This window comes from Pseudomonas fragi, from assembly GCF_025426255.1.
GTDB lineage: Bacteria > Pseudomonadota > Gammaproteobacteria > Pseudomonadales > Pseudomonadaceae > Aquipseudomonas > Aquipseudomonas kulmbachensis.
The window spans coordinates 1,891,373-2,352,745 of sequence record NZ_CP104861.1 but is presented as its reverse complement, the minus strand read 5'-3'; the positions used below and the strand labels follow the sequence as shown (position 1 = coordinate 2,352,745).

Genomic DNA, 461,373 nt, shown 5'->3' with positions numbered 1-461,373 from the left:
CCGGCCTGAATTCAAATTTCCGGGCGGTAGTCGTTTCCACTTCACCGACCCGGACGGCTATGAGCTGGCGGTCTGGTCACAGGCATAACGACACATTTCCAGCAAAACCCTCCTCCCCTGACCCCGGTAACGACCAGTCTTAATACCGGGGCCAACTGTCGCCCCGTCATTTGAACGTAAGTAAAAAAACCTGCACAACCTTGCGAATTGTCTCAATTGACCCTCGAAACACCACCCTCCTAACGTTCAGCGGTTGCCCTCTATCACATTGGATGTGGGTCTCATCAGACGAACAGCCGCATTTGGCGGTTAAAAACCATTGACCAAAGGTAGCTTTAAAGCTACACCTCTTATGATCGAGATAAGACATTACGTCAGCGAAACGGGTAACGACCATTACCAGCAGTGGCTGGACCACCTAAAGGATCGAAAGGCCAAGGCGCGCATCACCGTGCGGGTTAACCGGCTTTCAGCAGGCGCCTTTGGCGATTTCAAGCCAGTGTGCCAGGGGGTGTGGGAATTACGCATAGATCATGGGCCGGGTTACCGGCTTTATTACGCTCAGGACGGCAAAAAGTTGGTGCTGTTGCTGCTCGGTGGCGACAAGCGCCAGCAGCAGGCCGACATTGACAAAGCGGTACGCTGCTGGAACGCGTATTAGAAGAGGAAGCCATGAACAGAACCAACAGTCACGACGAATCCGTTATCGAAATGATCCGCCAGGATCCCGAATTTGCCATTGAATACCTGCGCATTGCCATTGAAGAGCTCGATGAAGAAGGCGGCCAGGCCAGTTTTCTGACCGCGCTGCGCCACGTTGTAGAAGCACGGGGCGGCATGGCACAAATAGCCGAAAAGGCTGGTCTCTCCCGCGAAAGCCTGTACCGCGCCCTGTCCCCCAAAGGCAATCCGACACTGCGCACCATGCGCCAGGTGGTGCATGCCACCGAAATGACCTTTGCCTCGCTGACCTGCCCCCATGAAAAAGCCCCGTCAGTGCAAACCGACGGGGCTTTAACGTGAAGCTTGCTGCTTGATACTTGTTGTTTATCTGCCCATGGCCCGCGCCGCATCTGCGGTGTACTGGTCAGGAGTGAATTTGCCTTCGTTGAGAATTGGGCCCTTCTTGGCCTCGTTGGTCATGCCGTAACCGGTGTACTGCCCAGAGTTCAAGTCCATGAAAAACTGCGATCCTGCCTGCCAGCCGCTCATGTCCGGGTGGTAGTAATAGTTGATCATGGCGTGTTTCCACAGTTGCCCACGGGCGTCGTAATTGTCCGCCATGACCGAGTTCCAGGTGTCTTCGTCGATAAACAGCACACGCTTGCCATACACGTGGCGGTAACCTTCTTTCAAGTCACCTTCTACCACCCACACGCGACGCAGTTCATAACGCATCAGCTCAGGGTTGGGATGGTTGGGGGTTAGCATATCCGCGTATTTGACCGTACCGGCGTTAGGCTTATAGGCGTTGGCCGGGATGTAGATTTCACGCTTGCCTAGCAGTTTCCAGGTAAACCGCTCCGGCGAGCCGTTGAATAAACGGTCTTCGTCCACCGTCATGGTGCCGTTGGTGCCGATCATCGGCTGGTCATAGCCGTAGCCCGGCAACAAACGCACGCGGCGGGTGGACGGGCTGTAGCTCCAGGCCTGACGCGGGTTGGTCTGGAAATCGTAGGGTTCGTGGGAAATGCTGATCACGCCATTGTCACGGGCCGGTTTAAGGGTCGTGTTGTTGCCCATGGCCTGAATCTTGTCTTCAGTTTTAGGTTCGACTGTCGGCGAGTTGGCCTGTGACAGCCCGCGTGCATAAGCACGTCCCCAACCGATGCTGCCATTGGGCAATACGGAGGCCAGGTCGCTGGTTTTTTCTTCGGTCCAGGCTCGAGCTGGGAGCTGGTGGTTCCACAGCACTTCCATGCCGCTTTTTGGAATCGGGAACGGTACCTGGCCCAATCCTTCAATACCCATGCCATCGTGCACCAGCTTGGCGTTCAGGGCATTGCTCATGGCACGTCGGCACACGTAGTCCGGGTAGCGGAAATCACGGTGACCAGGGTAGACATTCATCTTGTAAGTGGTCGGATAACGCTTGAACAGTGCCTTCTGGCCTTCGCTGAGTTTGTCTTCGTACTGGGCCATGTTTTGCGCGGTGATCACCAGAATCGGCTTCTCCGCAGCGTACGGATCAACCGGTTGGTCGCCCGAGAACTTCACATGGTTCCAGCCCGGCACTTCGCCCAGGTACTTGCCGGTATACGGCGGGATGGTCCCCGCGGCGTTACCTGCCTGCTCTGCCCCTACACAGGTCAGCTCTTTGCCCAGTTTGGCCGCTTCTGCGGGGGATACCTGGGCAGTTGCCGTGCCGATGGTGCACACATTGACGGCCATGGCGGCTGCGAGCATTACGCCTGTTCTTGTTATTTTCATGTATTGCCTCCTACGCGGATAAAGCTTGCTGGGGGTATGCGTCCATTCTTCGCCAATCACAGGCGAGCACATCGTCCAGTAAGACTAGAAAGGGCTTGATCAGCCCCTCCCTCAGGCCGTTACCAACAACTCTTTGAGCAAGTTCTTGAGCATCTTGCCCGAGGCATTCCGGGCAAACGGTGTGTGCTGAACATGGATCTGCGCCGGGACCTTGAAGCTCGCCAGACGCTGCGCGATAAAGCTGCGTACCGCCGCGCTGTCCGGGGTTGAAGCCGGGTCGCCGCGCACCACCAGAAACACAACTTCGCCAAGCACATCGTCAGGTACGGCAAAGGCTGCAGCTTCAATCACACCGGGCATTTCACAGGCACAGGACTCGACCTCGGCAGCGGAGATCTTCTCGCCGCCGCGGTTGATTAAATCCTTGGCCCGGTCCGTGATGTAGAGAAAACCCTCGTCGTCCAGCAGGCCAATATCGCCGGTGTCGAGCCAGCCATCGCACAAGGTTTGGGCGCTGGCCTCGGGAAGGTTCCAATACGAGCTCATCAGCGTTGGCGAGCGCACCCAGATCAACCCACTGACCCCACTGGGCAACGGTCGATCCGGGCTGTCGCCAATGCGCACGTCAACAATGGGCAACGGCCAGCCCGCCGAAGCTGGTTTGTAGACAAACTGATCACCGCCAATCGCGGCACAAATACCGTTGCTTTCGGTCAGGCCATAACCGCTGCCACCGACCGCTTCGGGTTTGCGCTGCGTCAGGTTGGCCAGCAAGCTGCTGGAAGGTGCCGCACCACCTAATCCCAGTCCAAACAGACTCGCGGTGTCGGGGCTGCCGAAACGTGGTGAGGTCAGCAACTGCTGCATCATCACCGGCGCTCCGTTGAACTGGGTGCACTGCTCATCGCGGATCAGGTCGAAAGCCTTTTCCACGTCCCACTTGTACATCAGCAGCAAGCGCCGGCCGCTGCGCAAAGCCAACAAGAACTGTGCATGCAAACCACTGACATGAAACAGCGGCACCGCCATCAAGGTGGTGGGGGCATAGCCGCTGTTGATCACCACGCTGATACGTTCAGGTGAACTCAGCGCGCAAAACGCGCCCTGAAACTCAAGCGCTGCCAGTGCCTGACACACTGCGCCGTGGGTCGACAGAACGCCCTTGGCCAGGCTGGTGGTGCCCGAGGTGTAGAGAATCATGGCCGGATCCTGGGCGCTGACTTGCTGCACAGGTACGTTTAGCGCCGAGGCGGCCAGCAGGTCTTCCAGACGCTGGCAGTGTTCGTCCAGCGGTGCGCCTGCACTGAGCCCCACCACAATCGTCGCCAGCCCTTGTTCACGCAAGTCGCCAACAAGCAGTTGCAAGCGCGGCTCGTCGCACAGCAACAAACACGCACCACTGTCCTGCAATCCATGGAACAACTCGTCTCGCAGGCCCCAGCTATTGAGCGGTACGCACACTGCACCGCAACGCTGAATAGCGGCAAAGGCCACCAGCCATGCGGGCTGATTACGCATGGCAATTGCCACGCGATCGCCCTTGCGTACACCAAAGCGCTGTACCAGTTGCCCGGCCAGACGATCCACCTGATCGAAAAACTGGCTGAATGTCAGGCGTTGTTGCTCCCACACCAGAAATTCGCGATCTGCATGTACGCGACCACTGTCAATCACGGCCCAAACGCTGGCTGCGCTATGACGAAAATACTTCGCCCCGCCGTCCGAAGGCGTCAGTACTTCAAAAGGCGAGCCGACACCAATCAACTGCTGCCAGGCGCTCTGCCATTGCTCAAGTTTCATCTTGTTATTCTCCTGACTCGAACAGTTCGCTATCAGCTCAAGCGTGTGCCAGCTCAAGGGCTGCATAGCGCTCACAGTGAAAATCGGCGTCGCCCAAGCTTGCCTGTGCAACGCGGATACGCTTGAGAAACAGCCCCACATCCAGCTCGTCGGTGACGCCAATACCGCCATGCATTTGCACCGCTTCATTGACCACCTTGAGTGCCATCTGCCCCGCCTTCCATTTCGCCAGGCTGGCCAGCCGCTGACGCTCACCCTCGCTCAAGGCGCTATCGTCCAGGGCGGCGAGGCCCGCCATCACCGCGCTGCGCGCCAGTGCCAGCTCGACATACAACTGCGCTGCCCGATGTTGTAGCGACTGGAAAGTACCAATCGCGACATCAAACTGAACGCGGGTCTTGAGGTAATCGAGGGTCAGTTCGAAAAGTTTTTCAGACATGCCCAGCATCTCGGCAGCCAGGCACACACGCCCGCGATCCAGCGCGATATTCAATGCAGGCATTGCACAGCCAATGTCCCCCAACAGCGCATCAGGACCGACCTGCACCTGTTGCAACTGCAATCGCGCATGGTTACGCGAGTCAATCAGCGGCAACGCCTTGACGGTCAGCCCCGGAGCATCTGCTGGCACCAAAAACAGGCTGATGCCCGCCGCCGCGCCAGTGCGTGCAGCCACCAGATAGCCGTCGGCACCGACCCCATCAATGACGAAATATTTATCCCCGGTCAGGCTATAGCCGTCGCCATTGGCCACAGCTTGCAGCGCCACTTTTGAGGGGTTGTGCCGCGGCTGTTCGTCCAGCGCCAGCGCCAGGCGTCGTTCGCCACTGATGGTCGCCGATAGCCAGCGATCCTGCTGCTGGGCATTGCCTTGCAGATGCAGCAGAGAACCGCTGAGTACCACGCTGGAAAGCAGCGGCGAAGCGCTGAGATTGCAGCCGATAGACTCAAAAATCGGGCCCAGGCCCATGCAGCCAAAATCCAGCCCACCGAGATTTTCGGGGAATGGAATGGCACTCCAGCCCAACGCCACCGCGTCTTGCCAGAGTTGCGGGTCAAAGCCGCCTGCTTGCGCTTCATCGCGCAAGGCGCGCTGGCGGGATACCGGGCTGCGCGCCGCCAGAAACTCGCGGGCGCTGTCGGCCAACAGCCGTTGATCGTCGTTATAAAGCAGGTGCATGGTGAGTTTCCTTACTTCACGTCAGGCAGGCCCAGGACCCGCTTGGCAATAACGTTGAGCTGGATTTCTGACGCGCCGCCAGAGATGGTCAGGGCAAAACTGTTCAGCCAGCCACGGGTGATGGCCTGTTCCTGAGGAGTGAAAGCACCCTTGTCCCAGCCCAGGGCGTGATAACCCATGACATCCATCAGCACTTCGAACTTGTCGCGTTCCTGTTCGGTGTGGACCAGTTTCATGATCGACATCAGACCGTTGACGTCCTGCCCTGCCCGGGCTTCTTCGCCCATGCGCTGCACAGTCAGGTTGTAGCTGTGCTCGTTCATGGCGCTGGCCACGGCTCGCGCCACCAATGCCGACTCGCTTTGCCCCACAGGCTCCGGCAAGTACTGCTTGACCAGTGGCAACAGGTGAAAATGGGTCGGCAAGCTGAACTCGCCAAACTTGGACATGGCTTTGCGTTCGTGCTGCAACAGGCGCTTGGCCAGGTTCCAGCCGCCGTGCAGCGGGCCTATCAGCTGACTTTTAGGGACTTTGACACCATCGAAAAACACCTGGCAGAACGCCGACTTACCGCTGATCAAATCAATCGGTGCGACGCTGACCCCGGGGCTTTTCATGTCGAGCACGATCAGGCTGATACCTGCGTGCTTGCTGGCTTTGGCATCGGTACGTACCAATGCATACATCCAGTCCGACTTGTCACCGTAGGAAGTCCAGATCTTGCTGCCATCGACCACAAAGTGATCGCCAGCATCCCGGGCTGAGGTTTTCAGGCTGGCCAGATCAGAGCCGGCGTTAGGCTCGGAGAAGCCCTGACACCAACGTACTTCGCCACGGGTCATGGGTGTCAGCAGGTTTTTTTTCTGCTCTTCGCTGCCGAATTCCAGCAGCACCGGGCCAAGCATCCAGATGCCCAGATTGATTTGCGGCGGGCGGCATTTGAGACGACGCAGTTCACTTTCGAGCACCGCGTTATATTCCGCCCTCAGCCCTGCACCACCGTATTCGACGGGCCAGTCCGGACAAAACCAGCCTTTATCGCGCATTCGCTCAAACCACAATTGAGCATCTGCATTGGGAAACTCGACATCGCTCGCACCCCATACCAACTCGCCTTCAGGAATGGCCTTGCGCTGCGATGGCGGGCAATTGGCCTCAAGCCAACTGCGGGTTTGCTCTCTGAACTGGTCAATCGGGTTCATATGTTTCACCTGTAATGAAAGCTTTCGTAGCAGCTGTCGAGCTCCGCGAGGCTGCGTCCGGCTGCGCAGCCGCCGTAAACCCTGCGACCAGATACTCCAGACATATCGAATTCACCGGGTTTACGATGACTTCGTCCTCGAACGCAGCCTCGCGGAGCTCGACAGCTGCTACGTAAATGGCCTCAACGCTGGGTACGCGGCATGCCCAGCCCGAATTGGGCGATCAGCTCACGCTGGATTTCATTGGTGCCACCGCCAAACGTCAGGGTCACCGAGGCACGCACTTCGTACTCCAGTTCACCGTGCAGCAAGGAGGCCGCCGAACCACCGCGCACCAGTCCATTGGCACCCACGATGTTGCTCAATACGCGCAATATCTCGATCGCCGATTCCGAGCCGTAGACCTTGGTAGTCGAAGCCAGCGCTACATCCATGCGCTCACGTTCGAGGTCAGCGGCAATGCGCAAGTTGATCAGGCGCATGGCTTCAAGCCGTGCATAACACTGCGCCAGACCAACGCGCACCCAAGCCTTGTCGGTGGCACGAGCGCCGTTTTCATCCGCCGCCTTGGCCCACGCCAGAACCCGGCCAAACAGCCCCACTACCTTGTCCGACCAGGCACCCAGACCCAGCCGCTCATGGTTCAGTTGCGCGGTGATCAACTTCCAGCCGCCGTTCAACTCGCCTACCAGCATGTCTTTTGGCACACGTACGTTGTCGTAGTAGGTAGCCGCCGTCGGGTTGCTGGTAGTTGGAATCACCGTGGTCGAAAAGCCCGGTGCCTGGGTGTCTAGAATCAGGATCGACACCCCTTTGTGCCGTGGCCGTTCAGGGTCGGTACGGGCTGCCAGCCAAATGTAATCCGCCGACTCCGCGCCCGAGGTCCAGAGCTTGGCGCCATTGACCAAAAACTCGTCGCCTTCAAGGCGGGCCGAGGTTTTCAGCACGGCCAGGTCGCTGCCTGCATCCTGCTCGGAGTAGCCGATGGCGAAGATGATTTCGCCCGCTGCGATCCCTGGCAGGAATTTGGCCTTTTGCAGCTCAGTGCCATGGGCCATCAGTGCAGGCCCGACCGTGCTGATGGTCACAAACGGCAGTGGTGCACCGGCAATATTGGCTTCTTCAAAGAAGATAAATTGCTCGGTAGGGCCATAGCCCTGCCCCCCATGCTCCTTGGGCCAGCCCACGGCCAGCCAGCCGTCGCGGCCCATCTGGCGGATAGTGTTGCGGTACAGTTCGCCGCCCTCTTTGCCGCGCAATTGCTCACGCAGCTGCGGGGTCATCAGGTTCTGGAAGTAGTCCCGCACCTTCAGGCGCAGGGCATGCTGTTCGGGCGTGAGGTCGACGAACATTCAGGCTGCTCCCAGAATCAGGCCGCTGGTAGGCACACCGGTCCCGGCAGTCACCAATACGTTTTCCACGTTATCGACCTGGTTGACTGCACTGCCGCGCACCTGACGCACCGCTTCCGCCACGCCGTTCATGCCGTGGATATAGGCCTCGCCCAATTGCCCACCGTGGGTATTGATCGGGAACTTGCCGCCACGGGCATGGTGCCCGGCGCGGATAAATTCCTTGGCTTCGCCGCGTTCGCACAGGCCGAACTCTTCGAGTTGCGGCAACACAAACGGGGTGAAGTGGTCGTAAATCACCGCCGTTTGCAGCGCCTCAGGGCCAAGGCCCGACTGGCGATACAGTTCTTTGGCGACCACACCCATTTCCGGCAGGCCGGTAATGTCGTCGCGGTAGAACGAGGTCATGATTTGTTGGCCCGAGGTGATCCCCTGCGAACCTGCCTTGATCACCACCGGCTTCTGGCGCAGGTCCTTGGCGCGCTCGGCCGAGGTGATCACCATCGCCACCGCGCCATCGGATTCCTGGCAGCAATCGAGCAAGTGCAGCGGCTCGCAGATCCAGCGTGAAGCCTGGTGTTCTTCCAGGGTGATCGGCTTACCGTAAAAGAATGCTGCCGGGTTGGTGGCGGCAAAATCCCGTACCGCCACTGCCACGCGACCGAAGTCTTCGGAGGTGGCGCCGTAAGTGTGCATATAACGCTGGGCAAACATGCCGACCCAGGATGCCGGGGTATGCAGGCCGTGGGGCATGTACCAGCCGTAGTTCACATTCTCGAAGATCGGCGTGGAGGCAAAGCCGTAACTACCGCTACCGAAGCGATACCACGAGCGCTCGTTCATGGCGCGATATACCACCACCACTTTGGCCACACCGGTGGCCACGGCCATCGCCGCGTGCATGATCGGCGCACAGGCCGCACCACCGCCGTGGGGCACCTGGGAGAAGAACTTGACGTCCTTGCAACCCAGCAAACGGGCGATTTCGTATTCCGGAACCTTGTCCACCGAGTACGAGCTGAAACCCTCGACTTCGGACGGGTCGATACCGGCATCTTTCAATGCCGCCAAGGTGGCTTCCAGCGCCAGGCGCAGTTCGGTGCGCCCGGAATTTTTCGAGAATTCGGTCGCGCCAAGGCCAACAATGGCCGCGCTGCCCGATAGTGACGATTGCGTCATGTGTGCTGTCTCCCGCGATCAGGGCAGAACCAGCGCGACCGTACCGGTCACGTGGTTGCCCATGGAATTTTTGCCGCTGAGGGTGATTTCCACCGTGCGGGTGGCGGAGTCATGGCCGGTAACCGCGCCATTGAAGGTCATGCTGTCGCCGGGATAATTCGGCGCGCCGAGCTTGATCTTCAGCGAGGCAAAACGCGCCTCCGGGCCGGCCCAGTCTTCGACATAACGCTGCACCAGCCCGTTGGTGGTGAGGATGTTCATAAAGATGTGCGGTGAACCCAGGGCCTTGGCTGCGTTCAGGTCATGGTGGCCGGGGAAGTAGTCGCGGGTGGCAATAGCGCCGCCGGTGACCAGGCCCACGGTGATCGGGATCGCCAGTTCCGGCAGGGTTTCGCCGGGGCGCACGTCGTCAAAGCGCTTGGTGTTCTGCAAGGTCATATTTCCATCCCAGCTTGTCGTTATGGCTCAGCCAGTCGCCGAGGCGTTCAAGGCTTGCTGCCGATCCACCCAGGGCACAGCCCAGAGCGCGGCTCCAGTAGAGAAAGCGATGCATCGGGTAGGTCAGGTCGACGCCGATACCGCCGTGTACGTGCTGGGCGTTATGCCCGATCAGATGCCCCGCTTCACAGGCTTGCCAGGCCGTGGCCAGGGCCTCGCTCGGCGCAGGCAAACCGGCGTCGAGGCGGTAGCACAACTGCCACAGGCTGCTGCGCAACGCTTCAAGGGCGATATGGGCATTGGCCATGCTCATTTGCACCGCCTGAAAACTGCCGATACTGCGTTCAAACTGGCGACGCTCGGTGACGTACTCCACGGTGCGGCGGATCTGTTCGCTACTGACCCCCAGTTGCAGCGAGGCCAATGCGGCGATGGCACGGGGCTCCAGCCAGCTCAAGGCGCTGGCCGGGAGCAATTGCCCGGCGCTGATCAGCAACCCGTCGATATGCAAATCGGCAATCGCCTCGCCGTGAGTCATGCGCCCCGGTACGTGCTTGATCGCCTGGTTGACCAGTTCGATCAGAGCCAGCCGGGGCTGCCCCTCAACGCTCACCAGCAACAGCGCAGCCTGTGATTGTTCAGCCAGCGCCAGCGCGCCAACCCGGCCGTCGATGCGCCAGCCACCGTCAGTTGGCCGGGCGTGCAACTGCATGCCCTGGGCGTTATCCAAACCGCTCAAATCAAGGGTCAGCAGTGCCCTGCCCGCAGCCGCTTCAACTGCCCACGACTGCAATGCGGGATCGGCAAACTGCGCCAGGGTCGCGGCCGTCAGTTGATGACGCCACAGCGGCACCTGCCCCAGCGCCCGTCCCTGAGCCAGCAGCACCTGCATCAACTCGGTCATGCCCAGCCCGCTGCCACCCAGGGCTTCGGGGATGGCCAGAGCCTGCAGCCCAGTTTCCACGCACAGTTGCCACAGCGGCTGCATATAGGGCTGTTCGCTGGTGTCGAACTGGCGCAGGCGGTCATCGGTGCAATAGTCGGCAAATACGCTACCGGCCATTTCAGCGATAGCGCTCTGGTCTTCGGTAAATTCGAAATCCATGCTGGCTCCCTTACCCGACCACAGGTCTGAATAGAGGCAAGGTCAGCTCGCCGTCGAAAGTCTGGAACTCCAGCTGCAAGGGCTGGCCAATGCTCAGCTCTTCGCGCTTGACGCCCACAAGCCCTGCCACCAGACGCACGCCCTCTTCCAGCTCGATCAGACCGATCGGGTTGGGGTGGTCGAACGGTGCAACCTCGGGGTAATGCATGATCACGAACGAATACAGGCTGGCGCGGCCGCTGGCCTGCACACTGTCCCAATCGAACGAGTGGCATTCGATACACACCGGGGCGGGTGGATGGCGCAGGGTCTGGCACTGGGTGCAGCGCTGGATCAGCAGCTTGCCCGCATCACAACCTTCCCAGAAAAACCGCGTGTCATCGCTCATGCCCGGCTTCGGACGCTTGACCACAGGTTTGTCTTCAACCTTGGCCGGGGCAGCTTCAACGGTATGGTTGTTGGCCGGGCGGAACTTGAATACCCGAAACAGCAACTGGCCCACGGCTTCATCGCCACTTTTGTGCTCAACGAAGTAGTTCATCACCAGGGTGACGAAAAAGCCCGTGCCCAGACCTGTGGTTTTCTCATCACCGACCGAGTCCAGCCGAGTGGTGTAGTAGACTTTTTCGCCCGGGCGCAGATTGCGCTCGAAGGTCAGTTCGGAGTTGACCGCGACCACAGACGGATAGCCGTAAGACTCGATCAGCTTGAGCACTTCATACGGGTTCTCGGTAGTCGAACCCGGTGCGTAGTTGTTCAGGTGAAAGCCTTCCATGCACCACACCTGCAACATCGCGGGCGGCGCCACCAGCCCGTCATGGGCGCTGTTGGCGGCAAAGGCCGGGTCGGTATAAAGCGGGTTGTCCACGCCCATGATCTCGCACCATTGGCGGATCATCGGGGCGTTGACTTCGTCCCAGGCGTAGATGCGACCATATTCACGCCCCACCAGGGCGCGCACGTCGGTTAGCAATTGAGAATCAGCCAAGTTCGTCTCCTGCGTGTCAAGTGCAGCAACCCCGTGGTCGCCGCTGAAGGTCGTCAGTGCGCAGCGCTCAAAAAAGCCGGGCGTTCGCCGCCGCCGTGCAACAACAGATTGCAACCGCTGGCATAGCCGGCCATGGGCGATGCGATAAACAGGCAGGCATTGCCGATGTCTTCGGGTAGCGCCATGCGCCCGGCCGGAATCCCCGCACTGACCGCTGCGATGCCCTGTTCGTCGCCGTAATGCAGATGCGCCTGCTCAGTGCGTACCAGTCCCGGACTGACCGCGACCACCCGCACCTTTGGCGCCCATTCCACGGCCAGCGATTGCACCAGGGCCAATACACCGGCCTTGGCCGCGCCGTAAGCGGCGGTGCCCGGAGACGCGCGCAAGGCGCTGATGCTGCCGATAAACACGATGCAGCCGCCCTCGGCCTGTTGCTGCATCAGGGCGTTGGCCTGTTGCGCAACATTCAAAGGGGCGATGAGATTGAGGCGGATGATGCCTTCGTGAAAACGCGGCGAAGCGCTGCCAGCATCGGCCGGTGGGCTGCCGCCAGCATTGTTGATCACCACATCGAGCCGACCGAAATCAGCGCGAATACCATCGAACAACGCCTTGAGCGAGTCCTGATCGCGCACATCGCAGGCCATGAAAACCGCCTGCGCCGCGCCCGCCTTGGGCAACACTTCTGGCGTCGCCCTGCCGCACACAATCACCTGTGCTCCTGCTTCCAGAAAGCTGCGGGCGATACCTGCGCCGATGCCTTTGGTGCCACCGGTGACCAGTACCACCTTACCGCTGTAGTCCAGCCCTGAGAGTTGGCCCATGACGTGCTCCTTTTCTACTGATGGAGCCACTCTAGGGACAATCCTGGGGCTGCTCGTCGTCTGAACGGACGATGAAGCCCACCCGGCTGAACGCAACAATCCAGCGCACGCTGTGGTGACAGCTCCCGTTAATGAGGAACCCCATGTCAGACCCATCTGCCGCGCCGGTATTGCTTGAATTCCCGACCCCGGGTGTGGCGCTGCTGCGCCTTAACCGCCCCCAGGCCACCAACGCCCTGAGCCTTGAGCTGCAGGCGCTGTTGTCGCGCTACTTCATTGAGCTGGCTGAAAACCCACAAGTGCGTTGCATCCTGCTGACGGGTGGCGACAAGGTGTTTGCTGCCGGTGGCGATATCAACAGCATGGCCGGTGTCGGCCCCATCGATATTTACCAGCGCCATACCGAGCGCGTCTGGGCGCCGATCCAGCATTGCCCAAAACCGGTGATTGCAGCGGTGTGCGGCTACGCCTACGGCGGTGGTTGCGAGCTGGCGATGCTGGCCGACATTATCGTGGCCGGGCACAGCGCGAAGTTTTGCCAGCCTGAAATCCGCATCGGCATCATGCCCGGCATTGGCGGCACCCAGCGCCTGGTGCGAGCGGTCGGCAAGGCCAAGGCCATGCGCATGGCCCTGACCGGGCAGCCGATCACGGCGCATGAAGCCTGGATTTCAGGCTTGGTGAGTAACGTTGTGGACGATGCCGAGGTACAGGCGTATGCCCTGGAGATGGCCCAACTGATCGCCGCCATGCCGCCGCTGGCTGCCGAACAAATCAAGGAAGTGATTCTGGCCGGGGTTGATGCGCCGCTGGAGACGGGCCTGGCACTGGAGCGCAAGGCCAATGCGCTGCTGTTTGCATCGAGGGATCAGAAAGAAGGAATGCAGGCATTTATCGAGAAGCGGGCGGCGCGGTTTGAGGGTAATTGAGAAGCCGCTGAGGAGCGCAGCCTCGCTGCGCTCCTCAGCGGCTACACCCCAGAATTGGGGCTAACCCTGCATCTGCGCCCGTAACTCGTTCTTCGCCACTTTGTTTGACGCATTCACCGGCAGCGCTTCATAGAACCGCACCATCCGCGGCACCTTGTAGTTGGCCATATGCTCACGCGCCCACAGGATCAAACCGGCTTCATCCATTTGCTGGCCTTGACGCAACACCACGCAGGCACACCCCACTTCCCCCATACGCTCGTCCGCCACACCGATCACCGCCACCTGGGCAATAGCCGGGTGCTCGATCAGGCCGGCTTCAATTTCCGCCGGGTAACAGTTGAAACCTCCAACGATAAACATGTCTTTAAGCCGGTCAGTGATACGCAAGTTGCCAGCTGCATCCTGCTCTCCAATATCGCCGGTGTGCAGCCAACCTTCACTGTCGATGGTTTCAGCCGTGGCCTTGGGATCTTCAAAATAGCCCTGCATCACATGAAAGCCGCGCAGGCAAATCTCCCCCGTGCCGCCCGCTGGCAAGGCGCGGTTTTGTGGGTCGCGGATGCTGACTTCGGTACCCGCAATTGCCCGGCCACTGGTGCCTGCAATGATGGAGGCCGGGTCGCTCGGGTCGCAAATGGTCGCCAAACCGCCACACTCAGTCAGGCCATAGGCGGTGGTGACGACCGAGAACCCCAACTCGCGGCGCATGCGTTCGATCAGGATCGGCGGGATGGTGGCCGCGCCCGTCACCGCAATCCGCAGGCTCGACAGGTCGGTTTCGGCCAGTTTGGGATGGGCCAGCATCGACAGGTACAAAGTTGGCGGCCCGGGCAACACGTTGATGCGTTCCGCGGCGATGCGCTGGAACACCGCTTCGGCATCGAACACCGGGTGCGGCAGGATCGTCGCACCCGCCAGCAGGCAGGTCAGCCAACCTGCCTTGTAGCCAAAGGCATGGAAAAATGGATTGATCACCAGATATCGATCACCGGCCCGCAAGCCAATCACCGTCACATACTCGCTAAAGGCGCGGATATTTTGCCCATGGGCGCTCATCACGCCCTTGGGCTTGCCCGTAGTGCCGGAAGTAAACAGCAAATCGCTGAGGTCATCAGCGCTCACATCGGTCGCACGCAACAGCGCAGCAGACTCGCTGATGGCCGCCCCCAAAGATAAAAAGCTATCCCAGTCCAGACCGCTGCCGCTGTTTGCCGTGGTCTCGCCCAGCAACACCAGACAGTTGAGACTGGCCGGTCGATAAGGCGCCAGCAGAGCCAGATAATCCGTACCCAGAAAGCTCGGTTGCACAAATAACAGGCGGCTGCCGCTGCGTTGCAAAATGTCGGCGGCTTCGCTGCCTTTCATTCGGGTGTTGATGGGCACCATCACGGCACCCGCGCAATGGATGCCCAGTGCGGCGATAATCCAGTCACGCCCATTGGGCGCCCAAATCGCCACTCGATCACCTTTACCGATGCCTTGGGCCATCAGGCTGCGGGTCACAGCCAGTGCCAGGCGCGGCAATTCGCTGTAGTCGGTGCACTCGCCATGCTCTTCAATGGCTGTACGCCCGGCATGTAGTTTCGACGCGTTGAACAGCATGTGCGGAATCGAACGCGGCAGGCTCTGTTGCAGGCTGGAAATCATCGGTCACTCGTCTGGCTGATTATTCGGGAAAGCACACGCGCAGTTGCTCGCTGTTAGGCACTGACTGACACGCCAGCACCCAGCCATCGTTCAGTTCTTGTTGGTCCAGGGCGTCATTGCGCAGCATCTCGACACTGCCGCGCTCAACTGTGCACATGCACGTTGCGCAGGAGCCCACCAGGCAGGAACTGGGCGGTTTCAAACCGGCGCGCTGCATGGCGTTAAGCAAGGTTTCGCCTTCGGCACAGGGCACTTCAAACTCTTCGCCGTCCAGACGCACCGAGAGCTGGCTGCCAATCACATCGGTGTTGACCGGGGCCGGGGCGGCTACGCTGCCCTCTTCGGGCAACGACACAAAGCGCTCGACGTGAATTCGCCCGTGGTCCATGCCGATGTCGTGCAAGGCACTGACGGCGGCATCCATAAACGGGCCGGGGCCGCAGATAAACGCCTGGGCATGCACAAAGGGCCGGGCCATTTGTGCCAGTTGCGCCACCGCCGGAATACCTTGTACCGAGTCCAGCCAGTGAATCACTTGCAGGCGTTGCGGGTAGGCACTGGCCAGGGCTTTGAGTTCGGCAGCGAAGATCACCGAAGCCTCATCGCGGTTGGCGTAGATCAACAGGATGCGACCTGTGCCTGCGATCAGCGCCGAGCGCAAAATCGACAGCACTGGCGTGACCCCGCTGCCGCCGCCAAACAGCACGAAGTCATCGTCAAAATGGCGCGGCACAAACACCCCGGCCGGGGCCAGCACCTCAAGCTGATCGCCTTCACGCAATTGCTGGCACAGCCAGTTGGATGCACGGCCATCGCGCACCTGTTTGATGGTGACGCGCAACGGCTCGTCTTGCAGCGGCGTGCTGGACAACGAATAACAACGCGGCAACCAGCTGCCCTCAAAGGGCACGCGCAAGGTCAAGAACTGCCCGGGCCTATAGGCAAACTGTTCACGCAAGGCCGGGGGCACGTCGAATACCAGGGATCTGGAGTCCGGTGTTTCAGCCACGATCTGCGCGACGCGCAGGGAGAAATAGGAAGGTTGGCTCATATCAGATACTCATCACAAACTGGCCGCTATCGATCCGCAGCTCGATACCGCTGATGGCCCGCGACTCGTCACTGGCCAAAAACAGCACACTGGCGGCGACATCTTCGGGTAAACACATACGCCCCATGGGGTCGGCGTCGATGGTCAGGCTCCAGGGGTCCAGCCCGGCCGGCAAACTGGCGGTGGTCATGGGGGTGAGGATGCCGTCCGGGTGCAGGGAGTTGCAGCGGATGCGGTACTTGCGCCGACGGCACAGCACCGCCACCGTGCGCGACAACGCAGCAACCGCCCCTTTGGACGCGCTGTACGCGACGTAGTCATCACGCCCGGCAATCCCGGCAATGGAGGACATGTTGATGATGGAGCCGCCCTTGCCCTCTTTCATGAGGCTGATGGCGGCCCGGCAGCCCAAAAATACGCCGTCCGAGTTGATTCGTTGCACCCGCTGCCAGTCAGCGTAATCGGTGTTTTCAATATCGCCCTTGAGCAGAATGCCGGCATTGTTGAACAGGATATCCAGGCGCCCATGACGCTGGCGGATAGTGTCAATCACCCGCGTCCAATCGGCTTCGCTGCTTGCATCGTGCTCAATGAACTGCGCCCCGGGGCCGATTTCTTCGGCCAGGGCCAACCCGGCAGCAACATCGATATCGCTGATCACCACGCTGGCACCTTCACGGGCCAGCAGCAGAACAGAGGCCTTGCCCACGCCACTGGCACCGCCAGTGATCAATGCAACCTTGCCTTCGACTCGTGCGCTCATAAGGTCACCCCTGTAGCTTCTGTGGGAGCGAGCCTGCTCGCGAAGGCATCAACCTGATCAGACTGATATACTGCATCGCGAGCAGGCTCGCTCCCACAAGAGGCTGACAAGCCAGCCCGGCGCCCCGAAAACACGCAGTCAGCCAGTGACAAGCCGCTGATGTACAGGTGTGATGCCACGCCAATAGCGGTGCGCCCGGCACTGAACAGGCCGGCAATCGGCAGGCCCTGTGTGTCGAGGACTGCGCCGTTGGATTCATCGACTTTAAGCCCGCCCAACGTCAGCGCCCCCAGGGGGAATATCGGGTTGCCGACGCTGATATCGCAGGCATAGAACGGCCCCTTGTCCAGTACCTGACGGCTGCCTTGGGACTTGCCAAAAGCGTCCGGCCCTTCGCCACGGGCAGCAGTGTTGTAGGCGCGTAACGCACAGCTCAACTCACCGGCCTGCATGCCACAGGCGTTTGCCAACTGGTCGGGGTTGTCGCCCTTGCGCACCTTGAACAACATCAGGGCCAGTGCAGGCAGGGTCTGGAACCACCAATAGCCGCCGAACAGCGCCTGGCGGATCGCCTGTTTGCGCAAACGCGCATCCAGCACCAGCCAGGCCTGACCGCCCTGCTCTTCGCACAGCGGTTGGCCGAGGGTGGCGCCGTACACTTCTTCATTGCAAAAACGCTGGCCGTTGGTATTGACCACAATCCCCTTGGGCCAGCAGTGCGGCGGGTTGATAAAGCGCCAGGCTGAAACCCGTCCCAAGCGCTCGCTTTTGCCCCCCACTGACCGCCCCAACAGCAAGCCACTGCCATCGCAACCGGTAGCACCAACCTTGAAGTTGCGGCGAAAATCGGGCGCGTAGTCGCGGATCAGCTCGCGATTGAAGATAAAACCGCCGGTGCTGAGAATGACTCCGCGTCGGGCCCGAATCAGTACCGGTTGACCGTGATCGCGCTCCAGCTGGCTGAGTTTTTGCCGCAGGCGGTCACAGTACCCGGGGGCGAAATTTTGCAGGCGCTCAGCCCGCGCCGCCAAGCGTGCGTGTAGCCGGGCCGCGCGGCTGCCCTCAGGCAGGCTCCAGAGCTCCGCGCCAATTACCCGGCCACTGCCATCCACCACTAACCGCCGCGCGGCGGATTGCAGCAAGGGTTGCACCCCTGCGCGCAGACACGCGTCTTTCAAGTGGCCGTAAAGCACAGCGCCACACTGGCCCTTGCCCACGGTGCGGTGCCCGCGTGGTGCCGGTGACTGAGTACCGGCATGGGATGGCACCAGCTCATTGCCGGAGTAATACAAAAAATAGCCATCGGACGGGTAAGAGGTTTTCCCCCCTGGCGGCACGCTGTGGGCGTAACTCGCACCATGACCTTCAAGCCAGTTCAGGTTACTGACACTGTCATCGCAAAATTTTTGCAGGGTTGTATCACTGACTACGCCCTGAGTTTCATGCTTGAGGTAATCAAACATTGCCTGGGAACTGTCGCTAAAACCGGCAGCCTGTTGGTGCCGGGTTCCGCCGCCTGCATACACCACGCCACCGCTTTTAGCGCTGGCGCCGCCGCCGGTAAAACGGTCGGCAACGATCACATGGGCACCAGTACTGCAGGCTTCCAGCGCGGCACAGGCACCCGCCGCACCCCAGCCGATCACCAATACATCGCAGGTGTCGTGCCAGTCGCGGCCGCTCAGTCGGTCGGCTTGCAATGGCGCCAGGATCTTGCTGTTGCTGCTGGTGTTTCTGCTCCGGCTCATAACAGCACCCGTGCCTTGTTGCTCGCTGTTGCCGATACGCCGCTGGCGATATGGTTAGCGGCGATATAGCCGAAGGTCATGGCCGGGCCCAGGGTGCCACCGGCGCCGGGATAGCTGATGCCCATCACCGAAGCCGAACAGTTGCCGATGGCATACAGACCGGGGATCGGCTCACCGTCTTCACGTACCACCTGAGCGTGTTGGTTGGTCAGCAATCCGCCTTTGGTGCCGATATCCCCGGCATCCAGACGCATAGCGTAATACGGGCCTTTGCGCAGCGGCGCCAGGCACGGGTTGGGTTTGATATTGCTGTCGCCGTAATAACGGTCAAATACGTTACCACCACGGTCGAAGTCCAGATCGACACCGGTTTGCGCGTAGCGGTTGACCTTTTCCACGGTGCTGCTTAATCCTTGGGTATCAACTCCGATTTGCCGGGCCAGCGCTTCCAGGCTGTCGGCCTTCCAGTACACGGTGTTGAGCCATTCCTTGCGCAGTCGACTGTCAGGCACCACCTGGGCGGGCATCAGCGGGCCCATGGCGTAGGTGAAACGGAAATGACCGTCAAAAATCACCCACGACGGCACCGAGCGGCCGCCCGTCTTGTGGTTGTCGGTGTACATGGCGTCGACGAACTCCAAATACGGCGCTGCCTCGTTGACAAATCGCTGCCCCAGCCCGTTGACCACAATCGCCCCAGGGAACGCCCGCTCGGCAAATACGCCACGGGGTTTTTCTTCGCCGGGTACGGCAATGGTCGGTGCCCACCAGGCCCAATCCATCAGTGCCGTGGCGGCGCCAATATTGAGCCCGGCTTCAAGCGCAGCCCCGGTGTTGTTGCCCGGCGGCGTGGCGCTCCAGCTGGCACGGGTGGGTTGCGGCAGGTACTTCTCGCGCAAGGTCTGGTTTTGCTCAAAACCGCCCGAACCAAAAATCACCCCACGACGGGCCTTGAGTTCGAGGATTTTGCCGCCGGTTGCAACTTTGATCCCGCACACCCGATCACCGTCGAGCAGCACATCCTCAAAGTTGGTGTTGAGCCAAAGCGGTACGTTGCGGTCCATCAGGGAGCGGCGCAACGAGGCCACCAGCGAACTGCCCAGGGCAGCGCGACGATCGTATTTGCTTTTGCGGCGCCATTTGAAATCAAGCTTGTAGCGTGCCATCAGCTTGAAAATCAGCCATTGCCAGCCAAAGCTGCGGGCCATGGCCTTGTGTGCGTCGCGCGCGGTCCAGGCGATGCGCCCCATCAACAGGGTCGAGGGCGAAGGCTTGCGCAGGTTGGGCAGTTCTTCGGCAAGCAGGCTGGTGTCGAACAACTCGGGGTCCAGGGTACGCCCGCCCGGCAATGCGCCGGGCAGTTGCGGATAGTAATCGGGGTATTTGTCGGCCACTGCATAGCGCACGCGACTGTTGTCGGTGAGCTTTTTGATCATCGGCGCAGCGTTATCCAGATACGCCTGCAGGCGCTGAGAGTCACCATGCTCAGCGGTGGCGGCCTTGAGGTACTGCATCGACAGTTCAGGGCTGTCCTGGCCGCCTATCGCGGCAAAGTAATGGTTGTTCGGGATCCAGATACCGCCGCCGGAAATCGCAGAAGTCCCCCCATATTTGTCGCTTTTTTCGACAATCAGAACCGACAGGCCCTGATCAGCCGCAAACAGGGCCGAGGTCATGGCGCCGGCACCGGAGCCGACAACAATTACGTCATAGCTGGACTGAGACTGATCGTGAGCCGTCATTATTGTTATGCCTTGCGCTGAGGTCTGAGGTTTAGTGCAGGATCAAGTCAAACAAACGGGTCTGCATTGGGCAGGCCCAGTTGCACAAGGCCATAACTACGACGGTAAGCCGCCTCGTTATTGGCGATATGCCCGCGTGCCTGGTGCAGATCGCGGAAGAAACGCGCCACCGGGTTGGTGTTGTACAAGCCCGAAGCCGCCATGCAACGCAGCAAGTCGCTGACTCGGTCGGCACACACATTGGTCACATGGGACGACTGGTAGCGATACAGCAGGCGGGTCTCAACATCCGGGTATTCTCCGGCGCCAGCCAGCGCCAGCAGGTGTCCGTAGTTGCGCATCAGCACCAGCTTGAGCGAGTCGACAGTAATGATGGCTTCGGCCACAACGGCCTGGGCAGCCGGGTCTTCAGCGGTTTTGGCACCGTGCTTGCCGATGTGTTTTGCCGCGTTGTCACGGAACTCGTTGATTGCCCCTTGCAGCGCGCCCAGGGCCGAAGTCGATACGGCGCGGGCAAAGACCTGGGCAAACGGGATGGAGTACATCGGGTTGGTATTGACCAGGCGCCCCGGTGTGGCTTCGATGCTGTAGTTGTTGGTGCGCTGTACCCGATGGGCCGGGACAAACGCATCTTCCACGACGATGTCGTGACTGCCGCTGCCGCGCAGGCCCACTACGTCCCAGTTCTGCTCAATGCGATAGTCGCTGGCCGGGATCAGGAAAGTGCCATGTTCGGTGGGGCCGGTTTCGTCTTGCGGCACGATGCCGCCGAGCAGGCACCACTGCGCATGCTGGCTGCCGCTGGAGAAACCCCAGCGCCCGCTGACCTGATAACCGCCCTTGACCGGCGTGACCTTGGCCACCGGCATATAGGTCGAAGCCACCAGTACTGAGCTGTCTTCGCCCCAGACATCGCGCTGGGCCTCGACCGGGTAACGCGCCAGTTGCCACGGATGCACGCCCACGACCCCAAAAACCCAGGCGGTGGACATGCAGCCTTCGGCCAGGGTCATCTGAATTTCAAAGAAGGTGCGCAGGTCGACTTCATGCCCGCCCCACATCTTCGGTTGCAGGGCACGAAATAAACCGGCTTCTTGCATATCGCGCACGGTTTCATCGGGCAGTTTGCAGTCCTTGTCCGCCTGGGCTGAACGGCTTTTGAGCGCAGGAATCAGATTGCGTGCGCGTTGCAGCAGCTCAAGCTCAATCGGACTTTTCTCTCGTAGCTGATCCATCCGTGTGTTCTCCGTCAGTCTCTCGCTGCGCGAATGCGCGGGCGGTGTATGACGGATAATCCCGCCAGGCGGGATGTGGATCATCGTCAAAGTGGACTAGTCGGGATATCGCGGGGAGGCTGGCCATCACCACAACCCTCTCCCAAAGAGAGAGGGCTCGGGGGAGGATGCGTTTAAAGTACTGGCAACTTCGCGAAAGGACGATCCTGCTCGATCTGTGCCCCCAGGCGCAGCAACACGTCTTCCCCACCCAGCGGCCCGGTGAACATCATGCCGATGGGCAGGCCGTTGTCGCTCATGCCGACCGGCAAGGACAGCGCCGGTTGCCCGCTGACGTTGGCCAGCACGGTAAAAGACGCGCTGCCCATGGCGTTGTGGGCATAGCTCTCCCAGGGCTGATTGAGGCTCAACAGGCCCAGATCCGGAGTCACGTTGGCTGTCACCGGCGACAGGATCACGTCGTACTTCTGAAACTGATCTTCCATGTAGCCGCCGATGCTTTCGAACGATTGACGCGCCCGGTACAAGCCCTCCCCGGTGACCTTTTGCGCATTGCCCAACACTACCTGAGTGATGCGCTCGTAGTCGTCGGCTGTGGCGCTGCGGCCCAGCACTTGTTCGCGGTCGTGAACCATGGTCAGTAACGCATCGCCAATTACCGAACCGTGGGCACCGAACAACTGTCGCGGGTCGATGTTGAGTCGCAGTTCTTCCACTTCATGCCCCTGCGCTGCCAAGCGTTTGGCCGTATCGTCGAGCACCCTGACTACGGCGGGGTCCAGCGGTGCGCCGGTCAACGAGTCGCGCACTACGCCGATACGCAAACGACCGGGCGCAGTGCGTAGCTCTTCGACATAGGGCCGGACCAGTGGTTTGGCCCAATACGGGCTGCCAGCCTCATGCCCCTGTCCGACATCCAGAAACAACGCCATATCGCGCACATTACGCGACACCACGTTAGCCACGCTGGCACCAAACCAGCCTTCATATTTACCCGGCCCGCTGGGGGTGCGGTAGCGCGTCGGCTTAAGCCCGACCAGGCCGCAATAGGACGCCGGTATACGGATCGAGCCGCCACCGTCAGTAGCATGGGCCACCGGCACAATACCTGCGGCAACGGCCGAAGCCGCACCACCGGACGAGCCTCCTGCACTCTTGGCCAGGTTCCACGGGTTGCGGGTTTGCCCCCACAGCAGTGACTCAGTGGTAGTGGTCAGGCCGAATTCCGGGCAAGTGGTTTTGCCAAACGGCACGGCACCGGCCGCCTGATAGCGCGCAATCAGGGTGCTGGTGTGAGGTGCTGGCGGCGCATCCTTGTACAGGCGACAACCATTGGTGGTACGGGTGCCTTCAAGGTAGGTATTGAGGTCCTTGATCAGGATCGGCACCCCGGCCAGCGCGCCAGTGCTCGATGCGCCACTGGCGCGCCGGGCCTTGAGCAGCGCGTTGGCGTATTCGTCATGACGCATATTGACGGCGTTGACCTTGGGGTTGACCGCATCGCAACGGGCCATCGCCGCTGCAAGCAGGTTCTCCGGGCTCAGCTCGCCCTTTTGCACGGCGCGGGCCATATCCGTGGCATCCATCGCCCCATACTCGGTGGGCGAGATCCCGGTGCCGCTGGTGGCATTGGCAAAGCGCCCCAACAGACCGGCCCCCACAGCCAGGGCGCCTGCCTTGAGTACGTGACGACGCTGCCAGCCAGTAGGTTCTTCAGGTGTTTCAACAGGGTTTTGCAAGGTCAATCTCCAGAACATATCTTGTTTTTATTGAGGACTTACACACCGTGGGAGCGAGCCTGCTCGCGAAGGTTACGACGCAATAGAAGTCTTCGCGAGCAGGCTCGCTCCCACAGGGCAGCCGTTTTTCAGTCGGCCGTTACCATCGATTGCATGGTCGGCAAAAAATGCTCGCCATAGGGCGGCAGTAGGCCCCATTCGCGGCGCGGATCATGGGGTGGGGCTTTGTAAACACTGCGCATGTGGCTGAACTCAAGAAACCCTTCGCGGCCATGGTAGTGCCCCATGCCAGAGGCGCCTATCCCGCCAAACGGTGCATCGTGCAAAGCTGCGTGCATCATCACATCGTTGATGCTCACACCACCGGAAATGGTGTTTTGCAGCACATGACGCTGCTCCTCTTCACTTTGGCCAAAATAGTACAGCGCCAGCGGACGCTCCCTGGAGTGGATGTCGTCCAGCGCTGACTGAAGTTGCTCATAGGGCAGCACCACCAGCGCCGGGCCGAAAATTTCTTCGCGCATGACCTGGCTGTCGCAGGGCGGGTTGATCACCACTTGTAATGGCCGCCGACGTGAACCGGCATCGGCCTCAAGCGCCTGCGGATAGCTTTCGACCCGGGCACCACGCGCGCGGGCGTCTTGCACATAACCTTCTATACGCTGCAAATGCCTGGCGTTGACCACCGCCACCACATCCGGGTTGTCTTGCGTGGTGGGCAATAGCTCACTGTAGGCCGCACCCAGCAGGTCGATAAAATCTTCCATCTGCTCTCGCGGCACGTACACCAGGTCCGGGTTGATACAGATTTGCCCGCCGTTATTGGCCTTGGCCACCGCAATGCTGAAGGCTGCCTTGCTCATGTCAGCGCTGCGGGAAATGATCACCGGGGACTTTCCCCCAAGCTCAAGGGTCAACGGCACCAGATTCTCTGCGGCATTGCGCATCACCGAGCGTGCTACCGCGGTACTGCCAGTGAACACCAGATGATCAAAAGGCTGCGCAGTAAACACCTGCGCCAGTTCGGCATCACCGGTCACCAGAGCAATTTCCAGCGGGTCGAACCACTCGGCAAAAGCCTGGGCCAACACCTGAGCGGTACGTGGCACCACTTCCGAGGGTTTGAGAATGGCCCGGTTGCCCGCCGCCAATACGCACGCCAGAGGGCTGAGCAAGGTAAACAGCGGTGCATTCCAGGTGCCAAGAATGCCGATGGTGCCTTTGGGTTGATGCATCACCCAGGCTTTGGCGCCCATTTGGTCATAGGGTGAAAACACTTGGCGTGGCTCGTCTTCAACCCAGTGCTCAAGATGATCGCGCGCATATTTGAGCGATGCCAGCGAGCCCAGTACATCATTCATCAACGAAAAACCCTGGGGTCGGCCGCCAAAATCTGCATCCATAGCCTCGATCAGCGGCTGCTGGTAGCTCACCAGCAGTTCTATCACGCGCTGGATCCGCGCCCGGCGCAGCTCTGCGCTGACGGGCCCGGCCGCGACAAAGGCCTGTTTCTGCGCCGCCAACAGGCTGGGCAGCTGTTCTGGAGCAGTGCTGCTGAACGTCATGGATGAGTCCTCTGATACACCGGTTCGATGAGCCGACGCTAGCGAACTGCGCCCCGGAATGCCTCGTCCAATCGGACGATAATCGGCTGGATTCGTTAGTCCATTAAGACGATGTAGCACCCTGCGCCGAGGGGAATACTGCCAGCACGAAAATCCAATCCATGAGGTTCGTCATGGCAATGCAAAGCAGTTTCGATCCGCAGGCATTCCGTACCGCGCTGGGCACCTTCACCACCGGGGTGACGATCATCACCACCCAGGCTGAAGACGGCTCTCCCATCGGCATTACCGCCAACAGTTTCAATTCGGTGTCGCTCAACCCGCCGCTGGTGCTGTGGAGTCTGGCCAAGTCCGCTCGCAGCCTGCCGGTATTCAGTTCCGGCAAGCACTGGAACGTGCATGTGCTGTCGACCGAGCAGGAGCCTCTGTCTGGGCGCTTTGCGATGCAGGGCGAGAACAAGTTCGCCGAGATTGAACTCGACAACGGGATCAGCGAAGCGCCGCTGCTACAAGACTGTACCGCCCGCTTCCAGTGCCGCACCGCCTTTCAATATGAAGGCGGCGATCATGTGATTTTTGTTGGCGAAGTGCTCGCCTTCGATCACAGCGACCGTGCCCCGCTGGCCTTTCAGAGCGGCCAATACGCACTGGCGACCCGCAAACCACGCAGCGAGTTGCGCTTGGCAACCACCCCGCCACCGCCGGAGTGCAGCTACACCGAGGACTTGCTCGGGTATTTGTTGGGTCGCGCTCATTACCAGTTGCTCGATGCCCTGCATCGCCTGCTGAGCAACCAGAAACTGGACGAGCATGCATTTTTTATCCTCTCGGTGCTGTGCATCCGCGACAACCTGACCCTCAACGAAATCAACACCTTCGTCAGCTACACCGGGCATGTAGTCAGCGTGGCGAGCATGCGTTTTCTCGAGAAGCAGAACCTGGTCGCCCTCGAAGGCAGCCAGCAAGATCCGTGCTATGTACTGACCGCCACCGGCCGCGAAGCTTCGCTGCAACAATTGGCGCTGGCCAAGGCGGTGGAAGAGAACGTGTCGGCCAAACTCGGCCCCGGGGATGCCCAGGCCCTCAAGGTGCTGCTCAAGCGCTTGATTGCCGCCAGTGATCCCGGTTTGCCTGATCTGTGGGCGCCCCGCTAAGTCTTTAGCCAAAAAGGAACAGGACCCTTTATGAACATTATTCAGCGCTTCAACCTGACCGGCAGCGTGGCCGTGATCACCGGCGGCGGACGCGGCATTGGCCGTGGAATCGCCTTGGCCTACGCCGAAGCAGGCGCCGATGTGGTACTGGCAGCCCGCACCCTGAGCGACGTTGAAGGCGTGGCCGAAGAAGTACGTGCCCTTGGCCGCCGGGCCCTGGCCCTGACCTGCGATGTGAATGACAGCGAGCAGCGCAGCGCGCTGGTTACCCAAGCCCGTGAGCAGATGGGGCGCATCACCCATCTGGTGAATAACGCTGGCGGCGCCGGCCCCAATGATCCGCTGACACTGAGTGTTGAACGCTTTGAAGAAATCATGCGCTTCAACGTGTCTTCGGCCTATCACCTGAGCCAGCTGTGTGTGCCGCATATGCGCGAGGCAGGTAACGGCAACATTATCAATATCACCTCGGGTGCGGCGCGTTATGCGCAAACCCAATTCAGCGCCTACGGCACCGCCAAGGCTGCGCTGAGCCATATGACCCGCTTGCTGGCCCAGGATTTCGCACCACTGGTACGGGTCAATGCGATTGCCCCTGGCCCGGTCCTGACCGACGCCCTGAACCGCGTCCTGCCGGTGGCCATGCGCGAAGGCATGATCAAGGCCACCCCGCTGCAAAGTCTGGGCGAAGTTGAAGATATCGCCGCCGCTGCGCTGTACCTGGCCACCCCGGCTTCGCGCTGGGTCACCGGCAAGATCCTGGAAGTGGACGGCGGCGCTGAATCGAGCGTTTGGCCGGGCTAATCCAGCACACATAACAACTGTGGGAGCGGGCTTGCTCGCGATCGCATCAATGCGGTTTATCAGATAGACCGCGTCGCCTGCATAGCGAGCAAGCCCGCTCCCACAAAGGGATTGGGTTTTAGAGAGAGCGTATTAATGGACACACAGTTGATTGAAGCCCTGGGCGATGAGTTGTTTCACGCCTTGCGCGAGCGCCGCAGCCTTGCGCCCCTGACCCAGCGCTACCCGGACTTGACCCTGGAAACCGCCTACCGGATTTCACTGCGCTTTTTGCAGCGCCGCCAAGCCCTGGGCGAACAGGTAATCGGCAAAAAGATCGGCGTCACCAGCCGTGCCGTGCAAGAGATGCTCGATGTGCATCAACCCGACTTCGGCTTTTTGACCGATCGCATGCAAGTGGCTGACAACAGCGATGTGAGCTTTGCCGCCAACCATCTGGTTCAACCACGAGCCGAAGGCGAAATCGCTTTTATTCTTGGCGAAGATTTGCACGGTCCCGGCATTACTGCCGAGGACGTGATGGCCGCCAGTCAATGGGTGGTGCCGTGTTTCGAGATTGTCGACTCGCGCATCGCCGACTGGAAAATCCGCATCCAGGACACTGTGGCCGACAACGCTTCGTGTGGCGTGTTTGCCCTCGGCGAGCAGCGCATCAACCCCCGTGAGCTGGACCTGGCCAAGGTCGAACTGCACCTGCTGAAAAACGGCCAGCCCGCCGGTAACGGTTTTGGCTCTGCAGTCCAGGGCCACCCCTGCGAGGCCGTAGCCTGGCTGGCCAACACCCTGGGCAAGTTCGACATCCCGTTTCGCAAGGGTGAAATCATCCTTTCCGGTGCTCTGGCGCCGCTGGTGCCGGTGCAACCCGGCGATGAGGTCAGCCTGACCCTCAGCGGCCTGGGCTCGGCCCGACTGCGCTTTGTGTCCTAAACCCCGTTCGAGACCTTTCCCATGACCAAAAAGATCAAATGCGCCCTGATCGGGCCGGGCAATATCGGCACCGACCTGCTCTACAAGTTGCTGCGCAGCGACGTGCTGGAGCCGGTCTGGATGGTAGGCATCGATGCCACATCCGAAGGCCTGAGCCGTGCCCGCGAAATGGGCTTGAAAACCACCAGTGACGGGGTCGACGGTCTGCTGCCGCACGTGCTGGCGGACAATATCCAGATCGCCTTCGATGCTACATCGGCTTATGTCCATGCCGAGAACAGCCGCAAACTCAACGAGCTGGGCGTGCTGATGATCGACCTCACCCCCGCTGCCATTGGCCCGTACTGCGTACCACCGGTCAATCTCAAGGCCAACCTCAAGCGCGGCGCGATGAACGTCAATATGGTCACCTGCGGCGGCCAGGCGACCATTCCGCTGGTAGCTGCAGTAAGCAGCGTACAACCCGTGGCTTACGCCGAGATCGTGGCCACAGCAGCGTCCAAGTCAGTCGGCCCGGGCACACGTAAAAATATCGACGAATTTACCCGCACCACCGCCAGCGCCATCGAGCAGGTAGGCGGCGCGAAAAAAGGCAAGGCGATCATTATCGTCAATCCGGCCGAACCACCGCTGATCATGCGCGACACCGTGCATTGCCTGACTGAAACCGAGCCGGATCAGGCCGCGATCAGCCTGGCCATTGCCAACATGATCGAGCAAGTACAGCAGTACGTTCCAGGCTACAAGCTGGTGAACGGGCCGGTGTTCGACGGCAATCGAGTGTCGATCTTTATGGAGGTCGAAGGCCTGGGCGACTACCTGCCCAAGTACGCCGGCAACCTCGACATCATGACCGCCGCCGCTGCGCGCACTGCCGAGATGTTCGCCGAGGAAATCCTCAAGGGCGAGCTGCAACTCAAGGCATCTAACCCTCAACCTGCCCTCGCTTAAGGAGCCGACCATGGATCTTCGCGGCAAAAAAATCACCGTGCATGACATGTGCCTGCGCGACGGCATGCACCCCAAGCGTCACCAGATCAGCCTGCAACAGATGAAAGACATCGCCTGTGGCCTGGACGCTGCTGGTGTGCCATTGATTGAAGTCACCCACGGCGATGGCCTGGGCGGCAGCTCGGTGAACTACGGCTTCCCGGCGCATACCGATGAGCAGTATCTGTCGGCGGTAATCCCGATGATGAAGCAGGCCAAGGTCTCGGCCCTGCTGTTGCCCGGGATCGGCACCGTGGATCACCTGCAAATGGCTTATGAGCTGGGGGTCAACACGGTCCGAGTCGCCACCCATTGCACCGAGGCCGATGTTTCGGAGCAGCACATTTCCTATGCACGCAAGCTGGGTATGGACACCGTGGGCTTTCTGATGATGGCCCATATGAACAGCCCTGAAGGGCTGGTCACGCAGGGCAAGCTGATGGAGAGCTTCGGCGCCAACTGCGTTTACCTCACCGACTCGGCCGGTTACATGCTGCCCCACGACATCAAGGCCCGCGTAGCAGCCTTGCGTGAAGCGCTGCACCCGGACACCGAAATCGGCTTTCACGGCCATCACAACCTGTCGATGGGCGTGTCCAACTCCATCGCCGCCATCGAAGCCGGGGCGACGCGGATTGACGCCGCTGCTGCCGGGCTGGGCGCCGGTGCGGGCAACACACCGATGGAAATTCTGGTGGCGGTGTGTGACCGCATGGGCATTGAAACCGGAGTCAGTGTGTTCGGCATTCAAGATGTCGCCGAAGACCTGGTGGTGCCGATCATGGACTTCCCGATCCGCAGCGATCGCGATGCCCTGACCATGGGTTACGCCGGGGTATATGGCTCGTTCCTGCTGTTCGCCAAACGCGCCGAGAAAAAATACGGTGTACCGGCCCGCGAAATCCTGGTGGAGATGGGTCGTCGCGGCATGGTTGGCGGTCAGGAAGACATGATCGAAGACACCGCCATGACCCTGGCCCGTCAGCGGGCCTGAGGCTTTGCTCCTTGCCAAAGGCGCTGACCGGGTCAGCGCCTTTGGTGTTTTTATCTGACAGGAAATCAACCATGCCCAATGCTCAGGTCGGCTGGCGCAGCCATGCTTTGCTGTTGTTGCTGGCGGCCATGTTTGCCGACAACTTTGTCGGTCGCCAGATTTTGGCGGTGATGATTGAGCCGATCAAAGCAGAATTCGGGGTCAGCGACACAGCGATGGGGCTGATTTCCGGTCTGGCCTTTGCTGGGGTCTACGCCCTGCTCGCCTTGCCTGCTGGGCGCCTGGCCGATCGTATGTCGCGCACCCGTTTGCTGGCGATGGCCTGCCTGTTATGGGCCGTCGCAACCATGGTTTGCGGTCTGGCGGTGAGCTTCTGGATGCTTGCCTTGGCACGTATGGCGGTTGCGGTCAGCGAGTCGCCGACCACCTCGGCGTCAATGTCGATCATTGCCGATTTATACCCGCCCCATCGGCGCTCGTTTGCCATCAGTTGTTTCACTGCGGCACCGACCTTCTCCGCGGTTATCGGCCTCAGCCTCGGCGCGTGGGTCGTCGAGCACTATGGCTGGCGCACGGCATTTATCGTGATCGGCATGCCCGCATTGTTGTTTTCCACGCTGCTGGCCTTTGTCGTAAAAGACCCGACCCGGGGCCGCTGGGATCTGGCCAGCGCCCATGCTGCCCACCCGCTGCAAAGCATGGGCAGCGAGGCGCGCAAACTCTGGGCCCTGCCCGCCTACCGCTGCCTGGTCATGGCGGGTGGCCTGACTACGCTGGGCTCCTATGCTATCGGCATGTGGAACACCAGCTTCCTGGTGCGCTCCCACGGTTTGTCGCTACAACATGCGGGGCTGCTGGCCGGTTTTATCTGTGGCGGGTTTGCCGGGATCGGCGCGTTGTTCAGCGGCTGGTTAAGCGACCACCTGACCCCGCGCAATCCGCACTGGCAAGTCGGGATCCCGGTGATTGGCCATGTAGCGGCACTCAGTGCGCTGTTCGCCTACCTGCTGTGGCCCAACACGGTGTGGACGCAATTGGGCAGCGTGCCCATCCCCAGCTCAATGCTGTGGTGTGCGTTCTACAGTTTTTTTGCGGTGTGGTGGGTGGCGCCGTCTTACAACCTGGTCACGCAACTGGTCCCGGCCAACCGCCGAGGTACGGCGATGGCCTTGCAGACCATTATCTCGACACTCCTGGGGGTCGGGGTCGGGCCATTGCTGGCCGGTCTGTTCAGTGATGCCCTGCAACCAGCCTTCGGCGTTGAGTCGCTGCGCTATGCGTTACTGCTGGTAAGCCTGCCGGTGGCGGGTGCGATCGTGCTGCTGATCCGCACCTCCAGCCATGCCGCGCAAATCCACTATTTGCCTGCAGAACGTGCCGCGTAGTCATCGACAAATTTGCGGGTCAACTCATAAGACGACAGCTCGGCCGTGCGACCGGGACTCAGGGCAAAACCCTGGCCTGCCCACAGATTGATAAAGTCCCCAGAGCCTGCGGGCTCTGACTTGGCCTTGAGTGGCAGCAACACACCCCCGGCCAGTGGAAAGGCTGGCGCCTGGGGATTGATCGGGCCCAGTTCGCGCATCACTCGATTGACGATGCCGCGAGCGGGTCGGCCGGTAAACAGGTTGGTCAGCGCCGTGTCGCTGGAACCCGCTTGGCGCAATGCGCGGTGATGAGGTATGGCCAGCTTGGCCTGCGGGCAAAACAGATACGCGGTGCCGATTTGCACAGCACTGGCACCCAGCGCAAACGCGGCGGCAATACCGCGCGCATCGGCAATACCGCCAGCGGCAATCACCGGCACGGATACCGCATCGACAATTTGCGGGACCAGGGCAAAGGTGCCGATTTGCCGGGTCAGCTCATTGCTCAAGAACATCGCCCTGTGCCCTCCAGCCTCGTAGCCTGTGGCAATGATCGCATCGCAACCGTGGCGTTCAAGCCACTGCGCCTCCTCCACCGTGGTGGCGGAACTGAGGATTTTCGCCCCACAGGCCTTGACCCGAGCCACCAGTTGCGGCGCCGGCAGGCCGAAGTGAAAGCTCACCACAGCCGGGCGCAGCTCCTCGACCAGCGCACACGTAGCCTCGTCAAAAGGCGCCCGGCTCGACACTGGTGTCGGTGCGTCGTAGTCGACGCCAAGCTCGGTGTAATAGGGCTTGAACAGCGACTTCCACTGCAACACTGCCGCTTCATCGTACTCAGGGGACTGATGGCAGAAAAAATTCAGATTGAATGGCTGCTCGCTGCCAGCCCGAAAAGCCGCCACCTCGGCGCGAATCGACTCCAGATTCAACGTGGCGCACGCCAGAGAACCCAAACCACCGGCCCTGGCAACGCCAATCATGATCTCGGCGCCAGCACCCAGCATTGGTGCCTGGATGATGGGATGGGCGATACCCAGCAAATCGATAACACGAGTATCGGGCCAGCGGCTCATGGGGGGCTCTCACGGTCAATGATCGAGAGCTGGATACTAGGGGCGGATTTACGGTTGAGGCAAGCTACATAGTGTTCTCCAGAGACTATGGCGCAAATCCTTGTAGCCGCGGCCAAAGGAACGAGGCTGCGTCCGGCGGCGCAACCGTCGTAGAACCTGGCGCCGAGCATTGCCTGACGCACCGCATAAACTGATTTCTCGACGGCTGCGCCGCCTCGCGCTGCTCGACAGCGGCTACAAGGGTTGCATGTGCCCAAGACTATTTTTTAACCGCCAGCGCCGCGATCAACACCGGATCGTGACCATAGATATCCGGTGCATAGGTCACCTTGCCCTCCTTGTCCGCCTGGGCCGTCCAGTAAGTCATCAGGATCGGCATGGGGTTGGACAGCCTGAATTCGTGGGTCAAGCCGGTGGCCAACAGCTCTTCGGTGCGCGCTTTCTCGGCCGGGGTCACCAGCAAGTCACGCAGCTGGAATACCGATTCGACCCGCACACAACCCGAACTGAAGGCCCGTGGGCCCTTGCTGAATAACGCCTGGCTGGGCGTGTCGTGCAGGTACACCGAGAACGGGTTGGGGAAGCGGATGGCGATTCGTCCCAGCGGGTTTCTCGGCCCGGCACCCTGGCGCAGCAGGATATTGCCCGGGCGGTCCCAGTCAACATCCTGAGCCGCCAGCGGCTGGCCGTTGCTGTCCACTATCTGCAAATCCTGGCGACTGAGGAAAGAAGGATCACGGCGGATCTGCGGCAGTTTGTCTTCGCGAAAAATGGTCGGCGGTATGGTCCAGGTGGGGTTGAGGGTCAGGCGGTTGACCCGGGATTTAAGCAGCGGGGTCTGGCGTTCGGCACGTCCAACCTGGGTACGGGTCTGCCACACGGGCACACCGCCCTGGTAAACGGTCAACTGCGCGGCGGGTACGTTGACCAGCAGGCTGGTGGGCTCGAAGTCTTGCGCCATCCAGCGAAAGCGCTCCAAATTGATACGCAACTGTTCACGCCGCGCTGCTGCCGTGACGTTCAGCTCCTTGAGCGTCCCCGCCCCGATCACCCCATCCGGCTGCAACGAGTGATCAAGCTGAAAGCTCTTCACCGCTGCCACCAGTTCATTGTTGTAGGTGTTATCGATAATCGGCGGCTGATGACTCAGGTAACCTTCGCTGACCAGCCGTTTGGCCAACTCGGACACCCGCGAATCCTGCATCCCTGGACGCAGTAACGGACCACTGGCCAGAGATTGCCATTGCTCCAGCGGCTGCTGACGCTGGCGGGCATAAACCCGGCGCAGGTTTTGATACATCTCGCTTTGTGGGCGGGCCCGTTCGAAGGCCCCGGGAATGTCTTGCAGGCCTGGACCGGCAAGGGCCAGGATCGCCGCCTGGCGATCTTGCGGCACTTCGCTGGCATGCCAAACCGGCTCAAATCGTGCTTGCGGCAGGCGACCATAGTGCAAATCCTGCAATGCTTGCAGGTACTGCTGGCTGATCTGGATGTCGGCACACAGATCCCGGGTTGCAGGCAATTTGTAGTGATTGGGGTCCAGACCGTCATCCGCCAGTTGTGCCAATGCCCCTTGCAAGGCGCTCAGGCGTCCGGCATCGGTCCATACCGGCTGGTCGTTTTGACCCTGATAAAAAGCCCGCAACAGACTCTGGGTAGACTCATTGACTGGCGGGGCCAGGCTCGGACAAGTCTGGGGCAGTTGGCTGAGCGCCTGTTGCACCGGGTTGGCGGCATCCGATTGTAGGGGATCGGCTACAGCGACCAGTGGCGCAGTCAGTAAGGCAATGCTCAAGTAAAATGCGCGTTTTTTGAACAACTGCTTTACTCCAATCAATGGCCGTCACCTGAAAGGTCAACTGGTTGAGCAGTCACGGCAAACCCACAGGCTAGCATCTAAAACAGGACCGCCAAGTTATCGGCGCAGGATTGCTGGTCTGACTACATCGAGAAAACGCTCCTTATGCTCATCTTTTTACGTCGCTTCTGTTTGGCAGCCATTGCATTGAGTGCAACCTGTAGCACTGCATACGCGGCCAACCCGGTATTACTCAACAAACTCAGCCATGCTGCTCCCGAACTCAACCCACAGGCGCTGAAAAGCGCTCTAAGCGCCATGCAATGCGCGGTCAACAATGGTGCCAAACAAGCACGGCATCTGGCTGTGATCGATTACTCGCAACCTTCAACCGCGCGCCGTCTCTGGATCTTTGACCTGAACCGCAAGACGTTGGTTCTACGCGACCTGGTGGCCCACGGGAAAAAATCCGGCGAGAACTTCGCCACCAGCTTCTCCAACGCAGAAGGCAGCAACCAGTCCAGCCTGGGGCTGTTCAGTACCCGGGAAAGCTATATAGGTAGCCACGGCTATTCGTTGCGCATGGATGGCCTGGAGCCGGGCATCAACGATCAGGCCCGTGAACGTGCGATCGTGATCCACCCCGCCGATTACGTGAACCCGCTGTGGAGCAAGAGCCAGGGCCGCATCGGTCGTAGCCTTGGCTGCCCGGCGGTACGCCCGCAAGTGGCACGTCAAGTGGTCGATAAACTCAAGGACGGCCAGTTCATGTTCGCCTGGTACCCCGACAAGCGCTGGCTGCAATCCTCGGCTTACCTCAACTGCCAGCCACGGCAGGTGGCGAGTATTGTCTCGGCCCGGCATGAAACCATGCCTGGGGGTTGAAAACGCAGGCGCAATACCGGTAGATAGTGCGCACATGTACAAGGAGATTCACCATGTCCGCTCTGCATCAGACTGCCTGTGTTTATCGCCCCATGACCCGGGCGGATTTGCCCGCGGCCCATGCGCTGTCTTCACAGTTGAACTGGCCCCACAACCTGGAAGACTGGGCCCTGTTGCATCGGACGTTTAAAGGGTTTGTGGCTTGCGCGGATGGGCGTTTGATCGGCACGGCATTCGCTTGCCCCCAAGGCGCGTATGCAACCATTGCCCTGGTGGTGGTCAATCCCGATTATCAGGGCCAGGGTATTGGCCGCCAATTGATGGAGCAGGTGCTCGACGCTTGCCTGCCAGGTGTTGCAATCCTCAACGCCTCGGTTGCCGGAGCGCCGCTCTATCTCAGCCAAGGCTTTGTCGAGTTCGGCACCATTGAGCAGCGCCAAGGCCTGGCGCAAGCGGTGGCACTCGAGCCCCTGGCCGAAGATGAGCAGTGCCGCGCCCTCTGCGCAACAGATCAGGCCCGGCAACTTGCCTTGGCCAATGCAGGCAGTGGACTGGATCGTCACGCCATCTTCGCGCAGTTGCAGGATACGCTCGAACATTCGATCGGCATCGAGCGCGACGGTCAGTTGCAGGCTTTTGCCCTGCTGCGGCGTGCCGGACGCGGTCACTGTATTGGCCCGGTGGTTGCTGAAAACCTCGAACAGGCCAAACACCTGATCGCCAACCTGCTCGCCCGGATTGCCAACCGCTTTGTACGCATCGACGTCCCGGCGGGCAGCGGTCTGAGTGAGTGGCTGACCCTGGCAGGCCTTGAGCCGGTAGACAGTGTGACGCAAATGGCCCTGGGCACACCCCCGCAACCCGCCGACGGCATGCGCCAGTTCGCCCTCGTATCCCAGGCCATTGGCTGATACACCGGGTTGCTCGCGATCACATCACCTGCGTTGCAAGCAACCACCCTTCAAGGTCCAGCAAGTCTACTGCCGCAACTTCTTATCGGTTTACGACCCTTTGCCACTGAAAGCGACACCTCGCCCGGCCAGTTATTGACTGATCGGGCTCAGCGCTATTTATTACTATTAATCCGCATTAATACGATAAATAGAAAATATGCTCAGTCGCCCGCTGCACCGTAAACGTCAGAAGCTCTCCGATGTGATCGTCGAGTCGGTCAAGCGCTCGATTGTCACCGACGCGCTCAAGCCCGGCGACCGTCTGCCCACCGAGCGGGAGCTGATGGAGAGCTTTCAGTGCTCCAAGGGCTCGGCCCGTGAGGCACTCAAGGCGCTGGAAGTTGAAGGGCTGGTCAATACCCGCACCGGCCCCAGCGGCGGTGCCTACCTGAACCAGGCCGGGACCGAACCGGCCAGCCGCGCCCTGCGTAATTACCTGCACTTCCAGCATCTGGACGGTGAGCAGGTCTATCAACTACGCAAGGTGATCGAGGTCGAACTGGCGGTGTCGGTGATTGGCCGCCTGAGTGCCGAGGATTATCAGGCCTTGCAAGCCAACGTGGACTTTTGCAGCGCGCCGGAAGACAGCGAGGCCGGTCAACGCGAGCAACGCCTGGCTGAGCTGGAGTTTCATAACCTGCTGGCACGGGCCTGCCCCAATCCGCTGCTGAGTTTTATGGCGCAGTTTCTCAACGATCTGCTGCGCGATCTGGTGGTGCTGAAAAAAGCCTACAAACCCAAACGCAAACAGTTCGACGCCGCCAACCTCGATTATCACAAACAACTGTTGATTGCCTTAAAGGCCGAGGATGAAGCCTCTGTGCGCAGCCTGATGCATGAACACATGTGTGACGCCGAACACCATATGACCGCCCTTGAAGGCCAGGTCAGCCCGCATTTCCTGCTGGAATTCGATCACAACCACTAGTTAAAAAGCTGTCCCAATAAAAGGCCTGCCCACAGGCCCTGATCCGCCGTTTGCCATTGCTACTCCTGCCAATAACTAATCAAACCAGGGAGTTTCCCCATGCAACGTCGTACTTTGTTGAAAGCGAGCCTGGCTGCGGCCGGCGCCCTGAGCCTGCCGCTGGGCATGCGCCATGCCTTCGCCGCAGAGCCCTTTACCTTTTATGGCCTCAAGTCCATGTCCGGTGCCTTTGCCAGTTATGGCAAGTTCGCCGACATGGGCTCACGCTTGGCTGTCGAGCAGTATCCACAGTTACTGGGCAGGCCCTTGAACTACAAGGTGATCGACACCGAGGGTAATGCAGGCAAGGCGGTGCGCAAGGTACAGGAGGCCATTGCCCAGGACGGTGCACGCTTCTTCCAGGGCTGCACCCTGTCGTCTTCGGCGCTGGCGGTGGCCAAGGAAGTCGACAAGGCTGGTGGCGTTTTCATGACCCCGGTGGGCGCCGATGAAGTGACCGGAAAGGACTGCAACAAAGCGACATTTCGCTGGTCGGTGCCCACCTACGGCGCAGTGCGCGAAACTCTGGTGCCGTTAATCAAACGTCTGCCCGAAGCCAAGCGCTGGTACACCATCACCCCACAGTATGTGTTCGGCGAAGCGCTGCTTGATGGCACCAAACAGGTGCTCAAGGAGCATGGCCTGGAACATGTCGGCAACAGTTATCACTCGCTGCAGGAACAGGAGTTCTCGGGTTATCTGACCAATGCCATTGCTGCCAAACCCGATGTGCTGGTGTTGCTCAACTTCGGCAGCCAGTCGTCCAACACCCTGCGCCAGGCGGTTAACTTCGGAATCAAGGAGCGGATGAAAGTCCTGCTGGTGTGGTCGGCCGGGCTGGATCAGTTTCAGGAACTGGGCAGCGACATACTGGAAGGCGTGTACCTCGGCGCCCAGTACTGGCATCAAGTTGATACCCCGCTCAATCGCGAGCTGGTCAAGATCACCAAGGCCAAGTACGGGATCAACCCCACCTACCCGCTGGCCGCTGATTACATCAGCACCAAAGTCATGCTCGACACCATCGCTGCCACCGGCAGTTTCGATGGCCCCACAGTGGCCAAAGCCATGCAGGGCTTGAGCTACGAAGGCCCGACCGGCCCCGAGTCGATCCGCGCCGGTGACCATCAGGTGATCAAGGATTACTACCTGTTGATCGGCAAGCCAGCTGACCAAATGAGTGACAAGGACGACCTGGCCCAGGTGGTCAGCTCCGGTCAGTCGTTTGCGCCGGTACAAGACACCGGCTGCGTTCTGGGCTGACCCCCGGTCATTTTTCAGCTTTTGCTACTGGCAGCCGGTCACCCGTGATCGCCTGCAGAGGGTATCTGCATGCTCGAACTTTACCTGTTTCAGATTCTCAATGGCCTGGGCCTGGGGATGATCTACTTTCTGATTGCGGTCGGATTGACGATCATTTTTGGCCTGCTGAACTTCGTCAATTTCGCCCACGGTGCATTCTTCCTGCTGGGCGCTTACATCTGCTACACCGCGGTCAGCCTCACTGGCAGCTTTTGGCTGTCGCTATTGCTTGCTCCATTGCTGGTGGCCGCTCTGGCCTGGGTGATCGAGCGATTGCTGATCCAGCGGATCTATCACTTGCCGCACATGTTCCAGATTCTGGTAACCCTGGGGATCGCGCTGATCATCCAGGAAGCCAGCGTGATGATCTGGGGCCCGGTGGGCAAAAGCGTCGCGGTCCCGCAATTGCTGCGCGGGGTGCTGGTGATCGGCGATTTTGTGTACCCCTACTATCGCCTGTTCCTGATTGTATTCTCTGCGCTGGTGGGCTTCGGTCTATGGCTGTTGCTGGAGCGCACGCGCTTTGGCGCACTGGTGCGTGCAGGCAGTGAAAGCACTGAAACCGTATCGCTGCTGGGCACCAATATTTTCCGCCTGTTTTCCATGACCTTCGCACTCGGTGCCGGGCTGGCAGGCGTTGCGGGTGTGCTGTTCGCACCTTTGCGCGGGGCCCAGCCCTTTGTTGGCCCGGAAATTCTCGGGGTGGCGTTTGTGGTGGTGGTGATCGGCGGCATGGGTTCATTCAGCGGCGCGCTGGTGGGTGGCCTGCTGGTGGGCGTGGTGCAAAGCCTGATGACAACTATCTGGCCCCAGGGTGCCAGCCTGATGATTTACGGCGCGATGGCCGTGGTCATTCTGCTGCGTCCTTACGGCCTGTTCGGGAGAGCCTGACATGAGCGAGAAAAACCCCCTGCCCTTCGCCAAAACCCAGTCGCGCTCCATGCTGCTGTTGGTGGTTGCGGTATTGATCGGCCTGCCATTGGTGTTGCCATCGGCGACCCTGGCTACCGAAATTCTGATCTTCGCCATGGCGGCCCTGGCCTGCAACCTGCTGCTGGGCTACACCGGACTGTTGTCGTTCGGCCAAGGGATCTTCTTTGGTGCCGGAGCCTACTGCGCGGCATTGCTGATGATCCATCTGCAACTGGGGCTGTTCAGTGCCTTGTTGGGCGCAGCACTGGCTGGCGGCTTCCTGGCGTTTCTGGTGGGCGCTCTGGCGATTCGCCGTACCGGTATCTACTTCGTGATGCTGACCCTGGCCTTCAGCCAGATGGCGTACTTTCTGACCTACACCCTGAGCGACTGGACCGGTGGCGACAACGGCCTGCTCAACGTGCCACGGCCAGAAATCCGCATTGGCGATACCGTGCTGATGTCCCTGAGTGACGCACGTTACTTTTATGCTTTTGTCGCGGTGCTGTTCCTGCTGATTTTCATCGGCGCCCGCCGCGTTATCGCTTCGCCCTTTGGCAGTACGCTGATGGCGATCCGCGAAAACGAAACCCGCGCCGCTGCCATCGGCTACGACACCCGGCACTTCAAAATTCTGGTGTTTATGCTCTCGGGCGCCGTCACCGGGATTGCCGGGGCGCTGTACGCCATGCTCCTGCATTTTGTACCACTGTCCAATATCGACCTGGCGATGTCGGAAAACATTCTGATCATGACCATTGTCGGCGGCACCGGCTCGTTGTTCGGTTCCTTGCTGGGTGCGGGCTCCATCGTGCTGCTGGGCGAGTTCCTGTCTGATCTATGGCCACGCTGGCTGATGCTGCTGGGGGTCATCCTGATTCTGGTGGTGGTGTTTATGCGCGGCGGCTTGTGGGGCGGTTTTTCAAGCTTGTACGAGCGTATCAAGGGCCAGCGCAAACCCAGCCTGCCCACTCAGGAGGAGCTGCCATGAACGCGCCTGAATATCTGCTGCAAACCGAAAACCTGGAGCTGGCCTATGGTGCGTTTCATGCGGTCAACGGCGTCAGCCTGAAGGTCGAGCAAGGCACTATCCATACCGTGATCGGCCCCAATGGCGCAGGCAAAACCAGCCTGTTCCACTGCCTGACCGGCGAGCGTCAGGCCACCGGCGGCGCGATCATGTTTGATGGCAAGAACATCATCAAAAAACCGTCCCACGGCCGCGTTGGCCTGGGCATGGCCCGCTCGTTCCAGCTGACCAGCCTGTTTCAAAACCTCAGCGTGCGGGAAAACCTGCGCCTGGCCGCACAGGGCCGCGATGGCCTGGCAGCGTTGAACTTCTGGCGCCGGGTCGACAGCCGTCGCGAGCATTTGGAAATGGCCGATCAGGTGCTTGAGCGCCTGCAACTAACCCGCCGCGCCGACACCCTGGCCGGTGAGTTGTCCCACGGGCAGCAACGGGTGCTGGAGGTGGGCATGTCGATCTGCTCCAAACCCCGGCTGCTGATGCTCGACGAGCCCACCTCCGGCATGGGCATTGACGATATTCCGATCATGACCCAGCTGATCAGCGATCTGGGGCGCGATCACACGGTGCTGTTAATCGAACACAACATGAGCATCGTCATGTCCATCAGCCAACGCATCACCGTCATGAGCCACGGCCAGATTCTGGTCGAGGGCACACCCGAGTTCGTGCGTGCCGATGAGCGCGTACGTGTCGCCTACCTGGGAGAAGCCGCCTGATGCTGACCGTCGAAAACATCCATTCCTACTACGACAAAAGCCACGTCCTCGAAGGCGTCTCGCTGCAGGTCAACCCTGGAGAGCTGGTGACGTTGCTAGGCCGCAACGGTGCGGGCAAGACCACTACATTGCGCAGCATTCTGGGGATTATCTGCCCGCGTCAGGGGCAAATCCGCTTCAACGGCCAGGACATGGTCGGGCGCAAGATTTTCGAAATCGCCCGCGAAGGGTTGGCGCTGGTGCCTGAGCATCGCGGCATCTTCCGCCTGCTCAGCGTCGAGGAAAACCTGCGCATTGCCCAACGCAAAAGCAGCCGCTGGCAGTTGGAGGATGTCTACAGCATGTTCCCGCGCCTCAAGGAGCGGCGCAAAAATGCCGGTCATGCGTTGTCCGGCGGTGAACAGCAAATGCTCGCCATCGCCCGGGCGCTGATCAATGACCCCAAGCTGCTGATCCTCGATGAGCCTACCGAAGGCCTGGCCCCGGTGATCGTCGACGAGCTGGTGAAAATCCTGCGCAAGATCAAGGACGACGGCCTGCCGGTGCTGCTGGTGGAGCAGAACCTGATGGTCTGCGACAAGCTGGCCGACCGTCATTACGTACTGGAGCAAGGCCGCGTGGTGTACGAAGGCAGCGCCGCTGATTTTCGCGCCAACCCGGCCATCAAGAACCGTTACCTGGCCCTGAGCGCCTGAAGGGAGATCCGTGTCCATGAGCAGTCCAATCCTGTTATCCGAGCTTTTCAACAGCAATGCGCCCCTGATCAATCGCGATCGCCTGTGGCAATCGCTGATGGATCTGGCGCAACTCGGCGCCACTGCCAAGGGCGGTGTCTGCCGCCTGGCCCTGACCGACCTCGACCGTCAGGCCCGCGATCTGTTTGTGCAATGGTGTGAGGAAGCCGGGTGCAACGTCACGGTGGATGCCATCGGTAATATTTTTGCCCGCCGCGCCGGGCGTCAACCGCACCTGGCACCGGTAATGACCGGCAGCCATATCGACACCCAGCCTACGGGCGGCAAGTTCGACGGTTGCTACGGAGTAATGGCCGGACTAGAAGTGATCCGCACCCTGAATGATCTCAACCTGACCACCGAGGCCCCCATCGAAGTAGTGGTGTGGACCAACGAAGAAGGCTCACGATTCCCGCCGTGCATGATGGGTTCCGGGGTCTTCGCCGGCAAGTTCGACCTCGACGAAACCCTGAATAAACAGGACGAGCAAGGACTGTCAGTGGGGGCCGAATTACAGCGCATAGGCTATGCCGGCACCCGGGCTGTGCTCGGGCATCCGGTGGGGGCCTATTTTGAGGCGCATATCGAGCAAGGCCCGGTGCTGGAGGATCGCAACATCACCCTGGGCATCGTAATGGGTTGCCTGGGCCAAAAATGGTTCGACCTGACACTGACCGGCGTCGAAGCTCACGCAGGCCCCACGCCGATGCATTTGCGCAAGGATGCGCTGGTGGGCGCTGCGCATGTGGTCAGCGCTGTCAACCGTATTGCCCATCAACATCAGCCCCACGCATGCGGTACGGTTGGTTGCCTGACCCTGCATCCGGGTTCACGTAACGTGATTCCGGGGCAAGTGCACATGACCATCGACCTGCGTCATCTGCATGCCGACCGGTTGCAGGCCATGATGGATGAAGTGCGCGAAGCCATCGAAGTCGCCAGCGCCGAGCACGGTCTGAGTTTCGAACTGACGCCAACTGCAGATTTTCCGCCGCTGGACTTCAACCCCGCCTGTATCGAAGCCGTACGCCAGGGTGCGCAACAACTGGGACTGAGCCATATGGAGATTGTCAGCGGCGCAGGCCACGACGCGATCTTTGTCGCCGAACTGGGCCCGGCGGGAATGATCTTCGTACCCTGCGAAGGCGGGATCAGCCATAACGAAATCGAAAACGCCGCGCCTCAGGATCTGGCCGACGGCTGCGCAGTCCTGCTGCGCGCCATGGTCAATGCGGCACAATCAGGAGTCGCACGATGAGCACGACGGATATCGGGCAAATGAACGCGGTTGAGCTGCTGAACCGCTTTCGCGACAAAAGCCTGTCGCCGGTGGAAGTTACCGAAGACGCCTTGTTGCGTATCGAACGCTACAACCCGGCGGTCAACGCTTACTGCCACGTGGCTCACGAAGGCGCACTCCAGGCTGCCAAGGCATCCGAACAGCGCTGGTTGAAAGGGCAGCCCTGCGGTGCGCTGGATGGCGTGCCAGCATCAATCAAGGACCTGACCCTGACCCGTGGCATGCCCACGCGCAAAGGTTCGCGCACCACCTCGGCGCTGGGCCCCTGGGAGGTGGACGCACCCTTTACAGGCTTTATGCGCCAGGCCGGAGCCGTGCTGCTGGGAAAGACCACCACCCCGGAATTTGGCTGGAAAGGTGTCACCGACAACCCGCTTTACGGCATCACCCGCAACCCGTGGGACACCCGCCTGACAGCGGGTGGTTCTTCGGGCGGTGCGGCGGCGGCGGCGTCACTCAACCTGGGGGTGTTGCACCAGGGCAGCGACGCGGGCGGTTCGATCCGTATCCCTTGCGCCTTTACCGGCACCTTCGGGATCAAACCGACCTTCGGCTATGTGCCACAGTGGCCTGCCAGCTCGATGACCATCCTCTCCCATCTGGGGCCGATGACCCGCACCGTGGAAGATGCGGTGCTGATGCTGCAAACCGTGGCCCAACCGGACCCTCGCGACGGTCTGATCGGCGCACCGCGCAGCACCCCGTGGCTGCCTGAGGGTGACAGCCTCAAAGGCATGCGTATCGCCTATAGCCCGGATTTCGGCCATGTGAAAGTCGATCCGCAAGTTGCCAGCGTGGTCGCGCGCGCCGTTGCAAGGCTGGTGGAACTGGGTGCCCAGGTGGAGCAGATTGATCCGGGGTTCAGCGACCCGCTCGACACCTTCAACACTTTGTGGTTTGCCGGTGCCGCACGCTTGGCCGGGCAACTCGACAGCACACAGCGCGACCTGCTCGACCCGGGCCTGCAACGTATTGCCGCGCTGGGTGAACGCATCACCTTAAGCGAATACAGCGCGGCCCTTGAAGCGCGAGCGGCTTTGGTCGCACAAATGGCGGCATTCCATCAACGCTACGATGTACTGGTCTCGCCGATGCTGCCCATCACCGCGTTTGCCGCCGGGCACAACGTGCCGCCTGATTCGGGACTCACCGAGTGGATGCACTGGACGCCCTTCAGCTACCCCTTCAACCTGACCCAGCAACCGGCGGCTTCAGTCCCTTGCGGCCTCGCCCAAAACGGTTTGCCGGTGGGTTTGCAAGTGGTCGGTGCGCGGTTTGCCGATGATCAAGTGCTGCGGGTATGTCGCGCTTACGAAAAACACTTTGCCGCCACCCATCCCAAAACCCCGATGACAGGGCAGGACTGATCCGGCCAAAATGCGGCCATGCTGCTGAAGCCGGCATGGCACGCAGAAAGACTGTTGGCGATATAGCAAAGGAGTGGGTTACTGGCGATGATGCGTCAGGCCGGACGGCGTTGACGCTGAACTTGAAGATTCTGGTCCGTGTTGGACAAGATCTGAAAAATGGCAGGGGCGGCTGGATTTGAACCAACGCATGGCAGGATCAAAACCTGCTGCCTTACCGCTTGGCGACGCCCCTGTATCTGTAGCGATGAGTGCCTGGCACTCTTTTACTGATGCTTGCAGCCTGCAAATGTTGCCATTCGCTGCGAGCCTGTAAGGGTTCGCTGCAAGAACGGGCGCAAATATACCAACACTCTTTGGATTGGGGAAGCACTTTTTAAATAAATTTATTCAAAAACAGCTACTTAGTGATGATCCCGGGCAGACAGGCGCTTCTGGCCGGGGTTTATCCGGCCTTGAATTCCATTTTTCAGCCAACAGCCTGAGTGTTGATGTGCAGATAAGCTGCCGAAAATCAGACTAGAAGAACTCATCCAATTGCTCGAAAAACTCGCGTTTGGCGCAATGCCGCTCACGTAAGGTCCGTGTGGGCTCTGTGGGAGCGAGCCTGCTCGCGAAGATCTCGAGGCGTCGCGATTAGCCAGTAAACACGCACTATTGTTTACGACCTTCGCGAGCAGGCTCGCTCCCACAGCAGTACCGCTCGCTTGAGTGAATAGCATTGCGCGTTTGGCGGTGTATCCGGCTCCCCCGGATTTTTCGAAACCCTGTTGGCAGGGTCCAGTGATACCGCCCAGCGCAAATGATATCTTTGGCGCCATTACTGGCGAACATCAAGGAGCGATGAAATGGCTTACGAATACAATATGGCACTGATGATCGGGGCCGGGCTCAGTCTGTTGGCTGCCCTGATGCATATCGGAGTAATCATTGGCGGGCCTTCCTGGTATCACTTGTTTGGGGCGGGCGATCGCTTTGTGCGTGCGGCCCAGAACGGTCGCTGGTTTCCTGCAGTGGTTACGATGGGGATTACCCTGGTGCTTGGCGCATGGGCAGTCTACGCACTGTCCGGTGCTGGAGTGATTGAACCCCTGCCCCTGCTGCGCCCGGCATTGTGCGCAATCACCCTGATTTACCTGCTGCGCGGCCTGTTAGGCCCTTTCACGCTGCCCGGCACCGGGCGCAGCATGCGCTTTATCGCGATCAGCTCGGCGGTCTGTCTGGTGTATGGGCTGGTACATCTGTTCGGCCTGGTGCAAATGTGGGGCTCCCTGGCCTAGCGGATTGCCTCCTGTCTTCATGAGCAGGTATCAAGAGTAGAGGGCCTGCTCCCTTGAGGAAGAAAAGTACCGGACACAAACAGGTGAGTAAAATTGAAGGGTAGTTACGATACAGAGCGCTCCCGATATTAAGGGTGATTGCAAATGCATTAAGAATGCACAAACACAATTATCCTTGTTACCAGGAACAGGAGGCATGCCCTCCTCCCGCCTGCCGAAAACAGCAGAGTCACCTTCTGGAATTATTAACCAGCGCCTCTACGAAGAACTCAACATGCCCCCTTGGACTACCCGGCATCGGCCAGGTGCTCATATTTTTAGCAATAGCCCTGAATTCTTTTGCACTTTTGGAAGCAGGAAATTTTTGGTAGAGCGCGCGGTGTTGATGCGCGGCCTTGCGTATATCCTGGTCATACGGAATTGTGCCCACATACTGCAAGGTTACATCCAAAAAACTATCAATAACTTTCCTCAACCTAGCGAACAATCGTTGGCCGTCAATAGCATTGTGTTGCAGGTTAATCAGTACCCGAAAACGGTTTATTCCGTGCTCCCGATTAAGCAGCTTGATGAGTGCATACGCATCAGTAATAGAGGCAGGGTCATCACATACAACCAGCAAAATCTCCTGGGCCGCCCGGACGAAAGTAACTACTGATTCACCGATACCGGAAGCGGTATCAATAACCAGCACATCGAGCGTGTCCGCTATATCACTGAAGACCTGAATCAATCCTGCGTACTGAGCAGGCGACAAATGTGCCGGACTCTGGGCTCCTGATGCTGCATGGGCAATAAGCACCCCGCCAGGTCCTTGCATCAGCACATCGGACAACTCGCAACGGCCCTCCATCAGATCGGCAAGCGTGTACTGCGGGGAGAGCCCCAGCAGAACACCTATATTCGGCAACCCCAAATCGGCTTCCAGTAACACAACCCGCTTGCCAAGTTCTGCCAACGCCAACGAAAGGTTGATAGCTACAACTGTCTTTCCGACGCCCCCCTTACCGCTTGTTACGGCGATAACCTGCACAAAATGCCCGTGTTCCATGCTCTCTATTCCCTTCCATGTGCTACGTGTGGAGACTCTCGTAAAGCGCGGGGTAACTTGGTCACGTTAGCCATAAACTTGAAGAATCCTGCGAGATTGCAGCGGCGATACCTGAAACCAAGTCAAAGTGCTACACGGCAAAATTAGTTCACCTCCCGCTACAGAAACCTGCCCAAGAACATAAAATACAGACGATTTATAACGATCATGATCCTGGAGGACCCAGGAGTCAGCCATGAGCGGCCTGTCAGATGATTTTTTGTTGTTATCAGGCGGATCCATGCCCCAGAAATTATTCAGCCTGCCGCGTAAGGAGCTAGAAACCCAAGCGATACAAGACCTGGCGTCATTATTGTCAATTTATAAAATTATAAAACAAAAGAAAAGCCATACAAAGCAAAAAGCAAGGGAGCACTATTAACCAGCCAGCCTAATGGCGCCAATAACCCGTCAACCCTGAGAACGCAAAGATGAAAGTTAATGAGAGCTTTACGCAAGCAACGACAACACCACGATCAACAGATACAATTTACCGCCAGCATGCAAAAGCCAGTACTTGAACTTCAAGTACAATTAAAAACTCGCCACCTTATATAACAGCGAACAATTATAAAAAGTGCCAACCTATGGCAACTATTAACTCACCCAAATATCCAAACCCTGCTAGTACCCGGCACTACAACAATTAAACTTAAAGCACGCTGAGCGCAGCGTTATTCAGGGCAGCAAATCTGAGTAAGCCTCCGTTTAAAGTCAGCCCGTCGCCTTAGCCAAACTAACTGCCAAGTAGGCGGAATCAGCCCGGTGACATCAACCGCCCCCCTGCGAGCTGGACTCCAGTATCCGTAGCCAAGGCCAGCGCTCCTGATAGCTTCTTGCCTTGTGCACGAATAAGTCCGGCTGGAGATTTTGGGGGTTGGGACGTAGCACGCCCCGCCCGACATCATCCAAACCGTAAGGTGCGTACACCTCCCCCGTCTCAGGATCCAAACCAATGCACGTCCCTGCAACAAGGTAACGATCAACTCCGTCCCTGGTGGACTCAAGCCGAGGGCAAGGCCTGCCAAACCGCTCGCTGTACCACAGATGGACACGGGCCTGATTCTTGATATCAACCTTGACGCCCAAGTCCTTGAACAGCTGCTGGGTTTCAAGAATGACCTCGTTCTCTGCCTCCCAGGACAGATCCGAGTCGAAGTAGAAAATATCGTAGTCCTTCACACCCGCTGCGGGTGGCAGATCCAACTGATGATTCCAGACAGCCTGAAACAGACAGCCAGCTGTCAGCATGCATTGGCTCAGCCCCAGAGAAGGCAAGCGCGACGCAATCTGAACATTAACTGGATTGGTCATGGCGATGCCAACCAGAATTTCGGGAGTCAATTGCACTGTCGATCCTCAGCTTTCGGTACGGCATACAGCACTCACATCCGCGACGTGGTGCCAAGCAATATGTAACCCAAGGGACAGTGTTGATCAATAGACCTTCCGGAAAGACTGCAGGCCTGCGCGCAGCACTCGGATGGCGGAAAGGACGTGAACTGCTGTCACTCCTGCCAGACGAGATCGTCGTCACAGCAGTCGACTCCATATTGAATACAGCCACAGGGCATGTAGAGAACCTCCCGATATTGAGCGTGGCGTTCTCACGGCAGACGCTGAAGCGTCTTAATACCGAGCACCTGGATCCATCGGACACGATGAAGAACTTCCTGAACAACATGTCCTTCAAAAAGACCACAGGATTTTCGCCCGTACAGCGTGTCGAACTACCCCAGTCGGTTGTTAGCACTTAAATTACTGCTCGCGGTGGATGGTTTTCATCCACTGCTATCTCATACGATTTGAACTTCACAACCTCCTCCCCCAGCCAGTCATTCAACTGCGTCATACACGATTGAGTTGGCTCCAGTTCGTTGACCACAAAGATCTGCGCCGCTTCCCGAATCGCCCCAAACCCACCCGCGCTCGTAAGCGTGTAGCCAACACACGTTCACATGACCGACGGTGTGTGGTTCAGCCCGTCGACTGCATCCAGTATTTGCCGTACGCGATCTGTAACGGACATATCCCCCTCAAGCTTTAAGACAGCACAAGTAAGCACAGACAGCCACTCCTGATGCCTGGCCAAGCTTCGTCCAGGGACGCCTCCCTCATCATACTGAGCTGCCCAAGCCAGAAATTCCGGCCTTGCTTGACCGAAGCGTTTTATCTCTCGACGTTTTAATCTCTCCAGCCTGAGTTCAACAGGAAGATAAAGGAACACCACAAGATCAAATTCACTCTCAAGCGGTTGACCCCAGCCCATTACTGATCCGGCAACCACGGCACGACCATGAGAGCGCATTTCTTGTAGTAAGCGCTCTCCTCGCTGCGTTTTGTCTGCCAGATGCTGATATGGCGGGTTACTCGGCAGCCATAAAAAATCATCTGCTTCCAGGTGAGTTGTGCTCAGTTCCTTTGCTAAAGCATCCGCTAAGGTCGAGGTGCCGGTACCTGCCGCGCCTGTGATCAAGATGTAACGTGCCGTCTCTTTTGTCATTTCGCTTTCAACCACTCTAAAACGAGTTTGCCATCTCCGATAAATTAGCAGTGCCCCACTGATGCGGCAGCAGCCGAGCGATCTCACTCGCCCACTGCATTGGCAGACGAGTAAAAACGTCCTTCAATTACGCATACGGATCATACCGATTCATGCGTGCATGACTGGATCAAGCCCATGATTGCTGCCGCCCGTTTACCGCTGCGTAGCGATCCGGCGAATAACCAGTTGGAGCGCCCAAGTGCCCACGGCCTGATCTGGCTTTCGACTTGGTTGTTGTCAACGGGCACAGCCCCCGTCGTCCAGGTAGCGCGGCAGATCGAAAAACTTGCGACGGGCGTGGGCCATGCAGCCAATTTCGGTGATGCCTTTCTCGAAACCGGCTTTGTAGCCAGCGACATCGTCGCATAGCAGCTTGCCGTTCCATCGCCCAAGGAAATTACGCGCAGCCCTATACGGTTTGCCCGCTCAATGGCACCGAGTTGATCAAGTTCCACTTCCCACTTACGAACCCATACTTGAGCGGCCTGTTTACGGGCGAAGGTCTGGCTCTCTTGGTAGACTTGCACCCCATCACGGAGCAGGCGTATTTGTGCCGTGTAACTGATGCTGCCGTCGGTGCGTTTTCGAGCTCTGATCGTGGCCATAGTCAACTGGTACAGTTGTTGTTTGGATTGGTAATTTGTACCAGTCGACTTCAAAAAACGCCCTTTTACCCCCAAAACCGCGTCAAAAACGTTGAGCAAAATGGTACAAAAAATTGCTTCAAAGCCAGTAAATACAGGGCCTTCGCTGTCTCGGCGCTTTTCTGTTGCACCCATGATGGATGATACGGACTGAGCCGCCAGCCCCTTTAAAACAAGGGTTACCGCCCTACTTATTTTTTCTCTGTACCATTTTCGTACCAGCCAACTTTCACTTCCCTCCCCTTAAAGCCCCAGTCTTGAGCCCTTTCGTCGCTCGCAGCACATTCACTGCAGCACAATATCGATCCAATGCATCTATCCAATCCATCTATCCCATCCCATGCACCCTCAAGCTGTATGGTCGAGGCTGTAGAGCCGAGCACGTCAGACAGAGCTTCCCCACCGGACAGAATGAATTCTCCGGTTGAGATTTAAAGTGACTATTAAAGGTATTTTATTTTCTTATCTACTCTCTACCTCACAGATACAAAGGCTTTCAGAGCGTTCATCAACCCTATTTTCCAGAACATCCCAGCTATTTATGGGGCTATCAGGACTACTATTTTACTAACCCCGCCAACTGCCTGATTTATATAGGCTTTAAATTTAAATCCCTTTCCAAATAGTCCTCCTGACCATTTCGTCGCCATGTATCAAAGCCACGTTCTACAAGGGCTGCAGAGCATTAACCATCACGATCTGCAGGGGGTGGCGAAAAATAGCCACTTTTAACGGCTAACCAGGATTTGTGTTTTCACAGGATTTTGCGTAACCGCTCTCAGAAGCTCCGTATCGCTCGTATGTCCTGACGAGATGTCAACCCTGAAATCCATATGGTTGTATGCGTAACTTTCGATTAGTGTGCTTACACTAGAGACCGATCAAAACAACACCCTTACACTTGCCCCCCAGTGAGATTTTCTTACGTGACTGACATAACATCCGTATATGCAGAACTTTCACCTCTCGTGTCACCCCTGTGGGAGAACGTCAAAGATTTTGCAAACTCCTCCTTCACAATCTCGCTAGCGGGGGCTTTCGCCGGTGCGACAGCTGCGCAGCGCATCGCTGAAAAAGGCAAATTTAGAGAAGAGTTGCTCAAAGAATTTCAACACACGAACGCGGTTATATCGCTTGCAACGGCGGTGGCATGCCAGGCGCTCGCATTAAAAAAGCAGCACGTCAAAGCGTTGAAAGATTCTTACGATGATGATCTTAAAAAGTTTGAGGCTCACAAAGAAAAAATCACTGGAAGAAAAATTGCAGCAAATACGCCTTTCGAAATAAGCCCCAACCTACTGTTTTTACAGGAGATTTCGCCTCCTATTGCTACCATCCAAGATATCGTCCTAAGCCGGCTGTCTACCGTGGGACGGACAATCGGAACTGTAACCGCACTTGCTGATTCCGTGGGAAACCTGAATGGAGCTTTATCCAAGCGAAACGAGCTTTTGAATACATTCAAGAACCAACAATTTCCAGAAGGAGCTACTTTCCACCATATGTACCTAGGTTTACCTTATAGGGAAACTCAGACAAACCAAGAGTACGGCGGATCGATAGAAGCCATTTCTCTCTACACGGATGACATTATTTTTTTCAGTATTAAGCTATGTGAAGACTTACGAGACCACGGCGTAATACTCAAAAAACGCTACAAATCGCGGTTGAGGGGAAGCCCACCAACAATCCCCACAGTCGACTTTGAAAAGCCGCGTCAGGATGGGTTGGTTCCGAAGGACGAAGAATACGAGAATTGGTTATCTGGCTTCGTCACTGTCCAAGCGACCACCCCAAAATGGTGGCAGTTCTTAAATCCAAAGGCTTGGTTCAACTGAGGCTACCATCCCTGTGATTCGGCATACCGCTCACGTTTAAAACGTCGATCACAGTGAGTGGAATATTGAAATGCTTCCAGTTGCGCGACAGGCCCATAGAGTCTGGCCTCCAGCGATTTTAAGGTGTTACAGAGATGCTCGAATTCGGTACTAGTGCAAACGGCTCAGAATCTTAAAACCTACCTTATTTGGCGTTTTTGAATTCTCCGCTCAATGAATCTGGGCAGTCCAGCGATACCTCCTCCGCGACTGCCCCTTGCACTGCTGTGCAGCGGCGCTGCATTCCGTTTCAAAACCTTGCACTTAGTGAAATAGTCGATCACCTGCAAACCCCCTCGGCCCTCCTGGGCTGCAGAGTCGTTTGCACTGCATCCGCATTTGCACAAAAAAAGGACGCAGGGCCCGTCGGCGGGAGGGGGATAAGTGCTTTTTTGTCAGTTTTTTCTTTGCTGAATTGGTTTTAACAAAAGTGCGCAGGTGCATGCGCGCCAAATTTATAACTCAGCTTTGGCGTGTCGTGACAGAGCCATCAATATGGCTAGCCAACAGGCGTTACGCGGGCGAAGGCCAAATTCACACGATGAGTGATATGGCAGTTAGGGCACCGAATCGGCGACCATATTTTTCCGAGTTCAACGGGTACCTTCGCCTTACACTCACATGTGAAAACCACTGTCTTAAGTGGTAAAAGCACTTGCTCACTAGCCTCATTCGTGTGTTTGAGAAAAAGCGAATTGCACATTGTGTTGCTGCAAACAACAATTTCATCATTCTCGAATTCACTATCCCCAACGAAGAGAGTATTTCCACAAGGGCACTGGGCTTGGATCACCAGCTTCACTGCTAGGATAGCTGTGGAATCTGCTACAGCTTCTATGCTGCTTACGATCTCGTTTAGGGAGTCAGCAGTCAGAACCTTTTTCTCTATCTGGTCAGAGGTATTTTTAGGGGGAATAGGGACGTGTAAAAACGAACCCAGTTTGTTGTGATATTTCCTGAATTTTCTCCAAGATATTGGCTTTGTTTTGCAAAAGTCGATCCACTCATCAGGGCGACTACCATCTTCTTTCGGTACACCAAAAGCTAAGGTGGCCTCCACGTCGGATTGCGGATCAAATGAAGCCAAGCGCCGGATAACCTGGTCAGCCTGCCATTTGCCGATTACGTCCCCAGGCAAGGTATCGCCATACTGCTGCAACTGTCTAAAAGCAATCGTCTCTAAGCAAAAGCGAAGCTCAAGGCAAGCGTACCGAAGCGAATGATCTTCTCCGCTGGCCATGAGAGCTTTCGCCCGTTCAATACTGGCTGTGATTCCGTAAAAATCCATAAGAGGATGCTTCCTTGAGTGTGGACGTCAGGTGAAACCATGCAGGGCATCATAGCGACAATTGCAAGATCTCTTGCCGTAAATATCAGACAAAGGTGGCTTCAGCGTAAAGGAGGACAAAGAAGGATTTTTCAGGAGACGAAACGAAAACAGGGGCCGAAGCCCCTGTTTTATTTGACGATTATCTTAGAAAAAAAGCTTATACAAGCGGATCAGCCAGTAGGCTACTTGCAAGAACCTAATCAACTCTTCCGGCAGGAAACGGGCAATGTTATTCCACATTGGTTTCTACTCCAAAGTTTAGAGAAAGCTGCACACTGACAAGAGTGTTGGCAGCACGTCTCACTTGGCCTAAAGGAACACCCTAAGTTGTTAGCCAATTTGGCTAACAACTTAATCTGGAAAACATTGCATATATGCGTAACAACCCTGCATTTGCAGTGTTTCACCCGCAAGTAGCTATTCGGGCTTGACGGGGTGATCAGTTAGCCATAGCCTTTGAAGTGTCTAGGTTCAAAAGCAGCATGGTTCAAGTAATTGAGCCAGATGCTAACACAGGTTTTCCGTAAGGCATCCTGTTTAAAGCATACACCCGAAGCCCGCCCCAGTGCGGGCTTCGGTGTTTTTGTCGCCTGAGAACGATCAGGCATTCGCGTTTTCGCTAGTAAAATTCGGGGTTTTCCTATTGCCGTTCGTATTTCTCCAATACGGGCTTCAGGAACGATTTTGAGTACAGCCCACAAAAAAATCCGATGAACGGTATGGCTCATTGAAAGAATATTACTCGTACGAGTAATGTTACTTGCGGGAAGACCAGAACAAAGCAAGTTTTATTGCGCGCGTACTCGTCGACGAATATAGAAAGGCTCAAAAGTTTATTGCTTTCGTCTTAACCGAAAGTTGCTTGCCAATTGCTGCTTTGGCAATAAATGCAGCTGTATCTGTAGGACTCGGCGTCGGCCCCGGTAAATGAGTATGCCCTGCCAACTGCGTGTTCATCTCCTGCACCAGGTCGAGCAAATCACACACGACCTGAAACAGGTTCACGCTTTCAGAGCCGATCCAGTTTTTTGGTGCGACCAATCGCTGGCCCTCCCCCGCCACACTTTTGCGCAGGCCCTCGATCCGCTCCTGCATATCGCCACCCACGGTGGCGTTGTACTTATCCCCAACCACCAAATTCAGGTCGCGCCCCGTGGCCTGGTGCAAGTCATCCACAGCCGCCACGCTCATCGAACCGCCTGACAGCAGTTTCATGGCACCCATCGCTTCGAGTGTTTTTACGCCGCCGACCGTCTCTTTTGAATGGTCGTCCACGGTTTGGCTGTGGCTTTGATAGTGCTCCTGGTTGTCCAGGGCTTGGACTTCGCGATCAGCTGAGAAGTCCTGTATGCGGCCATCGGTCTGCCGCGACCAGTTGCCGTCGGCGTCCACGCGCTGTTGGGCGGTTTCGCTGTGCTGCCAGACTTGATCCCCTTTGGGCACCTTGGGCAGGCTCAGGCCGTGGGGCAGTATGGTCTGGATAAAGGGCTTGCTGGGCATGCCATAGGCGAAGTTGACCACCACCGTGGTGCCTTCCCCCGGGAAGCCGAAAAAGCCCATCTCATCACCGCCCACGGACACTGGCAGCGGTACACCGGCCAGAATCGGCAGGTTGGGGTCGGGTTCGCCGTCTTCGGCCAGTACCTGCAGGTCAACCGCGTACCGGGGTCGGAAGTTGTCGCAGATGCCGGACTGGGCCGGGGCATCGGCCACGCCTTGCACTAGGGCGAATCTGGGCAGGTGGTAGCCGCCGCTCAGCTCGGGGAATTGGCGTTCTACGGCGCGTTTTATTGCTTCTTCCACTTCAAACCCATTTGATTCGCGGCCAGCGACACCGAAACGATGCGTTGCGCCTGGTTAAAGGTTGCACCAGGGCGAATGCCTGGCATTGCGGCGACCATGGCGCTTTCGTTGCCCTGATAGCCGTCGAACAGTTCGATTGGCAGCTGCAGCGGCTCCCGGGCACCAAAAAAGCTGTCGGCCCAACTGCCCACAAAGACTTCGCCGTCGCCCTGCTGCTGCCAGATCGGGTCGGGGATGCTGAAAACCCGGGCCAGGCTATCCATGGCTTGAATGCCGGTGGCCAAGTTGTAAAAGAACGGGGCTTTTACCTTTGCATAGGCCTGGTCTGGCACACGGAACGTGAGCCCGGTTTTGTTGCTGATAGCGGTCAGCACTGCACGTAAATCCACGTGACGCAGGTTCAGCGGCAGCGGCTGGCTCAGGATTGCAGCCAGCTCGCGGCAGAACAGCACCTGCTCGACGGCGTTCACGCTGGTACTGCGCTCGACGTAGCCAATGAAAAACCGCTGCAGCGGCTTGTCGTTGTAACCAATGTCCAGCGTCACCAATCCTTTTAACGGGGCTTTGGCTTGCACCGTGAACGAGGCTCGCCCCGGGGTGCGCAGCTCCAGCCGGACATCGTCTTTGACCAGCGGGTATACGGTGCCGCCAATGGTCAGCACTTTGTGCAGTTTCATGGCGGTCAGCCCATCCAGTTATCAATGTTTTTCAGCACGGCTTCAAAGCCGGTCAGCTCTTGCCCGGGCTTTTCCGGATCACTGCCGTTCTCACCGGCAACGCCTTGCCCGGGTGCCGACTGACTGGCCACGGTGTTGCCCGTGCGACGGCCTTCTACCCGCTCGGGGTTGCTCAGTTTCTCGGTCAGCGTGAACTGGATCAGCCAGGCCTGCAGCGTGTCGTGTTCCCGGGAACTGACCCCGTCGCTGAATTGCACCTGGCGCATGCCGAAGGCGGCGGCCGTGTCGTGAACGATGCGGTAGGTTTTGAGTTGGCCACCGCTCTCTGTTGCCTCGGCCAGGCGCATCAGCGTGCGCAACCAGTCTGCATCGGCATGCCGGATAAGCCCGGAAAAGGTCAGGGTCTTGGGCTTGAAGCCGGTGTGGGCCTTGTCGCTGTTGCTGGTCTGGCCCGACATATCCCCGCTTTCAATGCGCAGATTTGCTGTGGCTTTCATGTTTTTGCAGCGCACTTGTTCGCCATCGAGTAGCAGCGTCATAGGCCGATCATCTCCTGTACAAAGCTCAGCCCTTTGCGCGATCCCACCAGCACCATGCCAGCGCAGATCCCCCATTCATGGCCCGGGGCTTGGCCTTCCAGCAGTTGGGCACTCAGCTCGGCGCCGTTCCCCGGGCCGATCAGGCGGCATTGCATGGTGGTTTCCGTGGTGCTGTCGGTCAGCAGCTGCTGCAGCTCGGCCAGCTTTCGGTCGTGGGCTTGGGCCTGAGTGGCTTTGCGTGCAGCCAGGGCCGCCAAGTCGGCCATGGGCGAGCTGTCAGCGGCGTAGCCCTCCAGCGCCGCCAGTTGGCTGGACAGTGCCTGGCTTGCGGCTTTGGTCACGGTGCAACGCTCCAGGGGCATCTGCCCCCAGCGCGGCAGCGCACCGGCAGAAGGTAGCTCCCACTTTTCCGCCTCCAGCTTGAATAACTGTTGGGCACGGCGCTGGGCGCGCTCCAGATCCGGAAACGGTAGCAAGGCGTTGAACCGCGCCAGGGTGGCGGCGAACTGGTCGTATCGAGTGCCCAGGAACAGGATCACCAGCGCGTATTGCTGCCCGGTGGGTAGCCCGGTGTCGTGGCTGTCCTTAAGTTTGGCGCTCAGCAGCTGCAGCAGGTTCGGCGCAGCCAACGCACGCAATAAGCCGGTGCCCTGACCAACCCCGCTCTGGAACGGTGTCACTACCAGGCACGCCGGGACTTCGCCCAGGGCGTCAGCCATTGCCGAGCGCCCGGCCTCGATCCCCTGCTTTGCCAGTTCCGCGACCGGCCCCGGGCTGGTGGTGGCCATACCCTTGAGCGTTTCGAGGCGTGACGCGGTGCTGGCCAGCTCAGATCCGGCCATCTTTTTGGCGGTGGCCAGCTGGCTCAGCCATTGGGTTGACTGGCTTGGCCAGCGCATGGTGACGGGCGCCCAGTTCATGCTTGGCCTGCTACCCAGCTCACCGCCTCGATCGCGGCCAGGTCGTTGGCGGTCAGGGCCACATCCATCTGGTCTTTGAGCAACAGGGCTTTTTGCTGACAGGTCAGCCGGTGATGGTTGAACGCGGCGCTGACCAGGTGCAACTGCTCGGCGGTGTGCTCGCGGTAGGCTTTGACGCCCAGGGCATCACGGCAGGCCAAGTGCCCGTCGTTGCCCAGTACCACCTGGCTGGTCAGGTTGACCTGGTCAATCAGGGTACTGTCGTAGCAGTGTGTTTCCCCCAGGACATCGCAGGAAAAGCCCCTTGTGATTGCTTGTTCACAGGCCGCATTTACCGCGTCCAACTGTTCGGCGTGACGAATTTTTACCAGTGCCGGCACATCGTCAACCCACTGGCCTTTGCTCCATATCTGGTGCTCACCGGGTGCTTTCAAGGTGTAGCCTTTTGGCAGTGGCGCAGGGGTTTCGATCAGCAACGGCTGCCCGGTGATCTTGTGATAGACGATCTCGCCCTGGTACGACTCGATCAGCTTCCACGCCTTGCCGTTCCAATGGGCCGCTTGGTGTGCAGGGATCGCTGGGGGCGCTACTTCCACGCAGCCGCCCGGGATCAACCAGACATCTGGCTCTAAAGGGCAGCGGTCAGCACAGGTTTCACCTGTGTAGACCCCATGATGATCAGTCTGATAAACGATTTTGGTGTCCATGGCGGGTCTCAATACTTAATGCAGGCAAGGAAGGCGATATTTTGCGGGCGTGTTTCAGCACCACCGGAATAAGCCACGGTGATGGCGTGCAGGTGATCTTCAACCGCACCAATACCTACGTTGTGGGTATGGCTACCCGCTTCGTTCGTAATGTTCTGGGGCTGATCGGCAGCCCCGCCAGTGTCGGAGTAGTACCAGTTGCCGTAATTCCAGCCGAACGAACTTGAGTTGTTCACGGTGTGGGCGTGCTTGCCCTGGGCATCAGTCCACGCCGTGTGCGTATGGGCACCGCCACCGCTCGCACTGGCACCGTGGTTGTGACTGCGTGTTTCGTCTGCCTGATTACTGCCCTGTTGCCGCCCTGGGTCGATCCCGCGCCCGTCATCCAATACGCGAATAAACTTTCCGCGTGGGTCTGGCAGATTGAAGGTGTTGACCCCATCCCCCGCGCCGTAAAGGGTGCCAATTCTGGAGAACAGTGCGGCATAGGTAGTACGTGACACTGCGGCACCGTTGGCCTTGAGCCATCCCAACGGCGGCGTTGCCATCGCAAAACTGCAGACAAGCCCGGTCAGCGGATCATCCATAGCTTTGCGCAGGACGTTCAGGGCCTTGGTGGTGGCCAGAATCTCGCTGTTGTTGGTTTGTGGGTCATCGCTTTTAGCGTTGGGCAACTCGCTGAGCCCGACGTCCTCTTTTGTCGTGCCCCGGGCTCGCAGCTTTTCATAGTCGCCATTGCGTAAGGCCAGATGCTCGATCAAGGCAACGTCGACCGGTTGAGGCAGACGCAAATCGGTCACAGTGTTGGAGTTGGGCAGATCCGCGATCGGCACGAAGTAATGACGGGCACCGGCGCTGTCGGTTTTGTCGACCAGGTTTGCGCCAAAGACCACCTGGCAGGTGGTGACCATATCGCTGCCCTTGCGCTGTAAAGCGACCTCCAGCCAGGCTTTGGATGGCACGTTGGCCACGTTGATGATGGTCGGCTCGGTCTGCACAACGCGAATGCCTTCAACGTAGGCAATACCCGGCTTGAGCTGATAGCTGTTACCTGTTTTGACCAGCTGCAGGCCGCTGTCGAAAAAACACGCTCGACCAAAAAAGTCGCGATTGTGCAGACGCTCGCGCTCATCGATGCCGCCTAGGCGGACGGTAAAATCGTGTTGCCAGGTACTGGCGTCGATCGTGATGCCGGTCATGGCCTGGGCGCCGCTGAAGGCGACCATAAAGTTTCGGGTCAGGTTGTTGCCAACCTGGTACGGGTGCCGGTTCTTGCGCTTTTGCTGCACGGGCACGTACGCCACGGCCAACAGAACGTTTTCAGCAGTCTGCAGCCCTACCCAGTTGAAGTCCCAGTCGCCTACGTCAGAACCCAGCATCACGCTGTAGACCACCTGATTGGGGGTCACGTAGCCCGATCGCTGAATGGAGGCCGTGTGGACGATTTGCGCTGCAGGCGGCAGGGTTGAGGCGCGATCCACTTCGCTTTCGGGGTTCAAGCCCGGGATGAGTGCGAACACAAAACGGCTGATTTCCAGCGCTTTCTGTTCACCATGCTTTTTCGCGATAAGGTTTTCACCCGCGATCGTGATGTTTGAAGACATGCGTCTACCTGTTCAGTAATTTTTAAGCGTGTGGATGGCGGTCGAAAATGCTCGCCCCGGGGCCAAGTTGTTTAAGCAAGATGTACATGCCCAGGCCGCGCAGGATCTCCCCGGCCCAGAAACCGAAGAACATGCCGTTATCGGTTCCAAGGCGAACCGCCGGACTCCAGCAACCGTTCATGGGTTGACCAGGTACAGGCGTTACCACGTAGTTGTTTTGCAGCTCGGTGACGCATGCCTCGATCAACGTGTTCAGCTGCGGGTGTTCACAGCCCGCCATGGCAGCCATGCAGGCGCCGGACAACCACAGGCCGGTCATGTGCCCGGTGAAGTCGTCAGGCACTGGCTGGGGAACGCTGGTCATTGGAAAGTCGGTGGGCAGTACGCCGTTGTGCTGGCTGACAAACTCGCCCAACCAGTTAATCCAGTTGCCGACATACGCCTTCAACTTTTCCGGTACAGGTTTGCCGTCCTCGACCAGTTGCTGCCAGGCACGGCATGCGCCCTGAAATGCTCGAGGCTGGTAGCCTGACCAAGCAGTGCCGTCACCCCAGTGATTCATGGTGAAGGTGTCCGGCGTGCCGTACTTGAAGTTGTCCCAACGGTTCCACACGTAGGCGCTCGCGCCCGGGCCGAGCTGGCCGAACTTGGCGGCGTACCACTGTTGAGAGTCGTGCAGGAAGTCGACCATGTTGCCCAAGTGCCGGGCGTACTTCTCCGGTTCCAGGGTGTAGATAAACGGGTACTGGTAGCCCGGGTATGGCATCCCGTGCCATGCGCCGATTTGGGCTGAACCTTCCTCGTAGATGTTGGAAAACGGGATCAAACCCGGGGTGTAGGCCAGCGAGTCGTCGCGAAAGCCGGTCACCGTGCAGTCGCCTACCTTGGCGCTGAATGCCTCGGCACAGGTCAGGGTCAGCCGATAATTGAGGCTGTAGCCGTCGTCCAGGGTGTACAGCGGCGGCACGTCGTTGACGTAGGCATACGTCCAACTAATGTCCTTGTCCGAACCGTTTTCAAGAATCACCGTGAACTGGTCGACCTCGGTGTAAACCGGGCCTGCAGGATCTGGATCATCGGAATGGTTGGGCTGATAACCGGACAGCACCAGGTCACCGGGCAACAGGTCTTTGGTGATCCAGGTGTCCAGGGTGTTTTCAAGCAACCAATACCACCGCCACCCGTCCGCGTCCTCGATCCGTAGGTCTGTCTCGCCATTGGATTTGTAGGTGATCGAGTTGATCGGCGCGCGACCGGTGTCGCTAGTCCAGTTGCCGACGATAAAACCCGCGTCATCGTCCGGGAAAAACGCAGTGATGGTGTTCGCTCGGCGGTTGCCCAATACCGTGGTGTCGTAGTGCTGGGTAATGACCAGGCCGCCGTAATCGGTCACGGCGGACGCATCGGCAGTGATGTAGGCCGAGCCGTCATCCCGTACCATTTGATAAAGGCTGCCCAGGGGCACGTCGTAGGCGATCGGCTCCAGGCTGGTCGACAGCGGCAACGCAAACCCCCACTTTTTACCGTTCGCATCGATCTTGTCGCTGCTTAGCAGCACTTCCACCCGGGCTTCAACGGGCGCGCCATCCACGCCGACACCGCCAAAGGTGGTCAAGAATCCTGACTGTTGATCGAGACGAAACCAGATTGATTGCTGCTCAAGGGACAGGCTGGCTGCTCGATCAAATTGGGCGGTGATAAACCCCGCCGTATCGCGTCCGTACGTGGATTGCGCAGTCTTGGGATACACAAAGCCGTAGGAAATGCCGTCAGTGAACGGTGTTGTGGCCGCCATGGACTGACGGAAGAACTTATCCAGGGAGTCGATCTGCGTGTATTCGTGGGCCGTGAACAGGCACGAATCCAGCGCCTTTTTATAGGGCTCCTCGCCAGTGATTTTCCACAGCAGATAGCAGGCGTCAGCGAACCATTCCTCACCGTCGGCGGCATTACCCATCTGGTTGGCGCTGCCCAGCAACGGCACGTGCAACGGGCGGTTGTGCTGCACTGCGTTGCGCGGGATGTACTGCCCGCCAAACTCCACCGGTTGGCGCGTGGCGTAATTGAATGGGTACTCGCCCTGCAGCGTGGTGTCCCTGAGCTGGACGGAGCCAAACTCGGCCGCATCATGTCCGGTGGACAGCTCGCGACCGTTGGCATCGATCTTTTGCCCCGTCCAGACAATCACCCAATCCACGTCGAACTGTTTACCGTCGGCGCTCCAGTCGGTCGAACCATCCTCTTTGCGAGCTTTTACGGACGCATTGATTGCGTTCCAGGCCAGATCCCCTTCAAAGGCAAAGGTGGCCTTGTCCAGGTACTCGCCCCAGTGCGGCGCACCGTGTGGAATGCGGGTGAAACCGTCGACAAACTCAAAGGGCACGCCTTTAAAACCGCTCTGCGTTGGGTTCACCGGATCGATCGGCCAGTTGGCCAGCACCGGTTCCTTGGCGTTAACAATCCAGTTGGCAATCCAGCGCGATGGTGTATCCGGGATGGGCTGGCCAGCGTAGAAATACGTAAGGTACGCATCCCAGTGTTTGCGAGCTGCAGCCAGATACTCGGCTTCGCCCGTGGCCAAGTAGGCATAGGCGTAGCCAATGATGTGCAGGGATTGGCCCTCGGTCGTGCCGTCGCCGTTGGGCTGGTACTCCATTTGCGAATGGGCAATAAAGTGCCGGTTGTTCGCCAGAACGCCCTGAGTGTTTTGCACGAAATGCTGCAGCGTGGCATCGGCAGTGTCGCCGGTATTGCTCAGCAGAAACCGGTGGTGGCCCTCGATCATCGACAGTGCGTTGGCCACGCCCGGGTTGCGGCTGCCGACCAATGGGCGGCTGTCGAGTGCGGTGCTAAACATTGAACCAGCCCCCGTCGACCATCCCGCGCCAATTGTGTGCAATCGGGTCATGCACCAACGTGACCTGGTCATACGCCCCGGGTACATACGACAGCACCGGTTGGCGGTTGTAGGCCCACACCACGTTCGATGGCCACTGCACTTTGTTGGCGCCGCTGCCCTGTCTCAGGGTCAGGCTAATGGCCCGCGAATAACCGGCCGGCACCTGCTCGTTGAGCAATGACAGCGCGCACTCAGGGGCTGTCAGCGTGATGTCGAACGCCGACACCCGGCGCAAAGGATCGATGTCCAGGGCGACAGCCGGGCCTGCAGCGTTGATGGTTTCCAGCACCGGCAGCAACACGCCGCCCATGGCGTCAAATATCACCTTGGCCAGCCCTGACAAGGTCGGAATATTGCCCGCGTCGGTCGGCACCAACTCATCGCTGGCCCCGTGGTGGAATTGATTCCAGGCCTTTCCCAAGGCTTGCAGCTTGGCGATTTCGGCGGCTTGTAGTTCGGACAGTTCGCTCATGGTTATCCCAGATATTCAGGCAATTCAACGTGGGTGAAGTAGTACGCCCGGGCCACGCTGCGGTTCAGTTCATCCAGCTGGGTCTGCTCCTCGGCAAGGATCGAGGCACCGAAGGTTTGCTGGTCGTCGTTGAATTCCACGGTCTGCAGCTGCAGGGTCAGCGGTGAGAAATTGACGAACTCATAACGGCGACAAGTGCGCCCGTACTGCTGGGCGATCACGCGCAACAGCTCGGGGTTTTTACTCAGTTGGGATTCAGAAAGGCGCAGCTCGATCACGTCCCAATCGCGGTCAGGCTGTCGCTCGACAATCTCCACATAGCCCACGCCCAGGCGCTCAAAGATCCTTTTCAGGCCCGCCGTGGATCCGCCGTCTACCGCGTTGATAAAGGCGTACTTGACCCGGGATCGATACAGCGCCTCCTTTTCAGTTCGAAAGCGCGTGATGTCCCGTTGCCAAGCGAGCATGTCCAGCACGCTCAGGTGGCAGGTTTCGGCGTCCAGCTGCAGCAGCGGCCAGCGCATCCAGCCCTCGACCATTTCCCACCAGGACTGGGCGGCAGCCTTGAGCTTGGCCAGCTCAGGGCCGTCCAGCCAGAAGGGCAAACGCAGCTTAAGCATTGAGTGACACCTCAACCCCGGCCAGCCGTGGGATGGTCAGCTCTGACACGATGTCGGTGTTGTCGAAGTCCAGCGAGTCTATGCCTGGGAATTGCTGGTGCAGCTCCTCGCCCAGGCGGCTGAAGGAAAAACGCGACTGGGGATGGGTCAGCGTCGGCGCCGGTTTAAAGTCGCTATCCGTGCTTTCGCGGAACGCCGCACGGATGTACAGCTCGATGTCGGCCTTCAACGCCGGATGGCGTTCAGCACCCAGCTCGGCTTTGGGCCAGATCCTGACCTTTACCGTGTGATGGGTGGCGGGCATTTCAAACACCAGCAGGTCATCACCGTGGCCATGGTTGCCCGAGTCGCGGATATAGTCGTTGATTTGCGCCAGGTAACTGGCTGCCGGGGTGTCAGCTTCAAACAACAGGTAGGCATTGGCACTGCCCGGGCCACGCGGGGCATTGTGTTCAAAGTAAACGCCATCCGCCTGCACACCGGGGAACACGGCGATCATGGCGCGATACACCGCGTCGGTGTGCCATTGGTTCACCGCCGAGAACTGGTTACGCACGCGCAGGCGCAAGTCGTCGTCGAGTTCAATATCCGCCCCTGGCTGGCTCAGCCAGTTGTCAGCATTGACCGCCAGAATCACCCCGGGCACCGGCTCGGGGAGGATTGAGTAATAACCTGGTGCTAGGTTAAAACCGCTTCCAGCCTCTTTGGCCCGGGCTGGCACCTTGACCTGAAACTCACCATCGGCGAATGACCCCATGGCCGTGGTCAACAGCTCGTAGACGTTGCCGTTGATCGACACGGATTGCACCCGGGTGCCTGCAGGTACTTCCAGCACCCCGGCGCTGCTGACGCGGGTGAACAGCAACACGCCTTCGGCTTTGGTCGAGGCTTTGCGGGTGACGTTCACGGCCCAGGCGAGCATGTCCAGCCAGGCACCCTTTGCGGTTTTCACAAAGAAGTTCGGCAGCACGGTGTCTGCAATGAACTCGATCAGCCACAGCACGGGCGTAGTCACCAGCGCCGTAATCACCCGCCAGAATGGCGACCAGCCACTGCTGTTGCTCAGCTTGCTGCCCTGGGCTGCCACTTCGGCCTCCCATGCCTGACGCAACTTGGCCTTGGTGGTCGGGATGCCAGCATCTGCTAGCGCCTGTTTAAAATCTATTTCGCTCACACAGCCACCTCGATAAGGCCAAATTCAACGGTTTGGGCAGTGACCAGGTACTGCCCGTCTTTCTGGTCGATGATCCGAGCTGTCCCAGGCACCAGACGCTGGTCGTCTTCCACGATCAGCTCCATTTGCTGGATGCAGTCGGCACGCTGGAAACGGTCGCGCTCGGCTACCAGCCTCACCAGCAGCCCGCTTTCGCGGATCATGTGGGCGATGTCCTGGGCGATGCTGCCCCGGTCATCGATCAGCGCGGGCTGGTTGGACGGGTCTAGGGTCAGGTCGTTGTCAGTGATCAGCAGATCGATATAAAGCCCCATCAGCCCACCGCCATGCCGAGCATGCTTTCTAGTTCCAGCGCACCCATCGGCTTGCTGTTGTGGATTTCGACTTTCTCCACGTGCGTGCCTTTGTTCTGGGTCTGGTTGTTCTGGATGCTTTTCAGGAATCCGCCCTGGGGCACAGCGCTGGCCCGTGTTGGCGACAGGCTGGGCATGGATGAATTGAGGGTCTGTTGGAGCTTTTCGCCACGTCCCGCCTGGTCGGCTGCAGACATGGCCATCTCCGTACCGGGCATTTCTGGCAAGGCGCCAAAGGCCGCATCGATCTTCACGCCGGGGATCTTGTTCAGCATCTCGATCAAGCCATTGATGGCGTTTTTAAAGATGTTGATGATCCCGTCCCACGCGGCCTTGGCCATGCCTGACCAGCCGCCCATCGAGCTGAACCAATCACTGAGGCCCTGCAGCTGGTCACTGACCCACTTGAACGCGGCGCTGTTGAGTAGCGCGGATGTCCACTCGTCCCAGTAATAGGTAGCGGCCACCACTGCAGCGATCAGCGCGACTATCCCGACCACAACCCAGATCACGGGGTTGGCCAGCAGAGCCGTGTTGACCAACCAGATAGCGCCTTGCCACAGCAGCATGGCGCCGCGAACGATGGCCGCCCACGTGGCCATGGCCACCAGGCTGACCACAAACGCGGTGACCATGGCCGTGTGAAACAGAAACATGGCAATGCTGCGGTAGCCCGTCCAGGTGAGTACCTTCCAGACCGTAATCATCCCCAGCCAGACCATTTTCCCTATGCCCACGGCCAGCGTGAGCGCGGACATAGCTGCGGTGATCGTGAGGATGGTCAACGAGGTGATGCTGATTACGCGGGTGATGTTCGGGAACAATTGCGACCAACGTGTCAGGGTTTGGGCCACCCCGGTCAGTTTGGCCATTAGTGGCCCCAGAATCGGGATCAGGGCCTGGCCAAACGCAATACGCAGCGCCTGCACAGCGGCGCCGAACTGCTGCCACGGGTCGACCATGGCCTGGGCCATCTTCTCGGCGCTCTCCAGGCCGCGCACCTTGCCCAGTTGATCCAGGCCATTGCGTAGGCGCCCAGTGTCCTTGGCCAGCGCACCGATCACCCGGGCACCTTCGCCGCCGAACGCATCGACCAACGCTGTGCCACTGGCGGCGCTGGTCAGGTCGCCAAACTTGCCCTGCAGCTTGTCCAGGATGTCGAGCATCGGCATTAATTTGCCGTTCTGGTCGGTGAACTTGATCCCCAGTTTGGTCGAGGCGGCGCCGATGTTTTCAAACAGGGCTTTGTACATGCCCCCGGCATCGCCGCCTTCCATGGTGCTGCTCAACGAACCAATAACCGCGAATTGCTCAGCCAGGTCGACACCTGCCGTGGTCGCGATCGCGCCGAACTCTTTAAAGGCGTCCTTGAGCTGGGCGCCGTCGGTACGGAACAACTGCACCGCCAGGGCGGTTTGCCCGCCCATTTTCTCCACCCATTGGCTTTTGCCCATGGCATCGGCCTGGTCTTTGAACAGGTTGTACATGGTGCCCACGTAGGCGCCCATGGTTTCAGCGTCGGTTTTGGTGGCCTTGGCCAGCAGGTTGCTGGTGTTGGTAAAGGTGGCCAGTTGGCTGCCGGTCATGCCCTTGATTGCGCCCTCAATGCTGTACGCCGAGGCCACAAAGTCACGGGCGTTTGCCCCGTAGGCCACGGAGAATTCAAGCGACTTGCGGTTGAGGGCATCTAGCGCGTCTTCGGCCACGCCCAGCGATCGGACTTCGCCCAAGGCGCGGTTCATCTCCAGCGCCGGTTCCAGGGACTGTTTAATCGCCGCGCCCGCGCCCACCAATCCCCCAAGCCCAAGGCCCATGGTCTTGATGTTGTTTTGGCCCTGTTCTGCCAAGTCCGAAAAGCTGGTTTTCACCTTGCCCAAAGGCGCGGTGACCTTGTCGGTCAGGCTCAAAATAAAGGCCAGCTTTGCGCTGCGATCTGCCATGTTTTATCCGTTCAGTGCGTGGGCGATGCCGTTGGCCACTGCGATTTCCATCCGTCGCCAGTGCTCGTCCTCTAACCACTTGGCCGTGCCCATCACCTCGTAGGTGGGGTCGGCGCCGGGCAGCCAGCGATTGGCCAGGGCCACTAGCTGGCCCAAGCCGTTTTCGCTCAGGCGCTCAGCGTGTTCGAGGGCTTTTTTACGGTGATTTCAACGTCCGGGCCGTACTCTTCCAACAGCGTGCCCGCCAGGTTCATCACCATCAGCGGGTTTCCCAGCAGCGCTTTCAAAGAGGCGCGTTCTTCTTGCTTAACGGTCGTCACCAGCAGGTTGTTGGCGGGCGACACCTTGTTGGTCTGGGTCAAGGTGTTGAAGTACTTGGTCACGTCCTGCGGAGTCAGCTCAAAGGTGAATTCTTTTTCCCCAACTTCCAGGGTGATTTCGCGACGTTCAGTCATGGGTGTTTTCCATTCAGGTTTAAAAGTGGGTGATTCAGCGCTGGCAAATCCGGCGCACATGGTCTTGCAGGCCCAGGATCATTTCTCGACTGAGGGCGAGCTGATTTCTGAGGGTGAAATAATCCGATCGAGCGTCTGCTGCGAGTTCGGCGGTGCCTGCATCAGCCACGCTGCCGGGGCTGGCTTTGGCGACTGGGCAGGTGGCGTTGATGCGCAACCGCTGACGGCCATCAGCAACATCACGCTGCAGGTCAGCGTTCTTAGAAAGTGCATGGTTCAGTTCCTCGGTTCGGGTTCGGTCGTTTTCGTCGCGGTCGGCCAGCATTTCGCCGCTGATACGGGCCGCTTCGCGCAGTCCGACCACCTCAAGCTTGGCGCTGTTGCGCTCATCGATGAGGTGGTTAAACAAAAACCAAGCGGCCAAGAACGCCACCAACGAAAGCAGATTTGTGGGGAGCGCACTCATAGCCCGACCTCGCACAGTTCACGCTCGGCGGCGCGGCGGTTCACCAATCCGGCCAACTGCTTGCCACCGGCATAAACCCAGCGCGACAGCTGGGCGCAGGCGCCCCATGCATCACCAGCATTAAGCAGGCGCAGCAGTGTCGAGCTGGAAAACTGGCCCTCCCCCACGTTGTAAACAAAGGATCCCAGGGCAGCGCGGCGTGTGTCCGGCATCGGCACCCGTACCTGGCGATCAACCGCGGTCAATGCGATACGCAATTCACGCTGCAGCAGCTGGTCGCACTGGGCCGGTGTGGCCTGATCGCCCAGCTTCACGCCCAAGGTGACGCCTTCGCAGATGGTCGGAATGCCCACCGGGTCGAGGTAGGCCATCAGTGAACGGCCTTCAAACCAGCTGACAAGAGCACCGGTCATACCCAGCACACCCGTTAACGCGCCTATGGCGATCTTGTTACGCAGGCTCATCACTTGCGTCTCCAGTCACGCAGCATCTGGCGGTACTTGGGGACCAGCAGCAGAATCTGCAGCACCATGTACAGCGCGGTCAGCATGTAGGCGACTGACGACCAGTCGACAGCACCTGTCGCACCGGTAGCGGCCACGCCGATTGCCGGTGATGCTTTTATGACTGCCATGGCGGTGTCCTGAGCGGCCTGATTCGTGCTCATCGGCGCCCCCCTTTCTCAAAAATGGACTGGCACGGTGTACAACGCAGGATCCCGCCCAGCGCCTGGCGCGCTTTGGGGATCTCGCCGTCACAGTCCAGGCATTCACTACGACTTGGCCCGCTCGGGCGCCGCTTGGCCAACTGGGCGGCAATCGCCTGGTCACGCTCGCGTTGCTCCTGCACCTGGGCGCGGTCGAACGGGCAAGACATCAGCTCAGCCCCTCGATCTCTGCAGCAGCCAGGTACGGCACGCCATTGATGCGGATAAAATCCGGGCTGGTAACGTCGAACGGCACCTTGTGCTTACTCTTTTCACCGCCTTTCTGGTCGATGCTCAGCAGGCTGGACACCTTCAACTTGCAGCCGAACGCCTCCACGCGCAGCTCTTCGTCGCCCGCCTTGGCAAAGAAAACATTGTCGAACGGGGCCAGTTGGCGAAAGCTTCCTGCACTGCGGGCCGCGTCGATCAACAGGTTGAAATTGAGGGAGTCGAGTTCCAATTCCCCGCTGGCCGAAACGTCGCCGTCCACATGGCCATCGGGAACACCACGGGTCTGCGCCGTGGCGCTGTTGTCCGTGATATCGAGGGTGCAGCTTTCAACGTGAACCAGCAGATCGCCCAGGTTCACGTCGAAGTTTTTGCCGCCAATGCGTGACATAGGGGGTTACTCCGAAGCGTCGTTGGAAAGATCCAGGGCGATATTCGCCGTGATGTCTTTCGGGCAGTTGTAGGGCTTGATCTTGATGTACACCTCGATGGCGGTTTTGCTCTTCCAGGCCAGCACGATGGCGCCATCTTTGGGGGCCTCGATTTCGCCCGGGAAGACTTGACCGGCAAACGCAACAGACTTGGCCATCGCGCGCAGCGGGGCCATCAGGGCTGAGGCTGCGACGGCCATGCTGTTGGCGGTGTTGTTAAGGCGCCGATCTGCCACGCGGCGGATCAGCAGCGGGCGCACCTGGCGCGATGCCTTGTCAGCCAGGCGCAGGTACTCGATCACCAAAAAGTCACTGGTCGGGGTGTCCAGCAGGTTGCCGTCGCCCCAGTACACGCCGGAAAAATCCGAGTAGGTTTGCGAAACCGAGAAGCGCGCTTTGTCCAGCTCGGTCCGGGTTGCGGAAGGCAGCGGTACACCTTCGGAGTCTTGCGGCGTAGGCCCAAGGCCGAGCACGGCACCGGTGGCCACACGCATGGGGCTGTCAGCAATACTCGCGGCGGTGCTGGCCAAACGACCGGCCAATACGCCCAGGTCATTGCCGTGCAACTGCGGCACCACCAGAACGCGGGGTGCGGCCAGGTCAGCTGTGATGGCGCGTTGCTCGGTGAGGTACTGCGCCCACGACTGCGCAGCGGCGATACCAGCAGACGCCGCCATGACAAACGAACGGCGCCCGTAAACGTCGTTCAGGCGTACGGCGGCTTCGTGCATTTTCGACAGCTCGGCACCAGAGGTCACGGGTTGAGTAATCACGATGGCTTCGACCGAATAACCCTGTTGCTGGGCTTTTTCCAGCGCTGCCAGCCAGTCTTCGTCCTGGCCGATCGGGGCGGCGACGCACGCCCAGCGATCGCCGCCATTGAGACGGGCCGCCGTGATCTGGGTTTTCAGGTCGCTGGCCGCAATGCCCAGGGCGCCGTCCAGATCACTGTCGGTATTGAGGGCCAGCAACGCCCCCACGTTTTTGGCTGCGGGGCCAATAAAAAGGAAATAGCGCTCAATCTCGGTCACGGCCCCTTGGCCCAGATTGAGATTGTTAACGCTGACTTTGCCGAGTGCCATGCAGTGCCTCGCTTAGCGGGGTGAATTGAGTATTTGTTGAAAGACCTGGTTAACCAGCTGGCTGGTTTCCTGGCCGATGCCCACGCCGAGGAACTGACGTTTAGGCAGGGTGATGTCCCAGCTTTGCGCGCCCGATGTCTCGGATCTTTCATCATTCAAAATGCGGATCAGCAGACCCGCTTTGGCGTAGTTCACGTGTTCTTGAATCCACGCTACCGAGGGCCGGGTCATTGTTTTTCTGCCCTTCTGCCGGGTGCGAAACCCCAGACGGCGCAAGCGTTTGGCTTGCTTTTCCGTGCAGGCAATACCGGGCGGGACTTTGTTCCAACGGCGCATTTGCGCAGCGGTACGCCGTTCGCTGACACCGTTGTGCTGCTGCGATGCGACCCAACGAGTCAGTGCGTTTTTCCAACCCAGCTCCGCTTCGTCAGAACTGACGCGAGTGACCTGCAGCAGCTTGGCCAACCCGGCTTCCATCTTCTTTTTGCCCTTGGCCGACCCCTTCCGCTCGGCAAAGGGGGTGCCGTCCAGGTTCTGCTGTGTACGCACGCGCTTGCGGCCCATCGAGCGCACACGTTTGGTGACGTTGTTCAGCAGTCGGCGGCGCAACTGTGGCGACAGCTCAAGCAAGGCCAACAGTGCGTCGGCATCGAGCAAGCCCCTGATATCGAGGTCGAGCGGATTAGCGGCCACTGGTGCCTACCTCGCCCTTTTCAGCAACCCATAGATCAAACGGGATGAATGACCAGGTCTTGTCGAAAGCCTCGATTTCACCGGCTGGGTCTTCCGCCAGGTACAACGATTCGACAAATTCCAACGTGATTTCCACGTCGGCCAGGTCGTTGTCCAGGATGTCTATGGCAAGGGTTGGATTGGGCAGGCCATCGCGGTCAGGGTCATAGGTCTGCAGCCAACCTGCCAGCAGCGCCATAAGCCGCCCGGGTTCATCTGCGAAGCGCTCAAACACCACGACAGCGCTGTAACGCATGTCCGCAAAGTGCATGCCTTTGAGGTCAGGTTTCCAGATCAGCTCCGGATTGACCTGGCTGGCCCAGCTGTCGAGCTGCTCGGGCATGACTAGGTTGCGAGCCAACAGATAGCTGGTCAGGGCTTTGAGCTTGTTCATAACAACGCCGCCGTGATGCGGCCACGGCCCTGCAGCGAACGGACGGCCTGCTGGCTGAATGCGAGAAAGGTTTCCGATCGCTCAGGCAATTCCTTGCCGAGGTTTTCGGCGCTTTCGCGGCGCACCACGGTGGCGAACTGGGTCAGCAGGCTGGCTTTGGCACGGCAATACACGGCGCGCTTGTACGTCGCTGCTTTAAAAGCAGGATCCAGCAGCACCGTAGGGTCTGCAGATTCGACACAGGAGACGCCTACTTGCTGCCATTTGGCTTTACGCTTGGCCAGGTCACTATTGACCTCGACCATGGCGGTCTTTAAATCAGCAGCCAGCATTTCGCCCAGGTACTCACCTGGCAGGCGATAGCCTTTCTGGAACTCGCTCACCGACAGGTCAGGCCAAAAGCCGTCATTGTCGATCTGCTGTTCCACCAACGTGGTGGGTTTGCCTGAAAAGCTCATTGCTGGCCGCTCGAATAGGGCGGGAAAGCTGTTGGCGGTGAGTCGGACGGCCATAAATGGCTGACTCACTTCCACAGTTTCCCGCTGGGGGGGGTAGTCGGTTATTCAGTGGCCGGGTTGGCCGTTTCTTTCTGCTCTTTGGCCAGGGCTTTGCGAGCCCCTTCCAGACGAGTGCCTACGCCAATGCTTTCGAAAAGCTCTTCCGCACGCTCGAAGTGCTGAATGGCTTTTGCGAAGTCGCGTTGCTCCAGTGCCAGAATCCCGATTTGCTTGTGGTAGCGCGCCGGAATGCGCTCAAACAGCTGCCATTCGCCGTCGACAAAAGGCAGCAGGTCGGACAGGTACGGTTCGGGACTGCGCTTGGCCTTGTGCTCTGCCTCGCCCCAGTCGATCACCTCGTCAGCCACAAAGGTCTGAATGTCACGCTTGAAGCGCTCGGGCATTTCCTGGCCCTGGCTCATGGCAAAGCGAGCCAGGCCCAAGCCTTCTTCAAACTGCACGGTGTCGAACAGCCAGACCATCACCTGCATCAGCACCGGGTTGGGGTGGTTCAGGCCGCTGTCGATATAGCGTTTGACGTAGCCCTGGTACTTGGGCAGCAGCTCGTCACGCTTGAGCTGTTGGCGGGCTTCGCGGCTGTTGATTGCGCTGACGCGCTCCAGATCATCAGCCAGCGCGACTTCCATCAACTTGAGGTGCTTTTGCGCATTGGCCGGGCTGGCCAGCGCCGTCGATGAGCTGTAAGGCACAGCAGGCGCCTCGACCGCCGGGCCTTGTGCGAGTACACGCCGCTTGTGGGCCAAGGCAATGCTCATCAGATCAGCTCCAGGTTACCGGCTTCGATTGCCGCGAATTTTTCCAGCTGCTCGATCACATAGCCTTCGTTGCGGCCGTTGTAATCTTCGACGCGGGAGCGCTTCGGGTTTTCGAGCACATGACGTCGCCAGCTGCTGTCCTGGAAGTACAGCGACAGGTTGTCCCAACTGGTGACCACAATGCCGGTGGCCGGAAAGTGTGGCACCACGAAGGACGGCAAACCGCCGTAGGTCGCGATGATCTGGGCGCCTTCAATGCGCTCTTTCTCGGTCGGGGTGTCGCCTTGCTTGGCGTACAGCTTGCCCTTGTCGCTGGCCAGCAGATCGCTGCCAATGATTGCGATCAGGTCGCCCGCATCACGGAACACCGGGTCGATCATCTGCTTAACGTCGTGCACCAGGGCGTCAAGGTTCACGTAATCGCCACCGACGCCGAGGGTGATCTTGCCTGCGACCTTCCCTTCCTTGAGAACCTGAGCCGGGATCTGTTCACGAGCAATTTGCAACCAGCCCTTGTTCACGTCCTGCAGCATTGGGAACGCGACGATGTCGGTCTGCAGTGCGGCGTGGGTGCCGTGGAAACCGATCATGATCCGGTCGAGCGCAATCTGACGTTGCACAGCGGCGGTGTAGCGATCGGCAAAGTCCGGGAACTTGGCCCAGCTGTCGATCTTGGCAAAGGACAGCGCCACGTCGGATTCGGTGTGGAACAGCTCGTAACCGATAGCCGACAGGTCGCTAAAGTCTTTGGCTTCGCGATCGGTGGTATTGGTGTTGGTGCGGCTCGATACCGGGCCGCTGACACCCATCATCACTTTTTGACCTTTGATTTCAGTCACTGGCACGACGTTGATTCGCTCAAGAAAATCGGCTTTCTCGGTGATTCGATCGTTCAGTTCCTGGGCAACACTGGGCTCAACAGCGAACTGACGGGAAACGTCGTTCACGTTGTACGCTTCGCCCAGGTCGTCTTGCAGCAACGCAAATTGATCCTGGCCGTGAGCACTAAGAGACTGGGCCATTTACACAGCTCTCCGCTTGTTGACGCGGGTGTTCACGCCAGTAGTGCGCGCAACCGGGCGGGTTTGGGCCGCATCCATCAGCTTCGAAAACTTCTTTTCGATGCCTTCCAGACGCTGCTCCAGTTGGTTTTGGGCAGTGCCTGTAGCCTTACGTTTACGGGACATTTCGCGGTCGTTGTCCGCCTCGTCCAGAATCGTTTCGACAGATACCTGCACGTCTTCAATCAGGGTCTGGTCGACTTCTTCGCTGACGGCTGGAACCAGCGTTTGCAGACCGGCAGCCACAATCAATAGCTGCTCGATGAGGGCTTGTGCAGCCTTGGCTGTTGCTTCATCCATTGGGATTTTGCTCTCGGTGGGGGGTGGGGTTTCGTCGGTTTTCTCTTCAATCCCGAAGCGTTTAAAGAAGGCCGCACACATCGAAGCCAGCTTGCTGAATTCGCTATAGGGCTGACGGCCCTCGCCAAGATCACCCAACGCAGTGAAGGCGGCGTGGTAGGTGTCTTTCTTAGGTTGTTTGGAAAAATAGAGTTCTTGCGTGCCGAGGCTGGCGGGCTCATCCGTGACAGCCAAACCGCTCAAGTAAGCCCTGCCGCTGCCAGCAAAGTTGGGGGTAATCTCAATACTGGTGAAGAGCTTTTGGCCTTGGTCGTTGAGCCACAACAGCCGGTCGTTGGGTTTTAGCTGGGCTTCCAATGCGACTTGGCCAACCTCCAGATCATCGGCGTCGTCGACCAGGCGCACGGAAAAAACGGTGCCGTGCGAACCAGGCTCGCGATCGTGGTCACACCAGATAGAGGCGGTGTATCGCGACAACTTGTAGGTCTCAGCGATATCGCGCAGTTCCTGGGGAAGGATTTCGCGGCCGTCAGCGGTGGCGCCGCTGGTGGCGACACGTTTCCAAGCTGAAATAAGGGAACGGGGCATGGTGCTAACTGCGCTCAATCGGTGAGTTGAGACGCCACGATAAGGAGCGAAAGCCCCTCAAACAAACTGTTCACTTGCGCGTTTCTCCTATATTCGCGATCTAGGAGAATGGCGGAACTTAACCACGCGTTTGCTGCGTTTTCGCCGCATAGACTGCGGCCCATGCTCTATTCAACCGAAGTTAAAGAAACCGCCAAACGCTTGTTTCTGCGCCGCTGCAAGGCCAAGGAAATTCAGGCACAGCTCAACCTGCCCAACATCCGGATCGTCTATTACTGGATTCGCCAGGGCGGTTGGGAGGACATGCTTTCGGATGAGGAACCGTTGACCGCGGTTGGCCGCCGAATCACCTTGATCCTGGACAAGCAGACCACGCTGACAAAAGGCGACCTGGACGAACTCGATCGCCTGACCAGCGTGCGCGAGCGTCTGTTAAAGCAGAGTGCAAAGCCGGTAACGGCCCCGATCGGGGAACAACCAGCAGACGCTGGCCAGCCCCGCCGCGAACGTGGCGAACGCGCAGACAAAGGCGGCAAGCGCGAAAAAAAGATTAAGAACGATGTCAGCGGCCTGACCGAAGTGGACTTTCTGGATAAGTTCATCGGCAGCATGTACGGCTACCAGAAAGAGTTGTTCGCGGCTAAACAGAACCCGCTGGCCTGTCGTATCCGCAACATCCTAAAAAGCCGCCAGGTGGGCCTGACCTACTACTTCGCTGGCGAAGCGTTTATGGATGCCGTGCTGACCGGCGATAACCAGATATTCCTGTCGGCCAGCCGCGCACAGTCGGAGATTTTTCGCAGCTACATCATCCAGTTTGCCCAGCAGTGGTTTGGTCTGGAGCTGACCGGGAACCCGATCCAGCTGAGCAACGGCGCCGAACTGCGTTTTCTGAGTACCAACAGCAGCACCGCCCAAGGTCACCACGGCCATGTGTACGTGGATGAATACTTTTGGATTCGTGATTTCGAGAAATTGAACACGGTGGCCAGCGCCATGGCTACCCACAAAAAGTGGCGCAAGACCTACTTTTCAACGCCAAGCGCAGTCACGCACCAGGCGTATCCGTTTTGGAGTGGTGAGGGCTTTCGCAACAGCAAGCGCGGAAAAAAGCTCGCTGCAGACTGGCCGAAAGACAAGGCGATCGCCCAGGGCACGCTGTGCCCGGATGGCCAGTGGCGCAAGATCATCACCATCGACGATGCCATTGCCGGTGGCTGCAACTTGTTCGACCTGGCACAGCTGCAACTGGAGTACGACGAGGACAAGTTTGAACAGCTGTTCCGCTGCAAATTCATCGACAGCACCATGAGCGCCTTCACCCTGTCGGATCTGGAGCGCTGCTATTCCGATCTGGCCCTTTGGGCTGACTACGATCCAGACGACGCCAGACCCTACGGCAACAGTCCGGTGTGGCTGGGCTATGACCCAAGCCGTACCCGCGACGACGCAACCTGTGTGGTCATCGCCCCGCCGCTGGAGCCGGGCGCCAAGTTCCGCATTCTGGAAAAGCACAGTTGGCGCGGCCATTCGTTCACCTATCAGGCTGCCCAGATCAAAAAACTGACCGAGCGCTTCAACGTGCAGCACATCGGTATCGATACCACCGGCATCGGATATGGCGTGTTCGACCTGGTGCGCGACTTCTATCCGCGTGCGACCTCGATCCACTACAGCCTGGAAACCAAAAACGCCTTGGTACTCAAAGCCCAGGACACGATTCAGGGCAGCCGCATCGAATGGGATGCCGGGTGGACAGACATCGCCCAAGCGTTCTTGACGATCAAGCGCGGCACCACCAACAGCGGGCAAGTCACCTACAGCGCATCGCGTACCGACGCCACTGGCCACGCCGACGTGGCTTGGGCGGTCATGCACGCCCTGCAGAACGAACCCCTCAACACCAACAAGCAGCGACGTAGTCGCTACACACTCAGCGGATCGAACAGCAATGGCCCGGCCAAAAAAACAGCAGCAACGCAAACCAGCACGAGGGCGCACGCGTGCGTTTTCGTTCGGATCCCCGGAACAGGTACTCACCGAGAACATCGGGCAATACCTCGGCATCTTTGCCAGCGACGACGGGCGCCTGTACACGCCGCCAGTGTCTCGCCAGGGATTGGCCAAGCTGTTGCGCGCAAACGCGCACCACGGCGCCATTCCGGGCTTCAAGCGCAACTTGCTGCTGCGTGAGTTCATCCCTTCAGAGGGCGTCAGCGTTCACACCATGCGCTGTGCTGGCCTGGATTTTATGGTCTTTGGCGAAGCCTACCTGCTCAAGCAATTCAATATGTTTGGGGAAGTCCTGGAGCTGGAGCACCTGCCCGCTATCAACATGCGGGTAAAGGTCGATGGCGGGTTTGTGATGCTGCTGCCGGACGGCAAAGAGGACGAGTTTGAGCAAGACGAAGTCGTCCATATCAAAGACTACGATGTGGAACAGAACATCTACGGCGTGCCCGACTACCTGGGCGGGTTGCAGGCCCTATTACTCAACGAAGCCGCGACCCTGTTCCGCCGCCGCTACTACAGCAACGGCGCACACGCGGGTTACATCTTCTACACCAACGACCCGAACCTGACCGAAGAAGACGAAGACGAGCTGCGCGCACAAATCACCGCGAGCAAGGGCGTGGGTAACTTCCGCTCAATGTTCGTCAACATCCCGGGCGGCGACAAGGAGGCGATCCAGATCATCCCGGTGGGCGATTTCCAGGCCAAAGACGAACTGGAGAAGGTCAAGAACATCACCCGCAACGACGTAATCGCGGCCTGGCGAATGAACCCCGCACTGGCGGGCATCATCCCGGAGAATAACGGCGGTTTTGGGGATATCGAAAAGATCGATCGGGTCTACACCAGCAACGAGATACGCCCGATCTGCCAGCTGTTTGACCAGGTCAATGAGGTGTTGCGGGAGGATCGGCGGATAGCGTGGCGGGAAGAGGATAAGACGATAGAAAGCACTAACTAAAGCGCAACGAGCAAAATAAAAAAGCGCCTATTAGCGATATAATGGGAAATTATTGCACCCTGGGGAGGGACTCAATATGAGAGTTGTGTGTAAATGTGGGCACAAAGGGCGTATCGCTTCGCGGGAAACTTTCTCAACTGATTTCTCAAAGCTCTACTGCCAATGCCTAGATGCAATGTGCGGACATACATGGGTTGCGGAGCTTACGTTCTCCCATACTTTAAGCCCATCAGCTCAGTCATACGAAAGAATGCTGCTCGATCGTTTGAAAGAAATGCCTAAAGCCAAGCAGCAAGAACTGTTTGCGCAGCTCTCATCCCATGCAGTCTCGTGACCCATAAACCGCCGACTCAAGATGTCGGCGATCACGTCCCTTAAAGCGTCCTATCAGATGGCCGACTGTGCTTCAGGATTGGTGGTCAATACATCGAGCAAACGACGAAGTTGAAGCTGTTCCTGATCACTCAAAAGGCGGTATCGACTAATTAGGCTACGTTCAATTTTGGACAGGCCAAGCACTTCAGCCTCAGTGAATCCAACGCAGGCGAATTCAGTTTCCGTACGATCCAACATGCTTACTACTCCAATAAGTGCATTGCTGAATCGACGTTATCGGGACAGGAGTCGGCATTGTTACCCAGTAAAAAAATGCCGAACCAGTTAATTTTTCTGACGCGCTACGTCGTCGGCCATAGCTTTCAGAAATCGACGGATCGCATCCTGATCACTAGGGGCAATACTTCGAAACTGGTCGATCAACTCCTCCTCTCCAGGAGTGAACCGTTGACCAAGTGCCGTAGAACGCCTTCCTGTCAAAACGAATGCCGCGTCAACACCATGCTCTTCGAGTGCCGCAACATATCGAAGATCAAGCGAGTTAGCTCCCAACTCGTAGTTTTTTTGGGTCCCTCTGCTGACGCCAAGAAGCACTCCAAACTCCGTTTGAGTGAGCCCTAAGCGCTCGCGCTCTTCCCTCAAGCGCTCACCTACCCTATCCGCTATGATCATTTTTTTGCTCACCACCATTGACTTGATCATTTTTTTGACCAAGAATCACCACAGACAAACGAGAACCAACACAATTAAACAGAGTGAGCACTATGCCCGCCACCGTTACGCCCGAGCAAGCCCGTGCTGCTCTCGATCGCAGAGGAATCAGCATTGCTGAATTCAGTCGCAAGCACGACTTGAACAAAAATTTAGTCAGCGACCTATTGAACGGTAGGGTCAAAGGTCGCCGTGGGGAGGCACATCGCGCCGCAGTGTTACTCGGTATCAAAGACGGCGTAATTGAACAGTAATGGCAAAGGTTCAAAGGGAAAAACAGAAGATGAAAACCATCGTTCTAAAAACTCGCAGGGATGTGGTCAGCGAGCTGATTCGGTCTTTGCCCGGCGGCTGTAAATTCGCGTCTGATCTACTCGGCATGAAGCAAAAGAAGTTTGAAAACCACGCCTACGAAAACAACAAAAGCAGCCCACTAACCGCTGAGCAGGTTTTTCAGCTGGAGTTAGTAACGGGAACATCTCATTACCCTGAGTACGTCGCAGCCATGTACGGCGGGATGTTCGTCCTTCTGACTGATCCTGAAGCACTCGACAATGTTGAGCTGTACACCATGTGTGTCGATACGGCCGCCAAGCGCGGAACTGTAGACCAGATCATTGCTCAAGCCCTTGAAGACGGCGTGATAGATCAAGAAGAAGCAGACTCTATCCGGAGCGCCGAAAGCCAGCATATGGCTGCCAGGCATGCAGAAGTGCTGGCTGTTATCCAGTTGCATGCGCAGCGCACCACAACCGCCGCTTCTTGATAGCCCAGTAACACCACCACCCAATTAACCCCCTGCCCCACACCCAGTGGGTTTGGGTGAGCTGCGCCCGCATTCGAGGTTTCATGATGGGAAACGCCGTAATTGTCACCGCCCAACTGCCACCTGTAGAGGCTGAAGCATTGCTGATGGCCCTGCGTGAGCAGTACCGCTCAAACCTCAATGAATACTGGTATGCAGACCAATTCCGCTTGATCTCGGACGGTCTACGCCATGGAGCAATCCTCGCCCACGTCCCGGTAATGGCTGCACAAAAACGCCTGATGGCAGCCCTATCCCTCAGCCTTAAATCAGTGAAGTAACCATGAGAGAAGATCTGCGCTACGACATCCTGCAGCGACTTGAGGCTGACTACGGCCTGAAACATCGCCCTGGCACTCAGTACATGCGCGGGGGCGTTTGCCCTAGCTGCAACCACAAAGACAAGCTGCTGTACGCCCGCCACGATGAACCCTGGATGATCATTTGCGGGCGTCCTGAAAAGTGCAAATTCACAATGCACGTCAAGGAGATTTACAAAGACCTTTTCGAGAACTGGAGCAAACGGGTACCCGCAACAAGCGACAACCCAAACGCAACGGCGCGGGCTTACTTGGAGTTTGCCCGCGGCTTTCAAATCGAGCGAATCAATGGATGGTTCACCCAGGACTCGTTCTACTCCGACAAGCTCAATGCCGGCAGCGCCACGGTTCGTTTCCCTTTGGACAAAGGGGGCTATTGGGAACGTCTGATTGACCGGGCGGATCGCTTCGGAAATATGAAGGCCCGTTTCAAAAAAGGCGAAAGCCCAAGCGGCGGCTGGTGGTGCCCGCCATCGGTAGACCTGGTCAACATCAAAGAACTGTGGATCGTCGAAGGGATCTTTGACGCCATTGCCCTGGAACACAACGGCATAGCGGCAGTATCCGCCATGTCCAACAACAACTTCCCGGTGGATGCGTTAAAGGAACTGTCGCGGCAGCGCGGCGGCAAACTGCCAACCCTCATCTGGGCTTTGGATAACGAGCCTGAAACGCGCCGGTATGTGAGGAAGTGGGTTAAACAGGCCCGTGAAATGGGGTTCAACTGTAAAGCGTCCTTGATCCCGCAACCCGGCCGCAAAGTCGACTGGAACGACCTGCACCAACGCTGGCATTTTGAAACAGACGAGTCTAAGCGTGCTTACCGCCGCCAGCAGGATCTGGATGCGGCTCGCCATCAAGGCGATCTGTTGTTGGCTGACTCCGCCCGCGAAAAAGCGATGCTGATCTATAACCAAAAAAAGGAAGGATCCGAATTCCACTTTGATTATGCCAACCGCCTGTACTGGGCAAAGTTTGATCTGCACAAGCTCGATGAGGAACAACGTGAACTCCTCAACAGCGATGACCATGACGACCAGCTTCTGAACGCAAAGGCAGCCCGACAAAAAGCGTTGGATAGCGCTTGCTCGTTGAAGCAGTTGGCGAACTGCACTTTTGAAACGCTCTACAAGCAACTAAACGAAGCAACTGGTGAGGCGTGGTATTACGTCCGTATCAATCCGCACGGTGATGCTCCAAGCGAAAAGATCACTTTCACCCTGAAACAGTTTTCATCGAGCACCGAGTTTAAAGCCCGTCTTCTCTACTCCAGCTCCACATGGCTGGGTGCCCAAAAGCACCTTGACCAGATTTCAATGAAGCAAATCGAAGGTATCAAAACCGTAGAAACAATCGACTTTGTTGGGTATAGCAAAGAACATCAGGCTTACATTTTCAATGGTCTTGCCTGTCATAACGGTGTCGTTTACCAGGTCAATTCCGATGATTACTTTGAGTTCGGCAAGCGCCGGGTTAAATGCCTGGTCAAGAACGTAAAAATCAATCCCAAGGCAACCAACAAAGGCTATCGCGATGACTGGCTGGCCAAGCTGTGGCTGTGCTTCGGCGAAAAGGGACTGGCTGCACTGACGTTTTGGTTTGGTTCGCTGTTCTCAGAACAGATCCGGGAACAGTACGAAAGCTTCCCGTTCTTGGAGGCCACTGGCGAACCGGACGCGGGTAAGACCACGTTGATTATGTTCCTGTGGAAACTCTTCGGACGGCCCCATTACGAAGGCTTCGACCCAATGAAAGGTACTGCATCAGGCCGTAGTCGTGCGATGGGCCAGGTCGCAGGGATGCCGGTCGTGTTTATCGAAGGGGATCGCGACAACGACGCATCAAATAACAAATCGTTCGATATGAACGAGCTGAAAGACTTCTTCGGTGGCGGCCTGCTGGGTACCCGTGGTGTGAAAAACAACACCAATGAAACCTATGAGCCTGAGTTCCGCGCAGCAATCGCAATCTGCCAAAACGCTCCCGTCACTGGCAATGAAGCGATTATGAGTCGGATCGTCAAACTGCACTTCCTCAAGCCAAAGATCACAGCCGAAAGCAGCGCGGCCGCAGATGCACTGAGTCAGATGGCAACAGACGAGGTCAGCAACTTCCTTGTTCAGGCCATCAGTCTTGAACCACAGATTATGGCCAAGTTCGCCGAAACCTATCCTAAGCACCGCGAGCACCTGCGCTCGTTGCGCACGCTGAGCTCAGCTCGAATCGTCAAGAACCACAGCATGATGCTTGCACTTGTTGATTGCCTTGCCCTGGTGCTGCCATTGACCGACGCAATGATCATGAGCACCCGTGTAGAGATCATCGAAATGGCGCACGAACGCCAGTCTGCAATCGTCATGGATCCACCAGCGGTAGTCGAGTTCTGGCAGGTCTATGAGTACCTGGAGTCTCTCACCAGCGAACCGTTGGTTAACCACAGCAAGAAGCCAGACGTCATCGCGATCAACCTCAACGGCTTCGCCAAGATAGCGGCAGAACATCGTCAGAAGCTGGCAGACATCGGCACCTTGCGTCAGTTACTGCGCGAATGCCGATCGCACAAGTTGATTGATATCAATCGCACCACATCCAGCGCCATTAACAGCAGCCAGCGGAAAAACAACCTGGTGAATCCCCCACCTGAGTCGGTGAGCTGCTGGCAGTTCAAAGCCTGAATTCGAAATGCGGTGTCGAGGAGTTACAGCTCCCCGACACCAACCACCACTGAGGACTACACCATGAAAGTGACAAACCAAAGCAGCAGCGAATCGAAGGCTACCACACCGGCAAGACACCTGGTGGCCACCGCTATTATCGGAGCTGCAGTGATCGGTTACCTGGTACACAAAACACCAGAGGCACGTGTGCGTCTGGAAAGTTTGAGCAGCATGGCCCAGACCTTGGGCGAGCTATCGGAACGGGATGCTGCCGTAGTTGCGCAGTTACTCGCTAAATCCATGTCCCTGGGAGCTAACTAATGACTGACTCACGCGCTCAAGACAAGTTTGTAATCCGGTTACCCGATGGTCTTCGTCCTGAAATTGCCACCGTCGCTTATAGAAACCAACGAAGCATGAACGGTGAAATAATCCACCGCCTGGAACGCTCGCTCACCTTGGAACTGGTGCTCGATCAGAAGAACAAGGTTATTGCCCAACTGCTAAATCGCATTGCTGAACTGGAAGCCGGGAATTGAAAACTCTGTTTGTTCTGATGGCCCAATACGATGCCCAAGTGGTAATCCCTTTGCATAAGGTCTGCACGGATTACTTTACCCACCTGACCACCAATATGTTTGAGCGCAAGGTGATGGCCGGTCTGATTAAAATCCCCATCACGCGGATGGAGGCTAGCCAGAAAAGTGCCAAGGGGATTCATATCTCGGATCTTTCCGAGTACCTAGACAGCCAGCGCGCTGCAGCGATGAAGGAGAGTCAGCAGCTCAACAGCGCACCTCGTAGGCGTTAAATCACTTTAAGGTCAGGGCGCCCAGTTTCACGGGCGCCTTCACCACAATATCCAACCACTTCCAGTTTGTATAAGCGTCCCCCCGTCCACGCAGGTGGGTATAACGACGCATCGAGTTCCAGTCGCGGTGCCCCGAAACGCTGGCCACCCTCGGTATATCCCAATCCATTTCAAACAAGCGACTGACACCCTCATGACGCAGGTCGTGAAAGTGCAGATCGATAATCCCCAAAAACCTGCAGGCCCGTGTCCAGGATGCAGACGTTGACTCAGCACTGTAGGGGAAAATCACGTCTACTGTCTTTGGCATTGACTGCAGGATGGCCAAGGCTTCTGGCGGCAGGTGACACCACACATCATTGCCTATCTTTTGCCCGGGATTCTTCATATCCCGCACCAGGACTCTACTCCCCTCCGCGTCCAGATCCGCCCACTTTATCCGGGTGATTTCTTCCTGACGCCGCGTCGAGAACAAGGCAAACGCTGTCATCTTGAGCATATTGATTGAAGTCGGGCGCCTGTCCTGAATCGATTGGAAGTACTCCAGCAGCCTATCCAACTCATCCAGAGTCGGGCGGCGGTCACGTTCACGACTGCGCATGTTGTAGCCCAGCTTGCGTAACACCTTACGGGCATCGGCCATCAGGTGAGGGTCGACCTCATAGCCCCATGCCGGACGAGCAATTGAAAGCACAGCCCCAAGGTGCGCCAAATCATTGCCAGCAGTCTGAGGCAGCACTCCACCGCCTTCGGGCCCCATCCGCCAGACCGCATACTCAACCAATATCTGGCAGCTCAAGTCCTGGTCATTTACCTCGCCCAGGTAGGACTCGCTGATAGCCTTGAGCGTGGCCAACTTGGTTTTGCCGAGGCCGCGGGCTTTTTCCATTTCGACCATGTAGCGATCGATCATTTCTTTGACGGTCGCCCCTGTGCGGTTTGCCCGCTCAATTGCCCCGGGTTGATCCAACTCGGCTTCGCGCTTACGCGCCCAAGCCTGAGCGGCCTGTTTACGGGCGAAAGTCAGGCTCTCTTGGTAGACTTGCGCCCCGTCACGTTTTACACGGATCTGAGCGGTATAACGCACCGTGCCGTCGGCTAGCTTTCTAGATCGGATGGTTGCCATAGATGAAGTGGTACACGCCTGTTTTGAAGTGGTACATTTTACCACTCACTCCAGAAAAACGCCCTTTTACCCCCTAAAACACGCCTTAAACACGTAGAGCAAAATGGTAGAAAAATCAGCTACAACCCATGCAAACAAAGGCTCTGCGGTGTCCAGACGCTTTAGCGTGGCGCCTATGATGGATTGGACAGATCGCCACTGCCGCTACTTCCTGCGCCTGCTATCCAAAAACGCGCTGCTTTACACCGAAATGGTCACCACGGGCGCATTGCTCAATGGGGATGCCGAACGCTTTTTGCGTCATGACGAGACTGAGCATCCGCTGGCCCTGCAGTTGGGCGGCAGTGTGCCGGCCGATTTGGCGGCGTGCGCGCGTATGGCTCAGGATGTGGGTTATGACGAGGTGAATCTTAATGTCGGCTGCCCGAGCGATCGGGTGCAGAACAATATGATCGGCGCCTGCTTGATGGCGCACCCGGCGCTGGTTGCCGACTGTGTGAAGGCAATGCGTGATGCGGTGTCTGTTCCGGTTACGGTCAAGCACCGGATCGGCATTAACGGGCGCGATAGCTACGAGCAGTTGTGCGATTTTGTCGGCACCGTTCGTGATGCGGGCTGCACCAGTTTTACCGTGCATGCGCGTATCGCCATTCTGGAAGGGCTGTCGCCGAAAGAGAATCGCGATATCCCCCCCCTGCGTTATGATGTGGCTGCGCAGTTGAAAGCCGACTTTCCTGAGCTGGAGATTATTCTCAATGGCGGGATCAAGACGCTTGAGCAATGCCAGGAGCATTTGCAGGTGTTCGATGGTGTGATGCTGGGCCGTGAGGCCTACCACAACCCGTACATTTTGGCCGAGGTCGATCAACTGTTGTTTGGCAGCACTGCACCTGTGATTTCACGGGCCCAGGCGCTGGCGTTGTTGCGGCCCTATATCGCAGCGCATATTGCTGCGGGCGGCTCGATGCATCACATCACGCGGCACATTCTGGGGCTGGGCCAAGGGTTCCCTGGCGCCCGACGCTTCCGCCAGTTGCTGTCGGTGGATATCCATAAGACCAAGGATCCACTGGCCCTTCTGGATCAAGCTGGGGAGCTGCTGGAAGGCCGCTAAACCAGGCGCAATCAAAAAGGGGCCGTTCCTGCACAGGACGGCCCCTTTTTTGATGCTGCAGCTTTTGGATCAGTGACGCTCGAGCGCATTCACCAGGTCGTGGAACGCTTCACGGTTGGAGTCGTTGAGCCCCATCAGGATCTTGTGGGCTTCAAGCACCTTCACCCGAACCACTTCTTCGGACTGGTCCTGCGAAGGCAAGTCTGTCAGGCACTCAGGGCATGGGATTGGCTTGCCGATGATGTTGAACACCTGATCGAAGCCCATCGATTGCAGCAGACGGGTGATGTCTTCGTGGGTGGTGACCACCGTTGGCAACAGGCCTATTTTTTGACGCGACAAAATCGACAGTTTCGCCAGCAAACCCAGTGTGGTGCTGTCGATACTGCGGGTTTCGGTGAGGTCGATCACGATGGCGTTAAAATTCAGCGCCGTGAAAATCCTCTCGATTGTCGCATCCAGTGCCGAACACAACGTCAGACGCACTTCACCCACAAACTTCAGGACGAAGGTGCCATCCTGTTCGGCGAACTGAATTCTACCGGTACTCATTTAAGATTCCTGCTCAACACCAACAAGGCGATATCATCCGGCATCTCCCCTAGCGTAGCTAATCCAAAAACCTGGCGCAGACCATCCAGGCTGCCGCCTGCTGTTTTCACCAATTGCGGTAAAGCAGCTTCTTTCTCTTTGAGCGTAGGCTCGGTCAAAAGATCCAGTATCCCGTCTGACATCAGCGTAAGGCTGAAGGTTTCAGGCAGTTTCAGCACATGATCCTCGTACGTGGCTTCGTTGAACAAGCCAACGGGCAGCCCTCGCCCTTCGAGATAACTAACGCTGTCAGGAGTGTAGAGCACCGGCAGTGGCAGGTGTCCGCCAATGCTGTAGGTCAGCAAGCCGGTTTCTTCATCAATCACCCCACCCACCATGGTTACGTGCTTGCCCAGCTTGCAGTTGATCAGGCCACGGTTGATGTGCCCAAGCACTTCGGAAGGCTTGAACTCCGGCAGGCTGCCATTGCGCTTGGATTCAAACAGCAGGCGTGTGGTCATGAACTTGAGCAGCACCGTGACAAACGCTGAAGACGCGCCGTGACCGGAAACGTCAGCCAGATAGAACGCTACCCGACGCTCGTCGACTCGGAAGTAGTCAACAAAATCACCGGACAGGTACAGCGACGGAATGATCTGATGAGCGAAGTTGAATTCATCAATAGACCAAGGGCTGACCGGCAGCATGTTCATCTGCACCTGCCTGCCCGCGTTCTGGTCTTCCTGCAGTAAATGCAGGCTGGCCTCGAGCTCGCGGTTGGCAGACTCAAGCTTGTCGCGATAACGCTGATTCTCAAGTACTAAACGCGCACGATCCAGCGCCCGGTGTACGGAGTGCTCCAGAACGGCGAGATCTTCGAGCGGCTTGATCAGATAGTCGGCAGCGCCAAGACGCAACGCCTCGACCACATCACTCATCACACCTGCGCCCGAGATGACGATCACAGGCGTTTGCGACGAGCGCAGGGTGACCTGGCGAATCAGCTCCAGACCACTCATTTGCGGCATGCGCAGGTCACAGATGATTAAATCTGGCTGCTCTAGCTCGAACACCTGAAGGCCTTGCAAGCCATTACTGGCCTGAAGGACGCTGAAGCCGCTGTCTTCCAAGTAGGCCGCCAGGCTGGCGCGCACTACGTCGTCGTCATCAATGATCAGCAGCGTGGCACTGGTTTTTTGCATGTGGGCAAACGGCGCCAGAATTAGGTTGTCGTGGAGGCTCGATTACGTCGAGCTCAGCGACTGAATTGGCTTGTGAACATCCCTGATTCAAATCGACTGTGTTGCTCGATCCTACAAAGGTGCCCGTGTAAGGCGCAGACGGTACTCCCATCCGCGGGGGGTTTCAAGCTCAGGCCGATGGTGGCTTGAGGTGTTCGTCACGTTAAATTCCCGCGGGTTATAAGAACCACGAATACGGCAACTAAAACCAAGGTCAGAAGTGTTCTAAAGCAGACTATTTCTCATCTGCAACAATGCAAAAAACGGCCACCCGGGCCGTTTTTTGCGCACACGCCGAGCGACTTAAAAGTCGTCGACAACCTGCCCGTCCTTGACTTTGAATTCGCGGTTTTGCAGATACGCATTGCGGATAAAGATGTACTTGTCGCCGGTGATCAGTTTTTCGGCCGACAACAAGCTGGCGCGGGTATCGATCAAGTCCATGCCGATGGTCATGTTACGTGCCGGGATATCATTGATGTAGCGGTACGGTTCGGTGAAGGAGTCAGGGTAAATGCCGACCGCATCACGCACGGTGCTCGGGCCCAGTAACGGCAGCACGACGTAAGGACCGCTTTCAACGCCCCAACGGCCCAAGGTCTGACCGAAGTCTTCGCTGTTGCGATGCAGGCCCATTTTGGTGCCCAGGTCAAAGAAACCGGCTACACCCAGGGTGGTATTGAGCAACAAACGAGCGGTGTCTACACCGGCGGCGTGAGGCTTGGCTTGCAAGACATCGTTGGCCAGGTTTCGAATATCACCGATATTGCGGTACATGTTGTGGATGCCATCCTCCAAAAATTGCGGAGTGATGTACTGATAGCCTTGAGCAAGCGGCTTCAAGGCGTAGGTATCAATCGTGTCGTTGAATTTGAAAACCACACGGTTGACCCCTTCCCACGGGTCATCTTCGGAGGCTGCATTGGCAGCAAATGGCAGCATGGCCACACCGGCACAGACACATAATTGAGCAAGACGATCGGTCCAGCGCATAGCAAAACTCCCTGAAGTTACTTGATACTTGGGCGCTATGCCCTGAGTCAGGCCCGTAGTATAACGGTAAATCTGTTTTAGGCAGCCCCCAAGCAAGCCTCAAAACAGACTTGTATTAACGATAGACGTTCCGCCCTCCGCAATTCTTTTATCCCGCTGGGCAATGTACCCAAGTGATTTTGATAGAGATCATGCACTCTGGACACGAGTGGATTAATCTAGAAGTTCACTTGCAGACCTTTTGTTCACTGCCAAGGTCTACATCAGAGCCTATCAATAAAGGATGAATGCTATGCCTGCCCGCGAACTGCAAGAACAACTCGACACCCTGCGCGAGCAACTGGAACAGAATCCACCGCTCACCCAAGAAGAGCGTGATCATTTGAACCAGCTCTCAACCCAAATCCAGGCTCAGATCGACATCGAAAAGGCCACCAACGATTCCAGCCTCGCCGACAGCGTCAACCTCGCGGTAGAACGCTTCGAGGTCGAGCACCCTACCCTGGCCGTGACGCTGCGCAATATCGTGCAAACCCTGGGTAATATCGGGATCTGACCTGCCCGCTACAGCCCATACACTCGCTCCCACAGTTGATCAATTGCAAAAAAGCCCCGACTCACTTCACATGAGCCGGGGCTTCGTTTTGCTACTCAGGCTGTCAGAGCCCTGATTGACCGCTCAACGCCAGGTCAAGCAGCTCGCGGTTGGCCACCGCGTACATCGCGTAGTCGTTGCCGGTTGCAGCCCGCAGATCGACCAGCATCGCGCGCCAGCGCTCAACCATCGAGTTATTCTGCTCAAGCCACAGCGCCAGGCGCGCTTCGATACTTTCGCCAGCATCCGTCATCTGCAATACCGAGACGGTAATTGCACGCTGCTGCCAGTCGATATCGTCGCGGAACGCTTCGCGGGCCAGCGCCTGCCAGTTGTTTTCAACCGGCAAGTTGCTGATCTGCTGCAGGTACCAGGTCAGGTCCAGTGCGCTGCCAACGGCGAAGTACGCCTTGGCCACATCAGCGGCATTTTGACCGGTCACATCCGACGCTTCGATGATCGGCAGCAAGGTGTACAGGTGCGTAGTACCGGCCACCATCCGCGCCAGCAACTCCGGCACTCCAGCCTCGACGTACGCCTGGTAGCGGGTCTGCCAGCCTTCGCGGGTAGGACCTTCCAGCAATTCGTCGAGCTTGAGGCCCAACGCTGCCAGATGCGGACCGAAGTGCGCCACATCGCGCGCCGCGTCCAATTCGTTGCGACGGCTGCGCAGGAACCAGCGTGTAGCACGGCGACCCAGACGCATCAGCTCATCCATCAGCGCCAGCTGGATTTCAGCCGGCACCTGATAGTCCAGCGCTTCGATCTGACGGAACCAGTGCGGGAGGTGAAAAATATCGCGCACGATCACGTAAGCACCAGCCACGTTGGCTGCACTCATGCCGGTCGACTCTTTCAAGCGCTCGACAAAGGTAATGCCCATGTGGTTGACCAGATCGTTGGCAATCTGGGTGCTGACGATTTCGCGCTTCAGACGGTGACGACGCATGGCTTCGGCAAACTTGCTGACCAGCATCGGCGGAAACGCGGTTTCCATGTCGCGGGTCAGGTAGACGTCGTCCGGCACCTGGGAGTTGAGCAAGGCCTCCTTGAGGTCGATCTTGCTGTACGAGATCAGCACCGACAGCTCGGCACGTGTCAGGCCATGACCGGCCGCGACACGTTCGTTGAGCTGCTCTTCTGACGGCAGGAACTCAATGGCACGGTCCAGCTTGCCACGGGCTTCCAGATCGTTCATCAGGCGCTTGTATTCGGCAATCCGCTCATAGGCACGACGGGCCGCCAGCGAGATGGCCTGGGTCTGCTTGTAGTTGTTGCCCAGCACCAGACCGCCCACTTCGTCGGTCATGCTGCCCAGCAACTGGTTGCGCTGCTTCTCGGTCATATCGCCAGCCTGCACCACTTCATTGAGCAGGATTTTGATATTCACTTCGTGGTCAGAGCAGTCCACGCCGCCAGCGTTGTCGATAAAGTCGGTGTTGGAGCCACCGCCATTAAGGTTGAACTCGACACGACCCAACTGGGTCATGCCCAGGTTGCCGCCCTCGCCCACTACCTTGCAGCGCAATTCGTTGCCATTGACGCGCAACGCATCATTGGCCTTGTCGCCAACATCGGCGTGGCTTTCGCTGCTGGCTTTGACGTAAGTACCGATACCGCCGTTCCACAGCAGATCTACTGGCGCCTTGAGCAAGGCGTTGAGCAGTTCGGTCGGGGTCAACTTGTCGGCACTGATTGCGAAGCGCTCTTTCATCTCGGGCGAGATAGCGATGCTTTTCGCGCTACGGGAGAAGATACCGCCGCCCGCAGACATGATGCTGGTGTCGTAATCCGACCAAGCCGAACGCGGCAGGTCGAACAGGCGCTGACGCTCAACGAAGCTGTTCGCAGGCTCCGGGTTCGGATCGATAAAGATATGCAGATGGTTGAAAGCCGCGACCAGTTGCAGCTTGTCGGACATCAACAAGCCGTTACCGAACACGTCACCGGCCATATCACCGACACCGACCACGCTGATGCTGTCTTGCTGAACGTTGATCCCGCGCTCTTTGAAGTGGCGCTGCACGCCGACCCAGGCGCCCTTGGCGGTAATGCCCATTTTTTTATGGTCATAACCGGCCGAGCCGCCCGACGCGAACGCATCACCCAGCCAGAAGCCGTAATCGATGGCGATGCCGTTGGCGATGTCGGAGAACGTTGCAGTGCCCTTGTCGGCGGCAACCACCAGGTACGGGTCATCATCGTCGTGACGAACGACGTTCAATGGCGGCACCAGTGCGCCGTCCTTGAGGTTATCGGTGATGTCCAGCAGGCCGGAAATAAAGATCCGGTAGCAAGCAATCGCCTCAGCCTGGATCTCGTCACGGCCGCCACCCAATGGCAGGCGACGCGGCACGAAACCGCCCTTGGCGCCCACCGGCACGATGACCGAGTTCTTCACTTGCTGGGCTTTTACCAGGCCCAGCACTTCGGTACGGAAGTCTTCTTCACGGTCCGACCAGCGCAAGCCGCCACGCGCCACGTTACCGAAGCGCAAGTGCACGCCTTCGACCCGAGGCGAGTACACGAAGATTTCAAATTTCGGTACAGGTTTTGGCAGCTCTGGAATCAGGTGCGGATTGAACTTGAAGCTGAAGTACGAACGGTTATGACCGTTGGCATCCGGCTGGTAGAAGTTGGTGCGCAGAGTGGCTTTGATCAGGTCCAGGTAACGACGCAGGATGCGGTCTTCGTTGAGCACCTGAACATCGTCCAGTGCCGTCAGAATCGCCTGCTCCAGACGCAGTTGCTTGTCTTCCAGGTCTTCGGCCGTCAGTTTGCGCGCCAGATAGAAACGGGTCTTGAACAACCGGGTCAACTCGCGGGCGATGTCGGTGTGGTTGTTCAGGGTGCTGGCGATATAACCCAGGTCAAAGCCCAGGCGGATCTGCTTCAGGTAACGGGCGTAAGCACGCAGCAACGCCACATCACGCCACGGCAAACCGGCAGTCAGTACCAGGCGATTGAAGGCATCGTTCTCGGCGTCGCCGCTGACGATATGCACGAATGCATCCTGCAGCGTGTCGTTGAGTTGCTGGATATCCAGATTCAAGCCTTCGCCAGCAGTAAAGGCGAAGTCATGAATCCAGAACTCACGACCATTGGCATGACGCAGACGGTACGGGAACTCGCCCAGTACGCGCAGGCCAAGATTTTCCAGAATCGGCAGCACGTCCGACAGCGCCAGCGGTGTATCAGCGTGATACAGCTTGCAATGCAGCTCCTGACCGGCACTCTGGCCCAGCGGCTGATAGAAGCTCATCACCAGCGGGTTTTTCTCGCTGAGGCTCATCAGGTGCTGCATGTCGACCACGGCTGAGTGCGCGGCAAAACGCTCGCGGTAACCTGCCGGGAAGCCCTTGGGGAAGTCCGCCAGCACTTTGGTGCCATTGGCCTCGCCGAAGCTTTCAACCACCAAGCTGGCGTAGTCGTCCTGCCAGCTGCGACAGGCCTGGATCACTTCTTTTTCCAGCAACAGCGGGTCGATATCGATCCGGTTTTTCGGATCAACCCGCAGAATCAGCTGCACACGGGCCAGCACCGACTCAGAGAAGAAGGTCCAGAACTCGCAATCCGACGCTTGCAGACGCTCCATCAGCACCTGCTGGATTTTCTGCCGAACTTCGGTGGAGTACACATCACGCGGCACGTAAGCCAGGCAGTAGCAGAAACGGCCATACGGGTCTTTACGCAGGAACACGCGAATCTTGTTGCGCTCCTGGATTTGTACAATCGACATCACGGTGGTGAACAGCTCATCCACAGGTGTCTGGAACAGGTCATCGCGGGGCAGTACTTCAACTACCTGAGCCAGTTCCTTGCCCAGGTGAGCCTTGGGCTGGAAGCCGGAGCGGCGCTCGATCTCCGCAACCTTGCGACGGATATAAGGGATTTCCCGCACGCTTTCGCCGTACACCGAAGAGGTATACAGGCCCATAAAGCGGCATTCCTTGATCACCTTGCCGTCGGCATCGATCTGACGGATCGACACATAGTCAGGGTAAGCCGGGCGATGCACGCGGCTTGGGTGCGCAGCCTTGGCAAACGACAGCAGGGTCGGCATGCGCAGGTAGCTGACGGCGTAATCTTCAATCCGCAAGTCTTCGGCGGTCAGGCCGGAGCGCAGCAGCTTGGTCAGACCGAGGAAAGAGTCGGCGTCATATTCGATATGCCCGCCATCTGCCTCGTCACGTACCACAAATTCTTCGTAGCCCAGGAAGGTGAAGTGGTTACCCACCAGCCATTCCAGGAAGCTCTTGACCTCGGCCTTTTCACCGGCATCAACCACGTACTGGCAGTTGTCGACACTCGCCAGCAACTCCTGAACCTTGGCCTTCATTGGCTCAAAATCAGCCACGGCAATACGCACTTCGCCCAGAACCTGCTCCAGTTCCTTGCTCAGCACATTCAGTTCAGCGGCATTGGCGCAGCGATCGATTTCCAGATACATCAGCGACTCTTGCGAGATGCCTTCACCGGTAGTGCCCTTGGGCAGGATTTCCAGCAACTCGCCCTTGCTGCCACGGCGTACGCTCAATACCGTGGTTTGCAGGGTGTGGATGCTGTAACCGCGACGGTTCAGCTCGGTACGCACCGAGTCCACCAGGAACGGCAGGTCGTGATGCAGTACTTCGACCGCAGTGTGCGTCGACTGCCAGCCGTGACGTTCGTAATCAGGGTTAAAGACCCGCACTTGCGGCTGGGCCGGGTCGAAACGCTCCAGCAAACGCCAGGCCGACAGCGTGCAGCCTGCCAGGTCGGACATCCGACGTTGAGTGAGTTCATCCAGAGAAATGATGCCGAAGAATTGCTCAGCGAACAGCGCCACTTGTGGCAGTGCCTGTTCACTGATGTGCTGCGCCAGTGCTGCTTGCAGTTGATGCTGGAAGTCGGCTTTGCTGGCTGCGGTGAAGAACGCCATCTGTGGTACTCCGCTTGGGCTTGTTATTGAGAGAAGCGTCGCGTGTTATTCCCGCGTGGGGAGCTGCCAATACTGTGCAAGGCCGGACTTGGCAATTCACCTGCAAAACACAGCATGACAGGGAGGTGAAGCTGGCCGTGACCCGCGGGTCACATTCACGTTCCAGGATGGGTATCTACAAAAACGACTGCCGGATAAACAGGCTGTGCCTTTAGAGATAACTATCACCGCGCAGCTTAACGATTGAGCCGTACAGCCTGCTTACGGTGCGGCGACATATTCGGTCATCGGCACGCAACCTCAAGCGCGGTTACTGAACAACCCTAGCATTCACACGCGAAAAACCTTCATAAAAGCCCAGTAGTTTCTGTAGCGCATATTAGAAAAGACTGAGCTTTTAGCCCATTGCACCATTCAAACCAGCACAAATCGGTTCAGGCTGGCAAAATTGGCTTCTGTTCGACCTACCCGCGCCCAGAGCGCCAGGAATTTCCCATGCAAATGACCACCGACCACCTGCTCGCCAACCCGTGCGATGACGAAGAAGACAACATGGCCATGCTGTGCTGCCACACGGATCAGGGCGAAATGTTCCTGATGACCCGTTACCCGGACGAAGACGAGCTGGAAATCACCCTTGAAGACGAGCCCTCGACACTGGACGGGATCAAAGTCACCTTGAGCCCGACCCGCCTGCTGATTGAAATCAGCGCTGGCGATGCTGACGTGCTCAAGGGCGACGACCATCTGGAAATCCTTCACAACACCGCGGCCGCAGACCTGGCCGAAGTCGAAGAGACCTTGCAGAACATCCTCAAAGGCACCGGCACCTATATCAGCGAGCTGAATTAACTCTCGAGCCTTGCAGGGACCATTGTGGGAGCGAGCTTGCTCGCGATGCAGGCGAAGCGGTGTATCTGGCACACTGCACTAATACCATCGCGAGCAAGCTCGCTCCCACAGTTATGCACCTCCACTGAAGTTCACAGGTAGCACCGCCATGCCCCCGATCTTCGATGCCCACTGCCATATCATCGACAGCGCTTACCCGTTGATTCCCAACAATGGCTATCTACCCGACTTTTTCAGTGTCGATGATTACCTGTCGCGGGCAGAACCGCTGGGCATCGTCGGTGGCGCCGTGGTTTCCGGCTCATTTCAAGGCTTTGATCAGACTTACCTGATCGCTGCCTTGAAGCGGCTGGGGCCAGGCTTTGTGGGGGTCACGCAACTTCCTGCCAGTGTCACCGACGCCGAGTTGCAAACCCTGCACCAGCACGGCGTACGCGCCCTGCGTTTTAACCTCAAGCGCGGTGGCTCAGAGCAACTCGATCAACTCGAAACATTGGCCAGGCGCGTATATGAGCAGGTGGGCTGGCACTCGGAGCTGTATATCGATTCACGCGAGCTGGAGGCCATAGAAACCCGCCTGCGACGCTTGCCTGCGTTGAGCATCGACCATCTGGGGTTAAGCCATGAAGGCCTGCCCTGCCTGCTGCGTTTGGCCGAGCACGGCGTACGCGTCAAGGCCTGTGGCTTTGGTCGGGTCGACTTTGCCGTACCGCACGTGTTGCAACAGATCCATAGCGCCAACCCCAACGTCCTGATGTTTGGCACCGACCTGCCGTCAACCCGTGCTCCCCGCCCCTTTGCCGACAACGACATCCCACTGTTGATTGATGCCCTGGGTGAAGACGGCGCGCGCAGGGCCCTGTGGCAGAACGCAAGAGCGTTTTACTTTTAGCCCTTGAGCCGACTCATCACAATCACGCTACCCACCACGATTGCAGCTCCCACAACCACTCCGGCCGAGACGGGGCTGCCCAGAACAACCGCCGCCATCACCATGGCCACCGGCGGGATCAGATACATCACCCCTACCGAACGGCTGACCTCGGTATGCGCCAGCACATAGGCCCACAACAGATACGCCAGGGCACTGGGGAACAGACCTAGCAGCAATATCGCCCAATTGACTCGAGCCGGAGCATTGCGCACTTCATCTACAAGCCCAGGCCAATAGGCACACAACATCAGCGTCCCGGCCCAGACCATGTAACAGACGATGGTCAGCGGGCTATAGCGATTGCCATAGTGCTTTTGCAAGGCGAAGTAGATGCTCCACGACAGCGCGGCCACTAGCAGCAGTAACCCTTGAGGGCGAAACTCACCAACACCCTTGTCCGCCCAGATCACCAGCACCACACCAACCAGCCCCACCGCCACCCATAGCCAGCGCCAGCGGCTCACCGATTCCTTGAGAAAAATGGCGGCAATTAGTGTGCTGAACAACGGCGCCGTCTGCGCCAGTACACTCGAAGCACCCGGGCTGACCCAGCGCTGGCCCATATTCAACACCACGTGATGCAACACCACCGGAAAAAAACCCAGCAACATCAGCCATGGCACATCACGCAGCCGGGGCAGGCCAATCCCGGCAAACAGCGCAATTACAGCCATAAAGGCCGATGCAATCAGAAACCGGAGCAAAGCCAGATGCCCCGGTGTATAGCTCTCCAGGCCAATATGAATGCCGATCGGTGAATATGCCCAACACAGCACAACGGCGGCCATGGCCGCGACAAGCTTGAGAGAAAACGACACGTTGACGACCTGTACACCCGAATGAAGTAGCGAGCAGTGTTTATCGCGCTCGCAAGCGGCCACAAGTGAGATATAAAGAGCCCAGAATTCATCAGGAGTGAACAATGGAGCTCAGCCAGTTGCGCATGGTCAAGGCCGTGGCAGAGTGCGGCAGCATTGCACTAGCCGCCCGGCAGTTGCATTGCGTGCCGTCCAACATCACCACCCGTATCAAACAGCTCGAAAGCGAGTTGGGGACTGCGCTGTTTACCCGCGCAGGTCGGGGGCTGTGCATCAGTGCGGCGGGCCAGGTGTTTCTGGGTTACAGCGAACAGATCCTGGCCTTGGTCGATCAGGCCAAACGCGCCGTAACGCCCCACGCCGTGCCCACCGGCAAGCTGCGCATCGGTGCTATCGAGTCTTGCGCCACGGCCCGACTACCACCCTTACTGGCGATATTTCATCAGCGCTACCCGCAGGTATCGCTGGAACTGGTGACAGGCAAGTCGCAGCAATTGCTTGAAGACGTAAAACACCACCGCCTTGACGGCGTACTGGTCGCAGGCCAGATCAACCTGCCCAAACTGTCCAAAACAACGCTGTATCACGAACAACTGGTGTTGATTGCCAGCCCCGAACTTGAGCCGCTCGCACAACTGGGCGATGTGCATCAACACACCGTGTTCATGTGGCCTGTGGGTTGCCCGTACCGTGCGGCACTGGAGAACTGGGTGGCGGAGCACCGCCTGCAAATCAACAGCGTCGATTACGCCAACTGGGGCAGCATTATTGGTTGCGTCAGCGCAGGCGCAGGCCTGGCACTGGTGCCGGAGAGCATCCTGCAGCGCTTTGGCGGGACCGCGCACCTGACCACCTATCGCTTTGCCGAACTGGCGCCCATGCCCAACCTGTTTTTCTGGCACAGCGAAACCGGCCTGCACGGGCCGCGAGATGCCTTTGCGGCGCTGTTGACGGAGCATTTTCAGGCGGACCTGCCTGCGTAGCAGCTGCCGAGGAACGAAGGCTGCGTTCGGCGACGCAGTCGTCGCAAATCAGGCGCCTCGGTGTGTCAGCGATATTGAGTACTCAGGTTTTACGACGACTGCGTCGCCGAACGCAGCCTCGTTCCTTCGGCAGCTGCTACGGGATGCCCGTCAGCTTTCACACCTCCCAAACCCCATACAGATGAGCACCATTCTCAACAACCCTGCGCATTTCAGATTTTTCCATAAAAAGCCCCCCCGCCATTAGTCCGCAGCACCCTCAATGGATTAAAGTAACGCCCCCAGCCCCGGCGTAACTCTTGCGCCGCCGGTGTCCTTTTCAGGAACAGTCATCGATGGAACATCGTGAAGCGCTGCTTGCGCTGCGAACCTTTCTCTCAACGCAGATCCTCGGTCAGGAAAAACTCATCGACCGCTTGCTGATCGCGTTGCTCGCTGACGGCCATATGCTCGTCGAAGGCGCACCAGGTCTGGCCAAGACCAAGGCCATCAAAGAACTGGCTGAAGGCATTGAAGCGCAGTTCCATCGAATTCAGTTCACCCCCGATCTGCTGCCCGCCGACATCACCGGTACCGAGATCTATCGCCCCGAAACCGGCAGTTTCGTGTTTCAGCAAGGCCCAATCTTCCACAACCTGGTGCTGGCGGACGAAATCAACCGTGCCCCGGCCAAGGTGCAATCCGCCTTGCTTGAAGCCATGGCCGAGCGCCAGGTCAGTGTCGGGCGCAGCACGTACGAGCTATCACCGCTGTTTCTGGTGATGGCCACGCAAAACCCCATCGAGCAGGAAGGCACCTACCCGTTGCCCGAAGCCCAGCTCGACCGCTTTCTGATGCATGTCAAAATCGGCTTCCCGGACGCTGCCGTCGAACGGCGCATCCTGCAACAGGCCCGTGGCGAAGCCCTCAACGGCGAAACCAAGCCCGAGCGCAGGGTCAGCCAGCAGGCGATTTTTGCCGCACGCAAGGAAATCCTCGGGCTGTACATGGCCGATGCCGTGGAGGAATACCTGGTGCAACTGGTGATGGCGACCCGTACCCCAGGCAAGTTCGACCCCGAGATGGCCGACTGGATCGCCTACGGCGCCAGCCCTCGAGGCTCAATTGCGCTGGATCGTTGCGCGCGGGCCCACGCCTGGCTGGCCGGGCGCGACTTCGTCAGCCCCGAAGACATCCAGGCCGTGCTGTTTGACGTGTTGCGTCACCGCATCATCCTGTCGTTCGAAGCCGAAGCCGCCGGTATCGACCAGGACCGCGTGGTGCAGCGCATCCTCGACGTCGTTGCCGTTGCCTGACCGATGAACAACCCTCTGCCCGCCGAACCCGGAATCCGCGTCACCCTCGCCGAGCTGATCGAGATGCGCCATCGGGTGCGCGAAGTGCAACTGTTCTCCTCCCCCAGCCAGCGCAGCCCGCTGGTGGGGTTGCATCACTCGAAATTGCGCGGGCGCGGAGTCGACTTCGACCAGGTACGGGTCTATCAGGCCGGTGACGATGTACGCACCATCGACTGGCGCGTTACGGCACGCACCCAGGAGCCGCACACCAAGATGTTCCATGAGGAACGCGAGCGGCCGATTTTCATCCTCGCAGAACAAAGCCGACGGCTGTTTTTCGGCTCGGGGCTGATGTTCAAATCAGTGCTTGCCGCCCAGGCCGCCAGCCTGATTGGCTGGGCCGCACTGGGGCACAACGACCGCGTCGGCGGGCTGGTGTTTGGCGACCACGAACACTACGAAATCAAACCCAGACGCAGCAAGCAAAGCCTGCTGCAGTTGCTTAACCGGCTGGTGCGGGTCAATCAGTCATTGCACACCGAGGTGCAATCGGACCGCGATGCCCTGGGCATGGCGCTGATCCGCGCCCGTGAAGTACTGCGCCCCGGCAGCCTGGTGATCGTGATCTGCGATGAACGCGCACTCACCGACGCCGCCGAGCAGCAATTGAGCCTGCTGTCGCGCCACTGCGACCTGATTCTCCTGCCGCTGTCCGACCCGCTGGACCACGCCCTCCCCGCTGCCGGGCTGTTACGCTTTGCCGAGCGCGGCGCCCAGCTGGAACTCGATACGCTCAACTATGATTTGCGTCAGGCCTACCGCGCCCAGGCCGAAGCCCGGATCGCCCGCTGGGAACTGCTGGCGCAAAAACTACGGGTGTTGCTTATGCCGCTGAGCACCCAAAGTGAAATGATCGAACAACTGCGCGAATACCTGAACGCCAAGCGTCCCGGCAAAGCCTCATGAAAGAACTCGAACAGCTGCAACCCCTGATCACGCCCCCGGCGATTGGCCTGTGGCCGCCAGCACCAGGCTGGTGGGTGCTGCTGATTGTGCTGCCCGCGCTGGGTTGGGGGCTGTGGTGGCTGCGCCGCTACCTGCCCGCCAAACGCCAGCCAGGTCGCACCGAGCAACCACTGGACCCGGTTCGCCTGGCGGCCCTCGAAGAACTGGCACGCTTTCAAAAGCCCTACGACGGCGCGCCCGCCGGTGCCTGGCTGCAACAGCTTAACGGCCTGCTCAAACGCCTGTGCCGCAACCACTACCCGTACAGCCAGAGCCATACGCTCAATGGCCGCAAGTGGCTGGCCTTCCTCGATAACCGCTGCCCTGCAGCCGGGTTGACCCGCTGGATGGTGCTGGTTGAAGGTGCCTACAAGCCCGAATGCAAGCTCGATGACAAAGCCATCGCCGGGCTTAATCAGGCGGTGGAAACCTGGATTCGCAAACATGTTTGAATTTGCCTGGCCGTGGCTCTTCGCCCTGCTGCCTCTGCCCTGGCTGATGCGCCTGGTGCTGCCGCCTGCCGACAGCGGCGAAGCGGCGCTGCAGGTCAGCTTTCTCGGCGACCTCGAGCAACTGGTGCAACGCAAGGCACGAGCCAGCATGCCCTCCTGGCGCCAGCAAATTCCCTATGTGCTGCTATGGCTACTGCTGTTGACGGCAGCCGCCCGCCCACAGTGGCTGGGTGAGCCGCTGCCGATAGCCGCCAGTGGCCGTGATTTGCTGGTGGCGGTGGATGTATCGGGCTCGATGGACTACCCGGATATGCAATGGCAGGGCGAAGACGTCAGCCGCCTCGACCTGGTCAAAAGCCTGCTCGGGGACTTTCTGGAAAACCGTGAAGGCGACCGCGTCGGGCTGATCCTGTTCGGTAGCCAGGCTTACCTGCAAGCGCCACTGACTTTCGACCGCCACACCGTTCACACCTGGCTCAACGAAGCGCGGATCGGCATTGCCGGTAAAAACACTGCCATCGGCGACGCCATTGGCCTGGCGCTCAAGCGCTTGCGCCAACGCCCGGCACAGAGCCGGGTGCTGATTTTGATCACCGACGGCGCCAACAACGGCGGCCAGATCGACCCGTTGACGGCAGCACGTCTGGCTGGCGATGAAGGCATAAAAATCTATCCGATCGGGATTGGCGCCGACCCGCAGGAAAGCAGCAGCAAGGGCATGTTCAGCATCAACCCAGGGGTCGATCTTGATGAACCGGCCCTCGAAGAAATCGCCAAAATAACCGGTGGCCAATATTTCCGTGCCCGCGATGGCGGTGAACTCTCGGCCATCAAGGACACCCTTGACCAACTTGAGCCCGTGGCCCAGCAGCCGACCCAGGCGCGCCCGGCGCATGCACTTTACAGTTGGCCATTGGCCGTTGCCCTGCTGCTAAGCGTACTGCTGGTGATACGCGAACTGTGGCCCAACAACCCCGTGCAACGCTGGCTGAGCAAGGAGCATTTTTTGCAGCAACACCCTGACTGGCGCGCACGGCTCAAACGCCTGCGCCTGCGTAGACGCCGATGAGCGCACTCTGGCCACACTGGTTTCGTCCCGAATGGCTGCTGGTCCTGCCGCTGCTCGGCTGGCTGCTATGGAAGCGCTGGCACCGGGAAAAGCGCGCAGGTCGCTGGCAGATGATCCTGCCGGTCGCCTTCCATCGCGTACTGCTCAGCGGCGGCAATGGCCGCAACAGCAAGTTACCGTGGATTGCCCTCGGGCTCGGCTGGCTACTGGCAGTGCTGGCATTGCTCGGCCCCAGCTGGCAACGGGTTGAGCAGCCCACACAAAAACCCGCCGACCCGCTGGTGGTCATGCTTGAGCTGACCCCCGAGATGCTCGCCACCGACAGCTCGCCCAACCGGCTGGAGCAGGCGCGCCGCAAGCTCTACGACCTGCTGCAAAACCGCAGCGATGCGCAAACCGCGGTGATCGTCTACGCCGGTAGCGCCCATACGCTGGTGCCGCTGTCCGATGATCTGGCCACCAGCCGCAACCTGCTTGAGGCCCTCAAGCCATCAATCATGCCGCAACCGGGCCATCGCGCAGACCTGGCGATTACCAAGGCCCTGGCCCTGCTCGATCAGGGCGCCCTGGGCCAGGGTCGTTTGCTGCTGATCACATCTTCGCTCAGCGAACAGGAGCGTAACGGCATTCGCCAGGCGCTGAATGGCCACACCCCACAGTTGCTGATACTCGGGATTGGCAGCCGCGAGGGAGCGCCGGTGGTTGACGAAAACGGGCAGTTCCTCAAGGACGATCAGGGCGCCATCCTCCTGCCGCGCCTCGACAGCCCAAGCCTGCGCTCATTTGCCCTGGATGTGGACGGGCGCTATCGCCAGGCACGTCTGGATGACAATGACCTGCGCGGGCTGGGCCTGCTCGACGGCCCTCAACACCTGCGCGATGACGGCCAGACCCTGCATCTGGATACCTGGGCTGACCAGGGTTACTGGCTGTTGCTGCCACTGTTGCTGCTGGTTGCCTGCGCTGGGCGGCGCGGCTGGCTGTTCTGCCTGCCCTTGCTGTTGATACTGGCGCCCCAACCCGGCTATGCCATGAGCTTTACCGATCTGTGGCTGCGCCCTGACCAGCAAGGCATGCGCCTGCTGCAGCAAAAACAGCCGCTGCAAGCCATCGAGCACTTCAGCGACCCGCTCTGGCAAGGTCTGGCGCTCTATCAGGCGGGCGACTACGCCGGTGCCGCGCTGCGTTTTGCCGAGGTCAACAACGCCAGCGCGCACTATAATCGCGGCAATGCACTGGCCATGAATGGCGAGCTGGCCGCGGCCATCGATGCCTATGAACAGGCGCTTGAGCTGCAACCCGAGTTGCAGGCCGCCGCACAGAACAAGGCCTTGGTCGAGCAGTTGCTTGAACAACAGCAAGCCCAGGCCCAGGCTGAGCAAACACCCGAGCCCCCTCCTGCACCTGCCGAGTCTGAAACCCCGCTCAGCACCAGCGCGCAGGGCGCCTCCAGCACCACGGCGCAGAATGAAGACAACAGCTCGGCCAGCAGCTCCACCACCGAGACGCCTGCTAACGAGCAGCCCGCACCGGGAACAGCCCCGAATGCCGAGGCCGAGCCAGGTGAAGAACCGCCCACGCGCCCGCCGGCACCAGCGGCCAACCAGACCGACGAAGAACAGCGCCAGGCGCTGGAACAATGGCTCAGACAGATTCCCGACAACCCCAGCGAATTGTTGCGACGCAAATTCTGGTACGAACAGCAGCTACATCAGGACACGCCTAAATGAACCGCCTCTGCGTTTTGCTTCTTTTGCTGTGTTGCTGGACCCTCCCCGCACACGCCCTGGGATTGGCCGCCAGCGTTGACCGCGACCAGCTCAACTCCGGTGAAACCGTGGAGCTGACCCTGGAATCCGATGACGTCACGCTGTTCGGCAAGCCGGACCTGACACCGCTGGACGGGCTGTTTGAAGTCCGCGGCACGCGCCAGGTCAACCAACTCAACAGCATCAGCGATGACAACAAGGGCACCACCCGCTGGATCATCACCCTGCAACCCAAACAAACCGGGACGGTGGTTATTCCGGCGCTGCAAATCGGCAATTACCACAGCCAGCCGATCAACCTCAACGTGACCCAAAGCGTGGCCAGTGACAATGAGCTGGCCCCGGTGTTTATTGAAGCCAGCCTCGACCAGCCCAGCGTCTATGTGCAGGCCCAAGCGTTATTGACCCTGCGCATCTACCATTCCGTAGCGCTCTACGACGACAGCAACCTGACCCCCTTGCACCTGGACGACGCCATCGTCGAGCAACTAGGTGAATCGCGCACCTACGAAAAACTGATCAACGGCATACGCCACGGCGTGATTGAGCGCCGCTACGGGATTTACCCGCAACACAGCGGCGAGCTGATGATCCCGGCTCAAACCTTTAGCGCCACCCAGGTCGACAGCCAGCAGGCCACGGCCCCTGCCCCGCTAGGCCCCAAACCTGGAAAAATGGTCCATGTGACCTCGACCGAAATCGCGCTGAATGTCCTGCCCAAGCCTGAAGCCTACCCGCCCAATGCTCCATGGCTGCCTGCGCGCAGCTTGAGCATGAGCGAAACCTGGAACCCCGAACCGGACCATACGCTGGTCGGTGAGTCGCTGACCCGCACACTCACCCTCAAGGCCGAGGGCCTGTCCAGCGCCCAGTTGCCGCCACTGCCCGCCACTGACGTCAACGGCTTGCGGCGCTATCCCGATCTGCCGCAGTTGAGCAACCAAGTCACCGAAAGCGGCCTGATCGGCAGCCGCGAAGAGCGCGAAGCACTGGTGCCGACACGGGTCGGCCAAATCGAGCTGCCCGCTGTCGAAGTGGTGTGGTGGAACACCCATGAAGACCACCTGGAACGCACTTACCTGCCCGCCCGTACACTAATGGCTGCGGCCAATCCCAACCTGGCCGTGGACACTCCCGCCAGCGGTACGCCGACGGCATTGAGCGAAGAGTCATCGCTGTGGATCTGGCAGCTCAGCACCCTGTTCCTGGCTTGTACCACCCTGGCGAGCCTGGGCCTGTGGTGGCGTGCGCGCTGGCAACCGGCAATATTGCGCGCAGCGCAAACCGGACCCAGCCCGCGCACCCTGCTTGACGACCTGAAACGCGCCAGCCTGGCCAATGACCCGCACGCCACACGCCAGGCACTGGATGCCTGGGCACGGCAACAGCCGGAAACCCTGGCCGACATGGCCGCGCGCTTTGTGTTGCTGTCTGATGCCCTCGATGGCCTCAACGGCGCGCTGTACAGCGAAACCGGCCAATACTGGCAAGGCGAAGAACTGTGGAAGGCGATTCGCAGCATCCCTGCCGCCGAACGCGAGCAAGACACCGCCAGCGAACCGAGCAGCCTGCCACCGCTCTACCCTAAATAATTTCACGGCAACCCGTGCCCGCTTGAGCGAGCGGGTTGCCAGCCCCTTTGAAAACGGATTCTGTTATGCGCTTGTTTCACACTTCCGACTGGCACCTGGGGCAAAACCTCCATGGCCAGGAACGCGACTTCGAACACGCCTGCTTTTTGACCTGGTTATTGGCCCAGTTGGCCAGCGAGCAACCTGACGTGCTGCTGATTGCCGGTGATATCTTCGACACCGTCAACCCACCAGTCAAAGCCCAGGAACGGCTCTACGACTTTATCGTCAGCGCCCATGAGCAACAGCCAAAACTGACCATCGTGATGATTGCCGGCAACCACGACTCCGGCTCGCGTATCGAACTGCCCGCGCCCTTGATGCGCCGTTTGCGCACCCATGCATTGGGCCGGGTGCTGTGGCTCGACGACGGCCAGCTCGACGCCGAACGCCTGCTGATTCCCTTGCCCGATGCCAGTGGCGAAATCGCCGCCTGGTGCCTGGCGCTGCCCTTCCTGAGGCCCGCCGAAGTCACCGGAGCGCATCTTGGCGATGACTATTTGCGCGGTATCGGTCAGGTCCATGAATGGCTGATCGAAGCGGCCAACACCAAACGCAAGCCGGGCCAGGCCCTGATCGCCATCAGCCACGCCCATATGGCTGGCGGCTCGATCTCGGAAGATTCCGAACGCAGCCTGATCATCGGCAATGCCGAGGCCCTGCCCGCCAGCCTGTTTGGCCCCAGCATCAGCTATGTCGCCCTCGGCCATTTGCACAAGCCGCAACGGGTCAATAACGAAGAGCGGATCCGCTACTGCGGCTCGCCGATCCCGTTGTCCTTCTCGGAGATCGGCTATCAGCACCAGATCCTCGACGTCACACTCAAAGGCGAAACCCTGGTCAGCGTTGAAACACGCCTGATCCCGCGAGCAGTGAACCTGCAACGCATCGGCCCGTTACCCCTGGCTGAAATCCTCACGCAGCTTGCTGAGCTGCCGGATATCGATTTGCTGGCCGATATCCAGCGCCAACCCTGGCTCGAAGTGCGGGTAAAACTCGACGAACCACAGCCCGATCTGCGCCAGCAGATCGAAATTGCGCTGCAAGGCAAGTCCGTGCGCCTGGTCCGCATTGCTGCCGAATATGCCGGTAGCGGCGGCCGCAACGGCGATGACGACGCCACGCGCCTGATCGAACTCGACCAACTGACGCCCCAGGAACTGTTCAGCCGCGCCTGGCAAGAAAACTACGGCAGTGAAGCCGATGAACAGACTCTCAAGGACTTTGCCGTGTTGCTGCAAGAAGTTCAGTTGGAAGGTGAACAACCATGAAAATCCTCGCCATTCGCCTGAAAAACCTCGCCTCGCTGGCCGGGCCCTTTGAGCTGGACTTCACCGCCGAGCCGCTGGCCAGTGCCGGGTTGTTTGCCATCACAGGGCCCACCGGCGCCGGTAAAAGCACTCTGCTCGATGCTCTGTGCCTGGCGCTGTTTGGTGCTGTGCCACGGCTGAACAATACCGGGCGCGATGCCAAGGTGCCGGATGCCGACGGCGAAATCGCCACCGGCGACCCGCGCACTCTGCTGCGCCGTGGTACTGGCGACGGCTATGCCGAAGTCGATTTTGTCGGCATTGACGGGCGCCGTTACCGCGCCCGCTGGGAAGCCAACCGCGCCCGCGAAAAGGCCACCGGCAAGCTGCAAGCCAGTCGCCAGAGCCTGCGCGACCTGGACAGCGACCAACTGCTGGCCAGTCAGAAAGGCGATTACAAAGTCCAGCTGGAAGCACGACTGGGGCTCAACTTCGAGCAATTCACCCGCGCCGTGATGCTGGCCCAAAGCGAGTTCAGCGCCTTTCTCAAGGCCGATGACAACGAGCGCAGCGAGCTGCTGGAAAAACTCACCGATACCGCGCTTTACACCCGCCTGGGCAAGCGTGCATTCGACAAGGCCAAAGAAGCCAAGGACGCGCACAAGCAACTGCAGGACCAGGCCGTCGGCGTCACCCCCCTTGAGCCGCAAGCCCGCGTCGAACTGGATCAGCGCTTCAACGAGGCGCAGCAGCAGCTAAAAGACCAGCAAGGCCAGCTCAAGCAACTTGAACTGCAACACACCTGGCTCAAAACCCTGAGCGACCTGCAAGAGCAGCGCCACAGCGCTGCAGAGCAACTGCAACAGGCCCAAACCCTGTGGGACAGCCAGACCGAACAGCGCCAGACCCTGCATCTGCTGGAGCAACTGGCGCCACAACGTCATCAATTTGCCCGATTGGCCGAACTGAATGCTCAGCTAAGCCCGTTGACCGAGCAAATTCGTGCCCATCTGCAGCAGCAAACCGAGCTGGGCCAGGCTCAAACCCGACTTGAAGCAGAACTGCAAAGCGCGCAACTGGCGGCAACCCAGGCGCAAACCCACCAACGCGAATGCGCGCCACGGGTCCAACAGGCGCATCTGGAACAGGCTAACCTCAATCGCCTGACCCAGGCCCTGCACACCCAGCAATCTCTGCAACAGCAGGCCGAGCTGGCTTGCAGTCAAGGGCAGCAGGCACTCAACACCCTGCTCGAGCGTCAGCAACAAGGCACCGAACGCCTGGCGCAGATTGCCTCCCAACTCGAGCACAGCAACCAACTGGCGCCACTGGCCAGCGCTTGGGACGCCTATCGCCCAAGGCTGCAGCAGTTGGTGCGCCTGAGCAATAATCTCAGCACCGGGCGCAAGGAATTACCCGGCCTTGAGCAGCGAGCCCAGCAGGCCACGCAACGACTGAGCGAGCTGCGCAACAGCCTTGAAATCCTGTTCCAGGAAGCCGGGGCCGAGCCCCATGCGGTCAACGAACAAATCCACACCCTGGGCAGCCTGCTTAAGGACAACCGCCTGCAACAGCGCGCCTTCGAAGACTTGCAGCGCTTGTGCAGCAGCCAGCAGGTGCTCGATAGCCGCCTGCAAGAGCTGCAACTCAAGCAACACAGCGTGCAACAGGAACGCGACCGCCTGAGCCAGCAAGGCATACAGACCAAGGCCGACCTTGAAGTGGCCGAGCAAACCTTGCAGGTCACCCGCCAATTGCTGGAACGCCAGCGCCTGGCCCGCAGCGCCAGCGTCGAAGAACTGCGCGGGCAGTTGCAGGATGACCAGCCCTGCCCGGTGTGTGGCAGCGCCGAGCATCCGTATCATCAGCCCGAAGCCTTGCTGCAAAGCCTGACCCGCCACGATGAAGAGGAAGAAGCCAGCGCCCGGGCAGTGGTCGACGGGCTCAAGGAAACCCTCGCCCAACTGCGCGAAAAGGTCGGCGGTCTGATCGCCCAGCAGAAAGAATTTCTGCTTCAGCAAGAACGAATCCATCAAGAGCAGCAGGCCCTTGCCCCAAGCCTTCAAGCGCATCCGCTGCATGAGCAATGGCTGGCTCAGGACCCGGCCAAGCGTGAACCCTGGCTGACCCTGCGCCTGAATCAGTTGCAGCACAGCATCACCCAGGACGAACAGCGCCAAAACGTGTTACTCGCCCTGCAAAAAGAAGCTGCTCACCTGCAACAGCAAGTGCAGCGCTGTACCGAAGCCAGCCAGCTCGCGACCCAGCAACTGGCAGAGCAGCAATTGCACCTGAATGCCGACAGCCAGCGCCTCGAGGATGAACTTAACGAGTTTGCCAGCGTACTGGCCCCAGCAATTCTCGACGCATTGCGCGATAACGCCGCCACCTGTTTTATGGCCCTCGACCAGCAAGTGGCTGATCGTGTGGCACAACTCGATCAGCAGCGCGACGAACAAGCCGAACAGGCGGAACGGGCGAGCAGCATCGAGCGTGAGCAGTATCAGCAAGCCAGTCGCAGCAAGGAACTGCACAGCCTGCAGCACAGTGTCAGTGAACTGAGCGAGCAGCAACAGGCAAGCCAGCATAGCCTCAAGCAGTTGCTGGGCGACTACAGCAGCGCCGAACAGTGGCAGCAAACGCTGGAGCAGGCCGTCGAACAGACCCGCAGCGCCCAGACCCTGGCCGAGCAAACCGTGCAGGCCACCGCTAACCAGTTGCTGCAGCTCGCAGCCGAACTCAAGTCCGAACAGGAACGCCAGCAGGCCTTGCAACAGGAACACGGCAACCTCAGCGCCCTGCTCGCGCAGTGGCGTGCGCAACATGGCGAACTGGATGACCGTCGCTTGCAGCAGTTACTCGGGTATGACGACGCACAGGTGCGCGAACTGCGCCAGCAACTGCAAAACAGCGAAAAAGCCGTCGAGCAAACCCGCGTGCTCCTGCAAGAACGCGAGCAGCGTCTGGCCCAACATCAGGCGCAAGCCAATGGCAATCTGGATGCCGAGGCCCTCAGCCGCGCACTTGATGAACTGCACGCACAACTGGCGGCCAGCGAACAGCAATGCGCCGAATTGCGCGCGCAGCAAAGTGAAGACCAACGTCGTCAGCAGGCCAATCAGGCCTTGGCCCAGCGCATCGCCCAAGCCTATGAAGAATGGCAGCGCTGGGCGCGACTCAGTGAACTGATCGGTTCGGGGACGGGGGACAAGTTCCGCAAAATCGCCCAGGCCTACAATCTCGACCTGCTGGTGCATCACGCCAACGCGCAACTGCGCCAACTGGTGCGCCGTTATCGCCTCAAGCGCGGCGGTAGCATGCTCGGCCTGCTGGTGATGGACACCGAAATGGGCGACGAACTGCGCTCGGTGCATTCGTTATCCGGCGGTGAAACCTTCCTGGTATCGCTGGCCCTGGCCCTGGGTTTGGCCTCGATGGCCTCCAGCACTCTGAAAATCGAATCGTTGTTTATCGACGAAGGCTTTGGCAGCCTCGATCCCGAATCGCTGCAACTGGCGATGGACGCATTGGACGGTTTGCAAGCCCAGGGGCGCAAGGTGGGGGTGATCTCCCACGTTCAGGAAATGCACGAACGCATCCCCGTACAGATCCAGGTACGGCGCCAAGGCAACGGTTTGAGCACCGTGGAGGTGAAATGAGCGAACACCTGCTGTATTCCTTCCGCCGCTGCCCCTACGCCATGCGTGCGCGCATGGCCTTGCGCTACAGCGGCGTGCCGCTGTCGATTGTCGAGGTCAGCCTTAAAGCCAAACCGGCCGAAATGCTCGCGGCCTCGCCCAAGGGTACGGTGCCAGTACTGGTGTGTGCCGATGGCCGAGTGATAGAGCAAAGCCTGGACATCATGCACTGGGCGCTGGCCCAGCATGACCCGGACAACTGGTTGCAGGCGAGTGGCGTGCACCTGATCGAAGACAATGACCGCAGGTTCAAGGTGCTGCTGGACCGCTACAAATACGCCATCCGCTACCCGGAATATCCAATGGAATATTACCGGGCGCAGGGTGCCGAGTTTTTGCAGCGGCTCGAAGACGTGTTGACGCACACCCCATACCTGGCCGGGCCCGCATTGAGCTTGGCGGATGTGGCCCTGGCACCTTTTGTGCGCCAGTTCGCCCATGTGGATCGCGAATGGTTTGCGCAGTCACCCTTCCCGCACTTGAATGCCTGGCTGGAACGGTTTTTAGCTTCAGAGTTGTTTAACTCGGTGATGGCTAAAAACACCACCTGTAGATACTCAGTTCCAGGTCAAGCCCCCTGTGGGAGCGAGCCTGCTCGCGAATGATCACTTCGCGAGCAGGCTCGCTCCCACGCTTGAAGTATCTCTATAGCCGCTGACGAGGTACGAGGCTGCGAATACAGGACTTCACGCTTAATCCTTGCCTTTGAGCATGCTCTCCAGTACCCCATCCCGACGCACCCAACCGTGGAACAGCGCCGCCGCCAAGTGCACCAGTACGGTAAAAAACAGCAAATACGCCAAGAACGTATGTGCCTTGCGCAAGACGGCAAAGGTGCTCGGGTTGGTCGGCAATATGGCCGGCAACTGCAATGAACTGCTCAACATCACCGGATCGCCCGCAGCCGATATCATCGCCCACCCCACCAGCGGCAACACAAACATCAAGGCATACATCAACACATGAGACAGCTTGGCCGCCAGCGCCTGAACCGCGGGCAAGTCAGCTGGCAACGGCGGTTGCCGGGTGGCAAAGCGCACAAACAGACGCACCACCACCAACAGCAAAATGGCGATGCCCAACGGCTTGTGCAGATTGAGCAGCCATTCATGGCGCTCGGACACCGAAGCCGCCATACCCGCGCCAATAAACAGCATGGCAATAATCATCAGTGCCATCAGCCAGTGCAGCAGGCGCGCCAAAGGGGCGAAATGCGAGGTGGGTGCGCTCATGGACGGGACTCCTGGGGCAGTTGATCAACTTCACTGGTACGTCGCACATAGGAACTGGCATAGGCCGCCGAACGTGCCGCCAGCAAGGGGTCATCCGAGCCTTCGATGCCACTGGGCAAAATCAGCGGATCGTAGTTGATATCGCGGCACTCACCGGTGTTCTGCGCTTCGGCTTTTTCCAGCACCAGCGTGCCTGCATTCACCACTTTGCGCCCTGCAGGCCAGGTTTTGCTGGCATCCGCCGTGGGGTCGCCCGCTTCGGCCAGGGTCAGGTTGAGCTGCCATTTCAAGGGCCCGGCAGCCAGGCGCTTGGCCAGGTCCTGTTCGAGATAATCGGCATCGTTTGGCGCCGTAGCGCCTGCTGCGTCCTGCCCTAGCGGGATCACCCCCCAGCGCACGGCCTGACGCTGCCCGGCAGCGTTGACCAGATAGAACGCATTGATCCCGTTATAGCTTTCGGTGGCATAGCTGGCCGAAGGTTTCGCGGTTTTGACCCACTGCAAAAACGCCGCTGTTTCGGGATGCGCCGCAAAAAAAACCGGCATCGCACCGGGCACGGGCTTGCCCGTGGCCGGATCTGGCGCACCGGCTTGCAGCATCTGATAGAACGCCTCGGGCGTACCGACCGGGAACACCGGCATGCTGTTCATCCCCGTTCGCCATTGCTGACCATTGGCCTGGGTGAAGCGCAGCGCAAAACTGCGGATCGGCACACTACTGTCGGGGGCATACGGGTTGCCGCTGGGCAAGGCAAAACGCCCCACCACCGGAGTACGCCCGGCACCGAACACTTGGGCCGTAGACAACGCATGGGCATCGCCGCTGCCCTGAAAATAGCCCACGACGCACATGCCCTTGGCATGATTGCGCCTGTAACCGGAGTGTACGCCGTTGTTGTGCTCCAGTGCATTGATAAAGCTTTTGGGCCGCAGGCGCTGCGAGTCCAGAGTGCCGTTGACGTAATAAAACCCGCCGAGGATAACGGCCACTACGCCGCCAATGCCTGCCAGACGCAGCATCACACTGGCAGGACTCAACGGCGTTTTGGCGGGCCTTGCAGGCGGCAATTGATCAACCATAAATAACTCCGGGGCCACGGGCCGTCAGGTAGATAGCCTATGAGACGCAGGCCACCGAGGCTTATTCCCGCAGACGACGTTTTATTTTTTTGACTGTTTTTTTCAAGCCACGGGGAATAACGTCTGATCCCGGGCGTCTTTATGGCACCCACCCAGTCAATTGGCCCCTCCATGACCTCATTTGATGAGCAACTGCGCGAACTCATCCCGCGCCTGCGACGATTTGCATTGTCGTTGACCCGTCATGCCAGCAATGCCGACGACCTGGTGCAAACCTGTCTGGAACGGGCGCTGGGCAGTGTTGCCGGCAAGCGCCCCGAAGGCGATTTGCGGGCCTGGCTGTTCACCATCCTGTATCGCCAGTTTGTCGACAACCATCGGCGTTCCCGACGCTATGCGCGCATGCTCGAGTTTTTTACCGGCCGTGATGACACCCAGCCGTCAACCGAACGCACCGTGCTTGCCCAATCAACCCTCGAAGCTTTCGAACAACTGAACCCCGAGCAACGCGCCTTACTGCTGTGGGTATCGGTCGAAGGTTTGAGCTACAAGGAAGTCGCCGAAATACTCGACGTACCCATTGGCACCGTCATGTCGCGCCTGTCCAGGGCGCGCAACGCCTTGCGCCAACTCAGTGAGGGCGAAATCAACCGCCCAGCCCTGCGGAGACTCAAATGATCACCACACCACCCAGTGAGCGCGATCTGCACGCTTACGTCGACCACGCGCTCAGCGATGCAGAGCGCCAGCAGGTTGAGCACTACTTGCTGGCCAACCCGCACATCGCCGCGCAGGTACAGGCCTGGCAACGCGACGCTCAAGCCTTGCGCACCGCACTGCATCAAAGCTTGCTGCAACCTGCCAACCCGAACCTCGACCCGGTCGCCATTCGCCAGCGCCAGCACCGCCAAGCCCGGCGCCAATGGGCCAGTGCGGCGGTGCTGCTGATTGCAGTGGGCATTGGTGGCTTGGGTGGCTGGCAGGCCAGGCTTTTGACCCAGGCCAGCAATGTGCTGCCCATGAGTGACGCCCTCGCTGCCCATCGCATGTTTGCTGAACAGGGATTTCTGCCGGCCGACTATAAGGTCCAGCAAAGCAGTGATATGCAGGGCTGGATTGACCGCTATTTCAGTCACGCTGAACGCTTGCCGGATCTTACTGGCGCGGGTTTTACACCCGTCAGTTGTCGCCTGCTTACCACCGACCAGGGCGGCGCCGCGATGGTGTTGTACGAAGATCAGCAAGGGCGGCAGATCAGCTTCTATATCCGCCCGCCTGGCCCACAAAACAGTTTGCTGCCAAGGGGCAATCGACGGGATGGGGAATTACAGACCCAATACTGGTCTGGCCCCGGCTACAACTACGCGATGGTCGGCCCGGCTGACGCGCCGACAGCAAAGTTGCTGGATACGGTGGGGCTGTAAAGAAACACACAATACCCGTAGCAGCTGCCGAAGGAACGAGGCTGCGTCCGATTGCGAAGCGATTGTAAAACCTGAGCCCTCGGTTTAACTGGGATACCGTAAGCTCAGGTTTTACGACGGCTTCGCCGCCGAACGCAGCCTCGTTCCTTCGGCAGCTGCTACGAGGCTTTCGTATTTTTCAGGAGTGGGCTTTGTGATCCAGCGCAGCATAGAAGTTGGCGCTTTGCTGCAGATATTTTTGGGTATAGGCCGAAGATTTTTTGTCGCTGACCACGGTCGTAGCGCTGGCAGGCAGGGCTACGGTGGCGGAGATGGCGGAAGCCGCAATAACGGAAAAAAGATTAAAGTTCATGGCACTAACCCTCGACGATTCAGTTGGCTTGCTTGCCTTTTCAGGCCGTGAAACCAACTTAACGCCAAGGGTTGTCGCGTAGAAATTCATTGCAGCACTAGCGTCTATCAGTACGATTGATACAGGGCTGCACGCCCTTGAATTAAGGGCGGTTGATAAACTTCAGGTCAGACGGTGCATCCATTGCCAGGGTTTGCACGGTCTTGCCCAGTTTACCGGTTTTGACGTCGCGCTCCAGCACCACAATGGCATTGCTCATCTGGTTGGCAATCAACAGGAACTTGCCATTGGGGCTCAAGGCAAACTCTCGCGGGTGGTCGCCTTCCACCGAGCGGCGCTGGATCTCAGTCAACTGGCCATTGCCCGGGTTAATCGCAAACACCAGGATTTCATTGGCCTTGCCACGGTTGCTGACGTACAAAAACTTGCCGTCTGAAGAAGCATGCACGGCACCGGCCGCACGATTTTGCGCGGGCATGCCGTGGGCCAGGTCCAGCGCCTGACGCTGCTTGAGTTGACCATTGGCATAGTCGAACACAAACACCTGGGCACTCATTTCTGTGGTCAGGTAGGCGTGCTTGCCGTCTTTGGAAAACAGCAGATGACGCGGCCCGCTGCCTGCCGGCAATTCAATAAACGCCGGGTCTGCGGCTACCAGCGGATGCTCGGGATTGGCGGCCGGGTCATAGTGATAAACAAAAATCTTGTCTGCCCCCAGATCACTGGCGTAAACAAACTTGCCGTCGGGCGAGGACACCACCGAATGCACATGGGCAGACATCTGCCGCTCGGGGTTGACCCGGCTTGCCGGATGACTGCTCATCTGCGTCACGGGTTGCAGTTGGCCCTGTGCATTGATCGGCAACACCGCCAAGCTGCCGCCCGGGTCGGCGTGCACGCCGTAGTTGGCGACAAACAGGTAACGCTGGTCATGGCTCAAGCTGGAATGAGTCGGCTCTTCACCCAGGGTGCTGACCTGATTGACCAGGATCAGCTCGTTGGTCTGGGGGTCGATAGCCAGACTGCTGGCACGGCCGACAACATCGGCCTGGCCCTGACCGTTTTCATTGACTACAAACAGACGCCGTTGATCATCGGACAAGGTCAGCCAGGAAGGGTTGGCCGCTTTGAACACTTGCAGCGGCTCAGGCGTGATGCGCCCTTTTTCGCTGTCAAATTGCAGTCGGTAAATACCCTCGCTGGTGCCCTGAGTATAGGAGCCAACCAGCAACTCGACTTCCTGGCTCGACGCGGCCTGAGCCGACATCGCGCCCACGCTCAGCGCCATCAGCACTGGCAGACTCTTAAACTTCATCAGCAACCTCGGCTTCATCGTCATCATTATTTGCACTCAAGGCGCTGAGGCAAACCAGACGGTGTTCACCGGAATCGCCAACGAGTGTCCAGCTTTGCAGGGTGTCGTCAAAAACGCTGGCGTCGATCTGTTCAAGGGTGAACTTCCAGCGTTTTTCGGCACGACCGTCCATGCACTTGATGAGCAATTGCACATCATCCAGAGAAAAGTCCCAGGCATGCAGCCCGTCAATGACCAGCATATCGCTGGTTTCAAGGGCTGCGCGCAAGGTCTGGTTTGAATCGCTCATTCATCAATCACCTGTAGGAAAGGCGTAATGATAGGTCAAATAAGCGATGCAACCCATAACCGTGACAAGTGATTGCCCGGTGATGGGTGCGCTCTGCCCTGCGTTTAGTTTATTGACTGATCAATACCGGCCTTTTCAGCCAAGCGCACGGTCAGTAAACTGGCCATCCACCAAGCGCTGAATCCCTAGCGGGTTGGCGTTTTTCAAGGCCTCGGGCAGCAGGCTGTCGGGGTAGTTCTGCAAGCACACCGGGCGCAGAAAACGGTCAATCGCCAAGGTGCCCACCGAGGTGCCACGGGCATCGGAGGTGGCCGGATACGGGCCGCCATGCACCATCGAATCACAAACCTCGACGCCCGTCGGATAACCATTCAGCAAAATGCGCCCGACTTTCTGCTCCAGCAGCCCGGTCAACTCACTGAACTGTGTAAAGTCCGCCTCTTCACCGATCAGGGTGGCAGTAAGTTGACCACGCAAACCATTGAGCGCGGCATTGAGCTGGGCCTGGTCCGCCACCTCAATCACCACCGTCGTCGGCCCGAAGACCTCTTCCTGCAACACCTCATCCCCTTCCAGCAGCAGGCTGACATCCGCCTTGAACAGCTGCGGTTGGGCCTGATTGCCCAGCTGCGCCTGACCCGCCACATGCGCAATGCGCTCATGCTTGAGCAATGCGTTCAAACCTTTGCCATAGCTGCGCAGAGTCCCGGCGTTGAGCATGGTCTGTGCCGGTTGCTCGCTGATTTGCGCGGCCAGTTGTTGAATAAATGCGCTGAAAGCTGCCGAACGTATACCGACCACCAACCCCGGATTGGTACAGAACTGCCCGCAGCCTTGCACCACCGAAGCGGCCAGTTCACGGGCAATGTTGGCACTGCGCACGGCCAGCGCCTGAGGCAAGATAATCACCGGGTTGATGCTCGACATCTCGGCAAACACCGGAATCGGCAGTGGCCGCGCCGCGGCCATATCACACAGGGCACGCCCACCGTGCAGCGAACCGGTGAAGCCCACCGCCTGAATAGCCGGATGCTTGACCAGTGCTTCGCCCACCCCCGAGCCATAAATCATGTTGAATACACCAGCGGGCATGCCCGTGCGCTCGGCAGCGCGAAGCAATGCATCAGCTACCAGCTCAGCGGTTGCCATATGCCCGCTATGGGCCTTGAACACCACCGGGCAACCGGCCGCCAGTGCCGAGGCGGTATCGCCACCGGCCGTTGAAAATGCCAACGGAAAGTTACTCGCGCCAAATACCGCCACCGGCCCCAGACCAATGCGGTACTGGCGCAAGTCAGGGCGAGGCAATGGCGTGCGATCCGGCAACGCCCGATCAATCCGTGCCGCATAAAAATCGCCCCGGCGCAGCACTTTGGCGAACAGGCGCATCTGTGCGCTGGTACGTCCGCGCTCGCCCTGAATGCGACCTGCAGGCAATGCTGTTTCGCGGCACACAATGGCGACAAAGTCATCGCCCAACGCATCCAGTTCATCGGCGATGGCGTCGAGAAATTCGCCGCGGCGCTCGGCGCTCAAGGCGCGAAAGGTCGGGTACGCACTGGCGGCAGCTTTGGCTGCGCGGTCGACTTCGCTGGGAGTGGCCTGGTAAAAATCTGCAGCCAGGTTCTCACCGCTAGTCGCATCGACACTCTTGACGATGATGCTGCCTTCGGCGCTGCGCTGGCCGCCGATATAGTTGTGACCGAGTATCTGAGTCATGCCGAGGTTTCCTTTAAAGAGTGCCAATGGTGCCTGGTTCAAACACCGCACCAACCGGGGCGATACCGTTGATTAATGGCGCGCCGAATTCGGTCTGGCTGATTTCAAAATGGTCACCGGGCTGCGTGCGAACGCCGTCGGCAAACGACAAGGTAGCGGTGCCAAAAAAGTGGATATGCACATCGCCCGGGCGCAAGAACTGGCTGTATTTGAAGTGGTGATATTCAAGGTTTTCCAGGCTGTGGCACATGTTGGCTTCGCCGCTGAGAAACTCGCTCTCCCACAGCACCTTGCCATCGCGCACGATGCGGCTGCTGCCAGCCAGATGCTGCGGCAACTCGCCAACCCGCAGTTCCGGGCCGAATGAGCAACTGCGCAGTTTGGAATGGGCCAGGTACAGGTAATTTTTGCGCTCCATCACATGGTCGGAAAACTCATTACCCACGGCGAAGCCCAAACGGTAAGGCTTACCATCATGACCAATCACATACAGGCCACCGATTTCCGGTTCTTCACCGGCATCCTCGGCAAACGGTGGCAACGGGAATGCCGCACCGGGGCGCACGACAATGCTGCCATCGCCCTTGTAAAACCATTCCGGTTGCACGCCCGCTTGCCCGGTTGCAGGTTTGCCGCCCTCCACGCCCCATTTGAACATGCGCATGGTGTCGGTCAGGGTGGCTTCGTCACCCGCCTGTTGATGCATTTTGTCCCGCGCCGAAGCGCTACCCAGATGGGTCAGGCCGGTGCCGCTGATCAGCATATGCGCCGGGTCCGGGTGATCCAGTGGCGGCAGAATGCGCAACTCGGCCAACAGCGCCGGGTAGTCGTGCGTGGCGCCCAACCCCTGTAAATCGACTTGCTGGGCCAGGCTCTTGCCCGCTTCAATCGCCGCCAGTGCCAGATCCCGCACACTGGTTGCATCCTGTACTTCACGTACCAGCACGCCATCCACCAGACCCACGCGGCGCTCACCGTTATTCAATTCAAACTGTACCAAACGCATATTGAGTCTCCTTAAAGATGAGTGGCCGAGCGAGCACTGGCCGCGAATTCATTCGGTTTGAGCACATGCTTGCGCTCAAGCACGCGATACACCACAAAGGTCAGAAACAGTCCGAACACCATCACTGCCGACAGAAAGTACAAGCCCGAAGCCAGGTTGCCGGTGTACTCCTTGAGCGCGCCGATCACGAACGGACCGATATAACCGCCCAGGTTGCCCACCGAGTTGATCAAGGCAATCCCGGCCGCCGCGCTGGCACCAGCAAAAAAGCGCCCCGGCAAGGTCCAGAAAATTGCGGTACAGGAGAACAACGAGAATGCCACCAGGCACAAGGCTGCCAGTTGCAGCACTGGCACCGTCAGCCAGGCACTTAAAAACAGCCCGATCGCGCCCACCACATATAAGGCCGCCAAATGGCCGTAGCGGTCATTCAGACGGTCGGAACTGCGCGGGATAATCAACAGGCCGATGATGCCAAAGATGTACGGCACCGAAGACACAAACCCGGTGGTCAGATCGCTGCCGCCAAACTGCTTGATCAGCGTCGGCAACCACAGGCCCAGACCGTAAATGCTTAGGGTGACTGGCAGATAAAACAGCGCCAGCAGCAGCACGCGCTTGTCTTTCAAGGCATGCAGCGGGTTGCCGTGACGAGTCTGGCCGTAGGCTTGCAGGTCTTTTTCCAGCTCACCTACCAGCCAGTCTTTCTCGCCCTGGCTCATCCATTTGACCTGTTGCGGGCCGTCCGGCAGATAACGCAGCACCGGCCAGGTCAGCAAGATGGCAGGCAGGCCGATCACGATAAACAACCACTGCCAGCCGTGCAGGCCAAGCACCCCGTCCATGCCCAGCAGGCCGCCGGACACAGGCCCGGTGATCATCATGGCGATAGGTTGCGAGAGGATAAACAGCCCCAGGATCTTGCCGCGATGGCGCACCGGGAACCATTGGGTGATGTAGTACAGAACCCCTGGAAAGAACCCCGCTTCGGCCACACCGAGTAAAAAGCGCATCACATAGAAGCTGTGCGGTCCCTGTACGAACGCCATGCCGATGGTGATGGCGCCCCAGGTAATCATGATCCGGGCAAACCAGCGTCGAGCGCCGAAGCGCTCAAGCATCAGGTTGCTGGGGATCTCCATCAGAAAGTAACCGATAAAGAACAGCCCCGCGCCCAAGCCGTAAGCCGCGTCACCAATGCCCAGGTCTGCGCCCATATGCAGCTTGGCAAAGCCCACCGCAGAGCGGTCCACATAGGCAATCAGATAGAGCAGGATCAGAAACGGAATGAGTTTTAGCGTAATGCGACGAATAAGCCCGAGTTCCTGGCTCATGAGACGGTCTCCCATTGTTTTTGTTATGGCACCTCTGGAGTGGCCTCAGGCGTGAAACGCCAGGATCAGCTCTCAGTTGCAGCGACTATATAGTAATACTATTTACCCAACAACTCTTCACCAACGACTATATATGGGTTATGTTGCATCAATAAAAACCAATTAGTCATACAATAAGAGATGTCCGCCATGTCTGATAAAACCCCTCCACTGCGTTCGGCCCAATGGTTTGGCAGCGCGGATAAAAACGGCTTTATGTACCGCAGCTGGATGAAGAATCAGGGCATCCCCGACCATCAGTTTCAGGGCAAGCCAATCATCGGCATCTGCAATACCTGGTCGGAACTGACCCCGTGCAACGCACACTTTCGAACCATCGCAGAACACGTCAAACGCGGCGTGATCGAGGCTGGCGGCTGGCCAGTGGAGTTCCCGGTGTTCTCCAACGGCGAATCCAACCTGCGCCCTACCGCCATGCTGACCCGCAACCTGGCGAGCATGGATGTGGAAGAAGCGATCCGGGGCAACCCGATTGACGGCGTGGTGCTGTTGACCGGCTGCGACAAAACCACCCCGGCCCTGCTGATGGGCGCGGCCAGCTGTGACGTGCCCGCCATCGTGGTCACCGGCGGGCCGATGCTTAACGGCAAGCACAAGGGCAAGGATATCGGCGCCGGGACCATCGTCTGGCAAATGCACGAATCCTATAAAGCGGGGAATATCAGCCTCGACGAATTCCTCTCGGCTGAAGCCGGCATGTCGCGCTCCGCAGGCACCTGCAACACCATGGGCACGGCATCGACCATGGCCTGCATGGCCGAAGCGCTGGGTACTTCGCTACCGCATAACGCGGCGATTCCGGCGGTGGATTCGCGTCGCTATGTACTGGCCCACATGTCCGGCATGCGGGCCGTGGAGATGGTGCGCGAAGACCTGCGCCTATCCAAGGTGCTGACCAAGGAAGCTTTTGAAAACGCGATCCGGGTCAACGCCGCCATCGGTGGTTCGACCAACGCGGTGATTCACCTGAAAGCCATCGCCGGGCGCATCGGTGTAGATCTGGAGCTGGACGACTGGACCCGCATCGGCCGTGGCACCCCTACCCTGGTGGACTTGCAGCCATCGGGACGTTTTCTGATGGAAGAGTTCTACTACGCGGGCGGCCTGCCTGCGGTATTGCGCCGCCTGGGCGAAAACAACCTGATTCCGCATCCTGACGCCTTGACCGTCAACGGCAAAAGCCTATGGGAAAACGTCAAGAACTCGCCGATTTATGGCGACGACGAAGTGATCCGCGCCATTGAAAACCCTTTGGTGGCGGACGGCGGTATTTGCGTATTGCGCGGCAACCTGGCGCCGTTGGGCGCGGTGCTCAAGCCTTCGGCTGCGACCCCGGCGCTGATGAAACATCGCGGGCAAGCCGTGGTGTTTGAAAACTTCGACATGTACAAAGCGCGGATCAACGACCCGGAGCTGGAGGTCACGGCGGATTCAATTCTGGTGATGAAAAACTGTGGGCCCAAGGGTTATCCGGGTATGGCTGAGGTTGGCAACATGGGCCTGCCGGCCAAACTGCTGGCCCAGGGCGTGACCGATATGGTACGTATTTCGGACGCTCGGATGAGCGGCACCGCGTACGGCACCGTGGTGTTGCACGTAGCGCCGGAAGCGGCTGCGGGCGGACCGTTGGCTGCCGTGCAGGAAGGTGACTGGATTGAACTGGACTGCGCCAGCGGGCGCTTGCATCTGGATATCAGCGATGCAGAACTGGCAGCGCGCCTGGCCGATATAGAACCGCCGCAAAAATTGCTGATAGGCGGTTATCGCCAACTGTATATCGACCATGTGATGCAGGCCGACCAGGGCTGCGACTTTGACTTTCTGGTAGGTTGCCGGGGATCAGAAGTACCGCGTCATTCCCATTGATCGCAGCCGCGGTACCGGATTCAGCTGGCACACCATAGCGTCTGATTTCACGACGACTTCGTCGCCGAACGCAGCCTCGCCGAGGCTCGTCAGCGGCTACATCCTTGTAGCCGCTGTCGAGTCAAACGAGGCTGCGTTCGGCTGCGCAGCCGCAAACCCTCGCTGCAAATCCTCAATCAACGCTCCCACGTCCTCAAGCCCTATATGCAACCGCAGGACCGGGTTCAATGCCCGATCCTGCGCACTCTCGCGGTCCTTGAGGTCGCCCTTGATCACCAGGCTTTCATACCCCCCCCACGACGCACCCAGCCCAAATAACTGCAACGCATCGATAAAACGCTCGACGTAACGCTCATCAACATCACCCAGCTCAAACGAAAGCAGACCGTTGCTCCCGGTAAAATCCCGCCTCCACAAGGCATGGCCAGGATGCTCGGGCAACGCCGGATGGAAAACCTGTTTCACCTGTGGTTGCGCCTGTAGCCAGCGGGCGATTTGCAGTGCCTGGCGCTCATGCACCTCCAGCCGCGGCGCCAGGGTACGGGCGCCACGCAGTACCAGATAAGCGTCATCCGGGCTGACGGTGGTCCCGCAGGTGTCACTCATCGACATCAGCGGTCGCCAGGCCGATTGCAGGGTACACACGCTACCCATCATCACGTCGCTGTGCCCGCACAGGTATTTGGTCAGAGCCATGATCGAAATATCAGCCCCCAACGCCAGCGGCCGATACAAATAACCCGACCCCCAGGTGTTGTCCACGGCCAGCAGGATGCCCCTTGGCTTGCACAGCGCGGCGATGGCTGGCAGGTCGCTGAGTTCGTACAACAACGAACCGGGTACTTCGGTGTAGACCATTCTGGTATTGGCTTGCAGCTTGCCATGCAGGTCGTGACCGTCAGGCGCGAAGTAGCTGACCTCGATACCAAACGGCGCCAACAGCTCCAGCGCCAGATGCCGCACGGGGGCGTATACCGCGTCGGTAATCAACACATGATCGCCGGGACGCAGGTAGGCCAAAAAGGTCTGCGCGATGGCGGCCAGACCGGTGCCGAACAGCCGGGTGCGATAGCCTCCCTCAAGCTCGGTGACCAGATCTTCCAGGGCGAAGGCCGTGGGGTTGCCCCTGGCGCCGTAGCTCAGGACGCGCTCGCTGTCGCGCCGGTTACGGGCGTCGCGCATCTGCGCCATGCTGTCGAACAGCACCGTGCTCACCCGTGTAACCGGCACATTGACCGCTCGACCGCCCGGGCCTTTTTCGGTACGTGCCGCATGTACCAACCGGGTACGTACACCGCTCTGCTGCGCCGGGAGCAGTTTGAAACCGGCAATCTCGGCGGCACTCATCTGCGCCAGCAAACCGGTTTCCCAGGCCAGATACTGACGCGCGGCGTCCTTGTTGCCCGCATGGCGGTCATGGGTGAAAAACAGAAAGTCGATGCACTGCGCATCAGGCAATGTGCCGGTATCAGCATGCAGACTAAAACCGGCGGCGCGCCAGGCATCAACGCCACCGTCCAGCAGTCGCACCTGCTGACGCTGTGCATCCGGTAACTGCTGAACCGCCAATGCCGCCAGACGCGGATCATCCGCGATCATCACCAACGGACGCGGCTCAGCTACCAGCAGCGGGCGGGTCGACCAACGCGAACCGGCAATATGCGCTTTGCGCCAGGCCATGCTCGGACGCAGGTCAATCAGCGCTACTGCGTCATTCTTCAAGGCTTGGGCCAAAGCCTGCGGGCTGATCAATGGCAGGGCCTGCACGATGGGCGCATCCAGCACAGGCAGCACCAGGCCGCTGTTCACCCCACCTGTCAGCACATAAGCCTCATGCCCCAACTGCCGCAACCAACTGGCGACGACAGGTGCGCGGATGCCATCGCTATCGACCAGCACCACCCGCGCCTGACGCACGCCGATATACAAATCGGTGGACTGGATCAACTGCCCGCCCGGTGTGTGTTGCGCACCCGGCAAGCTGCCTGCCGCGAACTCCTCGGCGGTACGCACATCGCACACAAACAGGCTACGCCCGACGTCTGCGACCCACTGTTCAACCTTCGCTGCATTAACGCTGAGCACCCCGGCCCGTTGCGCCAGTTGCTCTGCTGCCAATCGCTGTTCAGGCAAGCGCTGCGCTGATACGGCATCGGTATAACGACGGCTACTGCCGTGCTCAAGTTCAAGGTCTTGCAGAAACCAGCCCTGAGTGCCGTTTTCCAGAGCGTAGATCGGGTTTTTAAGGCCCAGATTGATCAACGTCTGGGCGCCAATGATGCTGCGGGTACGACCGGCGCAATTGACCACGATCGGCGTGCTGTCGTCCGGCACCAGATCATGCACCCGATAGCCCAGCTCACCGTTCGGACAGCAGATCGAACCGGGGATGGTCATTTTGCGGTATTCATCGAACGGGCGACCATCGAGCACCACCAGCGGCGCACCGCCAGCTTGCCAGCGGGCCAGTTCCTGGGCGCTGATATGCGGCGTATGGCTGGTCTCTTCCACCCGTTCGCCAAAGGCCTTGGACGGCACATGCACCCCGGCGAACAGTTGCAGCCCGGCGGCCTGCCAGCCATCGGCGCCACCGTCGAGAATGTGCACCTGCGCATAACCCAGCGCCAGCAAACGCCCCGCGGCAGCGGCGGCCACGGCGCCGCCGTCCTGATCGTAGATCACCAGCCGTACCTGAAGATTGGGCGCCAGCCGCCGCGCCTCCAGCTCAAGGCGGCTATAGGGCAGATTAACCCCGTAAAACAGATGAGCTTCGCCATACTGGCCGTGTTCGCGTACGTCAAACAGGGCAATTTCATGCCCGTCGAACAACCACTGCTGCAACTGCCCGGGTGTGAGGGTCTGGCTCATAAATGTCCCGTCTGAAAAATTGAATTATTGACCGTGGTCGGTGTTCAGTAGGCCTTGATCGACGGGGCCATTTGCGAGGCGTTGTAATTGAGAATCCGCCCTTGGGCATCGACGCCATAACGTCCGTTCAGGGACTCCAGCGGCAGGCCGTAAAGATGGAAATGCAAGGTCGCCTGCTCGCCCTCGACCTTTATCCCGTGCAGGTCATCACCCAGAAACGAGATCGAAGTGCCGGGCTGCACGATCACTTCACGCTCCAGATGCAGAGAGGTGAAGCCCGGCTCGCGCCCCTCATCGCTGCGCCGGTAGACGTAGTTTATTTCCTGGCCTTCAACCGCACTGATAATGGCCCAGGTTTCATGGTTGTGCGCCAAGGTGCTTTTGCCTGGCAACAGCGAGTTCAGGTACAACGTCGGAGTATCGCCATCGTCATTGAGGCGGTAGCGAAACGCGGTACTGCCCTGCCCCGGCACAGGTGCCGGGAAATGCTCGAAATTGAACAGGTCACGGCGCTCGGCCAGGTCTTCGAGCAAGGTGACGATGTGTTCCAGTGCCTCGCGGTCTACACCGCGCTGGTTGATAAGGCGGATTTTCTGCAGGAAATCCTCGATGACGACAGCACGGTTATCGGTACTCATAAAGTAGCTCCTCGGTGTTACACGGACAGGCTGTAGCGGCTCAGATTAGTCAACAGATACGGGTCGCTGACGATAGGCCCACGCCGCGCCGGTGCACCCAGGGCGTGACGTAGAAACTCCCGGGTGCGCTCGTTGGCAGGGTGTTCAAAAATCTGTTCGGCGCTGCCGTGCTCGACAATCACGCCATTTTCAGTGAAGTACACGACATCGCTGATTTCCTCGGCAAAGCGCATTTCATGGGTCACCAGCACACAAGTCATGCCCTCCTGCGTCAGTTCGCGAATCACCGTCAGCACTTCGCCGACGGTCTCGGGGTCAAGGGCTGAGGTGACCTCATCGAACAAGATCAGTTGCGGGCGCATCGTTAACGCCCGGGCAATCGCCACCCGTTGTTGCTGGCCGCCGGACAATTGCCCCGGATACGCATCGGCCTTGTGCTCCATACGCACCTTGGCCAGAAGGGCCCGGGCGTCTTTCTCAGCATCGATACGGTTACGCCCCAGCACCTTACGCGGCGCAATCATCAGGTTTTGCAGCACCGACAAATGCGGGAACAGGTTGTACTGCTGGAACACAAAGCCCACGCGTTTGCGCAACTCAATACGCTGGGCCTCGCGGGTCAGGGCGTCAACCCGCGTGTCGGCAACCCGGATCTGCCCACGCTGGGGCTGCAACAAGCCGGTGATGCAGCGCAGGATCGTCGACTTGCCCGAGCCCGAAGGACCAATGATCGATACCGCTTGACCTGGATAGACATCAAGATTGATTCCTTTGAGCACCGGGTTACCGGCAAATGCCAGGTGTACATCGCGCAGGCTGACCAGAGGCTCGACGACGGATTCAATAGAAGGCATAACGTCGCTCCAGGCGTTGGGTCAGTCGGGAAATCGGATAGCAATACGCAAAGAACAACACCAGCAGACTCAGGTAAACCAGTACGGTAAACCCGGTCAGGTTGACGGTATTGCTGGCAATTTGTGCGGTGTCGATCACGTCATGTACGCCCACCAGCGACGCCAGCGCCGTACCCATGGTGACGACCGCGTAGAGGTTCATCCACGGCGCCAGCATGCGTTTCAGGCATTGCGGCATAATGATCGAGACAGCAATCTGCCAGCGACTGAAAGCCAGTGAGCGTGCGGCCTCCCACTGTGTACCGGGGATCGAGGCAACAGCCCCGCGCAGGATCTCAGCCACATTGGCGCTCGCCGGCAATGCCAGGCCGATAGTGACCTTGACCCAGTCCGGGAACGGGATGTAAGCGCTGCCAACATGGATTTCGAACGGAAACACATAGGTCGTGAAGTAAATCAGCACCAGCCAGGGCGCATTGCGAAAAACTTGCACCCAGAGCCGCGCAGGCAAGCGCAGCAGACGCCACGGCGATAACGCCAGCATCCCCACCAGTAAGCCCAGCACTGTCCCCAGGCCGATGGCCAGCAGGCTGATCAGAATATTTTGGCCAAAGCCTGCGATCAGCGCGGGCGACCATTGCAGCAAGGCCATGCATACCGACTCAATGGCCATAACCGGGCATCCTCAGGCGCGCTTCAAGGTAGCGCCCCACGCAGTTGACGATAAAGCTCAGCAACCCATAAAAGCCCAGCAACAGAATCATCAGCTCCAGCACGTTATCGCTCTGGGTCCAGATCATGATCGCCGAATAGGTGATGTCCCCCACCGCAATGGCAGAGGCCACAGCTGTCATCTTCACCAGATCGATCAGGTTGTTGATCAACGACGGCAAGGCAAAGCGCAGGGCCAGCGGCAGTTGCACGTTCCACAGCAACTGGCGGTTGCTGAAGGCCAGCGATCTGGCGGCCTCGAGGGTCACGGCCGGCACCGCCTCGATACCGGCGCGCAAGGCTTCTGCATGGAACGCTCCTTTGTGCAGCGAAATCACGATTACCACCCAGGCAAAGGGCGTCAGCGGGTTGGCCGTGCCTACGGCCTGATTGAGCAGCATGTTCAGCACCAGAAAGGCGCAGTACAACTGCACCAGCGTCGGGGTATTGCGCGTGACTTCAATAAACACCCGCGCCGGGACTGCCAGCGCGCGCTTGCCCGAGGTCAACAACGCCGCCAGCCCCAACCCCGTCAGCAAACTGCCGATGATAGTCAGCAGGCACAGCCACAACGTGGTCAGCGCCCCCTGCGCCAAGGTTGAGCGCGGGTAGGCATCCAGCAGAAAACCGTAGTTGAGGCCTAGGCTGGAAGCCCAGTGGACGAAAAACTCTAACCAGTGATTCACGATTTCAGGCGCCGCTGGCCTGGAACTTCTGTTGCAACTCCACCAGTGCCGGTGATGCGGGGGTGATGTGGTTACGGGTCTGGGCCTCGATCAGCCAGCCGCTGCGATGCAGCTCCTGGACAATGGGGTCGAGCCTGGCCTGGGTGTCGGTTTCTCCACGCCGGGTCCAGATCACTGAGGGCGCCGGGTTCAGCTCGGGGGTCAAGGCACGATAGCCCTGCCATTCGGCAGAGTCGGCAAGCAGCGGATTGATCAGCGTGGCGTCATGCACGGCAGCTACGCAGTTGTTGCCGCGCAGTGCCAACAACGACTCCGATGAGCTTTTGAATGCCTTGATCTGCGCCCCGAATTCGGTCAGCGGCTTGACGTAACTGCTGCCCTGGGAGGTGCACACCGGCTGGTCTTTCAAATCTTCCCAACGGGCGATGGGGCTGTCCTTGAGCACCGCTGCGCTCCCGCCAACGCGGTAAAACGGCGTGGGCACGGAGCCGAGGATCTCACCACGCTCAGGTGTCCACTCCATATTGGCGATCAGCAGGTCGACTTTACCCTGCTGCAAGAACTGCACGCGGTTGGCAGGCAACACAGGTACCAGTTGCACCTGCGCCCCCAGTTGGCGCCCCAACTCTTGCGCAAGATCAACATTCAAACCTCGCGGTTTTTGGGTTGCAGGATCGATCCCGCCAAAGGGGCCACCAGAAAGCAGCACACCGACCACCAGCACATGCCGTTGCTCGATTTTGTCCAGCGTCGCATCGGCGTGGGCCGCCGTGGTTCCCGCAAGGGAGATCAGGGCGCCCAGCATGACAGGCAACAAACGGGTAACGGGTGAGCGCTCAAACATGGATATCCCCTTATGGATGATCGGCGTTCCCCGATCTGATAAGCGAGCATCCTAGGTACAGCGCTGAAGCAACGGAAATGCAAATATCTAATATCGTTATAACTCTACGCACTCCAAGGACAGACTAAAAATGCATATCCCCGTATTTATTGGACATGACTCCATCCCTCCAAAAACACACTCAACAAATACATAAGAATATGTAATCTTTAAGTTCACTCCCTTGATACAAGGCAGCTCAAAAAACGCCATGTCGACCCTTGATCTCGAATTACTGCGCACCTTTATAGCCGTGGTCGATCACCACGGCTTTGCCCAGGCCGGCACCCAACTGGCCCGCACCCAATCCTCAGTCACCCAGCAGATGCAGCGCCTGGAGCAGCAGGTCGGGGTCGGCCTGTTCGAGAAACGCGGGCGACAAAAAACACTCACCGAAGCGGGCCAACAATTACTGCGCCATGCGCGGCAAATGCTAGCCCTCAACGATGATGTTTTGAGCTCCCTGCGCGAAAGCAGTCTCAGTGGCGTGCTGCGCATTGGATCGCCCCACGATATTGCCGACACCATCCTGCCGCCGATCCTCAGCCATATCGCCCGCTCGGCACCGCGCTTGCGCCTGGAGATTGATGTCGGCCGCAGTCCGTTCCTGATGGACGACCTGCACCGGGGTAAGGTCGACATGGTGATTTCCACACGCCAGGGACCGAACCTCGAAGGTTTCCCCCTGCGCACGTCCCCGGTGTGGTGGATCTGCTCGGCGCAATACGCGCACAACCCCGGCGAACCGTTGCCACTGATTCTGGTGGATGAACCGAGCATTTATCGGCGCTATGCTCTGGAGGCCCTGGAGCAGGCTAATATCGCCTGGCGCCAGGCGTACCTGGCATCGAACCTGATAGGTATCAAGGCGGCAATCCGCGCAGGGCTCGGGGTGACCCCAAGAAGCATGGAAATGCTCGGCCCGGACATGCGCGTTCTCGGTGAAAACGATGGCCTGCCCCGCCTGCCGGACGTGACCTACTACCTGTGGATTCGCGCCAATACCGTGAACCCGCTGGTGCGTCGGGCCTATGAGCTGATCAAGAGCAACCGCGGGCTTTAAGCGCAGCTCAAACCCGTGCGGCGGCAGGCTTCAGGCGGAAGGCAACACCAAAACGGTTGTAGGCATTCATCAACCCGATTGCATAGGTCAAATCCGCCAGCTCTTTGTCGTCGAACTCATCTGCAGCGGCCTGGTAATCCGCATCCGGAATCCCGGTTTCAGCAACTCGAGTAACTGTTTCGGCCCAGGCCAGCGCAACCTGCTCACGGGTGGTGAACAGTGCTCCGGCTTCGTGCCATACGGGCACCAGCACCAGCTTTTCGACCGCCAGACCAGCCTTGAGCAAATCCCGCGAATGCAGGTCGATGCAGTACGCGCAGCCATTGATTTGCGAAACCCGTAGGTAAACCAGATCAATCAGCGCCTTGGGAAAACCGCTGTTTTGCAGATATACATGCACGCCACCAAACGCTTTGGAGCCCTCGGGTGACGCCTTGGAATAATCGATACGTTGATTCATGACTGGCCCTTGCATTGGCTGTTTAAGTGACGCCATAGTGCGGTTTCTTGGACCTGTCCAAAAGAGCCATGATTTACCTTTATCTCCAGGCCATGATCACTCCAACCCAGGGATCAAGAACAAGGCTAGCCAATGACAACCCCCGCATCACGCTTCTCGCCCCTCGACCCGACCTCCAGCGAGCCCATCTACCGGCAACTCTACTGGCGCTTCCGGGATGCCATCGCCAATGGCTTGCTGGCTCCGGGAGAACGCGTACCTGCCGCCCGAGCGCTGGCCAAGGAGCTAGGGCTGGCCAGAGGCACCATCGACACCGCATATTCACTCCTGACCTCGGAGGGCTACCTGCAAGCTCGCGGCCAGGCCGGGACCATCGTGGCGCCGGACATCACGATCAAACCTGCACCAGACACTCGCAGCCCCCAAGCCAGCCCGGTCACCCGGCACCCACCTGCAACCCTGCCCTTTCAAATGGGCCTGCCCGCACTGGATGCCTTCCCGAAAAAAATCTGGGCCCAAATCGGCGCACGCTGCGTACGCAGCACCCGCGCCCAGGACATGGCCAACCCTTCAGGGCCTGGCTTGCAAGCATTGCGCGCAGCCATAGCCAGCTATCTGCAGGTTTCCCGCGGCATTGCCTGCTCGCCTGAACAGGTGTTTATCACCTCGGGCTACCGAGACAGCTTGTCACTTATCACCCACGCGCTACTCAAGCCTGCGGATCGAGTGCTGATTGAAGACCCCGGCTACCCACCTACCCGCCAATTGCTGGAACAACTGCAAATACACACCGTCGCCCTGCCCGTCGACCAGGACGGAATGCGCGGACCTTCTGCGGACATTGTTGCGCAGGCGGCCGTGGTCACCCCCGCTCATCAAAGCCCGCTGTGCGTGTCACTCTCACTGGCGCGCAGGCTGGAACTGCTGGCATGGGCCAATCGGCACAAAGCCTGGATCATCGAAGACGACTACGACGGTGAATACCGCTACATCAGCCGCCCGCTGCCAGCACTGAAAAGCCTGGACCGCGATGGACGAGTGCTCTACAGCGGCACATTCAGCAAAGTACTGTTTCCGGGATTGCGCCTGGCCTACCTGGTGATCCCGCAGGCTCAGATCGAATGCTTTCAACACGCCAGCCAGACCTTGCGCAGCAGCTGCCCGGAGCTCACCCAGGCCATTGTTGCGACCTTTATGAGCGAAGGCCATTTCGCGCGGCATATCCAGCGTATGCGCAAACTCTATAGCGAGCGCAGGGCCTTCACCGTAAACGGCTTACAAAAAGTGCTGGGCAACCATGTACACATCGACAGCAATCCGGGCGGCATGCACTTGATCCTGCGCCTTGATGGGCAACAGTCAGACACACAACTGGTCGAACGCATGCAGCAAGATGGCCTCTCTGCAGAAGCTCTGAGCGAGTGGAGCCAGCTGGGCGAAAAAACGTCGGGACTGCTGCTGGGGTTTGCCAATATTGAGTCACAAGCCAGCGCCGAGGCGCTGGGCAAACGGATTTTGGCGCTGCTGCAGGGATAACTGTGCGCACAGATATCGCGGCGCCTCTGTGGGAGCGAGCCTGCTCGCGAAGGCCAATAACGATACCGCGTGCTTGCTGGATAATCGCGATGCCCTTGATACCTTCGCGAGCAGGCTCGCTCCCACAGTAGGGTGGGCAACCAAATCATCGCCCACACAGGCTCAGATAAAGCTGCGCGGATCCCGCAACAAGGCTTCCAGCTCGCGCGCAGGCAGAGGCCGACAAAACAGATAGCCTTGCACCTGATCACAGCCGTTATCCGTCAGGAATGCCAACTGCTCACGAGTCTCTACGCCCTCCGCGATAACCTGCAAGTTGAGGCTATGAGCCAACTCAATAATCGTGCGGGCAATCGCAGCGTCTTGAGGATTGAAGGTAACCTCACGAATAAACGCGATATCGATTTTCAGTTTATCGATGGGAAAACGACTCAGGTACGCAAGGCTTGAGTACCCCGTACCGAAGTCATCAATGGAAATTTTCACCCCGATATCCCGCAGCGTCAGCAGGCTGGCAATCGTATGCGGGGTATTTTCCATCAGCGAGCCCTCTGTCAACTCAACCTCGAGCCATTGCGGCTCGAGCTGATGGGCTTTGAGCGAGCGCTGTATATCGTCAATCAAGTCGCCTTCGCTGATCTGCAGCGCCGAAACATTGACGGCAACTTCCACCGCCCCCAACCCCGTGCTCTGCCAGTGCGCTATCTGGCTACACACGCGATCAATCACCCACTGCCCCACGCGAGATATGAGCCCAAGGCTCTCGAGCACAGGCACAAATACCGCCGGGGACACAGCCTCCCCCGCAGGCCGCGGCCAACGCAACAGCGCCTCGACCCCGCAAATACGGCCGTCACTCAGACTGATTTTAGGCTGGTAAAACACTTCGAACGCCTGCTTGCGCACGGCATCACGCAACGCGGTTTCCAGCTCCTGACGCGCCAGAACCTCGACATTCATTTGCGCCGTGTAAAAACGGTAAGTATCCCTGCCCGCCTGCTTGGCCAGCCCCATGGCCGTATTCGCATGCTTGACCAGACGATGCGCGTCGGCGCCATCGTCCGGGTACAGCGCAATACCGATATTCGCCGTCATCGGGATGTCATTGCCCTGCAGCTTGAACGGTTCACGCAATACTTCGCGTATGCGATCCACCATTTGGCGCGGGCCGGCCTGACCCTTGCGGATCATCAGGATCAATGCCAGTTCGTCACCATCCATCCGACCCAGGGTGTCGCTGACATTCAGGCAGTTGGACAAGCGCTGACTGAACTCACCCAGCACCTGATCCCCCAGCAAATGCCCCCAGGTCAGGTTGATACTCTTGAAATCATTCAGACCAACCGTGACCACAGCCAATTGCCAACCCCTGAGCGCCGCCTGGGTCAGGCCCATCTGCAACGTGGTGTAAAACAGGTTGCGATTGGGCAACCCGGTCAACGGGTCGTAGTTGGCCATTTTCAGCAAACGCTCATCGGAGCCCATTGCGGAACGGAACCGCTCCAGATCCAGAGTGCGTTTTTGCAGTTGCTGCTCAAGCATCAGGGTATGGACTGCCTGATAGTCACCAAACGCCTTGAGCCGCAACAAGTTGCGCACCCGCAACCATAACTCGTCACTGGCAAACGGCTTGCAGAGGAAATCCTCGGCACCCGCCTCCAACCCCAAAAGTCGGGCACTTTGCTCACCCAGGCCCGAGAGCATGATTATCGGGATATTTGCAGTAGATGCGCTGGCCTTGAGCTGGCGGGCGACTTGATAGCCATTCGTGTCCGGCATCATGGCGTCGAGCAGGATCAAATCCGGTGGCTGCTGGGCAACCAGGGCCAAGGCCTGCTCACCCGTGCTGGCAGTCAACGTGCGATAGCCCTGCTCTTGCAACAGGATTTCCAGCAGATTACGAACTTCGGCATCGTCGTCAACAATCAAGAGTGTGGCAGAGGTATTGGACATGGATAGCGCTCAAATAAGCGGCTGTGAAGGCGGGTTTATGCCCGATCTGCTGCATCCTTGCTCGGCGTTTTTTGTCCATATTAAGGGTGCAGTAAAGCACTGTTACGAGCCCTTCACCACGCCAGACGCAAACACTCCCTCGCTCAAAAACCCCTTACCGCAACACCAGGCGGCCATGGGAGGAGCATCGTCGACACCCGCAATGACCACAACGCCCCTGCAAGTCATGCTTTGGTAACAAAACAGTGGTTCAGTCGTGGATACATGCAATAACTAAACGGTTTGAATAATGAGGCGACGGTTATATATGCCCTTATTGAAAAACAATAATCATGGCCTTACCAATAACGGCCATTTGTCGCGACAGATTTATAGAGTCAACTTATTGGCATATATCATATTGCCACCATTACAAAAGACAGCCGAGCACTGGTCGCAAATCCGCACCAGACAGACCCTGCCGAAAAACCACTTTTGCGCCGACAAGGTTCCGCCTCGCCACCAGGACCCCCATGACAATAGACCTGACAACCCCAGGCGGAACCCCACCCAGCAGCGCGCAAAGCCCGAGATATCGGCCTTTGGCGAGGGTTATTTTTGGTCAGGAAGGGCAAAATGTTATTTATTGTCGGGCAATATTTATTGAAAAGCATCTATATAGCTCGAATAAAATCATCTGCTGATTTAAAGGTTGATATTGCATTCGCTTCACAGTTAATATTTTAAGTGTTCAACTTCGTACCGACCCTTTATCCGTAATAAAGCGGGAGCACCTGTGCTCCAGCCCAGGCCATAGCCACTCAAACTGATGAGGGCAGCCTTTATTGATAGGCACCGCCATTCCCTGGATAGGGGATATTGGTCGTGACGATTCGTTAAGTGCTCTCGCAGGCTGAGCATGTTTGGCACAAAGGAAGCTGCCTTGTTTAAACGAATCATGATTGTCTGCATTGGCAATATTTGCCGCAGCCCTACCGCCGAACACCTCTTGCGGGTCGCACTTGCGCCCTCCGACATCGTCGTGAGCTCCGCAGGCCTCAGTGCACTCAAAAACAAGCCCATCGAAGCCACCGCCCGTGCTGTCCTCGAAGAACACGGCAACGTGCTGACCGAGCACAGCGGCAGCCAACTGACGGCTGCATCCATCAATGAGGCCGATCTTATATTGGTCATGGAACAACAGCACATTGGTGGTGTCCTAAGCCTCGCTCCAGAGGCAAGGGGCAAAGTTTTTTTGCTGGGCAAATGGCAAGACAACCGCGAAATCAAAGACCCGTACCGTCAAGGCAAGCCAGCCTTTGAACATGCGTACGCGTTGATTGACGTCGCCGTAAATGCATGGGCCCAGCGCATTAAGCGTTGAGTCACTCCACGAATTATATTTGAAGAAAAAGAACCGACCTATGCAGCAAGCACCCGTGACAAAGCCCCATGAACAAGATGACGATAACGACGAAATTGACCTGATGGGGTTGTTGGGCACATTGCTCGACCACAAATGGTTGATTGCTGGCGTGACTGGCGTCTTTATGGCCGCGGGGGTTGCTTATGCCCTGCTGGCGACACCGGTGTATCAGGCGAATGCGCTGATTCAGGTTGAATCCAAAAAAAGTGACATGCTGGGCTTTTCAGATATCGGCAGTATGCTCGGCAAAGAATCACCGTCAGCAACAGAAATCGAAATCATAAAATCACGCAAAAATATTGGCGCTGCGGTCGATAACTTGCAATTGGATCTTGAAGTAAATAACAACTACTTCCCACTGATCGGCGAGTTTGTCGCCCGACGCTTCAAGCCAGAAACCGATAACAGCGTGGCTAGCCCACTGTTCGGCATGAATAGTTATGCCTGGGGTGGAGAGCAACTGAAGCTCGGTGAGTTAGAGCTACCCCATGAACTGCTTGGCAAGGAGCTGACCTTGGTCAGCGGTGATGCAGGCAGTTTTACATTGCTGGATGAGAACGGTAACCTGTTAGCCAAAAGCCAAGTTGGGCAAATCTACAACCAGAATGGCATCAAGCTGCAAGTTGAAGCACTGCAAGCTAATCCCGGGACCACCTTCAGCGTAACTCGCTACCCACGCCTGACTAGTATCCTGAATTTCCAGAAGGTGCTAGATGTAGCTGAGCGTGGCAAGGAATCCGGCATGATTGGTCTGGCACTGGAAAGCACCACCCCTGCCAAAGCCATTCAAATACTTAATGAAATCGCACGCCTGTATGTGCAGCAAAATATTGAACGCACTTCAGCTGAGGCAGCTCAAAGCCTCAGCTTTCTGAAAGATCAGTTACCCCAAGTGCGCAAGGATCTGGAAAAAGCAGAAACTGCGTTGAACCAGTTCCAGATTCGCAGTAAATCGATTGATATCAGTCTTGAAGCCAAAGCGATTCTCGACCAGATCGTGTCACTGGACACCAATATCTCGACCCTGAAATTACAACAAGCCGAGATGGACCGAAAATTTACCCCGCAGCACCCAGCTTATCGTGCGTTGATGGGACAACTTGCCGAACTGACTAGCAAGCAGCACCGGCTAGCCAAGCAAGTTGAAGGGCTGCCTACTACCCAACAAGAATTGCTGAGCCTGACCCGCGACTTGAAAGTCAGCACCGAGATTTATACCCAGTTGCTGAATAAATCTCAGGAACTTGACGTTATGCGGGCAGGTACCGTGGGCAACGTGCGCCTGATCGACACCGCCGATGTAGACCTGCGAAACCCTGTCAAACCCAAGAAAGCCCTGATCGTACTGATTGCCACTCTACTCGGCGCCTTCTTGGCCATTGGTTATGTGCTGTTTCGCAAGGCGCTTAACCGCGGCGTGGAAAACCCGGATGACATCGAGAAGCTTGGCTTGCCGGTGTACGCCTCAATTCCGTTTAGCTCACTGCAGAAAGTTGAAGACGAAAAAAGCCCTAACGGTCGTGGCAGTCGCACTACTCCGTTACTGGCAAGTAGCCATCCAACGGACCTGGCGATTGAAGGGCTGCGCAGCCTGCGCACCAGCCTGCACTTCGCCATGCTGGAAGCCAACAACAACCGCCTGATGATTTCTGGCCCAAGCCCCAAGGTCGGCAAGTCTTTCGTCTCCGCTAACTTGGCCGCCGTAATTGCACAATCTGGCCAACGAGTACTTCTGGTCGACGTGGATATGCGTAAAGGCTATATCCATAAGATGTTCGGTATTCCCGTAGAGAACGGGCTGTCCGACTACCTGGCAAAACGCTGCGACCTTGACACCGCGATTCATAAAACTGAAATCGAAAACCTCGATGTTATAGGTCGTGGACAGATTCCGCCTAATCCGTCCGAATTGTTGATGCATAAAAACTTCAGCGAGTTCCTAGACTTGATCAGCTCCAAGTACGACCAGATAATTCTCGATACACCACCATTCTTGGCCGTTACCGATGCCGCAATTGTCGGTCGCCAATCGGGCACCAACCTCATTGTTACTCGTTTTGAGCTAAACCCGGCACGCGAAATTGAATTGACCATGCGTCGTTTTGCCCAAAATGGCATTGAACTAAAAGGCGCGATTTTCAATGGCGTAGAGAAGCGTGCATCCGCCAAGTATGGCTATGGCGCATATGGTTATTACAACTACGAATACAAATCAGATAGCGTTTAACAGCTAATTTTTTAAAAACCCAATAGACCCCTTAATGATTTAAGGGGTTCACTTATCACCCTGACCACATAATAAAATCTATCAACCCGCTCTCAAGGACTAGCATTTAATCTTGGGGCGGTAGCATGCCTGAAACAGATACAAGACACAGATACAAACTCAATTTTCTCGGCACTACTTTGTTCTTTCAAAAGCCCCCATCACTTGCTCGCCCATTAAAAGACACAATAATTCATGCCAAAGCACAGCCTCATGCGATTTATCAACATTGCTCTGCGTGGCACGACTCTCGCTAGTAAGTTTTTGTTGATTTTTTTTCTGGCAAAATTTCTTGAGCCACAGGAGCTGGGGGTCTATGGTCTTCTGACCGCAACTATAGGCTACGCACTTTACCTTCTGGGTTTTGACTTTTACACTTACACAACTCGTGAAATTCTCAAGCGAAAACGTCACGAGTGGGGTGGATTACTAGTGGACCAAGGAGCCCTCTCCGCGGTGCTATATGTCATATTTTTGCCACTATTGAGTCTGATTTTTATAAAAGAAATCTTACCCTGGAACTATGCGGCTTGGTTTTTCGTACTACTAGTGCTAGAACACCTGACCCAGGAATTAAGTCGTCTATTGATAGCCATTTCGGAGCAATTGCTCGCCAGCGCTATGTTATTTCTGCGCTCTGGGATTTGGGCTGTATTAGTAACAATGCTAATGTTTTTTCGCCCCGACACTCGCGACTTGAATATTGTGCTGGGCAGCTGGACAGCTGGCAGCTTCCTAGCCTTGCTATTAGGACTATACCGTTTAAGGCAATTAAAAATTTCAGGATGGAATAAGAAAATTGACTGGCAATGGATTGGCCAGGGTCTGAAAGTTGCGATCCCCTTGCTACTAGCTACTTTAGCTCTGCGTGGTTTATTCACGATAGATCGTTATTGGTTTGCAGATCTGGCCAATATGGAAACGCTTGGGGCTTATGTATTATTCATTGGCATCAGCAGCGCACTTATGTCATTTCTAGATGCTGGTGTATTTGCATTTATCTACCCTGAACTTATCAGCGCGCATCACAATAAAGACGCCCATGTTTTTCGTTTAAAAGTACGAGCATTACTATGGCAAACACTGACACTTTCAGCTGCATTCGCGATTGTCGCGCTATTGGTTATAGACCCACTACTATTCTGGCTTGATAAGCCGTTATATACAGAGCATAAAAATCTATTCCCTTGGACATTGCTAATCATGCTGATCTATTCGATGGGCATGATTCCGCACTATGCACTGTATGCCCAAGGACTCGACCGCCCCATTATTCATAGCCATATAGCCAGCCTGCTGATTTTCATACCCGCTACCTGGCTGATGTCCCAGTACTGGCCCCTGCAAGCAGTACCCGCGGGCCTATGTATAGCCTTCTTGTCAATTTTGCTGTGGAAATGCCTGGCTTTTATCCGTTTGACTCCGGCGCAGTATCGATAACGTCTCACCCAACTGTTTAAGAATTTCACAAAGGAACCTGTTGAATGCTTACTAACAAAACGATTCTTGTCACTGGCGGCACCGGCTCTTTCGGTAATACTTTCGTACCGATGACCCTGGCCAAGTACAACCCGAAAAAAATCATCATCTTCTCCCGTGACGAGATGAAACAATGGGACATGGCCAAGAAGTTCGAGGGCGACTCGCGAGTACGCTTCTTCATCGGCGACGTACGCGATAAAGAGCGTCTGTACCGCGCCCTGGACGGTGTTGACTATGTAGTGCATGCCGCTGCGACCAAAATCGTGCCGACTGCCGAGTACAACCCGTTTGAATGCGTAAAAACCAATATCAATGGCGCCATGAACCTGATCGACGCCTGTATTGACAAGCGCGTACATCGTACCGTTGCCCTGTCTACCGATAAGGCGAGCAGCCCGATCAACTTGTACGGTGCTACTAAACTGGCTTCCGACAAAATGTTCGTCGCCGGCAACTCCTATTCCGGCAGCCATGACTCAACCTTCTCTGTAGTTCGTTACGGCAACGTAATGGGTTCGCGTGGTTCGGTGATCCCGTTCTTCATGTCGATCAAGGACAAGGGCGTACTGCCAATTACAGATGAGCGCATGACCCGTTTCATGATCTCGCTGGAAGATGCAGTAAAACTGGTTTGGCACGCATTCGAAGATATGGAAGGCGGCGAGATCTACGTTAAAAAGATCCCGTCGATGAAAGTAACTGATCTGGCCCGCGTAGTTGCCCCGGAAGCCGAGCAGAAAGTTATCGGTATCCGCCCAGGCGAAAAGCTGCATGAGCAGATGATCAGCGCTGAAGACGCCTACTACACCTACGAATACCCGGAACACTTCAAAATTCTGCCTACCATCAATGGTTGGGCCGACTGCCCTAAACGCATCAAAGATGGTGTGCGCGTGCCTGAAGGTTTTGTTTACGCCAGCGACAACAACACCGAATGGATGAGCGATGCCGATCTGGAAAACTGGATCGAAATCAACCGCGCCAAGATCGGGAGCATCTAAAGCATGATTCCCTACGGCCGCCAAGACATCACCCAGACCGATATCGATGCGGTCGTGGGGGTGCTGCAATCTGATTTCCTGACCCAAGGCCCCATGGTGCCGCGTTTTGAGCAAAGTGTTGCTCAGCACGTCGGAGCCCGCCATGCCCTGGCCGTGAACAGTGCCACCTCGGCATTGCACATTGCCTGCCTGGCCCTTGGGCTTGGCCCGGGCGATCGGTTGTGGACTACACCGATCACTTTTGTCGCTTCGGCCAACTGTGCGCTGTACTGCGGTGCCGAGATTGATTTTGTCGATATCGACCCGCGCACGTACAACCTTTGCCCGCAAGCGCTTGCGTTCAAACTGGAACAGGCCGAACGCGATGGCACGCTACCCAAGGTAGTAGTTCCCGTGCATTTGTGTGGCCAGCCCTGCGATATGCAAGCCATTCATGCATTATCCCAGCGCTATGGCTTCAAGATTATTGAAGATGCTTCTCACGCCATTGGTGGTAAATACCAGGGCGAGTTCATCGGCAACTCCCGCTACAGCGATATCACTGTTTTCAGTTTCCATCCGGTCAAGATCATTACCACCGCAGAAGGCGGCATGGCACTGACCAACGATGACGAACTGGCAACCAAAATGGGCCTGCTGCGCAGCCACGGGATCACCCGTGACCCGGCGCAGATGACTCATGAAGCCGACGGTCCGTGGTACTACCAGCAGATCGATCTGGGCTTCAACTACCGCATGACCGAACTGCAGGCCGCATTGGGTGTTACCCAGATGGAGCGTCTGGATCAGTACGTAGCCCGCCGCCATCAACTGGCCCGTCGCTATGACGATCTGCTGGCTGGCCTGCCGGTTACCGCGCCTTGGCAGCACGCAGACAGCTACTCCGGTCTGCACCTGTACGTGATTCGCCTGCACCTGGATCAAATCCAGAAAACTCACCGCCAGGTCTTTGAAGCACTGCGCGAACTGGGAATCGGCGTCAACCTGCACTACATCCCGGTGCACACCCAGCCTTACTACGAGCGCATGGGCTTCAAACCGGACGACTTCCCACAGTCGCAAACCTACTATCAGGAAGCTATCAGCATCCCGATGTTCCAGACCATGACCGATGAGCAGCAAGACGAAGTCATTGCTGCCCTGCGCCAGGCGGTGCAGGCATGAAGCTGGCGATCATCCCTGCCCGCGGAGGCAGCAAGCGTATCCCACGCAAAAACATCAAGCTGTTCTGCGAAAAGCCGATGATCGCCTGGTCCATTGAAGCAGCCCTGCAAAGCGGCTGCTTTGATCAGGTCATTGTATCTACCGATGACGAAGAGATCGCCGATGTGGCGCGCCGCTACGGTGCCACGGTGCCATTTGTGCGCCCGGCCGAACTGTCTGACGACCATACCGGGACCATTCCGGTTATTCGCCACGCCATTGAGTGGGTCAATGCACAAGGGCAATCCGTGGAACAGGCTTGCTGCCTGTATGCCACGGCCCCATTTGTGAGCCCCGAAGATATTCGTCGTGGTTTTGACACCCTGCTCGACACTGGCAGCGATTACGCCTTCTCGGTCACCAGCTACGCCTTCCCGATTCAGCGGGCGATCCGCCTCAATGCTGAAGGGCGGGTTGAAATGTTCAACCCTGAGCACTTCAACACCCGCTCGCAAGACCTTGAAGAGGCCTTTCATGACGCAGGCCAGTTTTATTGGGGCAAGGCCGATGCCTGGCTGCAAGGTCGGATGATCTTCAGCCCTGCCTCGGTCCCGGTGGCTCTGCCGCGACATCGCGTACAAGACATCGACACCCCGGAAGACTGGGTCCGTGCCGAATGGTTGTTCAAGGCCATGCAGGCTGAAGCACAGTGAGCAAGCAAGCCATCAGGGTTGCCTTGCGCGTTGATGCCTCACTGCAAATGGGTACAGGGCATGTGATGCGTTGCCTGACCCTGGCCGACTCGCTCAAGCAGCAAGGCGGCGAATGCCAGTTTATTTGCCGGGAACATCCCGGCAACCTGGTTGAGCACATCCGCAATAAAGGCTTTCAAGTACATGTTTTACCCCTTCTGGCTCATGCAGTTGAACAGACGACGATCAACCCGTCACAACTGGCTCATGCTGCTTGGTTAGGAGCAACACAGGAACAGGACGCAGCTGAATGCGCTGCCATTCTTGAGCAACTGACACCTGACTGGCTGATCGTTGATCACTATGCCCTCGATGCACGCTGGGAAACGGCGTTAATGCCGCGCTACCGCAAGCTGATGGTGATCGACGATCTGGCAGACCGGCCTCACCGGTGTGACCTGCTGCTGGATCAGACCTTTGGCCGTGATGCCAAGGACTATGCTCCCTGGACCCCAGAGACCTGCACCCTACTCTGTGGTTCGCAATATTCCCTGCTGCGTCCGGAGTTCGCGAACTTGCGTGACTTCAGCCTGAAACGCAGGGAAACACCGCAACTCGAACACCTGCTGATCACCATGGGTGGCGTCGATAAAGACAATGCCACCGGGCAGATTCTGAAGGCATTGAGAAGCGCAGAGTTGCCAGCCAACTGCAATATCAGCGTGGTGATGGGCAGCACCGCGCCCTGGCTTGACGACGTTCGCCAACAGGCCAGTCAAATGCCCTGGCCCACAACGGTCAAAGTCGGTATCAGTGATATGGCCCAATTGATGGCCGAAAGTGACTTGGCCATCGGCGCCGCGGGTGCAACATCCTGGGAGCGCTGCTGTTTGGGTTTGCCAACCATAATGCTCGTACTGGCCGATAACCAACGGAAAATCGCCCAGAGTCTTGAGCATGCCAATGCGGTGTACGTGTTGCATGAACCGCAGGAAATACCCGATTGCCTGCCTGATTTATTAAACAGACTTGCTGCATCAGCGTCTAAACGAACAAGCATGAGCCAAGCTGCCTCGCAGATAGCAGATGGCATGGGAGTAGCAAGGGTCATCCAATATTTGGAGTTTTAAATTGACTGCAAGCGCACCAACGGATTCACGTGTACGGCCGATGACCCACGAAGATCTCGAGCAAGTACTCAGCTGGCGTAATGATGCAGATGTACGCCGTTATATGTACACGCAGCATGAAATCAGTCTTGAGGAGCACACTCGCTGGTTCGAGCGGGCCACGTTGGACAGCAGCCGCCATTTACTGGTTTTCGAAATCGATTCTGTGCCAGTCGGTTTTATCAACATCCATGAAATTGCGCCTGGCGGCATAGCCGACTGGGGTTTTTACGCCGCCCCCGATGCGCCACAGGGTACAGGCCGTAGATTAGGTGAAGCTGCACTGAAATATGCATTCAGCCATGCAGGACTGCACAAAATTTGTGGTCAAGCAATTGCGTATAACGAACGTTCAATCAAGTTCCATCTGAATCAGGGTTTCCAACAGGAGGGCATCCTGCGCCACCAGCACTTCGATGGTGAGCAATACCACGACGTTGTATGTTTCGGCCTTCTTGCCTCCGATAGACCCGCGAATACTTAAGAGATCAAATCATGTCAAATATTCCAAGCATTAACATTGCAGGTCGCCGCATTGCTGCAGATGCACCGCCATACATCATCGCCGAACTTTCCGCCAACCATAACGGCAAGCTTGAAACGGCACTAAAGATCATCGAGGAAGCAAAGAAAGCCGGCGCTGATGCGGTCAAACTGCAGACCTATACCGCCGATACAATCACCCTCGATTGTGACTCTGAAGACTTCCAGATTCACGGTGGTCTATGGGATGGCAAGAACCTCTATCAGCTGTACAAAGAAGCCCAAATGCCGTGGGAATGGCACGCAACGCTGTTCGAGTACGCGCGTAAGCTGGGAATCACCATTTTCAGCTCCCCGTTCGACAACACCGCTGTTGATCTGCTGGAAAGCCTCAACACTCCAGCCTACAAAATTGCTTCCTTTGAAGCCATTGACCTGCCGTTGATCAAGTACGTTGCCAGCACAGGCAAACCGATGATCATCTCAACCGGGATGGCCGATGCTGATGAAATCCAGGAAGCCATTGACGCCGCTCGCGAAGGTGGTTGCAAGGAACTGGCTATTCTTCACTGCGTCAGTGGCTACCCGGCTCCAGCAGCGGACTACAATCTGCGCACGATCCCAGACATGATGCAGCGCTTTGGCCTGGTTACTGGCCTGTCGGACCATACACTGGACAATACAACTGCTATTGCCAGCGTCGTGATGGGTGCATCGATTATTGAAAAACACTTCACCCTTGATCGCAGTGGCGGCGGTCCTGATGACAGCTTCTCGTTGGAACCAGCAGAGTTGGTAGCTCTGTGTCGCGATAGCAAAACTGCATGGGCATCAATGGGACAAGTAGATTACGGTAGAAAGTCTAGCGAACAAGGAAATGCTAAATTCCGTCGTTCTCTTTATTTTGTTAAAGACTTGAAGGCTGGGGATGTGATTACAGCTGATGCCGTACGTAGCGTACGTCCTGGGTTTGGTTTGCCACCCAAGATGCTTGATAAAATCATAGGCAAGAAAGTCCTCAATGCAACTTATTCCAACACCCCTGTTGCTCTTGAAAATATCGATATTTAGGCCCATAGCATAGACAACCCCCCTGTATAGCAAGAACGTTTTCATCAAATAAACAGCAGGAATGAGCGACCAAAGAAATGTCAACCACGACAAACGGCAACGACACATCGCTTATATATTCATACACAGAAGCCAGAATAAAATTTGATCCAGAATTCAAAAAAACACTTATATCGTCCTACGAAAAATATAACAAATGGTCTGCTCTTCCTGTTCGACTACTGACAATTCTTGCCGCCAATACATGTAAGCCAAAACAAGGCTCCATAAAGTATTTTTTTTGGGGCACAAACTATAAAGAAATAATTCTTGGGCTCCCACCAAAGGAGGTTTGCATTATTGGTGGGCCACAACAATTATTATTTTGCATACGCCACAATATCAGCTACATACCTTGCTTCAGCATAAAAGATAAAGTCTGGGACACTTTTATCAAAAACATGAAGAGCAGTCACAACGCAGAAAGCAATGACATTCTTAAAATACGGCAGATGTTTAAATTAAAAATATCTGTCGCAGCACATACAGATGCACAGCTATACGTCAACAATGACTCACTCCCAATGCAGAGACTTATAATATTAGCTTCTAGAGAAGCTGGAGTTTCACAATCCATCTGCATTCAACACGGACTTTTCCAGAGTAAATCGCCAGGCGAAATTTTCGATGGCTGGTTTTCGGATATTTTCTTTGCAATAAGTGAACAACAAAAAAACTTATTGATAGAAAAAGGCATGGACCAGCACAAAATTAAAGTTCTAGGTTTTCACTCATCACCACACAAACCGACGCGTGAAACTAACAAACCAGAGCAGAGGACAATTTGTTTTCTGGGCCAGCCCTGGATTAAATACGGCCTTGCTCGCGGGCAAGCCTACATGGCGATCGTCAGCAACTTAAGTTCAATTCTAAACAAGCACGGAAAAACATTACACTACAAGCCTCACCCTGGCGAATTGGGATATGAGCACCTTGAAAATATAAAGCACATAACAACCAAGAATCTGAATGAGTCATTTGACAGCTATGATATTTTTATATCACTAACATCGACTGCACTTTTCGAAGCAAACCAAGCAGGCCGAATAGCCATTCAAATATATGACCCTGCATTTGACGCAGATGATTTTTCAATGTTCAAAAACATACACTCTATCGAAAATTCGCAAGAAACATTAGAGGAAAACCTAATTAGAATTTTATCAAGTGAGCCGCCAAAAAATATCGAACAACAAAGTATAAGCGAAAAATTTATTTCCTTAACCGGCAATCACAGCGAGCCAACTTCAAAAATGGCACGATAGAGGCACATGCTTTGTATAACATACCTTACGGTCACTTGAATCATCGGAAAAAAAATGATAGCAAACTATTGCTGATCATTATTTCCTCTCTGTTATTTTATTTCGCGTCTGTTCTATCTACTTCAAACCTTGTAAATATTTTCGCCATAATTTTCCTTGTATACACATCCACTCAGTTGATTATGTATCGCCAAGGGGGATGGATTTTTCTTCTATACGCATTCGGCATTTCCAGCGCCTTAGCCGCGAATGCCATTATTGAACTAACTGGCTCATACCTGATAGAAATTGCAGAACATGCCTATGTCACTGGTTCCGCTGCAAGAAATGCTTTTTTGTCTGCCTTCTTTATGGCATGCACTCTTCTATTTTATAAAAAAATTCTAAAGATTATTCCACATCCACCTACTCTAGGTTCTCTTGAAAAATTCACCCATCGAGCTCTTCTAATCCTAGCAACAGCAACCCCATTGGTTTTAATCGCTTGCTTTGCCCTATATGGGACCCCTCTACTGATGGGGATGAGCCGATTCGACTACATATTAAGCTCCGCACCCGAAGCCTACAGAAGCATATACACACTCATCCCCTATCTTTCCCTGATGATTTCGCTCGCAGGGAAATGCAATATAATAAAACAAAAAACCTCAAACATATGGTTTCTTGTTTTTGTCGTAATCATGATTCTCTCAAGTGAAAAATTCTCACTTATGTTTCTTTCGTTTTTCTTCTTCGTACTCCCAAAATATGTTTTATCGGGCGAGGGAGTTTCCAAAAAACACTTACTTAAATTTAGCATCTTTGTGGTTGCCATTTTTGGCGCGATTTTGCTTAACTACTTTATCATCACCGGCTCCATTGAGATTTTTTTACCCAGGATTGCACTTCAAGGCCAAATGCCATATGCGCTAGACAAAATCTCTGGTGACTTCAAAGACTTGAACGTTATATTTCAAAGCTTTTTTGGCTTTACTTCAGATGAAGCCGACAGAGGCATTTATTATTTAATGGCCAAAATTGCACCGGCCACTCTTGTTAGCCGCATGCTAGATGCTGGGATTACTCTCACAGCCCCATTCCCTGCAAACTTTACTTACTTCTTTGGCTTTATACTTGCACCGTTCTTTGTGGCTATACATGCTGCGTTTACTGGCTTTTCATGTGCGGTACTCTACAAATCAATAGCTCAGAAAAACTTTTTCCTTACCGCTGTGTCAGTCATGATTTTTTTCATGACCTATCTTGCAACTACGATGGGCAAAATTGAAAAGATGTTTAGCCCTTTAATGTTAACTTGCCTAATAAGCTTGTTTCTTTATTACACATTAGTGCCAAAACTTAAAGCCCAAAAAAAGCACAAACATTTTGAGCCACTAACAACCCTCAATCAACCACCAAGTAAATAACCCATCCCCTCAATTTTTTGGTTCCCAACAAACACATGAATACAAATAAAACCTTGCAAACTTCTATTGTTTTTGGCGGGTCGGGATTTATAGGTGTTTTCTTTGCAAAGAGCTTGCTAAATAGCGGCTCATTTGAAAAAGTTTATATTTTCGACCTGGTTTCACCCTGCGACAAAGCCAGCGAATTCCGCAAGCGTTTAATCGCTGAAGACTCTAGAATTGTATTTATCGAAGGTGATGTACGCAAAGCTATCAATTGGGTACCAAGTGAGACTATTTCTCTCATTGCTAACTTTGCAGCTGTGCACCGAGAACCTGGCCATAAAGATTTCGAATATTATGAAACCAACCTATTAGGCGCCGAGAATATTTGCTCTTGGGCTGAAAAAGTTGACTGCCAACGAATTATATTTACAAGTTCTATTTCCCCATACGGCCCAAGTGAACAAGAAAAAACCGAGGCAAGCCTGCCTGTTCCGACAACAGCCTATGGCGGTTCAAAACTGGTAGCTGAAAAAATCCACCAGACTTGGCAGGCACGCAACTCGGAGATCCGCCAACTTATAATAACTCGCCCGGGTGTAGTTTTTGGACCTGGCGAAGGGGGAAATGTATCACGCCTGATCAAGGCAGTGCTGCACCGTTACTTTTTCTATACAGGAAATAAAAATACACGCAAAGCAGGGACATACGTAAAAGAACTATGCAATGCAATACTCTGGGTATTAGCACGCCAAGACCAAACAGGTGAGCGCGTCAATCTATTCAACATGTCAATGAATCCAGGGCCATCAATCCAGGAATATGTAGATACTGTTTGCAAAGTAGCTAACGTAACACGTACCGTCCCTAGCATACCTTACCCGCTACTACTGGCTGCAGCGTATACAATTGACCTCGTAGCTCGCCCACTTGGTGTAAGGCACCCATTTAGCCCTGTGCGTATTCGTAAGTTGGTCAGATCAAACAATATCCTACCAAGTTTCTTAGTGGACAATGGGTACACCTACCAATACAACTTGGAAAGTGCTCTCAGCGACTGGAAAAAAGACTGTCCCGAAGAGTGGACTTAAAGGACAAATAACCTCCATGCTCATGCCAAAAATTGCCTGCATCATCCCGACTTACAATGGCAAAAAAGATCTCAGTCGTTTACTAAAATCGCTTGAGAGCCAAACGCAGTCCTTCGACTTATTTATTGTAGATTCCAGTTCAAAAGATGGAACTTTAGAGCTTGCAAGTGAGCACTGTAACAATGTACTAAGTATTTCAAGTCAAGATTTCAATCACGGCGGCACACGCCAGCTAATGATTGATCGCAATCCAGATTACAGTATTTATGTATTTTTGACACAGGATGCCTATTTAGAGGATCCTCAAGCAATTCAAAAAATTGTTTCGCCTTTTAGCGACGAAAAAGTTGCAGCTGTTTGCGGCCGACAACTGCCTCACTTGGATGCAACGGCACTTGCTCAGCATGCTCGCGCCTTCAATTACCCTCCAAACACCAAAGTAAAATCGTTGGCTGACGCAGCGCAACTAGGCATAAAAACTGCCTTTATGTCTAATTCTTTTGCAGCCTATCGCCGCGAGGCGCTATTAGAAGTTAGTGGTTTTCCAAACCACGTAATTTTCGCTGAAGATATGTACGCTACAGCAAAAATGCTATTAGCCGGCTGGAAAGTGGTTTATCAAGGAGATGCATGTTGCCGGCACTCACATAACTACACGCTCGCAGAGGAGTTTCATCGTTACTTTGACATGGGCGTCTTTCACGCACGCGAACCATGGATCAGAGAAACTTTTGGAGGCGCGGGCGGAGAAGGATTAAGTTATGTAAAATCCGAGCTTAAATATCTCGGCGTTAGCAGACTGCATTTGTGGCCGTCAGCCATTACTCGTAATGCTTTCAAGCTACTTGCTTACAAACTAGGTCAAAAAGAGAGCCAACTCTCCATTCAGTTAAAGAAAAAACTGGGCATGTACAAGCGTTACTGGGATAGCCCTTACGCGGAGAAAAACTGATGCGCATTCTAGTAACCGGTGGTGCCGGCTTTATAGGTTCGGCCGTAATTCGCCACTTGATCGACAATACAGCAACTGAAGTTGCCAACCTCGACAAACTTACCTATGCCGGCAACCAAGAGTCAGTGGCCTCAGTTGAGGCATCAGCACGCTACCGTTTTTATCAGGTTGATATATGCGATGGTGCAGCACTAGATGTGGTGTTTAGCGAATACAAGCCCACAGCCGTGATGCATCTTGCGGCCGAGTCACATGTAGATCGTTCTATCGACGGTCCATCTGACTTTATCCAGACCAATATCGTTGGCACCTATAGTCTGCTGGAAGCAACACGGCGCTATTGGAATGACTTGCCCCCCGAGGCCAAGAAAGCCTTCCGTTTCCACCATATATCCACAGATGAGGTGTATGGCGACCTGGAAGGTACAACGGACCTGTTTACTGAAACAACGCCCTATTCACCCAGCTCGCCCTACTCTGCCTCCAAGGCCAGTTCAGACCACCTTGTGCGTGCCTGGCAGCGTACCTATGGCTTACCAGTGCTGGTGACCAACTGCTCCAATAACTACGGCCCGTACCACTTTCCGGAGAAGCTGATTCCCCACGTGATTCTCAATGCTTTGGAGGGCAAGCCTTTGCCGGTGTATGGCGATGGCTCGCAGATTCGCGACTGGCTATACGTTGAAGACCATGCCCGGGCGCTGGTTGAGGTCGTATGCAAAGGTGTCGTTGGTGAGACCTACAACATCGGTGGGCACAACGAAAAACGCAACCTGGAAGTAGTGGAAACCATTTGCGAACTGCTGGATGAGTTGGTACCGCTTGGTAGCAATAGCGAACACGCCCGCTCTTACAAAGAACTGATTACCTTTGTAAAGGACCGACCTGGACACGATCGACGTTATGCGATCGACGCATCGAAAATCGAACGAGAGCTGGGTTGGGTACCGCAAGAAACATTTGAAACAGGGTTACGCAAGACGGTGCAGTGGTATCTGGACAATGACCAATGGTGGCAACGCGTGTTGACTGGAGACTATCGGCTGGGCCGTCTGGGTGGCAATAATTAAATCCAACCTTAAGTGCCTACCCATGCTGCTCCCGTATAACAGCATGGGTAAAAAGCCAGCTCTCGAATCATTTTCAAAAGGATATTCAATATGAAAGGCATCATTCTCGCGGGTGGCTCCGGCACGCGCTTGCACCCTATTACCCGTGGCGTATCGAAACAGCTACTGCCTGTTTACGACAAACCGATGATCTACTATCCATTGTCGGTGCTTATGCTCGCCGGCATCCGCGAAGTGCTGATTATTTCTACCCCTGAAGACCTTCCTAACTTTCGCAAGTTACTGGGCGACGGGTCGGAGTTCGGGATTGAACTCAGCTACGCTGAACAGCCCTCTCCAGATGGCTTGGCCCAAGCATTCTTGATTGGTGAGGAATTCATTGGTGACAGTAATGTTTGTCTGATCCTTGGCGATAACATTTTTTATGGCTACGGATTCAGCGCGATGCTCCAACAGGCGGCTAGTCGGACCACCGGTGCCGTGGTGTTCGGCTATCACGTCAGTGACCCGGAGCGTTTCGGGGTTGTGGAATTTGATGCCACTGGCAAGGCAATTTCCATCGAAGAAAAACCCAAGCAGCCGAAATCCAACTATGCCGTCACCGGGCTGTATTTCTATGACAATTCGGTTGTGGAGATTGCAAAACAGGTGAAACGCTCTGCGCGCGGCGAGCTGGAGATCACCGATGTCAACAACGCCTACCTGCAACGTGGCGACTTGCATGTGAGTTTATTGGGCCGTGGGTTTGCCTGGCTAGATACTGGCACGCATGACTCGTTGATGGAAGCCAGTCACTTTGTGCATACCATTGAAGCGCGTCAGGGCTTGAAAGTCGCGTGTCTGGAAGAAATCGCCTATCACCAAGGCTGGTTGTCGGCGGAGCAATTGGCTTGCCAGGCCGAAGCACTGTGCAAGACTGGTTATGGTCAATATTTGCAGCGCTTGCTTGTCCAGGAGGCAGGGCAGTGAAAATTATTGAAACCGTGTTGCCGGGGGTCTTGATCATCGAACCCAAGGTGTTCGGAGATCAGCGAGGCTTTTTTCTCGAAACCTTTCAGGCCGAACGCTACCGCGAAGCAGGCATCACCCTGCCCTTCGTTCAGGATAATCACTCTCGCTCGCAGCGCGGAGTTCTGCGCGGCCTTCATTTTCAGCGCACGCGCCCACAAGGCAAGCTGGTGAGTGTCAGCCAGGGCTCAGTCTATGATGTGGCAGTGGATATAAACCCTGAATCGCCGACCTGCGGCCAGTATGTTGGCGTCGAACTTAGCGATGAAAATCACCGTCAGTTCTGGGTACCGCCAGGCTATGCTCACGGCTTCTGTGTGCTCAGTGATATTGCCGATTTTCAGTACAAGTGTACCGATTTGTATTATCCCGAAGATGAAGGTGGATTGATCTGGAATGACCCTGAGGTTAATATTCCTTGGCCAGTAGCAGACCCTAAACTGTCCGCAAAAGATCAATCCAACCCGACTCTTCGCCAGTTATTGGGAAACTAGAGCTGGCAGGCCTACATTGATGCAGAATCACTTTAGGTGGCTATCAAAATGACATTAGCCCGTGCAAACAGCGGGCTTACTCAGAGTTTACTTGCAGGGTTCAGCAGTCAACGCACATATCAGCCAGTAATTGCTGAGTTAACCGGCACGTTATAAAACGTCAGCAACCCAAGGGGCTCTACACGGGTATTCTTGAGCTGTTATTGTAAAATAAAATACCTGTAACGAAACCTCTTGAGGGCTATGCTTGCAGCTTCGCGCAATACGCAAACACCCAAGTTTGTAATCTTGGGTACGCACACTCAAGTACTACCGCCAATACAGACTATTTACCAAAAGGATTTCCCCATGAATAAATTCCTCGTTTCCGCACTCGCCCTAGCCTTGAGCGCCTCTGCAATCGCAGCAGAAGCTCCAGCTCCCGCAGCAGGCGGCTCTCTGAATACTGAGACCGGCGTCCTCGGTGGCGTCAATACTAAAACTGCCGTAGCTGCAGGCGTTGCCGTAGTAGCTGTTGTTGCTGCAGCGGCATCAGGCGGCGGTGGTGGTGGTGGTAGCAACGGCGGCACTACAGGCACCACAGGCACCACAGGTACCACAGGGACTAACTAAGTACCTGCCAGGTCGAAAGGACTAAACCACCTGGAGCTTTCCAGGCATTTGATTTTGATGTGTTTCCTTTACAAGTGTCCTCAATGATGATTCGTAGTTTGTCGCTCGCGGTACTTGCAGGGTTCGCCCTGCAAGGTTGTATGTTTGCGCCCGGTCAATACCTGGATACCAGTGCGATCGGTCAAGAGGGCTCGCCTGAGAGCAGTCGGGTCGAGCTGATCCCCATCACCCCCAAGCTGATTGCGCAAAACGCGGCGACATACGTCTCAAGCTCGGTGCCAGCAGAACTGCTGGCATTCAAGCCTGCGGCTTACCGGATCGGAGCCAACGATGTGCTGTATATCACCGTTTGGGACCATCCCGAATTGACGGCACCTTCGGGCGCACAACAACAGATTGATGCCAACGGACGCCTTGTGCGTCCGGACGGCACGATCTTTTACCCCTATATCGGTCAGGTCGATGCAGCGGGTAAAACCATCGAAGAGCTACGCTCGACAATCGCTGAACGCCTTAAGCAATATGTAGACAGCCCTCAGATTGATTTAAGCGTTTTGCGCTTTGCCAGCCAAAAGGCGGTTCTTGCTGGTGCCGTGCTAAAAGCAGGACCAATGCCGATTACCACGTCACCGTTAAGTGTGGTCGAGGCTATTGGAGCTGCTGGTATCGAACCAGGGAATGCCGATCTGTCCGGACTGACTCTGACCCGCGATGGTCGTGAATTTGTACTGGATATAGACTCCCTCAACACCTCCGGATCGCAGTTGCAGAACGTGTTTTTGAAAGACGGCGACCAACTGTACCTCCCTTACAATGATCGTAAAAAAATCTATGTGATGGGCGAAGTCCTGATGCCTCAGGCAATCCGCTTTAAGACCAAGAACATGAACCTGGCAGATGTAGTCGGCTCGGTTGGCGGTTTGAATCAAACCACCTCCAACGGCAATGCACTGTATGTCATTCGTGGCGCCGATAACTTTGAGACCGAGCCGGCCAAGGTTTATCAGCTGGATGCCGAGTCACCAGTGGCCTTTGCAGTTGCCAGCCACTTTCAACTGAAACCACAAGACATCGTTTATGTAGGCCCGGCCCAGGTCACCCGCTGGAACCGTCTGATCAGTCAGTTGCTGCCATCGGCAACTATTTTGGGTACTGGCGCCGCCGCGGGCAACAACCTCAGTGAAGCCAACAGCCGATAAGGTTTGAGCCGTTTTGAAAACTCTTCGTAACCGCTCATGCCTGGTGGCGTGCCTGCTGCTGTGTGGCTGCAGCCCTCTGATGCAAGGCTCCATCGACACCCTCAAGGCCGCCGTCGACATCACCGAACCGCTGCAATTAACAGCGGCTGATGTTGCTGCGGTGCCTTATGCACAAATTTTGGTCACCACCCCCTCCAGCGAGGGGGTGATGGCCAAGCTGCGTCAGCAAGGCGATCTGCAGTTCTGGGTTGCCTCTGGCAAGCAAGTACTGTTGATGCGTGACGGCCTGGTGGTGCGCTCGGTAGGGTTGGAGCCCAGCCTGGATGGCACACGTTTTGATGGCGATTCGCCTTTTAAACGCGGCCTGCAACGAATTACCGACGGTGAGACCAGCACCCGCTGGATCGACATCTATAAAGGTGAACAGGTGGGTCTGGCGTTGAATAGCCGCTTTCGCCGCAAGGGCCTCGAAACCGTGACCATTCTCGGCCAGCCCCATGTGCTACAGCGCATCGATGAAGCCATCGAGATCCCGGCACTGGGGTTTAGCGCCACCAACCGATTTTGGGTCCGCCCAGACAATGGCCTGGTGCTGCAGAGCGAACAACACCTGACACCGGAGCTTGCGTTGAAGATTGTGCATCTGCGCCCAGACTGGGAGACCGCACGGTGAGCCATTTGAAGAAGCTGAGCGCCTGCTTATTGTTGAGCTGCTCAATACTGTGCCTGAGCATAGAAAGCCAGGCAGCTGTGACGGTGAGTGGTGACGTGGGTAAGCCTGGCAATTTGGCATATACCCCTGGCATGCGCATGCAAGATGCCATCAACCAGGCCTTACCAAACCCTGAAGGTTATTGGCTGGCTGCCGCGTGGCTGCACACTCCGCTGCTGGAACAGCAGATACGGCTCAAGGCCGGAGTGCTGTTTGATCTGAAAATGCTGCAACGTGGTGCCTTGCTTAATAATAATGATGCCCTTGCCGCCTTGGCTGCGCGCCTGTTTGATCAGGTCAATCAGCTACCCGTTACCGGGCGTAAAGTCGCCGTGCTTGACCCGATTGCACTGGAAGTAGGCTTTGCTCGCAACTATCTGCTGAGCGATGGCGACCAGCTGATTTACCCTGCTCCGACTAACAGTATCAAGGTACTGGGCGCAGTGAAACAGCCCTGCACCCTGCCCTTTCGCGCCCTGCAAGAAGCTCGCGACTACCTCGATAGCTGCCCGCGACTGGCCGAAGCCGATGCCGACTTTTTATGGCTGATCCATCCCGACGGTCGCTACCAGCAAGTCGCAATTGCCGCTTGGAATCGACAGGACGGCGTATATGCGGTCGCCGGCAGCACGATTCTAGTGCCGGTGCGTAACGACAATGCTGATTTACCCACACCCGATTTAAATGAGCAGCTGGCCCAGTTTCTAGCCACTCAACCGCTGGCCGAGGTTGCCCCTTGAAGTTACGTTTTGCTGCTGTTGTATTACTGCCCTGCAGTCTGGCCCATGCCGAGCCGCGCTATACCCAGAATGATTTTGGTGGCGTCGGGTTGCTGCAAACCCCGACGGCACGTATGGCGCCTGCTGGCGAGCTGAGCTTCAACGCTAACCGTACTGATCCGTATTCGCGCTATAGCCTTTCGTTGCAACCCCTCGACTGGCTTGAAGGAACCTTTCGCTACACCTCTATCAGTAACCGCAAGTACGGTTCCGAAGCCTTGAGCGGCGACCAAAGTTACAAGGACAAAGCGGTCGACGCCAAAGCCCGACTTTGGCAGGAAAGCCACTGGCTGCCTGAGGTTGCGTTAGGCTTCAGGGATATCGGCGGTACTGGCCTGTTTTCCAGTGAGTATTTTGTCGCCAACAAGCGCTATAAAGACCTGGATTTCAGCCTAGGGATTGCTTGGGGTTATATCGGTAATCGTGGCGATATGGACAACCCACTGGGCTATCTGGATGACCGCTTTGACACGCGCCCGGCCAGCTCGACCGCAGGTGACGTCAACACAAATTCGTACTTCCGCGGTTCACCAGCCTTGTTTGGCGGGGTTGTATACCAAACGCCGTGGGCTCCCTTGAGCCTAAAGGTCGAATACGACGGCAATGACTACAAACACGAGCCCCAAAACAACAATCAGGTACAGGACTCACCAATTAATATCGGCGCGGTCTACAAGCTGAGCGACTCTGTGGATTTGACTGCAGGTTGGGAGCGTGGCAATACCGCACTATTTGGTATTACTCTGCATACCAACTTCGTCAGCCGCAAGGCTCCAGTGAAAAGTTACGATCCGCCTGCAACCCCTCTTCCCCCACAAGCACCGACCACACCACTGGATCAGGTTGACTGGGCGGAGGTCTCCAAAAAGCTGGAAAAAAATGCCGGCTATACCGTAGAGCGTATTGCCCAGCGTGATTCCGAGCTGATGATTTATGGCGAGCAGTCTAAATACTTCTACTCCGCCAAGGGCGTGGGCCGAGCCAGCCGAATTCTGGATAATAACGCCAATGACGAGATCCAGTGGTTTACCCTGGTCAACAAGCGTTATGACATGCCGATGGAAGAAACCAGCGTGCCCCGCGCAACCTTCCGCAATGTGGTCAATAACGAGCAAGACCTGGTGGACCTGCACCGCACCACCGAGGTCAACCGCGCGACCGCTCACGTTGATAAAACTTTGTATCAACAAAAGCCAAATCCTTTCACCTATGGTTTTGGCCTGGGCTACCAGCAAAACCTGGGTGGCCCCGACGGTTTCCTGTTGTATCAGGTAAGCGCCTATGCCGAAGGGCAATACCGCTTTACCCCTAATACCTGGGCGAGCGGTGGCGTCAGCGTCAACTTGTTCAACAATTATGACAAGTTCAAATACGACTCAGCGAGTAATCTGCCGCGGGTGCGTACTGACTTGCGCCAATATGTCACTACCTCAGATGTGACCATGCCAGCCTTGCAACTGAACCAGGCCCGCAAACTGGACCAGGACCTGTATGGCATGGTCTATGGCGGTTATCTGGAACCGATGTACGCCGGGGTCGGCGGTGAACTGCTGTACCGCCCTATGGGCGAGCGCTGGTCGCTGGGTGCCGATTTGAACTATGTTCGCCAAAGGGACTTTGACCAAGGTTTTGGCCTGCGCGACTACAGAACAGTGACCGGTCATATTACCTCCTATACAAAACTGCCCTTTGATTTGGACGCGGCAGTCAGTGTGGGCCGTTATCTCGCTCGGGACTGGGGTACTACCATCGATATTTCCCGCGAATTTACCAATGGCGTGAAGTTCGGTGGCTGGGTGACTCGTACCACAGCATCCAAGGAAGAATACGGTGAAGGCAGTTTTGACAAAGGAATTTATATATCGATTCCGTTCGACGAAATCATGAGTGTGTCAACCATGAGCCGAGCCAATATCGCTTGGGCTCCACTGACTCGAGACGGTGGCGCTATGCTTCATCGTCAGTACTCCCTGCACACCATGACCGATGGCCGTAACCGCGATGCGTTTTATGAGAACTTCGAGAAGATCACCGAGTGAATCTACTGATTCAGCGTCTTGTTGAGTTGCCATCCTGGCTGCGCACCCTGTTGTTTATGGCAGTGTGCGCGGGCCTGCTGATCACTGGGCTGCGCTCTCAGCCGATACCGCAGCTTTTTGTCCAGGAGGATAAGTTGCATCACTTTATTGGCTTTTTTGCCCTGTCATTCAGCTGCCGACTGGCATTTTTGCAGAGCAAGTTGTATTGGATCGCCAGCGGCTGCGTACTGGCAGGGGTGCTGATTGAATATGCTCAAGCGCTAATGCCTTTACGCAGCGCATCGTTTTACGATGCGCTGGCTAACACAGCTGGGGTGACCTTGGGCTTGGCAGTGGCATGGTATTTCACCCGCAACCAAGATAGTTATTAATACACGCAAAACCCACCCTCATAGAAATCGATCTTCGATATCAGCGAATTGATGATTACTAGATCTGATCATATCCCGCGTGGGAAAATGTTACAAAATGTCCGATTTCATATATCCTTGTATGGCAAAATCCAATAGCCTCTAAGTATTTGGGTTAGGTGATATGCTTTTCGCAGGATGCAAGACCGATATTTTGGCCCCAAAAGCGCTCAATTTTGTACACAGCAAAGCGCTGGCCGACGATATTGAACAGCTCATCACTTCTGGCGTGAGGCATCTTGATGCCTGCGACGCCAAGACGAACCTGACGTGCGATTTTAATCAGGTAGAAGCTGTTTTTATTGAAGTTAACTCTCCAGAAGCTATTAACGACAGCCTGGAACTGGTAAAGCACATCCGGTTGATCAATCAGATTGTGTGTATTTTTATATTGGCCACACATAATAAATCATTTACCAGCATCAATTATTATCTGGCAGGCGCCGATCACTGCATAAAGTTACCTGCCAGTCCACTAGAAAAATCGACATTATTATCGCGTACTCTCGAAGAGTCACACTGGAAAACAACGACCAAATTAACTCTTGACCGCACGCGTCTTTTATTATGCGGCGCCGCAAAAAAACTTGAAATTTCATATACGGAAATGACAATTATCGATGCCCTGATACATGCACCACAGCATGTATTAAGTCAGGACAGTATTGCTAAAACTCTGGACCCTAATATTGTTTTCTATGACCCGCGAGCACTGGAAAAAACCATTAGCCGCCTGAGAACAAAGATCAAAAAAGCCTACGAACTTGAATTGATTTTTAGTGTTCGCGCGTTTGGCTATCGCCTGCGCCGAGGGACGATTAGCGAATAGGCATTATCTGACTTCATGCACTGCTCTGCAGACCGCTGTAGTTCGCCAACTGGCACCAGCCTGACACCGACGAATGGAGACGTTGAAGCATGAAGGTAACACTCGGACATTCCAGTTATATGGCCCCTGCAAATGATCATTCATCTGCACCAAAAAATCGCCTGCTACAAGATAAAATCAAATATCACCCAGCAAACCAGCATGCTACCCAACGCACAGATCAGCAGTGGCGCGCGACACACGTTGCTTCCTGGGCACGATGGGCAAGTGACCAGCCAGGCTTTGCACCGGCAAACAAGTTCGCCAGTGAGCTATCCAACTTGATAACGGTAAAAAAAGTTCAATCATTGAGCATCCATTCCTGCTCCTCGGACCTTACTGCCAGTCAAGCGCTGGAAACAACTTCGACTTTTCCTGCACAAACAGCAAATTTTCTGTATTCGGAAAGCCCTGATATCTGGTTATTTTGCTCTGCGGCACAAAAACTGTGCAACAATAGCATCTGCATTCAGCTTACAACTATTGAATCGTTACTTATCAAAACACTAACACTCAGAGAAGAGCGCATCTGCAGCAAGCAAGAACTTGTTATTGGCATAAATAAAGATCCGCACAATTACAGTGGCCTGGAAATGTGCCTGAGCCGACTTCAGAGCAAATTCAGAGATGCTTTTGGTGAGCGCCTGTTTCGCTCAGTACGCAATCGCGGGTATTGCCTGGTTCAGGATGTTCGAATTGCGAGATAGATGGCACTTTACAATCATATGAGAGCAATAAACGGACGCGACGCTATCACTACGACATCACGGCACCCTTTAGATTATTATTCTATTGAAAATAGCACCTCCCGCCTCACTGTTATAAAACGTCGAACCATTATTGCTGATAACCCTTATTATCAGTGTTTCGTGCGGCAATTACCTATTCCAGCAATAGAGTCGCCCGACGCCTGCACATGGAAGAGTGCTGTGACCTACCCCCTCCAGCCGCTCTCATATAGTCAAGTACTTATCACAAGGCTGCTACTTTGATACATACACGTCTAGATCGAAAAACCGTGGCCAGAGGGCTTACTTTTTGGGGCCAGTGGTCCATCGCCATGACTTTTGTCATCGCTCTGTTATTGGCCATGGTCTATACAAAATTTGGCACTATTGATTTCCATTATCGTATACTCGCCATACTTACACTGTTAGTCTCAGTACCGACTTACTCAGCAACGCATGTTTATTACAAAAGACATAAAGCCTTTAACGGTTCAGTGCGTTTGTTCCTCGGATGGACGCTGACACTGACATGTTTAAGCACTATTGGATTTGTCACCAAGTCCGGTGAGTTATTTTCTCGCGAAACTCTTATATCCTGGGCGCTACTGGGTTATCTGATACAGGTTCCTCCATATTTAATACTGCATCGCCTTTCCAGGTTCTATCACCAAAGAAATAACCACCATTACAACAGCCTTATTATTGGCTCTGATGGTGTAGCCCTTAAGCTGGCCGATAGCTTTATTCAACAAAATCACTTTCCACTTATAGGTGTTGTGAGCGCTTCTCCTTTCGAAGACTCACAAAATTCACCACTTATCGTCGGTGAACTAGCGCAATTACGCTCACTTATCGCGGAACACAATATACGCAGGCTTTACATTTCCTTATCCCTGCAAGAAGCACAGCGCATCGAAGCACTTTATATTGATTTGCTCGATTTGAATGTCGATGTGGTTTGGGTTCCTGATCTGGACAGTATGATGTTGCTGAACCACTCTGTTAGCGAAATAGCCGGTCGTCCAGCTATCCACTTAAATGAAAGCCCGCTAACAAGCTATCCAACTGCAGCCCTAAGCAAGGCGCTAATGGAGCGCACACTATCGCTAGGAGCGATTATCTGCCTAAGCCCTCTACTTGCAGTTATTGCATTAGCAGTAAAGCTTTCTTCACCTGGCCCAATACTATTTAAACAACATCGTCATGGCTGGAACGGTAAAGTCATCAAAGTCTGGAAGTTCCGCTCGATGCAAGTTCACGACGACAAGCACGTGCAGCAAGCCAGTAGAAATGATTCCCGCGTAACTGCTGTAGGTCGCTTTATTCGACGCACTTCACTTGACGAACTACCGCAATTATTTAACGTCCTCCATGGTGATATGGCATTAGTAGGTCCACGCCCTCACGCAGTTGCGCACAATGACTATTACACAGGCAAGATACATGCCTATATGGCACGTCACCGAATCAAACCAGGAATTACTGGCCTGGCCCAAATAAGTGGCTGCCGCGGCGAAACCGACACCATTGAAAAAATGCAAAAAAGAGTTGAGATTGACCTCGACTACATCAATAACTGGTCACTATGGCTCGACATCAAAATCATGATCAAGACCCCACTCACCTTACTATCAAAAGACATCTACTAATATCAACCCCTTCTTACCCACAGTGAGAAGGGGGAGTTTGCGCCGTATTTATCCTTGAGACTCCACATCCCCCGCTGACGAACTTACTAGCAACTAGTTGCATTAGCCTAGCCAATACTCTCTATTGCATGTAATCACGCAGTTTACGATCCAAACTGCAGTGCCTGTTTAGATCTCTATTTTCACCACAGCCAGCCCTTCCACACATACAGAATCAAATAAAAAACTTTATCTCTAACCGTTTCCCTTCCCTTCCCTTCCCTTCCCTGCAGCATCAGCGCAAGAAATGAGCAACTGATCAATTTTATGTTATCTATTAAGATCGTTCGATTTCTTCTCGCAACGCCAAACGCCTTACTTCGAACCTAAAAAACCAGCACTGTCCCGGCCCGTAAATCCATTCAAGACATCCAAGCAGCCACTGCTCCTATACGGAAATCCATTTACCAGGGGTTCCGCTCGCAGTACAACGCCATCCATAATTAGAACCGGCGCTTGAGATATTCACATGCACATCACCCAGGGTATGCAAGCCCGTTGTAGGTGCTGTAGCCCCATATGATATGCGCTGCAATCCAGAGGAGTTTACCGGATCTGGCCCACGCGACGCCTTCGCGGGATCAATGTAATATACTTTTTCTGCGACAAGTCCATCAACACCCACACAGTCCAAAAACATTGTATTTACTCCACTGTTTTCAACTGCATACTTCGCCGTAGTCTTGGCCAAAGGCAGTTGACCGTGCCGGTAGTTACACCCCCCACCAAAAACCACGTTTGACGCTTCAGCCCCTACGTAAAACCCACTGTAAACGTTAGAGGCTCCCATGCTTGCATTGTGCACGGTAGTTGCACGAATATCTGCACCTCCACTGCGGATTTCTAATCCATGCCCACCAGCGCCACCGACAGTGAATCCGTCCACATACAACTGAATCGGACCTTTCGATTTAAGGGCACTGAACTGATGCTTAGTGGTGTCGATATTCATCAAACTACTTGCTGAAATATTAAATTGCCCATAGCCTGCCTGAGTAAAACCAGTGGCATCAAGGTCTGCGAACGCTCCTACAGATCGCGAACTGATCAACCCATTAATTTGGCTCATACCTGCAAAACCGCGCATTATCCGCACACTTTCATCCGCATGGCCGCCACTTACTACAAGGCCGAGCGCCTGAGCAAGTGGATTGATGTAAAATACCGAGTCCTCTGTAGATAACAGTCGACCCATTGAATGATACTTACAGTTGATAAACTCATAAACACGCTGATCATCTTCACCCACAGCAGGGTACTCTAGAGAAAACGCATGGCGACTATTAGAGAACGTACAGTTATTATAGTTAACATTTCGACCAGCTGACTTTGTGATGGATGCGCTGGAGCGGAAATAAAGAAATCCCACAGAGTCAATACGACAATCAATATGTCCATTATTAACTTTAACATCAAAGTCAAATGCGTCTTGAGTAGCATTCATGGCTCGACCCACTATAGCCCCGTGCAACATGAGGTTGCTCATGGAAAATCCACTATTTTTCACATTGAACGCTGGCACAGTTGCGTTCATAAACTTCATCAAGAACTGATCGTATGAGTTACCACTATTCCGACCTCGGAGGTTTACACCTGTCGCAGTTACGTTGTAGCCTCCTTCTAAGTATGAAAGCCCTCTGGAAGGGTGTTCAACCTCTGCTCCCGACGGCAGACCCGCCAACAACGCTTGATACGCCAAATCATTGTATTTCTTATCTGCAAGATCTCCCGTAATTCGGATATATCGTGCAGCATCTACAATCAGCGGCCCGACCTGCAAATTACCCATAAGTTCTGACCACGCGGGACGTGCGTACTCTTTGTCAATGGCCTGGATTTCTGCTCCTATGGTACTACGAGTGCCTCCCGGCGCCTCTGTACCAACCATTACAGCCCCAGCAGCAGATGCAACTTCCTGCCGAAGCGAATCATCACCAATTAACTTAAACTTCGACTCATCAACTTCCCAATTAGTCGTAGCTAACGGAAGCGCCTCGCTTTTTACCCGGTACTCTTTACCAAGATAGGTAACAGCCTGGGTAGCACGGCATAGAACAATACCTGACGTATACGGGACAGGGGCCTCGAAGCCACTGGAATCTAGGAACGCGGCAAACTGATTCTCTCGGGCAGCCTGATCTGCGTTGAACCCCTCCTCCATCCCCTTCCAGGACTTACGCGGCACACCTTGTCGATCAAGGTAAGAATGATTGGGGCCGACACACAAATAGTCCAAGTTCCGGGTGTTATCGGACAAGTCTTTTGGCGATGTTGAGCCAATTGGATTACCGGTGTTATGCGTCATGGTTATGTTGCTTGCCGAATACGCCAGCGGCGCTGCGAAGGATGCGGTGCCCAGAGCACTAAGCTTTAACAATTGCCGGCGACTTACCATGGCGACCAACCTCAAAATCACAGGGAAAGTGAGCAGTATACTGATGGAAATTTCGTACGGCCGTAATGGCAAGGCTGGCCATCATCAAGATGACTAAATTTTCATGATTGCGCACCCCAGCTCCTGTTCACACCCAGGGAGCCCTGCGCTTTTGCGCGCCTCATTTTTCCATAGGCATAGCGCCCACATATAAATACAGCTTTGGAACATACAGCCCAAAGCCACGCAGGCGCTCACTTTCCCACGCCCAGAAAAAAGCCCCGCAAACGTTAATCTGCGAGGCTTTCCAAGATGGATACCAACCCCCTCCTCACCTCACCCCTTAACCTTATGCCGCGCCGCATATAAGCAAACTATCTCCATAGCAATGGTCGCTCCGGCTAACGCAGTCAATTCTGCATGGTCGTAAGGGGGTGAGACCTCTACCACATCCATACCTATCAGGTTGATGCCGCACAAACCCCGCAGGATTTCCAGCGCCTGGTGGGTGGTCAACCCACCGCATACCGGGGTGCATGTGCCAGGGGCGAAGGCCGGGTCCAGGCAATCAATATCGAACGTCAGGTAGACCGGGTTATCTCCTACCCTGGCGCGGATCATTTCGGCAATGATTTCTGGCGTATTGCGATGCACCTCACGCGCTTCGATCACCTGGAATCCCATGACGTCGTCGTTGGTGGTGCGCAGGCCGATTTGCACTGAGCGCAACGGGTCGATCAGGCCTTCGCGGGCGGCGTGGTAGAACATGGTGCCGTGACTGATGCCCTGCTGGCTATCATCGGCATCAGGCCAGGTGTCACTGTGGGCATCAAAATGCACCAGGGAGATTGGCCCGTGCTTTTTGGCGTGGGCCTTGAGCAATGGGTAGGTGATGAAATGATCTCCGCCCAGGGTCAGCATGGCGCAACCCGCGTCGAGGATGCGCTCGGCATGGGCCTCAATGGCAGCCGGGGTCTTTTGTGGCTGACTGTGGTCGAAGTCGCAGTCACCGTAATCGATCACGGCCAAATGGTCGAAGGGGTCAAACATCCAGGGATAGTGGCGCTCCCGGGCGCTCTGCACTGATGCGGCGCGAATGGCCCGAGGGCCACATCGGATACCTGCCCCGCCACATTACCGCGCCCTGGCATGCACGTGGCCTTGTGCAACCGCTCGGTCCGGAAACGCTGGGTTTTAATGTGCAATTTTATTTAGCCAACCATCGCGGGCGCGAGCCTAGTGAGGCACAGTTCGCCTTGGTGGAGGATTTGAAGCTAGCGTTTGCCGATAACCCAGAGACACCACCAAGGTTTTGAAAACCGTAGGCCCTAGATCCAGACGTCGCTGTCGGCCGTACGCTCACCCCCCTCATGGCCGGTATTCAGTATCCCGCGAGGTTCGATCATCATGAGCTTGGTTTCGCTTTCGGCAGCTGTTCTGTGTTCTACCCCTCGTGGCACTACATAAAGCTCTCCCGGAGCGACATACACGCTGCCATGGGGTAGATCGATGCGCAGCTTGCCCTCTATTACAATAAAGGCTTCGTCGGTTTCCGGGTGTGAATGCCAAATGAACTCCCCCTCAATGCGTACCACCTTGAACTGGTACTCGTTCATTTCGGCGATTACTCGAGGGCTCCACTGCTGCTCAATGAGGGAGGCTTTTTGGGCAAGATTGATGGCGTGTTCGCTTGGTTGTTGTTGAGTGTGGCGCATGACGGATTCTCTATACATTAGGGAGCCATCACACTAACGAACGGGCGCGGGTCCCGGCTTGTACGATCCTGCAAGCTGACGCTGGGCTCGGATACGCTCAAGCCAGCGCATCGGTGGTACTCCATAACATATGGTGAAATGCCGAGTCATATGACTTTGGTCATGAAACCCCGCTGCCAGTGCCGCATCCACGAGGGTGAATTGATCAAGGATCAGTGCGCGAAAAAGATCGAGGCGACGCAACGTAACAAAGCGATAGGGGCTTGTACCAAATAGCGCCCTGAAGTCTCGCGACAGGCTCCATCGCTCTCTGCCACTGGCATGCTCAAGCATCCCCAGAGTGATAGTCATATGAAGATTGGCCATGATGAAATCCCGCGCTCGCTTGGTAGCCTGGTAGTCCAACATCTTGCGCCCGCGCGGTTTGCCTGCGACAGCGCGCAGCGCCATGGCGAGGTCAAACAAAGCGTCCTGTTCCTCAAGGGAGTCGAGCGGGTGGTCCATTGCCTGCACGAAAGGTTGGCTTGCGTTATACAGGCGTAAATCGTCCGACAGCCCACCCGGGACATAGGGCAGTGACTCACCTCCCAACACCTGCTGAATCAAGGCAGGGTCCACATAGGCCATCCTGTAGCGGAAGCCCGCTTCGGTCCCGGCCATGCCGTCATGCAACTCGTCCGGGTGTAACACCAACGTATTCCCCGGTATACCGTGGCGCATAGAACCTTTGTAGTGAAAGCTCTGTACCCCCGACATCGTCCGACCGATGGAGTAGGTATCATGGCGGTGCGGATCGTAGCCATGCCCCCCGAACCATGCCTCGATTCGTTCTATTCGCCCTGGTTCGGTATTACGCAGAACCCAATCTCTAGCGGGCAAAGATTTATCCCGATCCATGAATAGATTTCCGATAGACCTTGGTGGGGTGATGGTCCGTTCTGGACTTGAGTGGAAAACTGTACCTGCGAATGTAGAGAAGCGCAGGTGACTTTAACAGCGGCAAATCACGATTAATGCTTTGATGAGGCAATGACAAGAGCTGCACGATATACAAGCCCATCTGACGCACCAGGCTTGTAATGCAGATCCAGGGTATGAATAACAGGCAGGTATCCGCCACGAGGGTTTAACTCTATCGTTGCGAGCAGCCATCGCCTACTCAAGGTCGCGCACACGCTGGCGGACCTTGAGCAAACCGATGTGACTAGACGCAAGCATATGCTCGATACACTGCAATATCGGCCGACAATGCTCTAGCCGGTGTTACCCCTTGGTCAGATCAACCAACGGCGTCTGCCGCACCTCAGTCTCCCGCCCACCCTGAATCTCGCTCACCTGCTTCAAGGCCTTATCCACAGCCGCCTTGTCTGCTAACAAGCTGTAGCTGATGCGGAACTGCTTGTGCTCCTTCGGCCCAATGGTCGGCACCAGGTTCAGTGGTCGCTGATAACGGCGGTTGTAGGAAAAACTGGTCCCTGGCTCCAGACCCGTGACATAGCCCTGCCCTTGGGTATCGGTGTTTTTCCACAGGGAAAACACCGGCAGCGTCTGAGTGTTGAAACCGACCGAAACACCCAGACTGCCGGCCTTGTTATGCAATACGGTCAACGTATCGCCTTTGGCATCGGCATACGGCACCACGTTGTAAACCGTTTCGTCGTAGTCCTTGGTCGGTGCGCGGTAGGTTTGCCAGTCGGGCAGATCGCCCTTGGCCTTGTCGTTGAACGGCGACACCTGTTTCACCGGCGCGGCGAAACGAGCACCCTGCTCCAGGAACGGAGTGCTGAAGTTACTGTGATACAGCGCCTGGTATTCCTTCGGATAATCGCCGTTGTTGGTCAGGGTGTCGTTGAGGGCGAACACTACGCTGCCGGGTTCGGTGACCAGTTCGGTCGCGACGGAGAAGTCGACCTTCTTGAACGCCTGCTCTTTCAGTTCGCCGCGCAGGGTGATGGCATACGGTGGTTTCTCATCGATGTGCAGGGTGACTTTGTTCGCAGGAATGTTGGCGGCCCGACCGTGCAGGGTCAGCAGTTCGCCGTTGTCGAGGCCGGGGTGGCCAACCCATTCGTATCCGCAGCGGGCGACCAGCTCATTGAAACCTTCCAGCCAGCCCAGGCCACCGCGGCCATTGAGTTCGACGAAGGACGGATTGACCACTTCCTTGACCGGCGAATCCCAGCCCATACGCACATTGCCGACCGAAGCCTGCAAGACGTTCATTCCGCGAGTCGGTACTACCGACAGTTTCATCGTACCGTTGTCGATGTCGACGATGCTGACACCCTCCTGCCGCCCGCCGTGCAAGGTGCGCAGGGTGACGCTGAAGGGCTTGTCGGTTTTTACGCCGAGTTGCTGGCTGGTGATCTGCCAGTTCTGGGCGGCATGATCGGTGTCGAGCAGAACGTAGTCCCAGGCCATGGCGTGGGAAGCAGCGGACAGTGCGCTGAGGGCAACAAAGAGTTTGAGCGGGGTCATGGCAGCAGCCTTTCTTGGAGTTGTTCCGCTTTATAAACTTGAAGAAACGTTTCAGCAAGTTTAAACAGCGACATCGATACGGAAAGTGCCACGAAGGATTTAGCTTATCTGTTGCGTTGACCGGTTAAATCCACAGCCGATTGCTTCCTGTCACAAGGGGCTGCAATCGACATGATCCGGTGATACGCAGATTATGAGGCCGGTGCTCAGAGGTTTGGACGACTTCAATCGAACCTGGCATCAAACCCGGACCGTATCCTGGGGTAATCCAGAACCGCTCAAACACGTCGAAGGGTTCATCCTGCGCCAAGCGGACACAAAGCCCCGCACTAGGCGAGGCTCGGGGGTATCACATAGGGTTCTGAAACAGGCATTCAGCTGTCATGTTTTAGAAAAAACTCTCTGTCGAATGCTTCAACAACAGGCATAGCCGTACACAATCGATGGTGGCCCTCTTCGCTAAGTGACACCAAGTTTGCTCGCTGGTCTTGCGGGTTTGTTTGCTTCCCAATAAGCCCATCTTTCTCCAAGCGAGATATGATTTGCGAAATATGCATGCGATCCATACCGGTAAAGCTGGCGATGCCATGCTGAGTGATCTGCTCGCCCTCTCTCGTCAGCCAACCACTGACAGCCAGGATCGCGAATTGCGGCTGAGTAAGCCCCAAAGGTTTCAAGCGCGCATTGAGTTGACGCTGCCAGTCCAAAAAATCGCGCCATAGTCTGAATCCAGGACTCTCGCTCGGCCCCGCGAAGGCCGAACCACTCCAGTTCTTCTCGACGCTATCCTTGTTCGCACTCATGAGCGACTTGCCTGGGCTTCACTGAACTTTTTGAGCCCCTGCATCGTGTTGGGTAGCGATGCCTGAATGGATCTACCAACCAGGTATCGAAACAGAAAGCTCAGTGGCCCGGAGAACTCAACCCAGTGGGTTGCGACCGTCCCCCCCTCTTTTTCCGTTAGCAAGTGCCCGAATTCCATACGGCATAACGGCAAACGGCTTTGCGCCGAAAAAGACATGCCCTCGGTCATTTCGACAATCTGAATGTTGGCTTTGGGTCCGATCCTTGGTTTAAGCCAACCTTTCGCACCCAGCTCAAGACCACCAGGCAAGCTTGCACAACTGACCTCTGGGTCCCAATCGGTCCAGCGCGCCGCATCCCTATACAAACGGAACACCTGCGCAGGGGTCGATCTAATTTCAATAGACTCTTTGATTTCCATGGCCTTTGCCTTACGTCAGTAGCGTCGGAATAATTGTAAATGCATTTACAATATAAAACCACGCGTCAAGCACAGCTCATAAAAATCGCTACTTACTCGATGCCCAGTGGTCCAAATAGTTGTGCAAGTGATCGTCAAATCGCAGGCAATAAAAAAGCCCGTAGACCTTGATCTACGGGGCTTTTGAATGTGGAGGCCGGGGCCGGAATCGAACCGATGTGGGCGAATTTGCAACCCGGTAGGTAAATTCAAGAAAGCCTTGGGCTGTAGCGATATTCCTTTCCGAAACTCTGGCTGATTGGGTGCTGCGGCCGCTACTCACGCACCGTCGCTACCGAGTAGTAGCGACGGCTATCGAGCGGGAACTAGACGAGTTTGACCGCTAATGTTTTTTGCTTGCGATAGAGAACCGTTGTCGCCGTAAACCCGCACATCGCCGCGAACATAAGCCAGTAAGCTGGCGATGCTTTATCCCCTGTGGCCTGGACAAGCAGGGTCGATATTGCCGGGGTGAAACCGCCAAACACAGCAGTTGCCAGACTGAACGCCAGCGAGAAGCCAACCACACGTACGTTCTGAGGCATTACCTCAGTTAATGCTGCGACCATAGCGCCATTGTAAATACCGAAAAAGAACGAGAAGTACAGCAGGACGGCAAGTAATCGCTCGAAGCTAGCCGCCTCTGCCAGCCAGTGCATAGCGGGATAGGAGGTAAAGATGCACAACAAGGAGATCGCGAGAAGCAGCGGGCGACGGCCTATGCGATCGGAAAGCGCGCCACCTATTGGTAACCAGAAAAAGTTACTGACGCCAACCAGCAACGTGACCACCAGGCTATCGGTGGTGCTCAGGTTCAGTACAGTTCTACCAAACGTGGGGGTATAGACCGTAATCAAGTAGAACGTGGTGGTGGTCATGGAGGCTAGCAATCCGCCCGCGAGTACGGTGCGCCAGTTGTCACGCATCGAGCGAAAAACTTCACGAGTCGTTGGACGGTGCAGGCGTGCGGTGAATGCCGCAGTTTCTTCAAGTGAGCGCCGGATAATGAAAATGAACGGGATAATGACGCAGCCAATGAAAAAAGGAATGCGCCAGCCCCAGTCGGCGATTTCAGCGGCCTGCATCGTAGCGTTGATGGTGTATCCCAGCGCGGCCGCGACGACGATTGCAACCTGCTGACTTGCCGATTGCCAACTGGTGTAGAAACCGGTGTGGCCGGGTGTCGCAATTTCCGCAAGATAAACGGAAACACCGCCCATCTCTGCCCCGGCGGAGAAGCCTTGCAGCAGCCTGCCCAGCAATACCAGAATCGGTGCCGCTACACCGATGCTGGCGTAGCCAGGCACCAGGGCGATCAACACCGTACCAGCGGCCATAATTGACAGCGTCACGATCAGCCCCTTACGACGGCCAACCTTGTCGATGTACGCACCCAGTACGATTGCTCCCAACGGACGCATCAGGAATCCAGAGCCGAACACAGCAAAGGTCATCATTAGCGAAGCAAATTCGCTGGTGGCTGGAAAGAAGGTCTGGGAGATGTAAGTTGCGTAGAACCCGAAGAGAAAGAAATCGAACTGTTCCAGGAAGTTACCGCTGGTGACCCGAAAAATGGCCCCTAGCTTGGACCCCTTGGCGCGGGTTGTGGCCGTAGTAGTTTTCATCATGGCTGCCGTTATGCTCACTATTGTTTTTGGAATGAGTGTTTAAGCCGTTAGTCGTTGCCGGCAACGACCGGGTTGGGTTGGCGTTTCTCGATGGCGTGTTTGAGCAGCGCTGCGCTGCGGAAGATTCCATGGGCGAACTTGCTGTAGGGCATGGTCAGGAAAAACGCCATGACCAGACCGAGATGAATAGCCAGCATCAAGCCCAAGGCGCTGGTTTCTCGAAGCGCCAAAAGCGCCAGGCCGCTTGCGCTAACCAAAAACAGCAACGCGATGAAACCGCGATCCATAGGTTTCTGATTCTCGTCACCGTGCGCGGGGTTGCGGCGCAGGTTCAGCCAGAGCAGACCTGCCGGGCCGATCAGCAAACCGATACCACCGACAATGCCCAACATCACCGGCAAGCTGAAGATCGGATAAGGGGCCGACCAATTCAGCAAATAGTGAAAAAGCGTGGCCACACCCGTGGCGGCGAAGCACAGCATGAAACCGTAGAAGGTGAGATGGTGGAAGCGACGACGCCAGAGGGTGAATTGATCGTCGGCGTTGTTGCAGCCCTTACCGTGGCCACCGTCCAGATATTTGAGTTTCGCGACGTTGGCCGTAGCTTCCAGTGCCGCGGACGCTCTTACTGGCAGAGACGCTGCCACTGGTGAGACGTTGCGCCAGAAGCGTCGCACTCCAATGGTTAGCGCGAGTACCGAAAAGCCGAACACTGCGCCGAACATCAACGCCAGGGTGTTGTGCGGGAAAATTTTGTAGAAGTTACCTCCCGGAATCGTGACGAAGAGGTTTCCCATGATCAACAGGGTGAGACATAGAAACAATGCCAGCCCTGCTCCCGAAGCCAGCGCCAGAGTCATACCGTTTCGCTGATACAACTTGCCCATCACCCGTGGCCATGCGTATTCGGCGTAAGTATCAAGGCGCACCTTGGCCATTGCCTTCGGTACATTGACCTCGAATTCATGGGGGGCGGAGTACTGACAGGCGTGCAAGCACGCACCGCAGTTGTGGCAAAGGTTCGCCAGGTAATGGATGTCCGCCTGATTGAACTCCAGGCGCCGGGTCATTGCCGGAAATACCGCACAGAAACCTTCGCAATAACGACAGGCATTGCAGATGGTCATCTGCCTCTCGACTTCACTTTCGTCAAGATTGAGCACCGGGATCAAGTCGCCCGAAGCTTTGGGATCAAACAGTTGCATGTGAGGACTCCGTATTCACTGATGAAGCGTCAAAGCCCACAGCGGCGGCCGCTTGTGCACCGGCTATACGGCCGAACGCTGTACCGATGGCCATGCCGATACCTGCGGTGTAGCCCTTGCCCAGAACATTGCCGGCCATCATTTCTCCGGCTACGAACAGGTTGGGGCTCGCCTGTCCGTTGAAGTGCACGGCGGCGGTTTCGTCGGTGGCGAGGCCGAGGTAGGTGAACGTGACACCGGGTTTCAGCGGGTAGGCGTAGAAAGGCGGTTTCACCAATGGCCGCGCCCAATGAGTTTTGGCCGGGGTCAATCCGTGGGTGTGACAGTCGTCCAGTACCGTGTGATCGAACGTACCGACGCGGCAGGCGTTGTTGTAACCCTCTACGGTCCTTACGAATTGATCTTCGGGTAGCTTCAATAGACGGGCGAGTTCTTGCAGGGTATTCGCGGTAGTCCCTGGAAAGACGGGAGGCATGAAGCGCCCGATGGCTTGTTGATCGATGATCGAGTAGGCCTGCTGCCCTGGTTGTCCGGCGACCAGGCGCCCCCAGATTGCATAGCGTTTCGGCCAGAAATCCTCACCTTCGTCGTAGAAACGTTCGCCGTCACGATTGACCACTACGCCCAGTGATACGCAGTCGATTCGCGTACAGATACCGCCGTCGTAGAGTGGCGCGCGGGCATCGATTGCGACCATGTGTGCTTGCGTCGGATCGCCGATCACGTCAGCGCCAAGATCAAGCATGCGCCGCAGCAAAATACCGGTGTTGAATCGGGTGCCGCGAATCAGGAAGTTGTCAGCTGGCCATTCACCGCGCTCGTTCTGGCCCCAGGCTTCGCGTAACCACTCACGATTGGATTCGAAACCACCAGCGGCCAACACGCAGGCCCGGGCTTCAATACGCTCTGCGGCTACGCGCTGACCGTCGACTTGATGCTCGCCAATGTGGGCCGCGACGAACTTTCCATCGTCCAATTCAATGTCGGTGACCTGGGTGTTGTAGCGGATTTTCACACCCAACCGTTCGGCGCTGCGGAAGTACGCATTCACCAGCGCCTTGCCGCCACCCATGAAGAAAGCATTGGTACGGGCCACGTGCAGCGCACCTGACAGAGGTGGCTGAAAATGCACCCCATGTGAGCGCATCCAGTCGCGGCAAGAAGAGGATGCCCGAATGGCAATGCGTGCAAGCTTCTCATCAGTCAGACCGCCGGTAACCTTCAACAGGTCTTGCCAGTATTCCTCTTCAGGATAGGCGTCGATCAATACATCCTGCGGCTGGTCGTGCATGCACCGCAGGTTACGCGTGTGCTGGGAGTTTCCACCGCGCCAGATTTTCGGAGAGGCTTCCAGCAGCATCACGCTGGCGCCAGCTTCTCTCGCCATCAGAGCGGCGCATAAGGCTGCGTTGCCGCCCCCTATAATTAAGACATCGATCATCATCGCTCCTCGATCTGCAAGGAGGCTGGAACGAACTGCTCCTTGCGTGTGGGGGAACGATAGAGAGGGGGCCCGATAGTCGAAAGGCTGCTTTTGACACGGGGTGTTTAGTTTCCCTAAACACTTTGAGTCCTTCCGAAGCACATACGGCCGTGATTGAGCGCACGCTATTGCACGTCTAACTCTTCAATCCAGGTTGCGCCTGGCCACTGTTTGTCGATAACCAGTTGGCGTGCGACATCGACGATAACCAGCCGGGTTGCCAATGCCGCTGGAGACAGTTCGTCATCAGCCAACGTCGCCAGCAGATTGCGCCGGCCCACATGTGGATCGGTAATTTTAACCAGTGAAAGTCCTGACTCGTCCTTCAATGCAGCTGCTGCCCCCGGTTGTATCGTTGCAGCATGACCGGCGCGCACGGCGTTCATCAGTACCGCTAGACCATCCACTTCCATGATGACATTGGGGGTTAATCCGACCCGCTCGAATGCGCTCATCAATGCCGAACGTAAACCATGCTGGGCACTGGGCATCACTAGCGGCAAGCCGCCTAGGTCGGCTAGCTGCACACTGTCACCACGAGGCGCTTGCGGTAGTTTTGGCGAGGAGATAACAAACAGCTTTTCATCCAGCAAGGGAGTTACGCTCCAACGTTTACCTCCTTCGAGCTGGAACAGAATTGCCAGGTCAATCTGCCTGGCGTTTAGCTGGCCTGCCAAGTGTCCGGAGAGCATTTCCACCAAATGGAGTTGGATATCCGGATAACGGCTACGCATGGCGTTGATCAATGGCAGAGCGAGCACCGTCGCGGTAGTAGGTGGCAGGCCGACACTGACATAGCCACTCATGCGCCCGCGATGGGCTGCCATGATGGCGTTCTCTGCTTGGCGCAGGGTCAGCTGGGCATGGTGTAAAAATGCAAATCCAGCGCTGGTAGGCGTTACGCCCGTAGTGGTGCGATTCAAGAGGCGGGTGCACAACTCGCTTTCGAGCTTGGAAATCTGCTGACTGAGGGCCGACACGCCCACGTCCAACTCGAGTGCCGCCCGCCCTAGACTGCCATGCTCAATGATTTTTACGAAATAACGTAGTTGTCTTAATTCCAATGCTGTCGCTTCCCGCAAAAAGGCTAATCGAAATTTGAATGTTGTCACGCAAATACGCAACGACAAACCTGATAACAGCTGTTCCTTCCTGCTCAAGTTCAGGCGAAAGCCTTGGGCAGCGACGTGAATATCGGCGGGTGGCGTGATGCCGCACATTAGGCAGCTGGCCCAGTGCCTAATGGCCTCTTCCAGGTGCGTCCCTCTCCTCGACGTGACGGTGCCTCACTCAATTCCAGTCATTTCTCATAGGCGGGGGATATTACAATGCCCGACTCTGCCCTATCGCCACCGTCAACTATGGGCCGAAGTGGACAATCCTGAAAGGCTACTTCTGGCCGAACTCCAAACTCAGATGAGGCTCCCCTCTCAGTTGTGACCCGTCCCCAGCAGGCGGGTTTTATTGTGCCTGCCAGGCTTTCCTCATTATCAGATGAAACACGACGGCCGCCCTTCCCTACGACCCAACACCGGCCCTGATAGCTGGGTGTTGACACCGTTTGGGGGCGACTCATTTAGTGGGTACCTAGTGGGTACCTGAAGTCTCTCAGATGTAGACCTGAAGCGCGATCAGTCCTTGATCGCCGTCGCCGGTGATTCCGATAATTCAATGAGCATTCGCTGGGTCAAGTTGGTCTCTACGGGGCCCACAGGCACTGTAAGACAGCAATACCAAACAGATAAAAATCGAAATATTTTTTAAAAAATTCATCTATATTCCCTACAACAAAAGGCAATTAAAAAACAAAAAAAAACGCTACAAACACCTCTTATATCAAAATAACCAATACGGAAAATCCACAATCTCGATTCGATATCAAACCTGGCCCAGGATAACTTGCGAACTTACCATCCCAGGGCTAAGTTAAGCCCTGTTGGTAATCACCAACAAATACTCAGGATGAGGCTATTGTGATGAGCGACTGCACTTGCAAGGAACATAACAAATTAGCATCCAGCGAACATATCCCTGATTACACGACTGTCGGGTTCGGCGTTACGGCTGATTCCCCCCCGACATTTGAGGGTGTGCTAGCGCTGAGGATGTCAGTCTGTGTTGGGGCTAGCTATAATCAGGCAACCAACAAAATCTGCTTTACCCTCCCGGTTTTCGGTGACTATTGTGTAAATTCACCGATTTCAATCCCGATCAGTGGCCAGTTAAAAGTTTGCGCAGAAACATGCGGTACATTTATGCCTACCGGCCTGAAAGCAACGATATACCTAAACGGTAGTGTACTCCTCACTGTGATGCTCTTTGGTCTATGCTAAGCACTACGGCATAACCAGCGGATTCCGAAGAGACACTACAACCTGTATCTCTTCGGATTATTACCAGCCGCTTATTCATAGACACAAACAACATCTCCACTGTCAGCCCCTTAAAACAAATTTATTACATCGACATATCACTATCAAAATCTCTTTAAACAAACCAGTATCAAGAACAACTATCACGCGAACTCGAAAGCGCATGTCACTGCCCAGCGAAGTGATACTCAGGGTCAGATTTCTTTCAGAGGTCAACTCACACACATCGACGATGTTTGACGCGCCCATCAGCACTGGGAGCTGGTAGCCCCACTCCTCACCTGGCAAGTGCCACAGGCGCACTGCTTATTGGGCGACTGCTTTGTCGACTTAACGCAATTGCCGAGGTGTGGCATTAAGCATTTTCTTCATCAATCGCCGCAAAGATGTGGCATCCCGGTATCCGACGCGCTCGGCAATAGTATCGACCGAGTATTTACTGTTTGCCAGCAACTCACGGGCCTTATTGGCCTGGACACGCTGGATCAGCCGTAGCGGGCTATGGCCGGTAGCCTTGTGTATGTGTCGAGATAACGTTCGCTCTGACAAGCCAAAGTCGAATGCAAGTGTACTGACGCTAATGGTCGTGGGTAGCGAGGCTTCGATATGAGCCGTCAGCTTTGCGATCAGTTCATTTCCCTGAGCCATCATTGCCGGGACCATGAAGGGCGATTGCAACTGTCGGGCGTCTATCAGTAGCGTTCGTGCAACGGCATCTGCCAGCGCCGGGGAAAAATAACTGCGCAGAAGTTGCAGCATCAAATCGCTGTGACCTAACGCTGCGCCTGCGGTAAGCAACGGGGGATCAGAGATGACCATGCGATCAGCATCTACCTGGCACTCCGACGCCCACTGCTGAAGCAAGGGTGCCATCCACCAGCAAGTGGTAACGCAGCGCCCAGCGAGCACATTCGCAGCCTGCAACACGAATACTGCAGAACATGAGGCAGCTACGGTACCCCCAGCCCTTATATGAGCCTGTAATGCCGGTACCAGCGATGTAATGTCCGGCTGTTGCAACCGCTGCTCAATCAAGGCTACGTCCGCTATGCCGATGCCCGGAATGATCCAGCATGAGCGGTCATCAGCGTCGGTAACCAAAGGCTGAAGAAAAATGTGCATGCCTTGGCCGAGCGGAACGCGATCCGTACTCAGTCCACAGACTTGCCAACGTGGGGCGGCAATGCCCAATCGCTTGGCGAGGATCGCTGCCGTCGAAAGGATATCCAGGGTCAGTGCGACACTGGAGGCAAAGGCGCCTTCAACTACCACAATTTTAAAATCATTCATTGGCTGATTATGCACGAAAGATGTCAATTCGGTCGCTGGCTGCGGCGCTTCAGTGCTGGCTCAATAACGACTCCATTTCATTGAGCGTTAATCTGTATGCCCAATATTCTAATCAAAGTGCCTCAAGGTTCATTTACTTACGAACAACAGGCACTGCTTAGCGAAGCGATTACGAAAGAAGCAGTCGAGGTCGAGCAAATGGGCAGCGATCCACGTCAACGGAGCTTGTGCTGGACGCTAATTGAAGAAGTGCCTAGCGGTTCCTGGAAATGTGGTGGGGTGGATGTCAGCGCTCAAGCCATTCCTTGCATCATCCAGGTCAAAATCCCCAGTGGAGTACTTAGCAAGGCCATGCGAGACGACTACGTCCAGCGCCTGCATCAAGCGGTAAGCCGGTCTAAAGAAACTAACGACCACAGAGTCATCATGACGTCGATCATCCTTGAAGAGATCAACGATGGGTTTTGGGGAGCCAACGGGGCAATCTGGTCTTTGACCGATTTCGCTCAGGCGGCCGGGTACCGACATCTGCAGGGACTGAGGGGGGAGTAATACAGCAAAGATCCATTGATCTGGTACGACATGCAGAGCGCCAGCACGAGTTGCCGCATCGGGGTCGATAGCTGCCAGTCACAAAGGACAGCTCTCGACCCACAGGTTCTTGTTATTTCAGCCAGGAAGCAGGTCAAAATTGGCAGCAAATCCACTTTTAACCAGTCCAATGATCCTATGCAACTGTATCCAGTCTTGCTGAACCTGAAGGCAGCAGCGTCAGCCAAGTTTGCGCGAGCTTGTCGGCCTCGATTCGATGAAGCTGTATGCCCGTAGGCGTGTGAGTTAATCGCTCCGGCGTCCTACCGATAAATACTTCCTCTTTATTTCAGAAAAATGGTGCGCCTGGAGGCCCATCACCTCATGTGCGTAATTGCATGGACTTGACCAGCCATTTGCATTCGACTTGACCAGTTGTTTGCATGGGATCTGACCAGCCCACGGGGTGGGCCTTGGCCGGAAGAAATCGCCCCGTAGCCGCCGACCAGCACGCAGCTCTGACTGACGGCTTTCCGCGCGGGAACAGACATTTAGTGATATGAACTGGATCGCCTCGACATGGGCTATCGGCGATAGACAGCCAGTCGATTCTGTCGAGCGCAAGCGGTAACCCAGACATCCGCGTTCTAGCTGCTTATCGTGAAGGCGGAATTTTCCGTCACAATTTTCAGCAGAAAATCCATGACTGCCCGTACTTGCGGCGAACGGCGGAGGTCCCGATGAACAGCCATCCAGATCTCTCGCGAAAACTGTTCGCCATCGTATGCGACGCGTTGCAGCTTAGCATCGGTATCTGCCAGGAAGCACGGTAGGCCAGACACGCCGGCGCCTGCTTGAGTTGCTGCCAGATGACCATTGATATCGCTGATTTCGCAAGCAATGGGTCTACCCCTTGCAATGCTCATCAACCACTTCTGCTGTGGCATGTCCGCGAATCCGGCATCGTAGGCAATGAACTCCCAGGCAGATGGATTGTGCAGGTGCGGATAGTCTCTGCTCGCGTAAAGGTCGAACGACATACGCCCCAGCTTGCGTACCACGCTGGTGACTTCCTCGGGCCGAACAAGCCTTAAGGCGATATCTGCCTCCCTTCGACTAAGAGAAACCTGCCGCGCCTGGGCAGAAACAGACAGTTTTACGCCGGGGTGTGCAAGTCGGAAGTCCGCCAGATGCTTCACCAAAAAATTGGCCACTAGCACAGGCGGTGCGCTCAGCGTGACCTTGCCGCTCAGCGGTGAACGGCTGGCATCCAGGTATCGCTCAATCGCGTAAGCGTCTTCTTCCATTCCTTGCGCCAATTCAAACACCCGTTGACCAACGGGGGTGAGCTTGCACGCCCTGGGGAGACGTTCAACCAAGCGGGTCTTCATCTGGTCCTCCAGTGCACTCAAGCGTCGGCTCACCGTCGCGTGATCAACCTTCAGCATGCGAGCAGCCCCCGACAACGTACCGATGCGGGCGACAGCCAGGAAATGACGAATATTTTCCCAATCGAACATCTGTGCATTTTCTCAAGGATGGCTTGCAGTTATATGGAATATTCGCACAAAGCCAACATGCCTAATATCGGAACGTCTTCAACCGATAAGGTTTATTCCATATGAGCATGTCCATGAGCCGCAATCAGTGCGGCACCCTCGCTGCCGCAGGATTGGGCTTTGTTGTCGTTTTACTTGATGTCAGCGTCGTCAACGTCGCGCTTGATGCTTTGCGAAGCCGCTTCGATACTGGCGTGGCGGGCCTGCAATGGGTTGTCAATGCGTATACGCTCGCGTTCGCGTCGCTCCTCCTCACAACGGGAGCTTTAGGCGACCGCTTCGGCGCAAAACGAATCTTCACTGTAGGATTCGCAGTCTTCACGCTGGCATCAATCGGGTGTGGAATCGCCAACTCGCTGCCGTTTCTCGTGGCCGCACGCGTCGCACAGGGTATTGGCGCCGCATTGCTGGTGCCCAATTCGCTGGCGATGCTGCGCCAGGCGTTCCCGAATACTGAGCAGAGAAACCGTGCTGTGGGCTGGTGGGGCGCGGCGGGAGGAATTGCGCTTGCCGCAGGGCCAGTCTTGGGCGGCCTGCTGGTAACGCATGTAGGTTGGCGCAGCATTTTCCTGATTAACCTACCGATCGGCGTCGTGGGCGTAGCTCTCACTTTTCGTCATGCGGTTGCCGTCGTATCGACTCATGGTCGCAGTATTGATCTTCCAGGCCAACTGGTGGCTATTCTGGCGTTGATAGCTTTGACTGTGAGCCTCACCGAAGCAGCCCGGTTAGGATGGCATCACCCTCTGGTTTATGGTGCGATGCTGCTTTGCGTTGTTGCCACCCTGGCCTTTCTCTGGTTGGAGTCACGGAGCACAGAGCCAATGCTCCCACTGGCACTTTTTCGAACGGCTACGTTCTCTGCAGCGTCAGCCGCCGGCGTCGTCGTGAATTTTGCCTACTATGGTTTGATCTTTGTTTTTAGTCTCTTCTTTCAGATAGAGCAGCAGTTGTCGGCTCAATGGACCGGCCTCGCTTTTTTGCCCATGACAGTTGTTCTAATGGGAGTGAACATCCTGGCAGGCCGGCTGCTCAACCGTGTCGGCCCAAAGAAACTCATGATTGTTGGCATGTTAATCGCCGCGTCAGGCTATCTGCTTCTGCTGCCGGTCAGCATAGACGGTTCGTACTGGATGCTGGTCGTGCCAATGCTGATTGCCGCAAGTGGCATTGCCGTCATGGTACCAACCATGACAAACATCACACTGTCATCCGTGGATGCCTCACGCTCCGGTATCGCATCGGGAATACTGAACTCTGCGAGGCAGGTCGGCGGGATGTTAGGCGTGGCGGTATTCGGTTTTTTTGTGCGCGATACTCACCCTGAAGCATTCATGCAAGGAATGCATCTTTCCATCATGACCGCTGCGGCGCTCCTGCTGCTCGGTAGCGTTGTGTGCCTGTATGGAATACGAGTACCACGGCCCGGGCACATTGAGACCACTCCGAAGATTTTTGCCCCTGACAGATAAAGCTGGAGTCCTCAGGTGTGCGATTCCGTGTTAATAGCAATGACTTATGTTGGCCTGTAAGCGGACACGCTGAATTTTAGGTTGAACGGCTGCTGTTGGCCGAAAACGTCCGTCAGCGAATGACTCTTATCGGCCAAAAGCGGTCAGTTAGCGTTGATGGGGCGGCGTATTGACCTGTAGCTTAAGGAGATTCGTACGAGGAGGCTACACACGGCCTCTCAAGTCGCCCTCTCCGATTGCTGGAACCGGAGAAGCCGAACCTTTAGCTTAACCATTTGGCCCTATTCGATCGCAGGCAACCAAACATGACTGAACACTCGCTGCACTCTTCATACCGTGAAAAGCTAATCGAGCATTTGCTTATTGGTGAGTTATTGAAATTTTCATGGAAAGCCAAAGACTTCAGTCTTGAAATATCTAAACCCGAGGTCGACAGATCTGGCTACGATATCATTGCCGAAGCAAATGGCATAATTAGACACATTCAACTCAAAGCCACATTTATTGGGTCGAAGACGGCAACACATAAAATCCATATTTCGCTGGCAAAGAAACCGTCTGGCTGCGTAGTTTTAGTTTACTTCAATAATGAAACACTTGAACTTGGACCATATTATTATTTTGGCGCTTGCCCTGGCCAACCACTAGCCAGTCTAGAGAGTCTAAAAACCGCCAAACACACAAAAGGTAATGCCGCCGGTTTAAAATCAGAAAGGCCGAATATCCGCATATTGAACAAGGGCAGTTTCGTTGAATTGAAAACCATACATGAGTTATACAGCCAACTATTTGGAAACACCTAATAATGGTTAAAGCCGTTCGCTTCGCTCCTTAAGGAGGGAGAAGCAGCCCCCCTTAGCTTAACGCTCGTCATCGACTGCAATGGATCGATTTCTGCCCTTCGCGACAGGCAGAAATCGGCCAAAAGCAGCCTCTCAACGCGTCGCACATTGACCTCTGCGAAGAAAATCTTTAAGCGCCGCCTGATAGAGCGTCAATGGCTGATTGCCCGTATTGAAGAGTGTAAACGGAATCATCGTGAGATGTGAAAACGACGTGGAGTTTATCGAGTAGGTTTTCTGCCTGCAAAAGCGCTGGTCCTTATTCAATATAAAATCAAACTTGAAAAGGTTTGTCCGCGTACACCAACTGGGGATCAAACCCAGACTCAGACCCGTCAAGTAATCTTGTCCGCAAGCGCCGCCAGATGAGAACTCCGAGATCTTTATTTCTAATGCCGGCAGGCTCGGGGCGGCAAGGCTGGAGCTCTTATCCTGTGCATCGGGAATAACGTTGAGTGTCGCTGAGTATGCGTCCTTGCCGAAGCGACTGTCTTTCCATGGGGAGTTTATTGCGTAACTGAAGCTGGAGATGATTTCTTGTGTTTCGGGTTCAACGGGTTCGTTGATTGTCGGCTGGGACGAATAAGATGTGCAGCCGCAACAGAGTATCGCAATGCTGACAAACACAAACCCGTTGGCTTTTAAGCGACGCATACTCAGTTTTCCCTAACTATCAATTAGCCAACATACCTGTCACTTAACGCCGTATAGCATCTTATCTACACGCTGGACGGCTGAATCAGCATAACAGGGCAGACTGTACGCGCGACACTTCGGGAGAGAGAAAAGGCCGCCGCCATGCTTTCTTTACCCCAACCCAGTGCGAACCCGCGAACGTTGAAGGCAAACGCAGAACGACAACACCTGCCCAAGCTGTCCAGCAGCTCCTATTGGCCGATTTCTGCCTGTCGACGACCTCAGTAGTGGGTCGACTGCTGCCTGTTATGGCCACCCAGTCCGCTGGTCAAATCCAATGCAAAGGATTGGTCAAGTCGAATGCAATGGGTGGGTAAGTGCAATGCAAACGGGTGGTCAGGTTGAGCGTAATTCCCCATCATGCGCAATCGACTGAATACCTAACCTTTTGCAATGGAGCACGAAGCTCAGTTCGTGCGAAAATTCACCAACTTCCGAATCAATATGGGTGTTGAAATGGTGCGTTTGCTTGCGGTCTCGGGGAGTCTGCGCCAGGCCTCCTCCAACTCGATTTTGCTACGTGCGGCTGAGCGTCTATGCCCCGAAGGGGTATTGCTCATTCATTACGAAGGTATTGATAAATTGCCTCACTTCAATCCGGATCTGCTCGAGGATCCCCCCGAGGCAGTCGCAGAGTTATGCTCAATTGTCGGGCAGGCGGATGGGCTGTTAATTTCATGCCCCGAGTACGCCAGAGGCATTCCCGGCTCATTCAAGAACATGCTCGATTGGCTCGTGAGCAGTGAAGAGTTCCCAGGCAAGCCAGTAGCGCTTTTCAACGCATCGCCCAGAGCCAGTCACGCGCAAGCCGCATTGCGGCTGGTCCTGGAGACGATGTCAGCTCGTATCATCGAGGAGGCGTCTATTACTGTTAACCTCCTGTCTAGCCGCTTGAGCGCCGAAAGCATTACCGACGATCCGGTGCTGGGCCCAGTGATTGGTACTGCCCTCGGAGCCTTTAAACGCCGCCTCGAAAATCAACATCTTTGACGCTCCGGCACGGGTTCCAGCGGCAGGCTCGGCGGCGTAACACATCCGCCTGCTAGCGCGCCTCCAGTCACACCAGCTCTTGCATGCACCCACTCGGTTATCGTTTCAAGGGCGCCTGGGGCGTAGGCATGACGACTTTCCATCAGAAACCTCAGCGTAGTGAACCAGGGCCATTCGCTGGTGAGTTGTGTGTTGTAGGGAGCCGTCTTCAGGAGCCCATGAGTTGCATCCGGGATGACGTCAATCCGGTTGGCGGGATGGTTGCCTCCTACAGTCTTTCGGTAGATCTCTGCGTTGACCTCCGAATTTACATTCAGATCGTCCGCGCCCCACAACGCAAGCACTGGAACCTTGAGCTCTTGCAAATCATGGGTTGCATCCTGGTGAAGATTTCGCCGTACAAAAGCCCACCGCTCTGGACTCATACTGCCCAGCAGGGCAATTGGTGGCACCTGCGAAGAGGCAAACAAACGCTCGTCGGCTGCCGCCATCTGCGCCATCACACGTTCGACATCAGGCTCTGACATCCCTGTGCGTTGCAACCGCGTCCTGGTGTAATAGTCTCCTTGTCGCTGCCAGGACACGGCGCCTCCAACAAGCACAATAAAGTCCGCTTCAGTTGGTGCAAGGCGAGGTAATACCCAACCGGCTTGCGAAAATCCAAGCACACCTACCGGGATGCCTTGCAACTTGCTTCGCAGGGTAGAGACCGCACTGCGCGCGTTCACATAGCGGTCAGTCATAGACTGACTGAGCCAATTTCCTTGTGACCCCCCAATACCCGGCTTATCCCACGAAACAACCGCAATGCCAGCATCCAAAAGAGCGTTGATGAGTGGGTCGTAACCTTGTTGCGACGTGCGATCTTGTGGGCCATCCCCGTGCACCAGAACGACTGCCGCTATTGCAGCTTGATCGGGAAGCCAAAGCGTACCCGCCAGGAGTAATCCATTGGCTTCGAATGAAAAAGGCTCGCTTACTCTGCGATCCAGACCATAAGTATCAAGCCGCGAGAGAACAAAAAAAGCGATAGCCATGACGAGACAAACAATGGAAATCAACCATCCGCGATAGCGCTTCATCCAGATTACTTTATGCATAGTCACTACCTTTCAGGTTTCATGAGCTGCAGCCAATCGAGCCAAATTGTCAGTACCGGATCAAGCCGGGCTTATGGTTTGTTACGCCGCGCCAGGGCTGCGTATTGCCATGGGCAACCATGCGTTGGGCGGCCGCAATAGATGGAGCCTTTGCCAAATATGGGATGTCGCCTGTCGGCTCACAGAAAGATCCTTTTGCTGCATTGCTTGACTCTGCGTGGGAGCTGCCAAATAATAGACTAAGTAGTCTATCTAGTAAATAAAGATACAGCCCTGCACCTGCGGAGATGACATGAGAAAAGTTGATCCTGATAAATACCAGGCCAAGCTGCACCAGATCCTCGAGGCAGCTGTAGTGTGCTTCGCCGAGAAAGGCTTTCGCGGCACTTCGACCAACCAGATCTGTTCAGCTGCGGGTATGAGCCCTGGCAACCTGTTTCACTACTTCCCCAGTAAGCAGGCAATCATTGAGGCCATAGCGGAGGAAGATCGACGCGAAATGAGCGAGCGCTTCGCCCAACTTGCCGCAGAACCCGATGTAATTGTGGCGATAGAGCGCTTGGTCAACAGTCTCTTGCTGCAGTGCGCCGATCCGGTCTACGCCAAGATCGGCGTTGAGGTGGTCGCCGAATCCATGCGCAACCCTGAAATAGCAACGCTGTTCGCTGCCAGCGAAGCAGCAATCAAAAACGATCTGGTCGCGCTTCTGCAACGGGGCATCGTCCAGGGTCAGATCGATGCCACCCTAGAGCCGAAGTTTGCCGCCACTTGGCTAATAGCCCTCATTGATGGTGCAGTCACCCGCTCTGTGCTAGATCCGGACTTCGAGTTCAGTACCTATACGCCAACGCTGATGCGCATGATCAAACGATTTCTTGAATAGGCCATTTCTCTAGGTTCACTGCCTGCTTGACGCCCCTTCTCCAGTAAACGCTGGAGCGGCACGGGTGCGCACGTCAAGCCCTACTCTCCGTCATTGCGACGTGCTTTTTCGGACTACCTCAATGAAAACTCCGATGAACCCGAACCTCGCCCTTGCTAGTGCGTCACGCTCTCACCGCTTGTGGCTTTGGGCGGGTGCCAGCCTGCTGCTGGTCAGCTTGGGAGCATGGCTCCTCTGGCCTTCCTACGAACCAGCGGCATCGGTAATACCTCCACTGCGCGTCAGCACAGTCACGGCAGGCCCTGCGATGCTCGATAGCTCTTTGCTCCTGAATGGAACGCTCGCTGCACGCGAGGAAATTGCGATCAGTTCCTCCTTGCCGGAGCAGCGTGTGGCAGAGGTAAAAGTAGAGGAAGGAGACAGTGTCCAGGCTGGTCAGTTGCTGGCGAGGCTGGAAACTCAAAGCCTGGACGCGCAAGTTCGTCAAGCCAAAGCAGTGTGGGCGCGTGCCTGTGCAATAGTCGCCCAGCAGGAAGCTGTCAAAGCTGAGTCAGAAGCCAGCTTCAAACGCATCGAACTGCTGAGCGGAAGCGGAGCGGTCAGTGAGCAGCAGGTAGATCAGAGTCGTGCTCAAGCGTTCACTGCAGCGGCTAGCCTTCGTGCAGCACGCGCCGAAGTTGAACAAGCGTTCGCGCAACTGGTCGACGCTCGCCACCAGCGGAGCAAGGCCGACATCCAGGCGCCCTTTGCAGGCGTTATCGCAGAGCGCACGGCACGTGCAGGCTCGTTGAGCGGTGGCGATCCCCTGTTCCGGTTGATTAGAGAGGGGCTCATCGAATTCGAGGGTGAGGTGGCGGAAACCGATCTGATCGACATTGAACCAGGACAAACGCTTCACGTTCAAATTACCGGGATTACTTCCCCCGTGAAGGGAACCCTTCGATTGGTCGCCCCAAAGGTTGATGCCAGATCCCGGCTCGGCCGCGTGCGCATTGCGTTGAGCGACTCTCAACTGCTTCGCGTCGGCACCTATGCTCAAGCGACGCTAGGCCTGGAACGACGCAAGCTCGACGTGACATTGCCGGCTCGGGCGGTTTCTGTCATCGATACCAATCTTGCCTCCGTGATGCAGGTCGATGACAAGGGGATCATCGTGCGCAGGATGGTGACAACCGGTCGGCGCAGCGGTGCCTTGCTGGAAATCACCTCGGGCTTGCAAGCGGGCGAGCGGGTAGTAGCAAATGCGTCCGCTTTTGTGCGCGAAGGAGATGTTGTGACCACCTCCGACGCCGATGCACATCTGACCGAGGAAACACCGTGAATTTCCAGATGTCATCTTGGGCCATTCGCCAGCCCATTCCCACGCTGGTTCTGTTCTTGTTACTGGCTGTCGTCGGCATAAGCGCATTCATCGACTTACCCATCAACGCGAATCCGCGAGTGGACTTTCCCGTCGTCACCGTGGCTGTCAACCTGCCGGGAGCCGCGTCGAGCGAGTTGGAAAATGCTGTCACCCGCCGCGTAGAAAATGCCATTGCCGGGCTTGCCGGTATCCGGCATATGAGTTCAACGCTGAGCGACGGCACCTCTTTGACCACGGTTGAATTTCAACTCGGCGTCGATCCCGATCGCGCAACGAGTGACGTGCGTGAGGCCGTCACCGAGGTGCGCGCTGAATTGCCGCCAGCCGTACTGGAACCACGCATTTCACGAGTAGATGTAGAAGGCGGCGCGATCCTCTATTACGCAGTCGATTCCGCTGAGCGCAGTACCGTGGAGCTTTCGTGGTTCGTGGACGATACCGTCAGCCGAGCATTGCTCACGACACCCGGCGTACAGCGGGTACAGCGCATGGGAGGCGTGAACCGTGAAATCCTGATTGAACTCAAGCCGGATCGTCTTGCAGCACTAGGCATCAGCGCCGAACAGGTCAACACACAATTGGTGCAGAGCAATGTGGATGTACCTGGCGGACGCATCATTCTTTACGGCCGCGAACAAACCATTAGAACGCTGGGTAGCGCCGCAAGCGTAGAGGCACTCGCGACTCGTCCAATTTCTCTACCAGGGGCGCGGTGGGCCACCTTGGGCGACCTTGCGACCGTGCGCGACGCCAGTAGCGAGAGCCGGGAACTTGCCCGGTTAAGTGGCCGGGAAGTTGTCGGCTTTGCCGTTTATCGCACCAAAGGTTCCAGCGATACCGTGGTTGCTCAGGGCGTTGAAGACACCATTGCTGGCCTGCAACGGAGCTATGGCGATCTCAAGATCCAACAGTTCGCCTCCACGGTAGACCACACCCGCTCAAGCTACAAAATGTCCATGATGACCCTGTTGGAAGGCGCAGGGTTGACGATCATCGTGGTGTTCTTCTTCTTACGCAACTGGCGCGCCACCTTGGTCGCGGCCATTGCGCTACCGTTGTCGATTCTCCCTACATTCGCCGCCATGGCGTTGCTGGGCTACACCCTGAACAGCATCACCTTACTGGCCTTGACATTGGTTATCGGTATTCTGGTCGATGATGCCATTGTCGAAATTGAGAACATTGAGCGCCATCTGGATATGGGCAAACGTCCGTTCCGAGCCGCGATTGATGCTTCCAGTGCGATAGGCTTCGCGGTCGTTGCCATCACCGCTACCATTGTGGCCGTGTTTCTTCCGGTCAGTTTCATTGGCGGCTACATTGGACGCTACTTCACACAGTTCGGCATTACGGTTTCCGTGGCCGTGCTGGCCTCTATGCTGGTCGCAAGACTAGCAACACCGCTTCTCGCTGCCTATCTGATGCAGCCAAAGTCGGGAGTGGAGTCAGTTGTTCATGCCAGGCACGCCCAGCCAGGCAAGTTGATGGCACGCTATCTAAGATTGTTGGAATGGTCACTTCAGCATCGCCGTGCAGCACTAGGAGCCGGGGTAGCGTTCCTTCTGGGCTCGCTTCTTTTGATTCCTTTGCTCCCTACGGGCTTCCTGCCCGTTAGCGATCTGAGCCTTACACAAGTCAACGTCGAGATGACACCGGGTGTACCACTGACTCAGACCGACCAAAAACTGCGAGAAGTCGGCAGCAAGATCGCCCAACACAAGGAAGTGATTACCGTATTTACGTTAGCTGGAGGACAGGATGCTGCGGGTGTGAATGATGTCACGAAGGGCATGCTTCTGGTCCGCCTCAAGCCCCCGAGCGAACGGGAGCTGGATCAAAAAGGGTTCGAACACTCGTTACAGCAAGACCTGAATCAGTTCGATGACATACGATTCACATTCCAGGGGGGCAGCGATACACGTGATGTTTCCATAATCCTGCTCAGCGCGGATCCCAAAGAGCTGTCAGAGACAGCGAACGAACTTAAGCGACAAATGCGAGGCGTCGCAGGCATCGTCAATACTCAAGTCAACGAGCCGCTTGCCCGTCCGGAGTTGTTGATCTTGCCCCGCCTTCACGAGGCGGCACTTGTGGGCATATCTGCTGCCAGTATCGGAAATATGATTCGCATAGCCACGCTCGGCGAAGTTGATGCAAGCTCTGCTCGATTCAACCTGCCCGATCGCCAGATACCTATTCGCGTTGCACTGGATGAGCGCTCACGCAGTGATCTGAAAATTCTTCGAAATCTGCACATTCCAACCGACGATGGCAGTAGCGTTCCTCTTCACGCCGTCGCCACACTCGACTTCGCGGATGGACCCGCTCGTATCGAGCGCTTTGACCGTCTTCGACGGGTGTCGGTGGATGCGGACCTGAGCTCTGGCGTCACCCTTGGCGACGCCCTGGACGGCATCAATACCTTGCCTGTACTGCAGACACTGCCTGAGAGCGTGCACCGTGTTGAATATGGCGATGCCGAGTACATGAGTGAGATGTTCGACAAGTTTGGGGTTGCCATGGGTTTTGGCATCCTGATGGTGTATGCCGTCCTCGTGTTGCTATTCAAGGACTTTCTGCAGCCCATCACTATCCTGGTCGCGCTTCCTCTGTCCATCGGTGGCGCCATTCTAGGCCTGCTGCTCTATGGCGCAGCACTCGACCTTCCCGCGATCATCGGCATCTTGATGTTAATGGGCATCGTCACGAAAAACTCTATTCTTCTGGTCGAGTTCGCCAATGAAAAGCGCCGCGAAGGCGTTTCGCGCAAAGACTCACTTCTGCGTTCAGGAGCAGAGCGTGCCCGCCCTATCATCATGACGACAATCGCCATGGCCGCCGGCATGGTCCCCGCGGTTCTCAGCAGTGGTGCCGACAGCGGCTTTCGGGCGCCGATGGCGATTGCTGTAATTGGGGGGCTGATCACGTCGACTGTCCTGAGTCTGGTATTCGTTCCGGTGGTGTTCACTTATATGGACGACTTGCGAATGTATCTCGCACAAAAATTAACCCGATTGACCTCGGTCACCGAGATGGATCGCAAGGAAGATGATTCGTTAGTGTAATAATGGACCACTTGCGTATTTCATCGACCTGGAGTTGGCAGTCTTGGACGTTACTATGGCGCATCTGTGTGGCTAATCGCAGCAGGCGCTAGCCTGCCACGCCCGTGCAGCCCATTCGCTGCCCGCCATCAGGGCCAGGATGATCAGCAGCACCCCGCCCCACTCCACCGCATCGATCTTCACGCCAACACCTTAAGCGCTCTGGCATACAGCGCCTGCCGATCGGCCGCGCCGCTCTGGCCACCGTTGATACGCAGGGTGATCTTGTCGAACTGGCCAGCGTCAGCAAGCATGTTCAAAGCAATGGAACACTTCACTTTCCTGCGCTCAATAAAAAGCCCCGTAGAACAAGGTCTACGGGGCTTTCGAATGTGGAGGCCGAAGCCGGAATCGAACCGGCCTTTCGAAGGGCAATTTCGCTCAAACCGAAATTACCCGGACACAACAGACTCAATGAAACCGAGGGGTGTTTTCTCGACGCAATGACCTATCAATTTACAACGTGTACGAGATTCCGACCTGCACGGTTCTCGGCGCCCCCGGATAGGCGTAAACGTTGCCGAACGAACCCTCCTCATAGTCCTCGTCAGTCAGGTTTTTAACATCCAGATTAAGCCTGATCTGGTCGTTGACCTTGTAGTAGCTCAGCAGATCGACGACGGTATAGCTGCCCATCGAAAAAGCTGTGTTGGCCGTCTGCCCCGCACGCTCATCGACGTACTTCAGGCCGGTGCCAAGGCCAAGACCCTTCAGTGCGCCATCCTGGAACTCATAGACATTGAGCAGGCTGAAACTGTTTTTCGGAATGTTCGCCAGACGGGTACCGGACTTGATGACGTTGTCCTTGGTCACCTCGGCATTAACATACGCATAGCCACCGATTACTCGCCATTGCGGGGTCAGGTTGCCGGCAACGTTCAGGTCGAAACCACGGCTGCGCACCTCGCCCGCTGCCACGCTGAAGGTCGAGACCACAGGATCGGTGGTGAGCACGTTGCTCTTTTCGATCTGATAGATCGCAGCGTCGACACTCAACTGATCGTCCAGCGCTTCCCATTTGATACCAAGTTCATACGACTTGCCCTTTTCCGGATCAAAACCACCGCCCTGGCGACTGGCACCGGTATTGGGTTTGAACGAGCGAGCCGCGTCGGCATAGATGGCCACGGTGTCGGTGAGGTCATAAGTCACTCCCACGCGCGGGGTCACGGCATTACCGCTGGCTTCCCAGCTTTTGCCGTCCTGCACGAAGGTTTCATAGTCATGATCAAAGCGCTCGAAACGAGCACCGGCCAGGAGTTTCAAGCGCTCGGTCAAGACCACCTGATCCTGAAGGAAAGTGGCGTAGGTCTTGAGGTTTTCCTTGTCGTTCGTCGGGGTTCGGGTCAATGCAGGACGAGGTTGACCATACACCGGGTTGAAGATATCAATCGGGTAGGCACTCACTTCCCCGCTGGAGCGCTGGATGATCGACTTGTAGTCGTAATCTTCGTACTCGATTCCTATCAGCAACGTGTGATCAAAGCCGCCTGCGGTGAAGTGCCCGGTTAGGTTGAGCTGGGCGTCCTTGTCCGTCCACTCCAGCTTACGGTAGTTGAAGTTACGGCCCAGGGTACGTCCGTCTGGGGCCACACCGTTGGCTTCAATGGCATTCCCCTTCAGGGTGCCGTCGAGCCATTGGAACCCACCGCCCAACGTCCAGTTATCGCTCAACACATGCTCGAAACGCAGCTGCGCCATGTTGTTGTCGTTGTGCAATTTGCCAACGTCTTTTTCGCCGAAGAAGGTGTCGCGTGAAGCGGTGCCGATTTGATTGGGATAGCGCGTCACACCGCGATCCAGCGGGTGATTATTGCGCATGAAGTCGCCTTCAAAAATCACTTTGGTATCGTCAGTGGCCTGCCAGGAAATGACCGGCGTCACGCCGTATCGTTCGCCCTCGACATGATCACGAAAGGTGTCACCCCCCTCACCCACCACATTCAAGCGATAAGCCAGACGCCCTTCTTCGTCGAGCGGGCCGGACGCATCCAGCGTGCCACGTTTCATTCCCTGGTCATCGAGTTGGCTACCCAGGGTGACCGTTGGCACCGCCAGCGGCTGTTTGGAAATGACGTTGAACGTACCGCCCGGATCTCCACGGCCATAGAGCATGGTCGCCGGCCCCCGGAGCACTTCGAGTCGCTCGATAGTGTTCGCATCCGGCATGTTTGGGTAGCCACGGTTGATCGGGAAACCGTTGCGATAAAACTCACCGGTCGTAAACCCGCGCACCGTAAACGTGGTTAGGCCCTGGCCACCAAAGTTGTTGGCACGCCCCACTCCGCCTGCATAATCCAGCGCATCCTGCAATCGCGTGGCACTGATGTCCTCTACAACATCTTTGCTCACCACGCTGATGGACTGCGGCGTCTCATGGATCGAAGTGTCGGTACGCGTGGCGCTCGCCGAACGGCTTGCGCGATAGCCGTCCACTGGCCCCAGCGCGGTTTCAAAGTCTGGTGTGCCGACGACTTCAGTGGCCTGCAACTCCAGGCTGGGTTTATCGGCTGCAGGTTGCTCTGCCCAAGAGGAAGCGGAAAACGCCTGAAGCACACAGATGGAAACCAGAGTACGACGCATCGAGGGAACCTTGTGATATAGCCATATAGGACGGCATACGTGCCAATTTAACGCGGCGTATGTTATATCCAAACCATATGTACTGATACGCATTTGTATTTGATTTTTTCTGAATAGGTGCTGTTGCGGTCATTCTTGGGCAACAAAACACAACTCTTCATTCGTCAATCAATGCAACTGCCCGCTATGGGTCGGCTAGCGAGTGGATAGATGGTCTGAGGTATGCAGCCGGCTAGGGAAAAGGCAGTTCTCGCTGCGTAGCTGGGCCTGTTGCACCGCTCCCAACTCGTTCCAACCGCAGCTGTATAAATTCCAGCAATGCCCGAACCCGCGCCGTCACGGAATGCCGGTGGCTGTACGCGCCAAGCAATTGCAGCGGCGCTGGGCGCAAGTCCAGCGACACTTCCCGCAATCGGCCCGCGGCAAGATCTTCCTGGCATGGATGGGCTGCTACTATCGCGAAACCGATGCCTTGCCGCGCGCCTGCCAACGCAAGTTCTCCGCTGTTGACACGATAGCGACTACGCACAGATACCTTCACGATTTCACCTGTGGCGTCGAGAAACATCCAGGGCTGGCCCTTCAATGCGCTCAGAGTAGTAATGCACGGCAAGGACTGAAGCTCGCGCACTTGGCGCGGAGTTCCCGTTTTGGCTAACAGAGCGGGCGCCGCAACCACAATGCTGGGTAGCGTAGCGAGTTCGCGGGTGATGATGGTGCTGTCATCCTGGCGACCACGATGGAAGACAATGGAGAGGTCCACGTCTTCCCGTAGCGCTTCTATACCGGTCAGGCGCGTGTCGCACTCCAGTTCGACGCCGGGATGGAGGCTACAGAATTCGGCCAGGATAGGGGCTAGTAGCCTTGGCGCTTCGCCTGGCATGCACATCCTTAAGGGCCCCCGCAGTTCACGCTGCACCGCACCAAGCTCTTCCTCAGTGGAGAGCAAGGAGTCGAGCAAAGGTTTGGTACGTTCGTAGAGAAGTCTGCCGGCTTCAGTCATGCGCAGGTGACGAGTACTGCGCTCCAGCAAGCGGACGCCCAATCTGCGTTCAAGCGAGGCGACGTGGCGGCTGACGTTAGAGGATGGCAGGGACAGTAGGCGCGCCGCACCGGCAAAGCTTTGTGCATCGACGACCGCCACGTATACACGGACGGTGTTCAGGTCGAGGGCATTGCGCATGATTGTCCCGATCAAGGTATTAAAGTCGCCCATTTTTACATAATAGTTCTCCACATTGACGGAATCTAAGATGCCGTCTCGTCCGATGGGTTGTCGCCGATGACGCGTCGGGACGGATTGAATAGGAGATCCAGCGTGGAAATCGGAATACTTGGCGGCGGAATTGCGGGGTTGAGCGCGGCGCTTGCCTTGCGCAAACGGGGACACAGCCCCCGGGTATATGAGCGCCGGGCCGGGCCAGCAACTATGGGGGCTGGCGTGACGCTCTGGCCCAACGCTGGCTTTGTGCTGGAGGAGCTGGGCCTCCTCCAGGACATCGCGGCAGCGGGTGGCCGGCCAGTGGTAGTGCGCCGCCAGGACGCTGCGGGCAATTCGTTGGGGGGCATCGATATCGCGCTGCTGGACCAGACAATGGGATATCCGACTCATACCATTTTGCGAAGGGACTTGCAGGCAGTGCTGCTGAATCATGCGGCACAGGCCGGAATCCCGGTGGAGTTCGGGCATCGGGCGGTGGGGATCGATCTGGAGGCTAATGGCAAAGCGGTAGCGCGCTTCGAGAACGGGGTGAGTATCCGTCCAGATCTGCTTATCGGCGCCGATGGCCGTATGGGGTCAGTGGCACGCGAGTTCGTTGCGGGGGATAACACGCCGGTTTATCAGGGATTTGTGAACTGGATCGGGGTGGCACAAGGAGAGCGTGCGTTGGTGAGCGATATGGCGATTCAGGATTATTGGGGTTCGGGCAATCGCTTCGGTTGCGTGGCGGTCCGGCCGGAGTTGGTCTACTGGGCAGCGGCGCAGGCGCGGCCATTGTCAGGGGCGACGCCCGCAGCCGATATGCGCAAGGAGATCGAGGATCTGTTCGCGGGATGGCCAGAGCCTATCGCCCGTATCATCCAGGCGACGCCGGCGCACGCCATCCGAATGATTGCCGTACACGACTTGGAGCCGCTGCACACATGGAGCCGAGCCAATGTGCTGCTAGTGGGAGATGCGGCGCACGCGCCGTTACCGACATCGGGCCAGGGCGCTTGTCAGGCGCTGGAAGACGCTTGGCATCTTGCCAGGTGCCTGGAAGGAACGGACGGCCTTGATGAAGCCTTGCAGCGCTTCGCGGAGATCCGCGGGCTGAAGACCGCCAAGCTGGCCGAGCAGGGTCGAGTCTTCGCTCGCGGTCTGTTTGCCACTGATCCTGAAACCTGCCGCATTCGCAATGAACGCGCCAAGGCGTCCGATCCCTTGCGTGACGTGCAGGCCTTGGCGGCAGGATGGTCACAGGGTTTGCCGATGACGGGCTGCACGCCGATGGATGGCGCTGACTTAGGCAGTCTGTACCGCCTCTGAAAGACTCTGGCAATCTGGACACTGCATGGCGTCTCCGGCCCCGAGACGCCTCACTGTAAACCGAGCCCCATGACGTTGCCCACCGCGCTGGAACGCCACGTTTAGCCTGGCTTACCACCCCGCTACTCTGCTGAAGATCTGTATCTACGGTTATCTGAACCGCCTTCAGTCGAGCCGGCGCCTGGAACGAGAAGCCCAACGCAACGTCGAGCTGATGTGGCTGACCGGACGTTTGATGCCCGACTTCAAGACCATCGCCAACTTGCGAAAAGACAACAGCAAAGCCATCCGAGGCGTCTGTCGACAGCTTGTTGTGCTGTGTCAGCAGTTGGGATTGTTTGAAGAGAATCTTTGTCACGTTCATGGCAGCTATCAACTACGAGCGGACGTTAGCCCTTCCATTGCCGATAACCCTCTCAATCAGCACGCATCTGCCGTCACACAAGACCCTCTTCTCGCAGCGCTTTCTGAACCGAGGGACGAACTTTAACCCGTTCATACCATGCACGAAGGTAATGCAAATCGTCGAAGTGTATGTCGGCCTTGTAATAGCTGGTCAACCAGTCGGCCTGACCCCAGCCTATTAATGCGAACAGATAGGCGTCAGCCACAGTGAAGGAGTCACCCATGAGATATGGTCGGGTAGTCAATTGTTCGTCAATCCAGGCGAAACGCTTCTCCAACTTTGGCTTGGCAGTGTCTACGTACTTACCCGCGAGTGTTGAGTACAGCAAGGGAATGTACCCCTTGTGTATTTCAGACGTCAGGAAGCTCAACCATTCTTGAAGTCGATATCGATCAAGGGTGCCATGAGTGGGAACAAGTCCAAGCTCCGGCTTCAGGTCACCCAAATACTGCACGATTACTGGCCCTTCACGCAGGAGAGTGCCGTCGTCCAGCTCGATTGCAGGTACGTAGCCAAAGTTGTTGACCTCAAAGTAATTGGCGCCCAATTCGGTGAGGTGCTTCTTGTGATCGACTTTAATCAGTGTGGCATCTAGACCAAGCTCATTCAGGACGATATGTGGCGAGAGGGAGCAAGACGCGGGGATGTAGTACAGCTTCATTTGCAGACTCCAGAGCATGAGTAAGCGCTGTCAATTCCAATTGAGAGACGGCTTCAGCTCATTCTAGATATCCGGTATAAAATAGGAAGAAGGCACTATTTTGTAGTATAGGTACAAAAAGTATACCTAAACCAATGCAGGACTCTGACCATGAAAGACAACATCTCAGGCTGCTCGGTCGAAGAAGCGATGCGTTTGCTAGGTGGCCGTTGGCGCCTGCTTCTTGCATCCTACCTGCTCGATGGGCCAAAGCGTTTTAATGCGCTTAGGCGGGACATTCCCGCTATTTCGCAACGAATGCTGACCATTGATTTACGCGCCCTTGAGGAAGCTGGACTCGTAAAACGTACAGTATTTCCCACCGTGCCCGTCACGGTTGAATACGAACTCACCGTTGACGGACGGCGGTTAGAGCCTGTTGTTGAGGTAATGAAACAGTTTGGGCTATGGGTCAAGAGTCGCCCGCCCCTTGATAGCGTCTGTCCAGCTCACCTTGCGTCAGTTAGCGGGGTTTCCTCCGATGCCGCAGTAGCTGGCTGATATCACTCGCGCGCTGCGTAGGCAGTCGCGTGAGAACATCCTTTAGATAGCGTACGGGTCATGCCCGTTGAGCCGCGCCAACTGGATCAAGCTCATGATCACCGCCGCCCGTTTACCGCTGTGTAGCGATCCGGCGAAGAGCCAGTTCTTGCGTCCAAGGGCCCATGGTCGGATCTGGTTCTTGTTCGTTGCGTGCAACTCGAAGAACTTGGGGATGAATGCAGGTGTCAGCGCCGTGCTTTTCTGCGCGTGAAACCGAATCCATTTGTGGACGAGGTTTGCGTTGAGGCTGAGCGCGATGCTGGCAATCGAAGCGCCGGGCTGGGCGCACTCTTGAATGACCAGGGCCTTGAAGGACTGGGAACAGGAGCGGCGTGTTGGCTGCATGAAATACCCATTTGAAAGTAAGCGTACGCTCAGCACGCCTTGCTTTTTTTTGTGGTATGGATCAACGTTCAGCACCCTTCAAGCTCTACAAATAGCTTGGGCAATACTGGGGCAACAACATTTGACGTTAGCAAACACCTAGAGAAGAAAGCATGCACGCCGCCGCCTGGCCCCCATCGATGAACTGAAGTTCGCAGTAGACGCTGCCGCTATGTGCTGACACATACGGTTGTGACTCTGCTTCATGCTGCTCCCCAACGGAGTGGTGGCTTTGCTTCGTCCGTGGTTTTTCGACGCTTTGGCTCGAAGAAATGGAAGTTGGCTGTTTTTCGTCTCAGGTATTGATATGCAAATTTTTAACGCTTTGATGGCTCGTGCCATCCCTTTTATTCCTCGCGCAATTATCCAAAAAATCTCCCGCCGCTACATTGCTGGTGCCACGCTAGGCGAAGCCCTTGCGCGAGTTCAACAGCTAAATGAACAAGGTTTTTGTGTGACCCTCGACGTGTTGGGCGAGACTGTTTCGACTCCACAACAGGCTGAGAATACGGCGATCGATTACATTGATTTGCTTGAGGCGATTCAAGCCAACGGATTAAAAGCCAATATTTCGATCAAGCCATCCTCGCTTGGATTACTCCTCGACATGCAGCAATGCGCACGTCTCGCAGAGCGCATTCTTGAAGCCGCAGAGGGTCATCAAAACTCTGTTTGCATAGATATGGAAGATGTTAACTGCACCCAAAAGGAAATCGATCTGTTCCGCCAGTTGAGAATAGGCCATGACAATGTAGAGCTGGCATTGCAGGCTTATTTGAAGCGTACTTATCAGGATATTGAGGCGCTCACACGTGAAACAAACACGTTTCGCATCTGCAAGGGTATCTATGTGGAGGAACGATCGCACCTTGTAAACGGCTCATGGAGTGACCGTACCGCCATCAATACTCATTTTTTGAATCACGTTATGCGCTGCTTTAACACCGGCAGCTTTGTCGGTGTGGCCACGCATGACGCTGCATTGATCGAGCAAGTTGTTGCGCTGGCCCGAGACAACGGTATCGATAGCACCCAGTTTGAATTCCAGATGCTGCTAGGTGTTTGCGAACCCTTGCGTGACAAGGTGTTGAAAATGGGATTCAGCGTGCGCATTTACGTACCTTTTGGGATGGACTGGTACGGTTACAGCACGCGCAGACTGAATGAGAACCCTAGTATCGCGGGCCATGTCGCCAAAGCGCTTATCGGCCTCTGACGAGCGAGTAAAACAACAAGGTCGCTGCATTCAGTAAGTGCGATGCGATGCGATGCCTCCCTCCAGTGAAAACTGGAGGGAGGCATCGCTTTTCGTGGAGGCTTTTTGTGAGTATCTGCCCATCACCCCAGCGTCATTAAACGGGCATCCACTTATGTGGCAAAAGCTCCGTGAGCTCACTAGCCCGCTGTGTCGGCAGGCGCGTGAGAGCGCCCTTCAAATAAGTGTACGGGTCATGCCCGTTGAGCCACGCAGACGGGATTAAACTCATGATCGCCGCCGCCCGCTTGCCGCTACGCTCCGAGCCTGCAAAGAGCCAGTTCTTTCGCCCTGGCGCCCAAGGCCTGATCTGGTTCTGCGCCCAATTATTGCCAATGTGTACGGCCCCGTCATCGAGAGTGCGATAGCGCCGTCCAGCGTTTCAAGCTGTAATCCAGCGCTCTCCTGATAGAGGTCATCTTTCGCCCCATAACTGTCTATCGCGAAGGCGAGGCAAGCATTCCCCTGAGGAATGCATACCATAAAACTAATGAATTTTTATTATGAAACTCTCTGGCGTAACTTAATTCAAGGACACGGAGAAGCGCCTTGAAATCATCCCATCTAAACGCAGCTGAAAAATTTGATACCTCACGGGCCAATGAGTACGGACGACAGAGCCGTATCGCATTAGCTGGGTATGACGCCTGCCATGATCTTGCTGCATGCATGCTGTCGGCAAGCCTCGGCAATGCACGTTCTGCAAAAGTGCTAGTCGTTGGCGCTGGCGGTACGGCTCAGGAAATTATTGCGATGGCAATGTTGGAGCCAACATGGCGCTTCACTGCCGTTGATCCATCCGAGCCGATGCTGGAGGTTGCGGCGCAGCAGCTGGGGGCAAACAATTTGCTCGAAAGAACAAGCCTGCATCTTGGGCATGTTGAAGACCTGACAGCGGACGAGTCATACGACACAGCGACCTTGATCGGTGTGCTCCATCATCTCGATGGGGAGGTTGCGAAGCGAAAAATTTTACGATCGATTCGGGCTCATCTAAAACCGGGCGCGCCGCTGATTGTGGCTGGCAATCAATATGCTTATGCCAGCCAACCGTTATTGCTGGCCGCTTGGGGGCAAAGGTGGCGACAACATGGCGCCAGCCCGGATGAAGTGAAGACCAAACTAGGAAAAATTCTCCAGGGAGCTGACCCGCCACATTCCGAGGCAGCAGTTCAACAATTGATGCATGACTCTGGATTCGGAGACGCTACTCGTTTCTTCAGCAGTCTGTTCTGGGGAGCTTGGCTAACGCAGAAGCCCCTTTAAAACGGAACCGATAGACTGCTCCTGCCCGTTAGCCGGCGGAGCCTCGGACCAACCGCCAACGCAAAAGAGCCGTAAACGCCTCAAAGCTCCTTGAACCGGTGCCGGGGCACGCCAGGGATCGGCAGTCGGATGCTGTAGATATTCCCGGCTGCGGGGAAGTCGGCCTGCTCGGCGGGCGACATGCCGAATTTGGCACTGGTGATGAACAATGTGCGCATGTCGGCCCCGCCGAAGCAGCAACTGGTGGGGCGCGGGACCGGCATCTCAATCGTCCGGGTCAGCTCACCGTGGCGATCGTACCTGAGCAGGCAGCCGCCATTGAACTGGCACACCCAGATGCCCCCTTCCGTGTCCATTGCCAACCCATCCGGGCGGCCGAGGTCTGGCGGTGTATGGGCAAACACCGACACCTGCTCCAGGTAGTTGCCGGTAGCCGGATAGCGGGCGCGATAAATCGTGCGGGCCACCGAGTCGACAAAAAACAGTTCACTGCCGTCGATTGACCACACCAGGCCGTTTGGCAGGCCGATATTGTCCAGCACTACCGAGGCGTTCAGCCCTGCATCATATCGATACAGTTTGCCGGTGTTTTTGCTGTGAGCTTCGTCCATCAAACCGGTGATGAAGCGTCCTTGAGGGTCGCAAGCGCCGTCATTGAAACGATAGGACGAGGGCGTGATGGCCAATTTCGAGTTGTTGCTCACCTGAAGGCTGGAGCGATTCAGAATGGCGACGCTGGCATTCCGGGTAAAAATCAGGTTACCGGCATTGGTCAATGCCAACGCGCCGATCCTTGATGGGGACTCGTAAAGCCGCGTAAGGTTGGCCTGTTCGTCCAGGACGTTTATCTGCCCACCTGAGATGTCCACGAACAATAGGGAATTACAGGCTTCGTCCCAGACCGGGCTTTCACCCAGATCAGACTGACACGGTGAAAAAAGACGCAGCGCTTCCTGAGCAGGCATATCAACACTCCTTGATGTGGTCCCACAATTGAGCAATCTGCTCGGCGCTGGATGCCTTGACCCGAGCCAGGTCGACGGGATAGTCGACGCCCTTATTCTCGGCAAACCGTGTAGCGGTGAATTGGCCATTGCTGGCCCGCAGAATGTAGCCGGTGTCCTGACACAGTTCCGAGGCCAGAAAGATCACACCGGGAGCCACCCACTGAGGCTTCAGGTTGTCCGGTTCCTCGGTCACACCCCACATTCTGGTTTTGGCGACCGGCGATACCGCGTTGACCAGAATGCCATCTGTCGCGCCTTCCATGCTCAGCGCATTCATGATGCCCAGTTGCGCCATTTTGCCTGCTGCATAAGCCACAAGGCCCGGCTGAGCATATTGCTGATACATCGCCCGATCCGAAGAGGTCAGTACCACGCGCGCAACAGCAGATTGCCTGAGGTATTTCCAGGCATGCTTACACAACCAGATGGGCGTAAAGATATTGATATCGAGCGCGCGTTCAATGAATGACGACTCCGCCTCTTCAATCGATTGATAACCGACCCAACCGGCGTTGTGAATCACGATATCAAGTTGCCCATACGCCTCGATGGCCGTCTCGATCAATTGCCGGCAACCCTGCTCGCTGGCCAGATCGCCGTGATGACCGACGACGCTATACCCCTCGGACTGGAGCGTTCGTGCGGCATCGAGGGCAATGGATGTATCCGCACCATCGCCGATGTTGTCCGCCCCGATATCACTGATCACGACATTCGCGCCCAACCTTGCCAATTCCCGTGCATAGATGAAACCCAGGCCTCGGCCAGCGCCCGTTACAATTGCAGTCTTTCCTGTAAAGTTCATTGATTTTTCCTCTTGATTGCCACCTCACCTTAACAATGAATATGCGGGTTGTTTAATACTAATCAGGACCGAAGTTGATACCCTGCTCATATCAAACTATTGCTTAAATCCCGTGACCTGTTTAGGGAACATATCCCTTGATAAACCACGGAGTTCGATATTGACCAAGTACATGCCGCCCCTCCACGGGTAACACAGATCAGTTCAAATGAAGGAACGGAAGAAATGATCGAAACCCGACTGCTCAGGCAGTTCATCGCAGTGGCTGAAGAACTGCATTTTCACAAAGCCGCGATTCGCCTGCACATGGCCCAGCCCCCCCTGAGTCAGGCCATCAATCGCCTGGAAGGTAAACTGGGTTTCAGCCTGTTCACGCGTAACAAACGCGAGGTGAAACTGACACCCGCAGGCAGTGCCTTTCTGAGCGCCGCCTATAGCACACTCAAGGAACTGGAACTGGGGGTGGAGCACGCCCGCCAAGTGTCCGAAGGCATCGCCGGCAAACTCACTGTCACCACGGTGTCCATCGCTTACTACGAGTCGTTGCTCAACACCCTCAGGCAGTTTCGCGAAACCTTTCCCAAGGTCCAGTTAATCATCAAGGAAATGCCCTCCTCCAGCCAGGCCAAAGCGATTTTGTCCGCAGAGGCAGATATCGCCTTCATGCGCAGGCTGCCCATTTCGGCGGAAAACGTCGAATCGCGCTTGTTGCTCGATGAAGAAATAGTAATGGCGCTGCCCACTCATCATCCAAAAGCACAGACCGGGCAAATCGACCTGCGGGATTTCGCCGGCGAAGACTTCGTGTTCACACCCGAAGCCCTGGGCCCCGGCTATCACAGCCAGCTCATTGCCTTGTGCGAAGCCGCTGGCTTTTACCCAAAAGTGGTGCAGGAAAGCGCGCAGATCCATACCTTGATCGGCCTGGTGGCCTGCGGCTTCGGCGTAGCCCTGGTACCCGAATCCATCGCCAACTCGATCATGCTCGACAAGGTTCTGATTCGCAGAATTTCCCCTGTGACAGAGTCTCCCAACCCTGCCATCGGGCTATACATGAGCTGGCATACCCACAACGAATCACCGCTGATAGACAGTTTCATTTCCATGCTCGACTTCAGCAGAGGGCCTCAGGTCGAAGGTGCTCTGGCCGAACAGGTTCGCTAGAGCGCTAGGTTGTAGTGCCTCCGCCAAGCCCCCAGGGAGACCCACTGAATCGGTGGTCGCTATCGGCCAATTTCTGTTTGCTGCGACTGACCGGTTTGGGTCGCTCGTAGCCGGTCGCGAGAGACCGGAACCGGCCGAGGCTGTGTAAAAACGTTTTTGAGCGCGACATGCAGTCAAAACCGAACGGGGAATCGCGCGGCTACGCAAAATCTACATATGCTGACGTGCCGATAAATTTCAGATTTAACGTAGACGCGTACACCTCATTTTTGGCGAACCGTTTTTACACACTCGGGGCCAAAAGCAGCCTCTCAAAGGCGTCTACGAAACTAGGGGCGATTCAGTAATTAGCAGACGTTACCTAGCTTGTTCGTTCCTGAGTTGAATATCTGACGCGATACTCGCTCAGTATCAACGTCGCCATAGCAACCAGTACAGGTACAGAGGCAAGCGCACAGATAACGGTCCAACCGTATTGATTCAATATACCTCCCGATGCAAACGAGCCGAGCACCACGGCGCCAAAGACAATGAAATCATTGAGCGCCTGGACACTGTTTCTTTCGCTTGTTTTATGGCACTGAAGGACGAGCGCAGAGGCGCCGACAAAACCGAAATTCCAACCGATCCCTAGAAGCACCAAACATAGATAAAAGTGAGAGGACTGCATGCCGGCAAGCCCGACAGCAATAGCAGCGCCGGTTAGCATCAACCCCATAAACACAACGCGATTTGCCCCAAAACGGCGGATCAGATTTCCAGTGAAAAAACTGGGTGCGTACATTGCAATTATATGCCACTGCAATGCCAGATTCGATGATTCCTGTGAAAGACCCTCATTCTTCATTGCTAGTGGGGCCGACGTCATCAGGAAGTTCATCAAAGTGTAAATTACGACACCAAAGAGCATGGCCTTGATGAGTCGAGGCTGCCGAACAATCACCGCAAGCGGACGACCTGAAGTACGAACAGCCGCCTCATGGCGTGGCAAATCGACACCTAGCAGCACCGCCGCCGAAACCACCGCCATTAATGCGGCTGCAACATAAGTAACGACAAACAGGTGGGACTCCCATAAGTCCATCGTATAGGTGACCGTCTGTGGACCAAGTACACCTGCTACTAGCCCGGCAGCCATGACGATTGAAAGCGCCCAGGGTTGCCTGTTTTCTGGAACGCATTCTGCGGCGGCGAAACGAAACGTCAGCACCACTGCGGCATAAGCGCCACCAAACAGCATCGCAGCACAGAAAATGAAGAAGGAAGACAAATAAATGCCAATCGCAGCCAGCACTCCCATCAGGATGCCGCACAACGCTCCCAGCATAAATACGAGACTGCGCCCATGGCGCTGCGCAATGGCGCCGGCAGGTAGCGTGCAGCTCGCCATGCCCACGACAAAAATGGAGATAGGCAGCGTCGCCAATGCTTTATCCGGTGCAAGCATGTCCCCCACGATAGCGCCGGTTGCGTAGACGATGACTGAGTTACCGCCCGCCAATGCCTGGGCGGTTGCCAGTCGAAAAATGTTGCTGTTTCCAGATGTGGCTGACACGACTTCTCTCCCTTGAATTATTTGTCCCTGAATACAGGTGCAGCGTGCCGATCATCAATGAAAACTAACGGCCGCGCCGCCCCTGACGATATTCAAGCGCCGGCACCGGCTTGCGTCATTTCTGGTGATAGTTAATGCTGTATTTTAAAAACCTTGTAACAGTTTCGTCCAGAAGCTTTTGCCTCATACATTGCCTTGTCAGCCGCTTCAATTAACATCAACTCATTCCTTATCAACTCCCCCCCCTCCATACAGGCCACGCCGATACTTACAGTAACCCTGCCAAGCGGGCTCCGGACATGGGCAACACCCAATCTGTACACTGCATCAAGGGCATTTTTAGCTATTGAAATAGCGCCCAGAATATCTGTATCAGGCAAAATAATTGCTATCTCTTCACCTCCATATCGCGCAACAAAATCAAGCTCTCTAGTTGAACATCGCTTAAGCACCAGGCTAATTTTTTTCAAACATTCATCACCAAGCAGGTGACCATAAAAGTCATTAAAGCGTTTAAAATAATCAACATCTATAATTAGTAGAGAGAGTGAACATCCATCTCGACATGCACGCAGAGAAGCCTTTGAAAGAGCCTCATCAAAAGACCTACGATTAAACAACCCTGTCAAATGATCGATAGAAACAAGCTCTTCCAACTCATTATTGACCTTGAGTAACTCCTCACGCGCATCAATCAGGTCGCTTTCCACCTCATCCCTATTCTTTACATTTACAATCAACACAACATTTATTAGCCCAACAAACAGCATCAATATCAGTACAGCGCTTGCTATGCGCTCAGCGTCTAAACGCCAAGATGCAAGAGACTCTTCCACACCAACAGCAACCGTCACCACCAAAGGAAGGTTTCTATTTTTACGGAATGCATAAATACGCTCTACTCCATCAACACTTGAAACCAAACGTGTTGAGGCAACCATGCTATCAACAAGATACCCAAGGTGAATTATGGACTCCGAGAAGCTCCAGCCTACACTCTGCTCATAGAGCGGATAGCGAACTAACGTTCTGCCGTCACCATTAGTCAGCACAACAACACCATCACTGCCCAGATCAACAGCTCCAAAAACACCCAAAAAATCCTCGACTGCTAAAGTAATTACAACCACACCCGCAAAACGTCCATCCTTATCATTAAATCGTTTACTTACTGTAACCACCCATTGAAATGCAGTGAGCCGCTCAGCAGGAGGGCCAATAAATATATTCTCTGTACGATTATTTAGATGGTATGAAAAAAATTCCCGATCACTGCTATTTACCTCCTTGAGCATTGACCCAGCTGAGGACATAACCCAGCCCCCTTTCTCATCATAAATAGTCACACTACTACTGGGTGCCATTAGATGCTGTCGATTATCCACCAGATCCCGCAAGCGAATTATTTTTTGAAACTCAACTCCATCTTTTTCCAGGTGATCCACCAAATCATAAAGCAACAAAGAACTTTTGTTAATAACACTTTCTGCGTAGCTATCAAGCGCCTTAGCCAAATTCAGAGCGCGAAGCTCAGCGTCATTTAAAACCCGACCACGAGATAACCAAACACTCCAAATCGATAACATAGCCAAAGAAAGGCAAGCAACAAACAACAGAAAGACAACCAAGTTAGTTTCGCGCTTACGACTTGTCTTTTTAAAAAACACATGTGCCGCCATCCTTACAGCCCCCACACTACATGACGGTTTTTCTCAACCCATTTGTATAATGCTAGCTTTTGACTGTCCTAAACCGCAACACCAACAAAAAGCCGAGTTTAATTAATTGCATAGCGAACGATAGCAGGCCAAATGTAACTCCCAGTGTTAGTGAATAACAGGACGATATCTCCACCCTCATACACCGAAAAAATCAGCCTTTAGACCGCCCAACAAGTCTTACTAAAAAAACTCTAACTGCGTAGACGACAAATGCGACGAACTCTGCATACCTGATGCCGACTGAGCAATGATCCCCCCGCCAGGACCTCGTACTAGTACATCGGACAATTGACAGCGACTCTCAATTAAATCGACAAGCGTGTATTTTGAAGTAACCCCCAAAAGAACACCTATATTCGGTAAACCCGGATCAGCTTCTAGCAATATAAGTCGTCTCCAGAGCTCCGGCAGCGCCAGGGAGAGATTTATGGCTACAGCTGTCTTTCCCACCCTGCCTTTGCCGTTGGCTACTGCGACAACTTGTACTAAATGCCCATGTTCCATATTCATGCTCCCTACCGCTCGCGACTTGAGATCATCCCCGCAGACCTGGAGACAATCTACTACGTTAGCGGACACACCTAAGTTATTCCGTTAGCTCTTGAGGAACTAGAAATCCATTCAAGACAAATAGCCATTGATCCTAATTGACAAGTAAATCAGAGAAAAGTCCCAAAAAAAAATAAAAAAATACCAACCTTAAACTTGCCAACCTAATGGCGCCAACAACCAGTCAAACAAACGTTTCAAAGAAGTAATTACTGTATAAAAAAGGGACACATCGTGCGCACCAACAAGCCAAACATATGACGCCAATAATTGGTCACTCTAAAGACTCTTAAGAGCACACCTCTAAAATCGATCAAAAAATAACTACCCCCATCATTGTCAACTCCAACGCTCCGCCTCTGAATACGCAAATATGTCGACTTCTAGTTTTACCCTCCCGCCGGAACGTCGATACTAAAAACAAGACGCGCTCTGATAAATTCAATACCGCGGCCCGGCGCGCCGTTTTATGAAATATTTGCGGGCCAGCGCCATCGACTTAGCGCGATTGAAGAAACTTTCGACACTCATCAGGTTTACTTAGCCGCAGAAATAACCAAGGGCTTTGGCGACGCTCTAGAAGCGTTCAGTGTGTTGAGTCAGGCTGACAGGTTCAGGATTTATCAGATGATAGACAACAGTGACTCAAGCCCGAACCATGGTGCTAATGCTGTGATCTGTAATGTTCTTCTCAACGACGCGATGAATTACCCAGTTCAGTAGGGCATCGAGGAAAAACATCATGTACATCAAGATGTATGCTCCCGCATACAGAAACGTTCCACCTCTTCTCCTGCATCGTGCGACCAGACACAATCGCCCTATCGCAGTAGTAAAAAATTGACACGTGGCGGCTAATCTCTGTACCAGGTTCGCCAGGCATAAAGAAATGGAGGCAAAAATAGAAGCCCTAGAATCGCGAAACTCCGGGGTTTGGCTTTTCTGTCATGTCCTCAAGCTCTCAATCAGTGCTATTAGAAATCCAAGCCAAACAATTCCAAGCACACCCAATAGTAGGCAATTGCACCCTGCACACAAGATAGACAACCTCATCAACTACAAAGTTAGCCCCCCATGCTTCAGAGTCAATACGAGAGCCCTCAAATTATCGGGCGATACTTGTATAAGGCCTTTCCCTGGAACATCAATTTCCGCAATCATAAATAATGCCAGCGCAGTAAAAACCGGCATAATACAAACCAGCGTATTACCCCTCGAACTTCCTCTGGCATTGTAACCAATTAAAAAATTAGAACACGCAGCACATAAAACCAACAACACCCACGCCACCCCGGGTATTTGACGCCGCCAACTAGACATCGTCTTTTGTTGTGATACATACAGCTCACCACTTGCATTAAGAACGCTTAGAATTACCGAGCCCGACTTCTCCTTTGCGATCTTGCTGATTAAAGCCCACATATGTGATTGCGCTTTAATTGATTCCATTCGGATAGCCGCTCTTTTGCTGTCATCGTTCGTCTCAAAAAACGAAATACGCAGCGTCAAATAGTCCTGCAACATTATCTCAGCTTTTTGTTGCTGGGACTCACTAAGCAACGTCGTACGCTGGAATGCATTCCCGATTGCAATCGCTTCATTTTCTTCTGCAACCACGCGAGTATTTAGCCCGCTAATTGCAAACGAAAGAATAAACCCTATAAGTAAACCAAGCATAGACAACGTACCACCCAGCACTACTTTTAACTCATCATCAAAATCAACATTACGACCAGTTTTAGCCCCCCATGTGATTTTCCCTGCAAAAGCTGCCAAACACAGACCCAGCAGCAGAGAGATCAACAGGCACCAAGAGTAGACATCAATAGAATTTAAGATAGAAAGCATATGTCACTTTTGATTGTGTTTTTGATTTAAACCCTTATAGCACGACTACAACTGCACCAGCATGCTTTGTACATCATAGATGATACTGGAACAGCTATCACTACTGCCCCCCTCAAACCGAACGAACGGCTTTAAAACTATAGCTCAAGAGGAGGTTCTTGCTCATGGAGATGAAGTTGTATTAACGAGAAGAGAGTGGCATCTCATGCGAGACCAACGGCGGCGAGATTTATGGCAAGGCTCGTGAATCCCAGGCCCTCCTCCGCAAAGCATGGACGGTTACCTAAGTGACGTAGCCGTCCAACGCCCTCCGTTACTGGCCTTTTTGTGAGTTCACAACATCCTGCAGCGCTTTGTTGGTCAGACTGATGCATTTCTGCGTATCACCTTCAGCCTGTGCTTTTTGTGCCTCAACTCTCGCGTCGTGGATCTGTCCAAGCAGTGGCTGCCCCAGAGTGCTGGCCGTGGCCTTGTAGTCGGACAGCTTCTGCAGATTTATGGTGCACATATCATCAGCAGCAAAAATTGGAGTCACGACAAAACCTGCTAAGAAAAACAAAACTGAACGTTTCATAAGACACTCTCTTATTAGGGGGAAGATTCACTATAGCCGCGTATGAACGTATCTGTGATGCCAACCGTAAGGCCGAGTATCAACCACTACATTTTACGGCCCATACCTTCAGAGCCCGGGAATTTCCAGCCGCACACCTGCAGTCGAGCGGTTGAACACCGCTAAACGCGCCTTGGCAGCCTGTTCGGCGGTGGTCAATCTGAACACCAATTCTGGCCAGAGTGTGTAAAAACGCGTCGCCAAAATTGAAGTGGGCGCTTCTACGTTAAATCTGGAATTTATCGGCACATCTGCAGATGTGGATTTCCCGTAGAAGCGCGACTTCCAGCCTGGTTTTGAGTGCCTGGCGCACTGAAAAACGTTTTTACACCGCCTGAGCCATAAGCAGACGTTCGTGCAAGGTTGCAGCCGGTCAAGACAGCCAAACACCACCCGATGCGGGGGGTGCAAATACAATCTGTGGAGCCGAATAACTATGATTCGTCAGCTCGAGCCGCTACTTGGTTAACTCGTAACTATCTTGAATGAGTTCGTGTATGTGTTCGGTTGCGACAGTGCCGTCCAAAACCACGCTTATCCAGTGCTCTTTGTTCATGTGGTAACCCGGAAGAATACCCTCCATTTGACGAAGTGAACCCACTTTGCCCGGATGGCATTTCACATCCAAAATATCAAGCTCCCCCTCGCCTGCAAGACCTAGCTTTTCCTTGGGTACGTTCATCACTATTCCAAACCATTTCTCAGACCCCGCGTGCCTTAGGACGGCATATTTGGGGAATTTAGCCCAAGGGTAATCTGGCTGAATATCGAACTCTTTCGCAACATAGCTCAATACGGCTTTTCTAGATGACATGGGGCTCTCCTTGCTCATTGATTATTTGGTGGCTGAGGAGCCATCTGGCATTCGGCAGTGTGGCAAGCTCGGCTGGAAAGAATTCCTCTCAGAGGCTGATGCCTTAACCGTGAGATTACAATCGCGGCAGCAAAATACCGGAATTGTTCCTGACGCTGTACGACGCTCCCGACAACGTTCAATTTCTTGCCCTGCTCGGCTATACGTCGCACACCCTGCTCCAGCGCCTGCGCACTTATATGCCCAGAGTAATACCCAAGGTGTAGCTCATCCGAACCTAGCACAAATAGCGCGTCCTTTAGCTCCGAGGCCTGCACGGCGATAGGTGCCTCGCTGGAATCGAAACTCACCATTTCGCGTGACTGGATTACTCCACAGCTCGCCCTTGGCGAGTGCGAGCCATTCCTAACCGCCTGGCTATCCCACCTTGCGTTCACGAGATGTCGTAGTCCGCTTTGGCATGTCGAAGGGAGTAACATATGCTCTGGAATGGATCGTGTGGTCATGAGTCGTTAAGGAGTTGTTCCCGTTGAAATCCGTTTTAACTGAACTAGACACAAAATATTCAGGCGCGGCAGACCCTGCCCTCGGCCATATTCCGAGCGAATTGATAGCTGCTATCCAGGATGTGTACAAGCCGGCGGGAATGCAATTGACGGATCTGCCTCTACGCGAGGCTGAGAGTGCCGAGTATGGTGCCTCCCGCTTTGGCCTGGACGGACACACCATTGTCTTCCGCGTGGCTAAAACAACGCCGACGAAGATTGGACAGTTCGTCACAATATGGAAGCGCCCGAGCTCAGGCAGCACCATTGCGCCTCTCGATGTCGATGACGGTGTAGCTTTTGTTGTTGTGAGTGTGTCCGATGCAACTCATCGCGGACAGTTTGTTTTCGACCATACGATACTGGCAGCAAAGGGCATCATGGCGATTAACGGTAAAGGCGGTAAGCGCGCCATCCGCGTTTATCCACCTTGGGTCAAACCAGTCGCCAAAGAGGCCGTCAGGACACAACAATGGCAACTACGATACTTCCTTTCTCTTGAACAAAGCGCAAGCGCCGATTCCGTGCAGGTGCGTCGGCTATTTGAAGTTTAAGACCCTTATCCGTCACTCATGAGGTTCTGGGTAAGGTCGATGTTGTCCAGTATTTTTAAGTGGACAACATCGACCTTATCGCTGGGATCAGCGCCAACCATACCTCGATGACTCACTCGGCAAAGGCGTCCAGGGACATGACAGCCTTGATGACGGCGCACGAGTCGCGGCCCCATTGCTTGGCGTCGATCAGAGCTTGGCCGATGCACCCATCCAGCCCCCCTTAGAGATGATGTATTTACCGGACGCCAAAACTGTTGCTGATGCTTGTTCTTAGCGGTGTTGAACAGTTTGCCCTGTATGCAGTCAAACAGGCGCTGGGACTGTGAGCCCAATAAGACTTCAATGGGCCTAATCATGCGCACCTAGCACACAATTGGCCTAGCACTCAAAGCTGTTTCTGCTCCTCGAGAAAAACTTTCCAAAGGATAGATAAAAATGAGAAAAATCATTTCTGTGGTCGTTGTAGCGACTTCATTTGCTACTGGTGCGGCATTCGCTCAAGTACCCGCGAAACCTGATGTGAATCCAATCACAAACGGCGCGGTCAATATGGCATCTACACCTACTACCACCACAGCAAAAACTGCGGTGACCAGCGACGCTGGAGCATTGAAAGAATGCTACGACGCCATTGGCGATGATCAGCCACGGACAGCGTTGCAGCCTTGCCTTGAGCGTAAGACTCGCGAAGTCACGTCACAAATGAATATCGCCTACAAAAAACTGGAAGCCCAGACAAAGGAAATCGATTCAAGTGCGACGCCCAAAGCCCTTGCCTCGCTACTCGCCTCTCAGAGAACTTTCGAGAAGTTCAAGGATGCTCAGTGTCAATGGGAAGCCGACTCGGCGATGGGGGGCACGGGCGCTGGAGATTTTTTAAGGTCCTGCGAAGTCGATTTGATGCGCTTTAGAACTAAGCAACTTTCCGATTAAATTTATTCACATAGACAACCGGCTATCCCACTAACGAGAACCAGTTCGCCATTGAAGCAGCTATCGTAGAGCTATCGAGCAGGGTTGAGGCGCGCGGTTAGGCCGACGTCGCCAATAACGTGCACGGCGCCCCGGACACCATCGACAAGAACGAAGAGGTCATCAAAATGACGCTCGCTGCTCCGATGGCACCGGAGTGCTGGCTAGAGCTCATCCCCTTGTCCTCAATGGCAAAAATAAGGTTCTTCACGGATTACCGGGAAAGACGGCAATGGGTCGCCGCCATCGGCCATAAGCAGTCTCTCAAAGGTGTCAACGAAACCAGGGGCGATTCAGTAGCACCCCGATGATCTGAGAAACTCCGTGCTATTGATTTAAAAGGATCTGCGGGAGTCGATATGTTGCTGCGATGCTTTATGTTTCGAGGACTTCCCGCAATTGATGCTCAACTCGGTTGCGCCCCATTTTTTTTGCGCGATACAGAAGGCTGTCGGCCTTTTCCAGCAAATCAGTCGCCTCAATTATGCCATTCTGGTGGTTGGAAGCGACACCTGCGCTGATGGTCACAATACCTGCCGTACTGCCCCTGTGTTCAATTTTTGCGGTCTCTATTGCTGACCGCATTTCCTCAGCGATCTTTATTGCTCCTGCTAAGTCCGTCTCAGGAAGCAGGATTACAAACTCTTCCCCACCATACCGGGCAGCCAGGTCGGTTGGGCGATTTATATTTTTGCCTATTAACTGTGCAACTTGCCTTAGACATTCGTCACCGAGAACATGCCCATAATGGTCGTTGTACTGCTTAAACCAATCTATATCGATAAGTATGAGCGCTATGCTACTTTCAGTGCGGCATGTTCTCGACCACTCTTGTGCCAGTGTAGCGTCGAAATACCTACGGTTAGGCAACCCCGTAAGGCTGTCTGTTTTAGCAATATGCTCTAAATCGTGTTGCGCAAGACGCAATTCTTCTTCTGCAACCAACAAGCGTTGAATTTGTCGGTAAAAAAGAAAGCCCAGACTGGTCAGCACAATAATTACAAGCACCACCATAATCGATGCTTGATAGACGTACGTCCACCATGTTGCAAATACTGAATCTAACGATAATCCTGCTGCAGCGACTATCGGGAGGCCCTGTATGCGGCTGTAGGCATAGACTCGCTCTATCCCATCCACGATGGACGTCAGGCTTGCTATGCCGTCGTCGCTGCTTACTAAATATCGACTAAACAGCTCTCCCTTTGCGATATTAGTCGTCATTAGCCCGTCAATCATTGGTCGGCGGGCCAGCAAATCGCCGTTATTGAGTGCAAGCAGTATCACCCCTTGCTTGTCTAGGTCTAAACGCTCAAAGAAATGTTGAAAATACGCGACAGGCAACGTCGCCAAAACCACGCCGCTGAAACTGCCATCTGGGTATTGAGTGCGGCGGCTGACAGGGATGATCATTTCGCCGGTGGTGCGGCTCAAAATGACCTGGCCTATATGGATGGCAGAGTCAGGGTGGTTCTTGTGGTAGATAAAATAAGAGCGATCACTATTATTCTTTGCGACCGTCTCTTCGGAGAACGAATTGACTATCCAGTCGCCATTCTTGTTATAAATGAACAACCCTTGAATTCCGTCGGTTGCCTCAACATTGCTAGCCATTATTTTGAATAAACGAGTTCTCTGTTTGGCGTCAAGATTGTCATTTTCCACGCGCTCTGCAAGGTTGCTTAGAATGCTTCCAGCCTGACGTAAGGTATCTTGAGCCTGCTGCTCGGAAGCCCGAACAATGTTGCTGACAGCAATTTGGGCATTCATCAATCGTTCGTCCGCCGATTGCTTTAACTGCCAAGCAATTGCGGAGACTAGCGTGACACAGACCAAGAAGATGAAAGCTATCAGGCCCACAGAGAGGGCTTTAGGTGTTAATCGACCAGACACGAGCATTATCGTTTTCATTGAACTCATCATAGCGTGGGTGTGCGGAGCCTTCCTGTGAATTTTCTATAATTAATAATATCCAGATTGAGCGTAGTCACAGCGATCAGATTACCGGGTCAATATGGGCTTAATAATCTCAACGCTCACGCTATGAATCTACGCGAGATCAACGTTATGTAACCGCTTCACAAGGCACGCCGGTGTCCACGATACTCAATGGGCTTCAAGGGTGTCGGACGTAATGCTCAAAATTTCAGGCGTTAGGTTCAGGGCAATGCCTTCGACCAGCTCGGCGGTGGCGAGTAGATAGCGTGCGCAGGTCGCGCAAGCTGCGCCCAACGCAGCTAAATTGATCCTGCACAGAGGATCACATATGCCAAATTCAGATCTAGTTCCGCCCTCCTTTACAAATTCAACGAAAACCAGCTTGCCCTTGAAGCAGCCATCATGGAACTAACGATTTGGATTGAGCAGCGAGGGTCATCTGAGGCAGGGGAAAATGTTCGCGGTGCGCAGGCTTCAGACCAACTGTATCTACACCAGAAGTTAGTCTCCTCTACCCCGCTTTGCGCAATGCATTGGCAACCAGCGTAAATGCCGGCGAGGGTTGTCGACGGCTGGGGTAATACAAATAGTAACCAGAAAACGGTGGGCACCAATCCTCCAGCACGCGCTCCAGCCTGCCTTCGCGCAGATGCGGTTCAAACTCTTCTTGTGGCAGGTACGCAATGCCGAGCCCGGCCAAGGCCGCATCCACGATATGGCTCGACGTATTGAAAATAAGCTGGCCGTCTACGCGCACGTTCACCTGCTTGCCTCGCTGCTCAAAGTCCCATACATAGAGCCCGCCTGATGTCTGCATACGCTGGTTGATACAGCGATGGTTCATCAGGTCGCGCGGGGTTTTGGGCATGCCACGGCTGGCAAAGTAAGCGGGCACAGCGACGGCAGCCATCCGTAATGACGGGCCTATTGGGACTGCGATCATGTCCTTGTCGATGGTGTCACCCAGTCGCACGCCTGCATCAAAACGATCCGCCACAATGTCCCTGAACCCGTAATTGACGTCGAACTCAACGTTGATGTCCGGGTATTCGTGGAGCAGCGCAGTGAGTTTGGGTAGCAACGTGGTGCGCAGAACATGATCGCCGCAGGTGATACGTACGGTGCCCGCAGGCTTGTCGCGCATTTGCGTCAGGTTATCCAGCTCTGCCTCGATCTCATCGAAGCGATTACCGATCGCTTGCAGCAGTCGCTCACCCGCGACAGTCGGCGAGACGCTGCGGGTGGTGCGCGTCAGTAACCTGATTTGCAGGCGCGCTTCCAGACCACTGATGGCCTGGCTCAGTGCCGACTGGGTAACGCCCAGTACCCCGGCGGCACGGGTGAAGCTGCCTTCGCGCGCCACTGTCACGAATGAAAGCAGATCGTTGAGGTTTCCTCTGACCATGGTACGCAGCACCTTTTACAGTTATTAATTAGCTGAGCTTATAGCCTTGTTAAGCATTCATTAGCTAGTCGCGTGAGTATTCGTTCGTCACCATTACCGGTATGAATACGATTAACCGCGAGGCCCCGATGGCTACTGTTTCAACCAGCAACGAGGCTCCTGCCTACTGGAGCGGTGTCTTTGCAATGACGCTGTGTGTTTTCGCCCTGATCGCTTCTGAGTTCATGCCTGTCAGCCTGCTGACGCCGATGGCCGTTGATCTTCAGGTTAGCGAAGGGATGGCCGGGCAAGGCATTGCGATTTCCGGGGCATTTGCCGTGCTGACCAGCCTGTCGATCTCGTGGCTTGCCAGAACCCTCGATCGCAAGCTGCTCTTGTTGGCACTGGCCGGGTTGATGGCTGTCTCGGGCTTGATCGTCGGGCTGGCCCCCGACTATCAAACTTACATGGTCGGCCGTGCGCTCATCGGTGTAGTCATTGGCGGTTTCTGGGCGATGTCCGCGGCGACGGCCATGCGCTTGGTACCCGCCCCGCAGGTGCCGAAGGCGTTGGCCATCTTCAATGGCGGTAACGCGCTGGCTACCGTAGTTGCCGCACCGCTGGGCAGTTATCTGGGCTCCATTATTGGCTGGCGCGGGGCTTTTTTCTGTGTGGTGCCCGTCGCGGCGATTGCTCTCGTCTGGATGCTCATCAGCCTGCCACCCATGCCGGTGGAGCCGCGCAAACCAGGCTCCGGGAATGTGTTCAAACTGTTGAAGAATCGATCAGTGGCGCTGGGCATGGTCGGTTGCGGAGCCTTCTTCATGGGGCAGTTTGCGCTATTTACCTACCTGCGGCCTTTCCTTGAAACGGCAACGCGCGTCGATGTATCCACGTTGTCGTTGATCTTGCTGGTGATCGGTGCGGCAGGCTTTATCGGCACCCTGATCATCGGCCGTGTTCTGAGGCGCAGCCTGTTCCAGACGTTGATAGTCATTCCGGTCTTGATGGCCTTGATCGCTCTGGCACTGATCCCTTTTGGCCACTCGATCATCGTAGTTGCTGCACTGCTGGGCTTATGGGGGCTGTTGGCGACTGCGGCCCCAGTGGGCTGGTGGAGCTGGATCGCACAGGCCATGCCAAATAATGCCGAGGCTGGCGGCGGCCTCATGGTAGCCGTGATTCAACTGTCCATTGCTCTGGGCTCAACCGTGGGTGGAATGCTGTTCGATAGTCACGGCTATCAGAGCACGTTTGTCGCTAGTGCAATCGTTCTGCTGCTGGGTGCAGCGGTGACCGTACTGACGTCACACGCTACCCCCTCTCGAACCACTTGAACCACGCAACGATCCAGGAGACGGGTTATGACCGGGAGCATTCACCCCGCCGCAAATGCCGAGCAGCGCGAAGGCTGGGGCAAGCGGCCATCTCGTTGGCCTGGCGTGCTGTATTCAGCTCTCGTGCTTGGCAGTTACATCCTAATGAATGATGCCGCGTCGGCGTCCTCGATCACGGAGAAATCTCGCATGTGGATGACAGTCGGCGAACAACGCTTCGCCATCACCTTGGCCGACAACGCAGCCGCTCGTACGTTTGTCACGCTCCTGCCACTAACATTGGAGATGAGCGATCTCAACAGCAATGAAAAATACGCCAGCCTTCCTGGAGCCCTGCCTGCCAATGCGAGCAAACCGGGAACGATACACGCGGGTGATCTGATGCTGTATGGCACGGATACCCTGGTTGTTTTCTATTCAACCTTTGAATCGACATACGCATACACCCGCCTTGGGCGTGTGGACGACAACGCGAACCTGGCACAGGTTTTAGGTCGTCGTGCGGTGAACGTGATGTTTTCCCAAAACTGACTGCTCTGCATCGATAGGAATTCCAATGAAAAAGATCATTGTTTTATTAACGCTTCTTGTCAGTTCACTCTCAGCAACAGGAGCCGATATGTCCAACGGCGCGGATAATTTTTATACCAGCGACAAAGTGACCGTGCAGAAGGTCAATTTCAAAAACCAGTATCAAATGAACGTGTCGGGCAACCTGTTCATCCCCAAAAACCTCGATACCAAAACCATGAGCCCTGCAATTGTTGTTGGCCACCCGATGGGCGCGGTCAAGGAACAAAGCGCTAATCTGTATGCCACCAAAATGGCCGAAAAAGGCTTCGTGACACTGTCCCTGGACCTTTCATTTTGGGGCGAAAGCGAGGGGCTGCCACGCAATGCAGTCTCACCGGATATTTATGCTGAGGACTTCAGCGCAGCGGTGGATTTTCTCGGCACCCGGCCTTTTATAGATAAAGAGCGGATAGGTGCACTCGGCATCTGTGGGAGCGGCAGCTTTGTTATCAGCGCGGCCAAGATCGACCCACGCATGAAAGCCATCGCAACGGTCAGCATGTACGACATGGGCGCAGCCAATCGTAATGGCTTGAAGCATGGGCAGACGCTTGAGCAACGCAAAGAGACCATCGCGCAAGCCGCACAGCAGCGGTATGTAGAGTTCACGGGCGGTGAAACCCTCTACACCAGCGGCACAGTGCACCAACTGGACGAAAACACGCACCCGATCCAGCGAGAATTCTATGACTTCTATCGCACGCCACGGGGCGAATACACGCCAGCCAGTTCGTCCAAAGCGCTGACCACGCACCCGACACTGACGAGCAACATCAAATTTATGAACTTCTACCCGTTCAATGACATCGAGACCATTTCACCTCGTCCGATGCTGTTTATTGCCGGAGCCGATGCGCACTCGAGAGAGTTCAGCGAAGAAGCCTACAAACTCGCGGGGCAACCCAAGGAGCTGGTCATCATTCCTGGCGTTGGCCATGTTGACCTTTATGACCGCGTCGACCTCATTCCTTTTGACAAGCTGGCGAGCTTTTTCCAGAGTAATTTGAAGTGATGATTGTTAGATCGAATTAACCATTTCGGTTTAAACAGTGTGTGTTTAACGTCCGCGTCTGGCCCAGAGTGTGTAAAAACGCGTCGCCAGAATTGAAGTGTGCGCTTCTACGTTAAATCTGGAATTTATCGGCACATCTGCAAATGTGGATTTTCCGTAGAAGCGCGACTTCCAGTCTGGTTTTGAGTGCCTGGCGCACTGAAAAAAGTTTTTACACAGCCTGGGCCAAAAGCAGCGTAAGCGTCCGGCGAACACGGCTTGGCGAGTCAATAACACATGTCTCCAGCGTGGGCACGGAGAACTCCGGGTAGCCTTCCATTGGGGTGATGAAACCGAAGATGGGCCGAGCCTTGCCCGCTGGATACCCGCGCATAGCCGATGCAATGTGCGGTCGGGGGGCCGAGAGCCTGTCCCAATCGGATTCATGCCGCGGCTCCCACTTCTTCATGCGCACGCGATCGACCCAGCAAGGCGAACACTAGCAACGCAGTCAGTGCTGAAGATGCAGCCAAGATGTACAAAACCCAGCGGAATGCCTGATCGTAGGTCGCCAGCAGCAAAGCACGCTCGCCGCTGACCAAAGCACTGGCATGCGCCAGATCGCCGAGCGCGACGCGATTGGCTGCCTCGATCACAACGGTTGGATCGGTCGCGGATAAAGTGCCAAGCAAACCGCCCTGAATTAAGAACGCCAGCAGCGCGCCCGCCACCGCGATGGCAATCCCGTCAGCCGAAACACGCACGCAGTTGAAGATGCCGGTCGCCATGCCTGCACGCTCTGTTTCCACTACGCTCACGGCCATACCATCCATCAACCCCCAAGGCAGGCCAATACCTACGCCGATCAGCACCAAGGGGGGTATCAGCGCAAAACCTGCCCCACCGGACAACACCTGGGCCACCCAGACCAATCCAGCCGCCACCAGCAGCAGTCCGATGCCAGACAGCATGCCGGAGGTGAACCAGCGCGATAACAACGCGGCAAAAAACGGCACGATCAACAGCGGCGCAGCCAGGGCTACCATCATTTGCCCCGCTTCCAATGCGCTCAGACCGTCGATACCGATGAAGCGGCCCGGCAGCATCACGATCAGCGTGACGAAGAAGAAGGCTGGCGATGCAGCCAACACCTGCACGCCGACGAATCGGCCACTGCCGAACAACGACAGGTCGAGCATCGGACGCGCAACGCGGCGTTCGATGCGTACGAATGCGATGAATAGCACTACTGATGCCAACAACGTGCCGAGCACCGAAGCACTGCGCCAGCCCTCTTCCGGCGCCAGCAGAATGCCGTATGTGAACAAACTCAGCGCGGCGGTGAAACTGAGGGCGCCTGGCCAGTCCAAGCCGGTAGAGTCAGGGTCTCGGGACTCAGTGGCGCAGACCCACACCAACAGGAAACCGGCCATGCCAATCAGCGCTGTCGCCAGGAACACCCAGCGCCAGCCCGCCACCTCCACCAGCCAGCCTGCCGCCAGTGGCCCGAAGGCCAAGCCTATACCAAACGTGGTACCGAGCAGGCTGAACACGCGAGTACGTATCGGGCCGCGAAAGGCCTGTGCCAGCGAAGACATCGCGCCCGCGAAGGCCGCGGCGCCACCGAGCCCTTGTGCCAGGCGCAGCCCGTCGATCCAGCCCACGGTCGGCGCCAGCGGGATTAAGAACGTCATCAGGACGAATAGCGCCAGCCCGACCAGCCACACGCGCTTGCGACCATAGGTGTCGGTCAGGCTGCCCGCTGCCATCATGGCACTGCCGTAGGTCAGGATGTAGCCGTTGACGACCCAGTTAAGTTGTACCGCGGTCCCGCCCAGCTCCTGACTGATGGCAGGTAGCACGACGGCCGGCCCGGTGAAGCACAGCGGGATCAGGATGCCGGTAAGGCATGCGGCTAGCAGTTGCAGCCAGTCGCGTCCGGTGGAACCGCTTGTGGCGGTCAGGGCTTGTGTCATGGGAAGCATCCGCAAAGAGTGATTAGAAGGTCAGGCAGCCGTCCTAAATCTCGAAAACAAAGCAGACAGCCGGATCTAACCTGTGCAGCCGTCAGCGTAAGTGCGGGCCCGCTCAAGAAAAATAGGCTAAGGTTCCGAACATATCGGACAAATTTTCTTATATCGGTGAAGAATGGACTCCCTCAACGGCATCGCGTTCTTCGTGCAGGCGGCGGAAGCCCGTAGCTTTTCGCAAGCCGGGCGCGTGCTCGGCGTCTCGTCTTCCGCTGTGGGCAAGAGTGTGGCCCGGCTGGAAGAGCGCCTAGGCGTGCGCCTTCTCCACCGCAGCACTCGCAGCATCACGCTGACCGCCGAAGGCACGCTGTTCCTGGAGCGTTGTCGACGCATCCTCTGCGAGGTCGAGGCGGCGCAATTGGAACTGTCGGAAACCAGGCAGTCCCCTCAAGGCAAGCTGCGCGTGAGCATTCCGCTGGTCAGCAGCTTGGTTATGCCGGCGCTGACGGCCTTTATGCACCGCTACCCCGCCATCGAACTGGATGTGGATTTCTCGGATCGGCTGGTTGATGTAATTGAGGATGGATTCGATGCCGTCATTCGCACCGGAGAACTGGCCGACTCCCGGTTGATGTCCCGCACACTGGGCACCTTCAAGCTGCTATTGGTTGCCTCGCCCCTATACATCACCGCACGCGGCACTCCGCGCGTACCCGCCGACCTGAGTGGCCACGCTGGCCTGCAACATAAGTTCCCGAGTACCGGCAAGCTCGAGCCGTGGCCCTTGTGCAGGCCGGAGGGCGAGGCAGAACCCGTCCTCTTGGCTTCGATGGTATGCAACACCACCGAGGCCCTGCTTCACGTCGCCCGCGATGGCCTTGGAATCGCCTGCCTGCCGGACTTCATGGTGCGTGATGCCATTGCGGCCGGCGAACTGGTGACGGTGCTGGACGACTTCAACCAGCATCAGGGCACCTTCCGCATGCTTTGGCCATCGAGTAAGCACCGGGCGCCGAAGCTGCGCGCGTTCATCGACTTCATGGGCACGGAGCTTTTCAAAACCTGATCCGGACTGGGCCACGTAGGCGCCGATGCCCATCACCTGCGCCTATCCAGGCACTTCGTCGCGATGCGCTGACGCCTGCCGCGTCTGCTAAACCATCAGTGCGATCCCGAGGCCCACGGCAACCGTCAGCGTGCCGTCAACGCACTTTGCGAAAGTCAGAAGGCACCCACTGATGTGGCAACAACCGCAACCACCCGCGCCAGTGCGGTTTCAGTGCCGGCGCGCATATCCATGGGCTCGGTGGCGAGCCAGATTGAGTCGATACGGATCATCGCAACAGGTCTCGAAGAAAGGTCGCGCAAGCGGCTGCATGGTTTTCTGCGTTTGCACTCGAATCCATTTATGGACGAGGTTCGCGTTGAGGCTGTGGGTCAACGCGACATTGGCAATCGAGGCTCCGGGCTGAGCACACTCTTGAATAACCTGGGCCTTGAAGGGTTTGGAGTAGGAACGGCGTTGTGGCTGCATGAAAAGACCCGCTTAAAAGGCTAGAACTGGTGTCCACTTAAATTTAAGTGCACACCATGTCTTGGCTTTGCAGGCCGGGATAGATGACTTCGCCGGACGGATACAAAGCAGCCGCTCAAAGCTGTCTACGAAACTAGGGACGATTCAGTCCCGGAGCTATTTTTTCAAGCCATACAGGATAAAGAAGTGCAAACCGCTGACTTACCCAGTCGACAAAAGCATGAACCTGAGGGGCGAGGTGCGTTCTGCTCGGATACAACACGGACACCGGGCGCGGTCTTGGCCGATAGTTCTCAAGCACTTCAACCAGCGACCCTTCAGCCAGATACCGCTCCAGCGCGATTCCCGGAGCCTGAAGAATGCCAAAACCGGCTACGCCACATTGCACATAAGCGTTGGACTCATTGACGACGATGCCGCGGTGACTTACGTAACCCCTGTCGATGCCGCCCTGCGAGAATTGCCAGGGGAGCCGACGGTGGTTCTGACCGGAGAGAAAACTTATGCAACGGTGAGTGTCCAGCGCCTCCAGAGTATCCGGCGCCCCGAACTCTTGGATATATCCTGGCGCCGCGCACGTCACCATAGTTGCCATTCCAATACGACGGGCTACCAGACTGGAGTCCGGCAAATCTCCAATCCTGAGCACGCAGTCGACACCTTCAGCGACCAGATCCACCGTACGATCGGTAACCCCCAAAGCCATTTCGATTTGCGGATGACTATGGGTGAACTCTCTCAAACTTGTGATGAATGCAGGCTGGGAAAGTGCCGATGGAATATCAACTCGCAGTTTTCCACGAAGGGATGCCCCCGAAGTATCGAACATTGATGTCGTCTCAGCGAGGCGTCCTAGAATATCCATGACCCGTTCGTAAAACTGCTCCCCCTCAGTCGTCAGCCGAACTTGTCGAGTCGTACGCTGAAAAAGTCTCACCCCAAGAGACGCTTCCAGCTCCTGTATGGCCCTGGTGACCTGAGGTCGCCCCAATTGAGTGGCATCAGCGGCTTTCGTGAAGCTCCCAAGCTCGGCAACACGAACAAAAACCTGCATTGATTGAAGCAGTTCCATAGACCCTCACGTAGGTTTTGTTGCTGCTAAAAGCATCAAATCTAAGGCATTGTTGCCTCCAGAGGGAATAGTCTTGTTCTGCCTAGCGTATTTATCGTAGTCGACTCAAAGGGAACAATGGCTGCACCACACCAGGTATGACTGGTGCCCTTTAAGGAGAAACGAAATGAAAGCCTGGCTTCTGAATGATTTTGGTCTCGACAATTTAGTCCTTCGTGACACCCCTACTTCGGAACCGAAGGCAGGAGAGTTGCTGGTCAAAGTTGGTGCTGTTTCTCTCAACTTCCGCGACAAAGCCATCGTCGACGGTATTTACGAGCCACATAAGGTGCCCAAACCGCTGATACCCGTGAGTGATGCAGCTGGAACGGTAGTAGCTGTTGGTGAAGGGGTAAGCCGATTCAGGGTTGGGGACAGGGTAAACTCGCACTTGTATTCGCGCTGGATTGATGGCCCCCCTGGCCCGGACGAACCGGATTACTGCTTTGGCTCGCCCCTACCAGGCGGTCTTGCCGAGTACATGATCATTCACGAGGATAGCGCTGTGCGCGCCCCCGATAATATGTCCGACGAAGAAGCTTCGACACTGCCTATTGCTGCGCTTACAGCCTGGTACTCACTCGTGGACTACGGCCAGATCAAAGCGGGAGATAGCGTTCTTGTCCAGGGTACTGGCGGTGTGTCGATCTTTGCTATTCAACTGGCTACCGCGCTGGGCGCCAGAGTCATAGTTACATCGAGCAATGACGCGAATCTGGAGGCTGCCATGAAACTGGGCGCAGTCGCCGGAGTGAACTACCGGACCCACCCTGACTGGGAAGAGCAAGTGCTGAAGCTCACCGACGGCAAAGGGGTCGACTTGCTCCTGGACGTTGCCGGTGGCAATGGCCTGAACCAGTCGATCGCAGCGACCAAGGCGGCTGGCAAGATCGCACAGATCGGCTTCCTGACAGGGCAGACCACCGAGCTTGGCCTGATGCCGTTGATTTTCCGGCAGACGACCATCCGTGGCATTGCAGTCGCGCCACGCTCGGCTTTCGACCGCATGAACGCCTTTCTCAACGAGAACCAAATCAGACCAGTAATAGACAAGGTCTATTCGTTTGCAGAGGCACGCCAAGCTTATGAACATTTAGAGAGGGGAGCTTTCGGCAAGGTAGTTATTAAAATTGCCTAAGTTCTTGAGGGGTAATTTCGAATTACCCCTGCTTGCCGATACTGGTCTGCTGCCTCTGTTATTTTGATTGGCCTCGTTATGGGTTGTAATTGGATATATCTACGATCAAGGGGCGATTCATTCGGATCCAGATTGAGGACTCGACTCCACGCGATTACGCCCCCCTTGTTTGGCACGATACAAGCATTCGTCCGCCCTCTTGAGTACAACCTCTGAGGTAGTAGATATGTGTTCACAAGTCGCGACACCGATCGAAGCCGTAATATGTCCAACACCAGAAATGTCGCATGTAGCGATTGCCTGGCGAATTCGCTCGGCAATTATGCTCGCCGAATCGACACCGGTCTCCGGCAAAATCAGCAAGAACTCCTCTCCACCCGCTCGGCAAGCGAAGTCACCATTGCGTGAATGACTGAGGAGTGTTTCCGCAACCTGCTTTATCGCCACATCACCTTTGTCATGGCCGAAGGTGTCATTTACCCTTTTGAAATGGTCTATATCCAGTGACAATATGGAATAAGTTCGACCTGCCTGCTCCAGCCCCCGCAACTCATCATTCATCGCTCGACGATTCGCCAGACCTGTCAGAGGGTCAGAAAGCGCCTGCTGGCTTAGACGCCCCATCTTTGCTTGTAATAGGTACACACCGGCCAGCATCGCTTGACGGATAGAAAAGGCCTCCAGATACCATGCCTTCACGTTTCGAAGTTGCTCAGAGGCTTGCGTTGCAGCCAATTGCCCTGCGATCGTGGAAAGCTGGTGCAATGGCCGACAGATCATCAGAGCACCTATCCAAATCAGTACAAAGCCGATCAATGCAGCAGGTAGCATCCCAAAAATCATGTCGTGCATCAACGTGTTCAAGGGTGCAAGGCTAACCTCGCGAGGCTGCTGTACGACGACGGCCCAACCGGCTCCAGGCACCTGAGCATATCCAGCAAGCATCGGTATGCCCTTATAATTAGGCACGGCCACGGACCCACTTTCGCCACGTAAAGCAGCATCCACGGTCTTGCTCCATCCGAGGGTCTCACCAATACGCGACGCATCAGGATGATAAAGTAGTTGACGATCCTGATCGGCGATGAAGGCAAATGTACCTTCATGGTTAAAGTGCCGGCTGATTAACGTGTGAAGTACACTATCCTGCTGCAGGTAAATCGAACCGCCTATGATTCCAATGTAACGGTTTGAGGAATCATAAATAGGTTCTGAGACGAATACGACCAGATTACCAGCTGCTGATTCATAAGCTGAGCTAATGTAAGGACGTTTCACATCGATGGCTTTTCGAATCGCATCCGATCGCAAAGTTGAACCATTGATTTGCAGTGTGTCTGGGTACGCTTCCAGAACTTTGGCATTAGTATCGACAATCGCTATCGAGTTAAAATCTGCATCCTGCTTTTGTAGGCGTACAGCTTCGGCCCGCAGTACCTTGGCATTACCCCACTCCTTGCCCAACTCGTCGGCGCTATAACGCAGATGGCTTTGTGCAGAATGAATGAATTCAGAGAGGCTTGAAGCTACTTTTGACGCATAAGCACTGTTTGATTGCAGCGCATGGTCCATCAAAGCATCCCGCTGCACTCTATATGCCGTGATGAGACTATTGCCCAACGTAGCCAGGACAGATAACAGTACGAGGGTAAGAATGAGCCAACGTAAGTCCAGAATGACTGCTGGCTGCCTCGTGCTCACGTTCTCATCGGTGGACGAATTCTTGGGGTTGCCTGCTCTTTCCGTCATTGTCTACCGTGACACCTCTATTGTTGTATTCCTGCTGCGAATAGCAGCTCTGCCAGTATAATCTCTGAATCGCCCCTGGTTTCGTAGAAACATTTGAGCGACTGTTTATGGTCCAGAGTGTGTAAAAACGAGTCGCCAAATTCGAAGTGCGCGCTTCTACGTTAAATCTGAAATTCATCAGCACATCACAGATGTGGATTTTGCGTAGAAGCGCGGTTTCCAGTCTGGTTTTGAGTAACTTTCGCACTGAAAAACGTTTTTACACAGCCTAGGTCGAAAGCAGACTACCGGATCTATGAGATCAGTCGAAGCCCTCTCCTCGTAACAAGCACCAAATTTAAGGGCGTTATTTAGGCCGAAGCCGAACAACAACTGGCATTGAACAAAAAAGCCCGCCTGTTGGGGAGCAGGCGGGCCATTTCAGTTAACGTCAATCAAGGCGTTATTTCTGGATGATGCTGTCCGGCAATGCATAGGCAATGATGTAGTCACCGACATCAGGCGAGTGGCTCATGCCACCTGCGGAGATGACCACGTACTGCTTCCCGGTGGTGGGTGATTTGTAGATCAGCGGGGCTGCAACCGCGCCAACCGGCAGGCGGGCTTTCCAGACTTCTTTACCGGTGGCCGAATCCAGCGCTCGCAGGTAGTAGTCCTGGGTGCCGGCGAAGAACACCAGGCCAGATGCCGTTGAGGTCGGGCCACCCAGTGTTGGCATGCCCAGCGGGATTGGCATATGCGTTTTGATCCCCAGAGGGCCAGTGTCCTGGACGGTGCCCAACGGAACCTGCCAGACCAGTTTCTGGGTGTTGAGGTCAATGGCGCTCATGCTGCCGAAGGGTGGTGAGTTGCACGGTACGCCCAGTGGTGACTGCAGAATGTCGATTTTCACACCGCCATAGATACCGGCGACTTGTGGGCGAATGGTTCCCATGAAGCCCGGGACTTCATCGGTCGACACGTTGAACTTCTTGGTGTCTTCCTTTTTGACCAGTGACATCCGCAGCGGCATGCGCATGTCATTGACGAACATCATGCCGGTGTTTTCGTCGATGGAGATGCCACCCCAGTTCATGCCGCCCAGCAAGCCAGGCCATTCGATGTACGGTTTTTCACTTGGCGGTGTAAACGGACCCAGGTAGACGGAGTCTTTGAACATGATCCGGCAATACAGTTGGTCAAAAGTCGTCACGCCCCACATCGACTTCTCGGTCAGCGGGTCGACACCAATGGTCGGCATCCCGACCGAGAACGGCTGGGTAGGCGACAGGTGCTCGCCTTCTGCTGCTGGAGAGGTAGGAACCGCGCGTTCTTCAACTTCTGTAACCGGCTTGCCGGTACGGCGATCCAGCACAAAAATGTTGCCGGTCTTGCTGGTCTGGATCAAGACCGGAGTCTTCTCGCCCTGGGCGTTTTTGATGTCATAGAGCACAGGCTGCGAAGGCAGGTCATAGTCCCAGACGTCGTGGTGAACGATCTGATAAACCCATTTGGCTTTACCGGTTGATGCATCGACTGCAACGACGGCCGTGCCAAACTGCTCTTTAACCTGGTTGCGATCACCACCCCAGTAGTCGGGCGGGCCATTGCCCGTAGGCAGGTAGACCAGATTCAACTCTTTATCGTAGGTCGGAATTGTCCAGACGTTAGGCGTCTCCAGAGCGAACTGATGATCGTCTGCCGCTGTGTTCTTGCCCTCAGGTGCACCTACATCCCAGGCCCACACCAACGCACCTGTCAGAACGTCGAATGCGCGAACGGCGCCGGAAGGTTCGCCCGCCACAATGTCCCGTACCCAGCCACCGACCACGGTGAGGTGGCCCATGACAACCGGCAGCGAGGTGGGGTGATAGCGCTTGCTGTTTTCAGTCGGGCCCATGCCTTTCTTGAGATCGACATAACCGTTGTCGCCAAAGCTCGGACACAGGGTGCCGGTATGCGCATCAAGCGCAAACAAACGGGCATCCACAGACGACACCAGAATACGCTGGCGGCACTGCTGCTCATTGCCATATGACGCCTTGACCTCAGCGCTCAGACTGTCGTCTTTATCGATGTCGTAATAGCCCACGCCACGGCAGGTCACGTGCTCTTCACTTTTGGCTTTGGGATCGAATTTCCAGAGCGGGGTCCCGGTATCACCGTCCAGCGCGGTTATCAGGTTTTCCGGTGTGCACGAGTACAGAACATTGCCGATCTGCAACGGTGTGTTTTCATCTACACCCGCGCCGGCACCTGTGGTGCGACGACCTGTTCTGTAGGTCCAGGCAACCTGCAGGTCCTTGACGTTGTCCGGGGTGATTTGCGTGTAAGGAGCAAACCGTGTTCCCGAGGCATTACGCCCAAAGAACTCCCAGTTTTCAGGGGCGTTGGAGGGCTCTTCGGCCTTGGGTGCGTCAGTGGCGGCGACCGGGTTCGAGATCCCGCCGTGCGGGTAGAACGCAGCAATAAATGTCGCGACCAGTGCCAGGAATACGGCAAACCCGAACCGGTTAGCGGCGCGCCGGGTGCTCAGGGACGTGTCCGGCAACGCGGCGCCGACCCACAGACTGAGTGTCAGGATGATGGCCGGAATGACCAAGCGTGGCAGCAGTTCCCAATAGCTGAACTGACCCACTTCATAAAAGGCCCAGGCACAGGTTGCAAAGAATATGGCAACAGAGAGGGTAATACCCAAACACTTGCGCAACAGAAAGAGTGCCGCCAGTGCCAGATAAGCCAAGCCTGCGATCAAGTAATAACTTGACCCGCCCAGCGCCACTAGTTTGATCCCGCCATAAATCAAAGCCAGTGCCACGGCAAATACAAACAGGGAAAACAGCACCCTCGCGATAGTGCTCATTGAGCGTCTTGAAGTTTGAGATGGTTGGTCATTCGTCATTTCGTGAATGCTCTATGGGTGAATACAAAACTGCCCGCACGCTGTGCGAACAGCTGGGTCGAATGTTCAGTTCGACCCGTAAAGGGCTGGGCATAGCAGGTGTCGGAATCAGAATTACCGCCCTGCCGACAGCAAGCGAGCACAGGCAATCAGCGCAGCAGGTTGTTGCAGTCGCAATGAATACGCCGAAGGCTCTACGAAACGCGGGGAGGTGTTTGTCCGGGCACTGCTGGCTCGACGTTCCGAGAGTGAGCTGGAGACGCTGAGCTATTTTATACGGGCACTTCTTGGGATAAATCCAAAGGTTTGAGAAACATTGTTGGTGAAACAGTAATAATCCATGGCAACGAGGGGGGTGCAGTCCCTTTTGTTTTCTCTTCTTTTTGACGTGCGAGTAATTTCAAAAGCAATAAGCGTTGAACACTAAGGATCGCCGTTTCTGCAAGCGAAAGTCCGGATATCGCCACCGGATTATTACTGTCTCTCCAATAATGTTTCTTAGTTCCCTGGATTTATCTGAAAAAAACATCGGCATAAACTTAGCCTTACGGCTCACACAGGATGACATTCACCAGCCCTGCCACTTTCAGGCCCTATTAGTCGTGTGAAGCGAAGATCCGAACGGCTTCGAGTACCTGCAACCCCCGTCATAAACCCGCTCATGGACACCCAAGGAGGGACCAACTCGGCCCGGAATCAGGTACTAACACCGCAGTTCTCGAGACGGTATCAGGCCAGAAAAGCTAGAGCTGGCCAGTTTCCTGCCGTGCCAGCGTGTCGTTGAGCGATACACCAACATTTTTTATTTTTTGCAACGGAGCACACCCCAATGTTTTTTTCTTTCCGCGCGCTGCTGACCACCAGCCTGTGCAGCGGTTTGTCGCTGTGTATCTTGAGTCCGTCTTCAGCACTGGCTGACACTTCCGACCTGATGAGTCGTTCGACACTCACCGGCGATTGGGGTGGTGAGCGCCAAAAACTGGCGGACAAGGGCATCACACTGACCGGTGACTACAGCTCTGAAACGATTTCCAACCTGCATGGCGGGATCAAGCGCGGTACGCGCTATGCGCAACAAATACGCGTGGGCGCCAAGTTTGATCTGAGTAAACTGCTGGACACCCCGGACGCCGGATTTGTGCAAATTCTGGTTAACGACCGTCGCGGCCATAGCGCCACGGAAGACTTGCTCGGCAACCGCCTGTCTGCACAAGAAAACTACGGTGGCGAATACACGCGACTGACCGAGTTCAGTTACCAGCGCAATCTGTTTTCTCCGGACGTGTCTGCCAAAATCGGCTACATGGTGATGGGCACCGATTTTGGTGGCATGCCGATCCTGACCAACTTTGTGAGCGCCGGCTTTTGTGCGCACCCATTGACCATGTCCAGCGGCAGCGGGTGGGGCAACTACCCGACAGCTCACTGGGGTGGAGAGTTGCGTTACGGCGTCAACGCTTCACTGACGCTGCAAACCGCGGTATTCCAGGTCAACCCAGAGCACAACAGCCTTCCCTCCGAAGCGTTTTCCATGCCCAGCCACGACTCCACCGGGGCCATTCTGCCGCTGGAAGCCATCTTCAATAACAACGCCTTTCTCAATGGCCAATACAAAGTCGGCTGGTACTACGACAGCTCTGACTCGCAAAAAATTGGTAGCACAGAAAAAAGCAATAACCGCACCGGGGCTTACGTGTTGATGGACCAGGCAATCTGGAGGGATGAGCAAGACCCTGAAAGCGTGCTGCGCCTGTTCGGCCAGGCGGCCACCAGCAACGCAGCCACCTCGCCAATGCGTCGCTGGTACTCGGTCGGCCTGGTCAAGCAAAAGCCTTTTGCCAGCCGCCCGCATGACAGCATTGCGTTGGGTTATGGCCGGGCCGTACTCAACTCCCGTACGCGGGATGCACAAGAAGCAGCGGCGACCAGCTTCGGCGAATCCGAGATGATCGCCAACCTCGACAATGGTGAGCAAATGATTGAGCTTAACTATGGCGCGCAAGTCACCCCCTGGCTGCTGCTGCGTCCTGACCTGCAGTACTACATTGAGCCTGGTGCGTTCTCCGGCAAAAAAAGAGGCAACGCTTTGGCCGTGGGCTTACAGATCAAAGCTACGTTTTAAACAGATGGATTGTGTGTGGTTTCAGCAAAAGCCTACGGACATTCACGATATCTCTATCTAAACTTCAAAGCTCCATGACCAAAGTACCCCTCATCAGAGGCCGCACAAGAACTGAAGGATGCAATGGACTTGGCATATCTGACTGGGCAGCGCCCTGCAGATGTACATAAGATTGCAGCCACCGACTTGAACAACGGCTTTCTGCTGATTGGCCAAGGCAAAACTGAAAAGCGCCTGCGCCTTCGGTTGGAGGATGCAGGCATCCAATCGGGGTTAAGCACCTTTATCGATGAATTGCTGGAGCGCAGAGCTCTCAGCGGAGTTAAAACGTCGACGCTGATCACCAACTCGTCCGGGCTACGTATGAGCCAACAGATGCTACGCAACCGCTGGGACGATGCTCGGGAAAAAGCAGCAATCAAAGCCGCGACAAACGGTGATCCAGCACTTGCTGCCAACATTCGGCAGTTTCAGTTCAAGGATATTCGCCCCAAAGCGGCTAGTGAGATAGAGCTAACGCATGCAAGTCGCTTACTGGGGCACTCCACCGAAGAAATCACTAAAAAAGTATATAGACGAGTTGGTGAAATAGTTAAACCTACAAAATAAACTATAATTCAGAAATTATACTACTTTAACAGCAACAATATTTATTGCAGGATGTTTTCTCCAAGCAAGAAAAAACATCCTGGCGCCGTTATAACTGAAGGCTATCTATGAACCCTGATAAATATAGTTGTTGCTTGGAGCATAGTCCTTTCTCTCCATAATATTGACGCGCTTTACAGACTTACCATGTTTTAAAAACTTATAAGTAAAATACCTAGAAACCTTTTCCTCATGTGTGGATAATAAAATCCGCTTATCTCCAAATTCATTTCTGAGAAGCTCAACCAAAGACGACATATTGATATCATCCATTGTCTGGACGGGATCATCAATCAATATACTTGAAAAAGAAGTTGAATAGACTCGATTAAGAGCTAGCGTCAAGGATATTACTACGGCAGATATTTGCCCTGAACTCATGGTATTAAGAATATCATGATCACTTTTCCAGTTTGAAACGAGCCGTACATTTTTCAACTCCGCCCCACCGGTCGGATCTTTTATAAAGATTCCTTGGCCAAGTCCAGCTTGATGAGTTTGCAATATTTTCCCTGAGTAGATATACACTGGAATTTCAACGTCGGTTATGAGCTTTTTCCTATACTTACCAATTTGAGACTTCATGACACCCAGTATCTCACCGACATCATTTGCCGCCAAACTGAGAGCAGAATAGTACTTCTCTAATCGACCAAGCTCTTGTATTACTCCATCTAGCGAACTGAAGTATATATTCCGTATATATTGCTCCTTTTGAGCAATGCCGGAAAAAACTTGATCAGTTATGTAAGTTTTTTCATTCAGAAAATACTCTCGATAAATTCTATCAAAAACGTTTCCGACATTTACATCATCATAACCATCACTAGAAGGTCCTGCATGGGCTAGTATCCGTCTACGTAGCTCGCTAACCGCAACTGATAGCTCTGTGTCTGAAATTTTATCAGTTAATTTCAATACCAACAAATCATCATGAGGGATTCCCTCTTTAACAAGCCAGTTCGATAATTTTACAAGCCTTTCTTGAAGCTCATTAGCACGCGTTATTAAACGTGCTTCGTCTCCAGAAGTTGCAGTTGAATTACTTAAATAGAAAGCTAGCTTGTCTAACAACGGACGTAGATTCACAGCTTGGAAACTATCTCGCATATTCACAAAGCGTTTGTCTTGATCCGAGAGCATTAACCTCATCAGCTCACCGTGCTGAGATATCTCACGAACCAAATTGCCATGACTCTCATATGGCTGCCCGCAAAGCGGGCAATCAGTTTCGCCAGGCATATTATTCAAATCGCTACTCATAGCATCATGATGTTTAATCAGTTCTGCATAAAGCGATCCTACGCCTATTCTCTTCGCCTCTTCCACCAAAAGCTCGTCAAGCTTTAGGATAAAGTCATTAGCCCCCTCTAACTGCAAAACACCAAATAAAATTTCGACTTTAGATAACTCTTTTATTTCACTCAGTTTTCTTGAATTGAGAACATCGAACGACTCTTTTAGGAATCTTGTTAAACGTTCACTCTCTAGATATTCAGCAGTGTTCGGCAGCGATTTATAGGCTTTGATGAAAAGTGTAATCACCTCAGTTTCTTGCACAGCCTTGATCAACCCTCTCGACTTGAGAAAGTAATCTTTATGAACAAAGAATGACCTTATATAGTCCAACTCCTGCATGAAACTATTTAGCTTTTCTTGCGTGAGCGCCTTTAAATGCTCCAGATCCCATTCAGGCGGTGATGAGCTGCTGCTTAACCAAGGCAAAAGAAAGAAATGATTTGTTAATACAGTACCACTTAATTCTAGAGCGCTAGTCACATTGTACGCAGACTTAAGAGTATTGATACGAGTAGTAGTACTACGCTTTTGACTGTCAATTCGTTTGCCGATAGAAACTAAGTGTTCGCGCTTTTGCTCAGCAGCCTTAGTATCTCCGAAAAGCTGGGAAAGGGCCTCTGCCCTTTGCGTCTCGCTATTCGTCTTCAAGAAGCGAGCTGTATCTTCCTGTTGAATATAGTTGAAAAGGGAAAAATCACGTGAGAAATTGGGACTATTTAAATACTTATTTAATGCATCTGGCTGCGCTTGCTGCCAACTGCCGTCTTTCATCTCGTACAGCTGCCAGAGATCTGCGAATTTAGATATTTTTTTTGCATCTCGTGGAAGTGGGTTTTTAAGCCTCCTCTGTATTAAGTAACCCCCCTGGATATCATCTTCAAATTCGAGGGTGATTTCTACTTCATTTGCTCCGCCGTGCGCCACAACAATATCGGCTGGATGCTGTTTATTCTCTAGAGTAAATAAGCGTGATATAGTTCCAGTTAGAGCCAACTCTATGGCGTCAAACACAGACGTTTTACCATACCCGTTAGGTCCATCAAGGAGGACAAGATGACTGTTAGAAAAATCTATCCTATAAGGTTCCTCCCCGAAAACCTTGAAGTTCTTGAAGGTGATCGACTTTATATATTTCATAATAAAACACCCCAAGAGCGCATTACAACCGCTTCGAACTCATCATCACCCAATTCTGGAGGAATCGCCAACAAATCAAAGTAAATTGGGCGTTGAAACTCCGACAGATGACTTTCAATATCCGATTCTAGATCCATTAAATTTTTTTGTTTAGGCACATAGGTAATGAATGGCAGCTTCATCATTATCTTCAAAGCTAGAGAGAAATGATTATTGCGATTCCTTATCTGCTCTTTGAATGCGCTAAAATCATTTCCAGAATCAGAGTTTATAATATCGCTAATCACATCATTAGTAATCTCTGAAACCTGTGAAACTATTTCTGAAAATGCTGTTATTTCACCTTTAGTATACGTCACTATATTTTTTTTAAAATTGTAATGATCCTCTTCTATTTTTAATGTCAAATCCCGATCTATTGTGTTGTTCTCGCAACATATGATCAAGGTACTATTTTTTTCAAACGACCGCCCTACATTCTCTATATTTCGAATTTTTTCAAAAATAGCTTCTGCTCCTTCATTAAAAACAAAAGAATGAGCAGCTTCTTCTTGAACTGAGGCTTCGATAGTTACAAAGTACTCTTCCTTGCCAGGATCACGTGGCGTGTACAAGAAGATTTGATACCCTTCTAGCAAAATAGGTATTTCCACTTGTTCATATCCATTGCACGAAAGGATATTATTAATTATCTCAATTAGCATCTAATTCAGCCTTAGCTAGATCAATTGGAATTAGTCGGATAGTTTCAAGTATCGCATCTCGCCTTGCCCTCGGATCTGCATCAACATCAATTGGGGGCGTAGTGTGTTTTTGGGCTACTGCTGATAGTTGTGTTACATGATCACCATCATAAATTAGTGTCCCAACCTCATATAGAATCTCGATCATATTCGGATTTTCTAAAATCTTTTTTGCAATTTTTGCGGGAGTATACTGACTAAGTATAGTAGTAGGTAGATAGTGCTGTGGCGGACGAGTCTTAGCTTTGTACGTAAGGCGCCCTCTTGCAGGGTCATGTATTGCACGCTGATGGCTGATCACATTGAATATCTTGATTAGCACGAAGAGAATACCCTCTTTGCTAATATTTAATGCATTCGATATATTATTAGCACTTTCAATATATTCATGAGGACAAAAACTACGGAAGTACCCCCACAATTCCACAGCACTCAGCCTAGAGAGTATATTCCTAACGGAATGCAAGTTACATTCGTTACCATCTAAAGGCATTGAATAGCACTCATCATCCCCCATAAACTCATCAAAAATCTCTAGAAACTCATTTTTAAATTGATAAGCTAAATACTCGGAGCTAACATCCTCAAAATCACGACTTAGAATAGCAATTATAAAGTTAAACGAGATAGATATAGGCTTACCCCCTTCTTTCTTGTGCCTTTCAATAATATGCTTATCTATTTGCCCTAAAAAAAAATGAAATGCATTAGACAACTGCTTTTCTGTCGCAACAATCTTCCTGTTATTAAAAGCTACAGCCAACTCATTTTTTACTTTAATATTGATATCTTCAAGATCACAACACTTTTCTCCATCCGGGTATTCGAAAAGAGAAAAGCGAGACAGACTAGAATCTACTCCCAGACCAATATCATTGAGTATTGTCGCTATCTCTGATTCTGTTTTTTTAGGCAGTGCCAACCTAATTATTGAAGCCTTTTTAGGAATAGAGATTTCCGAACTAGCAGCTTTTTCAATTAACGAATTTCCGGGGACTCTCGGACCATTATTGTATTCATGAAAAATCTCTGAAAAATCACTACATATTGACTCAACTAGATCTTTCTTACCTTGCTTTGGATTGACTTCCTTCCAAGTATGAAGAAACCCTTTAGCATCCTTACATTTATATAGCTCAAGCATTATACCTATAAGCGCTTCGCTATATTTACTGTAACTCGGCAGTTGATACGCCTTAACCTGATGATACGATATCACTCTACCGCTTTCAGCGATTTCGAAATCCTCAGTTTTTTCTAACGTCACTGTATAGTTATTAAAGTCATAACTTAACGATTTGGAATTTATCATGGAGAGCACGTAGAAAAGAGCAACTTTCCCTTGATAATTAAATCCGCTCCACGACGGAGAAGCGTCATAAGCCATCTAACTGACCTCATTAATGACGTGAAAAATCATTATCGCGAGGAGCCCGCCTACCCTAAATTCGCGACCTCCCTGCACGTTAACCTATAGTAAGCGATTTTTGGTGGCCTAATGCCATAGGTTATTTATACGAAAGCCGTCGCGCACCGATTTTGGCAAATCAGCATCAGCCATGCCTGCCTTGGCTCAATCAAATGAAAAACACTCAAGCAAAATTTTTAAAATGGTCGTTGAATCAGAGGCTCTTGCGGAAGCGATTCCAAAAGTTGCGGAACTGATCGTCAAATCTCAGGCATAAAAAAACCCCGTAGACCAAGATCTACGGGGCTTTAGAATGTGGAGGCCGAAGCCGGAATCGAACCGGCGTGGGCGGATTTGCAATCCGCTGCATAACCATTTTGCTATTCGGCCAATTGTGCTTGAGGTTTCGTTAGAAGCGTCAAAAACAAGAGTTTGTTACTGCGATGTTATCGCTACAAGCATTTGATTCTTCAGCACTTCAGGTAGTTGCCCCCGGGCTGATGGCGCGCATTATGTACTAGAAGGTTGAAGCTGGCAACCCCCTGAATTCTAATAATTTTTAGTTATTCTCAGGTCACCGGTTTTCAGATCACGACATTGCGCATAAAGCGCAATATCCCGTCGCCTTCGTTGCGGTACACATGGGGTCTGTTGCTGGGGTACATGTAGAACTCTCCCGCGCTAAAGCGCAGCGCCTGTTCGTCGATCACCAGGGTCAGGCAGCCTTCGAATACGTACAACTGTTCGCTCCAGCCTTCACCATCTGCCTGCGAGTGGTATTCATCACCCGGCTCCAGTGTCCATTCCCATAGTTCCACTTCGCGTGTAGCCGTGGCTTTGGACAGCAGTACCGCTTTGCTCCCCGCCTGGGTGCCGCTCCAGGCCACTTCGTTGATGCGACTCGGGTCGGGCGAGCCAGGAGCCTGGATCAGGTCGCTGAACCCTACGTTCAAGGCTTCCGCAACGCGGTCAAGGGTGCTGAGGCTGACGTTTTTTTCCCCCGCTTCTATGGCTACCAGCATCCGGCGACTGACGCCAGACAGTTCTGATAAAGCGCTTTGGCTCAGGTGCGCGAGCAGCCGGAGACGGCGGACGTTCTGGCTGACGTGTTGCAGGACTGACGCACGCTGTGAATTTTCTTTGGGCACTATATTGCTCACCTTGTGGGGCTGCGCAGTATACTGCCCAGCTTTGGCGCATTGTGCGTCTCCCTTCACGTAGCACGCAAGGTTGCGACGCCATTGAAACTATCCAGACTGATGTCTCTGACTTCTCGCTTGAGTAAAGCGGAATGCGTGCTGATCCTTATCACTATGGTGTGGGGTGTCACCTTTCTATTGGTGCAGCACGCGTTGACGGCGAGCGGGCCAATGTTTTTTGTGGGCCTGCGCTTTGCTGCGGCCGCGGCAATTGTTTCGCTGTTTTCGATTCGCAGTCTGCGTGGCATTACCTTGTTCGAGCTTAAGGCAGGCATGTTTATCGGGGTTTCGATCATGCTCGGCTACGGCTTGCAAACCATTGGCCTGCAGACCATACCCAGTAGCCAGTCGGCGTTTATCACTGCGCTGTATGTACCCTTTGTACCATTACTGCAGTGGCTGGTACTGGGACGCAGGCCAGGGTTGATGCCCAGCCTGGGGATCATGCTGGCCTTTACCGGACTGATGCTGCTGTCCGGTCCGAGCGGCGCCTCCCTCGATTTCAGCCCTGGCGAGATCGCCACGCTGATCAGCGCGATTGCGATCGCCGCCGAAATTATTTTGATCAGCGCTTATGCAGGCAAAGTCGACGTGCGCCGGGTCACGGTGGTTCAGCTCAGTACTGCGTCGATTCTGGCCTTTTTGATGGTTATTCCTGCACAAGAAGCCATTCCTGACTTTTCATGGCTATTGTTAGTCAGTGCCGTAGGCCTTGGCGCCGCCAGTGCGGCGATTCAGGTAGCGATGAATTGGGCTCAGAAAAGCGTTTCACCGACCCGCGCAACCCTTATTTATGCCGGTGAGCCGGTCTGGGCCGGTATCGCAGGGCGCTTGGCTGGCGAGCGGTTGCCCGCCATTGCATTGCTGGGCGCGGCGCTGATTGTGGCCGCGGTGATTGTGAGTGAGTTAAAAACCAAGACCAAGAAGCTCGATGAACCTCAAGAAAAGCAAGGCGATGAGGCCTGCGATTGAAAACAGCAAGACGATTATTCTTAATTAAAAGTGCTCATACAGAGATCAGGCTGAAGGAAACATTTACCGGTGGTCGATGGACTTTGTAGGATTCAGCCACAGGTTCAGTGTTGGTGATCTGCAACTCGCCACGTATGATCGTTTACAAACTCCTGCAGATTAGAAGCCTATGTCCCTGATAGTTCTACTGCTTCTGCCCTTTGTCGGCAGCTGTCTGGCGGCTGTTTTGCCGCATAACGCACGTAACAGTGAATCACTGTTAGCCGGTCTGATTGCATTGATCGGTACTGTTCAAGTAGCCCTGCTCTATCCGCAAATTGCCCACGGTGGGGTCATTCGCGAAGAGTTCATGTGGCTGCCCAGTCTCGGCTTGAATTTTGTCCTGCGCCTGGACGGATTCGCCTGGCTGTTCTCGATTCTTGTGCTTGGCATCGGCACGTTGGTGTCGCTGTACGCCCGCTATTACATGTCACCCGAAGACCCGGTGCCGCGTTTCTTCGCATTTTTCCTGGCATTTATGGGCGCCATGCTCGGCCTGGTGCTGTCGGGCAATTTGATTCAGATCGTATTTTTCTGGGAGCTCACCAGCCTCTTTTCATTTTTGCTGATTGGTTATTGGCACCACCGCTCGGATGCCCGACGCGGCGCTTATATGGCGCTGATGGTCACGGGCGCCGGGGGGTTGTGTCTGCTGGCGGGGGTCATGCTGCTTGGCCATGTCGTCGGCAGCTATGATCTGGATGCTGTGCTCGCCGCGGGCGACAAGATCCGCGCCCACAGTCTGTATCCGATCCTGCTCCCTCTTATCCTGATCGGCGCTCTGAGCAAGAGTGCGCAATTCCCGTTTCACTTCTGGCTGCCCCACGCAATGGCGGCGCCAACTCCCGTATCGGCTTATTTGCACTCGGCAACGATGGTCAAGGCCGGGGTCTTTCTGCTGGCCCGCCTCTGGCCTTCCCTGTCAGGTAGCGAGGAGTGGTTCTGGATCGTCAGCGGCGCTGGTGCCTGCACCCTGGTGCTGGGCGCTTACTGCGCAATGTTTCAAAATGACCTTAAAGGACTGCTGGCCTACTCGACAATCAGCCATCTGGGCCTGATCACCCTGCTACTGGGCCTTAATAGCCCGCTGGCAGCGGTTGCCGCAGTGTTTCACATCCTTAACCATGCAACGTTCAAGGCCTCACTGTTCATGGCGGCCGGGATCATCGACCACGAAAGCGGCACGCGGGACATCCGCAAGCTCAGCGGTCTGTTCAAACTCATGCCCTACACCGCAACCCTGGCCATGGTGGCCAGTGCCTCAATGGCCGGGGTGCCGCTGCTCAACGGGTTCCTGTCCAAAGAAATGTTCTTTGCCGAAACCGTGTTCATCAACTCCACGGCCTGGGTCGAAATCGCCCTGCCGGTGATCGCGACCATCGCCGGTACGTTCAGCGTGGCTTATGCCCTGCGCTTTACCGTGGATGTGTTCTTCGGCCCTCCGGCGACAGACCTGCCGCATACCCCGCACGAGCCGCCACGCTGGATGCGCGCTCCGGTTGAGCTGCTGGTGCTGACTTGCCTGACGGTCGGTATCTTCCCGGCACAAACCGTCGGCCCGCTGCTCGCTGCAGCCGCGCAACCGGTGGTAGGAGGCGAGCTGCCCGAGTACAGCCTGGCCATCTGGCACGGGCTGAATGCACCGATGATCATGAGCCTGATTGCCTTGTCAGGCGGCATCCTGCTGTATGTGTTGCTGCGCAAACAGCTCAAGCTCGAACGTTTCCCGCTGCCGCCACTGGTCAAGTACTTCAACGGCAAGCGTTTCTTCGAGCGCAGCCTGGTAGTGATCATGCGCGGCGCACGGCGAATCGAGCGGCGCATCAGCACCCAGCGCCTGCAAACCCAGCTATTCCTGTTGATTCTGGTCGCCGTCATCGCGGGGCTGATCCCGATGCTCTACAGCGGCCTGAGTTGGGGTGATCGGCCGAAAATACCGGGGTCGATTGTCTTCATCACCCTCTGGCTGATTGCGATTGCCTGCGCCCTGGGCGCCGCCTGGCAAGCCAAGTACCACCGTCTTGCAGCCCTGACGATGGTCAGCGTGTGCGGCCTGATGACCTGCGTGACCTTTGTCTGGTTCTCGGCGCCGGATCTGGCCCTTACCCAACTGGTGGTTGAAGTCGTGACCACGGTGCTGATCCTGCTGGGCTTGCGCTGGTTGCCTCGACGTATCGAAGAGGTCTCGCCATTACCCGGCACCTTGCGCAAGGCTCAGATCCGCCGTTTGCGTGACTTGTTGCTGTCCACTGCGGTCGGTGGCGGCATGGCGTTGCTGTCGTACGCGATGCTGACCCGCCAAACCCCCAACGATATCTCTTCGTTCTACCTCAGCCGGGCCCTGCCTGAAGGCGGCGGCAGCAATGTGGTGAATGTGATGCTGGTGGATTTCCGGGGTTTCGACACCTTGGGCGAAATCACTGTTCTGGCCGCCGTGGCCTTGACGGTGTTTGCCCTGCTGCGACGCTTCAGACCCTCCAAGGAAAGCATGCAGCTGCCTGCCCAGCAACGCCTGCTGGCCAAGGACGTGATGACCGATCTGGTCAACCCGCGCAGCGCCAGCGACACCGCACTGGGCTTTATGATGGTACCCGCAGTACTGGTGCGCTTACTGCTGCCAGTGGCCTTTGTGGTGTCCATGTACCTGTTTATGCGCGGGCACAACCAGCCGGGCGGCGGCTTTGTCGCGGGCCTGGTGATGTCAGTGGCGTTTATCCTCCAATACATGGTTGCCGGCACGCAGTGGGTTGAAGCTCAAATGAGCCTGCGACCCTTGCGCTGGATGGGCACCGGCCTGCTGTGTGCAACCCTGACCGGCCTGGGCGCAATACCTTTGGGCTATCCGTTCCTGACCACCCATACCGTTCACTTCAGCTTGCCGCTGTTGGGCGATATCCATGTGGCCAGCGCCCTGTTCTTCGATATTGGCGTGTACGCGGTGGTCGTTGGTGCAACCCTGCTGATCCTTACGGCGCTGGCTCACCAATCGGTACGAGCCCATCGCCCGAGTAATCAGCTTGCCCCGCAACCTCCCCTTCAATCCGCTCTTGCAACCAAAGAAGGAGCCGCCTGATGGAAGAAGTCATTGCCATTGCAATCGGAGTATTGGCCGCCTCGGGTACCTGGCTGGTTCTGCGTCCGCGAACCTTTCAGGTGGTCATGGGCCTGTGCCTGCTGTCTTACGGGGTCAACCTGTTTATTTTCAGCATGGGCAGCCTGTTTATCGGCAAGGAGCCAGTGATCAAGGACGGCGTACCCCAGGACTTGCTCAACTACACAGACCCGTTGCCCCAGGCACTGGTGCTGACCGCTATTGTCATCAGTTTCGCCATGACCGCGCTGTTTCTGGTGGTCTTGCTGGCCTCTCGGGGCCTGACCGGTACCGACCACGTAGATGGCCGGGAGCCTAAAGAATGAATTTGATGCCGCACCTGATCGTCGCGCCTATCCTGTTACCGCTGCTGACCGCGGCCTGCATGCTGATGCTGGGCGAAAAACACCGCCCGCTGAAAGCCCGGATCAATCTGATCTCAACCCTGCTCGGCCTCGGCATCTCAGTGATGCTGCTGCTGTGGACCCAACAACAAGCCGTTCCGACTTCGATTGGTGTGTACCTGCCGAGCAACTGGCAAGTGCCTTTCGGGATTGCCCTGGTAGTTGATCACTTGAGCGCCCTGATGCTGGTCTTGACCGGGATCATCGCCAGCTGCGCCCTGCTGTTCGCCATGGCCCGCTGGGACCGCGCCGGGGCCAGTTTCCACGCACTGTTCCAGATCCAGCTGATGGGCCTGTACGGGGCCTTCCTGACCGCGGACCTGTTCAACCTGTTCGTGTTTTTCGAAGTCCTGCTGGCCGCCTCCTACGGCCTGATGCTCCACGGCTCGGGCAAGGCACGGGTGTCTTCGGGGCTGCATTACATTTCGATCAACCTGCTGGCGTCTTCCTTGTTCCTGATCGGTGCGGCCTTGATCTACGGCGTCACTGGCACGTTGAACATGGCTGATCTGGCACTGAAGATTCCCTTGGTGCCCGAAGCCGATCGCGGCTTGCTGCATGCAGGCGCGGCCATTCTGGCCGTGGCGTTTCTGGCCAAGGCCGGCATGTGGCCGTTGAACTTCTGGTTGGTGCCGGCCTACTCGTCGGCCAGCGCCCCGGTGGCAGCCCTGTTCGCGATCATGACCAAGGTCGGGATCTACACCGTGCTGCGACTGTGGACCCTGCTGTTTTCCGGTCAAGCCGGAGCCTCGGCGTACTTCGCCGGAGACTGGCTGATTTACGGCGGCATGGCGACTATTGTCTGTGCCGCCATTGCCATCCTCGCTGCCCAGCGACTGGAACGCATGGCCAGCCTGAGCATTCTGGTCTCCGCCGGTATCCTGTTGTCGGCCGTGGGCTTCGCCCAGCCCAACCTGACCTCTGCGGCGCTGTTCTATCTGATCAGCTCCACCCTGGCCCTGAGCGCACTGTTCCTGCTGGCCGAGTTGATCGAACGCTCGCGTTCTTCCAGCGACCTGGTGCTTGAGGACGATGCAGAACCACAGCCCAGCCTGGCCGAACCTTGCGCCCCGCCCCGCGGCAGCAACCTGGATGACGAGCAGAAAGTGGTTGTCGGGCAGATCATCCCCTGGACGATGGCCTTTCTGGGGTTGAGCTTTATCGCCTGCGCCCTGTTGATTATTGGCATGCCGCCGCTCTCCGGGTTTATCGGCAAACTGAGCCTGCTCAACGCCCTGCTCAACCCGATGGGCCTGGGCAATGCAACTGACGAGCCGATTTCAATGGCGGCCTGGAGCCTGCTGGCGTTGTTGATTCTCTCCGGGCTGGCATCCTTGATCGCCTTTTCACGCATGGGTATCCAGCGCTTCTGGACACCGCTTGAGCGTCCGTCACCGATCTTGCGCCGTATCGAATGCCTGCCCATCGTGCTGCTGCTCGGGTTGTGTGTGGTACTGACATTCAAGGCCGAGCCGGTGTTGCGTTATACCCAGGCAGCTGCCGATACCCTGAACAATCCCGAGCGTTATGTAATGGCCGTGATCGGCACACGCCCGGTGCCGAGCCCGCAAGCCAAGGCCGCAATGCCGGAGGTACTGCCATGAAGCGTCTTTTTCCAGCTCCCTGGTTGTCTCTCGCACTGTGGGCGCTGTGGTTGCTGCTCAACCTGTCGTTGAGTGCCGGCAACCTGTTGCTGGGTGCAGCGCTGGCCATTCTGGCACCACTGATGTTCGCGCCATTGCGGCCGCTGCCAGTGCGCATTCGTCGTCCGGGAGTGATCCTCAAACTGTTCTTTCTGGTGGGCCGCGATGTGGTGATGTCCAACATCGCCGTGGCTTTGGGTGTGCTGCGGGCAGGTTCCAAGCCCCCGCGCTCGCGGTTTGTCAAAATCCCCCTGGACCTGCGTGACGCCAACGGGCTGGCGGCCTTGTCGATGATTACCACCGTGGTGCCTGGCACCATCTGGTCGGAACTGGCACTGGACCGCAGCGTGTTGCTGTTGCACGTCTTCGATCTGGATGACGATGCGCAGTTTATCGAGCACTTCAAGACGGCCTACGAACGCCCCCTGATGGAGATCTTTGAATGAGTGCCCTGCTCACCAATGCCATCCTGCTCAGCCTGTTTATCTTCAGCCTGGCAATGGTTCTGACCGTGGTCCGGCTGTTCAAGGGCCCCTCGGCCCAGGATCGGGTTCTGGCACTGGATTACCTGTACATCCTGGCCATGTTGATGATGCTGGTGCTGGGTATCCGCTATGCCAGTGACACTTACTTTGAAGGTGCACTGCTGATTGCCCTGTTTGGCTTTGTCGGCTCTTTTGCGCTGGCCAAATTCCTGCTGCGTGGCGAGGTGATCGAATGAATAGCGTCGGCGAATTGTCGCTTTGGATTGAAATACCGGTGGCCGTGCTGCTGGTACTCAGCAGCCTGTTTGCCTTGTGCGGCGCCATCGGTTTGCTGCGCCTCAAGGAATTTTTTCAACGCATGCACCCACCGGCACTGGCCTCGACCCTTGGCGCGTGGGGCGTGGCACTGGCGTCGATCGTGTATTTTTCAGCGCTGAAATCGACACCGGTACTGCACGCCTGGCTGATTCCGATTTTGCTGTCGATCACTGTGCCCGTGACCACTTTGCTGCTGGCCCGGACCTCGCTGTTCCGTAAGCGCATGGCGGGTGAGGATGTACCGGCGGAAGTCAGCAGCGGTGGGCGCAGCGAGAACGGTAACTGAACCCTCGAATGATCTGTAGCCGCTGAGGAGCGGAGCGAGGCTGCGATAAGGGCCGAAGGACCTTCAAGATTTCAGGGTCGCTGCGTAACCCATCGCAGCCTCGTACCTCGTCAGCCGCTACGGATTTGGATTGGAATTACATCCAGCCCAACCAACTCCAGTACGTCGCGCCAAACAGCAGCATCAACAAATACCCGATTGCCGTAACGATCAGTCCGACCTTGGCGAACTGTTTGGCGGTAAAGGTTTGCGTACCCAGGCACACCATGTTTTGCGGGGCGTTGATCGGCAGGATAAATCCGTAGCTGACCACAAACCCCAACAACATGGTCATGCCCAGGCGGTTGAACTCACCCGGCAAGGTTTGCAGCACCGCGATCAAAATCGGCAGCAGTGCCGAGGTCAGCGCGGTGGCACTGGCAAAGCCCAGGTGAATCAAAATCAGGAACGCCCCCAGAATCGCGAATATCCCCAGCGGCCCGACCTGGTCCAGACCGGTGTTCTCCACCACCTGCGCGCCCAGCCACTGCCCGGCCTGGGTGGTCAGCAAGGCCGTGCCCAGACTGATACCGACCCCGAACACAATCACCGTGCCCCACGGAATCCGCGACTGCACGTCTTTCCAGGTCATCACGCCAAAGCGTGGTAACAGCAAAAATACCAAACCGGCATAGGTGGTCGACGTGGTGTCGAAGCTGTGTAACTTGCCCTCGGTGGCCCAAGCCAGCAGCAATGCGATGGACACACCCATCAGGCGTTTCTGCGGCCCGGTCATCGGACCCAGTTCAGCCAGTGATTTCTCAACCGCTTCCTTGCCGCCGGGAATGCTGTCGCTCTCGGGCGGGAGCATCTTCAGTACCACAAACAGCAGTACCGCCGACATGATAATGGCCCACGGCGCACCGGCGATCAGCCAGTCGAGCCAGTTCACCCGGGCCCCGAGCATCTTGTCCATAAAGCCCACGGTCAGCAGGTTTTGCGCGGCCGCGGTTTGAATCCCGACGTTCCAGATACTGGTGCCCTGAGCCACCACGATCATGATCCCGGCAGCGATGTTGGAGCGCTTGTCTACGCCAAACGCCATGATCACCCCCATCATGATCGGCACCACACAAGCGCTGCGAGCCGTGGCGCTGGGCACCACCAGACTGAGCAGGATGGTCACCGCAATCGCCCCCAGCAGTATGCGCCGGGTGCTGGTGCCGATACGGGACAGCGTGACCAACGCAATACGCCGGTCCAGGCCGGTATGGGTCATGGCTGCGGCAATAAACAACGCACCCGCTACCAATGCCAGGGCGGCATTGGAGAACCCGGTCAGGGCCATGGTGATACCGGCGGAAGTGCCGTAGAGCTTTGACGGATCGGCCAGGGTAGGCGCCATGCCGATCAAAAACGCCATAAGCGAGGTGATCATGATGGCGCTGGCTTCGTACGAGACGGCCTCGGTGATCCACACCACCACGGCAAACGCCAGGATCGCCAGCATGCGGTGACCGGCCACGGGCAAGTCGGCAGGCAATGGCAGCAGCAAGATGCCGATCATGACCAGCACCGCAATCACTAGGCCTATGGGGAGTTTCGCTTTGGCCGTTGCAGGCGTAGGGGTGGTTGCAGGCGCGTTCATGGCCATTTCCTTGAGCTTGAAATCGCATGCAGCATAGGTCAAGTGCAGCCTATGGGTCTTGATGCCTGTCAATCATGCGCGTAGCCGCTGAGGAGCGAAGCGAGGCTGCGATGGGTTGCGCAGCGACCCTGAAATCTTGAAGGTCCTGCGGCCCTTATCGCAGCCTCGCTTCGCTCCTCAGCGGCTACAGGTAATTCGGGTAATTCAGGTTTACTGGATCTTGTAGTGAAAGGTATTGCGCACTCCCGGGACTGTCACCGGTTGGCCATCGACCAGCCGTGGCTGATAACGGAACGTCGCCGCCGCCACCAGTGAAGGCCGGATAAACGCTGGGTGACAGTTACCCACCACCTTGGGGTTGTCGACTTTGCCCTGGGGTGTCACCGAGTACTCCACCGTACAATCACCTTCAATGCCCTTGTCCAGCGCACGCTGCGGGTAATCGGGAGCTTGTTTGCTGATGGGCAGGTACTGGCGCACATCTGCTGCCGCAGCGGCCTGTTGTGCTCGCCGGGCATTATCCGCCGCTGCAATCCGGGCCTGTTCCGCCATTGCCTGCTGGCGCTGAGCCTCAACCTGCGCGGCTTCCCGTTGCTCCGCTTGCGCCTGTTTCTGCGCCTCCACACGCTTGCGCGCCAGCACTGCCTGCTCCAGCTTGCGCGCCTGTATCTGCGGGTCGACCTTGGGCTTTACCACCTCAGGTTTCACCTCGACCACCGGCGCCGGTGCCACCACCTGCACCGGCTCGGGTGCCGCTGGCGCCACGACCGGTTCGGCCGGCAACATCACCAGCCGGGTTTTCAGGGTCGAGGGCGTAGGCTCCGGCAACGATTGCTCCATGCTCCAGCCCAGTACCAAAAAGGCCACGACGGTGCTGTGCAAGGCAACGCTGACCACCAGCGCCTGGCTGTTGTGCCACATCCGGGTCCAGGGCATCGGCGGCGCCTGCGCCAACTGGCCGTGCATCAGCGCGGCACTCATTGCGGGGCCTCGGTCACCAGCCCCAGGTTGCTCACTCCACCTTGTTGAAGGGCAGCCATGGCCTTGACCACGCTGCCGTAACCCGCCTCGTTGTCAGCACGGATATAGACCTGGGTGTTGCTGTCTTGCGCCACCACCTGGCTGACCTTGGCTTGCAACTCTTCAAGGCTGACGGCGCTGTCGGTCTGGTTCCTGGTGTCCAGTTCGCTGCCCAGATTCCAGTAATAACCGCCCTCGGCCTTGACCGACAACGTCAGGATTTTTTGCTGACTGTCATTGACCAGCGCTTCGCTGGCAACTTTCGGCAGTTCGATTTTTACCCCCTGGGTCAGCATCGGCGCGGTCACCATAAAGATCACCAGCAGCACCAGCATCACGTCGATGTAAGGCACTACGTTCATTTCGGCCTTGGGCCCGTGTTTGCGCTGTGGTCGAGCAAGCATGTTGATACTCCCTTTCAAGCGACGGCAGACATGTTCCGCGAACCGGTATGCAGGTTGCGGTACAAGCGCATCTGAACTTCATTGCCGAGGCTGTAATAACGGGTCAGCAGGGTCTGGCCACGGGCCGAGAAACGGTTATAGGCAATCACTGCTGGTATCGCCGCAAACAGGCCAATGGCGGTAGCGATCAGGGCTTCAGCAATACCCGGAGCGACGGTGGACAGCGTTGCCTGTTGCACCTGGGACAAACCGATAAAGGAATTCATGATCCCCCACACCGTGCCAAACAATCCGATATAGGGGCTCACCGAACCCACGGTGGCCAAAAACTGCAGGCCTTTCTCCAGGCGAATTTCCTGCTCGCTGATGGCCACATACAGTGCCCGCTCAACGCCCTGCATCACACCTTCGGCATCCACTCCGGGCTGCTGTCTGAGTTGGGCGTATTCACTGTAGGCGGCGCTAAACACCTGCCCGGCCCCCGCATCTGCATCGCTGGCGTCACGGCTTTCCCGGTACAGCGCATTCAGTTCGCCCTGAGCCCGCAACCGCTGCGCGAAGCTGTCCATATCGCGTTCGCTGCGGCGCAAAATGGCGCTGCGGCGCACGATCAAAAACCAGCTCAACAGCGATGCCACCAGCAAGGTCAGCATCACGCCCTTGACCAGCAGGCTCGCGTCGCTGATCAGTCCCCAGATTGTCATGTGTTCCATGGTTGTGTGCATGTTGTGACTCCAGTAAGGGGTATTTATAAGCGACTTAAATGACCGGCTTATGGCAAGTGCAGCGCCTTGGCCACTTCGCTCCAGGGGATGTACTTGAAGTTCTGCGCCTGCTCGGGCATTCGCTTGCGGCCGTCCTGCACCACCAGCAAGCCTTTGCTCCAGGGGCCGCCGAGGTTGGCCGAAGTCACATCCAGGCCATCGGTCTCCGACGCGCCATCAATCCCCGCGGCGGCATTCACCCCCACCCGAAACGCGCCACGCAGGGCGTAAGGCGGCTCGGCATCGACCACCACATAGCTGTCGTTGCCTTGGCTTGAGATCACCAGGTAGTTGTCTTTTTCGGTCTGATACAGGCCCATACCTTCAATATCGTCGTGCACCTGCTCACCGACCTTGATCACATGAGTGAGGGTCGCTGGCTGGTCGGGACGGGCATCCACTGCCCATACCGCAACATCCTCTTCGCCGAGAAACAGCCGCTGGTTGCGGTCATCTGCCACACAGCCTTCGGGCTGGGTTGCAACCTTGAACTGGCGCACCAGTTCGCCATCGACCTTGTCACCCTTGGCGAACAAGCGGTGCTGCACAAAAGTGCCGTCCTTGTCGTTGGCAAAACTGTAGATCTCGCCCGTTGGCGCCTTGAACAGACACAGCCCGTAGATGTCCTTGACCGGGGTGGCTATCTCGCCAGCCTCCTGCAGTTCACCGGTGGCGCGATCAATGCTGAACACGCTCAGGCTGTTGTGATCACGATTGGTCGCCACTGCCAGGTCTACGGTGCGCGAGCCCAAGGTGAAGCCCGGGCGTATATCGACGTTATTCAGGCGCCCTACCGGCAAATGCTGCACACGCTTGCCTTGCAGGTCGTAGACTTCAAGGCCCTGCTGTTTATTGGTGCCCAGCACCCGACTCAGGGCCGGAGTATGCGGATGGACCCAGATCGCCGGGTCATCCGCCGCATCGCCCTGACTCATCACCACCTCGGTTTGCACCCCAGGCCTTACGCTCGGCAATACCGGCGCCAGGCTCACCGGCGTGGCTTTCCAGTCCAGCGCGCCTTCATACAGCTTGCCGCTGGCGCCGTCCTGTACCAGCAGTTCAAGACCTTGCGCGGTCTGGCGCAGCGCCAGGTGCTCAGGCTCGACCACACCGGCCAGCGCCAGGCTGGCCGCCGGTGCCCAGCCTTTGCCCTGCTGCTGATAGAGCTGCAACTGCGCTGCTTCTGGATCAAGCCCAAGCATCCCGCCCGGCACCAGCGCCATGGCCCCGGCCGTTTTTTTCACATTGCCGAAGGGCTCGACCAAGGCCACAGGGGTGCGCTTTACATCGGCCTCGGCATGCGCCGGATAGGCCCACCAGCCGACATTCTCTTCGTTGACGAACAGGTTCTGCGCGCCGTCATCGACTTGGCAGAACTTGGCTTGCGGCGGCAATGGCAGGCTGCGTACCAGCAGCGGTTGTTGCAGACGCTGACTGTCGGCGGCGACCAGCCACTGTTCACCCTTGCCCTCTTCGCCCACGGTAAACAAGTAGATATTGCTCGCATCGTCCTGATACAGGCACACGCCATTCACCGCATAGTCACGGGCGGGCAGATAAGACGGCGCCTGCCATTCATGGCTCTTGGGGTCGAGGCTGAACAGCGCGACTTGCTGCTTGTCCTTGTCATTGCTGGCGACCAATACCTGAGCACCCAGCGCACGGCTGTCCAGCCCGGCAAACGCGCCCGGCACCCGGCTCAGGGTTTTACCCTGCTTATCGAGCAACAGCAGACCTTCGCGCTTGCTGACCGACAGGCGTTCGTCGCCTGCGCCATTCGGCAAGTAGCTCAGGGCCTGGGCCTGGCTGGTGGACCATTGCTGCAATGTCGGAGCGACCAGTTCGGTGGCCGCCTGGACGCTACCTGCGCTCAGGCAGATCAGCAGGGGCAGCAGTCGAGGTTGGCGTTTGAATAGATGAGTCATGGGTGATGCCAGTCCATATAGAGATGTGAGACCGCGTTGCCTGTATCGCGAGCAAGCCCGCTCCAACAGGAGGCCATCGAGCATTTAAAAGTGGGTGAAGGTCAGGCCCAGCGAGTAGGTCGGGCCGTATTCTTCGTACTGGTTGTTGTAGCGACGGTTGCCGCTGTAAACGAAGTACGGCTGGTCAGTCAGGTTCTGGGCGTCGAACTTGATCTGCAGATTTTTGGTCAGCGAGTAGCGGGCGCTGAAGTCGACAAAAGTCTGCGCATCGACATGGGTGTCGTGGGCCTTGTCGTTGACCCCGGCCAGCTCGTAGAGGTAGTCCGACTTGTAGTTGGCCGACAGGCGCAGGCTCAGCTTGTCGTCTTCCCAGCCGAGCATCAGGTTGCCGACGGTATTGGACTGGTTCGGCAAATCGATATCGCGCTTCATGTCGGTCCCGGTCGCCGCATCGAACCCTTTGATGCTGGCGCTGGAGCGACTGAAGGTGCTGTTGGCCCCCAGGATCACGCCGTTCCAGGGTGCTGGCAGCCAGTCAAATTTCTGCGAGTAGGCCAGCTCCAGGCCGTAGAGCTTGGCACTGTCGCCGTTGGCGTAGCTGTGAGCCTCGGTGAAGTCGACCCACTCGCCACTGCCGGCCAGGTCGTTGTTGTAGACGAAGTTCTTGATGTCCTTGTAGAAGAGGAACGCCGATACCGTGCCCGCCTGCCCCATAAAGTGCTCGATACCGAGGTCGAAGTTGCTCGACTCCAGCGGCTTGAGGTTGGGGTTACCGAACTCGGCCTTGTCATCTTCGATCACAAACCCCGGTGCCAACTGGCCAAAGGTCGGGCGCACTACGGAGTTGGTCCAGGCTGCTCGCACCTGGGTGTTTTTCGCCAACTGGTAACGGGCATGCAGCCCCGGCAACCAGTGATGGTAGTTACGCTTGGTGTCTTGAGCTTCGAAGGCGCCATCGCGCACGCCAGTGCCCTTGGCCTCGAACTCAGTGCCCTCGTAGCGCATGCCCGCGATAAAGCGCCAGTCGTCGATATCGACGGTGTTCATCAGGTAGGCCGAGTTGATGTCTTCACGCATGGCGAAGTCATTGGCCCGAGATGTTTGCTCATCGTAGAAATCGTTGGGGTTCAAGCCGCCAATCAGGTTCTTGATTGCCCCGCCACTGATACCTGGGCCGTACTGGCCGAGGTTGTAATGCAGGTTGCCCTTGTTGAACTGGCTGAGGTTCAGCTGTTCGTCGCTAAAGCCCAAATCCGAGAAATTCTTGTAGGACCAGGCTTCGAGGTCGTTGTCCTTGTTGCGACGGCTGACCTTGCCGCCGAATTTGACCTGGGAGGCATAGCCCTGCACGTCGTAGTCGCGGGCCAGGTCGAGGCGGATATTCTTCTCGGTGTCTTTGGTGTGTTGCTCCTGCCAGTCCACCTTGTCGAGGCTGAAGTTGGCGGGGTCATAAAAGCCTGCACCGATGATGGGCCGCGGCTTTTCGGTGTCATAGAAACCACCGTTACCGACGCTGGAATTTCCTTTGAAAGTGGCCCCGGAAATGCCCCCCGGATTGTCTTCGCTGGATTCGCTGTAACCGGCCTGCCCGCTCAGGGTCCACAGGCCCAGCATGCGTTCACCACCGAAGACGTAAGACTGGATTTCCTGGGTTTCTTCGCGCTGTTTGAGCTTGCGTTTGGTCTTGGTCTTACCCACCTCGCCCTCGGCCTGTGGGTCGGCAAATTCGAAGGCGGTAGAGTTGCGGGTTTCACTGTCCTTGAAGCGGCTGTATAGCGTGCGCAGGTACAGGCTGGTGTCGTCATCGGGCTTGTAGTCGAAGTTCAGGCCGCCGCCGGTGCGTTCGCGGCTGATGTCATACACCCGCTGCTCGAAACTGTTGAGTTTTGCACCATCGCTGAAATCCCAGTCGCCCCCGGTTTCGACGTTGTCCGAGCGAAAGTCGCGTTTATTCCAGCTCAGGGCTGCCGCTACACCGAAGTTGTCGATGCCGTCACCGAGGCTGAAACGGTCACTGATGGCGCCCGATACCTTGGGGCTGGTTTGATGGCTGTTCTTGTTGTACCCGGCTTCGGTGCTACCGGTGTAGAACAGACCTTTATGGTCAAACGCCGACAGGCTTTGCACATCCACCGTGCCGCCCAGGGAGTTGGCGTCCATGTCCGGGGTCAGGGTCTTGATCACCGACAGCGACTGCACCAGTTCGGATGGCAATACGTCCAGCGCCACGGCGCGGCGCGCACTTTCCGGCGACGGCACCAGCGTACCGTTGATGGTCACGCTGTTCAGATCCGGCCCCAGACCACGTACGCTGACGAAACGGCCTTCGCCCTGATCGCGTTCAATGCTGATGCCGGGCAAGCGTTGCACCGCTTCGGCGACGTTGGCGTCCGGCAACTGCGCTACGCCATCGGCATGCACTACGCTTTCGATATTGTCCGAATTGCGCTGTTGCTTGAGCGCCTTGTCTAGGCTTACCGCCTGCCCGACCACTTCAACGTGCTCGGTGGCGCCAATACTCGATGCCTCGGCGGCGCTCAGACGCTCGCTGGCAATTGCCAAGGCCAATGCACTGAATGTAAAGCCGACCCACTGCGCCCTGCTGCGACACTTGTACATGTTTGCCCTCCCCCAAATACGCACTACAGGCCGGGCAAATGGCCCGACAACTTGGGAGCGAAAGCTAGGGCCGGCGGATGACAGCGCTGTGACAGCGCTGTGACAGCGCTGTGACAGCGTTCAGCGTAACGCCCGGAACAGAGGGTTTTCAGCGGGGTTTGGCGGGAAAATGAGCTGATTTGACTCCTGTACAGATGGCCCCCAAACCTGTAGCCGCTGCCGCAACCTGCGACAAGGTCCGCAGGGCCTTGCCCTTCCTGTCAATAAACAGAGGGACGCTCCGCGCCCCATCGCAGCCTGCGGCAGCGGCTACAAAAACAGAGTCCGTGTTTGACTTTTTTACACAACACACCTGAGCTGATTCGACCCGCAACCCCGGTCATACAGCTGTCACACACCTCTGTTGTGCTGAGCGGCAATCGCTTTTGGCAGACACTTCATGACCTGGTTCAACGTGCTTAAACACCATCGCTGGAAACTGTTATTGCTGGTGCTGGCCGCCAATATCGGCGTGTTGCTGAACCTGGCATTCGGCACACCAAAAGCCTTCAGCGAGTGGCAATGGCTGGATATCGTCGGCGAAGGCGGGACAGCCCTGTTTATGCTGTTCTGGCTGGGGCTGGTGCTTAAAAGCCGACCCACCGGACGGGTCACCAACTACTTGGCGAGCGGCTTGTGCTTTATGTTCTTTTCCTGGTGGATGGACGCGCTGGACGAACTTATTCGTCTGCCCAAACACCTGCACTGGAACCACTGGCTGGAGTCAGGTCCCATGCCCATCGGCATGATTCTGCTGACCATCGGCCTGTTCCACTGGCACCGCGAACAACAGGCGATCAACCAACAAATGGAGAAACGCGAGCGGGTGTTTCGCGAGCATCGGCTGTTCGACAAACTGACCCCCCTGGGCGGTGCCGAATACCTCAAGCGCCAGGTCAGCGACTGCCTCGCGCAAAGCCTTGAGCAACAGCAACCGCTGTCACTGCTGGCGCTGGATATCGACGACTTTGCCTCGATCAATCAGCACTATGGCCATGCTGAAGGTGACGCCGTGCTGCAAGCTCTCAGCCAGTTGCTGCTGCTCAACCTGCGCCGTCACGACCTGCTCTGCCGACTGGCCGGTGACCGCTTTGTGGTGCTGCTGCCCAATACCGGAGAAAGCCAGGCCCGGCTGCTGGCCCTGGAGTTGCAACAGGCGGTGCAGAGCCTGGCCCACAAAACCCGGCAGCATGGCGAACGGGTGCATTTGTTGGCCAGTACCGCCGTGATCATGGCAGTGAATGAGGCCCCCGATGAGCTGCTCAAGCGCCTGAACCTGGCACTGGCGCGAGCCAAGCCGCCACGGAGCAAACGCGCATGACGCTGGAGAGCCGCTGGTACGAAACCGACAGCCGTTTTATTGCCGGGCATTACCAACCCGCGACACTGATCGATCTGGCGTTATCCCGGGACATCGACAGCCATCGCCTGCTGCGCGGCACGGGGCTGTTTTACGACGATATTGTCGCCGGGCACACCCGCCTCAGTCCGCAGCAATGCTTTGGCTTGATCGCCAACACACAGCGCCTGCTCGAAGCCGATGACAGCAGTTTTTTGTTTGGCCAACGCCTGTGGCCCGGGCATTACGGACCGGCCAGCCACGCCCTGCAACAGGCGCAAAACCTGCATCAGGCCCTGGAAACCCTGATCCATCACCGGGCCTTGCTCAGCCCCCTGCTGACCCCGCGCCTATTGCTGGACGACAAGTACGCCTACGTGTACTGGCTCGACAGTTGCGGGGCCGGGGAGCAATTGCGGTTTGTGCTGGAAGCCAGCATGACGGCGTTAAAGGCCATGAGTCAGTGGCTCAGCGGCGAGCGCCTGCCATGGGAATGCAGCTTCAGCCACCCGGAGCCGCGTTATATGGAGCAGTACTGGGTGCATCTGGGGGAGAACACCCAGTTCGGTAGCCAACTGGACATGATGCGCCTGCCCCGTGAATACCTGACCCGGCTCTGGCCCAACGCGTCGGCGATAGCCCGGCAAGTGGCGTATCAGCAGGCGCAAATTGAGTTACACAGCCTAGGGTTCCGCGCCAGCTTGCTCGACCGGTTGTATGTGTACTTGCGCAACAATGCGCAACAGACCCCCGGCCTTGAGCAGGCGGCTCAGCACTTTTCAATGAGCCAGGCCACCCTCAAACGCAAGTTGAACAAGCACGGCACACACTTTCAGGCGCAGCAGGATCAAGCGCGCAAGCATATGGCGCTGTACCTGTACCAGATCAAGGGCATGAGCAACGAAGCGGTGGCCGAGTACCTGAACTTCAACGACCCGGCCAACTTTCGCCGAGCGTTGAAACGCTGGACGGGGTGTACGCCCAACCTGATCAGGCAGTTTTTGGCGTTATAAGCCGAGTACGACTGCTGCTCAATTCATGTAGCCGCTGAGGAGCGAAGCGGCTACGAGGGGCCGGGGTTACCCCGCCAATTCGCGCAATTTGGCCAGTTCTTCAGCACCCAGCGGGATACCCTCGCTCAACGATTTGGCCCGTTCGATAAAACGCCGATCACCCGGCATGCGCTCAAGGCCGACCGCATGCATTTGGCGCACCAGTTCGGCGCTGCGCTGGGCGAAGCTGTTGCCGCCGGATTTGCTCGGGTCAATCACAATCAGCAACTGACCAGTCCACGGGGTCTGCGCGCCCGGATGTTTGGACCAGTCGAATTCAAACGAGAAGTTGCCACCGGTCAGGGCCGCTGCCAGCAACTCGACCATCATCGACAGCGCTGACCCCTTGTGCCCGCCAAATGGCAACAAGGCGCCGCCGTCGAGAATGGCTTTAGGGTCTTGCGTCGGCTCACCCTGCTTGTCCACTCCCATACCTGCAGGCAGCGAGTGGCCCTTGCGTGCGGCAATTTGCACATCGCCGTGGGCAATTGCACTGGTGGCCAGGTCAAATACGATCGGGTGGCCGTCTGCACGCGGTGCGGCGAAAGCAATCGGGTTAGTCCCGAACAGAGGCCTTTGCGCGCCGTGGGGCACCACGCAGGTCATGCTGTTAACCACGCTCAAAGCCACCAGGCCTTCCTCGGCAAACGGCTCAACATCAGGCCATAGCGCGGCAAAGTGATGTGAGTTACGAATCGCCAGTACCGCAATCCCGGCGCTGCGGGCTTTTTCCACCAGCAATTGACGGGCGGACTCCAGCGCGGGTTGGGCAAAGCCACCGGCTGCATCCACGCGGATAAAGCCCGAGGCCACGTCTTCAACCACCGGAACGGCCTGGCCGTCGACCCAATGACTGGCCAGCGATGACAGATACCCCGGAATGCGGAACACGCCATGACTGTAGGAACCATCGCGTTGCGCCCGTGCGCAGTTGTCGGCCAGTACCCGAGCAACCGATGCCGAGGTGCCATGACGCTCAAAAATCCGTTGCAGCAATGCGGTCAGTTCGACGAGGGAAAGCGACTGCGTGGAAGACATTCTGGCGCTCCAATCTGATTATTTTTATCTGAGACAAACTATCCTTCTATGACAGTTCTCTGTCAATTGTTGACTTAATGACAGAAAACATTCACTTTCTGCTTCGCGCTGAAATAAAAACAGGAATGCAGTCGTGAGCCAGCCGATTAAACAACGCCTTGAAAGCAGTCTGTCAACCGCCGCCCCTTCGGGTCGGGCGATTGCCAGCTACATGCTGGCCAATCTTTACGAGCTGCCTTTTCAGACTGCCGCCGACATCGCCAGCAAACTGGGGGTCAGCGAATCCAGTGTCGGACGCTTTTGCCGCTCGTTGGGTTATAGCCATTTCAAAGACCTGAAAAATGATCTCAAGGACGACCTGGGCGATGGCCCGTGGCTGGTCGGTGATCGCTTGCAAGAATTCCGCCAGCAGTCGAGCCACAGCCCGCAAGCTTTACCGCGCAGCTTTGAGCTGGAAGTCGGTGCGCTGGTCAAGGTCTACGAATACAGCCTCACGCCACAGTGGCATACCGTCAGCCAGCGCCTGGCCACCCGGCGCAAGGTGTTTGTTGCAGGTTTCCAGACCGAACGCGGGATCGCCGCCTCGATGGTGCACTTGCTGCAATACCTGCGCGATGGCGTGCAACTGGTGGACGGCGCCGCCGGGCATTACGCCGACGTGCTGCTGTGCCCGCCAGAGGATTGCGCACTGGTGGTGTTTGAAGCCCGACGCTACTCGCGCCACGCCCAGCTGTTGTGCCGCAAGGCGCGCGAAGCCGGAATCGACGTCACGCTGATCACCGATACCTTTTGTGACTGGGCAGACCAGGCCGCCAATGAGGTGTTCCGCGTGCCCACCGAGTTCAACCTGTTCTGGGAGTCCACCGCGGCGATGCTGTCGCTGGTGCATTTGTTGATAAATGAAGTGTGCAAACAACTGGGACCAGACGTTGAGAAGCGTCTTGAGGCAACCGCGGCCTTACACAATGAGTTCGTGGGCTACACATCCTCACCCGGATCAAAACAATAAAACGAGGTGCTAGATGAAATACGTCATTCGCTTTGCAAGTGCATGTGCACTGGTGGCCGCTGTTGCAGCCAACGCTCACGCCGATACGCTGACTATCGCCACCGAAGGCGCCTACCCTCCATTCAACACCACCAACTCGGACGGCACGGTCTCGGGTTTTGACGTCGATATCACCAATGCCCTGTGCGAACGCATGAACGCACAATGCAAGATCGTTGCCCAGGATTGGGACGGCATCATTCCGGGGCTGATGGCGAAAAAGTACGATGCCATCGTCGCATCGATGATCGTGACCGATGAACGCAAAAAGAAAATTGCGTTTACCAATCACTATTACCGCACCCCTCTGTCGATCGCCGTGCCCAAAGACTCTGACATCACCGATGCCCAGATCAACTTCAAGGGCCGCACCATCGGCGCCCAAGGCGCAGCAACCCAGGGCATTTATGCCGAAGATCACTACGAGAAAGCCGGCGCCAAGCTCAACCTCTACCCGACCCTGGACGAGGCCAATGCCGAGCTGAAAAACGGCCGCGTCGATGCAGTGATTGCCGACAAGTTCCCCCTGCTGGAGTGGATCAACAAGGCCAGCGACGACTGCTGCAAGATCATCGGTGACGTAGACGGCACCAATGCCGATGCAGCGATTGCAGTGCGCCAGAGCGACACGGTGCTGCGCGAGCGCTTTAACAAGGCACTGGACGAAATCGTGGCTGACGGCACCTATAAAAAGATCTCCAGCAAGTACTTCGACTTCGACATTTACTGAGTCGCCTGCCCTCGTTTGAGGGCTTCCCTGCCAATGACCCTGCCCTGCGCACATAAGGTGCGCAGCGGCTGAATTTCGGCCCAATTTTGCCCGGGGATTCGAGCATGCTCGATCAACTCTCACTTCTTTCTTTCGCCAGTGGCGGCTGGGGCTCGGCCTTGCTCGCCGGGGCTATGGTCACCATTGCACTGGCCTTGAGCTGCCTGCCCATCGGTTTGCCACTGGGCCTGGCCGTGGCCGTAGCGGCACGCTCCAAAAACCGCTGGGTGCGGGCCTGGGCGACAACCTTTTCCACCGTCTTCCGTGGCTTGCCGGAACTGCTGACGCTGCTGATCATTTACTACGGTTGCCAGATCGCCGCGCAAAAGATCCTCGCCATGATGGGCTACGACGCGCAGGTCACGATCAATACCTTCGTTGCCGCGATGGTTGCCTTTAGCCTGGTGTTTGCCGCCTTCTCCAGCGAGATTTGGCTGGGCGCGTTCAAAACCATTCCCAAGGGCCAGTTTGAAGCCGCCTCGGCCCTGGGCCTGAGCAAATTCACCACATTCCGCAAGGTGGTGCTGCCACAACTGGCGCGCATCGCCCTGCCCGGCCTGTCGAACAACTGGCTGTCGCTGCTCAAGGACACCTCGCTGGTGTCGACCATCTCCCTGGTGGACTTGATGCGCCAAACCAACCTGGCCGTCAGCGTGACCAAGGACCCGATGCTGTTCTACAGCGTCGCGTGCCTGGGCTATCTGTTTTTCTCGGCGATTTCCGGGCGGCTGTTCAGCTTCCTTGAACGCTACTTCAGCCGCCATCAACGGAGCGCGCAGCCATGAGTCTGGCGGATCTGCAAAACATGTTTCTCAACCCCGACCTGCTGGAACGCTACGGCCCGCGCTTTATCGACGGGCTGCTGGTCACCGGCAAGCTGGTGGCGATTTCGTTCACCCTCGGCGCTTTGCTCGGCTTGCTGATTGCCTTGGGGCGTTTGTCCAGCAATCGCTTCCTGCGCAGCTTTACCGGCGCCTACGTGTACTTCTTCCGCGGCTCGCCGCTGCTGGCACAACTGTTTTTGCTGTATTACGGCCTCGGCTCGTTCAAGGGCTTCTGGCAAGACGTGGGCTTGTGGTGGTTTTTCCGTGATGCCTGGTTCTGCACCCTGCTGGCCTTCACCCTCAATACCGCGGCCTATCAGGCCGAAATCCTGCGCGGCAGCATCCTTTCCGTGGCCCAGGGCCAGCGTGAAGCTTGCAAGGCGCTGAACCTGTCGCGCTGGACGGCCTTTCGCAAGATCATCCTGCCGCAATCGCTGCTGGTGGCTATCGGCCCGCTGGGCAATGAACTGATCCTGATGATCAAGGCCAGCGCCATCGCCTCGCTGGTGACCATTTACGACCTGATGGGCGTGACCAAGATGGCGTTCTCGCGCAGCTTCGATTTCCAGATCTACCTGTGGGCTGCCGTGCTGTACCTGCTGATCGTGGAAATCGTACGACGCAGCCTGAAGCTGATCGAAGGCCGCCTCGGCCGCCATTTGCAGTAAGCCCATTGTTCGGGCTGCGAACACGGCCCCCGATTTAAGGATTTGTTTATGCACTGCGACATCATCGTTCTGGGAGCCGGCATCGTCGGCGTCAGTACCGCGTTGCAACTCCAGGCCCACGGGCGCAACGTCGTGCTGCTCGACCGCGCCCAGCCGGGCAGCGGCACCAGTCACGGCAATGCCGGGCTGATCGAGCGCGCCAGCGTTATCCCCTATTCGTTCCCGCGTGAAATCTCGCGCCTGCTGCGCTATGGCCTCAATCAGCAATCAGATGTGCGCTACAGCCTCAAGCATCTGCCAAAGGCCGGGCCGTGGTTGTTGAAATACTGGCAGCAGTCCGGCCCCAAGGAACTGGCCAAAGCCACCCGGGCCATGCTGCCGTTGATTGAAAAGTGCGTCAGCGAGCACGACCTGCTGGCCGAGCCTGCGGGCGTCACTTCGCTGATTGACGACAGTGGCTGGATCGAGGTCTACCGCACCCAGGCCGACTTCGACAAAGCCCAGCGCGACGCCGCGTCCCTGAGCGAGTTCAAGCTCAACTATCGGGTGCTCGGTGAGCAGCAAGTCCACGCCCTGGAGCCGGGCCTGCACACCGATGTGATCGGCGGCATTCACTGGCTCGACCCCAAGACCGTCAGTGACCCGGGCGGCCTGACCCGCGGCTATGCCGAGCTGTTTATCAAGCGCGGCGGCACCTTTGTCACCGGCGACGCCGCCAGCCTGCGGGCAACCGCCGGGCAATGGCAGGTCGAAAGCCAGAAAGGGCTGATTGTCGGTAACGAAGTGGTGATCGCCCTTGGACCGCAAGCACGGGAGATTTTCGAACCGCTGGGCTATCGCATTCCGCTGGCGATCAAGCGCGGCTACCACATGCATTACGCCGCCAAGGATGGCCATACCATGCACCATCCGATTCTCGATTCGGTGGGTGGTTATGTCTTGGCGCCGATGGTTGGCGGTATTCGTCTGACCACCGGGATCGAATTTGCTGACAGCGATGACCCAATCAATGAGATCCAGCTGCGCCGTTGCGAAGCACGCGCCCAGCGCTTGTACCCGCTGGGTGAGCGTCTCGATGACGAGCCTTGGCTTGGACGCCGCCCGTGCCTGCCGGACATGTGCCCGGTGATTGGCCCAGGCAGTCGCCACAAGGGCCTGTGGTTCAACTTTGGGCATGCTCACCACGGTCTGACCCTGGGCCCCGTCAGCGGGCGCCTGCTGGCCGAAATGATGACCGGCGAAAAACCTTTCACCGACCCTGCGCCCTACAGCGCCGAGCGCTTTCACTGACACCTGGAGACACAACATGCACGCACAATCTGCTTACGTTCACTCTGTGTCACCCGTAACCGACACGCGCAAGGTGGTGGTGGATATTGCTGGGCTGAACAAGTACTACAGCGCCTTTCACGTACTCAAAGGCATCGACCTGAAAGTGCGTGAAGGTGAACGCATCGTGCTGTGCGGCCCTTCCGGCTCCGGCAAATCGACGCTGATCCGCTGTATCAACCGCCTGGAAATCGCCGAGCAGGGTCGCATCCTGATCAACGACACTGACCTGTCACTGCCAACTCGCGAAGCCGCTAAAGTGCGCAGCGAAATCGGAATGGTGTTTCAGCATTTCAACCTGTTCCCGCATATGAGCGTGATCGACAACTGCATCCTGGCGCCGATGTCGGTGCGCGGCCTGTCACGCAAAAAGGCGATTGAACTGGCGCAACATTTTCTGACCAAGGTCGGGATTGCCAGCCAAGCCGACAAGTACCCGAGCCAACTGTCCGGCGGGCAGCAGCAACGCGTGGCCATCGCCCGTGCGCTGTGCATGGAACCGAAAATCATGCTGTTTGATGAGCCGACCTCGGCGTTGGACCCGGAAATGGTCAGCGAAGTGCTGGACGTGATGGTCAACCTGGCGGGCAGTGGCATGACCATGCTCTGCGTCACCCACGAAATGGGCTTCGCCCGCCAGGTGGCCGAGCGGGTGCTGTTCCTTGATGGCGGGATGGTGATCGAGGACTCGCCACCGGAACAGTTCTTCAACGCCCCAAAAAGCCCGCGAGCCAAGGCGTTTTTAGCGCAGATCGTGCATTAAAAGCCCACTTTGTGTGGGCTGCAAAGGCAAATGCAGACCTGCGAAACGCCACGAATCAGCCCCCTCTCCCTCCGGGAGAGGGTTGGGGTGAGAGTTAAAGTTGCGCCGCCAATCTCGACCCTTGATTAATCGCACGCTTGGCATCCAGCTCCGCTGCCACATCCGCACCACCGATCAAATGCACGCTCTGCCCCGCCGCGACCAGGCTATCGTGCAGCTCGCGCAACGGGTCTTGCCCGGCGCAAATCACGATATTGTCCACCGGCAACAATTGCGGCTCGCCTTCACCAATGCGGATATGCAACCCGGCATCATCAATGCTCAGGTAGTCCACGCTATTGAGCATCTGCACTTGCTTGTTTTTCAGGCCCGCGCGATGAATCCAGCCAGTGGTTTTGCCCAGACCGTCACCAACCTTGGTTTTTTTGCGTTGCAGCAGGAACACCTGACGCGCCGGGGCATGCACCTCGGGCTTGATCCCGGCAACACCGCCGCGGGCTTCAAGCGCGGTGTCGATGCCCCACTCTTTCCAGAACGCGTCCCGGTCCTGGCTGGTGGAAACGCCCTGATGCACAAGGAGCTCGGATACATCAAAACCAATCCCGCCCGCACCAATCACTGCCACCTTGGCACCTACCGGCTTGCGCTCCAGGATCACGTCCAGGTAGCTCAGCACCTTGGGATTGTCGATGCCCGGAATCGCCGGGGTACGCGGTGCGATACCAGTAGCCAGGATGATTTCGTCAAACCCGCCATCCACCAGCTGCTGCACATCCACCCGGGTATTGAGGCACAGCTCGACACCGGTGGTTTGCAGCTTGCGCTTGAAGTAACGCAGGGTTTCAAAGAACTCTTCCTTGCCCGGTACGCGCTTGGCCACGTTGAACTGACCGCCAATCTCGCTGGCCGAGTCAAACAGCGTCACCGCATGCCCGCGCTCGGCCGCTACGGTAGCGGCTGACAACCCGGCAGGGCCAGCACCGACCACGGCGATTTTTTTCACCGCAATGGTCGGCAGGTAGTTGAGTTCCGTTTCGTGGCAGGCACGAGGGTTGACCAGACAGCTGGTCAGCTTGCCGCCGAAGGTGTGGTCCAGGCAGGCCTGGTTGCAGCCGATGCAGGTATTGATCTCATCACTGCGCCCGGCCGCTGCCTTGTTGACGAACTCCGGGTCGGCCAGAAACGGACGGGCCATGGATACCATGTCCGCATCGCCTTCGGCCAGGATCTGCTCGGCAATTTCCGGAGTATTAATACGGTTGGTGGTGATCAACGGCACATTGACCGAGCCACGCAGCTTGGCCGTCACCTTGCTGAACGCGCCGCGCGGCACCTTGGTGGCAATGGTCGGGATGCGTGCTTCGTGCCAGCCAATCCCGGTGTTGATCAGGGTCGCACCGGCCGACTCGACGGCCTTGGCCAGTTGCACCACTTCTTCCCAGATACTGCCGCCGGCTACCAGATCGAGCATCGACAGGCGATAAATGATGATGAAGTTCGGACCTGCGGCTTCACGCACGCGGCGCACGATTTCCACGGGCAGGCGCATGCGATTTTCGTAACTACCACCCCAGCGATCAGTGCGCTGGTTGGTGTGCGCAGCGAGAAACTGGTTAATCAGATAGCCTTCGGAACCCATGATCTCGACACCGTCATAACCGGCGCTCTGGGCCAGTTTGGCGCAGGTCACGAAGTCGCTGATTTGTTTCTCGATGCCCTCTTCATCCAGTTCCTTGGGCGTGAACGGGTTGATCGGTGCCTGAATCGCACTCGGTGCCACCTGGCGCGGGCTGTAGGCATAACGCCCGGCGTGGAGGATCTGCAGGCAAATCTTGCCCCCGGCATCGTGCACCGCCCGAGTCACGACCACATGCTTTTCTGCTTCTTCGACCGTGCTCAGCTTGGCCGCGCCGCTGTACACCCCCCCTTCATCGTTGGGCGCAATGCCGCCGGTCACGATCAGGCCGACACCGCCTCTGGCACGCTCGGCAAAGTAGGCGGCCATACGCTCAAAACCACCGGGCTTTTCTTCAAGACCGGTGTGCATCGAGCCCATCAGGCTGCGGTTGCGCAAGGTGGTAAAGCCCAGATCCAACGGGGCGAGTAAATGCGGGTAGTGAGTGGCGGTCATCAGAAAGCTCCACAACGGGCTAAATCACGGGACGCGGGATGCTCTGCGGCTCCCGTCGTTGATGTGAGGCACAGTAAAGACTCAGCAGACCCCACTCAATGACCCAAACTAACAAATTATTAACCCAAATGCGCAGCACCCCTTGGCAAGCCTGCAGGCGCCGCCTACCCTAGACGTCGAATTCCGCTGAAAGCTGTCTGTTCTATTTCTATGCGCAAACTAATTGGCTGCACCTTACTGATCGCTCTTGTCGCCGCAATCGGCGGCTATGCCTACTGGACCACGCAACGGGATGTTGGCCATTACCTTTCTGACCTGCGCATCGAGCTGGCCATTAACGAGGGCGTCAATAATGACCGTGGCAACCTGCTGGGTATCGAACCCGACCTGTCCCCCCGCGACTATCAGAGCCTGGAGCTGGTCCATCTAAAGCTGGCCGCTTACCTCAATACCGCTCGCGATGCAGGCTTGCTCAACGCTAAAACCGTGGTGGTATTACCGGAACACATCGGTTCCTGGCTGATGTTTCGCGGCGAGAAAAACCAGCTGTATCAAGCTGAAAACCTGAACCAAGCGATGCAATGGCTGGCCATGAGCAATCCCTTGGCCTTTGCCAATGCCTGGCTGCGTGCCGACGGTGAAAGCCGGGTCAACGATGCGCACTTGCGCATGAAAGCCGACAGCATGGCGGCTGACTACCAGACGCTGTTCGGCGGCCTGGCCAAAGAGTTCGGCGTGACTTTGGTGGCCGGTAGCATTGCGCTGCCTGCACCGCGTATCGAGAACGGCAAGCTGCTGCCCGGCACTGGCCCGCTGTACAACAGCAGTGTTGTGTTTGACAGAGACGGTGCAGCGCTGGGCACTCCCCAACGCCAGTTGTTGCCGACCTATGAAGAGCAAAGCTATATCCAGCCGAGCCCCGACCATGAGCTGAACGTGGTGGATACCCCGGCCGGGCGCCTGGGCATCCTGATCGGCAGCGACAGCTGGTACCCCGAGAACTACCGCACACTGAACGAGAAAGGTGTGCAACTGATTGCCGTACCCGCGTTTATCGTAGGCAAAACCACTTGGGATAAACCTTGGGGTGGCTACAAAAGCGTATCGACGCCCAGCGAAATCAGCCTCAAGCCCGGCGAAGTCACCGAGGGCGATGCCTGGCACCGCCTGACCCTGATCAGCAGCCTGCCCATCAGCACCGCCGAAGCGGGCGTGACCGTGTTTTTACGCGGCAAGTTCTGGGACAAGCACAGCACCGGCCTGGGCTTTATCAGCCGCAATGGCCAGACCAGCCCGGATCAGCCCGGCACTGGCGCCCGCCTGCTGAACCTCTGGCTATAGAGCGATGAAACCGCTGCCAATGCGCTTGGGGGATCTTTCGGTCGGGTTTGTTCAATCGCTGGCCGACGCCGTTCGCAGTTGTGGTCAAGACCCTGCGCCCTTGCTCGAACAGTTCGGGCTTGACCCGGCCCGACTGGCCCAGCCACTGGCGCGCTTGTCGATCCCGCGCTACATGCGCCTGGGGCACGCGGCGATTACCCTGACCGGCGACCCGGCGTTAGGTTTGCGCATGGGCCAGCTCAGCCGCTTGAGCCAGGTCGGGCTGGCCGGTGTCACCGCGGCCCAGGCACCCACGGTGCGGGAGGCGGCACGCACCCTGATTCGCTTTGAGCCCCTTTACGGCTCCAACTACCGCGGCCAGTCAAGCCTGCACGAAGACGCCCAAGGCGCTTGGCTGCGTTTTTACTCCATCAGTCCGTACAACGCCTATAACCGCTTTGTGGTGGACTCGATCATTTGCGGCTGGTTACAACACCTGTCATCGGTCGCGGCCAGGCCTTTGAGCTGCGAACAGATCGACATTGAATTCAGCGAGCCGGAGTACGCACAGCGTTACAGCGTGCTCTGCAGCCCGGCAATCCACTTTCGGGCCGAGACCAACCAGTTGCGGCTGAACCATGCCACCCTCGATCTGCGCAACCCGCAGCACTGCCCGAGCACCTGGGCCTACTTGCTGCAATTGTGCGAACGCGAACTGGAACAACTGACCCGCACCCGCAGCCTGCGTGAGCGCATCACACAACTGCTGGGACCGTTGCTCAATGGCGGCCGGGAGCCCGACCTGGAAGAAGTGGCGGCACGCCTCAAGCTGCCAACCTGGACCCTGCGCCGCAAGCTTGCCGAGGAAGGTACGCAGTTTCGCGCCATTCTCAATGACACACGGCGCGACCTCGCCATGACCTATATCCGTGACACGGAATTGGCCTTCGGTGAAATCGCTTATTTGTTGGGGTTTGCCTCAGCCGAGGCGTTTCAAAGGGCTTTCAAGCGCTGGAACGCGCAGACGCCGGGTGAATACCGGCGGCGTCAGCGCCAATCGGCATGAAGCGGTGCCCGGCTCAAAGCTCGGTCGCGTCGTCAGCCGGGTCCAGCGGGTCAAGTTCAAAAGCCTGATACTCAAGCAGCTCTTCCTGATAGTCGTCCATTGCAGCATCCCTTTTCAGTCTGTTTGTTTAATTACTGCCTGAGCATAAAGTGCCCACGTGAAGGAAAAATGACACCTTCGCGGGCCCTGTCACAACTCATTTATAAACGTAGCAGAGCTTTTGAGATTTACTGCACATTTATTGGCCGGTAGAAGGCTCTACGGCGGCAGGCGCAGGGGTAGACGCAGGCTCGGCCGCGGGCGTTACCGGCTTGGCCGGCTCAGGCAGCTCGGCTGCCGGCTTGACCTCCGGGGTAACCGTCACTGGAGCTGGCGCAGGCACAACCGGAGCCACAGGCGTCACAGGCGTCACAGCTGGAGCTGGCAGCACAGGCTCACTCACAGGCGCCACTACTGGCACTGACGGAGTGGCTTGCTCTGCAGCAGGAGCAGGCGCTGCTGTTTCGGCCTTGGCGGGCGCAGGCTCGGGCACTCCCAGTTCAGGCTTGGGCTTTTCAGGAACAGGCGGTGCTTTTTCCACTTCCTTGGGCTTGGGCAGGAACACTTCAACCAGGCCGAAAAAGCGGTCATAGAACTGAGGTGAAGACACGGTCTCGCTGGCGACTTTAACCATTGAGTCATCCGTGGAGCCAATTGGCATCGACACCGACCCCAGCACGCCGACTCCCAGACTGGCCGAGTTGTTGACCTTTTTCAGCGCATAACGATCCTGCAGCGCGTTGGCAAACATGGTGGCGTGATGCTGCGAACCACCATCGTCGGCGCACACCACGTTAAAGCTGATCTCCAGGTGGCTTTCGCCGGTTTGCTGGAAACTCTTGTGGCCGCTGATAATTTTCGGGTCGCTGCTGGTGATGATGTAGCCCTGACTCAGCAAGGCACGGCGTGCCGCCTCACAAGAAGCTTTGTCGGTCACCGGGTAGTTACGCGAAAACGTCCCTGAGTCATCAAAGCTTTCATGCTCATAGATTGCTGTTTTCTTCGTTGAACAACCTGCGAGTCCAGCCAGCACGAGGGCGACTACCACGGCACGCACGGGGAATGACATAAGCATTAAAGATCCTGAAGAGAACGGTACAGGCCGTATTGTGCATCAGTTCACGACAAGCGCGCAGTTTGATTGCGTGCGTTGTGGCTACAGGTTGTTACAAAAACCCGGACACAAAAAAAGCGACCCGAAGGTCGCTTTCTTTGCAGCTTCAGAGAGTTCAAGGGCTCTGAAGCAAATATGGCGCAGCGGACGGGACTCGAACCCGCGACCCCCGGCGTGACAGGCCGGTATTCTAACCGACTGAACTACCGCTGCGTATCGCTCGGACTTGCGTCCGTTTGAAACTTTTAAAACCTGTGACTGAAGAGCTTCGGTGCTTTTCAATCGCAAACCAGGCGAACCTGATTTGTACAAATATGGCGCAGCGGACGGGACTCGAACCCGCGACCCCCGGCGTGACAGGCCGGTATTCTAACCGACTGAACTACCGCTGCGCGTCGGTGGTAGATCCTTTCGGAACGACCTTTCTCTTGCGAGAATCTCAAGAAGTGGTGGGTGATGACGGGATCGAACCGCCGACCCTCTGCTTGTAAGGCAGATGCTCTCCCAGCTGAGCTAATCACCCTTTGCTTCGTTGAGGCCGCGAAATTTACGCATCTATCGAAGCTAAGTCAAGGACAAGATTGAGTTTTTTTCAAAAAACGCAAAAATAGTGGCCAGCCCGCAACAAGGCTTACGCGCCGTAGATCATCTTTTTGCTCATACCACCGTCAACCACAAACTCTTGACCCGTCACAAACCCGGCGTTACGTGACAGCAGCCAGGCAACCATCGCTGCAACGTCCTCCACGCCCCCTACCCGACCTGCCGGGTGCTGGTCGTGATCGGCGTCTGTCAGCGGCTCTGCACGCACCACAGAGGGGTCTCGGGCGTCAATCCAGCCCGGACTTACCGCGTTGACCCGAATCTGCGGCCCAAGGCTGATAGCCAGCGCATGGGTCAGCGCCAGCACTCCGCCCTTGCTCGCCACGTAAGCCTCGGTATCAGGCTCCGACTGGTGGGCACGGGTGGAGGCCAGATTGACGATCGAGCCCGCATGCGCACGCAAGTACGGCGCGCAATGCTTGGCCAGCAACATCGGCCCGGTGAGATTAACCGCCAGCACGCGATTCCAGTGCTCCAGATCGAGGCTTTCCAGGGTCATGTTGTGCGGATCCGCAATCGCGGCGTTGCACACCAGCCCGTCCAGCCGTCCAAACTGACCCAGGATTTGCGCGACACACTGAATCACATCGGCTTCAACCGACACATCCATGGTCAAAAACCAGGCGCTTTCGCCCAGCGCCTTGGCCACTTTGGAGCCCCGGGCACGGTCAATATCGGTCAGAACCACTTGCCAGCCTTCAGTGACCAGCCAGGCGGCAATCCCCAGGCCAATGCCCCGTGCAGCGCCTGTTACCAGCGCTACACGGCCATTGGTAGTGGCCGGTGTTTCGAGCATGCGGTCGATCACAGCGCAGCCAGGCCTCGCGACAGGTCAGCTTGCAGGTCGCCGACATCTTCCAGACCTACCGCGATGCGGATCAGGCTGTCACGAATACCCGCCGCCTCACGCTCTTGCGGTGCGAGTCGACCATGGGAAGTGGTCGCCGGGTGGGTAATCGTGGTTTTGCTGTCACCCAGGTTGGCGGTGATCGAAATCAGGCGGGTGGCGTCGATAAAGCGCCAGGCGCCCTCTTTGCCGCCCTTGACCTCAAAGCTGACCACTGCACCAAAGCCGCGCTGCTGGCGCTGGGCCAACTCATACTGCGGATGACTCTTGAGGCCTGCGTAGTGCACTTTTTCTACCCCATCCTGCTGCTCCAGCCACTCGGCCAGTGCCTGGGCACTCGCACAGTGGGCGCGCATGCGCAGATTCAGGGTCTCCAGACCCTTGAGGAAGATCCAGGCATTGAACGGGCTCAGGGTCGGCCCGGCAGTACGCAGGAAGCCGACGATTTCTTTCATCAACTCTCCACGACCGGCAACCACACCGCCCATGCAACGACCCTGGCCGTCGATAAATTTGGTGGCCGAATGCACCACGATGTCTGCGCCCAATTTCAGCGGCTGCTGCAAGGCAGGTGTACAGAAGCAGTTGTCGACGACCAGCAGCGCGCCCTTGGCGTGTGCTATCTCGGCCAGAGCGGCGATGTCCACCAACTCGGCCAGCGGGTTGGACGGCGACTCGACAAACAGCAGCTTGGTATTGGGCTTGATTGCAGCGTCCCAGCCAGCCAGTTCGGCCAACGGCACGTAGTCAACCTGTACGCCAAAGCGCTTGAAGTACTTCTCGAACAGACTGATGGTCGAACCGAATACGCTGCGCGACACCAGGATATGGTCTCCGGCGCTGCACAGGCTCATGACCACCGACAAAATCGCCGCCATGCCGGTAGCGGTTGCCACGGCCTGCTCGGCACCTTCAAGGGCGGCAATGCGCTCTTCGAAGGCGCGCACGGTGGGGTTGGTGTAACGCGAGTAAACGTTGCCCGGCACTTCACCCGAGAACCGCGCTGCCGCGTCAGCCGCCGTGCGGAACACGTAGCTGGAGGTCAGGAACATTGCATCACCGTGCTCGCCTTCTGGCGTACGGTGCTGGCCAGCACGCACAGCCAAGGTGTCGAACGCTACGCCCTCAAGGTCGCTGTCCAGCCGACCCGCATCCCAATCCTGACTCATGCTGCCCACTCCTTGCGTTGTATTGATTGCTTTGTATTGGTTACTTTTTACTGGAAAAATGCAAACCGGCCCATCAGGGCCGGTTTGGTAAACACTTAGTTGTTGTAGATACCGATGGTGGCACCCACACCTTGCGAAATCACCTTGGAGGCGTCGTTGCGCGCACGCTCGATACGTTCCAGGTATTTGTCGTCGATGTCGCCGGTGACGTACTTGCCATCAAATACTGCACAGTCGAATGCGTCAATCTTGATCTTGCCGCCACCGACCGCTTCGATCAGGTCAGGCAGGTCCTGATAGATCAACCAGTCGGCACCGATCAGCTCGGCCACTTCCTGGGTGCTGCGATTGTGTGCGATCAGCTCATGCGCGCTTGGCATGTCGATGCCATAGACGTTCGGATAGCGAACAGCCGGGGCCGCCGAGCAGAAGTACACATTCTTGGCACCAGCTTCGCGGGCCATCTGAATGATCTGCTTGCACGTAGTACCGCGCACGATCGAGTCGTCCACCAGCATCACGTTCTTGCCTCGGAACTCAAGCTCAATGGCGTTGAGCTTCTGGCGCACGGATTTTTTACGTGCAGCCTGGCCTGGCATGATGAAGGTACGACCGATGTAACGGTTCTTGACGAAGCCTTCGCGGAACTTGACGCCCAAGTGGTTAGCCAGTTCCAAGGCAGCGCAACGGCTGGTGTCCGGAATCGGGATAACCACGTCGATGTCGTGATCCGGACGCTCGCGCAGGATCTTCTCGGCGAGCTTCTCGCCCATGCGCAGACGTGCCTTGTACACCGAAACACCGTCGATGATCGAATCCGGGCGCGCCAGATACACGTGCTCGAAGATGCACGGGGTCAGTTGCGGGTTTACCGCGCACTGACGGGTGTGCAGCTTGCCGTCTTCAGTGATGTACACCGCTTCGCCCGGCGCGAGATCGCGAATCAGGGTAAAGCCCAACACATCCAGCGAAACGCTTTCGGAGGCGATCATGTACTCGACGCCTTCGTCGGTGTGACGCTGACCGAAGACAATCGGGCGAATGCCGTTCGGATCGCGGAAACCGACGATGCCGTAACCGGTGATCATCGCAACCACGGCGTAACCGCCACGGCAACGGTTGTGCACGTCAGTTACCGCTGCGAACACGTCCTCTTCGGTCGGCTGCAATTTGCCGCGCCGAGCCAGCTCATGGGCGAAAACGTTGAGCAAAACTTCAGAATCGGAATTGGTGTTGACGTGACGCAAGTCAGATTCGTAAATCTCCTTGGCCAGCTGTTCAACGTTGGTCAGGTTGCCGTTATGCGCCAAGGTGATGCCATAGGGCGAGTTGACATAAAACGGCTGAGCTTCAGCTGAAGTCGAGCTGCCAGCGGTTGGGTAGCGCACGTGACCAATGCCCACGTTGCCGACCAGACGCTGCATGTGACGCTGATGAAACACGTCACGAACCAGCCCGTTGTCCTTGCGCAAAAATAACCGGCCATTATGGCTGGTCACAATACCGGCAGCATCCTGGCCGCGGTGCTGGAGGACGGTTAGCGCGTCATACAGCGCCTGATTGACGTTCGACTTACCGACGATACCGACGATGCCACACATGCGACGCAACCCCTACTTAATGGATCTGAACTGAACACCACTCACTTGGGCTGGATAGCCGGCAAGAGATGCTCCTTGAACGGAATGTCAGCGGGTACGCTGATTCCGCTGGCCAGCCACTGACTGCTCCACCCCAGAATGAGGTTCTTGGACCAGTCGGCAACCAATAGAAATTGTGGCACGAGCCGTGACTCTTGCCACCATGAGTCTTGCTGTACCGGCCCCAGGCTTAAAAGCCCGACCGCCACAACCACCAGCAATGCACCACGCGCACCGCCGAAGACCATGCCGAGAAAACGATCGGTCCCGGATAACCCGGTGACGCGAATCAGTTCGCCGATAAGAAAATTGATCATTGCGCCTACCAGCAAGGTGGCGACAAACATGATGGTGCACCCGACGATGACGCGGGCGGAAGGCGTTTCGATGTATCCGGAGAGATATTGAGACAGTGAACCGCCGAACATCCAGGCTACGACCCCAGCAATGATCCAGGTGCACAGCGACAATGCTTCTTTGACGAAGCCGCGCTTCAAACTGATCAAAGCGGAGATGGCGATAATTGCAACGATCGCCCAGTCAACCCAGGTAAATGGCACAGTTCAGCCTACGGACAGATAAGGCGGCGCATTTTAGCAGAGCGCCGCCGCTCAGGTAAGGCGATTTATCCACGCCAGAGCAATCAGATTGAACCTTTTTGCGCGATCAATCACGTTCCGGCTGGAAGCGCACCACAAAACCCTTGAGATTCTGCTGCTTGCCGAGCAAATCACGCAGACGGTCGGCCTCTGCACGCTCGAGCAACGGCCCGACAAAAACCCGATTCATTCCGCCAGAGGATCGCACGTATGCGTTATATCCTTGATTGCGAAGCGTTTTTTGCAAGTTATCAGCGCTTGCCCGATTGGACAGGCTGACCAATTGAACCGACCAGCTGATAGGCAAACCGTTGGGATCAACACGCTTTTGCGTGGTATCCAGCTTGGCCGGTGCCTGCGCGACCGACTGCGCCGGAGTGACGACCGGCGGTTTTGGCGCAACCACTACAGGTTTGGCTACGACCGGTGCAACCGGCGCAGGCGCCTGCTGCTGGACAACCGGCTGCTCGACCACAGCCGGCTCTTGCGCAATAACCTGCGGCTCAGGCACTGCAACCGGCTCGACCTGAACTTGCGGCATCACTGGCATTTGAGGCGCACTTGGCGCATCAACCTGGATCTGACGCTGCTCATCCTGGCGCGAGAACAGCATCGGCAGAAAAATCACGGCCAACGCCACCAATACCAGGGCGCCCACCATCCGCTGCTTGAATACCTTATCCAGCAAAGCCATTTGCAGCCTCCTCCGTGGCACGTCGCTCCAACCACTCGAGCGCTTCAGCGACACAATAAAATGATCCGAACAGCAAAATTTCGTCTTCGGGGGTAGCTCGTTCGCACTGCGCTTCGAGCGCAGCTGCAACACTGGCATAGGCCGAAACCGAAGCACCAAGATTTTGCAGCGCAGCCTGAACATCAGCTACCGGCCGTGTACGCCCGGAATGCAAAGGCGCAACCGCCCAATGTTCAACCGACGAGGTGAGCTGTGACACTACGCCATCGAGGTCCTTGTCTGCCAGCAAACCGAACACCGCCAAGCGCTTGCCAACCACCGGACGCTGCGCCAAACGCCGCTCAAGGTATTGGGCAGCATGCGGGTTGTGCCCCACATCCAGCAGCAGATTCAGGGTTTTGCCTTGCCAGTTGAACTGGCGACGATCCAGACGACCGGTGATACGAGTACCTGACAGCACACTGATGATACGCGCAGGCTGCCAAGGCAAATCGGTCAACGCATAGGCCTGCACGGCCAATGCGGCGTTTTCCATGGGCAAATCCAGCAACGGGATGTCCCGCAGCTCTACAACCTGGCCCTTGGCATCAAGGCCACGCCAATGCCAGGCCGTGTCGGTGGTAGCCAGGTCAAAGTCACGACCGCGCAAAAACAGCGGGCAACCCAGCTCCTTGGCCTTGTCGAGCAACGTGTGCGGAGGGTTCAGATCGCCACAAAGGGCAGGCTTGCCCGCACGGAAGATCCCGGCCTTTTCATAGGCTACGGATTCGCGGGTATTACCCAGGTACTCGACATGATCGACACCGATGCTGGTCACCAGCGCCAGGTCGGCATCCACCAGATTGACCGCATCCAGACGTCCGCCAAGGCCAACTTCCAGTACAACGGCATCCAGCTGGGCACGCTCAAACAGCCAGAAGGCAGCCAGCGTACCCATTTCAAAATAAGTCAGGGAAGTCTCGCCCCGCCCTGCTTCCAAAGCCACAAAGGCTTCGCAGAGCTGTTCATCAGAGACTTCAGCACCATCAATTTGTACGCGCTCGTTATAGCGCAGCAGATGGGGCGAATTGTAAACGCCCACCTTGAGCCCTTGCGCCTGCAGCAACGCTGCCACAAACGCACAGGTCGAGCCCTTGCCATTGGTGCCCGTAACCGTCACCACCCGAGGCGCAGGCTTTTGCAGCCCCATGCGGTTCGTTACCTCGCGTGCGCGATCCAACCCCATATCAATGGCAGATGGATGCAGCTGTTCAAGATAGGCGAGCCACTCGCCAAGGGTGCGCTGGGTCATATGTTTGCAGGAGCCGGCGGCACAACGATCGCTTCAACAGGCGCAGCCACAAACACCGGCGTCGGCAGGCCCATCATTTGTGCCAACAAGTTGCCCAGACGCGGACGCAGCTCCTGACGCGCAACGATCAAGTCGATTGCACCGTGCTCCAACAGGAACTCGCTGCGCTGGAAGCCTTCTGGCAGTTTTTCGCGAACGGTCTGCTCGATAACACGCGGGCCAGCAAAGCCGATCAGCGCTTTGGGCTCAGCCACGATCACATCACCCAGCATTGCCAGGCTGGCCGAAACGCCGCCATAGACCGGATCGGTCAGTACCGAGATAAACGGAATGCCTTCTTCACGCAGACGCGCCAGTACCGCAGAGGTCTTGGCCATTTGCATCAGGGAAATCAGGGCTTCCTGCATCCGCGCACCGCCGGAGGCCGCGAAGCAAATCATCGGGCAGCGGTTTTCCAGTGCGTAGTTGGCAGCACGAACAAAACGCTCGCCAACGATGGCACCCATCGAGCCACCCATAAAGGAGAACTCAAATGCAGACACTACAACCGGCATGCCCAGCAACGTACCGCTCATGGAGATCAGCGCGTCTTTTTCGCCGGTCTGCTTTTGTGCGCCGACCAGACGATCCTTGTACTTTTTGCTGTCACGGAACTTGAGACGGTCTACCGGCTCCAGGTCTGCACCCAGCTCGGAACGGCCGTCAGTATCCAGGAAGATATTGATGCGGGCGCGGGCGCCGATGCGCATGTGGTGATTGCACTTGGGGCAAACATCCAGGGTTTTTTCCAGCTCCGGACGATAAAGTACAGCGTCGCAAGACGGGCATTTGTGCCACAGGCCTTCAGGTACCGAGCTCTTTTTGACCTCGGAACGCATGATCGAAGGAATCAGCTTGTCTACCAACCAGTTGCTCATGCTTTTTTTCTCCAGTACCGGTGGCCTGAACCGTTGAGTCCAGACCCCGTGTATGCCCTTGAGCTAAATTCAATAGGTGTGTGGCGATGATTGCGCAGGCGGCGGTCAGCACACGGCAAACCAGCCAAACCTCGCAACCCTCAGCCGTCCCGACAACACGCCCCAGAGCGGCTGCCACTTTAATTTCTGCCCGTCAAACCTGCGGGCCAACTTGCTTTTTACGACGCTTTTTATAGCGGTATTGATGGACGGCGGCAGACTGCCAGCCGTCACATCGGCATCAATTTGTTGTGCGCACTGCCCGCATAAAGGCACGAATCTTGTCGTGATCCTTGATGCCCTTGCCCTTTTCTACCCCGCCACTCACATCCACGGCATAGGGTCGAACCCGGGCAATGGCGTCTGCGACGTTCTCGACAGTCAAGCCACCGGCCAAAATAATCGGTTTGCTCAAATCCTGTGGAATCAAAGACCAGTCAAATGCCTGACCAGTTCCACCGGGTACGCCTTCAACATAGGCATCGAGCAAAATACCACTGGCCCCTGCATACGCTTTGCAGGCACCGGCGATGTCATCCCCGGCCTTCACGCGCAATGCCTTGATATAAGGACGGTGATAACCCTGACACTGCTCCGGGGTTTCATCGCCGTGAAACTGCAATAAATCCAGCGGTACGGCATCGAGTGTTTCGTTCAGCTCACAAGCGTTGGCATTGACGAACAGCCCGACCGTGGTCACAAAAGGTGGCAGCGCCGCAATGATCGCTCGCGCTTGCAATGCCGTGACGGCGCGTGGGCTTTTTGCGTAAAACACAAAGCCGATAGCGTCGGCACCGGCTTCGACCGCAGCCAGTGCATCTTCTATGCGGGTAATACCGCAGATCTTGCTGCGAACAACGGACATCTCGATAACACCCCGAACGCGAAAGTCCCGGATGGTAACAAATGCTTATCCGGGCGTCAGCCGTCCAGTTCGGTAAAACCAGTCAAGAAATGAGGCCCAATGTAACGTTCCGGCAACTGGAACTCATCGCGATATTCAACTTGCACCAGATACAAACCATAAGGATGCGCCGTCACACCACCAGAGCGGCGGGTACGGCTCTCCAATACTTCCTTGATCCACTCCACTGGCCGCTCACCCGTCCCGATGGTCATCAGCACCCCGGCGATGTTGCGCACCATGTGATGCAAAAATGCGCTGGCACGAATATCCAGCACGATCATCCGACCGTGACGGGTCACCCGAAGATGGTGCATTTCCTTGATTGGGGACTTGGCCTGGCATTGACCCGCACGAAAGGCGCTGAAGTCATGCACACCCAGCAAGTACTGGGCAGCCTCGGCCATGCGCTCGACATCCAGCGGACGGTGGTTCCAGGTGATTTCCTGATTCAGGTGCGCAGGCCGGATCTGATCGTTATAGATCACATAGCGGTAGCGACGGGCGATAGCCTTGAAGCGCGCATGAAAGTCTGCAGGCATGACTTTGGCCCAGCTGACGCTGATGTCGTGGGGCAAGTTGATGTTGGCGCCCATCACCCAGGCTTTTAAGGAGCGATCAGCCTGAGTGTCGAAGTGCACCACTTGTCCGCAGGCATGCACACCGGCATCCGTACGCCCGGCGCACATCAATGAAACCGGCGAGGCAGCGACTTTTGACAAGGCATTTTCCAGGGTTTCCTGGACGGTCAGCACACCATTGGCCTGACGCTGCCAGCCGCTATAGCGCGAGCCTTTGTATTCCACGCCGAGCGCGATTCGGAAAAAACCTTCCTCAGCCATTTCAGCGGCTGGGTTATCTATATTTGCCAAGGACTTACAGCCTGCTCATAAACGCAAAGGCAGCCATTATAAGGCCCACCCGGCAAGACGCCATGAAACATTTCACGGCGAGGCACGCAAAACCGCGTAGCAGCTGCCGAAGGAACGAGGCTGCGTTCGAGTGCGAAGCGCTCGTAAATCCTGAATGCACGATCTTCCTGTAAGGCCGGGCATTCAGATTTTACGGCGACTTCGTCGCCGGACGCAGCCTCGTTCCTACGGCAGCTGCTACAAGTGCTGCATCAGGTCAACCGCGACAGCATTTCCAGCGCTTCAGCCTGCTGCTGGGCATTACCCTCCTCCATGACTTCGGTCAGGATATCCCGCGCGCCTTCGTCATCGCCCATGTCGATATAGGCCTGTGCCAGATCCAGCTTGGTGGCTGTTTCATCGGCACCCGACAGGAAGTCGAATTCAGGCTCATCATCGGCAAAAGGCTCAGCCAGCGACGGCTGCTCAAGGCTTTGCGACAAGCGCTGCAGCTCGGCATTGACCTTGTCCAGCTCCAGCGAAAAGCTGTCCGGCGCCGCACTCACAGGGGCGCTCTCGTCAGCCAGGGACAAATCGAAGTCCGCAGGCAGGTCCAGATCGAAGTCCGTCACTTCTTCGCGAGCGGCCTGAACCTCGGCCTGTTGTTCAAGCACGGCCTCAAAGCTGTCGGCGGCCGGCTTGCCGAGATTCAAGTCCGCGGACAACACGGCAGGTGAAGCCTCTTCAAGCTCATCGAGACTCAGATCAAAATCGTGATCAAATTCTTCAACCGGTACCACCCGCTCAGGTTCTGCTTCGACCTCGCGATCGTCACGCATCATTTCCTGAACGAACTGTGCTTGCAGCTGTGTAGCAACTGCCGCCGTGGCAATGCCCGCTGCCGCAGCCACAACCATGCCCGGGTAGCGCTTTTTGAGCTGCTCGACCTGCGCGTGATTTTTGCCATTGGCAACCAGTTGACGCTCCTGCGCGACAAACGCATCACGCTCGCCCTGCTCGCCATAGACCTGCATCAGCTTGAGGCGCAAATCACTGCGCTGCGGCGCTTGCTCCAACGCCGCTTCAAGCAGCGCTGCGGCCTCAGGCAACTGGCGCTGTTCGATCAGCTTCTCGGCCTGCTCCAACACCTCGGCAGCAGGTTTGGTCAATGATACCGCCGCGACAACGGGCGCTACGGGTTCAACCACAGGCACTGGCACTGGAGCCGGAGCCGGAGCCGACTCAAGCTTGACGTTGCGCGCCGGCGTTTCCAACCCTTCAAAACTGCTTTGCGGCATGTCCAGATCAACCGCAAAGTCGGACTCATCTTCGAGTTCACGGGCCATTCGCGCATGCTTTAGCGCTGCCTGCTGAGCTTTGCGACGACGGGCCAACAACAGCAACAAGAGCAGCAGCAAGACTGCCCCGCCACCGACCAGTCCGAGCAATAGCGGGCTACCCAGCAGATCCTGAATTTTTCGTTCGGAGCTTGGCGTCACGTCATTTTCGACTGGGCTTGGCGCTACAGCGGTAGCAGGCGCGCCCTCGACTGCCGGGGCAATATCGGCTTCAGGCGAATCTGCAGGCTGTATGCCAGGCGCCGCTATCGCAGGCACTGCACTTTCGGCCTCAAGCTTGGCCAACCGATCGTTTTTCAATTCGATCAGGCGCTGCAATTTGTCCAATTGGCTTTGCAAATCTTTCATCCGGCTTTGCAGCTCGGCATTTTCACGGCGACTGGTATCCAGGCCCTCCTGGGCCATTGCCAGTTTGTCGCTGACACTTTTGGCGTCCCCGGCAGCACCTTTGCCAGCCTGGCCCGAAACCAGACTCAAGCCATCCTGAGTCGTGGTTTTGGCAGCAGGCGGCAACGCGGACTTGCGACCGGTTGCATCCAGCTGTTGAGCCAGCGGTACGGTACGACGCCCACTGCGCCAGTCGGCATTCTGTGATGCGACTTCGCTAACGGCCTTGGCCTGAGGCAATTGGGCGCTTTGCGAAGCATCCGGCAGGCGCAGCACCTGGCCGGTTTTAAGACGGTTGATATTGCCGTTGATAAAGGCGTCGGGGTTCAGGGCCTGGATCGCCAGCATGGTCTGCTGCACCGAGCCGCCATTGCGGGCCTTCGCTGCAATTTCCCATAGGGTGTCACGGGACGAAGTGGTGTATTGCGCAGGCTCGGCAGATGCCGATGTTGCCGCAGCGGCCGTCTGGGGCGAGAACTTTGCAGGATCGAACAACACGCTGTAGTCGCGCATCAAGCGGCCGTTTGGCCACATCACCTGCACCAGGAATTTCACGAAAGGTTCGGACAGCGGCTGACTGGAAGTAACGCGCAGCACGCTCTTGCCGTTGGCATTGATCACCGGAGTGAAATGCAGATCATCCAGAAATGCCGGACGCGGCACGCCTGCCTTGCTGAATTCCTGTGGCGCGGCCAGGCTCGGCACAACTTGCGCGGCAGTCAGATCCTTGACGTCGAGCAACTCGATTTCCGCCAGCAGCGGCTGGTTGCGAGTCGACTTAAGGGTCAGCTCCCCGAGCTCAAGCGCCTGCGCCATGCCGGATGACAGCGCCGAAGCGGCGGCGATTGCTAACACTAATTTGCGAACCTGAACCATAGCCTCTTCCTTTTTGGTACAGACCTCGTCCCACGAGACCTGCATAGCTGCTGCCTGAAGGCATGGTCCGGGGCTTTGCCGCCAGACACATCACCCCTTTAAACCTGCAAGCCCTGACAGCAGCTTAACTGCGATGACCGGCACTGGAACCCTGTGACAACCTGCTACAAATTGGCGCCAAGTATCTTTTACAGCTGGTCTTTTATCAACAACTCAGCCAACTGCACTGCGTTCAGCGCAGCACCTTTACGCACGTTATCCGAGGTCAGCCACAGGTTGAGCTGCGACGTGTCGTCCACACCATGGCGCACCCGCCCGACGTACACCACGTCTTGGCCGACCGCATCTCCAACCGCAGTAGGGTAATCTCCGTCTTCAACCAGCTCGATACCGTCGCCCGCTTCAAGTGCGGCATTGACCGCATCCAGGTCCACCGGCCCGGCCAACTGCACAGACACACTAAAGCTATCGCCAAAAAACACCGGTGCTTGAATACAAGTGGCCGATATTTTCAGCGCTGGCATGCCCAGCACTTCGCGCAGCTCAGTCACCAGGCGTTTTTCCAGCGGCACATGGCCTTGAGCGTCTGACTTGCCAACTTGTGCCAACAGGTTAAAAGCCATCTGGCGATCAAAAAAGTGGGTCTCCAGCGGATGCAAATTCAACAACGCAGTGGTTTGACGCGCCAGTTCGGAAACCGCTTCACGGCCTTGAGCAGATACCGCGAGGCACGCGGTCACACTGACATATTGCATATCCAGCAAGCCGCGCAAAGGGGCCAGCGCCACTGCCAGGGCTGTGGCTGAAGGGCTTGGGCTGCTGACTTGTAGCGGTTTTTTCAAACCTTCCAGTACTTGCGAATTAGCCTCGGGCACCACCTGCGGCGCCTGGGCCGAAGGCAATGCTCCGGACAAGTCGATAACGATGCAGCCAGCTACGCTGGCCTTGGCGGCAAAGCTCAAGGTCACGGCTGGGCCTGCGGCAAAGAACACCAGCTGCACTTTGCTGAAGTCGAATGCATCGACTTCACGCACTCTTACGTTTTTGCCGCGAAAAGGCACCGAATGTCCAGCTGACTCGCTGCTGGCCAACAAGTGCAAATCCGCTGTCGGAAAATTGCGCTCTTCCAGAATTTGTACGATGGTTTCGCCGACAGTGCCGGTGGCGCCAACGACGGCGATATCAAAGGACTGGCTCATGTGTCTACCTCAGGCGAAACGTGGGGAGCGGCACTGTACCGGGCACAACCTCGGTAGGCAACGCAACCGGCATATTTGATGACTGATGACGACTCGTAGCAGCTGCCGAGGAACGATGGCTGCGTCCGATTGCGAAGCAATCGTAAAACCTGTGTACGCGGTTTAACAGGTAGACCGTAGGCTCAGGCTTTACGACGACTGCGTCGCCGGACGCAGCCTTCGTTCCTCGGCAGCTGCTACGGTTAATTGCCACCTGATAATCCAATAAAAAGCCCGCCTCTCTTGCGAGAGGCGGGCCCTGGGCTGCCGGGGGCGGGTTAACGCTCCAGCAAGATCCGCAGCATGCGGCGCAACGGCTCTGCCGCGCCCCATAGCAACTGGTCGCCCACGGTGAAGGCACCGAGGAACTGCGAACCCATGTTCAGCTTGCGCAGACGGCCGACCGGCACATTCAGGGTGCCAGTCACTTTAGTCGGGCTCAGCTCCTGGATGCTGGCTTCACGCTGATTCGGCACCAGCTTGACCCAAGGATTGTGCTGGCTGATCAAGTCTTCGATATCAGCGATTGGCACATCCTTGTTCAGCTTGATGGTCAATGCCTGGCTGTGGCAACGCATCGCGCCGATACGTACGCAGATACCATCCACCGGAACCGGGTTTTTGAAACGACCCAGGATCTTGTTGGTTTCTGCTTGCGCCTTCCACTCTTCGCGGCTCTGACCGTTTGGCAGCTCTTTGTCGATCCACGGGATCAAGCTGCCAGCCAGTGGCACGCCGAAGTTCTCGGTCGGGTACGCATCGCTGCGCATGGCTTCAGCCACACGACGGTCGATGTCGAGGATGGCGCTGGCAGGGTCAGCCAGTTGATCTGCAACGGCTGCATGGGTAGCACCCATTTGCTTGATCAGTTCACGCATGTTCTGCGCGCCGGCACCCGAGGCCGCCTGATAGGTCATGGCACTCATCCATTCCACCAGACCGGCTTCAAACAGACCGCCCAGGCCCATCAGCATCAGGCTGACCGTGCAGTTGCCGCCGATGTAGTTCTTGGTGCCCGCATCCAGCTGTTGGTCAATCACCTTACGGTTGACCGGGTCCAGAACAATGACCGCGTCATCCTGCATCCGCAGGGTCGACGCCGCATCGATCCAGTAACCTTGCCAGCCTGCTTCACGCAGCTTCGGGAACACCTCAGAGGTGTAGTCGCCGCCCTGGCAGGTCAGGATCACATCAAGGGTTTTCAGCTCTTCAATGTTGTAAGCGTCCTTGAGCGGGGCAATATCCTTACCCACGGACGGACCTTGTCCACCGACATTGGAAGTAGTGAAAAACACCGGCTCAATAAGATCGAAATCCTGCTCTTCCAGCATCCGCTGCATGAGCACGGAACCAACCATACCGCGCCAACCGACCAGACCTACACGTTTCATCGCAACTACACCTTTAACAAAAAGTGGGGTCGTTACTTCCACCAACAGGAAGTAACGGGCCCGAGAGATTACAGATTCTGCAGCGCCGCGACTACTGCGTTGCCCATTTCCTGTGTTCCGACCTTGGTGCAACCCGTCGACCAGATGTCACCCGTACGCAAGCCTTGGTCCAGAACCAGGCTCACTGCCTGCTCAATGGCATCGGCAGCGGCGGTCTGGTTGAAGCTGTAACGCAGCATCATCGACACCGACAGAATGGTCGCCAGCGGGTTGGCAATGCCCTGCCCTGCGATATCCGGCGCCGAACCGTGGCACGGCTCGTACATACCCTTGTTGTTGGTGTCCAGCGACGCCGACGGCAGCATGCCGATGGAGCCGGTGAGCATCGAAGCCTGGTCGGACAGGATGTCACCGAACATGTTCTCGGTCACGATCACGTCGAATTGTTTCGGTGCACGCACCAGTTGCATGGCGGCGTTGTCGACGTACATGTGGCTCAGTTCGACGTCCGGGTAGTCCTTGGCCACTTGCTCGACCACTTCACGCCACAGTTGGCTGGACGCCAGTACGTTGGCCTTGTCTACCGAGCACAGCTTTTTGCCTCGTACACGGGCCATGTCGAAACCGACACGGGCGATGCGACGGATCTCGCTTTCGCTGTACGGCAGGGTGTCATAGGCCTGACGCTCACCGTTTTCCAATTCGCGGGTGCCGCGTGGAGCGCCGAAATAGATGCCGCCAGTCAATTCACGGACGATCAGGATATCCAGGCCCGCGACGATTTCAGGCTTGAGGCTCGACGCGTCGGCCAGTTGCGGATACAAAATCGCCGGACGCAAGTTGCCGAACAGGCCCAATTGCGCACGGATTTTCAGCAGGCCGCGCTCAGGACGGATATCACGATCGATCTTGTCCCATTTCGGACCACCCACAGCACCCAGCAAGACAGCGTCGGCAGCGCGGGCGCGCTCCAGGGTTTCGTCAGCCAGTGGTACACCATGCTTGTCGATGGCCGCGCCGCCGATCAGATCATGGGTCAGCTCGAAGTTCAGCTTGAACTTGTCGTTGGCCAACGCCAGCACCTTGACCGCTTCGGCCATGATTTCCGGACCAATACCGTCGCCTGGGAGAATCAGAATCTGCTTGCTCATGGGTTCCTCTTTCTTGTCTTTTGATGCCCCCGCAGGCGCATCCTGAAATTTTTAGGGTTACTTCTCAGCCCAAAGCACCAGCACATCGGTGCTGAAAGAGCCATCGGCTTCAACTTCAAAATAATCGCGAACTTCCGCGCCCATCGACTGTTGCAACTGGCGAATGGCGGCACTCATGACCTGCGGCGTACGCATACGCTCGATCCAGGAGCTGAACTCTAAACGCAAACGCTGACGCTGTGTGCTGCGCGTATGCAAACCGGCCTCACTCACCTGGCGCAGCCACTCGGCGGTCGAATAATCACGCACATGGCTGGTGTCGCGCAGCACCTCGACACTTTGCAGATAGGTGTCGAACAGCGGGCTGCCTGGAGAAATCACATCGATAAACGCCGCCACACCGCCCGGTTTAAGCACCCGGCGCACTTCACGCAGGGCCAGGCCCAGATCGCTCCAGTGGTGCGCCGAATAGCGGCTCAGCACGTAATCGAACTCACCATCGGCGAACGGCAGGCGCTCGGCGGCACCGCAGACGGTGCTGATATTGCCCAGCTCACGATCGATTGCCGCTGCGCTCACGACATCGAGCATCTGCTGCGACAGGTCGTAGGCCACCACGTCTTTAACCAGCGCGGCAACGTGAAAGCTCACATGACCCGCGCCACACCCCAGATCAAGAACACGCGCCTGGGACTTGCCGGTCAATTCGGCCTTTAGCAGCCCGAACTCAGTGCCTTGCGCATGCACGGCACTACTCAGATAGGCCGCAGCCTGCTCGCCGAACTGCTTTTGTACAACCTGACTGTGCTGGGCGGTGCTGGTCATGATGATGTCCTTTCCAAGAGTGGCGCCATACCTGTAGCAGTTGCCGCAGGCTACGTTCGGTTGCGAAGCAATCGTAAAGCCTGAAAAAACGCATTCTCTGACTTCACGACGACTGCGTCGCCGGACGCAGCCTGCGGCAGCTGCTACGAAGATCTAATGCAATCACGCGTCGCGAAACAACCACGGCTGGCTTGCACGGTGCTTGCTTTCAAAGGCGGCAATCGCCACATCGTCCTGCAAGGTCAGGCCAATATCGTCCAGACCATTGAGCAGGCAGTGCTTGCGAAACGCATCGATCTCGAAGCTCAGCACCTTGCCATCCGGGCGGGTCACTGTCTGCGCTTCAAGGTCGATACTGAGCTGGTAACCCGGCTCGGCTTCTACCTGGGCGAACAACTCATCCAGTTCCGAGTCACTCAAGATGATCGGCAACAGACCGTTTTTAAAACTGTTATTGAAGAAGATGTCGGCATAACTCGGCGCGATGATGCTGCGAAAGCCGTACTCTTCCAACGCCCAGGGCGCGTGCTCACGGCTGGAACCACAACCGAAGTTTTCACGGGCCAGCAACACGCTGGCACCCTGATAACGCTCGGCGTTGAGCACGAAATCCTTGTTCAACGGGCGCTTGGAGTTGTCCTGATACGGCTGCCCCACATCCAGATAGCGCCATTCATCAAACAGGTTAGGGCCAAAGCCGGTGCGCTTGATCGACTTCAAAAACTGCTTGGGAATGATTTGGTCAGTGTCGACGTTGGCGCGATCCAAAGGAGCGACCAAACCCGTGTGCTGAGTAAAAGCTTTCATGCTGCGCTCCTTAGATCAATTCGCGGACGTCGATAAAACGACCGTTCACAGCGGCGGCGGCGGCCATTGCCGGGCTCACCAGGTGAGTACGGCCACCTGCGCCCTGACGGCCTTCGAAGTTGCGGTTGGAGGTCGATGCACAATGCTCGCCGGACTCCAGACGGTCCGGGTTCATCGCCAAACACATCGAGCAACCTGGCTCGCGCCATTCAAAACCGGCCTCGAGGAAAATCTTGTCCAGCCCTTCCGCTTCGGCCTGGGCTTTAACCAGCCCCGAACCCGGCACCACAATCGCCTGCTTGATGGTGGAGGCTACTTTGCGGCCCTTGGCAATTACCGCTGCAGCGCGCAGATCTTCGATCCGCGAGTTGGTGCACGAGCCGATAAACACGCGATCCAGCTGGATATCGGTAATCGCCTGGTTGGCAGTCAACCCCATGTACTTCAACGCACGCTCAATCGAACCGCGCTTGACCAGATCAGCTTCCTGCGCCGGGTCCGGCACGTTCTGATCAACCGCCAGGACCATCTCGGGCGAAGTGCCCCAGCTGACTTGCGGTTTGATCTGTGCGGCGTCGAGTTCAACTACGCTGTCAAACTTGGCGTCACTATCGGACACCAGGTCTTTCCAGGCTTCGACTGCCAAGTCCCATTCGGCGCCTTTTGGCGAAAATGGGCGACCCTTTACGTAGTCGACAGTCTTCTGATCCGCCGCCACCAGCCCCACACGGGCGCCCGCCTCGATGGACATGTTGCAAATGGTCATGCGGCCTTCAACCGACAACTCGCGAATCGCGCTGCCTGCGAATTCAATGGCGTGACCATTGCCACCTGCAGTGCCGATCTTGCCGATCACTGCCAGTACGATGTCCTTGGCGGTCACGCCGAACGGCAATTGCCCTTCAACCGACACCAGCATGTTCTTCATTTTTTTCGCCACCAGGCACTGCGTAGCGAGCACATGCTCAACCTCGGAAGTGCCGATGCCGTGGGCCAATGCGCCGAAAGCACCGTGGGTCGAGGTGTGCGAGTCGCCACACACCACGGTCATGCCCGGCAAGGTCGCGCCCTGCTCCGGGCCGATCACGTGAACGATGCCCTGACGCACGTCATTCATCTTGAATTCTGTGATGCCGTACTCGTCACAGTTATCGTCCAGGGTTTGCACCTGCAGACGGGAAACCTCGTCAGCAATCGCTTCGATCCCGCCCTTGCGCTCTGGCGTGGTCGGTACGTTGTGGTCCGGGGTCGCGATGTTGGCATCGATGCGCCAAGGCTTGCGCCCGGCCAGACGCAGGCCTTCAAAGGCTTGCGGCGACGTCACTTCGTGAATGATATGACGGTCGATGTAGATCAGCGCCGAGCCATCGTCGCGCTGCTTGACCAAATGCGAATCCCAGAGCTTGTCGTAGAGCGTTTTGCCGGCCATCAGACGGTTTCCTCATCAGCTACTTTTCTGTGCCAATAACCACTTGGCTTGTGAGGTCGATCCTATGGCGTTACAGTGAATAACTCAAATTCATAATTTTCATGCTTTGGATAACCAACAGGAATTCGAATAGATGGATCTCGCGAATCTCAATGCTTTTATCGCCATTGCTGAAACCGGAAGCTTCTCCGGGGCCGCCGAACGGCTGTTTTTGACCCAGCCCGCCATCAGTAAACGCATCGCCAGCATCGAGCAGCAACTCAAGCTCCGGCTGTTCGACCGGCTGGGGCGTGAGGTCAGCCTGACCGAGGCGGGCCGAGCCTTGCTGCCGCGGGCCTATCAGATTCTCAACGTTCTGGATGACACCCGCCGGGCGCTGAACAACCTCAATGGCGAGGTCAGCGGGCGCCTGACTCTGGCCACCAGTCATCACATCGGCCTACACCGTTTGCCACCTTTACTGCGTGAATTCACCCGCACTTACCCCAAGGTCGCGCTGGATATCCAGTTTCTCGATTCAGAAGTAGCCTACGACGAAATTCTGCATGGCCGCGCCGAACTGGCTGTGATCACCCTGGCGCCTGAGCCTCACTCGCTGATCCGTGCCGTGCCGGTATGGGACGACCCGCTGGATTTCGTGGTCGCCCCGGAGCACAGCCTGACCCGGCAAAAGGCCGTCAGCATGGCCGATATTGCGCGCCATCCGGCAGTGTTCCCCGGCGGCAACACCTTTACCCACCATATTGTCCATCGCCTGTTTGAAGCCCAGGGCCTGACGCCCAATATCGCCATGAGCACCAACTACCTGGAGACCATCAAGATGATGGTCTCCATTGGCCTGGCCTGGAGCGTGCTGCCGCGCACCATGCTTGACGAACAAGTGGCCTCGATCACCTTGCCCGGTATCCAGTTGACCCGGCAGTTGGGTTACATCGTGCATACCGAACGCACCTTGTCCAATGCCGCCCATGCTTTCATGACACTGCTCGATAGCCAGGTCGATACGCTTGCACCTCAAACGGACGACTCACAACCCCGTATTCTGGTGAAATAATCCCGCTCATTTGGCCCAATAAAACAATAAGGACCCGCCATGCAAGCTTCTGAAATATTCATCCTCAGCGCCCAGCGCACGGCCATCGGCACCTTTGGTGGTGCACTCAGGGACGTACCCTTGGCCGATCTGGCTACCACCGCGCTAAAAGCTGCGCTGCTGACAAGCAAGGTCGACCCGAAGCGCATCGGCCACGTGGTAATGGGCAACGTGATCCCGACCGAGCCCCAGGACGCCTATCTGGCGCGAGTCGCCGCGATCAACGCCGCGATTCCCAAGGAAACCCCGGCCTACAATGTCAATCGCCTGTGCGGTTCGGGCTTGCAGGCGATTATTTCGGCCGCCCATACGCTAATGCTCGGCGACGCCGAGTTCGCCATTGGCGCCGGTGCCGAAGCCATGAGCCGCGGCCCGTACCTGCTGCCAGCAGCCCGCTGGGGTGCGCGCATGGGAGATGCGCAGATGCTCGATTACATGCTTGGCATTCTGCACGACCCGTTCCACGGCATTCATATGGGCATCACCGCCGAGAACATCGCCGAGCGCAACAGCATCAGCCGTCAGACCCAGGATGCCTTGGCGTTTGAAGATCAGCAGCGTGCAGCCCGGGCCATCGCCCAGGGCTACTTCAACAGCCAGATCGCCGCAGTCGAGGTACGCAGCCGTAAAGGCAGCGTGCTGTTCAGTCAGGACGAACACCCACGGGCCACCACCCTGGAACAGCTGGCGCAGATGAAACCGGCGTTCAAAAAGGACGGCAGCGTGACCGCAGGCAATGCCTCGGGGCTCAATGACGGTGCAGCGGCGCTGGTATTGGCCAGTGGCGCTGCGGTTCAAGCTGGCAACCTTGCGCCCATGGCGCGGCTCGTGGCCTATGCCCATGCCGGGGTAGAGCCTGAACTGATGGGTTTGGGGCCAATACCAGCGACGCGGCTGGCGCTGAAACGGGCGGGATTGAAGATCGAAGACATGGACGTTATCGAAGCCAATATCGCCTTCGCCGCCCAAGCGTGCGCTGTAATGCAGGAACTGGACATGGACCCGGCCAAGGTCAACCCCAACGGATCGGGGATTGCCCTTGGCCATCCGGTAGGCGCCACGGGTGCGATCATCGCCACCAAGGCCATCCACGAACTGCACCGCATACAGGGCCGCTACGCACTGGCGACCATGTGCATCGGCGGCGGTCAAGGCATAGCGGTGATTTTCGAGCGGGTGTGAGCATCGCTCAAAACCTGTAGCGACTCTGTTACAGGCCAAGCCACATATGGGAACGAGCCTGCTCGCGAATGATCTCGCGAGCAGGCTCGTTGCCACGGTTGAAGTATCTCTGTAGCCGCTTGCGGCCCTCGGCAACTGCTCCGAGTTCGCGTGCACCTATCGTTTATTTGCCAGCGGTCAAGGTGCTGTAGCTGGTGATCAGGTTGCGGTAATCCGGGATGTGGTTGGAGAACAACGCACCCAGGCCTTCAACGTCATTGCGCCAGTCGCGATGCAGCTCACAGGCCAGGCCGAACCAGGTCATCAATTGCGCCCCTGAAGACGACATCCGGTCCCAGGCCGAATTCCGGGTGATCTCGTTAAACGTACCGGAAGCATCCGTCACCACAAACACCTCAAAGCCTTCAGCCAATGCGGACAGTGCCGGGAACGCCACACACACTTCCGTCACGACTCCAGCAATGATCAGTTGTTTCTTGCCGGTGGCCTTGACCGCCTTGACGAAGTCTTCGTTATCCCAGGCATTGATCTGACCGGGACGAGCGATATACGGCGCCTCCGGGAACAAGGCCTTCAGCTCGGGCACCAGTGGGCCATTGGGGCCGGTTTCGAAACTGGTGGTCAAAATGGTTGGCAAGTTGAAGTATTTGGCCAGATCGGCCAGCGCCAGCACGTTATTTTTGAACTTGTCCGGATCTATATCCCTTACCAGCGACAGCAAGCCCGCCTGGTGATCCACCAACAAAACGGCGGCATTGTCCTTGTCCAAACGTTTGTAAGAAGTTGTCATGGGATTTCACTCTCTGGAAGAAGATACAAATGGCCAGGCCATGAACATTCATGACCTGGAGCTACGGTTTAGTGCGTTATGTCTACGCGGGCATCCGGCCAAATTTGCCCGACTGGAAGTCCACAAATGCCTGCTGGATTTCGGCGTCTGTATTCATCACAAACGGTCCGTGCCCCACGATTGGCTCGTCGATCGGCTCGCCGCTCAAAATCAACAGCACCGCATCGTTATTGGCCTCAAGACGGATTTGTGTACCGTCGCGTTCAAACAGCGCCAACTGCCCTTCACGCACCACTTCCTGACCATTGACCTCAACTGCGCCATGCAGCACCACCAACGCGGTGTTGCGGCCTTGGTGCAAATCGAGCGTAGTCGACTTGCCTGCATTCAAGCGGATATCCCACACGTCTATCGGCGTAAAGGTATGCGCCGGACCGCGCTTGCCGTCGAACTCACCGGCAATCAGCCGCAAACGCCCGGCATGGTCTTTCAGCGCGAGATCAGGAATTTCCTGATCCACAATTGCCTGATACCCCGGCGCGGACATTTTGTCCCGAGCTGGCAGGTTGACCCACAACTGAACCATTTCCAGCGCGCCGCCACTGCGGGCAAACGCCTCGGAATGGAACTCCTCATGCAGGATCCCCGACGCGGCGGTCATCCACTGCACATCACCTGGCCCGATCACCCCGCCGTTACCGGTGGAATCGCGATGCTCGACTTCGCCCTTGTAGACGATAGTTACGGTTTCAAACCCGCGATGCGGATGCTGACCTACACCACGACGTTCTGTGGTTGGCGAGAACTCTGCGGGGCCGGCGTAATCGAGTAACAGGAACGGGCTGATGTGTTTGCCCATGCTGTCGTACGAAAACATAGTGCGAACCGGAAAACCATCGCCTACCCAATGAGGGCGGGGGGCTGCGTAAACACCAAGAATCTTTTTCATGTTGCACCTCCTGTAAATCATGGTCACAAGCTTAGATTCGATTCGTGGATATGAGTAGTCTGATTTTTTGACACTCATCGTTCTACCCATAGAACGATTCACCATTCCAGACTGCCGATTAAATTCCGGGCCTTGCTCCTCGTTCTTTTCTGATAGCAAAGGCCCTGCGCCTGCGGATTCCTACAGAGAAGGCAATGACTAAACCACGTGCAAAAAAAGCCCTGTTGATCGGACTTCCTCTAGTGCTGGCCGCTGCCATCGGTGGCGGGTTTGTGGTCTGGGACAGCTTCTACAAAGGCAATGCGGGATACCCGCTGAACATCATCAAACAAGCAGATGAGCTGCAAACGCGGGTCCTGTCCTTCGACAGCCATATCACTGTGCCACTGGAGTTTGGTACAGCAGGCAATGAAGCCGACAAGGATGGCCCTGGCCAGTTCGATCTGGTGAAGACGGCCAAGGGGCGCTTGTCGGGTGCTGCGTTGACGATCTTTGCCTGGCCGGAAATCTGGAACGGGCCCAACGCCCCGCATCGACCAACTGACGGGTTTGTCGCAGCGGCGCGCAATGAACAGGAGGCGCGCTACCAAATCATCAGTGCAATGGTCCGTGACTTCCCCAATCAAGTGGCAATTGCCTACACCCCGGATGACTTCAGGCGACTACACGGCGAGGGCAAATTTGCGATTTTCATCAGCATGCTCAACGCCTATCCACTGGGTAACGACCTCAACCAGCTCGACCAATGGGCCGCGCGCGGCATGCGCATGTTTGGCTTCAGCTATGTGGGCAATAACCAGTGGGCCGACTCCTCACGCCCCTTGCCCTTTTTCAATGACACCCCGGATGCGCTCAACGGCCTTTCCGCGACCGGCAAACAGGCCGTGCAGCGGCTAAACGACCTGGGCGTGATCATTGACGTGTCGCAAATGTCGAGCAAAGCCCTGGAGCAAGTCAGCCAGCTCAGCCGCACCCCAATGGTGGCCTCGCACTCAGCGCCACGGGCCCTGGTAGACATACCGCGCAACCTCAGTGACAAGGAAATGCAACTGATCAAAGACAGTGGCGGGGTCGTGCAGATTGTGGGTTTCGGCACCTATCTGCGCCCGCTCAGCCAGGACAGCCAGGACAAACTCAATACCCTGCGCCGCCAGTTCGATTTACCGCCGCTGCGCAATCTGGAAATGGCCCTGATGCCCGGCGACGCGATCATTACCGTGTGGCCCGAACAGCGCTTCGGCCAATACGCCAGCGGCCTGTACAGCATCGTCGAACAAGAACCCAAAGCCACGCTCAAGGATTACGGCGATGCGATCGACTATGCGGTGAAAAAGATCGGCATCGACCATGTCGGTATCAGTTCCGACTTCAACGACGGCGGCGGCCTGGATGGCTGGAAGGATGTCAGCGAGGCCCGCAACGTCACCGCCGAGCTGCTGCAGCGCGGCTACTCGGAGGCGGACATAGCCAAACTCTGGGGCGGCAACTTTTTGCGCGTCTGGGACACCGTGCAAAAAGCCGCCAGGCCAGCACCCACTCACTAAAGTGAAACCACAGCCCATGTTTAAGTTGAAGCCACTGTATTACTTGCCCCTCACCGCCCTGTTTTCCAGTGCCATACCCGCATTGGCCCAGGCCAACCCACCCGCACCACCGGGCACGGTCTTCAAGGACTGCAAGCATTGCCCTGAAATGGTGGTACTGCCCGTTGGCAGTTTCGTCATGGGCACACCGCAAGATGAAGTCGGGCGCGAACCTGATGAAGGCCCGATGCACACCGTGACCTTCAGCAAACCGATTGCCATCAGCCGCTTCCAGATCACAGCGGGCGAGTTCGATGCGTATATCAAGGAGACCGGAGTCACGATTGCCGATGGCGACGACCGCCCGGGGCGCGCCTGCATCGCCAGCAAACCGCGCTATCCCCAAGGGCCGCGCCAACCAGCGGTGTGCATGGACTTTAACGACGTCAAAAACTACGTCAGCTGGATTTCCAAAAAAACCGCCAAACCGTATCGCATGGTCAGCGAGGCCACCCGTGAATACGCTGCACGGGCCGGGTCTACCGGGCCTTTCCCGTTCCCGATGGATGAAGGCAAGGCATACAGCATTGCCAAACATGCCAACACCTACGGCCCCGCCGATGGCTACAGCTACACCTCACCGGCGGGCAGCTACCCGGCCAACGCATTTGGCGTATACGACATGCACGGCAACGTTTATGAGTGGCTGGCGGACTGCAAGCACAACGACTACATCGGTGCGCCCGCCGACGGCAGCGCCTGGGTCACTGACAGCACCTGCGAACTGCACCAGATTCGCGGCAACGACTGGGGTGAGGCGCCGGTGTTCTCCCGCTCGGGCAACCGCAACGATATTTACCCGCAAACCCGTGGCGACTGGATCGGGTTCCGGGTAGAGCGCGATCTGTAACCACTCAGCCGCTAAATCCGCGACCCAATCACTCGTTCACAAGAGACTGCCCTCCCCTTGATCCAAGGAACTCTTGTTTATGAGCCAGCCCGCTACACCCCGGACCTCGCCCGGGGTTCTGAGAGAACTGTTGACCCTGCTCAAGCCGTTTCGCCTGATCGTCAGCCTGTCCGTATTGCTGGGGATGGTCGGCGGGTTAAGCGTCACGGTATTGCTGGCAACCATCAATAACGCACTGCATGCCGAAGGCGGCCTCACACAGCAGGTGGTCGCCCTGTTCGCCGGGCTCTGCGTGCTGGCACTGGCCAGTAGCATCTGTTCGGATATTGGCAGCAACTACGTCGGCCAGCACATCATTGCCAGGTTGCGCAAAGAGCTGGGCGAAAAAGTACTCTCGGCGCCGATTTCGCAAATCGAACGCTACCGCAGCCACCGCCTGATCCCGGTGCTGACCCACGATGTCGACACCATCAGTGATTTTGCCTTTGCCTTTGCGCCGCTGGCCATTTCCCTGACCGTGACCCTGGGCTGCATGGGCTATCTGGCGATGCTGTCGTGGCCCATGTTCTTGATGATGCTGGTGGCAATCGTGATCGGCACCGTCATTCAATACATTGCCCGTGGCTACGGCCTCAACGGCTTCAGCGAAGCCCGCGAAGCCGAGGACGAACTGCAAAAGCATTACAACGCAATTGCCGAGGGCGCCAAGGAACTGCGCATCCATCGCCCACGCCGTCAGCGTATGTTCGTCAGCGGCATTGCGCGCACGGCGCAAAAAATCTGCGACATCCAAGTACGCTCGATCAATACCTTTGTGATCGCCAAAAGCCTGGGCTCGATGCTGTTCTTCGTGGTCATTGGCCTGGCCTTGGCCATGCAGTCCTGGTGGCCCAGCAATAATCCTGGCGTTATCAGTGGTTTTGTCCTGGTGCTGCTGTATATGAAAGGCCCGCTGGAGCATCTGATCAGCACCCTGCCGATCATCAGCCGTGCGCAAATCGCATTCCGGCGCATCGCCGACTTGTCCGAGCAATTCAACTCACCCGAACCGCACTTGCTGCTCAGCGAGCCGGGGGAACAGGACAAGACGGTAAATAGCCTGGAACTGCTGGACGTCAATTACACTTTTCCAGCCGTGGATGGCAGTGCCCCGTTCCACTTGGGGCCGGTCAACCTGCAGATCAAGCAGGGCGATATTGTGTTTATCGTCGGTGAAAACGGTTGCGGCAAAACTACCCTGATCAAATTGCTGCTAGGCCTGTACGCACCGCAGCAAGGTGAAATCCGCCTGAACGGCAGCCCCGTCACAGCCCAAAGCCGCGATGATTACCGCCAGTTGTTCACCACCATTTTTGCCGACTACTACCTGTTCGACGACGTGGTGCAAGGCGACATGAAAATCCCCCAGGACGCCGAGCAATACCTCAAGCGCCTGGAAATTTCGCACAAGGTCAGTATCACCGACGGTCAGTTCAGCACCACCGACCTCTCGACCGGCCAACGCAAGCGCCTGGCGCTGGTCAATGCCTGGCTCGAAGAACGCCCGGTGCTGGTATTTGACGAATGGGCCGCCGACCAGGACCCCACCTTCCGCCGCATTTTCTACACCGAGCTGTTGCCGGACCTTAAGCGCCTGGGCAAAACCATCATCGTGATTTCCCACGACGACCGTTACTTCGACGTTGCCGACCAACTGGTACGCATGGACAGCGGCAAAGTCAGCACCGCGCTGGATGTCGCCTGACACAACTCACCGCGACTCCCGCAACAGCTGAAAAAATAATCCGAATTAATTGCGGAACTTGTTTCTGGTTTCCTGATCGTGCTGCGTCTAATAACTATTCCCATTAACAAGAAAGATTTTTCCTTCTCTGGAGCCTAGGCACGCAATGCAACGACCAAACTTGAGCCGGACCCCTCTTTCGATCGCTACCCAGCGCCAGACTGTTCGCCGCACCCTGTTGTCCAGCGCCTTTGTGGCCTCGGTATTACTGGGTTCATCCATTGCTCAGGCGGCTCCGGTGGCCCTGAATATTCCGGCGCAGTCACTGGCCAGCGCGCTGAATGAACTGGGCAAGCAAGCCAACCTGCAAATCCTGTACAGCCCGGATCAGGTTCAAGGCATCAAGTCGCATTCCGTGTCCGGTTCGCTGGAACCGGTCAAGGCACTGGAATCCCTGCTGCAAGGCAGCGGCATTTCGTATCAGCTCAATGGCGATACGGTGATTCTCAGTGCACCTCAAGGCAAAGGCCTGGAGCTTGGCGCGACCAATATTTCCGGCGAGGGCATGGGCCGTTCACTGACCACCGAAGACACACATTCCTACACCACCGGTGCCACAAACAGCTCGACCAAACTGCCGTTGTCGATCCGCGAAACCCCGCAAACCGTTACCGTGATCACCCGTCAGCTAATGGACGACCAGGCTGCCCAAAGCATCGGCGATGTGTTGCGCAACGCGCCGGGGATTTCCACCCAGGCCTACGACAGCGACCGCATGGAATACTCGGCCCGTGGCTATGCCATCACCAACTTCCAGTACGATGGCGTCAACACGCAGTATGACGGTGTGTTCGATGAAGGCGCGACCAAGGTCGACATGGCTCTGTATGACCGCGTCGATATCATCAAAGGCGCCACTGGTCTGTTGTCAGGCTCCGGCGAGCCATCGGCTACGGTGAACCTGATCCGTAAAAAACCGACCCGCGAATTCAAGGCCTCAGTCACTGCCAGCGCCGGTTCCTGGGACAACTACCGCACCGAAGGTGATATTTCCGGGCCGTTGAATGAAGACGGCAGCGTGCGTGGACGCTTTGTCGGGGTCTATCAGGATGCCGACTCATACCGCGATCACGCCTCGAAAAAGAATGATGTGTTCTACGGCATCATCGAGGCCGACCTGACCCCGGACACCCTGTTCACCTTCGGCATGGACTACCAGAACATCAAGCCACGCGGCTCGTCATGGACCGGTAACCCGTACTACTTCTCCAACTACACCAAGACCGATTTCAGTCGCTCATTCAACCCGGCCACTGACTGGAGCCGTCGCGACGTTCAGGCACAGTCGACCTTCGCCTCCCTTGAACACCGCTTTGCCAACGACTGGAAAGTCAAAGGCACCTTGACCCAGCAAACCAATGATCACGACACTCAACTGGCATCGGCCAGCGGTGGCATGCCTGATCCGGTCACCGGTAAAGGTATGTTCTTCTACTGGGGCAAGTGGGAAGGCCATCGCGTACAGAACACTGCTGATATCAACGCTACCGGCCCGTTCAGCCTGTTTGGCCGCGAACATGAGTTGGTGGTAGGCGCCACTTCACAGTCGTCCAGACAAACCGGTGCGACCTTTGACGCCTCCCAGGTCGGCGCGGTCCCGGGCAGCATCTTTGACTGGTCCGGCGATTACCCGAAACCGTACTTCCCGAAAAACGGCAAGTACGAAAAGAATCAAAACCAGAACAGCGCCTATATCGCTGCGCGCTTCAAACCGACCGACGATTTGGCGCTGATCCTTGGCAGTCGCCTGAGCGACTACCAGTACAACGACACCTATAAATACTACGTGCAGTCCGCTAGATTTTCAGACAACAAAACCACCTCCAAGCAGCACGGCAAAGTCACGCCGTATGCCGGTGTGGTGTATGACCTGAACGAGACCTACTCGGCGTACGCCAGTTACACCTCGATCTACAAACCGGTCACCGAGAGGAGCAAATCCGGAACCACCCTGGCCCCCACCGAAGGCAACAGCTACGAAATCGGTTTGAAGGGTGAATACTTCGACGGTCGCCTGAATGCCACCGCAGCGATTTTTCGCACCGAGCAGAAAAATCTGGCCGTCGTTGATGGTATCGATGCAGCCAACGAGACCTACTACAAGTCGGTTGATGGTGCGACCACCAAAGGCATCGAACTTGAACTGGCCGGTGAGCTGATGCCCGACTGGAACGTGATGGCCGGCTACACTTACGCCCAGACCAAAACCGAAGATGGCGGCCGTTTGTATGGCTACCCGCTGGAAACTACCAAGCCTGAAAACGTGGCACGGCTGTTCACCAGCTACCGCCTGCCGGGAGTGATGAACAAGGTTACCGTGGGCGGTGGCGTAAACTGGCAGAGCCCGTTTTACGGCAGGATCTACAACGAATCCAAATCTGACTACGACATCATCGAGCAGCAGAGCTATGCGCTGGTCAACCTGATGACCCGCTACGAGTACAACGAACACCTGACATTCAACCTCAACGCCAACAACGTATTCGACAAAAAATACCTGTCAGGCCTGGGCAACTTCAGCACCACTTACTACGGCGAACCGCGCAACCTGATGCTGACCACCAAATACACCTTCTAAAACATCAGTGGGAGCGAACCTGCTCGCGAAGGCCTCAAAAACATCGCGAACAGGCTCGCTCCCACAGCCTTCAGAGGCGTTTATGCGCCCATGACTTTTTTCCGCATCACCGGTTGCAAGTCAAAACGATCTGCCAGAAACGGCGTGACATCCAGCGGTAGCGGCTCATCTCGTACCAGCGCATCGAGCATCACACCGGTTATCGCAGAGGTCAGGATGCCGGTACGGAAGTGACCGCATGCATTCAAATACCCCTCGACCCCCTTCATTGGTCCAAGAATCGGCAACTCATCGGGCGAGCCCGGACGCAGCCCGGCCCAGGTACGCTTGAGGTTCACGTCCTTGAGTTCAGGAATACACCGCATCGCGCCCTGCACCAGCCCCGTGATTTCAGGAAAGGTGGTGCTCACGTCAAACCCTTTGTCTTCCGTGGTACTACCAATCAGGATTTCGCCGTTGTCCTTTTGCGCCAGGTAACAATCACTGGTGGTCAGGCAGCCGTTGAGTAACTTGGGCATGCGTTCAGTCAGCACAATCTGACCTTTGACCGGCGCCACAGGGATGCTCAGGTCGGTGGCCATTACGCTGAGGTCTGCCGCCCAGGCGCCAGCAGCGTTGATCAGGGTTTTGCTGTGGAATGCACCATGGTTATCCGTGCGCACGCCGATCACCTTGCTGCCCTGACGCAACACCTCAGTGACGTTGGTATTGAAGTACAGGTCGACGCCATTTTGCCGCGCCCCTTCGGTGTAAGCATCGGTCAGACGGAACGGGCTCACCTGGTGATCGCACAGAAATTCCAGTGCACCTTGCGCGTCGTGGCTGACACTCGGCTCCGACTCGCGCAGGGCCGCCTGATCGAGCCAGCGGACCTCATCGGCCAAGTGTGGAATGTTGGCGACGATATGCTCGGCATACTGTCGGTCTTCATCGTCATAAATCACGTACTTGAGCCCGGTGCGCTCGAACTTGAAATCCATGCCGTGCTTTTTCAGCAGCTCCTGGTGCAAGCCGGGGTACAGCGCATTGGATTGCAGGGCAAAGTCGAAAAAACAATCAGGCAGGATATGTGGCGTGGTGGAATCGACAATTACTGCCGAACCCTGTGCTTCGCGCTTGCGTTCGGCAGACATCATGCGGAAAAAAATCACCCCGCAACCCAGCCCTACAGACTCGCCGATAGCCCACAAACCACCTGCCGAAGCGCGGCTGGCATTGCCGGGGCGCTTGCAGTCGATCATGGCGATTTTCAGATCCTGGCGACGAGACAAGTGGTAGGCACAGGACGCGCCAATAACACCACCACCGGCAATCACCACATCATAAGTCTTGATCATGTCAGGCATCCTTGCACGCATTGGTAAAAGCCGAAAACGGTACGGGTTCCAGCGGAAAGCGCGGGCGCAACCAGCCCACATCCTTGCGCCCGGTGGCTTCACGCAGGCGATCGCTGCAATAGCCGACGCACATCCGGCCCTGGCAGTCGCCCATGCTGATTCGGGTGCGCATTTTCAGGCTGGCCATGTCTTGCACGCCCTGGCTCAGGGCCAGGTCGATGTCCGCACGGGTCACATTTTCACAACGACACACCACCGTGTCCGCCTGCGGCAATTCGATCTGACGCGTGCCGCGCTGGGTGTAGCGGTCAATGCCGCCACGAAAGCGCACGATAGTGTTGAGCCTGGACTGGTACACGCGGCGCTGCTCAAGCGCCTGTTTTTCACTCAAAACCCCGCGTTGCAGCAAAATCGACAACGCTGCAATGCGCCCGGTGAGCATCGCCGCTTCACCGCCGCGCATGCCGGTGACATCCCCGGCCAGGTGGATTGACCGCTGATTGCTCTGCTGCCAGTTGTTGGCTTTGACCGCCAGATAACCATCGACGTTATAAGCGTGCTCAAGGCCCATCTGCTGGCTGAGTTGAGTCCGCGGAATAAACCCGTAGCCCACCGCCAGGGTGCGAGCTGGCACCGCCTGCGCCTTGTTCATATCGGCCAGCCAGGTGCTGGAGTACGGGGCCACGATCACTTCGCTCAGTTCACCCTCGCCCCTTGCTTGCACTACACCCCAACCGTAATGCACGGCCACGCCATGGCGCTTGAGGTAAACCAGCATGCTCAAACCGTCGAGAAACAGCTGCGGCTGATTGAGCAGTGCCAGGCTTTGCTTGGCAATCCGGCCAAACTCGCACGCCTCATATACCCCGGCCACTTCCACACCCGCCGCGTGCAACTGGCAGGCCACCAGCATCAGCAAAGGTCCTGTACCGGCGATCAGCGCCGGCCCCTTGGGCTTGACCACGCCACTTTTGATCTGCAGTTGCAGACCACCGAGCATGATTACACCCGCAGTAGTCCAGCCAGGGAACGGCACGCTGCGTTCATGGCAGCCAGCGGACAACACCAGTTGTTCGAAGCCGATTTGCTGCAACTGCTCACTGTCGTCCAGCACTTGCAGAGATTGTTCACCTTGCCCGCCAACCACGCGATGGTTGAGACGCACATCGACAAAATGGGCAATGGCCGAAAATTCGCGGTGCAGCTTTTGCAGTGCGTCCTTGTAGCGCTCGCCCAGGTAGTCAAGTTCGACACCGTCGCGCAAAGGTCCGCGATAGACCACGCCGCCCAGGCGTGAAGCTTCTTCGAGCAACGTGCTGTGCACCCCGTGTTCTGCCAGCTCTATCGCAGCCGACATACCCGCCGGGCCGCCGCCGACAATCACCGGTTTGGCATTCATAGCGCGAGCTCCTGCTCGGCGATCCGGTTTGTTCCGGTCTCGACCTGCATTCCGGGCTGCACCACCGTCTGGCAGGCGCGACGCTTGTGTCGGCCATCGATATTCACCAGGCAGCAGTAGCACACACCCATACCGCAATAAGCGCCATTTATCTGGCCGTGATCATTGGGCGACAATTGCCGTATGCCGACTGAGTTCAATACGCTGAGTACGGTCTCTCCTAGAGCTGCGTCAACCGTTTGGCCATTGATGAGAATGGACATATCGGTCTGCATCAAAGGTTGAATGTCGTACTGTCGCTTCAAGTCATCCATGTCTGTAATCCCTTTTTTTATGTATCGTTGCTCAGCACATCACTGCCACCCTGTGCCAAGGGGAGAGACGTTAGCCTGATGCAGGAAATAAACATTGATGCGTGCCAATAAAGGTCGTTGTTTCATGTGTTTTTGACGCATTAGCCTTACACTGCTGGCCTCTTGCACACTGGCGTGTTTATGGACCTCGACCTGGCTCGCACCTTCCTTGAAATAGTTCGCTATGGCAGCCTGGTTGGCGCAGCTGAAAAACTGCATGTCACCCAGACCGCCGTAACTGCTCGGGTGCACAAGCTCGAAAGCCTGCTCGGCGTCACGCTGTTTATCCGTAACCGCGCAGGCGCCCGGCTTACCCCCGAGGGCGAAGCCTTTGTGGTATACGCCAATCAACTGCTGCAAACCTGGGAGGCCGCCCGCCGCGACCTGCCGCGCCCTGAAGGTCTTGATCAGTTGCTGCACATCGGCGGCGAAGTCAGCCTGTGCAACCCACTGATCCTGAGCTGGGCCAAGGCCTTGCGCCAACACCTCACCACCCATGCCCTGCGCATCCAGATCAGCGATGCCGAGCAGTTGTTGCGCCAGGTTGAAATGGGCTTGCTGGACGCTGCACTGGTCTATCAACCGGCCTATTGGCCCGGGGTCCAGGTGGAGCAGTTGCTCGAAGAAAAACTGATCCAGATTCGTCGGCCGGGGCAACCCGATCCTTATGTGTACATCGAGTGGGGCGAGGACTTTCGCCGCCAGCATGACGCCGCCCTTCCCGACAAGTCGCGGGCAGCCATCAGTTTCAATCTGGGGCCGGTAGCCCTGCATTACATTCTGGAAAACGGCGGTAGCGGCTACTTCCGCACTCGCGTGGTGCAGAGCTACCTGGACAGCGGGGCCCTTGAGCGTGTACCCAAGGCCCCCGAATTCAGCTACCCGACCTATCTGGTGTACTCGCGCGAACGAGACAGTGCGGCCTTGCAACAAGGCATCGAACTGCTGCGCGAAATCGTCAAGCAGGACAGCGACTGGTCGCAGCGCTGGGTGCCGGAAATTTAAGCTATACCCAGAGATGAAAGCTTTCAGCCGGGCGGCCAATCCCTTAGTCTGCGAGCGCTGAATAACGACAAAAACAATACAGGTGGCACATGACCGACCTCACCCGGACCAACGAAAGCTGGCTGACATCCGCCCCCCATCAGCAGTGGTTGCACGAACAGGGCCGGGCACTGGTGGATTTCGCCAAAGCGGCCCGCGTACCGCTCGGTTTCGCCCAGCTGGATCGATTTGGCCAGCGCCCGGATGATGCCACGGCTGACACCGTTACCACTGCACGCATGGTGCACAGCTTTTCTCTGGCCCACATTCAAGGCCTGCCGGGATGCGCTCCGCTGATCGACCTCGGCTTGGCCGCATTGGCGGGCCCGTTGCGTGACGCCGAGCATGGCGGCTGGTTTTCCAGCCCCGCTGCGCAAGATGGCAACACCCGCAAAGCAGCCTATTTACATGCGTTTGTAGCGCTGGCCGCCAGCTCGGCAGTGGTGGCCGGGCGTCAGGGCGCAGCAGAGTTGCTGGCCGAAGCTGTTGGCGTACTTGAAGAGCGTTTTTGGTCCGAAGCCGAGGGGGCTCTGCTGGAGTCCTTTGCCCGCGACTGGAGTGACTGCGAGGCGTATCGCGGAGCCAACAGCAATATGCATGGCACCGAAACCTTTCTGGCCCTGGCCGATGTGCTCGACGAAGACCTGTGGCTGGACCGCGCCTTGCGCATTGCCGAGCGGGTTATTCACCAACATGCGGCGCAGTCCGACTACCTGCCCGTCGAGCATTTCGATGCCCACTGGCAGCCGTTGCCCGACTACAACCGGGACAACCCGGCGGATGGCTTTCGCCCCTTCGGCAAAACCCCGGGGCACGCCTTCGAATGGGCGCGCTTGTTGCTGCACCTTGAAGCCGCCCGCAAACAGCGCGGTTTGTCGGCGCCAGCGTGGCTGCTGGAAGACGCTCGCCAACTGTTCAGCAGTGCGTGCCTGCATGGCTGGAATGTCGATGGCGGCAGCGGAATTGTCTACACCCTGGACTGGAACAATCAGCCGGTGGTGCGCGAGCGCCTGCACTGGACCCTGGCCGAAGCATCAGCGGCGGCCGCTGCGTTGTTGCAACGCACCGACGAGCACCCATACGAGGTCTGGTATCAACAGTTTTGGGACTATATCGACCTGCATATGATCGACCGCCAGCACGGCAGTTGGCATCACGAACTGGGGATCGATAACCTGCCTTCGGAGAACATCTGGCCCGGCAAACCGGATCTTTACCATGCTTACCAGGCCACGCTGTTGCCACGCCTACCACTGGCCATCAGCCTGGCCAGTGCACTCAAATTGCGTCGTTGAACCCGCACCAAAAAACCGACAGAGACCTGTGGGAGCAGGCTTGCTCGCGATGCAAACGGCGCGACCAATCAGGCCAACCGTGGTGATGCAATCGCGAGCAAGCCCGCTCCCACAAGAGTGAAAGTGTCATCACCAATCGTATTTGACTTCCAGCGCCGCCGTGCGCTGCTGCCCGTAATAACAGCCAAAGCTGTAGTTGCACGAGGACACATACTCGCGATCAAACAGGTTCTGCACGTTAAGGCTGGTGCTGACGCCCTTGAAGCTCGGATCAAGGGCCGCCAGGTCATAGCTGAGCGTGGCGTCGTAGATCACAAATGACGGGGTCTTGAAGGTGTTGGCCGAGTCGCCGAAGTTTTTTCCGGTGTAACGCGCACCGCCGCCCAGGGTCACACCCGCAAGCGCCTGCCCGGTGAAGTGATAGTCGGCCCAGACGCTCGCCGCCCACGGCGATTGCGCTTCACTTCGGTTACCTTGGTTGTTGTAGTTGGACTTGCTGTAGAACACATCCAGATACGACAGCGAGGCGATTAGGTCGACGTTGTTAAAGCGGCTTTTACCTTCCAGTTCAATGCCCCGCGATCTGACTTCACCTTCCTGGACCTGGTACTCCAGATACTGCAAATCGCCGGTCAGGACATTTTGCTGGGTGATCTCGAACACCGAGGCCGTGAGCAGACTGGTGTCATTGGGCTGGTACTTGACCCCCACTTCATACTGCTTGCCCGTCATCGGTTTGAACGCCTTGGCGCCACGTGCCGGGGCCGAGGTGCCCACTGACGGCAGGAACGATTCGGTGTAGCTGATGTACGGCGCCAGACCGAACGAGGTGACATAGGTCAGGCCCACGCGAGCGGTGAACTTGTTGTCGTTTTGCTGCTCCCGCGTGTTGGCCAGCAGGTCATTGTTTTCAACCTTGGCCCAGTCCTGGCGCCCGCCAATGGTCAGGATAAAGTTGTCCAGCTTGATCTGGTCCTGCACATACAGGCCGGTTTGTTTGACCCGGTTGTCCCACTGGGTGGTCAGGGTCGGCACGCCATCGGTGCGGTAGTTTCCCGGACCGTAAAGGTCGAGAATCTCACTGCCGGACAGGTTGTAGCCCTGATATTTGCGAATGAAACTTCTGTAGTCCAGCCCCACCAGCAAGGTGTGCTGCAAAGGCCCGGTGACAAAGTCGCTCTGCAGATGGTTGTCGAAGGTGTAAGAGCTGTTCTGCTGACGCCAGTCGAGCTTGGTGCGGCTGGCGTGGGTGTCTGTCGCGCCATCCGGGGCGGTGACAAAACGGTTCAGGTAAAAACCCTTGTACCGGTCGTCGACGTCGATATAGCTCAGGCTCTGGCGATAAGTCATCGCCTCGTTGAAGGCATGGGAAAACTGATAGCCGAGCACATACTGGTCGCGCTTGTAATCGTTCCACTTTGAGTCGCCCAAAAACTTGTCGCGATCAATCTTGTTGCCTTGCGAGTTGCGGTACAGGCTGCCCACCGCAGGCAAGGCCTGGTAATCGGCCAGGGCATCATCACGCTGCACCTGTGCGTATAGCGTCAGCTCAGTGTTGTCGTTGGGCGTCCAGGTAAAACTTGGCGCCAGCAACTGGCGTGAATCTTCAGTGTGGTCCACCTGCTCGCTGCCGGTGTTGCCGACACCGATCAGCCGATAGCTAAGGGTTTTTGCATCATCCAGCGGGCCAGTGAAATCAAAGGCCAGGTTGTAGCGATCAAAACTGCCAGTGCCGACCTTTATCTGATGTTTGGCCTCAGTGCTCGGGCGCTTGGACACCATATTGATCATGCCGCCTGGCTGGTTCTGCCCATACAACACCGAGGACGGCCCCTTGAGCACTTCGATACGTTCCAGGGTGTATGGATCGATTTGCGGAGTGCCGCCCAAGCTGCCCGCCGACGGTAAATACGCGCCATCGAGGTAAAGCAAGGTCGGGGCAAAGCCGCGGCTGGTGATTTCGTCCGCGATGGTGTTGCGGTCGGTGTAGCCATTAGTGCTCAGGCCCGGGGTGTAACGCAGCGCTTGCGTCAGGTCGCGGGCGCCCTGCACCTGCACTTGATCAGCCGTGACCACGTTGATGGTCTGCGGAATTTCCAGAATCGGCGTGTCGGTTTTGGTGGCCGTCGCCGAACGAGTGGCGACAAAGCCGTCAACGTGACCACGACCGTCTTCGGCCAACAACGCCGAGACATTGGTTGCTCCCAGGTTCAACGCCCCCGCCTCGGCTTGCGGGTAAACACTCAACGCGCCGCTGTCGGTCACACTCAGGCCCAGGCCGCTGCCCACCAAGGCGTGTTCGGCAGCCTGTTGCGGGGTATACATGCCGTTCACCGGAGCGGATTTTTTGCCCTGCAGCAAGGCGGGTGCGACCGACAGAGTCAAGTCGCTGTCACGGGCGATCCGGCTCAGGGTCACACCCAAAGGCGCAGCAGGCAGATCAAAAAAACGAGTGGTACTTTGCTCACGGTGCATCGCCTCGGCCACCGCAGTCAGCGGGTGGCCAGCAAGGCACAGGGTGATGGTCAGGGCCAGCAGACAAGGTCTTAGCGGGGCGTACGGCATGGGGCGTCCTTTCTCGTTGCAAGGTAGGCAGTTGTAACCTTGACCAACGAGCAAGGGTTTCCCCTCACACTATTTGCAATTAATTCGCATTCGGTTGTTTTTATCGACTCACATCAATCAGGGTCAGCCATGGCCCGTAACGCGTGACCTTGATCGGTAAGGTTTGCGCCAGCGCGCTGAGGGTTTGCGCGGTGTTGTCCAGCGCAAAAACCCCAAACACCCGCACCCGTGCCGCTTCGGGGCTGATGCGCAGCACACCGGTCTGGTAGGGCCGCAGCGCCTCGACCAGTGCCGACAATGGCTCATCATGCAGTTCGACCCGGCCTTGGAGCCAATCGGCCTGGCTCCGTGATGTCGGGGTTTGCGGGTCTATCTGATTGGCCGTGAATGCCACCGCCTGACCGGTGTCGATACGTCGTTGCTGCCCCCCCAGCGTGTCCAGTTGCACGCTGTGCTGCTGCACGCTGGCCAGACTTTCGTCCGCGCCCTGGCGCACCATGAAACGCGTCCCCAGTGCCTGCACCTGGCCTTGGGCCGTGGCTACCACAAATGGTCGTCCGGCATCGGCGGCCACGTCCACCTGCAACTCCCCTTCGCGCAGCCGTACCCGCCGCTGGCCGTTACTGAACTCGATATCGACCGCGCTGCGGGCATTGAGTGTCAGAAGACTGCCATCCGCCAGTTCGATGGTTTTGCGCTCACCGGTGCCGGTGTGTTGATCGGCCATCAAGCCTGTCAATGGCGTTACACGATTCACCAAGCCTGCCGCACCCAAGCCGAGCAGCAACAGTAGCAGGCTGCCCCGCAAGGCATTTTTGCCTGAGGGCGACGTGCCGCTCAGCAGAGCTCGGCGTGCAGCCTGCAATTGCCCGGGGCTGCGGCGTTCCACTGATTGCAAATCGGCCACCGGAGCTTTCAATACCCCGGCTACCCGCTGCCACGCGGCCAGATGTTCTGGACTTTGCGCCAGCCAGGCCTTGAACACCTGACGCTCCGAAGGGCTGGCACTCCCGGACTCAAGGCGCAGCATCCAGTCAATGGCGGCACGGGTGGTCGAATCAACCTTGGCTGTACTCATTGGGATGGCGCCGTTTGCGAGAGGCAATGAATAAAGGCGCGGCGCAAGTCACGCTCAACCGTGGCCAACGAGACACCCAACTGGTCAGCGATGGCTTGCTGGGGCATACCTTCAAGTCGATTGAGCAAAAAGGCCCGTTTCACCCGCGACGGTAAACCTTCAAGCACGCGATCAATGGCTTCAATCGCCTCGCGCACCAGCGCTATATCTTCAGCGGACGGCGCATAGCCTTGGGGCAGATCGGCCAACTGCTCAAGATAGGATTGTTCAAGTTTGCGCCGCCGCCACAGCGAACAGAGCAAGCGGCGGGCAACTGTACTCAGATAAGCGCGGGGCTCCTGGATGCGCTCCAGTTGCTGAGCGTCGAAAACGCGCAGAAAAGTGTCCTGGGTCAGATCGGCCGCATCCTGCGGGCAACGCACCTGTCGCGACAGCCAGCCGCGCAACCAGGCATGATTGTCGAGATAGAGGCTGGCCAGCAGGGTTTTGGGGTCCACAGGGATAGGCACGATAGATAACCAGACTTAAATAGCAATAAGTCGCATTATCGTCGCAAAAGGTGAAATGGCAAGTCGTAAATCACTGTGTAGCAGCTGAGGAGCGCAGCGAGGCTGCGATCTGGCGCGCAGCGCCAGCACATGCTAAATCCCGTTCCGGCCTGACCCTACGCGATGTCAGGTTTTACGATGGCAGCGGCAAAGATCCTTCAAGCGTGGGAGCGAGCCTGCTCGCGAAAATCATACGCGAGCAGGCTCGCTCCCACTAAAGGCTTGACCTGGAACAGAGTTTTTACATCTTACCGACCGCCGCCCAGATCCAGAAAGGTGCCGGTGGTGTAGGAAGCCTTGTCCGACAGCAGCCAGATAATCGCCTCGGCTACTTCTTCAGCACGCCCGCCCCGGCCCATGGGGATGATCGGTTCAAGTTTGCTGACCCGCCCGGGATCGCCACTCAAGGCGTGGAAGTCGGTGTAGATATAGCCTGGCCTCACCGCGTTGACCCGAATCCCCTCGCCCGCCAGTTCCTTGGACAAGCCCACGGTGAAAGTGTCCAGCGCGCCCTTGGAGGCAGCGTAGTCGACGTACTCGCCGGGCGAACCCAAGCGTGCCGCTACCGATGACACATTGACGATATTGCCGCCCTGCCCACCGTAGCGGGGCGACATGCGCAGCACGGCATGCTTGGCACACAAGATCGGGCCAAGCACGTTGGTTTTCAGGGTGTGCATGATGCGCAACTCGGACAGTTCGTCGACCCGTGACTTGAGCCCCACGGTGCCAGCGTTGTTGACCAGTGCCGTGACCGGCCCCAACCGCTCGTCAACCTCGATAAACAGACGAATGATTTCCTCTTCGTCGCTGACATCGGCGCGCACCGCAATAGCTTCTGCGCCCAAAGCCTGAACCTGGGCCAGCACTTCATGGGCAGCCGCAACATCAGCCAGATAGTTGATGCAAATTCGATAGCCCTGCTGCGCCGCCAGTACTGCTGTTGCGGCGCCTATGCCACGGCTGCCACCGGTGATCACGATAACTTTGTCCATAAAAGTACGCTCCCCACTCAACATTTCAAATCTGGCCGCCAGCATAACCGTCAAGGGTTTGATTTGTCAGGTCGCCGCCGGTTTACCAGCGCTCAGGTCCTCTGCGCGATGAATATCGACCATAAACTGATTGGCCGGAAGCGGCTGGCCCAGCAGATAACCCTGCAAGGCATCACAGCCCAGCGTGGTCAAAAAGCTTTGTTGGGTATCGGTTTCAACGCCCTCGGCCACAATTCGCAGGCCCAGTGCCTGGCCCAGTGCAACAATGGCCGAAACAATCGCAGCATCATCGCTGTCATGCTCCAGATCACGCACAAAACCACGGTCTATTTTCAATTCATTGGCGGGCAGACGTTTGAGGTACATCAGGCTGGAATAGCCGGTACCGAAATCATCAATAGACAGGTCAACACCCATCTGCGACAGGCGCTGCAACACCACCATGCTCGCATCGGCGTCGCTCATGGCCGTGGTTTCGGTGATTTCCAGGGTCAAGCTGTTGGCTGGCAACTGGTGCCGCTCCAGCGTTGCGACCACACTGTCGACCAGCCCCGAATGGCAGAACTGCAGCGCCGACAGGTTGACTGCGATACGCCAGTGGCTATAGCCCTGATCGAACCACACACGCATCTGGCGGCAGGCTTCGTTGAGCACCCAATCGCCAATGGGAATGATCAGGCCGGTTTTTTCCGCGAGGGCGATAAAGTGCTCTGGCAACAGCAATCCCTGCTGCGGATGCTCCCAGCGCAGCAGGGCTTCAGCCCCTACCGGCAGGCCATTGCTGGCGTCGAACTTGGGTTGGTAATGCAGGCAAAACTGTTGCAACACCAGAGCCTGACGCAGGTCTTGCAGCAATTGCAGTTGCTTGCGGGCGTTGATGTTCATCGAGGCATCGAAAAAACTGTAGCCATTTTTGCCCGCGCCCTTGGCGTGATACATCGCCGCATCGGCGTTCATCAGCAACTCTTCGGCGGTCAGGCCGTTACCAGGGTACAGCGCAATACCGACACTCGCGGAAATCAGCAAGTCATGATCGTCGACCCGGAATGCCTTGGACAACAGCCCGACCTGCCGCGCAGCCACTTGCGGCGCATCATCGGGCTCAAGCAAACGCACCAGCAATACAAACTCGTCCCCGCCAATGCGTGCCAGGGTGTCCTGGCTGCGCAACTGCTCGCGCAAACGCAAGGCCACCTCACGCAGCAAGCGGTCGCCCAGATGATGACCGAAGGCATCGTTCACCGGCTTAAAACCGTCGAGGTCGATAAACATCAGCGAGAAACACCCGCCCTGCTCCGTCACCTTGCTCATTGCCTGAGCGATACGGTCAGCCAACAGGATGCGATTGGGCAGTCCGGTCAGGGTGTCGTGCAGTGCCAATTGGGTCAGCTCTTCATTGGCCAGGGTCAATGAGTCCGCCAGAGCGGCAGTGCGGGAATCGAGCCGGGCGTCAAAAACCGAGGTCAGCAACGCAATCACCAACACGGCCAGGCTGGACACCAGCACCAGATTATCCAGCCCCTTGCCACTCAGACCGTCCACGGCGGCAGCGCAAAAACTGCCGGGGGGGAAACTCGCCGCAGCCATGCCGGTGTAATGCATACCGACAATCGCCAGGCCCATGATCACCGCCGCCCCGCCGCGTACCAGACGCACGTAAGGGGTTTGCTTGCGCAGATGAAACGCAATCGACAACGCGGCTGCCGAAGCCCCCACCGCAATCAGCAGCGACAGGCCAAACAGCGTCGGGTCGTAATCAATCCCCGGCTGCATGCGCAACGCGGCCATACCGCTGTAGTGCATGGCGCTAATGCCCGAGCCCATGATCAAGGCACCGAACAACAGTTGCAGCGCAGGCAGTCGCGGCTGGCTGACCAGCCACAAGGCAAAGCCGGACGACAGAATAGCCACCAGTAATGACCACAGAGTAAGCCCCAGGTCGTAACCCAACTCCAGCGGCAACTCCAGCGCGAGCATCCCGATAAAGTGCATCGACCACACACCAAAGCCCATGGCCAGTGCGCCGCCACCGATCCACAGGTACACACTGCGGCCTCGCGCCGTGGCAATACGGCCGCTCAGATCAAGGGCTGTGTACGACGCCAGAATGGCGACACACAGGGAAATCAAAACCAGCGAGGGAGAGTAAGTTGCAGACACCATGGACCTTCTCGTGAACGTGTGCCGAACAGCATCCATGCTCGGTAAGGGGGCGCGATTGTACTGCTTCCAGGTTCTGACGCATCCATGTAAACGACAAAATCCTGCAGTTGGATTCGACCAATCAGAAGCGCTTGACCTGTTCGATATAACGCGTCACCACCGCCGACTTTTCGAACCGGCGGTGGATCAACGACAACCATGACTGCGCGTCACAACCCTCGATCGGCCGGTAGAGTACATTCGGCAGGCTGATATGACCGACCACCGATGCCGGCACTACCGCCACCCCTTGGCGCAACGATACCAGCGCGATCACCGCCACCAGGCCACCCGGCTGGGCACCCAGCCTGGGCGCGTAACCTCCTTGGGCAGCCACGTGCAAGGTGCCGCTGATTTGCTCGGGCAAGATAAATGTCTCGTTTTGCAAATGCGCCGCGCTGACGCTTTTAAGGCGCGCCAGCCAGCTGTCAGCCGCCAGCGCCAAAACAAAGCCCTCAGCCTTGAGACGAATCGCTTCCAGACCTTGTGGCAAAGTCATGGGAGAGCGCACATAGCCCAGGTCGAAGCGCCCTTCGGCAACCATCGAAGGCAAGCCGGCCATCGGCGCCTCTCGTACGCTCAGGCTAACCTCGGCACACGCACTCGAAAATGCCTGCACCTGTTGCTGCAACACCCCCGAATACACGGCCGATGCTACATATCCCAATTCGATATGGCCCGTCTCGCCGCGCCCGGCCCGCTGTGCATTGCGCTGGGCAAACTCGAACTGGCGCACGGTGGCCTCAGCCTCGGGCAATAACGCCTGGCCCGCTTCAGTCAGGCTGACCTGACGCTGCTGGCGCACAAACAGACGTACGCCCAAGGCGTGTTCAAGATCCTGGATTTGCCGCGTCAAGGTTGGCGGCGCAATTCCCAGTACTTCGGCAGCACGGGTGAAGTTGCGTTGCTGGGCAACGGCCAGGAAATAACGGAAATGGCGTATATCCATAGCAGCATTAGCTCAAAGGTAATGAAGTTCAGGCTGTCAGCTAACAAACCAGCCAACGCCCAGCCCTACACTGTGGCCATCGCCACACTGGAGGAACCGAGCATGCCCGTAAAATTAATTGCCTGCAAAGTAATGCCTGAGCTTGCCGGGGAGTTGCGTCCATGAAGACTGTAAGCCCACGCCTGACCCTGCTGACCGCCAGCGGGGTCTGTTCGCTGATCGTGCTCGACACCAATATTGTCGCGGTCACCCTGCCGAGCATCGCCCGGGATCTGGGGGCCAGCTTTGTCGATATCGAATGGGTGGTCAGCGCTTATATGCTGGCGTTTGCCGCCTTGTTGCTGCCTGCCGGGAGCATTGCCGACCGCTTCGGGCGCAAGCGTACCCTGCTGTGGGGCTTGAGCATTTTCATCCTCGCGTCCCTCGGCTGTGGCGCGGCACCCAACAGCCTGTTACTGGAAATCGCCCGCGCCGTAAAAGGCGTGGGAGCAGCCTTGCTACTGACCTCGGCGCTGGCCTCAATCGGGCATGCCTTCCACGACGAAGTCGAACGAGCCAAAGCCTGGGCCTTTTGGGGGGCGTGTATGGGCGTGGCCATGACGGCGGCACCGACCCTCGGCGGGCTGATCACCGAGTACCTGGGCTGGCGCTGGATTTTCTATCTCAACTTGCCGGTTGGCTTGCTGCTGATGCTGCTGGTCAGGCATGCCATTGCCGAGTCTCGCGACCCGCAATCGGCCCGGCTCGACCCTTGGGGCAGCCTGGCCTTCAGCGCCAGCTTGCTGTGCCTGATCTGGGGCTTGATCGAAGCCAACCGCATTGGCTGGAACCACCCGCTGACCTATGCCCGAATATGTGCCGGGGTGCTGCTGCTGGGCCTGTTTGTAATGATCGAAGCCATGCAGCGCCGCCCAATGATTGACCTGCAACTGTTCCGCCACCCGCGTTTTATCGGCGCTCTGCTGGGCATGTTTGCCTATGCGGGCTGTGCTCAGGTGATGATGACCTTGCTGCCGTTTTATTTGCAAAACGGCTTGGGGTTCAGTGCAGTCACGTCAGGCCTGGGTATGTTGCCGTTTGCCTTGACCATGTTGATTTGCCCACGTATCGGCGCTCGCCTGGCGTCGCGCTTCAGCCCGGCCAGTATGATGGCTGCCGGTTTGACCTTGGTCGGTTGCGGCAACTTGCTCAGCGCTTGGGCGGTAGACCATGGCGGTTACCTGAGTTTTGCCCTGACCACGGCGGTGACAGGTGCCGGGGCCGGCTTGCTCAATGGCGATACCCAGAAAAACATCATGGCCTGCGTTCCCCGCGACCGTGTGGGCATGGCCTCCGGCATGAGCACCACCATGCGCTTCAGCGCCATTGTGTTGGCGATTGGGGTGTTTGGCGCCTTGCTCGGCAGCCACACGGAGCAAAACCTGCAGACCAGCCTTCAGCAGGATGCCGGGCAATGGCTGGAGCAGAGTCACTTTATTGCTTCGCGGGTGGTGGCCGGGGATATGCAGGGAGCCTTGAGCCAATTGCCGCTGGCGGCACAAGCCCAGATTGAGCCACTGGCAACCCGGGCCTTTGTGACCGGGTTCAGCCTGGTGTTGTGGGTCGCGGGGGTGCTGGGGCTGATCGGGGCTTTGGTGGTGGGGACGCTGATGCGCAAGCCGATACCGCAGATGGCGTCCGCGGTGGCGCATCCAAACGTGTAGCCGCTGCCGCAGGAACGAGGCTGCGTTCGGCGGCGAAGCCGTCGTAAACCCTGAGAGCAAGGTTTTTCTGGCAGACCGCAGTGCCTGATTCTGCGACGGCTTCGCCGCCGAACGCAGCCTCGTTCCTTCGGCAGCTGCTACGGGTTTTGCCCGGCTCCCACCAGTATCAAAAACTGTCAGTTCAGCTCAAACAACCCCGCCGCGCCCATGCCGCCGCCGATGCACATGGCAACCACAACAAAGCGGGCGCCACGGCGGCGGCCTTCGAGCAGGCTGTGGCCCACCATCCGCGCACCCGACATACCAAACGGATGACCAATGGAAATCGCCCCGCCGTTGACGTTCAGGCGGTCGTTGGGTATCTGCAGGAAGTCGCGGCAGTACACCACCTGGCAGGCGAATGCTTCGTTGATCTCCCACAGGTCAATGTCAGATACGGTCAGGCCAAACCGCTTGAGCAGCTTGGGAATCGCGAACACCGGGCCAATGCCCATTTCTTCCGGCGCACAACCGCTCACGGCAATCCCGCGATACACGCCCAACGCTTCGATCCCGCGCTGTTTGGCTTCGGCACGGCTCATCAGCAACACGGCAGAGGCGCCATCGGAAAATTGTGAAGCGTTGCCCGCGGTGATGAACTCACCCTGCTGCACCCATTTGCCATCTTTCCACACGGGTTTGAGTGCCGCCAAATCCTCAAGGGTGGTGGACGGGCGATTACACTCGTCGCGGTCCGCGATTACATCCTGATAGCCACTGGGTTTGCCTTCCTTGTCGAAGCACAGCTTGCGCGCAGCCAGCGGTACGATTTCATCCGCGAACAGACCCGCGGCCTGGGCGGCGGCGGTACGTTGCTGGCTTTGCAGGGAATACTGGTCCTGCACTTCGCGGCTAATAGAGTAGCGGCGAGCGACGATTTCAGCGGTTTCGAGCATCGGGATGTAGGCCGTCGGCATGCATTCAAGCACCGCCTCGGATTGTGCCCGGTAAGTGTTTTTGTACTTGTTCTGGGTCAGCGACAACGACTCGACACCACCCGCCACGGCAATCGACATTTCCCCGGTCATGATGCCTTTCGCCGCCACGCCAATACTCATCAGGCCCGAGGCACACATGCGATCAATCGCCATGCCCGGCACGGTGTTGGGCAAACCGCCGGTGTTGGCGCACAACCGCCCGATGTTGTAACCCTGAGTGCCCTGCTGCGCAGCTGCCCCCATGATCACGTCTTCCACCGAACCCGGCTCGATACCCGCGCGCTCCACCACGGCACGTACCACATGGCCGCCCAGCACCGGGGCTTCGGTGTCGTTGAACGAGCCACGGAAGGATTTGGTCAGGGCGGTTCGGGCGGTGGAGACGATTACAACGTCATTCAAATTCATGCTCAGGCTCACTTCTCAAGAGGGTTGAAGGTGTAGCGGCTGATGGTGTCCACCACACAGCCGGGGCGCTCGCTGCCCTCGATTTCGACGCTGATCCGCACCACTACCTGCAAGGCCTGGCCGAGTGCCTCGACCTGCACGACCTGGCCATGCCCACGCACCCGCGAACCGACCTTGACCGCTGCCGGGAAACGCAACCGGTCACTGCCGTAGTTGACGCCCATGGCCAGATTTTCGAACTGCATCAGTTGCGGCATAAACAGATTGGCCAGGGACAGGGTCAGGTAGCCGTGGGCAATACAGGCACCGAACGGCCCCTTGGCCGCACGTTCCGGGTCGACATGAATCCACTGGTGATCGCCCGTGGCCTCGGCAAACAGGTTGATCCGCTCCTGGGTCAGCACCAGCCAGTCGGTGCGGCCAAGGTCTTGCCCCTGCGCTGCGAGCAACTGCTCGGCGCTGCTGAATAACGTACTCATGGGGTGGTCCTCAGGCTTGTTGCGAGCTGACAGGCAGCACTTCGCCGACCATGTATGAGGCGTAGTCGCTGGCCAGGAACACCATGACGTTAGCCACTTCCCAGACCTCAGCGGCGCGGCCAAAGGCTTCGCGGCTGGTGAGTTGTTCCAGCAGTTCGCTGCTGGAGGCTTTTTTCAGGAACTCGTGCAAGGCAATGGACGGTGCCACGGCGTTGATTCGTACCCCGCTTTCGGCCGCTTCCAGCGCACTGCAGCGGGTCAGGGCCATGACCCCGGCCTTGGCGGCGGCATAATGGGCCTGCTCTTTCTGCGCCCGCCAGCCCAGTACCGAGGCGTTGTTGACGATGGCGCCGGCACCACGGCGCTCCATGTGTGGAAGCATGGCGCGGGTCATGCGCATAGTGCCGGTGAGAGTGATATCCAACACCGAGGACCACTGTTGATCGGTCATTTCGGTAAGGCGTACCTGACCGCCGAGGCCTGCGTTATTGATCAGCACATCGACCCCGCCCAAGGCTTCTTCAGCCGCCGCGACCAGGGCTTGTACATCGGCTTCGACGGTGACATTGCACAGTTGCCCGTATACCGCCTGCAACCCGGTTTCAGCCTTGAGGCGTTCGACTGCCTCTTCGAGGCGACGCGGGTGGATATCGGAAATCATCAAGGCACGGCAGCCTTCTTCGGCGCAGCGTTTGGCCGCGGCATAACCGATACCTGCGCCAGCCGCGGCGGTGATCAAAATCGACTTGCCGGCCAGGAGCTGGTGGCCGGGTACGTAAGGGGGCGCTTGTCTCATGGTTGAATTCTCTCTGTATAACAAACGGCTAAGTCCGCTTCTTGTAGATACTCTGTTCCGGGTCAAGCCCCTTGTGGGAGCGAGCCTGCTCGCGAATGACTTCGCGAGCAGGCTCGCTCCCACACTTGAAGTATCCCTGTGCTTTCAGCTACCCCACACCCTTTGCGGTGCAGGGGCTTCGGCGAGAATCTGGGCCATGGCCACACCCACTTCTTCGGGCTGCCATTGCGCGCCCTTGTCGCGGGTCACGCCGGTGCGCCAACCATCGCCAAGGGACAGTCGCCCGCCCTGGCTTTCGATGATTTGCCCGCTCACATGTCCCGACAAAGTACTGCCCAGCCACACCACCAGCGGTGCGACGTTTTCCGGGGCCCAGGCATCGAAGCCTCCGTCTTCTGGCTTTTTCACCACGTCCGGCATCGCGCTTTCGGTCATCGAGGTACGCGCCGCCGGAGCCAAGGCATTGGCGGTCACGCCGTAACGCGCCAGCTCTGCCGCCTGCACCAGGGTCAACGCGGCAATTCCGCCTTTGGCGGCGCTGTAGTTGGACTGCCCCACCGAGCCCTGCAAGCCTGCACCGGAACTGGTGTTGATGATTCGCGCAGCCACCGGCTGACCGGCCTTGGCCAGATCGCGCCAGCGTTTGCCCAGGATATTGGCCAGACAAAAATGCCCCTTCAGGTGCACGCGCATCACGGCATCCCAGTCATCTTCGCCAAGGCTGATAAACATCCGGTCGCGCAGGATCCCGGCGTTGTTGACCAACACATGCACTTCGCCAAATGCCGCCAGGGCCGCATCGACGATGTTTTGCGCGGTGGCGATAGTGGTGATGTCATCGGCGTTGGCGATAGCCTGCCCGCCCGCCTCGCGAATTTCAGCCACCACTTCTTCAGCGGCTTCGCGGCGGATATCGTTGACCACCACATTGGCGCCCTGCCCGGCGAAAGCCAACGCATAGGCCCGACCCAGACCACCGCCTGCGCCCGTAATAATCACGGTACGTGCTGCACAAATTGCCATGTCAATGCTCCTAGAGGCGCTCAATAATCGTCACGTTGGCTTGCCCACCGCCTTCGCACATGGTCTGCAAGCCATAGCGGCCACCGCTTTGCTCAAGCTGGTTAAGCAGGCTGGTCATCAATCGTGCCCCGCTGGCACCCAGTGGATGGCCAAGGGCAATGGCGCCGCCGTTGGCATTGGTCCTGGCCGGGTCATAATCCAGCTCCTTGGCCCAGGCCATGACTACCGAGGCGAAGGCTTCGTTGATCTCGACCAGGTCGATATCCCGTATGCTCATGCCGGCTTTTTTCAGTGCGGCCCGGGTCGCGGCTATCGGTGCGGTGAGATGCCAGATCGGGTCGTCGCCCATTACCGAGAGGTGATGAATCCGCGCCCGTGGCGTCAGGTTGTAGCGTTTGAGTGCCGCAGCAGAAACCACCAACATCGCGGCCGAGGCATCGCAGGTCTGACTGGAAACGGCGGCAGTGATCGAAGGGAATTCAGCGGACACCGGTTCCAGCTCGGCCATTTTTGCCAGGCTGGTATGGCGCGGAGTTTCGTCATCCCACACCCCTTCACAGGGCACAATTTCATTAACGAAGCGGCGGCTGGCCATGGCATCCAGTGCCCGGCGATGGCTTTCCAGAGCGTACGCTTCCATCTGCTGGCGGCTGATATTCCAGTGATCGGCGATACGCTGAGCGGCATAGAACTGGTTCACTGGCTGGTCGCCAAAACGCGCTTTCCAGCCTTTGCTGCCCGAGAACGGATCGCTGAACCCCAGCGGTTGGCCGGCCAGCATCGCCGAGGAAATCGGGATCTGGGTCATGGTCTGAACACCGCCGACGGCGATCACATCCTGGGTACCACTCATCACCGCTTGCGCGGCAAAGTGCAGCGCCTGCTGCGATGAGCCGCACTGGCGGTCAATGGTGGTGCCGGGAACGTTGAGCGGCAAACCGGCGGCCAGCCAGCTGGTGCGGGCGATATCCCCTGCCTGAGAGCCGATGGTATCAACGCAGCCAAAGATCACGTCGTCGTATTCGTCGGCCGGGATCTGGTTACGCTCTACCAACGCCTTGAGCACATGGGCGCCCAGATCAATCGCATGGACATGGGCCAGACCACCCTTGCGCTTGCCGGTAGGGCTGCGCAACGCGTCCACAATATAGGCTTCGGGCATCAGTCAATCCTCAAACGTGTAGCCGGGGCCCAAAGGCGCCGCGCCACTCAATACATACTCGGCCACACGGGTCTTGTGCAGCGCACGGTCGCCCCAGGCGTTGTCCAGTGCCCAGGCGCGTTTCATAAACATTTGCAGATCGACTTCCCAGGTGTAACCCATCGCGCCATGCACCTGAATGCCGTGGCGAGCCGCCAGCCAGCTGGCTTCGCAACTGGCCAGACGCGCTTGGGACACCCACACCCCGGCATTCGGTTCGTTGTGCGCCAAGGCATAAGCGGCGCGGTACAGCACCGGTTTGGCGAATTCCAGCTGAGTGGCGACGTCAGCCAGGTGATGCTTGACCGCCTGAAAACTGCCGATCGGCTTGCCGAACTGCTTGCGCTGGGCGGCGTAGTCCACCGACAGATCGAGCATGCGCTGAGCCAGCCCGAGCAGTTGCCCAGCTACCGACAGTGCGCCACGGTTGAGGGTCTGCGCCCACAGCTCGCGGCCCTGCTCGCCCTGCGCCACCAGGGTCGCAGCACTCGGTTGCCAGCTGACCTGCGCCAGACGGCGCGAGGCATCCAGGCTGCCGTGCCCTTGCACATCCACCTGGCTACGCGGTACTGCATGGACTTCATCGCCGTGGGCCAACAGCAACAGGTCGGCATGACCGGCGTCAGCCACCAGCGGATTGACCGGGTGGCCGATGGCGACCCGCAAGCTGCCGTCGGCAATGCGCTCCAGCCATTCGCCGCGCTGGGCAACGCTGTGGGGCAAGCCGGCGATCAGGGCGCTGGCAACATAGGCGGTGTCGGCCAGCGAATCGGGAATGGCGTAGTAACCTAGCTCCTGGGTCATCAAGGCCCAGGCCACATCGTCCATGCCCAGGCCACCAAAGGCCTCAGGAATCGACAACGCGGTAAGGCCTTGCTCGGCAATCTTGTTACGCAAATCCGGAGAGCGGCCGACGTCGGTTTCCCAGATTTCACGAAGCATTTCCGGCGCGGCTTCGGTCATCAAAAAGCGGCTGATGGCTTCGCGAAAAGTTTGCTGGTCATCGGTAAAGGTAAAGTCCATCCCCGGCCTCACTTCGGCAGACCGAGCATGCGCTCGGCAATGATATTGCGCTGGATCTCGTTAGTACCGGCGTAGATGGGCCCGGCCTGAGCAAACAGAAAACCTTCCAGCCAGTCGTGGCCGTCTGCCGATTTACCGGTCAACTCGCCACTGGCACCCAGGATGCGCATGGCGGTTTCGTGCATGCGCAAATCGAGTTCCGACCAGATGATTTTGTTGGTGCTCGACTCGGCGCCAATCTGCGCTCCACGGCTCAGGCGGCCCACGGTGTGATAGGCGGACAAGGCGTAGGCTTGCGCATCCATCCAAGCCTTGCACACCGCGTCGCCCAAGCTCGAGTCACGGTCGGCACTGGCGCGGTTGGCCTGGTACAACTCCACCAACTTGCGCGCCGTGTACTGAAAGCGCGCCGGGGAGCGCAGTAGCAAACCACGCTCAAAACCGGCGGTGGCCATTGCCACATGCCAGCCCTGCCCTTCATCGCCGATGCGATTTTCCAGGGGAATGCGCACGTCATCGAAGAACACTTCGGCGAACGCATCCTTGCCGTTCAAGGCCTTGATCGGGCGCACTGTGACCCCCGGCGCGTTGAGCGGCACCATCACAAACGACAATCCGTGGTGACGGCTTGAAGCTGGATCGCTGCGAAACAGGCCAAACAACCAATCGGCAAAGATGGCTCGGGTCGACCAGGTTTTCTGGCCGTTGAGCAGGTAGCCGTCGCCATCGCGGGTGGCCTTGCTGGTGATCGCGGCCATGTCGGAACCAGCGTTGGGTTCGGACCAGCCTTGGGCCCACATGTCGGCGCTGGCCGCCATGCGTGGCAGAAAGCGTTTTTTCTGTGCCTCGGTGCCAAACTCCATCAGGGTCGGGCCGAGCAATAACTGGCCGTTCTGGTTGACCCGCATCGGCGCGCCAGCACCGTAATATTCTTCTTCGAAAATCAGCCACTCAATCAGATCGCAGCCGCGTCCACCCAACTCGGTAGGCCACATCACCATCGACAGGCGACTTTCGAACAACTTGGCTTCCCACTGGCGATGCTGTTCAAAGCCTTCGCGGGTATCGTAGCTGGCCAGCGGCTCAGGCGGCAGGTTCGCCGCCAGCCATTGCCGGACCTCCTGACGGAAGGCCTTTTGCTTGGGCGAGTAAGTCAGTTCCATGGTCGGCTCCTCAGAACCTGGCGTCGCGTTTTTCAACGAACGCGCGGCGAGTTTCGGCGGAGTCCGCACTGGTATAGGCCTGCAGGGTAAAGCCCTGTTCCCAGCGGTATTTGTCTTCAAGGTTGCCGTCTTCGATGCCGTTCAACGCTTCTTTGGCGATGCGGATCATGGCCGGGCTTTTCGCTGCGATCTTGTGAGCGATTTGCAGCGCGGTTTCGCGCAGTTGCTCACGGGGCACCACGCGCTCGATAAAGCCGTACTGCTGCGCTTCAACTGCGCCAATCTTGTCGCCGGTAAAGAACAGATAGCGGACTTTTTGCACCGGAAACAAACGCTGCAAATGCGCACCGCCGCCCATGGCGCCACGGTCGACTTCCGGCAGGGCAAAGGTGGCGCAGTCGGAAGCCACGACAATATCGGCGGCACCGGTAATGCCAATCCCGCCACCCAGCACAAAGCCATGGACTGCGACGATGACCGGCACCGGGTTGCGATGCACAGCCTTGAAAGTGGCGTAGTTGCCCGCGTTGACCTTGACGATCAGTTCCGGGTGAGCGTCCAGTTCCTTGATATCGACACCTGCACAAAAGCCGCGGCCTTCGGCCCGGATCACGATCACTCGCACCTCAGGGTCCAGGCCAAGCGCTTCGAGGGTGTGCGCCAGGTCCAGCCACTCCTGGCTGTTGAGGGCATTGACTGGCGGCCTGTCGATCACCAGTTCAGCGACGCCTGCGTCGATACTGGTGTGAAATGCGGTATGAGTTGCGCTGTTCACATGTGCTCCCGGGTTGGCAAAGGCATGGGAGCAGTATGGGAACGCGCCGGGGGTGGCTCATCGTCCGTTGAGACTAAAGCTTGCAGGAGCTGCACCCCCCTGTAGCAGTTGACGAGTAGAACGAGGCTACGTCCGGCTGCGCAGCAGTCGCAAACCCGGTCAGCGCGATGTATCTGAAACACCCAAACTGAATGGTTTTACGACTGCTACGCAGCCGGACGTAGCCTCGCTTCGCGAGTCAACTGCTACAGGGTATCCAGTCTTGGTTATCCATCCCCATCCACAATGGCTCTGGCAGTGTTGTTGAGCAGATCATGTACGCGCTGGATCTCTACCGGGCTCCAATACCTCTGGTGCAATTGCAGCGCGTGACGCAGGTTGTGCATCGCCTCATGAATCTCTGCCGGCCGTTCCTGGCCCAACAACGAACGTCGGCTGACTTCAATACGCATATGCACACCATTAAGGGCGACCGCCTGTTGGCCGAGATATAAACGTCCCGTCCCGGTAATGCTGTAATTTTTTTTATCACCCTCAATAGCAACTTCTACCAGTTTCCCGGCCTCAAGAAAGGCCAAGGCCGGGTATATCACCCCGGGGCTGGGGCTGTAGGCGCCGTCGAACAACCCTTCAATTTGCTGGATCAGGTCATAGCCATGACGAGGATGTTCGCCAATCAACTCCAGCAATAACAATTTCAAATCACCTGATGCAAAAATCCGGGGGTTACGTGCAGCACGCTCACGGGCCGAGTTCCTGACCACAATAGTGGGTTTATCTGCGTCTGTAGCTTGAGAATAATGCTCGTTCATTTTTCTGACATCCCAAAGCGAAAAATAGAACTTAAACCATAACTCAAATTGTGACTAAAACACCGTTGTACAACTACTGAAACAGATAAGAGCCAAAATAGGAAAGATACAACTTACAAACCAAATATGGACATAACTTATCACCCAAAATAACGCACAGCTCACACAGCGAGCAGAGATACATCTCACACAACACCTGAAAATATGGCTTACATAAAAATAGAAAAAGTACCCCTCCAGCTTGACCTTTAAAGTAGAAACAGCCAATCACGTGATAATCAGTCCTCGCAGTAGAAAACACAGCGCTACATGACGTAGGAAATCCCCTTCAAAACTGAAGGCATAAAACCACAAAACAAGTAGGACTTTGCTATGTTATTCATAATGCGATCAAGCAATACTTCTCCTCGCTTTGACAGCCCACCTACTTCACAAGATAACCAAGACAATCTTGCAGACGGCCAAGCATTCAACGCATCGACAACCGGCCACTATAAAGTTCCGGCTCAGCACTGAAGGACTGGAATACCACGTCCTCAACACATATAAACAGGTAATAATCATGTTCAAGAAAGCAATCGCAACTTCCCTCGTCACCCTGGCTATCGGTTCTTCAAGTGCATGGGCTGCAAATGATGCCACCACCGCTATCAACATCACGGCTTCTATTCCAACCGAAGTGTTCCACGTCTTGCCGGTAAACCCTGACTTCGGCAGGGCCGAAGTGATGAACTACAACCTGCAAACAGGTCTGTTGTCTACCCTGCGCCAGTCATACAACATCAAGAACACCGCCGGTTCGATCAAGGCCTATATCGATGGCGGTCCAGTCGCGCTGTCCAATGGTACTGCCGCCAACAACATTGCACTGACCACCACCTTCAACGGTACAACACTGACTGCTGCTCCGCAGCAAGTACTCGCCAGCGGCACTATAGCCACTGCAGGCACCTCGGCTGATCTGGTAATCACTCCTGCAGCGCCTGGCAATGGCGTGTCGGGCGACTTCAGCGCCGCATACACCGTTGTATTCGACAACGTGCCAACCCTCTGATCCAGGCCTGTAATTGATGTAACGCAACAGGTATCGCGTTCGGTCAGTTCAGGCTGGCCGAACGCTTCTTACTACCTTTACTGCCTGCTATCGAGTATTTCGATTATGTTCCCGATGACTCCCATCGCGGCGGCGCTTGCCCTTCTGATTGGTACAACTGCAGTTGCAGCCTCTGAAACCAATGGCACCACGCCCCGTAGTTTATTGGCTCAGGCCAAAGGCTTGCCTGCGGACTTTGAAGAACACTTTTTCGATGTTCCATTGGCAGTGCAAGTCGAGCGCGATGGGCAACTATTGGGCGAAGCAATGATCGTACTTTCCCGTGACGATCGATTAACACTTATTGACTTTACCAACCACGACGGCAGCACCCTCCCGGTCGCCGAACGTGATACATGGTCTGACTACCTTAAACAGGGCGTCAAACTGGGCAACTGCTCTGCCAACTGCCCCGAACAATTGCTGGCAGTTCACTACAACCTTGAAAACTCTCTGGTCTCGCTGCTGACTGAAAACGCCGAGCGTGAAAACCAGCAGAGCATGTACTACGACCTGCCAGAAGACGGCAGCCGTGGCCTGATTGTGCGCAATCAACTGAATATCAACGGCGGCCAGGAAGAAAACCTCAACGGTCGCTTCGGCCTGGAAGCCAGCAGCAGCTTGGGTAATTGGACCCAAGGGATAAATCTGCAACTGTCACGTATTGGTGGCCCGGACGACACCAAGTTTTATCATGCAGTGCATGAGGCCTATACCCAACGTGAGTTCGAGGGCAGCTTTTTTCGCCTCGGTTATTTCACCCCCAGCTCCGAAGGCCTGACCCGCCAGGTTCGCACCTTCGGCGCCAGCCCCGATACCGCGTTGGGCGTGATGTACGGCAGCTCTGACAGCCTGGCCATCGACATGGCCAAACCCAGCATTTACCCCATCCACATCACGGCAAACCGTGAAGGTGCGGTAGAGATTTACCGCAATGGCCTGCTGATCAACACGCAACCCGTACAGGCTGGCCTGCAAAACATCGATACCCGCTCCCTGCCAGGCGGTATTTATGAAGTGGAAGTGCGCCTTGTCGAAGACGGCAAGACCACCAGTACCACTTCGGAACTGGTGTACAAGCCCAATAACTGGCGCAACCACGATCAGCGCTGGCGCTACAACCTGTTTGCCGGGCGTGAGACTAAACTCTTGAGCAACTTCGAAGATCAGTCCAAGGGGGACATGACTGGCGGAGCCTCGCTCAACTACCTGCTGCATCCACGCGTGGTGCTGGGCCTGTCCGGGCGTCAGGTCAAAGGCAATATGCAAGTGGGAACCTCCGTCGACTGGACGCTGGCCAACAACGCCAGCGTGTACGCCAACGTCTATCAAACCCAAAACTACGGCACCGGTGTCGATGTGAACGCGCTTTACAGCTACGGCACCGGCAGCCTGGTGTTCAATCACAACCGTAGCTGGCTCGACACACGTAACACCTACGAAACCCTGGCGGATGGTACGCGCCTGCGCAAACGCACTGCTTATGTTGGCCAGAACAGCAATTCGTCGATCTCGATGAACCACCGTCTCAGCCCCAAAAACAGCCTGAATGCCCGTCTTTCTTACGCGGATGGCTATACCAAGGGCCATGGTATTGACTTGGGTTGGGCGCAAACGACCCATTTGTTCGGCAGTGATGGCAACTGGCGGCTATCGGTCTTTGATCGACCTGCCAGCTCGAGCAGTGGTGCCAACCGTAACCGCGGGGTCGACTTATCTGTCAGCCTGGCACTTGGCGGTCCGGGCGAAAAATGGTCCGCCAGCCTCGGTTCACGCAGCTCCCGCGACGGTGGACGCGACAACAACGGCTCGCTGACCTATAACAAAACCTTGAAACATCACCTGCTGCAAAGCGTCTCGGCCACGGCAACCACCGACACTTACGGTGTCGGCTTGTCCGGCCGCGCGAGCGTCCAGACCAACACGCTCAATGGCGACGGCTTTGTGCAACGCTCCTCGTATAACGGCAAGTTCACCGGTGGCCTGAACCTGGACAGCACTGTCGCAGTCGGGGGCGGTAAAGCGGTGATGGCCAGTGAATACAGTGGTCGCGGCGCGGGCATGATTGTCGATGTGCAATCCGATGTCGACGGCATCACCTTGCGCGCCGATGACTTGAGTGGCAGCAGCACAATACTGCGACCGGGGCGCAACTTTATCCCGCTCACAGCGTATAAAAACAGCGCGGTAAGTTTCGACTTTGAAGGGACTGACGTCCCGGCTGCCACCATTCAACCCGCTCGCAGCCGCTACCACCTGAACAAGGGCGGCGTGGACTATCGCACCATCAGTGTGGTGCAAACCGTAACCGTACTCGGCCGTTTGCTCGACCCCAAAGGCGACCCACTCAAGGGCCATCACATCATCAACCACGCCAGCCGGGGCATTAGCGAAGTGGACGGGTTCTTCTCGATGGAAATGAATGCCCGCACACCAACCCTGGAAGTGCGCAAGGATGACCAGTTGCTGTGCCAGTTCCGGATTGACGCCAAGAACACCACAAAAGAGAAAGACGTTTTGCAAATCGGCGATTTACGTTGCCATCCCGATACGTTGGCAGACATGAAGAACAACCCGCAAATAGCCGGGTGAAAAAGCCAGAAAGCAAATCTATACACATTATTTACTGCACCTATATTCACAGTGAGATTAAACAATGAAACACATCTATTCAATTATTGGTCTTTGGCTGGTTTCACTCAGTGCCCTTGCTGGCCCCAACATTAATGTCGGCACCGTCTATGACTATATGGACGGCGATAAAAGCACCTATCTGAAGCGTGTATTCAATGGCGGCACCAGCACTGCATTTGTGCGGATCAAGATCATGGAGATTGTTTACAAGGCAGACGGTTCAAGTGAAGAAGTGCCACTAAAAACCCAGGCAGGCAGTGTGCGTGACGGTTTGATGGCCAGCCCGGCGCGCTTGATTGTGCCCGCAAAAGGCACCCAGGGTTCACGTTTGTTGTTTATGGGCAACCGCGATAAAGAGCGCTATTTTCGCGTACGTTTTGTCCCGGTAGTGCCTGAAAAAGAAGATGAATTTGCCTTGAACCAGGACCAAACCGACAACTACAAAAAGACCCTGTCTGCCGGGGTCAATATATTGGCGGGCTATGGCACGGTATTTTTTGTGCGCCCCAAGGCAACCCACATTGATACGCGTATCGAAGACAGCAAAGGCAAGTACTCGCTCAACAACAAAGGCAACACCGTGGTCGTGGTCGATGAATTCAAGGATTGCTCGGGCAAGGATTTACAAGACTGCAAGCCTGTCACCAAAAACCATATTTTGCCGGGTCGTACATTCAGTTTCATTAAAGAGCCCGGTCGCCATTATCGCTTTATGCTGATCGAAGCCGATAAACAAAAAATCATTGAGGTTAAAGGCTAATGCACCGTCCTGCCTGCAAAATCTCATACCTGGCTGTCGCGGCAAGCTTGGCACTCTGGATGCAGGCAGGATTTGCAGCACGCGAAGAACACACGTTTGAAGTCAGTGTCAGCATCCCGACTCTGGATTTCTATGTATTGCCCGTGGATCCGGGATTTCTGGAACGCGAGCAGCGAATGAACTGGGATCTGGGCCGCGAGTTTCTTCACCCCTTGCGCGCATCATTCGATGTGCGCAACGCCAGCGGCGGCATCGCCGCACGCTTGGGTCATGAGCCAGCGTTGTCCAATGGGCGCGATGAGATCGAACTTAGCGTGATTTTAAACAACCACCCGCTCACACCGATCAACACCGTAATCGTGCCCGAAAGCGAAGCAAGAAACGGTTCCAGAGTCCCATTGCGAATCGAGGCGATCAAGCCTCAAGACGGATTCAAGGCGGGTGAGTATTACGGCAGTGTGCAGATCATATTTGATGCTCTAGCTCCGGTACGTTAACAGAAAACCGCCAAATACCATGGCATCTGAACTGCCACGTAAAATCCGGGCAGCCTAAACAGCAAAGATACAAACAGACCTAAGTCGCGGTATTAAAGTGAACATAACACTGACCACCTCAAAAAATAGTGCTCGGCCTTGGCTGATGGGGAGCAACTGGGGTCACCCCTCCTTTGAACTGTGTATACAGCGGCGTTGGGTTTTACTCACCCAACAGTTATGGCTTCTTCTGGAAAACACCAGTCCAGGCACCTTGCCGAAAACAGGCTAAAATGGCTCGGCAGTTTCTCGTAAACAGTTGGGTGTTACGACAGAGCAGTTATTCAAGTCCACGCATTAGGTTGAAAACAAGCCGTCCACCTTGCACTTCGAAATCAAAAAACAGCATGTTGAAGAAATGTTGTCCGCGCAAGGCAAGTACAAAGGGCAATATCACCGTCGTCTGGGACTCCGAAGTCTGACGCGAAGTATTCATATGGACTAGTCCAGCTCAGGGATTGCACCCGCGCTGCACGCTTTCATGCTGGTGCCTCGATCCGTATGACTACGATGAGGCCTACATGGAGCTTGCCCTGACTGACGAGCAGCGAATGATTCAAACGTCTGCCGAGCGTTTTTTGACCCAGGTTGCCAGCTCCAGCGCCGTGCGCACGGCAATGGCCAGCGAGCGCGGGTACGACGCCGAGACATGGACGCGAATGGCTCAGGAGTTGTATTGGCCAGCACTGGCGATCCCCGAAGTGTATGGCGGGCTCGGGCTAGGCTTTGTCGAGGTCTGCCTGTTACAGGAACAATTGGGCCGACGTCTGCTGCCAAGCCCATTTTTTGCCACGTGCAGCCTGGCCACCCCTGCCCTGCTGCTTAGCCGCAATGAACCACTCAAGGAGCGCTGGCTGCCGTTGATCGCCGCTGGGGAAATTCGCGCCAGCCTGGCTTTCACCAGCGCGCCGCGCTGGGACGACAGCGGCGTGCAGGTGTATGCGCAAAGCCACTCAGGTGGGTATCGCCTCAACGGCGAGTATCGCTATGTAATTGACGGCGCCGACTGCGATCTGTTGATCATTGCCACCCGTACCCCGGGGAGCGTCGGTGAAGCCGGTATCCGTTTGTTTGCGATATCTGCCGACACACCCGGGATCCAGCGCCATTGGCAACCCACACTGGACCAGACTCGCCGCCTGGCCACCCTCACCTTGACCGACGTGGTCGTCTACGACGAACAGTTGCTCAGCGAGCCCGGACAGGGCTGGCCAATGCTGCGCGATGTGCTGCATATCGCCTGTATCGGCCTGGCGGCTGAACAGACCGGTGGCGCTCAGCAGTCGCTGGACATCACCTTGAGCTACATCAGCCAGCGCGAGCAGTTTGGCCGTCGCATTGCCAGCTTTCAGGCAATCAAGCATCGCTGTGCCGACCTGATGCTGGCAATCGAATGCGCCCGCTCAGCCAGTTACTACGCAGCCTGCATCGCCGACGAGTGCCTGAATATCGACGGTGATCCGAGTGCCCGGCAACAACTGGGTGAAGCTGGCGCCACGGCAAAAATTTTCGCCAGCGAAGGTTTTTTTCAGTGCGCGGCAGAGTCCATCCAGCTGCATGGCGGCGTGGGTTTCACCTGGGAATACGACCCGCATCTGTACTTCAAGCGGGCACGGGCCAGTGAGCAGATGCTCGGCACCCCGGCGTTTCATCGCGAACAATTGGCCAGACAGATTTTCGGAGAGCGCACATGAATATCGACTTTAGCGCGGCAGACGAGCAGTTTCGCCAGCAGGTAGCCCAGTGGATGCACCAGCACCTGACGGGCGAGTTTGCCGCTCTGCGCTTTCGTGGTGGTCCAGGGGATGAAGACTTTTCTCCAGAGCTGCGTAAGCTCTGGGAGCAGCAACTGGCTCAAGGCCGTTGGATCGGTGCTGGCTGGGCTGCCGAGCATGGTGGTCGTGGCCTGAGTATCAACCAGCAAGTGATTTTCTTTGAGGAGTATGCCCGGGCGGGAGGTCCAGGACGCATGGGACATATTGGCGAAGGGCTGGTCGGGCCGACGATTGCCGCTTTCGGCACCCGCGAGCAGCAACTGCGTTTTTTGCCACCCATACTGGCCGGGCAACACTTCTGGTGCCAAGGCTACTCCGAGCCGGGGGCCGGCTCGGACCTGGCTAATATCAAGACTCGGGCCAACCTGGATGACCCCAGCGGACACTGGTTAATCAGCGGGCAAAAGGTCTGGACCTCGCTGGCCCATGAGTCGGACTGGTGCTTTGTGCTGGCACGGACCGAGCCGGGCAGTGTCGGCCATCGTGGCCTGTCGTTTCTGCTGGTCGAGATGGACCAGCCGGGTATCCGGGTACAACCGATCCGGCAATTGACCGGCACCAGTGAGTTCAACGAGGTGTTTTTTGATCAGGCACGCGCTTCGGCAGACAACCTGATCGGCCAACCCGGCGACGGCTGGAAAATCGCCATGGCGTTGCTCGGGTTTGAGCGTGGGGTGTCGACCCTGGGCCAGCAAATGCAGTTTCAGAATGAACTGGACGAAGTGGTGCGAATCGCCAAGACCAACGGCGCGGCGCAAGACCCAGTCCTGCGCCAACGCATCGCCCAGGCATGGAGCGGCTTGCGGGTGTTGCGCTATAACTCGTTGCGCATGTTGTCCGGCGTTCAGGATGGCAGCCTGCGCCCTGAAGCGACGATCTACAAGCTGGCCTGGTCGACCTGGCATGTCGAGTTGGGCAAGCTGGCGATGGATGTGCTTGGGCCTGAAGCTGAATTGCTGGCAGGCGCGCCCTATGAGCTGACGCGGTTGCAGGCGCTGTTCCTGTTTACCCGGGCAGACACTATTTACGGCGGCAGCAATGAGATCCAGCGCAACATCATTGCCGAACGGGCACTGGGGATGCCGCGCGAAGCGCGTTAGAACTGCCTGACCAATCGCAGCCTCGCGCTGCTCGACAGCGGCTACAGCCGCTGTCGAGCAGCGCGAGGCTGCGTCCGACTAGGCAGCCCGGTCTACATCCGGGTCAGAACGTGTACTTGCCGTTAAACGACAGATAGTCCCGATCCGCCATGGTCCGCCCCTGGGCAATATCTGCCGAACTCAAATACGCCACGTAGGTCAGGCCCAACTGAAAGTTGCCCAGGTATTTGAAATCGCCGCCCAGTGTCAGGCGTTTTTCAGCACGGCCCAGCCCGGAATAGGCGCTGCCATCGATGTTCTGGGTCCAGGTGGCCTTGGTGGTCAAGTCCCAGCCGTTAAACACGTTAGGGTGATCGAAGTACGCACCGATCCCCAACAGGCTGGAGCCCCGGGTCTGGCCGTCATACACGTATTTGTTGAAGGTGCCGTCCGTGCCCGCGCCGCCACCGGTAATGGTCAGATCGTCCACACCCTGAATTCGCTGGTGCACCACTTCGGTCATCAACGTGGTCTGTTGCGCCATAAACGTCGGCCCGATCATATACACCGCGTTCAGGTTGCCTTGCCACACCTGGCCACGGGCCGGAGCGCCGTTGCTCAGGTAGACCGCCGCGCCGTCGCGATAGCTCAGGTCACCGGCAAACTGCACCGAATCACCCGCCTTGGTGGTGAAACTCACGCCGGTGAGCTTGATGTTGTCGAAGTAGCCCAGTTGGTAGCTTGGGCCATTGCCGTTGCCCCCCACTTTGCTCAGCGAGGAATAGTGGGTCTGCCCGGTAAAGTCGAAAAACAGCGACGGCACGCGGTCGTGGTAGCGGTAATGGAACAGGCCAATCTCGGTGTTTTGCGTCAGCCGGTAGCGGGTGCCAAGGCCCCACTCACCGCTGTTGCCGGGTTTGACCGAGCCGCCATAACCGACAGCTGCCGAGTCCGGCAGGTTGTTGACCACACCCGGAGCCAGACGAAAGAACTCGGCTCCGGGGCCAAAGGTGTCGCTGCCAAAGTAGTCACCCACCGGGTTTAGCTGGGTCTCTTCCCACTTGTATTGGTAGAACCCGAGCAAGGCCAGATCTTCGTTGACCGACCAGGAGCCCGATAGCTGCCCAACCGGCAGATAAGCATCCTTGGCTTCGGTTCCCGGCACGTTGAACTTGGTCGCGTCTACCGGTGCCTGGCCCTGGCTGATGTTGGGCCAGAACAGGCTCTCGCCCCACGCCACCAGATGCCGACCGGCCTTGAGCGACAGGTACTGGTCGTCATTGACGGTGAAGTCGCCATACACGTAGGCATCCAGCAACCGCGCCTTGCTCCCGCTGAGTTTGCGCGTGTCCTGGCTGAAGTCGTTGTAGCGTCCGGTTTTGTTAACCGTGTCTGGCGAGTCGTTGTCGTTGCGCTGGTGGTAGACCTCGTCATAGAAATGACTGCCGCGCACCACCGCGCCGAGGTTGTCGTGCTTGAGCATCAACTCGCCAAACACGCTAACCCGGTTGTTGATCAATGAGCCGCGCTTGAAGTTGCGCGTGGCATCGTCGTAGTTGATGTTGTTGAGGTATTCATGATCAGGCTTTTCGGTTCGCATCGAAGCCGTGTAGTTCACGGTCAGTGATGAGTCGAGTGTGGTGTCTTCGCCCAGCTCGATGGTTGGAGCAGCCAGCGCCAGGGTACTGAGCCCCGACAGCAAACCGGTGCCCACAAAACGTGTGTACTGCTTAAACATGCCATGCTCCTTTTTATTCTTGTTTTTGCTCCGCCCAGCGCTCTGCGCACAGGTCAGGGCCTGTGGCAGAGCGCCAAGCGGAGTCAGGGCGTTACAGGTTTACTTGCCGGCCCGGCGTGCCGCTTCGGGACCAAAGTCACCCGCAGCAAAACCGCCTTTGTTCAGCACATAGCCGTTACGTTGTTCGTTGATCAGGTTGAAGGCCAGGTAGCTGCCTGCGTTCAGATCGTGATACAGGCCAACACCGGCCTGCCAGGTCTGGGTTTCCGGGGCGTAGAAGTAATTGACCATCGAGGTGCGCCACAGCTCGCCACGGTTGTCATAGTTGTCGCCCATGATCGGGAACCAACTGTCTTCGTCGATATACATCGTGCGTTTGCCGTACAGATGGCGGTTGCCGGGCTTGAGCACACCCTCGAGTACCCACACGCGGTGCAATTCGTAACGCATGTTGTCCGGGCTGATATGACCGGGGGTCAACATGCTGGCGTACTTCAGATCACTGGCGTGCAGCCGCGCAGTGTTATAGGGGATATACAGCTCTTTTTTACCGACGATATTCCAGTTATAGCGCTGGGCCGAGCCGTTGAATATCCGCACTTCGTCGACGGTGATCGAGCCTCCCGAGCCTGGAAATGCCATATCAAAACCGTAACCCGGTGACTGGCGAACGCGGCGTGTGCCGGGGTCGTAGCGCCAGCTCTGGCGCGGCTCGGTCTTGTCGTTCCAGTACTCGGTGCCGGTGTTGATTTCGCCCTTGTCGCGCTGGGGCAGCAGGGTTTCGTTGAGATAGAACGAGGAGTTGCCGACAGTCTCGCCAATTTTGCCCGGTTCCAGCCCCGGTGCCATGTTGCGCGAGTGCACCCGCCCCCAGTTGATATTTCCGTCCTTGAGCACATAGGCGTTGTCCGAAGTGTATTCCTCGGTCCAGGCGCGCACGGTAAACAGCGATGCATTTTTCAGCAGTTCAATACCGTTTTGCGGAATCGGGAAGGCAACCCCGCCGGTGCGTGCGACTACGCCTTCACCGTCGTCGACCAGCTTGGCCACCGAAGCGTTTTCCAGGGTGGCCTTGCACACCGTGTCAGAGAAACGGAAGTCGCGGTGCGACGGGTATATGGGCATGCGAAAGGTCTGTGGGTACAGCTTGAACAAGGCTTTCTGCCCTTCGGACAGGTGCGCGCCGTACTGGCTCAGGTTTTGCGCGGTAATCACAAACAGCGGCTTTTCGTTGGGATAGGGGTCGATTGGATGCTTGCCCGTGCCCTCGAACTTCATCCCCGGCGCGGCACCCAGCCATTGGCCGCCAAATGCCGGGATGGTGCCTTCGGCATTGCCTTCCTTCTGGGCACCGACGCAGGTCAAATCCTTGCCCAGTCGGGCGATCTGATCGGCGGGGGCCTGGGCCAAAGTCAGCCCGCTGTAACCGTGCAAAACGAGGGCGACTGACAGCCAGCCGCCCATATGAGTGATACGTCGCATGGAGTTCTCCTTGTTGTTATTAGATTCAAACTTCACGAACGCTGCGCGTCCGATCACAGCCTGCGGCAGCGGCTACAGATTTTTGTGCATGGGGTTGATTGCTGAAGTTGAACCAGGCGGCCAGCGCCGGGAGCAGGAAGATCGCGCCCAGTACGTTGACCATAAACATGAAGGCCAGCAGCAGGCCCATATCGGCCTGGAACTTGAGCGGCGCAAATACCCAGGTGCACACCCCCAGTGACATGGTGAGCGCGGTAAACACCGCCGCCGTGCCGCGCTGGCACATGGCGCGGTAGAAGGCTTCACGAAGGTCTTGCCCCTCGGCCATTTCATGCTCGATGCGCTCGTACAGGTAGATCCCGTAGTCCACCCCTACCCCCACGCCCAGCGCCATCACCGGCAGGGTCGCCACTTTGAGGCCGATGCCCAGCAATGCCATCAGCGCATTGCACAGCACGGCAACGATCGCCAGCGGCACCAGAATGCACAGCACTGCACGCAGAGAGCGAAAGGTCAGCAGGCAAAACAGCGCCACGGAGATGAACAGCGCCGCGAGCATCACTACTTCGGCGTGCTTGACCGCTTCGTTGGACGCGGCCATGACGCCGATATTGCCGCCGGCTAATTTGAACTCCACGCCCGGCACCTGAATCCCGGCGATCACGCGTTTGGCTTCGTCCAGCACGTGGGCCACGGTGGTGCCTTCGTGATCGGTCAAAAACACCAGAACTTGCATCTGCTGGCAGCCGTCAGTCACCAGCCCCGAGTCCGGCGAATAGGCATAGGCGCCCTGCTGCAAGCCCTGGGCTGAACCTGGAATTGCCGCCCAGCGCGGGTTACCTTCGTTGTTACCCGCAATCACTTGCTTGCTCATGCCCGCCACGCTTTGCACCGACTGCACGCCGGGGACTTCGCGCATCTTGAAATCGAAGGTTTCCACCGCCCGCATAACGGCCGGGTCCAGACAGGCTTCGCTGCGATCACGAATAGTCAGAAACACCGACAGCACGTCGAGGCCGATGGAGTAATGGCTGATGATTTTCTGGTTGTCCTGGTTGTAGCGCGAATCGGCGCGCAGTTCCGGCGCACCCGAGCCGATATCGCCAGTGGCCAGCTCACGGGCCTTGATCGCACCCACCGCCAGCAGCACCAGGCTGATGGCGAACACCCAAAGTGCCGGCCCCGGCGTGGCCAACGCCGACAGACGCCACCACAGCGGGTGGCGCTGGTTCAACAACTGCGCCTGAGCCCTCATCAAGCGCGGCTCAAGGCGCAGATGAGCGATGATCAGCGGCAACATGATTTTGTTGGTGATGATCATCAGCATCACACCGATGCAGGCCGTGACGCCCAGTTCGTGAACGATGGGAATATCGATCAGCATGATGACCCCGAAGCCCAGGGCGTTCATCAGCAATGCCAGGGCACCGGGGATAAAAATCTTGCTGAATGCCGCCTTCGCCGCTGTCACCGAGTCACTGCCCGCCAGTACTTCCTGCTTCCAGGCATTGGTCATTTGCACCGCGTGGGATACACCAATCGAGAAAATCAGGAACGGCACCAGAATCGACATCGGATCGATTCCCAGGCCCAGCAATGGCAGCAAACCGAGCAACCAGATCACCGGCAGCAAGGCGACAAACAGCGCCACCAGGGTCAGGCGCAACGAACGTGAATACACCCATAGCAACGCCCCGGTGATCAGGAACGCAATGGCGAAAAAGCCCATTACCGTATTCAGTCCCTCGACCACATCGCCTACCAGTTTGGCAAAGCCGACAATGTTGATTTCGATATCGGCGCTGCTGTATTTGGCGCGGATATCTTCCAGGCGCTGGGCGATTTGCACATAACTCACCGGCTGCCCGGTCTTGGGATCAATGTCCTGCAGGTCGGCGCGCACCATTGCCGATTTCAGATCATTGGCCAGCAAGCGGCCGACCTGCCCCGAGCGTGCGGCATTGCTGCGTACTTGCTGCAAGTCTTCAGCGGTTGCGGCGTATTGCGGCGGCACGACCAGATCACCGACGTAGCCGTCTTCGGTGATTTCGATATAGCGCACGTTGGGGGTGAACAGCGAGGTCACGCTGGGGCGGCTGACCCCGGAAATAAAGAACACATCGTCCGTGACCTGTTGCAGGGTCTGCAGGAATTCGGGGTTGTAGATATCGCCCTGGCCTTTCCAGTGCACGCTCACCAGCAGGCGATTGGCGCCGGTAAAGATCCGGCTGAAATCCAGAAAATTGACCATGTAGGCATGGCGCACGGGGATCTGTTTGTTGAATCCGGGGTCCAGCCGTACCTGGGTGGCGCTGTAGCCCAGAGCCAGGGTCACCAACAGAAAAAAGCCGAGCAAGGCTTTACGCTGCGCCATTAATAGCTCGGCGCAGTTGCTTACAAACCGCTGCATGGGCGAGAGCTTGAGTGGGCCAGTCATCAGCAGCCACACACAGCAGATAAAAAGACGATTGCGCCCATGCCCGCGGTCCCTCGCACACTTGTTAGAAGTGATCACGATAATCAAACGGCCTGCCACCCGGAACATCGTCCATAGGGGCTAGGCTGTTTGAGGGAGGGCCTGCGGCGTTGTAGATACTCTGTTGCGGGTCAAGCCCCTTGTGGGAGCGAGCAGGCTCGCTCCCACGCTTGAAGTATCCCTGTCACTGAGGAGCGCAGCGGCTACAAATAATGGGTCACTCTTTACTGGCCTTGAAGGTCAACTCGCCCTTGGGCCACTTGGCGGCTTTGGCGGTCACGGCTTTCAAGGTTTTGCTCAAACCTTCGGTGAGCTGTTCCTTGGCCGCGAAGATCAACATCACGGTCTGGCCTTCCTTGAACACGATGCCTTCACCCAGAGGCGAGCTGACATAGGCGTATTCACCAATCCCGTAGACAGTCATCTTGATGTCACGAAATTTTATTTCGAACTTGCCACCTTCTCGGCTGGGCAAGACTGCTGCGCGAAAGTGATCGCCGACCTTGAGCCCAAGGCCCGGTTTGTCGTCTACCACCAGCGCTGATTCAGTATCGATTTCAGCGATGTAAATACCTTCTGCGGTTTGCTCGGTGACGTACACGAAACGGGACTGGAACAGTTTGACCAACCGTGCCCGCAAATCACCCAGAACAAACAACGCATGCATTTCCAAATTGCTGACTGCCAACGAAAAACCCTCGAAACTAAAAGTGGAGCTACCAGAACAAATGACAGGCAGCAGAAAAAAGGCCTCAGCCCACTTGATAAGAAAACCGGATACAACCCAGAGTCAGGAGTGACATAAAACAACAAGACTAACGAGCGCCGCAGATGGATGGGCGTCAAGCCGGGCCTGCATCAGTGAAAACCGGCTAAAAAATACCGTCGGGGCGCCATTCTAACGGCTCAGGCCTGAAGTTGGGTATACACATCCACTTCTGTGTCAGGTATTCGATGATTTTTTTACTTCGTTTGGGCCCTGTTCAACAGGGCTTTCGTCGCCCGGTTCAGTTAACTGCGCCGCTCAGAGGCAACAACTGCCATACTTGCAAAAAAATCGACCTGGCCCATGACGCCGGGTTGTCTGGGCTTCATTACCTCGAAGGGAAAGTGACACGTGACGGAATTTGATATTGGCGAATTTTTTATCCGCGGCGAGTCCAAAGAAGTCGACGGTGAGTTTCAGGCAGTGATTGTGATGCGGGCCAAGCCACCGCTGAAAACGGTCACCTACCATCAGGTCGAAAAAGACCGCTGGTTCAAGACCGCCGAGCAAGCTGAAACTGCAGCCAAAAGCTCTGCACAAGAGCTAAAACTTGCGGTGGACGCTGGCGCCCTCAACGCTTAAATCCCGATCACCTTCAACTAGCGCCATCCGAGCCCATATCAAGCACGCTGAGCCCGAACCTGCATTGCGCAATGGTCGGCGTTCAGCTGCGCGAGCCAGGCTGCCTGACACTCTTCAGCCTCCGGGCGGCTGGAAAATGCCGTACCGCGCTGCTCACCATTGACCAGTACTACCCAGCAGACCTTCTGCCCCATGGCACGCAAGCCAGCGGGTACACCACTGCCGATCATCACGGCGACATCAACCTGGTTAGACATGATGGTGACTCCACCTATTTAGTTAGTTACCTAACGATGTCGGCCATCTTAGAGCGTTAGCGCCGCCGGAAAAAGCTATGTAATGCATAGATCCATTGCATCAGCGGTAACAATATCTCCCTCACGCCGGTTTAAACCGGTGCCTTCTGCTCGTACACCGAGCGCCCGCCCTCTTGCGGTATATTGAAGAAAGCCTTGTCCAGCACGCCAAGCCCTTCGCCCACATTGGCATTCCAGTTGGCCGACTGATGGACATAACGCTGGCGCAGCAAACGCTCTTCGCCAGCACTCAAACGAATGCGCCCCTGGCGCACCTGAACCTCAAGCTGCGCAGCGATAGGCAGTAGTTCATCGGGTAGCCCGGCCTGTGCATCGGTCAATTTGCCGAAGGGCACACCCTGCTCGCATGCCAGCCCGTGCATGATGCGCAGGTACACCCGCGACAGCTGCCCCTGAACCCGACGCTGCATAAAGACTGCGGCCTGTACGCGTTTCATGGGATCTTGGCGGCTGCCCTCGGGCTGTTCGCGGGTGCGTATCTCTAAAAAGGCGTCCGGGTCCTTTGGGTCAATCAGATCTTCGGCCTGCCAGGCCAGCAGTTGTGCCTGTGTCAACTTCCAGGTCTGAGTGGCTTTGATCGAAGTCGACGGGCTGACCAGATTGCTCTGCCTGCGGGTCAAAAATACCTGTTCCTGCGTTTCATCCGGATAGCCACCGCCCACATCGGCATGAGCACCGGGCACCGCAATATCCATCGGCCATTGTGGCGCGATTCGACTCAACGAAAAATTGCGCCGCTGCTCATCACGCGCATTCAATTGCACCACTTGCTGGGCGCATTTTGGCCCAAGGTACAGATTGAGGCCCGGGTTGACCTCGTCACCCACATCCCCCAAGTCCTCCAGCCCGCCCATCGCCGCGACAGTATCGAACAGCCCCACAAACTGGATCTCGCACTCAAACTCGGGCGCCAGTTGGAATTGTGTTTTAAATGCGATGCTGTGCACTTGATTGGCAAAGTGCCGGGCCGCCGCCGCACCGCGACTGAAACCAAAAAGATCCAGTTGCAAACGTGTAATCGAACCAGGCGCCTCAAGGCTCACAAAGTGCCTCAGGCACTCGATCAACTGTGCTTGGGCCTGATCGGCCTTGCCCAATACTCCGGTACGTCCACGGCCGTAGGTCAGGCCTGGAAAAGCAGTATCGGCTGCCCCCGTGGTAGTGCCTATGCCACTGACATACAGCGCGGCCAGCGCCTGGCCGTTACCATCAAACGCCTTCTGCGCGGGGTAGCACTGGTACAGCTTGGCTATATTGGTCGCCACACCGGCATAACTGCTACCGGTATCGACCACCAGACCTTGAGCCTGCCTGGCTTGCCCGGACAGAATATTGAACGCGTTATTGGCCGTACCATCGAAAAAAATACCGACACGCAGCACGCGCCCCGTAATGTTTGAGTGTCTCATGACACTGGTCCTCGATTAATTCAGCCTCGCGCAAACACGCCGTGCCAAATATAAGGGGACACAACCGGAACATTCAGCTCAACGTCTAGTTTAAATTTTAGCGGGGATTACAGCGGGGTGTATGGCTGCAGTACGAACGACCGCGAACCCGTCAAGCTGCCGGAGCCGCATGGCGCGGCTCCGGCAAGGTCAGGCGCTTAGGCCTGACGCTGGTGCTTGTCGATTTGCTCGTGACGCTCTTGAGCTTCGATGCAGTACTTGGTGGTAGGGCTGATCAGCAGGCGCTTAAGGCCAATTGCATCGCCGCTGTCATCGCACCAGCCGAAGCTGTCATCCTTGATACGTTCCAGAGCCTGTTCCAACTGAGGCAGCATGCGCTGGTCGCGGTCAATTGCGTTCACCAGCCAGGTGCGCTCTTCCTCAACCGAAGCGGCGTCCGCAGGGTCGGCCGGAGTGTCCAGGCTCTCGATCGCGATGCGGTTCTGCTCAATACGCGCGTGGGTTTCGACCTTCATGTTTTGCAACAGCTCACTGAAAAAAGCATGTTGCTCGGCATTCATGTAGTCATCCGCCGGCATGGCCAGCAACTTATCCTTTGTCATTGATTTCTCTATAAAAAATACGTGCATTAAGGCGAATTAGGGAGCGTCCTGACCGTTCTTCATCCCAACCAGTTAGGTGCCATCTATTTCAAGCGCCACCCGGCACTCAATTTACGAGGGGCGGCAGTCTAAGGCCGACTTATCGACTCAGCAACCGAAAACACACCTATTTGTCCAGCAAAACCTGAAAAGTGATGAAAAACATGCCTGGCGGGGGTTAATGGAGTGCGTTTATAGCAAGAAATTCAATGCCCAGGCTGAAAATGAGCACACCAGGTGCAAAGACCTGGTGTGTGTATGGAGCTGTTCCGCTTTAGGATTGTGCAGGCCGCGGGCCAAGACTCAGTCTTGTAGGTACTCAATGACCGGGGCCATGCAGCTGATCTGCGGGGCGCGCTCAATCATCTCGCCGGGCAAGCACCACGGATAATCGAGACTTTGCAGCCAGTTCATGACCGGCTCCAACTCCTGGGGTGGACACACCTGCATGTGTTCGATCGTGATGCGCAGTTGCTCTGCGAGCCCCGATTGCGGTTCAAAACACCAGTGATATTCGCCGCACCCTATGCGCAGCTCGCCAGTCTCTTTAACAGACATCCCCACCAGCCATTTGCAGTCATGGGTAACGGCCTCTGCCGAGGGAGGTTCACCCAGGCAGAACGTATAGACGTTTTCATAACTCTGGCCAAAGCGTCGTACCAGCACATCAGCGATGCCTGCTCGGCCGCTGACCTGAGGGGGAAATGAAATGGTTCCTGTATGCACAACCATTTCAAGGGTTGCATCCGGAGTGAAGGATTGGCGCAGAAGGTCAGGCCGGTTTGCATCCTTGGCAAAAATGTACTTTTCAATCGATCGAGCGGTGTTCGACATTTTGGATGAGTCCTGGAAGTCGGGTTTTATGTGCGCGCAAATTCATGAACTGTAAAACGGTGCCAAGAAACGCCACTGCACCGGCACAGATCGCCAGCGTCCAACCTGGCATGTTCAACAGCAATAGAAAACCTCCTGCACCGGCACCTGCTGCGCTTCCCAGGTAAAGGGCAGACTCGTTCAAGGCAACGGCCAAATTACCATCGCCATTTCGCTCCCGCGCCGAGATCAATTCGTTGTTTTGGGGAACCTGCAAGGCCCATCCCACGCCACCCCATATCGCTATAGGAATCATGGCCAACCAGGGCGATACGGCGGCGGCCACTGGCAATGCCAAGAGTGAAACGGTCAACACCAGCATGATGATAAATATCAGCACTGGCCCCTCAGTCCGCTCAACCAGCGGAGCAATCAAGAAGCTTCCCGCGACTCCACCAAGACCCCAGACCCAGAGATAGGGGGTCACGTTGTCGACTTTTGCATAACTGGGATCAGTTATAAACGGGACGATGAAGGTATACATCCCAAGACTGGACGCTGCGGCTAACAGCGAGACCATCAGGATGCTCACCACTTTTCTGTTTTCCAGCAGCAGGAGTTTGCTACGGATTGTCATCTGCGGCCCGGCAGGCAGATCGGGTAGTTTGATCAGCAATCCCAGCCATGAGCCAGCCCCTAGCAAGGCAATGAGCCACAGAGCGGCCTGCCACCCTGACTGCTCAGCGAGCAGCAGGCTTAAAGGGACACCCAGAACGGTCCCACTGGCCATTCCGGCCATGATGATAGCAATCGCTCGACCGCGCCTGTGTGGTTCAGAGACCGTCGCACAAGCCGTGATTCCGGTTGCCAGATAAACACCGGCCCCAAGCCCGGCAAATGCACGACATACCAGCAGCACGGCAAAGTCATCAACGACAGTGCTGGCCACATTAGCCAAAACAAAAAAACCTAGGGCGGACAACAACCCGAACCTCTGCCGGTGCGCAGGTAAAAGAGCAACACACACAGGTGACCCGATGCCATACGCCAAAGCGAACACTGTCACCAATTGAGCCGCTGCTGCCACAGATACGCTAAAGGACTGCTCAATCATGGGTACCAGGCCAGCCGTAACAAAGGACGCCATGCCCAGCGCGAAAGCGCCGAGGGCAATCCAGTAGACCGATGAGGGTGTAGTGCTGTGCATGAGAATCCTCCTTGACGAAATCAGGGCAGCGCATGCATTGCGCACACCCTCAACTTGGCGAATTCTTTAGCATGCTAATAATTGTTACAATATCTACCATTTATACTGTTACTAGGAGCAACTGGATAATGGCAAGGACACTGGAGCGTACCCGGGAGGAGCTGGCGGCATTTTTGCGTAGTCGCCGGGAACGAATTTCACCCGAACAGGCAGGCTTACCCGCTAGCGGGCGAAGAAGAACGCCGGGCCTGCGGCGCGAGGAAGTCGCCGCGTTGGCCGGCGTCGGCCTGACCTGGTACACGTGGCTTGAGCAAGGCCGCGATATAGGGGTTTCCCCGGCGTTCCTCGACAGCCTTTGCCGCGTTTTGAAACTTGATGCAACGGAACGCAGGCACCTTTACTTGCTGACCTACCAGCGTGCACCGGCAGAACAGGCGCAAACATGGTGTGTCGTGCCAAAAGTCATCCATCGTTTGATGGCAGACATGCCTCTGCGCCCTGCTTACGTACTCAATCTGCGCTGGGATGTACTGGCATGGAACTCGGCCGCCGATAAAATCTTCAACTTTGCAGACAAACCTGCAGAACAACGCAACCTGCTGTGGATGCTCTTTACGGATGAGAAAATGCGTTCGCTATTGTGCTCCTGGGAGCAGCAAGCGATACAAATGCTCTCCAGTTTTCGCAGGGATTTTGCCCATGCTTCGGCACAAAGCGATATTGCTGAGCTGGTGCGCAGCCTCGAAAAAGTCAGTGCCGACTTCAAACACTGGTGGAACAGACAGGATATCCAGGGGCCCTGCCAAGGCATCAGGCACTTTGATATTCCTTCATTTGGAAATATCTCGTTTGAGCACACCACTTTGACGATTGACGCCGACAGACACTTGCATCTGGCTTACTACGCGCCCTGCCTGGAAGAACCGGCCCAGAGCGCATTTGAAGGATGGCTGCAAGGCAAAGCCGACTAGAAACCACGCATCTACTGGAATCGAAAGTGCCTTATGGTCACCCATGAGGCAGGTGGTGACAGCGCGCGCATATAGTATTTCCACTTTTAAACACTGATGTAAATGTCAGTAAGAAACCACTACATACAAAGTGCGCTTACATCCATATATCTGCGTGAATCCACGACCTCTAATACCTCACCAGTTACATCGAAAAAACCTACAATCTTCTCCGTAAATCTTATCCATAGCAGCGTATTTCCTGACAATACTGCTCTGTTTTGGCACTTTACAATCACTGGCGCAAAACCTAGATCACAAGCCAAGTAAATGGGCGATATGTCACCGCGTGTATCGCATTACAGGGCATTGGCGACAACGTCTTGCATGCATCCATCCATACCCTTCATATATGGAGCTCAACGTGATGAGTAACGCCTTGATTGCCAATGCCGCCCCCTGCCCTGAGCAAACACCGTGTGTGCAGCCCCAGAGTTGCGCTGGGCATACCTGCATGCTGGAACTGTGCAAACTGCTGAAATTGCGCGATGCATTGATTGTACTAAAAGGCCCTCTGGCCAATAGCCCGGGCGCGCGCAGCTTTATCGAGCGGCGGCTCTTGAACAACGAGGTTTATGAGCGCGTATTGGGCAAACTCGCGCCAGACAAGCCCGGCCAGTACGGACGCTTATCTGCTCACGGCGGCAAACATCAAAAATAATGCACTTAACCAGCATTATTATGCATTTGCGGATTGATTCTACACTGGGCAGACTGCACACGTTCCTCCCCCAAATGAAGGAACATTTTCAAGGGCTTGTCGGGAATCCCGCCAAGCCTTTTTTTATCTGCCTCGCCCTCAAAACCGGATTTTCCTGACCATGCAAACCCGCTGGATCAGCCGCCTATTGCCTGCGGCTACGAACACTCGTCCCTCCGAATGGAGCCGCGCCGCCATTGGCGTATCCCTTGGCACGCTGTTCAGTGTCTGGGTATGCAGTCTGTTTTTCGGCCTGCCCGTGGCCATGCATTTGATTGGCCCGCTGGGGGCTTCAGCCATTTTGCTGTTTGCAGTGTCTTCAGGGGCACTGGCGCAACCCTGGTCGATAGTCGGCGGCTACCTGTGCGCAACGGTGGTGTCGTTGTGCGTGGTGTACGTGTTTGGACGTAGCCTGGACAGCGCCTGCCTGGCAGTCGGCATTGCCCTGCTGTGCATGTGCCTGCTGCGCTGCCTGCACCCGCCTGCCGGGGCGCTGGCGTTGCTGGTGGTGTTGGCTGATCCGGACAGCGCCAGCCTGGGCTGGGGCATGCTGGCCCCGGTAATGCTCAGCGCGGTGTGCATGCTGCTCGCGGCGTTGGCCTATAACAATCTGACCCGCGTGGGTTACCCGAAAAAACCGGCTGAACCAAACCCGCTGGCGAGCTCTGCCCAGTCCCCCGTGGACCCGAACATTACCGCCGAAGACTTGCAAAACGCACTGCAACAAATGGATGCTTTTATAGACGTGACCCCCGAAGACCTTGAAGCGCTGATTCGAGCCAGCGAGCAATATGCGCGTCAACGCAGTATCGGCGAAGTATTCGCCCACAATGGCTGACCTGCACGCCGGGCACGCTTCGATAAGCAGCCAACTCCTGCTAGGGTTACTTATGTAACCTGGGCAGAAGATGTTTAAACACATGTTTGCCCAGGGCCCGTCATCCGACAGTGTTCAAGGCGCGCAATGCTCAAAACCATTGAATCAGAGATCTCCAAACAAGCTGCGCCACCTGCCTTGCAAGCCGAATTTGCTCAACACGACTTCGAAAAACTGCGCAATTTTTGCCGCCTGACTTATATCACCAGCATTGCCATCTGGTTGCTGTTCAACCTGATTATCAGCTTCAAGGGCGGCCAGGGTTTTACGGCTCTGTCCTTGCTGTTTATTGGCGTGATGGCAGCACTCACCACCATCCTTGGCTTTATTCGCAATTACCGGCATTTCGACGTGCTGAATGTGATGTTCGTCGCGGTCATTACCCTGGGTTTGCGCCTGGTCACCTTTGGTCTGCCGGCCGAAACACAGCCCATCTGGCTGGCACTCGCCTGCGCGAGCGTCCTTTACAACGCCTCGATCCTGCCTCTGAGCCGCTGGGCATTCCTTGGTGTTGCCGCGATTACTTGCCTGACTCTTAATCCTTTTCTGATGACCCAAGCGTCGGTCATGGACCTGCGCGGTCTGTTGATTCTGTGCTTCTGCGCTTTTTTGTGCAGCGTGACGATTTACAGTTTTTTCAAATTGCGTCGGGTCAAGTTGCACAACTACATCATGTCCAAGCGGCTGGCGGTCCAGGCCTATGTCGATGCCCTGACCGAAATCCCCAACCGCCGATCATTTATGCTCCAGGCAGGTCATGCATTGCAGACCCAGCCGCGGGTGCAGGATCACTACCTGGCGATGATCGACATCGACAACTTCAAGAAGGTAAATGATCAATATGGCCATGATATCGGCGATGAAGTGCTCAAGCGCACCGCTGCCAGCATCAAGGCAGTGATGGCTGACCATGAGTACGCACGATTGGGAGGGGAAGAGTTTGCCGTGTACCTGTCAGGGGTAAGGCGCAGCGACGTCGAAGCACTGATGGACAGCTTGTGTAGCCGGGTGCGCGAGGACCTCGCTGAGCATCCCGTGACCGTCAGTATTGGCCTGGCCCGGGTTACCGATACAGACACCCTGAACCAGGCTTTGGCCAATGCCGACAAGGCGCTGTATGAATCCAAAAAAACGGGCAAGGACAGGTTCAGTTTTTACTAGGCTCGACCTGTGGGAGCTAGCCTGCTCGCGAAGGCATCACCACGGTTTGTTGCAAGACCGCATTGTCTGCATCGCGAGCAGGCTCGTTCCCACAAAGGTAGGGTTTATTGTTCCTGGGCGTTCAGGTCGGTCTTGCCATCCCACCCGCCGCCCAGCGCCGCTATCAACTGCACGCTGGCAATCAGGCGGCTTTGCAACAGGTTGAGCACGCTGCGCTCAGTGGTCAGGGCGGTGGTTTGTACCGAGACTACGTCCAGATAGGCAATCAACCCGGCCTTGTACTGGTTGTTGGTCAGACGCAACGACTCCCGGGCCGATTCCAGTGCCTGCTCCTGCACCACCGACTCATCGCCCAGCACCTTCAATTGCACCATGTAGTTTTCCACTTCACGCAAACCGTCAAGCACGGTTTGGCGATACTTGGCCACGGTCTGGTCATACGCGGCCTCGTTACGATCGACTTCGGCCGAACGCTGACCGCCATCGAACAGCGGCAACGAGATTTTCGGCCCCACCGACCAGAAGCGGTTTGGCACGCTGATCCAGTCCTGATACTGGCTGCTGCTGTAGCCGCCCGACAGGCTCAGGCTGAAATCCGGGTAGTAAGCCGCCTTGGCCACGCCGATATTGGCGTTGGCGGCGATCACCGAGCGCTCTGCAGAGGCAATGTCAGGACGCCGCTCCAGCAATTGCGAAGGCAGGTTGACCGGGATCATCGGCAACTTGGGCACGTCTTTGATTTCAGCCAGATTAAAGCCCGACGGGGCCTGACCGGTAAGCACCGCAATCGCGTTTTCAAACTGGGCTCGTTGCCAGATCAGATCGATCAGGTTGGCCTGGGTATTGCGCAACTGGGTTTGTGCCTGGGCCACCGCATCCTTGCCGGAGATTCCCGCGCGGTACTGGTTTTCGCTCATTTTCAATGAACGCTGATACGCCTCGACCGTGGCTTCCAACAAGCGTTTCTGCTCATCAATCACCCGTAATTGCAGGTAATTCTGTACCAGTTCCGACTGCTGACTCAGACGCATCGCGGCCAAATCGGCCAAGCTGGCTTCGGCGCTCGCCTCGTTGGCTTCAAGGCCTCGGCGCAACTTGCCCCACACATCAGCTTCCCAGCTCACCCCGACCTGAGCGTTCAAGGTGTCACGAATGCCGCTGCTGGAGCTGGTCAAACTTGAATTGGAACTGCCGGTACCCTGACTGGAGCGGGTTTTACCCACGCTCAAATCGGCGCTCGGCAAAAAAGCCCCACGCGCACTGCGCACCAATGCCTGAGCCTGACGAAACTGGGCTTCGGACTGCGCAATGGTCTGGTTGGAACTGTTGAGTTTTTCAACCAGCCCGTTGAGCTGCTGGTCGCCATACAGCTCCCACCAGGCGCCACGGGCCAGGGAGTCGCTCGGATTGGCCTGAGTCCAGCCAGCGGCCTGTTTGTACTCAAGCGGGGCCGACGTTTGCGGGCGCTGGTAGTCCGGACCAATCGCACAGGCACTGAGCAACACAGCGGACAGCGCCAGGCCCAGCAGGCGCGAGCCACGGGCCAACTGCCAACGTTGGGACGACAGAGCCGGGGCAAGGGTAAGCAAACGAGAGGTCATAGCGGAGTTTCCAGAGCAGCATCAGTGCGCACGCCACGCCACTTGTTGAAACGATGGCGTAAACGGTCGAGATAGAGGTAAACCACCGGGGTGGTGTAAAGGGTCAGTATCTGGCTGAAAATCAGGCCGCCGATAATGGTAAGACCCAGCGGCTGGCGCATTTCAGCACCTTCTGCGCTGCTCAGCATCAGCGGCAAGGCACCGAGAATGGCCGCCAGAGTAGTCATCAGAATCGGCCTTAAACGCTGCAGGCACGCACTGCGGATCGACTCTTGCGGGTCAAGGCCCGAGTGGCGTTCCAGTTGCAGCGCCAGATCGATCATCAAGATCGCGTTTTTCTTCACCACACCGATCAGCAGAAACAGACCGAGCAGCGAGATCAGGCTGAACTCACCCCCTGTGAGGTAGATGCTCAACAGCGCACCCACCCCGGCCGACGGCAAGGTCGAAAGAATGGTCAACGGATGGATATAACTCTCATACAAAATCCCCAGCACCAGATACACCGCCACCAGCGCACCCAAAATCATGAACGGCTGGCTTTTTTGCGTGGCGGCGAAGGCATCGCCCGTACCGGCCATTTTCGCAATCACTTCTTCCGGCAAACCGAGTTTGGCGATGGCCCGTTCAATAGCTGCGGTACCCTGCTCCATGGTCACGCCGGGGGCCATATCAAACGCGATAGACTCCGAGGCGAACTGGCCTTCGTGCGAGACACGGTCGTTCTGCAGGCTGTTTTCGTAGTGAGCAATCGTCGACAACGGAATCCGCTGGCCATCGGCGGTAATCACCTGCACCTGGTTCAGGGTTTCGGGGTCCTGGGCGTACTTTGGGTTGACCTCCATCACAACCTGGTATTGGTTCAGGCTGTCGTAGATGGTGGAAATCTGTCGCTGGCTGTAGGCGTTATTGAGCACCGCGGTGACCATGTCCATGTCCACCCCCAAGCGCTTGGCCTGATCGCGGTCGACCACCAGCGTGACTTGTTGCGCACCGCGTCCTTCACGGGCATCGATGGCGGTCAGTTCCGGCAACGCCTTGAGCGCAGCCACCACTTTCGGGTACCAGATACGCAATTGGGCGAGATCACCGCTTTGCAGAATGTAGGAGTATTGCGAGCTGGTCTGATCACGCCCGCCGCCAAACTGCAGGTCCTGGTCAGCCATCAGCATCAGCCGCCCGCCCGGCACTTTCGGCATATTCTCGCGCAAGCGCTCAATGACCTTTTGCGCCGACACCTTGCGTTCTGAAATCGGCTTTAGGCGCACGATCATGAACGCGTTGTTGGTGCCGCCGTTGCCGCCAATAAAACCGGCCACGCTTTCGACTGCAGGGTCGGCCAGCACCGCCTTGCGGAAGATTTCCATCTTCGGCTGCATCACGCTGAACGACAGGCCATCATCACCGCGAACAAAACCGATCAGTTGCCCGGTGTCCTGCTGCGGCATAAAGGTTTTGGGCACCACCACATACAACGCAACGTTGACGCCGATGGTCAGCAGCAGGCTGAACAGCGTCAGCCGCTTGTGCCGCAATACCCAATCCAGGCTGCGGGCATAGCCGCTGACCATGCGCTCGTTAAGCCGTATGCTCCAGCGTTGCATGGCGTTTTCGGTGCCCGGCACATGGGGTTTAAGCCAACGCGCACAAAGCATCGGGGTCAGGGTCAGCGACACTACCAGCGACACTACTATCGAGGCTGCCAGGGTGATGGAAAACTCGCGAAACAGGCTCTCGACAATCCCGCCCATAAACAGAATCGACAGGAACACCGCCACCAGCGAGACGTTCATCGAGAGCAAGGTGAAACCGACTTCCTTGGCACCCAGGTACGCCGCTTTCATCGGCGCAATTCCCGCATCGATATGCCGCGAGATGTTCTCCAGCACCACGATGGCGTCATCCACCACCAGCCCGGTAGCCAGAATAAGAGCCATCAGCGACAGGTTGTTCAGCGAGAACCCGTACAGGTACATGATCGCGAAAGTACCGACCAATGAAACCGGCACTGCCAGGGTCGGGATCAGCGACGCACGTAAATTGCCGAGAAACAGGAACACCACCAGAATCACCAGCGCCACGGCAATCAGCAGGGTCATCTCGGCTTCGTGCAGCGTGGCCTTGATCACCGGCGAGCGGTCCATTGCCAGGTTCAGCTGGACGCTGGCTGGCAGCACTGCCTGCAGCGCGGGCAACTGGGCCTTGATCGCGTTTACGGTTTCAATGATGTTGGCCCCGGCCTGGCGGTTGACCACCAGCAATACCGCGGCATCGTTATTGAAGAAACCACTGTTGTAGCGGTCTTCAACGCTGTCCTTGACCTTGGCTACGTGGCTCAGACGCAGCGCCGCACCATCCTGGTAGCGGATGATCAGCGGCTCGTAGTCCTTGGCTTTTTCCAACTGGTCGTTGGCCTGGATCTGCCAGTTGCGCTCACCGTCGGACACCGCGCCCTTGGGGCGACGAACGTTGGCATTGGCAATGGTGTTGCGCACATCATCCAGCGAAACGCCGTACTGGTTGAGCAACTGCGGCTCCAGCTCAATGCGTACGGCGGGCAGCGAGCTGCCGCCAATCTGCACTTCGCCCACACCGGGCACCTGAGACAGGCTTTGCGAGAGGATGGTCGAGGCCAGATCGTAAAGCTGCCCCTTGGATAGCACCTCGGAGGTCAGCGACAGCACCATGATCGGTGCTTGAGACGGGTTGATTTTTTTGTAGGTGGGCATGCTTTTCATGCCGCTGGGCAGCAGGTTGCGCGAAGCGTTGATCGCCGCTTGCACTTCCCGCGCAGCACCGTTGATATCGCGGTCCTGATCGAACTGCAAAATCACTCGGGTCGAACCCTGGCTCGAGTTGCTGCTCATGGTGTTGACCCCGGCAATCGCACCGAACGATCGCTCCAGCGGCGTGGCCACGGTAGACGCCATTACCTCGGGGCTGGCTCCCGGCAAACTGGCCGAGACCACGATCACCGGGAAGTCCATTTGCGGCAGCGGCGACACCGGCAGCAAACCGAAGCTCACACCGCCCAGCAACATGATTGCCAGGCTCAGGAGCATGGTGGCTACCGGGCGCTTGATAAACGGGCCGGACAGATTCATAGCGACGCCTGCTTGGCCTGGGCAGGAGCACCGCGCCAGCGGCGGCCCAGACGATCGAAATACAGGTAGATCACCGGAGTTGTAAACAGGGTCAGTACCTGGCTCACCAGCAAACCGCCGACCATTACCAGACCCAATGGCTGACGTAATTCCGCCCCGGAACCGGTGGCCAGCATCAGCGGCACCGCCCCGAACAGCGCGGCCAGGGTGGTCATCAGAATCGGTCGGAAGCGCAGCAGCGCAGCCTGATAAATTGCCTGCTCGGGCGCTATGCCCTGATTGCGTTCAGCATCGAGCGCGAAGTCGATCATCATGATCGCATTTTTCTTCACGATACCGATCAGCAGGATGATGCCAATAATCGCAATCATCCCCAGGTCATTGCCGCTGAGGATCAACGCCAGCAAGGCACCGACCGCCGCCGACGGCAGGGTTGAAAGGATTGTGATCGGGTGGATGTAACTCTCATAGAGCACACCGAGCACGATATACATGGTCACTACCGCCGCAAGAATCAGCAGCAAGGTGCTCGACAGGGATGCCTGGAACGCTTGCGCCGCGCCCTGGAACTCGGTTTTGACCCCCAACGGCATGCCGATATCTTTTTGCACCTGATCAATCAGCTCGACCGCCTGCCCCAGTGCCACACCGGGAGCCAGGTTGAACGAGACCATCACCGAGGGGAACTGGCCGATATGGGAAATAGCCAGTTGCGCCTGACGCTCTTCGACCCTGGCCAGGCTCGACAACCGTACCTGGCCGCCATCGGTGGTTTTCACGTGGATCTGGTCGAGGGCTTGCGGCCCAATTTTCTCGCCGTCCTTGGCCTGCAATACCACACGGTACTGGCTGGCTTGGGTGTAGATGGTCGAGATCTGGCGCTGGCCAAACGCGTCATACAAGGCGTCGGTGATATTGGCCACCGATACCCCAAGACGCGAGGCGGCATCGCGGTCAATCACCAGATACACCTGCAAGCCCTTGTCTTGCAGATCGCTGGCCACATCGACCAGTTCAGGCTGGTTGGACAGCGCCGTGACCAGTTTTTGGCTCCAGGTGCTGAGCATCTCGGCATCCGGTGAAGACAGACTGAACTGGTACTGGGTACGGCTCACGCGGTCTTCGATGGTTAAATCCTGCACCGGCTGCATAAACAGGCGAATCCCCGTCAGCTTGTCCAGTTGCGGTTGCAAACGTGCAATCACCTCGGAGGCACTTTCGTTGCGCTCGCTGTGGGGCTTGAGGTTGATCAGCATGCGCCCGCTGTTGAGCGTCGGGTTATCACCGTCCACGCCGATATACGACGACAGGCTTTCAACATCCGGGTCCTGCAGGATGATCTTGCCCAGCTCCTGCTGACGCAGGCTCATGGCGCTGAAGGAAATCGATTGCGGCGCTTCGGAGATGCCCTGGATGACCCCAGTGTCCTGCACCGGGAAAAACCCCTTGGGCACCACCATGTACAAGAATACGGTCAAGCCCAGTGTGCCGATGGCCACCAGCAGGGTCAGCGGTTGGTGCTTGAGTACCCACTGCAACATGCGCCCGTATTCGGCGATCATCCAGTCGATAAAGGCGCCGCTGGCGCGGTAGAAGCGCCCCTGTTCTTCGGGCTTGGGTTCGGCCTTGAGCAGGCGGGCGCACATCATCGGGGTCAGGGTCAACGAGACCACCAGCGAGATCAGGATCGCCACCGCCAGGGTAATCGCAAACTCGCGGAACAACCGCCCTACCACGTCGGCCATAAACAGCAGCGGGATCAATACCGCAATCAGCGACAGGGTCAGCGAGATCAGGGTGAAGCCGATCTGTTTGGCGCCCTTGAGCGCCGCCTGCATCGGGCTGTCGCCTTCCTCGATATAGCGCGAGATGTTCTCCAGCATGACGATGGCGTCATCCACCACAAAACCGGTGGCAATGGTCAGAGCCATCAGCGTCAGGTTGTTGATCGAGAAGCCAGCCAGATACATCACCCCGAATGTACCCACCAGCGACAGCGGTACGGCAATCGAGGGGATGATGGTAGCGCTGGCTCGGCGCAGAAACAGGAATGTCACCATCACTACCAACGCAATGGCGATCAGCAATTCGTGCTGCACATCACGCACCGAGGCGCGGATGGTTTGCGTACGGTCGGTCAGCACCGTGACGTCGATGCCAGCCGGCAGGTTGTCGGTGATGCTCGGCAACAGCGCCTTGATCCGGTCCACTACCTCAATCACGTTGGCACCGGGCTGGCGCTGGATATTGAGCAATACGGCCTGGTTTTCGTTGGCCCAGGCCGCGAGACGTTCGTTCTCGGCACCGTCGACAATTTCGGCCACGTCCTTGAGCCGCAACGGTGCACCGTTGTTATAGGCGAGGATCAGTTGGGCGTATTCCTCGGGGGTTTTCAGCTGGTCGTTAGCGTCCAGCATCGACACCCGGGTCGGGCCGTCAAAGTTACCCTTGGGCTGATTGACGTTGGATGCGCCAATCAGGGTGCGCACATCCGCCAGGTTCAGGCCATTGGCGGCCAGTGCCTCGGGGTTGACCTTGATCCGCACCGCCTGACGCTGACCGCCCGCGATACTGACCATGCCGACGCCACTGATCTGGGCAATCTTTTGCGCCATGCGCGTATCGACCAGATCATTGAGCTTGGGCAGCAGCATGGTTTTGGAGGTGATCGCCAGGGTCAGCACCGGGGTATCCGCCGGGTTGACCTTGTTGTACACCGGTGGTGCCGGCAAATCCTTGGGCAGCAGGTTGCTGGCAGCGTTGATCGCGGCCTGCACCTGTTGCTCGGCCACATCCATGTTGATGTCGAGATTAAAGCGCAGGGTCAGTACCGATGCGCCACCGGAACTGGTCGAGGCCATTTGCGTCAGGCCCGGCATTTGCCCGAACTGACGTTCAAGCGGCGCGGTCACGGCGCTGGTCATGACATCCGGGCTGGCTCCGGGATACAGCGTCATCACGCGAATGGTCGGGTAGTCGACCTGAGGCAGGGCCGACACTGGCAGCAAGCGATAAGCGATGATCCCGGATAACACGATGGCCAGCATGCACAGCGTGGTTGCGACCGGGCGCAGGATAAACAGCCGCGACAGATTCATTCGCGGGCCTTGGTCTTGGCTTTGTCAGAGGCTGGGGCTGCATCGGTGTCAGAGCCGCCATCGAGCACTTGCCCGGCTGCAGTTGCAGGCACTTCGACGCTGTCGTTGACCACTTCCACCGCGCCACCATCGCGCAAGCGATCAGTGCCTTCGAGCACCACACGATCACCCGGTGCCAGGCCATCTTCGATCACCGTTACGTCGCCATCGGTGACGCCCACTTTGACGGTGCGAATCTTGACTTTGTTGTCGCCATCCATTGCGTACACGAACGAGCCGTTGGTGCCGTACTGAATGGCTGCCGTCGGCGCCAGCACCACGTTTTTCAGAGTGTCAGCCAACAGGCGCACATTGACGAACTGGTTGGGGAACAGCGCCTGATCGCGGTTCTCGAACAGTGCCTTGAACTTCAAGGTGCCGGTGGTGATATCGATCTGGTTGTCGATGCTGCTCAATACGCCCACCGCCAGCTCTTTGGTGTCACCACGGTTCCAGGCCTGCACCGGCATTTTGGCGCCGCTGCGATAGCGCTCAAGTACCAGCGCCAGGTTGGTCTCGGGCAAGGTGAAACTGACCACGATCGGCTCGGTCTGGGTGATCACCACCAGCGCTGTAGTGTCATTGGCCGCCACCAGGTTACCGACATCCAGTTGGCGCAAGCCCACACGACCAGCGATAGGGGCGCGGATTTTGGTGAATTCCAGATTCAGCTTGGCATCGTTGACCGCAGCCTGATTGGTCTTGACCGTGCCCTGATATTGGCTGACCAATGCTTCGGCGGTGTCGAGGGTTTGCTTGGCAATACTGTCTTCGGCGTACAGGCCGCGATAGCGCTGCACATCGACCTGAGCGTTTTTCAGTTGCGCCTGATTCTGCAGCAGCGTGCCTTCGGCTTGCAGCAACGCATTCTGATAGCTGCGCGGGTCGATTTCAGCCAGCAGTTCGCCAGCTTTGACCATTTGCCCTTCCTTGAAGTTGATCTTGACCAACTCCCCTGCCACACGACTGCGCACGTTGATGGTGTTGAGTGCCGTCACAGTCCCCAGCGCCTTGAAGTACACCGGAAAATCACCCTGCGTCACTTGCGACACTCGAACCGGCACAGGCTGAGTCGAACCGCCAAACCCGGGACGCATCATCCCCGAGCGACCGGTGTGCCCGGCAGGCTGATCGGTCGCGGCCTTTTTCGAGGCGGACGGCCATAGCCACCAGCACAGACCAACGACGATCAGCAAGGCCAACAGGCCAAACAGCCAGAAACGGGATTTGTGGGAAACAGAGGATTGCATGGAATGATCAACCATTAGCGCGAGCGATAATTTTCAGGAAGCCGAACGATAAGCAGTGCAGACCGTTATGAAAAGGTTCTTTACCGGGTATTTACGTTATAGAGCCTCTGTAGCCCCTTTTGGTATTACCTGAGTCCATATTGTGGAGCGAGCCTGCTCGCGAAAATATCAAGAGCCCCGCCATAATTCCGGCAACATTCGCCTTTGTTAACCACCTTCGCGAGCAGGCTCGCTCCCACAGTTTTGCAATCAATACAAAGTAGAACGCAAAAAAACGGCCTGACACTTTGGGTGCCAGGCCGCTTTTGGTCTTGCGGTACGACTTACTTCAAAACAGCCAGCGCTGCTTCGTAGTTTGGCTCTTCAGCGATTTCTTTAACCAGTTCGCTGTGCAGCACGTTGTCGTTTTCGTCCAGTACTACGACAGCGCGAGCAGTCAGGCCAGCCAGCGGGCCATCTGCGATTGCCACGCCGTAGTTCTCGATGAACTCACGGCCGCGCAGGGTCGACAGGTTTTGTACGTTTTCCAGACCTTCAGCGCCGCAGAAGCGTGCTTGGGCGAATGGCAGGTCAGCCGAGATGCACAGCACAACGGTGTTGGCCAGTTCGTTGGCCTGAGCGTTGAACGTGCGCACGGAGGTCGCGCAAGTCGGGGTATCAACGCTTGGGAAGATGTTCAGCACTTTACGCTTACCGGCAAAGCTCGCCAGTGTTACATCGGACAAATTACCTGCAACCAGCGAAAACGCCGGCGCCTTGGAACCTACTGCAGGCAGTTCGCCGTTGACTTGAACAGGGTTGCCTTTAAGCGTCACTTGAGCCATGAACGATGTCCTTTTTGACAGGTTGTTGAAGAGGCCGAAGTTAAACATGAATCAGGCAGGCTGACCTATGGGCTGAACATAAAATCTCATGTTTACCATTACAAAAAGATTGCTCCTACAAAGCCGCCGCCACTGCATGCCATAACGATACAGGCTGCAACTTTCTGTGTAGCCGCACTCAAAACGGCCATAAATACCCGCAGTGTACAGGCCAACTGCTAGCGTTAACGGTCAGTATCCAAGGAACAGGACTGCCATGCCCATCACACGCCTCGCCTCAGGATTGTTGCTGTCACTTGTTCTGTGCCCTGCTGCTGACGCACTGGCCGATAACGCCGAGACCGCCAACAAAAGCAACAACCCGCTGAGCCTCGCTCCGGGAATCAATCTTCAGGACTATTACACGCCGCAGGTCTACGACAGCAATATCCACACCAATGACGCCCTGTTGCGAGGCGCCCTGCCCGTGGCGCCCAATGACTTTATCGGCGTACCACAACTGCTGCGCGTCACGCTGCCGATCAGTACCCGGCCCAATCCCCACAGCGGCTACAGCACCGGGATTGGCGACCTCAACCTGTTCGATATATTCCTGCTCAAAACCGAAGGTGTGCAGCTTGGCATCGGCCCGCAAATCACCGCGCCAACCGCCGAACATGACGAACTGGGCACCGGCAAGTGGCAAGCCGGCCTGGCCGCTATTGCCATCGACGCCTCACCACGCGGCCTGCTGGGTGCGTTGGTGCAGTACCAAAGCTCGTTCGCCGGTGACAGCGACCGCCAGCATGTTGAAAGCGCCACCTTTCAGCCATTTATCATCCACAACCTGCCCAAGGGCTGGTACTTGCGCTCCACAGGCACCTGGACCTACGACCTGAAAAGCAACACGCACTACATCCCCATCGGCTTGGGCGTGGGCAAAGCCTGGAAAGCCGGAAGCAACATTCTCAACGCCTTCGTTGAACCGCAATGGACTGTGGAGCGCAAGGGTGACGACCTGCCCCAGTTCACGCTGTTTGCCGGGATCAACGTCACTTTCGGTAAATAGTTGCAGGCGCAGCAACGGGAGCGAGCAGGCTCGCTCCCACAAGTACCGCGCGGTTACTTTTTCAGCTTCAAATACGACTGATGCATGTCCGATGCCCAGCTATCGATGACCTTTTTCACGTCATCGGCCCTCATCACCTGGCTGTCGTTACTCAACGGCTTGCCGATGCCTTTGCGAACCACTTGGGCAACCACATCCTGACTTTGCCCGTCGATAAACACGGCCTCAGTGGCCAACTGGGTTTCCTGATCACGGATCCCCGACGCCGTGCTCACAGCCGCCGCAACCAGCGCTACCGGAATGTACTCATAAGGTGCCAGGCTCTCGGTCTCGCTGCTGACCGCAGTGATGGCTGCCCGCACCACAATCACCCCTGGGCCTGGGCCACTGGCCAGCGGTAGTGATTTGCTCATTTCACGTTTCAGCGCCTGATCATAGTAGCTGGTGATGCCATTCAAAGTGCTCTGCGGGATTTTCTCCGTAGGCTTGGGTGCCGGGTACAGCTGGGTCGGCTCGATGTAAACGCTGGTGTATTGGTTGATCTTGAGCTGAGGGTCAACCCAACGCATCACTTCTGCACCAGACGGCGACTTGCCTTCTTTAAGGCGGCTGTAATCTTTTAAAAAGCCGGAGTACTCATCCGGTTGCTGGACCTTGCTCGCACAACCGACCATCCCGATTGAGGCGATGCACAACGTACCGATCATTAAGCCAAGCTTCATGCTGTAACTCCTGTAGGGGACGCAACCGTAAGAACGCGCCATATAGGTATAGCCAAGCATTGGAGAATCGCCGCAGAACCAGGTTTTATCCGACGTTGAATGTGATAGAGCACGCAATACACATGGGCCCGAGCCTTACAGCTCAGTTGCTTTTAAATTATTGAAAACCAATTAAAACCAGATCAGTTAAGAAAATTTTCGATTAAACCTGAGATAAAATCTGATCCGTATTAATTATGATTTTCTGAATCTGTTTTGTTTTGCTCAAGGTTCCTAAAGTTCACCCTACGCCAGACCACGAGGCCTGGCAGGACTTTGAACCGTGGAAGACTTGAGCATGAGCACAGCACTAAACGGGCAGGCCTATAACTATAAGGTTGTCCGCCAATTCGCCATCATGACCGTGGTCTGGGGTGTTATCGGCATGGCCATGGGCGTGTGGATCGCCTCACAACTGGCCTGGCCACAGATGAACCTCGACCTGCCCTGGACCACATTCGGCCGCCTGCGACCGCTGCACACCAGCCTGGTGATTTTCGGCTTTGCCGGCAGCGCGCAATTCGCCGCCAGCTACTACGCCGTGCAGCGTACCTGCCAGGTGCGGCTGTTCTCTGACAGGCTCGCAGCCTTTACTTTCTGGGGCTGGCAGTCAGTGATTGTGATCATGCTGGTCACCCTGCCCCTGGGCTACACCACGACCAAGGAGTACGCCGAAATCGAGTTCACCGGCGCGGTCTGGATGACCGTGGTCTGGGTGGCCTACGCCATCGTCTTTTTCACCACCGTGGTGCGGCGCAAAACAAAGCATATTTATGTCGGCAACTGGTTTTTCGGCGCTTTTATTCTGGTGATCGCCATGCTCCACGTGGTCAACCACCTGGCAATCCCCGTGGACTGGTTCAAATCTTATCCGGTGTACTCCGGCGCCACCGATGCCATGGTGCAGTGGTGGTATGGGCATAACGCTGTAGGCTTCTTCCTGACCACCGGCTTTCTCGGGATGATGTACTACTTCGTGCCCAAGCAGGCCGGTAAGCCGATCTACTCCTATCGCCTGTCCATCGTGCACTTCTGGGCGCTGATCACCCTGTATATCTGGGCCGGCCCGCACCACTTGCACTACACCGCCTCCCGGACTGGGCTCAGTCGCTGGGCATGGCGATGTCGATCATTCTGCTGGCCCAAGCTGGGGCGGCATGATCAACGGCATGATGACCCTCTCGGGCGCCTGGCATAAGTTGCGCACCGACCCGATCCTGCGCTTTCTGGTGTGTCGCTGGCGTTCTACGGCATGTCGACCTTCGAAGGCCCGATGATGGCGATCAAGACCGTCAACGCCCTCTCCCACTACACCGACTGGACCATCGGCCACGTACACGCCGGGGCATTGGGTTGGGTAGCGATGATTTCGATTCGGTGCGCTGTACCACATGATCCCGAAAATCTTCGGCCGCGAGCAGATGTACAGCACTGCCTGATCAACCTGCACTTCTGGCTGGCCACCATCGGCACGGTGCTCTACATCGCCTCGATGTGGGTCAACGGCATCACCCAGGGCCTGATGTGGCGTGCAATCAACGATGACGGCACGCTGACCTACTCGTTTGTCGAGTCGTTGCAGGCCAGCCACCCTGGCTTCGTCGTGCGCCTTGTGGGCGGGCTGTTCTTCCTCTGCGGCATGCTGCTGATGGCCTGGAACGTATGGCGCACGGTGCGCGTGGCCAACTTCAAACAGGCCGAACTGAGCGCCCAGATCGCCTGACCCCGTTGCAGCGCATGCCGCAGGCGTGCGCTGCACTCAGCAAGGAGCCTTGCCATGCTCGAAATAGTCCTCAACTGTACCGCCGTAATCAGCCTCTACTTTGCGGTCGGCTGGTGCCTGAAGCATAAAACCGCAAAGGATATCGACGAGGCCAGCCTGATCCCCTTTGCCGACGACCCGGAAGTGGCGCGCCGGGTTGAGCTGGCCACCGGCAAAACCGTCAATGCTGTGCAGATCAGCGAACCAGAGCCGCGCAAGCCAGGATGGGGCAAGCTGGAACTCTGAAATCCAGGTAATGGCACTACGACAGATTAAATCTGTTCCATTGGTTGCATCGAGAAGGTATTCAACGGCATTCTTCGTTCAACGAACTATTGATCGACGACGCAATCAATCTGTACTGCCATTAATACCTTTTCGACAGAGACGCTCATGACTTCCAAGCTGGAACAACTCAAGCAGTTCACCACCGTGGTCGCAGACACCGGCGACCTCGACGCGATTACCCGTCTCAAACCTGTGGATGCAACCACCAATCCGTCGCTGCTGCTCAAGGCTGCAGCGATGCCCGGTTATGCCGAGCTGCTGCAAAACGCCATCAGCCACGCCAAGGGCAATGTGGGCCTGGCCTGCGATCATTTCGCGGTATCGGTAGGTAGCGGTATCTTGAAAGTGATACCGGGGCGCATTTCGACTGAAGTCGACGCCCGTCTATCGTTTAACGAGCCGGCCCTGCTGAACAAAGCCAACCAGTTGATCGAGCTTTACGACAAGGCTGGTGTAGGCCGCGACCGCGTCCTGATCAAGCTCGCCTCGACCTGGGAAGGCATCCGCGCTGCCGAGAAACTGGAAAAGGACGGTATTCAAACCAACCTGACCCTGCTGTTCTCGTTCGCCCAGGCCGCTGCTTGTGCCGATGCCGGGGTATTTTTGATCTCGCCGTTCGTAGGTCGGATTTACGACTGGTACAAGAAGTCCACCGGCACCGACTACACCGGTTCCGATGATCCGGGCGTGCAGTCCGTGACCCGTATCTACAACTACTACAAGGCCAATGCCTACAACACCGTGGTAATGGGCGCCAGCTTCCGCAACCTCAACCAGATCGAGCAACTGGCTGGCTGCGACCGCCTGACCATCAGCCCGGACTTGCTGGAAAAACTGGCTCTGGACGACGGTAAACTGGAGCGCAAACTGGCTCCAGGCCACGCGGGCGAACCACGTCTGAACCTGAACGAAGCGCAATTCCGCTGGGCCTCCAACGAAGATGCAATGGCCACTGAGAAACTGGCCGAGGGCATTCGCCAGTTCGCCCGTGACCAGGAAAAACTAGAGGCGTTGTTGTCGGGTAAATAACCCACAACCTGTAGCGTGCTTGCTCGCGATTGATCGAGAGCAAGCACGCTCCCAGAAAGCCTCTTCAGAAACGGTACTTCATCCCCAGCATCAGAATGCGTGGAGCGCCGTAGTAATAATTTCGCCCATCCGCAACACCATCAATCGCTGTTGCTCAGTGAACAGCACATCAGCAGCACTGTCGGTATCGCGCAAGCTCCGCCGCAGCCAGTTCAACAGCCAACCGTGGTGATCGCAGCTAGGGTAAGTTCGACGGGGATGGCGACACGGGAACCCTCGGACGTGCTGGCAGCACACTGCGAATAGGAATGGGTCGCAATCATATTCGCAGCACTGGCCAGACTCAAGCCTTGGGCGGCTTGAGCTGGACAATCACCGAAGTGTCGCCGCGCAGAACGGCGGCGACCGGGGCAAGCATCAAGGGATCAGCGAGTACACCAGCGACGAAATCGCGATCAGGCCCACAACAGTTACAAACACGTTGGAGATCTGCCCCGAATACTGACGCATGGCGGGCACCCGGCGGATCGCGTACATCGGCATCAGGAACAGAATGGCAGCAATCACCGGCCCGCCCATGGTTTCGATCATGCCCAGGATGCTTGGGTTAAGCGTTGCCACGGCCCAGCACACCACCAGCATGAAAGCAGCGGTCATGCGGTCGAGGTTTTTCGCGCCTGGGCGCTTGCCGGTTTTCAGTACCAGACCTTTAAGGCCTTCGCTGGCGCCGATGTAGTGGCCCAGGAATGACTTGGCAATGGCCACGAACGCAATCAGCGGAGCGGCAAATGCAATGGTCGGGTTGCTGAAGTGGTTGGCCAGGTAGGACAGGATCGACAGGTTCTGGGCCTTGGCTTCGGCCAGTTGTTCAGGCGACAGCGTGAGCACACAGCTGAAGACAAAGAACAGCACCATCACCACCATCAGCAGGTGGGCGCGGGACAGGATCTGCGAGCTGCGCTCGTCGGCGTTCGAACCGTAACGGCGCTTTTGATCCACGGCGAAAGCCGAGATGATCGGTGAATGGTTAAAGGAGAACACCATCACCGGAATCGCCAACCACAAGGTGTGCAATAAAGCCGAAGGCTCCGGCAGCGTGCTTGCGGTACTCAGAATGCCGCCATTCCAGTGCGGGATCAGAAACACCGCCAAAAACAGCAATGCAACGATAAACGGGTAGACCATCATGCTCATGGCCTTCACGATCACTTGTTCGCCGCAGCGCACAACGATCAGCAAGCCCAGAATCAGCACCAGCGACAGGATGGCCCGTGGTGGTGGCGTGATATGCAATTGATTAAGCATAAAACTGCCGACGGTGTTGGTCAGCGCTACGCTGTAAATCAGCAAAATCGGGAAAATGGCCAGGAAATACAGCAGTGTAATCACTGCACCGGCGCGCAGGCCGAAATGTTCTTCTACCACGTCAGTGATATCTGAGCCTTCGCGACCGGAGAGAACGAATCGGGTCAAGCCACGGTGGGCGTAAAAGGTCATCGGGAACGCCAGCAGCGCCAGAATCAATAACGGCCAAAAGCCGCCAAGCCCAGCGTTGATTGGCAAAAACAAAGTACCTGCGCCAATCGCTGTGCCAAACAGGCCCAGCATCCAGGTGGTGTCATGACGGTTCCAGCGACTCAGGGTCGCTGGGGTCTCGTCGAAGCGTTCGTCAACGCTGTTAGCCTGGTCATTCATCCGGTCGAATCTCCGCTAGCCGGTCGTTACCACGCAGCCGGGGCGGACAAGAAACACCTTGCTGACATCGCCCCAGCCATAAGAGGGGCGCGATTGTCCGGGATTAGACATAAGAAGCAAAGGTTTAGCTGAGCAATGGTCGAAAATGATGTCACGCTGCAAAGCAATACCTCGACACCTGTTGATACACTATTACTGTCAAAACTTGCCCAAAAGGCCCGATATCCATGCACTTTGCTCGCCGTTTACCTGTTTTTATCGGCTTATGCCTGCTCGCTGCGCTGCCCGTGGCCAACGCCGAAGGGCTGATGATTACCTGGCCCGCAGACTGGGAAGTGCAAGCCGTACCGCCTGCGACTGACGACACCAGCGTGCGCCAGCGAGCAGTGAAGAACGACGCCAATGGCGATCCGCAGATGGTCATGGAGCTGACCCAGTCGACCCTGGCACCTGAACACAAGGTCAATATGGAGGCGGTTTTGTTGCAGATGCGCAAAACCCTGCAACAGAACTTCGCCAAAGGCGGATACCAGAGTGCATGCAGCAAAATCCGCAGCAGCACGCTGGGCGGCCTGGATGCGCTGGAAACCACCTGCAAGATCACTCAGAACGGTAACCACGTCATCACTCAGACACTGGTAGCCGCCACTCAGGGCAACAGCGCTTACGCGCTTTCCTACGCGGGCCCCGCAGACGGTTACAAGGCCAACGAGCCAGAGGTGAAAGGTATTCGCGCCAGCTTGCGGCTGGGCCAATAAGCGGAGCACGCTGAACCTGACACAATTGTCATCTTGCCATCAGTTGCCTGACAGTCCCTATCGCTCAAGCTGACACTTTTTTCGTAAAGAGGAACTCGATGAAAACTCCATTGCGCCTTGCCGCTCTCTCGGCCCTGCTGTTGGCCTCAATGGCTCAAGCCGCCGAACAACTGACCATTGATGTGCATCGTGATGCCAACTGTGGCTGCTGCAAAGCCTGGATTTCTCACCTTGAAACCAATGGCTTCAAGGTCAATGACCATGTGGAAGCCGATATGAGCAGCGTGAAACAGCGCCTCGGCGTCCAGCCGAGACTGGCTTCGTGCCATACCGGAGTGATCGACGGCAAATTCGTTGAAGGCCATGTACCCGCCGAACAAGTGGTTGCCCTGACCAAGCGCAATGACCTCAAAGGGATTGCCGTACCGGGCATGCCCATGGGCTCACCCGGAATGGAAATGGGTGATCGCAAGGACGCGTACCAGGTGATCGGCCTGCGCAACGACGGTAAAGACCAGGTGATTGCCGAGTACCCCGGCAACTGAGATTTCAGTACCGAGCGCACTGCAATGGTGCGCTCGCCCTGTTATTGAAATCCTCTGGAGCATTGAGTGCACTGTAGCCGCTGACGAGGAACGAGGGCTGCTAGCTTTTTTGTCCCGTTCGCAAGATCAAGAGCTCGCAGCCTTCGTTCCTCGTCAGCGGCTACCAAAAAGTCCAGAGCTGCGCGACGTATTGACATAACAGTGACACACATCATGTGGTAGAAAATTTATTACAACAAATATGCCCTTGTCCTACAAAAGTTCCGACTCCCACCTAGCACCTTGACCTATCTCTCCTACACTTAACGCTGTCGTGTCTACGGCGTTTTAACGTCGTATTTATATAAGTGAATCTTTAGCGCCCGTGATAGGTCAATTTCAAACAGGGTCGTCGCTTTTGGTGCATTCCTTGCAGTGCCTTATTTACCTTCTGGGCTTTTACGCAGGCGGGATGTGGCGGATCAGCAAGTGAGGACGTACCGGCCGGGTGGCCGTTAGGGATCAATAAATACAACGGGAGAGATTCATGATCAGTGCTGCTGCGCCAAATCAAGAAGAACGTCTGCACCCGCAAGTTATTAATGAGCTGATTTCATTGTCAGGCCTGGCCCCTGCCGGGAAGCCCGTGCAGGTACTGCCGAGCGCTAATCCCAATAAAAAGAAAGTGCTGTTTGTCACCTCCGAACTGGCCGATCTGGTGAAAACCGGCGGCCTGGGCGATGTGTCTGCCGCGCTGCCACGGGCCATGCGTCATTTACATGATGTGCGGGTGTTGATTCCCGGCTACCCACAAGTACTCAACAGCGACAACCCGATCCATATCATCGGCGAACTCGGTGGGCATGCCGCCCTGCCCGCCTGCAAGATCGGGCGCATGGACTTGAAGGACGGCCTGGTCATCTATGTACTGATTTGCCCCGAGCTGTATGAACGCGAAGGCACCCCATATGGCGCCAATAACGGCCGTGACTGGCCCGACAACCATATTCGCTTCGCCCGCCTGGGCCTGGCCGCGGCCGATATTGCGGCCAACCTGGCGCAGATTCATTGGCAGCCAGACCTGGTCCACGCCCACGACTGGCCTGCCGGGCTGGCCCCGGCTTATATGCATTGGCGCGGTCAGCGCACGCCAACGCTATTCACCATTCACAACCTGGCCTACCAGGGCGTATTCAGCCGGGCCTGCTGCCCGGAGCTGGGTATTCCGCACCATGCCCTGCAACAGGACGGCATGGAGTTCTATGGCAAGTTGTCGTTCCTCAAGGCCGGCATGGCCTATGCCAGCCACATCACCACGGTCAGTGCCACCTATGCCGCAGAGATCACCACTCCGGCCTTCGGTTGCGGCCTGGATGGCTTTTTAGCCAGCAAAACCCAGCAAGGGCTGCTGAGCGGTATCCCTAATGGCATTGATGAAAGCTGGGAAGCCACAACCGACCCCCATCTGATTGCCCCGTTCGGCATCGGCGACTGGGACGCCAAAGCCCTGAACACCGCCCATGTACGCAGCCTGTTTGAACTCAAACCCTCCAAAGGGCCGCTGTTCGCCGTGGTTTCGCGGCTGGTGTACCAAAAAGGCCTGGACCTGACCGAAGCCGTGGCCGCTTTTATCGTGGCATCGGGCGGACAGATCTGCATCATCGGTCGCGGCGAGCCGGAGGAGGAACAGGCCATGCGTGAACTGGCCCTGCGTTTCCCCGGTCAGATCGGGGTACGTATCGGCTTCAATGAAACCGACGCTCGGCGCATGTTCGCGGGCAGCGATTTCCTGTTGATGCCATCGCGCTATGAACCCTGCGGCCTGAGCCAAATGTACGCACAACGCTTCGGTTCACTGCCTGTAGCACGCAACACCGGTGGTCTGGCCGATACCATCGAAAATGGCGTTACCGGGTTTTTGTTCGATGAATCCACCGTAGCCAGTTACGAGCAGGCTCTGAAGCGAGCATTCAAGGTCTTCAGCTACCCCGCGCTGTTTAACGCCATGCGTTGCCGCGCGATGGCAGCACCCTTCAACTGGTGCAAGGCGGTGGAACCCTACGCCGAGCTTTATGAACAACTGGTTGCCAAGTCACTGCTTCGCAGCGTGTCACCTTGAGCAATACCACCTGCGGATCTGCCTGACGTCCGATCATCTATCGCCACCAAGGGAACCGCCAATGAGTGAAGCGCAACTTGAAGTACTCGCTGGCCGAGCCGGGCTGGCCGTTGACTGGATCGATGCCAACGGTCAGCCACAAAGGGTTCAACCAAGCGCACTGGAAGCCATTCTGGCGGGCTTGGGCTTACCTGCCGACAGCGCCGAAGCTATCGAAACCAGCCTGCTGAATTTGCAGCTGGAACAACAGAACAAACGGCTGCCGCCATTACTGACCGCAGATGTGGGCAAGGCGCTGGATTTGTCTCGTTATTTCCACCCCCACAGCCAGTGCGTCGTGCAGTTGGAAAACGGTGACTCCCTGGCGATCCAGCTGGATGCCGACGCGGTACTGCCGGGCATGATTCCCATTGGTTACCACCGGGTGCAACTGGACGATCAGCATTTCACCCTCGCCGTAGCCCCGGCCAAATGTTTCAGCATTGCCGATGCCCTGCATCAGGCAGCACCCCGTGCCTGGGGCCTAAGTGCTCAGCTGTATTCGCTGCATCGCCAAGGCGATGGTGGCTTTGGCGATACCCAGGCACTGGAAACCCTGCTGCGGGCGGCCGGTGAGCGCGGCGCGGATGCCTTGGCAATCAGCCCCCTGCACGCCATGTTCAGCAGCGCACCCAAGCATTACAGTCCGTATTCACCGTCCAGCCGTCTGTTCCTCAACAGCCTGTATGCCGCACCCGCCAGCATTCTGGGTGAAGAGGCGCTAAACAGGGCCATCGACGCTACGGGTCTGAAAGAAGAACTACAGCGCCTGGAACAATTGCCCCTGATTGACTGGCCAGCCGTGACCCGGGCCAAACAGACACTGCTGCGCCAGCTCTACAATGACTTTTCCCGGGGCGAACATCCGCGCATGGACGACTTCGAGCGCTTTCGCGAACTGGGAGGCGAGGCACTGGAAAACCACTGCCGCTTCGAAGCCTTGCAAGAGCGCTGCGTGGCCGAGCATCACAGCCTCGATTGGCGCGACTGGCCAGAGCAATGGCGCAACCCCGACAGCCCAGCATTGCTGCACTTTGCCGAAGAGCACCAGCAGGTCATTGCGTATTACGCCTTTTGTCAGTGGCTGATCGCCCGCTGCCTGGCTCATGCACAAACCACGGCACGATCCAGCGGCATGGCTATCGGCCTGATCGCCGATCTGGCCGTGGGCGCTGATGGCGCAGGTAGCCAGGCATGGTGCAGACAGGACGAAATGCTGGCGCAACTGACCGTAGGCGCCCCACCCGATCAACTCAACCGCGCAGGCCAGGGCTGGGGGATTTCCGCGTTTTCACCTGAAGGCCTGAAACGTAATGGCTTCCGTGCGTTTATCGAAATGTTACGCGCTAACTTTGCCCACGCTGGCGGGCTGCGCATTGACCATGTACTGGGTTTGCAACGCTTATGGGTAATCCCCCTGGGGGCACCGTCCAGCGAAGGGGCGTATTTGTATTACCCGGTCGATGACCTGCTGCGCCTGGTCACCCTCGAATCTGTACGCCATCAAGCCATCGTGCTAGGCGAAGACCTCGGCACGGTGCCCGACGGGCTGCGCGAAAAACTCAGCGAGCGGGCGATCCTCGGGATTCGCGTGCTGCTGTTCGAGCAAGACTACGGCGCCCGCTTCAAACCCATTCTGGACTGGCCGGACTATGCACTGGCCACCACCAGCACCCACGATCTACCCACTCTCAATGGCTGGCTGTGCGGACGCGATATCGACTGGAATGAACGCCTGGGGTTGATCGACCCTGTGGCTGCGCACCGCTGGCGGGAAAATCGCCAACACGAGTGCGAAGGTCTGGACCGGGCCTTGCGCCAGGACCCGCAAAACTTTCAGGAAGAAACCCAGGGCAACGCCCCGACACTGGACGCCAGTATCCGTTTTCTGGGGCACACCCGTGCACCATTGGTGCTGCTACCGATCGAGGACGCCCTTGGCCTTGAGGAGCAAGCCAACTTGCCAGGCACCGTCAGCGGCCACCCCAACTGGTGCCGACGCTTGCCGGGCGACTGCAACACGTTGCTGGACGCGATCGACGCCACGCGACGCTTCGAATTGCTGGCCTGTGCCCGCCAGCAAGCCCATGAACGAGATCGATAATTGCCCTACCACCCAAGGAGCTTTGCCATGAGTAACGACGATAAACATATTCGTGAGTTTGCCTACCAGATCTGGGAATCCGAGGGTCGGCCCGATGGCCAGCAGGAGCGTCACTGGGAAATGGCTCACAAACTGGCGCAGGCACAGGCACTGGCTCCATCCAAAACAGCACCACGGGCTACCAAAGCCAAGTCACCGGCTAAACCTGTCGCAGAGAAAAAGCCCCGGGCACCGCGCAAACCTGCTTCATCTTGAGCACAAAGCCCCACCTGTGGGAGCGGGCGTGCTCGCGATTCAAACACCTTGGTTGAGCAGGTTGACCGGGTTGTTGCAATCGCGAGCAAGCTCGCTCCCACAGGCCATTTACGTCTTCAATTGCGGTTGTGCAGGAGCAGGTCATGAGTAAACGTACGTCAGCACCTTTTACTGGCGACCCTTTGCGCATCCGCGAAGGCCGACCCTTCCCCTTGGGCGCTACGTGGGACGGATTAGGCGTCAACTTCGCCCTGTTTTCCGCCAATGCCAGCAAAGTCGTATTGTGCCTGTTCGACGCAGCCGGTGAGGTTGAACTGGAACGGATCGAATTACCCGAGTACACCGACGAGATCTTTCACGGCTATCTGCCAAACGCACACCCCGGACAGATTTACGGCTACCGCGTGTATGGCCCCTACGACCCTGCCAACGGTCATCGTTTTAACCACCATAAATTGCTGATCGACCCCTATGCCAAACAGTTGGTTGGGGAACTTAAATGGTCCGAAGCCCTGTTTGGCTACACCGTCGGCCATCCGGATGCAGACCTGAGCTTTGATGAGCGCGACAGCGCGCCATTTGTGCCCAAGTGCAAGGTGATAGACCCGGCGCACACCTGGGGGCAGGATCATCGGCTGGCCGTGCCGTGGGACCGTACGATTTTTTATGAAACCCATGTGCGCGGCATCAGTATGCGCCACCCCGCCGTACCGGATGAGGTGCGCGGCACCTTTGCCGGCCTGATGGTCGATGAGGTGGTCGAACACATGACCAGCCTCGGCGTGACCAGTATCGAGCTGCTGCCGGTGCACGCATTCGTCAACGACCAGCATCTGCTGCAAAAAGGCATGACCAACTACTGGGGCTACAACAGCATCGGTTTTTTCGCCCCGGACCCGCGCTACCTGGCCAGCGGCAAGATAGCCGAGTTCAAGGAAATGGTCGCGCGCCTGCACAAGGCCGGGCTGGAGGTGATTCTGGATGTGGTCTACAACCACACGGCCGAAGGCAACGAGCTGGGCCCTACCCTGTCCATGCGCGGCATCGATAACGCCTCGTACTATCGGCTGATGCCTGAAGACAAGCGCTTTTACATCAATGATTCCGGCACCGGCAACACGCTCGACCTGAGCCACCCGTGCGTCTTGCAGATGGTCACCGATTCACTGCGCTACTGGGCGCGCGAAATGCACGTCGATGGCTTCCGCTTTGACCTGGCGACCATTCTGGGGCGCTACCACGACGGCTTTAGCCAGCGTCACAGCTTTTTGGTGGCTTGCCGTCAGGACCCACTGTTGCGTCGGGTGAAAATGATCGCCGAACCCTGGGACTGCGGCCCCGGGGGCTATCAGGTCGGCGGTTTCCCGCCCGGCTGGGCGGAATGGAACGACCGTTTTCGCGATACCGTACGCGCTTTCTGGAAGGGTGACGAAGGCCAACTGGCCGACTTTGCCGGGCGCATGACCGGCTCGGCCGACCTGTTCAACCACCGTGGCCGCAGACCCTATGCTTCGGTCAACTTTGTTACCGCCCATGACGGTTTCACCTTGCACGACCTGGTGTCATACAACGACAAGCACAACGAAGCCAACGACGAAAACAACCAGGACGGCAGTAATAACAATATTTCGTGGAACCACGGGATCGAAGGGCCCACTGACGATCCCGAGATCAATGCGTTGCGCCAGCGCCAGATGCGCAACTTCATGGCCACCCTGCTCCTGGCTCAGGGCACGCCGATGCTGGTCGCGGGCGACGAATTCGCCCGCACCCAGCACGGCAACAATAATGCCTACTGCCAGGACAGCGAAATCGGCTGGGTCAACTGGGAACTGGACAAGCCCGGCAAATCCCTGCTGGCGTTTGTCAAACGCCTGATCAAGCTGCGCATGCAGTACCCCATCTTGCGTCGCGGCCTGTTTCTGATTGGCCACTCCAGCGAGACGCCTGGAGTCAGTGACGTGACCTGGCTGGCAGCGGATGGCGAGGAGATGACCACCGAGCAGTGGCAAGACAGCCAAGCCCGCTGCCTGGGCATGCTGCTGGACGGTCGAGCGCAGGTCTCCGGGGTACAACGGGCCGGAGCCGACGCCACCTTGCTGATCGTGGTCAACGCGAGCCACGACACAATCAACTTCAACCTGCCCAAAGTCCCCCAGGGCATCAGTTGGTCATGCAAGCTCGACACCACAGACCCGTCAATCAAAGGGCCACAGCACCTGCCGTTCAACAAGGCCTACAGCGTCACCGGGCGCTCACTGGTGTTGTTTGAACTGCAACGACCTGAGGTGTCGTGACTATATTGATAAGCATCAAGTACGCCCCCATAAAAAGCGGCAAGCTGCAAACCCTGAACTTGCCGCTTTGAAACTGCCCCTGACAGAGGAGTGACCATGCCCACTGATGATGTTGTCGGCAACACGCTTTCATCTGCTACCACGGCAACAGCACCTGCTGTCCATCAAATCAAGGTGCTGACGGTCAATACGCACAAGGGATTCACTGTATTCAATCGACGCTTCATCCTCCCCGAACTGCGCGAGGCCGTGCGCAGCACCGGTGCTGATCTGGTGTTTCTGCAGGAAGTGCTTGGCGAACACGAGAAACACGCATCCCGCTACGAGGACTGGCCAGAAACCTCGCAATACGAATTCCTCGCCGACAGCATGTGGAGCGACTTCGCCTACGGCCGTAACGCCGTGTATACCAATGGCCATCACGGTAATGCCTTGCTGTCCAAGTACCCGATCAAGGCCTCGCGCAATCTGGATATTTCCATCACCGGCCCCGAGCGGCGCGGCCTGCTGCATTGCGAGCTGGACGTTCCCGGCCACGACAATGTGCATGCCATTTGCGTGCATTTGAGCCTGTTGGAAAGCCACCGACAGCTACAAATCGTACTGCTTAATCAGTTGCTCAAATCCCTGCCGCCCAATGAGCCGGTGATCATTGCAGGCGACTTCAACGACTGGAAACAGCAAGGCAATGCCGCCCTGCGCCAACGCGACGATCTGCATGAAGTGTTTGAGCGGCATCACGGGCAGTTGGCCAAAACCTACCCGGCGCGCTGGCCGCTGCTGCGTCTGGACCGCATCTACTTGCGCAACGCCAGCAGCCACAATCCCGAAATCCTCGGCAACAAGCCCTGGACGCATTTATCCGATCATTTGCCGCTGGCGGTTGAGGTGCATTTGTAATATTGAGGCGACCTTTACCCCGCCACCGGCCGCAATATCAACACCCCCAACGGCGGCAGGTTCAAGGCCAGAGACGAACCCTGCCCGTGACTGGGCAGTTCCTCGGTCACCACCCCGCCGCCATTGCCATAATCGGAACCGGCATAGACGGCCGAATCACTATTGATCACCTCCTGCCAGGTGCCGGCCAGCGGCACCCCGATGCGATAACCCGCACGCGGCACCGGGGTAAAGTTGGCCACCACCAGTAATGGCGAACCGTCCTTGCTCCAGCGCAACCAGGCGTAAACACTGTTGGCCGCGTCATCACCAATCAACCACTGGAACCCTTGTGCCACGTCATCCTGCTCATGCAGCGCAGGTTGCTCGCGATACAAACGGTTCAAATCGCCAACCAGTTTCTGTACGCCCCGATGCTCGGGGTATTGCAGCAGATACCAGTCCAGTTGCTGATCGTGGTTCCACTCGCGCCATTGGCCGAACTCACAGCCCATAAACAGCAGTTTCTTGCCCGGATGCGCCCACATAAAGCTCAGGTAAGCGCGCAAGTTGGCGAATTTCTGCCAACGATCGCCGGGCATCTTGTCGATCAGCGAGTGCTTGCCGTGCACCACTTCATCATGGGAAATCGGCAGGATAAAACGCTCGGTCCAGGCGTACACCAGGCCAAAGCTCAGCTCGTTGTGGTGGTGCGCACGGTATACCGGGTCTTGCTGGATGTAGTGCAGCGAATCGTGCATCCAGCCCATGTTCCATTTATACGAAAAACCCAGGCCGCCCTGATCGGTACCTTGACTGACACCCGGCCAGGCCGTGGATTCTTCGGCAATCACCAGCGCGCCGGGGACTTCATGGGCAACCACGTCATTGAGATGGCGCAGAAACTCGATGGCTTCGAGGTTTTCCCGCCCCCCAAAACGATTGGGCACCCATTCGCCGGATTTACGCGAGTAGTCGCGGTACAACATGGATGCCACCGCATCGACTCGCAGCCCGTCGATATGGAAGTGTTTGAGCCAGTGCAAGGCCGAGGCCAGCATAAAGCCATGCACTTCGGTGCGCCCCAGATTGTAAATCAGCGTGTTCCAGTCCTGATGAAACCCTTCAAGCGGGTTCGCATATTCATACAACGCCGTGCCATCAAATTGCGCCAGCCCGTGGGTATCGTTGGGGAAATGCGCTGGCACCCAATCCAGAATCACGCCGATACCGGCAACATGGCAGGCATTGACGAACGCGGCAAAATCATCGGGCGAGCCAAAACGCGCCGTTGGGGCAAATTGCGACAAGGGTTGATAGCCCCAGGAACCCCCAAACGGGTGCTCCATGATCGGCATCAGCTCGATATGCGTGAAGCCCAGTTGCTGCACATACGGAATCAAGCGTTCTGCCAGCTCAGGCCAGGTGTACTGGCGTGCTATTTCGCCAACATCATCAACTTCACACTGCCAGGAGCCCACATGCAGCTCGTAGATGGACAGCGGCGCATCATGGCGCTGAAGCTGCGCACGCGCTTGCATCCAGTCGCCGTCCTGCCAGTCGATGCTCAGGGGCGAAGCCACTTTTGACGCGGTATCAGGTGGCAACTGCGTGGCCAGCGCCACAGGATCGGCCTTGAGCGGCAATATCCCTTGGGCGCCAAGAATCTCATACTTGTACGCTTCACCTGCCTGCAAGCGTGGCACAAACAGTTCCCATACCCCGCTCGGATGGCGCAAGCGCATCGGATGGCGGCGCCCGTCCCAGCCATTGAAATCACCGACTACCGATACCCGCCGCGCATTCGGCGCCCATACCGCAAAGCGCACACCGGGCACGCCATCGACCTCGATCAATTGCGCGCCAAAGCAGCTGCTCAGGTCGCGATGATTACCTTCGGCAAACAGGTACAGATCCATTTCACCCAGCAACGGGCCAAAACTGTAGGGATCTTCGCTGGTCTGCACAGCATTGCCCCAGTCAACCTGCAGCAGATACCCCCGCGCCTGGGGAAAATGCCCCACATAAAGGCCGGGCACCTGCGAATCATCAAGGCGGCCAAGGACTTCACCGCCATCACGGGCGACCACGTTGACACTGACCGCACCCGGTAAAAAAGCCCGGATATACTGCCCGTCCTCGCCATCCCCATGAGGTCCCAATACCGAAAACGGATCGGGATGCTCTGCCCGCGTCAGCGCCTCGATATCCGAGATGTCGGGTAACGATGAGTCCTTCCCTTTACCCGTTTGCTTGCTCGAATCCATGCTGCTCTCCATCCGGTAAAGGTTACGCATGACCCAGCACGCGTTTTAGCCATCGACTTGAGCCGTGTCCTGCAACCCACAGACAGAGCAAAGACTAGCTGTTGTCAGACAATCTGTATCGTTTGATGACTCCCCAATGACCGACAAAAAAAGCTTGGGGCAGAACCCTGCACACTGCACTGTTTTCGCACAATAACAGTGCAATGTGTTGCTTTGAGGTCACGCGCACACCCGCAGGTACAGGCTGAAAAGGGTTGATGGGGGCCGCTGCAGGTATCAATGCAAAACACATGCACAGATTGCCCTTGTGAAGGTTCACTTCAGTGATTCGCTAATTTACTTGACCTTAATCAGCCTCAATCCGACACACCTGGGTTACAGGCGTAAAAGCCCAATAAAGCCGTGGCGTTGCCAGGGGTGCAGCCTATTGTCGCAGGCAGCCCTTTGAAACCATCTGATCCGGTTTTAATTCAAATAACTGAGTCTGTTATGCAAACAGTTCGCTGGGCATAGTGCGCATGCCTGATGGAGGCTGATGAGCGAAAGACCATGAGCGAACAAATTCCCGTCCAGATACTTGAATCATTTGAGGCTTCTCGACCAAGAGCCGCAAAAATCAAAAACAAGTCCAGCGACAACGTGATCCATACCCGCAGCTTCACTGGCCTGTTCCGCACCTTGCGAATAGTGGGTACAGGCCTGTTGTTTTTACTGTTCTTCGGCACGGTCTGGCTGACGTGGGATGGCCGTCAGGCGGTCCTGTGGGATTTGTCTGAAAGCAAATTTCATATCTTTGGTGCGACGTTCTGGCCGCAGGACTTCATCCTGTTGTCGGCATTGCTGATCATTGCCGCCTTTGGCCTGTTTGCGATCACGGTGTTTGCAGGACGGGTGTGGTGTGGCTACACCTGCCCGCAAAGCTCCTGGACCTGGCTGTTTATGTGGTGCGAAAAGATCACCGAAGGTGACAGAAACCAACGCATAAAACTGCAAGCCGCCCCCTGGCGCCTAAACAAAATCCTGCGTCGCAGCGCCAAGCACACGCTGTGGATCGCCATCAGCGTGCTGACTGCGCTGACCTTCGTGGGTTACTTCACGCCGGTCAGGCCGTTGGCCACTGAGCTGCTGACCCTCGAAATAGCCGGTATCAGCCTGTTCTGGGTCATGTTTTTCACCGGCGCCACCTACATCAGCGCCGGCTGGCTACGTGAAGCGGTGTGCATGCATATGTGCCCGTATGCACGATTCCAGAGCGTGATGTTCGATAAAGACACCCTGGCTATTTCCTATGACGTGGCCCGTGGCGAAAACCGGGGCCCGCGCAAACGCGGGGTGGAACCCAAACAGGCAGAACTGGGCGATTGCATCGACTGCTATATGTGCGTGCAGGTGTGTCCGACCGGGATCGATATCCGCGATGGCTTGCAGATGGAATGTATCGGTTGCGCTGCCTGCATCGATGCCTGCGACTCGGTGATGGAAAAAATGGGTTATGCGCCAGGCCTGGTGCGCTACACCTCGGAACACGAGTTGCAGGGCGGCAAGACTCACTTGTTGCGCCCACGCCTGATTGGCTACGCCGTGGTGCTGGTAGTCATGATCGGAGCGCTGGTGGTGGCCCTGAACCAGCGCACTATGGTGTCACTGGATGTGATCAAGGACCGCGGTCTGTTCCGCGAAAACAGCCAGGGCCAGATCGAAAACATCTATAGCCTTAAAATCATCAACAAGACCCAGGAGCCGCAGCACTATCGGGTATCGTTGCAAGACAGCGAGGACTTCCAGTTGCAGGGTAAAACCGAGCTGACCCTGGCCCCCGGCGAAATTGTCGATGTGCCGGTATCTGTTGCCCTGCTGGCCGACAGGCCGAAAAGCAGCTCACAAACCATCGAGTTTGTGGTCACCGACACCGATGAGCCGAATGTACGCAGTGTGGCGAAAAGCCGTTTTGTTGCCCCCTTGAATCGTTAGACTGCACATTTACTGGGTGGGAGCGGGCTTGCTCGCGATAGGATCACTGCGGCTTATCAGAAACACCGCAGCGCCTGTATCGCGAGCAAGCCCGCTCCCACAATCACAGCAAGCAGTGCCGCAAGCCCCTTCGGACCGAGCCTTACCCAATGAAACGCTACGAAAAATTCGCCGACGATATTGCCGAACTGATCCGCACCGGGGTGCTCGGCCCCGGTCAGCGCGTGCCTTCGGTGCGCTATGCCAGTCAGACCTATGGCGTCAGCCCCTCTACAGTGTTTCAAGCCTATTACCTGCTGGAGCGCCGCGGCCTGATTCGGGCCAAGCCGCGTTCGGGCTACTTCGTCAACGCCAATACGCCGAGCCCGTTTTGCGAGCCGGTGTTCAGCAGCCACGTCACCGAGTCCACCCAGGTGGATGTCAGCGCTCTGGTGTTCTCGGTACTGGACTCGATCAAAGACCCGCACACCGTGCCGTTCGGCTCGGCTTTTCCCAGCCCGATGCTGTTTCCGCTGCAACGGCTTGCCCGTTCGATGGCCACCGCCAGCCGCGAGATGGACCCGCGCATGGTGGTCACCGACATGTCACCCGGCAACCCGCAACTGCGTCGGCAAATCGCCCTGCGTTATATGGTCGGCGGGCTGATGCTGCCCATGGAAGAACTGCTGATCACCAATGGCGCGCTGGAGGCCCTGAACCTGTGCCTGCAAGCCGTCACCGAACCCGGTGATCTGGTGGCCATTGAAGCCCCGGCGTTTTACGCCTGCCTGCAAGTGCTGGAGCGGCTCAAGCTCAAGGCCGTGGAAATTCCGGTACACCCCCGTGACGGCATCGACCTCGGGGTGCTGGAGCAAACCCTCGAGCGCCATCCGATCAAGGCCGTGTGGTGCATGACCAGCTTTCAGAACCCGATCGGCGCGACCATGCCCGAGGCCAAGAAACAGGCGCTGGTCGAATTGTTGCGCGGCCATCAGGTGCCGCTGATTGAGGACGATGTGTACGCCGAGTTGTATTACGGCCAGCACGCACCGAAACCGGCCAAGGCCTTTGATACCGAAGGCCTGGTGATGCATTGCGGCTCGTTCGCCAAGAGCCTGGCTCCGGGCTATCGCATTGGCTGGGTGGCTGCAGGGCGTTACGCGCAGAAAATTGAACGTCTGAAACTGATGACCTCACTGTGCGCCTCGATGCCTGCCCAGGCTGCCATTGCCGATTACTTGCAGCATGGCGGCTACGATCGCCACCTGCGTAAATTGCGTTATGCCCTGGAAGAACAACAGAGCGCGATGCTGGCGGCGATTGCCCGCTACTTCCCGGCCCAAACCCGCGTCAGCCAGCCCTCGGGCGGGTATTTCCTGTGGTTGGAACTGCCCGAGCAGATGGACTCGCTCAAGCTGTTCCAGATGGCTCTGGCCCAAGGCATCAGCATCGCGCCGGGGCCAATATTTTCGGCCACCCAGCGCTTCAGGAACTGCATCCGCCTGAACTACGGCAGCCCGTGGGACCCCGCCTGCGAAAAGGCCATGGAAACATTGGGCAAGATCGTAAAATCATTTACCTGATGCACTCATCCTAGTAGCAGGCACAGGCCTTACCCCGGCATACAGTTGAAATCCGCCGTATGCGCTACTTCCTTGCCATGGCCATCGACCAGGCTCGCGCTGACTTCAGGCCCCAGGCTCGACTCGATCAACTCGTAATGTTCACCAGCCTTGAATCCGGTGTAATTGACCTTGCCCTGACAATCCACCTGGTTTTCATCCCCCGTGGCGCCTTCAAACAAGGTCACGTCCAGGCGGTGGGCGCCGGGGGTGACTTCAAAGTAGCGACCATCATTGATGTTCTTGCCGTCTACGCGCTCGGCCATCAGGTCACTGTTGCCCTCTTCTTTAAGGCCGATCCAGGCTTCGCTCGGGTCTTGCTTGGGCATAGGCCCGGCACAGGCCGACAGCAACAACACCAGGCTCAGGGTCGGAATCAGCAGCAGCGGTTTAAGAGTCATCACACGTACGCCTCGTAGAAAAAAGCAAAAAGTACGACAGGGATAAAACCTGCCCCGTCGAATAGACCTCAAGCTTGGCGCTCATCGAGTCTGCGGCCAAATGAATGAAAATGAAGGGATTTTCAGGCAGTTCCTAAAGGAACCTTCACGTTACTGAAAGCTGATCGTTAGGTTTGGACGGGGAGACTGCCGAGGTTTGCAATTCCACTCCTCGGAGGTTCAGGCATGCTCGGGCTGGTAAAGACCGCACTGCACAAGCCCTACACGTTTATCGTGCTGGCGATTTTCATCTGCATCATCGGGCCCCTCGCGGCCGTGCGCACTCCCACTGATGTGTTCCCTGACATTGGCATTCCGGTGGTCGCCGTGGTGTGGCAATACACCGGGCTGGCGCCTGCCGACATGGCAGGACGGGTGATTTATACCTATGAGCGATCACTGAGCACCACAGTCAACGACATCGAACATATCGAGTCGCAGTCATTGCCCGGTATGGGCATCGTGAAAATTTTCTTTCAGCCAGGCGTCGATATCCGTACCGCCAACGCACAAGTGACCGCCGTGTCACAAACCGTGCTCAAGCAGATGCCGCCGGGTATCACCCCGCCGCTGATTCTTAACTACAGCGCCTCAACGGTGCCGATCCTGCAACTGGCGTTCTCCAGCCCTACGCTCTCGGAAGCAAAAATCCGCGACCTGGTGCAAAACAATATCCGCCTGCCACTCAGTTCCCTGCCCGGCCTGGCCATGCCCACCCCAATGGGTGGCAAGCAGCGCCAGATCACCCTTGATCTTGATCCACAAGCACTGGCAGCCAAAGGCCTGTCGGCACAGGACGTAGGCAATGCATTGGCGGCGCAGAACCAGATCATCCCGGTGGGCACCGCCAAGCTCGGCACCTATGAATACACGGTGCTGCTCAACAACAGCCCCAAGGCCATCGATGAGCTGAACGACCTGCCGATCAAGACCGTGAATGGCGCGCTGATCACCATCGGTCAGGTGGCCCACGTGCGTGACGGCTCACCGCCGCAAACCAATATTGTGCGCGTGGACGGCCATCGCGCCGTGCTGATGCCCGCGTTAAAGAACGGCAATATCTCGACCCTGTCCATCATCGACGGGATCCGCGGGATGCTGCCGCGCATCAATGAAACCTTGCCGCCATCCCTTAAGACCTCGCTGCTGGGCGACGCCTCGGTGTTCGTCAAACAATCGGTGGGCAGCGTGGCGCAGGAAGGGATCATTGCCGCCTTGCTGACCAGCGCCATGATCCTGCTGTTTCTCGGCAGTTGGCGCTCCACGCTGATCATCGCCGTATCGATCCCGCTGGCCGTGCTCTCGGCCATTGCCCTGCTGGCCCTCAGCGGGCAAACCCTGAATGTCATGACCCTGGGGGGGCTGGCGTTGGCGGTGGGGATTCTGGTGGACGATGCGACGGTGACCATCGAGAACATCAACTGGCACCTTGAGCAAGGCAAGTCAGTGCGCGATGCGATTCTCGATGGCGCCAAACAGATTGTCGGCCCGGCATTCGTGTCGCTGCTGTGTATCTGCATCGTGTTTGTGCCGATGTTCATGTTGCAGGGAATTGCCGGTTACCTGTTTCGCCCCATGGCACTGTCGGTGATTTTCGCCATGGGTAGCTCGTTTATTCTGTCGCGCACCCTGGTGCCAACCCTGGCTATGTTGCTGCTCAAGCCACATGTGCCGGAGCAAGGTGCCGGGCATCATCCGGAAGACGGCTACATCAACCATCACGAGGGCGATCAGCACAGCAAACAGCACTCGGCGCCGGTGCGTGCTCTGCTGAATTTCCAGCTGGGGTTCGAACGCCGTTTTTCAGCTGTGCGGGATGCCTATTACGGTGTTCTGGAACTGGCGCTGGCCAATCGCAAACGCTTTTTGCTGGGTTTTATGGCTTGTGTGCTGGCCTCGTTTGCACTGCTGCCAAGCTTGGGCCAGGACTTTTTCCCGGCTACCGATGCCGGAGCGCTGGCCCTGCATGTGCGCTTGCCACTGGGCACCCGTATCGAAGAAAGCGCCGCCGACTTCGACCGCATCGAATCACGGATCCGCGAAATCATCCCCGCCGAACAACTGGACACGGTGATCGACAACATCGGCATTCCATTGAGCGGTATCGATATGGCCTACAGCAGCAGCGGCACTATCGGCCCACAAGACGGCGATATTCAAATCACGCTCAAGGCAGATCACAGCCCCACTGCCGACTTCGTTAAACGCTTGCGCGAAGCCCTGCCCGAAAGTTTCCCCGGCAGCCAGTTTGCCTTTATGCCCGCAGATATCAGCACCCAGATCCTCAACTTCGGTGCTCCAGCACCACTGGACGTGAAAATCTCCGGGCGTGACGACGCGGCCAACCGCGCCTATGCCCTGGAACTGCAACGACGTTTGCAGCACGTGCCCGGGATTGCCGATCTGCGCATTCAGCAGTCGGTGGGCTACCCGTCGCTGCAAGTCAACGTGGACCGCCTGCGCGCCAATGGCCTGGGGATTACCGAACGCGATGTCACCAACAGCATGGTGGCGTCTCTGGCCGGCAGCTCTCAGGTGGCTCCGACCTTCTGGCTCAACCCGCAAAACGGCGTGTCTTACGGGGTGGTTGCGGCAACCCCGCAATACCGTCTGGACAGCCTGCCGGCCCTTGAAGCCTTGCCGATAACGGGCAGCAACGGCCAGTCACAAATCCTTGGCGGGCTGGCGACCATCAGCCGGGTTGAAAGCCCCGCCGTGGTCACGCACTACAACATCCAGCCGACGCTGGATCTGTACGCCAACATTCAAGGCCGTGATTTGGGCTCAGTGGCGGCGGATGTGCAAAAGGTCATTGATGGCGCGGCCGACCTGCGCCCAAAAGGCGCAACTATCAGCCTGCATGGCCAGATCGACGCCCTGCATGAAGCCTTCAGCGGCTTGAGCTTCGGCTTGCTGGGCGCGGTAGTGCTGATCTACCTGCTGATCGTGGTCAACTTCCAGTCCTGGGTCGATCCGTTTGTGATCATCACCGCCCTGCCCGCAGCCTTGGCCGGGATCGTGTGGATGCTGTTTCTCAGCGGTACTTCGCTGTCGGTGCCTGCATTGACCGGGGCCATCCTGTGCATGGGCGTGGCCACGGCCAACTCGATTCTGGTGGTGAGCTTTTGCCGAGAGCGGCTGGCCGAACATGGCGATGCCCTCAAGGCCTCGCTCGAAGCAGGCTACACGCGCTTCAGACCGGTGTGCATGACCGCTCTGGCGATGATGATCGGCATGCTGCCACTGGCCCTGTCAGAAGAACAGAACGCCCCGCTCGGACGCGCCGTCATTGGCGGTCTGATGCTGGCCACCGTTGCCACCCTGCTGTTCGTGCCCGTGGTGTTCAGCCTGGTGCACGGCCGTGAAAAAAATCGCGCTGTTGCTGGAGAAACTTCCCATGTCGTCTGATCAAAAACCCTCGCGCAAGCGCTTGATGTACTTGGGCATCGGCGGCCTGACGCTGGCCGCCTTGTTGGTAGCCAATGGCCTGGCAGCACGCAGCCGCCACGAACATGCGGTGAGCCAATGGACCGAAGCGGCCGCCCTGCCGATTGTCAGCGTGTTCCAACCGCTGCAAAACGCCCACGGCGACACCCTGCGCCTGCCCGCGCACCTGGAAGCCTGGAGCAAAGCGCCAATTCATGCCCGTGTCAGTGGCTACCTGAAAAGCTGGCAAACCGATATTGGCAGCAAAGTTGAAGCCGGGCAGATACTGGCCGTCATCGACAGCCCTGATCTCGATCAACAACTGGCGCAGACCCGCGCCCATATGGTGCAGGAACAAGCCAATGCCAGGCTCGCGGCCACGACCGCCACGCGTTGGCAAAACCTGCTGGCCAGCCATTCCGTATCGCGTCAGGAAGCCGACGAGAAGCAATCCAATGCTGCCGCAGCCAAGGCCAATGCCCAGGCTGGCGAAGCTGATTACGCACGCCTCTCTACCTTGGAAGCCTACAAAACCATTCGCGCGCCATTCGCCGGAACCATCACCGCGCGCCACACCGATATTGGCCAGTTGATCAAGGCCGACACCGACACCGATACCGAGCTGTTTGACATCGCCGACACCCACCAACTACGCCTTTACGTGCCGGTGCCGCAGAACTACGCCAGCGTGATCCGCCCTGGCATGCAGGTGCAACTCAGCGTGCCGGAGCATCCGGGGCAAACGTTCAGCGCCAGCCTGATTGGCAACTCGACCTCGATTGACCAGCGTTCGGGCACCCTGATGGCGCAGTTTGTAGCGCAAAACCCCGGCGACGCCCTGATGCCCGGGGATTACGCCGAAGCCACCTTGGCAATCCCGGCGGACACCCACGGCGTCAGTATTCCGGCCAGTGCGTTGATCTTCCGCGCCCAGGGCACCCAGGTTGCCGTACTCGACAGTGCGCACCATGTGCATTTGCAGAACATCCATATCGGCCTGGATCTGGGCGAGCGGTTGGTGATCGACCAGGGCCTCAAGGCTGCCGACACGGTAATCGACAACCCGCCCGACGCCTTGCGTGAAGGCGACCCGGTGAAACTGGCCGACGCAGGAGCCTCCCATGCAGCCAAGGCTTAAACGTGGAGCCCTGTTATTGGCCCTGGCGTTGCAGGGCTGTTCCCTGGCGCCCACCTATAAAACCCCTGTCCTGGATTTGCCCACGCATTACCGTGAGCAAAGCAGCGACGGACCGTGGCACAGCGCGCAACCTGCCGATCAGCTGTCGCCCCAGTGGTGGCGGGTGTATCAGGATGAACGCCTGAACACCCTGCAACAGCAATTGCTCAAGGCCAATCCAGACCTGGCGGCGGCACTGAGCCACTTCGATGCGGCGCAGGCTTATGCCAGCCAGTTGCACGCGGGGTTGTTCCCGCAAATAACGGCTAGCGGACAACCTTTGCGCCAGCGTCAATCGGACAACCGGCCTTTACGCGGCACGACTCAACCATCGGTGTACAACAGCAATACGGCCGGATTCGCGTTGAATTTCGACCTCGACCTGTGGGGCAAAATCCGTAATCAGGTCGCAGCTGGCGATGCCCAGGCCCAAGCCTCCGCGGATGATCTGGCTGTGGCGCGCTTGAGCCTGCAACACCAGCTTGCCAGCCTGTATGTGCAACTCGACGGGCTGGATGCGCAACAGCAAATTCTGTCCAAATCGCTGGATGACTACAGCCAGGCCCTGCAACTGACCCGTTCGCGCTATCAGGGGCAAATTGCCTCTGAACTCGACTTGACCCGTGCGCAAAGCCAACTGGCCGAAGCCGAGGCGCAACTGGACGACGTGCGCGCCCAGCGCAACCTGACTGAACATGCCATTGGCGAACTGGTGGGCGAGCCTGCCAGCAATTTCCAGCTGGCTGCCAGTGAGCACCGATTAAGCCTGCCCGATCAGCCGCAAACCTTGCCCAGTACCTTGTTGCAACGCCGACCCGACATTGCAGCCGCCGAGCGCCGAGTATTTGCCGCCAACGCCGCAATTGGCGTGGCAAAAGCGGCCTGGTATCCGGACTTCAGCCTGACCGGCCTGCTCGGCGGACAAACCCAGGGCAGCGGCAATTTACTGGCCGCAGGTAATCGGTTTTGGGCACTGGGGCCGCTGATCAGCCTGCCGATTTTTGATGGTGGCAGGCTCGATGGCCAGGAGCGCCAGGCCAAGGCCGAATTTGAAGAAGCCTCGGCTCACTATCGCAGCCAGGTGCTGCATGCGGTGCGTGAAGTCGAAGATAACCTCGCCCAGTTGCGCGATCTACAACAGGAAAGCCTCGACGAACAAGCGGCCGCCAATGCCGCCGAACACACCCAAGCGATCGCCACCAACAGCTATGAAGCCGGGGCTGTGAGTTATCTGGATGTGGTGACCGCACAGACCGCAGCGCTGCAAGCCCAGCGCCAGGTACAAGCCCTGCGCACCCGGCAGTTGCAGGCCAGTGTGGGATTGCTGACGGCGTTGGGGGGTGGTTGGAAGGGTTGACGTATATCCCGTATCAGTGGGAGCGAGCCTGCTCGCGATGCAAGCGACGCGGTCTGTCAGGCAAATCGCAGCGATGCCATCGCGGGCCGGCCCGCTCCCACAAGTCGATTATCGATCAGCCTGCCTGTACCACGGCTTTCGACGCCGCCAGCATGGCTTTAAGCAATACCGCACACCCCGCCGCCAGGTCCTTGGGGTCGGCATTCTCGATTTCGTTGTGGCTGATGCCGCCTTCACATGGCACAAAAATCATCCCGGCTGGCCCCAGTTCGGCAAGAAAAATAGCGTCGTGCCCGGCGCCGCTGACAATGTCCATGTTGGACAGGCCCAACTCGTTGGCTGCCTCACGCACGGCGTTGACGCAGTCAGGGTTGAAATACAACGGTGGAAAGTCCGCCGTGGGGGTGAGTTCGAAGCTCAGGCCATGTTGCTTGCAGGTGGCCTCAATCACCCCGCGAACCTCTGCAATCATCGAGTCCAGACGCTCAGGCAGCAGATGCCGGAAGTCCAGGGTCATGCGCACTTCGCCGGGGATCACATTGCGCGAACCGGGGTAGGCCTGCAGGCAACCCACGGTGCCACAGGCATGGGGTTGATGGCCGAGAGCAGCTTGATTGACCGCAGCAACCACCGCCGCGGCACCGACCAGGGCGTCCTTGCGCAGGTGCATGGGCGTCGGCCCGGCGTGAGCTTCGACACCCCGCAGGTTGAGGTCGAACCATTTCTGCCCCAAAGCGCCCAGCACCACACCAATGGTTTTGCGTTCGTCCTCAAGGATCGGGCCCTGTTCGATATGGGCTTCGAAATAGGCCCCCACCGGATGGCCGCTGACTTTGCGGCTGCCCGCATAGCCAATGGCAGTCAGAGCTTCACCGACACTCACGCCCTGGGCATCGATTTTGGCCAGAGTTTCTTCAAGGGTGAATTTTTCGGCGAACACCCCGGAACCCATCATGCACGGCGCAAAGCGCGAGCCTTCTTCGTTGGTCCAGACCACCACTTCCAGCGGTGCTTCGGTCTCGATATTGAGGTCGTTAAGGGTGCGCAGCACTTCAACCCCGGCGAGTACGCCAAAGCAGCCGTCAAACTTGCCGCCGGTGGGCTGAGTGTCGATATGGCTGCCGGTCATCACTGGCGGCAAGTCGGGATTGCGTCCGGGACGGCGGGCAAAAATATTGCCCACGGCATCCACACTGACAGTACAGCTCGCCTCTTCGCACCAGCGTACGAATACGTCACGGGCCTGACGGTCGAGGTCAGTCAAAGCCAGGCGGCACACGCCGCCTTTTACCGTGGCGCCAAGTTGGGCCATCTCCATCAGCGAGGCCCATAGGCGCTCACCGTTGATGGCTTGGGTACGTTGCTGCTGAAGGTCTTGTACGGCGTTCATGGAGTTTTCCTCAGGCAGTTGTAGTAGAGATCGGCTTTAAACCGTGCCTTTGACGGTCTGTGCTTGCTGACTGCTAAAGCGACACAAACCGTAATAAATCCCGGCACCAAGCAACGACCCGGTAAACCAGCCGAAGTCATAGAACCAGCTGAAGGCGCTGCTGCCCAACGACAGCAAGGTCAGCACCACGGGAATCCCAAAAGCGATAAATCCGTTCCAGTTCCATGCCGGATAAACGCCGTCGTGGTACAGCCCCGCGAGGTCGAGCTGTTGCTTACGGATGATGAAATAGTCGACCACCATGATTCCGGCAATCGGCCCCAACAGGCTGGAGTAACCCAGCAGCCAGTTCGAGTACACGGTTTCCAGGCTCACATCAGAGACCAGCAAACCGAGTTTTTTGAGCAGTTCGTGGGCCATCAACACCAACCCCACCAGCCCCGTCAACATCACTGCGGTGGTTCGGTTGATCAACTTCGGGGCAATGTTCTGGAAGTCATTGGTGGGCGACACGATATTGGCTGCGGTATTGGTCGACAGGGTGGCGATGATGATCAGCGCCATGGCCAGTGCCACCCAGCCCGGACTTTGAATATGGCCGATCAGGCTCACCGGATCAGACACCGTAACGCCTACCAGTTTTTCCGACGCAGCCGTCATCACCACGCCCAATGCGGCGAACAGGAACATGGTCAGCGGCAAACCGAATATCTGCCCCAGAATCTGGTCTTTCTGACTTTTTGCGTAGCGGCTGAAGTCCGGAATATTCAGTGACAAAGTGGCCCAAAAACCAACCATGGCGGTCAGGCCGGCAAAGAAGTAGCCATACACGCTGGCGCCTTCAGGGCGCTTGGGCGGCTGGGCCAGCAGCTCGGTCATCGACACGTTGGGCAATGCCCACACCAGCAAACCGAGGCCGACCAGCACCAGCAGTGGCGCAGACAAGGTTTCGAGCCATTTGATCGATTCGGCACCGCGCAACACCACCCACAGGTTTAGTGCCCAGAACATCATGAAACCGATGACTTCACCGGTGCCACCAAGGCTTTTCCAGCCCTCGAACACCGAGCCCAGAAACAAGTGAATGGCCAGGCCGCCGAATAACGTCTGAATACCAAACCAGCCGCAGGCCACCAGGGCACGGATCAGGCACGGAACGTTAGAACCGATGATGCCGAAGGAAGAGCGCAGCAATACCGGAAAGGGAATGCCGTATTTGGTGCCAGCAAAAGCGTTCAGTGTCAGCGGGATCAACACCACGATATTGGCCATCAGAATCGCCAGCAGCGCCTCGCCGACCGAAAGCCCGAAGTAAGCCGTCAACACTCCGCCCAAGGTGTAGGTAGGCACGCAAATGGACATGCCAATCCACAAGGCAGTGATATGCCATTTATTCCAGGTGCGCTCATGCACTTTGGTGGGGGCGATATCGTGGTTGTACCGGGAACTATCGAGGACTTCAGGCCCTGGGTCCAACTCGTATAAACCGTTACGTTCGGTGACTTGGGATCTGCTCGGTTGCATATTCGATCACTCTCTTGTTGTGGCGTTCCTGGTTGTGCTGTCAGGCCCTGCGCCTTCGCGCAAGGTGACTCTCTTGGTCTGGACACTCACTTGTCTGCGTCGGCCCGTCAGGTGTTGGCAGCCACAATCAAGAACTGTGCCGTGTTACTTGCCTCATCCCCGCACACTGGCTTTTATTATGTATAACTCGCTGGTTTTTAACTGTTTTAACTTATTACTCAAATGACTCTCATTCCCGTTAAGTTCATTTGCAGTTGGGTAAGCGCTTTTTTGATATAGCTAAACGAAACAACACGGTGCACGCTTATTTAATTTATCGATTCATCACCCTTTCGCCGTCTACTCAAGCGCCTGATTTAACATAAGAAACTTCGCTCATATTTGATTCCTGTCAAGTGCGTCAAAATGGTGATGGCGTGCATCATTTTGGTGACTTTAAAATAAATTACTTATTAATCAGTAAGTTAGTATCAAACACATAGATCAAAAATAAAGTTTGATCATTCCCAGACAACCTATTAGATTTTATTCCTGTCACCAGTGGCAGGAATGCAAACTGCTCACTAAACTTGAATAACAACATTTAGAACCGGTATTAGCCGGTCAGCCTGCGAGGATCTCGGTATGTCACTGTTAATCCGTGGCGCTACGCTTGTAACCCATGATGAAAGTTACTGTGCAGACGTTTATTGTGCCGACGGTCTCATCCGTGCAATCGGGACCCATCTTGATGTTCCAGCAGGCTGCGAAGTGCTTGATGGCAGCGGCCAATATCTAATACCTGGCGGTATCGACCCGCACACTCATATGCAACTTCCCTTTATGGGCACCGTGGCCAGCGAAGACTTTTTCAGTGGCACTGCAGCCGGTCTGGCTGGCGGTACTACTTCCATTATCGACTTTGTAATCCCTAATCCTCAGCAGTCCTTGCTGGAGGCTTTTCATCAGTGGCGCGGCTGGGCCGAGAAGTCTGCGTCGGATTATGGCTTTCATGTCGCGATCACCTGGTGGAGCGAGCAGGTAAGTGAAGAAATGGCCGAACTGGTCAGCCAGCACGGCATCAACAGCTTCAAGCATTTTATGGCTTACAAAAACGCGATCATGGCCGCAGACGACACCCTGGTCGCCAGTTTTGAGCGTTGCCTGGAACTGGGCGCGGTGCCCACCGTGCATGCCGAGAACGGCGAGCTGGTGTACCACCTGCAACGTAAGCTCATGGCTCAAGGCATGACCGGCCCGGAAGCCCACCCGCTGTCACGTCCGTCCCAAGTTGAAGGAGAAGCCGCCAGCCGGGCGATCAGAATCGCCCAGACCATCGGCACGCCGTTGTATCTGGTGCATGTCTCGACCCGTGAAGCGCTGGATGAAATCACCTACGCCCGCAGTCAGGGCCAACCCGTGTATGGCGAAGTACTGGCCGGGCATCTGCTACTCGATGACAGCGTGTATCAGCACCCAGACTGGCAGACCGCCGCTGGCTACGTGATGAGCCCGCCCTTCCGTCCTCGCGGACACCAGGAGGCGCTGTGGCATGGCCTGCAATCAGGCAACCTGCACACCACCGCCACCGACCATTGCTGCTTCTGTGCCGAACAAAAGGCCGCCGGGCGCGACGACTTCAGCAAGATCCCCAACGGCACCGCGGGCATCGAAGACCGCATGGCGCTGCTGTGGGATGAAGGGGTCAATACCGGGCGTCTGTCGATGCAGGAATTCGTCGCTCTGACCTCCACCAACACCGCGAAAATTTTCAACCTGTACCCGCGCAAAGGCACGATCCGGGTTGGCGCCGATGCTGATCTGGTGCTGTGGGACCCGCTGGGTACGCGCACCATTTCCGCCACAACCCACCATCAAAAAGTCGATTTCAATATTTTTGAAGGCAAGACCGTGCGCGGCGTTCCCAGCCATACCATCAGCCAGGGCCGCCTGGTGTGGGCCGATGGCGACCTGCGCGCGGAACGCGGTGCAGGCCGCTATATCGAACGCCCGGCCTACCCCGCCGTGTTCGACCTGCTGAAAAAACGCGCCGCGCATCAGCAGCCGGTGGCTGTTAAGCGCTGAGTCGCACAATACTGCCCGACAGAGGCAGGACGATCCCCACAACCGTGAGGCAATCACCGTGATCAAGTCCCTGAACCATTTACCGCACCCGCACGACAACGCGCAGGTGCTGGCGAGCCACTTTACCGACCTGGCGCCGCCCCTCAGCGCGCGCCAGGCCGCATTGGAAAGCTCGCGCTGCCTGTATTGCTATGACGCGCCCTGCGTCAATGCGTGCCCCAGTGACATAGATATCCCGTCGTTTATTCGCAATATCCAGCAGGAAAACGTCCAGGGGGCAGCGCAAAAAATCCTTTCGGCCAATATCCTCGGCGGCAGTTGCGCCCGGGTCTGTCCCACCGAAGTGCTGTGCCAGCAAGCCTGCGTGCGCAATAACACCGAGGAATGCGCCCCGGTGCTGATCGGTTTGTTACAGCGTTATGCGGTCGACCATGCGCAGTTCAGCGAACATCCGTTCAAACGTGCAGCCCCCACCGGCAAGCGTATCGCCGTGGTCGGTGCCGGACCTGCCGGCTTGGCCTGCGCTCATCGCCTGGCGCTGCTCGGACATGAAGTGGTGATTTTCGAGGCCCGGGAAAAATCCGGCGGGCTCAATGAGTACGGGATTGCCAAATACAAGCTGGTGGATGATTTCGCCCAGCGCGAAGTGGATTTTGTATTGCAGGTCGGTGGCATTGAAGTGCGCCACGGGCAGCGTCTGGGTGACAACCTGAAACTGAGCGACCTGCACCTGGAGTTTGACTCGGTGTTTCTGGGCCTGGGGCTGGCAGCCAGTCGCCAATTGGGGCTGCCTCACGAAGATGCGCCAGGGGTGCTGGCCGCCACCGACTACATCCGCGAACTGCGCCAAAGCGACGACCTGACGCAATTGCCCCTGGCCGAACGCTGCATTGTGCTGGGCGCTGGCAACACGGCAATCGACATGGCGGTACAGATGGCCCGCTTAGGTGCACGCGAGGTGAACCTGGTGTATCGCCGCGGTCTTGAAGACATGAGCGCCACCGGGCACGAACAGGACATTGCCAAGGCCAATCAGGTGCGACTCATGACCTGGGCACAACCGCAGGAAGTGTTACTGGATAAAAAGGGCCATGTGCGTGGCATGCGCTTCGCCCGTACCCGGCTTGAGGATGGGCGCCTGGTCACCACCGGTGAAACCTTCGAACTGGCGGCTGACGCGGTGTTCAAGGCCATCGGCCAGACTTTTGATAACGCGGCACTGGGCGATCCGTTGGCACAAGCGCTCAAGCGCGTGGGTGACCGGATCGAGGTGGACGAGCAACTGCGCACCAGTATTCCGGGAATCTATGCCGGAGGCGATTGCACGTCACTGGGGCAGGACTTGACCGTACAGGCCGTGCAGCACGGCAAGCTGGCCGCGCAAGCCATGCATGCCCAACTCATGCTTGATCAGGAGGCCGCGTAAATGGCCGATCTCTCGATTGTATTCGCCGGTATCAAAGCGCCCAATCCTTTCTGGCTCGCGTCTGCACCTCCGACCGACAAAGCCTACAACGTAGTGCGCGCCTATGAGGCAGGCTGGGGTGGCGTGGTCTGGAAAACCCTGGGTGAGGACCCGGCCGCGGTCAACGTATCTTCACGCTACTCGGCTCACTACGGGCCGAATCGCGAAGTCATAGGCATCAACAATATCGAGTTGATTACCGACCGCTCCCTTGAAATCAACTTGCGCGAGATTACCCAGGTCAAGAAGGACTGGCCGGACCGTGCACTGATCGTGTCGCTGATGGTGCCCTGCGAAGAGCAGGCATGGAAATCCATCCTGCCGCTGGTGGAGGCCACGGGCGCCGATGGCATCGAGCTTAATTTCGGTTGCCCCCACGGCATGCCCGAACGCGGCATGGGCGCTGCGGTGGGCCAGGTGCCCGAGTACGTCGAGCTGGTGACGCGCTGGTGCAAGACCTATTGTTCGCTGCCGGTGATTGTCAAGCTGACGCCCAATATCACCGATGTACGCCTCAGCGCCCGGGCCGCTTATCGAGGCGGTGCCGATGCGGTGTCGTTGATCAACACCATCAACTCGATCACCAGTGTCGACCTTGAACACATGGTGGCGTTGCCCACGGTGGGCAACAAAAGTACCCACGGCGGTTATTGCGGTTCGGCGGTCAAGCCGATTGCGCTGAATATGGTGGCTGAAATCGCCCGCGACCCACTGACCAAAGGCTTGCCTATCAGTGGGATAGGCGGCATTGGCAGTTGGCGTGATGCGGCAGAGTTTATTGCCATGGGCTGTGGCTCGATCCAGGTGTGTACGGCGGCAATGCTCCACGGATTTCGGATTGTCGACGAGATGAAAGACGGTTTGTCACGTTGGATGGACAGCCAGGGTTTTACCTGCCTCGATGACTTCTGCGGACGCGCTGTAGGCAATACCACTGACTGGAAATACCTGGATATCAATTATCAGGTCATCGCCAAAATCGATCAGGACGCCTGCATTGGCTGCGGACGTTGCCATATTGCCTGCGAAGACACCGCGCACCAGGCCATCGCCAGCTTGAAACAGCCTGACGGGACACACCATTACGAAGTAATCGACGACGAATGCGTGGGCTGCAACCTGTGCCAGATCACCTGCCCGGTCGAGGCTTGTATCGAGATGGTGCCTTACAACAATGGCCTGCCGTTCCTGGACTGGAACCATGACCCGCGTAATCCGTATCGGGTGGCTTCGTAGAATGCAGGGGGGTGTAGCAGCTGCCGAAGGAACGAGGCTGCGTTCGATTGCGAAGCGATCGTAAAACCTGAGTCCGCGAATTAACTGACAGACCGCAGACTCAGGTTTTACGACGGCTTTGCCGCCGAACGCAGCCTCGTTCCTGCGGCAGCTGCTACACCCCCTCCATCCCACTAAATTTTACGGCTCCAACCCGATCCCGCGCAGGATCACGCTGGTGACGGTCTGCAGCGCCCGTTCAAACTGGATATCGGACAAGGGCTGATGGTCGTTGATAATCGTCACTTGATGGTCGAAGTCGGCGTAATGCTGGGTTGAGGCCCAGATCATATACAACAGGCTGGACGGTTCCACCGGCAGGATGCGCTTGTCTTGCACCCATTGGCTGATTTTCGCCTCCTTCATCTTCGCCCAGTCATAGAGGCTGGCATCCAGCGCCAGGCCCAGGGTCGGGGCGCCGTGGATCATCTCATTGGCCCAGACTTTCGAACCATGGGGCCGTGTGCGCGAATGGTTCATTTTGGCGCGAATGTAACTGCTGAGCACCAAACGCGGATCATCATAGGTTTCGAAACACAGCGCGTCCTGCTTCCATACCTCGAGCAAACCCAGCAATACAGCGCTATACAACTCGGTTTTGGTACTGAAGTAGTAGTGCAGGTTAGAGCGTGGCAGTTCGACTTGCGCGGCGATATCCGCCATCGCCGTACCGGCAAAGCCTTTTTCGGCAAAAACCTTTTCGGCCCCTAGGAGGATTTTTTCGACATTACTGCGCCGAATTTCGATCTTGTGATTGCCCATGGCCAATGCCCTTGCGGTCGTGCTTCTTCGACAGATGCCGAGTGAGCAAATATTTCCTGCGCAACGCATCGAATAGCGCCTGTTGCAGCTACGCTTAGGCTGCTACGAGACGCGCTGCACTGGCTTAGTTCGCTGCGGGCAACTCAATCACGTTGGTTTCGATGCCGTCGAGTTTGCGCTTGAGCTTCATCTTTTCCTGCGCTTGCACAGCTTGAGCCTCGGTGGTGAACGGCCCAATCAAGAAGTGTTGAACGCCGCCACTCTCAAAAATATAAGGAGTGAAACCGTTGTCAAGAAGCCTTCCGGTGGTGTCAGTAATGGTCGCTCTCTGGCCCTCAGTGATCTCTAACGCCCAATGACCAACGGGGGCCTGAACCATCGTTGCTTCAGAAGCAGCTTTAGCCCGCTGGATTTTATCGTTAGACTCCTGACCGCAAGCCGTCAAGGCCAATATTGCTGTCATCACGATGACTTTACGCACTGCGTTTCCCCTGTCTGTTTGAATGGGTCGATTTTATCACTGGGGCAACGGCCTTTGCTCTCCTTGAACAAATCAAATACGCCCCAATTTAAGGCTCATACGCGAGAATTTTCCCTATGCTGGGAATCAAACCTCTGGCCATGTCGTCTGTAATGAGCGGCGCATTTATACGCACTTCGCAGTATTCTGTAGTCATGACCGAAGCCGCACCGTCTCAGAGACGTGCCTTACAAAGCCATCAAGGAGAAAAAAATGCTGATACTCACCCGTAAAGTTGGTGAAAGCATAAACATCGGTGACGATATTACGATCACTATTTTAGGTGTCAGCGGCCAACAGGTCAGAATCGGCATCAATGCGCCGAAGGATGTTGCCGTTCACCGTGAAGAGATTTACCAACGTATCCAGGCCGGATTGAATGCACCGGAAAAAAACGATCAGCCGTAAGCCTGTGAGGTATCAGCCCTAGGCTTGAGTGTCAGGGCTGCTCAGCCAGCCCTCCTCAAAACATTCAAAACCTGCTCCCGCCCCAGCATCTCCACCATGCTGCCCTGTCTCTTTGTTAAGAGATATGTCTTGTCGACTTGACCGTTTCAAGGTTAGCGACCACGCTCATTCCTCGCAGAAGGCTCAAAGCACCTGAACCGCTGCGCGCCAAGGCGTTTGTGTTGTGACGTCTTGAGAGACTCCTCCTCAATTCAGCCCTTCAGCGGGCTGGACCTGTACCCTCAAGGAATGAAAGACATGTCCGATTTAATCGTAGTGGGATTTTCAGACACCGAAAAAGCTGATCGCGCCCTCACCAAAATGGTTTCGCTGAGCAAAGAGCACCTGGTTGAGCTGGAAGATGCGGTCATTGTTGTGCGCAATGCCGAAGGCAAGATCCATATCAAGCAAAGCGTAAACCTGACCGCTATTGGGGCTACTTCTGGCCTGGTAACTGGCGGCTTGTGGGGCGCACTGGTCGGGCTGTTGTTTCTTAACCCTCTGGCAGGCTTTGCCATCGGTGGCGCACTGGGCGCCGGTACTGGCGCGCTTTCGGGTTCGTTGAGCGATTACGGGATTGATGACGATTTCATCAAGTCGTTGAGCGAAACGATCCCCAACGACTCCTCCGCCCTGTTCGTATTGCTGCGCAAGTTCCAGCCTGAGAAAGTTCTGAAAGAACTCGAAGATTCAGACTTCAAGGGCAAGGTATTGCGTACCTCCCTGTCGCCGGAACAAGAGCAAAAGCTGCAGGACGCACTGTCCAAAACCACCGCTGGCGTGCCTTTGGCCAAAACGGTTTAAGCCGGCACCAGCCCCTTCGACCGCGTTAACGCGGTCGAATCCTCATCCCTCAGTTCAAACGCACTGCAGTGCCAGTGGCAAAAACCACCAACATCCCGCCACGACCTGACGGCATACTGATTTCAAAATCCAGCCCCACAATTGCATCTGCCCCCATGGCTCTGGCCCTGTCACGAATTTCATCCGTGACCTCTGCTCGAGCTTCCTTCAGCGCTCGTTCCAGTGTCTGAGACCGGCCACCAAAAAAATCGCGCACTCCGGTAAAAAAGTCTCGCACCACGTTAATTCCGTGTACCGACTCGGCGCTGACAACCCCTAGGTAGTCAGTGATTTTTCGGCCATCAATGCTGTGTGTGGTGGTGATAATCATCAACCTGTCCTTTTTCTGTTTCAGAGACTTGTAGAGGTGCTGCGTATTTTGCACTGCTCACTGCTGCTACTGTAGCGGGATAGAGCCTCAGGCACTTCTAAATCCATGCCCGAAGGCTACTATGCTTAAAGCAGATGAATCTAAAGACGCGAGAGTTGGGACGCCTCGCTCGGCAAATCTGCACTGCTGACATGAACTCAATGGCTGTGCCAAGCAATTTTCGACCCCGCTCAAGGAAGCCCGTAATGGTCCAAAGACAAGTCATCAACGCCTCCGTAAGCCCCAAGGGCAGTCTGGAAACACTCTCCCAACGTGAAGTGCAACAGCTGAGCGAAGTTGGCTCAGGCACCAGCTACACGCTGTTTCGCCAGTGCGTACTGGCTATTTTGAACACCGGCGCTCATGTCGATAACGCTAAAACCATCCTTGAGGCCTATCAGGATTTCGAAGTCCGGATTCATCAGCAAGACCGCGGCGTGCGTCTTGAACTGCTCAACGCTCCAGCCGATGCATTTGTCGATGGCGAAATGATCGCCAGTACCCGTGAGATGTTGTTCAGCGCCCTGCGCGACATCGTCTACACCCAGAGCGGCCTGGACAGCCCCCGTATCGACCTGAGCAGCTCTCAGGGCATCACCGACTACGTGTTTCACCTGCTGCGCAATGCCCGCACGCTCCGCCCCGGCGTCGAGCCAAAAATCGTGGTGTGCTGGGGTGGTCACTCGATCAACACCGAAGAGTACAAGTACACCAAAAAAGTCGGCCACGAACTGGGCCTGCGTAGCCTTGATATCTGTACGGGCTGCGGTCCTGGCGTGATGAAAGGCCCGATGAAAGGCGCCACCATTTCCCACGCCAAACAGCGCCTGACCGGCGGCCGTTATTTGGGCCTCACCGAGCCAGGCATCATCGCTGCCGAGGCACCGAACCCTATCGTCAACGAGCTGGTGATCCTGCCGGACATCGAAAAGCGCCTTGAAGCCTTTGTCCGGGTTGGCCACGGCGTGATCATCTTTCCGGGCGGTGCCGGTACAGCCGAAGAATTCCTGTACCTGCTGGGCATTCTGATGCACCCGGAAAACAAGGATGTGCCATTCCCGGTTGTGTTGACCGGTCCCAAAGAGGCCGAGCCCTACCTGCAGCAATTGCATGAGTTTGTAGGCGCTACCCTCGGTGAGGAAGCGCAACAGCACTATCAGATCATCATCGACAACCCGGCCGAAGTGGCCCGCCACATGACCGCAGGGCTCAAGGCGGTGAAACAGTTCCGTCGCGAGCGCAATGACGCATTCCACTTCAACTGGCTATTGAAAATCGACGAAGGCTTTCAACGCCCCTTCGACCCGACCCACGCCAACATGGCGAGCCTGCAACTGCGGCGCGACATGCCCGCGCACGAATTGGCAATCAATTTGCGCCAGGCTTTTTCCGGGATTGTGTCGGGGAACGTGAAAGAGAAAGGCATCCACCTGATCGAGCAGCATGGGCCTTACGAGATTCATGGCGACGCGGCTGTGATGAAGCCTCTGGACAAACTGCTGCAAGCATTCGTTGAACAAAACCGCATGAAGCTTCCAGGCGGCGCAGCCTATGTGCCGTGCTATCGAGTCGTAAGCTAAACCCCATCCAAAAGGGCTTGCCAAGCGAAACGCGGAATGTCATCACGCGCCTCGCCTGGCCTGCCCATCGCGGCCTTACTTCAGCGGAGCAAACTGCTTTACGGCATCAATCCAGGCAGGATCAAGCCGGGTCTGTTCTGTTTCAATACCCAGCGCTTCAAGACGCGCCTTGTGCAAATCGATTTCTCGCAGCATCTGGCTTAATGCACTGGTGTTGGCGTCCAGCTGGTACATCTGGGTCACACCCAAATGATAAAAACGCAGCAGCTTCATTGCCGCAACATCCCCCGCCATTACCCCCGCTGTCACGTGATGCATGACATTGGTGACCTTCATCAGGCTGCGCTTGAGTTGCCAGCCGTAGACCGCAGGCGCCATCCAGGGCTGTGACCAAAACCGGTAACGTACCAGCAGCAGGGTCGCGATCAAGGCGACAATGACCCCCGCCAGATTCAAGCTGAAGTTATCGCCACCAGCGACCCCCAGCATCATGACCGCCAGCCCGGACACCAGCAGGGCCAGTACCACAAACGTCAACGCGATATAAAACGTACTGCGACGGGTTTGCTGACGGTAAATTTCGGGGCTCATCGGCTTTATCTCAAACATCACTGATCCATGACTCCAAAATGGCTAGGGGCAAATCGGTGGGCATTATGGACTGATAACACTGTCTGGCTGACTGAAATAAAATCTGTCAGGCCGCCGGTAACAAGTCCAGGGCCTGCCGGTAAAGAGCCAATCGATGCGGCTGGCCATTAAGGCCGCCGTTAATTGCTTTTGTAACGTGCTCAAAGTCGTCCCCGTCTGCCAGAGCATTTACATTGCGCGAGTTCCAGTACCAGCCTGCCGATTCAACTGCCCAGGGCCACTCCTGCAATTGTTGTGGGGCGGCCAGTAATCGGTCATCGCCGAACAGTCCAAGACTGCATTGTTGATAGTTGCTTTTGCCGGTTACCTGGATCAGCCCTCTGCCACGATACCGCCAGCCATCTCCCGAAGCCTCGGAACCATTGCCCAGGCGGTCACTGTAAACACGGTTGGCGATTGCTTCAGGCCTGCGATGCAGCCTCTGTGCGTCGCTATTGGGCAGGCGCCGTGCCCGGCCTCCATCCATCACTGTGAGGTATTGGCCGGCCGAATTTTTCTGCGCAAAACGTGAGCCCCACGTCGCGGCCAGGCCGTCAGCGCTGTAATTGAGGTTTTCGACAAGGACACTAAAACCTGCACTTTCATGCCCGACCTGGGCTAAAAAAGCGGCCATGCGCTTGGGAGTATTGATCAGCCGCTGGCGGGTCATTGCCTGCACAAAAGGCATATACACATCGACAAACGCAGCGCTTTTTGGAAAAAGCCGCAACATGATTTCACGGGTCAACATGGTTATTTACTCTTAATAAACAAAATTAAAAGTGAACCATTTAAAACCTTTACCGCCTGCCAAATAACTACTAACAGACCAGGACTACATCGTTAACAGAATACGCTTACAGCCCCATCACATGGCGGATATAAAGTTCGCATACTTCACAGTGTGACAATGAATAACCGCCCTCAACCGATGACGGGAACCACTCGCCGCGGCTTGACCGATTTATACGAAAAACTCGAATAAATCTCCTTGACCGCAGGCAAGGCTTGCAGGACCTCTCGGGCAAATTCGCCGAAGGACTCCAGATCTTTGGCCACTACTTCCAACAAAAAATCATAACGCCCCGAAACATTGTGACAGGCAATGATTTCAGGGATTTCCAGTAAGCGCTGCTCAAATTTCCTGGCCACTTCCTGAGAGTGCGACTCCATCATCACACTGACAAAAGCGGTGACTCCGTAGCCCAACTCCTTGGGCGAAAGAACAGCCTGATAGCCCGTAATAATCCCGCTCTCTTCCAGTATTTTTACCCGCCGCCAACACGGTGAGGTCGTCAGCGAAACGCTCTCGGCCAACTCAGCGACGGTGAGTCGGGCATTACCTTGCAGTGCAGCGAGAAGGGCTTTATCAGTTCGATCCAGAGCAGTTGGCATAATGTGCCTCTAAAAAACGCTGTGACTTGGTTTTGTTCTAATACACTTAGTATTTACAGGCAAATTTGGAATTTTTCACGTCTATTTAAAGCATAGCATTGTAGGAAATATCGGAGAGCTCAGCATGAACGATAAACATAACAACTTCGGCTTTTCTACCCGCGCAATACATTACGGTTACAACGCACTGGAGAACCACGGTGCACTGATACCGCCCATTTACCTGACTTCTACCTTTGCCTTTGCATCGGTCGAGTACGGCGCAGCCTGTTTTGCCGGGGAACAGAGCGGGCATTTCTATACCCGCATCTCCAACCCGACCCTGGCGCTGTTGGAAAGTCGTATGGCGGCGCTGGAAAACGGCGAAGCAGGTGTAGCCTTCAGTTCCGGCATGGGTGCGATTGCCGCGACCTTCTGGACCCTGCTCAGACCCGGCGACGAAATCATCGTCAGCCGCACATTGTATGGCTGCACCTTCGCCCTGTTGCATCACGGCATCGGTGAGTTCGGGGTTGTGGTCAAGCACGTGGACATGTCCAACCTGACCGATCTGCAAGCCGCTATCAGCCCCGCAACGCGGATGATCTACTTCGAAACACCGGCTAATCCAAACATGCAATTGGTGGACATCGCAGCCGTCTCAGACATTGCCCACAAGCACAGCGACATAATCGTGGTGATCGATAACACCTACTGCACCCCGTATTTACAACGCCCTCTGGAAATGGGCGCCGATGTGGTGGTGCATTCGGCCACCAAGTACCTGAGCGGGCATAGCGATATCACCGCCGGCATGGTGGTCACCCGCCAAATCCTGGCAGACCGGATTCGCCTGCAAGGCCTGAAGGATCTGACCGGTGCAGTGCTGTCGCCGCAGGATGCCCACCTGTTGATGCGCGGCATCAAGACCCTGGCATTGCGCATGGATCGCCATTGCAGCAGCGCCCAGGTCATCGCGCAAATGTTGCAGGATCATCCCGCAGTAGAATGGGTTGCCTACCCCGGCCTTCCCTCCTTCCCACAATACGAACTGGCCTCCAGGCAGATGAAGCTGCCGGGAGGCATGATTGCCTTTGAACTCAAAGGCGGTCTGGCTGCAGGCCAGCGCTTTATGAATGCCCTGCAACTGTTCAGTCGTGCGGTGAGCCTGGGAGGCGCCGAGTCACTGGCACAACACCCGGCGAGCATGACCCACTCCACCTACACCCTGGAGGAACGCGCACGGCACGGCATCAGCGAGGGTCTGGTGCGATTGGCTGTGGGGCTTGAGGACATTGCCGATTTGCTGGCGGATATAGAGCAGGCGCTGCATTGAAAGCTGGTAGTCGCTGCCGCAGGCTGCGATAAGGGCCGCAGGACCTTCTCTTGTAATCTTGAGAGCGGGACCGCTATACCCCCCATCGCAACCTGCGGCAGCGACTACAGGATGTCAGGTTGGTGTGGGGCCCGCACAGGCAACAACTGTGCAATACCGAACACGATCTCCATCGCCGTAACCAGCAGAATCAGGTAACTGGTACCCTGGCTCACCGCATACACCTGCCACACCGCAAACAACACTCTGGCCAATGCATCGTACCGGCCGACCCGCTGGCTGGCATGACGTACCCGCCATAACGACCACACCACTACGACACTACCCAGCAAGTTAGCCAGCATCATTTGCGTAGCATCCAAGGCTGGAAACACTCGCTCAAGCCCTAGTTGCGCAGACCAGCCTGCGAGCACACTCAGCAGCAGCGCCGCCGTCCAGGGCGTCATTAGCGCAGAAGTAACAATCAAGTCATACCAGGCACTGGCACGGACAATTTTCAGGTTCGTTCTTGAGTCGATCATTGCATTACCTCACTATCGAAAACGCCAGGCTAAACCCTGGACCTAAGTCCAGAGTCAACACTCGTGAGGGAACACCATGAAGATTGGCCAGATCGCCGGATTGACCGGAACCAGCCCGGATGCCTTGCGCTTTTACGAGGAGAAAGGATTGATTGGCTCAACCCGCAGCGCCAACGGCTATCGCTGCTACACACCTGAAACGGTGCAATTGGTCGGGTACATCAAGATGGCGCAACAGTTGGGCTTTTCATTGGCCGAGATCGGCGAAAACCTGCCCATGTTGTGGACTGCCACAGAAGAACCCGTGGCGCTGCTGGCAGAGATTTTTGCCCAAAAATTACAGATTCTTGATCAGCGCATCGCACAGATGCAGCAACTTAGAAGTGTCCTGGCCGAGCGGGCAAAACTGGTTTGCCCACTGGCGCTGGCAAAGGCTGCGCATTAACCCGGCGGAATCGTCGCCAAAATACCGATGCCGATGGTCAGCACCAAAAAGCCGCCCAAAAACCAAGCCATCTTGTTCATCAATTTTCCCCGTCAAACGTTCGTAATAAAACAGGCGCAGAACATCAGCCGACCACACGCGAGCGCTGCTGTGTACTCACGTCCTCGTCTGTCTCGAAAGGTTGACGGGAATTTTGCGCCGCAAACTGCACACATAACAGTCGCAGATAACGCGAAAAAATACGGATCAGTTACCCGGAAGCACAAAGTGCTCAGGCACAACATTGCGCTGGTACTCGGCGACCACGCACTGGCTCAGGCTGACCACTGCTTCGTTCAACTCAAGCCCTGCCCCTGCGCGCCAACTGGCATACACGGCAAAACCCGGTGCAGTTTCGATCGGTACGGCGATCATCGCCCCGCTCTGCAGTTCGCGGCTGACCAGCACAGGCGGCAAGGCGCCGATACCGAACCCGTCGGCCACCAGCTTGATGATGGCCGCCACTGAGTTGATGCAACTGATGCGCGGCGTGGCAATGCCCTGCTGGTGCAAGAAATTGAGCATGTCCTGGTGCGGCCGGGATAGCCGTGAGAAAGTCAGCAGCCGCTCCTGGCAAAGGTCTGCCAGGCTCTCGTAGCGACGGTCCAGTGCCGCGTCCCTGGCGACGATCCAGCTCAGGGGGTAACTGGCCAGTTGCACATTGCGCACGCCTTCGGCGCGCAACAAATCTGTCTGGAAGATCAAATCCAGCTGACCTTTAAGCAATTGTTCATTGAGATTAAGCGCGGTATCGGCCGTCAGTTCGACTTCGACCTGAGGATAGTCGCGGCTCAGCGCACTGATCAGATCGCCCAGCCAACTGTGAATGACGGTGTCCATTACCCCGATGCGCAAACGCCCGGAAAATCTGTCCGCCTGCCCCAGTGACTGCAGCAAACGCTGCTGAGTAGCGAGCATCTCTTCGGCGTAGCCCAGCACTTGATGGCCTTCACGGGTCAGGTTCACCCCGCGTGAGTCGCGCTGGAACAATTGCACACCAAGCTCGGTTTCGAGGACTGAAATGCGACTCGAAATAGCCGCTTGGGTGCTTGATAACTTTTCGGCGGTCAGTCGAAAGCTGCCAAGACGCGCCACCCAGACGAATGTAAGAAGAAATCGCATATTCATGTGCAGGACGCCTCAGCCAATCAAAACCAGGTGATCACTGTAAACCCTTGCCGCAGCCTCCGGCCAGTCGGCTTAAGTCGGTGATTGATAAAACTTTTTTGTTCAGCGGTGACAACTTTTATTGACTGGACGCACAACCTAAAGCCACCAAACATATCGAGCAATGACACCCATAGGTCGTCAAAAATAAAAAAACACGCTGAGTCCGGCAGCGTACCGATTTTTCGAAAGTGTGCCTGACCGCTTTCGACTTGCTCACACCAGCCTGCCCTGGTGCTGCGGCAATCAGCTAAGGGATTTCCCCCTCATGCAAACCGTCGTAAATCTATGGCCCCTGATTGGCGTGTTCGTCATCATCATTGGCTTTGTACTGCGCTTCAATCCGCTACTGGTGGTCAGCGCGGCAGCCATCGTCACCGGCCTTGCAGCCAACTTCCCGCTGGAAAAAATCATCAGCGAAATGGGTGAAGGTTTTCTGCAAACCCGCGCCCTGCAATTAATTCTGCTATTGCCCTTGGCCGTAATCGGCCTGCTGGAACGCCACGGTCTGCGCCTGCACGCACAAAACTGGATCGCCGGCTTTCAACGCGCCACCGTCGGGCGCCTGCTGATCATGTACCTGTTTGTGCGCGAGACCACCGCCGCAGTGGGGCTGACCAGCCTGGGCGGTCACCCGCAAATGGTTCGCCCGCTGCTGGCACCGATGGCCGAGGGAGCTGCCGAAAACAAGTACGGCAAACTGCCTGCCCCGGTCCGCCAGAAAGTCCTGGCCATGTGCGCGGCCACCGACAACATCGGTCTGTTCTTTGGTGAAGACGTGTTTGTGGCCTTTGGTGCAATCGCCTTGATGCACACCTTCCTGCTCGGTTCCGGGCTTGATGTCGAGCCGCTGCATATCGCCTTCTGGGGCATTCCGACTGCCATTTGCGCCTTTATCGTGCATGCACTGCGCCTGTATCGCTTCGACCTGATGCTGTCTCGCAGCATGGCCGAAGTCGCCCAGGAACAAGCTGACGCAGCCCAGGAGCTGGCACGATGATTATTTCCATTGAGTATTTCTACTGGTTGGCTGGCGTTCTGTTGCTGATCACCGCGGGCATGATTGTGAGCGACCGCACCCACCCGAAACGCTGGACCAGCGGCTTGTTCTGGGCGCTGTTCGCCCTGGTGTTTCTGATTGGTGATCGTCTGTCGCCGTTTGTGGTCGGTGTTGGTGTGCTGGTTATGGCCGGTATCGCGGGCATCGGCGGTGTTGGCCGTGGCGCCCACGCCGAGTTGCATATCAAGGCTGCCCGGGCCAGTGCTGGCCGCCTGGGCCACAAGCTGTTTATCCCGGCGCTGTCGATTCCGCTGGTGACGGTGATCGGCTCCATCCTGCTGAAGAACACCCAGATCGGTGGCGTACCGCTGCTCGACCCAAAGAACACCACGTTTGTGTCTCTGGGGATCGGCTGCATGGTAGCCCTGGTGCTGGCGTGCATCCTGACCCGCGACACACCGTTGCAAGGGTTACGCGAGTCACGCCGCCTGACCGAAGCGCTGGGCTGGACCATGGTGTTGCCGCAAATGCTGGCGATGCTTGGCCTGCTGTTCAACGACGCCGGGGTCGGCGCCGCCGTGGCTCACATCACCACCGCGTACATCAACATGGACTATCGCCTGGTCGCAGTGATGGTCTATGTGCTGGGCATGGCTCTGTTTACCGTGATCATGGGTAACGGTTTTGCCGCCTTCCCGGTGATGACCGGCGGGGTCGGCGTACCGGTACTGGTGGGGATCTACGATGCAAACCCGGCGGTCATGGCGGCAATCGGCATGTTCTCCGGCTACTGCGGCACGCTGATGACGCCGATGGCGGCCAACTTCAACATCGTGCCCGTTGCCTTGCTGGAGCTGCCGGACAAATACGCCGTGATCAAGGCCCAAATGCCCACGGCACTGATCATGCTGGTGGTCAATATCGTGCTTCTTTACGTCATGATGTGAGGTCAATATGCGTACTGTGCTGCTGACCGGTTTCGAACCGTTCGACCAAGACACCGTGAACCCGTCCTGGGAGGCCGTGCGCCCTCTGGACGGTACCTTTCAGGGCGATGTGCGGATCGTCGCCCGCCAGTTGCCGTGTGTATTTGCCCAGGCACCGGAACGGCTGTCGCAGCTACTGGAGGAGTTCGAGCCAGAGCTGGTGATCGCGGTCGGGCTGGGCCCCGGCCGCACAGACATGTGCATCGAGCGGGTAGCGATCAACCTCAACGACGCCCGCATCCCCGACAACCTAGGCGACCAGCCGATCGACACCCCTGTCGTGGCCCAGGGCCCTGCGGCTTATTTCAGCACCTTGCCGATCAAGGCCATGGTGCGCGCGATAAAAGCTGCCGGTATTCCCGCTTCGGTGTCACACACCGCTGGGACCTTTGTCTGCAATCAGGTGTTCTATTACCTGCAGCATGCTTTGGCCGGGTCCGCAGTCCGCGGTGGTTTTATTCACGTCCCGCCACTGCCGCAACAGGCGGTGCTGTGTGGCGGACCGTCCATGGCACTGGGCACTGTGATTGAAGGGCTGCGTATCGCCGTGATCACGGCACTGAATACCGAACACGATGTGCTGGAAAGCGGCGGGCAGATCAGTTGAGCCCACAGCGCCAGCTATAGGCAGTCAATGCCCGACAACCGCTGCACCTGTTTGTCTGTGCCCATGGGGAAAACCGTGGGTACGGGCGCTGAACACGATCCATAGCCCGACCAGCAACAGTACCAGCAACACCCAGGGAAAAACGCCAACCCCTACTTGATCGAGCAGTACCCCGCCGGTTAATGCCCCGGCGGCAATGGCGCTGTTCCAGACCACCACATTCATCGACAGCGCAACATCAGCGCCCTCCCCGGCAGCATCGGCCAAGGCTGTCTGCAACAGTGTCGCGGCGCCGCCGAAGGACAGCCCCCAAACAAAAATACCGGCGTAGACAACAGCAACCGACCGGGAGAAAAAACCGAACAGCAGCGAGATCGCTGCAAATGTCGCCAGGCTCGTCAAAACGGAGTTGCGCAGATGCCGATCCACCAGCCGTCCGGTTAGCCAGATCCCCACCAGTGCTGCCAGCCCGAACACCAACAACACGATATCGACCTTATTGCCCAACCCCGCTGATGCCACAAAAGGCGCGATGTAGGTGTAAAGCATGTTGTGCGCCAGCATCCAGGTCAGCACCACCGCGAGCACAGAACGCACTCCCGGCGTCAGCAGCACCTGGCGCAAGCCAATACGCTCAGAGGCCGCCTGCCCCGGATAATCGGGCACCTTGACCACGACCCAGACCATCAGCACCAAGGTCAATGCCGACATCAAACCAAATGCCGTACGCCAACCCACCAGCGCCCCCAGCCAGGTGCCCAGCGGCACCCCGAGCGACAGTGCAATCGGAGTGCCCACCATCGCGACTGCCATGGCTCGACCCTGCAAATGCGGTGCAACCATGCGCCGTGCATAACCTGCCAGCAGGCTCCAGGCCAAACCGGCCGAAGCACCGGCAAAAAACCGCGCAATCAGGGTCGCGCCATAGTCCGAAGACCACGCGGTAATCGAGTTGAACAACAGAAAACCGACAATCGTCAGCAGCAACACATTGCGCCGCCGCCAGCCCTGGGTTGCGATGGTCAGCGGAATGGCCGCCAGGAGAGAACCCAGCGCATAGACCGTGACCATTTGCCCTGCCAGTGCCGAAGACACGTCAAGCCCTTGGCTGATTTGCGGTAACAGGCCAGCGGGCAAGGTCTCGGTGACGATGCAGATAAAACCGGTCATGGCCAGCGCCAGCAGCGCGCCCATGGGTAATCGTTCAGTGGTGTTTTGCTCTGGCGCCATGGGGCCCTGCCTTGTGTAGTTATGTATCGATAGGTACAAATGTAGAGTGACGGGAAATATTGGTCAACGACTTTTGTATCGACTAGTATTTATGTCTCGTAACGCAGGAGACTGAAATGGCACAAATGGGACGCCCGCGTACTTTCGACCGGGATGCGGCAATCACACAGGCCATGCACCTGTTTTGGGAGCAAGGCTATGATTCAACCTCGCTGAGCCAGCTCAAGGCCAATATTGGCTCAGGCATTAGCGCACCCAGCTTCTATGCGGCTTTCGGCTCCAAGGAGGCTTTATTCAAGGAAGTGATGGAGCGCTATCTCAATAGCCACGGCAAGGCCACCGAGAGTTTGTTCGACACCCGGCTGCCACCGCGTCAGGCTATCGAACTGACATTGCGCGGGTCAGCCAAAATGCAATGCGAACCGGGTCATCCACGAGGTTGCCTGGTGACGTTGGGGTTGATGAGTGCCAGCTCTGCCCAGACCCTGGCCATTTGTGCCCCGCTGGTGGAAGCCCGAGTGCGCAGCCGGGCCGCGTTTATTGCCTGCGTCGAGCGAGGCATAGCGGCGGGTGAACTCTCTGAGCAGACCGACCCCACGACGTTGGCCGCCGTATTTGAGTGCTTTTTGCTGGGGCTGACCCCGCTCGCCCGGGATGGCGTGCCCCATGCCGTACTGGATGCAGCGGTCACTCAGGTGATGAGCGCTTGGGACGCAGCGCGAACCTGAGGAATACCCCACGGTTATCGCCCAATCAACATTCGTCATTGGGCAGGCCTCCCGACAAAAACTACAGTGGGCGCCAGAAGGGTCTTGAAGGCTCGCCATTGAGATAACTGCGGTGCAACTCATAACTACAACAGGCAGCGAAAACGTTGCCAATGCCGTGATCCGACTCAACCCGCTGGACGATGTACTGATCGCCCGCCAGCCCATACCCCAAGGCCTGATACTGCAAGCCGACGCGCTGGTGGCGCTGGATGCAATCCCGGCCGGGCACAAGATCGCGACCCACGACGTGGAAATCGGCCAGCCGCTGCGCCGCTATGGCCAGATCATTGGCTTCGCCAGCCAATCGATCAGAGCCGGTGAACATGTGCATGTGCACAACCTGGCAATGGGTGATTTTACTCGCGACTACGCCTTTGGCGTGGACTCACGCGGTCGCGCTCAGCAGACCCATGACACCTTTATGGGCATCGTGCGCCCAGATGGCCGGGTCGCTACCCGCAACTATGTGGGCATCCTGACTTCAGTGAATTGCTCCGCCACCGTGGCCAAGGCCATCGCCGATCATTTTCGCCGCGACATCAACCCCCAGGCCCTGATTGACTACCCCAATGTCGATGGCGTTGTAGCGCTGACCCACAGCTTTGGCTGTGCGGTTGACCCGAACGGTGAGGCCTTGGCGATGTTGCGCCGCACCCTGGGCGGTTATGCCATGCATCCCAACTTTGCGTGTGTGCTGATGATCGGCCTGGGCTGCGAAACCAATCAGATTGCTGACTTGCTGACCGCGCAAGGACTGGAGGCAGGCGAGTTACTGCGCACCTTCACCATTCAGGGCACTGGCGGCACATCAAAAACCATCGCCAGCGGTATCACCCAGATCAAATCTCTGCTGGCCGAAGCCAACCGCGTGCAACGCCAGCCCGTCAGCGCTGAACACTTGATTATCGGCCTGCAGTGCGGCGGCTCGGACGGTTACTCGGGTATCACCGCCAACCCGGCGCTGGGCAACGCAGTTGATCGACTGGTGGCTGCGGGCGGCACCGCGATTTTGTCGGAAACTCCGGAGATCTATGGCGCCGAGCACTTGCTGACACGCCGCGCGGTGAGCCGCGAAGTCGGCGAGAAGCTGATCAAGCGCATCCACTGGTGGGAGGACTATTGCAAACGCATGAACGCAGAGCTGAACAACAACCCGTCGGCGGGCAACAAGGCCGGAGGCTTGACCACCATCCTGGAAAAATCCCTCGGGGCGGTGGCCAAGGCGGGTTCCAGCGATTTGGTCGAGGTTTATGAATATGCCGAAACGGTCCGCGCCCATGGTTTGGTGTTTATGGATACGCCGGGGTATGACCCGGTTTCAGCCACCGGGCAAGTTGCCGGTGGTGCCAATCTGATCGCCTTCACCACGGGCCGAGGGTCGGCCTATGGCTGCGCGCCCTCGCCCTCGATCAAGCTGGCGACCAATACGTACCTGTGGAAAACCCAGGAAGAAGACATGGACGTCAACTGCGGCGCGATTGCCGATGGCGGCACGACCATCGAAGAACGCGGCGAATACATCTACCGCATGATGCTGCGGATCGCGTCTGGCGAGCGCAGTAAAAGTGAACAGCACGGGTACGGCCAGAACGAGTTCGTGCCGTGGCAGATCGGGGCGATCACCTGACTTTTTGTAGCCCTTGAAACCAATGTGGCCGCTGCTGCAGGAACGAGGCTGCTGCTACGCAATCTCGCTCGCCAGCGATTACAGGCACTTTATCTAAAAGGAAATTCATATGACCCACATCACCGGCCACAACTTTATTGGCGGCCAGCGCAGCGGTGCCGGAACCGTTCAGCTGCAAAGCGTGGATGCCAGTACCGGCGAGGCGCTGCCCTACCATTTTATCCAGGCCACCGAAGCCGAAGTTAATGCTGCGGTCAGCGCCGCCAACACCGCCTTCCCTGCCTTTCGCAACTTACCAGCCGTTCGACGGGCTGAATTCCTGGAAGCCATCGCCGAAGAAATCGACGCGCTGGGTGACGACTTCGTTGCCATCGTCTGTCGTGAAACCGCCTTGCCACCTGCTCGTATCCAGGGTGAACGCGGACGCACCAGCGGGCAAATGCGCCTGTTTGCCAACGTACTGCGTCGCGGTGATTTTTACGGTGCACGCATCGATCAGGCGCTGCCCGATCGCCAGCCACTGCCACGAGCGGATTTGCGTCAGTGCCGTATCGGCGTGGGGCCGGTAGCCGTGTTTGGTGCCAGTAACTTTCCTCTGGCGTTTTCCACCGCTGGCGGCGATACCGCCTCGGCACTCGCCGCCGGTTGCCCAGTGGTATTCAAGGCTCACAGCGGGCATATGGCAACGGCTGAGCGGGTAGCCCTCGCCATAGTGCGCGCCGCCGAGCGCACCAGCATGCCTGCTGGTGTGTTCAATATGATCTACGGCGCGGGCGTGGGCGCTACGCTGGTCAAGCATCCGGCGATTCAAGCGGTCGGTTTTACCGGTTCCTTATCGGGAGGCCGTGCCCTGTGTGACATGGCCGCTGCAAGGCCGCAGCCAATCCCGGTGTTTGCCGAGATGTCGAGCATCAACCCGGTACTGGTATTACCCCAGGCACTGCTTGTACGCGGCGAGCAGATTGCCCGGGAATTGGGCAGTTCAGTGATGCTGGGGGCCGGGCAGTTCTGCACCAGCCCTGGTCTGGTGCTGGGTATCCGTTCTCCTGAGTTCAGCGCCTTTGTCGCAGCACTCGGCGACTTCTTCAGCGACCAAGCACCGCAAACGCTGCTCAATGCCGGGGGACTGGTCAGTTACAGCAAAGGCATTGAGCGCCTGGCGAGCATCGAGGGTATTCACCATCTGGCAGGCGCGCCGCAACAAGGCAAGCAGGCCAGCCCGCAATTGTTCCAGGCCGATGCCAGCCTGCTGATCGGTGGCGCTGAGGTGTTACAGGAAGAAGTGTTCGGGCCTACGACCCTGGTGGTCGAAGTCGCGGACCAGGCGCAGTTGCTCCTGGCACTACAGAGCCTGCATGGCCAACTGACTGCGACAATGATTGCCGAGCCCGCAGACTTGCAAGCGTTCGCCGAGGTGGTCCCGGTACTTGAGCGCAAGGCCGGCCGCCTGTTGCTCAACGGCTACCCAACTGGCGTCGAGGTGTGTGACGCGATGGTACATGGCGGGCCGTATCCGGCGACGTCCGATGCCCGTGGCACCTCGGTGGGAACACTGGCCATCGACCGCTTCCTGCGCCCAGTGTGCTACCAGAACTATCCCGACAGCCTGCTGCCAGATGCGCTGAAAGACGCCAACCCGCTTGGTATCCAGCGCTTGGTCAACGGTACACACAGCCGCAACCCGCTGGATCACTGATCGGCGGCAAGGAGCAGCCGTTTTAATTACACAGCACTTGTAGCCGCTGCCGAGGTACGAGGCTGCGATCGATGGCGAAGCGATCGCAAATCCTCTGTAGCGGGTTTAGCTGGCAAAGCGAAGAGCCTGTTTTTACGACTGCTGCGCAGCCGATCGCAGCCTCGTACCTCGTCAGCGGCTACAAATATTACGCCCCTTCAAACTTGAACGCAGGGGTGACCTGAAAGCGGCTTGAGACCTCGCCGGAATAAATGGTGCTTTGGTCCGGGCCCAGGTCCAGCTTTTTAACGGTGCCTGTGCCCTTTGAAAAATCGATCTTGTTCAAGTCCACCCAAAACGTGTTGGGGGTGATCGCCGACTCGAAGAAGTACAGCCCCTGTTTGTGATCGATCACCGAGCGCCAGCGGGTCGAAGATATGTTCGGCTCGCCGGGAGTGGTGATGCCGTACGGTACCGAGACGTTGCGAATCACGCTGAATACACTGGCCAGCGACAAACGTGCGTCCTGGTTTTTTGGCACGGCATTGACATAGAAAGACGCACGGGCAAATCGATCTGCCGAGCGATTGGTTCCGGGCAGCATCACCGTGCCGCCAATGGATTGCCAATACGCATTCATCGCCAACTGCGCATCAAATGCGGGTGAGTTGGTCATGACCTGATAGCTGCGATCATGGTGAATAACCTGTTTGCCATCAATAAATTCGATGATGGCACTGTCGCCTGAAGCATCAGACATCGACAGGTGCAACGTCGCCAGGCGACTTTCCCCCGGCACCTGGGCGGTTACTACCGTAAAGGGCTCGGTCTTGAGTACCGCGACCGCCTCGGCAACGCTGCTGAAGTTATCCAGAACATACTGCGCCCAGGCTGCAATGCTCAGCCCGGGTTTGTCTTTATTGACCGGTGGATATTCGGACTCCACCAACCATAACAGGTTGGCGGACAACCCGGCTTCGTTGACCCCGTCGGTGGTTGAAATGTCATAGCCGGTGGCAATTACACTGCCGTATTTTGACGTCCACTTGACCGACCCTGGCCCCACTTCACCAGTACGCTGCATGCCCTGGGGGAAGATCCATAAATTGGTTGCCACGTCAGTTTTCCAGTCCATGGACCGCGCGGTGATCACCGTGTCGTTGTCACCCAGATAAACCAGGCGGGTGCAGGCATTGGCAGCAGGCAACGCAAGCATAAAGCCGGTCAGTGCCAACGCCAGATGTCGGGTGTGTTTGAGCAGTTGCATTCCCTTGTCTCCTCTGCAGATCAGAAGCGCATGGACAGGCCAAGCACCGGTCCGCGCTGGGTCACGTCATATTTGAACTTGTTGCCGGTAAAGTCGGTGGTCTGGTAGTTCTGCGCCAGCACTCGATAGCCGACACGAATGATCGTGGGGTGATCCGCCAGGTACATCCGGTAGCCCAGATAAGTCTGTGCGTTCCAGGTCTTCTTGGAAGCCGTATCCATCCCGCCGGTATCGGCTTCACCAGAGAGCGTCCAGCGATCGGTCAGGTCAGCCTGCATGCGCAAGCCCACGAACGGGTCTGTCCACTCGGTTTCTTTCTTGGTGCTGAAACCAACAGAGTTGACCTCCAGCTTGGTCGACAGCTTGGTCCAGCGCACACCGACCGTGGGCTCGACGCGCCAGGTGCGCGGTTCGCCAAAAATCGTGGCGCCCCCCAGCTCATACTCATAGACACGGTAATACACGCCAGCTGCAAGGGTGGTCTGGGTGATCGCCAGCCCTACCTTGCGCCCATACACTCTTTCTGACTGGTCGGTTTTCGCGTACACCCCATCAACATAAAAACCCAGCGTGCGATTGGTCAGCTCCAGATTGCCCATAAACACGGAACTCAGATTATTCAAGACTTCCGAGAACGGGACATCGACTTTGGTATTGACCCCGCCCAGCGCCGCCTGCCCGCTCATTGACGGAGCCCACACAAATGGGCTCGCCAACAATAGCCAATCCGAATCGCTGGTACTGCTTGTTACTGGCGGCTCAGCCCCATGCGCCACCTGCATGAATAACAACAGCGGCAAGGCCGCTGACGCAGATCTGACAGTCTGATTTCTCATCGCCCTGATTAACCAATTCCTTATTTGATCTGTAGGTATAGCAGGTATCGCCTGAAAATCTGCTGTCGGACGCGATCATTGCGCGAGCCCAAAAAACTGCTTTGCGGGATGACTTTTACAAAAACCAGCGGTATTCCCGAGCACTGATTTCTTGCATAAAGGCCAGGTGGTCCTGGCGTTTGTTCTCACAGTAAACGTCTACAAACTCGGCACCCAAGCCTTCACGCAGGTGCGGTTGATGCTGCATGGTCCGCACTGCTTCAAGCATTTCCAGCGGGAAAGGAATACCGCTGTTGCGGTCTTCATTGAGTGGCAGGATCGGTTCTTTACCTGCTTCAAGACCATGCTCCAACCCGACCAGAATCGCTGCCAATACCAGATACGGATTGGCATCGGCGCCTGCCAGGCGATACTCGACCCGCAGGTTTTTGGCGTCCGACTCAGGAATCCGTAAACAGGCATCCCGGTCTTCATAGCCCCAACTTGCCTGGTTGGCGATATTGGTCGTGCCACCCAGACGCCGGAATGCGTTCTGGTTCGGGGCAAAAACCGGCATGCTCGCGGGCAGGAGTTCCAGACACCCCGCGATGGCGTGACGCAGCGGTTGCTGCTGCCTGGCGGCCAACAGGTTGTTGCCCTCAGTGTCGTACAGACTGACGTGTACATGCATGCCACTGCCCGGATGCTGCAGGTAAGGCTTGGCCATAAAGCTGGCGCGATAGCCGTGCTTGAGGGCAACCCCGCGGGTGCTGCGACAGAACAGAGCCGCCCAGTCCGCTGCACGCAAACCATCAGCGAGATGGCCAAAATTGATTTCGAACTGGCCCGGGCCAAGTTCGGCCGTAATCACGGTCGCATCGATCCCCTGGGCCTGCGCCGCGTCGACCATTTCATCGAGCACAGGAGCGAAGCGCGACAACCGCTCGATATGCATGTTGGGCTGGTCGTCGGCATCGTCACTTAAATGATCACGGGGGAACTGCGGCAAGCCATCGCGCAGTTGCTTGTCGAACAAGTAAAACTCCAGTTCGAACGCCACCACCGGGTTAATACCCTTACGAGCCAACCGGGCAAGTACTTGGGCAAGTACTTCGCGGGGTTCGAAAACAATCGGCTTTTCGGTGCCGTCCGAGGTAATCAGCATCTGGCCCAGCGGTTTGCTTTCCCACGTCACTGGTTTGAGCGTACCCGCCACCAAACGCCGCACGGCATCCGGGTCACCGTCGTTAAAGCAGTAATCACCAATTTTGAACAGCCCGCCCTGTACGCCCAATAACACGCAGTTTTGCGGCAACTTGAGCACACTGCCCGCGGCCACTTTTTCCAGCATGTCGATGGGGTAACGCTTGCCGTAAAAATGCCCCGGGATATCCAGGCAAATCAGGTCGACATAACGTACCTCGGGGTTACGTTGGCGAAAGGCACGCACTTCGGCCAGCAGATCAGAGCACGCAGCATCCATCTCGAAACTTCCTTTATTGTTATCAGGTGTAGACCCACAGCACTCGCGTGAGCTGTGATGTCAGGTTGGCGTAACGACAGCGGGTGTGGCTGTCAAACTGAAAGCTGTCACCGGCGTTCAAGGTGGCGGGCTCATCGTCATCACCCAGCCACAGGGTCAGTTGGCCTTCGATCACATAACCGCCCTGCTCCGAGCTGTCCGTCATGTGCCGTTCCCCGCTGCTGGCACCCGCTTCGAGCAGGCTTTCGAGCATGGAGAACGAAGCGCGGATTTTCGGCGAGACCAGAATGTCGGTAATTCCGTTGCCCAGGTACAGCGTGCGACGCTCATCCGGGCGGGTCACCCAGGGCAGTTGCTTGGGCTTGGGCAGGCTGTAGAAGTAGGTGGTCGGTACGCCCAGGGTTTCGCTGATCGCAGTCAGGTCGGCCACCGTTGGCTGTGACAAGCCGCGTTCGACCTGCGACAGAAAACCCACCGAACGACCGATTTTGTCGGCCAGTTCCTTAAGCGTGTATTTCTTGTGCTTGCGCAGGTCGTGGATAAGGATCGCCAACGCAGCGATCTCTTCTTGCTTGTTCATCCCGGGCCGCCATGAAATTTATATAATTTAATTTCATGAAAAAATACATCTTAATTTTCACACACGCAAGGTCATTGATCGGGCTGGACCCAACCACATCATCAAAGGGGAGTTTTGTTCAATACGCCAAGGTGCGCGCCCAATAACCTCGAGACACAACCATAAAGCGGAGCACAGTAATGATGAGCGTGTTGATTTCGATGGCGGCGTTCGCCCTGGCTGCATCTATCTCACCGGGGCCGGTTAATGTCGTAGCCCTGAGTTCCGGCATGCAATTTGGCCTGGGCCCCAGCCTGCGCCATGTTTTGGGGGCAACGGTCGGTTTTGTGGTGTTGTTGCTGTTTACCGGCTTCGGTCTGCATGAAGTGCTTAAACAGTGGCCGATACTGACCGATCTGATTCGCTGGGCCGGTATGGCATTTCTGCTTTATCTGGCTTGGAAGCTGGCGCTGGATAACGGTCGAATTGACTTTGAAGGTGGCACGCAGCAACCCTCTTTCATCAATGGTGCGGCAATGCAATGGCTCAATCCCAAGGCTTGGCTGGCGGCTGTAGCGGGGATGGGCGCCTTCGTTTCCGGGGGCGAGGCCACCCTGATCTGGTCGTTCGCGCTGATCTATTTTGTGGTCTGTTACCTGTCCGTGGCCTGCTGGGCCTACACCGGAGCGTTCCTGAGCCGTTACCTGCACAGCGCAAAGCGCATCCGCCTGTTCAACCGCTGCATGGCGGCCATGTTGGCGGGCTGTGCGGTGTCGTTGCTGTGGTTTTAAGTCTTGTACTGACCAGGCGTGGCCGCAAGGTGCTTTTTAAATACCCGCTGGAAATGCGCCTGGTCGGCAAAGCCGGTCTGCTGCGCGATGTCGGCAATCAACGCACCTTCGCGCAACTGCGTTTGCGCGTGTTGAATCCGTCGGTTGATCAGGTAGGCGTGGGGCGTCATATGGTAACGCTGCTCGAAAGCACGAATCAGATAGGCCTCTGACAGGCTGGCCGCAGCACAGATGTCCTGCAACCGGATCGTGCGCAAAAAATGCTCGTCGATGTATTCGGCGGCGCGCTCGACCCGCACATTGGCGGGCTTGCGCAGTGCAACAGAGCGGCCCAGCTCCTGCTGCATCGACGAGAAAAACAGGACCGCCGCTTCATGCTTGGCCAGAACGTCCCGATGCGGGTCCACCAGTTGCGCGTAAAGACCGGTCAGGCCATTGAACAATGCAGCAGATTGCGTATGGGTGGCCGCGACGGGCTGAAACACCTCGCTGGCCTCCTCAGCAAAACCTTGCTCAATACCTGCCAACCACTGCGCATCGACATACAGCATCACGTATGACCAAGGCTGATCGTCGAGCGGATTGCAGGCGTGAACATCGCCAGGGTTCATCAACACCACCGTGCCTGCGCTGATGCTGTGACAGGTTTTTTCATGCAGGTAGTTGCAGCAACCGGAGGTGATCGCCCCGATGGAAAAAATCTCGTGAGAGTGCCGGGCATAACAGACTTTGCGGCCATCGGCGATTGAGCGCGCCTCGATAAAAGGCAGCTGCGCATCCCGCCAGAACCGGGGCGTTGCGCAGCTGGGATCGATGGCAGCGGGGTTTGTCTGAGTGCTTGCAGGCATGGTATCGAGACCGTGAAGAACATGGGCCACGATGGATTTCATGGCCTTGTTTGCTCACCAGACTAGCACCAAATGCTCCCGTTTCGATGCATCACAGACGATAGCGTTCGGCTGCATGGGCCTGCCTGATGTCAGCAAGCAGCGCCTGGCGCGTAGTCTGAAGTGTGTCCCAACGAGCGGCGTCCTGCAGTGGCGGGATGGTCACAAGCTCACGTCGGTCGAAGCCGATCAGCGCTGCATCGACCAGTTCGTCCACGTCCATCACCTCGGCCAGAGTATTGATATCGATACCCGCCCGTTCCCAGATTTCGGTACGGGTTGCAGCAGGCAGGACCGCCTGAACATAAACGCCCTTGGCGGATAGTTCCAGACTCAACCCCTGGGACAGAAACAGCACGAAAGCCTTGCTCGCACCGTAGACCGTCATGCCGAACTCCGGTGCCAGACCAACCACCGAACCGATATTGACGATAGCCCCCTCACCGGCCAGGACTAGTCGCGGCGCAATTGCGCTGGCGAGGCGCGTCAACGCTGTGGTGTTAAGCGTAATAAGGTCTGAAAGACTCTGCGCGGTCTGCTCCAGAAAACTCCCGGCCTGGGCCACGCCCGCATTGTTGATCAGAATCCCTATCGTCGCGTCCTCGCGCAGACGTGCCTCCACAGCTTCCAGATCACGGGTACAGGTCAGGTCTGCCTGAACAACATCGACGGCCACACCGTGCTCCTGGCGCAAGTGTGCCGCCAGGGTTTGCAGCCGCGCATTGTCGCGGGCAACCAGTACCAGATCGTGGCCACGACGGGCGAAACGCTCGGCGTAAGTAGCACCAATGCCGCTGGAAGCACCAGTGATGAGAACAGATGATTGAGTAGTCATGAAGGAGCGCTCTGAAGAAGAATCAAGCCGCGGGATACGGCATATCGGTCAATCAGCCATTATGATGATGAGCGTAATCTTAATCGTCAAGGGTTTTGATTATGATCAACATCCATGTATATTGAGCTTCTGACAGTCAGTGGTTTGAACGAGGTATTGCACGATGAGGGTCACCAAGGCACAGGCCCAGGCGAACCGGGCGCACATTATCGAGACGGCATCGAAGCTGTTTCGCGAGCGTGGCTATGATGGGGTCGGGGTGGCGGACCTGATGGCGGCTGCCGGTTTCACCCATGGCGGGTTCTACAAGCACTTTGGCTCCAAGGCCGACTTGATGGCGCAAGCTGCCGCGTGCGGGCTAGCACAATCGTTGGAAAACAGCGCCGGCCAGAGTATTGCCGGGTTCTTTGATCATTACCTGTCCCGCCAACACCGTGATGCCCCGGGAACGGGTTGCACCATGGCGGCCTTGTGCGGTGATGCTGCGCGTCAGCCTGAAGCGGTCAAGGCAAGCTTTGCCCAAGGACTCGAGAACATGCTGGCGGCCATTGAGCAGGCGGGTCTCTCATTGAACGGTGTGGAGCCACAGGATATGCGGGCCAAGCTGATCGATAGCATGGCCCATGCCATCGGTGCGATTGTACTGTCGCGTGCCTGCCCGGATGACTCGCCGCTGGCGGATGAGATTATCGAGGTTTGCCGTAAAGAGATTCTTGGGTCCTTGGCCGACAACGATCGGTAGTCGCTGCTCAGCCAGGACAAGAAATGTCGTAGCAACTCTTCAAGCGTGGGAGCGAGCCTGCTCGCTCCCACGCTTTCTTTGACCTGGAACAGAGTATCTACGGTCTTGTGCACATGCTGCGATCTACAAGGGCTTGATCACTTCACTGTAAGGCGTCTGCAAGTCGCGCTCGGGGATTTCCCAAATCACCAGCTTGGGCGGTGTCTGCTTGAAAGCCGAATTGCTGAAGTAGCCATTGGCGCCACCCGAGAACTCGCCACCGTCCTTGGCGAAGTCACCAATCGATGCGCCAAGGGCTTGTTGCAGGAATCCGGCAAAGTTGGAATTGCGTGAAAACGAAGTTCCGATCAGTGCAACGTTGGGCAGGTTGGCGTCACCGAACAAGTCATCAAGGTTGTCGGTATCGCTTTGCGCCGTGTTGGCCTTGGCGCTGGTGCGGCTCGTCGCCACCGATTCCGCAGCGGGCTGCCAGCTCAACGGCAGCCACTCCAGACCCGCCAGGCGCACCAGATCACCCGGACGCCGCTGCGCGGCTTGCTCCATGCTCTCGAATTCCCTGGCTGGCGTAGCGCTGATGCCCATCGCCTGGACCCGCCGGGCAATCGCCTTGGCCGCCGCAGAGGCACCTGCTTCGCTCCAGTGAGTGTCGGTCCGCAGGTACGCATCGGCACCAATTGGCTGCAGCACCGGCGCCAGATCAACAGCCTGGACCCCTGCCTGGTTCAACTCATCGACCCAGCTCACTACGCGGTTTTGCAACTGCTGCGGGCGCCGTAAGTCGCACAGCTGCGCACTGGCGATCCGACTCTTGTCCGGCACCACGGCCACCAGCAACGATATACCGCGCCTGGCCAACTGCTGCTGAATGTCGCGCACCACCGCAGCCTTGGCCTCGGCATTGGCCTGGGCGTGACGGTTAATCCGCATTTCATCGGTCAGGAACAGCCAACCGGCACACCCCGGCCGTACCCGAGCTCCCGTGTCGTGAAACGCCAGCCAGCTCGCACCGCGCTCCAGGTCCGCCGCCCCTTCTGGTACACCAGCCTTGGACAGTTGCTTGGCAAGCTTGTGTGTCACCTCACCATGCAGGACCGCATCGCGGGTTAGGTCAGGCGGCAGGATCTCGACCTTGCCGCTGAGTAACAGCCAGACAGCCGAGGCGAAACTGGCCGCAAGAAACACGACAAATACCCAGCCACCAAGTTTGCTGACTCGGATGGTGAACTCGGTCGGTACAGCCGGTTTGGGTGATGAAGAAGACATGGGCGCGGCCATCAGAACTGGAAGTACAGGAAGGGCACCGCTTCACGGCTCGCGATCAACGCGAACGAGAGCAGAAAACCCGCCACCGGCCACAGGGCCGCTATCGGAGCAAACCAGGCCCTGGCACCGAACCGTTGCTCATAACGGCTTTTGAACAACGGCGCGATAATGCACGCGACTCCAAGCAATGCCGCCAGCCCGTGCGCCGTGCGCAGGGTCACCGCCAGCGCGTCGCCCAGGGCAAAATCGTGCAAGCCGAACTGACCGGCATACATGTTCAGCGCCGCATGGAAGTCCGGGGCACGGAACAGGGTCCAGGCCAGAAACACGAACAGTAATGTCAGCGTATGCGCCAGCACAGGTGGAATGCTCGGCAAGCTCGACCGCGACCACAGCCGGTCGACACACAGCGCGACACCGTGGGCCGATCCCCACAACAGGTAGTTCCAGCTGTCGCCACCATGCCACAGACCGGCGATGGCCATGGTCAGGAACAGGTTGCGGTAGGTCTTCCAGGCACCGTGGCGGTTGCCGCCCAGGGCGATGTACAGATAGTCACGCAACCAACTGGACAACGACAAATGCCAGCGCCGCCAGAAATCCTGAATGCTGCTGGCCAGATACGGCTGATTGAAGTTTTCCGGGAAGTGAAAGCCCAGCATCAACCCCAGGCCGATGGCCATGGCGCTGTAGCCCGCGAAGTCAAAAAACAGTTGCAGCGCGTAGGCCAGGCAACCGATCCAGGCGTCGACGAAGGATGGGTTGTCGATATGGAACGCCACGTCCACCAGCGGCGACAGGGTGTCGGCTACCAGCACCTTCATGCACATGCCGACCATAAAACGCCGCGCACCCAGAGAGAAGTTCTGCCAGTCAAAATAGCGTTTGGTCAGCTCGCGACGCACCCAGTCATAACGAATGATCGGCCCCGCAATGGAGTGGCCGAACATCGAGATGTAGGTCGCGTAATTAATGAAGCTGCGTTCCACCGGTACGGTGTGACGGTGTACATCCACCAGATAGGAAATCGCCTGCAACACAATAAACGACAGCCCAGCCGGTAGCGCCACCCGCTGCCACTCCAGCGGCATCGCGCCCGGATAGGTGATCAGCTCGATCCAGGTCGCGGCCAGGATGTTGGCGTACTTGTACCAGCACAGTACCGCCGTGTTGAACACGATCAACGCAATCAGTAACCGTACCCGCCCCTTGGAATCCTCGCGGGAACGATCAATCAGCAACCCGCCGACCCAGGCAACGATGGTCAACACCACGTGCAACGCGAGGAACATCGGGTTCAGCCAGCCATAGAACAACCAGCTGCCGATTAACAAAATGACGTTGCGCCACTGCGGCTTGCCCAATGCATAAATCAGCAGAAAGGCTGGCAGAAACAGCGTCAGGAACTCGAGTGAGGCGAAGACCATGGCAGCGACAAAATCCGATCAGTGGGACACAGTGTCCGTGGCGCTCAAAAGACGCGGCCCAGTGGCAGAAGGCACCAGCAATAAACTGTAGCGCTCGCCCGCTTTGAGATCGCCCAGCTCCAGCGGCGCCCCCACATTGGCGTTCGCACACACCAGTTGTACCGACAGGTTCACCGGGTTTATCGAGCGTCGCTGCAAGCTGCCGACCGCCACCGCCTTGAACAGGTCAGCGCTACGTCCAGCAGGACGCAGGCTGGCATCGCTACAGGATTTATCGACGTTAACGAACGCCAACGACGCCTTGAGACCGTTGAAGTCGTCCGGCGTTTCGCGCACAGCGACTTGCTCGATGCCCGTTCCCTGCGGCACGACCACAATGGTTGCGAACTCGCCAGGCTGCACTTGCAGGTCCAGCTCCAGCTTCTGCGTGCCGCTGACCAGAAAGCCCTTGAGCGGTTTGGTCGAGTCCACCGCAAACAGCAACGACGCAGGTGTTGCCGTCTCCAGGCGCAAGGGCGGCTGCCCTGCCTGGCCTATCACGTCCAGCGGCTCCGTGGTGGCGTTAACGAAGCGGATGAAAGCGGCGTCTTGATCCGGGCCGCTTGGATACAGCGCAACTTGCGCGCTCGCGAGCGCACTGCACGACAAGACAGGCACGCACACTAGCGCCGCGAACAACTTTTTCATTTCTTGGCATCCTTGATGGCCGGGGTTTGCAGCAACGCCTTGTTGATGTCGTCGCTCCAGGTTTTGTACCCCGTCGCGGTCATGTGCTGTCCGTCAATCGTGGCCCACTGGCCCGGTTTGGAGAACTTCAGCGAGTCGATGTAGCTGCACGGTGCAACATTGGCGGCGAGGAAGTTGGAGGTCATCTCGACACGGGCAAAGGTCTTGCCGTACTTGCCACCTTCAGTGCCCCAATTCGGGCCAACCCACACACAACGTGTTCCGCTGGCGGCTATCTCCTTGGTCAGCGCAGTGGTTTGCTGCCACAGCCAGGCTTTGGGAAACGCCGGTTTGGTGTAGCTGGCCATGGTGTCGCCCATGACGATCAGTACCAGGTCCGGCTTATCGGTAGCCAGCAATTCGCTGATTGGCACCGTCGCGGCCTTGCCGCCCAGCACCACTGCTTTTTCCGTACCGCGACGTTCGGCACCGCCACAGGCACCCGGCGTAGCTTTGAGCCAGTCGCCCGCATTGGCGCCGCAAATGCCCAGGGTGTGCACTTTGGCCCCCTGGGCAACCAGATCGCTGTGCAGCGTGGCGATCAAGTAATCCGGTGTTGCCAGGTGGCTGTCGCCAATCATCAAAATGGTCATGCCCGCGAGAATCGATACTGCCACGGTGAAAGCTCCTGCTGCTTAATTTGAAGAAGATGAATAAGGGGATAGGTAAGGATTGACCGGCATCGCCATGCGCCCGGTGAAATCTTCAAACATGTACCGCAGGTATAAACCGCCGGTCCATTGCTTGTAGTCCTGGGCGTTGTCCATCCCGAAGCTACCGCCCAGGAAGTAGTTGTTGCTCAGGCGGTACTCGGCGGCCGCATTGAAGTTGTAGCCGATGCCAGTTTTGTTCTGGCCCGAATACCGGGTTGTCAAAGTGGAACCGGAAGCCGCGTAGGCCTGCGAGATCTGTTCCAGTGCAGCTTGCATATTGCGGTCGTTCGGGTAGTACGGCGCCGAATCCTGCTCGATGTGCTGCAGGCCCACCGAGCCTCTGAGCGTGTAGCTCAAGCGATCGGTGCGTTGCGACCAACTGACCGGAACACCAATGGAAAAGAAGTTCTGCGGGCTGAAGTAGCCACCGTTACCGTAGGTAAAGTTGCCCTGGTTTTTGTCATAGCTGATAGCTGTGACCCCAAGGCCTGCGGTCAGTTGTTCACTGTCGTCGTTGAGCAGATACCAGTAAATGCCGGTGCCGCCTTCGAGACGGGTGTTGTCTTCGACGTTGTGACCCTGCAGTTTGTACATCCCGCCATAGCCGTACACGCCGTACTCGCTGTTGTCGTAACCCAGTTGCAGGCGCCCGCCACTGGCAGTCACTCCGCCCCACTTCAGGCCGCTGCGGGCATCTTCGGCACCGGCAAATGACACCAGACTGTCGTTCACCGCCCGCCGCGACAGGCTGGCGCCGTAACGGAAATGGCTGTCCTCGCGGAATGCGCGATCAATGCTGACACCGCCAACCGCCGTGCTGTAGAGAAAGCCCATGGGGCTCATGCCCAAATCTGCCTTGAGCCCCAGTTCCGGCATTTCGTATCCGACCGCCAGACCGACGCCGGTGTCTTTCTGCCGGCCGGCCGGGCCGTTGACGCCAAGAGCCGTATTCAATTGATCGGCATCGGGGCTGGATCCGAGCAACGCTTGCGCGGCCGCCATTTGCGCTTCGTTCGGCCCGCCAAACCGGGTTTTCGCCGAGTCCTTGACGCCACCGGCATTGAGCGACACGGGGGTCACGCGCAAGGCAATACGGTCATCACCCACCGGCATGCTGATTTCCAACGGTGTTTCGACATCCGTGATTTTGCTCAGGCCCGACTCACTGTCGTTGGTGCGAATGGTCACACCCTGAGTAATGCGCGGGCTGCGCTCCTGTTTGATCTGGTCGAGTGCGGTCTGCATCGACTTGCGCGCCTCTTCCTGCGGATCCTGCGGACGGGCCACGGCCAGACGACTGTCATCATCGAAACCTCTGCGCAATGGCTGTGCGTCATACCCGCCAGTCCTGTCGTTCATCGCCAGGCTATTGCTGCTCAAACGGCGGGCAGGTGTCTCATCTTCAGCGGCCAGCGCGGCGATCTGCACCTGGGCCGGTTGCGGAATCTGCGAAGGGCTGGCTTCGGACAAGCGCGACTGGCTACGCTGCCCGGATTTGCCCACAAACGGGTTGGCCGCGACTGTACCGGCGAACGGGTTGGCATCTGCCTTGGCCGGCGCCTGCAAGGCCAGGGCGCGAGCATACAACTCCCCCGCCTTGGCGTTGCGCCCTTGGGCACGGAAGACTCCCGCCGCACTGGCAAGTACCATGGCATCGTTCGGAGCCAGTTCCAGTGCTCTGTCTGCGGCTTTTTCAGCCCCGCGGTGATCGCCGGCCTTGCTCAAGGCCTGCGCCATACCGATCTGCAATTGCGGATCGTCCGGTGATTTGGCCAGTAGCGGTTTGTAGAGTTCGATCGCCTTGTCAGTGTTGCCGTTGGCCAGGTACATGCGTGCCAGGGCGCCGACCGCCACCGGATCGTTCGGACGCTGGGCCAGGGCCGGGGCAAGCGTGTCATAAGCGGCGACCAGATCGCCCTTCTCGCGCAGCAGATCCGCCTGGCGTACGGTGTACAGGTACAGCAATTCGTCGTAGCTACGCTGATCGGCCGCAGTCAACGGCTGGCGTTGCAGTTCATGCAGAAGCTGGTTGACCCGCTCATCGTCACCGGTTTTAAGCAGCACGCCTGCATAGGCCAGACGCAGTGCTGGCGACGGGTTGCTGCTTTGCGCGATTGCGTTGCGCAGCATCGATAAACCGTGCTCGGAGTCACCCACATCAACGTAAGCCAAAGCCAGCATTCCAAGGGATTGCGGTTTTCCATCGGCATCCGATTCGGCACGGCGCAGCAAGGTCAAGGCCTGGGCCCGGTCGCCCTGTTTGGCCAGAGCCGTGGCCTGGCTGACCAGAGATTGCAGTTGAACTTCGCTGGCCAGTTGTTGCATTGCGCTCGTGCGTTGGCTGACAGGAATTCGATCCAGGGTACTTTGCGCCTTCGACCACTCGCCCAGTTGGCTCGACAGCAAGGCGCTGGCGAACAATGCCTCAGGTTGCTGCGGGTTGGCCTTGAGCAAGTCGTCCATGGTCTGACGGGCCAGATCCGGGGATTTGGCTTGCAGGTAATAAAGCGCCAGATCGTAGCGCGTCCACACACCCTGCGGATCATTGCGCACCGCTTCTTTCTGCGCGGCAATCGCCCCCTTGAGGTCGCCACTGCGCTCGGCATTTTTGGCCTGCCCCGCCGCGACCGCTGCGTGTAACGGGCGAAGATCACCAAGGCGCTGCTTCTGGGCCGGGGTCAGTCCCTCGACCATCTTCAGTGCCTGGTTAGCCTGGCCGTTTTGCGCCATCACATTGATCAGACCCAACATCGCATCAGGGTTGCCATTGTCCAGAGTCAAGGCCTGGCGGTAGCTGGCCATAGCATTGTCCAACTGATTCTGTTCGGCCTGCACACCGCCCAGAGCGATATAACCGTCAGCCTGACGTGGCTTGCTGGCGATGGCTTGCTGCAACAGGCTGCGCGATCTTTGCAGATCATGTCCGGCCCGGGCCTTTTCGGCCTGATTGAGCAGGTTCCAATAGCGATTGCCGTCCAGCGCGGATTGCCAGCGCGGGTTGCCGCCCCGGCCGATGGCACGGGTCAGCAGTTCGTTGGCATCGCTGAAGCGCCCTTGACGTTCACGAACCACACCAAGACCACCAAGGGCATCGCTATCGTTGCCCTGCTCTTTAAGACGCGCGAGGAACGCTTGCTCGGCAACCTCCAGTTGATTGTCCTGCAATGCCTTGAACCCCCGAGCTACATGAGGGTTCTGCTGCGCGGCGACACCCGAGGCGCCGCGGCTGTTCATTTGCGTGCGGATGGCACTGTCGTCCGGGTTGGCCTTGAGGTAAGCCTCGAACAACGGTTTGTCCGCCGGGCGTGGCGAGCCCAACCAGACCAGGCCTTCGCGCCAACTTTCAGTGGCCTGACCACCCAGTTCAGGCACGCTCGACAGTTGCGCGAGTCGGCGTATGCCTTCAGAACGCGTGGTTTCGTTACGCACCAGAAGTTTGGCCAGCGCCAACTGAATTCTCGCGTTGTTCGCAGACTGCTGCTGCAAACGCTCCAGGCCCTGACGCGCTTCACTCCAACCGCCGGGCGTATAGCCCAGCACGTTGTAGAATTCCAGAGCCAGATCACCCTGTGGCGCCTTGCCCGCGAACAGTTTGCGATAGATCGGTACTGCCTTTTCCAGCTCACCGTTGGTGACCAGCAACCGCGCCTTGTCCAGTTGCTCGGCGTTATCGCCGGCTTGCAGGGCAATGGATTGCTCCAGCAGCAAGGTCTGGCGCTCGCCCGGATGAGATCGCTTGAGCTGCTCCAGGTAATTGCTCGCACCATCGGTACGCTTGCCCTTGAGCTCCAGCATGCCCAGACCATAGAGCGCATCTGCCTGCTGTGGATCAACCAACAAGAGCTTTTTCCAGACTTCGGTGGCCCGTGCCTGATCATTCTGGGCCTGCCAATACTGACCCTGTTGCAGCAACGCCTTGCCTGCATCATCAAGTGCGGCAAAGCTGCTGGTGTGGATCAGGGTTGCAAGTATCCCGAAGGCTACGGCGTGACGGCGCGCTGGCATTTCTTCTCCCACATCGGTTGCTACTTCCCCTGTTCGGGGAAGTGTTTGTCCATTTAGCCCAGCGAAATCAGGCTCCGATTAAAGTTGTGCTAACTCAGCCTAGCTCTCCTTGGTGCTTGGGGCTTCTGGCTTTGAATAATCAGTTGGACGCTCCGGCTCACCTTGCAGCCGTTTGTTGGCCCGCGCACGCAAAGCCAGGTATGCCAAACCGCTCAGCAACACCACGCCTAGACCGGTCAGCAACAGCACCAGGAGCACATGCCGCGACATCTGCCATTGCAGGTACTTGATCAAGCCCAGGCTACCGACGTAGTACTGCTCGTCCGCCACCAGTGCTTCAATATTTTTACCGCGCACCACCACCAGGCTGCCCTGGATCGGCTGCGCGTAGTCTTCACCACCAATCAAGGCATTGGTCGCTTCGGCCAAGCCCTGGGGTTGAGTACTGGCGATCACCACTACACTGCGACCGTTTTTAAGGGGTGACTCGAAACCGGTCAGGTAGGTGCTGCGCGTACCCCCTGAAAACGCCATGTCCATCCGGGTTTTGCGCAAATTGGCTTCAGGGTCTGGACTGAACCAGTCACGCACACGCATCGGCAGATCAGACAGGTGGAAGCTGCGCTGCCCTTCGGCATAGCTGGCGGGCAGACGGTCAGCCCATTGCGTCAGCAACGGCTGGTTGGCACCTGAGGCCAGTACCAGCAGATCCTTGTCCGCTGCGCTTGCTACCTGCCCTGCCTGGATCACCTGCACACCGGTAGCCGGGTAACCAGTGGCATGACCGAAGCGCCCGAGCACTGTCAGATAGGCATCCAGGTCCGATGCACCTGCGTTGTCAGGCAGCACTACGGCGGTTTCCGACAAATCTGCCAGGCGTGTGAACGGGAAGCCGGCATCCTTGAACACGCCAAGGTTGGGCATGGCGATAAAGTGGTCGTAGCCGCTGACATCGAGGGTCGAATCGGGATCGATGGTGCCGCGCATGTTGTCAATGATGATGTCGTTACATTCGCCCTGCTTGAGGTAATCGAACATGTAGCGCAGTTGCAGGCGCGACTGCAGGGCAGCCGAGTTCAGCGGCAACAGCACATTGGTTTCAAGGCTCAGGGTGTCATTGGTTTTCAGCCCGCCGAGCACGCCTTTGTCGAGCTTGTCCTGGGACAACAGATTCTGCGACTGAATCAGCGCATCGTTAAAACCGATAATGAGCGACGAGTTGTTGGATTTTTCTTGCGGCGTATAGCGGTACTTGAGGTGCAGTGGCGCCCCCTCATCGCGCCAGGTAAACAGATCCGGAGCGAAATTCAGCGGCACGGTAATGTCACCCGGGTTGAAACCAGAGACGCTCAGCTCTTTGGCGGGCAGCAACTCACCCAGCTTTACCGGACGATCGCTCGGCAACCAGTTCGGCGCGTCATAAGGCTTGCGCGGCTGCACCACATTCAACCGGTCGATTACCACGCTGTTACCCGACAGGGCCTGGTTACCCAGTACCAGAGCAGTTGCGGCACGCTTGAGTTCGGCACCATCGCGACCGCTGACCACCAGCAACTTGCCATTGGCGTCGTTGGGGTTGGTCATCACAGTCAGGGTCGGGCCCTTGGCAGGCGGCAGGTTCAGGCCACCTATTTGCAATGCATCAGGGCCACTGACCAGCACCACCGCGTTTCCGCTGGCAGGGATCTGGTTGTAACCCGACGAGAACCGCGCACCGCGGTAGCTGGCCTGGGCGCCGAACCAAGACGACAGGGCTCCGGCTGCTTCCAGCGTGGCATTGTCGGGCGCTGCGGCGAACACAAACGGCAAGTTCAGCGCACGGGCATCACGACGATCGAAAAACGGCAGCGGCATGATCGCCAGATCGTTGGGCAAGACCAGCGGCGAAACGTCAATGCCCAGTTCGGTGGCATTGCTGATCTTGGCCCACAGGCTCGAGTGGTGGGGGTCTTCGCAGCTCATGGTGTAGTGCCCGATAAACTGCAGGCTCAAGCGGTTGAACTCAGTGATCAGATGAGGCGGAATCTGCACAATCTGCTGTTGCAGTTGCCCGGCCTTGTCCTTGGGCAACGGTAGGCTCGCGGCTACTTCGTCGTTGACCAGCACGTTGATCTGCGACAGATCCGCCAGCAGTGCAGGCGAATAGGTGTACTGCAAATTCAGACGGGCGCCGGTGACAATCGAATCGGCCCGCACATCGAAGTTGACGCTGTCAGTCGACTCCACGCCGCGCAGGCTCATCGGATAGTTGCGGCCCAATTGCTTGAGGGTCACGGTGTAGCTTTTCGCTCCGGGCGCGATAGCTGCGGTGGGCGTGGTCTCGGCAAAGGCAGCTGTACCGCTCAAGGCCAGCAAGGCGCAGGTCAGACGTGCCAGTGCGCGATGGGGCACGCGCAGTTTGGCGAAGGCTAGAGTGGTTGAATTCATCACTTGTCCAGGGCATTTTCCAGCGTGGATGGGGCGACGCGGCGACGGCGCAGCATGCTGCGCACTTCCATGGCCGAGGCTTTAAAGAGTTCTTGAATACCATGCAGACCGATAAGGCTGACCTCGCGCAGGGCCGCCAGCGGCGTATCAACCTGCCCGCTGCCCCAGGTCGAGGCCCAGGTGTCGGCGCGCGCGAACGTCAGGCGTACCAGATCGCTTTGCTGTCGCAGAGTCAGGGGATCAAACTGCGCCCCCAGCAATTCGCCACGGCTGAATACAATGACGGCCGGAAATACGCTTAGTTGCCGGTTGCGGAACAGCGATACCTGTACCCGCTCGCCCTGAGGCACGCTGACACCTGGCGGCAACCGCAAGCCAACACCTTTTTGCGAGAAATCCTGGGTAACACCTTCAATCACGCTGCCATCGGCCCGGGTCAGGCGCGCCGGTAATTTGGCAGCTACCCGTGGTTCAGAGCGTACCTGTCGGGTTTCACTGGCCACGGCCACCGCGGCACTGGCGATAATGACGTTGTAGAGCGTCCACACCAGGTTGATCAGCAGGGTGGTGGTTGCGCCCTCTTCCCCCATCGCCAGCCGTGCAAGCCCGTAGATCAGGCCCGCCATATTGAGGGTCAGCAAAATGATGTAGGGCCGGGCGAGTTTCCAATCGAAGAACTTTTCGTCGATGATCCCGCCCTTGGTGGTGACGTTGAAGCCACCGAACTTGGGATTGACCAACGCCATCAGCACCGGCCCCATGATGTACCAGGCCAGCACGGTCTCGTAGACCTCGTTCCAGAACGAATGACGGAACCGTCCCTGGATCGTGGAGTTGGTCAGGCTGGCATGAAAAATATGCGGCAATGCGTAGGCCATGATCATCAGCCCCGACGCATGGAAGATTTGCGCATTGAAAAACAGGTAGGCCAAAGGCGCTGTCAGGAACACCAGACGTGGCAGGCCATAGAAGAAGTGCAGCATCGCGTTGAGGTAGCACAGGCGCTGGCCGAGGTTCAGCCCCTTGCCGAACAACGGGTTGTCGGTACGGAAAATCTGCGCCATGCCCCGCGCCCAGCGAGTCCGCTGGCTAATGTGGCGCGACAGGCTTTCTGTTGCCAGACCGGCCGCCTGCGGAATCCCAAGGTAGGCGGTGTTGTAACCGGCACGGTTGAGTTTCAGCGCTGTGTGGGCGTCTTCGGTCACGGTCTCGATCGCTACCCCGCCGACTTCCATCAGGGGCTTGCGCCGGATCACCGCGCAGGAGCCGCAGAAAAACGTGGCGTTCCACAGGTCGTTACCGTCCTGCACCAGACCATAGAACAGCTCACCTTCATTTGGTACAGAACGGAAGGTGTTGAGATTCTTCTCGAACGGGTCCGGGGAAAAGAAAAAGTGCGGTGTCTGCAACATCGCCAGTTTCGGATCCTTCAGGAACCAGCCAATGCTCACTTGCAGAAAGGAACGGGTGGGCACGTGGTCAGCATCGAAAAATGCCACGAACTCGCCGCTGGTGACCTGCAACGCCTCGTTAAGATTGCCGGCTTTTGCATGCCGGTTGTTGTCACGGGTGATGTAGTTGACGTTGATCTGCTCGCAGAACTCGCGGAAGTCCTCGCGGCGACCGTCATCCAGCACGTGAACACGCAGCTTGTCCTGCGGCCAGTCCATTGCCTGCGCGGCAAAGATGGTCAGTTTCACAATATCGAGGGCTTCGTTATAGGACGGAATAAACACGTCAACCACCGGCCACTCACTCGGCGGCCCCTTGAGCAATACCGGCTGGCGCCGTAGCGGCCAGGCTGTCTGCAAATAACCGAACACCAACACGATCAGGGCATAAATTTCTGCCAGTACCAGGCCGTAACCAAACGCCATGTCGATCCAGTCGTCGAAGTCCAGGGTCGAAGTCAGGCGCCAGTACATGTAACGCAGCGAGGCAGTCAACGACAGGCCGATCATGATCAGAACGGTCAGTCGCCCGGGAATTCTGCGCAACACCAGGGCAGCCCCAAAGCAGCCAATGGCGAACACGCACTGCGCGTAAAACTCGAAAGGAGCGGTGATGATCAGCAACCCGACCAGAAAGCAAAATACTGTCGAGCCAATGATCAGCACACGACGTGCCGCAACCGGCCATTGATCCACACGATCAGCCAAGGCCTTGGCCCAACCCTGGGCACGTGTCTGTTCGGCTGAGGGTTCGCTGCTTGCTTTACTCATGAGGCCGAGCTCTCTACAGCGCTAGGGGTCTGAAACCTGGTCTTGAGCTGCTCGCTGAGCAACAACATATCCTGGCAGGCGGCTGATGCGCTTGGCGTCGCCAGCGGGTTCTGGCCGTAAGCCAAGGCCTCGCCGAGAGTGTTATCCCGAGCAATGACCCCAAGCAGTTGCCTGCCCAGGCGACGCTTGAGCACTTCAAGCATGTCCCGCGAAAACTCGCGGCCTGCATCAAACTGATTGACCACATAGTTGCAGACCGAGAATGCCGGGCGCGCACCCACGGCGCCAAGCAAACGATCCATTTGGTCCATGGTGATAAAACTGGCGGCATCGGCAGTGGTGACCACGAGCACTTGATCGGCCACGTCCAGAGCTTGCTGCAGATACGCCGTGCGGCCGGTTGGGGTGTCGAGTATCACCAGGTCATTTTCGCCCAGCGCCAAGTGATCCAATTGCCGGGCCAACCAATGACGATCCTGGCTCATCTCACGTTCCAGAGCACTACGCTCATCGTTGCTCGGCACGCCATAAGGCAGCAATTGCACCCCCTCGAACCCATGTTGCAGCAGGCTGGCCCAAGCAGTTGCGGCCTGGTTGGTATTGCACATGCCAGGCACGCCGGACTCGACCCCGAGGTGATATTGCAACGCATTTTGCGGGTCAAGATCGATGGCCAGGGTCTTGCCACCGCTCAAGCGCAGGCTGCTGGCCAAACCGGCGCTCAGGGTAGTTTTGCCAACCCCGCCCTTGGCCGAAACCAGCGCCACGATATGCGCCTTGCACTTGGGTGGGCGCGGTAGCGCCTCATTGTGCAAGGACTGCGTACCGGTCTGACGGGCAAGAACCACTTCGGCAAGCAAATTGCGCAGCGGTTTGCCGGCGCCCGCAGGAGTCATCAACGGCGCCTGAATGGGCAGGTTCGGTGGCTCAATAGCAAGAACCACTGATGGCACGGCTGGCTGCGCTGTGGCTTGTGCAACTGGAGAGACGACAACCAGCGGCACCGATTGCGGTACTGGAGCAACTAGTGCGACCACTGGTGCTATGGCCGCAGCCAAAGGCACTTGCTCGACCGGCACAGCCGTCTTTTCCAGCGACGGTGGCGTACTTTTGTAATCGAACTGACTTTCAAACTCGTAATAGCTGTCCGAAGTTGCTCCGAACCGGCTGAATAAATTCGATATGTCGTCTGTACGACTCATAAAAACGCTCCCTGCGCTGGCAATAATCGGCATATGACCGTGCATACCACACTAAAAATAAGGCATCACGATGACATCGTCAATATTTTGAACAAGCCAGGATTATCACCCTAATTTCAACGAGAAAACACCTGCTTTTGAGCCATTATTTTGACGCTTTTATTTGTAGATTATTGGCGCAAGCCACCCACCCTTCCCGCCTACCTGCATCGCACAAACTGTTAAAACTTTGTACCGGTAGACATTTCGTGGGGCAAAAGCCAATAAACATTACACAGGAGCCATCCCTGCGCTCTATTCATAGGCCGTAGGATTGCGCAATCGCAAGGTCAGTTTGAACCTGATTGAACAGATATCTGCTGTCAAAAGTTACTGCTGAAGAATTACCGGTCGTCCGAATTAAAAGCATTGTTGCAAGTTAATCGTTTCTGCAGGTTTTATGCGCGGGCATGTCGCGGGCCGATGCGTTGAAGCGAGGACAGATGACAGCGCTGGTTATTCTCAAACCGCAGGTGGATGCGGTTTATCCATTGATCCCCACGAACTTGAAATAGTGGCCGGTTGGCGGTAATGCTGAGGTTCAAATCAATAACAAGGAGAGCAGCATGTCTGAGCACTTCAAAAATCTCAGAGGCGACACTGCCTTTGGCGCTGCAAGCCCGCAGATCAAACGAGAACTTGCTGTTGCCGCTGCCTTGACGCTGATCCAGGCCAAAGTTTTAAACTCAAGCAGCGCCACCCAGCTGCAGTCGGAGCTGAGCAGGCTGAGCAAATATGCGGATCAGATTCAGGCCGCGCTTGAAGTCGAGTAACCCGCCTGCGCCTCACTAACCCTGCGGCGCATTTGCCTTGCGAGATTTATCAGTGCCTGCTCACGCGACTGAAACAGGGAGAGCGCTTGCACATTTTCGATAGGCGCAACCAGGCCAAGGACAGCTAAAGGAGTTTTAAGATGGAAATAGACCATGTTTTTATTTGCGTGAGAGATCACCAGCAGGCGGCTGACGCCATGAAGTCGCTGGGCCTCTCGGAGGGGACGCCGAACGTGCATCCCGGTCAAGGCACTGCAAACAGAAGGTTCTTTTTCCATAATGCCTTTATTGAGCTTCTGCATCTCACTGATGAGGCTCAGGCACAAAGTCCGCTGACCGCGCCAACCCGACTTTTTGAACGGCTGACGTGTACCGATGGCGTAGTTTCGCCGTTCGGTATTTGTTTTAGACCTTGCGCAGACAATCAGGCGCCAACATTTACTACGTGGGATTATCGACCGACTTACTTGCCCGCGGGCCTGAAAGTGGATGTAGGTACGGCCTGCGTGTCCGAGCCGATGTGGTTCTTTCTGTCATTTGCCAAAAGGCCCGATCAGGCTCCGGCAGCCCGAGCGCAACCACTCGAGCATCGCAACGAATTCCACGAAATCACATCCGTGAACGTTAGTAGCCCCCACTGCCATGGCGCCTCAACAGCGGCGAACAGCGCAAACCTGGTCGACGGATTCAAACTCACTCAAGGTGAGGAACACTTGATCACGCTGGAAATCGACCATGGCTTGCACCACCGGACACATGACTTTCGCCCGTTATTACCGATGATAATCAACTGGTGATCAACGTGCGAAAGCTCCGGTAACCGCCTTTACTTGCGGCTGGATAAATATTCGCGCCGCATATCAAGGGCCCAGCCATCAAGCACCAGCTTAAAATCATCCAGGGTCATGACCTGCTTGTCATTTTCCAGTGTCAGGCCCGTTCCTTTGCGCACAACTTGCGCCAAAACCTTCTGATCAGCAGCATCGACAACAGCTATTTCGGTGCTGATTTCACTGTCCTGGTCGCGAATACCGGTAGCCGTACTGACACCGGCAGCAAGCAAGGTAACTGGCAACAACTCATAAAACCTCAAGCTCTGAGTTTTAGCCGTGACCGAGATAATAGCGGGCCTGACAATCAAAGTGTCCGGGCCTGGAGCCGCGACGATTGTCATTACCTTGCCCAGTTCATGTTTGAGCGCAGCATCGTAGTAATGAGTCACGGCGTTAAGTGTCGATTGCGGCTCACGTTCGGTAGGCAACAGTTGCGGATAGAACTGGCTCGGCTCGATATAAACGCCGGAGTAATGTTTGCTCTCAAGTGCTGGGCTTACCCAAGACATAACGGTCTGCCCTGATGACAGCTGCTTTGGCGTCAGTTGACTGTAATCATCAAGAAAGCCTGAATACTCTTCAGGCTGGACGGTCTTGCCGGCACAGGCGGTAAGCAAAACGCAGAGGGCAGCCAACAGTGGCAGCGAGGTACTTCTTCGCATTGGGCAACAGTTCCTGAAACAAGGTGTGGACTTGGGGAACTCCAGCGCTTTAGTGCAAGCCCCGGAGTGAATGGCGCGCAGATTGCCTGAGCGATTTTGCTGGCAGATGTCCGGTTTATTTCCAGGTTGAAATAAACACGGTTTGAGGCGAGGTGTTACTCGTTGCGAACAACTAATAATTGTCAATTTTTGCCTGGCGCCATCATCGAACTTTGAGTTCAAAAACCCCTCTATATACTCAGGCATGCCTGAACTCCTGGGCGCCCTGATTTCTACCCCCGAGGAACATAACAATGCGAATGACACTACCTGCCCTTGCTCTGGGCATCCTGATCGCACAAGGAGCAATGGCTGCTGGAGACGGGACCGCCGCAGTCGGCGGCGGTGTTGGTGGCGCGCTGGGTAATATTGTCGGGCAACAGTTAGGCGGGGCCACTGGTGCCGCTGTTGGGGCCGGAGTCGGTGGTGCTGCCGGTGGCGCGATCGGTGCACCAAGAGGCAACAAAACCGAAGCAGCCATTGGTGGCGGGCTCGGATCAGCCGGTGGCTCGGTCATCGGTAACAAACTGGGAGGTTCAACCGGCTCCACTATAGGTGCTGGCCTTGGTGGAGCTGCTGGTGGGGCAATAGGCAACAATCTTGCCGACGATGGCAGCAGGCATGACTCGGGTGGCAAACACCACAAAGGCAACAAGAAGCACAAAAACAAGAACAAACACCGCTAAAGATCCAGGCTCAGGTCTGTACAAGGCCGCAGACCATGATTCGAAAGACGTGGACGGCAATGACCGCAGTGTCATTGTCGTCCCGCCCGATCGGATGCCCCCGTCATGGCCAAAGGACTCCGGCCATCGAGCCAATACAGGATTAAATTACACATTTTTTTAACTTTTCCTGTTTTCCGCCCCCGCAGCTTCAGCCCCTCATCGCGTCATTCAAAAATGCTCGCCCCCCTGTAATTGCCGGGGTACGGCACTTATGCCCCCCGAAATGGCGTATTCGAACAGCCAGTGCCTATGCTTTTTTTGGATAAATGCATGCTTATTCTGCATAGGGTAGGCATTTACAGCATTAGACGCCGCTCTCGCGCATTGGAATAGTCGCGCCGCCTAAACGGTCTGCCAGAGAGCTTTAAGCATGATTTCCGAGCGACCTATCCGGAGCTGATGCACAGGCTTTTCGGTCGCTGAGCGTTCCGGTTCGGGCACCTAACTACATCAAACTGAAGTAAAGGTAAAAAAAAAATAATATGAAGAAGGCAAAACTTAGCCTCGCCTGGCAGATCCTGATCGGTCTGATCCTCGGGATTGCAATCGGCGCGCTGCTCAACCATTTCAGTGCCGAAAAGGCCTGGTGGATCAGTAACGTGCTGCAACCTGCCGGTGATATCTTTATCCGCCTGATCAAGATGATCGTAATCCCGATCGTTATTTCTTCGCTGGTAGTGGGTATTGCAGGTGTAGGAGATGCGAAGAAACTCGGTCGCATCGGTCTTAAAACCATTCTTTACTTCGAGGTGGTTACCACCATCGCGATTTTGGTCGGCCTGGTGCTGGCCAACGTGTTCCAACCCGGTGCCGGGATCGACATGAGCACCCTGGGCACGGTCGATATCTCCAAATATGCAGCCACTGCTGCTGAAGTAACGCATGAACATGCGTTTATCGAGACCATCCTCAACCTGATCCCCTCGAACATCTTCGCGGCCATGGCTCGCGGTGAGATGCTGCCGATCATCTTCTTCTCGGTGCTTTTCGGTCTCGGCTTGTCGAGCCTGAACGCCGAACTGCGCGACCCGCTGGTGAAAACCTTCCAGGGCGTGTCCGAGTCGATGTTCAAAGTCACGCACATGATCATGAACTACGCGCCAATCGGTGTGTTCGCGCTGATCGCCGTGACGGTTGCCAACTTCGGTTTCGCCTCCCTGGTGCCATTGGCCAAGCTGGTGGTACTGGTTTACGCCGCCATCCTGTTCTTCGCCTTCGCAGTACTGGGCCTGATCGCCAAGCTGTTCGGTTTCTCCGTGATCAAGCTGATGCGCATCTTCAAGGATGAGCTGGTTCTGGCTTACTCCACTGCCAGCTCCGAAACCGTGCTGCCGCGTGTGATCGAGAAGATGGAAGCCTACGGCGCACCCAAGGCGATTTGCAGCTTTGTGGTTCCGACCGGCTACTCGTTCAACCTTGATGGTTCAACGCTGTACCAAAGTATCGCGGCGATCTTTATCGCTCAGCTGTACGGTATCGACCTGTCGATCAGCCAGCAATTGCTGCTGGTGTTGACCCTGATGGTCACCTCCAAAGGCATCGCCGGTGTACCGGGCGTGTCTTTCGTGGTGCTGCTGGCCACCCTGGGCAGCGTGGGTATCCCGCTGGAAGGCCTGGCCTTTATCGCCGGTGTTGACCGTGTGATGGACATGGCCCGTACTGCCCTGAACGTGATTGGTAACGCCTTGGCAGTACTGGTGATCTCGCGTTGGGAAGGCATGTACGACGACGCCAAGGGCGAGCGCTACTGGAACTCGCTGCCGCACTGGCGCAGCAAGGAAATCCTTCCGGCAGGCGAAGTTTCCAACGGCTGAAACCCGTACGCCTGAAAGCATGATTCTGGCTTCACACAACCCCCGGAAAAACCGGGGGTTGTCGTTTCAGCAAGGGCATAGCGAGACCAGCGACGTCCAGGTCCAAGAGGCGAACAGCCGCTTGGACCAATTGCATCAGTAAGCCAGATGCTTATCGATCAAGCTGGCCACTTCATCGGCATGGGTAAATCCCAGATCATGCCCGCCGCCGGCAAGCACATGCATTTCAACCCGTGGAATGAGTTGCGCAAGACGCTCCCCGACACGAACCGGGCTGATAGGGTCGCAATCGCCCCAAAGAAGCAGTACTGGCATACGCAGCTCGGCCAGTCGATGCGTAAGGTCGGTATGATCGTCCAGAAACCAGCGCGGCAAGGTCGGATTATCGGCAGCAAATTCATCGCGCCAATCCTGCGCTCCCTGGGCGGACATATCGACACCCCCAGAGGTAACGGTCAGTACCAGATGCGTGATCAGTTCAGGGCGCTCAAGCGCCACACGCACAGCAACAATACCGCCCATGGACTGACCGACTAACGCCGTCGGTTGATCGATATCGCCAAGCACCCGCACAACCAGATCATCCATGCTGTTCACGCCAGGAATAGAGGGTGTATCGCCAAAACCAGGCCAGCCCACATGGAACTTCTGCGCTCGAGTGGCAAGCTTTTGCGCAACTGGATGCCAGAACTGTGTGTTGCCGGAGGCACCTGGCAGAAAAAGAAGTTGGTCAGGAGAGGTAATCATCGGCGCGGTCCTTGAGGTGGATTAAAACGTCAGCAACAGGGGCAAATAGCGAAAGTAGCGGCATTGTACGGGTTGCCAAACAACCTTCTGAAGTTGCCCCTGCCTTGTTTTAAGCCTCTGCGCCTGCAAATGGGTGGTCTGCGCAGATTCCCCCTATAAACCTTGATCGAAGCGAAACGATGCACCATAAGCTGACGCTGGTAAGTGACTGGCGCCGTCTGCGCGCAATCGCGAGCGCAAGGTCCCGCTCTGAGGCTCGGTGCGATACAAGCCACGTTTTTGCAATTCGGGAATAATCAGTTCTACAAAGTCTTCAAGACTGCCAGGACTGATCAACGGATTGAGCATGTAGCCGCTGGTACCGGAAATGCGAGCGTGCTCCTCAATCCGGTCTGCAACCTGTTGCGGGGTGCCCACCAGAATCAAATCGCTGCCACGAGTAACGTTGGCAAAACGTTGTTTGACGTCACCCGCCGTTAACGGTTTACCGCTACCATCTGCACGCATCACATAGGAAGTCATGCCTTCGGTGTGAGTAGAGAGCGCATCACCGTCCGCGTAGCGACTGATGTCGATACCGGTATCACCTGCATAACTGACCAGTTGCGCCTGCAAGTGGTAATTGCTCTGCAGTTGATCATATTTGCGCTGGGCTTCAATTTCCGTTTTGGCCGTTACGATGCGCAACACAGTCAGCGATTTGACATCTTCAGCCGCGCGGCCGCGCGCCTGGGCCTGAGCCCAGATCTCCTCCAGCCCTTGGCGGATCTCATGCGGGTTAGACTTGGCAACGAAAATCAGTTCCGCGTGCTTGGCCGCAAACTCACGTCCACGACCTGACCAGCCTGCCTGGATCAGCAGCGGTGTACGTTGCGGCGACGGAGCCGTCAAGTGCGGCCCGGCTACGCGATAATGCTCCCCGACATGGTTGATAGGACGCACGCGATCACCATGCGCATAAAGCTGACGCGCCTTGTCGGCGACCACAGCATCATCGGCCCAACTGCCCTCCCAAAGCTTATAGGTTACGTCGAGAAATTCTTCCGCACGCTCATAGCGATCGTCATGCTTGATCATCTGTTCCAGGCCGAAATTTCGAGCGGCACTCGACAGGTACGACGTCACGATATTCCAGCCTATCCGGCCATTGGTCAGATGATCCAATGTGCTGAAGCGCCGGGCATGGGTGAACGGATGCTCGTAGCTGGTAGTTACCGTGACGCCAAAGGCCAGGTTCTCGGTGACTGCCGCCAGTGCCGGAATAATCATCAACGGGTCGTTTGCCGGTGCTTCCACGGCCCACTTCATCGCAGCCTCGGCATTACCGCCAAACACATCGTAGAAGCCCAGGACATCTCCGAAAAACAGCATGTCCATATGCGCCTGATCGGCAATACGCGCCAGATTCGACCAGTACCCTAAAGAGTTGATGCTCAATCGCTCGTCAGCCGGGTGTGTCCAGAGGCTGGGGGCGCCACCACAGCCAACACTCGCTTGCTCATAGAGCGCAAACAACAGAGGTTTTGGATCAGACATCGTTCTTCCTGAAAGTAGAATAATTAAATGGGCAGACTGACCGCTGATTTACGGACCTTTGCCGAAGTTGCGTTCGAGGCGGCACAAACCGAATAAAACTGCCCACGTGAGATAGAGCCGAGTGCGAAAAAAATCGTGGGCTCAAGGGTAAGAGCGCTATTGCTTTCAAAGACCAGCACGCCAATCACTTCAGCCACCTTGATAGATTAAAACGTACTATAAAACCTATTTGTACTTGTTTTATGGAATAAGAGACTAGATTCGAGCTATAACGAATCAGCAGCCAAACGCTTGCCGGGCAGCTCACTACCCGGTTCACGCACGCAGTACACAGGGCATGGCTAACGGCCAATCTGGCAGGGCTTGAATGACTACCCCCTTAATCCACCGATTTCAGCTGTCAGCGGACACCCAGCAGTTACCAACTCCGAAGCTATCAAAACTAAATAGTTATATAAAAAGTATAACTACCCACCCCATAAAACCTCCGCAATAATACTTGATAGGCGGTACACACTAAGACGGCCAACATTAAATGAACTTATTGTGACACCCCTGACCGCCCAGACCCGGCACATTACCTACCGAGAATCTGCGAACTACAACGCAGTCCGGCAGGCACTAAAACAGTGCAAACAAAGCATGAAAGCCTTGAGCCAAGCGCTTTAAAGACCTGAACTGACCTGCCGCAAACACATATAAAAATCTTGACAAATTACACTTGGCAAGCGTGCAAAACACTACAAGCAGCGCCAATAGAACACCCTTAGTGTCAGCTTTAAAATCACATGGATTGGGTATATAAAGCGATGAGCATACGTTACTGCAAAGGTGTTGGTTCCTTTATAACTCTTTGCATGCCCGACGCGGTACGTGTCGGCTTGCACCGTCAACTTAATGCTATCAAGGGCGCTAAAAACACCCTGCAAGTTCGCATGGCATGCGAACGCGCAGAGGGCTTTAGCGAAGCACTTAAAACGCTCAACATATTGAGTACAGAGGATATGGCCGGAGTCTGCCAGGTAATAGAGGCGGTGGTTCAGGCCCGAACCCGGGCCCTGACACTGTAACCTGATAGTGATGGGGCCCGGCTCAGGGCGACTTACAAGCCGAGGAAGCTCTTCGAAAACTCGTCTGCCCCATCCGCCCAGCGGCCGCAGAAAGGAGCGCAATCCATGCTGCGCTCAGCCATGCAGGGCACGGTCGTAGGCTGCCAGTACCGCTTCATGCATGGCTTCGGACATGGTCGGGTGTGGCAGGATACTGTCGATCAGTTCAGCCTCTGTGGTCTCCAGCCCCCGTGCGATGGCGTAGCCCTGAATCATTTCGGTAACCTCCTCCCCGACCATATGGGCGCCCAGCAACTCGCCGCTGGCCGCGTCGAACACGACCTTGACGAAACCCTCCGTAGCGCCCATGGCAATCGCCTTGCCGTTAGCCGCAAAGGGGAACTTGCCGACCCTGATTGTCTTGCCGGCACTGCGCGCCTGGGCTTCGGTGTAGCCGACGCTGGCGACTTGCGGGTGGCTATAGGTACAGGCCGGCACGCTCCGGGAATCCAATGGATGGGGATTCAAACCCGCGATTTTTTCAACACAAAGCACGGCTTCGTGACTGGCCTTGTGCGCCAGCCACGGCGCCCCGGCAAGATCACCAATGGCGTATACGCCCGGCTCGCCCGTGCGGCAAAACTCATCCACCAATACATGGGTGTGCTGCACCTTGACCCCAGTGCTTTCCAACCCCAGTTCCTCAACGTTACCGACAATCCCCGCAGCCACCAGCACTACGTCGGCCTCCAGCGTTTCATTGCTCTTTCCTTCCAGACGCAACTGCACTATGCCCTGCTCCACCTTGCTGCCTTGCAGCGCACAGCCGGTGTACAGCCGGATACCGTCACGAGTCAGGGCCTGCGCCACATGGGCACTGATCTCTTGATCCTCTATCGGGAGAATCCGCTCAGCCATTTCCACCAGGCTGACCTGGGCGCCAAGAGCGTGATAGAAACTGGCGAACTCGACACCGATCGCACCCGCGCCGATGATCACCAGCCGCTTGGGCACGCTGTCCGGCACCAGCGCCTGGCGGTAGGTCCAGAAATGTTTACCGTCCGGTTCCATGCCCGGCAGTACCCGTGCCCGGGCACCGGTTGCCAGAATAATGTGCGGCGCCGACAGGCTAAAGTCACCCTTCTCCCCGGTCACTTTCAGCCGCTGCGGCCCATCCAGTCGCGCATGTCCGTTGAACACCTGGACGCGGTGCTTTTTCATCAACCCGCTGACACCCCGATGCAACTGGGCGGCCACATCGCGGGAACGCTTGACGATTGCCTTCAGGTCTGGCCTGGCCGCTGCGACCTCGATACCAAAGCTGCTCGCATTGCCGATCAGGCGCAGTACGTCGGCACTGCGCAATAGGGCCTTGGTCGGAATACAGCCCCAGTTGAGGCAGACCCCACCCAACTGCGCCTTTTCCACCAACGCCGTGCGCAGCCCCAGCTGACTGGCGCGGATGGCCGCCACATAACCGCCGGGACCGCCACCCACGACGATCACATCAAATTTTATTTCGCTCATGGCAACTCCCTCAGATCAGCATGCCCAACGGGTTTTCCAGCAGGCCCTTGAACACTGCCAGCCATTGCGCCGCCAGTGCGCCATCCACGGCCCGATGATCCACCGAGAGGGTGCAACGCAGTACCGAACCGACCGTCAACTCACCGTTTTCAACCACCGGTTTCAGCTGCGTTGCGCCCACCGCCAGAATCGCCGCGTGGGGTGGATTGATGATGGCGCTGAACTGCTCGACGCCAAACATTCCCAGATTACTGATAGTGAAACTGCCACCTTGGTATTCCTCGGGGCGCAGACGGCCGTCGCGGGCACGCCCGGCCAGCTCCGCCACATCCGCGCTGATCTGCGAAAGAGCCTTGCTGTCGGCATTGCGCACCACTGGCGTAATCAGGCCGCTATCAGTGGAGACCGCCACGCAGACATCCGCCTGGTGATAGCGGCGCAGCGCCGTCTCGGTCCAGGTTACGTTCATTGCCGGAACTTGCCGCAGGGCGACGGCCACCGCCTTGACGATGAAATCGTTGATCGAAATCTTCCTCGATGCCGTACGGTTGACCTGCTCGCGAAGGGCCAGCAGAGGCTCCATCCGGCACTCCAGCTCGAGATAGAAATGCGGGACCGTGGCCTTGCTCTCCACCAGGCGCCGGGCAATGGTCTTGCGCATACTGCTGTGCGGGACTTCATCAAAGTCGATAGCCGATACCGGCGCCGCCACCGACGCGAGCGCTGTATTGGCAGCGGGTGCTGCCTCGACGTCGCGCTTGACGATGCGCCCGTTTGGCCCGCTGCCCTTGAGGCTCGTCAGGTCAAGGCCCTTGGCCGCCGCCAGGCGGCGGGCCAGAGGGCTGGCGAAGATGCGCTCGCTATGACAGACGTCAATCGCAGGTGCCACCTCGGCCCGAGGCTGGAGCACAGGTGCATCCACCACCGGTTCATTGGCCGCCGACAGCGCACCAGCCTTGGCCAATAGCGCCGCAATATCGACATTAGTTTCGCCTCTGGCAAACAGCACCCCAATCGGCGCCCCCACTTCCACCTCACGCCCCGGTTCGACCAGGATCTTGCCCAGCACCGCATCTTCTTCGGCTGCCAGTTCGACCAGCGCCTTTTCGGTTTCGATCTCGGCAATGCAATCACCGGCGCTAATCGTGTCGCCTTCCTTGAGGGTCCAGTTCTGGATCGCGGCGTGGGTAGCGTTGGCCGACACCTCCGGCATATGTAAGAGCTTGGCCATCAGGCACTCCGGTCGTTGAACAGGTCGGGACGGTAGGCGGCGATGTCGGCGTATTCCACGAGTTCCAGCACGTTGCCTTCCGGGTCTCGGCAGAACAGAGCCTTCACGTCAGGTCGCAGCTGGATCGGCGCATCACCGGCGAAAAAGCTCGCGCCGGCATGTTTCAGGTCGGCCACCAGAGTGGCGATATCTTCGACAATGAACGTCAGGTAGCTCGCATTCTGGCGGTCGAGGATCAACCCCTGTTCATGCCGGGTTGGCACCCGCTCAGGTGCCAGCAGCTTGATCCGTTCACCGTAGGGCGTCTGCAGACGCACCACGCTGTAGCCGCCTTCGCTCAGACCGACCTGTTGCGCGGCGGCAGCGGGCATATGTACCTGGGCGACAAAGGTAAAACCCAACACATTCTGATAAAAACGGCTGAGGGCCGGGAGATCGACGCAGCAAATTCCCACTTCCATTGGAACCAGCATATTCATACTCATTGGTGTGCCCCTTTTTCACGGATGACCTGTTGCAGGCCTTCGATCACTTCCTCGGTGCGGGCACAGGCGGCGCGCTCCAGGACTTTTGAAATACTTGGTGAGCCTTCGCCACCGGTCACGCGCTGGATCGGTTGGTCGAGCCAGTCGAAGCAACGGCGCTGCAGTTCGTCAGCCAGCCAACCGCCGTAGGAAGTCCCCCGTGCGCCCTGCTCGACGATCAGTACATTATTGGTCTTGCGAATGCTCGCCTCGACCGTGGCCCAGTCAAAGCTGGCACGGTCGAGGAAACGCAGGTCAATGACTTCGGCATCGATACCGGTCTGTGCCACCGCTTCCAGCGAGTGCCCGACCATGCTCAAGTACGTAAGGATGGTCAGGTCGCGACCTTCACGGCGCACGGCGGCAGTACCGAACGGGATCTGATAGTCCAGGTCGTCCACAGGCACTTCGCCGTTCTGGGTGTACAGATCGACGTGCTCGATCACCAGCACCGGGTCCTTGCAGGCCAGCGCGGTGTTCATCAAGCCTATGTAGTCGAACGGCGTGGAAGCCGCAACGATGCGCCAGCCCGGATTGGTCACGTAGATTCCGGCCGGATCCATGGAGTGCTGCGAACCGTAGCCGGTGCCCATGGCAATCTTGGTACGCAGCACCAGTGGTACGTCACTTTGCCCGCCGAACATGTGCCGGGCCTTGCCGATCTGGTTGAATACCTGGTCGGCGGCGACCCACATAAAGTCGGGGTACATAAACTCCACCACCGGTTTGAAACGCCCATCCAGGGCCATACCGCCACCCAGCCCACAGAAAGCGTTTTCACTGATAGGGGTGCCGAGTATGCGCTCCGGAAAACGCTCTTTCAGGCCGCGAGTGGCGCCGTTGGTTCCGCCCTTTAGACGGTGTACGTCCTCGCCCATGACGACAATGCTGTCATCGGTTTCCATGCGCCTGTTCATCACATCGGCGATGGCGTCGATGAACTTGCGTGGCTCCAGGCCACCGCTATAGGTCGCCTGTTCACAGGTGCGGGCAGAGGCCAGTTCACTGAGGTCACCACGAATACCGACATCGCGAAAGTCCGGCGACGGCCACAACTCGGGACGAATCCGTCGTTTGCCCGGTTTACCAGCCGGGTCGGCTTCGAGCAATGCGGCAGCCGCCTGAACCATAGCCAGCTTGATGGTTTGACGCAGATCGGCCAATCCGGCGTCGTCGATCAGGTCGCGTTTTTTCATTTCCCGCGCCAGACGCTCCAACGGATCACGGGCACGCCAGCTCTGTTCTTCTTCCTTGCTGCGGTAACCGAATGCGCTGCCAGGGAACGGTCCGTTTTGATGAAAGAACCGGTACACATCAGCCTCGATAACGGTTGGACCGTTGCCCGCGCGCATATGCGCCAGCGCTTGCTGCATGGCCAGGTAGACCGCCAGCGGGTCCATACCATCGACCTTCCAGCTCGGGATATTGAAACCCTGCCCGCGCGCCGACAGACGTGGCTCGGCAGTGGCTTCCTCAACCGTGGTGGAGACCGCGTACAGATTGTTTTCAATGAAGAAACAAAGCGGCAGTTTCCAGGCCGCTGCCAGGTTCATGGTTTCCAGCACCGAACCGATGTTTACCGCGCCATCACCGAAATAGGTCACCGCCACGGTGTCGGTCCGGGCATGCCGATGGGCCCAGGCGGCACCGGCTGCCAGCGGTACCCCGCCACCGACGATAGCGTTGGTTCCCAGGGCACCAGCCTCGGCCCACTGCAGATGCATCGAACCACCACGGCCTTTGCAAAACCCCTGGGCCAGGCCCAGGATTTCCGCCAGGGTGCGTTGCAGCAAATCCTGGATCGGCGCAGTGACAGGCGATTTCGGGTCGATACCAGTGGGCATCAGGTACACCAGCGCCTTGGCCAGAAACTGGTGATGCCCCCGGTGCGAACCATTGACTTCATCCGCCGCGCCCAACGCAACGATCGAACCTACCGCGCCTCCTTCCTGACCGATGCTCGAATGCGCCGGACCATGCACCAGGCCTTCGCCTGCCAATTCCAGCACGGTCTCTTCAAAGGCTCGGATCAGGTGTAATTGGCTGAGCATGGTGCCCAGCAACGCAGGATCGGCCTGCTTCCAATCGGCGTCAGTGGAACTGAGCTCGACCCACGGCGAGGCCGGCGACAAGGCAACACTTTTCGGCATTTCACTTCTCCACAAATGACTTGAATCGACAGGCCACGGCGGGCCCGCGCAACGAGGGCGAACTAGAAGCCGTTAGCGGTCCAGCCGCCGTCCGATACGTAAATTTGCCCGGTGATGAAGGTCGCGCTGCTGGAGGCCAGAAACAGCGCCAGCTCAGCCATTTCGCCCGGTTCACCGAGGCGTTGCAGCGGTGTGCGCTTGCGCAGGGCTTCGACGTCCAGGCGGCCAGCACGTTGCAGTTCTTCCACCAGCGGAGTCCGGGTATAGCCCGGGCCGATGGCATTCATGCGGATACCATGCCCGGCCCACTCCACCGCCAGGCACTTGGTCATGGAGACCACAGCGGCCTTGGTTGCGCAGTACGCAGTGCGATCCGCGGAATGGGACACGCCCCACATCGACGAGGTGTTGATAATCACCCCGCTCTGTTGGTCGATCATGTGTCGTGCTGCCGCTTGGGCGCAGAAGAACACGCTGTTGAAATTAATCTCGATGGCCCGACGCCATTCGGTGGGAGTGATGTCCAGGGACGGTTTGTTGATCGATACGCCCGCGTTGTTGAGCAACACATCGATACGCCCGAAACACGCCTTGGCGTGAGCGAAGGCAGCTTCGACAGCAGCTTCGTCGGTGACCGAAGCCAGGAAACATTCAACCCGTGTCGACGGAAAATTGTGCTGCAACGCGCTCTTGGCGTCCGCCATGGCCTGGGCATTGATATCGATCAGCAGCAAGTGCGCGCCGTTGCGGGCAAAGCCTTCGGCCAAGGCCAGGCCTATGCCGCTACCGCCGCCGGTTACGACCACCACCTTGCCGTCGATACCGGCATAGGCACTGTGCTGGAAAACGGCTGCATCGGACCGTGACTGTTGGGAGGTAGCAGGAGAAATATCTGGATGGGACATGCTGTTCTCACTTGTTTTTATGTCTGGTCATACATTTAAAACTACTTGTCAGACCAGTAGCAAAAAATTAACTCGCTGCCAGGAGTCTGTCAAAGGGATTTGTTGAAAATACCCTGCTGCAACGATCAGAACAGCGCCAGGCTGTAGCTTACAATCAGCCGGTTATCGTCCACTGAGGGGCCGAAATTGGAGCGCACCATGGCATTCCTCCAGCGCAGCCCGAGGTTCTTCAAAGGCCCGCTCTGGATCACATAGGACAGGTCGAAATCCCGCTCCCATTCCTTGCCGCCGTTACCACCAGCAACCGCCACATTGTCGCCATTGACGTAGCGCACGAAGGCGCTAAGCCCAGGGACACCCAGAGCGACAAAGTTGTAGTCGTAGCGCAGTTGCCAGGCTTTCTCTTCGGCGGAGGCAAAATTGCGCACCTGGATATCGCTGGGCAGCACGGTGGTGGTGGGGCTCAACCAGATGGTGCCGTCATCGCCATACATACGCTGCCAGGCGGCCATCAGCGTATGCCCGCCCAATCCTGCACTCAGGGCCGTGAAGAACGAACGGTTGTCGATCTGCCCAGCCTTGGCCTGACCCTCTTCTTCGGAATCCAGCAGGCCGATATTCGCGCCCAGCGTCCAGGCGCCAACCGGTTGTTTGTGGGTGAACTGGATAAAGCGCTGACGGTAGATATCCTCCAGTTGTGCGCCCCACAGGCCCACCATGGTCCGCTCCTGATTGAAACGGTATTCGCCGCCCAAGTAGTTGTAACGATCAGATGTGGCGAAGGCGCGGCCATCGATGAACAAGTCTTCACGATTGCTCGAGTTGCGCTGGGTGAACGAGCGCATCTGCCCGGCATTGAGGGTCAGCCCGGTGATTTCCCTGGAGGTCAGCATGGCGCCCTGAAAGGTCTGCGGCAGCAAGCGCGCATCGTTGTACTGAAGGATCGGCAGGGTCGGCAGCAGCTCCCCGACTTTCAGTTCGGTCCTGGACACTTTCATCTTGACCGCCGCCCCCAGGCTGGAGAAATCATCTGCGGAACCATTGCCGTCATTGGGCAGCAACAAGCTGCCTGCGCGCCCACCGCCGCTGTCGAGCTTGACCCCGAGGCGACCGATAATATCGACCCCCACACCGACGGTACCTTGGGTGTAGCCGGACTGAGCATTGAGCAAGAACCCCTGGGCCCACTCCTCGCTCTTGGCCCTGGCGGCGCCACTGTCGCGAAAGTCACGATTGAAATAGAAGTTGCGCATCTGCACGCTGGCCTTGGCGTCCTCGATAAAACCTTGCTCCTGGGCCAGGGCCAAGCCCGGCAAAGTACTGAGCAACAACAGTGGTCGTGCGCTGAAATGTTTAGATAGGCTCATTTTTATTGTTATTCCCGGTGGATTGCAGACACAACGATCCCTTGCGCACACGAGGTCGGCGATGGGATCAGGTAGAAAATGGCAGGCGGACCTGCCGGTTAAACGCGCTTGCGACCTCAGACCGCCAGCCACTCCTTCATCAGGCTCGGGTCATCGGTGAGTGCCTGGGGCGTGCCCTCGAAGACGATCCGCCCATGCCCCATTACGCAGACACGGCTGGAGACCTTGAGGGCGATAGTCAGCTTCTGTTCTACCAGCAGGATTGAGACGCCTCGCCGGTGAATATCGCGAATGGCCTCGGCGACCACGGCGACAATCTTCGGTGCCAGCCCCTCGGTGGGTTCGTCGATCATCAGCACTTTGGGACAGCCCAGCAGCGAACGGCACAGGGTGAGCATCTGCTGCTCGCCACCCGAAAGGTTGCCTGCACCCGTGTTGCGTCGCTCGCGCAGTCGCGGAAAGTAGTCGAACATCTGCTCGACGGTCCATGCCGTGGCACCGTCAGTCGCCACTTGCTGCCCCATGCGCAGGTTTTCCTCGACGCTGAGGTTGGCGAATACTTCACGCTCCTCCGGAACAAAACCGACTCCGGCGCGACTGATGCGGTACGGACGCAGCCCCGTCAGCTCCCGCCCCCCCAGCTGGATGCTGCCCGCACTGGGCGGCACCAGGCCCATTACTGCTTTCATGGTGGTCGAACGCCCGGCGCCATTGCGCCCAAGCAGGCTTACCACTTCGTTATGACCGATGCTCAAGTCGACCCCATGCAACACATGGCTCTTGCCGTAATGAACATGCAGATCGCTGATCGACAGCAGGTTTGGCGAAATCGAGTTCATGCGCATTGCTCCTCTCCCAGATAGGCTTCCTGCACCCGACGGTCAGCGCGGATCTGATCCGGCGTGCCAGTGGCTATGACTTCGCCGTACACCAGTACGCTGATGCGGTCGCACAGGGAGAACACCACGTCCATGTCATGCTCGACAATCAGTAGCGAACGCCCCTGGGTAACCTCGCGAATCAGGTTCAGGGCGTAGTCGGTTTCCTCATGGGACATGCCCGCCATCGGCTCGTCCAGCAGGATCACCCGAGGGTCACAGGCCAGGGTCATGCCTATCTCCAGGGCGCGCTGCTCGGAGTAGGACAGTTCGGCTGCGCACACTGTTTGCTTGTCCTGTAGCCGCACCTGTTCGAGCAGTTGCTCGGTCTGTGCGCGCACCTCAGAGTAACGCTGGATCGAGCGCCAGAAGTGGTATTGCATCCCGTGTTTGCGCATGACTGCGATACGCAGGTTTTCGAACACCGAAAGTCCGGGAAAAATGTTGGTGATCTGAAACGAACGCGACAACCCCAAGTGATTAATGTGCTGCGGCGAATAACCCTGGATCGCTTCCTCACCCAGGAGAATCTGCCCGCTGCTGGGCTGCAACTGCCCGGAAATCAAATGGAACAAGGTCGACTTGCCCGCCCCGTTGGGACCGATCACCGCGTGGCGTTCCCCGGTGTGCAACTCAAGCTGCGCACCACGAATGATGTGTGCCTCGCCAAATGACTTGTGCACATCGCGTAACTGCAGGATTGCACGGCTCATGATTGTTCTCCTTCGACCCGAGATCTGAGGGCGACGGGCCCGGCCGCCGGCTCATCGTCCAGCAGACGCAGCCATTGCCGACGAGCCAGCTTCAAGACCAGCAACCCCGCCAACCCCAGCAGCAACGGCATGGCCCAGGTCAGCAGCGCGCCCGGTAGCCATTCACGACCGAACAGGCTGATTGCAGGCCAGGGCTGGTCCGCTATCAGCAGCGCCTGATAGTCCTGGCTAAACACCCGCTGCAACGTTTCGATCGCAAACACCACCGCCAGGCTCAACAGCCCCGCAGTGATCAGCGCAGACAACGCCGCCGGGATGACCGCCAGCCAGCCGCGCCGACGAATTTGCGCACTCCAGCACAGCACCAGTCCGGCCAGGCCACTGGGCATGAACATCATCACCAAAACGAACAGCAGGCCCTGATACAGCAACCAGGACTGCGTAAGGTCGGAGGCAGCATTGCCAAAAAACGTCATCAGCGCTGCGCCGAGCACCGGCCCGAGGAACACGTTAACCCCGCCGATGTATGTATTGAGCACCACTTCTGCGGAAAAGCGCATGTCGAACAACACGTAGTTGGCCGACTCCAGGTTCAGCGCCTGCAAGCCCCCGGCGATACCGGCGAACATTGCCGACAAGGCAAATACCAGCACCCGTAAACGATGCACGTTGTAGCCCAGGAACTGCAGCCGGTGGCCGTTCTCGCGCAGGGCGAAGGTCAAACGCCCCATAGGGGTCAGCGTGAAGGCATAGAGCAAGGCAATCGACAGCACCACCCAGCCCAGCGTCAGGTAGTACACCTGGGTGGCGTCGCCGAAATCCAGGCCCCAGGCAGGGGAGCGCATGGACGAAATACCCGCCTCACCACCGAACAGCATACTCAGGTGCGGGGCCAGGGAATGCAGCAGCTCAGCCAGCGCCAGGGTAATCATGGAGAAGTAGACACCCGCCCGTTTGGTGGCAAACCAGCCAGCACACAAACCGCAGATAAAGCCGCCCAAGGCACCGATCAGTGGCAGCAACGGCGTTGGCAGCAAACCTTCGCCATTTAGCGCATTCATCGCGTGTAATGTGGCGAACGAACCAACGCCGAAGTATGCCGCGTGGCCGAACGAAAGCATGCCGCCCTGCCCACACAACAAGTTGAAGGCACAGGCAAACAAGGCTGCGATAAGCATCTGAATAGCCGCATTGACCATCGCTGCCGGCAGGATGGCGGGCAGCACCAGCAGGGCCAGCAACAACACCGCCAGGAGGATTTTCGTAAGTTTCATGGTTTATCCCTTCTCGCCCATCAGCCCGGACGGCCGGATCAGCAAAATCAGCAGCATCAGTGCAAACGGAATGGTTGCCGCCACGCTGGACACTTTGAGGGTCATCAGCCCACCCATCTGCTGTGCCCAGTCACCTGCCCCCAGCAAACCGAAGAGCGAAGCCAGGCTGAGGTCCACACCTACTGCGAACGAGGAGATCAATCCGATCAACAGCGAAGCGATCATTGCCCCGGCCATCGAACCCAGACCGCCGACAACCACCACGACAAAGACGATGACGCCCAGCTCCAGGGCCATATTCGGATTGGTGGTGTAGAACGCTCCGGCCAGCGCTCCGGCCAGCCCCGCCAGTGCCGCACCGATACCGAATACCGCCATGAACACCAGAGGCACGTTATGCCCCAGGGCCTCGGCCATCTGCGGACGATGGATCGCCGCCCGCACGACGATGCCGACCCGAGTGCGGGTCAGCAGCAGGTAAATCAGGCCGAACACCAGCAGCGAAACCCCGCCCATCAACAGGCGATAGAACGGGTAATCCGTGTTGAATACCTGGAAGGCAGCAAAATTGAGGAACTCAGGGATCCGGTACTCGACAGAAAAATTGCCGTAGAACAACTTGATCAACTCGGCAATGATAAAGGTCAGGCCGAAGGTCAGCAGCAGTTCATGAGCGTGGCCATGCTTGTGTACCCGGCGCAGGAAGAAACGCTCGACGATCACCCCGAGCAGGCCCACCAGCACGGTCGAGAGCAGTACCGCACTGGTAAAACCGACAAACTTCTGCAGGGTATAGGCCAGGTAGGCGCCCACCATATAGAAGGAGGCATGGGCGAAATTGAGCACGCCCATCATGCCGAAAATCAGCGTCAACCCGGCCGAAACCATAAACAGCAGCAGACCGTAGATCACGCCGTTAAGCAGTGAAACTGTGAGAAATTCCATAGGCGACTCCAGCGTTCGCGATGGACAGAAAGACGTACCGGCCGGCACGCCATGCGGCGTCACTCAGGTCGTTGCATCTGGCAGGTGTCCTGGACAGGCGCTGCTGCTTCATCGGCACTGAACGACTTGATCGGCAAGAAGCCCATGTCAGTGCCATCGACTTTGTAGCGAGCTTCTTTCGAGACCACCGACACCACAAACGGCATCAGCAATTGGTGATCTTCGGTCCGCATGCGCACTTCACCCAGCGGGTTGCTGTCGCTGGCTTTTTCCAGAGCCAGCGCGAAACTGCGGGTATTGAGGCGACCGTCTTGTGCCGGCAGTTTCTTCAGCACATTGCCGACCATCTGCAAGGCAAATACGGTCTGGGGTTCGATGTAAGCCGGCAGGTGCCCGGTGCTGGCCTGGTACTGAGTGGCAAAGCGTTCGCCCTCCTCACCGGCCGCCTCGATATTGAAAGGATGGGAGACGTAGTGCCCCAGCGCGACATCTCCGGCGTTGGCCAGGTTACCCGGCTGGTCAAGAAAGGCGGTGCCAAAGCGCAGTTTCAACCCGGCAGAGCGACTGGCCTTCATCAGCAACAACAGGTCGTTGCCCCAGTTGCCGGTCAGCACGGTTTCGGCACCCGAAGCCTGGATGCGAGCAATATAGGGCGAGAAGTCCTGCACCTTTTGGGTGTCATGCAGGCTTTTACCTACCAACTGATAACCACCAGTCGCCGCGTTTTCAGTAATGGCTTTTTCCATGTCCAAGCCCCAGCTGTAGTTCTGGTTCATGGAATAGACCTTACTGCCCAAGGCGCCCGCTTCTTTCATCGCCACCACCAGGGTTTTGACCCGTATCGGCGCATTCCCGTTGAAACGGAAGTGGTAGAAGTGGCATTTGCTGCCCGTCAGTTCCAGTGCTTCTCCCCCGACGTTGAGAAACACTACCTCCTTACCCTTGTTGCGCAGGTTGTACTTGCGCACGTCTTCAGTGATCTGCCCTGCGGCCACTGAGGACGCACCTTGAACGATCATTTGCGCACCGCTGCCAATGGCGGCTTTGAGTTTCTCGGAAGCACCTGCCGGGGTTCCCTGGCTATCGAGTTCGATAAGCTGGATCGGTTCGCCATTCCAGCCGCCTTCGGCATTCAGCCGTTCGATCTGAAAGCGTGTGGCGGCGCGAAACATTTGCCCGGTGGCGGCTGACGGCCCCGACAGGGTCTCGACCAACGCCACTTTCAAAGGATCAGCGCAGGCGATGCCAGCGAACAGGGTCGTGCCGAGGGTGAGCAGACGCAGCGTGGTCTTGGTGTGCATGGAAACCTCGTTTTTTATTTTTATTTACGGTCTGGTAGAACATCATCAACAACATGTCTGACCAGTTGGCGAAAACTACGACAACGCTTGCCTTAAGTCAAAGCACCCGAACCCTAAAATATAATTTTATTTTTTTATAATTCGCTCGCAGGCCTTTAAAACAGCCAACCCAAGCTGAAAATATTTTTTCAAACACTTGTAAGACCACAGCCCGCTGCTTCACTATCAACAGCTCATCACTTCGATGCCTGTACCCGTGCTGCCTACCGGCAGAGGACTGAACAATGAAAAGCGTTAACGTGCATCCCCACCAGCCCCTACCCATGGAGATAGTCAACTGGCTCAGCGGCGAGATCCAGTCCGGACGGCTGGCTACCGGTGATCAATTGCCAAGCGAAAGGCAATTGTGCGAACAGTTTTCGGTTAGCCGGGCGGTGGTGCGCGAAGCCTTGTCGCAGCTCAAGTTCGAAGAACTGATTACCACCCAGCAAGGCAAGGGTGCGTTTGTTGCCAAGCGCGGCGAGCGCCATGCGTTTCGCTTGAAGGAAGTATCGCTGGGCGAGGAAGACGCGTTGCTGCATATCCTCGAGTTCCTGATCACTATCGAAGTGGGCGCCACGCGCCTGGCAGCCTTGCGTCATACCCCCGAAGACCTGAAGAAAATTCGCCAGGCGCTGGTCGGCATGGAATACGCGATGGTCAATGACCAGTTGGGTGACGAAGAGGACTACGCCTTCCACCAGGCCATTGTCGCGGCTACCCACAACCCGCACTTCAAATCACTCAACGAGTACCTCGACCACAGCGTTCGGCGCCTGATTCGAGAAGCCCGCAGCAACACCGCTGAAATTTACAACGAGCTGATCCAGGACGTGCAGGACGAGCACCAGGCCATCTTCCAGGCCATCCAGGCCCGTGATCCGGTGTTGGCTGGTGAAGCCGCCGAGCGACACCTGCGCAATGCCGCCAAGCGCATGGACATGTACCTGCAGGCTTGATCCCCTGAGCCCCCTTGACACCTGAAAGCGAAGCCTTCTAACATCATGTCAGACCACTAAAAAATATGTCAGACAGGTTGTCATTCATGGGCCGTATCACAGCACTGCTACAACCACCGGCTTCATGCAAGCGCGCCTCCTGCGTCAACCCCGCCCGTGACGCGACAGCCTACGTGCGCTTCTACTCCTGCCTTTGAGGTTCCCCATGCACATCAGTGGCCAGACGCGACTGATCGGCATCGTTGCCGATCCGATTGCCCATGTAAAAACCCCACAAGTGATCAACCAAAGCGCCACCAACCAAGGCCTTGACCTAGTTTGCGTGCCGCTGCACGTACAAGGGACAAACCTGCACAAGGTACTGCTCGGCGCATCCGGCATTGCCAACCTGCACGGTCTGGTCGTGACCATCCCTTACAAGGAAAGCATCGTTGAATACTGCGATGAATTGACCGATATGGCGCGTCAGGTCGGCTCGGTCAATGCAGTTCGGATTGACCCCGAGAGCGGTCGACTGACCGGTGGCAACTTCGATGGCGAAGGCATGCTTGCCGGGCTGCATCAGCAGGGTCATCGACTGGAAGGCAAGCGCGTATTGCTGGTGGGTGCCGGTGGCGCCGGCAAGTCGATTGCCGCGGCGATTGCCCGGCAAAACCCGGCACGACTGGCGATCTACAATCGTTCTCCGGCCCGCGCCGAAGCCCTGCTGGAACGCCTTGCAGCGCACTACCCCACGGTTGATCTGAGCACTAGTGACGGAAATGCGCAGGGCTTCGATGTGATCATCAACGCCACATCTCTGGGCCTCAAGGACGACGACGCCCTGCCGCTTGACCCCAGCACCCTACAGGCTGGCGCCCTGGTCTGCGAAGCCGTGATGCGCGCCGGCGATACACCACTATTGGCTGCGGCACGCCAGCGTGGCTGCCGCGTTCACCACGGACAACACATGATCTATGGCCAGATCGTGCAGATCTGTCGGTTTCTCGGCGTTGACCTGCAGCACGAACATCTGGCGCGCATTCTCGGCCCATGATCCCAGGCACTCTTACGGAGACCCCGACCATGTACGACTTCAACAATCGCGTCCTGCTGCTGTCAGGTGCCAACGGTGGTATTGGCCGCGAAGTGGCAAAATTGTTTTATCAATATGGCGCCTCGATGGTGCTCGCCGACCTGGACGGCGAAGGCCTGGCAGATTTTGCCCGAGAACTCGACCCCAGCGGCCAGCGCGTCTGTACCCTGCAGATGAATGCCGCAGACCCAGAAGACTCGGCCAAAGCAGTGCAACTGGCTATCGAGCGCTTCGGCGGTATCGACTTCCTGGTGCCGTCGGCCGGCCTGTACCAGTCGCAACCGATTCGCCAGATGACCGATGAGCAATGGCGCCAGACGCTGAGCATCAACCTCGACGGCGTGTTCTACCTGTGCAGTCGGGCAATCCCGGCACTGCGCGCCAACAGCGCGATCGTCAACCTGACCTCGGTGGCCGCACATCGGGGGGCGTACTCCAACGCGCACTATGGCACGTCCAAGGGTGGGCTTCTGAGCCTGACCCGCGCCCTGGCCCGTGAATTGGGGCCGCAGACCAGGGTGAATGCCGTGTCTCCCGGAGTCATCGAAACCCCGATGACCCAGAACCTGATCGCTACCCGCGGCAGCGACTCGGTGGAGCAGACCCCACTCAAACGCCTGGGTCAGCCGAGCGAAATCGCCTCGGTGATTGCCTTCCTGTGCAGCAACGGCTCAAGTTTCATGACCGGTGAAGTGCTACACGTTAACGGCGGGCTGTACATCGCAGGATGAACCATGCCCTTGAGGTCATCGTCGCCATCTGGCGATAGTGGCCTCAGGCTCGAAAACCCAACTACCACAGCAGCTCAAGCACCTGGCGTCACCCCTCAGACCATCCTGACCACTAACTTGCCCTTCGCGCGGCCACTTTCAACATACGCCAGCGCTGCGGCAGTTTCTTCGAAAGCAAATACCTGTTCGACCACAGGCGTGATCGCTCCTGACTCAATAAGGGTGGTTATCTCGTTTAGCTGCTGCCCATCTGCACGCATGAAAACAAAGGAGTAGCTGATGCCGCGTTGCCCGGCTTGTTTACGAATGCTGCGACTCAAAAGCCCCAGCACCTGCTTCAACGGCCAGGACAGGCCTTGATCTACGGCGAACTCGGGTGTAGGTGGCCCGGAAATCGAAATCAACTGCCCACCGGGCTTCAACACCGATAGCGACTTGCTCAACTCGCGCTTGCCCAAGCTATTGAGGACTACATCGTAATCGCGAAGCTCGTTAGCAAAGTCCTGCTGTTTGTAATCGATAACGACATCAGCGCCCAATGCTTTGACCCAGGCAACATTCGCCGTACTCGTGGTCGTTGCAACATAGGCACCAAGATGTTTGGCCAATTGAATGGCAACGCTGCCCACGCCGCCGGAGCCAGCATGGATCAGCACTTTTTGTCCGGGTTTGAGCTTGGCTGTCTCGACCAGCACTTGCCAGGCGGTCAAGGCCACAAGAGGAACTGAAGCAGCCTCCTCCATCGACAGATTCAACGGTTTTCGCGCCACGGAGGATTGCTTGATCGCGATGAATTCGGCGAATGTACCAATACGATTCTGGTCAGGACGCGCATAAACCTCATCACCCGGTTTGAAACGGCTAACCTGCGCGCCGACTTTGATTACTGTTCCCGCAACGTCATTACCCAGTACCAGTGGCAACTTATAAGGCAGGATCATTTTGAACTCGCCACTGCGAATCTTGACGTCCAGCGCATTGACGCCCGCCGCGTGCACTTGCACCAGGACATCGTCGTCTTGCACCGCCGGCTCAGGCATTTCGCCAATCCGCCCGGACACGTTTTTCCCATACCGATCAATGATGAATGCTTTCATCTGAATGACTTCTCTATTTGCAAATCAAGTCGAGTTTCAAAAAATCCTGTAACCCTAATGGACGGCTTGGGAGCCAGACCCATCCAGGAAGGCCAACACCTTTGACACGAATTCAGCGTGGTATTGAAAAATCCCCCCGTGGCCTGCGTCCTCGAAGATCACCAACTGCGCATTGGGTAGTCGAGCCGCGATGTCCTGACTCAATCGGGTTGGCACCATGATGTCGTTATCACCATTTACAATCAGCACAGGCACGCCAACCTGGCTCAAGTTCTGTGGGGCCTGCCTACCCCACGACTTGATCGCTTTCAGCTGTCGTAACAGAGCAATGGGGGTCGCTGGCTTGTCCCGGTCAGTCGTACGCTGTTTCAGCCGCAGCAGGTAAGCCTTGGCAGCCATTCGGCTTTGTCTCGAAGGGGTAAAAAACAGGTAATACTTGGGATCACGCAGCGTCAGCAGACCGCGGAGCATCAGTGGCCACGAGACGGCGCCCACTCGATCAATACCTTCCCCACCGGCGGGTCCGGTACCTGTGAGGATGAGTTTGCGTACCAGCTCGGGAGCTTGAAGCACGACTTGCTGCGCCACGAAACCACCGAGTGAAAACCCCAGCAAATCAATTTTTGAGTACCCAAGTGCCAGGACAAGCGCAACGACGTCGCTTGCCATCGCCTCAATGGTGTCGGGAGCACTCCCCGTGGACGCACCAATCCCCTGATAATCAATGGCAATAACCCGATGGCGGGAAGCCAGGCCATCCATGATGCGCGGGTCGAAGTTATCCAGGACCGCCGCCCAATGGTTGAGCAGTACTATCGGCACAGCAGTGTCCGGACCAAGTTCACGGTAAGCAAAAGAGACGTTGCCCACCTTGATCGACAAGTTAGGGGCATCGATAAATGCTATGGCTGAAACGCTTCGGGATACGAGCTGATCCATTGAAACCTCGACAACACTTGAACAAGTCAAACCAGCAGAACTGCCTTCAGCACGTGCTCTGAGTTTAATTAAAGCCCAAAGCGCGCCAGCATGGAGGACGTGTTGTCTGTGCTCACCGAGCGTTAGCTTCGGCCAGTGTCGGGTAGTCGATATAACCCTCAGCACCACCGCCATACAAAGTAGCCGGGTTTAACGCCGCCAGCGGTGCACCAATCTTCAAGCGTTCGATCAAGTCAGGGTTACTGATAAAGGGACGGCCAAAAGCGAACAAATCGGCGTCATCATTGACCAGCCGCGAGGTAGCCAGCTCAAGGTCGTAGCCGTTATTGGCCAGGTAGGTTTGCTTGAAACGGCTGCGTAGCTCGCCATAATCAAAGGCCGCCACGTTTCGCGGTCCTCCTGTAGCGCCTTCAACGACATGCAGATAAATCACACCCAAGGCATTGAGTTGCTCGGCAATGTAGTTGTACTGCGGTTGAGGATCCGTGCTGGTAATGCCATTTGCTGGCGATACTGGCGAGATACGCACACCTGTGCGCTTGGCGCCGATTTCATCGGCGACAGCAGCGGTGACTTCCAGCAATAGCCGTGCACGGTTCTCTATTGAACCGCCGTAGGCATCGGTACGCTTGTTAGCGCCATCCTTGATGAACTGCTCCAACAGGTAGCCATTGGCGCCATGAATCTCCACCCCGTCAAAACCGGCAGCCATTGCATTGGCGGCAGCCTGACGGAAGTCATTCACGATTCCCGGCAGCTCGTTCAGGGCCAACGCTCGAGGCTCGGAAACATCAGCAAAGCCATTGTTCACGAAGGTTTTGGTTTCAGCACGAAGGGCTGATGGGGCGACAGGGGCTGCACCGCCAGGCTGTAAGTCAACGTGGGAAATTCGCCCAACGTGCCACAACTGCACGAAAATCCGACCTCCATTTGCATGCACGGCTTCGGTAACTTTACGCCACCCATCAATCTGCGCCTGGGTGTAAATGCCGGGCGTATCTTGATAGCCCTGAGCCTGCTCAGAAACCTGGGTTGCCTCAGTGATGAGCAGCCCAGCCGAAGCGCGCTGGCTGTAATAAGTGGCAGTCAACTCGGTGGGTGTCAGACCAATACCCGCACGATTGCGAGTGAGGGGCGCCATAACAATGCGATTAGGCAGAGTGAGATCTCCCAAGCGGTAAGAGTCGAACAGAGTTTTATCGGACATATAGCACCTTTGACATCACTGATTAAGCAGGCCTGGTTTGGTGTAGCTGAGTTTTTTTGCTGAAGACAGGATTTATGATGATGACTGAAATCTAAACCGTCAAGCTTTTTGATTATGATCAACATCAATAAATGATCAACCGAACCTTAACGCCACTTAAGCGAGCGGTACCGCTGCGGGAGCGCGCAGGCTCGCTCCCACAGACAAGGTTTTCTGGCAGTCAGATCACTCGATTTCTCGGTGGAGACGTCGTTGTAGTCCGCTTAATATCACTCGGCCTGCACGGGTCTTATGCTTGACGGTGCGCGCCCATCGAAAATAGACAAGGAAGAACCCAATGCTCCAGTTAGTCTGGCTGCGCGACCATATGCAACACAGCGACACAATGGCGCAGTGGCTGCATCGACAGTTCGCTTACGAATTCAGTGGGCAGCCATTGGCTGACTGGCAACAAGAGTTCGCTCAGGGCCAGGCTAGCTGCGACTGGCAATGCCTGATAGCGCTAGAGAATGGGCAACTGCTGGGTGGCGCGGCACTCGCCGCAGACGACCTGCCAGAACGCCCGAAAACGGGCCCTTGGCTCGCATGCGTATTCATCGCCCCGCACGCAAGGAAACGAGGCCTGGCGGAGCAACTGATCGAAGGTATCTGCAGCGAAGCAAAAAACAGGGGTACTTCACTGCTGTACCTGCACACCCATGATCGCCAAGACTATTACGCAAAACGTGGGTGGCAGGTGCTGGAGTGTTTCCAGGCCTGGGGAAAGGAGCAGTGGCTGATGACGCGCAAGCTTTGATCCCGCCTGCAAGCAGACAGGGCTCAATAGGTCATCCGATCAGGGGGATCGGATGACCAGAAGCACATCTTGTTCAGGAAGGCGTTTATCGCTCAGCCATGACCCGCTCATTCGTCGTCAAAAAAACCTCCAGAATTGCCAGTAACCATTCCGGGCGGTCTTCATGGGCTGAGTGATCTGCGAAAGGGATGTTCAGGAGCCTCGCGTTTGGCACCCTATCAGCCAGCTCTGCTGCGTTGGTGCGCGAAACAAGCATGTCTTCGTCGCCCCTGACCACCAGCAAGTCGGCAGTAATGTTGCCCACAGATTCGTTCGGGTAGCCTTCTTCTCCGGAGTCGAGCCAGAGCGACTTCAGTGCTCCCGTCAGCCGCTCGAAATCTGGCGCAGGATTCAGGGCCTGGTAACGATCGTAACTATGCGCAAACATCTCGCGCCAGCTCTGGGCGGTGACCTCGGAATACATGCCACGAGCAGGATCGTCCGCGCTCAGCATCCAATGCGCGCCAATTGTTACCAGCTTCTCAATATGTACATTGTTGGCCACGGCAACCCGTAACGCAGCGATGCCGCCATCGCTATGGCCAATAATGCTGCAACGTTCAATCCCCAAAGACCCGAGCACCGCCTCAACATCCTGCTGCAGGCGCTTGTAGCTGAGTCGTGATGAGCCAAGGGTGGACTTCCCCTGGCCCCTGCTATCAATTGCGATCAACCTGTAGGTTTGGCTCAGACGTGGCGTGATGGCATTAAACGTCTCGATATCACCAAACCCTCCATGGAGAAATACAAGGGCTGGGCCCTCCATGTTCCCCTGCTGTTCGTAGTAGAGATTTGCCTGATCTATCTCTATGTACTCGCCGTCCTGATGATTGAACGCCTGCATGCACCGTTTCCTTTATGTAATGACCGTGTCGGCTCTCAGCCTAAAACTGTACGTGCCAGTGACGATATTAAACACGTGCAATAGAGCAGCTCGTATTAACGTCTCGAATTATTGACCAGGCCTTCTATAAAGAACTCTATATGCCCTCGAGGACTGCTGGAAATTGACCAGGCATCAATTTTTTTAGCAATGGCCCTAAATGCCGTTGTACTCTTGGAGCGAGGGAAGTTTCGGTAGACTGCTCGCTGCAAAGAGGCGGCCTTGCGTATATCCTGGTCGTATGGAATTGCCCCTACATACTGCAGCGTTACGCTTAGAAAATCGTCAGTTATCCTGATCAATTTGGCGAACAGCCTTTGGCCGTCAAGCGGATTGTGCTGCATGTTGGCCAGGATCCGGAAGCGACTTATTCCGTAGTCACGATTAAGCAACTTTATGAGTGCGTAGGCATCAGCAATTGAGGTTGGCTCGTCACACACAACCAGCAAAACCTCTCGGGCTGCTCGAACGAAGGTAACTACTGATGTTCCAATACCCGAGGCAGTATCAATCACCAATACATCGAGTGTGTCAGCGACATCGCTGAAAGCCTGGATCAAGCCTGCATACTGCGCAGGCGATAAATGCGCCAAGTTCTGACTGCCTGACACGGCGTGGGCAATGCGCACTCCCCCAGGCCCTGGCATCAATACATCGGATAACTCGCAGCGTTCCTCAATTAAATCGGCAAGTGTGTACGTCGGGGTAAGCCCCAACAGAACGGCGATATTCGACAATCCCAGATCGGCTTCCAGCAATACAACCCGTTTGCCAAGTTCTGCCAATGCCAAAGACAGGTTTACAGCAACAACGGTCTTGCCCACCCCTCCCTTCCCGCTTGTAACGGCGATAACTTGTACAAAATGTCCACGCTCCATACTTTCTATTCCCATCCCTGTGTGACACGTGAGCACTTACGCAACGCGAAGGACAACTTACCAAGTCAAGCCACCCCCCTTAATTACAAGGCTGATACCTGAAGCTGAATGTATCGCTCTCAACGGTGAAACCTGCGCCCACCTGGACCGGGTCTATTCTGAACTGACAAAAATTTCAGCATCGCACGCCAGGGGCCGAAGGGCCTCGCACTGAGGCATGATTACTGTTAGCCGACAAAATTTTTATTGTTATGGGTGGCCCTGAACCCAGAAGCGACTCAACCAGCCCTTCATTAACCGGGAGCCCAAGCAAGACGTGATCAATGCCAATTTATAAAAAAACCAAATAAAAGAAAAGTCATATACACCAAAATTCATTTTATAACGTCACCAAGCCAGTTGAGTGGCGCCAGCAATCCGTCAAAGCAAAAAACCAGAACAAACAATCGTCAGCGCTATATATAGAAGACATAAAATCAAGAAAATTTGCAGCCAGCCGAATGGCGCCAACAACCCGTCAAGCCATAATAAAAAGTGTAAAAATATTTTTTGAAATGGTTACAGACGAACGGTTTCAGCACTATCATTTGCTCCGGAATTTTTCCCTGGTTACGCCAATACGATCAGTGAATATCCCACACGCCCATTCATAAACTCGAAACAGGCAGCTGCAGACATTATATTAACCTGGCCAACGAAGGCATTTATAACAACGTGCCTGCATCGCTAAACCACTACCGAGCTGACACACCCAGCCACCTAACGCTCAGCAACCCTTTTATAACCACATCAAGAACACCAGAGAGCATACAGACATGAACGGACTAATGTCATCGGTGAACAGCCATCGCCCCCATAACCTACTGAATCATTTTTCAGCGCATTAAATGACACAACAGGCGAGCTTTACCAAATCAAGGCAGATATATGAGCAAACTATTTAAACGCGATTGGATGTGGGCTTATCGCAAGATGCGCAGCCTTCTGTGCTCCAGACTAACCTCTGCTTATAGAGCCACCCTGTATGCTATTCGAGGTGATACCGGGGCTTTTTACAACAGCCGTACCTGGCAGAAGATTCGTATCCGCCGATAACCCCTACTCTTTCGACTTATTCAAGACCGGGTCACTCAAGCCGTAATGTTGACGGGTAATCCTTGATAAAAGCGCTTTCGGCCGTAAAAAGGATATGGCAAACGAGTTGCACAAGACATTCGCAAGTTCGTTATTGTCCAACCCAACCTTTTTATCGCGCCGATCGCCAACCGGTTGCGGAATGCGTACGGCCAGCCGATGAGCGGCCAGGCCCCCATGTCGCTGGCGTTCGGAGGATCTAAAGTAAGTGCCGCGCCGTGACGGGGATTTAAATCTCTCAAAAAATACAAAACGTACTTGATAATTGAACTAGCGCAGAAGTGAGAGTCCAAGAAAACTCAGATAATTTTCCTGGATAGCTTAGAAACATGAAGATCAAAAAGCAGGAAGAAGGATGAACGCCAGCAAGACTCACGGCTGGGTATGGGCATATCGAAAAATTCGAGGACTGCAATGCACACCACTAACCTCCGCCTACAGGGCCACCCTGTATGTGATACGAGGCGATACGGGAGCATTTCACAACGATGTGAGCTGGCAAAAGATCCGTATCCGGCGCTAACCCATCATGAAAAGCAACGAAGTGATAAGCATGGTCTCTCCAAACGGTAGGCAACCCGTGCAGGCATCACTGTCGCGGCTTATCGGCTACTTTCGGCTGTTTCCATAGCAGCCGAACCTATCACCTGCATGTTGGGAGGCGTCCCGACCAACAACTCGCGAACTACCTCGATGGCACGGGGCTCAGGTAACCTGCGCCTGATTATCGGTGATCCAAACAGTCAATGGATGAAGTCATGAACAGGACGTTTTGTGTCGCGTTAAGCCTTTCGATTATTGCTTCGTCACTAACGGCGTGCGCCACACCTGCGACCAAGGCGCCCATCAGCGGGCCGCAGATTTATGGCTACACCTTGTATAAGCCGCTCTCCAGCGATGAACTCAACGCGCTCACCAATACCGGTTTCGAAACGCTCGCGGGGGCCAGGGTATTTCAACGGGATGATGGGCACAGCGGTGAAATCAACGTGTTCCTGGATAGCCGAAATCGCCCCAGCGTGATCAACAAGACTAGCCGCGTGTTCACCAGTGAGGGCGAATGCAAGTCCGAGCTCAAGACGCAGATGAGCGACCTGCAACAAAATATCGACAGCCACAACAACACAATCGCTCAGTCGGAGAGAGATACGCATACACCGAGAGGACGCTATGTCAGCCTCAGCCATGAAGCATGCCGCGTTCACCAAGGTGACCAGGCCGAACACTATCGTTATGCCCTGAGCGTGTCCAAGCGTCAGGAACCCGCGACCTCGACATCAGGATTGGGAAAGAAGGTCGACGACGCCTACACGGGAGTCTGGATGACCGTGTTTATGGTTGTGCTGTCGCCGTTCGTGCTGATTGGCGCAGCAGTTAGCAAGGCGATCGACTGACCACTGCATACACCGCCCCCATTGATGGTCATACCGTCATGAAGCTCATTGGCTCTGTACGGTGAATTGCGCATAAAAATGCAAGAAGACTCTTCGGTTGTGATTGCCACAAGGAAAGTCACTCGCGCAACTGTAGTGGTCTAATGAAACCGGACACCCATTTAGGCGAGAATGCTCGCCAGAACGAGGTGTCAGATGACCAAACAACGCCGTACCTTTTCCCCTGAATTCAAACGCGAGGCTGCCGACCTCGTTCTCAAGCAGGATTACAGCTTCATTGAGGCCAGCCGCTCGCTTGGTGTCGGCGAGTCGGCTTTGCGCCGACGGGTCGACCAGGTGCAGCAAGAACGCACGGGCGTCACCCCGCAGAGCAAAGCGCTGACCCCGGAGCAGCAGAAAATCCAAGAGCTGGAAGCCCGAATTACTCGCCTTGAGCGGGAAAAATCGATCTTAAAAAAGGCCACCGCGCTCTTGATGTCGGAAGATCTCGAGCGTTCGCGCTGATTGACCAGTTGAGCATCCACGAGCCGGTTGATTGGCTGTGCAAGGTGTTTGAAGTGACCCGCTCGTGCTACTACGCTCGGCGTCTCAGGCGCCGCACACCGGATGTAGAACGCCTTCGATTGCGCAGTCGGGTGAGCGAGTTGTTCACCCAAGGCCGCAGTGCTCCCGGTAGCCGTAGCATCATGGCCATGATGCAGGACGACTGCGAGCAGATCGGGCGATTCAAGGTACGCAGCCTGATGCGCGAGCTGGAGTTGGTCAGCAAACAACCGGGATCGCATGCTTACAAAAAGGCGACGGTCGAGCGGCCCGACATCCCTAATATTTTGAACCGAGAGTTTGATGTGCCCGCTCCTGACCACGTCTGGTGTGGCGATATCACTTACATCTGGGCTCAAGGGAAATGGCAGTATCTGGCGGTTGTGCTAGATCTTTTTGCCCGCCGTGTTGTGGGTTGGGCGTTGTCGGGAAAGCCGGATGCCGACTTGGTCATCAAGGCCTTGGACATGGCTTACGAGCAGCGAGGGAAGCCTCAGGGTTTGCTGTTCCACTCCGACCAGGGCTCGCAATATGGAAGCCGGAGTTTTCGCCAGCGCCTTTGGCGATATCGCATGCGTCAGAGCATGAGCCGGCGAGGAAATTGTTGGGATAACGCGCCGATGGAGCGGGTGTTCAGGAGCCTGAAAACCGAGTGGATACCGACCATGGGCTACGCGACGGTCCAACAAGCTCAGCGGGATATCAGCCATTTTTTGATGCACCGGTACAACTGGATTCGACCGCACCAATTTAATGGTGGGCTGCCACCGGCTCAGGCCGAGAAAAAACTTAACGTCGTGTCCGGGATTAGTTGACCACTACAAACCCTGTCTAAGCAGAACACAGCCCAGGGGTAGACTTGGCGTATGAAGCCCTTAACATGCCGTGCTTTAAACGCCCCATCAAGGAAGACGTTACTCATGAACAAAGCGCTTTACTGGCTTCGATTGGCGGCCTCGTTACCGATATACGCCGTAGCCATTTTGATATGGGTCCAAGTTTCGAAAACCGTTTTCAAGTCTGCCGTGCTGGTTTTTACGACGCATTTGACACCCTATCGATTCGGAGAAGTGCTGGGCGTCTGGCTATTTTGCGTGCTCTCGGCAAGTATTGCCTACGGCATGTGGCTGCTTGGAAGATACGTGCGGACTTCACGCTTCAGAGTGCAGCCCAAGCCGTCGTCGACCGATCTTCCTTAATCGCTTACATCTTGTCTTCGGCGTAGATCGCCCCACCGATGATCGCCCCCACAATAGTCTGTAGCAGGCCTGCTCGCTTGATACGCACTCTATCCGGCGCGTAATGCGCCTGAGGTGGGGGTTTTGCAAAAGTTTTGCAAATCGCAGACAACAAAAAAGGGCCCACCTTTCGGTGAGCCCTTCTAGACCGCCCAGCAGAGCGGATTTTGTTTGGTAGGCGCGATTGGACTCGAACCAACGACCCCCACCATGTCAAGGTCTGCTTGAGCAAGCTGCAAGCCTTGGTGCTCTTGGGTTTCACAGAACGCCCATTCACATTTTGAGGCGTCAAAAATGGCCAACATTCGCTTACTTCCATCAGGCAACTGGAACGCTCAGGTACGAGTTAAAGGCAAATCTCCCCAATCAAAAACCTTCAGCACCAAAGCTGCGGCAGAGTCATGGGCCAGCCAGATTGAAGCCGTGACAATGGATAACAAGCACCACACTATCTATACGTTGGGCATGACCTACTGCGAAACCATGCTCAAAGGCAAAGGCAGCTATCAACACGCTCTAAAGGTTGTTGAGCACCTTGGCAGGCATTTCACCCAACCAATCCAAGACATCACTCCGAAGATGATCAACGACTTCAAAATCATGCGATTG

The 461,373-nt window shown here is 57.0% G+C and carries 393 protein-coding genes, 6 tRNA genes and 16 pseudogenes (2 of these 415 only partly in view); 184 read left to right on the top strand and 231 right to left on the bottom strand.

The features are described 5' to 3' along the window. The 3 genes from N7D90_RS10795 to N7D90_RS10785 all read left to right on the top strand — a co-directional run. A protein-coding gene (locus tag N7D90_RS10795; protein ID WP_261742145.1) for a VOC family protein crosses the window boundary here: on the top strand, positions 1-88 show its final stretch. 266 nt of this gene lie to the left of the window's left edge; only the last 88 of its 354 coding nucleotides appear in the window; its start codon lies off the left edge, out of view; it ends in the stop codon at positions 86-88. A 264-nt stretch (positions 89-352) separates the two neighbouring features. After that, entirely contained in the window at positions 353-661 is a 309-nt protein-coding gene (locus tag N7D90_RS10790; RefSeq protein WP_261742144.1) for a type II toxin-antitoxin system RelE/ParE family toxin, read from the top strand. A gap of 11 nt (positions 662-672) precedes the next feature. Then, positions 673-1,023, top strand: a complete 351-nt coding sequence (locus N7D90_RS10785) for an addiction module antidote protein (RefSeq protein ID WP_261742143.1) — start codon at positions 673-675, stop codon at positions 1,021-1,023. Between the two features lie 24 nt (positions 1,024-1,047). Here the strand turns inward: N7D90_RS10785 and N7D90_RS10780 are convergent, their stop codons facing one another. The 10 genes from N7D90_RS10780 to N7D90_RS10735 all read right to left on the bottom strand — a co-directional run bounded on the left by N7D90_RS10780 (position 1,048) and on the right by N7D90_RS10735 (position 12,501). Continuing rightward, complete coding sequence (locus N7D90_RS10780) at positions 1,048-2,430, bottom strand: DUF1329 domain-containing protein (RefSeq protein WP_410012168.1); 1,383 nt, start codon at positions 2,428-2,430, stop codon at positions 1,048-1,050. A 111-nt stretch (positions 2,431-2,541) separates the two neighbouring features. Beyond that, the gene (locus N7D90_RS10775) at positions 2,542-4,230 is read right to left on the bottom strand and encodes a class I adenylate-forming enzyme family protein (RefSeq protein ID WP_261742142.1); all 1,689 of its coding nucleotides are present in this window, start codon (positions 4,228-4,230) and stop codon (positions 2,542-2,544) included. A 37-nt stretch (positions 4,231-4,267) separates the two neighbouring features. Then, entirely contained in the window at positions 4,268-5,410 is a 1,143-nt protein-coding gene (locus N7D90_RS10770; RefSeq protein ID WP_261742141.1) for an acyl-CoA dehydrogenase family protein, read from the bottom strand. Between the two features lie 11 nt (positions 5,411-5,421). Beyond that, positions 5,422-6,612, bottom strand: a complete 1,191-nt coding sequence (locus tag N7D90_RS10765; protein ID WP_261742140.1) for an acyl-CoA dehydrogenase family protein — start codon at positions 6,610-6,612, stop codon at positions 5,422-5,424. A gap of 182 nt (positions 6,613-6,794) precedes the next feature. After that, positions 6,795-7,964 (bottom strand): acyl-CoA dehydrogenase family protein, encoded by a 1,170-nt coding sequence (locus N7D90_RS10760; protein WP_261742139.1) that lies wholly within the window; start codon positions 7,962-7,964, stop codon positions 6,795-6,797. Then, positions 7,965-9,143 carry a lipid-transfer protein gene (locus tag N7D90_RS10755; RefSeq protein ID WP_261742138.1) on the bottom strand — a complete coding sequence of 393 codons (1,179 nt, stop codon included), beginning with the start codon at positions 9,141-9,143 and terminating at the stop codon, positions 7,965-7,967. A gap of 18 nt (positions 9,144-9,161) precedes the next feature. Next, positions 9,162-9,581 carry a MaoC family dehydratase gene (locus tag N7D90_RS10750; protein WP_261742137.1) on the bottom strand — a complete coding sequence of 140 codons (420 nt, stop codon included), beginning with the start codon at positions 9,579-9,581 and terminating at the stop codon, positions 9,162-9,164. After that, positions 9,553-10,686, bottom strand: coding sequence for an acyl-CoA dehydrogenase family protein (locus N7D90_RS10745; RefSeq protein ID WP_261742136.1), 1,134 nt, complete (start codon positions 10,684-10,686; stop codon positions 9,553-9,555). The genes N7D90_RS10750 and N7D90_RS10745 overlap by 29 nt, the downstream gene beginning before the upstream one ends. Before the next feature lie 10 nt (positions 10,687-10,696). Further along, a complete protein-coding gene (locus N7D90_RS10740; RefSeq protein ID WP_261742135.1) occupies positions 10,697-11,674 on the bottom strand; it encodes a bifunctional MaoC family dehydratase N-terminal/OB-fold nucleic acid binding domain-containing protein in 978 nt (325 codons plus the stop codon). 53 nt (positions 11,675-11,727) lie between these two features. Further along, a complete protein-coding gene (locus N7D90_RS10735; protein ID WP_261742134.1) occupies positions 11,728-12,501 on the bottom strand; it encodes an SDR family oxidoreductase in 774 nt (257 codons plus the stop codon). 143 nt (positions 12,502-12,644) lie between these two features. Here N7D90_RS10735 and N7D90_RS10730 point away from each other — a divergent pair, with 143 nt between their 5' ends. After that, positions 12,645-13,430, top strand: a complete 786-nt coding sequence (locus N7D90_RS10730) for an enoyl-CoA hydratase (RefSeq protein ID WP_261742133.1) — start codon at positions 12,645-12,647, stop codon at positions 13,428-13,430. Between the two features lie 60 nt (positions 13,431-13,490). Here N7D90_RS10730 and N7D90_RS10725 read toward each other — a convergent pair whose 3' ends face one another. From N7D90_RS10725 to N7D90_RS10690, 8 genes are all read right to left on the bottom strand, one after another. After that, entirely contained in the window at positions 13,491-15,080 is a 1,590-nt protein-coding gene (locus N7D90_RS10725; RefSeq protein WP_261742132.1) for a FadD3 family acyl-CoA ligase, read from the bottom strand. Between the two features lie 19 nt (positions 15,081-15,099). Next, on the bottom strand, positions 15,100-16,131 hold the full coding sequence (locus N7D90_RS10720; RefSeq protein ID WP_261742131.1) for a ferredoxin--NADP reductase: 1,032 nt from the start codon (positions 16,129-16,131) through the stop codon (positions 15,100-15,102). 1 nt (position 16,132) lies between these two features. Beyond that, on the bottom strand, positions 16,133-16,894 hold the full coding sequence (locus N7D90_RS10715; protein WP_261742130.1) for an SDR family oxidoreductase: 762 nt from the start codon (positions 16,892-16,894) through the stop codon (positions 16,133-16,135). Next, a complete protein-coding gene (locus N7D90_RS10710; protein WP_261742129.1) occupies positions 16,891-18,642 on the bottom strand; it encodes an FAD-binding protein in 1,752 nt (583 codons plus the stop codon). The genes N7D90_RS10715 and N7D90_RS10710 overlap by 4 nt, the downstream gene beginning before the upstream one ends. After that, on the bottom strand, positions 18,639-20,384 hold the full coding sequence (locus N7D90_RS10705) for an FAD-binding protein (protein WP_261742128.1): 1,746 nt from the start codon (positions 20,382-20,384) through the stop codon (positions 18,639-18,641). Before N7D90_RS10705 ends, N7D90_RS10710 begins: the two co-directional genes overlap by 4 nt. A gap of 47 nt (positions 20,385-20,431) precedes the next feature. Then, positions 20,432-21,619, bottom strand: a complete 1,188-nt coding sequence (locus tag N7D90_RS10700; RefSeq protein ID WP_261742127.1) for an acyl-CoA dehydrogenase family protein — start codon at positions 21,617-21,619, stop codon at positions 20,432-20,434. Between the two features lie 173 nt (positions 21,620-21,792). Further along, positions 21,793-23,376, bottom strand: a complete 1,584-nt coding sequence (locus tag N7D90_RS10695) for an amidase (RefSeq protein ID WP_261742126.1) — start codon at positions 23,374-23,376, stop codon at positions 21,793-21,795. 110 nt (positions 23,377-23,486) lie between these two features. Next, the gene (locus N7D90_RS10690; protein ID WP_261742125.1) at positions 23,487-24,923 is read right to left on the bottom strand and encodes a coniferyl aldehyde dehydrogenase; all 1,437 of its coding nucleotides are present in this window, start codon (positions 24,921-24,923) and stop codon (positions 23,487-23,489) included. 173 nt (positions 24,924-25,096) lie between these two features. On the opposite strand from N7D90_RS10690, the gene N7D90_RS10685 reads away from it, so the two are divergent. The 6 genes from N7D90_RS10685 to N7D90_RS10660 all read left to right on the top strand — a co-directional run bounded on the left by N7D90_RS10685 (position 25,097) and on the right by N7D90_RS10660 (position 31,177). Then, positions 25,097-26,077: a flavin reductase gene (locus N7D90_RS10685; protein WP_261742124.1), complete on the top strand. Its 981-nt coding sequence runs from the start codon at positions 25,097-25,099 to the stop codon at positions 26,075-26,077. 30 nt (positions 26,078-26,107) lie between these two features. Continuing rightward, positions 26,108-26,881: a glucose 1-dehydrogenase gene (locus N7D90_RS10680; RefSeq protein WP_261742123.1), complete on the top strand. Its 774-nt coding sequence runs from the start codon at positions 26,108-26,110 to the stop codon at positions 26,879-26,881. 135 nt (positions 26,882-27,016) lie between these two features. Continuing rightward, positions 27,017-27,808: a fumarylacetoacetate hydrolase family protein gene (locus N7D90_RS10675; RefSeq protein ID WP_261742122.1), complete on the top strand. Its 792-nt coding sequence runs from the start codon at positions 27,017-27,019 to the stop codon at positions 27,806-27,808. A gap of 21 nt (positions 27,809-27,829) precedes the next feature. Further along, positions 27,830-28,759 carry an acetaldehyde dehydrogenase (acetylating) gene (locus N7D90_RS10670; protein ID WP_261742121.1) on the top strand — a complete coding sequence of 310 codons (930 nt, stop codon included), beginning with the start codon at positions 27,830-27,832 and terminating at the stop codon, positions 28,757-28,759. 10 nt (positions 28,760-28,769) lie between these two features. After that, positions 28,770-29,792, top strand: coding sequence for a 4-hydroxy-2-oxovalerate aldolase (dmpG, locus tag N7D90_RS10665; RefSeq protein WP_261742120.1), 1,023 nt, complete (start codon positions 28,770-28,772; stop codon positions 29,790-29,792). Positions 29,793-29,863: 71 nt separating this feature from the next. Then, the gene (locus N7D90_RS10660; RefSeq protein ID WP_261742119.1) at positions 29,864-31,177 is read left to right on the top strand and encodes a spinster family MFS transporter; all 1,314 of its coding nucleotides are present in this window, start codon (positions 29,864-29,866) and stop codon (positions 31,175-31,177) included. On the opposite strand, the gene N7D90_RS10655 is transcribed toward N7D90_RS10660, so the two are convergent. Further along, positions 31,150-32,235: an NAD(P)H-dependent flavin oxidoreductase gene (locus N7D90_RS10655; protein ID WP_261742118.1), complete on the bottom strand. Its 1,086-nt coding sequence runs from the start codon at positions 32,233-32,235 to the stop codon at positions 31,150-31,152. The two genes, N7D90_RS10660 and N7D90_RS10655, sit on opposite strands and share 28 nt — an antisense overlap. Before the next feature lie 259 nt (positions 32,236-32,494). After that, complete coding sequence (locus N7D90_RS10650) at positions 32,495-34,054, bottom strand: murein L,D-transpeptidase (protein WP_261742421.1); 1,560 nt, start codon at positions 34,052-34,054, stop codon at positions 32,495-32,497. Positions 34,055-34,198: 144 nt separating this feature from the next. Here N7D90_RS10650 and N7D90_RS10645 point away from each other — a divergent pair, with 144 nt between their 5' ends. The 10 genes from N7D90_RS10645 to N7D90_RS10600 all read left to right on the top strand — a co-directional run bounded on the left by N7D90_RS10645 (position 34,199) and on the right by N7D90_RS10600 (position 44,199). Continuing rightward, positions 34,199-34,918: a murein L,D-transpeptidase catalytic domain family protein gene (locus tag N7D90_RS10645; RefSeq protein ID WP_261742117.1), complete on the top strand. Its 720-nt coding sequence runs from the start codon at positions 34,199-34,201 to the stop codon at positions 34,916-34,918. A 53-nt stretch (positions 34,919-34,971) separates the two neighbouring features. Beyond that, positions 34,972-35,829, top strand: a complete 858-nt coding sequence (locus N7D90_RS10640; RefSeq protein ID WP_261742116.1) for a GNAT family N-acetyltransferase — start codon at positions 34,972-34,974, stop codon at positions 35,827-35,829. A 199-nt stretch (positions 35,830-36,028) separates the two neighbouring features. Beyond that, positions 36,029-36,799: a FadR/GntR family transcriptional regulator gene (locus N7D90_RS10635; protein WP_261742115.1), complete on the top strand. Its 771-nt coding sequence runs from the start codon at positions 36,029-36,031 to the stop codon at positions 36,797-36,799. 99 nt (positions 36,800-36,898) lie between these two features. After that, entirely contained in the window at positions 36,899-38,101 is a 1,203-nt protein-coding gene (locus N7D90_RS10630; protein WP_261742114.1) for an ABC transporter substrate-binding protein, read from the top strand. A 69-nt stretch (positions 38,102-38,170) separates the two neighbouring features. After that, a complete protein-coding gene (locus tag N7D90_RS10625; protein WP_261742113.1) occupies positions 38,171-39,031 on the top strand; it encodes a branched-chain amino acid ABC transporter permease in 861 nt (286 codons plus the stop codon). A 1-nt stretch (position 39,032) separates the two neighbouring features. Further along, on the top strand, positions 39,033-40,043 hold the full coding sequence (locus N7D90_RS10620; RefSeq protein ID WP_261742112.1) for a branched-chain amino acid ABC transporter permease: 1,011 nt from the start codon (positions 39,033-39,035) through the stop codon (positions 40,041-40,043). Then, positions 40,040-40,798, top strand: a complete 759-nt coding sequence (locus tag N7D90_RS10615) for an ABC transporter ATP-binding protein (protein ID WP_261742111.1) — start codon at positions 40,040-40,042, stop codon at positions 40,796-40,798. The genes N7D90_RS10620 and N7D90_RS10615 overlap by 4 nt, the downstream gene beginning before the upstream one ends. Next, on the top strand, positions 40,798-41,493 hold the full coding sequence (locus tag N7D90_RS10610) for an ABC transporter ATP-binding protein (protein ID WP_261742110.1): 696 nt from the start codon (positions 40,798-40,800) through the stop codon (positions 41,491-41,493). The genes N7D90_RS10615 and N7D90_RS10610 overlap by 1 nt, the downstream gene beginning before the upstream one ends. A gap of 16 nt (positions 41,494-41,509) precedes the next feature. After that, positions 41,510-42,790 (top strand): Zn-dependent hydrolase, encoded by a 1,281-nt coding sequence (locus N7D90_RS10605; protein ID WP_410012155.1) that lies wholly within the window; start codon positions 41,510-41,512, stop codon positions 42,788-42,790. Beyond that, positions 42,787-44,199, top strand: a complete 1,413-nt coding sequence (locus tag N7D90_RS10600) for an amidase (RefSeq protein WP_261742109.1) — start codon at positions 42,787-42,789, stop codon at positions 44,197-44,199. Before N7D90_RS10605 ends, N7D90_RS10600 begins: the two co-directional genes overlap by 4 nt. Positions 44,200-44,359: 160 nt before the next feature. On the opposite strand, the gene N7D90_RS10595 is transcribed toward N7D90_RS10600, so the two are convergent. Further along, positions 44,360-44,434 (bottom strand) — tRNA-Gln (locus N7D90_RS10595). A 613-nt stretch (positions 44,435-45,047) separates the two neighbouring features. On the opposite strand from N7D90_RS10595, the gene N7D90_RS10590 reads away from it, so the two are divergent. Then, positions 45,048-45,479, top strand: a complete 432-nt coding sequence (locus tag N7D90_RS10590; protein WP_261742108.1) for a hypothetical protein — start codon at positions 45,048-45,050, stop codon at positions 45,477-45,479. A 229-nt stretch (positions 45,480-45,708) separates the two neighbouring features. Here N7D90_RS10590 and N7D90_RS10585 read toward each other — a convergent pair whose 3' ends face one another. Then, positions 45,709-46,530, bottom strand: a complete 822-nt coding sequence (locus N7D90_RS10585) for a MinD/ParA family protein (RefSeq protein ID WP_261742107.1) — start codon at positions 46,528-46,530, stop codon at positions 45,709-45,711. Between the two features lie 235 nt (positions 46,531-46,765). Between N7D90_RS10585 and N7D90_RS10580 the strand changes: the two genes are divergently transcribed. Next, positions 46,766-46,951 carry a hypothetical protein gene (locus N7D90_RS10580; protein ID WP_261742106.1) on the top strand — a complete coding sequence of 62 codons (186 nt, stop codon included), beginning with the start codon at positions 46,766-46,768 and terminating at the stop codon, positions 46,949-46,951. Between the two features lie 389 nt (positions 46,952-47,340). Here the strand turns inward: N7D90_RS10580 and N7D90_RS10575 are convergent, their stop codons facing one another. From N7D90_RS10575 to N7D90_RS10560, 4 genes and pseudogenes are all read right to left on the bottom strand, one after another. Beyond that, entirely contained in the window at positions 47,341-47,919 is a 579-nt protein-coding gene (locus tag N7D90_RS10575) for a nucleotidyltransferase family protein (RefSeq protein WP_261742105.1), read from the bottom strand. A 604-nt stretch (positions 47,920-48,523) separates the two neighbouring features. Next, positions 48,524-49,072 (bottom strand): AAA family ATPase, encoded by a 549-nt coding sequence (locus tag N7D90_RS10570; RefSeq protein WP_261742104.1) that lies wholly within the window; start codon positions 49,070-49,072, stop codon positions 48,524-48,526. Between the two features lie 16 nt (positions 49,073-49,088). Continuing rightward, a pseudogene (locus N7D90_RS10565) lies at positions 49,089-49,519 on the bottom strand (transposase); the annotation flags it as partial. Next, positions 49,519-49,719 (bottom strand): annotated as a pseudogene (locus N7D90_RS10560) (site-specific integrase); the annotation flags it as partial. The pseudogenes N7D90_RS10565 and N7D90_RS10560, both read right to left, overlap by 1 nt. A gap of 965 nt (positions 49,720-50,684) precedes the next feature. Here N7D90_RS10560 and N7D90_RS10555 point away from each other — a divergent pair. Beyond that, positions 50,685-51,596, top strand: coding sequence for a hypothetical protein (locus N7D90_RS10555; RefSeq protein ID WP_261742103.1), 912 nt, complete (start codon positions 50,685-50,687; stop codon positions 51,594-51,596). A 538-nt stretch (positions 51,597-52,134) separates the two neighbouring features. Here N7D90_RS10555 and N7D90_RS10550 read toward each other — a convergent pair. Further along, a complete protein-coding gene (locus N7D90_RS10550; protein WP_261742102.1) occupies positions 52,135-52,923 on the bottom strand; it encodes a hypothetical protein in 789 nt (262 codons plus the stop codon). Between the two features lie 39 nt (positions 52,924-52,962). Between N7D90_RS10550 and N7D90_RS10545 the strand changes: the two genes are divergently transcribed. Next, positions 52,963-53,244 (top strand): hypothetical protein, encoded by a 282-nt coding sequence (locus N7D90_RS10545; protein ID WP_261742101.1) that lies wholly within the window; start codon positions 52,963-52,965, stop codon positions 53,242-53,244. Positions 53,245-53,790: 546 nt separating this feature from the next. Here the strand turns inward: N7D90_RS10545 and N7D90_RS10540 are convergent. From N7D90_RS10540 to N7D90_RS10415, 26 genes are all read right to left on the bottom strand, one after another. Further along, entirely contained in the window at positions 53,791-54,768 is a 978-nt protein-coding gene (locus N7D90_RS10540) for a hemagglutinin repeat-containing protein (protein WP_261742100.1), read from the bottom strand. Next, positions 54,753-55,445, bottom strand: a complete 693-nt coding sequence (locus N7D90_RS10535) for a hypothetical protein (RefSeq protein ID WP_261742099.1) — start codon at positions 55,443-55,445, stop codon at positions 54,753-54,755. Before N7D90_RS10535 ends, N7D90_RS10540 begins: the two co-directional genes overlap by 16 nt. Before the next feature lie 5 nt (positions 55,446-55,450). Next, on the bottom strand, positions 55,451-55,984 hold the full coding sequence (locus N7D90_RS10530; RefSeq protein ID WP_261742098.1) for a DNA-binding protein: 534 nt from the start codon (positions 55,982-55,984) through the stop codon (positions 55,451-55,453). Further along, positions 55,981-56,904, bottom strand: a complete 924-nt coding sequence (locus tag N7D90_RS10525; RefSeq protein ID WP_261742097.1) for a hypothetical protein — start codon at positions 56,902-56,904, stop codon at positions 55,981-55,983. The genes N7D90_RS10530 and N7D90_RS10525 overlap by 4 nt, the downstream gene beginning before the upstream one ends. Beyond that, positions 56,901-57,611 (bottom strand): phage tail protein, encoded by a 711-nt coding sequence (locus tag N7D90_RS10520; RefSeq protein WP_261742096.1) that lies wholly within the window; start codon positions 57,609-57,611, stop codon positions 56,901-56,903. The genes N7D90_RS10525 and N7D90_RS10520 overlap by 4 nt, the downstream gene beginning before the upstream one ends. A gap of 8 nt (positions 57,612-57,619) precedes the next feature. After that, positions 57,620-59,215 (bottom strand): phage tail protein, encoded by a 1,596-nt coding sequence (locus N7D90_RS10515; protein WP_261742095.1) that lies wholly within the window; start codon positions 59,213-59,215, stop codon positions 57,620-57,622. Positions 59,216-59,237: 22 nt separating this feature from the next. Then, complete coding sequence (locus tag N7D90_RS10510) at positions 59,238-62,072, bottom strand: phage tail protein (protein WP_261742094.1); 2,835 nt, start codon at positions 62,070-62,072, stop codon at positions 59,238-59,240. Further along, a complete protein-coding gene (locus N7D90_RS10505; protein ID WP_261742093.1) occupies positions 62,065-62,586 on the bottom strand; it encodes a hypothetical protein in 522 nt (173 codons plus the stop codon). Before N7D90_RS10505 ends, N7D90_RS10510 begins: the two co-directional genes overlap by 8 nt. A 2-nt stretch (positions 62,587-62,588) precedes the next feature. Then, positions 62,589-63,206, bottom strand: a complete 618-nt coding sequence (locus N7D90_RS10500; RefSeq protein ID WP_261742092.1) for a phage tail protein — start codon at positions 63,204-63,206, stop codon at positions 62,589-62,591. Then, complete coding sequence (locus tag N7D90_RS10495) at positions 63,199-64,380, bottom strand: baseplate J/gp47 family protein (protein WP_261742091.1); 1,182 nt, start codon at positions 64,378-64,380, stop codon at positions 63,199-63,201. The genes N7D90_RS10500 and N7D90_RS10495 overlap by 8 nt, the downstream gene beginning before the upstream one ends. Further along, positions 64,377-64,694 carry a DUF2590 family protein gene (locus N7D90_RS10490; RefSeq protein ID WP_261742090.1) on the bottom strand — a complete coding sequence of 106 codons (318 nt, stop codon included), beginning with the start codon at positions 64,692-64,694 and terminating at the stop codon, positions 64,377-64,379. Before N7D90_RS10490 ends, N7D90_RS10495 begins: the two co-directional genes overlap by 4 nt. Then, positions 64,694-66,673 carry a phage tail tape measure protein gene (locus N7D90_RS10485; RefSeq protein WP_261742089.1) on the bottom strand — a complete coding sequence of 660 codons (1,980 nt, stop codon included), beginning with the start codon at positions 66,671-66,673 and terminating at the stop codon, positions 64,694-64,696. The genes N7D90_RS10490 and N7D90_RS10485 overlap by 1 nt, the downstream gene beginning before the upstream one ends. A gap of 3 nt (positions 66,674-66,676) precedes the next feature. After that, positions 66,677-66,817: a DUF6890 family protein gene (locus N7D90_RS10480; protein ID WP_196883498.1), complete on the bottom strand. Its 141-nt coding sequence runs from the start codon at positions 66,815-66,817 to the stop codon at positions 66,677-66,679. Between the two features lie 23 nt (positions 66,818-66,840). After that, on the bottom strand, positions 66,841-67,128 hold the full coding sequence (locus N7D90_RS10475; RefSeq protein ID WP_261742088.1) for a putative phage tail assembly chaperone: 288 nt from the start codon (positions 67,126-67,128) through the stop codon (positions 66,841-66,843). 34 nt (positions 67,129-67,162) lie between these two features. After that, positions 67,163-67,594, bottom strand: coding sequence for a lysis protein (locus N7D90_RS10470; protein WP_261742087.1), 432 nt, complete (start codon positions 67,592-67,594; stop codon positions 67,163-67,165). Beyond that, positions 67,591-68,058, bottom strand: coding sequence for a lysozyme (locus N7D90_RS10465; RefSeq protein ID WP_261742086.1), 468 nt, complete (start codon positions 68,056-68,058; stop codon positions 67,591-67,593). Before N7D90_RS10465 ends, N7D90_RS10470 begins: the two co-directional genes overlap by 4 nt. Further along, on the bottom strand, positions 68,058-68,261 hold the full coding sequence (locus tag N7D90_RS10460) for a hypothetical protein (RefSeq protein WP_261742085.1): 204 nt from the start codon (positions 68,259-68,261) through the stop codon (positions 68,058-68,060). Before N7D90_RS10460 ends, N7D90_RS10465 begins: the two co-directional genes overlap by 1 nt. Continuing rightward, entirely contained in the window at positions 68,258-68,470 is a 213-nt protein-coding gene (locus N7D90_RS10455; protein WP_261742084.1) for a TraR/DksA family transcriptional regulator, read from the bottom strand. Before N7D90_RS10455 ends, N7D90_RS10460 begins: the two co-directional genes overlap by 4 nt. Then, positions 68,470-68,919: a DUF2597 family protein gene (locus N7D90_RS10450; protein ID WP_261742083.1), complete on the bottom strand. Its 450-nt coding sequence runs from the start codon at positions 68,917-68,919 to the stop codon at positions 68,470-68,472. The genes N7D90_RS10455 and N7D90_RS10450 overlap by 1 nt, the downstream gene beginning before the upstream one ends. 6 nt (positions 68,920-68,925) lie before the next feature. After that, positions 68,926-70,041 carry a DUF2586 domain-containing protein gene (locus N7D90_RS10445; protein ID WP_261742082.1) on the bottom strand — a complete coding sequence of 372 codons (1,116 nt, stop codon included), beginning with the start codon at positions 70,039-70,041 and terminating at the stop codon, positions 68,926-68,928. Between the two features lie 12 nt (positions 70,042-70,053). Further along, complete coding sequence (locus tag N7D90_RS10440) at positions 70,054-70,734, bottom strand: phage virion morphogenesis protein (protein WP_261742081.1); 681 nt, start codon at positions 70,732-70,734, stop codon at positions 70,054-70,056. Then, positions 70,724-71,167, bottom strand: coding sequence for a phage tail protein (locus N7D90_RS10435; protein ID WP_261742080.1), 444 nt, complete (start codon positions 71,165-71,167; stop codon positions 70,724-70,726). The genes N7D90_RS10440 and N7D90_RS10435 overlap by 11 nt, the downstream gene beginning before the upstream one ends. Beyond that, complete coding sequence (locus tag N7D90_RS10430) at positions 71,164-71,625, bottom strand: head completion/stabilization protein (RefSeq protein WP_261742079.1); 462 nt, start codon at positions 71,623-71,625, stop codon at positions 71,164-71,166. Before N7D90_RS10430 ends, N7D90_RS10435 begins: the two co-directional genes overlap by 4 nt. Positions 71,626-71,726: 101 nt before the next feature. Continuing rightward, positions 71,727-72,440: a phage terminase small subunit gene (gpM, locus tag N7D90_RS10425; RefSeq protein ID WP_261742078.1), complete on the bottom strand. Its 714-nt coding sequence runs from the start codon at positions 72,438-72,440 to the stop codon at positions 71,727-71,729. Then, entirely contained in the window at positions 72,440-73,462 is a 1,023-nt protein-coding gene (locus N7D90_RS10420) for a phage major capsid protein, P2 family (protein ID WP_261742077.1), read from the bottom strand. The genes gpM and N7D90_RS10420 overlap by 1 nt, the downstream gene beginning before the upstream one ends. Then, complete coding sequence (locus N7D90_RS10415) at positions 73,463-74,389, bottom strand: GPO family capsid scaffolding protein (RefSeq protein WP_261742076.1); 927 nt, start codon at positions 74,387-74,389, stop codon at positions 73,463-73,465. A gap of 162 nt (positions 74,390-74,551) precedes the next feature. On the opposite strand from N7D90_RS10415, the gene N7D90_RS10410 reads away from it, so the two are divergent. The 3 genes from N7D90_RS10410 to N7D90_RS10400 all read left to right on the top strand — a co-directional run bounded on the left by N7D90_RS10410 (position 74,552) and on the right by N7D90_RS10400 (position 77,697). After that, entirely contained in the window at positions 74,552-76,582 is a 2,031-nt protein-coding gene (locus N7D90_RS10410) for a terminase large subunit domain-containing protein (RefSeq protein WP_261742075.1), read from the top strand. Continuing rightward, positions 76,494-77,363, top strand: a complete 870-nt coding sequence (locus N7D90_RS10405) for a phage portal protein (RefSeq protein WP_315968157.1) — start codon at positions 76,494-76,496, stop codon at positions 77,361-77,363. The genes N7D90_RS10410 and N7D90_RS10405 overlap by 89 nt, the downstream gene beginning before the upstream one ends. Positions 77,364-77,439: 76 nt before the next feature. Beyond that, positions 77,440-77,697, top strand: coding sequence for an ogr/Delta-like zinc finger family protein (locus N7D90_RS10400; protein WP_261742073.1), 258 nt, complete (start codon positions 77,440-77,442; stop codon positions 77,695-77,697). Positions 77,698-77,750: 53 nt separating this feature from the next. Here N7D90_RS10400 and N7D90_RS10395 read toward each other — a convergent pair whose 3' ends face one another. Further along, complete coding sequence (locus N7D90_RS10395; protein WP_261742072.1) at positions 77,751-77,936, bottom strand: hypothetical protein; 186 nt, start codon at positions 77,934-77,936, stop codon at positions 77,751-77,753. Positions 77,937-78,023: 87 nt separating this feature from the next. Further along, positions 78,024-78,371 carry a helix-turn-helix domain-containing protein gene (locus N7D90_RS10390; RefSeq protein ID WP_261742419.1) on the bottom strand — a complete coding sequence of 116 codons (348 nt, stop codon included), beginning with the start codon at positions 78,369-78,371 and terminating at the stop codon, positions 78,024-78,026. A gap of 92 nt (positions 78,372-78,463) precedes the next feature. Here N7D90_RS10390 and N7D90_RS10385 point away from each other — a divergent pair, with 92 nt between their 5' ends. From N7D90_RS10385 to N7D90_RS10355, 7 genes are all read left to right on the top strand, one after another. Continuing rightward, positions 78,464-78,664: a DNA-binding protein gene (locus N7D90_RS10385; RefSeq protein ID WP_261742071.1), complete on the top strand. Its 201-nt coding sequence runs from the start codon at positions 78,464-78,466 to the stop codon at positions 78,662-78,664. 29 nt (positions 78,665-78,693) lie between these two features. Beyond that, the gene (locus N7D90_RS10380; RefSeq protein ID WP_315968162.1) at positions 78,694-79,176 is read left to right on the top strand and encodes a YmfL family putative regulatory protein; all 483 of its coding nucleotides are present in this window, start codon (positions 78,694-78,696) and stop codon (positions 79,174-79,176) included. Between the two features lie 86 nt (positions 79,177-79,262). Continuing rightward, positions 79,263-79,496: a hypothetical protein gene (locus N7D90_RS10375; RefSeq protein ID WP_261742418.1), complete on the top strand. Its 234-nt coding sequence runs from the start codon at positions 79,263-79,265 to the stop codon at positions 79,494-79,496. Positions 79,497-79,498: 2 nt separating this feature from the next. Further along, on the top strand, positions 79,499-82,210 hold the full coding sequence (locus N7D90_RS10370) for a toprim domain-containing protein (protein WP_261742069.1): 2,712 nt from the start codon (positions 79,499-79,501) through the stop codon (positions 82,208-82,210). A gap of 63 nt (positions 82,211-82,273) precedes the next feature. Next, entirely contained in the window at positions 82,274-82,513 is a 240-nt protein-coding gene (locus N7D90_RS10365; protein ID WP_261742068.1) for a hypothetical protein, read from the top strand. Further along, a complete protein-coding gene (locus N7D90_RS10360; RefSeq protein WP_261742067.1) occupies positions 82,513-82,731 on the top strand; it encodes an Arc family DNA-binding protein in 219 nt (72 codons plus the stop codon). The genes N7D90_RS10365 and N7D90_RS10360 overlap by 1 nt, the downstream gene beginning before the upstream one ends. After that, entirely contained in the window at positions 82,728-83,003 is a 276-nt protein-coding gene (locus N7D90_RS10355; protein WP_261742066.1) for a pyocin activator PrtN family protein, read from the top strand. Before N7D90_RS10360 ends, N7D90_RS10355 begins: the two co-directional genes overlap by 4 nt. 1 nt (position 83,004) lies before the next feature. Here N7D90_RS10355 and N7D90_RS10350 read toward each other — a convergent pair whose 3' ends face one another. Further along, on the bottom strand, positions 83,005-84,129 hold the full coding sequence (locus tag N7D90_RS10350) for a site-specific integrase (RefSeq protein ID WP_261742065.1): 1,125 nt from the start codon (positions 84,127-84,129) through the stop codon (positions 83,005-83,007). Between the two features lie 103 nt (positions 84,130-84,232). Between N7D90_RS10350 and dusA the strand changes: the two genes are divergently transcribed. Then, positions 84,233-85,243: a tRNA dihydrouridine(20/20a) synthase DusA gene (gene dusA / locus N7D90_RS10345; RefSeq protein ID WP_261742064.1), complete on the top strand. Its 1,011-nt coding sequence runs from the start codon at positions 84,233-84,235 to the stop codon at positions 85,241-85,243. Positions 85,244-85,312: 69 nt separating this feature from the next. Here the strand turns inward: dusA and rssC are convergent, their stop codons facing one another. From rssC to N7D90_RS10330, 3 genes are all read right to left on the bottom strand, one after another. Further along, positions 85,313-85,795 (bottom strand): anti-sigma factor antagonist RssC, encoded by a 483-nt coding sequence (gene rssC, locus N7D90_RS10340; protein ID WP_010657349.1) that lies wholly within the window; start codon positions 85,793-85,795, stop codon positions 85,313-85,315. Further along, entirely contained in the window at positions 85,792-86,976 is a 1,185-nt protein-coding gene (gene rssB / locus N7D90_RS10335) for a two-component system response regulator RssB (protein WP_261742063.1), read from the bottom strand. The genes rssC and rssB overlap by 4 nt, the downstream gene beginning before the upstream one ends. Positions 86,977-87,318: 342 nt before the next feature. Further along, positions 87,319-88,008, bottom strand: a complete 690-nt coding sequence (locus N7D90_RS10330; RefSeq protein ID WP_261742062.1) for a VacJ family lipoprotein — start codon at positions 88,006-88,008, stop codon at positions 87,319-87,321. 292 nt (positions 88,009-88,300) lie between these two features. Between N7D90_RS10330 and N7D90_RS10325 the strand changes: the two genes are divergently transcribed. Next, complete coding sequence (locus N7D90_RS10325) at positions 88,301-88,564, top strand: DUF4404 family protein (protein WP_261742061.1); 264 nt, start codon at positions 88,301-88,303, stop codon at positions 88,562-88,564. A 103-nt stretch (positions 88,565-88,667) separates the two neighbouring features. Here N7D90_RS10325 and N7D90_RS10320 read toward each other — a convergent pair whose 3' ends face one another. Further along, positions 88,668-93,524, bottom strand: coding sequence for an NAD-glutamate dehydrogenase (locus N7D90_RS10320; RefSeq protein ID WP_261742060.1), 4,857 nt, complete (start codon positions 93,522-93,524; stop codon positions 88,668-88,670). Between the two features lie 495 nt (positions 93,525-94,019). Between N7D90_RS10320 and N7D90_RS10315 the strand changes: the two genes are divergently transcribed. Next, entirely contained in the window at positions 94,020-94,376 is a 357-nt protein-coding gene (locus N7D90_RS10315; RefSeq protein WP_261742059.1) for a hypothetical protein, read from the top strand. Between the two features lie 148 nt (positions 94,377-94,524). Then, positions 94,525-95,268 carry an amidohydrolase family protein gene (locus N7D90_RS10310; RefSeq protein ID WP_261742058.1) on the top strand — a complete coding sequence of 248 codons (744 nt, stop codon included), beginning with the start codon at positions 94,525-94,527 and terminating at the stop codon, positions 95,266-95,268. Here N7D90_RS10310 and N7D90_RS10305 read toward each other — a convergent pair. After that, positions 95,265-96,098: a DMT family transporter gene (locus N7D90_RS10305; protein ID WP_261742417.1), complete on the bottom strand. Its 834-nt coding sequence runs from the start codon at positions 96,096-96,098 to the stop codon at positions 95,265-95,267. The two genes, N7D90_RS10310 and N7D90_RS10305, sit on opposite strands and share 4 nt — an antisense overlap. A gap of 134 nt (positions 96,099-96,232) precedes the next feature. Between N7D90_RS10305 and N7D90_RS10300 the strand changes: the two genes are divergently transcribed. From N7D90_RS10300 to N7D90_RS10255, 10 genes are all read left to right on the top strand, one after another. Further along, entirely contained in the window at positions 96,233-97,111 is an 879-nt protein-coding gene (locus N7D90_RS10300; protein ID WP_261742057.1) for a LysR family transcriptional regulator, read from the top strand. A gap of 335 nt (positions 97,112-97,446) precedes the next feature. Further along, positions 97,447-98,406, top strand: coding sequence for an AAA family ATPase (locus tag N7D90_RS10295; protein WP_003444726.1), 960 nt, complete (start codon positions 97,447-97,449; stop codon positions 98,404-98,406). 3 nt (positions 98,407-98,409) lie between these two features. Continuing rightward, on the top strand, positions 98,410-99,354 hold the full coding sequence (locus tag N7D90_RS10290; protein WP_261742056.1) for a DUF58 domain-containing protein: 945 nt from the start codon (positions 98,410-98,412) through the stop codon (positions 99,352-99,354). Continuing rightward, a complete protein-coding gene (locus tag N7D90_RS10285; protein WP_261742055.1) occupies positions 99,351-99,845 on the top strand; it encodes a DUF4381 domain-containing protein in 495 nt (164 codons plus the stop codon). Before N7D90_RS10290 ends, N7D90_RS10285 begins: the two co-directional genes overlap by 4 nt. After that, a complete protein-coding gene (locus N7D90_RS10280) occupies positions 99,838-100,914 on the top strand; it encodes a vWA domain-containing protein (protein WP_261742054.1) in 1,077 nt (358 codons plus the stop codon). Before N7D90_RS10285 ends, N7D90_RS10280 begins: the two co-directional genes overlap by 8 nt. Continuing rightward, complete coding sequence (locus N7D90_RS10275; RefSeq protein WP_261742053.1) at positions 100,911-102,644, top strand: vWA domain-containing protein; 1,734 nt, start codon at positions 100,911-100,913, stop codon at positions 102,642-102,644. Before N7D90_RS10280 ends, N7D90_RS10275 begins: the two co-directional genes overlap by 4 nt. Then, the gene (locus N7D90_RS10270) at positions 102,641-104,275 is read left to right on the top strand and encodes a BatD family protein (RefSeq protein ID WP_261742052.1); all 1,635 of its coding nucleotides are present in this window, start codon (positions 102,641-102,643) and stop codon (positions 104,273-104,275) included. Before N7D90_RS10275 ends, N7D90_RS10270 begins: the two co-directional genes overlap by 4 nt. Before the next feature lie 65 nt (positions 104,276-104,340). Beyond that, the gene (locus N7D90_RS10265) at positions 104,341-105,585 is read left to right on the top strand and encodes an exonuclease SbcCD subunit D C-terminal domain-containing protein (protein WP_261742051.1); all 1,245 of its coding nucleotides are present in this window, start codon (positions 104,341-104,343) and stop codon (positions 105,583-105,585) included. Next, positions 105,582-109,223, top strand: a complete 3,642-nt coding sequence (locus tag N7D90_RS10260; protein WP_261742050.1) for an AAA family ATPase — start codon at positions 105,582-105,584, stop codon at positions 109,221-109,223. The genes N7D90_RS10265 and N7D90_RS10260 overlap by 4 nt, the downstream gene beginning before the upstream one ends. After that, entirely contained in the window at positions 109,220-109,867 is a 648-nt protein-coding gene (locus N7D90_RS10255) for a glutathione S-transferase (protein ID WP_261742049.1), read from the top strand. Before N7D90_RS10260 ends, N7D90_RS10255 begins: the two co-directional genes overlap by 4 nt. Positions 109,868-109,954: 87 nt before the next feature. Here N7D90_RS10255 and N7D90_RS10250 read toward each other — a convergent pair whose 3' ends face one another. After that, entirely contained in the window at positions 109,955-110,494 is a 540-nt protein-coding gene (locus N7D90_RS10250) for a cytochrome b (protein WP_261742048.1), read from the bottom strand. After that, the gene (locus N7D90_RS10245) at positions 110,491-111,573 is read right to left on the bottom strand and encodes a catalase family peroxidase (protein WP_261742047.1); all 1,083 of its coding nucleotides are present in this window, start codon (positions 111,571-111,573) and stop codon (positions 110,491-110,493) included. The genes N7D90_RS10250 and N7D90_RS10245 overlap by 4 nt, the downstream gene beginning before the upstream one ends. Positions 111,574-111,744: 171 nt before the next feature. Between N7D90_RS10245 and N7D90_RS10240 the strand changes: the two genes are divergently transcribed. Together N7D90_RS10240 and N7D90_RS10235 are read left to right on the top strand one after the other, a co-directional pair. Then, positions 111,745-112,251, top strand: a complete 507-nt coding sequence (locus N7D90_RS10240; RefSeq protein ID WP_261742046.1) for an RNA polymerase sigma factor — start codon at positions 111,745-111,747, stop codon at positions 112,249-112,251. Next, a complete protein-coding gene (locus N7D90_RS10235; protein WP_261742045.1) occupies positions 112,248-112,997 on the top strand; it encodes an anti-sigma factor family protein in 750 nt (249 codons plus the stop codon). Before N7D90_RS10240 ends, N7D90_RS10235 begins: the two co-directional genes overlap by 4 nt. A 178-nt stretch (positions 112,998-113,175) precedes the next feature. On the opposite strand, the gene N7D90_RS10230 is transcribed toward N7D90_RS10235, so the two are convergent. The 6 genes from N7D90_RS10230 to N7D90_RS10205 form a co-directional block, all read right to left on the bottom strand. Further along, positions 113,176-113,349 carry a hypothetical protein gene (locus tag N7D90_RS10230; protein WP_261742044.1) on the bottom strand — a complete coding sequence of 58 codons (174 nt, stop codon included), beginning with the start codon at positions 113,347-113,349 and terminating at the stop codon, positions 113,176-113,178. 142 nt (positions 113,350-113,491) lie between these two features. After that, complete coding sequence (locus tag N7D90_RS10225) at positions 113,492-114,664, bottom strand: lactonase family protein (RefSeq protein WP_261742043.1); 1,173 nt, start codon at positions 114,662-114,664, stop codon at positions 113,492-113,494. After that, complete coding sequence (locus tag N7D90_RS10220; protein ID WP_261742042.1) at positions 114,654-114,953, bottom strand: DUF5629 family protein; 300 nt, start codon at positions 114,951-114,953, stop codon at positions 114,654-114,656. The genes N7D90_RS10225 and N7D90_RS10220 overlap by 11 nt, the downstream gene beginning before the upstream one ends. Positions 114,954-115,088: 135 nt before the next feature. Further along, on the bottom strand, positions 115,089-116,612 hold the full coding sequence (locus N7D90_RS10215; RefSeq protein ID WP_410012286.1) for an aldehyde dehydrogenase (NADP(+)): 1,524 nt from the start codon (positions 116,610-116,612) through the stop codon (positions 115,089-115,091). A 73-nt stretch (positions 116,613-116,685) separates the two neighbouring features. Further along, the gene (gene araD1, locus N7D90_RS10210; RefSeq protein WP_261742040.1) at positions 116,686-117,678 is read right to left on the bottom strand and encodes an AraD1 family protein; all 993 of its coding nucleotides are present in this window, start codon (positions 117,676-117,678) and stop codon (positions 116,686-116,688) included. An 11-nt stretch (positions 117,679-117,689) separates the two neighbouring features. Then, complete coding sequence (locus N7D90_RS10205; RefSeq protein WP_261742039.1) at positions 117,690-119,012, bottom strand: MFS transporter; 1,323 nt, start codon at positions 119,010-119,012, stop codon at positions 117,690-117,692. Between the two features lie 189 nt (positions 119,013-119,201). On the opposite strand from N7D90_RS10205, the gene N7D90_RS10200 reads away from it, so the two are divergent. Then, complete coding sequence (locus N7D90_RS10200) at positions 119,202-120,938, top strand: IlvD/Edd family dehydratase (RefSeq protein ID WP_261742038.1); 1,737 nt, start codon at positions 119,202-119,204, stop codon at positions 120,936-120,938. A gap of 96 nt (positions 120,939-121,034) precedes the next feature. Here the strand turns inward: N7D90_RS10200 and metC are convergent, their stop codons facing one another. The 6 genes from metC to N7D90_RS10170 are packed head-to-tail and all read right to left on the bottom strand — an operon-like array spanning position 121,035 to position 127,539. Then, positions 121,035-123,806 carry a cystathionine beta-lyase gene (metC, locus tag N7D90_RS10195; RefSeq protein WP_261742037.1) on the bottom strand — a complete coding sequence of 924 codons (2,772 nt, stop codon included), beginning with the start codon at positions 123,804-123,806 and terminating at the stop codon, positions 121,035-121,037. Positions 123,807-123,850: 44 nt separating this feature from the next. Beyond that, positions 123,851-124,444 (bottom strand): cysteine dioxygenase, encoded by a 594-nt coding sequence (locus tag N7D90_RS10190; protein WP_261742036.1) that lies wholly within the window; start codon positions 124,442-124,444, stop codon positions 123,851-123,853. Between the two features lie 17 nt (positions 124,445-124,461). After that, complete coding sequence (locus N7D90_RS10185; RefSeq protein ID WP_261742035.1) at positions 124,462-125,298, bottom strand: amino acid ABC transporter ATP-binding protein; 837 nt, start codon at positions 125,296-125,298, stop codon at positions 124,462-124,464. After that, positions 125,285-125,971: an amino acid ABC transporter permease gene (locus N7D90_RS10180; RefSeq protein WP_261742034.1), complete on the bottom strand. Its 687-nt coding sequence runs from the start codon at positions 125,969-125,971 to the stop codon at positions 125,285-125,287. The genes N7D90_RS10185 and N7D90_RS10180 overlap by 14 nt, the downstream gene beginning before the upstream one ends. After that, positions 125,961-126,695, bottom strand: coding sequence for an amino acid ABC transporter permease (locus N7D90_RS10175; protein WP_261742033.1), 735 nt, complete (start codon positions 126,693-126,695; stop codon positions 125,961-125,963). Before N7D90_RS10175 ends, N7D90_RS10180 begins: the two co-directional genes overlap by 11 nt. A 4-nt stretch (positions 126,696-126,699) precedes the next feature. Next, positions 126,700-127,539, bottom strand: a complete 840-nt coding sequence (locus N7D90_RS10170; RefSeq protein ID WP_261742032.1) for a transporter substrate-binding domain-containing protein — start codon at positions 127,537-127,539, stop codon at positions 126,700-126,702. Between the two features lie 250 nt (positions 127,540-127,789). Between N7D90_RS10170 and N7D90_RS10165 the strand changes: the two genes are divergently transcribed. Further along, the gene (locus N7D90_RS10165) at positions 127,790-128,641 is read left to right on the top strand and encodes a LysR substrate-binding domain-containing protein (protein ID WP_261742031.1); all 852 of its coding nucleotides are present in this window, start codon (positions 127,790-127,792) and stop codon (positions 128,639-128,641) included. Between the two features lie 7 nt (positions 128,642-128,648). Here the strand turns inward: N7D90_RS10165 and N7D90_RS10160 are convergent, their stop codons facing one another. Continuing rightward, entirely contained in the window at positions 128,649-129,101 is a 453-nt protein-coding gene (locus tag N7D90_RS10160) for a carboxymuconolactone decarboxylase family protein (protein ID WP_261742030.1), read from the bottom strand. A 132-nt stretch (positions 129,102-129,233) separates the two neighbouring features. Between N7D90_RS10160 and N7D90_RS10155 the strand changes: the two genes are divergently transcribed. Continuing rightward, positions 129,234-130,637 carry a PLP-dependent aminotransferase family protein gene (locus N7D90_RS10155; protein ID WP_261742029.1) on the top strand — a complete coding sequence of 468 codons (1,404 nt, stop codon included), beginning with the start codon at positions 129,234-129,236 and terminating at the stop codon, positions 130,635-130,637. A gap of 162 nt (positions 130,638-130,799) precedes the next feature. Here N7D90_RS10155 and N7D90_RS10150 read toward each other — a convergent pair whose 3' ends face one another. After that, entirely contained in the window at positions 130,800-132,590 is a 1,791-nt protein-coding gene (locus N7D90_RS10150; RefSeq protein ID WP_261742028.1) for a putative bifunctional diguanylate cyclase/phosphodiesterase, read from the bottom strand. A gap of 922 nt (positions 132,591-133,512) precedes the next feature. On the opposite strand from N7D90_RS10150, the gene N7D90_RS10145 reads away from it, so the two are divergent. The 25 genes from N7D90_RS10145 (at position 133,513) to N7D90_RS10025 (ending at position 159,605) form a co-directional block, all read left to right on the top strand. Then, positions 133,513-133,953, top strand: a complete 441-nt coding sequence (locus N7D90_RS10145; protein ID WP_261742027.1) for a low molecular weight protein-tyrosine-phosphatase — start codon at positions 133,513-133,515, stop codon at positions 133,951-133,953. A 40-nt stretch (positions 133,954-133,993) separates the two neighbouring features. Further along, positions 133,994-136,222, top strand: a complete 2,229-nt coding sequence (locus N7D90_RS10140) for a polysaccharide biosynthesis tyrosine autokinase (protein ID WP_261742026.1) — start codon at positions 133,994-133,996, stop codon at positions 136,220-136,222. Positions 136,223-136,474: 252 nt separating this feature from the next. Then, on the top strand, positions 136,475-137,701 hold the full coding sequence (locus N7D90_RS10135) for a lipopolysaccharide biosynthesis protein (protein ID WP_261742025.1): 1,227 nt from the start codon (positions 136,475-136,477) through the stop codon (positions 137,699-137,701). Positions 137,702-137,745: 44 nt separating this feature from the next. Continuing rightward, the gene (pseB, locus tag N7D90_RS10130) at positions 137,746-138,744 is read left to right on the top strand and encodes a UDP-N-acetylglucosamine 4,6-dehydratase (inverting) (protein ID WP_235574709.1); all 999 of its coding nucleotides are present in this window, start codon (positions 137,746-137,748) and stop codon (positions 138,742-138,744) included. Between the two features lie 3 nt (positions 138,745-138,747). Continuing rightward, positions 138,748-139,908: a UDP-4-amino-4,6-dideoxy-N-acetyl-beta-L-altrosamine transaminase gene (pseC, locus tag N7D90_RS10125; protein ID WP_261742024.1), complete on the top strand. Its 1,161-nt coding sequence runs from the start codon at positions 138,748-138,750 to the stop codon at positions 139,906-139,908. Next, a complete protein-coding gene (pseF, locus tag N7D90_RS10120) occupies positions 139,905-140,600 on the top strand; it encodes a pseudaminic acid cytidylyltransferase (RefSeq protein WP_261742023.1) in 696 nt (231 codons plus the stop codon). Before pseC ends, pseF begins: the two co-directional genes overlap by 4 nt. Before the next feature lie 47 nt (positions 140,601-140,647). Further along, a complete protein-coding gene (gene pseG / locus N7D90_RS10115) occupies positions 140,648-141,709 on the top strand; it encodes a UDP-2,4-diacetamido-2,4,6-trideoxy-beta-L-altropyranose hydrolase (RefSeq protein ID WP_410012284.1) in 1,062 nt (353 codons plus the stop codon). A gap of 40 nt (positions 141,710-141,749) precedes the next feature. Further along, entirely contained in the window at positions 141,750-142,232 is a 483-nt protein-coding gene (gene pseH, locus N7D90_RS10110) for a UDP-4-amino-4,6-dideoxy-N-acetyl-beta-L-altrosamine N-acetyltransferase (RefSeq protein ID WP_261742021.1), read from the top strand. A gap of 11 nt (positions 142,233-142,243) precedes the next feature. Then, on the top strand, positions 142,244-143,302 hold the full coding sequence (gene pseI, locus N7D90_RS10105) for a pseudaminic acid synthase (RefSeq protein WP_261742020.1): 1,059 nt from the start codon (positions 142,244-142,246) through the stop codon (positions 143,300-143,302). Between the two features lie 77 nt (positions 143,303-143,379). After that, a complete protein-coding gene (locus N7D90_RS10100) occupies positions 143,380-144,606 on the top strand; it encodes a polysialyltransferase family glycosyltransferase (protein WP_261742019.1) in 1,227 nt (408 codons plus the stop codon). Positions 144,607-144,674: 68 nt separating this feature from the next. Next, the gene (locus N7D90_RS10095) at positions 144,675-146,012 is read left to right on the top strand and encodes a DUF6418 domain-containing protein (RefSeq protein ID WP_261742018.1); all 1,338 of its coding nucleotides are present in this window, start codon (positions 144,675-144,677) and stop codon (positions 146,010-146,012) included. A gap of 35 nt (positions 146,013-146,047) precedes the next feature. Continuing rightward, the gene (locus N7D90_RS10090; RefSeq protein WP_261742017.1) at positions 146,048-147,085 is read left to right on the top strand and encodes an NAD-dependent epimerase/dehydratase family protein; all 1,038 of its coding nucleotides are present in this window, start codon (positions 146,048-146,050) and stop codon (positions 147,083-147,085) included. A gap of 16 nt (positions 147,086-147,101) precedes the next feature. Beyond that, positions 147,102-148,037, top strand: coding sequence for a glycosyltransferase (locus N7D90_RS10085; protein WP_261742016.1), 936 nt, complete (start codon positions 147,102-147,104; stop codon positions 148,035-148,037). Then, a complete protein-coding gene (gene rfbB, locus N7D90_RS10080; RefSeq protein ID WP_261742015.1) occupies positions 148,037-149,107 on the top strand; it encodes a dTDP-glucose 4,6-dehydratase in 1,071 nt (356 codons plus the stop codon). Before N7D90_RS10085 ends, rfbB begins: the two co-directional genes overlap by 1 nt. A gap of 90 nt (positions 149,108-149,197) precedes the next feature. Then, positions 149,198-150,076, top strand: a complete 879-nt coding sequence (gene rfbA, locus N7D90_RS10075; protein WP_261742014.1) for a glucose-1-phosphate thymidylyltransferase RfbA — start codon at positions 149,198-149,200, stop codon at positions 150,074-150,076. Beyond that, positions 150,073-150,609 (top strand): dTDP-4-dehydrorhamnose 3,5-epimerase, encoded by a 537-nt coding sequence (rfbC, locus tag N7D90_RS10070; RefSeq protein ID WP_261742013.1) that lies wholly within the window; start codon positions 150,073-150,075, stop codon positions 150,607-150,609. Before rfbA ends, rfbC begins: the two co-directional genes overlap by 4 nt. A 348-nt stretch (positions 150,610-150,957) precedes the next feature. After that, positions 150,958-151,221 carry a hypothetical protein gene (locus tag N7D90_RS10065; protein ID WP_261742012.1) on the top strand — a complete coding sequence of 88 codons (264 nt, stop codon included), beginning with the start codon at positions 150,958-150,960 and terminating at the stop codon, positions 151,219-151,221. An 86-nt stretch (positions 151,222-151,307) separates the two neighbouring features. Further along, positions 151,308-152,420, top strand: a complete 1,113-nt coding sequence (locus N7D90_RS10060; protein ID WP_315968161.1) for a polysaccharide biosynthesis/export family protein — start codon at positions 151,308-151,310, stop codon at positions 152,418-152,420. A 13-nt stretch (positions 152,421-152,433) separates the two neighbouring features. Further along, positions 152,434-153,093: a YjbF family lipoprotein gene (locus tag N7D90_RS10055; protein WP_315968156.1), complete on the top strand. Its 660-nt coding sequence runs from the start codon at positions 152,434-152,436 to the stop codon at positions 153,091-153,093. Between the two features lie 32 nt (positions 153,094-153,125). Then, positions 153,126-153,872 carry a capsule biosynthesis GfcC family protein gene (locus N7D90_RS10050; protein ID WP_410012281.1) on the top strand — a complete coding sequence of 249 codons (747 nt, stop codon included), beginning with the start codon at positions 153,126-153,128 and terminating at the stop codon, positions 153,870-153,872. Continuing rightward, the gene (locus N7D90_RS10045; RefSeq protein WP_261742010.1) at positions 153,869-155,950 is read left to right on the top strand and encodes a YjbH domain-containing protein; all 2,082 of its coding nucleotides are present in this window, start codon (positions 153,869-153,871) and stop codon (positions 155,948-155,950) included. Before N7D90_RS10050 ends, N7D90_RS10045 begins: the two co-directional genes overlap by 4 nt. A gap of 134 nt (positions 155,951-156,084) precedes the next feature. Continuing rightward, complete coding sequence (locus N7D90_RS24635; protein WP_315968155.1) at positions 156,085-156,321, top strand: VanZ family protein; 237 nt, start codon at positions 156,085-156,087, stop codon at positions 156,319-156,321. A 163-nt stretch (positions 156,322-156,484) separates the two neighbouring features. Beyond that, positions 156,485-157,189, top strand: coding sequence for a helix-turn-helix domain-containing protein (locus N7D90_RS10035; protein ID WP_261742008.1), 705 nt, complete (start codon positions 156,485-156,487; stop codon positions 157,187-157,189). 89 nt (positions 157,190-157,278) lie between these two features. Continuing rightward, complete coding sequence (locus tag N7D90_RS10030) at positions 157,279-157,935, top strand: helix-turn-helix domain-containing protein (protein ID WP_261742007.1); 657 nt, start codon at positions 157,279-157,281, stop codon at positions 157,933-157,935. Between the two features lie 353 nt (positions 157,936-158,288). Beyond that, positions 158,289-159,605: an undecaprenyl-phosphate glucose phosphotransferase gene (locus N7D90_RS10025; protein ID WP_261742006.1), complete on the top strand. Its 1,317-nt coding sequence runs from the start codon at positions 158,289-158,291 to the stop codon at positions 159,603-159,605. 427 nt (positions 159,606-160,032) lie between these two features. Here N7D90_RS10025 and N7D90_RS10020 read toward each other — a convergent pair whose 3' ends face one another. The 4 genes and pseudogenes from N7D90_RS10020 to N7D90_RS10005 all read right to left on the bottom strand — a co-directional run bounded on the left by N7D90_RS10020 (position 160,033) and on the right by N7D90_RS10005 (position 164,630). After that, positions 160,033-161,949 carry a hypothetical protein gene (locus N7D90_RS10020; RefSeq protein ID WP_261742005.1) on the bottom strand — a complete coding sequence of 639 codons (1,917 nt, stop codon included), beginning with the start codon at positions 161,947-161,949 and terminating at the stop codon, positions 160,033-160,035. A gap of 405 nt (positions 161,950-162,354) precedes the next feature. After that, positions 162,355-163,140, bottom strand: a pseudogene (gene speB / locus N7D90_RS10015) (agmatinase); the annotation flags it as partial. A 206-nt stretch (positions 163,141-163,346) separates the two neighbouring features. Next, positions 163,347-163,733, bottom strand: coding sequence for a cupin domain-containing protein (locus N7D90_RS10010; protein WP_261742004.1), 387 nt, complete (start codon positions 163,731-163,733; stop codon positions 163,347-163,349). A 33-nt stretch (positions 163,734-163,766) separates the two neighbouring features. Continuing rightward, entirely contained in the window at positions 163,767-164,630 is an 864-nt protein-coding gene (locus N7D90_RS10005; RefSeq protein ID WP_261742003.1) for an AraC family transcriptional regulator, read from the bottom strand. Between the two features lie 223 nt (positions 164,631-164,853). On the opposite strand from N7D90_RS10005, the pseudogene N7D90_RS10000 reads away from it, so the two are divergent. Beyond that, a pseudogene (locus tag N7D90_RS10000) lies at positions 164,854-164,990 on the top strand (hypothetical protein); the annotation flags it as partial. Between the two features lie 6 nt (positions 164,991-164,996). On the opposite strand, the gene N7D90_RS09995 reads toward N7D90_RS10000, so the two are convergent. The 8 genes from N7D90_RS09995 to N7D90_RS09960 form a co-directional block, all read right to left on the bottom strand. Continuing rightward, positions 164,997-166,211: an aldose 1-epimerase family protein gene (locus N7D90_RS09995; RefSeq protein ID WP_261742002.1), complete on the bottom strand. Its 1,215-nt coding sequence runs from the start codon at positions 166,209-166,211 to the stop codon at positions 164,997-164,999. 374 nt (positions 166,212-166,585) lie between these two features. Next, positions 166,586-167,014 (bottom strand): MarR family winged helix-turn-helix transcriptional regulator, encoded by a 429-nt coding sequence (locus N7D90_RS09990; protein ID WP_261742001.1) that lies wholly within the window; start codon positions 167,012-167,014, stop codon positions 166,586-166,588. Continuing rightward, on the bottom strand, positions 167,011-167,436 hold the full coding sequence (locus N7D90_RS09985; RefSeq protein ID WP_261742000.1) for an SRPBCC family protein: 426 nt from the start codon (positions 167,434-167,436) through the stop codon (positions 167,011-167,013). The genes N7D90_RS09990 and N7D90_RS09985 overlap by 4 nt, the downstream gene beginning before the upstream one ends. 365 nt (positions 167,437-167,801) lie before the next feature. Further along, positions 167,802-169,103, bottom strand: a complete 1,302-nt coding sequence (locus tag N7D90_RS09980; RefSeq protein WP_261741999.1) for an MFS transporter — start codon at positions 169,101-169,103, stop codon at positions 167,802-167,804. A 47-nt stretch (positions 169,104-169,150) separates the two neighbouring features. After that, complete coding sequence (gene tcuB, locus N7D90_RS09975; protein WP_261741998.1) at positions 169,151-170,308, bottom strand: tricarballylate utilization 4Fe-4S protein TcuB; 1,158 nt, start codon at positions 170,306-170,308, stop codon at positions 169,151-169,153. Continuing rightward, on the bottom strand, positions 170,295-171,749 hold the full coding sequence (gene tcuA, locus N7D90_RS09970) for an FAD-dependent tricarballylate dehydrogenase TcuA (RefSeq protein ID WP_261741997.1): 1,455 nt from the start codon (positions 171,747-171,749) through the stop codon (positions 170,295-170,297). The genes tcuB and tcuA overlap by 14 nt, the downstream gene beginning before the upstream one ends. Positions 171,750-171,916: 167 nt before the next feature. After that, positions 171,917-172,855 carry a LysR substrate-binding domain-containing protein gene (locus N7D90_RS09965; protein ID WP_261742414.1) on the bottom strand — a complete coding sequence of 313 codons (939 nt, stop codon included), beginning with the start codon at positions 172,853-172,855 and terminating at the stop codon, positions 171,917-171,919. 1,638 nt (positions 172,856-174,493) lie between these two features. Next, entirely contained in the window at positions 174,494-175,453 is a 960-nt protein-coding gene (locus N7D90_RS09960) for a GlxA family transcriptional regulator (RefSeq protein ID WP_261741996.1), read from the bottom strand. A 96-nt stretch (positions 175,454-175,549) separates the two neighbouring features. On the opposite strand from N7D90_RS09960, the gene N7D90_RS09955 reads away from it, so the two are divergent. Continuing rightward, complete coding sequence (locus N7D90_RS09955; protein ID WP_261741995.1) at positions 175,550-176,005, top strand: tautomerase family protein; 456 nt, start codon at positions 175,550-175,552, stop codon at positions 176,003-176,005. Between the two features lie 626 nt (positions 176,006-176,631). Here N7D90_RS09955 and N7D90_RS09950 read toward each other — a convergent pair. After that, entirely contained in the window at positions 176,632-177,504 is an 873-nt protein-coding gene (locus N7D90_RS09950) for a LysR family transcriptional regulator (RefSeq protein WP_261741994.1), read from the bottom strand. 113 nt (positions 177,505-177,617) lie between these two features. On the opposite strand from N7D90_RS09950, the gene N7D90_RS09945 reads away from it, so the two are divergent. After that, on the top strand, positions 177,618-179,015 hold the full coding sequence (locus N7D90_RS09945; RefSeq protein WP_261741993.1) for an MFS transporter: 1,398 nt from the start codon (positions 177,618-177,620) through the stop codon (positions 179,013-179,015). Positions 179,016-179,320: 305 nt separating this feature from the next. Next, positions 179,321-179,818, top strand: a complete 498-nt coding sequence (locus N7D90_RS09940) for a hypothetical protein (protein ID WP_261741992.1) — start codon at positions 179,321-179,323, stop codon at positions 179,816-179,818. Positions 179,819-179,950: 132 nt separating this feature from the next. Here the strand turns inward: N7D90_RS09940 and N7D90_RS09935 are convergent, their stop codons facing one another. After that, positions 179,951-180,511 (bottom strand): hypothetical protein, encoded by a 561-nt coding sequence (locus tag N7D90_RS09935; RefSeq protein ID WP_261741991.1) that lies wholly within the window; start codon positions 180,509-180,511, stop codon positions 179,951-179,953. Positions 180,512-180,967: 456 nt separating this feature from the next. On the opposite strand from N7D90_RS09935, the gene N7D90_RS09930 reads away from it, so the two are divergent. Continuing rightward, positions 180,968-181,543 carry an NADPH-dependent FMN reductase gene (locus N7D90_RS09930; protein ID WP_261741990.1) on the top strand — a complete coding sequence of 192 codons (576 nt, stop codon included), beginning with the start codon at positions 180,968-180,970 and terminating at the stop codon, positions 181,541-181,543. Here N7D90_RS09930 and N7D90_RS09925 read toward each other — a convergent pair. Further along, positions 181,531-182,643 carry an alpha/beta hydrolase family protein gene (locus N7D90_RS09925; protein WP_261741989.1) on the bottom strand — a complete coding sequence of 371 codons (1,113 nt, stop codon included), beginning with the start codon at positions 182,641-182,643 and terminating at the stop codon, positions 181,531-181,533. The two genes, N7D90_RS09930 and N7D90_RS09925, sit on opposite strands and share 13 nt — an antisense overlap. 292 nt (positions 182,644-182,935) lie before the next feature. On the opposite strand from N7D90_RS09925, the gene N7D90_RS09920 reads away from it, so the two are divergent. The 3 genes from N7D90_RS09920 (at position 182,936) to N7D90_RS09910 (ending at position 187,954) form a co-directional block, all read left to right on the top strand. Next, on the top strand, positions 182,936-183,526 hold the full coding sequence (locus N7D90_RS09920; RefSeq protein WP_261741988.1) for a TetR/AcrR family transcriptional regulator: 591 nt from the start codon (positions 182,936-182,938) through the stop codon (positions 183,524-183,526). Between the two features lie 307 nt (positions 183,527-183,833). Beyond that, a complete protein-coding gene (locus tag N7D90_RS09915; protein WP_261741987.1) occupies positions 183,834-184,847 on the top strand; it encodes an efflux RND transporter periplasmic adaptor subunit in 1,014 nt (337 codons plus the stop codon). Continuing rightward, the gene (locus tag N7D90_RS09910; RefSeq protein ID WP_261741986.1) at positions 184,844-187,954 is read left to right on the top strand and encodes an efflux RND transporter permease subunit; all 3,111 of its coding nucleotides are present in this window, start codon (positions 184,844-184,846) and stop codon (positions 187,952-187,954) included. Before N7D90_RS09915 ends, N7D90_RS09910 begins: the two co-directional genes overlap by 4 nt. A gap of 179 nt (positions 187,955-188,133) precedes the next feature. Here N7D90_RS09910 and N7D90_RS09905 read toward each other — a convergent pair. The 4 genes and pseudogenes from N7D90_RS09905 to N7D90_RS09890 form a co-directional block, all read right to left on the bottom strand. After that, a pseudogene (locus N7D90_RS09905) lies at positions 188,134-188,253 on the bottom strand (glycoside hydrolase family 19 protein); the annotation flags it as partial. 196 nt (positions 188,254-188,449) lie between these two features. Continuing rightward, complete coding sequence (locus tag N7D90_RS09900; RefSeq protein WP_261741985.1) at positions 188,450-190,576, bottom strand: TonB-dependent siderophore receptor; 2,127 nt, start codon at positions 190,574-190,576, stop codon at positions 188,450-188,452. 198 nt (positions 190,577-190,774) lie between these two features. Further along, a pseudogene (locus N7D90_RS09895) lies at positions 190,775-190,852 on the bottom strand (integrase); the annotation flags it as partial. Positions 190,853-190,937: 85 nt separating this feature from the next. Then, a pseudogene (locus N7D90_RS09890) lies at positions 190,938-191,759 on the bottom strand (LysR family transcriptional regulator); the annotation flags it as partial. 99 nt (positions 191,760-191,858) lie between these two features. Here N7D90_RS09890 and N7D90_RS09885 point away from each other — a divergent pair. Both N7D90_RS09885 and N7D90_RS09880 read left to right on the top strand, forming a co-directional pair. Then, entirely contained in the window at positions 191,859-193,106 is a 1,248-nt protein-coding gene (locus N7D90_RS09885; protein WP_261741984.1) for an FAD-dependent monooxygenase, read from the top strand. 109 nt (positions 193,107-193,215) lie between these two features. After that, a pseudogene (locus N7D90_RS09880) lies at positions 193,216-193,476 on the top strand (transposase); the annotation flags it as partial. Between the two features lie 67 nt (positions 193,477-193,543). Here N7D90_RS09880 and gstA read toward each other — a convergent pair. Beyond that, on the bottom strand, positions 193,544-194,173 hold the full coding sequence (gstA, locus tag N7D90_RS09875) for a glutathione transferase GstA (RefSeq protein ID WP_261741983.1): 630 nt from the start codon (positions 194,171-194,173) through the stop codon (positions 193,544-193,546). 150 nt (positions 194,174-194,323) lie between these two features. Here gstA and N7D90_RS09870 point away from each other — a divergent pair, with 150 nt between their 5' ends. Continuing rightward, entirely contained in the window at positions 194,324-194,713 is a 390-nt protein-coding gene (locus N7D90_RS09870) for a winged helix-turn-helix transcriptional regulator (protein ID WP_261741982.1), read from the top strand. Here N7D90_RS09870 and N7D90_RS09865 read toward each other — a convergent pair. Then, positions 194,676-194,896, bottom strand: a pseudogene (locus tag N7D90_RS09865) (transposase domain-containing protein); the annotation flags it as partial. The gene N7D90_RS09870 and the pseudogene N7D90_RS09865 sit on opposite strands and share 38 nt — an antisense overlap. Before the next feature lie 448 nt (positions 194,897-195,344). Between N7D90_RS09865 and N7D90_RS09860 the strand changes: the two are divergent. Continuing rightward, the gene (locus tag N7D90_RS09860) at positions 195,345-196,355 is read left to right on the top strand and encodes a proline dehydrogenase family protein (protein ID WP_261741981.1); all 1,011 of its coding nucleotides are present in this window, start codon (positions 195,345-195,347) and stop codon (positions 196,353-196,355) included. Positions 196,356-196,491: 136 nt separating this feature from the next. On the opposite strand, the pseudogene N7D90_RS09855 reads toward N7D90_RS09860, so the two are convergent. Further along, positions 196,492-196,798, bottom strand: a pseudogene (locus tag N7D90_RS09855) (transposase); the annotation flags it as partial. Positions 196,799-196,943: 145 nt separating this feature from the next. Here N7D90_RS09855 and N7D90_RS09850 point away from each other — a divergent pair. Beyond that, positions 196,944-197,660: a class I SAM-dependent methyltransferase gene (locus N7D90_RS09850; RefSeq protein ID WP_261741980.1), complete on the top strand. Its 717-nt coding sequence runs from the start codon at positions 196,944-196,946 to the stop codon at positions 197,658-197,660. A gap of 80 nt (positions 197,661-197,740) precedes the next feature. Here the strand turns inward: N7D90_RS09850 and N7D90_RS09845 are convergent, their stop codons facing one another. Further along, the gene (locus N7D90_RS09845) at positions 197,741-198,625 is read right to left on the bottom strand and encodes an SMP-30/gluconolactonase/LRE family protein (RefSeq protein ID WP_261741979.1); all 885 of its coding nucleotides are present in this window, start codon (positions 198,623-198,625) and stop codon (positions 197,741-197,743) included. Between the two features lies 1 nt (position 198,626). Beyond that, on the bottom strand, positions 198,627-199,472 hold the full coding sequence (locus tag N7D90_RS09840; protein WP_261741978.1) for an SDR family NAD(P)-dependent oxidoreductase: 846 nt from the start codon (positions 199,470-199,472) through the stop codon (positions 198,627-198,629). A gap of 225 nt (positions 199,473-199,697) precedes the next feature. On the opposite strand from N7D90_RS09840, the gene N7D90_RS09835 reads away from it, so the two are divergent. Continuing rightward, entirely contained in the window at positions 199,698-200,636 is a 939-nt protein-coding gene (locus N7D90_RS09835) for a LysR family transcriptional regulator (protein ID WP_261741977.1), read from the top strand. Between the two features lie 361 nt (positions 200,637-200,997). On the opposite strand, the gene N7D90_RS09830 is transcribed toward N7D90_RS09835, so the two are convergent. From N7D90_RS09830 to N7D90_RS09805, 6 genes are all read right to left on the bottom strand, one after another. Further along, positions 200,998-202,191, bottom strand: a complete 1,194-nt coding sequence (locus tag N7D90_RS09830; protein WP_261741976.1) for an MFS transporter — start codon at positions 202,189-202,191, stop codon at positions 200,998-201,000. Between the two features lie 131 nt (positions 202,192-202,322). Further along, entirely contained in the window at positions 202,323-203,858 is a 1,536-nt protein-coding gene (locus N7D90_RS09825; protein ID WP_261741975.1) for a diguanylate cyclase, read from the bottom strand. 234 nt (positions 203,859-204,092) lie between these two features. Next, positions 204,093-204,416, bottom strand: a complete 324-nt coding sequence (locus N7D90_RS09820; protein ID WP_410012279.1) for an AAA family ATPase — start codon at positions 204,414-204,416, stop codon at positions 204,093-204,095. Between the two features lie 1,101 nt (positions 204,417-205,517). After that, positions 205,518-206,309, bottom strand: coding sequence for a hypothetical protein (locus N7D90_RS09815; RefSeq protein WP_261741974.1), 792 nt, complete (start codon positions 206,307-206,309; stop codon positions 205,518-205,520). Positions 206,310-206,622: 313 nt separating this feature from the next. After that, a complete protein-coding gene (locus N7D90_RS09810; protein ID WP_261741973.1) occupies positions 206,623-206,883 on the bottom strand; it encodes a hypothetical protein in 261 nt (86 codons plus the stop codon). A gap of 496 nt (positions 206,884-207,379) precedes the next feature. Further along, entirely contained in the window at positions 207,380-207,736 is a 357-nt protein-coding gene (locus N7D90_RS09805; protein ID WP_261741972.1) for an MmcQ/YjbR family DNA-binding protein, read from the bottom strand. A 529-nt stretch (positions 207,737-208,265) separates the two neighbouring features. Between N7D90_RS09805 and N7D90_RS09800 the strand changes: the two genes are divergently transcribed. Then, positions 208,266-208,835, top strand: coding sequence for a MepB family protein (locus N7D90_RS09800; RefSeq protein ID WP_261741971.1), 570 nt, complete (start codon positions 208,266-208,268; stop codon positions 208,833-208,835). 115 nt (positions 208,836-208,950) lie between these two features. On the opposite strand, the pseudogene N7D90_RS09795 reads toward N7D90_RS09800, so the two are convergent. After that, positions 208,951-209,149 (bottom strand): annotated as a pseudogene (locus N7D90_RS09795) (hypothetical protein); the annotation flags it as partial. 124 nt (positions 209,150-209,273) lie between these two features. On the opposite strand from N7D90_RS09795, the gene umoC reads away from it, so the two are divergent. After that, entirely contained in the window at positions 209,274-209,771 is a 498-nt protein-coding gene (umoC, locus tag N7D90_RS09790; RefSeq protein WP_261741970.1) for a lysozyme inhibitor LprI family protein, read from the top strand. Positions 209,772-210,185: 414 nt separating this feature from the next. On the opposite strand, the gene N7D90_RS09785 is transcribed toward umoC, so the two are convergent. Continuing rightward, positions 210,186-211,709, bottom strand: a complete 1,524-nt coding sequence (locus tag N7D90_RS09785; RefSeq protein WP_261741969.1) for a diguanylate cyclase — start codon at positions 211,707-211,709, stop codon at positions 210,186-210,188. Positions 211,710-212,076: 367 nt separating this feature from the next. Between N7D90_RS09785 and N7D90_RS09780 the strand changes: the two are divergent. Beyond that, positions 212,077-212,297, top strand: a pseudogene (locus tag N7D90_RS09780) (hypothetical protein). On the opposite strand, the gene N7D90_RS09775 reads toward N7D90_RS09780, so the two are convergent. Then, positions 212,260-213,153, bottom strand: coding sequence for a LysR family transcriptional regulator (locus tag N7D90_RS09775; protein WP_261741968.1), 894 nt, complete (start codon positions 213,151-213,153; stop codon positions 212,260-212,262). The pseudogene N7D90_RS09780 and the gene N7D90_RS09775 overlap by 38 nt on opposite strands. A gap of 128 nt (positions 213,154-213,281) precedes the next feature. Between N7D90_RS09775 and N7D90_RS09770 the strand changes: the two genes are divergently transcribed. From N7D90_RS09770 to N7D90_RS09760, 3 genes are read left to right on the top strand one after another with little or no spacing between them, the layout of a single operon-like run. Further along, positions 213,282-214,469: an MFS transporter gene (locus N7D90_RS09770; RefSeq protein WP_261741967.1), complete on the top strand. Its 1,188-nt coding sequence runs from the start codon at positions 213,282-213,284 to the stop codon at positions 214,467-214,469. 27 nt (positions 214,470-214,496) lie between these two features. Further along, on the top strand, positions 214,497-215,000 hold the full coding sequence (locus N7D90_RS09765; protein WP_261741966.1) for a cyclophilin-like fold protein: 504 nt from the start codon (positions 214,497-214,499) through the stop codon (positions 214,998-215,000). Between the two features lie 25 nt (positions 215,001-215,025). Next, positions 215,026-216,054, top strand: a complete 1,029-nt coding sequence (locus N7D90_RS09760; RefSeq protein ID WP_261741965.1) for an alpha/beta hydrolase — start codon at positions 215,026-215,028, stop codon at positions 216,052-216,054. Positions 216,055-216,476: 422 nt separating this feature from the next. Here N7D90_RS09760 and N7D90_RS09755 read toward each other — a convergent pair whose 3' ends face one another. Beyond that, positions 216,477-218,009 (bottom strand): MFS transporter, encoded by a 1,533-nt coding sequence (locus N7D90_RS09755; protein ID WP_261741964.1) that lies wholly within the window; start codon positions 218,007-218,009, stop codon positions 216,477-216,479. A 172-nt stretch (positions 218,010-218,181) separates the two neighbouring features. Between N7D90_RS09755 and N7D90_RS09750 the strand changes: the two genes are divergently transcribed. Next, the gene (locus N7D90_RS09750) at positions 218,182-219,069 is read left to right on the top strand and encodes a LysR family transcriptional regulator (protein ID WP_261741963.1); all 888 of its coding nucleotides are present in this window, start codon (positions 218,182-218,184) and stop codon (positions 219,067-219,069) included. 363 nt (positions 219,070-219,432) lie between these two features. Here N7D90_RS09750 and N7D90_RS24685 read toward each other — a convergent pair. Continuing rightward, a pseudogene (locus tag N7D90_RS24685) lies at positions 219,433-219,537 on the bottom strand (transposase); the annotation flags it as partial. Between the two features lie 133 nt (positions 219,538-219,670). Next, entirely contained in the window at positions 219,671-220,609 is a 939-nt protein-coding gene (locus N7D90_RS09745; RefSeq protein WP_261741962.1) for a LysR family transcriptional regulator, read from the bottom strand. A 166-nt stretch (positions 220,610-220,775) separates the two neighbouring features. Here N7D90_RS09745 and N7D90_RS09740 point away from each other — a divergent pair, with 166 nt between their 5' ends. After that, positions 220,776-221,786 carry a zinc-dependent alcohol dehydrogenase family protein gene (locus tag N7D90_RS09740; protein ID WP_261741961.1) on the top strand — a complete coding sequence of 337 codons (1,011 nt, stop codon included), beginning with the start codon at positions 220,776-220,778 and terminating at the stop codon, positions 221,784-221,786. Between the two features lie 117 nt (positions 221,787-221,903). Here the strand turns inward: N7D90_RS09740 and N7D90_RS09735 are convergent, their stop codons facing one another. Beyond that, positions 221,904-223,535 carry a sensor domain-containing diguanylate cyclase gene (locus tag N7D90_RS09735; RefSeq protein ID WP_261741960.1) on the bottom strand — a complete coding sequence of 544 codons (1,632 nt, stop codon included), beginning with the start codon at positions 223,533-223,535 and terminating at the stop codon, positions 221,904-221,906. 442 nt (positions 223,536-223,977) lie between these two features. Then, positions 223,978-226,377, bottom strand: a complete 2,400-nt coding sequence (locus N7D90_RS09730) for a membrane-bound PQQ-dependent dehydrogenase, glucose/quinate/shikimate family (RefSeq protein WP_261741959.1) — start codon at positions 226,375-226,377, stop codon at positions 223,978-223,980. Positions 226,378-227,245: 868 nt separating this feature from the next. Between N7D90_RS09730 and N7D90_RS09725 the strand changes: the two genes are divergently transcribed. Further along, positions 227,246-228,538, top strand: coding sequence for a carbohydrate porin (locus N7D90_RS09725; RefSeq protein WP_261741958.1), 1,293 nt, complete (start codon positions 227,246-227,248; stop codon positions 228,536-228,538). A gap of 93 nt (positions 228,539-228,631) precedes the next feature. Beyond that, positions 228,632-229,147, top strand: a pseudogene (locus tag N7D90_RS09720) (tyrosine-type recombinase/integrase); the annotation flags it as partial. A 105-nt stretch (positions 229,148-229,252) separates the two neighbouring features. Here the strand turns inward: N7D90_RS09720 and N7D90_RS09715 are convergent. The 3 genes from N7D90_RS09715 to N7D90_RS09705 are packed head-to-tail and all read right to left on the bottom strand — an operon-like array spanning position 229,253 to position 233,752. Continuing rightward, a complete protein-coding gene (locus tag N7D90_RS09715; protein ID WP_261741957.1) occupies positions 229,253-231,622 on the bottom strand; it encodes an AAA family ATPase in 2,370 nt (789 codons plus the stop codon). Beyond that, complete coding sequence (locus N7D90_RS09710; protein ID WP_261741956.1) at positions 231,619-232,275, bottom strand: ABC-three component system middle component 1; 657 nt, start codon at positions 232,273-232,275, stop codon at positions 231,619-231,621. The genes N7D90_RS09715 and N7D90_RS09710 overlap by 4 nt, the downstream gene beginning before the upstream one ends. Before the next feature lie 40 nt (positions 232,276-232,315). Continuing rightward, on the bottom strand, positions 232,316-233,752 hold the full coding sequence (locus N7D90_RS09705) for an ABC-three component system protein (protein WP_261741955.1): 1,437 nt from the start codon (positions 233,750-233,752) through the stop codon (positions 232,316-232,318). A gap of 172 nt (positions 233,753-233,924) precedes the next feature. Between N7D90_RS09705 and N7D90_RS09700 the strand changes: the two genes are divergently transcribed. Beyond that, complete coding sequence (locus N7D90_RS09700; protein ID WP_261741954.1) at positions 233,925-234,050, top strand: hypothetical protein; 126 nt, start codon at positions 233,925-233,927, stop codon at positions 234,048-234,050. Between the two features lie 39 nt (positions 234,051-234,089). Here N7D90_RS09700 and N7D90_RS09695 read toward each other — a convergent pair. Both N7D90_RS09695 and N7D90_RS09690 read right to left on the bottom strand, forming a co-directional pair. Further along, positions 234,090-234,163 (bottom strand) — tRNA-Cys (locus N7D90_RS09695). A 194-nt stretch (positions 234,164-234,357) separates the two neighbouring features. Further along, positions 234,358-234,921: a helix-turn-helix domain-containing protein gene (locus N7D90_RS09690; protein ID WP_261741953.1), complete on the bottom strand. Its 564-nt coding sequence runs from the start codon at positions 234,919-234,921 to the stop codon at positions 234,358-234,360. 111 nt (positions 234,922-235,032) lie between these two features. On the opposite strand from N7D90_RS09690, the gene N7D90_RS09685 reads away from it, so the two are divergent. From N7D90_RS09685 to N7D90_RS09655, 7 genes are all read left to right on the top strand, one after another. Further along, on the top strand, positions 235,033-235,944 hold the full coding sequence (locus N7D90_RS09685; protein WP_261741952.1) for a DMT family transporter: 912 nt from the start codon (positions 235,033-235,035) through the stop codon (positions 235,942-235,944). A 169-nt stretch (positions 235,945-236,113) separates the two neighbouring features. Continuing rightward, the gene (locus tag N7D90_RS09680) at positions 236,114-239,056 is read left to right on the top strand and encodes a monovalent cation/H+ antiporter subunit A (RefSeq protein WP_261741951.1); all 2,943 of its coding nucleotides are present in this window, start codon (positions 236,114-236,116) and stop codon (positions 239,054-239,056) included. Beyond that, positions 239,056-239,400, top strand: coding sequence for a Na+/H+ antiporter subunit C (locus N7D90_RS09675; protein WP_003446102.1), 345 nt, complete (start codon positions 239,056-239,058; stop codon positions 239,398-239,400). Before N7D90_RS09680 ends, N7D90_RS09675 begins: the two co-directional genes overlap by 1 nt. After that, positions 239,397-241,082 carry a monovalent cation/H+ antiporter subunit D gene (locus N7D90_RS09670; protein ID WP_261741950.1) on the top strand — a complete coding sequence of 562 codons (1,686 nt, stop codon included), beginning with the start codon at positions 239,397-239,399 and terminating at the stop codon, positions 241,080-241,082. Before N7D90_RS09675 ends, N7D90_RS09670 begins: the two co-directional genes overlap by 4 nt. After that, positions 241,079-241,567 carry a Na+/H+ antiporter subunit E gene (locus N7D90_RS09665; RefSeq protein WP_261741949.1) on the top strand — a complete coding sequence of 163 codons (489 nt, stop codon included), beginning with the start codon at positions 241,079-241,081 and terminating at the stop codon, positions 241,565-241,567. The genes N7D90_RS09670 and N7D90_RS09665 overlap by 4 nt, the downstream gene beginning before the upstream one ends. Further along, positions 241,564-241,842: a K+/H+ antiporter subunit F gene (locus tag N7D90_RS09660; RefSeq protein ID WP_261741948.1), complete on the top strand. Its 279-nt coding sequence runs from the start codon at positions 241,564-241,566 to the stop codon at positions 241,840-241,842. Before N7D90_RS09665 ends, N7D90_RS09660 begins: the two co-directional genes overlap by 4 nt. Beyond that, positions 241,839-242,210 carry a Na+/H+ antiporter subunit G gene (locus tag N7D90_RS09655; RefSeq protein WP_261741947.1) on the top strand — a complete coding sequence of 124 codons (372 nt, stop codon included), beginning with the start codon at positions 241,839-241,841 and terminating at the stop codon, positions 242,208-242,210. The genes N7D90_RS09660 and N7D90_RS09655 overlap by 4 nt, the downstream gene beginning before the upstream one ends. Before the next feature lie 136 nt (positions 242,211-242,346). Here the strand turns inward: N7D90_RS09655 and N7D90_RS09650 are convergent, their stop codons facing one another. The 6 genes from N7D90_RS09650 to N7D90_RS09625 form a co-directional block, all read right to left on the bottom strand. Then, entirely contained in the window at positions 242,347-243,837 is a 1,491-nt protein-coding gene (locus N7D90_RS09650) for an anion permease (protein WP_261741946.1), read from the bottom strand. A 210-nt stretch (positions 243,838-244,047) separates the two neighbouring features. Then, the gene (locus tag N7D90_RS09645) at positions 244,048-244,818 is read right to left on the bottom strand and encodes a TonB family protein (RefSeq protein ID WP_261741945.1); all 771 of its coding nucleotides are present in this window, start codon (positions 244,816-244,818) and stop codon (positions 244,048-244,050) included. Next, positions 244,815-245,261, bottom strand: coding sequence for a protein TolR (gene tolR, locus N7D90_RS09640; RefSeq protein ID WP_261741944.1), 447 nt, complete (start codon positions 245,259-245,261; stop codon positions 244,815-244,817). Before tolR ends, N7D90_RS09645 begins: the two co-directional genes overlap by 4 nt. Positions 245,262-245,275: 14 nt before the next feature. Further along, complete coding sequence (tolQ, locus tag N7D90_RS09635) at positions 245,276-245,986, bottom strand: protein TolQ (RefSeq protein WP_261741943.1); 711 nt, start codon at positions 245,984-245,986, stop codon at positions 245,276-245,278. 47 nt (positions 245,987-246,033) lie between these two features. Next, positions 246,034-247,950: a phytase gene (locus tag N7D90_RS09630; protein WP_261741942.1), complete on the bottom strand. Its 1,917-nt coding sequence runs from the start codon at positions 247,948-247,950 to the stop codon at positions 246,034-246,036. An 84-nt stretch (positions 247,951-248,034) separates the two neighbouring features. Next, the gene (locus N7D90_RS09625) at positions 248,035-250,569 is read right to left on the bottom strand and encodes a TonB-dependent receptor (RefSeq protein WP_261741941.1); all 2,535 of its coding nucleotides are present in this window, start codon (positions 250,567-250,569) and stop codon (positions 248,035-248,037) included. 439 nt (positions 250,570-251,008) lie between these two features. On the opposite strand from N7D90_RS09625, the gene N7D90_RS09620 reads away from it, so the two are divergent. Next, positions 251,009-251,929, top strand: a complete 921-nt coding sequence (locus N7D90_RS09620) for a GGDEF domain-containing protein (protein ID WP_261741940.1) — start codon at positions 251,009-251,011, stop codon at positions 251,927-251,929. Beyond that, positions 251,926-252,960 (top strand): AraC family transcriptional regulator, encoded by a 1,035-nt coding sequence (locus tag N7D90_RS09615; RefSeq protein ID WP_261741939.1) that lies wholly within the window; start codon positions 251,926-251,928, stop codon positions 252,958-252,960. Before N7D90_RS09620 ends, N7D90_RS09615 begins: the two co-directional genes overlap by 4 nt. A gap of 66 nt (positions 252,961-253,026) precedes the next feature. Here the strand turns inward: N7D90_RS09615 and N7D90_RS09610 are convergent, their stop codons facing one another. Next, complete coding sequence (locus tag N7D90_RS09610) at positions 253,027-254,037, bottom strand: Ldh family oxidoreductase (RefSeq protein WP_261741938.1); 1,011 nt, start codon at positions 254,035-254,037, stop codon at positions 253,027-253,029. Positions 254,038-254,170: 133 nt separating this feature from the next. Between N7D90_RS09610 and N7D90_RS09605 the strand changes: the two genes are divergently transcribed. From N7D90_RS09605 to N7D90_RS09580, 6 genes are all read left to right on the top strand, one after another. Continuing rightward, the gene (locus N7D90_RS09605) at positions 254,171-255,046 is read left to right on the top strand and encodes a MurR/RpiR family transcriptional regulator (protein ID WP_261741937.1); all 876 of its coding nucleotides are present in this window, start codon (positions 254,171-254,173) and stop codon (positions 255,044-255,046) included. A 13-nt stretch (positions 255,047-255,059) separates the two neighbouring features. Further along, a complete protein-coding gene (locus tag N7D90_RS09600) occupies positions 255,060-255,815 on the top strand; it encodes a transporter substrate-binding domain-containing protein (protein WP_261741936.1) in 756 nt (251 codons plus the stop codon). A gap of 104 nt (positions 255,816-255,919) precedes the next feature. Then, positions 255,920-256,639: an ABC transporter permease gene (locus N7D90_RS09595; protein ID WP_261741935.1), complete on the top strand. Its 720-nt coding sequence runs from the start codon at positions 255,920-255,922 to the stop codon at positions 256,637-256,639. Next, the gene (locus N7D90_RS09590; protein ID WP_261741934.1) at positions 256,636-257,346 is read left to right on the top strand and encodes an ABC transporter permease; all 711 of its coding nucleotides are present in this window, start codon (positions 256,636-256,638) and stop codon (positions 257,344-257,346) included. The genes N7D90_RS09595 and N7D90_RS09590 overlap by 4 nt, the downstream gene beginning before the upstream one ends. Positions 257,347-257,394: 48 nt before the next feature. After that, positions 257,395-258,636: an NAD(P)/FAD-dependent oxidoreductase gene (locus N7D90_RS09585; RefSeq protein WP_261741933.1), complete on the top strand. Its 1,242-nt coding sequence runs from the start codon at positions 257,395-257,397 to the stop codon at positions 258,634-258,636. 16 nt (positions 258,637-258,652) lie between these two features. Next, entirely contained in the window at positions 258,653-259,438 is a 786-nt protein-coding gene (locus tag N7D90_RS09580; protein WP_315968154.1) for an amino acid ABC transporter ATP-binding protein, read from the top strand. A gap of 94 nt (positions 259,439-259,532) precedes the next feature. On the opposite strand, the gene N7D90_RS09575 is transcribed toward N7D90_RS09580, so the two are convergent. Then, positions 259,533-261,569 carry an NADPH-dependent 2,4-dienoyl-CoA reductase gene (locus N7D90_RS09575; RefSeq protein WP_261741932.1) on the bottom strand — a complete coding sequence of 679 codons (2,037 nt, stop codon included), beginning with the start codon at positions 261,567-261,569 and terminating at the stop codon, positions 259,533-259,535. 210 nt (positions 261,570-261,779) lie between these two features. On the opposite strand from N7D90_RS09575, the gene N7D90_RS09570 reads away from it, so the two are divergent. Both N7D90_RS09570 and N7D90_RS09565 read left to right on the top strand, forming a co-directional pair. Continuing rightward, entirely contained in the window at positions 261,780-262,910 is a 1,131-nt protein-coding gene (locus tag N7D90_RS09570) for a nitrilase-related carbon-nitrogen hydrolase (RefSeq protein WP_261741931.1), read from the top strand. A 4-nt stretch (positions 262,911-262,914) separates the two neighbouring features. Beyond that, positions 262,915-263,955, top strand: a complete 1,041-nt coding sequence (locus N7D90_RS09565) for an AraC family transcriptional regulator (RefSeq protein WP_261741930.1) — start codon at positions 262,915-262,917, stop codon at positions 263,953-263,955. A gap of 238 nt (positions 263,956-264,193) precedes the next feature. On the opposite strand, the gene N7D90_RS09560 is transcribed toward N7D90_RS09565, so the two are convergent. The 20 genes from N7D90_RS09560 to leuC form a co-directional block, all read right to left on the bottom strand. Continuing rightward, the gene (locus N7D90_RS09560; protein WP_261741929.1) at positions 264,194-265,069 is read right to left on the bottom strand and encodes a DUF2242 domain-containing protein; all 876 of its coding nucleotides are present in this window, start codon (positions 265,067-265,069) and stop codon (positions 264,194-264,196) included. 175 nt (positions 265,070-265,244) lie between these two features. Beyond that, positions 265,245-265,321: transfer RNA gene (locus tag N7D90_RS09555), tRNA-Asp, on the bottom strand. Between the two features lie 102 nt (positions 265,322-265,423). Then, positions 265,424-265,500: transfer RNA gene (locus tag N7D90_RS09550), tRNA-Asp, on the bottom strand. A gap of 55 nt (positions 265,501-265,555) precedes the next feature. Then, positions 265,556-265,631, bottom strand: a tRNA-Val gene (locus tag N7D90_RS09545). Between the two features lie 108 nt (positions 265,632-265,739). Beyond that, complete coding sequence (locus N7D90_RS09540; protein ID WP_261741928.1) at positions 265,740-266,507, bottom strand: SDR family oxidoreductase; 768 nt, start codon at positions 266,505-266,507, stop codon at positions 265,740-265,742. Positions 266,508-266,515: 8 nt separating this feature from the next. Next, positions 266,516-267,727, bottom strand: a complete 1,212-nt coding sequence (locus tag N7D90_RS09535) for an O-succinylhomoserine sulfhydrylase (RefSeq protein ID WP_261741927.1) — start codon at positions 267,725-267,727, stop codon at positions 266,516-266,518. 95 nt (positions 267,728-267,822) lie between these two features. Continuing rightward, positions 267,823-269,328 carry an amidophosphoribosyltransferase gene (gene purF, locus N7D90_RS09530; RefSeq protein WP_261741926.1) on the bottom strand — a complete coding sequence of 502 codons (1,506 nt, stop codon included), beginning with the start codon at positions 269,326-269,328 and terminating at the stop codon, positions 267,823-267,825. A 41-nt stretch (positions 269,329-269,369) separates the two neighbouring features. Beyond that, entirely contained in the window at positions 269,370-269,927 is a 558-nt protein-coding gene (locus N7D90_RS09525; RefSeq protein WP_261741925.1) for a CvpA family protein, read from the bottom strand. A gap of 106 nt (positions 269,928-270,033) precedes the next feature. After that, the gene (locus tag N7D90_RS09520) at positions 270,034-270,660 is read right to left on the bottom strand and encodes an SPOR domain-containing protein (RefSeq protein WP_261741924.1); all 627 of its coding nucleotides are present in this window, start codon (positions 270,658-270,660) and stop codon (positions 270,034-270,036) included. Continuing rightward, positions 270,644-271,951 (bottom strand): bifunctional tetrahydrofolate synthase/dihydrofolate synthase, encoded by a 1,308-nt coding sequence (gene folC / locus N7D90_RS09515; RefSeq protein ID WP_261741923.1) that lies wholly within the window; start codon positions 271,949-271,951, stop codon positions 270,644-270,646. Before folC ends, N7D90_RS09520 begins: the two co-directional genes overlap by 17 nt. Further along, positions 271,948-272,868: an acetyl-CoA carboxylase, carboxyltransferase subunit beta gene (gene accD, locus N7D90_RS09510; protein WP_261741922.1), complete on the bottom strand. Its 921-nt coding sequence runs from the start codon at positions 272,866-272,868 to the stop codon at positions 271,948-271,950. The genes folC and accD overlap by 4 nt, the downstream gene beginning before the upstream one ends. Positions 272,869-273,148: 280 nt before the next feature. Then, positions 273,149-273,772 carry a phosphoribosylanthranilate isomerase gene (locus N7D90_RS09505; protein ID WP_261741921.1) on the bottom strand — a complete coding sequence of 208 codons (624 nt, stop codon included), beginning with the start codon at positions 273,770-273,772 and terminating at the stop codon, positions 273,149-273,151. A gap of 56 nt (positions 273,773-273,828) precedes the next feature. Then, positions 273,829-274,653, bottom strand: a complete 825-nt coding sequence (gene truA / locus N7D90_RS09500; protein ID WP_261742412.1) for a tRNA pseudouridine(38-40) synthase TruA — start codon at positions 274,651-274,653, stop codon at positions 273,829-273,831. 281 nt (positions 274,654-274,934) lie between these two features. Next, the gene (locus N7D90_RS09495) at positions 274,935-277,283 is read right to left on the bottom strand and encodes a FimV/HubP family polar landmark protein (RefSeq protein WP_261741920.1); all 2,349 of its coding nucleotides are present in this window, start codon (positions 277,281-277,283) and stop codon (positions 274,935-274,937) included. A gap of 188 nt (positions 277,284-277,471) precedes the next feature. Next, entirely contained in the window at positions 277,472-278,482 is a 1,011-nt protein-coding gene (locus tag N7D90_RS09490) for an aspartate-semialdehyde dehydrogenase (protein WP_261741919.1), read from the bottom strand. 317 nt (positions 278,483-278,799) lie between these two features. Then, positions 278,800-279,912, bottom strand: coding sequence for an aspartate-semialdehyde dehydrogenase (gene asd / locus N7D90_RS09485; protein ID WP_261741918.1), 1,113 nt, complete (start codon positions 279,910-279,912; stop codon positions 278,800-278,802). Between the two features lie 68 nt (positions 279,913-279,980). Next, positions 279,981-281,063, bottom strand: coding sequence for a 3-isopropylmalate dehydrogenase (gene leuB / locus N7D90_RS09480; RefSeq protein ID WP_261741917.1), 1,083 nt, complete (start codon positions 281,061-281,063; stop codon positions 279,981-279,983). A 57-nt stretch (positions 281,064-281,120) separates the two neighbouring features. Next, the gene (locus N7D90_RS09475; RefSeq protein ID WP_261741916.1) at positions 281,121-281,888 is read right to left on the bottom strand and encodes a class I SAM-dependent methyltransferase; all 768 of its coding nucleotides are present in this window, start codon (positions 281,886-281,888) and stop codon (positions 281,121-281,123) included. Between the two features lie 162 nt (positions 281,889-282,050). Next, a complete protein-coding gene (gene leuD / locus N7D90_RS09470) occupies positions 282,051-282,695 on the bottom strand; it encodes a 3-isopropylmalate dehydratase small subunit (RefSeq protein ID WP_261741915.1) in 645 nt (214 codons plus the stop codon). 10 nt (positions 282,696-282,705) lie between these two features. Next, a complete protein-coding gene (leuC, locus tag N7D90_RS09465; protein WP_261741914.1) occupies positions 282,706-284,124 on the bottom strand; it encodes a 3-isopropylmalate dehydratase large subunit in 1,419 nt (472 codons plus the stop codon). Between the two features lie 133 nt (positions 284,125-284,257). Between leuC and N7D90_RS09460 the strand changes: the two genes are divergently transcribed. Beyond that, entirely contained in the window at positions 284,258-285,178 is a 921-nt protein-coding gene (locus tag N7D90_RS09460; protein ID WP_261741913.1) for a LysR family transcriptional regulator, read from the top strand. A 39-nt stretch (positions 285,179-285,217) separates the two neighbouring features. Next, positions 285,218-286,399, top strand: coding sequence for an acetyl-CoA C-acyltransferase family protein (locus tag N7D90_RS09455; protein ID WP_261741912.1), 1,182 nt, complete (start codon positions 285,218-285,220; stop codon positions 286,397-286,399). Positions 286,400-286,562: 163 nt separating this feature from the next. Here N7D90_RS09455 and ycaC read toward each other — a convergent pair whose 3' ends face one another. Both ycaC and N7D90_RS09445 read right to left on the bottom strand, forming a co-directional pair. Beyond that, a complete protein-coding gene (ycaC, locus tag N7D90_RS09450; RefSeq protein ID WP_261741911.1) occupies positions 286,563-287,189 on the bottom strand; it encodes an isochorismate family cysteine hydrolase YcaC in 627 nt (208 codons plus the stop codon). 82 nt (positions 287,190-287,271) lie between these two features. Further along, positions 287,272-288,138, bottom strand: coding sequence for a pirin family protein (locus tag N7D90_RS09445; protein ID WP_261741910.1), 867 nt, complete (start codon positions 288,136-288,138; stop codon positions 287,272-287,274). Positions 288,139-288,332: 194 nt separating this feature from the next. Here N7D90_RS09445 and pvdM point away from each other — a divergent pair, with 194 nt between their 5' ends. The 4 genes from pvdM (at position 288,333) to N7D90_RS09425 (ending at position 294,932) form a co-directional block, all read left to right on the top strand. Further along, positions 288,333-289,682, top strand: coding sequence for a pyoverdine-tailoring dipeptidase-like protein PvdM (gene pvdM, locus N7D90_RS09440; RefSeq protein WP_261741909.1), 1,350 nt, complete (start codon positions 288,333-288,335; stop codon positions 289,680-289,682). A 16-nt stretch (positions 289,683-289,698) separates the two neighbouring features. Next, the gene (locus tag N7D90_RS09435; RefSeq protein ID WP_261741908.1) at positions 289,699-290,571 is read left to right on the top strand and encodes a formylglycine-generating enzyme family protein; all 873 of its coding nucleotides are present in this window, start codon (positions 289,699-289,701) and stop codon (positions 290,569-290,571) included. A 79-nt stretch (positions 290,572-290,650) separates the two neighbouring features. Beyond that, on the top strand, positions 290,651-292,315 hold the full coding sequence (locus N7D90_RS09430; protein ID WP_261741907.1) for a cyclic peptide export ABC transporter: 1,665 nt from the start codon (positions 290,651-290,653) through the stop codon (positions 292,313-292,315). Positions 292,316-292,460: 145 nt separating this feature from the next. Then, positions 292,461-294,932, top strand: a complete 2,472-nt coding sequence (locus N7D90_RS09425) for a TonB-dependent siderophore receptor (RefSeq protein ID WP_261741906.1) — start codon at positions 292,461-292,463, stop codon at positions 294,930-294,932. A gap of 80 nt (positions 294,933-295,012) precedes the next feature. Here N7D90_RS09425 and hcnC read toward each other — a convergent pair whose 3' ends face one another. The 3 genes from hcnC to N7D90_RS09410 are packed head-to-tail and all read right to left on the bottom strand — an operon-like array spanning position 295,013 to position 297,982. Next, positions 295,013-296,269 carry a cyanide-forming glycine dehydrogenase subunit HcnC gene (gene hcnC, locus N7D90_RS09420; protein WP_261741905.1) on the bottom strand — a complete coding sequence of 419 codons (1,257 nt, stop codon included), beginning with the start codon at positions 296,267-296,269 and terminating at the stop codon, positions 295,013-295,015. Position 296,270: 1 nt separating this feature from the next. After that, on the bottom strand, positions 296,271-297,668 hold the full coding sequence (hcnB, locus tag N7D90_RS09415) for a cyanide-forming glycine dehydrogenase subunit HcnB (protein ID WP_261741904.1): 1,398 nt from the start codon (positions 297,666-297,668) through the stop codon (positions 296,271-296,273). Continuing rightward, positions 297,665-297,982: a (2Fe-2S)-binding protein gene (locus N7D90_RS09410; protein WP_261741903.1), complete on the bottom strand. Its 318-nt coding sequence runs from the start codon at positions 297,980-297,982 to the stop codon at positions 297,665-297,667. Before N7D90_RS09410 ends, hcnB begins: the two co-directional genes overlap by 4 nt. A 180-nt stretch (positions 297,983-298,162) precedes the next feature. On the opposite strand from N7D90_RS09410, the gene N7D90_RS09405 reads away from it, so the two are divergent. Together N7D90_RS09405 and N7D90_RS09400 are read left to right on the top strand one after the other, a co-directional pair. Beyond that, entirely contained in the window at positions 298,163-299,026 is an 864-nt protein-coding gene (locus N7D90_RS09405) for a LysR family transcriptional regulator (protein WP_261741902.1), read from the top strand. 89 nt (positions 299,027-299,115) lie between these two features. Next, a complete protein-coding gene (locus N7D90_RS09400) occupies positions 299,116-300,360 on the top strand; it encodes an AGE family epimerase/isomerase (protein ID WP_261741901.1) in 1,245 nt (414 codons plus the stop codon). Positions 300,361-300,489: 129 nt separating this feature from the next. Here N7D90_RS09400 and N7D90_RS09395 read toward each other — a convergent pair whose 3' ends face one another. The 6 genes from N7D90_RS09395 to N7D90_RS09370 all read right to left on the bottom strand — a co-directional run bounded on the left by N7D90_RS09395 (position 300,490) and on the right by N7D90_RS09370 (position 308,697). Next, a complete protein-coding gene (locus tag N7D90_RS09395) occupies positions 300,490-302,925 on the bottom strand; it encodes a TonB-dependent siderophore receptor (RefSeq protein ID WP_261741900.1) in 2,436 nt (811 codons plus the stop codon). Between the two features lie 100 nt (positions 302,926-303,025). Then, positions 303,026-304,003, bottom strand: a complete 978-nt coding sequence (locus N7D90_RS09390) for a FecR domain-containing protein (protein WP_261741899.1) — start codon at positions 304,001-304,003, stop codon at positions 303,026-303,028. Next, on the bottom strand, positions 304,000-304,500 hold the full coding sequence (locus N7D90_RS09385) for a sigma-70 family RNA polymerase sigma factor (RefSeq protein ID WP_261742411.1): 501 nt from the start codon (positions 304,498-304,500) through the stop codon (positions 304,000-304,002). Before N7D90_RS09385 ends, N7D90_RS09390 begins: the two co-directional genes overlap by 4 nt. A gap of 299 nt (positions 304,501-304,799) precedes the next feature. After that, entirely contained in the window at positions 304,800-305,546 is a 747-nt protein-coding gene (locus N7D90_RS09380) for an SDR family oxidoreductase (RefSeq protein WP_261741898.1), read from the bottom strand. Positions 305,547-305,612: 66 nt separating this feature from the next. Continuing rightward, positions 305,613-307,709 carry a putative bifunctional diguanylate cyclase/phosphodiesterase gene (locus N7D90_RS09375; protein WP_261741897.1) on the bottom strand — a complete coding sequence of 699 codons (2,097 nt, stop codon included), beginning with the start codon at positions 307,707-307,709 and terminating at the stop codon, positions 305,613-305,615. 121 nt (positions 307,710-307,830) lie between these two features. After that, positions 307,831-308,697, bottom strand: coding sequence for a LysR family transcriptional regulator (locus tag N7D90_RS09370; RefSeq protein WP_261741896.1), 867 nt, complete (start codon positions 308,695-308,697; stop codon positions 307,831-307,833). 161 nt (positions 308,698-308,858) lie between these two features. On the opposite strand from N7D90_RS09370, the gene N7D90_RS09365 reads away from it, so the two are divergent. Continuing rightward, positions 308,859-310,400 (top strand): MFS transporter, encoded by a 1,542-nt coding sequence (locus N7D90_RS09365; RefSeq protein ID WP_261741895.1) that lies wholly within the window; start codon positions 308,859-308,861, stop codon positions 310,398-310,400. A 176-nt stretch (positions 310,401-310,576) separates the two neighbouring features. Here N7D90_RS09365 and N7D90_RS09360 read toward each other — a convergent pair whose 3' ends face one another. The 9 genes from N7D90_RS09360 to N7D90_RS09320 all read right to left on the bottom strand — a co-directional run bounded on the left by N7D90_RS09360 (position 310,577) and on the right by N7D90_RS09320 (position 319,057). After that, entirely contained in the window at positions 310,577-311,785 is a 1,209-nt protein-coding gene (locus N7D90_RS09360) for an acetyl-CoA C-acyltransferase (RefSeq protein ID WP_261741894.1), read from the bottom strand. 8 nt (positions 311,786-311,793) lie between these two features. Next, on the bottom strand, positions 311,794-312,264 hold the full coding sequence (locus N7D90_RS09355; RefSeq protein ID WP_261741893.1) for a MaoC family dehydratase: 471 nt from the start codon (positions 312,262-312,264) through the stop codon (positions 311,794-311,796). 10 nt (positions 312,265-312,274) lie between these two features. Next, positions 312,275-313,060, bottom strand: a complete 786-nt coding sequence (locus tag N7D90_RS09350; RefSeq protein ID WP_261741892.1) for an SDR family oxidoreductase — start codon at positions 313,058-313,060, stop codon at positions 312,275-312,277. Between the two features lie 144 nt (positions 313,061-313,204). Next, the gene (locus N7D90_RS09345) at positions 313,205-314,083 is read right to left on the bottom strand and encodes an SDR family oxidoreductase (protein WP_261741891.1); all 879 of its coding nucleotides are present in this window, start codon (positions 314,081-314,083) and stop codon (positions 313,205-313,207) included. 10 nt (positions 314,084-314,093) lie between these two features. Then, positions 314,094-315,245 carry an acetyl-CoA C-acetyltransferase gene (locus N7D90_RS09340; protein WP_261741890.1) on the bottom strand — a complete coding sequence of 384 codons (1,152 nt, stop codon included), beginning with the start codon at positions 315,243-315,245 and terminating at the stop codon, positions 314,094-314,096. Positions 315,246-315,248: 3 nt separating this feature from the next. Then, positions 315,249-316,307, bottom strand: a complete 1,059-nt coding sequence (locus N7D90_RS09335) for an acyl-CoA dehydrogenase family protein (RefSeq protein WP_261741889.1) — start codon at positions 316,305-316,307, stop codon at positions 315,249-315,251. Positions 316,308-316,315: 8 nt separating this feature from the next. After that, positions 316,316-317,470: an acyl-CoA dehydrogenase family protein gene (locus N7D90_RS09330; protein ID WP_261741888.1), complete on the bottom strand. Its 1,155-nt coding sequence runs from the start codon at positions 317,468-317,470 to the stop codon at positions 316,316-316,318. Between the two features lie 10 nt (positions 317,471-317,480). Next, positions 317,481-318,245, bottom strand: coding sequence for an enoyl-CoA hydratase family protein (locus N7D90_RS09325; RefSeq protein ID WP_261741887.1), 765 nt, complete (start codon positions 318,243-318,245; stop codon positions 317,481-317,483). 266 nt (positions 318,246-318,511) lie between these two features. Beyond that, positions 318,512-319,057, bottom strand: a complete 546-nt coding sequence (locus tag N7D90_RS09320) for a PadR family transcriptional regulator (protein ID WP_261741886.1) — start codon at positions 319,055-319,057, stop codon at positions 318,512-318,514. Between the two features lie 562 nt (positions 319,058-319,619). Here N7D90_RS09320 and N7D90_RS09315 point away from each other — a divergent pair. The 6 genes from N7D90_RS09315 to N7D90_RS09290 all read left to right on the top strand — a co-directional run bounded on the left by N7D90_RS09315 (position 319,620) and on the right by N7D90_RS09290 (position 326,955). Next, the gene (locus N7D90_RS09315) at positions 319,620-320,111 is read left to right on the top strand and encodes a CS1 type fimbrial major subunit (RefSeq protein ID WP_261741885.1); all 492 of its coding nucleotides are present in this window, start codon (positions 319,620-319,622) and stop codon (positions 320,109-320,111) included. A 105-nt stretch (positions 320,112-320,216) separates the two neighbouring features. Continuing rightward, positions 320,217-322,742: a TcfC E-set like domain-containing protein gene (locus N7D90_RS09310; RefSeq protein WP_261741884.1), complete on the top strand. Its 2,526-nt coding sequence runs from the start codon at positions 320,217-320,219 to the stop codon at positions 322,740-322,742. 64 nt (positions 322,743-322,806) lie between these two features. Then, positions 322,807-323,544 carry a molecular chaperone gene (locus N7D90_RS09305; RefSeq protein ID WP_261741883.1) on the top strand — a complete coding sequence of 246 codons (738 nt, stop codon included), beginning with the start codon at positions 322,807-322,809 and terminating at the stop codon, positions 323,542-323,544. Further along, positions 323,544-324,041: a fimbrial protein gene (locus tag N7D90_RS09300; protein ID WP_261741882.1), complete on the top strand. Its 498-nt coding sequence runs from the start codon at positions 323,544-323,546 to the stop codon at positions 324,039-324,041. The genes N7D90_RS09305 and N7D90_RS09300 overlap by 1 nt, the downstream gene beginning before the upstream one ends. A 560-nt stretch (positions 324,042-324,601) precedes the next feature. Beyond that, entirely contained in the window at positions 324,602-325,774 is a 1,173-nt protein-coding gene (locus tag N7D90_RS09295) for an acyl-CoA dehydrogenase family protein (protein ID WP_261741881.1), read from the top strand. Then, positions 325,771-326,955 carry an acyl-CoA dehydrogenase family protein gene (locus N7D90_RS09290; protein WP_261741880.1) on the top strand — a complete coding sequence of 395 codons (1,185 nt, stop codon included), beginning with the start codon at positions 325,771-325,773 and terminating at the stop codon, positions 326,953-326,955. Before N7D90_RS09295 ends, N7D90_RS09290 begins: the two co-directional genes overlap by 4 nt. A gap of 103 nt (positions 326,956-327,058) precedes the next feature. Here the strand turns inward: N7D90_RS09290 and N7D90_RS09285 are convergent, their stop codons facing one another. The 4 genes from N7D90_RS09285 to N7D90_RS09270 all read right to left on the bottom strand — a co-directional run bounded on the left by N7D90_RS09285 (position 327,059) and on the right by N7D90_RS09270 (position 333,318). After that, positions 327,059-328,672: a DUF1302 domain-containing protein gene (locus tag N7D90_RS09285; protein ID WP_261741879.1), complete on the bottom strand. Its 1,614-nt coding sequence runs from the start codon at positions 328,670-328,672 to the stop codon at positions 327,059-327,061. A gap of 99 nt (positions 328,673-328,771) precedes the next feature. Then, positions 328,772-330,154: a DUF1329 domain-containing protein gene (locus N7D90_RS09280; protein WP_261741878.1), complete on the bottom strand. Its 1,383-nt coding sequence runs from the start codon at positions 330,152-330,154 to the stop codon at positions 328,772-328,774. A gap of 25 nt (positions 330,155-330,179) precedes the next feature. Further along, entirely contained in the window at positions 330,180-332,564 is a 2,385-nt protein-coding gene (locus N7D90_RS09275; RefSeq protein ID WP_261742410.1) for an efflux RND transporter permease subunit, read from the bottom strand. Positions 332,565-332,847: 283 nt separating this feature from the next. After that, positions 332,848-333,318, bottom strand: a complete 471-nt coding sequence (locus N7D90_RS09270) for a hypothetical protein (protein ID WP_261741877.1) — start codon at positions 333,316-333,318, stop codon at positions 332,848-332,850. Between the two features lie 429 nt (positions 333,319-333,747). On the opposite strand from N7D90_RS09270, the gene N7D90_RS09265 reads away from it, so the two are divergent. Beyond that, positions 333,748-333,978: a hypothetical protein gene (locus N7D90_RS09265; RefSeq protein ID WP_261741876.1), complete on the top strand. Its 231-nt coding sequence runs from the start codon at positions 333,748-333,750 to the stop codon at positions 333,976-333,978. Between the two features lie 38 nt (positions 333,979-334,016). On the opposite strand, the gene N7D90_RS09260 is transcribed toward N7D90_RS09265, so the two are convergent. The 5 genes from N7D90_RS09260 to N7D90_RS09240 all read right to left on the bottom strand — a co-directional run bounded on the left by N7D90_RS09260 (position 334,017) and on the right by N7D90_RS09240 (position 338,365). Beyond that, complete coding sequence (locus N7D90_RS09260) at positions 334,017-334,235, bottom strand: hypothetical protein (protein ID WP_261741875.1); 219 nt, start codon at positions 334,233-334,235, stop codon at positions 334,017-334,019. Between the two features lie 131 nt (positions 334,236-334,366). Next, the gene (locus N7D90_RS09255) at positions 334,367-335,704 is read right to left on the bottom strand and encodes a T6SS phospholipase effector Tle1-like catalytic domain-containing protein (protein ID WP_261741874.1); all 1,338 of its coding nucleotides are present in this window, start codon (positions 335,702-335,704) and stop codon (positions 334,367-334,369) included. Between the two features lie 197 nt (positions 335,705-335,901). Beyond that, entirely contained in the window at positions 335,902-336,306 is a 405-nt protein-coding gene (locus tag N7D90_RS09250; protein ID WP_261741873.1) for a TraR/DksA family transcriptional regulator, read from the bottom strand. A 342-nt stretch (positions 336,307-336,648) separates the two neighbouring features. Then, on the bottom strand, positions 336,649-337,179 hold the full coding sequence (locus N7D90_RS09245; protein ID WP_261741872.1) for a nuclear transport factor 2 family protein: 531 nt from the start codon (positions 337,177-337,179) through the stop codon (positions 336,649-336,651). Continuing rightward, on the bottom strand, positions 337,154-338,365 hold the full coding sequence (locus N7D90_RS09240; RefSeq protein ID WP_261741871.1) for an MFS transporter: 1,212 nt from the start codon (positions 338,363-338,365) through the stop codon (positions 337,154-337,156). Before N7D90_RS09240 ends, N7D90_RS09245 begins: the two co-directional genes overlap by 26 nt. Positions 338,366-338,493: 128 nt before the next feature. On the opposite strand from N7D90_RS09240, the gene N7D90_RS09235 reads away from it, so the two are divergent. The 4 genes from N7D90_RS09235 (at position 338,494) to N7D90_RS09220 (ending at position 342,113) form a co-directional block, all read left to right on the top strand. Beyond that, positions 338,494-339,336: a helix-turn-helix transcriptional regulator gene (locus N7D90_RS09235; RefSeq protein WP_261742409.1), complete on the top strand. Its 843-nt coding sequence runs from the start codon at positions 338,494-338,496 to the stop codon at positions 339,334-339,336. Positions 339,337-339,742: 406 nt separating this feature from the next. Beyond that, positions 339,743-340,036, top strand: coding sequence for a hypothetical protein (locus tag N7D90_RS09230; RefSeq protein WP_261741870.1), 294 nt, complete (start codon positions 339,743-339,745; stop codon positions 340,034-340,036). 160 nt (positions 340,037-340,196) lie between these two features. Next, positions 340,197-340,913: an HPP family protein gene (locus tag N7D90_RS09225; RefSeq protein WP_261741869.1), complete on the top strand. Its 717-nt coding sequence runs from the start codon at positions 340,197-340,199 to the stop codon at positions 340,911-340,913. Between the two features lie 126 nt (positions 340,914-341,039). Beyond that, a complete protein-coding gene (locus N7D90_RS09220) occupies positions 341,040-342,113 on the top strand; it encodes a GGDEF domain-containing protein (RefSeq protein WP_261741868.1) in 1,074 nt (357 codons plus the stop codon). A gap of 104 nt (positions 342,114-342,217) precedes the next feature. Here N7D90_RS09220 and N7D90_RS09215 read toward each other — a convergent pair whose 3' ends face one another. The 5 genes from N7D90_RS09215 to tpx form a co-directional block, all read right to left on the bottom strand. Next, positions 342,218-343,714 carry an efflux transporter outer membrane subunit gene (locus N7D90_RS09215; protein WP_261741867.1) on the bottom strand — a complete coding sequence of 499 codons (1,497 nt, stop codon included), beginning with the start codon at positions 343,712-343,714 and terminating at the stop codon, positions 342,218-342,220. Beyond that, the gene (locus N7D90_RS09210) at positions 343,711-346,818 is read right to left on the bottom strand and encodes an efflux RND transporter permease subunit (RefSeq protein WP_261741866.1); all 3,108 of its coding nucleotides are present in this window, start codon (positions 346,816-346,818) and stop codon (positions 343,711-343,713) included. The genes N7D90_RS09215 and N7D90_RS09210 overlap by 4 nt, the downstream gene beginning before the upstream one ends. After that, complete coding sequence (locus tag N7D90_RS09205; protein WP_261741865.1) at positions 346,815-349,916, bottom strand: MdtB/MuxB family multidrug efflux RND transporter permease subunit; 3,102 nt, start codon at positions 349,914-349,916, stop codon at positions 346,815-346,817. The genes N7D90_RS09210 and N7D90_RS09205 overlap by 4 nt, the downstream gene beginning before the upstream one ends. Continuing rightward, entirely contained in the window at positions 349,913-351,220 is a 1,308-nt protein-coding gene (locus tag N7D90_RS09200) for an MdtA/MuxA family multidrug efflux RND transporter periplasmic adaptor subunit (RefSeq protein ID WP_261741864.1), read from the bottom strand. The genes N7D90_RS09205 and N7D90_RS09200 overlap by 4 nt, the downstream gene beginning before the upstream one ends. A 308-nt stretch (positions 351,221-351,528) precedes the next feature. Beyond that, the gene (gene tpx, locus N7D90_RS09195) at positions 351,529-352,029 is read right to left on the bottom strand and encodes a thiol peroxidase (RefSeq protein WP_019828950.1); all 501 of its coding nucleotides are present in this window, start codon (positions 352,027-352,029) and stop codon (positions 351,529-351,531) included. Positions 352,030-352,285: 256 nt separating this feature from the next. Here tpx and N7D90_RS09190 point away from each other — a divergent pair, with 256 nt between their 5' ends. After that, on the top strand, positions 352,286-353,077 hold the full coding sequence (locus N7D90_RS09190) for a hypothetical protein (protein ID WP_261741863.1): 792 nt from the start codon (positions 352,286-352,288) through the stop codon (positions 353,075-353,077). Between the two features lie 53 nt (positions 353,078-353,130). Here N7D90_RS09190 and N7D90_RS09185 read toward each other — a convergent pair whose 3' ends face one another. Then, positions 353,131-353,799 carry a DUF3313 domain-containing protein gene (locus N7D90_RS09185; RefSeq protein ID WP_261741862.1) on the bottom strand — a complete coding sequence of 223 codons (669 nt, stop codon included), beginning with the start codon at positions 353,797-353,799 and terminating at the stop codon, positions 353,131-353,133. A 337-nt stretch (positions 353,800-354,136) separates the two neighbouring features. Here N7D90_RS09185 and N7D90_RS09180 point away from each other — a divergent pair. The 3 genes and pseudogenes from N7D90_RS09180 to tal all read left to right on the top strand — a co-directional run bounded on the left by N7D90_RS09180 (position 354,137) and on the right by tal (position 356,917). Further along, positions 354,137-355,561 (top strand): annotated as a pseudogene (locus N7D90_RS09180) (cbb3-type cytochrome c oxidase subunit I). 54 nt (positions 355,562-355,615) lie between these two features. After that, positions 355,616-355,846, top strand: a complete 231-nt coding sequence (locus N7D90_RS09175) for a hypothetical protein (protein ID WP_261741861.1) — start codon at positions 355,616-355,618, stop codon at positions 355,844-355,846. Between the two features lie 147 nt (positions 355,847-355,993). Next, entirely contained in the window at positions 355,994-356,917 is a 924-nt protein-coding gene (gene tal / locus N7D90_RS09170; RefSeq protein WP_261741860.1) for a transaldolase, read from the top strand. A gap of 417 nt (positions 356,918-357,334) precedes the next feature. On the opposite strand, the gene N7D90_RS09165 is transcribed toward tal, so the two are convergent. Next, positions 357,335-358,612, bottom strand: coding sequence for a serine/threonine transporter (locus tag N7D90_RS09165; protein ID WP_261741859.1), 1,278 nt, complete (start codon positions 358,610-358,612; stop codon positions 357,335-357,337). 227 nt (positions 358,613-358,839) lie between these two features. Between N7D90_RS09165 and N7D90_RS09160 the strand changes: the two genes are divergently transcribed. The 7 genes from N7D90_RS09160 (at position 358,840) to N7D90_RS09130 (ending at position 367,608) form a co-directional block, all read left to right on the top strand. Continuing rightward, the gene (locus N7D90_RS09160) at positions 358,840-359,370 is read left to right on the top strand and encodes a DUF4946 domain-containing protein (protein WP_261741858.1); all 531 of its coding nucleotides are present in this window, start codon (positions 358,840-358,842) and stop codon (positions 359,368-359,370) included. Between the two features lie 98 nt (positions 359,371-359,468). After that, positions 359,469-359,915 (top strand): DUF411 domain-containing protein, encoded by a 447-nt coding sequence (locus N7D90_RS09155; protein WP_261741857.1) that lies wholly within the window; start codon positions 359,469-359,471, stop codon positions 359,913-359,915. Positions 359,916-360,441: 526 nt separating this feature from the next. Next, a complete protein-coding gene (gene glgA / locus N7D90_RS09150; RefSeq protein WP_261741856.1) occupies positions 360,442-362,013 on the top strand; it encodes a glycogen synthase GlgA in 1,572 nt (523 codons plus the stop codon). Between the two features lie 61 nt (positions 362,014-362,074). Beyond that, positions 362,075-364,156: a 4-alpha-glucanotransferase gene (gene malQ, locus N7D90_RS09145; RefSeq protein WP_261741855.1), complete on the top strand. Its 2,082-nt coding sequence runs from the start codon at positions 362,075-362,077 to the stop codon at positions 364,154-364,156. Positions 364,157-364,183: 27 nt separating this feature from the next. Next, positions 364,184-364,411: a DUF2934 domain-containing protein gene (locus N7D90_RS09140; RefSeq protein WP_261741854.1), complete on the top strand. Its 228-nt coding sequence runs from the start codon at positions 364,184-364,186 to the stop codon at positions 364,409-364,411. Positions 364,412-364,554: 143 nt separating this feature from the next. Further along, on the top strand, positions 364,555-366,708 hold the full coding sequence (gene glgX / locus N7D90_RS09135; protein ID WP_261741853.1) for a glycogen debranching protein GlgX: 2,154 nt from the start codon (positions 364,555-364,557) through the stop codon (positions 366,706-366,708). Positions 366,709-366,804: 96 nt separating this feature from the next. Further along, positions 366,805-367,608 carry an endonuclease/exonuclease/phosphatase family protein gene (locus N7D90_RS09130; RefSeq protein ID WP_261741852.1) on the top strand — a complete coding sequence of 268 codons (804 nt, stop codon included), beginning with the start codon at positions 366,805-366,807 and terminating at the stop codon, positions 367,606-367,608. A 14-nt stretch (positions 367,609-367,622) separates the two neighbouring features. Here N7D90_RS09130 and glgB read toward each other — a convergent pair whose 3' ends face one another. Beyond that, positions 367,623-369,854, bottom strand: a complete 2,232-nt coding sequence (glgB, locus tag N7D90_RS09125) for a 1,4-alpha-glucan branching protein GlgB (RefSeq protein ID WP_261741851.1) — start codon at positions 369,852-369,854, stop codon at positions 367,623-367,625. A 549-nt stretch (positions 369,855-370,403) separates the two neighbouring features. Between glgB and ccoG the strand changes: the two genes are divergently transcribed. Next, positions 370,404-371,825 (top strand): cytochrome c oxidase accessory protein CcoG, encoded by a 1,422-nt coding sequence (gene ccoG / locus N7D90_RS09120; RefSeq protein ID WP_261741850.1) that lies wholly within the window; start codon positions 370,404-370,406, stop codon positions 371,823-371,825. A gap of 149 nt (positions 371,826-371,974) precedes the next feature. Then, the gene (mapR, locus tag N7D90_RS09115) at positions 371,975-373,387 is read left to right on the top strand and encodes a GntR family transcriptional regulator MpaR (RefSeq protein WP_261741849.1); all 1,413 of its coding nucleotides are present in this window, start codon (positions 371,975-371,977) and stop codon (positions 373,385-373,387) included. A gap of 29 nt (positions 373,388-373,416) precedes the next feature. On the opposite strand, the gene N7D90_RS09110 is transcribed toward mapR, so the two are convergent. After that, on the bottom strand, positions 373,417-373,827 hold the full coding sequence (locus tag N7D90_RS09110; protein WP_261741848.1) for a hypothetical protein: 411 nt from the start codon (positions 373,825-373,827) through the stop codon (positions 373,417-373,419). A 225-nt stretch (positions 373,828-374,052) separates the two neighbouring features. On the opposite strand from N7D90_RS09110, the gene N7D90_RS09105 reads away from it, so the two are divergent. From N7D90_RS09105 to N7D90_RS09095, 3 genes are read left to right on the top strand one after another with little or no spacing between them, the layout of a single operon-like run. Beyond that, positions 374,053-377,274, top strand: a complete 3,222-nt coding sequence (locus tag N7D90_RS09105; RefSeq protein WP_261741847.1) for an efflux RND transporter permease subunit — start codon at positions 374,053-374,055, stop codon at positions 377,272-377,274. After that, a complete protein-coding gene (locus N7D90_RS09100) occupies positions 377,264-378,430 on the top strand; it encodes an efflux RND transporter periplasmic adaptor subunit (protein ID WP_261741846.1) in 1,167 nt (388 codons plus the stop codon). The genes N7D90_RS09105 and N7D90_RS09100 overlap by 11 nt, the downstream gene beginning before the upstream one ends. Next, entirely contained in the window at positions 378,414-379,826 is a 1,413-nt protein-coding gene (locus N7D90_RS09095) for an efflux transporter outer membrane subunit (RefSeq protein ID WP_261741845.1), read from the top strand. The genes N7D90_RS09100 and N7D90_RS09095 overlap by 17 nt, the downstream gene beginning before the upstream one ends. A gap of 115 nt (positions 379,827-379,941) precedes the next feature. Here N7D90_RS09095 and N7D90_RS09090 read toward each other — a convergent pair whose 3' ends face one another. Then, on the bottom strand, positions 379,942-381,216 hold the full coding sequence (locus N7D90_RS09090; RefSeq protein ID WP_261741844.1) for a Zn-dependent hydrolase: 1,275 nt from the start codon (positions 381,214-381,216) through the stop codon (positions 379,942-379,944). A gap of 36 nt (positions 381,217-381,252) precedes the next feature. Then, positions 381,253-382,740: an NCS1 family nucleobase:cation symporter-1 gene (locus N7D90_RS09085; protein ID WP_261741843.1), complete on the bottom strand. Its 1,488-nt coding sequence runs from the start codon at positions 382,738-382,740 to the stop codon at positions 381,253-381,255. Positions 382,741-383,364: 624 nt separating this feature from the next. On the opposite strand from N7D90_RS09085, the gene hydA reads away from it, so the two are divergent. Genes hydA through preA form a run of 3 tightly spaced genes read left to right on the top strand, consistent with a single transcriptional unit; the run spans position 383,365 to position 387,505 of the window. Next, positions 383,365-384,804 carry a dihydropyrimidinase gene (gene hydA, locus N7D90_RS09080; RefSeq protein WP_261741842.1) on the top strand — a complete coding sequence of 480 codons (1,440 nt, stop codon included), beginning with the start codon at positions 383,365-383,367 and terminating at the stop codon, positions 384,802-384,804. A gap of 58 nt (positions 384,805-384,862) precedes the next feature. Next, positions 384,863-386,230, top strand: coding sequence for an NAD(P)-dependent oxidoreductase (locus tag N7D90_RS09075; protein WP_261741841.1), 1,368 nt, complete (start codon positions 384,863-384,865; stop codon positions 386,228-386,230). Continuing rightward, a complete protein-coding gene (gene preA / locus N7D90_RS09070; RefSeq protein WP_261741840.1) occupies positions 386,231-387,505 on the top strand; it encodes an NAD-dependent dihydropyrimidine dehydrogenase subunit PreA in 1,275 nt (424 codons plus the stop codon). 180 nt (positions 387,506-387,685) lie between these two features. Here the strand turns inward: preA and N7D90_RS09065 are convergent, their stop codons facing one another. Continuing rightward, positions 387,686-388,306 (bottom strand): TetR/AcrR family transcriptional regulator, encoded by a 621-nt coding sequence (locus N7D90_RS09065; RefSeq protein ID WP_261741839.1) that lies wholly within the window; start codon positions 388,304-388,306, stop codon positions 387,686-387,688. Positions 388,307-388,430: 124 nt separating this feature from the next. Beyond that, entirely contained in the window at positions 388,431-388,787 is a 357-nt protein-coding gene (locus N7D90_RS09060) for a hypothetical protein (protein ID WP_261741838.1), read from the bottom strand. Positions 388,788-389,039: 252 nt separating this feature from the next. Here N7D90_RS09060 and csrA point away from each other — a divergent pair, with 252 nt between their 5' ends. After that, the gene (gene csrA / locus N7D90_RS09055) at positions 389,040-389,234 is read left to right on the top strand and encodes a carbon storage regulator CsrA (RefSeq protein ID WP_019828915.1); all 195 of its coding nucleotides are present in this window, start codon (positions 389,040-389,042) and stop codon (positions 389,232-389,234) included. A 297-nt stretch (positions 389,235-389,531) separates the two neighbouring features. Further along, a complete protein-coding gene (locus tag N7D90_RS09050; RefSeq protein WP_016780418.1) occupies positions 389,532-390,077 on the top strand; it encodes a DUF1269 domain-containing protein in 546 nt (181 codons plus the stop codon). 49 nt (positions 390,078-390,126) lie between these two features. Here N7D90_RS09050 and N7D90_RS09045 read toward each other — a convergent pair whose 3' ends face one another. Next, complete coding sequence (locus N7D90_RS09045; protein ID WP_261742408.1) at positions 390,127-390,447, bottom strand: YbjQ family protein; 321 nt, start codon at positions 390,445-390,447, stop codon at positions 390,127-390,129. 245 nt (positions 390,448-390,692) lie between these two features. On the opposite strand from N7D90_RS09045, the gene ppnN reads away from it, so the two are divergent. Next, a complete protein-coding gene (ppnN, locus tag N7D90_RS09040) occupies positions 390,693-392,066 on the top strand; it encodes a nucleotide 5'-monophosphate nucleosidase PpnN (RefSeq protein ID WP_261741837.1) in 1,374 nt (457 codons plus the stop codon). A gap of 75 nt (positions 392,067-392,141) precedes the next feature. Here ppnN and N7D90_RS09035 read toward each other — a convergent pair whose 3' ends face one another. The 3 genes from N7D90_RS09035 to N7D90_RS09025 all read right to left on the bottom strand — a co-directional run bounded on the left by N7D90_RS09035 (position 392,142) and on the right by N7D90_RS09025 (position 394,091). Then, positions 392,142-392,675, bottom strand: a complete 534-nt coding sequence (locus tag N7D90_RS09035; RefSeq protein WP_261741836.1) for a DUF3087 domain-containing protein — start codon at positions 392,673-392,675, stop codon at positions 392,142-392,144. An 88-nt stretch (positions 392,676-392,763) separates the two neighbouring features. Then, positions 392,764-393,447: a glycoside hydrolase family 19 protein gene (locus tag N7D90_RS09030; protein WP_261741835.1), complete on the bottom strand. Its 684-nt coding sequence runs from the start codon at positions 393,445-393,447 to the stop codon at positions 392,764-392,766. A gap of 173 nt (positions 393,448-393,620) precedes the next feature. Then, complete coding sequence (locus N7D90_RS09025) at positions 393,621-394,091, bottom strand: Lrp/AsnC family transcriptional regulator (protein ID WP_261741834.1); 471 nt, start codon at positions 394,089-394,091, stop codon at positions 393,621-393,623. A gap of 124 nt (positions 394,092-394,215) precedes the next feature. Between N7D90_RS09025 and N7D90_RS09020 the strand changes: the two genes are divergently transcribed. Further along, positions 394,216-395,406, top strand: a complete 1,191-nt coding sequence (locus N7D90_RS09020; RefSeq protein WP_261741833.1) for a methionine gamma-lyase — start codon at positions 394,216-394,218, stop codon at positions 395,404-395,406. 104 nt (positions 395,407-395,510) lie between these two features. On the opposite strand, the gene N7D90_RS09015 is transcribed toward N7D90_RS09020, so the two are convergent. Further along, complete coding sequence (locus N7D90_RS09015; protein WP_261741832.1) at positions 395,511-395,927, bottom strand: hypothetical protein; 417 nt, start codon at positions 395,925-395,927, stop codon at positions 395,511-395,513. Between the two features lie 76 nt (positions 395,928-396,003). Between N7D90_RS09015 and N7D90_RS09010 the strand changes: the two genes are divergently transcribed. Next, positions 396,004-396,372 carry a MerR family transcriptional regulator gene (locus N7D90_RS09010; RefSeq protein WP_261741831.1) on the top strand — a complete coding sequence of 123 codons (369 nt, stop codon included), beginning with the start codon at positions 396,004-396,006 and terminating at the stop codon, positions 396,370-396,372. 246 nt (positions 396,373-396,618) lie between these two features. Here N7D90_RS09010 and N7D90_RS09005 read toward each other — a convergent pair whose 3' ends face one another. Next, complete coding sequence (locus N7D90_RS09005) at positions 396,619-397,539, bottom strand: LysR family transcriptional regulator (protein ID WP_261741830.1); 921 nt, start codon at positions 397,537-397,539, stop codon at positions 396,619-396,621. 307 nt (positions 397,540-397,846) lie between these two features. Between N7D90_RS09005 and N7D90_RS09000 the strand changes: the two genes are divergently transcribed. The 3 genes from N7D90_RS09000 to pcp are packed head-to-tail and all read left to right on the top strand — an operon-like array spanning position 397,847 to position 400,171. Further along, positions 397,847-398,578: a DUF969 domain-containing protein gene (locus N7D90_RS09000; protein WP_261741829.1), complete on the top strand. Its 732-nt coding sequence runs from the start codon at positions 397,847-397,849 to the stop codon at positions 398,576-398,578. Beyond that, positions 398,575-399,525 carry a DUF979 domain-containing protein gene (locus N7D90_RS08995; RefSeq protein ID WP_261741828.1) on the top strand — a complete coding sequence of 317 codons (951 nt, stop codon included), beginning with the start codon at positions 398,575-398,577 and terminating at the stop codon, positions 399,523-399,525. The genes N7D90_RS09000 and N7D90_RS08995 overlap by 4 nt, the downstream gene beginning before the upstream one ends. Before the next feature lie 7 nt (positions 399,526-399,532). Continuing rightward, entirely contained in the window at positions 399,533-400,171 is a 639-nt protein-coding gene (gene pcp, locus N7D90_RS08990) for a pyroglutamyl-peptidase I (protein ID WP_261741827.1), read from the top strand. A gap of 24 nt (positions 400,172-400,195) precedes the next feature. Here pcp and N7D90_RS08985 read toward each other — a convergent pair whose 3' ends face one another. Then, a complete protein-coding gene (locus N7D90_RS08985) occupies positions 400,196-401,401 on the bottom strand; it encodes an MFS transporter (RefSeq protein ID WP_261741826.1) in 1,206 nt (401 codons plus the stop codon). 116 nt (positions 401,402-401,517) lie between these two features. On the opposite strand from N7D90_RS08985, the gene N7D90_RS08980 reads away from it, so the two are divergent. The 3 genes from N7D90_RS08980 (at position 401,518) to N7D90_RS08970 (ending at position 405,494) form a co-directional block, all read left to right on the top strand. After that, positions 401,518-402,129, top strand: a complete 612-nt coding sequence (locus N7D90_RS08980) for a TetR/AcrR family transcriptional regulator (protein ID WP_261741825.1) — start codon at positions 401,518-401,520, stop codon at positions 402,127-402,129. A gap of 112 nt (positions 402,130-402,241) precedes the next feature. After that, positions 402,242-403,798: a UxaA family hydrolase gene (locus N7D90_RS08975; RefSeq protein ID WP_261741824.1), complete on the top strand. Its 1,557-nt coding sequence runs from the start codon at positions 402,242-402,244 to the stop codon at positions 403,796-403,798. Positions 403,799-403,907: 109 nt separating this feature from the next. Next, entirely contained in the window at positions 403,908-405,494 is a 1,587-nt protein-coding gene (locus tag N7D90_RS08970; protein ID WP_261741823.1) for an aldehyde dehydrogenase (NADP(+)), read from the top strand. A 187-nt stretch (positions 405,495-405,681) separates the two neighbouring features. Here the strand turns inward: N7D90_RS08970 and N7D90_RS08965 are convergent, their stop codons facing one another. The 4 genes from N7D90_RS08965 to N7D90_RS08950 form a co-directional block, all read right to left on the bottom strand. Beyond that, on the bottom strand, positions 405,682-406,740 hold the full coding sequence (locus N7D90_RS08965; protein WP_261741822.1) for a linear amide C-N hydrolase: 1,059 nt from the start codon (positions 406,738-406,740) through the stop codon (positions 405,682-405,684). A 20-nt stretch (positions 406,741-406,760) separates the two neighbouring features. Beyond that, positions 406,761-407,441, bottom strand: coding sequence for a hypothetical protein (locus N7D90_RS08960; RefSeq protein ID WP_261741821.1), 681 nt, complete (start codon positions 407,439-407,441; stop codon positions 406,761-406,763). A gap of 250 nt (positions 407,442-407,691) precedes the next feature. Beyond that, on the bottom strand, positions 407,692-409,038 hold the full coding sequence (locus N7D90_RS08955) for a glutamine synthetase family protein (RefSeq protein WP_261741820.1): 1,347 nt from the start codon (positions 409,036-409,038) through the stop codon (positions 407,692-407,694). Positions 409,039-409,060: 22 nt separating this feature from the next. Further along, complete coding sequence (locus N7D90_RS08950) at positions 409,061-409,618, bottom strand: helix-turn-helix domain-containing protein (RefSeq protein WP_261741819.1); 558 nt, start codon at positions 409,616-409,618, stop codon at positions 409,061-409,063. Positions 409,619-409,800: 182 nt separating this feature from the next. Here N7D90_RS08950 and N7D90_RS08945 point away from each other — a divergent pair, with 182 nt between their 5' ends. After that, a complete protein-coding gene (locus N7D90_RS08945) occupies positions 409,801-410,388 on the top strand; it encodes a LysE family translocator (RefSeq protein ID WP_261742407.1) in 588 nt (195 codons plus the stop codon). On the opposite strand, the gene N7D90_RS08940 is transcribed toward N7D90_RS08945, so the two are convergent. Together N7D90_RS08940 and N7D90_RS08935 are read right to left on the bottom strand one after the other, a co-directional pair. Next, entirely contained in the window at positions 410,385-411,236 is an 852-nt protein-coding gene (locus N7D90_RS08940; protein ID WP_261742406.1) for an AraC family transcriptional regulator, read from the bottom strand. The genes N7D90_RS08945 and N7D90_RS08940 overlap by 4 nt on opposite strands. A 91-nt stretch (positions 411,237-411,327) precedes the next feature. Beyond that, on the bottom strand, positions 411,328-412,110 hold the full coding sequence (locus N7D90_RS08935) for an SDR family NAD(P)-dependent oxidoreductase (RefSeq protein ID WP_261741818.1): 783 nt from the start codon (positions 412,108-412,110) through the stop codon (positions 411,328-411,330). Positions 412,111-412,273: 163 nt separating this feature from the next. On the opposite strand from N7D90_RS08935, the gene N7D90_RS08930 reads away from it, so the two are divergent. Beyond that, the gene (locus N7D90_RS08930; protein WP_261741817.1) at positions 412,274-412,852 is read left to right on the top strand and encodes a TetR/AcrR family transcriptional regulator; all 579 of its coding nucleotides are present in this window, start codon (positions 412,274-412,276) and stop codon (positions 412,850-412,852) included. Between the two features lie 123 nt (positions 412,853-412,975). Here the strand turns inward: N7D90_RS08930 and N7D90_RS08925 are convergent, their stop codons facing one another. The 8 genes from N7D90_RS08925 to bcsQ all read right to left on the bottom strand — a co-directional run bounded on the left by N7D90_RS08925 (position 412,976) and on the right by bcsQ (position 426,777). Continuing rightward, the gene (locus N7D90_RS08925) at positions 412,976-414,115 is read right to left on the bottom strand and encodes an alginate O-acetyltransferase AlgX-related protein (RefSeq protein WP_261741816.1); all 1,140 of its coding nucleotides are present in this window, start codon (positions 414,113-414,115) and stop codon (positions 412,976-412,978) included. 11 nt (positions 414,116-414,126) lie between these two features. Further along, on the bottom strand, positions 414,127-415,542 hold the full coding sequence (locus N7D90_RS08920) for an MBOAT family O-acyltransferase (protein WP_261741815.1): 1,416 nt from the start codon (positions 415,540-415,542) through the stop codon (positions 414,127-414,129). Between the two features lie 18 nt (positions 415,543-415,560). After that, positions 415,561-416,229 carry an alginate O-acetyltransferase AlgF gene (locus N7D90_RS08915; protein WP_261741813.1) on the bottom strand — a complete coding sequence of 223 codons (669 nt, stop codon included), beginning with the start codon at positions 416,227-416,229 and terminating at the stop codon, positions 415,561-415,563. After that, positions 416,226-416,849: an SGNH/GDSL hydrolase family protein gene (locus N7D90_RS08910; RefSeq protein WP_261742405.1), complete on the bottom strand. Its 624-nt coding sequence runs from the start codon at positions 416,847-416,849 to the stop codon at positions 416,226-416,228. The genes N7D90_RS08915 and N7D90_RS08910 overlap by 4 nt, the downstream gene beginning before the upstream one ends. Positions 416,850-416,903: 54 nt before the next feature. After that, positions 416,904-420,926, bottom strand: a complete 4,023-nt coding sequence (locus N7D90_RS08905) for a cellulose biosynthesis protein BcsC (RefSeq protein ID WP_261741812.1) — start codon at positions 420,924-420,926, stop codon at positions 416,904-416,906. Positions 420,927-421,025: 99 nt separating this feature from the next. Then, positions 421,026-423,353: a cellulose biosynthesis cyclic di-GMP-binding regulatory protein BcsB gene (gene bcsB / locus N7D90_RS08900; RefSeq protein WP_261741811.1), complete on the bottom strand. Its 2,328-nt coding sequence runs from the start codon at positions 423,351-423,353 to the stop codon at positions 421,026-421,028. After that, positions 423,353-425,575, bottom strand: coding sequence for a UDP-forming cellulose synthase catalytic subunit (gene bcsA / locus N7D90_RS08895; RefSeq protein WP_261741810.1), 2,223 nt, complete (start codon positions 425,573-425,575; stop codon positions 423,353-423,355). Before bcsA ends, bcsB begins: the two co-directional genes overlap by 1 nt. Continuing rightward, on the bottom strand, positions 425,572-426,777 hold the full coding sequence (gene bcsQ / locus N7D90_RS08890; protein ID WP_261741809.1) for a cellulose biosynthesis protein BcsQ: 1,206 nt from the start codon (positions 426,775-426,777) through the stop codon (positions 425,572-425,574). Before bcsQ ends, bcsA begins: the two co-directional genes overlap by 4 nt. Before the next feature lie 605 nt (positions 426,778-427,382). On the opposite strand from bcsQ, the gene N7D90_RS08885 reads away from it, so the two are divergent. Further along, a complete protein-coding gene (locus tag N7D90_RS08885) occupies positions 427,383-427,589 on the top strand; it encodes a hypothetical protein (protein ID WP_261741808.1) in 207 nt (68 codons plus the stop codon). Between the two features lie 140 nt (positions 427,590-427,729). Further along, positions 427,730-428,386 carry a VOC family protein gene (locus N7D90_RS08880; protein ID WP_261741807.1) on the top strand — a complete coding sequence of 219 codons (657 nt, stop codon included), beginning with the start codon at positions 427,730-427,732 and terminating at the stop codon, positions 428,384-428,386. 29 nt (positions 428,387-428,415) lie between these two features. Here N7D90_RS08880 and N7D90_RS08875 read toward each other — a convergent pair whose 3' ends face one another. Further along, complete coding sequence (locus N7D90_RS08875; protein ID WP_315968153.1) at positions 428,416-429,330, bottom strand: DUF3313 domain-containing protein; 915 nt, start codon at positions 429,328-429,330, stop codon at positions 428,416-428,418. 47 nt (positions 429,331-429,377) lie between these two features. On the opposite strand from N7D90_RS08875, the gene N7D90_RS08870 reads away from it, so the two are divergent. Continuing rightward, positions 429,378-429,809: a glycine zipper domain-containing protein gene (locus tag N7D90_RS08870; RefSeq protein ID WP_261741806.1), complete on the top strand. Its 432-nt coding sequence runs from the start codon at positions 429,378-429,380 to the stop codon at positions 429,807-429,809. A gap of 524 nt (positions 429,810-430,333) precedes the next feature. Beyond that, positions 430,334-431,665, top strand: coding sequence for a glutamate/aspartate:proton symporter GltP (gltP, locus tag N7D90_RS08865; RefSeq protein ID WP_261741805.1), 1,332 nt, complete (start codon positions 430,334-430,336; stop codon positions 431,663-431,665). A 135-nt stretch (positions 431,666-431,800) separates the two neighbouring features. Here gltP and N7D90_RS08860 read toward each other — a convergent pair whose 3' ends face one another. The 13 genes from N7D90_RS08860 to N7D90_RS08800 all read right to left on the bottom strand — a co-directional run bounded on the left by N7D90_RS08860 (position 431,801) and on the right by N7D90_RS08800 (position 447,812). Beyond that, the gene (locus N7D90_RS08860) at positions 431,801-432,412 is read right to left on the bottom strand and encodes an alpha/beta fold hydrolase (RefSeq protein ID WP_261741804.1); all 612 of its coding nucleotides are present in this window, start codon (positions 432,410-432,412) and stop codon (positions 431,801-431,803) included. Positions 432,413-432,565: 153 nt separating this feature from the next. Next, entirely contained in the window at positions 432,566-433,948 is a 1,383-nt protein-coding gene (locus tag N7D90_RS08855) for an LLM class flavin-dependent oxidoreductase (protein ID WP_261741803.1), read from the bottom strand. A 1,184-nt stretch (positions 433,949-435,132) separates the two neighbouring features. Next, on the bottom strand, positions 435,133-436,524 hold the full coding sequence (gene lpdA / locus N7D90_RS08850) for a dihydrolipoyl dehydrogenase (protein ID WP_261741802.1): 1,392 nt from the start codon (positions 436,522-436,524) through the stop codon (positions 435,133-435,135). A gap of 10 nt (positions 436,525-436,534) precedes the next feature. Further along, on the bottom strand, positions 436,535-437,755 hold the full coding sequence (locus tag N7D90_RS08845; RefSeq protein ID WP_261741801.1) for a pyruvate dehydrogenase complex dihydrolipoamide acetyltransferase: 1,221 nt from the start codon (positions 437,753-437,755) through the stop codon (positions 436,535-436,537). Beyond that, a complete protein-coding gene (locus N7D90_RS08840; RefSeq protein ID WP_261741800.1) occupies positions 437,755-438,240 on the bottom strand; it encodes a VOC family protein in 486 nt (161 codons plus the stop codon). Before N7D90_RS08840 ends, N7D90_RS08845 begins: the two co-directional genes overlap by 1 nt. Further along, positions 438,237-440,429, bottom strand: a complete 2,193-nt coding sequence (locus N7D90_RS08835; RefSeq protein WP_261741799.1) for a thiamine pyrophosphate-dependent enzyme — start codon at positions 440,427-440,429, stop codon at positions 438,237-438,239. The genes N7D90_RS08840 and N7D90_RS08835 overlap by 4 nt, the downstream gene beginning before the upstream one ends. A 62-nt stretch (positions 440,430-440,491) precedes the next feature. Next, the gene (locus tag N7D90_RS08830; protein WP_261741798.1) at positions 440,492-441,334 is read right to left on the bottom strand and encodes an SDR family NAD(P)-dependent oxidoreductase; all 843 of its coding nucleotides are present in this window, start codon (positions 441,332-441,334) and stop codon (positions 440,492-440,494) included. Between the two features lie 125 nt (positions 441,335-441,459). Further along, positions 441,460-442,701: an OprD family porin gene (locus tag N7D90_RS08825; protein ID WP_261741797.1), complete on the bottom strand. Its 1,242-nt coding sequence runs from the start codon at positions 442,699-442,701 to the stop codon at positions 441,460-441,462. A 116-nt stretch (positions 442,702-442,817) separates the two neighbouring features. Next, positions 442,818-443,540 (bottom strand): ABC transporter ATP-binding protein, encoded by a 723-nt coding sequence (locus tag N7D90_RS08820; protein WP_261741796.1) that lies wholly within the window; start codon positions 443,538-443,540, stop codon positions 442,818-442,820. After that, positions 443,537-444,292, bottom strand: a complete 756-nt coding sequence (locus N7D90_RS08815) for an ABC transporter ATP-binding protein (RefSeq protein ID WP_261741795.1) — start codon at positions 444,290-444,292, stop codon at positions 443,537-443,539. The genes N7D90_RS08820 and N7D90_RS08815 overlap by 4 nt, the downstream gene beginning before the upstream one ends. Then, entirely contained in the window at positions 444,289-445,566 is a 1,278-nt protein-coding gene (locus tag N7D90_RS08810) for a branched-chain amino acid ABC transporter permease (RefSeq protein WP_261741794.1), read from the bottom strand. The genes N7D90_RS08815 and N7D90_RS08810 overlap by 4 nt, the downstream gene beginning before the upstream one ends. 3 nt (positions 445,567-445,569) lie before the next feature. Continuing rightward, positions 445,570-446,511 carry a branched-chain amino acid ABC transporter permease gene (locus N7D90_RS08805; protein WP_261741793.1) on the bottom strand — a complete coding sequence of 314 codons (942 nt, stop codon included), beginning with the start codon at positions 446,509-446,511 and terminating at the stop codon, positions 445,570-445,572. A 59-nt stretch (positions 446,512-446,570) separates the two neighbouring features. Next, positions 446,571-447,812: a branched-chain amino acid ABC transporter substrate-binding protein gene (locus tag N7D90_RS08800; protein ID WP_261741792.1), complete on the bottom strand. Its 1,242-nt coding sequence runs from the start codon at positions 447,810-447,812 to the stop codon at positions 446,571-446,573. 284 nt (positions 447,813-448,096) lie between these two features. Here N7D90_RS08800 and N7D90_RS08795 point away from each other — a divergent pair, with 284 nt between their 5' ends. From N7D90_RS08795 to N7D90_RS08785, 3 genes are all read left to right on the top strand, one after another. Continuing rightward, the gene (locus N7D90_RS08795; protein ID WP_261741791.1) at positions 448,097-448,810 is read left to right on the top strand and encodes a FadR/GntR family transcriptional regulator; all 714 of its coding nucleotides are present in this window, start codon (positions 448,097-448,099) and stop codon (positions 448,808-448,810) included. A 205-nt stretch (positions 448,811-449,015) separates the two neighbouring features. Next, entirely contained in the window at positions 449,016-449,846 is an 831-nt protein-coding gene (locus tag N7D90_RS08790) for a shikimate dehydrogenase family protein (RefSeq protein WP_261741790.1), read from the top strand. Between the two features lie 29 nt (positions 449,847-449,875). Beyond that, entirely contained in the window at positions 449,876-450,616 is a 741-nt protein-coding gene (locus N7D90_RS08785) for an SDR family NAD(P)-dependent oxidoreductase (protein ID WP_261741789.1), read from the top strand. Positions 450,617-450,711: 95 nt separating this feature from the next. On the opposite strand, the gene N7D90_RS08780 is transcribed toward N7D90_RS08785, so the two are convergent. The 3 genes from N7D90_RS08780 to N7D90_RS08770 all read right to left on the bottom strand — a co-directional run bounded on the left by N7D90_RS08780 (position 450,712) and on the right by N7D90_RS08770 (position 453,859). Continuing rightward, entirely contained in the window at positions 450,712-451,713 is a 1,002-nt protein-coding gene (locus tag N7D90_RS08780; RefSeq protein ID WP_261741788.1) for an NADP-dependent oxidoreductase, read from the bottom strand. 54 nt (positions 451,714-451,767) lie between these two features. Continuing rightward, entirely contained in the window at positions 451,768-452,652 is an 885-nt protein-coding gene (locus N7D90_RS08775) for an alpha/beta fold hydrolase (RefSeq protein WP_261741787.1), read from the bottom strand. A 112-nt stretch (positions 452,653-452,764) separates the two neighbouring features. Beyond that, positions 452,765-453,859, bottom strand: a complete 1,095-nt coding sequence (locus tag N7D90_RS08770; RefSeq protein WP_261741786.1) for an alkene reductase — start codon at positions 453,857-453,859, stop codon at positions 452,765-452,767. A 337-nt stretch (positions 453,860-454,196) separates the two neighbouring features. On the opposite strand from N7D90_RS08770, the gene N7D90_RS08765 reads away from it, so the two are divergent. Beyond that, a complete protein-coding gene (locus N7D90_RS08765; RefSeq protein ID WP_261741785.1) occupies positions 454,197-454,655 on the top strand; it encodes a GNAT family N-acetyltransferase in 459 nt (152 codons plus the stop codon). Positions 454,656-454,740: 85 nt separating this feature from the next. On the opposite strand, the gene N7D90_RS08760 is transcribed toward N7D90_RS08765, so the two are convergent. Then, positions 454,741-455,538: an alpha/beta fold hydrolase gene (locus tag N7D90_RS08760; RefSeq protein WP_261741784.1), complete on the bottom strand. Its 798-nt coding sequence runs from the start codon at positions 455,536-455,538 to the stop codon at positions 454,741-454,743. Between the two features lie 95 nt (positions 455,539-455,633). After that, positions 455,634-456,455, bottom strand: a complete 822-nt coding sequence (locus N7D90_RS08755; RefSeq protein WP_261741783.1) for a MinD/ParA family protein — start codon at positions 456,453-456,455, stop codon at positions 455,634-455,636. Between the two features lie 1,892 nt (positions 456,456-458,347). On the opposite strand from N7D90_RS08755, the gene N7D90_RS08750 reads away from it, so the two are divergent. The 3 genes from N7D90_RS08750 (at position 458,348) to N7D90_RS08740 (ending at position 460,725) form a co-directional block, all read left to right on the top strand. Then, positions 458,348-458,983: a hypothetical protein gene (locus N7D90_RS08750; RefSeq protein ID WP_261741782.1), complete on the top strand. Its 636-nt coding sequence runs from the start codon at positions 458,348-458,350 to the stop codon at positions 458,981-458,983. Positions 458,984-459,178: 195 nt separating this feature from the next. Then, positions 459,179-460,341, top strand: a protein-coding gene (locus N7D90_RS08745; protein ID WP_261741781.1) for an IS3 family transposase whose coding sequence is annotated in 2 segments (ribosomal slippage) — positions 459,179-459,431 and positions 459,431-460,341 — 1,164 coding nt in all. Because the reading frame shifts where the segments join, the coding sequence is not laid out codon by codon here. Between the two features lie 105 nt (positions 460,342-460,446). Beyond that, positions 460,447-460,725 carry a hypothetical protein gene (locus tag N7D90_RS08740; RefSeq protein ID WP_261741780.1) on the top strand — a complete coding sequence of 93 codons (279 nt, stop codon included), beginning with the start codon at positions 460,447-460,449 and terminating at the stop codon, positions 460,723-460,725. Positions 460,726-460,936: 211 nt separating this feature from the next. Here N7D90_RS08740 and N7D90_RS08735 read toward each other — a convergent pair. After that, positions 460,937-461,007, bottom strand: a tRNA-Val gene (locus N7D90_RS08735). A gap of 51 nt (positions 461,008-461,058) precedes the next feature. On the opposite strand from N7D90_RS08735, the pseudogene N7D90_RS08730 reads away from it, so the two are divergent. After that, positions 461,059-461,373, top strand: a pseudogene (locus N7D90_RS08730) (site-specific integrase) (its annotated part continues 108 nt past the right edge of the window); the annotation flags it as partial.

Excerpts from the sequence above, each read along its gene's own strand:
- N7D90_RS10790 (WP_261742144.1), top strand. The coding sequence starts at position 353 with ATGATCGAGATAAGACATTACGTCAGCGAAACGGGTAACGACCATTAC.
- N7D90_RS10785 (WP_261742143.1), top strand. The coding sequence starts at position 673 with ATGAACAGAACCAACAGTCACGACGAATCCGTTATCGAAATGATCCGC.
- N7D90_RS10780 (WP_410012168.1), bottom strand. The coding sequence starts at position 2,430 with ATGAAAATAACAAGAACAGGCGTAATGCTCGCAGCCGCCATGGCCGTC.
- N7D90_RS10775 (WP_261742142.1), bottom strand. The coding sequence starts at position 4,230 with ATGAAACTTGAGCAATGGCAGAGCGCCTGGCAGCAGTTGATTGGTGTC.
- N7D90_RS10770 (WP_261742141.1), bottom strand. The coding sequence starts at position 5,410 with ATGCACCTGCTTTATAACGACGATCAACGGCTGTTGGCCGACAGCGCC.
- N7D90_RS10765 (WP_261742140.1), bottom strand. The coding sequence starts at position 6,612 with ATGAACCCGATTGACCAGTTCAGAGAGCAAACCCGCAGTTGGCTTGAG.
- N7D90_RS10760 (WP_261742139.1), bottom strand. The coding sequence starts at position 7,964 with ATGTTCGTCGACCTCACGCCCGAACAGCATGCCCTGCGCCTGAAGGTG.
- N7D90_RS10755 (WP_261742138.1), bottom strand. The coding sequence starts at position 9,143 with ATGACGCAATCGTCACTATCGGGCAGCGCGGCCATTGTTGGCCTTGGC.
- N7D90_RS10750 (WP_261742137.1), bottom strand. The coding sequence starts at position 9,581 with ATGACCTTGCAGAACACCAAGCGCTTTGACGACGTGCGCCCCGGCGAA.
- N7D90_RS10745 (WP_261742136.1), bottom strand. The coding sequence starts at position 10,686 with ATGGATTTCGAATTTACCGAAGACCAGAGCGCTATCGCTGAAATGGCC.
- N7D90_RS10735 (WP_261742134.1), bottom strand. The coding sequence starts at position 12,501 with ATGGGCCAACTCTCAGGGCTGGACTACAGCGGTAAGGTGGTACTGGTC.
- N7D90_RS10730 (WP_261742133.1), top strand. The coding sequence starts at position 12,645 with ATGTCAGACCCATCTGCCGCGCCGGTATTGCTTGAATTCCCGACCCCG.
- N7D90_RS10725 (WP_261742132.1), bottom strand. The coding sequence starts at position 15,080 with ATGATTTCCAGCCTGCAACAGAGCCTGCCGCGTTCGATTCCGCACATG.
- N7D90_RS10720 (WP_261742131.1), bottom strand. The coding sequence starts at position 16,131 with ATGAGCCAACCTTCCTATTTCTCCCTGCGCGTCGCGCAGATCGTGGCT.
- N7D90_RS10715 (WP_261742130.1), bottom strand. The coding sequence starts at position 16,894 with ATGAGCGCACGAGTCGAAGGCAAGGTTGCATTGATCACTGGCGGTGCC.
- N7D90_RS10710 (WP_261742129.1), bottom strand. The coding sequence starts at position 18,642 with ATGAGCCGGAGCAGAAACACCAGCAGCAACAGCAAGATCCTGGCGCCA.
- N7D90_RS10705 (WP_261742128.1), bottom strand. The coding sequence starts at position 20,384 with ATGACGGCTCACGATCAGTCTCAGTCCAGCTATGACGTAATTGTTGTC.
- N7D90_RS10700 (WP_261742127.1), bottom strand. The coding sequence starts at position 21,619 with ATGGATCAGCTACGAGAGAAAAGTCCGATTGAGCTTGAGCTGCTGCAA.
- N7D90_RS10695 (WP_261742126.1), bottom strand. The coding sequence starts at position 23,376 with ATGTTCTGGAGATTGACCTTGCAAAACCCTGTTGAAACACCTGAAGAA.
- N7D90_RS10690 (WP_261742125.1), bottom strand. The coding sequence starts at position 24,923 with ATGACGTTCAGCAGCACTGCTCCAGAACAGCTGCCCAGCCTGTTGGCG.
- N7D90_RS10685 (WP_261742124.1), top strand. The coding sequence starts at position 25,097 with ATGGCAATGCAAAGCAGTTTCGATCCGCAGGCATTCCGTACCGCGCTG.
- N7D90_RS10680 (WP_261742123.1), top strand. The coding sequence starts at position 26,108 with ATGAACATTATTCAGCGCTTCAACCTGACCGGCAGCGTGGCCGTGATC.
- N7D90_RS10675 (WP_261742122.1), top strand. The coding sequence starts at position 27,017 with ATGGACACACAGTTGATTGAAGCCCTGGGCGATGAGTTGTTTCACGCC.
- N7D90_RS10670 (WP_261742121.1), top strand. The coding sequence starts at position 27,830 with ATGACCAAAAAGATCAAATGCGCCCTGATCGGGCCGGGCAATATCGGC.
- dmpG (WP_261742120.1), top strand. The coding sequence starts at position 28,770 with ATGGATCTTCGCGGCAAAAAAATCACCGTGCATGACATGTGCCTGCGC.
- N7D90_RS10660 (WP_261742119.1), top strand. The coding sequence starts at position 29,864 with ATGCCCAATGCTCAGGTCGGCTGGCGCAGCCATGCTTTGCTGTTGTTG.
- N7D90_RS10655 (WP_261742118.1), bottom strand. The coding sequence starts at position 32,235 with ATGAGCCGCTGGCCCGATACTCGTGTTATCGATTTGCTGGGTATCGCC.
- N7D90_RS10645 (WP_261742117.1), top strand. The coding sequence starts at position 34,199 with ATGCTCATCTTTTTACGTCGCTTCTGTTTGGCAGCCATTGCATTGAGT.
- N7D90_RS10640 (WP_261742116.1), top strand. The coding sequence starts at position 34,972 with ATGTCCGCTCTGCATCAGACTGCCTGTGTTTATCGCCCCATGACCCGG.
- N7D90_RS10635 (WP_261742115.1), top strand. The coding sequence starts at position 36,029 with ATGCTCAGTCGCCCGCTGCACCGTAAACGTCAGAAGCTCTCCGATGTG.
- N7D90_RS10630 (WP_261742114.1), top strand. The coding sequence starts at position 36,899 with ATGCAACGTCGTACTTTGTTGAAAGCGAGCCTGGCTGCGGCCGGCGCC.
- N7D90_RS10625 (WP_261742113.1), top strand. The coding sequence starts at position 38,171 with ATGCTCGAACTTTACCTGTTTCAGATTCTCAATGGCCTGGGCCTGGGG.
- N7D90_RS10620 (WP_261742112.1), top strand. The coding sequence starts at position 39,033 with ATGAGCGAGAAAAACCCCCTGCCCTTCGCCAAAACCCAGTCGCGCTCC.
- N7D90_RS10615 (WP_261742111.1), top strand. The coding sequence starts at position 40,040 with ATGAACGCGCCTGAATATCTGCTGCAAACCGAAAACCTGGAGCTGGCC.
- N7D90_RS10610 (WP_261742110.1), top strand. The coding sequence starts at position 40,798 with ATGCTGACCGTCGAAAACATCCATTCCTACTACGACAAAAGCCACGTC.
- N7D90_RS10605 (WP_410012155.1), top strand. The coding sequence starts at position 41,510 with ATGAGCAGTCCAATCCTGTTATCCGAGCTTTTCAACAGCAATGCGCCC.
- N7D90_RS10600 (WP_261742109.1), top strand. The coding sequence starts at position 42,787 with ATGAGCACGACGGATATCGGGCAAATGAACGCGGTTGAGCTGCTGAAC.
- N7D90_RS10590 (WP_261742108.1), top strand. The coding sequence starts at position 45,048 with ATGGCTTACGAATACAATATGGCACTGATGATCGGGGCCGGGCTCAGT.
- N7D90_RS10585 (WP_261742107.1), bottom strand. The coding sequence starts at position 46,530 with ATGGAACACGGGCATTTTGTGCAGGTTATCGCCGTAACAAGCGGTAAG.
- N7D90_RS10580 (WP_261742106.1), top strand. The coding sequence starts at position 46,766 with ATGAGCGGCCTGTCAGATGATTTTTTGTTGTTATCAGGCGGATCCATG.
- N7D90_RS10570 (WP_261742104.1), bottom strand. The coding sequence starts at position 49,072 with ATGACAAAAGAGACGGCACGTTACATCTTGATCACAGGCGCGGCAGGT.
- N7D90_RS10550 (WP_261742102.1), bottom strand. The coding sequence starts at position 52,923 with ATGGATTTTTACGGAATCACAGCCAGTATTGAACGGGCGAAAGCTCTC.
- N7D90_RS10545 (WP_261742101.1), top strand. The coding sequence starts at position 52,963 with ATGCAGGGCATCATAGCGACAATTGCAAGATCTCTTGCCGTAAATATC.
- N7D90_RS10535 (WP_261742099.1), bottom strand. The coding sequence starts at position 55,445 with ATGAAACTGCACAAAGTGCTGACCATTGGCGGCACCGTATACCCGCTG.
- N7D90_RS10530 (WP_261742098.1), bottom strand. The coding sequence starts at position 55,984 with ATGACGCTGCTACTCGATGGCGAACAAGTGCGCTGCAAAAACATGAAA.
- N7D90_RS10525 (WP_261742097.1), bottom strand. The coding sequence starts at position 56,904 with ATGAACTGGGCGCCCGTCACCATGCGCTGGCCAAGCCAGTCAACCCAA.
- N7D90_RS10520 (WP_261742096.1), bottom strand. The coding sequence starts at position 57,611 with ATGGACACCAAAATCGTTTATCAGACTGATCATCATGGGGTCTACACA.
- N7D90_RS10515 (WP_261742095.1), bottom strand. The coding sequence starts at position 59,215 with ATGTCTTCAAACATCACGATCGCGGGTGAAAACCTTATCGCGAAAAAG.
- N7D90_RS10510 (WP_261742094.1), bottom strand. The coding sequence starts at position 62,072 with ATGTTTAGCACCGCACTCGACAGCCGCCCATTGGTCGGCAGCCGCAAC.
- N7D90_RS10505 (WP_261742093.1), bottom strand. The coding sequence starts at position 62,586 with ATGAGCGAACTGTCCGAACTACAAGCCGCCGAAATCGCCAAGCTGCAA.
- N7D90_RS10500 (WP_261742092.1), bottom strand. The coding sequence starts at position 63,206 with ATGCTTAAGCTGCGTTTGCCCTTCTGGCTGGACGGCCCTGAGCTGGCC.
- N7D90_RS10490 (WP_261742090.1), bottom strand. The coding sequence starts at position 64,694 with ATGGGGCTTTATATCGATCTGCTGATCACTGACAACGACCTGACCCTA.
- N7D90_RS10485 (WP_261742089.1), bottom strand. The coding sequence starts at position 66,673 with ATGGCAGATCGCAGCGCAAAGCTGGCCTTTATTTTGAGCCTGACCGAC.
- N7D90_RS10475 (WP_261742088.1), bottom strand. The coding sequence starts at position 67,128 with ATGACTGAACGTCGCGAAATCACCCTGGAAGTTGGGGAAAAAGAATTC.
- N7D90_RS10470 (WP_261742087.1), bottom strand. The coding sequence starts at position 67,594 with ATGAGTGCGCTCCCCACAAATCTGCTTTCGTTGGTGGCGTTCTTGGCC.
- N7D90_RS10465 (WP_261742086.1), bottom strand. The coding sequence starts at position 68,058 with ATGAGCCTGCGTAACAAGATCGCCATAGGCGCGTTAACGGGTGTGCTG.
- N7D90_RS10460 (WP_261742085.1), bottom strand. The coding sequence starts at position 68,261 with ATGAGCACGAATCAGGCCGCTCAGGACACCGCCATGGCAGTCATAAAA.
- N7D90_RS10455 (WP_261742084.1), bottom strand. The coding sequence starts at position 68,470 with ATGTCTTGCCCGTTCGACCGCGCCCAGGTGCAGGAGCAACGCGAGCGT.
- N7D90_RS10450 (WP_261742083.1), bottom strand. The coding sequence starts at position 68,919 with ATGTCACGCATTGGCGGCAAAAACTTCGACGTGAACCTGGGCGATCTG.
- N7D90_RS10445 (WP_261742082.1), bottom strand. The coding sequence starts at position 70,041 with ATGGCACTCGGCAAAGTCAGCGTTAACAATCTCAATCTGGGCCAAGGG.
- N7D90_RS10435 (WP_261742080.1), bottom strand. The coding sequence starts at position 71,167 with ATGAACAAGCTCAAAGCCCTGACCAGCTATCTGTTGGCTCGCAACCTA.
- N7D90_RS10430 (WP_261742079.1), bottom strand. The coding sequence starts at position 71,625 with ATGAGCTTTTCAGGCAAACCCACCACGTTGGTGGAACAGCAGATCGAC.
- gpM (WP_261742078.1), bottom strand. The coding sequence starts at position 72,440 with ATGAGCATTGCCTTGGCCCACAAGCGGCGTGTACTCGCACAAGGCCCG.
- N7D90_RS10420 (WP_261742077.1), bottom strand. The coding sequence starts at position 73,462 with ATGGCCCAGTCTCTTAGTGCTCACGGCCAGGATCAATTTGCGTTGCTG.
- N7D90_RS10415 (WP_261742076.1), bottom strand. The coding sequence starts at position 74,389 with ATGCCCCGTTCCCTTATTTCAGCTTGGAAACGTGTCGCCACCAGCGGC.
- N7D90_RS10410 (WP_261742075.1), top strand. The coding sequence starts at position 74,552 with ATGCTCTATTCAACCGAAGTTAAAGAAACCGCCAAACGCTTGTTTCTG.
- N7D90_RS10400 (WP_261742073.1), top strand. The coding sequence starts at position 77,440 with ATGAGAGTTGTGTGTAAATGTGGGCACAAAGGGCGTATCGCTTCGCGG.
- N7D90_RS10395 (WP_261742072.1), bottom strand. The coding sequence starts at position 77,936 with ATGTTGGATCGTACGGAAACTGAATTCGCCTGCGTTGGATTCACTGAG.
- N7D90_RS10390 (WP_261742419.1), bottom strand. The coding sequence starts at position 78,371 with ATGATCATAGCGGATAGGGTAGGTGAGCGCTTGAGGGAAGAGCGCGAG.
- N7D90_RS10385 (WP_261742071.1), top strand. The coding sequence starts at position 78,464 with ATGCCCGCCACCGTTACGCCCGAGCAAGCCCGTGCTGCTCTCGATCGC.
- N7D90_RS10380 (WP_315968162.1), top strand. The coding sequence starts at position 78,694 with ATGAAAACCATCGTTCTAAAAACTCGCAGGGATGTGGTCAGCGAGCTG.
- N7D90_RS10375 (WP_261742418.1), top strand. The coding sequence starts at position 79,263 with ATGGGAAACGCCGTAATTGTCACCGCCCAACTGCCACCTGTAGAGGCT.
- N7D90_RS10370 (WP_261742069.1), top strand. The coding sequence starts at position 79,499 with ATGAGAGAAGATCTGCGCTACGACATCCTGCAGCGACTTGAGGCTGAC.
- N7D90_RS10365 (WP_261742068.1), top strand. The coding sequence starts at position 82,274 with ATGAAAGTGACAAACCAAAGCAGCAGCGAATCGAAGGCTACCACACCG.
- N7D90_RS10360 (WP_261742067.1), top strand. The coding sequence starts at position 82,513 with ATGACTGACTCACGCGCTCAAGACAAGTTTGTAATCCGGTTACCCGAT.
- N7D90_RS10350 (WP_261742065.1), bottom strand. The coding sequence starts at position 84,129 with ATGGCAACCATCCGATCTAGAAAGCTAGCCGACGGCACGGTGCGTTAT.
- dusA (WP_261742064.1), top strand. The coding sequence starts at position 84,233 with ATGGTAGAAAAATCAGCTACAACCCATGCAAACAAAGGCTCTGCGGTG.
- rssC (WP_010657349.1), bottom strand. The coding sequence starts at position 85,795 with ATGAGTACCGGTAGAATTCAGTTCGCCGAACAGGATGGCACCTTCGTC.
- rssB (WP_261742063.1), bottom strand. The coding sequence starts at position 86,976 with ATGCAAAAAACCAGTGCCACGCTGCTGATCATTGATGACGACGACGTA.
- N7D90_RS10330 (WP_261742062.1), bottom strand. The coding sequence starts at position 88,008 with ATGCGCTGGACCGATCGTCTTGCTCAATTATGTGTCTGTGCCGGTGTG.
- N7D90_RS10325 (WP_261742061.1), top strand. The coding sequence starts at position 88,301 with ATGCCTGCCCGCGAACTGCAAGAACAACTCGACACCCTGCGCGAGCAA.
- N7D90_RS10320 (WP_261742060.1), bottom strand. The coding sequence starts at position 93,524 with ATGGCGTTCTTCACCGCAGCCAGCAAAGCCGACTTCCAGCATCAACTG.
- N7D90_RS10315 (WP_261742059.1), top strand. The coding sequence starts at position 94,020 with ATGCAAATGACCACCGACCACCTGCTCGCCAACCCGTGCGATGACGAA.
- N7D90_RS10310 (WP_261742058.1), top strand. The coding sequence starts at position 94,525 with ATGCCCCCGATCTTCGATGCCCACTGCCATATCATCGACAGCGCTTAC.
- N7D90_RS10305 (WP_261742417.1), bottom strand. The coding sequence starts at position 96,098 with ATGGCCGCCGTTGTGCTGTGTTGGGCATATTCACCGATCGGCATTCAT.
- N7D90_RS10300 (WP_261742057.1), top strand. The coding sequence starts at position 96,233 with ATGGAGCTCAGCCAGTTGCGCATGGTCAAGGCCGTGGCAGAGTGCGGC.
- N7D90_RS10295 (WP_003444726.1), top strand. The coding sequence starts at position 97,447 with ATGGAACATCGTGAAGCGCTGCTTGCGCTGCGAACCTTTCTCTCAACG.
- N7D90_RS10290 (WP_261742056.1), top strand. The coding sequence starts at position 98,410 with ATGAACAACCCTCTGCCCGCCGAACCCGGAATCCGCGTCACCCTCGCC.
- N7D90_RS10285 (WP_261742055.1), top strand. The coding sequence starts at position 99,351 with ATGAAAGAACTCGAACAGCTGCAACCCCTGATCACGCCCCCGGCGATT.
- N7D90_RS10280 (WP_261742054.1), top strand. The coding sequence starts at position 99,838 with ATGTTTGAATTTGCCTGGCCGTGGCTCTTCGCCCTGCTGCCTCTGCCC.
- N7D90_RS10275 (WP_261742053.1), top strand. The coding sequence starts at position 100,911 with ATGAGCGCACTCTGGCCACACTGGTTTCGTCCCGAATGGCTGCTGGTC.
- N7D90_RS10270 (WP_261742052.1), top strand. The coding sequence starts at position 102,641 with ATGAACCGCCTCTGCGTTTTGCTTCTTTTGCTGTGTTGCTGGACCCTC.
- N7D90_RS10265 (WP_261742051.1), top strand. The coding sequence starts at position 104,341 with ATGCGCTTGTTTCACACTTCCGACTGGCACCTGGGGCAAAACCTCCAT.
- N7D90_RS10260 (WP_261742050.1), top strand. The coding sequence starts at position 105,582 with ATGAAAATCCTCGCCATTCGCCTGAAAAACCTCGCCTCGCTGGCCGGG.
- N7D90_RS10255 (WP_261742049.1), top strand. The coding sequence starts at position 109,220 with ATGAGCGAACACCTGCTGTATTCCTTCCGCCGCTGCCCCTACGCCATG.
- N7D90_RS10250 (WP_261742048.1), bottom strand. The coding sequence starts at position 110,494 with ATGAGCGCACCCACCTCGCATTTCGCCCCTTTGGCGCGCCTGCTGCAC.
- N7D90_RS10245 (WP_261742047.1), bottom strand. The coding sequence starts at position 111,573 with ATGGTTGATCAATTGCCGCCTGCAAGGCCCGCCAAAACGCCGTTGAGT.
- N7D90_RS10240 (WP_261742046.1), top strand. The coding sequence starts at position 111,745 with ATGACCTCATTTGATGAGCAACTGCGCGAACTCATCCCGCGCCTGCGA.
- N7D90_RS10235 (WP_261742045.1), top strand. The coding sequence starts at position 112,248 with ATGATCACCACACCACCCAGTGAGCGCGATCTGCACGCTTACGTCGAC.
- N7D90_RS10230 (WP_261742044.1), bottom strand. The coding sequence starts at position 113,349 with ATGAACTTTAATCTTTTTTCCGTTATTGCGGCTTCCGCCATCTCCGCC.
- N7D90_RS10225 (WP_261742043.1), bottom strand. The coding sequence starts at position 114,664 with ATGAAGTTTAAGAGTCTGCCAGTGCTGATGGCGCTGAGCGTGGGCGCG.
- N7D90_RS10220 (WP_261742042.1), bottom strand. The coding sequence starts at position 114,953 with ATGAGCGATTCAAACCAGACCTTGCGCGCAGCCCTTGAAACCAGCGAT.
- araD1 (WP_261742040.1), bottom strand. The coding sequence starts at position 117,678 with ATGCGTTTGGTACAGTTTGAATTGAATAACGGTGAGCGCCGCGTGGGT.
- N7D90_RS10205 (WP_261742039.1), bottom strand. The coding sequence starts at position 119,012 with ATGAGCCAGGAACTCGGGCTTATTCGTCGCATTACGCTAAAACTCATT.
- N7D90_RS10200 (WP_261742038.1), top strand. The coding sequence starts at position 119,202 with ATGTCTGATAAAACCCCTCCACTGCGTTCGGCCCAATGGTTTGGCAGC.
- metC (WP_261742037.1), bottom strand. The coding sequence starts at position 123,806 with ATGAGCCAGACCCTCACACCCGGGCAGTTGCAGCAGTGGTTGTTCGAC.
- N7D90_RS10190 (WP_261742036.1), bottom strand. The coding sequence starts at position 124,444 with ATGAGTACCGATAACCGTGCTGTCGTCATCGAGGATTTCCTGCAGAAA.
- N7D90_RS10185 (WP_261742035.1), bottom strand. The coding sequence starts at position 125,298 with ATGCCTTCTATTGAATCCGTCGTCGAGCCTCTGGTCAGCCTGCGCGAT.
- N7D90_RS10180 (WP_261742034.1), bottom strand. The coding sequence starts at position 125,971 with ATGGCCATTGAGTCGGTATGCATGGCCTTGCTGCAATGGTCGCCCGCG.
- N7D90_RS10170 (WP_261742032.1), bottom strand. The coding sequence starts at position 127,539 with ATGTTTGAGCGCTCACCCGTTACCCGTTTGTTGCCTGTCATGCTGGGC.
- N7D90_RS10165 (WP_261742031.1), top strand. The coding sequence starts at position 127,790 with ATGTCGACCCTTGATCTCGAATTACTGCGCACCTTTATAGCCGTGGTC.
- N7D90_RS10160 (WP_261742030.1), bottom strand. The coding sequence starts at position 129,101 with ATGAATCAACGTATCGATTATTCCAAGGCGTCACCCGAGGGCTCCAAA.
- N7D90_RS10155 (WP_261742029.1), top strand. The coding sequence starts at position 129,234 with ATGACAACCCCCGCATCACGCTTCTCGCCCCTCGACCCGACCTCCAGC.
- N7D90_RS10150 (WP_261742028.1), bottom strand. The coding sequence starts at position 132,590 with ATGTCCAATACCTCTGCCACACTCTTGATTGTTGACGACGATGCCGAA.
- N7D90_RS10140 (WP_261742026.1), top strand. The coding sequence starts at position 133,994 with ATGCAGCAAGCACCCGTGACAAAGCCCCATGAACAAGATGACGATAAC.
- N7D90_RS10135 (WP_261742025.1), top strand. The coding sequence starts at position 136,475 with ATGCGATTTATCAACATTGCTCTGCGTGGCACGACTCTCGCTAGTAAG.
- pseB (WP_235574709.1), top strand. The coding sequence starts at position 137,746 with ATGCTTACTAACAAAACGATTCTTGTCACTGGCGGCACCGGCTCTTTC.
- pseC (WP_261742024.1), top strand. The coding sequence starts at position 138,748 with ATGATTCCCTACGGCCGCCAAGACATCACCCAGACCGATATCGATGCG.
- pseF (WP_261742023.1), top strand. The coding sequence starts at position 139,905 with ATGAAGCTGGCGATCATCCCTGCCCGCGGAGGCAGCAAGCGTATCCCA.
- pseG (WP_410012284.1), top strand. The coding sequence starts at position 140,648 with ATGGGTACAGGGCATGTGATGCGTTGCCTGACCCTGGCCGACTCGCTC.
- pseH (WP_261742021.1), top strand. The coding sequence starts at position 141,750 with ATGACCCACGAAGATCTCGAGCAAGTACTCAGCTGGCGTAATGATGCA.
- pseI (WP_261742020.1), top strand. The coding sequence starts at position 142,244 with ATGTCAAATATTCCAAGCATTAACATTGCAGGTCGCCGCATTGCTGCA.
- N7D90_RS10100 (WP_261742019.1), top strand. The coding sequence starts at position 143,380 with ATGTCAACCACGACAAACGGCAACGACACATCGCTTATATATTCATAC.
- N7D90_RS10090 (WP_261742017.1), top strand. The coding sequence starts at position 146,048 with ATGAATACAAATAAAACCTTGCAAACTTCTATTGTTTTTGGCGGGTCG.
- N7D90_RS10085 (WP_261742016.1), top strand. The coding sequence starts at position 147,102 with ATGCTCATGCCAAAAATTGCCTGCATCATCCCGACTTACAATGGCAAA.
- rfbB (WP_261742015.1), top strand. The coding sequence starts at position 148,037 with ATGCGCATTCTAGTAACCGGTGGTGCCGGCTTTATAGGTTCGGCCGTA.
- rfbA (WP_261742014.1), top strand. The coding sequence starts at position 149,198 with ATGAAAGGCATCATTCTCGCGGGTGGCTCCGGCACGCGCTTGCACCCT.
- N7D90_RS10065 (WP_261742012.1), top strand. The coding sequence starts at position 150,958 with ATGAATAAATTCCTCGTTTCCGCACTCGCCCTAGCCTTGAGCGCCTCT.
- N7D90_RS10060 (WP_315968161.1), top strand. The coding sequence starts at position 151,308 with ATGATTCGTAGTTTGTCGCTCGCGGTACTTGCAGGGTTCGCCCTGCAA.
- N7D90_RS10035 (WP_261742008.1), top strand. The coding sequence starts at position 156,485 with ATGCTTTTCGCAGGATGCAAGACCGATATTTTGGCCCCAAAAGCGCTC.
- N7D90_RS10030 (WP_261742007.1), top strand. The coding sequence starts at position 157,279 with ATGAAGGTAACACTCGGACATTCCAGTTATATGGCCCCTGCAAATGAT.
- N7D90_RS10025 (WP_261742006.1), top strand. The coding sequence starts at position 158,289 with ATGACTTTTGTCATCGCTCTGTTATTGGCCATGGTCTATACAAAATTT.
- N7D90_RS10020 (WP_261742005.1), bottom strand. The coding sequence starts at position 161,949 with ATGACGCATAACACCGGTAATCCAATTGGCTCAACATCGCCAAAAGAC.
- N7D90_RS10010 (WP_261742004.1), bottom strand. The coding sequence starts at position 163,733 with ATGCGCCACACTCAACAACAACCAAGCGAACACGCCATCAATCTTGCC.
- N7D90_RS10005 (WP_261742003.1), bottom strand. The coding sequence starts at position 164,630 with ATGGATCGGGATAAATCTTTGCCCGCTAGAGATTGGGTTCTGCGTAAT.
- N7D90_RS09995 (WP_261742002.1), bottom strand. The coding sequence starts at position 166,211 with ATGACCCCGCTCAAACTCTTTGTTGCCCTCAGCGCACTGTCCGCTGCT.
- N7D90_RS09990 (WP_261742001.1), bottom strand. The coding sequence starts at position 167,014 with ATGAGTGCGAACAAGGATAGCGTCGAGAAGAACTGGAGTGGTTCGGCC.
- N7D90_RS09985 (WP_261742000.1), bottom strand. The coding sequence starts at position 167,436 with ATGGAAATCAAAGAGTCTATTGAAATTAGATCGACCCCTGCGCAGGTG.
- N7D90_RS09980 (WP_261741999.1), bottom strand. The coding sequence starts at position 169,103 with ATGATGAAAACTACTACGGCCACAACCCGCGCCAAGGGGTCCAAGCTA.
- tcuB (WP_261741998.1), bottom strand. The coding sequence starts at position 170,308 with ATGCAACTGTTTGATCCCAAAGCTTCGGGCGACTTGATCCCGGTGCTC.
- tcuA (WP_261741997.1), bottom strand. The coding sequence starts at position 171,749 with ATGATCGATGTCTTAATTATAGGGGGCGGCAACGCAGCCTTATGCGCC.
- N7D90_RS09960 (WP_261741996.1), bottom strand. The coding sequence starts at position 175,453 with ATGAATGATTTTAAAATTGTGGTAGTTGAAGGCGCCTTTGCCTCCAGT.
- N7D90_RS09955 (WP_261741995.1), top strand. The coding sequence starts at position 175,550 with ATGCCCAATATTCTAATCAAAGTGCCTCAAGGTTCATTTACTTACGAA.
- N7D90_RS09950 (WP_261741994.1), bottom strand. The coding sequence starts at position 177,504 with ATGTTCGATTGGGAAAATATTCGTCATTTCCTGGCTGTCGCCCGCATC.
- N7D90_RS09945 (WP_261741993.1), top strand. The coding sequence starts at position 177,618 with ATGAGCCGCAATCAGTGCGGCACCCTCGCTGCCGCAGGATTGGGCTTT.
- N7D90_RS09940 (WP_261741992.1), top strand. The coding sequence starts at position 179,321 with ATGACTGAACACTCGCTGCACTCTTCATACCGTGAAAAGCTAATCGAG.
- N7D90_RS09935 (WP_261741991.1), bottom strand. The coding sequence starts at position 180,511 with ATGCGTCGCTTAAAAGCCAACGGGTTTGTGTTTGTCAGCATTGCGATA.
- N7D90_RS09925 (WP_261741989.1), bottom strand. The coding sequence starts at position 182,643 with ATGCATAAAGTAATCTGGATGAAGCGCTATCGCGGATGGTTGATTTCC.
- N7D90_RS09920 (WP_261741988.1), top strand. The coding sequence starts at position 182,936 with ATGAGAAAAGTTGATCCTGATAAATACCAGGCCAAGCTGCACCAGATC.
- N7D90_RS09915 (WP_261741987.1), top strand. The coding sequence starts at position 183,834 with ATGCTCGATAGCTCTTTGCTCCTGAATGGAACGCTCGCTGCACGCGAG.
- N7D90_RS09900 (WP_261741985.1), bottom strand. The coding sequence starts at position 190,576 with ATGCGTCGTACTCTGGTTTCCATCTGTGTGCTTCAGGCGTTTTCCGCT.
- N7D90_RS09885 (WP_261741984.1), top strand. The coding sequence starts at position 191,859 with ATGACGCGTCGGGACGGATTGAATAGGAGATCCAGCGTGGAAATCGGA.
- gstA (WP_261741983.1), bottom strand. The coding sequence starts at position 194,173 with ATGAAGCTGTACTACATCCCCGCGTCTTGCTCCCTCTCGCCACATATC.
- N7D90_RS09870 (WP_261741982.1), top strand. The coding sequence starts at position 194,324 with ATGAAAGACAACATCTCAGGCTGCTCGGTCGAAGAAGCGATGCGTTTG.
- N7D90_RS09860 (WP_261741981.1), top strand. The coding sequence starts at position 195,345 with ATGCTGCTCCCCAACGGAGTGGTGGCTTTGCTTCGTCCGTGGTTTTTC.
- N7D90_RS09845 (WP_261741979.1), bottom strand. The coding sequence starts at position 198,625 with ATGCCTGCTCAGGAAGCGCTGCGTCTTTTTTCACCGTGTCAGTCTGAT.
- N7D90_RS09840 (WP_261741978.1), bottom strand. The coding sequence starts at position 199,472 with ATGAACTTTACAGGAAAGACTGCAATTGTAACGGGCGCTGGCCGAGGC.
- N7D90_RS09835 (WP_261741977.1), top strand. The coding sequence starts at position 199,698 with ATGATCGAAACCCGACTGCTCAGGCAGTTCATCGCAGTGGCTGAAGAA.
- N7D90_RS09820 (WP_410012279.1), bottom strand. The coding sequence starts at position 204,416 with ATGGAACATGGGCATTTAGTACAAGTTGTCGCAGTAGCCAACGGCAAA.
- N7D90_RS09815 (WP_261741974.1), bottom strand. The coding sequence starts at position 206,309 with ATGCTTTCTATCTTAAATTCTATTGATGTCTACTCTTGGTGCCTGTTG.
- N7D90_RS09810 (WP_261741973.1), bottom strand. The coding sequence starts at position 206,883 with ATGAAACGTTCAGTTTTGTTTTTCTTAGCAGGTTTTGTCGTGACTCCA.
- N7D90_RS09805 (WP_261741972.1), bottom strand. The coding sequence starts at position 207,736 with ATGTCATCTAGAAAAGCCGTATTGAGCTATGTTGCGAAAGAGTTCGAT.
- umoC (WP_261741970.1), top strand. The coding sequence starts at position 209,274 with ATGAGAAAAATCATTTCTGTGGTCGTTGTAGCGACTTCATTTGCTACT.
- N7D90_RS09785 (WP_261741969.1), bottom strand. The coding sequence starts at position 211,709 with ATGCTCGTGTCTGGTCGATTAACACCTAAAGCCCTCTCTGTGGGCCTG.
- N7D90_RS09775 (WP_261741968.1), bottom strand. The coding sequence starts at position 213,153 with ATGGTCAGAGGAAACCTCAACGATCTGCTTTCATTCGTGACAGTGGCG.
- N7D90_RS09770 (WP_261741967.1), top strand. The coding sequence starts at position 213,282 with ATGGCTACTGTTTCAACCAGCAACGAGGCTCCTGCCTACTGGAGCGGT.
- N7D90_RS09765 (WP_261741966.1), top strand. The coding sequence starts at position 214,497 with ATGACCGGGAGCATTCACCCCGCCGCAAATGCCGAGCAGCGCGAAGGC.
- N7D90_RS09760 (WP_261741965.1), top strand. The coding sequence starts at position 215,026 with ATGAAAAAGATCATTGTTTTATTAACGCTTCTTGTCAGTTCACTCTCA.
- N7D90_RS09755 (WP_261741964.1), bottom strand. The coding sequence starts at position 218,009 with ATGACACAAGCCCTGACCGCCACAAGCGGTTCCACCGGACGCGACTGG.
- N7D90_RS09750 (WP_261741963.1), top strand. The coding sequence starts at position 218,182 with ATGGACTCCCTCAACGGCATCGCGTTCTTCGTGCAGGCGGCGGAAGCC.
- N7D90_RS09745 (WP_261741962.1), bottom strand. The coding sequence starts at position 220,609 with ATGGAACTGCTTCAATCAATGCAGGTTTTTGTTCGTGTTGCCGAGCTT.
- N7D90_RS09740 (WP_261741961.1), top strand. The coding sequence starts at position 220,776 with ATGAAAGCCTGGCTTCTGAATGATTTTGGTCTCGACAATTTAGTCCTT.
- N7D90_RS09735 (WP_261741960.1), bottom strand. The coding sequence starts at position 223,535 with ATGACGGAAAGAGCAGGCAACCCCAAGAATTCGTCCACCGATGAGAAC.
- N7D90_RS09730 (WP_261741959.1), bottom strand. The coding sequence starts at position 226,377 with ATGAGCACTATCGCGAGGGTGCTGTTTTCCCTGTTTGTATTTGCCGTG.
- N7D90_RS09725 (WP_261741958.1), top strand. The coding sequence starts at position 227,246 with ATGTTTTTTTCTTTCCGCGCGCTGCTGACCACCAGCCTGTGCAGCGGT.
- N7D90_RS09715 (WP_261741957.1), bottom strand. The coding sequence starts at position 231,622 with ATGAAATATATAAAGTCGATCACCTTCAAGAACTTCAAGGTTTTCGGG.
- N7D90_RS09705 (WP_261741955.1), bottom strand. The coding sequence starts at position 233,752 with ATGGCTTATGACGCTTCTCCGTCGTGGAGCGGATTTAATTATCAAGGG.
- N7D90_RS09700 (WP_261741954.1), top strand. The coding sequence starts at position 233,925 with ATGCCTGCCTTGGCTCAATCAAATGAAAAACACTCAAGCAAAATTTTT.
- N7D90_RS09685 (WP_261741952.1), top strand. The coding sequence starts at position 235,033 with ATGTCTCTGACTTCTCGCTTGAGTAAAGCGGAATGCGTGCTGATCCTT.
- N7D90_RS09680 (WP_261741951.1), top strand. The coding sequence starts at position 236,114 with ATGTCCCTGATAGTTCTACTGCTTCTGCCCTTTGTCGGCAGCTGTCTG.
- N7D90_RS09675 (WP_003446102.1), top strand. The coding sequence starts at position 239,056 with ATGGAAGAAGTCATTGCCATTGCAATCGGAGTATTGGCCGCCTCGGGT.
- N7D90_RS09670 (WP_261741950.1), top strand. The coding sequence starts at position 239,397 with ATGAATTTGATGCCGCACCTGATCGTCGCGCCTATCCTGTTACCGCTG.
- N7D90_RS09665 (WP_261741949.1), top strand. The coding sequence starts at position 241,079 with ATGAAGCGTCTTTTTCCAGCTCCCTGGTTGTCTCTCGCACTGTGGGCG.
- N7D90_RS09660 (WP_261741948.1), top strand. The coding sequence starts at position 241,564 with ATGAGTGCCCTGCTCACCAATGCCATCCTGCTCAGCCTGTTTATCTTC.
- N7D90_RS09655 (WP_261741947.1), top strand. The coding sequence starts at position 241,839 with ATGAATAGCGTCGGCGAATTGTCGCTTTGGATTGAAATACCGGTGGCC.
- N7D90_RS09650 (WP_261741946.1), bottom strand. The coding sequence starts at position 243,837 with ATGAACGCGCCTGCAACCACCCCTACGCCTGCAACGGCCAAAGCGAAA.
- N7D90_RS09645 (WP_261741945.1), bottom strand. The coding sequence starts at position 244,818 with ATGAGTGCCGCGCTGATGCACGGCCAGTTGGCGCAGGCGCCGCCGATG.
- tolR (WP_261741944.1), bottom strand. The coding sequence starts at position 245,261 with ATGCTTGCTCGACCACAGCGCAAACACGGGCCCAAGGCCGAAATGAAC.
- tolQ (WP_261741943.1), bottom strand. The coding sequence starts at position 245,986 with ATGCACACAACCATGGAACACATGACAATCTGGGGACTGATCAGCGAC.
- N7D90_RS09630 (WP_261741942.1), bottom strand. The coding sequence starts at position 247,950 with ATGACTCATCTATTCAAACGCCAACCTCGACTGCTGCCCCTGCTGATC.
- N7D90_RS09625 (WP_261741941.1), bottom strand. The coding sequence starts at position 250,569 with ATGTACAAGTGTCGCAGCAGGGCGCAGTGGGTCGGCTTTACATTCAGT.
- N7D90_RS09620 (WP_261741940.1), top strand. The coding sequence starts at position 251,009 with ATGACCTGGTTCAACGTGCTTAAACACCATCGCTGGAAACTGTTATTG.
- N7D90_RS09615 (WP_261741939.1), top strand. The coding sequence starts at position 251,926 with ATGACGCTGGAGAGCCGCTGGTACGAAACCGACAGCCGTTTTATTGCC.
- N7D90_RS09610 (WP_261741938.1), bottom strand. The coding sequence starts at position 254,037 with ATGTCTTCCACGCAGTCGCTTTCCCTCGTCGAACTGACCGCATTGCTG.
- N7D90_RS09600 (WP_261741936.1), top strand. The coding sequence starts at position 255,060 with ATGAAATACGTCATTCGCTTTGCAAGTGCATGTGCACTGGTGGCCGCT.
- N7D90_RS09595 (WP_261741935.1), top strand. The coding sequence starts at position 255,920 with ATGCTCGATCAACTCTCACTTCTTTCTTTCGCCAGTGGCGGCTGGGGC.
- N7D90_RS09590 (WP_261741934.1), top strand. The coding sequence starts at position 256,636 with ATGAGTCTGGCGGATCTGCAAAACATGTTTCTCAACCCCGACCTGCTG.
- N7D90_RS09585 (WP_261741933.1), top strand. The coding sequence starts at position 257,395 with ATGCACTGCGACATCATCGTTCTGGGAGCCGGCATCGTCGGCGTCAGT.
- N7D90_RS09580 (WP_315968154.1), top strand. The coding sequence starts at position 258,653 with ATGCACGCACAATCTGCTTACGTTCACTCTGTGTCACCCGTAACCGAC.
- N7D90_RS09575 (WP_261741932.1), bottom strand. The coding sequence starts at position 261,569 with ATGACCGCCACTCACTACCCGCATTTACTCGCCCCGTTGGATCTGGGC.
- N7D90_RS09570 (WP_261741931.1), top strand. The coding sequence starts at position 261,780 with ATGCGCAAACTAATTGGCTGCACCTTACTGATCGCTCTTGTCGCCGCA.
- N7D90_RS09565 (WP_261741930.1), top strand. The coding sequence starts at position 262,915 with ATGAAACCGCTGCCAATGCGCTTGGGGGATCTTTCGGTCGGGTTTGTT.
- N7D90_RS09560 (WP_261741929.1), bottom strand. The coding sequence starts at position 265,069 with ATGCTTATGTCATTCCCCGTGCGTGCCGTGGTAGTCGCCCTCGTGCTG.
- N7D90_RS09540 (WP_261741928.1), bottom strand. The coding sequence starts at position 266,507 with ATGCTCGAAACACCGGCCACTACCAATGGCCGTGTAGCGCTGGTAACA.
- N7D90_RS09535 (WP_261741927.1), bottom strand. The coding sequence starts at position 267,727 with ATGAGTCAGGATTGGGATGCGGGTCGGCTGGACAGCGACCTTGAGGGC.
- purF (WP_261741926.1), bottom strand. The coding sequence starts at position 269,328 with ATGTGTGGCATCGTCGGTATCGTCGGTAAGTCGAACGTCAATCAGGCG.
- N7D90_RS09520 (WP_261741924.1), bottom strand. The coding sequence starts at position 270,660 with ATGGCTTTGCTGGATAAGGTATTCAAGCAGCGGATGGTGGGCGCCCTG.
- folC (WP_261741923.1), bottom strand. The coding sequence starts at position 271,951 with ATGACCCAGCGCACCCTTGGCGAGTGGCTCGCCTATCTTGAACAGCTG.
- accD (WP_261741922.1), bottom strand. The coding sequence starts at position 272,868 with ATGAGCAACTGGTTGGTAGACAAGCTGATTCCTTCGATCATGCGTTCC.
- N7D90_RS09505 (WP_261741921.1), bottom strand. The coding sequence starts at position 273,772 with ATGTCCGTTGTTCGCAGCAAGATCTGCGGTATTACCCGCATAGAAGAT.
- truA (WP_261742412.1), bottom strand. The coding sequence starts at position 274,653 with ATGGCTGAGGAAGGTTTTTTCCGAATCGCGCTCGGCGTGGAATACAAA.
- N7D90_RS09495 (WP_261741920.1), bottom strand. The coding sequence starts at position 277,283 with ATGGTTCAGGTTCGCAAATTAGTGTTAGCAATCGCCGCCGCTTCGGCG.
- N7D90_RS09490 (WP_261741919.1), bottom strand. The coding sequence starts at position 278,482 with ATGAGCCAGTCCTTTGATATCGCCGTCGTTGGCGCCACCGGCACTGTC.
- asd (WP_261741918.1), bottom strand. The coding sequence starts at position 279,912 with ATGAAACGTGTAGGTCTGGTCGGTTGGCGCGGTATGGTTGGTTCCGTG.
- leuB (WP_261741917.1), bottom strand. The coding sequence starts at position 281,063 with ATGAGCAAGCAGATTCTGATTCTCCCAGGCGACGGTATTGGTCCGGAA.
- N7D90_RS09475 (WP_261741916.1), bottom strand. The coding sequence starts at position 281,888 with ATGACCAGCACCGCCCAGCACAGTCAGGTTGTACAAAAGCAGTTCGGC.
- leuD (WP_261741915.1), bottom strand. The coding sequence starts at position 282,695 with ATGAAAGCTTTTACTCAGCACACGGGTTTGGTCGCTCCTTTGGATCGC.
- leuC (WP_261741914.1), bottom strand. The coding sequence starts at position 284,124 with ATGGCCGGCAAAACGCTCTACGACAAGCTCTGGGATTCGCATTTGGTC.
- N7D90_RS09460 (WP_261741913.1), top strand. The coding sequence starts at position 284,258 with ATGGATCTCGCGAATCTCAATGCTTTTATCGCCATTGCTGAAACCGGA.
- N7D90_RS09455 (WP_261741912.1), top strand. The coding sequence starts at position 285,218 with ATGCAAGCTTCTGAAATATTCATCCTCAGCGCCCAGCGCACGGCCATC.
- ycaC (WP_261741911.1), bottom strand. The coding sequence starts at position 287,189 with ATGACAACTTCTTACAAACGTTTGGACAAGGACAATGCCGCCGTTTTG.
- N7D90_RS09445 (WP_261741910.1), bottom strand. The coding sequence starts at position 288,138 with ATGAAAAAGATTCTTGGTGTTTACGCAGCCCCCCGCCCTCATTGGGTA.
- pvdM (WP_261741909.1), top strand. The coding sequence starts at position 288,333 with ATGACTAAACCACGTGCAAAAAAAGCCCTGTTGATCGGACTTCCTCTA.
- N7D90_RS09435 (WP_261741908.1), top strand. The coding sequence starts at position 289,699 with ATGTTTAAGTTGAAGCCACTGTATTACTTGCCCCTCACCGCCCTGTTT.
- N7D90_RS09430 (WP_261741907.1), top strand. The coding sequence starts at position 290,651 with ATGAGCCAGCCCGCTACACCCCGGACCTCGCCCGGGGTTCTGAGAGAA.
- N7D90_RS09425 (WP_261741906.1), top strand. The coding sequence starts at position 292,461 with ATGCAACGACCAAACTTGAGCCGGACCCCTCTTTCGATCGCTACCCAG.
- hcnC (WP_261741905.1), bottom strand. The coding sequence starts at position 296,269 with ATGATCAAGACTTATGATGTGGTGATTGCCGGTGGTGGTGTTATTGGC.
- hcnB (WP_261741904.1), bottom strand. The coding sequence starts at position 297,668 with ATGAATGCCAAACCGGTGATTGTCGGCGGCGGCCCGGCGGGTATGTCG.
- N7D90_RS09410 (WP_261741903.1), bottom strand. The coding sequence starts at position 297,982 with ATGGATGACTTGAAGCGACAGTACGACATTCAACCTTTGATGCAGACC.
- N7D90_RS09405 (WP_261741902.1), top strand. The coding sequence starts at position 298,163 with ATGGACCTCGACCTGGCTCGCACCTTCCTTGAAATAGTTCGCTATGGC.
- N7D90_RS09400 (WP_261741901.1), top strand. The coding sequence starts at position 299,116 with ATGACCGACCTCACCCGGACCAACGAAAGCTGGCTGACATCCGCCCCC.
- N7D90_RS09395 (WP_261741900.1), bottom strand. The coding sequence starts at position 302,925 with ATGCCGTACGCCCCGCTAAGACCTTGTCTGCTGGCCCTGACCATCACC.
- N7D90_RS09390 (WP_261741899.1), bottom strand. The coding sequence starts at position 304,003 with ATGAGTACAGCCAAGGTTGATTCGACCACCCGTGCCGCCATTGACTGG.
- N7D90_RS09380 (WP_261741898.1), bottom strand. The coding sequence starts at position 305,546 with ATGGACAAAGTTATCGTGATCACCGGTGGCAGCCGTGGCATAGGCGCC.
- N7D90_RS09375 (WP_261741897.1), bottom strand. The coding sequence starts at position 307,709 with ATGGTGTCTGCAACTTACTCTCCCTCGCTGGTTTTGATTTCCCTGTGT.
- N7D90_RS09370 (WP_261741896.1), bottom strand. The coding sequence starts at position 308,697 with ATGGATATACGCCATTTCCGTTATTTCCTGGCCGTTGCCCAGCAACGC.
- N7D90_RS09365 (WP_261741895.1), top strand. The coding sequence starts at position 308,859 with ATGAAGACTGTAAGCCCACGCCTGACCCTGCTGACCGCCAGCGGGGTC.
- N7D90_RS09360 (WP_261741894.1), bottom strand. The coding sequence starts at position 311,785 with ATGAATTTGAATGACGTTGTAATCGTCTCCACCGCCCGAACCGCCCTG.
- N7D90_RS09355 (WP_261741893.1), bottom strand. The coding sequence starts at position 312,264 with ATGAGTACGTTATTCAGCAGCGCCGAGCAGTTGCTCGCAGCGCAGGGG.
- N7D90_RS09350 (WP_261741892.1), bottom strand. The coding sequence starts at position 313,060 with ATGAGACAAGCGCCCCCTTACGTACCCGGCCACCAGCTCCTGGCCGGC.
- N7D90_RS09345 (WP_261741891.1), bottom strand. The coding sequence starts at position 314,083 with ATGGCAATTTGTGCAGCACGTACCGTGATTATTACGGGCGCAGGCGGT.
- N7D90_RS09340 (WP_261741890.1), bottom strand. The coding sequence starts at position 315,245 with ATGCCCGAAGCCTATATTGTGGACGCGTTGCGCAGCCCTACCGGCAAG.
- N7D90_RS09335 (WP_261741889.1), bottom strand. The coding sequence starts at position 316,307 with ATGGACTTTACCTTTACCGATGACCAGCAAACTTTTCGCGAAGCCATC.
- N7D90_RS09330 (WP_261741888.1), bottom strand. The coding sequence starts at position 317,470 with ATGGAACTGACTTACTCGCCCAAGCAAAAGGCCTTCCGTCAGGAGGTC.
- N7D90_RS09320 (WP_261741886.1), bottom strand. The coding sequence starts at position 319,057 with ATGAACGAGCATTATTCTCAAGCTACAGACGCAGATAAACCCACTATT.
- N7D90_RS09315 (WP_261741885.1), top strand. The coding sequence starts at position 319,620 with ATGTTCAAGAAAGCAATCGCAACTTCCCTCGTCACCCTGGCTATCGGT.
- N7D90_RS09310 (WP_261741884.1), top strand. The coding sequence starts at position 320,217 with ATGTTCCCGATGACTCCCATCGCGGCGGCGCTTGCCCTTCTGATTGGT.
- N7D90_RS09305 (WP_261741883.1), top strand. The coding sequence starts at position 322,807 with ATGAAACACATCTATTCAATTATTGGTCTTTGGCTGGTTTCACTCAGT.
- N7D90_RS09300 (WP_261741882.1), top strand. The coding sequence starts at position 323,544 with ATGCACCGTCCTGCCTGCAAAATCTCATACCTGGCTGTCGCGGCAAGC.
- N7D90_RS09295 (WP_261741881.1), top strand. The coding sequence starts at position 324,602 with ATGGAGCTTGCCCTGACTGACGAGCAGCGAATGATTCAAACGTCTGCC.
- N7D90_RS09290 (WP_261741880.1), top strand. The coding sequence starts at position 325,771 with ATGAATATCGACTTTAGCGCGGCAGACGAGCAGTTTCGCCAGCAGGTA.
- N7D90_RS09285 (WP_261741879.1), bottom strand. The coding sequence starts at position 328,672 with ATGTTTAAGCAGTACACACGTTTTGTGGGCACCGGTTTGCTGTCGGGG.
- N7D90_RS09280 (WP_261741878.1), bottom strand. The coding sequence starts at position 330,154 with ATGCGACGTATCACTCATATGGGCGGCTGGCTGTCAGTCGCCCTCGTT.
- N7D90_RS09275 (WP_261742410.1), bottom strand. The coding sequence starts at position 332,564 with ATGCAGCGGTTTGTAAGCAACTGCGCCGAGCTATTAATGGCGCAGCGT.
- N7D90_RS09260 (WP_261741875.1), bottom strand. The coding sequence starts at position 334,235 with ATGTCTAACCAGGTTGATGTCGCCGTGATGATCGGCAGTGGTGTACCC.
- N7D90_RS09255 (WP_261741874.1), bottom strand. The coding sequence starts at position 335,704 with ATGAGACACTCAAACATTACGGGGCGCGTGCTGCGTGTCGGTATTTTT.
- N7D90_RS09250 (WP_261741873.1), bottom strand. The coding sequence starts at position 336,306 with ATGACAAAGGATAAGTTGCTGGCCATGCCGGCGGATGACTACATGAAT.
- N7D90_RS09245 (WP_261741872.1), bottom strand. The coding sequence starts at position 337,179 with ATGTCGAACACCGCTCGATCGATTGAAAAGTACATTTTTGCCAAGGAT.
- N7D90_RS09240 (WP_261741871.1), bottom strand. The coding sequence starts at position 338,365 with ATGCACAGCACTACACCCTCATCGGTCTACTGGATTGCCCTCGGCGCT.
- N7D90_RS09235 (WP_261742409.1), top strand. The coding sequence starts at position 338,494 with ATGGCAAGGACACTGGAGCGTACCCGGGAGGAGCTGGCGGCATTTTTG.
- N7D90_RS09230 (WP_261741870.1), top strand. The coding sequence starts at position 339,743 with ATGAGTAACGCCTTGATTGCCAATGCCGCCCCCTGCCCTGAGCAAACA.
- N7D90_RS09225 (WP_261741869.1), top strand. The coding sequence starts at position 340,197 with ATGCAAACCCGCTGGATCAGCCGCCTATTGCCTGCGGCTACGAACACT.
- N7D90_RS09220 (WP_261741868.1), top strand. The coding sequence starts at position 341,040 with ATGCTCAAAACCATTGAATCAGAGATCTCCAAACAAGCTGCGCCACCT.
- N7D90_RS09215 (WP_261741867.1), bottom strand. The coding sequence starts at position 343,714 with ATGACCTCTCGTTTGCTTACCCTTGCCCCGGCTCTGTCGTCCCAACGT.
- N7D90_RS09210 (WP_261741866.1), bottom strand. The coding sequence starts at position 346,818 with ATGAATCTGTCCGGCCCGTTTATCAAGCGCCCGGTAGCCACCATGCTC.
- N7D90_RS09205 (WP_261741865.1), bottom strand. The coding sequence starts at position 349,916 with ATGAATCTGTCGCGGCTGTTTATCCTGCGCCCGGTCGCAACCACGCTG.
- N7D90_RS09200 (WP_261741864.1), bottom strand. The coding sequence starts at position 351,220 with ATGGTTGATCATTCCATGCAATCCTCTGTTTCCCACAAATCCCGTTTC.
- tpx (WP_019828950.1), bottom strand. The coding sequence starts at position 352,029 with ATGGCTCAAGTGACGCTTAAAGGCAACCCTGTTCAAGTCAACGGCGAA.
- N7D90_RS09190 (WP_261741863.1), top strand. The coding sequence starts at position 352,286 with ATGCCCATCACACGCCTCGCCTCAGGATTGTTGCTGTCACTTGTTCTG.
- N7D90_RS09185 (WP_261741862.1), bottom strand. The coding sequence starts at position 353,799 with ATGAAGCTTGGCTTAATGATCGGTACGTTGTGCATCGCCTCAATCGGG.
- N7D90_RS09175 (WP_261741861.1), top strand. The coding sequence starts at position 355,616 with ATGCTCGAAATAGTCCTCAACTGTACCGCCGTAATCAGCCTCTACTTT.
- tal (WP_261741860.1), top strand. The coding sequence starts at position 355,994 with ATGACTTCCAAGCTGGAACAACTCAAGCAGTTCACCACCGTGGTCGCA.
- N7D90_RS09165 (WP_261741859.1), bottom strand. The coding sequence starts at position 358,612 with ATGAATGACCAGGCTAACAGCGTTGACGAACGCTTCGACGAGACCCCA.
- N7D90_RS09160 (WP_261741858.1), top strand. The coding sequence starts at position 358,840 with ATGCACTTTGCTCGCCGTTTACCTGTTTTTATCGGCTTATGCCTGCTC.
- N7D90_RS09155 (WP_261741857.1), top strand. The coding sequence starts at position 359,469 with ATGAAAACTCCATTGCGCCTTGCCGCTCTCTCGGCCCTGCTGTTGGCC.
- glgA (WP_261741856.1), top strand. The coding sequence starts at position 360,442 with ATGATCAGTGCTGCTGCGCCAAATCAAGAAGAACGTCTGCACCCGCAA.
- malQ (WP_261741855.1), top strand. The coding sequence starts at position 362,075 with ATGAGTGAAGCGCAACTTGAAGTACTCGCTGGCCGAGCCGGGCTGGCC.
- N7D90_RS09140 (WP_261741854.1), top strand. The coding sequence starts at position 364,184 with ATGAGTAACGACGATAAACATATTCGTGAGTTTGCCTACCAGATCTGG.
- glgX (WP_261741853.1), top strand. The coding sequence starts at position 364,555 with ATGAGTAAACGTACGTCAGCACCTTTTACTGGCGACCCTTTGCGCATC.
- N7D90_RS09130 (WP_261741852.1), top strand. The coding sequence starts at position 366,805 with ATGCCCACTGATGATGTTGTCGGCAACACGCTTTCATCTGCTACCACG.
- glgB (WP_261741851.1), bottom strand. The coding sequence starts at position 369,854 with ATGGATTCGAGCAAGCAAACGGGTAAAGGGAAGGACTCATCGTTACCC.
- ccoG (WP_261741850.1), top strand. The coding sequence starts at position 370,404 with ATGAGCGAACAAATTCCCGTCCAGATACTTGAATCATTTGAGGCTTCT.
- mapR (WP_261741849.1), top strand. The coding sequence starts at position 371,975 with ATGAAACGCTACGAAAAATTCGCCGACGATATTGCCGAACTGATCCGC.
- N7D90_RS09110 (WP_261741848.1), bottom strand. The coding sequence starts at position 373,827 with ATGACTCTTAAACCGCTGCTGCTGATTCCGACCCTGAGCCTGGTGTTG.
- N7D90_RS09105 (WP_261741847.1), top strand. The coding sequence starts at position 374,053 with ATGCTCGGGCTGGTAAAGACCGCACTGCACAAGCCCTACACGTTTATC.
- N7D90_RS09100 (WP_261741846.1), top strand. The coding sequence starts at position 377,264 with ATGTCGTCTGATCAAAAACCCTCGCGCAAGCGCTTGATGTACTTGGGC.
- N7D90_RS09095 (WP_261741845.1), top strand. The coding sequence starts at position 378,414 with ATGCAGCCAAGGCTTAAACGTGGAGCCCTGTTATTGGCCCTGGCGTTG.
- N7D90_RS09090 (WP_261741844.1), bottom strand. The coding sequence starts at position 381,216 with ATGAACGCCGTACAAGACCTTCAGCAGCAACGTACCCAAGCCATCAAC.
- N7D90_RS09085 (WP_261741843.1), bottom strand. The coding sequence starts at position 382,740 with ATGCAACCGAGCAGATCCCAAGTCACCGAACGTAACGGTTTATACGAG.
- hydA (WP_261741842.1), top strand. The coding sequence starts at position 383,365 with ATGTCACTGTTAATCCGTGGCGCTACGCTTGTAACCCATGATGAAAGT.
- preA (WP_261741840.1), top strand. The coding sequence starts at position 386,231 with ATGGCCGATCTCTCGATTGTATTCGCCGGTATCAAAGCGCCCAATCCT.
- N7D90_RS09065 (WP_261741839.1), bottom strand. The coding sequence starts at position 388,306 with ATGGGCAATCACAAGATCGAAATTCGGCGCAGTAATGTCGAAAAAATC.
- csrA (WP_019828915.1), top strand. The coding sequence starts at position 389,040 with ATGCTGATACTCACCCGTAAAGTTGGTGAAAGCATAAACATCGGTGAC.
- N7D90_RS09050 (WP_016780418.1), top strand. The coding sequence starts at position 389,532 with ATGTCCGATTTAATCGTAGTGGGATTTTCAGACACCGAAAAAGCTGAT.
- N7D90_RS09045 (WP_261742408.1), bottom strand. The coding sequence starts at position 390,447 with ATGATTATCACCACCACACACAGCATTGATGGCCGAAAAATCACTGAC.
- ppnN (WP_261741837.1), top strand. The coding sequence starts at position 390,693 with ATGGTCCAAAGACAAGTCATCAACGCCTCCGTAAGCCCCAAGGGCAGT.
- N7D90_RS09035 (WP_261741836.1), bottom strand. The coding sequence starts at position 392,675 with ATGTTTGAGATAAAGCCGATGAGCCCCGAAATTTACCGTCAGCAAACC.
- N7D90_RS09030 (WP_261741835.1), bottom strand. The coding sequence starts at position 393,447 with ATGTTGACCCGTGAAATCATGTTGCGGCTTTTTCCAAAAAGCGCTGCG.
- N7D90_RS09025 (WP_261741834.1), bottom strand. The coding sequence starts at position 394,091 with ATGCCAACTGCTCTGGATCGAACTGATAAAGCCCTTCTCGCTGCACTG.
- N7D90_RS09020 (WP_261741833.1), top strand. The coding sequence starts at position 394,216 with ATGAACGATAAACATAACAACTTCGGCTTTTCTACCCGCGCAATACAT.
- N7D90_RS09015 (WP_261741832.1), bottom strand. The coding sequence starts at position 395,927 with ATGATCGACTCAAGAACGAACCTGAAAATTGTCCGTGCCAGTGCCTGG.
- N7D90_RS09010 (WP_261741831.1), top strand. The coding sequence starts at position 396,004 with ATGAAGATTGGCCAGATCGCCGGATTGACCGGAACCAGCCCGGATGCC.
- N7D90_RS09005 (WP_261741830.1), bottom strand. The coding sequence starts at position 397,539 with ATGAATATGCGATTTCTTCTTACATTCGTCTGGGTGGCGCGTCTTGGC.
- N7D90_RS09000 (WP_261741829.1), top strand. The coding sequence starts at position 397,847 with ATGCAAACCGTCGTAAATCTATGGCCCCTGATTGGCGTGTTCGTCATC.
- N7D90_RS08995 (WP_261741828.1), top strand. The coding sequence starts at position 398,575 with ATGATTATTTCCATTGAGTATTTCTACTGGTTGGCTGGCGTTCTGTTG.
- pcp (WP_261741827.1), top strand. The coding sequence starts at position 399,533 with ATGCGTACTGTGCTGCTGACCGGTTTCGAACCGTTCGACCAAGACACC.
- N7D90_RS08985 (WP_261741826.1), bottom strand. The coding sequence starts at position 401,401 with ATGGCGCCAGAGCAAAACACCACTGAACGATTACCCATGGGCGCGCTG.
- N7D90_RS08980 (WP_261741825.1), top strand. The coding sequence starts at position 401,518 with ATGGCACAAATGGGACGCCCGCGTACTTTCGACCGGGATGCGGCAATC.
- N7D90_RS08970 (WP_261741823.1), top strand. The coding sequence starts at position 403,908 with ATGACCCACATCACCGGCCACAACTTTATTGGCGGCCAGCGCAGCGGT.
- N7D90_RS08965 (WP_261741822.1), bottom strand. The coding sequence starts at position 406,740 with ATGCAACTGCTCAAACACACCCGACATCTGGCGTTGGCACTGACCGGC.
- N7D90_RS08955 (WP_261741820.1), bottom strand. The coding sequence starts at position 409,038 with ATGGATGCTGCGTGCTCTGATCTGCTGGCCGAAGTGCGTGCCTTTCGC.
- N7D90_RS08950 (WP_261741819.1), bottom strand. The coding sequence starts at position 409,618 with ATGAACAAGCAAGAAGAGATCGCTGCGTTGGCGATCCTTATCCACGAC.
- N7D90_RS08945 (WP_261742407.1), top strand. The coding sequence starts at position 409,801 with ATGAGCGTGTTGATTTCGATGGCGGCGTTCGCCCTGGCTGCATCTATC.
- N7D90_RS08940 (WP_261742406.1), bottom strand. The coding sequence starts at position 411,236 with ATGCCTGCAAGCACTCAGACAAACCCCGCTGCCATCGATCCCAGCTGC.
- N7D90_RS08935 (WP_261741818.1), bottom strand. The coding sequence starts at position 412,110 with ATGACTACTCAATCATCTGTTCTCATCACTGGTGCTTCCAGCGGCATT.
- N7D90_RS08930 (WP_261741817.1), top strand. The coding sequence starts at position 412,274 with ATGAGGGTCACCAAGGCACAGGCCCAGGCGAACCGGGCGCACATTATC.
- N7D90_RS08925 (WP_261741816.1), bottom strand. The coding sequence starts at position 414,115 with ATGTCTTCTTCATCACCCAAACCGGCTGTACCGACCGAGTTCACCATC.
- N7D90_RS08920 (WP_261741815.1), bottom strand. The coding sequence starts at position 415,542 with ATGGTCTTCGCCTCACTCGAGTTCCTGACGCTGTTTCTGCCAGCCTTT.
- N7D90_RS08915 (WP_261741813.1), bottom strand. The coding sequence starts at position 416,229 with ATGAAAAAGTTGTTCGCGGCGCTAGTGTGCGTGCCTGTCTTGTCGTGC.
- N7D90_RS08910 (WP_261742405.1), bottom strand. The coding sequence starts at position 416,849 with ATGATTGGCGACAGCCACCTGGCAACACCGGATTACTTGATCGCCACG.
- N7D90_RS08905 (WP_261741812.1), bottom strand. The coding sequence starts at position 420,926 with ATGCCAGCGCGCCGTCACGCCGTAGCCTTCGGGATACTTGCAACCCTG.
- bcsB (WP_261741811.1), bottom strand. The coding sequence starts at position 423,353 with ATGAATTCAACCACTCTAGCCTTCGCCAAACTGCGCGTGCCCCATCGC.
- bcsA (WP_261741810.1), bottom strand. The coding sequence starts at position 425,575 with ATGAGTAAAGCAAGCAGCGAACCCTCAGCCGAACAGACACGTGCCCAG.
- bcsQ (WP_261741809.1), bottom strand. The coding sequence starts at position 426,777 with ATGAGTCGTACAGACGACATATCGAATTTATTCAGCCGGTTCGGAGCA.
- N7D90_RS08885 (WP_261741808.1), top strand. The coding sequence starts at position 427,383 with ATGTCTGAGCACTTCAAAAATCTCAGAGGCGACACTGCCTTTGGCGCT.
- N7D90_RS08880 (WP_261741807.1), top strand. The coding sequence starts at position 427,730 with ATGGAAATAGACCATGTTTTTATTTGCGTGAGAGATCACCAGCAGGCG.
- N7D90_RS08875 (WP_315968153.1), bottom strand. The coding sequence starts at position 429,330 with ATGCCTGAGTATATAGAGGGGTTTTTGAACTCAAAGTTCGATGATGGC.
- N7D90_RS08870 (WP_261741806.1), top strand. The coding sequence starts at position 429,378 with ATGCGAATGACACTACCTGCCCTTGCTCTGGGCATCCTGATCGCACAA.
- gltP (WP_261741805.1), top strand. The coding sequence starts at position 430,334 with ATGAAGAAGGCAAAACTTAGCCTCGCCTGGCAGATCCTGATCGGTCTG.
- N7D90_RS08860 (WP_261741804.1), bottom strand. The coding sequence starts at position 432,412 with ATGATTACCTCTCCTGACCAACTTCTTTTTCTGCCAGGTGCCTCCGGC.
- N7D90_RS08855 (WP_261741803.1), bottom strand. The coding sequence starts at position 433,948 with ATGTCTGATCCAAAACCTCTGTTGTTTGCGCTCTATGAGCAAGCGAGT.
- lpdA (WP_261741802.1), bottom strand. The coding sequence starts at position 436,524 with ATGAGCGAAATAAAATTTGATGTGATCGTCGTGGGTGGCGGTCCCGGC.
- N7D90_RS08845 (WP_261741801.1), bottom strand. The coding sequence starts at position 437,755 with ATGGCCAAGCTCTTACATATGCCGGAGGTGTCGGCCAACGCTACCCAC.
- N7D90_RS08840 (WP_261741800.1), bottom strand. The coding sequence starts at position 438,240 with ATGAGTATGAATATGCTGGTTCCAATGGAAGTGGGAATTTGCTGCGTC.
- N7D90_RS08835 (WP_261741799.1), bottom strand. The coding sequence starts at position 440,429 with ATGCCGAAAAGTGTTGCCTTGTCGCCGGCCTCGCCGTGGGTCGAGCTC.
- N7D90_RS08830 (WP_261741798.1), bottom strand. The coding sequence starts at position 441,334 with ATGTCCCATCCAGATATTTCTCCTGCTACCTCCCAACAGTCACGGTCC.
- N7D90_RS08825 (WP_261741797.1), bottom strand. The coding sequence starts at position 442,701 with ATGAGCCTATCTAAACATTTCAGCGCACGACCACTGTTGTTGCTCAGT.
- N7D90_RS08820 (WP_261741796.1), bottom strand. The coding sequence starts at position 443,540 with ATGAACTCGATTTCGCCAAACCTGCTGTCGATCAGCGATCTGCATGTT.
- N7D90_RS08815 (WP_261741795.1), bottom strand. The coding sequence starts at position 444,292 with ATGAGCCGTGCAATCCTGCAGTTACGCGATGTGCACAAGTCATTTGGC.
- N7D90_RS08810 (WP_261741794.1), bottom strand. The coding sequence starts at position 445,566 with ATGAAACTTACGAAAATCCTCCTGGCGGTGTTGTTGCTGGCCCTGCTG.
- N7D90_RS08805 (WP_261741793.1), bottom strand. The coding sequence starts at position 446,511 with ATGGAATTTCTCACAGTTTCACTGCTTAACGGCGTGATCTACGGTCTG.
- N7D90_RS08800 (WP_261741792.1), bottom strand. The coding sequence starts at position 447,812 with ATGCACACCAAGACCACGCTGCGTCTGCTCACCCTCGGCACGACCCTG.
- N7D90_RS08795 (WP_261741791.1), top strand. The coding sequence starts at position 448,097 with ATGAAAAGCGTTAACGTGCATCCCCACCAGCCCCTACCCATGGAGATA.
- N7D90_RS08790 (WP_261741790.1), top strand. The coding sequence starts at position 449,016 with ATGCACATCAGTGGCCAGACGCGACTGATCGGCATCGTTGCCGATCCG.
- N7D90_RS08785 (WP_261741789.1), top strand. The coding sequence starts at position 449,876 with ATGTACGACTTCAACAATCGCGTCCTGCTGCTGTCAGGTGCCAACGGT.
- N7D90_RS08780 (WP_261741788.1), bottom strand. The coding sequence starts at position 451,713 with ATGAAAGCATTCATCATTGATCGGTATGGGAAAAACGTGTCCGGGCGG.
- N7D90_RS08775 (WP_261741787.1), bottom strand. The coding sequence starts at position 452,652 with ATGGATCAGCTCGTATCCCGAAGCGTTTCAGCCATAGCATTTATCGAT.
- N7D90_RS08770 (WP_261741786.1), bottom strand. The coding sequence starts at position 453,859 with ATGTCCGATAAAACTCTGTTCGACTCTTACCGCTTGGGAGATCTCACT.
- N7D90_RS08765 (WP_261741785.1), top strand. The coding sequence starts at position 454,197 with ATGCTCCAGTTAGTCTGGCTGCGCGACCATATGCAACACAGCGACACA.
- N7D90_RS08760 (WP_261741784.1), bottom strand. The coding sequence starts at position 455,538 with ATGCAGGCGTTCAATCATCAGGACGGCGAGTACATAGAGATAGATCAG.
- N7D90_RS08755 (WP_261741783.1), bottom strand. The coding sequence starts at position 456,455 with ATGGAGCGTGGACATTTTGTACAAGTTATCGCCGTTACAAGCGGGAAG.
- N7D90_RS08750 (WP_261741782.1), top strand. The coding sequence starts at position 458,348 with ATGAACAGGACGTTTTGTGTCGCGTTAAGCCTTTCGATTATTGCTTCG.
- N7D90_RS08740 (WP_261741780.1), top strand. The coding sequence starts at position 460,447 with ATGAACAAAGCGCTTTACTGGCTTCGATTGGCGGCCTCGTTACCGATA.